Origin of the sequence: Streptomyces sulfonofaciens, from assembly GCF_014656295.1 — a bacterium.
GTDB classification, from domain to species: domain Bacteria; phylum Actinomycetota; class Actinomycetes; order Streptomycetales; family Streptomycetaceae; genus Streptomyces; species Streptomyces sulfonofaciens.
Genome location: NZ_BNCD01000004.1, coordinates 115,344 through 515,687, shown reverse-complemented (window position 1 = coordinate 515,687; position 400,344 = coordinate 115,344). Strand labels below are relative to the sequence as shown.

Below are 400,344 nucleotides of genomic sequence, written 5' to 3'. Positions count from 1 at the left end.
CTATCCCGGCAACACATCACGAGAGCGGAACCCCCCAAGGAATAATCAGGAGGCTCACAGCATCCTCGCTGTGTATTTTTCTTCAAAGGAACCACGACCATCCAGAAACCTGAATTCCTGAACAGACGGGGTATCAACATATCTGGCGTTGACTTTTGGCACGCTGTTGAGTTCTCAAGGAACGGACACTTCCATCGTACTCACCACGAAACCCACTCCGCGGCTTTCCTCCGGGCGTTTCCCTTCGGTGTTTCCAACACTACCAGGTCGTTTTCCCCGCTCCGACACCGGTCCCGCGGACATGCCGAACATCGTCCGAAGATAGGATCCGACTGGTAGATGTCACGGGACCTCGGCGACGAGTCACGCCGCCTGGCTCCCGAACAGGGGTACAACCTTACAGCCGCCTGGAGGACAGGCGCAAATCGTTTGTGTGGTGCTTCTACGCCGGCCAACCGGGATCTCTCACACGTAACCCGGACTTCCCATGACTTACCCTGCTCAACAGCGCGCCGTCCTGGTCGAGGCAGTGATGGCGCCGGCCCATCTGCGCCCCTTGGGAGGCTTGCATGACCAGCGTGACATCGCCGCTCGCCGGACGCGCCGTCGGACTGTCCGCGGTGCCCGATCCGGTCTTCTCCGGTGCCATGGTCGGGCCCGGTACGGCGATCGATCCGGTGAGGGAGCCCTGCGAGGCCGTCGCTCCGGTCGACGGGGTCGTCCTGTCCCTGCATCCGCACGCCTTCGTTGTGGTGGACGCGGAGGGTCATGGCGTGCTGACACACCTGGGGATCGACACGGTCCAGCTCAATGGCAAGGGTTTCGAGCTGCTGGTCGAGAGGGGTGAAGCGGTCGCGCGTGGCCAGGCCGTGATCAAGTGGGATCCGGCGGCGGTGGAGGCCCTGGGCAAGTCGCCGGTGTGTCCGGTCGTCGCGCTGGAGGCCACCGCGGAGGTCCTGACGGGCGTGCGGGAGGACGGTGCCGTCAAGGCCGGCGACGTCCTGTTCGGCTGGGAGTAGGGGCCGGCCCCGTCGCCTGCCGGGGCCCGCCGCCGGAGCATCGGCAAGCAGACAACGATCGCGGCGGCGGCGACCGCCGCTCTTCTCGGAGACGGGTGAGATGGAGACAACGCTGCGAGGCGTCGGAGTGAGCCACGGCGTGGCGATCGGCGAGGTGCGGCACATGGGGACCGCGGTCCTCGAACCGCCCGCCAGGCAGATCCCCAAGGAGGACGCCGAGCGCGAGCAGGCCCGGGCCCACCAGGCGGTGGAGGCGGTGGCGGCCGACCTGACCGCCCGGGGCAACCTGGCCGGTGGTGAGGCGCAGGCGGTGCTCGAGGCGCAGGCGCTGATGGCCCGGGACCCGGAGCTGATGGCGGACGTCGAGCGGCGCATCGCCGACGGCAGCAGCGCCGAACGCGCCGTGTACGACGCCTTCGCCGCCTACCGGGAGCTGCTTGCGGCCGCCGGCGAGTACCTGGCCGGCCGGGTCGCGGACCTCGACGACGTGCGCAACCGCATCGTCGCCAGGCTGCTGGGGGTGCCCATGCCGGGCGTCCCGGACAGCGACGAACCGTATGTGCTCGTGGCCCGGGACCTGGCTCCCGCGGACACGGCGCTGCTCGATCCGTCGCTGGTGCTCGGTTTCGTCACCGAGGAGGGTGGGCCCACCAGCCACACCGCGATCCTGGCGAGGGCGCTAGGTGTCCCCGCGGTGGTCGCGCTGCCGGGCGCCGTCGAGCTGACCGAGGGAGCCGAGGTCGCCGTCGACGGCGGCACCGGCCGGATCTTCGTCGGCCCCACCGCGCGGACGAAGGAGGAACTGCGGTCCGCGGCGGCGGAGCGCGCGGCCGCACTGGCGGCCTCGACGGGCCCCGGGGCCACCTCGGACGGGCACAAGGTGCCGCTCCTGGCGAACATCGGAGGACCCGCCGACGTCGCGGCCGCGGTGGAGGCGGGTGCGGAGGGCGTGGGCCTCTTCCGCACGGAGTTCCTCTTCCTGGACGACAGCACCAGGGCACCGTCCGAGGAGAAGCAGGTCGAGGCGTACCGGGCCGTGCTTGAGGCGTTCCCCGAGGCACGCGTCGTGGTGCGGGTGCTGGACGCGGGGGCGGACAAGCCGCTGGAGTTCCTGACGCCGGCCGCCGAGCCCAACCCCGCGCTGGGTGTCCGCGGTCTGCGCTCGCTGCTGGAGAACCCCGAGGTGCTGGCGACCCAACTGGCGGCCCTGTCGAAGGCCGCGGAAGGGCTGCCCGTCTACCTCGAGGTGATGGCGCCGATGGTCGCCGACCGCACCGACGCCAAGGCGTTCGCCGCCGCCTGCCGTGCCGCCGGGCTGCGGGCGAAGGTGGGGGCGATGGTGGAGGTTCCCTCCGCGGCCCTGCGGGCCCGCTCGGTCCTCCAGGAGGTGGAGTTCCTCTCCCTAGGCACCAATGACCTCGCGCAGTACACCTTCGCTGCCGACCGCCAGGTGGGAGCAGTGTCGCGGTTGCAGGATCCCTGGCAGCCCGCGCTGCTCGACCTCGTCGCGCTGTCCACGGAGGCGGCCGGGGCCGAGGGCAAGAGCTGCGGTGTGTGCGGCGAGGCCGCGTCGGACCCGCTGCTGGCGTGTGTGCTGACGGGACTCGGGGTCACCTCCTTGTCGATGGGCGCGGCCTCCATTCCCCATGTCCGCGCCACGCTGGGCAGGTACACGCTGGCCCAGTGCGAGCGTGCCGCCGCGGCCGCGCGTGCCGCGGACACGGCGGACGAGGCTCGGGCGGCCGCCTCGGCGGTGCTCGGCGCCCGGTAGCGGACGGCAGGGGCGGTCTCCCCCGGCCGGTGCGGGACGGCCCTCCTGCGGGCCCTGCCGTCAGTGGCTGTGGCCGGCCGGTGGGCCGTCCTCGCCGAGGTCGGGTGGCGGGCCGTAGTCGACGCCTGACTCCGGGGCGACGATCTCACCGGTCTCGGTGTCGGTGCAGTACGCGTCGAAGACCTCGGCGGCGGTCAGCGGTGCCAGGTTCCAGCCGGTCAGCCGCCAGCCGTAGACCCGGTCCGGGGTGTCCTCGGCGGTGGTGCGCACCACGAGGCCGCCCGTGGAGCCGGTGGCGACGGCGGTGGCCAGAACAGTGGCGAACTCGCGGATCTGGGACTCGTCGATGCGGGCGCGGCCCTCCTGGTCATAGGTGATGTCCAGGGCGGACAGGAGGGTGTCCGCCGGGGTGACGGCGCTGCACACGAGGTGGTGGGCGCCGGGGCCCGCCCGGTCGAGGACCCTGACGACGAGGTCGCAGGCGCGGGAGTAGGAGGACCAGCCGATGTCCTCCCCGCAGACGGCGCAGGCGCCGACGCTCGCCAGCAGCAGGGTGGCGTACTCCCAGGTGGCACGGCGCAGGGCGGCCGTGACGAGGGCCGGGACGAGGTCGGCGAGGTGCTGGCCCTCGTAGGGGACGGTGGGGCCCCTGGCGGCCAGCTCGGCGGTGAAGCGGGTGCGGCTGGTCGCGGTGTCGGGTTCCAGGCCGGTGCCGGTGCAGTACTCCTCGTACTCCTCGGGGTCGAAGAGGGCGATCGAGGTGTGCCGGCCCTCGGCGGCGAGGCTCCTGAGCAGGGCCTCGATCTGGCGGAGGTAGGTGTGGTGGTCGTCGAAGACGAAGGTGCCGTAGCGCCGCATCGCCGTGAAGTCCTCCTCGTCGGCGAGCAGCGCGATGGTGGCAGGCATCTCCCGGTGCAGGATGCGTCGCATGGTGCCGGGCTCGGTGTGCGCCATCTGTCCCCCTGTGCGCTGTCGGTCAATGCTCACTCACCGTAACGGGAGGCACTGACAACGCGGCCGGGGCCCAGGTCAGCGGCGTTCGTGCGCCAGTTCCTCGTAGAAGCGCAGCAGTTCGACGCTGTCCACGGAACCGGGGTTCACCGCCTTGTCCACGGGAGTGCCCTGGAGGAGGCGTTTGACGGGGACCTCGATGCGTTTGCCGGTGAGGGTGTGCGGGATGCCGGGAACCTCGATGATCTCGTCGGGGACATGGCGCGGGGAGAGGTTCCCGCGGATGGTCTGTCCGATGCGGTCGCGCAGGGCGTCGTCGAGGACGGCCCCGGGAGCCAGGTGGACGAACAGGGGCATCCAGTAGCCGCCGTCGGGCCGCTCGATGCCGATGACGAGGGATTCGCGGATCTCGGGGAGGCGCTCCACGGCCTCGTAGATGTCGGCGGAGCCCATGCGGACGCCCTGCCGGTTGAGGGTGGAGTCGGAACGGCCGTGGATGACGACGGAGCCGCGTGAGGTGATGGTGATCCAGTCGCCGTGCCGCCAGACGCCGGGGTAGGTGTCGAAGTAGCTGTCGTGGTAGCGGTGGCCGTCCGGGTCGTTCCAGAAGTGGATCGGCATGGAGGGCATGGGCCGGGTGACGACCAGCTCGCCGACCTCGTCGACGACCGGCCTGCCCTGCGGGTCCCAGGCCTGCAGGTCGGTGCCGAGGCAGGCGGCCTGGAGCTCTCCGACGTGGACCGGGAGGGTGGCCACGGCGCCCGCGAAGCAGGAGCACACGTCGGTGCCGCCGCTGACGGAGGCGATCCACAGGTCCTCGCGTACGCCGTGCAGCCATCTGAAGCCGTCGGGCGGGAGGGGGGATCCGGTGGTGGCCACGCAGCGGATCGCGGAGAGGTCGTGGTCGCGGGAGGGGTGGACGCCGGCCTTGCGGCAGGCCATGACGTAGGCGGCCGAGGTGCCGTAGAACGTGGCCCCGGTGCGCGCGGCGACCCGCCACTGCGCGCCGGTGTCCGGGTGGCCGGGACTGCCGTCGTAGAGGATGACCGTGGTGCCCGTCAGCAGGCCGGAGACGAGGAAGTTCCACATCATCCAGCCGGTGGACGTGTACCAGAAGAAGCGGTCGCCGGGGCCGAGGTCGCAGTGCAGGCCGAGTTGTTTGAGGTGCTCAAGGAGGATGCCGCCCTGGGACTGCACGATCGCTTTCGGCAGCCCTGTGGTGCCGGAGGAGTAGAGCACCCACAGAGGGTGCTCGAACGGGACCTGTTCGAAGCGGGGCGGCGTGTCGCCGGCCGTCACGGCGGACCAGTCGAGGGCGCCTTCCGGGGGCTGTGTGCCGAGCAGGGGGACATGGACGACGGCCCGCAGGCTGGGCAATGCGCGGCGGAGTTCGGCGACGGTCGCACGGCGGTCGTGTTCCTTGCCGCCGTAGCGGTAGCCGTCCACGGTGAACAGGACCACCGGTTCCACCTGCTGGAAGCGGTCCAGGACGCTGCGGGCGCCGAAGTCGGGCGAGCAGGAGGTCCAGACGGCGCCGACCGCGGCGCTGGCGAGCAGGGCCACGGCTGCCTGGGGGATGTTGGGGAGGTAGCCGCTGACGCGGTCTCCCGGGCGCACGCCCAGGGCTCGCAGCTCCGCGGCCAGTGAGCCGACCTGGCGGCGCAGCTCGGCCCAGCTCAGGGTGCGCGGCTCGTGGGTCTCGTCGACGTGGATGATGGCCGGGTCGCCGGCGCGTTCGCCGGCGGCGCGCAGCGCGTGCTCTGCGTAGTTGACGCGGGCGCCGGGGAACCAGTGGGCGCCGGGCATGCCCGGGTCGTCCAGTACGCGCGCGTAGGGGGCGCTGAAGCGGACGTCGAACCACTCGGCGACGGCCGCCCAGAAGGTCTCCAGCTCTTCGACTGACCATCGGTGCAGGGCCTCGTAGCCGCCGGTGGCGGGGGCACCGTGGTGCTCGGCGGCCCAGTTCTGGAAGCGGGTGATCTTCGCGTGCTCGGCGGTGTGCTGGTCGGGCTGCCAGAGCGGCGAGGGGTTCGCTGAGGACATGGACGGCTCCCGGAGGCTGCGGCGCGTCGTGTGCGTCGGTGCGCGCACGTGCGGGGTGTGCGCGTGACGCGGCTGACTGGGACGATGCCACGTGATCGACTTCCACGCCAGGGTGGCGGCCACACAGTGGTCCACGTGAAGATGTGCCCCCGCCACGGGTGAACGGCAGTTGAACGACACCTCCGGTGTCCCTGCCGAATGGCAGGGTGATCACTATGGACGGTCATGACCTGGTGCGTTCGATGAAGGCGGTCCGCGGGGCGGGTCCCGCGGGCGGGCTGCGGGCGATACGCGCCGCCTGGCGCAGGCATCGCACGGACCGTGCGGGACTGCCGTCGCGGGGTGCGGAGCGGGCCCGGGTGCCCGGGGCGATGACGAGGGCGGAGCCCGGTCCCGGCGGCGGTGTCGTGCGTTTCGAGCGCTCCGAGCTGCGGGTCACCGTGACGCTGGGCGGAGCGGTGTTCTGGGGGTGGGACGGCGCCAGCCCGCTGCCGTCCTGGGCACTTGCGGGCGCGGCCCCGGAGCCGGACCCCAGGGCGGCGCTCGAACCCGACACGGAGGGCGGCTGGCGCGTGGTGGCCGAGCGGGTCACGGTGGTCGTCTCCCGGCAGGGCGCCGTCGAGGTGCACACCCCCGGCGGGGTACGGCTGCGCCGCGACCACCCGCCGCGCTGGTGGGAGTCGGAGGGCGGTGGCGAGGCGCGCTGGGTGCAGCGCGCGGAGGTGGCGGCCGACGCACGCTTCTTCGGGCTGGGCGCCCGGGCCTCGGGGCCGCGGCTGCGCGAGGGGGCGTACCGGTTGTGGAACACCGACCCGGGGGGCGCGTACGGGCCCGGGGACGGCCCGCTGCACATCACGATGCCGGTGCAGCTCGTGGTGGCCGACGCGGGAACGCACCTGGTGTTCCACGACACCACGTGGGACGGCACGGTCACGCTGCGGGAGGGCGAGGAGGGCGCGGGCTCGGGGCACGACCGCACGGGCGCGTGCGAGCTGCGCATGGAGGGCGGCCCGCTGCGCACCTGGGTGGTGGTCGGTACTCCCGCGCGCGTGCTGCAGGCGTGGGCGTCGCTGACGGGCGCGCCGGCGCTGCCGCCCGGCTGGGCGCTGGGCCATCACCATGTGGTGCCGGAAGCGGCCGACGACCAGGTCGTGCGGAACCTTGCGCAGGGGCACCGCGCGCGTGGGCTGCCGCTCGACGCACTGCACCTGGGCCTCGGCCACGGTGCGGGCGGGCGCAGCTTCACGGTCGACGAGGAACGCTTCCCGAAGCTGCCGCAGCTCGCCGAGGAGCTTCGCGCGGACGGCGTCAGGCTGGTGTCGGCCGTCTCCCCCGCCGTGAAGGCGGAACCGGGCCGCGTCCTGTTCGACAACGGTGTCTGCGCCGGCGTCTTCGTACGGGACGCGGCAGGGCGGCTGGTCCTGGGCGAGGCGCGGGCCGGCGAGTCGGTGTATCCGGACGTCACGGGCCCGCGCGGCAGGGCCTGGTGGGGCGAGCGGTACCAGGAGCGCGTCGATCAGGGCTTCTCCGGGTTCTGGCACACGCTGGACGAGCCGGTGGCCCGTTCGGCGTTCGGCGACGCCACGCTGCCGCGGTCGGCACGGCACGACCTGGACGGCAGCGGGGGCGACCACCGCAGCGCGCACAACGTCTACGGCCTGGGGCTGACCCGCGCCGCCCATGAGGCGCTGTCGCGGCTGCGCCCCGACGAGCGGCCGTTCCTTTTCTCACGCTCGGGCTGGGTCGGGATGCAGCGGTACGGAGGGGCGTGGTGCGGTGAGGTGGTGGACGGCTGGGAGGGACTGCGTGCCGCGTTGTCCGTGGTGCTGGGGCTCGGGCTGTGCGGGGTGCCCTGCGCTGGTCCCGACCTGCCCGGGCGGGGCGCGGGCGCCGGTCTCGAGCTCCAGGTGCGCGCTCTGCAACTGGGGGCCTACCTGCCGCTGCTGCGCACCGGCGGGCGCGGGCTGCCGGAGGGCGGCGGGCCCAAGGGGTTCGCCGGCGAGTGGCCGGAGCACGCGCGCGTGGTGCTCGCCGAACGGCGGCGGCTGGGCCCGTACCTGATGACGCTGGCCCACCTGGCGCACCGTACCGGAGCGCCCTGGGTGCGGCCGCTGTGGTGGAGCACTCCGGAGGACCGTGCGCTGCGCGACTGCGAGGACGCGTTCCTCCTCGGGGACGCACTCCTGGTCGCTCCCGTCCTGGAGCGGGGCGCGCAGGAGAAGGCGGTGAGGCTGCCGGACGGCCTCTGGTACGACACCCTCACGGAGCGGGCGTACGAGGGCCCTGGGCAGGTCGTGGTGCCCGCGCCGCTCTCGCGGGTGCCCGTGCTGGCCAGGGCGGGTTCCGTGGTGCCGGTGCTCGGTGGGGCGGGCGGGATCGAGCTGGAGGTGTGGGCGCCGGCTTCCGGGCGCAGCGGGGGCGGCGTCGTCGTCCAGGACCCGGGGGACGGCTGGACCGTGCCGGAGGTCGAGCGGTACGGAACGCGCCGTGCGGGTGCCCGGGTGACGGTGGAGCGTGAGACCGACGACGGCCCGCGGGCGGCGGGCCGTCCTGTGCGAATACGGGGGTTGTGACGCCGGCTGCGCGTGGGCGAGGCCGGCGTCGGGGCCGTGCGGCCGCAGGGGGCCGCGTGGGCGGCCGGCTCCGGTTCACCGCCCCGGGGGAGGCGGCGGCTCCGCGTCGGCCGTCACAGGGCCTTGTGGGCCCTGTGGGCGGCGTGCCGGCGCGGGAGGCGGCGTCGCGTGATCGACCGTCAGACGTAGCGGCCGTCGAACCACGCCTGCACGACCGCCGTGTGCAGCGGGAAGGCGAGCTCGGTCGGCCTGCGCAGCAGGTCAAAGCCCGCGGTCTCGTCGGTGGGCTGCGACTGCGGGAGTTCGGGCGCGGGCCGCTCGGGCAGCAGGCCGAACAGCAGCAGGTGGCCGTCGAGTGAGCTCATGGCGTCGACGAGGCGGACGTCGCGGCTGGCGGCGTCGATGCCGGTCTCCTCCTTCAGCTCACGGACGACGGCGTGCCGCCAGTCCTCCCGGTCGTCGATGAAGCCGCCCGGCAGTGCCGTGCCCCCGCGCGCGGGGGCGATGGTGCGGGTCACGACGACGAGAGCGGTGCCCTTGGGGTCGTACACGGGCTGCAGGGCCACGGCGACCGGAAGGGGGTTACGGTAAGCAACACGGCCGCAGGAAGCACAGGTCCTGGGCCAGCCGGACACATCGCCCGCGTAGGGCGCCCCGCAACTTGAACAGTGCGAGTCCGGAACGGAGTTGGCGGTTGGGTGTTGGGAAGCGGACACGCCGCGGACTGTATCCGATCATCGGCTCAGCGTCTTCCGCGGTACCCGGGGCTGCTGGTACAGGAGGGGCATGACACGATTCGCGCTCTTCCCGGTTCCCGCCCGACGCCGCTCTGCCCCCGCATCGCGGCGCGCCGATGCGGTGCCGCGCCCGGGCCGCCCGAGGCCGCGCGCGGCCGTGCGCAGACTCGCGGTCGCGGTGACGGCGCTGTTCGCCGTGGCGGGTGCGACGACGCCCGCACAGGCCAGGCCGGAGCCCAAGGCCCCCATGGAGTTCGTGGCCCTCTCCGATGTCGATCCGACGATCATCCAGGAGATGCGCTACTTCACCCCGCACAACTTCACCGGTGTGCCCGTCGACGGCTACCGCCGGCCGATGTGCATCTTGACGCGGGCCGCGGCCACGGCCCTGCACAAGGCGCAGAGGGAGCTCCTTGCGGAGGGCTACTCCCTGAAGGTGTACGACTGCTACCGGCCGCAGCGCGCCGTGGACTGGTTCGTGCGCTGGGCCAAGGACCTGGACGACCAGCGCATGAAGGCGGAGTTCTACCCACGGGTCGACAAGACGAGGCTGTTCGCCGACGGTTACATCGCCGAGCAGTCGGGGCACAGCCGGGGCTCCACGGTCGATCTGACGGTCGTTCGGCTGCCCGCGCTGCCGACCCGCCCCTACCTGCCCGGGGAGCCCCTCAAGCCCTGCTACGGGCCCAGGCAGGCGCGCTTCCCGGACAACTCGATCGACATGGGAACGGGCTTCGACTGCTTCGACACGCTCGCCCACACGGACGACCCGCGGATCACCGGTGCACAGAGGGTCCACCGGGACTTCCTGCGGGACGTGCTCTCCCGGCAGGGGTTCGTGAACCTTCCGGAGGAGTGGTGGCACTACACGTTCCAGCCGGAGGTCTTCCCCGACACCTACTTCGACTTCCCCATAGCGCGCCGGTCGCTGGCGCACCGGCCCTGACCCGTCCGGGGGCGTCCGCAGGGACGTGGGAGCACAGGCCGCTCCCGATCGGCCGTTCGCGGCTTCCCCCACGGGTGCGGGGCTCGGCCGGGCCGCGGGGCCGCGTCCGCCCGGGATGACCGGGGGCGGCGCATGCGGCCCGGCGGCCCCCGGGCCACCGTCGGCGGCGTGGGCCGCGCCCGCCGGCGGGGGCGGCCGCCGACGGGTCCCGCCCCCGTCGGTCCGGGCCGGCCGGGGGCATGTGCGCGGCCGCGGAACGCACTACCGTTCCCCCATGGAGCGCACTTTCGACTCGTACGAAGAGTTCTGGCCGTACTACGTCGCCATGCACTCGAAGGCCGCGACCCGGTGGGTGCACCTCGCCGGCACGCTGACGGGGCTCGCGGTGAGCGCCTACGGGCTCGCACGCGGGCGCAGGCGTTATGCGGCCGCTCTTCCGCTGATCGGCTACGGCACCGCGTGGCCGGCGCACTTCCTCATGGAGAAGAACAACCCCGCGACCTTCGGCCACCCCGCGTGGTCGCTCCGCGGCGACGCCCGGATGATCCGGATGATGCTGGCGGGCCGCGACAGGGAGCTGGGCGAGATCGCGGCCAAGTGGCTCGCCGAGCACGACTGACCGTGTCCGCCCGTCCCGTGCGCGGACGGGGCGCCCGTACGCGGACCGCGCACGGCGGGACCGCAGCAGGCCAGGGCCGCAGGACCACAGGGCCGCTGCACGACCGGTTCCGGCCGTGCAGCGGAGGTCAGTGCCGGGTGGCCGCGTGCTCCCTGGCCGTCGCCGAGATCAGCATCGCGTGCTCGACCACGTCGATCAGGACCTCCTTGACGGAGTTCCGCTCACGCGCGTCGCAGAGCACCACCGGCACCTGCTCGTCGAGGTCGAGCGCCTGCCGGACGGCCTCGGCGGGGTAGAGCGCTGCGCCTTCGAAGCAGTTGACCCCGACGACGAAGGGTATGGACCGGCGCTCGAAGTAGTCGACGGCCGCGAAGCAGTCCTCCAGGCGCCGGGTGTCGGCCAGCACGACCGCACCCAGGGCGCCGGTGGCCAGTTCGTCCCACAGGAACCAGAACCGGTCCTGGCCCGGGGTGCCGAAGAGGTACAGGACCAGGTCCTCGCGGAGCGTGATCCGGCCGAAGTCCATCGCCACGGTGGTGGTGGTCTTCCGCTCGATGCCGCTGGTGTCGTCTATCGGGCGTCCCGCCTCGCTGAGCATCTCCTCGGTCCGCAGCGGTCTGATCTCGCTGACCGCCCCGACGAGCGTCGTCTTGCCGACCCCGAAGCCGCCGGCCACCAGGATCTTGAGCGTGACGGGCTCGACCGGCGTCTTTCCCCGCTCAGATCTGCCGAAGATCATGGGTCTCTTCTCCTGCCTCGCTGTGGTCGGACGGCGGTGGACCGTATCCGCCGCCGCCGGGGGTTTCGATGGCGAGCACGTCACCGGGACGCACCTCCGCCGAGTCGCTGCCCTTCAGGTGGACGATCGAGCCGTCTGCGCGCTCCACGCGGTTGGCCCCCAGCTCGCCGGGGCGGCCGCCGGCCATGCCGTACGGCCGCACCCTGCGGTGCTGGGACAGCGTGGAGACGGTCATGGGCTCCAGGAAGCGGAGGCGGCGCAGCGCGCCGTCGCCGCCCCGCCAGCGTCCCGCACCGCCGCTGCCGCGCCGTACCGTGAACTCCTCCAGCAGCACGGGCAGCCGCCACTCCAGGACCTCGGGATCCGTGAGCCGCGAGTTGGTCATGTGGGTCTGCACCACGGGCGCGCCGTGGAAGCCGTCACCCGCTCCCGAGCCCGAGGCCACCGTCTCGTAGTACTGGTGGCGGTCGTTGCCGAAGGTGACGTTGTTCATGGTGCCCGAGCCCTCCGCCTGGACCCGCAGTGCCTGGTAGAGGGCTCCGGTGACCGCCTGCGAGGTCTCCACGTTGCCCGCCACCACCGCGGCCGGCGGCTCGGGGGCGAGCAGGGATCCGGGGGGCACGATGATGTGCAGGGGCCGCAGACAGCCGTCGTTCAGGGGGATGTCGTCGGCGACGAGCGTCCTGAAGACGTACAGGACGGCGGCGTTGACGACGGAGAACGGCGCGTTGAAGTTGGTCGCCAACTGGGGCGATGTCCCCGTGAAGTCGATGGTGGCGGAGCGCTCGGCCCGGTGCACGGTGATCTTCACGCGGATGACGGCGCCGGAGTCGGTCTCGTAGGCGCTGGCGCCGTCCTCCAGGGCGTCGATGACGCGCCGTACGGCGTCCTCCGCGTTGTCCTGGACGTGTTTCATGTACGCCTGGACGACTTCCAGGCCGAAGTTGCCGATCATGCGGGCCACCTCGTCGACGCCCTTCTGGTTGGCGGCGATCTGGGCCCGCAGGTCGGCGAGGTTGGTGTCGGGATTCCGGGACGGGTGCGGGGCCTCGGCGAGCAGCCGGCGGGTCTCCTCCTCGCGGAAGCGGCCGTCCTCGACGAGCAGCCAGTTGTCGAAGAGGACGCCCTCCTCGTCGATGGTGCGGCTGTCGGCGGGCATGGAGCCGGGGGCGATCCCGCCGATCTCGGCGTGGTGGCCGCGCGAGGCGACGTAGAAGAGGATCCGCGGCGCGCCGCCCTCGGGCGACTGCTGTCCGGGTCCGGCCGTGTCGAAGACCGGGGTGATGACGGTGACGTCGGGCAGGTGGGTGCCGCCGTGGTAGGGGTCGTTGACGGCGTAGGTGTCGCCGGGCCGGATGTGCGCGCGGCGGCGGATGACCTCCTTGACGGCGGTGCCCATCGAGCCGAGGTGGACGGGGATGTGCGGCGCGTTGGCGACGAGGTTGCCGTCCGGGTCGAAGAGTGCGCAGGAGAAGTCGAGCCGCTCCTTGATGTTCACGGACTGGGCCGTGGACTCCAGCCGGGCGCCCATCTGCTCGGCGATCGACATGAAGAGGTTGTTGAAGACCTCGAGCAGAACGGGATCGGCTTCCGTGCCCGCCTCGGAACCCACGCGCTCGGCCACGCGTTCCATTACCAGATGGCCGTCCGGGTTGGTCGCGGCCTGCCAGCCGTCGTCCACGACCGTCGTGGACCCGGCCTCGGCGATGATCGCCGGGCCGGTGACCGTCTCGCCCGCGGGCAGGTGGGCGCGCTGGTGGAGCGGCACCTCCCGCCAGGCGCCATCGGTGTGGAGCGTGACGGTGCTCACGGACCGGGGAGTGGTGGAGTGCTGGGCGAGGGCGAAGAGGTCGGGAGGCTCGGAGAGTCCGGTCGCCTCGACGGAGAGCGCTTCGACGACGACGGGTCGTCGCAGTGTGAAGGAGTACGTGGCGCGGTGCCGGTCCTCGAAGGCGCGGATCATGGCGTCCGGCTCGTCGAGGGCCACGGTCAGCGTGGTGTCGGTGCCGTCATAGCGCAGTTGGGCACGGCGGGCGACGCGGATCCGGTCGTCGGGCACGTCCTCCGCACGCAGTTCGTCGCGGGCGGCGGTCTCCAGGTCGTCCGCGGTCCTCACAACGCCCGGCATCGCGGCCGCCTCCACCCTGGCCTCGACGGACTGCTCGCGCATGGCCGTGGTGTCGGCGAGGCCGATGCCGAGCGCCGAGAGCACCCCCGCCGCGGGGGGTACGAGGACGGTGCGGATGCCCAGCGCGTCGGCCACTTTGCAGGCGTGCTGGCCGCCGGCGCCGCCGAAGGTGGTCAGCGCGTAGCGGGTGACGTCATGGCCCTTCTGGACGGAGATGCGCTTGACGGCGTTGGCGATGTTCGCCACGGCGATGCGCAGATAGCCCTCGGCGACCTGCTCGGGCGTGCGGTCGTCGCCGGTCCGCTCGTGGATCTCGCGGGCGAGCTGCGCGAAGCGGTCGCGTACGAGGGCGTCGTCGAGCGGCTGGTCCCCGCCGGAGCCGAAGACGTGCGGGAAATGGGCCGCCTGGATGCGGCCGAGGGCCACATTGGCGTCGGTCACGGTCAGCGGCCCGCCGGCCCGGTAGCAGGCGGGGCCGGGATCGGCGCCTGCGGAGTCGGGGCCAACGCGGTAGCGGCTGCCGTCGAAGTGCAGGACGGAGCCGCCGCCGGCGGCAACTGTGTGGATGTCCAGCATGGGCGCGCGCAGCCGGACCCCGGCGATCCTGGTGGTGAACACCCGCTCGTACTCACCGGCGAAGTGCGAGACGTCGGTGGAGGTGCCCCCCATGTCGAAGCCGATGACGCGGTCGAATCCGGCCAACTGCGACATCCGCGCCATGCCCACGATGCCGCCCGCGGGCCCGGAGAGGACGGCGTCCTTGCCGCGGAAGTGCCCGGCCTCCGTCAGACCGCCGTTGGACTGCATGAACATCAGGCGCACGCCGTGCAGTTCGTCGGCGACCTGGCGCACGTATCGGCGCAGCACCGGCGAGAGATACGCGTCGACGACCGCGGTGTCCCCGCGGGGCACCAGCTTCATCAGCGGGCTGACCTCGCTGGAGAGCGAGATCTGCGGAAAGCCGATGCGTCCGGCCAGCGCGCCGATGGCGCGCTCGTGCGCCGGGTGGAGATGGCTGTGCATGCAGACCACCGCGACGGCCCGGATCCCGTCGTCGTACGCCTGTTGTAAGGGCCCGGCCAGGGCGTCCAGGTCGGGGGCGCGCAGCACTTCGCCGTCCGCGGCGATACGCTCGTCCGTCTCCACGACCCGTTCGTAGAGGAGTTCGGGCAGGGCGATCTCACGGGCGAAGATCGCGGGCCGGCTCTGGTCGGCGATGCGCAGTGCGTCGCGAAACCCACGGGTGATGACGAGCAGGGTGCGCTCGCCCTTGCGTTCGAGGAGGGCGTTGGTGGCCACGGTCGTGCCCATCCGAACGGCCTCGACGGCGGCACCGTCATCGGCGTTGGCCTCACCGAGCAGTGCCCGGATGCCCGCCACGGCGGCGTCCGCATAGCGTCCCGGATTGTCCGAGAGGAGTTTGTGGATGACCAGACGGCCGTCGGGACGGCGCGCGACGATATCGGTGAAGGTTCCGCCTCGGTCGACCCAGAACTGCCAGCCTGTCACATCCCACTCCCGCTTTTGCGCTGTTCAGAGCGCTCGGAGCCCGTTGATCACGTCGCGCAGAATACTCTCGTCGGGCAGCTCGGCAGGTGGCACCGGACGGGTCACGTGCACCATTTCCTGGTCGGCGAGGTCACCGATGAGGACACGGACCACGCCGATCGGCAGATCGAGGGCAGCCGAGAGTTCCGCGACCGACTGCGGCGTGTCGCGGCACAGCTCGGCGATGTGCACATGCTCCGGTGACAGCGTCTGCTCGGCCTCGAGGTCGCCCACCCGTGGCTCGGTGATCACCAGGGCGATGAGGTCGAGCCGGTGCTGGCCCGTACTGGTGGTGCGGCCACGTGTCATGGCGTACGGACGCACCACCGGCCCGGCTTCGTCGTCGAACCAGCGGGGAGTCTCGTGACCTTCTGCGCTCATGCCATTCCCACTACCCGCCTGCGGACAGGTCGGTGCGCGGCGCCGCCGCAAGATGCGCGCCGACCCGCTTGACCAGCAGCGTCATCTCGTAGGCCACCTGCCCGACGTCGGAGTCCGCGTCGGAGAGCACGGCCAGGCAACTGCCGTCGCCGGCGGCCGTGACGAACAGGAAGGCCTCGTCGAGCTCCACCACGGTCTGGCGGACGCCGCCCGCGTCGAAGTGCCGGCCGACCCCCTTCGCCAGGCTGTGGAACCCGGAGGCAACGGCCGCCAGGTGCTCGCTGTCCTCCCGGGTCAGGTGCTCGGAGACGCCGGTGGGGAGGCCGTCGCTGGAGAGCACAAGCGCCTTGCGGATGCTGGCGACCCGCTGTACCAGGTCGTCGAGCAGCCAGTTCAGCTCGCCTGCACCCTCCGGCGTCTTCGTGTGGCCGGCGGCCTTCGGTGCGGTCATCGACCGTCCCCCTCAAGTGTCGTTCCCTGTGCCGAGCCGCCGGGGCCGTCGTCCCCTGCGGCGTTCTCCTCTCGACCGCGACGCCAACCGCGTTGCAGCGAGGCCATCCTGCTGCGTACCTCGTCGGCGTCACGTTCGAAGGGCCCGTTGCCGTCCCGCTCGGAGTCGCGGTCGCTCCGCCGGTCCGGCCCGTTCTTGAGCTGCGGGGCGAGGCTGGCCTGCCTGACCCGGCGAGGCAGTGCCGACCCGCCGGGCTCCGTGTCCCGCAGGGGCGCCGCGGCCTGGGCGGGCCTGCGGCGGCGGGGCAGATCGCTCTGCACCGCGGGTTCCGGGGGCGCGCCTGTGCGTCGTTCCGTGGTGTCCGCCTCCCGTGCTCTGCTCGGGGCGACCGGGCGGCCGTGCGAGCTGACCAGTTTCGGCGTCTGGCGCCTGGGCAGCGGCCCCGGGTCTGCCGGGTCGTTGGGTCGTGCGGGCCCGTCGTGTTGCCGGTGGGTGTCGGACGCCTGCTGGTGCTGTCCGCCGGGCAGTTTGGAAAGGGGCCGGCGCGGGCGGAAGAGGCCGCCGCGCTCGCTGTCCTCGTCGTCCAGCGCACCGGGGAAGTCGTGGAACTCGGTGCCGGCACCGGCCGCGCGGACCGGTGGTTCCAGCTCCACGGGACCGTCCAGCAGGGCCGACGGCAGGTCGGACAGCTCCTGGGCCGCCACCTTGCTCAGCGGTGTGGCGCGCCCCGGACCCGTGCCCCGGCCGCTCGGCGGCTCCTCGTCGAAGGACGGTTCGAGCCGGAGTCCACCGGTGTCCGTCTCGGAGGCGTCGGTGAGCAGCGCGTCCGGAATGAAGACGACGGCGGTGGTGCCCCCGTAGGGCGAGGGCTGGAGCGAGACGCGGACGTTCTGGCGCTGGGCGAGGCGGCTGACCACGAAGAGGCCGAGCCGGTCGGTGTCGGAGAGCTCGAACTCGGGGGTCTCGGAGAGCCGGAGGTTCGCGTCGAGCAGGACCTCCGGCGCCATGCCGAGGCCCCGGTCGTGGATTTCCAGGGTGAAGCCGTTGGCGACCCGCTCCCCCAGCACCTGCACGGCCGTGTGCGGCGGTGAGAAGACGGTGGCGTTCTCAAGGAGCTCGGCGATCAGATGGGTGAGGTCGGCGACGGCCGGACCTGCGACGGCGATGCGCGGCAGGCGGCGCACCTCGATGCGCTCGTAGTCCTCGACCTCGGCGACGGAGGCACGGACCACGTCCATCAACTGGACGGGCTTGCGCCACTGCCGTGAGGGGGCGGCGCCCGAGAGGATGACCAGGCCCTCGGCGTGCCGGCGCATACGGGTGGTGAGGTGGTCGAGCCGGAAGAGGTCGGCGAGTTCGTCGGTGTCCTCGGTCCTGCGCTCCATGCTGTCCAGCAGGGTGAGCTGCTTGTGCAGCAGTACCTGGCTGCGGCGGGCCAGGTTGACGAAGACCTCGGAGACGCCGCGGCGCAGCTCCGCCTGGCGCACGGCTGCCTCGACCGCGGCCCGCTGGAGGGTGTTGAGCGCCTGGCCGACCTGGCCTATCTCGTTCCTGTCGTACTCCAGGCGCGGGGCCTCGGTCTCGACGTCGACCTGTTCGCCCCCGGCGAGCCTGCGCATCACGCTGGGCAGCCGCACGCCGGACGCCTCGTGCGCCTCCGTGCGCAGCCCGCGCAGGTCGCGGATGAGGCTGCGGCCGATGCGCACCGAGACGATCACCGAGAACAGCAGGGCGGCCAGGCCGAGCACACCGGCGACACCAGCGCGGACGAGCACGTTGACGGCGACCGGTTTGACCCGGTCCTGGTAGCGGTCGTCGGCCGCGTTGTCGCGGTCCGCCAGCTCCCCCAGGACCTTGCCCGCCATCTGGTTCCAGTCGCCGGTGCCGCTCACGGCCCGCGGCACACCGGGCGTGGCCTGGGCGAAGGCCTGCTCCGCGACGCGCAGCGACCTGGTGTCGTTGCCCTGCCAGTAGCGCTCGAAGCGGCCGCGGTCCTCGTCGGGCAGCAGTGGCAGGTTGTTGTCGTAGAGCAGGGTGCGCTGGGCGATGAGGTCGGAGATCTGGCGGATGTCGGTCGAGTTCAGCCGGTCGGCGACCAGGGCGGCGGCGATGACGGCGTCCTCCCTGGACAGCAGCTCGCGGGCGCGGGCCACGGAGACCAGGGCCTGGCCCTGCTTGGACAGCTCCAGGTCGTTCACGCCCTGGACCGTCATCAGGAACGCGTAGCAGGGGTCGATGAGCTCGTCGTAGAGGTCCAGGGCGGTGGTCCCGGTGATACCGCCCGCCTCGACGCTGCTGCGCAGCGAGTCCAGGCCCTCGAACCCTTCGAGCACGGCGGTCAGGCGTTCGTCGGCGTCGGCGGTGATGTTGTCGCGGACGGCCTCGGCCCTGGCGTTCCTGCGCACCTTGCCGACCATGGCGTCTGTCGCCCTGCGGCTGCTGCGCATGTTCTGCAGCGCGTTGGCGGCGCGCGGGTCGGCCAGGTAGATGAGGGTCTGGCGGCGCTCGTGCTCCAGGACGCGGGCGGTGTCCTCGACGGGATAGCTCATCTGGTCGACGACCTTGACGTTGCCCAGTAGCTGGGCGGCCTCCTCGCCGGTCAGGACCGTGGCGAAACCCCAGATCGCGGTCAGCGTCACCAGCGGCACGAGCAGCAGCGCCACGATCTTCCGGCGGATCGATTTCCCGCGAAAGCGCATGGCCTCCCCCAGCTCGCCCCCTGCGGCCCCGGGGGTCTGTGCGTCTACATGAACAGCGTGCGCGAAGTACGTCAAGAAACGGCGCGAGCCTACTACTGACGCTGCACCGACTCGAAGGGTGGCCGGGGCCGTTTCAGGCCCGCAGGCAGGAGGGACGTCCACAGTTGTCCCCCCATTACGGGAGATTGCATCCCGGTGCCGCACGACAGGAAGGGGTGCTCTTCAGTCAGACTTCAGCCATCAGTTGGCTTGAAATATGCGGCCGCCGGGGAATCTTCGGGCACCCCCGCTCGTCTCCTTCTATGGGAACCGGGTACGGACGGGGTCACAGGTGATCACGTCCCCCTGGATGGCGTAAAACAGTCGAAGCCGGGCAGGCACTGGTGGATCGGTCGGAGGCATCAGTCGCCTCATGCGCGCCGTGCGCCCCTTTTCACTTGGGCGCGCCGGGTGCGTCGCCGGATGTGGACCTGCTGGATGGTGGGGAGTGACGAACTGATGGGCACGGCAGGGCGTAGTAGGGCGTCCGGATGGGACGCGCTCGGCGGCGTACCCCGGCAGGCGCGCCGTTCCTCGGACGACCGGGCGGAGCACCACGAGGCGCTGTGGGTCGACGACCCCTCACCCCGTCGCCGGTTGCCCGACCCGGTGCGCACGGCCGCGGTCCGGGCCGTCCTGATCGTCTCGCTGACCCTGGTCCAGGCCATGACGGCCTTCCTGTGCACCCTGGCCGGCTCCTGGCTGGCGTTCCCCATGGTGCTCAGCAGTGTCGCCAGTACGGTCGTCGCCACCTGGGGCGTCCTCGACGTCTGGGTCACCCGCCAGGTGTGGAACCAGCGCCATGGCGTGGTCTCCGCGCCCAGCAGCTCGGCGCGGCAGTTGCGCCGTGAGCGGCGCAGGGCCCGGCGTGAGGCGAGGGCGGCGGAGCGGGGTCCCGGGCGGATACGCAGGGGGCGCGGGCAGCGGGAGCTGTCCCACTCATAGCAAGGCGCCGGCGCGCAGGCTCGGTGCCTGGCAAGGTGCGAGCGCACAGGGTCGCGCCGCGGCAAGGACCTGGCACGCCCTTGTGGTCGGCAGCGGCTTCTTCTGACGGTGCCCGATCCGGCCCGCGCAGCCGCCGTCAGCCGCGCCCACCGGCTACGCATGCGGCCGGGTCCGATGCGGTCGGCACCGATCCGAAGTCGCCGACGCCCGCGATCCGGCGTTCCCGGTGCGGACAGATGTGCCTTTTCTCTCTACACTGCGCGCCGTGATGGAGACTTGCATACATCGTCTGCCGGAAGTTGTGGGCCGTGGCGTCTGACGGGCATTCGGGGAGAAGGGGCCGAGGGCCCATCGGGCAGCGGGGCCGAAGGGCTTCGCGCCCTGCGCTCCTTGCGATGCTGACGGCCGCCGCCTTCTCGTCGCTGACGGGATGCCACGCCCTCCAGGACAGTGACTCCTCGCCCGGGTCCGCGGGCGCCGAGTCCGACAGCGGCCGGGCCGTGAGCCCGCTGGACAACCCCGACGGGACGAAACCGGGGCTCGCGGCCCTCACCTCCGCCGGCGACAGGGCAAGGGCACGGGCCCTGATCGAGAAGGTGGCCACGAAGGGCCGCGGCCAAAGGACCGGGTACGACCGTGAGGACTTCGGCTACGCCTGGATGGACACGGCCCCCGGTGCCGTCCCCTACGCCCACAACGGCTGCGACTCGCGCAACGACCTCCTCAAGCGCGATGGAGAGAACGTCCGCTTCCGCGATGGTTCCGACTGCGTCGTGGCGTCCATGACGCTGCACGACCCCTACACAGGAAAGTCGATCGACTGGACCAAGTCCCGCGCCACCGAAGTGCAGATCGACCACGTCATGCCGCTCTCGTACGACTGGCAGATGGGTGCCTCGCACTGGCCCAGGAGCAAGCGCGAGGACATCGCCAACGATCCGCTCAACCTGATCCCGGCGGACGGTCGGTCCAACAGCGCCAAAGGCGACTCCGGCCCAGCCGCCTGGCTGCCTCCGGACAAGCGGATCCGCTGCTCCTACTCGGTGCGCTTCGCGCAGGTGTCACTGAAGTACGACCTGCCCGTGACGGCGGCCGACAAGCACATGATGCTGAGGCAGTGCGGGGGCTGAGTCCCTGCCCCGGGCGGCCGCCGAAGCAGGCGGCCGCCCGGGACGGGGCGGCGGTCGGTGCCGGGGGGCCGCGGCGGCGGACCCGGCGGCGTCTGGCGCGGGCGGAGCAGCGGCTCAGCGCGGGCCGGTCGGGCGCCGGTACATACGGGTCGCGGTGATCTCGCCGTGCACCGTGCCCTCACCGGCCTCCTGTTCCGGCAGGCCAGGCCGCAGGTGTTCCTCCACGCTGATGTACTTCAGACCGGCCCGCAGGTCGGCGTCGTTGCGGAGCCGGATCACCAGGGGGAACTCCGCGAGGGCGGTCGTGTCGAAGAGACCCGTGGTGTAGAGCAGTTGCACCCCGAGGGCGTCGGCCACCGCGCGCTGGAGCTCCAGGAGGTAGGTCGCGTTGGCCCGGCCGATCGGGTTGTCCAGGAACAGGGTGCCCGCGTGCCGGTGCTTGTCGCGCCCCCGGTCGTTGGAGCGCAGGGCGGCCATCGTGCAGTAGAGCGCGATCGCGGCCGTCAGCAACTGGCCGCCGGAGAACACATCGCCCATCTGGCCGACCGGCACCCGCTCGGCGCGCAGCACCGCGTCCGGTTTGAGGATCTCCACGCTCACGCCACGCGGCTGCAGAGCGGCCTGGACGCCCCTGAGCAGCAGGGACATCCCGTCGCGGCGCAGGTCCGAGTTCTTCCTGACCGCCGCCCTGGTCGCCTCGTCGATGACCTCGCCGAGGCGTTCGGCGAGCGTGGCCGGGTCGGGATCGTCGAAGCGGATCCGCAGGAACTCCTGGCCGGACCACTCGCCGAGGCCCTCCGGCAGCCGCGACAGGCGCTGCGCCGAGCGGAGCGTGGCGAGCGCCTGGTCCACCATGCCGCGCAGCCGGTCGACGATGCTGTCCCTGTTGCGTTCCAACTGCTGGAGTTCGTCGGTGAGCACCCGCAGCCGCGGTGCGAAGGCCTCGGCCCACTTCTCGGCGTGCTCCGGGAGCATGGTGGCGGGCAGTTCCCTGATCTGCTGGCGGGCCGGGGTGCGCACCTGCTCGTAACGGGTGGCGTTGGCGTGGCGTACGAGGGTGTCGCAGGCCTCGCGGACGGCCGCCTCCGCGGCGGACAGGTCGGCCGCACAGCCGCGCAGCGAGCGGCGTGCCTCGCCGGCCGCGTGCCTGGCTTCCTCCGGACCGCCCGGATAGGGCTCGGGCTCCTCGGTGTCGTCGGGGTCCTGGTGGTCGCGGATCAGGTCGCGCAGGAGCGCGGCCGTCTCGTCGAAGCCGCCGGCCGCGTCCTCGGCCGCCCGGTGGGCGGCCACCAGCTCCGCGTGCGCCTCGCGCGCCCGGCTGACCGCCTCGGTGTGCGCGGTGAGGTCGGCGGTGGCCGTGCGCAGCAGTTGCTGGGCGTGCTCGATGTCCGAGGGCAGCAGGTCGGCCGGGAGTTCGGTGTGCGCCTCACCGTCCTGCGGGGCCAGCCGTTCGGCGTCGCCGCGCAGTCTGCCGAGCTGCTCGCTGGCACTTGAGGCCCGGCTCTCCAGGAGTTGCACCAGCTCGTCGGCGCGGGCCGCGGCGGCCTGCCGGGACGGGCCGTCGGCGCCGTCAGGGGACTCAAGGAGCTGGGCCGCCCGGGTACGCACCTTGTTGCTGAGGCGGCCCAGTTCGGCACCGGCGGCGCTCTCGTCGCTCTCCGCACGCGCCTGCTCGGCTCGCAGATCGGCGCCGACGCCGACCTTCTCGTAGACCTGGGACGCGGCGCGGTAGGCCTCGCGCAGGGCCGGCAGCGAGACGGGCGGGCCCTCCCGCGCCGGATCGGCGTCATCCGGCGGGTCGTCCGGTGCGCCCGCGATGTCGGCGCGCTCGGCGCGCAGTGCGCGGGCGGTGCGGTGCGCGTCGTCGGCGGCGCGCTGCGCGGCCCTGCGGTCCTCGTCGGCCGCACGGGCGCGGGCCAGGCAGGTCTGCGCGCGGGCCTGGAACTCCGCGGCGTCATCCGCGAGTTCCCGCATCCGGACCTGCCAGCCGGCCCGCTCGCGCAGCCGGAAGGCAAGTCCCGCGAGGGCGTCGGCCGCGCGCCGGGCGCGCTGCGCGGCGTCCTGGCGTTCGTCCCGCACCGCCGCGGCTTCGGAGGCCGCCTCCTCCGCTTCGGCACGGGCCGTGCGGGCCTCGGCGAGTTCGGCCTCGGTGTCCTGCGCGAAGGTCCGTGCTGCCGCCGCGGCGGCGGCCAGCTCGGTGAGGCGGCCCGCCGGGCAGGAAGCGCGCCAGGAGGTGAGGCGGGCGGCGAGTTCGCGGTCCTTGGCCAGCCGCGCGGCCAGCTCCCTGATCTCCTCGTCGCGCTCCGCGGCCCGGGCGCGCAGGGTCGTGCGCTCCTCGTCCGCGGCCTGTTCATCGTGCATGGCGGGGTTCGGCGGAACGAGGAAGACCGCCTGGGAACCGTCCGCGCCGTCCGCGCCGTCCGGACCCGCGGGATGGGGCACGGGGGCGAGCAGTGCGGCCGCGGTGCCGACGGCAACGGCGGAGCGGGGCAGCAGGGCGGCGTCGGTCAGCACCTCGCGCGCGCGTGCATGGCCGGCGGGGTCGGTGATGACGACGCCGTCGACGAGTTCGGGGCGCGCGGCGAGCACCCGGGCGTGGTCGGCGGGGTCGACCGCCTGGGCGAGGTACCGCCAGCCGGGCAGGGCCGGGATGCCGTGTTCGCCCAGGAACTCGACGGTGGCCAGCACGTCGGGCCCGGGCGGCAGCAGCCCGCCGTCACCGAGCGCTCCGAGGATCCGGAAGTCGTCCGCGGCGGCGGTGCGCAGTTCGAAGAGGTGCCGCTCGGCGGAGGTCACGTTGTCGTCGAGCAGCCGCGCGAGGTCATCCGCGCTCTGGTCGAGCTCGGCGGCGGTGAGGGGGCCTGCGGAACCGTCGTCCGCCGCCGGGTCCTCCCGACGGGGGCCGTCCGCGGCGGGATGCGGGGGCGCTCCCGCGTGGCCGGGTGCGGCGTTCGGGGCGGTGCCGCGGGCGGGCGCGGGCGCCCGCGACGCCAGGCCGCGCTCCTGGGCACCGCCCGCCACGCCGTGGGCGGCGCGCGGCTGGGGGATCGCAGGGCCCGTGCGCCGGGCGGCGGGCAGGCCCAGCAGCTCGCCGAGGCGTTCCTCGGCGGCGAGGGCTTCTGCGGTGCGCAGTTCGGCCTCGTACGCGCGCTCCGCGGCGGCCGAGGCGTCGGCGGCACGGGCCGCGGTCAGTTCGGCGCGGCTCTCGGCTGCCACCGCCTCACGGGCCTCGTCCGCGGTGCGGCGGGCGGCCTCGCGCGCCGTGTCCCAGGCGGCGACCGCGGTCTTCTCGGCATCACTCGCGGCGAGCGCGGCACGGGCCGGGTCGGCGTCCGGCGCGCTGTCGTCGAGCCAGCCCGCACGCACCGCTTCGGCGGTCTCCTGCTCGACCTCCGCGAGCCGCTGACGCAGGTGCTCGGCCTCGCTGCGGGCGCGCTGGGCCTCGGTCGCGGCGGCGGTGGCGTCCCGGTGGGCCGCCTCGCCGTCCTCCTGGAGGGCGGTCGAGCGTGCCTCGCCCTCGGCAGCCAGCCGCTCGGCGTCGTCGGCCGCCCCGCGCAGGGCGCGCACCAGGTCGGCCGCGGCCCGGGCACGGGCGGCCAGCGCGGGGGCGGCGTCCCGCTCGGCCTCGCGGATGGCGGCGGCGACCCGGGCCGACCGGTCGGTCGCCGCCCGGTGCCGCAGCACGGCCTCGGCGGCCTGCCAGGCGGCGTACAGGGTGCGTGCGTCGGCGAGTTCCCGCTTGTGGGCCGCGGCGGCCTTCTCCGCGCCCGAGAGGGCGAGCGAGGCGTGCCGGTAGGCGAGCTCGGCGGCGATGAGGGCGCTGCGCTCCCGGGTCCGCTCCGTCCCGGTGACGGTACCGGCGGCCGCGGTGACCTGCCGGGCGAGGTCGGCCGCGCGCTCGCGCTCGCGGCCGCCGCGTGCCGCGAGCCGGCGGGCGAGGGTCCTGGTGCGGCGCTCGGCCCCGGCGTGGATGTCACGTGCGCGCGCCCGGGCCGCCGCGGCGTCGACGATCCGGCCGAGCAGGTCGACGGAGCCGGCGGTGAAGTCGCGTTCCGCGATGAGTTCGGCGCGCCGCCCGAGCTTGTTTCCGAAGCCGCCGACCAGATCGGCGAGGCCGTCGGTGTCCCTGGTGTCGGTGACGGCGCGCAGCAGCAGGTCGGTGAAGTCGGAGTCCTTCTTGACCGCGAACAGCCCCGCGGCCTCGCCCTCGTCCGCGTTCATCTCGCGCTGGTAGCGGAAGAGCTCGGGGTCGAGTCCGAGGTCGCCGAGGTGTTCGGTCCAGCGTTCGTGGATCTCCTCCCAGTGCACGTCGAGGTGCGGGTACGCCTTGTCGGCGTCGGTGAGGGCGTCGCGGAAGCCCTTCATGGTGCGCCGCCGGCCCTGCGCGCCGGAGGCCCCCTCGGCGGCCGGGCGCGCGGCCGTCGACTCGGCGACGGGGAGGTTGTCCAGGCTCAGCCCGGGGCCCGGCCGGAAGGAGTACCACGCCTCGGCGAACTTCCGCGGATCGTTGGAGACCTGCCGGCCGCGCCACTCGCTCACCTTGCCGACGACGACGCAGGCGCCGGTGCGGGTGTGCTGCCACTCCAGGGCGACATGGCCGCAGTCGTCGGCGAGCAGGAACTTGCGCAGCACTCCGGAGCTGGCGCCGCCGAGGGTGTTGCGGTGCCCGGGCAGCATCACGGAGAAGATCAGCTTGAGCAGGACGGACTTGCCGCCGCCGTTCTCCAGGAAGAGCACGCCCGCCGGGGCGGGCCGGCGCGGCGGCCCCACGGGCTCGTCCGCGAAGAAGTCGCCCTGGGCGGGCGCCGGGTCGGGCACGGGCTCGCCGACGCTCCGCAGGTCCAGCACGGTGTCGGCGTAGCGCGCACCGGCGGGGCCGATGGAGTAGAGGCGGACGCGGGACAGCTCGTACATGGCGGCGGGCTCTCGTGGTGGGGGCGTGCGGGGGCGGGGGGACGGGAGGCGGTCCGGGCCTTGGGCGGCCAGGACCTCGAAGTCAGGAGTGGAAGGGCAGGCCGGCGTCGGCGACCAGTTCCAGGTCGTCGGGGCCGGCGGGTGGCAGCAGGGTGGCGGTGCCGTCGGTGACGGGCACGATGCCGAGCTCCAGCAGCTCCGCCAGGGCGGCGCTGCCCGCCATGTCGCGGACCTGGAGCTGGTAGCGGGCCGTGGTGCGGTAGGTGCCGCCGGCGTCGTCACCGGTGCGCTGCAGGAAGCCGGAGTCGGTGAGGAAGGCGACGGCCTTGGCGACGATGCCGGTGGTGGACCCGGCCAGGCGGCGGGCGTCCTTGGTGGCGCCCGCGGAGCTGCGCCGGGCCCAGATGCGCCAGGCGGCCTCCAGTCCGGGTGCGTCGCTGGCCGGGTCGGTGTTCTCGCCGTGCTCCGCCGCGCGCTCCTCCAGACGGCGGCAGGCCTGCCGGACGAACGCGTCGACGCCGTTGACCGTGAGGCGGCCGATGTAGCCGTCGTCGGCGAGGTCCTCCGGCCGGGGGAACGCGAGGGCGGCCACGGCGAGGTGGGCGAGGCCGTGCAGGAAGCGGTCGGTGCCGTCGGCGGAGGTGCGGCGTGCGTAGTCGCCCATGCGGACGGCGAACACGGAGTCCTCGGCAGCAGTCACGGCCATGCCCGCGCGCGGGGAGACCTCCAGGACGATCAGGCCGAGCCCGGCGGCCACGGCGTCCGCGAGGCGCGCGAACGGCGGGTCCTCGCGGTAGCGGCGCAGCAGCTCGGTGTACTCCTGGTCACGTGCGGGCTGCAGGCGGGGCTGCAGCCCGAAGGCGACGAGCCGCGCGGCGTCGGCGGCGTCCGCGGGGGTGAGCGGTGCGGCGGCGCCCGCCTCCTGCCTGCTGGACGGCTCGCCCCATGCGCCGCCGTCTGCGGGGTGGTCGCTCACGGCTGGTGCTCCTTGCCGGGTGTGCTGGGGGTACGGGGACGGCCGCCCGCCGGAGCGGGCCGCGGGGACAGGGGGCGCCGGGCGCGGAGGCGCGCGCCGGGGGTAGACGTGGGGATCATGCCGCCTCCGTCCGGTCCGCGGCCATGCCCGCGGCGTCCAGGCGGGCGGTGCCCACGATGAGGTCCGCGCCGCCGAACTCGGGGTCGTCGAGCTCGGTGCCGTCGTCGACGGCGAAGAGGAGCTGCTGCTCGCCCTGGCGGTACGCCGTGCCGACCGCGGGGCTGGCGGCGTGCACCGCGAGCAGGGCGACCAGGTAGGGAAGGTCCGGGTCGCGGCGGCGGGCCTCCGCGAGCAGGCCGGACAGGCGGCGGGGCGCGTCGGCCGGCAGGTCGAGCAGTTCCGTGGCGACGGCGAGCTGCTCCTCGCTGAACCGGCTGTCGTCCGGGGTGGCGATGAGGTCGGGCTCGGGCATCTCGGCGCCCAGGTGCTCCCGCTCCGCGGGGGGCGTCAGGAGGAGGTCGACCAGGTCCGCCATCCGTGCGCAGGCGGGGGTGCGCAGCCCCGTGCCGCGGCTGAAGTAGGCGTCCGTGACGCGGACGGCCTGCTCCATGGGGAGCGGCAGCAGCGGGGCGACGAGCTGCCCGTACAGGTCGAGTCCGGCGCGCGCCGAGGGGGTGGCGAAGGCCTGGCGGTCCTGCTCGGCGCGGAACAGCGGGCCGGCCTCGAGGAGGCGGGACTGGAGCTGGGTGTGGCGGCGGATGCAGTCCTTGACGATGTCGACGAGTTCGGCGGCGCGGCGCTTGTGCTCGGCGTCCTCGGACTCGTCGCGGGACTTGCGGATGTTGGTGAGGATCGCGTTCTCGTGGCGGTAGCGGTCGGCGACGTGGTCGAGGGCCTCGGTGATGAGGTCGGGGACGGACTGGAGCCAGTCCACCGCGCGGACGTTGCGCCGGGTGGCCTCCAGGGCTCTGCGGAGGGTCTCCGCGTACTGCACGGTGCGGTAGCGGGCCTGTTCGGCGGCGAGCTGGGCGTCGGCGAGGCGGCCGCGGCTGATGAGCACCTCCAGCTTCACCTCGGCGGCGATCTGGGCACTGGTGACGTCGGTGTCGAGGGCGCCGACGAGGACGTTGACTGCTTCGTCCGTGGTGCGCAGCCAGATGCCGCCGCCGTGGCCCGGGACCTCCTCCAGGAGTTTGAAGTCGTAGTCGCGGCGTACGTAGCTGCCGTCGGGTGCGAAGGTGCCGTAGACGGCGCGGAAGCCGCGGTCCACGCTGCCGACGTTGATCAGGTTCTCCAGGACCCAGCGGGCGACGCGCTCGTGCTCCGCGGTGGGGCGCTGGGGGGCCTGGGCGGCGATGCGCGGCAGGAGTCTGGCGACCACCTGGTCGTGGTCGGCGCCGGTGTCGAAGTCCATGTGCAGGGTGACCAGGTCGATGGCCGCGAGGGCGATCTCCGCCATGCCGTAGACCGAGTACTCGCCCGCGAGATTGGCCTTGCGGGCGTCCAGGTCGTGCAGGGGGGCGGTGCAGGCGAGGGCGCGCAGGCGGCGGGCCAGGCCCTCATCGGCGGCCGGGCCCGGCGCGGGCCGCGGCCCCGCGCTGAGCTGGGACGGAGCGGGGTCCGTCGGGGCGGGCGAAGTCACGGTGCACAGACTAGGTCCTGGGTGTGACATCGGCCCAAACGCCACAGAAGCGCCGGCCGCACCGGCTGCTTCGTGCCGGCGGCTTCGGGACGGCGAGGGCTCACCGGCGGGTGAGCACCCGCCGGTGCGGACCCGCCGGTACCGGAACGGCCGTCCGCGGGACGGCGGGTCGTGAGGCAGCGGGACGCGGACCACGGCTCGTCAGGCGGCGGAATGCGGATTAGGGGTCCTGGGACAGGTCCGGCGGGCGGCAGTTGCGGGGCGGCCGGCCGGGGCCGCGGCGGTCAGCCGGCCTCCTGGTCCGCCTCCGTCACCCTGCGGCCGTAGACGTGGACGAGCTGGCGCCGCGAGTCGTCCAGGTAGTCGGCGAGCAGCGCCTCCGCCTCGCGGTGCCGGCCCGCCTGCAGGGTTTCGAGGATGCGTTCGTTGCGGGTGAGGTACGGCTCGTGGAGGCGGCGGGGGTCGTCGACGAGGTGGAAGGCGAGGCGCAGTTCGGCGAAGACGCTGCGCATCAGCTCGTCGGTGCGCTCACTGCCGGCGAGGGCGACCAGTTCGCGGTGGAAGTGGATGTTGGCCGTCGAGACACCCTTCCACTCCCGGGCCCCTGCCGCCGTGCGGCCCGCCGCCACCGCGCCGGCGACCGCGCCGAGGTCGTGGGGCCGGCCGGCCAGGCCGCGTACGACGGCGCACTCGACCAGGTGGCGGGTGCGGTAGATGTCCTCGACGTCCTCGACGGTGAGGACCCGTACGAAGACACCGCGGTTGAGCTGGTGCGTCAGCAGCCGTTCATGGGTGAGCAGCCGGAAGGACTCGCGCAGGGTGTTGCGCGAGACGCCCAGCGCACCCCCGATGCCGTCCTCGGACAGCCGGGTGCCGGGTGGGAAGTAGCCCTCGGCGATACGACTCCTGAGGATGTCGGCAACCCGTTCCGCAGTACTGGTGCGCCCCAGCAGGGCGCGGTCGTCGGCAAGTTCCGGCAGTTCGGCCATGCCCGAATTCAACCGTAGACAGGAATACGAGACAACATGGGTATTGAGGGATCGTTGAACGATCCTCTACCTTGGTCCGACGGGTCGTCCAACGGTCCGGCTCCCGCACACGCCTTGTGTCCTGGCACGACGGAACAGTCCGGTTCACACGCACCCACCATCCTCAGCGAGGTGCCCCATGAGCACGACTCCGCCACCTGCCCCCGCGACACCCCCGGCCCCGGCGGCCGCGCACGAACCCCCCGACGAAGCCGGCGCGTTCGGCCGGCTGCGCGCCCTCGGACCGCGCGGACGCCATGCCTTCGCAAGCGCCCCCGCGACTCCGCATGTTCCGGGGTGCCCGGGCCGCGCACCCCCGGCGGGCGGCTCTCGGCGCGGGCGGCACGCGAGCGGTTCCGCGCCGGGGTGTCGGCGCCGACCGCCGGCTGGGTGCCGGGCCACACCCAGGTGAACCTGATCTCCGTGCCTGCCGACTGGGCCGACGAGATGCGGCTGTTCTGCGACCGCAACCCCAGGCCCTGCCCGGTGCTCGACATCACGGAGCGGGGCTCCTGGCGGACCCGCCTCGCGCCCGGCGCGGACCTGCGCACCGATCTGCCCCGGTACCGGGTGTGGGAGCACGGGGAACCGGCCGACGAACCAGGCGATGTGCTGCGGCACTGGCGCGCGGACCTCGTGACGTTCCTCATAGGGTGCAGCTTCGCCTTCGAGTGGGCGCTGACGGCGGCCGGCGTACCGCTGCGCCACGTCGAGCAGGGCCGCAACGTCCCGATGTACGTCACCGACCGCCCCTGCACGCCGGCCGGGCGGCTCTCCGGCCCCCTGGTGGTGTCGATGCGGCCCGTGCCCCCGCGGCACCTGGCCTCGGCGATCAGGGAGGGCTCCCTGACGCCTGCGGTGCACGGCGGCCCGGTGCACTGGGGCGATCCCCGCGGTCTCGGCATCGCGGACCTGGCGCGGCCGGACTACGGCGAGGCGGTGAGGGCGCAGCCGGACGACGTCCCGGTCTTCTGGCCTGCGGGGGAACGCCCCAGGCGGTGCTGACGGCGTCCCGGCCGCCGTTCGCCCTCACCCACGCGCCCGGCAGGATGCTCATCACCGATGTCCGCGACGAGCAGTACCGAACGGCCTGAGCGGCCGCACCGACCGACCCTGGAGAAGAGTTCCATGACCGCGCTCCCCATCGACCTCAACGCCGACCTCGGCGAGGGCTTCGGCCGCTGGCACCTCACCGACGACGCGGCGCTGCTGACGGTCGTGACCAGCGCCAACGTGGCGTGCGGCTTCCACGCCGGAGACGCGGCCACCATGCGCAGGGTGTGCGACCTCGCCGCCGCGCACGGCGTGCGGATCGGCGCCCAGGTGTCCTACCGCGACCTGGCCGGCTTCGGCCGACGCGCCATGGACGTGCCGCCCGAGGAACTGGCGGCGGAGGTCGCCTACCAGATAGGCGCCCTCCAGGTCTTCGCCCGCGCTGCCGGCTCGCGGGTGGCGTACGTGAAACCGCACGGCGCCCTCTACAACCGTGTCGTGCACGACGCCGGGCAGGCGGCGGCGGTGGTCGACGGGGTGCTGCTCGCGGGCGACGGCGCCGGGCTGCCGGTTCTCGGGCTGCCCGGGTCCCGGCTGCTGGAGGCCGCCGCCGGTGCCGGGCTGCCGGTCGTCGCCGAGGCCTTCGCGGACCGTGCGTACACGCGCGCGGGGACACTGGTGCCACGGAGTGAGGACGGCGCGCTGGTGACCGATCCGGGCGCCGTGGTCGAGCGTTCGGTGGGCCTCGCGCGCTCCGGCGTGGTCACCTCCCGCTGCGGCCACGACATCTCCGTACGGGCCCGCTCGCTGTGCCTGCACGGCGACACACCCGGCGCGGTGGACCTGGCCCGCCGGGTCAGGGCCGAACTCGACCGGGCGGGCGTCAGGGTGGAGGCGTTCGCGTGAGGCCGCGGCGGGGTCGGCAGGGTCCGCACATGAGCGTCCTGCCGGTGGGCGAGCACGCTCTGCTGGTGGAGCTCGACAGCGGCGACGAGGCCGAGGCGCTCCACGCGGAGCTGCTGAAGCGGCGTGCGGCGGGCTCACTGCGGGTGCGGGAGATCGTGCCCGCCGCCCGCACCGTCCTGCTCGACGGGGTGGACGATCCCGTCGGGCTGGCCGGCCGGCTGATGTCGTGGAGCATCCCGCCGCGGCCCGTGCGCGCGGGCGAGGTCATCGGTATCCCGGTGCGCTACGACGGACCCGACCTCGCGGACGTCGCGGAGGTCTGGGGCGTGCGTCCGCAGGAGGTGGCCGCGGTCCACGCGGGCACGGAGTTCCGCGTCGCCTTCTGCGGCTTCTCCCCCGGGTTCGGCTATCTGACCGGTCTGCCGGACCGCTACCGGGTGCCCAGGCGCGCCACTCCCAGGACCGGGGTGCCGGCCGGCTCCGTGGCGCTCGCCGGCCCCTACACCGGCGTGTACCCGCGCACGTCGCCGGGCGGCTGGCAGCTCATAGGGACCACGGACGCCGTGTTGTGGGACCCCGCGCGCGTGCCGGCCGCGCTGCTGGCCCCCGGGGCCCGGGTCCGCTTCCTGCCCGAGGAGCCACGATGACAGACCGGGCCGTCGCGGTGGTGCGGGCCGGGGCGCTGACGACCGTCCAGGACACCGGACGGCCTGGACACGCGCATCTGGGGGTGCCGCGTTCGGGCGCGCTCGACGCGGGCGCCGCGGCGCTGGCCAACCGTCTGGTCGGCAACGCACCGTCCGCAGCGGTCCTGGAGACCACCCTGACGGGCTGCGCCCTGCGGTCGCGGTGCACGGTGACGGCGGCCGTCGCGGGCGCGGCGTGCGCGGTGCGGGTGGACGGCCGACCGGTGGCGTGGGGGGCGCCGGTGACGGTGCCCGCGGGCGCGGTGCTGGACGTCGGTCCCGCGGAGCACGGCGTGCGCAGCTATGTGGCGCTCGCCGGCGGGGTGGCCGTGGAGCCGGTCCTCGGCAGCCGGTCCACCGATCTGCTCTCCGGCCTCGGGCCGCCGCCACTGGCCGAGGGCACCCTCCTGCCGCTGGGCCCCCCGGCGCACCCGCACGCGTGCGTGGACACCGCCCCGCAGGCCGGACCGCCCGGAGAGCTGGTGCTTCCGGTGACCTGGGGGCCGCGCCACGATTGGTTCACGGCCGCGGCGCTGGCCGTCTTCACCACACGCGCGTACCGGGTGTCCTCGGCGAGCAACCGCATAGGGCTGCGCACCGAGGGCCCGCCCCTGGAGCGCCGGGTGCCGGGCGAACTGCCCAGCGAGGGCCTGGTGCTGGGGGCCGTGCAGGTGCCGCCGGACGGCAGGCCTGTGGTGTTCCTCGCCGACCACCCGACGACGGGCGGCTATCCAGTGGTGGCGGTCGTCCGGGAGCCGGCGCTCGCCACCGCGGCCCAGGCCGTGCCGGGCACTCCGGTGCGGTTCGTCGCGGTGCGCGGGAAGGCGGCGGACGCGCGGGCACTGGGCGGGCGGGCAGTGGGCGGGAGAGCGGCGGACGGGCAGGCGGCGGACGGTACGCGCGCGGCCGCGGGAACGGACGCCTGACGCGGCGCGGCGGACGGCTCAGGGCGGCCGGGAACGGCCGCGGAGGGCGCGGCCCGGTCCGGAGCGGGTGCGGGAGGTGCCAGGCGGCCGGGAGCGGGCGGGCGCGGCTGCGGCCGGCCGGCTGCCGTGCCGGCCGCGGGGGCCTGGTCCGTCGGTGCGGACACCGGCACGGTGCGCCCGGAACCGCGCGAGCAGGATCTGCCCGCGGATGCCGGCGGCCGCCGCGGGGACCCCTCCGCGGCGGCCGGTGCGGATGCCTCCCGCGCGGTCACGGCCGCCAGGGCCGCGGCCGCCGCACGAAGGGCGTGCGCGTCGAGGCGCGCGCTGGTCCCGCGCGGCCCGGTGCCGCGCCTTTGGGCGGCCAGGGCGAGCAGTTGGGGCAGCAGGTCGGTGGACCTGCGCGGCAGCCAGGCGGTGGCCAGCCACCGCGTCCTCGTCGCCGACGGCGGCGGTGGCAGCTCGGGCTCCGCCGACGGCGGCGGTGGCAGCTCGGGCTCCGCCGACGGCGGCGGTCCGGCCGCGATGCCCCGCGTCCAGGAGCAGCCGGTGGGCGCTGCCCGCCAGCATGCGGTGTCCACGCTCGCCGGGGTGCGGCCGGTCCGCGCTCCACGTCGCACGGTCGGTGAGCCACTTCCCTTCCGCGAGGTGCAGGTGGCACGCGCCATGCCGCTCCGAGAGGGCGTACACGACGGTGTTGACCGACCGCTTGCGCCGGGCGAGCGGGCGTGCCGGCAGCCGGGGCAGCCCGAGCACGGCTCCGGGGTCGGGCAGGCAGGCGGTGGCCAGGGCCGTGCCCTACGCCGCGAACGCCGCGTAGGAGGCCGACCGGGACACGCCGGAAACGTGCCGTGGACCGCTGTGGTCAACCCCGACGGCGAGCGGCGGAGTCGCGCTCAGCGACGTGCCGGGCGACCGCGCCGGCCCCGGGCCGTGCGTAGCGTTCCGGGGGCGGTACGGAGGCGCGGCGGGAGCGGGCCAGCAGCATCGGTTTTGGACGTGCCGTTCCCCACGAGCCGCCGACGCCTCAACCGTCGGCGGCGAGGCGGCTCAGCCACTCCCTCAGCAGATGTTGCTCCGCGCTGCTGAGGGTGGTCTGTTCGGGCAGCGCTGCGCGCAAGGCGCGGGCGGCGCCCGCCGGGCCCGCGTCCTGCACGGACGGCCGTTGACTGGTTACGGCGGCGACCATGGACTCCCGCAGAGTGGCCAACAGGGCCGGGTTCCGCCGGTGCTCCGGCAGGGACAGCCAGGTGAGCACTGCGCCGCGCGCTGTGGCATGGATGATCTGGGCCGCGAGTTCCTCGTCGACCCGGAGCCAGCCGCCGGCGGCAAGGCGCCGGACACGGCCCATCAGGATCTCCATGCCGGCCTTGAAGGAGGCCGAGGCGGCCCTCGTGGGCTCGCTGTACATCAGTGTGTACAGCGCGGGGTTGGCCAGACCGAACTCGACCGCGATGTCCCAGCCGGCCCTCAGGTCCTCGACGGGGTCCCGCGGGTCGGGGTCGACGTGCTTGGTGGCGAGAAACGCGGTGAAGCCGTGCTCGGCCACCGCGTCGAGCAGCCCGTCCTTGTCGCCGAACAGCCGGTAGATGGCCGGCGGCTGCAGACCCGCCGTTTCAGCGACCGCGCGGGTGGTGACCGCGTCGCGACCTCCTCGCGTGAGCAGGTCGACGGCGGCCTCGATGACCCGCTGTCGGGCCTGTTCGCGACCAGTGGCCGCAGCGTCGGAAGCGCTGCTCCCGCTGGGTGGACGTGGCGACATGGACCAACGATACCGCGTGGACGGTTCCATCGTTAGTATCGATGATACGGTTCAAATGATTCCACTGGAACCAGCACAGAGGAGCATCACATGTCTGACCGACTTCGGATCATTGCGTTGGAAGAGCACGTCGTCCTGCCCGCGATCATGGAGGCGTGGACGCGGTCCGGGGTGCCGGAGCTGCCGAACCTGGGGTTCGGCGACAGCCCCCTCGCCCAGCAACTGCGCGACACCGCGGAGACGAGGCTTGCGCACATGGACGACCAGGGAGTCGACACGGCGGTGCTGTCGATCTCGTCACCGGGCGTGCAGAACCTGCCTGACTCGGATGCGGTCGCCGCGGCCCGCGACACCAACGACCAGCTCGCGGAGGTTGTGGCCGGCAACCCCGACCGGTTCCAGGCGTTCGCGGCGATCCCGACACAGTCACCGTCGGCCGCGGCCGCGGAGCTGGAGCGGGCGGTCACCGAGCTGGGCTTCCCAGGCGCCATGCTCTACGGGCGCACCGGATCCAAGCTCGCCGACGACCCCGAGTACGACGAGCTGTACGCCGCTGCGGAGCGGCTGCAGGTCCCCCTCCACTTCCACCCGCAGATGCCGGTGCAGGCGGTGATGGACGCCTACTACTCCCACATCGGCCCCATCGGGACCGCGCTGGCAGGGCCCGCGATCGGCTGGTACTACGACCTGGGCGTGCAGTACCTGCGAATGATCTTCTCCGGCGTCTTCGACCGGTACCCCGATCTCCAGGTCATTGCCGGCCACTGGGGGGAGGTCGTGCTCTTCTTTCTCGACCACACCGGGTTCTTCGCCGACGCCGGTGGCCTGGCCCGCCCGCTCGCCGACTACTTCAAGCAGAACTTCTGGGTCGCCGGCAGCGGCACCGTCAGCCCCCGCTACCTCCGCTGGACAGCCGAAGTCGTGGGGACCGAACGGATGCTGTACTCCACTGACTACCCCTTCACCTACGGGTTCCGCCCCGGCGGCTTCCCCTACGTGGACACCAGCGCCGGCGCCGCCCGGTCCTTCCTGGAGGACGCCCCCTTCACCGACGAGCAGAAGGCCGGCATCGCGCACCGCAACTGGGAACACCTCACGTCCCGCGCCACAAACCACACCCGGCGACCTCGGCAAGGCCTGTCACACGCCTGACCAGGCCTTGCCCTCACAAGGACCACCGCAACACCACGGAGATGTGTCTCCGCACCATCCTCGATCTGGAGGAGGAAGGCGCGGTCTCCGTGCGCGCTCGTCGCCGAGCGACTGAACCAGAGCCCCATCCTCGCCTTGACCAGCTTCTCCAGCGCCACGTTGATCAGGTCGGCCGGATCGTCCTTGGTCTGCACGGCCTCACGAATCGCCGCTGCGGCGACCTGGCAGGCCTTCTCCGTGTCCTGGACCAGCCGCGCCACCCATCGCCCACGGGATCGCCCACCTCTTCGGTGAGCGAGTCGCCGAGCGCCACGAACCGGACCGGCCTCATCCGGCGCCCTCCCGCGCGCCCGTCGCCGGCACCCGTACCGAGCCGGAGCGCGCAGCACCTGGCCGCCGCGCCTGACCGCCACCGGCGCGGGCCGGAGCCCGGTGGCCCGGCCCCGCCGTGCCCGGCCGGGCCCCGCCGCCGACGGGTGCGGCGGCCTGCGTGCGGGACGCCGGCCCCGCTTCCGGTGCGGCCGCCGGCCGCACCCGCACCTCCGCGTCGTGTGCGCCCAGGAACGCCGCCACGGCGGTGTCCCAGCCGAAGGACTCCGCACGCGTGCGTGCCGCCTCCCTGCGGTCGGCCTCCGGGCGCTCGAGCACGATGCAGACCGCGTCGGCGAAGGACTCGCCGTCGTCCGCCGCCGCGACACCGGCCGAGCCGACGATCCCGGGGAGCGCGGAGGAGGCGCTGACGACCACCGGTGTGCCGCAGGCCAGCGCCTCCAGGGCGGCGAGACCGAAGGTCTCCGCGGGACCGGGCGCAAGGCAGACGTCCGCGGATGCCTGGAGGGCGCCGAGGAGGCCGCGGTCGGCGACATGGCCGAGGAAGGCCACGGGCAGCCTGCGCTGCGCGGCGCGCGCTTCGAGGCGGGACCTGAGCGGCCCGTCACCGGCCACCACCAGACGGGCCCGGACTCCCCGCCGGCGCAGTGCGGCGAGCGCGTCCAGGGCGGTGCCCGGCCGCTTCTCGACGGACAGCCGGGAGCAGAGCACGAGGAGCAGTTCGTCCGCCCGGGCATGGGCCGCACGCAGGCCGGGGTCGGCGAGCCCCGGATGGCGGTCGTCCAGGTCGACGCCGAGCGGCGCCCTTGCGACGTTGCGCGCCCCGATGCGGACGAACTCGCGCTCGGCCCACTCGGTGGTGCACACCACCCGTGTGTACGCCCAGGCCGTACGGGAGTTGAGCGCGTCGGCGACCCTGCGGGCGACGCCGTCCGGCACGCCCCAGGTGCGCAGCACTCCGTCGGCGGTCTCGTGGGAGACCATCACCGCGGGGATGCGCGCCCGGCGCGCCCACTCGCCCGTCCAGCGCAGGGTGGTGCGGTCGGACACCTCCAGGCGGTCGGGGGCGAGGCGTTCGAGGACCCGGGCCAGGCGCCGCCGGTCGGTGAGGACGCGGTAGCCGCCGGTGCCCGGCAGCAGCGGGCCCGGCAGGGTGATGACGGTGCCCTGCTCCATCTCCTGGCACCGGGCGCGTTCGCCCGGGATGACCAGGACGGGATCGTGGCCGGCGGCGCGGTATCCGGCGCCCAGTTCGCGCAGTGCCGTCCGCAGCCCTCCGGAGGCGGGGGCCACGAAGTTCGCGAGCCGGACGATGCGCAGGCCCCGCGCGGGCGCCGGTGACGGGCTCATGCCGCCACCGCCGAGCGGGTGGCGAGCACCTCGTCGTAGTGGGCGAGGAGTTGGTCCCCGACCGCCTCCCAGGTGCGGCCCTCGACCGCGGCACGGCCCGCCGCCCCGTACGCGGCGCGCAGCCGGGCGCCGGCGGCCAGGGCGCGCACGGCTTCGCGGATCGCGCCCTCGTCGCCCGCGGGCACCAGCAGCCCGGTGCGCCCGTGGTCCACCAGGTCGAGCGGCCCGCCGGCGGCGGGTGCCACCACGGGCAGCCCGCTCGCCATGGCCTCCTGCACGGTCTGGCAGAAGGTCTCGTAGGGTCCGGTGTGCACGAACACGTCCAGCGAGGCGAATATCCGGGCCAGGTCCGTGCCGGTGCGGCGCCCCAGGAAGACGGCGCCGGGCAACTGCCTGCGCAGCGCGTCCTCGCTGGGCCCGTCACCCACCACGACGACCCGCACCCCCTCCAGACGACAGGTGTCGGCGAGGAGTTCGACCTGCTTCTCCGCCGCCAGCCGCCCCACGTACCCCACGATCACCTCGCCGCCGGGGGCGAGTTCCCCGCGCAGGACGGGATCGCGGTGCGCAGGCCGGAAACGCCCGGTGTCCACCCCGCGCGGCCACAGCCGCACCCGGGGCACGCCGTGGGCCTCCAGGTCCCGCAGGGCCGCTGTGGACGGTGCCAGGGTGCGGTCGGCGGCGGAGTGCACCCCGCGCAGCCGCCACCAGGCCGCGGACTGCCCGCCGCCCATGTAGGTGCGCGCATAGCCGGCGAGGTCGGTCTGGTAGACGGCGACGGCCGGGATACCGAGGCGCCCGGCGGCGGCCATACCGCGCACACCGAGGACGAAGGGACTCGCCAGATGGACGATGTCGGCGCGGTGCGCGGTCAGCGCGGCGGCCACCCTGCGGCTCGGCAGGGCCACCCTGACCTGGGCGTAACCGGGCAGGGGGAGGGAGGGCACACGCACCACGGGGCAGGGCGCGAAGACGTCGGCGTCCGGCCCTGCCGCGGTCGCCGGGGCGACGACCAGGGGGTCGTGGCCGCGCGCGGTGAGGTGGCGGACGGTCTGCAGGGCGCAGTGGGCCACGCCGTTGACGTCTGGGGGGAAGGATTCGCTGACGATGACGACACGCATACCCGTGTTGTCGTCGTGCCGGACGTGGCCACGTCAACGTGGATCTTTCCTGAGGAGGAACGTCCCATGAGCGTTGAGCCGTTTTCGGTCATACGGTGGGGGCGTCCGGTCCGATCCTGCTGCGCACCGCCGTCTGGACGTCCGCCTCTTCCGCGGGATCCGCGGCCAGCCTCCTGAGCTGCTCCACCACGCGGGCGTCGCCGGTCTCCGCGTACCGCGCGGCGACCTCGCGGGTCGTCTCCTCGCAGTCCCAGAGGCACTCGACGGCGAACCCCGCGGCGAACGAGGGGTCGGTGGCGGCGAGGGCGCGGGCGGCGCGGCCGCGCAGATGGGAGGAGGCGGTCTCGCGGTACACATGGCGCAGCACGGGCGCGGCGCAGACGATGCCGAGGCGTCCCGCACCGTCGACCAGCGGGCCGAGGGTCGGTGCGTCGGGGCCGTCGCCGCGCACCGCCTCGCGCAGCGCGCCGAGGACCAGGTCGCTGTCGCGTGTACCGCCGCGGCAGGCGAGCACCCTGCCGGCGGCCGCGCCCAGCGCGTCGGGCCGCTGGGCCCAGCGGCGGGCGCACTCGACCGCGGCGGTACTGCGCATGCGTTCGAACGCGGCCAGGGCGGCTTCGGCGACGGTGGCGGAAGGTGCCGCCGCTGCGGCCTCGATCAGGTCGAGGACCTGCGGGTCGTGTGTGTCGGCGAGATAGCGCAGGGCCGTGCAGCGTGCGCCGTCCGGTCCCGTGCGGGCGGCCTCGACGATCTGCGCGCGGTCCTCGGGCGCCGCGACGGCGGTCAGGCAGCGGGCGGCGGGCACGTGCAGCGCGGCGCCGCGCCGCAGGCCCTGCTCGGCCCACTCGAAGACGGCCGCGACGCTCCACTCCGGGCGGGGGCCCTGCGACCGCAACTGGCGCTGCCAGCGGTCGAAGGAGCCGTTCTCGCGCGCGGCGCGGACCCGGGCGGCCAGCGCCTGGCTGGGATCGTCGGCCCACAGCCTCCAGGGGCGCGGCTCGAAGGCGTCCCGCACGGCGGCGGCCAGTTCGGCCTCGCCCTGGGCGTCGGCCGGGAAGCGGGCCAGCACCGGTCGGGCGAGCGCCCTGAGGCCCGCGTCGTCGTCGCGCAGGGCCAGTTCGTCCAGGGCCCAGGCCCAGTTGCTGCCCGAGGCGGCGTAGCGGCGGAGCAGGACGAGCGCGTCGCGCCTGCCGTACGAGGCGAGGTGGCCCAGAACGGACAGGGCGAGGCCGGTGCGCGACTCGTCGGTGTCCAGCAGGTCCTCGGTGTCGAAGAGGTGGCGCTCGATGCCTTCGAGTCCGCCGTGCAGATCCAGGTAGAGGCGGGCGTAGTAGAGGGAGCGGTTCTCGAGCTGCCAGTCGCGACGGGGGTCACTGCACACGCACTGGTGCAGGGCCGCGAGAGCTTCGGCCCGCGGTGCGGTGAGGGCGTGCAGGGTGCCGTCGCCACGGCCGCGCTGCAGCAGGCCGAGCAGCGTACCGCTGGGCGCTATGACCGGTTCGAACATGGGAAACAGCCTCACATCAAGCGTCGACGCAACCGGGATCGTGCACTACCTGGCAGCGCGACAACACATCGAGGCACCCGTCGTCCGAAGCCTGCTGTAGACCATCTTCCTCTGCCTCTCGTCCGTGGGCCCGCGGGGCCGCTCAAGGGCCGCGCGGTGCGGCAACACCTGCCCAGCCGTCGCGTCCGTGAATCACGACGTCATGATGGCTCAGGGCTTTGGCCCACCGCGACCACATTTCTCCCGGACCGCCGCTGCCGGAGCGCCCGGCGGCCGCCGGCGGCCGCCCGAGCCGCCGCGGGGCGGCTCACTCGGCGCCGAACAGCCCGAGGAGATCCGTCTTGCCGAACATCCGGGCGGTGTCGCGCGCCGAGGGGGTGCCCGCGGAGGGGTCGGCGCCGGCCTCCAGCAGCACCTTGATGACGGCGTCCTCCCCCTTGAAGACGGCCCCGGCGAGCGGGGTCTGACCGCGGTCGTTGGCCTGGTCGGGGGTGGCACCGCGGTCCAGGAGGGCACGGACCGTGCCGGCGTGGCCGTGGTAGGCGGCGAGCATGACGAGCGAGTCGCCGCGGTCGTTGGTGAGGTTCGCGGGGACGCCCGCGTCGACGTAGGCGGCGAGCGGTTCGGTCTCGCCCTGGCGGGCAAGGTCGAAGATCTTGGTGGCGAGCTCCACGACCTCCGGGTCCGGGGCATCACTCATGTGCGGAACGCCTTTCCATGGGGCGGCTGCGCCGGTGCGGCGGGACACCTGTGCGACCGGGCGCCGTACGGGTGAATCGCCAGGGTACTGCCCGTGGCGGCCCGGAGCCGGGCGCCGCCCGAGCGAGGATCACCCCATGCCCTTGGCCGGCCCGCGCACGGCCCCGTCCGACGGAACAACACGACGACCCGCCCCGAGAGATGATCTCTTTTCACTCATTTGCAACTTTTGTCGTATAGATACGGTCTGTGAGGCTGACAGCGCTCACGGTGACCGCCCTCGACAGGAGAAAACCCATGATCCTCAGCATCTCCGGCGCGCTGCTGCTCGGCATCATCGTCTTCCTCTTCTTCCGCAAGGACGGACTGAAGCCCTCCCACGCGCTGGTCTGCTCGCTCTTCGGCTTCTACCTCTCCAGTACCGCCATCGCCCCGAGCATCCACGCCGGAGGCGCGAGCCTGGCGGGCCTGATCAGCGGCATCAAGTTCTGACGCACCGCCCGCACCTGCCGTCCCCGCGCACTGCCTGTACCCCGCACCGCCCGCCCCCTCACTCCCCCACACCCCCGCGACCCGACGCCCCCGCACACACGCACCCGCGAACCGACGCTGCCCCTCAGGAGACAGACGTGGCCCGGCGCCCCCTTCCCCGTGTCCTCGGCGGCCGGAGCACCCCGCTCGTACCGGGCCGGCAGCGGGCACGCGCCGCGGCCGCCGGTTCGGGCGGCCTCCCGCGCCCCCTGCTCACCGTCACCCGGGGACTGCGCCGTCTGGCCGCCGCGGGCCGCAGGGGCTGGGCGGCCACACCCGCGGAGCGGCGCGGACCGGTGCTCTTCCTGGCGGGCTCGGCCCTGCTGATCGTGCTGTTCCTGCCCTTCGGACCGCTGCTCGCCGTCGCCGCCGTGACGGGGGCGGCGCTCTGGCAGGGCCGCGGCGGGGCGCGTGCGGCAGGCGGCCCCGGGGACGACGTCCGCCGGCAGCGCCTGGCCGCGCTCTACGAAGCGCTCGTGCCCCACTTCTCGCTCCCCGGCGACCCGGACCCCCTGTACGCGCACGGCGGCACCTGGAAGAGGGCCTTCACGTGCCACGAGTTCGACGCGGACGGGCGCCTGTCACGCCTGGTGGTGCGCTATCCGGCGTACTTCGCGGACGGCGAGGCAGTCGCACGCGCACGCGTGGAGCATCTGGTGCACGCCAAGTCGGGCCGCGGCCGCGAGTACCGCTTCGAGTGGGACGAGGAGGTCAACGAGCTCACGGTCACCGTGCCGCCACCGCTGCCCACCGGCATCGCGGCCCAGCGGTTCGGCACGGCACCCGGCGAGACGGTACTCGGCTTCACCGACCCGACCGGCGTGCCGTGGACGCTGCCGGTGCTCGACGGCGGCGGCAGGCACGAGCGGCCGCCGGTGGTCTGGCGGACGGGCCCGCACGCCGCCGAGCCGCACCTGCTGGCCGTGGGCGGCCCGGGCAGCGGCACGACCACACTGCTGCGCTCCCTCGCCCTCCAGGCGCTCCGGCACGGGGACGTACTGATCGTCGACGGAGCCGGCAGGGGCGAGTACACCTGTCTGAGGGGCCGGCACGGTGTGCTGGCCGTGGAGTGCGGGCTGTCCGGGGCACTGGCGGGCCTCGAGTGGGCGGCGCACGAGACACGGCGGCGGCTGATCACGCTGAACCGCGCACGGCAGGCTGGCCACCCGCCGCCCGAGGACGCCCGCCGCCCGCTGTGGCTGCTGCTCGACCGGCCCGCACCGCTCGGCGACCTCGCGGCCGCCCACGGCCGCCCGGACCCCCAGTCACTGCTCCAGGTGCCCCTGCGGCACGGCCGCACCGCACGGGTGACGGTCGTCGTCGCCGAGCGGACGGACACGCTGGACGCCCTCGCGCCGGTCGTCCGGCAGCACGCACGCGCACGCGTGGTCCTCGGTCCGGCGCCGGACGGGCTGATCGAGGATGTGCTCGGCGCACCCCCGCACACCACTCCCACGCCCCACGTCCCGCCCGGCCGCGGCTATGCCCGACTCGGCACCGGCCCCGCGCTCCGGCTCCAGGTGCCGGCGACCCCGGACCCCTACGACGACGCGGCGAACGCGGTACAGCGGCAGGCCGTCCTGGACCTGCTCCCTGACCGGGCACCCCGTAGCGGCGCACCGGAGAGCACCACCCCGGGGGCGGCCCCGGGAAGGACCGCCAGGAAGCGGGCTCCCGAGACCGCTTCGCCGCGACGCCCGTCCTCTCCCGCGCCGGCCGCAGATCCGGCAGCAGCCGCTCCGGTGCCGGCGGTGCCGGCACCGGCCCCCGCCGGCCACTGAGCGCCGCAACGCCCCGCCCGGCGCTGGGACACCGCGCGTCCGCCCGGGCACGGCACACCGCCGACCGCGCCCCGGCCCGGCCCGCGCCGTCAGGCCACGAACGTCCTCGGCGACTCGGCGCCGCCGGTCGCGCCCTCGGCCACCAGACGGGCGGCGGACGCCAGCCGAACCGCCGCCTCCTCGGCGACCGCACCCCCCACGGTGAACGGCAGCCGTACGAACCCCTCGAAGGCGCCGTCCACCCCGAAGCGCGGCCCGGACGGCACGCGCACCCCCACCCGCTCCCCCACCTCGGCCAGCCGCGACCCCGACAGGCCGCCGGTGCGCACCCACAGGGTGAGGCCGCCGGAGGGCACCGCGAAGTTCCAGTCGGGCAGTGCACGCCGCAGGGCGGCGACCAGGGCGTCGCGGTTCTCCCTGGCCTGCACGCGCCGCACGTCCACGGCCGCCTCCCAGCCCCCGGTGCTGAGCAACCAGTTCACGGCCAACTGTTCGAGGACCGGGGTGCCCAGGTCCGCGTAGGCGCGGGCGGCCACCAGACTGCGGATGACATCGGGGGCGGCACGCACCCATCCGATGCGCAGCCCGGCCCAGAACGCCTTGCTCGCCGACCCGACCGTGATCACCGTGGCACCCGCCGGGTCGAAGCCGGGGACCGGGCGGGGCATGGTGACGTCCGGGTCGAGCCACAGCTCGCTCATGGTCTCGTCGACGACGAGCACCGTGCCCGCGGAGCGCGCCATGTCGACCAAGCGGCGGCGCTGGTCCTCGTCGGCCAGCGCGCCGGTGGGATTGTGGAAGTCCGCCACCACGTAGCCGAGCCGCGGCGCCGCGTCCCGCAGCACCTGCCGCCACCGCTCCAGGTCCCACCCGGCGAGCCCCTCCGCCATGGCGACCGGGACCAGCCGGGCGCCCGCCTCGCGCATCAGTTGGAGGATGTTGGCATAGCTCGGCGACTCCACGGCGATCCGCTCGCCGCGGCCCGCGAAGAGGTGGCAGATCGCGTCGATGGCCCCCATGGCGCCGGTGGTCACCATGATCTGCTCCGGCATGGTGGGCACACCGCGGGCGGTGTAGCGCTCGGCCAGCGACTCGCGCAGCGCGGGCAGGCCCGCCGGGTAGTCGCCGTGCGTGTGCGCGTACGGCGGCAACTCCTCCAACGCGCCCTGCACGGCCCGGGTGAGCCAGGGCTCGGGGGCCGGCAGCGAGGCGCAGCCGAGGTCGATCATGGAGCCGAGCGCCTCGGGCGGCAGCGGCTCCAGGCCCCGCGCGGGCAGTGGATTGCCCGCCGGCACCGCGGTCCAACTGCCCGCGCCCCTGCGGGACTCCAGGAACCCCTCGGTGCGCAGCTCCTCGTAGGCCGCGGCGACCGTGGTGCGGCTGACGGAGAGCGCCACGGCCAGCTCGCGCTCGGCCGGCAGCCGCGCCGCGACCGGAACCCGGCCTTCGAGGACGAGCAGCCGGATGCCGTCCGCGAGCGCCCGGTACGCGGGCGGGCGCCGGGCGCCGGGGCCTGCCGGGCGGTCCTGCTGGGAGCGGAGCAGCCGGGCAAGCTGCGTCGATCCCACGGCCGAAGTCCACTGCGCCATGGAGATCAGTCCACCTTCCTCGGATTGGCCATGGATGGCCCACCTTTACAAGCCACAGAGTGACATGCATCAGTCCATCATTGCCACAGGGGGGCCACCTTGTCCGAGCCGACCGCCCCGACCGACCCGACCGCCCCGACCGCCCCGCCGACATCGACCGCCGCCCCGAGCGTCCCGACCGTCCCGACCGAACCACCGGCAAGCGTCCCGACCGTCCCGACCGAACCGCCGGCACCGTGTGCACCGCCCGCACCGCCCGCACCGCGCCCCGAGGAGCCGGGCTCCGCCACCGCCTCGCCGCCGGCAGCGGCCTTAGGGGCCGCACGCCTCGCCCGCCGCCTCGTGCGGCTGTACGTGGGCCTCACCCTGTACGGCACCAGCTCGGCCCTGCTCGTGGCCGCGGGACTCGGCCTCGGACCATGGGGCGCGCTCCACCAGGGCCTCGCCGAACGCACGGGCCTGTCGATGGGCGAGGTGACCATCCTGGTGGGCGCCTTCGTCCTGCTGCTGTGGATACCGATCCGGCAGCGGCCCGGTCTCGGCACCGTCTCCAACGTCCTCGTGGTGGGCATCGCCACGGACGCCGCCCTGGCTGTACTGCCGCACCCCGGGGCACTGGCCGTCCGCATCCCGCTGATGGCCGCGGCCATCGTGCTGAACGGCCTGGCGACCGGCCTCTACATCGCCGCCGACTTCGGCCCCGGGCCCCGCGACGGCCTGATGACCGGCCTGCACCGCCGCACCGACCGCTCGATCCGGCTGGTGCGCACGCTCATCGAGGTCACCGTGCTGGCCACCGGCTTCGCGCTCGGCGGCACCGTGGGCGCTGGCACACTGCTGTACGCGGTGGCGATCGGCCCGCTCGCCCAGTTGTCCCTGCGGGTCTTCACCCCTCGCCCGGCATCCGCCCGCAGCACCACCGTGGCCGATCGGTCACCGGGGGCCGCCATACTGCGGCGGTGACCACGCAGATACGCCACCCCTATCTGGACCACCCCGGCCCCCTCGCCTTCGCCCACCGCGGCGGCGCCGCGGACGGCCTGGAGAACACCATGGCCGCTTTCCACCACGCGGTCGACACCGGCTACCGCTACATCGAGACGGATGTGCACGCCACCGCGGACGGCGTCCTGGTCGCCTTCCACGACGCCACGCTCGACCGGGTCACGGACGGCACGGGCCGGATCGCCGACCTGCCCTGGCGGGCGGTGCGGCAGGCCCGGGTGGCCGGCAGCGAACCCGTGCCGCTCTTCGCGGAGCTGCTGACGGCCTTTCCCGAGGTGCGCTGGAACGTCGACGTCAAGGCGGAGCCCGCGCTGGCACCGCTGCTCGACCTCGTCCGGCGCACCGGCGCCTGGGACCGGGTGTGCGTGGGCTCGTTCTCCGAGGCACGCGTCGCCCGCGCGCAGCGACTCGCCGGGCCGCGGCTCGCCACCTCGCTGGGCACCCGGGGCGTCCTCGGCCTGCGGTTGGACTCCTACGGGCTGCCCGCACGGCCGCGCCGGTCGGCGGTGTGCGCCCAGGTGCCGGTGGAGCAGTCCGGCGTGCGGGTGGTCGACCGGCGCTTCGTGCGCGCCGCCCACGCCCGCGGACTCCAGGTGCACGTGTGGACCGTGGACGACCCCGATCGGATGCACCGGCTCCTGGACCTGGGCGTGGATGGCATCATGACCGATCAGATCAAGACCTTGCGTGCGGTCCTCGAAGAGCGGGGGAGCTGGGTCTGAGCGGCGGTGCGCACGGCAGGGCACGCGCGTGCGTGCCGCGTCGGTCGCGCGTGAGGGCTCGCTGCGGACCCCTCCGGGGCACGGTCCGAGGCGAACGGGAGGCGAGGACGCGGGTGAGAGGCGACACCGTGGGAGCCGCGGCGGACGGCGCGGGAGAGGCCGGCGCGGACGGGTCCCGAGCGGGGGCCGCAGCCCGCACAGGCCCGGCGGCCGGGGACCGCCTCCCGCACCAGGAGGACCCCGCGCCCCGGCGGGAGGCCGCGCCCCGCTCTGACGGCGGGGCCCAGGCGCACGCGACTCCCCGGCCGGGGAGCACCGTCCAGCCGGGCGGTCCGGCCCGGGAGCACGACGCGGCCCCGCCCGTCGGCGCCCCGACCGCCCACGCGCCGTCCGCCGATGCCGCGGCACGGCGCAGCCAGCAGCGCGGCTGGTACTTCTACGACTGGGCTTGCTCCGTCTACTCCACCAGCGTGCTGACCGTGTTCCTCGGGCCCTACCTGACGGACGTGGCCAAGACCGCGGCCGACGCACACGGCTATGTGCATCCCCTGGGACTGACCGTGCGGGCCGGGTCCTTCTTCGCCTACTGCGTGTCCGCCTCCGTCATCCTGGCGATCCTCGTGATGCCGCTCGCCGGCGCCGCCGCCGACCGCACCGGACGCAAGAAGCCCCTGCTGGGAGCCGCCGCCTACCTGGGAGCGGCGGCGACCGCCGGCATGTTCTTCCTGGACGGCGACCGCTACCTCCTCGGCGGGCTGCTGCTGATCGTCGCCAACGCCTCGGTCGCCGTCTCCATGGCGCTCTACAACTCCTACCTCCCGCAGATAGCACTGCCCGAGGAACGTGACGCGGTCTCCTCGCGGGGGTGGGCCTTCGGCTACGCCTCCGGCTCCCTCGTGCTGCTGGTGGACCTGGGGCTCTTCACGGCCCACGACGGCTTCGGCGTCTCGCAGGGCACGGCGGTGCGGATCTGCCTGGCCACGGCCGGCCTCTGGTGGGGCGCCTTCACCCTGGTCCCGCTGAGCCGGCTGCGCGACGTGCCGCGTGGTCCGGCCCGGGCGGCCCGGGAGGCGGGCGGAGCCGTGCAGGGCTGGCGGCAACTGGCCGCGACCCTCGGGGACATGCGCCGCCGCCCGCTCACCTTCGCCTTCCTCCTGGCGTACCTCGTCTACAGCGACGGCATCCAGACCGTCATCTCGCAGGCGTCCCTGTACGGCGCCGAGGAACTCCGCCTGAGCCAGTCCACCCTGATCACCGCGGTCCTGCTGGTGCAGGTGCTGGCGGTCGGCGGGGCGCTCGGGACGGGCAGGCTGGCCCGCGCCTACGGGGCGCGGCGCACCATCCTGGGCTCGCTGGTGGCCTGGACGGCGACACTGGCCGCCGGGTACTTCCTGCCCGCCGGTGCCCCTGGCTGGTTCTACGTGCTCGCGGTCGCCATCGGCCTGGTGCTCGGCGGCACCCAGGCGCTCTCCCGTTCGCTCTTCTCCCATCTGGTCCCGCGCGGCAAGGAGGCCGAGTACTTCGCCGCCTACGAGATGAGCGACCGCGGGCTGGCCTGGGTGGGACCGCTGATCTTCGGGCTGACCTACCAGCTCAGCGGCAGCTACCGCGCCGCGATCCTGTCGCTGGTGGCCTTCTTCGTCATCGGGTTCGCCCTGCTCACGAGGGTTCCGGTACGGCGGGCGATCGAGGCCGCGGGCAATCCGGTGCCGGAGCGGATTTAGCGCCGGAGGGCAAAGGCCGGTAGTGTACGCGTTTGGCCTGCCGGGCGGACCGTTACTGCGCGTCAGAGAAGAGGAGACGCTGGGTGACATCTCCTGTCAGATGTGACAAACCGGGCGACGGCGGGTACGGAACTGGTTGGCAAGGCTGCGGCTACGACGGCGACGCATGACCCTGAACGGGAATCTTTACCGCCGACCGGACGTTGACCGGATGACGACGACAGCGACACCTGTCCTGTGGGCATCAAGCCCGGGAGGCACGATTCATGAGTGAGCGAGCTCTTCGCGGCACGCGCCTCGTGGTGACCAGCTACGAGACCGACCGCGGCATCGACCTGGCCCCGCGCCAGGCCGTGGAGTACGCATGCGAGAAGGGGCACCGCTTCGAGATGCCCTTCTCCGTCGAGGCGGAGATTCCGCCGGAGTGGGAGTGCAAGGTCTGCGGGGCCCAGGCACTCCTGGTGGACGGGGACGGACCCGAGGAGAAGAAGGCGAAGCCCGCGCGGACACACTGGGACATGCTGATGGAGAGGCGCACCCGCGAGGAACTCGAAGAGGTCCTTGAGGAGCGCTTGGCCGTCCTTCGTTCCGGTGCCATGAACATCGCCGTTCATCCGCGGGACAGCCGCAAGTCCGCCTGAGCCCCTCCGGGGGCGAAGCACGTGCGCAGCCGCGGGCCGCGACCTTCGGGTCGCGGCCCGCGGCTGTGTGTGCGTACCCGACGGTGAAACCCGTCAGGCCCGCGGCCATGAGCTGCGGACCGGGCGGCGCCATCGGACACGGACCGGGCGGCGAAGAAACACTGAAGCGAGGGCGAAAGGGTCGCGCCACCCCCTCGGACGCACCACCCGGACACCGCGCACAGGGCGACCAACCGGCGCACACAAGGCAACCACCCGGCCTGGGGCGACCCCCGGCACAAGGGCGCACCGGCCCGACAAGGGCGCACGGGCCTGTTAACAGGGCTTGAAACCGGACTGCCGGTGAGCGGTGGCTGGAACCGGGCCGCAGGTGGAGGGTGGCTGGAAACCGTCAGCCGGTGAGTGGTGGGCGGGGTCCCGAGTCGTTGCGGCGGGTGGGCGGCTCGTCGTCCTGGACCACCTCGCCCTGGACGACCTTGCCGTCCTTCTGGTGCATCCGTGCCTGCTGGAAGGCGTCTCCCCAGGTACCGGGGACGGCCGTGCGCAGCCTGCGCTCCATCATCCGCTCGGCGGCCCGGCTCACCGCCTGGCGGACGGGCGGAACGAGCAGCAGCAGCCCGAGGACGTCGGAGAGCGGGCCCGGGACGATCAGCAGCAACCCGGCCAGCATGAGCAGGCCGTTGCCCTCGGTGTGCTGCTCGTCGTGCTGCTCGGCCTGCGGATCGGCGGCCCCGCGCGTCTTGAGGGTCCGGTTCAGGTTGCGGAAGGCGCGACGCCCGGCCCGCTTGATCACCGCACCGCCGGCCACCACCGCGGCCGCCAGCAGCAGGAAGACGGTGAAACCGCCGGCCGCGCCCCCGATCAGGACCAGCAGCCAGATCTCCAGGACCACCCACACGGCGACGCCGAGCGGCAGCAAGGCGCGGACGCGCGAGCGCCGGGGCCTTGTGGAACGGGTCGGGGGCGGTGCACCTGTGGTCATGCCTCCAGTGTGCCTGGGCGTGTACCGGTCCTGCACCGGCCCCGGGTTACTTCCCGCGGGGGTTCAGCAGCTTGCCGACCCGCTCGGTCACACCCCACGAGGTGACGCGCCAGAGCGCCTCCACGACGATGTCCCGGCTCATCTTGGAGTCTCCGTGGGCCCGCTCCACGAAGGTGATCGGCACCTCGACGACCTGGTAGCCGGCCTTGACCGAGCGGCGGGCCAGGTCCACCTGGAAGCAGTACCCCTGGGAGGCGACCTGGTGCAGGCCGAGCCCTTCGAGGGTCTCGCGGCGAAAGGCGCGGTAGCCGCCGGTGATGTCCCTGAGCGGCATGTCGAGCATGAGCCGCGAGTAGGTGCTGCCGCCGCGGGAGAGCAGTTCGCGGGACTTTGGCCAGTTGACGACGCGTCCGCCCGGCACCCAGCGGGAGCCCAGGACGAGGTCGGCGTGGCCGAGCGCGGTCAGCAGGCGGGGCAGTTCCTCGGGCTGGTGGGAACCGTCGGCGTCCATCTCGATCAGCACGCCGTAGTCCCGCTCCAGGCCCCAGCGGAAACCGGCCAGATAGGCGGCGCCCAGGCCCTCCTTGCCGGTGCGGTGCAGCACGTGGACGTGATCGTCCACGGCGGCGAGTTCGTCGGCGAGCTTGCCGGTGCCGTCCGGGCTGTTGTCGTCGGCGACGAGGACGTGCACCGCGGGCACGCTCTCGCGCACCCGGCCCACGATCGCCTTGATGTTCTCGGCCTCGTTGTAGGTCGGAATGATCACCAAGGCCGTGCCGAGCGGGCCGAAGCGGCTCCCCCGGTCGGGCGCCGTGGACACCCCATCGCCGTCGTTCACTCACTGCCCCTTCTGTCGTAACCGGGACCACCATAATGGCCGCGGCCTGGGGCGCCGTGCCGGCAGGGCCATTGCGGCCGCGCGGGGCACGGCGCACGGCGGACCGGCCAGGACGCCCGCCGTCCCGGCCCGGGACCCGCCGGCTGCGGATCGGCCGAGGGCCGTCGCCACCGGGCGTTGGGGCCCGTGGGGCTCGCGCCCTCCTCCTTGTTCCCGAGCTGGCGGGGAGGGACACCCGTCCGGCCGGTACGCCCCCGCGGAGCTTGCGCGAGGGCGTCCGATGGTGGGCCCGGTGCCGGGCCCACCGGCGGCGGCCTTGCGCCGACAGCCGCACCAGCCGCGGCCTTCCGGGAAACCCCGGGTCAGCGCGGAGGCATCCCCGACGGGGGCGCACCGTGGACGGCCCCGGCCGGGGCAGTGCGGCACCGGGACATCACTCGGGCGGCCGCAGGTGGACCGTGCGCCCGGCCACCACCGTGCGCAGGCAGAGGGGCAGTTCGCGGCCGGGGCCGAGATCCGGCAGGCCCGGGACGCCCGAGCGCGGGTCGGTGGACCAGCGCGCCACGCGCTCGTCGGGCGCCCGCACCACCAGGTCGCCGGTCTGCCACACGGCGTAGTCCGCGGGCGCGCCCGGCACCAGGACCCCCGCGTCATCACGGCCCGCGGCCCGCCAACCGCCGCGGGTGTGCGCCGTGAACGCGGCCCGCACCGGCACCCGGTGCTCGGGCGTGCGGTGGTAGGCGGCCGCCCGCACCGCGGCCCAGGGCCCGAGCGGCGTCACGGGGCTGTCGGAGCCGAGCGCGAGGGGCACCCCGGCGCGCAGCAGCGCGGCGTACGGGTTGAGGGTGCGGGCCCGTGCGGCGCCCAGCCGCTGCGCGTACATGCCGTCCTCGCCGCCCCACAGCTCGTCGAAGACCGGCTGCACGGACGCGGTCAGACCCAGCTCGGCGAAGCCGGCGACGGTCTCGGGGGTGAGCATCTCGGCGTGCTCGACCCGGTGCCGCGCGGCACGCACCCGGGCGAGGCCGACCCGCTCCGCGGCACTGCGCACCCCCTCGACGACGGCGGTCACGGCCGCGTCGCCGATGGCGTGGAACCCGGCCTGGAGCCCGGCCTCGGTGCACGCGGCGACATGGTCGGCGACGTCGGCGGCGGTCAGATAGGCGGTGCCGGTGTGCTCCGCGTCGGCGTACGGCGCGTGCAGGCAGGCGGTGCCCGAGCCGAGGGCGCCGTCGACGAAGAGGTCTCCCGCCGCGCCGATGGCGCCGAGGTCGCGCACCCGGGCGGCGTCCTTCTCGTCACTCACGCGTGCCGCCCAGTAGCCGAGCACGCGCGGGCTGGGCTCCTCGGCCGCCAGGGCGAGCAGGCCGACGAGGTCGTCCTCGCTGGAGATCTCGGGCCCACCGCACTCGTGCAGTGCCCCGATGCCCAGCGAGGCGGCGTGCCGCAGGGCGGTGCGCTGGGCCTCGGTGCGCTGCCGCGCGGTGATGGCCCCATAGGCGGCGGCCCGTACCGCGTGGTGGGCGTCGCGGGTGAGCGGCCCGTCGGCGCGGTAGCCGGGGCGCTCGGCGATGCCGGGCACCAGGTCGAGCAGGGCGGTGCTGACCGCGGCGGAGTGCACGTCGATACGGGAGAGGTACAGCGGCCGCCCCCCGGTGGCCGCGTCGAGTTCCGTACGGGTCGGCGGCCGGCCGCCCGGCCAGCGTGCCGCGTCCCAGCCGTGGCCCAGCAGCACCCGGTCGCCCGGGCGCGCCGCGGCGTGCTCGCGGACCTGCCGGAGTGCGTCGTCGAGCGAGCCTGCCGCGCTCAGGTCGAGGCCGGTGAGCGCGAGGCCGGTGGAGGTGGCGTGCACATGGGCGTCCGTGAACGCGGGGGTGACCAGGGCGCCTTCGAGGTCGACGGTCTCGTCCACGCCGTCGGCGAAGCCGTCCGCCGCGCCTTCCGATCCGATCCAGGCCACCTGCCCGCCCTCGGTGACCATGGCGGTGGCGCCGGTTCCCGCGGGGGTGTGGATGATGCCGCGGCGCAGCAGCGTCGTGCGGTGAGTCATGCCACCAGTGTCCCCGCAGCGGCATCCGGCCGGCTCCGGGACACCCCGCTCGGCGGCCGGGACCTACAGGCGCGGCGGCCGGGCCTCGTACGGGGTGGAGAGGACGACCGTCGTACGCGTCGAGACACCGGCGAGTGAACGGACCCGGGCCAGGATGTGCTCCAGTTCGTAGGGGGTGGCGACCCGGACCTTGAGGATGTAGTTCTCGTCACCGGCGACGCTGTGGCACGCCTCGATCTCGGGCACCTCGGCCAACCGCTCCGCGATGTCGTCGGGCGCGCTGGGGTCGAAGGGCTTCACCGAGATGAAGGCCGTCATCGGCAACCCGACGGCCTCGGGGTCGACGACCGCGGTGTAGCCGCGGATGACGCCGCGCTGCTCCAGTCGGCGCACCCGCTGGTGCACGGCCGACGTGGACAGACCGGTGGCCTTGCCCAGGTCCGTATAACTCATCCGCCCGTCCTCGACGAGCAGCTGCACGATGCGCCGATCCAGCTCCTCCATGGCCCAAGAACCTACAGGGCCGTTCTTCTCCCGGGACACTCGAGCGACGGGTGAGGCCATGCCGCTCAAAGGCGGACGTCAGACACCTGAGTGCCCATGTGATGAAAACCACAATGTTCGGGGCACCTGGGTGGGCATGCCGCGATTACCCGGAGGGCGGGACGGGAAATGCTTGCTGTGGTCGAGGCCGCAGCGGCTGGTCGGCCCACCCGAGGGGGATACACATCCATGCAGAGCCTGAAGCGCCCCGGTCGTCCTGCCCGCACGAGGCAGCAGCCGGTTCCCGAGCCCGCGCCGGAGGGTGTCGAAGCACCCGACGCCGAGTTCGACCTCGACGACATGTTCGAGACCTACCGGGTGATCTGCCCGGACTGCGCCCAGTCCATCGCGCTCCTCGCGGACGAGGACGTCCTTCCCGAGCACGCGCTGTGTCCTTCGCCCTGGGACCCGTTCGGCCTCCAGGTCTGCGCCGGTACGGGCCGGGCGGCGGCGGACGCACTGTCTCCCGACACCTCGTCAGACGCCCAGGAGCAGGAGGCGGCGCTGCTGCTGACGCTCCCCCAGAGCCTCGACTGGCGCACCCAGCCGTTCTCGCACGTGGGCGGGCCCGGCTCCCGGCCGATGCAGGCCCCGCAACTGCGGAGCCCGGCGGCCTGAACCGGCCCGCGCCGGTACGCGGGCGACGGGCGCCGGCCGGCACCGGCCTGCCGCCGACACCGGTCGCGCCCGGCGTCCGCCCGCCTGTGCCCCGCGGCGCGTGAGCCGACGGAGGACGGGCACGGGCGCTGGCCGGTGTGCCGTGGCCGCGTCGGCCGGGTACGGCCGTTCCCACCCGACCGGCGGCCGGTCGCCGTCGCCGCCTCCTGACACCCGTCCCGGCCAGGACGGCGTCGCGGACCATCCGCGCACCGCGACCGGGCCGCCGGGCCACCGCGCCCTGCCGCGCGCCCGGGCGGAGCCGGGCAGCACCCTGCCGGGGCACCGCGCCCCGAGGGGATCGGGCTCGCGGCGCCCCGCTCGGCCGGACGGCCCGGCCAAGGAGTTCAGCCGGACTCGGGACCGACGAGGTGGCGGGCGATGACCACGCGCTGGATCTGGTTGGTGCCCTCGACGATCTGCAGCATCTTGGCCTCGCGCAGATAGCGCTCCACGGGGAAGTCGGCCGTGTAGCCGTATCCGCCGAGCACCTGGACGGCGTCGGTGGTGACCCGCATCGCGGTGTCCGTGCACAGCAGTTTGGCCATCGCGGCCTGCCGGGAGAAGGGCTTGCCCGCGTCGCGCAGCCGCGCCGCGGACAGGTAGAGCGCACGGCCCGCCTCGATGGCCGTCGCCATGTCCGCGAGCAGGAAGCGCAGCCCCTGGAAGTCGGCGATCGGCCGCCCGAACTGCCGCCGGTCCAGGGCGTACGCCATGGCCTCGTCCAGGGCGGCCTGGGCCAGGCCGACGGCGCAGGCCGCGATGCCGAGCCGCCCGGAGTCCAGCGCGGACAGCGCGATGGTGAAGCCCTGGCCCTCGTCGCCGATGCGGCGGGCGTCGGGCACCCGGACGCCGTCCAGGTGGACCTGTGCGGTGGGCGAGCCCTTCATCCCCATCTTCCGCTCCGGTGCCGCGGCGCTCAGCCCCGGCGCGTCGCCCGGCACCAGGAAGGCCGTGATGCCGTGCGCCCCCTCGCCGGAGGTGCGGGCCAGGACCGTGTAGAAGTCCGCGATGCCGCCGTGCGTGATCCATGCCTTGGTGCCGTTCAGCACCCAGTCGCCGCCGTCGCGCACCGCGCTGGTCCGCAGGGAGGCGGCATCCGAGCCCGCACCCGGCTCGGACAGGCAGTAGGCGCCGAGGAGACCGCCGCCGAGCATGTCGGGCAGGTGCTCGGCCCGCTGCTCCTTGCCCCCGAAGGCGGCCAGCGCATGGCAGGCCAGTGAGTGCACGCTGACGCCGAGCCCGACGGTCAGGCGCGCGGCGGCGAGCTCTTCGAGCACCTGGAGGTAGACCTCGTACGGCTGCTCGCCGCCGCCGTACTCGCTGTCGTAGGGAAGGCCGAGCAGTCCCGACGCCGAGAGCAGGGTGAAGACGTCGCGCGGGAAGTGCCCGGCGTCCTCCTCCTGCGCGGCGTTCGGTCGGATCTCGCGGCGTACGACGTCGCGTACGAGCGCGAGGAGGTCGCGGGCCTCCTGAGTGGGCAGGTGGCGGTCCACGGGCTGCTCCGCGCGGCCCGCCCGTCTCCCGCCGTCGCCTTCGACCGACGCGCTGCGCGCGTCCCCCGTTGCCTCTGTCATGGCGGCGTTCTCCTCCCTGTCGGGCGCTGCGGCGGACGCGCGCACGGGGTGTGGCGGCGCCGCCGGGGTCCGGGACGTGCCCGGGGACGTGCTGCACTGCGGCCGATGCTGCCCGCCCGGATCGCGGACGGAGCTGATCAACGGCTGTGGCGCGTTGAGTATGCCCGATCGGAGGCAGGCCGTCACCGGCGCACGGGGGGCGGGGCGGTGGGCCGCGCCCCCCGTGGAACTCCGTCCCTGACGCCCCGAATTGGATTGGTACACACCATTGACGCACTGGTCTAGTCCTTCTACTGTTCAGCCAGCGCCCCCAACCGCCTCCCGGGCGCTCACAGGTCAAGCACCGAAACGTTCCCACCACATACGTCCGCTCCCCTCCCCCACGAGGAGAACCGATGCTCAGACCGCTCAGATCACGTGCCCGGCTGCGGGCCCTGCTGTCCGCCGTCTGTTGCGCCGCGCTCGGCGCGGGACTGCTCGCCGGTGCGAGCAGCGCCGGCGCGCAGCCGGCCGCCGCCCGATCGGAGGTCGCCGCCGGCTCGCGGGTCGTCGGCTACTTCACGGAATGGGGTGTCTACGACCGCAACTACCACGTCAAGAACGTCGAGACCTCCGGTTCCGCGGCCAAGCTCACGCACATCAACTACGCCTTCGGCAACGTCCAGGGCGGCAGGTGCACCATGGGCGACTCGTACGCCGACACCGACAAGGCGTACACCGCCGACCAGTCCGTGGACGGGGTCGCCGACACCTGGGACCAGCCGCTGCGCGGCAACTTCAACCAGCTTCGCAAGCTCAAGAAGCTGCACCCGAACCTGAAGGTCCTGTGGTCCTTCGGAGGCTGGACCTGGTCGGGCGGCTTCGCCCAGGCCGCGCAGAACCCGGCCGCGTTCGCCCAGTCGTGCTACGACCTCGTGGAGGACCCCCGCTGGGCGGACGTCTTCGACGGCATCGACATCGACTGGGAGTACCCGAACTCCTGCGGCCTGAGCTGCGACACCAGCGGCCGGGACGCCTACCGGAACCTGATGGCCGCGCTGCGCGCCAGGTTCGGCGGTGGGCTGGTCACCTCGGCGATCGCCGCCGACGCCTCGGACGGCGGCAAGCTGGACGCCGCGGACTACGCGGGGGCGGCGCAGTACGTCGACTGGTACAACCCGATGACCTACGACTACTTCGGTGCCTGGGACGCGCAGGGCCCCACCGCCCCGCACTCGCCGCTGAAGTCCTACGCCGGCATCCCGATCGCCGCGTACAACGGCGACGCCACCATCCAGAAGCTCAAGGGCCTCGGCGTGCCGGCCGGCAAGCTGCTGCTCGGCATCGGCTTCTACGGGCGTGGCTGGACGGGCGTCACCCAGGACGCCCCTGGCGGCACCGCCACCGGGCCCGCCGCGGGCACCTACGAGCAGGGCATCGACGACTACAAGGTGCTCAAGACCAAGTGCCCGGCCACCGGCACCGTCGCCGGCACCGCGTACGCGCACTGCGGCAGCAACTGGTGGAGCTACGACACGCCGGCGACCATCGCGGGCAAGATGGACTACAAGAACCAGCAGGGCCTCGGGGGCACCTTCCTCTGGGAGCTGAGCGGCGACACACCGAACGGCGAGCTGATCAAGGCCGTCAACTGAGCGGTTGCGCCACACGGGGCGGGGGTCCCGGGCCCCCGCCCTCACGCCTGCCCGGGGCGGACCGGCACGCGCACGGCCGCCCGCACCGCGCGGCCGTCCTTCCCGCACGGCCCCCTCCCCGCACGGCCGTGCTTCCCGCACCACCGGCACGGCGCTCGCACCCGCCCCGCGGGCCGTACGACGCCGCACGGGGCGGGTGCGTCCGACCGGACGGCGTCCACTCCCCCGACCAGGTGACCCCAGCCGGTCATCCGCCGGCCGGAGGTAGACGATGAACATGCACCGCACGCCACGCCGTCGCAGATCCCTGCCCGTCCTCGCCGCCGCGGCCACCGTCGCGGCCGCCCTGACAGGACCGCCCGCACGCGCCACGGCACCGGTGGCCCCGGCCGCGCCCGCGGCGCCCTCGCCCGGCGCCCCGGGACTCGGCGATCCGCTCCTCCCGCTGGACGGGAACGGCGGTTACACCGTGCGCCACTACACCCTGGACTTCGACTGGCAGGCCCCGCGGACGCCGTTCGCGGCGACCGCCACGATCAGGGCCACCGCCACCCAGGCGCTGTCCCGCTTCGACCTCGACTTCGCGGGCAACGTCCTGCGCTCGGTCACCGTGGACGGCCGTGCCGCGACGTTCCGGCGCGACGGCGACGAGCTGGTGATCACACCCGCGGCCGCGCTGGCCGACGGGCGCACCTTCACCGTCCAGGCCGCCTACACCGCGGACCCCACCCAGGTCAGGCACCGCGACGACGCCATCTCGGACTACGGCTGGATCCCGACGCCGGACGGCACCGTGCTGTACCCGCAGCCGAACGGCGCGAAGATGGTCTTCCCGGCCGACGACCACCCCAGCCTGCGGGCGCCGTTCACGTTCCGCGTCACCACCCCGCCGGGCCTGGAGGCCGTGGCCAACGGCCGGCTCGCCGACCGCACCACGGCCGCGGGCGGCCGGGTCCGCTGGACATACGAGTCCGGGCAGCCCGTCACCCCGCAGTACGTCCAACTGGCGATCGGCCAGTTCACCTTCGTGGACCGCACGGGGCCGCACGGGCTGCCGATCCGCGATGCGGTCCCGGACGCGCTCGCCGCCCCCACCGAGCGGTACCTGAAGCTGACGCCCGACCACGTCGCCTGGCTGGAGCAGCGGCTCGGGCCCTACCCCTTCGACCGCTACGGCGTCCTGGTCGGCGACACCGACCTCGGTGTCGCCCTGGAGACCCAGGGCCTCGCGCTGATCCCGAGGGCCGACCTGCTGGGCACCCGGGTCAACGCCGAGGCCAACATGGTGCACGAGCTGACCCACCAGTGGCTCGGCGTCAGCGTCGCCCTGAAGAGCTGGTCCGACCTGTGGCTGAGCGAGGGGCACGCGCGCTACTACGAGCGCCTCCACTCCGAGGCGCACGGCGGCGACAGCCTCGCGACGGCCATGCGGCAGGCGTACCGCCGGCACGACCAGTGGCGCCACGACGCCGGCGCCCCGGCCGAGCCCACGGAGCCCGACCTCTTCAGGAAGATGCGCTACGACGGCTCGGCCCTGGTCCTGTACGCCCTGCGCGAGAAGGTCGGGGACACCGCGTTCGAGCGGATCGAGCGGGCGTGGTCCACCCGCTGCCGCGGCCGGGCGGCGGGCACGCAGGACTTCGTCGACCTGGTGTCGCAGGTGTCGGGGCAGGACCTGTCGGAGTTCCTGCACCCCTGGCTGCACGGCCCGACGACCCCGCCGATGCCGGGCCACCCGGACTGGGTGGTGGATCCGGTCGCCGAGTGACTCCCCGGCCGGCGGCCCCCTGCCGGGGCACCCAGGGGCCGGCCGCGCCGGCCGGCCCGCGGCCCGGCCGCGGTGCGCTGCTAGGCGCCCGCCCCCCGCGCCCCGTGGCCGAAGAGCGCCGCGAGCTGGGCCGTGCCGCTGCGCGGCGAGGTGAGCACGGGCACGCCCAGGGCGCCGGGCGGCAGGGTGCCCACGGCGGCGGCCATGGATGCCTGCGCGAGCACCAGGACGTCGATCTCCGCGGCCAGCCGCCGGGCCTCGGCGGCGATCAGCTCGTCGTGCCGCTCCGGCCGCCCGGCGCGCCGTGCCTCGTGGGCGCCCTCGCAGGTGGAGACCGTGAGGGTGACGTCGGCCCCGAGCCCGTCCGCCTGACGGCGGATCAGATCAGCGGTGGGCTCCAGGGTGGAGGCGAGCGTGGCGAGCACGCCGACGCGGGCGCCGGTGCGCACCGCCTCCGCCGCCATGGGCGCATCGACCCTGAGCACCGGGACGGCCACCAGGGGGCGTATCCGCTCGGCCGCGGGCCCGATGGAGGAGCAGGTGACGAGGACGGCGCGGGCACCGGCCGCCTCGGCCTCCCGGATGTGCGAGGCGAGCCGGGCGGTGGTGCGCGGCAGCGGCCCGTGGGCGATCGTGTCGGCGAGCAGGCTCTCGTCCACCATGTGGTAGGCGGACACCTGCGGCGCCTCCTCGCGGAGCAGGGGGTCGAAGACCGCGGGCAGTGCCACCACGGTGTGCAGCAGGCACACGCGCGGGGCGCCGCCGCCCGCCCCGAGGGGCCCGGTGCGGGTGCTGCCGCTCGCCCCGCTCACGCCGTGCCTCCGGCCCGCCCGGCGGCCGTCCCGTCCCACCAGGGCCTGCCGTACCGGTCGACGGTGTCGGCGAGGTGCCCGAGCCGGTCCGCGCAGGGGCCGCGCAGATCGGCGCGGACGTCGGGGGCGCCGAGGGCGCCGGTCCACAGCGCGCGGCCCGCGAGGAAGCCGGAGGCCCCGGCACGGCACGCCGCCTCGACCGCCTTGGGGAAGTCGGCGGGCTCGACCCCCTGCGAGAGCACCACCCACGGCACGTCCACCACCGCGTCGATCCGGGCGGCCCGGGCGGCGAGGTCGCCCACCGTGCCGACCCCGCGGGAGGGCACCTGGCACTTGTACAGCGAGGGGCGCAACGGGGCCAGTTCCCTCGCGGCCTCCACGATGGCGCCGTCCAGGTCGAAGCCGGCGCTCTCCTCCTCGGGGGCGGGCCGTGCCACCGGCTCCAGGACCGAGGCGAGCCCCGCCGACCGGCACATCTCCACGAACCGGGCGGCCAGCTCCGTCCGCTCCTCGCGGTGCCGGTCCCGCCGCCAGATCACCAGCAGCTTCAGTCCCCTGACGCCCTCGGCGGCGAGGGCCGCGGGGTCCACCGCCGTGTCGAGCGCGGTGTCGGTGACCGGGCCGCCGGGCTCCTGGGTGAGCACGTCGACGGCGAGGACGGGAGCGCAGGTGGCGGGCAGCAGGCGGCGGTCCATCAGCTCGCGGAAGCCGTAGTGCCCGTCGATCAGCAGCGCGGAGGCCGCCGGGCCCAGAGCGGCCGCGACGGCCAGCTTGAAGTCCGTCATCCGGGCGTCGGTGATGGCCGCGCGGGGCTCGCCCGCGTGCTCGGCCATCAGGGTGCGCAGGGAGTCGCGCTGGTCCATGGCGACCATGGCGAAGGTCCCGGTGGGCCGGGCCAGGGCCGCGACGGGTGCCACGGGAGCGGTGGGGGTGAGCGGCTGGACGGTGCTCAAGGTGTCCTCCGGTCGGGACGGGGGGTGGGTGCGGATGTGCCGGCCGGGGCGGGGACGGGCCGCTGCACGGCCGGCAGGAAGGTGTCGCGGTACACGGCCGCGTAGCCGGCCGCGTCCTCGTCGGGGCCCGGCCGCTGGGGGGCCGTGGGCAGCGGTGGCGGTGCGGGCAGGCCCGCGGCGCCGGCCGCGAGAAGGGCCGCGCCGACGGCGGGCGCACGGTGCTCGGCGAGCACACTGGGCGGCCAGGGGCTGACCGCGGCCCTGACCCGCGGCCAGCGCGGAAGGGCGACCGGGCCGCCGAGCAGCAGCACCCCGCGCGGCGGCGCACCGGTCAGCGCGGCCTGCGCCTCCGCCATCCAGCGCGCCTGGTACGCGGTGGCCTCCACGACGGCCAGGGCCAGCCGTGCGGGCCCGTCGCCGGGGCCGAGGCCGTGCAGGGCCAGTCTCCTGTGCGGATCGGGTGCCGGGGCGGTACGGCCGGTGAGGTAGGGCTCGACCACCAGGCCGCTCGGCCCCGGGCCCGCAGCCTCCAGCAGCGCGCCGAACCGCTGGTGCCGTTCGCCGCCCGGCGGCAGTCCGAGCAGGTCGGCGCACCAGTCGACGAGGGCGCCGCAGTTGCCCGTACCGGCCATCAGGTACCAGTGCCGGCCGTCCACGTGGCGCCCGTACCCCATGCCCTGGGCGAGCGCCCCGGCCGGGTCCGGCGGCGCCTCGGCCAGGGTGAACACGGCCTCCGCGGTGCCCATCGAGTCGGCGAGGTCGCCGGTGCTGCGCGCGCCCGCCGCCCAGGCTCCGACGAGGTGGTCGTGCCCGGCGACCACGACCGGGGTGCCGGGGCGCAACCCCGGCACCCGCGCGGCGGCCCCCGCAGTGACCCGGCCGACCGGCTCGCCCGGCCGGCGCACCGCGGGCAGTTGTTCCGCGGTCAGCCCCGCGAGGGCGAGGAGGTCGGGGTCCCAGCGGCGCCGATGGACGTCGAAGCCCATGGTCCGCTGGGCGAAGGTGGCGTCGGTGGCGGCGACGCCGGTGAGGGCGTGGGCGAGGAGGTCGGCGGCACCGGACCAGACGGCCGTCCGGCGCAGCACCTCCGGGTGGTCCTCCCTCAGCCAGCACCACTTGGCGAGCGGGGCCTTGGCCGACGGGCGTACGCCGGTGGCGGCGTGCAGAGGGGCCGCGCCGAGCGTGCGGACCAGCCGGGCCGCCTGGCCGGCGCCCCGCGGGTCGGACCAGGCGAGGAGGGGGCCGGTGGGGCGTCCTTCCCGGTCCAGCGGCACACCGGTCTCGGCCATGCCGGTCAGGCCGATCGCGACCGGGGGGCGGCCGGCGGTGCCGACCGCCTCGGCGAGCGCGTCCAGGGCCGTCGCCACCAGCGCGTCCGCGTCGTCCTCGCCGAGCGGCGTGGGGCGCACGGCGGCACCCAGCACACTGCCGTCCACCCCGCACACCACGGCCTTGACACGGGTCGAGCCCAGGTCCAGACCGGCCAGCGGCGGCCCGCCGGACGCCGTGGGCCCGGATGCCGTGGGCCCGAGCGCCGTGCGGCCGGACGCCGTGGGCCCGGGCGCCGGCGGAGTGAGGGGAAGGCCGCGCTCGGCGGCGCCTTCACCGGAGTTCGTCACAGCGGTCATCTCCTCAACTCCCCTTCGGCGGGGCGAAGCCGCTTGTCCGCCCGGCACGGGAGCAGCGGGTGCCGGGCGGCCGCGGGCACCGCGTACAGGATCGGGCATGCGGCGGGCCGCCGGGGTGCTCGTGCGCAGCGGCGGCGAGCCGGCCTGGACGGCCGCGGGGCGGCGGCCGGCGCAGCGGTGCGGCTGCCGCGGAGAACACTCGGCCGGGCGCACACGGCCGCTGCGCCCGCTCACGCCCACGCGGTCCCTGCCTCCGCTCACGCCCACGCGGCCCCTGCCTCCGCTCACGCCCACGCAGCCCCTGCCTCCGCTCACGCCCACGCGGCCCCTGCGCCCGGTGAGGCGCGCGCCCCGGTACGGGGTGAGGCGCGCGCGGTTCCGGTCCACGCCCGGCAGCAGACGTCCTCGACGCCTCCTCACGTGCCGGTCCCCCCGTCGCCGCTCGCCACCGGTGGCCGGGGCGCGGCCGCCGGGACGGCGCCGCTCGCCGCGGCGCGCGCGTACCAGTGCCCGCTGTCCTTCACGGTGCGGCGCTGGGTGGCGCGGTCGACGTGCACGAGGCCGAAGCGGGGGCGGTAGCCCATGGCCCACTCGAAGTTGTCCACGAGCGACCAGTGGAAGTAGCCCTCCACGGGTGCGCCGCCTTCGATGGCGCGGTGCACGGCGGCGAGGTGGGCGTGCAGGAACGCGGTGCGCCGTGCGTCGTGCACGGCACCGTCCGCGCCGGGGCCGTCGTCGAAGACCGCGCCGTTCTCGGTGACCAGCAGCGGCACACCGGGGTGGTCGCGGTGCAGGCGCAGCAGCAGGGCGGTGAGGTCGTCCGGCACGATCTCCCAGTCCAGGTCGGTGCGCGGCACGCCGGGCCGGCCGGGTTCGACCTTCCAGGGCCAGGGGCCGTCACCGGTTGCGGCGCCGACGATCCGGCGGGTGTAGTAGTTGACGCCGATGAAGTCGCTGCCGGTGGCGATGGCCTCCAGGTCGCCGGCCCGCACGAAGTCCAGGGGGCCCGCGGCGCGTTCCCAGTGGGCCCGCATGTCCTCGGGGTAGCCGCGGCCGTGCACCGGGTCGAGGAACCAGCGGTTCACATAGCCGTCCGAGGCGTGCGCGGCGGCCAGGTCGGCCGGGTCGTCGGAGGCCGGGGTGTGCGGGAAGAGGCTGTAGGCGATGCCCGCCCTGGCGTCCTCGCGCCCGGTGGCGCGCAGCGCCGCGGCGGCCAGGCCGTGTCCGAGCAGCAGGTGGTGCATGGCGCGGACGCTGCCCGCGAGGTCCTGCTCCCCGGGGGCGTGCAGGCCGAGCTGGTGGCCGAGGACGCCGGCGATCCACGGCTCGTTGACGGTGACCCAGTCGCGCACCCGGTCGCCGAACGCGTCGAAGCAGACGGCGGCGTAGTCGGCGAAGCGGGCGGCGGTGTCCCGTGCGCGCCAGCCGCCGCGGTCCTGGAGCGGTTGCGGCAGGTCCCAGTGGTAGAGGGTGACCAGCGGGGTGATGCCGCGCTCCAGCAGCGCGTCCAGCACACGGTCGTAGTGGTCGAGGCCGCGCCGTTCGACGGCTCCGGTGCCGTCCGGGACGATCCGGGGCCACGCCAGTGAGAAGCGGTGGGCGTTGAGGTGGAGCGAGGCCATCAGGGCGGCGTCCTCGGCGAAGCGCCGGTACTGGTCGCAGGCGACCTCGCCCGAGTCCCCCCTCTCGACGGCGCCCGGCACCGTGCAGAACCGGTCCCAGATCGACTCGCCCCGCCCGTCGGCGCCCACTGCTCCCTCCACCTGGTAGGCGGAGGTGGAGGTGCCCCAGCCGAATCCGGCCGGGAAGCGCAGCGGGGCCGGACCGGGGGTCGGCACGGCGCTCGGGGCGGCGCCTGGTGCGCTCCGGGCGGGCTCGGGTGCGCTCAGGTGCGTCACGGCGACTCCTTGAACTCGGGCAGGTCACGGGCGGTTTCGCAGGCGTACAGCAGCACCCCGGCCGACCAGGCGTGGGACAGGGTGAGCAGCATGCCCTTCGCCTGGAAGCAGTCGGTCTGGTAGAAGCGCTCGCTGACCATGCCCCGGTAGGCGTTGAAGTCGCCGTCCGCGCGGGCCACGAACTGCCGGAAGCAGTCCAGGTTCTCCCGGGCCGACGCCAGGTAGTACGGGTCGCCGAGGTGGCGGGCCAGGCGCACCGTCTCGGGCAGGCAGATCAGTCCGAAGGCGTGCAGGTGCTGGTTGGACGGCGACGCCTGGTCGCCGCCGCGGGTGCGGAAGCCGTAGCGGCCCAGCAGGGTGTGCGGCGCGAACGAGACGTCGTAGGTGTAGCGGAAGGTGAGGGTCCAGTCGGCCGCCCTGCGGGCCAGGTCCAGCCAGCGCGGTTCGTTCGGGTCGGCCTCGTGCAGCAGGGTGTAGGCGATGATCGCGTTGTAGCCGTCCTCGGACGTGGGCGCGAGCGAGACGTCCTCGGGCGCGCCGCACAGGAACTCGTCGTGCACGTCGCCGGCGTAGGCGGCGCCGGCGCGGCGGGCCGCCTCCAGCAGGTCCGGCTCGCCGAACTCGGCGGCGGCCTCGGCAAGCGGCGCGATCCAGGCGAGCCCGGCCGCGCCCCGGTGCCCGAGTGCGGCTCCGGTCGTGCTGTGGTGGGCGGCCGCCGGGCGGCCGTCGGCGCGCTGGCCTGCGCGGGCCACGGCGAGGTTGGCGCGTACGGCGCGCTCCCATTCCGGGTGGTCCCGGCCGCGGGCGCGTTCGGCGCGCAGCGCCCGCAGCAGGAACAGGGTGGCATCGCCGAGGGTTCTGGCGTGCAGCCGGTGCGGATCGGGCGTCCAGCCCGCGTTCCATCCGTTCGTGGCTCCCCACTGCCCCCAGAACGTGCCGCAGGGCGCGCGGTTGCCCGCGATGTGGTCGAGCACCCCGGCGGCGGCGTCCGCCAGCTCCGCGCTGCGGGTGCGGCGGGCGTGCAGCAGCATTGCGTGCGCGTACGGCGTGCCGCTGACCCAGGAGACGTGCATGGCCTGCCTGTCGCCGCGTTCGCCGAGCGCCTCGCGGTCGAACGCGGCGGTCTCCAGCAGCACCGGAGGGTTCGGCCGGTAGTGCCAGCGGTGCAGTCCGTACGCGGCGAGCTCGGCGGCCTCGTCGAGGCCGACCCAAGCGGCCGGGCGGTCGGCTGCCGGTGTGCGCTGGTGCAGGGCGCGCAGTACGGGCGCGTAGGCGTGCGGGTCGGCGTCCAGGAGGTGCACGGTGAAGCGCAGGGTGTGCTCCGCGCCCGGCTGCCAGACATGCAGGGGTGCCTCGGGCGGCCGGGGGGTGGCGGAGCCGTAGTAGCTGATGGGCTCCTCGCGGTAGGGGGCGTGCAGGCGCAGGGCGGGACGGCCGCCGGGCAGCAGCGCGAAGCCCACGCCCTGCCGGCCCAGCTCGCCCTCCTGCGCCAGCGAGAGCGCGGCCCCGCCGCGCGGGTCGCGGGCGAACACGGCCGGGGTGGCGCAGCGGTCGGCGCGGAAGGCCCAGGCGTCGGCGACCATGCCGTCCGGGTCATGGCTGCCCGCCTCGTAGCGGGGGTAGACCCGCTCGCACTCCGGCAGCCGGTTGGGGCCGTAGAAGACCCCGGGGACCAGCCAGCCGGGGTCCTGGGCGGCGCCGAGCCGCAGTTCGACGCGGAGCCCGGCGGCCGCGGCCGGCGCCGCGGTGCGCCGCACGGTGAGCACGGCCTCCCTGCGCGCCGCGCCCGAGGCCAGGTCCACCTCGGCGGGGCCGAGGGCCAGCCGGGCCGTGAACCCGCCGGCGGCACCGCGCAGTTCCAGGCCGCCGTCCGGCCGCCGCTCGTGCCCGGCCACCGGCACCTCCCAGGTGCCGTGCTCGCCGAGCACCGCGACGACGTACGGCAGCAGCGCCTCACCGGCGGCCGGATCGCGCAGCGGCGCACCGGTGTCGGGGGTCCTGGCGGACGGCAGGGCCGTCCGCGGGCGGTCAGCGCAGTTCCCGGGCACGGACGTTCCATCCTTCCAGGCGTACGGTGCGCTCCCCGCCGGGCGCGGCGCACCAGTCGACGGGGACGCGGACGGCCTCGCCGGGGAGCAGGTCGAGCATGTTGTCGCCGAAGACGGCCCAGCCGGGCGCCTCGTAGGGCCGGCCGTCCGTCAGGTACAGGCCGAGCGCGGCGGGGCCGCCGGTATGCCGCAGGAGCACCGCGCCGAGGCCGGGCTCCGTGACGGCCTCGACCCGGGCCGCGGCCAGGTCGAACAGCGGCGCCAGGTCGGCGGTGGTGCTGTGCACGTAGCGGTTGCCCGCGAGCGGTGTGCCGTCCGGGCCGCGCAGCACGAGGTCGAGCAGCATGAGGTGGTCGGACGGTGCCGGCAGGGGCACCCGCCATGCCCCGGCGCGGGCCGCGGGCACGCTGCCGTGCGGCCCCGGCGCGGCCGGCGGCCCCGCGGCCAGGGTGTGCTCGGCGAACGGCTCGCCGTCCGTGCCGAGCAGGCGCCCCGTGACGGTGGCTCCCGCGGGCGTGCCGTCCTGCCGCCAGGACCACAGCTCGGCGCTGAACGCCTCGTGGCCGGCCCATGCCTGGGTGGCGAAGCGCGCGCAGACGTGGCACGGCCGGTAGGCGCGCCGCACCCCGTGGTAAGCAGGCTTGGGGTCGCCGCGGTGGTCGACGGCGCTGGTGCACCATGCGTTGGGGAAGGGCTCGTCGAACTGCCAGGGGAGGGTGCCGCTGCTGCGCGGCGCGCGGCGCAGGTTCGCCTCCACTGCGTAGCGCAGCCCGTCGTACTGGAGTTGCTGGCTGGCGCGGCGCACTGCGTCCGGGTCCATGGGATCGGCCCGGCCGCCGAAGGCCGCGCTGACCAGCGCCGTGTTGTTCCACCAGGCGCCCAGGTGCTCCAGGACCTGGTTGTCGCGGCCGGTGGGGCGGCGGTCGGCGGGCGGCACGACGGCCTCCCAGGTCCGTGCGTTGGCCATCCCCTCGACGCCGAACTCGCTGTGCAGCAGGCAGGTCGCCGTGTCGTAGAGCCGCTGCTGGGCGCCGTGCCCCTGGTGCTCCCAGGGCCCGTGCACGTCGTGCTGGGCGTCGGGGGCGGCGGCGACGAGATCGGCGCGGTTGAGGAACGCGGGGCCCGACGGGGAGCCGGGCAGCCAGCAGCGGTCCGGGTCGAGTTCGGCCACCGCGGACGCCAGTGCCCTGATCACGGGCGCGTCGGACTCGGCCAGCGGGCGGGCCGCGGCCGTGTCGTGGAGTTCGTTTCCGGGACCCCACACCGCGAGCGAGGGATGGTGGCGCAGGGCGGGGACGATGGCGCGGGCCTCCCGTGACAGGAGGGCGACGTACTCGGGGTCGGCGGCCGGGACGCTGTCGATGCCGGAGCTGGAGAGCGCGAACTCCTGCCAGACCAGCAGGCCGAGCCGGTCGCAGGTGCGGTAGAAGTCCTCGCTCTCGATCAGACCGCCGCCCCACACCCGCAGCAGGTTGACGCCCGCGTCGGCGGCGAGCCGGAGCAGGTGCGCGAGGAGCGCCGGACGCGGCACGCCGTGCCGGGCGTCCATCGGCACCCAGTTCCAGCCCTTGGCGTAGAGCCTGCGGCCGCCCACGCTCAGGGTGTACGGCAGTGCGCCCTCGGGGCCGCCCGGGTTGCGGACCAGTGCCACGCGCCGGAAGCCGGTCTCGTACCGCCTGGCGCCCGCCCTCCGTCCGGCCGCGTCCGCCAGGGCGACCTCGACCGTGTAGAGCGGCTGGTCGCCGTGGCCGCGCGGCCACCAGAGCCGGGGCCGGTGCACGGTGAGGTCGAGCGCGGCGGCGGTGGCGCCGGCCGCGATGTCCGCCTCGCCCGTGGCGATAACGCGGCCGCCGCCGGGGGACCGCACCTCGGCGCGCAGGGTGCCGGGCGCCGCGGCGGTGACGGTGGCCTCGACCCGGACGCGTCCGGTGGCACCGTCCTCGTCAGGCAGTGCGCCGACGGTGGCGGCCACGAGCCGCAGCGGGCCTGCGAGCTCCAGCGTGACGGGCTTCCAGATGCCCTGGTGGACCATGCGCGGGCAGAAGTCCCAGCCGTAGGTCATCCGGCTCTTGTGCACCCGCACCCGGTCGGTGCGGCCGACCTGGGGCTCGCCGGGCGGAGCGGGGTGCACGGCCACGGCGAGCAGGTGGCTGCCGCCGTCCGCGAGCACATCGGTCACATCGACCTCGAAGGGCACGAACATGCCCGTGTGCCGGGCGACCTCGGCGCCGTCGACCAGCACGGTCGCCTCGTGGTCGACGCCCTCGAAGCGCAGCACCGCCCGCTGTCCCGGCGCCGGCGCCGGCGTCGTGAGCTGCCTGCGGTACAGCCAGGTGCGCTGCGGCACCCACTCGGCGGCCAGCGAGTTCGTGCCCCGGCAGGGATCGGGTACCTGCCCGGCGCGGTGCAGGTCGTCCAGGACGGTGCCGGGCACCCGGGCGGGCAGCCAGCCGGGTTCGCCGGCCGGCCTGCCGGGTCCGCACAGCCACCGCCAGGTGTCACCGAGGCAGCCGCGCACCTGCCATCCGCCGTCCAGCGGCAGCACGGCGGATTCCGGGGCGGGCTCCGGCCGCGTGGCGGCCGGCACCGGACCGTGGGGCGTCATACGGCCCCGTTCGCCCGCGCCCGGCCCGGGGCGCCGTCCGCATCTCCCGCGCCGTCCGCACCTCCCGCGCCGGCCGCGCCCGCCGCACCCGCACCGTCCTCGGCACCTGCGCGTTCCAGCAGGTCGGTCGCGGTGACCGGGCGCTGCGGGTCCCGCGGCACCCGGTAGGTCCTGATCTGGCAGGGCCCGAAGTCGTCCTCGATCACCCGGTCGCCGAGCAGCGGCAGGGCGATACGGGCGTGCGCGGGACGGCCCGCGGACTCGTAGGCGCGTACCACCACGTCGCCCGTGCCGTCCTCGTCGCCCTTGAGTACGGTGACCAGCACGCTGGAGCCGCCGTCGTCCGCGAAGGCGGCGCGCTGCGCGAGCGGGCCGGTGTGGAAGGTCTCCAGCAGTGCGAACGCGGGCTGGTTGAGCTCGGCGGCACGGCGGACCGGGTCGGCCGCGCGCCAGTCGCCGCCGTGCGGGATCAGCAGCAGGCGGAAGTCCTGGCGGCCCTGGTCGAGATGGTCGTGGACGCCGTCCGGGTCGAGCCGGTGCGGCTCGTGCCAGGCGTAGACGGGGCTGCGCAGCGCGGTGACCCCGATCTCACCGCCCGTCACGTCGTGTCCGTACTTGCCGTCGTTGGCGACGACCAGGCCGGCGGGCCGCCCGTCCGGCAGGGTGCCGGTGACGTCCACCCAGGCCTGTGCGGGCTCCTCGGTGCCGTCGGGCGTGCGCTCCAGGTGGCCGTAGGGGATCTCGTGGGTGGCGGTGACGTCCGCGAGCGCGGTGGGGAAGCGCAGTTTGAGGAGTTTCAGCCGCTCGTGCCAGTCGACGGTGGTGCGCACCTCGACCTGGCGGGAGCCGGCGGACAGCAGCAGCTCCTCGACCAGGGTGGAGCCCTCGTAGGTGCTCTCGATGCGCAGGGCCGCCCGGACCGGCCCCTGCTCGGTGATCCGCACCCGGCGGCAGCGGAAGGCACCGGCGGCCTTGTCGTAGGCGCGCACGCGGTGGCCCCAGGTGTCCGAGGGGTCGTCGATGACGACGGCGTGCGGGCCCGGCAGGTCGGGGAGCAGTTCGGTGCCCGCGTCCTTGTCGTGCAGCGAGCTGAGCCAGCCCGTCGCCGGATCGACGGTGAGCCTGAGGTGGGCGTTCTCCAGGGTGGTGCCGGTGGCCGTGACGGCTGCGGGGCCGGCGGGGGCGTCCCCGCCGGGCAGCAGGTGGTACACGCGGTGGCCGAGCGGCGGTACCGAGGCGCGGAAGGCGACCCGGCCGCGGCTGCCGTTCATCGCCGCCTCGGAGCGTATCCGCTGGAGCGGTACGCCGGTGCCCTCGTCGTCGGCGAGCCGGGCCCCGGCCGCGCGGGCGAACTCGGCCTCCACGTCGGCCTCCAGCCGCCACGGGTGCGGGTTGAAGACGACCAGCGGCACGGTGTCGTCGCGCAGCGGGATGTCGATGCGGCGGGCCACCGCCTGCACGGAGCGGTTGAGGACCTCGGCGGCGATCGAGCGGGCCCGGCCGTAGTCGTCGCGGGCGTCCTCGTACGCGGAGCGGATGGAGGTGCCGGCGAGGATGTCGTGGAACTGGTTGAACAGCACCAGCTTCCACGCCTCCGTCAGCGCCTGGAGCGGGTAGTCCTCGCCCGTCACGGCGCGGGCGACGACGGCCCACTTCTCGGCGCGCTGGAGTTCGTTCTCGGCGCGCCTGTTCCACCGTTTGACGCCGGAGTGCGCGGAGTAGCAGCCCGGGCCGTGGTGCTGGAGTTCGCCGGTGTGCACGGGGATGTCGTCGCGGTCCTGGACGCGGTCGAAGAAGGCCCGCGGGTGGCTGAAGGTGAGCCGGGGCAGGCCCCCGAGTGCGTCGAGCCGGCGGACACTGTCCAGGTTGGCCCTGGTCGGGCCGCCGCCGTGGTTGCCGACGCCGTAGAAGACCATCAGCTCGGGCTCGGTGTTCGGCAGGACGGCGAGCGCCTTGTCGAGATGGCCGCCGATGTCCTGGCCGGGGCTGCAGTACTCGTGGGGCAGCCGGTAGGCGAGGACGCGGGAGCCGTCCGGGGCCTGCCAGTGGAAGAACTGGCCGGGCAGCGCCTGCTCGTGGGGGCCCGGCCGCAGGAAGACGTACGCGTCGATGCCGGACTTGCGCAGTAGCTGCGGCAGCATCGCGTTGTGGCCGAACGGGTCGAGGTTGGAGCCGACGGTGGCGAGGGCGCCGAACCGCTGGAGCAGGTAGCGCTGTCCGTACAGGGCCTGGCGGACGAAGGACTCCCCGGAGGGGATGTTGCAGTCCGGCTCGATCCACCAGCCGCCCACGATCTGCCAGCGGCCCTCGGCCACCCGCTCGCGTATGGTGGCGAACAGGTCCGCATCGTGCCGTTCTATCCACTCCAGGTACATCACGGAGTCGCAGGTGAACACGGCGTCGGGGTACTCCTCCAGGCGGTCGGCGGCGGACCGGAAGGTGGCCCGCACCTCCTGCAGGCCCTCGGGCCAGCGCCACAGCCACACCGGGTCGATGTGGGCGTTGCCCACCAGGTGCAGGGTGCGTTCGCGGGAGCTGGGGTTGCGGTGGATCCGGCGCGGGCTCGCGGGTTCGGGCTGGGGCACGGTGCTCACCTGGTTCTCTGACTGCGTCATGGCCGGCTCGGGGCAAGGTCGTGGTCGGTGCCGGCCGCCCAGGCGTCCACCTGCTCGCTGAGCAGGTGGAGCAGCAGCAGGTGCATCTCCTGGATCCGGGCGGTGGCCGTCGCGGGCACCATCAGGACGTGGTCGGCGTACTCGGCGGCGGGCGGCTCCTTGCGGCCGGCCTCCCCGCCGTGCCGGCCGCCGCCGGTGAACAGCACGGTCACCGCGCCCGCCGCGCGGGCCGCGGCCAGGCCCCGCACCACGTTCGGCGAACGGCCCGAGGTGGTGAAGGCCGCGACCATGTCGCCGGGCCTGGCCAGCGCCTGCACTTGTCGGGCGAAGAGGTCCCCGAAGTCGTAGTCGTTGGCGATGCAGCTCACCACCGACGGGTCGGTGGTCAGCGAGACCGCGGCCAGCGGGCGGCGCTCGCGCAGGTAGCGGCCGACCAGTTCGGCGGCCAGGTGCTGGGCGTCCGCGGCGCTGCCGCCGTTGCCGAAGGTGTAGAGGCGGCCGTCGCCCGAGTAGACCCCGATCAGGTCCTTGGCGACCCGGTCCAGGGCGGGCAGCAGGCCCCGGGTGCCTTCCACCGCCCTCAGGTGGTCGGCGAGCTGGCGGGTGAGGACGTCGTGCATGGTGCGTGGGCTCCCAGTGGTGTGGTGGTGCGCAGGGGTCATGAGCGGGGCAGCCGTTCGAGGCCGACGGCGGCGGCGCCGAGCACCCCGGCCGTGTCGCCGCCTGCTGCCCTGACGATCCGGGCGGTGCGTGCCGCGGGGCCCATGGCCTGGGCGGCGACCAGCCGCCGTACCGGGCCGAGCAGCCGTTCACCGGAGCGGGTGACGCCGCCGCCGAGCACCACCATCTCCGGTTCGAAGAGGTTGACGAGCGAGGTCAGCCCGCTGCCGAGGGCTTCGACGGTCTCCGCCCACACCCGCGCCGCGAGCGGGTCGCCCTGCCGGGCGGCCGCGTCGACGTCGGCGGCGGTGAGCGGCTGGTGGGCGGCGAGCACACCGGCCGTGCCCGAGGCCCGTGCCTCGGCGAGGGCCTCCTCGGCGCGTTCGGCGATCGACGTGCCGGACGCGTACGCCTCCAGGCAGCCGCGCCGTCCGCAGCCCTTGCAGACGCGGCCGTCGGAGCGGACGGTGATGTGTCCCGGCTCGCCACCGTTGCCGGCGCCGCCTCGGAAGGTGCGTCCGTCCAGCACCAGGCCGCCGCCGATGCCGGTGGACACCGTCAGGTACAGCAGGTGGCGCACACCGCGTCCCGCGCCGAAACGCCACTCGCCGGCCGCGCCCGCGGTGCCGTCGTTGTCCAGCACCGCGGGCACGCCGTACCGCTCACGGGCCAGGTCGGTGATCGGGATCTGCGTCCAGCCGGGCAGGTGCGGCGGAGCGATCAGGACCCCCGCGTACGGGTCGAGCGGCCCGCCGCAGCCGATGCCGGTGCCCAGTAGCCGGCCGATCGGCACGTCGGCGTCCGCGAGGACCTTCTCGCCGAGTTCGAAGAGCCGCCCGAGTGCGGCCTCGGGGCCTTCGCGGGCACCGGTCGGGCAGCTTGCGAAGGACAGCAGGGTGCCGTCCTCGGCCACCGCTCCCGCGGCCAGTTTGGTGCCGCCGATGTCCAGGGCGAGCACGGCCTGCCTGGCCGCGTCCCCCTCGCCGCCGGCCCTGTGGTGGTGCGTCATTCAGCCCTTCCGTCCTGTGGTGGCGATGCCGGAGACGAAGTGCCGCTGGCCCAGGAAGAAGATGATGATCATGGGCAGGGTGACGACGACGCTCGCGGCGCACACGATCTCCCACTCCATCTCACCCCCGTCGCCGAACTGGTCGAGCACGGCCTTGAGACCGCGCGGCACGGTGTAGAGGGCGGGGTCGCGCAGGTAGATCAGCGGCCGCACCAGGTCGGTCCAGGCGGCCTGCACCTCGAAGACGAAGGTGACCACCAGGGCGGGGCGGCACAGCGGGACCGCTATCCGCCAGAACATCCCGAAGTAGCCGGCGCCGTCGATCCGGGCCGCCTCGAAGAGCTCACGCGGCAGTCCGAGGAAGAACTGCCTGAGCAGGAAGATGTAGAAGGCGCTGCCGAACAGGTTGGGCGCCCACAGCGGCACCTGGCTGCTGGCCAGGTGGAGCCAGTTCCAGACCAGGTACTGCGGGACCATGGTGACCACGGCGGGCAGCATCATGGTGGCGATGACGAGGCCGAAGAGGAGGTTCCGCCCCGGGAAGCGGAAGTACGCGAACCCGAAGGCCACGATCGCGCTGCTGGCGGTGACGGTCACCGCGGCGGCCAGGGTGACCGCGGCGCTGTTGCCCAGCCAGGTCAGCAGCGGCACCTCGTGCCAGATCCTGCTGTAGTTGCCCCACTGCCAGGACGACGGGAGGAGGGCGTTGTCGAAGACGTGGTCGGACGTCTTCAGGGAGGCGCTCACCAGCCACAGGAACGGGTAGAGGAAGACGACGGTGGCGGCGGTCAGCGCGAGCGGCCGCAGCACCCGCCCGACGGGGCCCTGCCGCCGCCCGCCGGGGCGCGTCCCGCGGTGCCCGGCGCGGCCGCGGGTGCTGCCGGATGCCGCCGGCACCGTGTGCTGCCGTCCGCGGCGGTCCGGGCGGACGGGGGCGAGGCCGGTCATCGGGTGTCTCCCTCGTAGTAGACGAACCGCCTGCTGACCCTGGCCTGGATCAGGGTGATCACCAGGATCACCGCGAAGAGCAGCCAGGACATCGCGGAGGCGTAGCCGAGGTGCATGAACTGGAAGGCCTGCTGGAAGAGGTAGACCACGTAGAACAGGGCGGCCTCGTGGCTGTAGGTCTGCGCGTTCGCGGTGCCGAAGAACGCGGTGTACGCCTCGTCGAAGGTCTGCAGGGAGTAGATGGTGTTCACGACGAGGGTGAAGAACAGCGCGCCGGACATCTGCGGCAGCGTCACGTGCCGGAAGGCCGTCCACCGCCCGGCGCCGTCCAGTTCCGCCGCCTCGTAGAGGTCCTCGGGGACGTTGCGCAGCGCGGCCAGGTAGATCACGACGGTGGCGCCGAGCGACCACAGGGTGGTCAGCACCAGGCCGGGCTTGACCCAGTTGCCGTCCGTGGTCCAGCTCGGGCCGGGGATGCCGAAGCCGCCGAGGACCTTGTTGACGAGCCCGACGTTGCCGTTGAAGAGCAGCAGGAAGAGGATGCCGACGGCGACCTTCGGGGTCATCACCGGCAGGTAGAAGACGGTGCGGAAGAACCCGGACGCCCTTCCCACGCGGTTCAGCAGCATGGCGAGCGCCAGCGACAGCGCCATCAGCAGGGGCACCCTCAGCACGGTGAACGCCAGGGTGTTCAGCAGCGAAGAGGCGACCTGCGGGTCCTCGAAGAGCTGGCGGTAGTTCTCCATGCCGACGCCCCTGGTGGCGCCGATGCCGTCGTAGTCCGTGAACGACAGCACGAGGCTCGCTAGCATCGGGCCCGCGGTGAGGAGGACGAAGCCGACGATCCAGGGTGAGATGAACCCGTAGGCGGCGCGGGTCTCCCGGCGCCGCCAGGATGCCCGCCAGCGGCGGACGCGCTCCTGCCGGCCGGTGCGGAGCGCCCGGGTCGGGCCGTGCCCTCCCCGGGGCCGGGTCGCGGTAGCGGTGCTGCTCACGACCTGCTCACTCCCTTTCCGTGTTGCCGCGGTCCAGGGCGCTCTGGGCTCGCTGCTGCGCCTCGTCCAGGGCCTCCTCGGGGCTCTGCTCGCCGGAGAGCACGTTGTTCACGGCGCTCTGCCACGCCTTGCGGAACTCGGTGCCCGCGGCGTTGGCGGGCACGCTGAACGCGTGGTCCTGGGCGGCGTACAACTGCCGGGCGGCCTCGTCGAAGGCGGCGTTGCCGGTGGGCTTCCAGACCTCGTCGTGGATGCGCCGGTCGGCCACCTTGTTGCCGGTGAAGTCGCCGGTGTACGGGGAGCCGTCCTTGCGGATGTCCCTGGCCTTGGCCCTGGCGGCGGTGACCCAGGTGTCCGGCGAGGTCATCGCGGTGATGAACCGGCATGCTTTCTGCGGGTGCGGGCTGCCCTTGGGGATGACCCAGCTATACCCGGACGTGTAGTCGATGGGCCGGCCCCTGCGGTCGGTGAACGGCCGGGTGTGCAGGTCGACCTTGGGCGAGACGTCGCCGAGCACGCTGACGTACCAGTCCTCCATCGGGTACGCGCCGATCTGGTCGCGGACGATCTGGTTGCCCGCGCCGAACTGGTCGAAGGTGTCGCGCAGCGCCTTGAAGCGGCCCCAGCCCCCCTGGGCGTCGATGAGGCTCACCGCGAAGGACAGCGCCTCGACGGTCCGCGGGTCGTCCAGGTGGGCCGTGCGTCCGTCCCTGCTGAGCAGCAAGCCGCCGTTGGCACGCACCCACAGGGGGAAGAACTCCGGGATCTTCGGGTCGAAGCCGATCCGGGTGAGCTTGCCGTCCTTGCTGCGCACAAGGTCCTTCGCCAGCCGGGACAGGCCCTGCCAGTCGGAGGTGTCGACGTCGGACACCCGGTCCCCGGCCTCCGCCAGCACCTTGCCGTCGATCAGCAGCAGACGGTTGTCGTAGGAGTCGGGCAGGCCGTAGACCGTGCCGTCCAGGGTGGCCTCGTCCATCGCGCTGGCGCGGTACTGGCCCACGTCCACCCTGCGGTCCTTGAGACAGGTGGTGAGCGGGACGATCGCGCCGCGCGCCGCGTAGCCGCCGATCAGCGAGCGGTCCATGACCACCACGTCGGGCGGGTCGCCCGCGGCCACCGCGGAGAGGAACTGCTGCTCGTCGAACGCGCCTTGGTTGACCTGGAGGCGTGTGGTGCCGAGCACCTTGCGCGCCACGTCGACCCGGGCCGTGGCGAGCGTGTCGCCCATGCTGTAGCCCATGGTCGTGAAGGTGCCGGCGCGATCGCCGGACACGACGCCGCCGCAGGCGGTGACCGGTAGCAGGGTGGCGACGGCGGCCACGGCGGCGGCCAGACGGCGTCGCCGCCGCCGTGGATGGAGTGGTGCCGCCATGGAGCTCTCCCTTGAGTGGTGACGGACACGGGGTGGGCGCAGTACTGCGCCGGAACATGCTCAGGCATGCGGAACATGCTGGTGAGCGGCCGGAAGCGGCGATGTCAGGGCCACCGCGACCGACCGCCGATCATGTGGCATCGTTCCCACATGAGAACGTAGCCACATGGTCTGGAGGGGTCAAGACACGGGAGCCGACGGGTTTTTTGGGACCGGGAGGAGGGGCCGCGCGGGCGCTCGGCGGATCTCTGCCGCGGCGCGACGGCCGCACCGCGATGCCCAACGGGCGGCCGGGGGCGGTGAACAAGCGCGCCGTCGATGCCGCACCGGCTGGTGCGGAGCGCGTGGCCGGGGCCCCCCGGGTGGGGTGCGGCGGGGCGGGGCGTGCGCGGGGGAGGCGGTCGAGGCCCCGGACGGCGGGCGGACGGCGCCGCCGCCGTGCGCGGTCGCTTCCGTGCACGGCGGCGGGGACGGGGAGTTCGGGTGGACCGGTTGCGACCGGCCCGCCGGGAACCGGACTGACGGGAACCGGCCCGCCGGGAACCGGACTGCACGCGGATCCGCAGATCGGACCTGGGCCCGGAACCGGGCCCCGGAACCGGGCCGCAGCCCCGGACCCGCCGCCGGACCCGGACCGCCGGATCCCCGGATCCGGCGGACTACCAGGGAAGGATGCCCTCGGCGTCGAAGTAGCCCCCGGTGGGCCCCTCGGGGCCGAGCTGCGCCATGCGGACGATGATCCCGGCGCCCTTCTCGACGGTCCCCGTACCGGTGTTCGCGTTCAGGTCCGTGCTGGTGAAGCCGGGCTCCACCGCGTTGATCCGCATGCCGGGCAGCGCCTTCGCGTACTGCACGGTGAGCATGTTGACCGCGACCTTCGACGCGGGATAGGCAACGCCCCGGTAGGCGTACGCCGGGGTGCCCGGGGTGGTGACCCGGGTCAGCGAGGCAAGGCCGCTGCTGACGTTGACCACGACCGGTGCGGCGGAGCGCAGCAGCAGCGGCAGGAAGGCGTGTGTGACGCGCACCATGCCGAAGACGTTCGTCTCGAACGTCCCGCGCATCACGTCGGCGGTCACCTCCTGCGCACCGACCACCACGCTGCCGTTGCTCATCTCCTGCTGGACGCCCGCGTTGTTGATGAGCACATCCAGTCCTCCGCGGGCCTCGACGGTCCTCACCGCGGCAGCCACGGACGCGTCGTCGGTGACATCGAGCCGTACCGGGTGCGCGCCCAGCCGTTCGGCGGCCCGGCGGCCGCGCTGCGCGTCCCGGCTCGCGAGGTACACGGTGTGGCCCGCGGCGATGAGCCGGCGGACGGTCTCGTAGCCGAGGCCCTTGTTGGCTCCGGTGATCAGTGTGACTGTCATACGGCCACGATGCGGTCCGGTTCGGACGGTCGACCAGGTCTGCGTTCTTCCTGGGACCACCAGTACCAGGAAGAGCGCGGCCGGACGGTGCACAGTGGTGTCATGGCGGGTACGGAGTTCGGGCAGGCGGTGCGGGCCTGGCGCGACCGGGTGTCCCCCGAGGCGGCGGGGCTGCCCTCGGGGGCCCGGCGGCGCGCCGCCGGGCTGCGCCGGGAGGAACTGGCCCTGCTCGCCGGGATCTCCGTCGACTACGTCACCCGCCTCGAACAGGGCAGGGCGGCCAATCCTTCCGACCAGGTCGTCGAGGCCCTGGCCCGGGCGCTTCGCCTGTCCTCGACCGAGCGGGAGCACCTGTTCCACGTCGCCGGGCTGGTGCCGCCGGGGTCGGGCACGGTGCCCGTCCACATCACGCCGGGCGTGCACCGGATGCTGGACAGGCTGGCCGGGACGCCCGTCGCCGTCTCCGACGCGGCGTGGACGCTGCTGCTGGCCAACCCGCTGTACACGGCGCTGATGGGCGAGCGGCACGGCAAGGAGCGCAACGCGGTGTGGCGCACCTTCCTCGGTTCCGGCAGCCGCGTCCGCCACACACCCGAGGCCCGGCGCGCACTGGAGGCCACGCAGGTCGCCGAGTTGCGTGCGGCGGCGAGCCGGTACCCGGCCGACAGGCGGCTGCGGAGCCTGATCGCGGAACTGCGCGCGCGCAGCGAGCGTTTCGCCGTGCTGTGGGATCGTGGTGCCATGGCGCGGCACGAGGTGTCGTGCAAGACCGTCGACCACCCGCGGGTGGGCACCGTCACCCTGGACTGCGACGTGCTGGGTGTCGCGGGCAGCGGTCTGCGCATCATCGTCCACACGGCCGAGCCGGGCACCGAGGACGCCGAACGCCTCGCGCTCCTCGCCGGCCTCGGCACCCGGGCACTGGTCGGATAGCGGCCCGCCCGGCGGCCGCCCGCCGACCGCTGGGCGGGCCCGGCGTCAGGCGCTCACGTCGCTCCCCACGCCCCGTGCGGCGCCGCCTCCCGGCGGGCTGGGGTGCGCGGTCCGTGCCGTGCCGCCCGGCGCGCAGGTGGAGCCGCGGCGGACGAACTCCGGTTGGAGGGTGAGGGTCTGGGCGCGGCCCCGCTCCCCGGCGATCCGCGCGAGGAGGAGGTCGGCGGCCTGCCGGCCCATGTCGTAGACGGGCTGGCGGACGGCCGTGAGGCCCGGTTCCACGATCCGCATCCAGCCGAGGTCGTCGAAGGAGATGACGGAGCAGTCCCTGGGCACGGCGCTGCCGCGGCGCTTGAGCTCCTGCCACACCGCCTCGGCGACGACGTTGTTGGCGGCGAAGACGGCGGTGACGCCGGGGTTGGCGTCGAGGAAGGCGGCCACGTCGGCGCCGGGGTCGGCGGGGCGCAGCCCGAGGTCGAGCACCAGGCGCCTGGAGAGCGGCACTCCCGCGTCGCGGTGGGCGGCCCGGTAGCCCTTGAGGCGGTTGCGGCCGGTGTCCCACATCGTCTCGTCCAGCACCATCGCGATCCTGCGGTGGCCGAGTTCGAGGAGGTGGGCCACCGCGTCACGGGCGCCGCGCTCGCTGTCGATGGTGACCGCGTCGCAGCCACGCGCTCCGGAGCGCCGGTCGACCTCGACCACGGGGGTGCCGTGCTCGACGAGGAGTTCGGTGGCCGCGCGGCCGACCGGCGCGAGCAGCACCCCGGCGGCACGCATGGCGAGGAACGCGCGTGCGCCCTCCAGCGCCTGCGCGTCGCTGCCGTGGTCGTCGACCAGCACCATCTGGTGGCCCGCCGCGGCCAGGGAGCCCTCGACACCCGCGGCGAGCGCGGCGTAGAACTGGTTGCGCAGGTCCGAGACGACGAGACCGACCAGGCCGCTGGAGCGCCCCTTGAGGCTGCGTGCGGAGACGTCGGGCACGTATCCGAGGCGGTCCGCGGCGGCCACCACCCGGGCCTTGATGGCCTCGGCGACATAGCCGTTCCCGGCCAGTGCGCGGGAGGCGGTCGACGCGGACGTGCCGGCTTCCTGCGCCACCTGGCGCAGCGTGACGCGGGTCCGCTTGCCCTTGCCCATCGGGCTCCCTCTTTCCGGCCTTCCTGGACTGTTCCCGGGCCCGCTCACCGCGCGCCGCGGTGCCGTGCCCACTGCGCGCGCAGCGCGGCGTAGTCGCGCTCCTGAAGCGGCTCGCCCGTGCGGTCCAGGTGGGTCGTCACGTACAGCGCGGGGACGCCGAGCTGTTCCTTGACGGCACCGTAGGCACGCCACTGGTCGCGGTCGGGGGCGCACCAGTCGTCGGTGTCGATCAGCAGGTGCGGACAGGACGCCGCAGCGACCGCCGCCCGGTAGCGCATCTGCGGTACGACCGGGGCCCAGGGGTCCGGGTCGTCGAGTCGCAGCATGTCGTTGAGCCGGATCATATCGGTCACGTCGGCGAACGCCGGGTGCGGCGTGTGCGTGACGACCAGAGCGTCCGGCTTCGCCCCCTTCGCCGCTCGGTGGATCGTGGCGAGCTGATCGTACAGGAGGGCAATGCCCCACCGGTGGCCCGCAGTTGACAGTGCATGGCCGGAGGGTGTGTCCGCGGTGAAGTCGATCTTCAGCCCATCGGCGTCCAGGCCGTCCCGGGCGAGCATGCGCGTGATGTTCGCCGCGAGCAGGTCGCGTGCCCGGGGGTGGCCGGGGTCCAGGGCGACGGGGTGTCCGTCGGGAGTGCGCACGCACAGCTCCTGCGGGACCCCCTCGCTCGCCCAGGCCCGCCACCACAGCAGCACCTTCTGTCCGGCCGCGTGCCGCTCGGCGATCCAGCCGCGCAGGTCGGGCCATCTGTCCGCATCCGGTTCCCAGGAACCGTAGACACGCTGCCACTTGTCGTCGATCACCACGGTGCCCGGCACTAGGCCGTGCCCGCCGAGCACCGCGAGATGGCGGTCGTACTCCTCGCGGGTGCTGAACCCTGGTGCGGGGCGGCCGGTGTCCCGGGCGCGCGCCATCTGCGCGCCCCAGCCGCAGAACATCGGCTCCGACCACCAGCCGGGCCTGCCGGCGGCCGGGGCGGCACCCGGGTCGGGGGCCCAGCCGTGCCCGCGCAGCCAGTGGCGGTGGGCGCGCAGCCCCGCGTACGGGTCACCGTGACCGGGCGAGACAAGCACCTCCGGGGTGCGGAAGACGCCGTCCACGCGGGTGTGGGCCTCGTAGTCCAGACGCAGGTGCCAGCCCTGGTCGGAGGGCACGTAGTGGAGCTGGGTGAAGTTCAGGGCGGACACCGGGGCCCCGACGCCCAGCGTGCACCATCCCCCGGGGGCGGCCGCGGCCGGATCGGCGTCGTCCGGCAGCCTGGCACCGGTCAGGGCCAGGCAGAGCGGCGGGGGCGTGAAGAACCAGTGGCCGCGGCCCGGTCTGGCGTCTCCGCAGACCCCGAGCACGGCGCTCTCGCCCGCGCCCCGCAGCAGGCGCCGCGGCGGGCCGGGGCGGGGGGTGAAGAGCGTGGCCCAGTCGTGTCCGCTGGGCCGCAGTCCCGTGCCGCGCCCGCCGAGTGCGGCACGGGTGGCGAAGAGCGCCACGGACTCCAGATCGCCGTGGCCGCGCACCAGCCAACTGGCCTCGGGACCTTCGGCGGTGCAGACGACCCGGGTCTCGGCCTCCCGCCACGCGGTGCTGCGCCTGCGTACGGTCACCACCGGACCGGGGCCCGAGAGGTCCAGGGCGGGCGCTGACAAGGACAGCGTCTCGTCCACCGCGCCGGTGCGGTCGAGGGCGCCCGGCAACTGGAGTTCGAGGTGGTCGACAGCCGCCGACCGCAGGCGGGCCGTGCTGCCGTCCGCCGCGAAGGTGAGCCGGTAGCGGGGTGCGCTGACGGTGACGCTGCCGTCCGCCTCCTGGTGTGCGGTGACCGGCCCTGGCCGCTCCCGCTCCGCGTGCGTCATCGGACGCTCACCAGCGCCTCCGCCTGCTGTCCGAACCGCGTCCCGGCCACGGTCAGCTCGGCGGCCAGCCGCAGCCGCTCCTTCGCCCGCTGCCCGTCGGGCACCTCGACCACGAACTCGGCCCGGCCCTCGGTGTGCCCGGCCAGGGGTAGCCGTACGAGCGGCGGGTGCGCCCGCCAGCCGGGCGGCAGGACGAGGCGCACCTCGGCCGGCTCCGCGCCGGGGAACGGGTTGCGCACGGCGACCTCCATGCGGAGCCTGCCGCCGGCAGCGGCCACGCCGCGGTACGGGAGGATCCGGGCGCCGAAGCCCTCGGCGCCGAAGTCCACCTCGCGGGGCAGCAGCTCCCGGTGCAGCCGGGCCAGTTGCTCGCCCTTGGCCAGCAGCATGTCCAGATAGGCGTCGGTCACCTCGTAGGGGTCCCAGTGGCCGCTGATCATCAGGTCGGGGCGCAGCGCGCGGTAGAGGCGGGCGCTGCGGGTGAAGTCGTCGAGGCGGAAGCGGTTGCGGTACTGGTAGTTGAGGATCTCGGGGCGCAGGCCCGGTTCCCACTCGGTGGTCTGCTGGTCACCGGTGGCGATCATCCGGCGGCCGTCCGCGGTGAAGGAGTAGGCGGCCGCGTAGAGGGTGTGGCCCGGCAGGTCGTGCACGCCGATCTCGTACTCGTGCCAGCGCACCGGGCGGTCCACGGGCAGCTCGCGGTCGACGGGTATCGGGTCGTACCACAGGCACGGCAGGTCCCAGCGCCGCGGGGCGCTGAGGACGGGGGCGATGTGCGCGGGCGACCAGACCTCGGTCCCGTACACCTCGCGCAGCAGGTTGAACCCCGCCACGTGGTCGTCGTGGTAGTGGGTCGGCAGCGCCACCTCCACCCGTGCCACGCCGTGGTCGCGGTGCAGCGCCTCGATGGAGGCGAGCAGCGGGCGGCGGGCGGAGCGGTCCTGGCCGCCGGCGAGGCCGGTGGACAGGTCGTAGCCGAAGTCCAGCAGCAGTGCGCTGCCGTTATCGGACAGCAGCGCGTAGGAGTTGGCCATGGAGGTGGTGTTGCGCAGCAGGTGCGGGGTGACCGCGCGCCAGGGCCGGCGCAGCATGGCCTCGGGGTCCCAGGGTGCGCGGCGGTTCATGTCCAGCAGTTCCGTCAGCCGGGCGCGCAGCCGGGCGACGGCCCGCGGCGGGTCGGTGACCGGGGCGCCGTGCGAGGGCAGCAGCAGCGCGGGCCGGTGGTCGAGGAGTTGCAGGCAGGACAGCACGGTGGCGGCCACGCCCTCGCGTCCGGCGTTCGGGTGGAAGCCGGTGTACGCCCACTGGGTGGCGGCCAGGGACCAGAGCCGGCCCTCGCCGTGCACCAGGTCCCCGACGAAGGCGATGCGCTGCCCGCCGTGCTCGATCAGATAGCTGACGGAGCCGACGGTGTGCCCGGGGGTGGGCAGTGTGTACACGTCCACCGGACCGTACCGGCGGGTGCGGTACTCGGTGGCGGTGCCGGTCACGGGCACCTGGTGGAGCAGCGAGAAGCGGTCCTGGCGTACGTCGTAGTCGTTGTCGATGCGCCGGGTGCGCCAGTGTTCGTCGACGCCGGCGATCAGGTCCTGCTCCACCGGGGGAACCCATATCCGTATCCCGGCGGCCGCGGCACGGGCCAGGCCCTGCACCTGGTCGCGGTGGTGGTGGGTGACCAGCACGTCCGTGACCTCGTCGACCCCGAAGCCGGCGAGGTGGTCGAGGACGTCCCCGCTGCCGAAGTCGACGAGCACGGCCCGGCGGCCGGATCTGACGACGTAGACGTTGCAGGTGTCCCGGAAGAGGAACACATCGCTCCCGACCTGCATGGGCCGCCCCCTGCCAGAGTATGAAATCGATCCCAGGTGGGAACGGTGCCAGGTCGGCGGCGGGATGGTCAAGGGCGGCGGTGGAGAGCGGAGGACGGCGGGCCGGCCGGGGGCGGAGGCGGGCGGTGCGGGGCCGTTGGGCCGGGGCGCATACGCGGGTCGGCCCAACGGGTCGGGGGCCCGGGCCCGCACGATCCGGCCGGAGCCCCGGGGCCGGCACGAGCCGGCCACCGAGCGGCGTGCCGCCCCTGGGGGAACAGGACGTCCTCGAAAATCCGACTCCTGTCCGACCCGTGGCCGACTCCTGTCCGACCCGTGGCCGGCCCGTGCGGCCCCTGTCCCGCCGGGGAGTGCGGCACCGGCGGGCAGGGCGACGTGCCGAGGCCGCCGGCCGGGCGCCGGGCCCGGTCAGGCTCCGCTGCGCGTCGCGCCGCCGTCGACGTGCAGGATCTGACCGGTGACGAAGTCGGCGTCGTCCGAGACCAGGAAGGCGAGCGCGTTGCCGAGGTCCGCGGGGACCGAGGGGCGCTTGATGGTCTGCATGGGCGTCGTGCGGACGAACACCTCCTCGGCGGTGCCCCGTTCGGCCGGGCTCGGCCCGAAAAGCCCTCGGTCGCCACCAGACCGGGCGCGATCGCGTTGACGGTGATGCCGCTCTCGCCCAGTTCGTTGGCGAGCGCCCGGGTCAGCGCATGCACGGTGCCCTTGCTCGTCAGGTACGCGAGGTCGCGGTTCTGCGTCATGGTGATGCCGGAGCCGGTGTTGACGACGCGTCCCCACCCGGCGGCCCGCATCCCCGGTGCGAACGCCCGGGCGAAGAGCAGGACCGCCTCCACGTTGACCGCCTGCACCCTGCGCCACAGCTCGATCGTCACGTGGTCGAGGTCGGTGCAGGGGAAGATGCCGGCGTTGTTGACGAGTATGTCGCAGCGTCCGTACCGGCCGAGGACCGTGTCGACCACGGAGTCGACCTGCGACGGCTCGCTGATGTCGCACACCAGCCCCAGCCTGTCGCCGCGGCCCGCCGGCTCGGTCACGCCGCCGGCCGGGGCGTCGATGTCGACGGCGACCACGTTCGCGCCGTCCGCGGCGAGCCGCCGGCAGTACGCGTGTCCGATGCCGCGCGCCGCCCCGGTCACCACCGCCGTCCTGCCGTCAAGCGCCACGGGTGAACTCGCATCCGATCTGGACGGCGATCCCGAAGTGGTCCTCCAGGTGCCAGGTCCGCACGATCCGGCCGTCGACCACCTGGTGGAAGTCCGACGCCCGGAACTCGACCTCGCGGCCCGTGCCCTCGACGCCGAGCAACTCCCCGACGTGTACGCCGCGGCCGACCGCGCGCACGGCCACCATGTCGCCGGACGCGACGACGTGCTCGATCGTGACGGTCAGGCCGGAGAACACGCTGCGAAGGTGATCGATGCTCTTCTTCCACCCGTCCGCGCCGGGCCCGGTCCGCAGGGCCGGGACGGCCTCCCAGTCGGCGGCGAGGGCCTCGTCGACCAGCGCCGTGTCTCCGGTGGCGAGGGCCTGGTAGAAGCGCCGAGCGGCGATCTCGTTGTCAGTAGGCATGGGCCCCACGCTAGGGACGCACACCCCGGGTGATCAAAGACCTGTTCCGCACCACGTCATACGCTTGCGGCATGAGGGATCTCGACCTGCGGCTGGTGCGCTGCTTCACCACCGTCGCGTCGCACCTGCACTACGGCCGGGCCGCGGCCGAACTGCGCATCGCGCAGCCCTCGCTGAGCCGGCAGATCAGCCGGCTGGAGGCCCAGGTGGGCACGCGGCTCCTCGACCGTTCGCGGCAGGGCACACGGCTCACCGAAGCGGGAGAGGAGTTCCTTCCCCACGCGCGCGAGCTGTTGCGCTCGTCCGAGCAGGCCGTGGCCGCCGCACGGGCGGCCGCACGGCCCACCCGGATCACCGTCGGCCACACCGCGGGCCTGATCGTCACCCCGGCGGTCCAGGACCTGCGGCGCAAGCATCCGGACGCCGACGTGCGCACGCTGCACCTGGAGTGGCACGAGCCGCGCGGGGCCCTGCTCGACCGGCGGGTCGACGCGGCGCTCACGCGGCTGCCGCTGCGCACCGGTGACCTGCGGGTGACGGTCCTGCACGACGAGCAGAAACTGCTGCTCGTAGCGCGCGGGCACCGGCTGGCCGGCAGGGGGTCGGTCACCCTCGACGACATCGAGGGCGAGCCGATCCCCCGCTTCCCGGATCCCGAGTGGGACGCCTACTGGCGCATCGACCCGCGCCCCGGAGGCCGCCCCGCGCCCGACGGGCCCCCGGTCGACACCATCGAGGACAAGCTCGAGCACATCGCCGCCGGGCAGGCCGTGGCCATCGTCCCGGCCGCCCTGCACGCGGTCGGGATACGCCCCGACCTCACCACGGTCCCGCTGCACGGCGTCGAGCCCGGCCACGTCGTCGTGGCGACTCGGGCCGCGGACCGCAGCCGGCTGGTGGCCGCGTTCCGCGCGTCGGCCCGTGACTGCCTGAGCCGTTGACGCACGGGGCCCCGCCTCCCTGTCTCGGGCGGAGACGGGCAGGAGGACGGGGACGAGCAGGGGGACGGGGACGAGCAGGGGGACGGGCAAGGGGCGGGATGAGCGTCCGGCGGACGGCGTCCCGGCGCCGCTCCCGCGTGACGCAGCCCACCGGGGTCCGGCCGATATTCATAGGCCTTTGCCAGTATTGCGACCTACGCTTCGGTCATGCCCTCGATGTCCGAGTCCCGACCGCGCTCTGCCGCCGAGCTGAACGAGCAGATCCGCGCCCTGATGGTGTGCTCGGGCGGCCGGCTGACCGGGCCGCAGCGTGCCGAGTACCAGTCGCTGCTCGAACAGTGGGCGGCGGCCGTGCGGCGGAGCGCGGTGCGGCCCGAGCCGCCGCGCGTGCCCGGGCCTCGAAGAGGAGTCGCGGACCGGACCGCGGTCGGCTGAGGCCGCACCCCGGCGCACCGGCCCCCGCTCCGGTCGCCGGCGACCGGAGCCGGTGGGACGGCGCCGCACGGGCGGCGACCGGGCGGGCGAGACCCGGCCCGCACGGGGGCGGCGAGGCCCCGGCCCGCACGGGGACGGGGCCTCGCCGCTGCCTCACCCGATGCCGACGGAGGCCAGAGCGGCCTTCTGGGCCGTGCTGGGGTTCGCGGGGAAGTACAGGTAGCAGACACCGCCGGTGCCGGAGACCACGTCCCCCTTGGCGTTGTACCGCTTGGTCCTGAGCCAGATGTTCTCCCACTCGCGCCGGTCGTAGACGTGGCGCACCGCGTCGTCGTCCGGCGAGGCGGGGTCGTTGGCGATCACGTCGCCGTCCGCGGTGAACCCGATGACCGTCATCAGGTGCCCGGACGTGCCGTAGCCCGCGCCGGTCAGCTCCTCCTCCAGGAACGACTGGGAGGTGATGGCCGGGATGCCCGCCGCGATCAGCTTCTCCAGGTCCCCGAGCGAGCCCAGCCGGGTGACCACGCCCTGCAGCCCCGGGTAGGTGGCGGCGTAGGCGGCGTTGAAGGGCCAGTTGCCGCAGCCCTCGTACTGGTAGTCGTAGGTGTACCGGGCGGCCTGGCAGACCTGCGGGTCGGCGTACGACGGGTCGACCCAGGACAGGTCCGCGGCCGACGGGCGGTGCCCCCAGTACTGGATGATCATCTGCGAGGAGGTGGGGCTGCACCATGCCTCGCCCCCGCCGTCGTACTGCGGGTACTGGCCGGCGTGCACGTCCTGCGAGAAGCGCGGGACCACCAGCTCCTTGGCCAGGCCCGGCGTGGAGGCGGGCACCGTGAACCGGTCCGGGATGTCGGATCCCATCGCACCGAGGCGCCACACCACCGGTGCGGCCTTGCTGCCGGGCGTGCGGTACAGCGTCAGCCGCAGCCGGTAGGAGACCAGCCGCAGGCCGGAGGCGGGGTCGTCGATCGCGAAGGTGTCCGTGTAGATGCTGCTGCGGTCGTCCGACTGGCCGTCGACGGAGGTGCGCTTGATGTCCGTGTCACCCGCGGCCCAGCGGCCCATCACGTACCACGGGGTGGCGGTACCGTCCCCGTAGGTGCCCCGCAGTTCGACCTGGAGCCAGGTGCCCGCGGGCGTGGCGGCGTTCCAGGACGCGATGGCCTCCGTGGCCGGCACGGAGAGCTGATGCACGGGCGAGGTCCAGCGGGCGTACTCCCAGGTCGCGGTGGTGCCGGTGTGCGGGTCCGCGTAGTCGGTGGTGCCCACGGGGACGGCGATGGTCAGGCCCGCCCGGCCGCTGGAGATCGCACGGGTGCCCTCCGCCGTGCCGCCCCGCCAGTCGTTGTAGGACGTCCAGGCGTGGTAGTCCACCAGCGGAACCGCACCTCCCCTCCGTTCGTGGCTCGCGCCGCCCGGCACCGGCCGTGCGCCCTCGGTGCGCGGTGCCGCTGCGGCGGGGACCGCGGTGGCGGCCGTGGCCGCGAGTGCTGCGGACGCGGCGGCGGCGAGCACGGCGCGCCGGGAGGCGGCGGACCCTCCCCCGGGCACCGTGGCCGTTGTGTTCTCGTTGGCGGATCTGCTGCTGTCGGCTGCTCTGGTCATATACGGGGAACCCCCAGTCGACCCTGGCCCACAGGGCGGAGCCGGAGCGCGCGGCGGTGGGCCAACTACGGACACTGTGGCCCCACTATGACCGCTGGACACCGGCTTCTGCCAGCGTTCAAGGGGCGGAGGTGGTCACCAATATTGGCCTCTACCAGTGAATGTTGCGGGCCCGGGCGCGGCGGCGGGAGGCGGCGGCATGAGCCGCGGGGACCGGCCGAGGGGGCGTGGGCGCGGGCCACGGGGACCGCCGGGGGAGCGTGGCCGCGGGGCGCGGGGCGTGGATGCGGGCCGCGCGTGCACGGCGCACGGGCGCGACGGGCGCCCCGACGGCGCGCGCCATCCCGCTACGCTGGGCACGGTGACCGCTTCCCCCGTGCTCCCCCGTCTCGCCGGTGCACTGCGCCGGCTGGCGCCCTCGCTGGGTCCGGTGCGCCTGGTCGCCGTCGACGGGCACGCGGGCTCGGGGAAGTCGACCTTCGCGGGGCGGCTGGCCGCGGCGCTGGGCGGGGCGCCCGTCCTCGCGCTCGACGACCTCGCCACCCACGAGGAGTTCTTCGCGTGGACCGGGCGGATGCGGGAGCAGGTGATCGAGCCGCTGGGCCGCGGCGAGCCCGCGCGCTACCGGCCCTACGACTGGCGGGCACGCCGCCTCGGTCCGGCCAGGGAACTGCCGCCCGCTCCCGTGATGATCGTCGAGGGCGTCGGCGCCGGCCGCGCCGCGCTGCGCCCCTGGCTGTCCTGCCTGCTGTGGATGGAAACGCCGCGCGAGGAGTCCTGGCGGCGCGGCCGGCGGCGGGACGGGCCCGCCCTGGACGCCTTCTGGGACGGCTGGACCGCCGCCGAGCGGCGCCACTTCGCCGCGGACCCCTCCCGGCCCTTCGCCCACCTCCTCGTACAGCAGTGCGACGAGGGGCGCCCCGCGGGGGCCGTGGCGGCGGTGGGGCACGACGTGCGCGGGGCGGCCGCGGGGAGCCCGGTACCGGCGCAATCCCGGGGGCCGACGCGCCCCTTGGCGCCCGTGCCACCGGTGGCATACGCGGTGCTGCCGGGGCCGGCGGGAGGACTTTCCGGTGCCGCGGACCGAGCAGGAACAGCTCACTCCCTCACTCAACGTGAGAACTACCAGCCAGTTAACCAAACAGGCGGAAAACGACTTCCATAAGTACCCCAACCCGGCTTGACCCCGGGACCGTACAGGTCTTACGTTCTCAATGTGCGGCCTTTCAAGGCCCCGCAGACGCGAAGCCCCCGGTTGTTCCCCCGTGATCGGGGGCTTCGTTCTGTCCCTTGCGCCCCTTTCTCCCGAGTACGGCCCGGACACCCCCCTCACACTCGGTCACCGCCCGTCCGGTCCCCCGCCCCCTGCCCCGGGCGGTCCGGCATGCGCCCCAAATGCTTCAAACGCGGCCCATCCCACAGTGCGGCACCCTTCGGCCCGCCATGGCCCCGCAGGTACGATGCTGTGCGGTGCAGTTACCGGACGGCTGCTCAGAGCACCGAGTCAATTCCCGTCCACGGCACAACGGTTCGGCGAAGGAGCCGGCGGGCACGAACCCGTCGGCACACCACGGGGGCACGGTTTGTGGGGGACGTGATGGACTTCGGCACGCAGGGCTCACCCGCCCCGGCCGACCTGGCCTGGCTCCGGGGAGTCGATGCCTACACGATGGGTGCCTATCCGCAGGCGGAGGAGGAGTTCCGGGCCGCGGTGCGGCTCGACCCCGGGATGGCCGACGGCTGGCTGGGACTGCACGCGCTGCGCATCGAGACCACCACCGCCCTGCTGCGGATGTTCCAGCACCGCGACCGCTTCGGCGAACAGCGCGCCCGCCACCGCAGGACCCTCAACTCCTGGTACTGGCTTGGCTGGTGGGTGCAGCCGGTGCTGGAGTCGCCGCGCGACCTGCTCCTCGCCCACGCCTCCCACTGGCTGGACGGCCGCCACGTCCCCGAGCTGGACCGTGCGCTGGCGGGCCTCCCACCGGTCGACGCCGACGGGCAGGTCCGCTTCCTGCACGCCTGCCGCGCCTACCTCGTCAAGGACTGGGAGCAGCTCGTCCGGCACACAGACCCTCTGCTCGACGACCCGATGCTCGGCATCGAGGCGGGTCTGTTCGGCGGCATGGCACGCGTGCGCCTCGACATGTACGGGCAGGCCGAGCCGCTGCTGTCCGCCGCACTGATGCGCTGCCGCAGCGAGCAGCCCCAGCGCAAGGAGCTGCGGTACTGGCTGGCCCGCGCGCACGAGGGCACCGGGCGCAGCGCCGCTGCCCTGCCGCTGTACCGCGCCGTGCACCGGGTGGACCCGGCCTTCATGGACACTTCCGCCCGGCTCGCCGCGATAGCCGAGGGCGACGGGTACGACGACGCGGCCGACGTCGCCGCCATCGCCCTCGCCGGCCTCGGCCAGGACGCCGTGGACGCCATGGACGGCGCCGATCCCCTGTTCGGCATGGAGGGCCGGGACCTCAGGCTCGGCGACCCGGAGCCGGCCCCCTCGGCCGGGGTGAGCGGCGAGGCGGACACCGTACGCGAGAAGGCCGTGGTACCGGTGCAGGCCGGCCCGCCGAAGCTGCCGGCCGGCCCCGCCGACCCCGCGCTGCTGGAGGAGGCGCTCACCGAGCTGGAGCGCATGGTCGGGCTCGAACCGGTCAAGCGCCAGGTCAAGGCGCTCTCGGCCCAGTTGAACATGGCGCGGCTGCGCGCCGGGCAGGGCCTGCCCGTCCAGCCCCCGAAGCGCCACTTCGTCTTCTCCGGGCCCTCCGGCACCGGCAAGACCACCGTGGCCCGCATCCTGGGCCGGGTGTTCTACGCCCTCGGCCTGCTCGGCGGGGACCACCTGGTGGAGGCGCAACGTGCCGACCTGGTCGGCGAGTACCTGGGCCAGACCGCGGTCAAGGCCAACGAGCTCATCGACTCCGCCATCGGCGGCGTCCTCTTCGTCGACGAGGCGTACGCCCTGTCCAACACGGGGTACGGCAAGGGCGACGCCTACGGCGACGAGGCACTGCAGGTGCTGCTGAAGCGTGCGGAGGACAACCGCGACCACCTGGTGGTGATCCTCGCGGGCTATCCGGAGGGCATGGACCGGCTGCTCGCCGCCAACCCCGGCCTGTCCTCGCGGTTCACCACCCGTGTCGACTTCCCCTCGTACCGCCCCCTGGAGCTGACCGCGATCGGCGAGGTGCTGGCCGCGGAGAACGGCGACCTGTGGGACGAGGAGGCCCTGGACGAGCTGCGCTCCATCAGCGGACACGTCGTCGACCAGGGCTGGATCGACGAGCTGGGCAACGGCCGCTTCCTGCGCACCCTCTACGAGAAGAGCTGCGCCTACCGCGACCTGCGGCTCTCCGGTTACCCCGGCGCCCTGGGCCGCACCGACCTCGCCACCCTCCGGCTGCCCGACCTGATGCAGGCGTACGGAGAGGTCCTGTCGGGGCGGGGCCCCGGCGACCCCACGGCACTCTGAAAGGTCCCGTGCGGACCGCACCTCCTGCTCGGGGCGTGTCCGGGCCGCGGCCCGGCGTTCCGCCGTCGGCCGTCGCGCCGCCGTACCCCGCGCGAGTGGGCCGTGAACCCTGGGCCGGACACCCGCCGCAGCGCAGCGGGTGACCGCGTACCCACCATCGCGGCGGCCCGCCCGTCGTGTTCGCGCAGCATGTGCATGATGGTGGCCCGCCACCGTCACAGCCGTCGGGCGCCCGCGCGTGCCAGGCTGGTCGAGTCACGCGAGGGGAGGGCAACGGCCGCCCGGCCCCTGGCCGGCCGACTCGGCCATCACCACCCGCAGGCGCTCGCCGCGCCGCCGCCCGCGCCACCCGGCAACGCCCCGGCTCGCCGCACGGCCGTCCGACAGACCGGCGGCGCGCTTCCCCCATCCGGTAAGGAACCACGCCATGACCACCCCGCACGCCTTCCCCCTCGAGCCCACCCCCCTCCATGTATCCGACGAGGTCCTCGACGACCTGCGCGCCCGTCTCACATCGACCCGTCCGCCGCTGGACGAGGGGAACGAGGACTGGTCCTACGGCGTCCCGGACAGCTATCTGCGTGAGCTGGTCGCCTACTGGCGGGACGGCTACGACTGGCGCCGGGCCGAGGCCGCCATCAACGCGCACGAGCACTACCAGGTGAGGGTCGCCGGTGTCCCGGTGCACTTCATGCGCGAGCCGGGCCGCGGCCCCCGCCCGATCCCGCTGATCCTCACCCACGGCTGGCCGTGGACGTTCTGGCACTGGTCGAAGGTGGTCGGCCCGCTGGCCGACCCGGCCGCGTTCGGCGGTGATCCCGCCGACGCGTTCGACGTCATCGTGCCGTCCCTGCCCGGCTTCGGCTTCCCCGGTCCGCTCACCGGCTTTCCGGACGTCAACTTCTGGAAGGTCTCCGACCTCTGGCACACCCTGATGACCGAGACCCTGGGATACGAGAGATACGCCGCAGGGGGCTGCGACATCGGCGGAATCGTCTCCAGCCAGCTCGGCCACAAGTACGCCGACGAGCTGTACGGCATCCACATCGGCTCCGGACTGCCGCTCGACTTCTTCACCGGCCCCCGCGCGTGGGACTTCGCCCGGAACCGGCCCCTCACCGACGACCAGCCCGCCGACGTCCGCGCCCGCGTCATCGAGCTGGACCACCGCTCGGCGTCCCACCTCGCCGTGCACATGCTCGACGGCGCCACCCTGGCCCACGGGCTGAGCGACTCACCCGCCGGACTGCTCGCCTGGCTGCTGGAGCGCTGGAACGCCTGGAGCGACAACGGCGGCGACGTCGAGTCCGTCTTCACCAAGGACGACCTGCTCACCCACGCCACGATCTACTGGGTGAACAACTCCGCCGCCACGTCGATGCGTTACTACGCCAACGCCAACCGCTACCCCTGGGCCCCCGCCCACGACCGCACCCCGGTCGTGCAGGCCCCGGTCGGCCTCACCTTCGTCACGTACGAGAACCCGCCCGGCATCCGCACCGCCGACGAGCGCGTCCGGGCCTTCAGGACCGGCCCGCAGTCCCACTGGTTCAACCACGTCAACGTCAACGCCCACGACCACGGCGGCCACTTCATCCCCTGGGAGAACCCCGACGCCTGGGTGAGCGACCTGCGCCGCACCTTCCACGGCCGCAGACCCTGACCGACCCTGCACCCCCGTCCGCCGACGGGCCGGGCCGCGCCGACGCCCCCGGCAGGGCGCGCGCGAGGAGCCGGACGGCCGGCCCGGGCGGGAGCGCGGGAGGCCACCTGGACGAACGGGCGGTTCCTGCGTGCCCTCGCACCCCGGCCGGGGACCGGTTCCCCACTCCCCCGCCGGGGCGCGCCCGCGAACGTCAGCTCGCCATCGCGCCCTCCGGGGCCTCCCTGCGCGGCTCACCGAGCCGCCTGGCCCCCGACCCCCGGTGGGCCGGGTCCCGGACCTCGCCGACCAGCAGTTCCAGCACGTCCTCCAGGGTGACCAGGCCCACCACACGCCCGGACGCGTCGGCGACCTGGGCCAGGTGCGTCGCCGCGCGCCGCATCACGGTCAGGGCGTCGTCCAGCGGGAGTTCGGCGCTCAGCGTGGTCATCGGCCGCCACACGTGCTGGGGCACGGCGCGGTCGCTGTCCTCCAGCTCCAGCACGTCCTTCACATGAAGGTAGCCCATGAACGCGCCGCCGTCCGCGCACACCGGGAAGCGCGAGTAGCCCGTGCGTGCGGTGAGCGCGACGACCTGGCCCGCGGTCACCGTCGGGTCCACGGTCACCAGCGACGCACGGTCCAGCAGCACGTCCGTCACCGGGCGCGAGCCCAGCTCCAGCGCGTCCCCGAGGCGCTCCTGCTCCTCCGGGCCGAGCAGTCCGGCCTGACCGGAGTCCGCCACCAGGCGGTTGAGCTGCTCGCTGGTGAAGACGGCTTCCACCTCGTCCTTGGGCTCGACGCGGAAGAGGACCAGCACACCGCGGGCGCACGCCCCGAGCGCCACGGTGACCGGCCTGCACAGCCGTGCGAACGCGACCAGGCCAGGGCTGAGCCTGAGCGCCGTCCGCTCGGGATCCGCCATGGCGAGGTTCTTCGGCACCATCTCGCCGATGACCAGGTGCAGGAAGACCACCAGCACCAGCGCGATCACATACCCCAGCGGGTGCACGAGGCCCTCGGGCAGCCGCACCGCACCGAACACCGGTTCGAGCAGCCGGGCGACGGTCGGCTCCGCCACGGCCCCGAGGGTGAGGGAGCAGACGGTGATGCCGAACTGCGCGGCCGCCATCATCTGCGGAAGGTGTTCGAGACCGTAGAGCACCTGGCGGGCGGGCGCGGTCTTCAGCGGCTCGATCTGGCTGCGGCGCACGGAGACGAGGGCGAACTCGGCACCCACGAAGAACGCGTTGGCCAGTACGAGCAGAACGGCGAACAGCAGTTGCAGCAGCGTCATCGGACCGCCCCCGCCGCCGCACCGGCACGGCCGCGCGGCGCGCCGCCCGCGCCCCCGGGGCCGTCCACGGCCTCCGCCGTCCTGACAAGCCGGACCCGCTCGGCGCGGTAGTGGCCCACCTGCCGCACCTGGAGCCGCCAGCCGGGCAGCTCCGCACGGTCGCCGGGGGCCGGGATGCGGCCCAGCAGATCGGCGACGAGGCCCGCCACCGTCTCGTAGGGGCCCTCGGGGGCGTACAGGCCGATGTCGTGCAGGGTGTCGACGCGGCAGCTTCCGTCGGCCTCCCAGGCGGGCCGCCCGTCCTCGGAGGGGGCGGCGGCCAGCTCCGGGGCGTCCTTGGCGTCGTGCTCGTCGCGCACCTCGCCGACCAGTTCCTCGACGATGTCCTCCAGGGTGACGACGCCCGCGGTGCCGCCGTACTCGTCCACGACGACGGCGATCGGCTGCTCGCTGCGCAGCCGGGCGAGCAGCGGCTGTACCGGCAGCGTCTCAGGCACCAGCAGCGGCGCCTGGGCGATCCGGCCCACGAGGGTGCGCAGCCGGTCGTGCGCCGGTATCGCCAGGGCGTCCTTCAGGTGCACCATGCCGACGATCTCGTCGATCCGCTCCCGGTAGACGGGGAACCGGGACAGGCCGGTGGCACGGGTCAGGTTGACGACGTCCTCGGCGGTCGCGGAGGACTGCAGGGCGCTCACCTTCACCCGCGGGGTCATCACGTGCTGTGCGGTCAGCTCGCCCAGCGAGAGGGTGCGCACGAACAGGTCCGCGGTGTCCTGCTCCAGCGCGCCGGCCTGTGCGGAGTGCCGGGCCAGCGAGACCAGCTCGCCCGGGGTGCGGGCGGAGGCCAGCTCGTGCGCGGGCTCCACGCCGAGCGCCCGGACCAGGCGGTTGGCGACGGTGTTCAGGCCGGAGATGACCGGCCTGAACAGCCGTGAGAAGCCGCCCTGCGGCCCGGCGACGAACCGGGCGACCTGCAGGGGGCGGGAGACCGCCCAGTTCTTGGGCACCAGTTCGCCGACCACCATCTGCACGGCGGAGGCGAGCAGCATCCCGATCACCGCGGCGACGCCGGGAACGGCGCCCGCCGGCAGGCCCGTCGCGGTGAGGGGCGCGTCGAGCAGGGCCGCGAGGGCCGGCTCGGCGAGCATGCCGACGACGAGCGAGGTGATGGTGATGCCGAGCTGGGTGCCGGAGAGCTGGAACGACAGCTCCTTCAGCGCGGCCACGACGGAGCCCGCCCGTCGGTCGCCGGCGGCCGCGGCCTGCTCGGCGTCCGGGCGCTCCACGGTCACGAGGCCGAATTCGGCCGCCACGAAGAAGCCGTTGGCGAGGATCAGGAGAAGGGCCGCTCCCAGGAGCAGCAAGGGGATGATCATGCCGCCGCCTCCGAGTCGCCGCGGACGCGGTCCGCGCTGTGTCGGCAGGGGGCGGCGCAGGTACTACAGGACGAACCGTCCATCGCCTAAGGAAGTCACTCCTTGGTCAGCAGGGACCCCCGGGCACCACGGGTGGTGCGTGAGGGGGCGGAGGCGCGTCGTGCGCCTCCGGAACCAGATTAATCAAGACAAGCGCCGATGTGGCAGTGCGGATGCCCCCGAGGGGACCCCGATATCTCCCGGCGGAACCCGGAGGTCTCCCGTGCGCCCCGAAGGCCGGCAGGCGGGCGGGCGCCGCTCACTCGTCCGTGGCGGCCACGTTCCGCTCGGCGGCCGCTCTGGCCTCGACGAGGGCGCGCAGGGCACGGGCGTCGTGGATGGCACGGCGCCTGGCGAGACCCGGCTGGATGCCCATCGCGGCCAGGCTGGTGCCGTCGCTGAGGTCCAGGAAGACCCAGGGGTCGCCGGGCCTCAGGTTGACCCGGAGGATCTCCGCCCACTCCAGCCGCCGCCCGCCGAGGATGTTGACGACCGTGACCCCGGACACGTCGGCCACCACCCTGGGCCTGCTCAGCAGCACCAGGGCGGCGCAGAGCAGGGCCGCGGTGACGATGAAGCTGAGCCGCTCCGCCGGACGGATGTCGGGCAGCAGCAGGGCCACCGCGGTGAGCACCGCGAAGAGCACACCGCCACCGCCCAGCAGGACGGCCCGGGTGGAAGCCGGCCGGAAGGTGACCGGCAGTGCGGGCGGCTCGGCGGCGGCCCGGTCGCCGGCGGCCGGCACCGCGCCCTGCTGGGCGCCGTGCCGTGGGGGCTGCGGTGGCGTGTCCGTCATCACGTGCTCCCGGGGGCTCGGTCAGGGGTGCTGGTCGGATCGCCGGCCGCCGCGGTCGCGGCGGCGGGCGGGGGGTGTCCGGTCAGAGGCGGCAGGCGTGGATGGCCGTGGTCAGGATGGCCCGCGCCCCGATGGCGTATAGATCGTCCATGATCTGCTGGGCCTCCTTGGCGGGCACCATGGCCCGCACCGCGACCCAGCCCTCGTTGTGCAGCGGCGAGACGGTCGGGGACTCCAGGCCGGGGGTGAGCGCGACGGCCTGCTCCAGGTCCTCGGCCCGGCAGTCGTAGTCCATCATCACGTACGTCCTGGCGACGAGGACGCCGTGCAGACGGCGCAGGAACTGCTGGGCCTTGGGCTGGTCCGTGTCCGTGTCGGCACCCGTACGGCGGATGACGACCGCCTCCGAGTGCATGATCGGGTCCCCGATGACCTCCAGGCCGGCGTTGCGCAGCGAGGTGCCGGTCTCCACGACGTCCGCGATGACCTGGGCCACGCCCAGTTCGATCGCGGTCTCCACGGCGCCGTCGAGGTGGACGACGGTGGCGTCGATGCCCTCCTGCGCGAGGTGCCCGGCGACGATGCCCTCGTAGGAGGTGGCGATCGTCATGCCGCCCAGGTCCTTGACGCCGCCCGCGGTGCCCGGCCGGGTGGCGTAGCGGAACGTGGAGCGTGCGAAGCCGAGCGGCAGGATCTCCTCGGCGTCGGCTCCGGAGTCCACCAGCAGGTCGCGTCCGGTGATGCCGATGTCCAGACGACCGGAGGAGACGTAGATGGCGATGTCGCGGGGGCGCAGGTAGAAGAACTCGACCTCGTTGCCGGGGTCGACGATCACGAGTTCCTTGGAGTCCCTGCGCTGGAGGTACCCGGCCTCATGGAGCATCTCCGACGCAGGTCCGGAGAGTGAACCCTTGTTGGGGACGGCGATGCGCAGCATGAGGCGGGATTCCTTTGCGGGACGGTGCGGAAGGGTGCGTGCTGGTCCTGGCGGCCGGCCGGGTGGGCCGGGGATCAGAGATGGGCGTAGACGTCGTCGAGGGAGATGCCGCGTGCGACCATCATCACCTGCACGTGGTACAGCAACTGGGAGATCTCCTCGGCAGTGGCCTCCCGGCCCTCGTGCTCGGCGGCCATCCACACCTCGGCGGCCTCCTCGACGACCTTCTTGCCGATCGCGTGAACGCCCTTGCCGACCAGTTCGGCGGTACGGGAAGTGGCGGGATCGCCGTGCTGCGCCTTGTGCCGGAGCTCGGTGAACAGCTCCTCGAACGTCTTCTTGGACATGATGCCGCCTACTCTACGCGGCCGTGCGCCACCGCCTGACGCGAGGGCTCGGGGATGCTGCGCAGGGTGACGGCGGTGGAGACGGCCGCGGTGACGGCCTCGTGCCCCTTGTCCTCCTGGGAGCCTTCGAGGCCCGCGCGGTCGAGCGCCTGTTCCTCGGTGTCGCAGGTCAGCACGCCGAAGCCGATCGGCACGCCGGTTTCGACGGACACCTGGGTGAGCCCCTGGGTGACGCCCTGGCACACGTAGTCGAAGTGCGGGGTGCCTCCGCGGACGACGACACCGAGCGCGACCACGGCGTCGTAGCCGTGCACCGCAAGCGCCCGGGCGACGACGGGCAGCTCGAAGCTGCCGGGCACCCGCAGCAGGGTGCGCTGTTCGATGCCGAGTTCGTCCAGGGCGCGCAGGGCGCCGTCGACGAGGCCGTTCATGATCTTCTCGTGCCACTGGGCGGCGACGACGGCGACCCGCAGGCCGCTGCCGTTCATGACGCTCAGTACGGGGGCACCCTTGCCGCTCACGTGCTCTTGCTCCTTGGTCCTGGGGGGTCGTGCGGGGTTCTGCCGGGATGGTGCTGGAGTGGGTCGTGCCGGGGGTGGGCCGTGGTGGGTGGTGGGTGGTGCCGGGGCCGTCCGCCGCGGTGCGGGGTCACTGGTTTCCGCAGGCCGCCATGGTGGGGGCGTCCAGCCAGGGCAGGTCGTGGCCCATCCGGTCCCGCTTCGTGCGCAGGTAGTGGAGGTTGTGCTCGCCGGCCTGCACGGGCATCGGTTCCCGGCCGGTGACGTGGATGCCGTGCCGGACGAGGGCGCTGGTCTTGTCCGGGTTGTTGGTCATCAGCCGGACGCCGCGCACGCCGAGGTCGGCGAGGATCTGCGCGCCGGCGCCGTAGTCGCGGGCGTCCGCGGGCAGGCCGAGCTCCAGGTTGGCGTCGAGCGTGTCCCGGCCGCGCTCCTGGAGTTCGTAGGCGCGCAGCTTGGACAGCAGTCCGATGCCGCGGCCCTCGTGGCCGCGGAGGTAGACGACGACGCCGCGGCCCTCCGCGGTGACGCGGTCCATGGCGGCGGCGAGCTGGGGGCCGCAGTCGCAGCGCAGCGAGCGGAAGACGTCGCCGGTGAGGCACTCGGAGTGCACCCGCACCAGCACGTCCTCGCCGTCGCCGAGGTCGCCGTGCACCAGCGCGACGTGTTCGACGCCGTCGAGCGTGGAGCGGTAGCCGTAGGCGGTGAAGTCGCCCGAGGCGGTCGGCAGGTGCACCGACGCCTCGCGGCGCACGGTGGGCTCGCGGGCCGACGCCTCGCGGCGCACGGTGGGCTCGGTGACCGCCGTTTCACGGCGCACGGTGGGCTCCGTGCCGCGCCGGTAGGTGATCAGGTCCTCGATGGAGATGATCGACAGGCCGTGCTTGCGGGCGAACGCGAGGAGTTCGGGCAGCCGCAGCATGGTGCCGTCCTCGGCGGCGATCTCGACGATGGCACCCGCGGGGCGCAGTCCCGCGAGCCGGGCCAGGTCGACGGCGGCCTCGGTGTGCCCGGCGCGCGCCAGCACACCGCCCGGCCTGGCGCGCAGCGGGAAGACGTGGCCCGGCCGGACGAAGTCGCCCGGTTGCGCCGAGCCGTCCGCGAGCAGCCGCAGTGTGCGGGCCCGGTCCGCGGCGGAGATGCCGGTGGTGACGCCGTGCGCGGGCGCCGCGTCCACGGAGACCGTGAAAGCCGTGCCCATCGACTCGGTGTTCTGCTCCACCATCTGCGGAAGCTGGAGCCGGTCCAGCTCGTCGCCCTCCATGGGCGCGCAGATGAGGCCGCGGCACTCGGACATCATGAAGGCGACGATCTCGGGGGTGATGGTCTCGGCGGCGACGACGAGGTCGCCCTCGTTCTCGCGGTCCTCGTCGTCGACGACGACGATCGGCCGGCCCGCCGCCATGTCGGCGACGGCCTGCTCGACCGGGTCGAGACCGGCCTGGGCCGCCCCGCGATCGAGGTCACCGGGAAACCGGACGGGTGCCGTGGTCATGCCGGGGCTCCTTCCAGAGGGGGCCGCGCCGTCTGCCGCGAGCGCAGCCACCAGGCGCGCATGCCCCACAGGACAAGGGCGCCGTAGACGAGGTAGATCAGGCCGGAGAAGGCGAGGCCGCTGGAGAAGTTGAGGGGGACGCCGACCACGTCGACCAGGAGCCAGGCGAACCAGAACTCGACGAGGCGGCGGGCCTGCGCCACCATCGCGACGAGCGTGCCGACGAACACGTAGGCGTCCGGCCAGGGGTTCCAGGACAGCGACGGGTAGGCGGTGAAGAGCCCGCCGACCACGAGGGTGCCCACGGCGGCGGCGGCCACCAGCACGCCCCGCTCGCGCCGGGAGGCGAACCGGATGGCGAGGTCGCCGTCCTCGGACCGCCGCCGCCCCCGGGTCCACTGCTGCCAGCCCCACAGGGCCGTGACGATGATCACGAGCTGCTTGCCCACGCTGCCCGACTGCTGCACGGAGACGTTGGCCGCGACGAGGATGACGGCCGAGAGCAACTGGGCGGGCCAGGTCCACACGGATCTCAGCCAGCCCAGGGCGAGCCCGACGAGACCGATGGTGTTCCCGGCCAGGTCGGACCAGATGATGTGCTGTCCGAAGGCCGTGAACGCCTGTGAGTTGAGCCAGTCGAAGCCGCTCACCGCGCCTCCTCCGCGGGCCGGTCGGCCGCCTCGGAGCGCTCGGCCGCGAGCAGCCGCTCGACGTACTTGGCGATGACGTCCACCTCCAGGTTCACCGGATCGCCCGGTTCCTTGATGCCGAGGGTGGTCAGCGCGAGCGTGGTGGGGATGAGGCTGATGGTGAAGTAGTCGGGTCCGGCGTCGACGACCGTGAGGCTGACGCCGTCGACCGTGATGGAGCCCTTCTCGACGACGTAGCGGGAGAGCCCGGCGGGCAGCCCGATCCTGACGATCTCCCAGTTGTCGGAGTGCTTGCGCTCCAGGAGGGTGCCCACGGCGTCGACGTGGCCCTGCACGATGTGCCCGCCGAGCCGGGCGCCGACCGCGGTGGGCCGCTCCAGGTTGACCCGGGAACCGACGACGAGCCCGCCGAGGCTGGACCGGTTCAGCGTCTCCGCCATGACGTCCGCCGTGAACTCGTCGCCCACCAGGTCCACGACCGTCAGGCAGACACCGTTGACGGCGATGGAGTCGCCGTGTCGCGCGCCCTCGGTGACGACGGGTCCGCGCAGCCGGAAGCGGGACGCGTCGCCGAGCTCCTCGACGCCGGTGATCTCGCCCAGCTCTTCCACGATTCCGGTGAACACTCAGGTCTCCTTCGCTGGCGGAGCGGCGGTGATCCGCAGATCGGGTCCGAGGCGGACGATCTCGCTCACGTCGAGCCGCAACGCTTCGGTGAGGGTGGTGATTCCTGCCTCCCCCAGCGCGGCGGGCCCGGCGCCGAGCAGGACGGGGGCGATGTAGCCGATGACGCGGTCGACGGCGCCGGCCGCCACGAAGGAGCCCGCGAGCGTCGGACCGCCTTCGAGGAGCACGGAGCGCACGCCCCGGCCGTGCAGGGCGCCCAGCAGGGCCGGTACGTCGAGTCCGGCCGCGGTGCGCGGCAGGCGGAGCACGTCGGCGAGACGGGTCAGATGGGCGGCGTCCGCATCCTCGGCGACGGCGATCAGGGTGGGCCCGGCGTCGTCCAAAACGCGGGCACCGGGCTTGACCGCGCGGGCGGCGGAGTCGAGGACCACGCGCAGCGGCTGCACCGCGGCCCCCGCGCCCCGGGCGGCGAGGTGCGGGTCGTCGGCGCGCGCCGTGCCGGCGCCGACCACGACGGCGTCGCTCTCGGCGCGCAGCCGGTGCACGTCGGCGCGCGCCTCGGCGGAGGTGATCCACCGGCTGGTGCCGTCCGCGGCGGCGATCCGCCCGTCGAGGGTGGCCGCGTACTTGAGGGTGACGTGCGGGCGGCCGCGGCGGACCGAGGTCAGCCAGGCGGTGTTGCCCGCCTCGGCCGAGGCCGCGAGCAGACCGGACTCGACGTCGACACCGGCGGCGCGCAGCGTCCTCGCACCGCCGGTGGCGGTGGGGGTGGGGTCGGCGACCGCGTAGACGACGCGGGCGACGCCCGCGTCGAGGAGTGCCTGCGCACAGGGCCCGGTGCGGCCGGTGTGGTTGCAGGGTTCGAGGGTGACGACGGCGGCGCCGCCGCGGGCCGCATCGCCGGCCGCGCGCAGCGCGTGCACCTCGGCGTGCGGGCCGCCCGCGCGCTGGTGGAAACCCTCGCCCACGGTGCGGCCGGCGGCGTCGAGCACGACACAGCCGACCACGGGGTTGGGGCTGGTGGAGCCGAGTCCGCGCGCGGCGAGCTCGATCGCGCGCCGCATGGCGGCTGTTTCGGCTGCGGTGGCCACCGGGTCCTCCTGCCTCTTCGGGCACGGACTCCGGGGCCTGTCGACGAACGACAGAAACTACGGGTGGGGCCTTCGGGAACGGCGCCGGACAGGGGTCCGCGTGGACACGGACCGCCGACGGCGCGCACGAACGCCCGCCCGCCGCGCACTGCCTCCCATCCGGACTTTCACCGTCGGTCCAGGAATTCCACCTGGTCAACCGGCCACTGGATGCGGCCGGGTCGCGGACTGTAACCGCCGGTTCGGACTTTCACCGACCCCGGAGTGCGCTGCTTCTGGTACGGAACACAGTGTGCCACGCCGGGCAGCGGAGGGTGGGTGGGGCCGCTGTGGCCTGACTCACAGCCGGAGGACCGTCCGGATCCTCCCCGGAGCGACTGCGGCAGCCGGGCGGGGCGGGTGCGGCGCCGGCACGGTCGGGCGCGGCCGTACGGGTGGACCTGCGCAAGCGCACCGGTCGGGACGGGCCTCCGGACGGCGTGCAGGCCGTCGTGCACGGCGCGGGAGCACCGCGCGTCGCCGAGCGGTCGGCGCGGCGGCTCGGCGAAGCGGCTCGGCGCGGCGATGCGCAGTCCGGAGTCCGCCATAGGGTGTACGCCTCGATCCCCGGGGCAGACGAGGTGCGGTCCGGGCGCTCCCGCGGCGAGCCGGTGGTGGAGCGCGAGGGCGGACGGTCGGGCAGCCGTGCGCCGGCGGGGGCCCGTGACGACGGCGGGGACGCCGACCGTGACGAGGGCGCGTCAAAGCGCCGGAACCCCGCCCGACAGATGACGAATGTCCGCCCGTCCGGGCGGACCTGCGAGGAGACCGCGAGCCGGGGTCCGGCCACCGGGGCGCCGGACACCGTTGGTAATTTTACCCGGGCCGTCGTTGGTGGCGGACCGACCGCCGCCGGGTACCGCCGGGCCACTCAACGGGCCGCGGGAAAGGGCGAGGACATGAGCAAAGATGGCAGAGCAGGCCGGAACCAGCAGGTGCAGCGCGCGCGGTACGCCACCGCGGTGGTGTTCTGCGCGCACGGTGCGGTGACCGGATCCTTCGCGACCCGGGTGCCATGGATACAGGAACACGCCTCCGTGAGTGCGGGGCAGTTAGGACTCGCGCTCGCCTTTCCCGCGATCGGTGCGTCGCTGGCCATGCCGCTGGCCAGCTCGGTGATCCACCGGTTCGGCACCCGTACCGCGCTGCGCGGGCTGCTGGCGCTGTGCACCATGGTGCTGGTGCTTCCCTCGCTCGCCCCGAACCTGGTCACGCTGTGCGCCGCGCTGTTCGTGAGCGGTGTGGCGGGGGGCATGTCGGACGTGGCAATGAACGCGCAGGGCGTCGAGGTGGAAAGGCGCCTCGGCCGGTCGATCATGTCGGGGCTGCACGGCATGTGGAGCGTGGGCACCCTGCTCGGCTCCGCGGGCGGCACGCTCGCGGCGCACCTGGGCGCCGACGCCCGGCTGCACCATGCGCTGGCCGGCGCCGTGCTCACCGTGACCGGTGTGATCGCCTGCCACTGGGTGCTCGACCTGCACCCGGCACAGGCCGAGGAGGCACCTCCGCGGTTCGCGCTGCCGCCCCGTTCCGCGCTGGTGATCGGCGCGGTCGGCTTCTGCGCGGTGTTCGCGGAGGGCGCGGGCCTGGACTGGTCCGCGATCTACCTGCGCGACGTGCTGGGCACCTCCGCGGGGCTGGCCGCGGCCTCGACCACCGGTTTCACGCTCACCATGGCGGTGGCGCGGATCGCGGGCGATGCGGCGGTGAACCGGTTCGGGGCGGTGCGCACCGTGCGGGGCGGCGGGGTGCTCGCCGCGTTCGGCGGCTTCCTGGTGGTCATCGCGCCGCACCCGGCGGTCGCCATGTCCGGGTTCGCCCTGATGGGGCTCGGGATCGCGGTCGTCGTCCCGCTGGCGTTCGCCGCCGCGGGCCGCAGCGGTGCCCGGCCGAGCCAGGCCATCGCGGGCGTCGCCACCATCATGTACACCTCGGGCCTGGTCGCCCCCTCCGCGGTCGGCAGCATCGCACAGGCGACCAGCCTGGTGGTCTCCTTCGGCCTGGTGACGGTGCTGGCCTGCGGCCTCGCCCTGGGCGCGAGCGTGCTGCGGCCTCGTGAGGCGCCCCCGGCCGAGGCCCCGGCCCGTGAGCCGGTGACCACCGGGCCCCGGTCCTGAACCGCTGCCGCCTCCCTTCGCCACTCCGAACACCGTCCACCGGCCTTTCCGATCCGTCGGCCGCTGCCACCGGACCTTCCCGGCGCCCCGTCCAGGTACCGCGCGGTTACCGGGGCGGGGCCGGCCGCGGCGCACGGCCACCGGTCCCGGCCCCGGTCCCGGGGTGAGCGCCCCGGCCCCGGGGCCGGTCGCCGGCGCGGCGGACCGCCGGAAGGGACTCAGCCCGCGATCGAGTCCAACTGCTCCGCCGCGGGGCGCAGCGCCCACAGGTCACCGCCGGGCGGAGCCTGCAGGTCGGGCACCGCGGCCCTGGCCGCCCTGTCGCCCGCGTCGGCTGCCGCGTGCACGATGTCGCTGGCCGCGTACCGGTGGAACTCCAGCTCCGGGTACTGCCACGGCGCGGCGCCGGTGGCCGCGGGCAGCAGGAAGTCGACCGCCTTGAACAGGCCCTGCCCGTCCGGGCCCGCGTACCCCCACAGATCCACCCCGACGTGCCGCCCGATCTCGGCGAGCCGGGTGTAGGCCACCAGGTCGAAGGTGGAGTAGTGCCAGCTACGGGTCCGCGCGAGCTCCTGCGGCTGGCTGCCGTCGGCCGCGATCTGCGCGTCGATCCGCTTCTCGCGCGCCTTGAGCACGGTGCTGCGGGCCAGGTCCTGATCACCGGTGGCGTACGCCAGCGCGGCCACCTGCATGTCGTAGAACGTGCCGTGGTTGTTCTCGGCCGCGCCCTCCTCCTTGCCGAAGTCGCTGTTCACCAGCCAGTCGAGGAAGTCCCTGTTCCAGTCCGCCATGGCGGTCCGCTCGCCCCTGCCCCATCCCGGCGCTCCGGTGCCGAGCAGTGCGGCGGCGTCCACCACGCTCGTGTACGACTGCGAGAAGTCGATGATGCCGATGGCCCGGCCGTCGTACTTGCACGGGATGAACTGCGCGTGGTCGAGGTCGGGGTTCATCCGGGTGTCCGGGTCGAGGAACCAGGTGCGCAGGATGTCCGCGGCGTGCTCCGCGTACTCCTTCTTGCCCGTGTAGTACCAGGCGAGGCTCAGGGTGTAAGAGGAGTCGAAGACCTTGCCGACGTCCGGACGGTCGGTGCCGGTGTCGACCTCGGGGTTGCGCTCGCCGTCGCGCTGGACGTACGGGCAGCCGCGCGGGTTGTCGTCCGTCCTGGGCTGGGAGGGCCACCAGTACGGGGCCTGGCTCAGGTAGTCGTGCGGATCGCCGCCCGGGGCGGGCTCCGGTTTGTCGACGACGGTCCACGGGCCCTGGTCGAGCCAGCCGTCGGCCCGCGCCGTGAGGTCCTTCAGGGCCTTCTGCAGACCTGGGTCGCCATGGTGCAGGCGGGCCCTGGCGGCCTGCAGGCGCTTGCCGTCCAGCACGGCCGTCCGCGGCACGGGCGCAGCGGCCCCGCGGTGCCCGGCCGGGTGGCCGTGGGCGGCGGCCGAGGCCGTCGGCACGAGCAGGGCGGCGAGGGCGGCCGTGGCCGCCACCACCGAACCCAGCCGCAGGCGGTGTCTTCTGCTCATCGTGCGCTCCTTCGGGACTGATGACGGTGCTGGTCACCGGGTACCGACAGCTTGAGTACCGTCCACCCATCAAGAGGGTCACGTACGTGAACATCATTCATGAGCGGGACCGTGCGAGCGTAGACGTGGCTGTTCCGCGTGACAATGCCCCGCGCACCGATTCATGCATGAGTCCGAGCACTCAACAGGTGGGCTGTTGGCGCGCACTGGGTCCCGACGGGGCCCACCCGCCGCCGCCGGGCGGCCCGTTCGCTCGTTCCGGGGAAGTCACGGCCCGGCCGGGCGCGGGACCCGCCGGCTGCTGGGACGCTGCGTGCATGGCGCACACGGAGAAGTCCACGGTCCCCGCGCACGGCATCGGCTCAGTGATCGCGCGGATGCGCGCACTGGCGAAGGCCCTGCCGGACGGCGACGGTGTCGCCGTCTTCAACCACGTGTACCTGGCGGTCACCGAGGCGGTGGACCGGAGTGTGGCGCTCGGGCGGCTCGGCGACCGGACCGAGGCGGTGGCCCTGGACGTGCGGTTCGCCGGACGCTACCTGTCGGCCGTGGACGCGGCGGCGGCCGACCGCCGGCCGCCCGCCTGCTGGCGCCCGCTGTTCCGCTCCCGCCACCATCCGGGCGTGCGTCCGCTGCAGTTCGCCCTCGCGGGCATCAACGCCCACATCGGGCACGACCTCCCGCTCGCGATCGTGGACGCCTGCCGGGCGCTCGGCTGCCAACCGCAGGACCTGGAGGACGAGTTCGACCGGGTGGGCGATCTGCTGGTGGCCCTGGAGGAGCGGATCCGCGAGGAGGTGATGCCGGGCCCCGACCTGCTCCAGGTCGCCGATCCGCTGACCCACCTGCTGGGCTGCTGGAGCCTGGAGCGGGCCAGGGACGGCGCCTGGTCGGCGGCCAGGGCCCTGTGGGAACTGCGCACACTGCCCGCGCTCGCCGAGGAGTTCGCCCAGCGCCTCGACACGGCCGTCGGCCTGGTGGGCCGGATGCTGCTGACCCCCCTCCCGCTCCCCCGCCCTGCTCCCGCCGTGCCGTGCGCCCCACCCGGCCGGTAGCCGGGCACCGCCCGGCCGCACGGGTCACTCGGGCCAGGCGGAGTTCTCGATGACGTCGACGAAGTCGATGTGCCGGTAGCCCGGCACGAAGTGTTCGAGGACGTCGGCGTTGACGGTGCCGAACGTGGTGTCGGGGCGGTGCCGGAACCCGTCGGCGAAGGCCCGCAGGATCTGCCGCTTGAAGTCCGGGCGCGGGTGTGCGGCGGTGACCGCGTCGATCTCGCTGCGTGCGATGTTGGCCAGGTTCAGTCCGAGTACGTCGGTCTCGACGCCCGCCGTGGTGGCGGCGATCTCGGGGGCCATCTTGTACGGGACCTCGGGCGTGGTGTGCAGGGCGATGGCCGTCCACACCGTGTCCGCGCCACCGGCCGGGAACCCGTGGTCGAGCAGGAACGCGCGGGCCTGGTCGGCACCGTCGAGTTCGAACCGCTGGTCGTCGCCGCGGTACGGCGGCACCAGCCCGGTGTCGTGGAAGAGCGCCGCCACGTACAGCAGTTCCGGGTCGGGCCGCAGACCGAGGGCGCGGGCCTGGAGGCTGCCGAAGAGGTAGACCCGGCGCGAGTGGTGGAAGATGAGCTCGGTGGTGGTCTCGCGGATGAGGTCGGTCGCCTCCCTGGCGAGAGCGCTGTCCGGGATCGGGACACCGGCGATGTTCTCGGTCATGGCTGGGGCCTTCCTGGGGTCGTCGTGCCTGCCGTTCTCGGTCCTAGGATGCGGCAGGTCAAAGGGCCCGAGCCGCTACCGGACGGCCAACAAACCCTCGAAAACGGCCATGGCCCGACGGCCGCCGGCAGACGCGCGTCAGGCGCCGGTGCGGGTGGTCGTGGTGAAGCGGTGCCGGTATTGGGTGGGGGAAAGGCCCAGGTGGCGTGCGAAGGCCCGGCGCAGGCTCTCGTAGCTCGGGAACCCGGACCCGGCGGCGGCCTCGGTGGCGTTGTGGCCCGAGTCGAGCAGCGCCTTCGCCATGTCGAAGCGGATCAGCTCCACGTACTTCGCCGGGGTGGTGCCGAGCTCGGCGCGGAACATCCGGGTGAGGTGGCGCGGGCTGACCCTGACCCGCTCGGCCAGGGCCTCCAGGCTGTGGTCGGCGGTGGGATCGGCCTGGACGGCGTCCAGGACCAGCCGCAGCACCGGCGTCTGCGGCGCCGGGCCCCGGAGCGAGGCCGAGAACTGCGACTGGCCTCCGGAGCGCTGCATGTACACCACCAGGGAGCGGGCGACGTCCCTGGTGAGGTCCGGGCCGTGGTCCTCCTCCAGCAGGGCGAGCGCCAGGTCGATGCCCGCCGTGACCCCCGCGGAGGTGTAGATGCCGCCGTCCCTGACGTAGATCGAGTCGGGTTCCACCCGGGTGGACGGGTGGCGGCGGGCGAGGGCCGCGGTGTGCCGCCAGTGGGTGGTGGCGCGCCTGCCGTCCAGCAGACCGGTGGCGCCCAGGATGAACGCCCCTGTGCAGATCGACGCGACGCGGCCCGCCCGCGCCGCCAGTGCCGCGGCCGCGGCGGCCAGCGACGGGTCGATGGCCGACTCCGGCAGTGCGTCGCCGCCCGAGACGAGCAGCGTGTCGAAGGCCGGTGCCGAGGCGGCGTCGGTGTCGGCCGGGACCACCATGCCGATCGAGGAGCGCACCGGCGCACCGTCCACCGAGACGATGCTCAGCCGGTAGTCGGCGCCGAGCCGGTCCGCCTCCGCGAAGACCTCGGCCGGTCCGGAGACATCGAGCATCTTCATGCCGTCAAAGACGAGAACACCGAGGTGGTGTGTTGCTGCCATGCGCTTGCTCCACTCGCCGAACCCTGCACGAACGTCTCACCGCGCCCGGCCGCCCGCAGGCACCGCCCGGCCGCCGCCCGGGAGCGCCCGCCGCGGTGGGAGCCCACGGCACGCCCCGCCCGCGACGGGCGAACCGGGCCGTGCGGGCGCCCCGCCTCAGCGGAAGGCGCCGCTGTAGGCGTTGAGGGCGGGCTGCCCGCCCAGGTGGGCGAAGAGGACGTGGGACTGCGGTGCGATGGTGCCCGTGCGCACCAGGTCGATCAGGCCCGCCATCGACTTCCCCTCGTAGACGGGGTCGAGGATCATGCCCTCAAGGCCGCCGGTCAACCGGATCGCCTCCAGGGTGGACGCCACGGGCACGCCGTAGCGGTCACCGGCCCAGCCTTCCAGCACGGTGATCTCCTCGTCGTGCAGGTCCCGGCCGAGACCGAGCAACCCGGCGGTGTTCCTGGCGATCTTCGACACCTGGGCGCGGGTCTCCACGATACGGGCCGAGGCGTCGATGCCCAGGACGCGCCGCGGCCGGTCCTGGCCCGCGAAACCGGCGATCATGCCGGCCTGCGTGCTGCCCGTGACGCTGCACACCACGACGGTGTCGAAGAAGACGCCGAGTTCGCGTTCCTGCCGCTGCACCTCGTGGGCCCAGCCGGCGAAGCCGAGACCGCCGAGCGGGTGGTCGGAGGCGCCGGCCGGAATGGCGTACGGGGTGCCTCCTGCCGCGCGCACGCTCTCAAGCGCCTCGGTCCAGCTCTCCTTGATGCCGATGCCGAAGCCCGCCGTCCCCATCCGCACGTCCGCGCCCATGATGCGGGACAGCAGGATGTTGCCGACCTTGTCGTTGACCGGGTCCGGCCAGTCCACCCAGTCCTCCTGGACCAGCACGGCCTTCAGCCCGAGCCGGGCGGCCACCGCGGCCACCTGGCGGGTGTGGTTGGACTGGACCCCGCCGATGCTCACGAGGGTGTCGGCGCCCTGGGCCAGCGCCTCGGGGATCAGGTACTCCAGTTTCCTGGTCTTGTTGCCGCCGAACGCGAGGGCGCTGTTGCAGTCCTCGCGCTTGGCCCAGATCCGGGCCCCGCCGAGGTGCTCGCTGAGGCGTTCCAGCGGGTGGACGGGGCTGGGCCCGAACAGCAGCGGATGGCGGGGGAAGTCTTGGAGGGGCATGTCAGTCCGCTTTCTCCTGGGCCTCGGAAAGGGTGTCGAGCAGCGGGACGAGGGTGCCCCAGTTGGCGCGGGTGGCCGCCGCCGCGCCCTCCACGTCACCGGCCGCGCAGAGGTCGACGATGCTGCTGTGCTGGCCGACCGAGCCGCGGCCGCTCAGCGACGAGAAGCGCAGCCGTTCGACGCGGCGCAGCAGGGGCGTGAACCGCTCGAGGACCGCGCGCAGCGCGCCGTTGGCGCTGGCGGCCACCGCGACACCGTGGAACTCGTCGTCCGCCGCGAGCGCTGCGTCCACGTCGTTTCCGGCCAGCGCCTCGGCGAAGCGGGCGTTGGCCGCCCGCATCGCTTCCAGTTCGGCGGTCGAGAGGTTCGGCAGCGCCTGGCGTACCGCCAGCTCGTGCATGGCCGCGGTGACGGACTGGGCGTCGCGCGCCTCGCGCGAGTCCAGGGGGCTGACGATCGTGTAGCGGCCCGGCTTGGTGCGCACCAGACCGGACTGCTCCAGCCTGGACAGGGCCTCGCGGATGGGAGTGCGGCTGATGCCGAGCCACTCCACCAGGTCTCCGTCGCTCAGCCGCTCGCCCGGGGCCAGGGTGCCGTCCACAATCGCGTCGCGCAGGACCTGGTAGGCGTTCTCGCGCAGCAGGGATCTGGAGACGAGCCCGCGGCTCCGGGGTATCGGCATGCAACATATTGCACACGGCATATGGGCCCGGGTCAATGACGGGGGCCGCGGGGGACCCGGGCACCGGCCTCGCGTGTTGGGCCCGGGCGACGGGCTCCGGTGGCGGCCGCCCCTGGCGGGGTGCGGCACGGTGAGGGCCGCCGCCGGGGCGGGTGCCGCGGGGCAGGCGGCGGCGCCGGCCCGTTCAGTCCTCCGGCAGCTCCACCGGCGCGATCTCGTCGAACACGTCGCCGGGCCCCGGATTGGACGGATCGCAGGCGCCGCCGAACCGGTGCATCACGCCCCACACGGCGTTGAGCGCGGTCTGCACCGCGCCCTCCGCCCAGCCCGCCGTCCAGGAGACGTCGTCGCCGGCGAGGAAGATGCCGCGCTTGTCCGCGGGCAGCCGGTCCTGCATGAAGTGTGTGAACAGCCTGCGCTGGTAGCGGTAGTGGCCCGGCAGGTTGGCCTTGAACGCGCCCATGAAGTAGGGCTCGTCCTCCCAGGAGACGGTGACCGGGCTGCCGATGATGTGGCTGCGGATGTCGACGTCCGGGTAGATCTCGCGGAGTGAGGCGAGCATGACCTCCATCCGCTCGTTCGCGGACAGCGGCAGCCATTTCAGGCTGTCGTCGCACCAGGTGTACGACAGGCAGATCACGGCGGGCCGGTCGGGGCCGTCGTCCAGCAGGTAGGTGCCGCGGGTCATCCGGTCCGTCAGGGTCATCGACATCCGGTCGCGTCCCGTGCGCTCGTCCTTGTCGAGCCAGAACGGCCGGTCCACCGGGACGAAGAGCTTGCTGGACTCCATGTAGTGGGTGCGCTCGATCGCCGTCCAGTGCTCGATCGGGAAGAGCGTCTCATCGCAGGCGATCTTGGACAGCAGCAGCCAGGACTGCGCCGTGCAGACCACCGCGGGATAGGAGCGGATGGCGCCCGACGCGTCGGTGACCGTGATGAGGCCGCCCGCCGCGCGGTGCAGCCGCGTCACCGCCGGACGGGGCGTGCCGTCGTGCAGCGACGCCAGCGAGGTGCCCCGCGGCCAGTGCACGAGCTTGTCCGGCGCCCGCTCCCAGAGCCCGAGCGGCAGTTGCCTGCTGCCGCCGACGATGCCGCGGTGGTGGTCGTCGGCCTCGGTGTACACCACCCGCAGGATCTCCAGGATGGAGTTGGGGAAGTCGGTGTCCCAGCCGCCGGTGCCGAACCCGACCTGGCCGAAGATCTCACGGTGCCGGAAGGACCTGAACGCCTCCGATGCGCACAGAAAGCCGTAGAAGGTCTGGTCGTCGAGCCGCTCGACGAGCCGGGACCAGATCGCGCGGATGGCCGGCACGTCGCGCTCGCGGATGGCGCGGTTCATCCGGGAGAACTCGGCGCCCTCCTCCAGGCAGTGGCGCCAGGCGTCCGCGACCTGCCGGTAGACCTCGGGCAGGTCGTCGAGCGTCCTCGCGTAGTGCGACTCGCCCTTGAGGTCGACGACCGTGGACGCGGCGGCCTCGGAGAGCGGGTTCGGGAACGGCCTGGTGCGCAGGCCCACGAGGTCGATGTAGTGCTGCAACGCGGTGGAGGACGGCGGGAAGCGCATGGCCCCCAACTCGGCGGTCAGCGCTCCCGCGTCGCCTGCGCCGTCGAAGCCGACGGTGCGCAGCCGCCCGCCGATCCGGTCGGCCTCGTACACCACGGGGCGCAGGCCCATCTTCATCAGCTCGTACGCGGTGACGATGCCGGAGAGCCCGCCGCCGACCACCGCCACCTCGGTGCCGTGCCGGGTCGCGGGGATCTGGCCGAGGCCCGCCGGGTGGGCCAGGAAGTCGTCGTACGCGTAGGGGAAGTCCGGCCCGAACATGGTGACGGGCCGCTGCGCCGTGGCGTGCGGGACTGCGGTGGGCACCGTGGACGTCATGGGGTGCGGGCTCCTTGCGGTGGGTCGTGCGGTGCGGACGGCCGGGGTCGATGCGGGGGCCGGCGTCGGACCAGGGGTGCGTGGCGGGCGGGGCGGCGGTCACGCGGGCAGGGGCCGGCCTCGCGTGCTGCGACCGGGAGCGCGGGGCCGGCGTGCCCGAGGACCGGTTCCTCGCCCCGTGCGGCCCGGGCCGCGGCCGCGTCGAGCGCGGCGGGGTTCGCGGCGGCCGGTCCCGGCCGTCCGGAACTCTGCGGCAGGGCGGGACGCAGCGTGGGCATGGCGACCTCACGGGTACGGGCGCGTGGGCGGGGAACGCCTCGACGCTACGGCCGGCCCGGCACCCAGGACAAGATCCGGCCATTGCGCATGACCAGCGCTTTCATTGCGCCGGAGCGGGCCCTGGCGGCGATTCGTTGCGGGGCGCTGCGGGTCATGCGGGCGATGCGGACCGCCCGTGGGTCCGGGCCGTGGTCGCGGCGGGTGCGCTCCCCCGGTCCCGCGTCACCCGGGCGCCCCCGAGGAGAACCGCCGCAGCAGCGGCGACAGGACCAGTACGGACTTGGTCCGTTCCACGAAGGGCTCCCCCGCGATCCGCTCCAGCACCTGTTCGAAGTGGCGCATGTCGCCGGCGAAGACCTGCACCACCGCGTCGGCCTCGCCCGTCACGGTGGAGGCCGACACCACCTCCGGATACCGCTCCAGACCGCGCTGTATCGCCTCGGGCGAGGTGTTGCTGCGGCAGTAGAGCTCGATGTACCCCTCGGTCTCCCAGCCGAGCGCGGCCGGATCCACCCGTACGGTGAAGCCGGTGATGGCGCCGGTGGCCCGCAACCGGTCCACCCGCCGCTTCACCGCGGGCGCCGAGAGCCCGACGAGCTGGCCGATGTCGGCGTAGGAGCGGCGGGCGTCCTCGGCGAGGGCGTGCACGATGCGTTCGTCGAGATCGTTCAGTCGCACGGGCGGTCGGTCACTTCTCCGGTCGGGTCTGCTCGGTGCTCGTCCGCGCCCCGGTCGCAAGGCGGGAGCGGCGAAAGCCGTAGACGAAGTAGAACACGGTCCCGGCGGCCATCCAGACCGCGAACACCGCCCAGGTGACCGCGGACAGGCTGCCCATCATCCAGAGGCAGAGCGCGAAGCCGAGTACGGGCGGCAGCGGTGACAGCGGCACCCGGAAGGCGCGGGGCATCGTGGGCCGGGTGCGCCGCAGCACCACGACGGAGACGTTGACGAGCGCGAAGGCGAACAGGGTGCCGATGCTGGTGGCGTCGGCGAGCCTGCCGAGCGGGACGGCGGCGGCCAGGACGCCGCAGAACAGCGAGACGATCACCGTGTTCGCCCGGGGTGCGCCGGTTGCGGGGTGGACGCGGGAGAAGACGCGCGGAACCAGGCCGTCCCGTGACATCGCGAAGAGGATCCGGGTCTGGCCGTAGAGCACGGTGAGCACGACGCTGGCGATCGCGACCACCGCGCCCGCGGCGAGCAGCGTCGCCCAGAAGCCCTGCCCGGTGACGTCCTTCATGATCGCCGCGAGAGCCGCCTCGGAGCCCGTGAAGCTCCGCCAGGGCCGTGCCCCGACGGCGACGGCGGCCACCAGGACGTAGAGGGCCGTCACGACGACCAGCGAGAGCATGATCGCGCGGGGCAGGTCGCGCTGGGCGTCCTTCGCCTCCTCACCCGCGGTGGAGGCGGCGTCGAACCCGATGTACGAGAAGAAGAGCGTGGCGCCCGCGCCGCTGACACCCGCCATGCCGAGCGGCATGAAGGGCGCGTAGTTGCCCGACCGGACGCCCAGGACGCCGATGCCGCAGAACAGCAGCAACGCGATGATCTTCACGGCGACCATGGCCGTGTTGACGCGCGCCGACTCCCGGGCACCGCCGAGCAGGAAGGCCATGGCGAGCAGGACGACGGCGAGCGCGGGCAGGTTGAACAGACCGCCGTCGCCGGGTGGCGCGGAGAGCGCTCCCGGCAGGGTGGCGCCCAGGGTTCCGTCGAGCAGTTCGTTGAGGTACTGGCCCCAGCCGACGGCGACGGCGGCCACGGACACGCCGTACTCCAGGATCAGGCACCATCCGCAGATCCAGGCGAGAAGCTCGCCGAGCGTTGCGTATGCATACGAGTAGGAGGAACCCGCCACCGGGATGGTGCCGGCCAACTCGGCGTACGACAGGGCGGAGAAGAGGGCGGTGAGGCCGGCGATCACGAAGGAGAGCGTGACCGCGGGCCCCGCCTTGGGCACCGCCTCGCCCAGCACCACGAAGATCCCGGTGCCCAGGGTGGCTCCGATGCTGATCATGGTGAGCTGGGTCAGGCCGAGCGAGCGCCGAAGGCTCCCCCGGCGCCCTGGCCGCCCTCCGCGACCAGGCGCTCCACCGGTTTGCGGCGCATCACGCGGGCGCCGCGCCGCGGGGGCCCGGCGCCTGTCCTGCCGGGGCTGGGCGGGGGTGCGCCGTGGTCGAGCACGCGCTGGCTCCTTCGTCGCCGCCGATCGGGCGCGGTGCGGCGCCGGGTCCGGGGTCCACCCCGCGGGCGCACCGCCGGCCGGCGCGCACCGCGCCGCCTACCGCGCATGGCCCTGTGAGCCGGGCCTTCCCGATCGTAATGCAGCGGTTCCGCGCGCCAGGGCATGGCCGCTGCGTGCCGGGCCGGCGCGCGGGCGTTCGTTGCGCACGCCTGCGAGGGGGCGGGCGGACCGAGCGGCGGTGCGGCCGCGGCCCGCGCCCCGTGCGGCCGCTGTCCTGCGCGGTGCGGCCGCAGGCCGTGTGCGGAGCGCGGCCGTGTGCGGAGCGCGGCCGTGTGCGGAGCGCGGCCGGCGGAAAGGGCCGCAGGGCGGCGCCTCAGTTCCAACTGGCGTGCAGCGGCTTGCCCTCCGCGTACCCGGCGGCGCTCTGCACACCCACCACGGCCTTGTCGGCGAACTCCTCCAGGGTTCCCGCGCCCGCATAGGTGCAGGCGGAGCGAACGCCCGCGATGATCGAGTCGATCAGGTCCTCCACGCCGGGGCGGGCGGGGTCGAGGTACATCCGGGATGTGGAGATGCCCTCCTCGAACAGTGCCTTGCGCGCCCGGTCGTACGCGGACTCCTCCGAGGTGCGGTTGCGCACCGCGCGGGCGGACGCCATGCCGAAGGACTCCTTGTAGAGCCGGCCGTCCGCGGCCTGCTGGAGGTCGCCCGGTGACTCGTAGGTGCCCGCGAACCAGGAGCCGATCATGACGTTGGAGGCACCGGCGGCGAGCGCCATGGCGACGTCGCGCGGGTGCCGCACGCCGCCGTCGGCCCAGACGTGCTTGCCGTGGAGGCGGGCCTCCGCGGCGCACTCCAGCACGGCGGAGAACTGGGGCCGGCCCACGCCTGTCATCATCCGGGTGGTGCACATGGCGCCGGGGCCCACCCCCACCTTGATGATGTCCGCGCCGGCCGCGAGAAGATCGCGGACGCCCTCGGCCGAGACGACGTTGCCCGCGACCAGTGGCACACCGGGGTCGAGGGCGCGCACGGCCCTGACGGCGTTGAGCATGGACTCCTGGTGGCCGTGCGCGGTGTCGACGACGAGGGTGTCCACACCGGCGTCCAGGAGCTGCTTGGCCTTGCCCGCGATGTCGCCGTTGATCCCGACGGCCGCCGCGACCCGCAGCCTGCCGCGGGCATCGGTGGCGGGGGCGTAGAGGGTGGCGCGCAGGGCGCCCGTGCGGGTGAGGATGCCGACCAGGCGGCCCTCCTCGTCGACTGCGGGAGCGTAGCGGCGGTTGGCCGCGTCCAGTTTGTTGAACGCCGCGCGCGGATCGATGTCGGCCGCCACCAGCAGCAGGTCCCGGGACATCACCTCGGACAACTGGGTGAAGCGGTCGACACCGCTCAGATCGGCGTCGGTCACCACGCCGAGCGGCCGGTGGTCCTCGTCGACGACGACGCCCGCGTTGTGGGCGCGCTTGGGCAGCAGCGCGAGGGCGTCGGCGACGGTCTGGGTGGGGGCGAGCACGATGGGCGTGTCGAGGACGTGGTGGCGCTGCTTGACCCAGGCGGTGACGTCGGCGACCACCTCGATCGGGATGTCCTGCGGGATGACGACGAGGCCACCGCGGCGGGCGACCGTCTCGGCCATGCGGCGGCCGGCGACGGCGGTCATATTGGCGACGACCAGCGGGATCGTGGTGCCGCTGCCGTCCGGTGAGGACAGGTCGACGTCCTGCCTGGAGCCGACCGCCGAGCGGTTCGGGACCATGAAGACGTCGTCGTACGTCAGGTCGTGGGAGACGGGGGACGACTCCACGCGGCGACCGGTGCCGGGTTCAAGGAAATGCATTTATCTCACATTTTCACGCGAAACGGCGCAGGTGATATCCGCGCAGACACAACAAAACGCCCCCGTGGTTGCCCAGTCCGGGGGCTTCGCTGTCGATGCCGGGGCAGAGGGCCTGCCTTACATCAAAACATTACCTGAGCGGGAGGGGACCGGCGAGCGGTCGGGCCGGAGAAAGGCGCGGCGGCCGCCCCGGGCTCGTCCGGCGCGGTCCGGGGCGGTCCGGGGCCGTGCCGGCCGCGGCACCGGCCGGCTGCGCGGCGCCCGGTCCGCCGGGCGCCGGGCAGCACGGCGGCGGAACGGCGGCGGGCCCGTGCGGGTGATCCCGGTAGGCCGGGCGGGCGCCGGTCAACGCGTCGCCCGACCCGTGCCCCGGCCTCGCGTTACGTTCCAGGAGAGCGCCTTCCACGAGCGACCGCCCTGTCCGTACCGCAAGAGGAGCTGACCCTCATGGCCGTCTGCGAGGTCTGCAACAACGACTACGAGATGTCGTTCGAAGTACACGCCGCAGGAGCGGTCCACACGTTCGACAGCATCGAGTGCGCCGCCCAGAAGATGGCACCGGTCTGCAACAACTGCCAGTGCCGCATCCTCGGCCACGGCCTCCAGTCCGACGGGCGGTTCTTCTGCTGCGCCAACTGCGCCCGTCAGAAGGGCGTGGCCCAGCTCATGGACCACGCATGAACGGGGCTGCCGGGGTCCTCGCGGCCCAGTGCCGTCCGGGGCGGGTGTCCCGAACGGCGCTGCGGTGGCCGCGACGGCCTCACAAACGGACCGTCAGCGGTTGGGCTCGGCCGCGCTGATGTCCGCGAGCGCCGAACGCTCGTCCTGTTCCATGGCGAGGTCGCCGATGCTGACGACGCCGACGAGCCGGTCCTCCTCGACCACCGGGAGACGCCGCAGCGCGTTGTCCCGCATGAGCCTGACGGCCGCACCGATGTCGTCGTCGGGCGCACAGGTCACCAGGTTGCTGCTGGAGACCTCCTGCGCGGCCGTCTGCTGCGGGTCCCGCGCGTCGGCCATGACCCGGGTCACCAGGTCGCGGTCGGTGACCACACCGCGCACCCTCTCCTCCTCGGCGATGATGACCTGTCCGATGTCCTCCTCGCGCATCAACTGCGCGATCTCGGCCACCGGGGTCCGGGGCGAGACGTACACCGGGTCGGCCGTCATGACCTCGCTGATCTGCTGGGCCATCGTGGTCTCTCCTTCCACCGGCGGCGGGTGGGCCCACCGGTCGTCTTCGGCTCAGTGACCCGGCACGAGTACCCGGCGCGACGGACATGACGCACACGTGTCGCCGCGCCCGGGGCGGGTACGCGTCGCGCCGGACGACCGCGGCTGCGGCCGTCCGCCTCCGCGGCCGCCCGAGGACGTGAGATGACGAGGAGGGCACATGAGGGAAGAAGAGTTCATCGGCCAGGTGCAGGCACGGGCGGGCTTCGGCAGCCGCGGTCCTGCCGAGTCGGCGACCCGGGCGACGCTCGAGACCCTGGCGGAGCGCGTGCAGAGCCCCCAGGCCGAGAATCTGGCCGCCCAGTTGCCGCGGGAGATCGGAGAACACCTCCGGCGGGTGGTCTACGCACCGGACGAACCCGTCACGGGCGCACGGATGAGTACGCAGGAGTTCTTCGACCGGGTGGCCGGCCGCGCCGGCCTCGACCCGCCCAAGGCCGCGCACGCCGCACGGTGCGTCGTGGAGGTCATGGGCGAGGCGACGCAGGGGAACATCGTCGAGAAGATCAAGGGATCGCTGGACGACGACCTGTCGGGGGTGCTGTTCGCCGGCAGCACCGGCAAGGCCGGTCCGTGAGGGGTAATGGCGCCGCCGTCACCCGTCGGTAACCGTTGCCGGCCGGTGGGCCCGCCGGTGACCGGTGCCCGCACGTGAGTGAGCGGCGGTGGGGCGTGGCACGCTCCGGCCCGCCGGCGGCGCGGAGCGCAACCGCATCGCAGGGACGGCCGGGACGGGAGGACGTGCGGACGGTCCGCGTGGGCGAACCGCCCCCACGACCGCGCGGCTGGGGGGCCGTGCGCCCTCGGGGCGCCCCGGATCCGTCCGGCCCATATGCCGGGGGCCCTGCCGTCCGGCCCGCGTGCAGGGGCCCTCACCCGCCTCCCCGGTGGGCTCCCGCCGGCACCGGACGGTGCGGCCCTCGCCGACCGCGCGCACCGCACCGTCCGGCCGGAGTCAGGCGCGCCCGGCCCCGGCCGCCGCCACGGCGAGCAGGACGGACAGGGTGCCGCGGCCCGCGGTGCGCCAGTGCGCCTCGGCCTCGGAGAACACCTTCAGGGCGATGGCCCATTCGCCGGGCCGCGCGGCCGCGTACTCCTGCCAGCCGGACACCAGCAGCAGGCGGCCGCGCGCCGCCGGAAGCCAGGACAGGTCCTTCAGGCTGTCGGCGAGCGCGTCCCAGTTGTGCCCGAACCAGTCGGGGAAGTGCAGGGCGCGGGCGCAGCGGTCCAGGAAGGCCGCCTTGTCCTCGACCCCGTCGAGGTCCAGGACGCTGCTGGTCCAGCCGGTGGCGCGCACCGCCTCCAGAACCGGGGCGAACGCTTCGTCGGTCATCTCCCCGCACCGCCTTCCGCCGGAGATCCAGCCCCGCCCCGGCCGGCCCCGCGCGAGCCGGTCACGCCGCGCCGCTGTCCGGGTCGGTGCGCTCCAGGGCCGGGTGCGGAGCGGGTACGGTCGCCATCAGGAAGTCCGCCGCCGCGGTGTCGGTGACCAGGCTGGTGACCAGTCCGGAGCGGAGCACCGCGTCGATGGCGGGTCCCTTGCGCTGTCCGCCGGCGATCGCGACCACCTCGGGGATGCGCCGCAGCCGGTCGGCCTCCACGGTGATGCACCGCTCGCCCAGGTCACGGCCCACCCTGCGGCCCTGCGCGTCGAAGAGGTGCGCGGACATCTCCGCCGCGACCCCCAGCGAGGCGTAGTGGGCGCGCTCGTCCTCGCTGAGCATGTCGTGGACGGTGGAGATGCCCGCCTCCCAGGAACCGATGGACACGCAGGCGACCGTCACCTTGTCGAAGTAGTCGAAGGCCCGGGCGATACCGGTCTGGTGGCGCAGCGCGTCCGCGGTGGCGGAGTCGGGCAGCAGCATCGGGGCGTAGATGGGGTGCGCCTCGCCGCCGGAGACCTGCGCGGCGCGCCGGACCGCCTCCACGGAGCCGCGCTCCGCCGTGCCCGCGTCGTACACGCCGGTGAGCTGCACGACCGTGCACGGGGGCAGCCGGTCGAGGGCGGCCGCCATGTGGATGGTGGACCGGCCCCAGGCAAGCCCCAGCACATCGCCCTCGGTGACCAGCTCGCCGAGCAGGTCGGCGGCGACCTCGCCCAGGTTCTCCGGGTCGGGTGACTCGTCGGCCTCCGCCGGGGACTCGACCACGACCGCGTGCCGCAGGCCGTAGCGGGCGCGCAGCGCGTCCGAGCGCTCGGCGTCCAGCTCTGCGGGCACTCTGATCTCGATCCTCACGAGATCACGTTCGAGGGCGGTCTCCAGGACCCTGGCCACCTTGAAGCGGCTCACGCCGAACTCCTCGGCGATCTGGATCTTGGATTTGCCCTCCAGGTAGAAGCGGCGGGCCATGGCCGCCGCCTGTACCAGCTCCGCGGGTCCCATCCGCAGAGCAGGCCGACCCGCCGACATGCCGGACACGGCGATCTCCTCACTGCTCTCAGGTTGTTCACACTCTGGATTCGCCGCTCATCCTTGCAGATCCACGGGGGTGCCTCCCAGGGCCTTCGGGCACTGGAAGACGTCGATCGGCCCTGATGGGCGGCGTTCACGTGCCCTTGTCCCGGTGGCCGCCCTGCGCTGGCCCGGTGGCCGCCCGACGCTCGGGGGTTCGGTCGGGTGTGCGGTGGCGCTCAGTGCGCCGGGGCCCACCCGGCGGTGGCGGTGGCCCGCTGGGCCCGCTCGCGCAGGGCCCGGACCGCGGCGGCCGGGTCGGACGCCCCGTAGACCGCCGATCCGGCCACGAAGACGTCGGCGCCGGCCTCCGCGCACCGCTCGATCGTCTCCTCCGAGACCCCGCCGTCGACCTGGAGCCACACGTCGAGGCCGTGCTTGCCGATGAGCTGCCGGGTGCGGCGGATCTTCGGCAGCATGATGTCGAGGAAGGCCTGTCCCCCGAAGCCCGGCTCGACGGTCATGACCAGCACCATGTCGAGCTCGGGGAGCAGGTCCTCGTACGGCTCGATGGGCGTGGCGGGCTTGAGGGCCATGCCCGCCCGCGCGCCCTTGGCCCGCACCTCGCGCGCGAGCCGCACCGGGGCCGCGGCCGCCTCCGCGTGGAAGGTCACGGACCCGGCTCCCGCCTCCACGTACTGCGGCGCCCAGCGGTCGGCGTCCTCGATCATCAGATGGCAGTCGAGCGGGGTGTCCGTGGCACGCGCCAGGGACTCCACGATCGGGACGCCGAGCGTCAGGTTGGGGACGAAGTGGTTGTCCATGACGTCGACGTGGAGCCAGTCGGCGCCCTGCACCGCTCTCGCCTCGTCGGCGAGGCGCGCGAAGTCTGCGGACAGAATGCTGGGGTTGATCCGGGGGGCCATGCCCCAAGCCTGCCATGCCGGTCCCGGACGTCCTCGCCCGGCGTCGGCTGTGGGGCAGGTGGGACGCGCGGGACGGCTGCGGCGGCCCGCACCGCCGTGGTGCCGCGGCACTGGGCCGCGGCACGGCCTGGCAGGACCTCGCAGCCCCGGCGGGCGCGCCCCGCCGGTTCAGTCCGTCCTGCGCAGCAGCGCCAGGTACATGGCGTCCGTGCCGTGCAGGTGCGGCCAGAGCTGGACGTCCGGGCCCTCGCCGAGCGACGGGACGCCCGGCAGCAGCGGCCGTGCGTCGACGAGCCGTGCGCCGCCGTGCCGCTTCAGGACGTCGTCGACCACCGCACGCGTCTCGGCCAGGTGCGGTGAGCAGGTCGCGTAGGCGACCACCCCGCCTGGCCGCACCGACACCAGCGCCGAGCGCAGCAGTTCACGCTGGAGCGGCGCGAAGCCGTCCAGGTCCTCGGGCCGGCGGCGCCAGCGGGCCTCCGGACGCCTGCGCAGCGCACCCAGGCCGGTGCACGGCACGTCCATCAGCACCCGGTCGAAACTGCCGGGCCGCCACGGCGGCCGGGTGCCGTCCGCGGTCAGCACCTGGTACGGCCCCGGATTGCCGGCCAGTGCCTTGGCCACCAGGCCCGCGCGGTGCGGCTGCTTCTCCGCTGCGACCAGCGCGGCACCCCGCCCGGCCGCGAGACCGCCCAACAGGGCCGCCTTGCCGCCGGGGCCCGCGCAGCCGTCCAGCCAGAGCCGGTCGGGTCCGTCGAGCGGCGCCGCGGCCAGCGCCAGCGCCACCAGTTGGCTGCCCTCGTCCTGCACCCCTGCGCGTCCTTCGCGCACCGCGTCCAGCGCCCCGGGCTCGCCGCCCTCGGTGAGCCGGGCCGCGTACGGGGACCAGCGGCCGGGCAGGGCGGCCCGGTCGCCGAGGGTCTCGACCAGTTCCTCGGCGGTCGCCCGGCCCGGGCGGGCCACCAGGGTGACCTCGGGGCGTTCGTTGTCGGCCGCCAGCAGCTCCTCGATGCCGGACCGGCCGCCGCCCAGCGCGTCCCACAGGGCGGAGACGATCCAGCGCGGGTGCGCGTGCACCACCGCGAGGTGGTCCTCGGGGTCGTCCTCGTACGACGGCGCCACCCGTGCCAGCCAGCCGTCCAGGTCGTCCTGGGCGATCCTGCGCAGCACCGCGTTGACGAACCTGGCCCGCCCGTCGCCCAGGACGACCCGGGCCAGCTCCACCGACGCGGACACGGCGGCGTGCGGCGGGATCCGGGTGCCGAGCAACTGGTGCGCGCCGAGGCTGAGCACGTCGAGCACCGGCGGGTCGACCTCGCGCAGCGGCCGGTCGATGCACTCCGCGATGACGGCGTCATAGGTGCCCTGGCGGCGCAGGGTGCCGTACACCAGCTCGGTGGCGAGGGCCGCGTCCCGCCCGTCGAGCTCGCCCTTCTCGCGGGCCCTGCGGAGCAGGGGCGGCAGGACGAGGTTGGCGTACGCGTCCCGCTCGCCGACGGCGCGCAGCGCGTCGAAGGCGAGGACGCGGACGGGGTCCTTCTTCGGGCGGCGGTACGGCTTCCCGGGCCTGCCCGGTTTCCCCGCCCCGCGCCCGGTGGGCGCCCGGCGCGCGGCAGGCTGCTCGTGCTGGTCGGTCAAAAGTGCTCCGCTGGTGGTATCCGGGCCGGGCAACTGCCCCGGCACCACTCAGCCTACGTCGCCGCCGCCCAGCCGTTCGCCCGGGGCGATGCGCACCCCGCGGGCCCAGTCGGCGGCGCGCATCGGCTTCTTGCCCTGCGCCTGCACCCACAGCAGCTCGACGGCGTACGAGCCGGTGCCCACATACACGTGGTTCTTGCCGGCGTCGAGTTCGCCGGGCGCCAGCCCGGCGCGGTCCGCGACCGGGGCGGCCTGCACCAGCTTCAGCCGCTCGCCGCGGAAGACGGTCCAGGCACCGGGTGCCGGCGTGCAGCCGCGCACCACCCGGTCGACGCGCAGCCCGGGGGCCGTCCAGTCCACCCGGGCGTCCTCGACGCGCACCTTCGGTGCGACGGTGATGCCCTCGGGGGGCTGCGGCACGGCCTTCAGCGTGCCGTCCTCGATGCCGTCCATCGTCGCCGCCAGCAGTCCGGCGCCCGCGAGTGCGAGCCGGGTGAGGAGGTCGCCGCTGGTGTCGGTGGGCCGGACCGCCTCGGTGACCGTGCCGTACACCGGGCCGGAGTCCAGGCCCTCCTCGATGAGGAAGGTGGAGGCGCCGGTGATCTCGTCGCCGGCCATGATCGCGTGCTGCACGGGTGCGGCGCCGCGCCAGGCGGGCAGCAGCGAGAAGTGCAGGTTGACCCAGCCGTGCACCGGGACGTCGAGGGCCACCCGGGGCAGCAGCGCGCCGTACGCCACGACCGGGCAGCAGTCCGGGGCGATGTCCCGCAGCCGCGCGAGGAACGCCTCGTCGCGGGGCTTCGCGGGCTTCAGCACCTCGATCCCGGCCTCCTCGGCGCGCTCCGCCACGGGACTGGCGACCAGCCTGCGGCCGCGTCCCGCGGGCGCGTCGGGACGGGTGACGACGGCGGCCACCTCGTGCCGCCCGGAGGCGATCAGGGCGTCCAGGGCGGGAACGGCGACCTCGGGGGTGCCTGCGAAGACGAGCTTCATCAGTGGCTGTCGGCCTCTCGGGCGGGAGCGTCAGGGCGGGCGCCCGTGGCGAGGACCGACGCGGGCGGCGCACCAGTCTAGGCGCGGCGCCCCACCCGGGTGCGCCTCGGCTCCGCCGCCCTGCTCCGGGCCGCCGGGAAGCGGGCGCCGAAGCGGGCGCCGCCCCCTGGCTCACCCGGGCAGAGCGCTCGGGGCCCACGCGCGGCGTACGCGGTCGCATCCGCCGCTGCGCCCTGTCACCGTGACCACACACGGGGTGGCGCGTTGGTCAAGAGAGAGTTGACCACAGGGGCCGCCGTCGCGGCCCGACCCGTTTCAACGCCGGTTCGAGAGGCTTGTTCATGGCCGACCACGCAACCCACGACGCCCAGGCTCGCGCCAGCCTGCATCTGCTGGTGCGGGACATCGAGCGGGTCCGCCGGCAGGTGGACGCACTGCGCACCCTCACCGCCCAGCTCGGCAACGTCTACCGCCCGCGACGCTCGGGCCCCGCCACGGGCTTCGTCGTCTACGGCCGGGCGCCGGCCCCGACCGTCCGGCTCGCCCAGGAGCTGCGCGACAGCGTGGAGACCCTGGTCACGGCCGCCGTGGACTTCGACCGCTCGCTGGGCTTCTCGTGGGACGCGGTGGGTTCGGCGCTCGGCGTCACCAAACAGGCCGTGCACCGCCGCTACGGCGCCCGCCGCGCCGCCGCGCAGGCCGCGGCGGAGGCCGAGCGCGGCCCCGACACCCAGCTCCCCGGGACGCACCCGCTGCCCCTGGGCGGCGGCCTGCCCGCGGTCCCCGCGGCCCGCTCGATGCCCGGGCAGCCCACCCCGGGCGGTGGCGCGCTGCGGGACGAGAGCAGGCCGGGCGCCTTCCCCGGACCGCGGCACGGCTGAGCGGGCCCCGCGGGAGTGGCCCCACCGCGCGACCGGGCCCCGCGGGGGCGGGCCCGCGCCGACGGCGCCGGGCCCCGGGCGGTCCCCGGCCGCCCGGGTCTGCCACTCCCGGCCGTCCAGGTCCACCACCCCCGGCCATCCTGATCCACCGCACGCGCGACGGCCCGCCCGCGGGGCACCGCCCCTCATCCGATGTCCGGTGGATCGACCCGGACCCACACCGTTTCCGCGCTCGCGCGTGCCGGCTTCGCCGTCCGCGCCGCCTGCGCCGTCTTCAGCGCGGCCGCCAGCGCGGCGCCGCTGCCGTGTGGGACCCGGACCAGCGCACGCTCCCACTGCTCCCCCGGCGGCGGCGCACCGGTGCGGCGGGGACTGCCCGGGGGACTGAGCGGCAGCAGCACAGGGCCGAGCACCTGGGCGTCGCCCGGCAGCTCGACCGCCGCGAGGAAGGCGTCGACCGCATCCGGCGGCCCGGTCACCGACGCCATCCGGGAGACCGGGGGGAAGCCGAGTTCCGCGCGCTCCGTACGCTCCCGGACGGCGAATCCGACCGGATCCCAGCGCACCAGGGCCTGCACCGGCTGCAAGGTTGGCTCGGCCACGACGACGACGGTGCCGCCCGCCTGCTGGTCCCGCACCAGGGCGGCGGCGGCGATCCAGCGGCGCAGGGCTTCCTCCCCCGCCCGCAGGTCGGGGCGGCCGAGCATGGTCCAGCCGTCCAGCAGCAGCGCCGCCGCGTAACCGCCCTCGGCGACGGGCTCCGCGCCCGGTGTGCTGACCACGAGCGCGGGAGTGCCGGGCACGGTGTCGAGGACCTGCTCGCGCCCCGAGGTGCGCACCGGCACCGCGGGAAACGCCCGGCCCAGCTCCTCCGCGGTGCGCCGGGCCCCGACGACCTGGGCGCGCAGCCGGAACGCGCCGCACTCGGTGCAGTGCCAGGCGGGCTCCTGCCGACCGCACCAGCCGCAGCGCAGGGACCCGTCGGCACCCGCCTGGACGGGCCCCGCACAGTGCCGGCAGCGCGCGGGCGTCCGGCAGCGCTCGCAGGCCAGCCGCGGCACATAGCCCCGCCTGGGCACCTGGACCAGCACCGGGCCCTTCGCCAGGCCCTCCCGCGCGGCCTGCCAGGCGAGACTGGGCAGCCGGGCCGCACGGGCCGCCTCGTCACGGGCGAGATCGGTGTCCTGCACGGTACGCACCAGCGGTGCGGCACGGCGCGCCTGCTCACGGTCCGCGACCAACGGCAGCGCCCAGCCGTTCTCGACGAGCTGGGCGGCCTCCACGGTGCAGCCCCAGGCACCGAGCAGGAAGGCGCAGCCGCTGTGCGCGGCCCGCAGGAGCAGCACCTCGCGGGCGTGCGGCTGCGGCGCGCGCGGCTCGCTGTGGCTGGAGTCGCCGTCGTCCCAGATGGCGACCAGGCCGAGGTTCCGTACCGGCGCGAACATCGCCGCGCGGGTGCCCACCACCGCCCGCACCGAGCCGCGGCGCACGGCGAGCCACTCCCGGTACCGCTTCTCCGGGCCCGCCTCCGCCGTCAGCACCGCGTGCCCGCCCGGGCCGAGCAGCGCCGTCAGGGCGGCGTCCACCCGGGCCAGGGTGCGGCCGTCGGGCACCACCACGAGCGCGCCGCGGCCCGAGGACAGCGTCGCGGCTACGGCGTGGGCCAGCGCATCGGCCCACTCGGGGCCCGGCAGGGCGTTCCACACCGCGCGGGGCGCGCCCGCGGTGGCGAGTGCGTCCAGGAAGGCCGGGCCGCGTGAATAGCGCTCCCAGGGGCCGGGCCCGGGTGCCGGGGGCGGTGGGGCGGGCTCGGGCGAGGGCCTGCTCTCCGCGCGTGCGCTGCGCGGGGGCACGGCGAGCTGGAGGACGTCGGCGAGAGAGCCTGCGTAGCGGTCCGCCACGGCGCGTGCGAGGCCCAGCAGCTCGGGGTCGAGGACCTGTTCGGGCGAGACGACCTGGGCGAGCGCCGCCAGCGGGCCCGCGTAGTCGGACTCGGCGACGCGCTCCACCAGGAAACCGTCGACGAGCCCGCCACCCTCCCTGCGCCCGCCGCGCACCCGGTGCCCCCCGGCCCCGAACCGCACCCGCACCCGCACCCCCGGTTGCGCCTGCTCGTCGAGATCCCGGGGCACCGCGTAGTCGAAGTACCTGTCGAGGTGGAGCACGCCCTTGTCGACCACCACCCGCGCCACCGGCAGCCGCTCGGCCAGCTCGGCCCCCCGCCAGGTCCGCGGCTTGGCACGCGGCGCCTTGGCCTTGCGCACGCTCTCCCGGATCAGCGCGAGCTGCTCCGGCGGCACGCCTCCCGCCGCGCCGTCCCCCTGGCCGTTCTCGCTGCTCACACCAGCATTCCTACCAGACCCCACCGACAGCCCACGCTGCCGCACGAGCCCGGGTCGCACCTCACTCGGCCACCTGGCCGCGAGGTGCGACCCACCCGCCTGCGACCGCCCCGCAGTGCGCTGCCCTTGTGTGCCGTCCGCGTCGCGCCGTGGGAGCCGCGAGCGCCGGCACCACCTCGGCCCCCGGCCCGCATCCGGCCACCGGCGAGCACCGCCATCGCCTCGGCCCGCGGCGCGCAACGGCACAGCACCGGCACGGGGCCGGCGCACACGCGGCCGGCCGGTGGTGCACCCCGCGGTTGCGGACCGGCTCGGCGCCGGGGCCCGGCCGCGATCGCGGTCCCGCCCGCACCGGCGGCCGCGTCCGCACACGAACGAGGTCCGGCAGCCTGGCGAGGCTGCCGGACCCGGTTGGTCCAGGTTCCGGGCTGCGCTGGGCGGCGCCCGGAACGAGGTGGTGCTACAGGAGGCCCGCCGCGGCGCGCAGGGCGTCCACGCGGTCCGTGCGCTCCCAGGTGAACTCGGGAAGCTCGCGGCCGAAGTGGCCGTACTTCGCCGTCTTGGCGTAGATCGGGCGGAGCAGGTCGAGGTCGCGGATGATCGCGGCCGGGCGGAGGTCGAAGACCTCGTTGATGGCGGCCTCGATCTTCTCGGTGTCCACCGCGTTCGTCCCGAAGGTCTCGACGAACAGGCCGACCGGCTCGGCCTTGCCGATGGCGTAGGCCACCTGGACCTCGCAGCGGGAGGCGAGGCCCGCGGCGACGACGTTCTTCGCGACCCACCGCATGGCGTACGCGGCGGAGCGGTCGACCTTGGAGGGGTCCTTGCCGGAGAAGGCACCGCCGCCGTGCCGGGCCATACCGCCGTAGGTGTCGATGATGATCTTGCGGCCGGTGAGTCCCGCGTCACCCATGGGGCCGCCGATCTCGAAGCGGCCGGTGGGGTTGACCAGCAGGCGGTAGCCCTCGGTGTCGAGCTTGATGCCGTCGTCGACGAGCAACTTCAGCTCGGGCTCGACCACGAACTCGCGTACGTCGGGCGCGAGCAGCGACTCCAGGTCGATGTCGCTCGCGTGCTGCGAGGAGACCACGACCGTGTCGAGGCGGGCTGCCTTGTCACCGTCGTACTCGATGGTGACCTGGGTCTTTCCGTCCGGACGGAGGTAGGGGATGGTGCCGTTCTTGCGGACCTCCGAGAGGCGCTCGGACAGGCGGTGCGCCAGGCGGATCGGCAGCGGCATCAGCTCGGGGGTCTCGTCGCAGGCGTAGCCGAACATGAGGCCCTGGTCGCCGGCGCCCTGCCGGTCCAGCTCGTCGAGCTCAGCGGTGACGGCACCCTCGACGCGGGTCTCGTACGCCGCCTCGACGCCCTGGGCGATGTCCGGGGACTGGGAGCCGATGGACACCGAGACGCCGCAGGAGGCGCCGTCGAAGCCCTTCTTCGACGAGTCGTAACCGATCTCCAGGATCTTCTCGCGCACCAGCTTGGCGATGGGCGCGTAGGCCTGGGTGGTGACCTCGCCGGCCACGTGGACCTGGCCGGTGGTGATCAGGGTCTCGACGGCGACCCGGGAGGTCGGGTCCTCCCGCAGGAGTGCGTCGAGGATGGTGTCGCTGACCTGGTCGGCGATCTTGTCGGGATGACCTTCGGTGACGGACTCCGAGGTGAAGAGACGGCGGGACACATCGCTCCCTGGGGTTGCAGCGGCTGCTGGCTGAGCATTGGTGGAGTGGCCGGGGGCTGCGCCCGGCGGCGTCCGCGAACAGTTTATCGGGCAAAATCGCCCATGGCCCAGGTGTCTCGCCACTTGGGCGAGGTCTGGTGATCCGCACCACGGTACGACGGCCGCCCCGCGGGTGGGCCGCACCACGCCCGCAGGCGTCCGGGTGCACCGGCTCCCCCCGATGCGCTGGACGAACGTTTCGCCAGGTCACCGTGGGCGGTGGGACACGGATGCGCCGGGGCGCGGCGGGCGGCGCCGGTCACCTGGACGTGCCCGCCGGGACCCGTCCCGGGCGGCGGGCCCGGCCCCCGGCACACCCCGCGCTTCTGGCGAAATCTGTTCGACTGAGTCCCTGCGGAGCGGTGTACCGGGCCCTCCGGGAGGCCGTGCGGACACCGCGCTCCGGCCCTGCCGGCGCTCCGCGCGCCCGCCCGCCACCGGGCCCGCCGCGGCCCCGCCGGGCCCCCGCGCGAAAGCCGCCCGGGCCCAACGGCCACGACAGTCACGACAGCCCGAATAACCCCCAATGACCCCAGCGGCCCCAGCGGCCCCAGCGGCACGCTCGCCGGGTCGCCTCAGCTCAGCCGGCCGGCCACCAGGTCCCACACCACATCGGCGAGGGCCTCCTTGGGCCCGTGCGGGACGAGCGTCTCGCTGCCGTCGGCACCGAGCACCACGGCCTCGTTCTCCTCGGCGCCGAAGGTCTTGCGCTCACCGACCTCGTTGACGACGAGGAGGTCGCAGCCCTTGCGGCGGAGCTTGGCGCGGCCGTTCTCCAGGACGTGGTCCGTCTCCGCGGCGAAGCCGACGACGATCTGGCCGGGCCGCGGGCGGTCGGCGGAGAGCTCGGCGAGGATGTCGGGGTTGCGCACCAGCGCCACGGCCTCGGGCTCCCGGCCGTCCTCCTTCTTGATCTTCCCGGTGGCGTAGGCCGCGGGCCGGAAGTCGGCCACGGCGGCCGCCATCACCACCGCGTCGGCCTGGGCTGCGGCCTTGAGGACCGCCTCACGCAGTTGTGCCGCGGTGCCCACCGGGACGACGTCCACGCCGGCCGGGTCGGGCAGGCCGGTGTTCGCGGCCACCAGCGTGACGCGCGCGCCGCGGGCCGCGGCGGTGCGGGCGAGGGCGTAGCCCTGCTTCCCGGAGGAGCGGTTGCCGAGGAAGCGCACCGGGTCGAGCGGCTCACGGGTGCCCCCCGCGCTCACGACGACGTGCAGCCCTCCCAGGTCCGGCGGGAGGATGCCGCGGGCCAGCACGCGGCGGCAGACCTCGAAGATCTCGGCGGGGTCGGGGAGGCGGCCCTTTCCGGTGTCCACGCCGGTGAGGCGGCCTACGGCCGGCTCGACGACGACGGCCCCGCGGCGGCGGAGCGTGGCGACGTTGTCCTGGGTGGCGGGGTGCTCCCACATCTCGGTGTGCATGGCCGGCGCGAAGACGACGGGGCAGCGGGCGGTCAGCAGCGTGTTCGTCAGGAGGTCGTCGGCGATGCCGTGCGCGGCCTTGGCCAGCATGTCGGCGGTGGCCGGCGCGACGACGACCAGGTCGGCGGACTGGCCGATGCGGACGTGCGGGACCTCGTGGACGTCGGACCAGACCTCCGTGGCGACGGGGTGGCCGGAGAGCGCGGACCACGTGGGGGCGCCCACGAACCGCAGGGCGGAAGCGGTCGGCACCACACGGACGTCATGGCCCGACTCGGTCAGGCGGCGGAGCAGCTCGCACGCCTTGTAGGCGGCGATCCCGCCGCTGACCCCCAGAACCACCTTCGGCCTGTCCACCGTGCCTCCCCGCCTTCGTCCCGGACTACGGACCCTGCTTGACACAACACACCTATGACACACCACGGGCCCGGCAGTCTGCTGCCGGGCCCGTGGTGTCGCGGTCGGACCGCCGGGGCTCGCCACCGGGCCGGTGGCCCGAGCGCCCGCGGGGCCTTGCTACTGCGCCGGGCCCTCGACGGCCTCGGACGTCAGCAGGCCGGCGTTGATCTCGCGCAGGGCGATCGAGAGGGGCTTCTCGTGGACGTGGGTGTCGACGAGCGGACCCACGTACTCCAGGAGGCCCTCACCGAGCTGCGAGTAGTACGCGTTGATCTGGCGCGCGCGCTTGGCCGCGTAGATCACGAGGCTGTACTTCGAGTCGGTGGCCTCGAGGAGCTCGTCGATCGGGGGGTTGATGATGCCCTCGGGCGCGGTGGTGGAGGAGGACACGCGCTACCTTCCGGAAGATGGGAAATGATCAGTGTGAGGCGCCGGACACAGCGGACATCGTTCACACAACGTCCACCAAGGCTAGCAGCTCACGCGCAACGTGCTCGACGGAGGTGTTGACCAAGGTCACATCGAACTCCGACTCCGCCGCGAGCTCGACCCTGGCTGCCTGCAGACGGCGCTCGATGACCTCGGCGGACTCGGTGCCCCGGCCGGTGAGCCGGCGCACCAGCTCGTCCCAGGAGGGCGGGGCGAGGAAGACCAGCCGGGCGTCCGGCATGGACTCCCGCACCAGTCGTGCGCCCTGGAGGTCGATCTCCAGCAGGACGGGATCGCCCGCCTCCAGCCTGCGCAGCACGGCCCCGCGGGGGGTGCCGTAGCGGTGGCCCGCGAATTCGGCCCACTCCAGGAGCTCGCCGTTGGCGACCAGCTTGTCGAATTCGTCGTCGGTGACGAAGAAGTACTGGACGCCGTCCCGCTCGCCCGGCCGGGGCCTGCGGGTGGTGGCGGACACCGAGAGCCAGACCTCGGGGTGCTCCTTGCGCAGATGCGCGACGACCGTGCTCTTGCCGACCCCCGAGGGGCCGGAGAGCACGGTCAGCCGCGGACGTGCGTCCGGGGGTACGGGGGGCGTCCCCCGGGATGTTGCAGCCATGCAGCGATTATCCAGGTTCGCGTCAGGGGCCGGGACGTCAGGCGGCGTTGCCGCCGAACTCCCGCTCCAGCGACGCGATCTGGTTCGAGCCGAGACCGCGCACTCGGCGGCTCTCGGAGATCCCGAGCCGCTCCATGATCTGCTTGGCGCGGACCTTGCCCACGCCGGGCAGGGACTCGAGCAGGGCGGAGACCTTCATCTTGCCGATGACGTCGTTCTCCTGGCCCTGCTTGATGACCTCGTGGAGCGAGGCGCCGGAGTGCTTGAGTCGATTCTTGACCTCGGCCCGCTCCCGGCGAGCCGCGGCGGCCTTTTCGAGCGCGGCTGCGCGCTGTTCAGGGGTAAGGGGCGGAAGAGCCACGCCTACGTCACCTCGGATGTCGAACTGTCGGATACGGACCGGTGAGGAACCTAGTCGCCCCACACCTGGGGAGCAACGAGCAACGCGTTTGCCCGTGCACTCTCGACGGAGACTAGCGGCCAAGTCCGCCGGAGTCAGCGAGAACAGACGAAAAGTCCTGGTCAGCCTTTGCCGAGCCGGACATTTCACACAAATAACCTCGGTTTTCTGTCCAATCCGCCCCCGAGGCGACCAGGCACGACGTCATCGGGAGGGCAGGGCGGCCCGTACCTCGTCCGCGAATCGGGTCGCGGCGGACCGCAGCGCGGACGGGTCGGGGCCTGCGCGGAGCACTCCGCGGCTGACGTTCGGGACCACGTTGCGCACCGCGGCACCGAACACCTCGGGGAGATCGCGCGGCGTGGCGCCCTGGGCGCCGATGCCGGGAGCGAGCAGCGGCCCGTTGATCCCGAGATCATACGCAGACAGGTCGCCCAGGGTCGCACCGACCACCGCTCCGAAGGAGCCGAGCGGGTCCGCCCCGGCGTTCTCCGCGGCCAGCCGGGCGAGCACGGTGGCCGCGACCGTGCTGCCGTCGGACCGCACGGCGTGCTGGATCTCGGCGCCCTCCGGGTTGGAGGTGAGGGCGAGCACGAAGAGGCCGCAGCCGCTCTGCCTGGCCAGGTCCACGGCCGGCCGCAGGGAGCCGTAGCCGAGGTAGGGCGAGACGGTCAGCGCGTCCGCGAACAGCGGCGCGTCCTTCCGCAGGAACGTCTCCGCGTAGGCGCTCATGGTGGAGCCGATGTCGCCCCGCTTGGCGTCCATCAGGACGAGCGCACCGGCGGCCCTGGCCTCCTCGACCGTCTTCTCCAGGACGGCGATGCCGCGCGATCCGAAGCGCTCGAAGAAGGCGCTCTGCGGCTTCAGCACGGCGACCCGGTCGGCCAGCGCGTCGACGACGGCGCGGCTGAAGCGCTCCAGGCCGCCGATGTCGTCACCGAGGCCCCAGTCGGCGAGGAGGGAGGCGTGCGGGTCGATGCCGACGCACAGCGGGCCGCGCTCGTCCATGGCGCGGCACAGCCGGGCTCCGAAGGGGTGCGGGTTCACGAGGCTCCTCTGGTGGGTCGCACGGGACCGGACAGGTGGCCGCCCGGGTCGCCGACCGCGTCGGCGAGGGTGGCGTAGGGCGAGGCGGCGAGGCGCGCGGCCAGGCCCCGGTGCACGGCGCGGGCCCAGAAGGGGCCGCGGTAGATGAGGGCCGTGTAGCCCTGCACCAGCGTGGCGCCGGCCAGGACGCGCTGCCAGGCGTCCTCCGCGCTCTCGACGCCGCCCACCGCCACGAGGGTGATGCGCTCGCCCACGCGCGCGTGCAGGCGGCGCAGGACCTCCAGGGAGCGCTCCTTGAGCGGGGCTCCGGAGAGTCCGCCGGTCTGCCCGGCGAGCGAGGGGTCGGCGGTGAGGCCGAGGCCGTCGCGTGCGATGGTGGTGTTGGTGGCGATGATGCCGTCCAGGCCCAGCTCGACGGCCAGGTCGGCGACGGCGTCCACGTCCGCGTCGGCGAGATCGGGCGCGATCTTGACCAGCAGTGGCACCCGGCGCCCGGGCACGCTGCGGTCGGCGGCCGCGCGGACGGCGCCGAGCAGCGGCCGCAGCCGGTCGGTGGCCTGCAGGGAGCGCAGTCCGGGCGTGTTCGGCGACGAGACGTTCACCACCAGGTAGTCCGCGTGGCGCGCCAGGCGCTCGGTGGACGTCACGTAGTCGCGCTCCGCCTCGTCCTCGGGGACTGTCTTGGTCTTGCCGATGTTGACGCCCACCGTGGTCGTGAAGACGGCCCGGCGGGCCGCGAGCCGGGCGGCGACGGCCGCCGAGCCCTCGTTGTTGAAGCCCATGCGGTTGATCAGCGCACCGTCGGCGGGCAGCCGGAAGAGGCGCGGGCGGGGGTTGCCGGGCTGCGGCTCCCCGGTGACCGTGCCGATCTCGACGTGCCCGAAGCCGAGCATCGCCATCCCGTCGATGCCGACGGCGTTCTTGTCGAAGCCCGCGGCGAGCCCGAGGGGGCCGTGCATCCGGCGGCCGAAGGCCGTCACGCGCAGTTCGGGACGGCGCGGCGCGAGGAAGGCGGCGATCAGGGCGCGCAGACCCGGGACGCGGGCCGCGCAGCGGATCCAGGCGAAGGCCGCCCGGTGGGCCCGCTCCGGGTCGAGGCGCCGGAAGGCCAGGCGGAAGAAGAGCGTGTACATGTGGGGTCCGTCGGTTCAGTGGTGAGGGGGTGCGCGGGGCGCGGGGGGAACGCCGCAGGGGGGCACCGCGCGGTGCCCCCCTGCGGCCGCTAGACGCGCGCCTCGGTCAGGTGCCGGGCGTGTTCCTGGAGGGAGCGCACTCCGACCTCGCCGTGCCCGAGGGCGTCGATGCCCTGCACGGCGGCGGCCAGCGCCTGGACCGTGGTGAGGCAGGGCACGCCGCGGGCCACGGCCGCGGTGCGGATGTCGTAGCCGTCCAGGCGGCCGCCGGTGCCGTACGGGGTGTTGACGATTAGGTCGACCTCGCCCTCGTGGATGAGCTGCACGATGGTCTTCTCGCCCCCCGGCCCGGTGCCCTCGGACTGCTTGCGCACCACCGTGGCGCTGATGCCGTTGCGGCGCAGCACCTCGGCCGTGCCGGAGGTCGCCAGCAGCTCGAAGCCGTGGCCCACCAGCTCGCGGGCCGGGAAGATCATCGAGCGCTTGTCGCGGTTGGCGACCGAGATGAAGGCGCGGCCCTTGGTCGGCAGCGGCCCGTAGGCGGCCGCCTGGGACTTGGCGTAGGCCGTGCCGAAGACCGAGTCGATGCCCATGACCTCGCCGGTGGAGCGCATCTCGGGGCCCAGCACGGTGTCCACGCCTCGGCCGTGGATGTCGCGGAAGCGGGACCAGGGCAGCACGGCCTCCTTGACGGAGATCGGCGCGTCCAGCGGCAGGTCGCCGCCGTCGCCGTGGGGCGGCAGCAGTCCCTCGGCGCGCAACCCGGCGACGGTGGCGCCCAGCGAGATCCGTGCGGCGGCCTTCGCGAGCGGCACCGCGGTGGCCTTGGAGGTGAAGGGCACGGTGCGCGAGGCGCGCGGGTTCGCCTCCAGGACGTAGAGGATGTCACCCGCCAGCGCGAACTGGATGTTGATGAGTCCGCGTACGCCCACGCCGCGCGCGATCGCCTCGGTGGAGGTCCGCAGCCGCTTGACGTCGAAGCCGCCCAGGGTGATCGGCGGCAGTGCGCAGGCGGAGTCGCCCGAGTGGATCCCGGCCTCCTCGATGTGCTCCATCACGCCGCCGAGGTAGAGCTCCTCGCCGTCGTAGAGGGCGTCCACGTCGATCTCGATCGCGTCGTCGAGGAAGTGGTCGACGAGGACCGGGCGGGACGGACCGATCTCGGTGGACTCGTCGATGTAGGAGGCCAGCCGGGTCTCGTCGTAGACGATCTCCATACCGCGCCCGCCGAGGACGTACGACGGGCGCACCAGCACGGGGTACCCGATCTCGTCGGCGATGGCCTTGGCCTCGGCGAAGGTGGTGGCCGTGCCGTGCTTGGGCGCGGGCAGGCCGGCCTCGGCGAGCACCCGGCCGAAGGCGCCGCGGTCCTCGGCGGCGTGGATGGCCTCCGGAGGGGTGCCGACGATCGGCACGCCGTTGTCCTTGAGGGCCTGCGCGAGGCCGAGCGGAGTCTGCCCGCCGAGCTGCACGACGACACCCGCGACGGGGCCCGCCTGCGTCTCCGCGTGCACGATCTCCAGGACGTCCTCCAGGGTCAGCGGCTCGAAGTAGAGCCGGTCGGAGGTGTCGTAGTCCGTGGAGACGGTCTCGGGGTTGCAGTTGACCATCACCGTCTCGTAGCCGGCCTCGCTCAGCGCGAAGGAGGCGTGCACGCAGGAGTAGTCGAACTCGATGCCCTGCCCGATGCGGTTCGGGCCCGAGCCGAGGATGATCACCGCGGGCTTGGTGCGCGGTGCGACCTCGGTCTCCTCGTCGTAGGACGAGTAGAAGTACGGCGTCCGCGCGGCGAACTCGGCGGCGCAGGTGTCGACGGTCTTGTAGACGGGACGGATGCCCAGGGCGTGCCGCACCTCGCGGACGACGTCCTCGCGCAGGGCGCGGATCTCACCGATCTGGACGTCCGAGAAGCCGTGCCGCTTGGCCTCGGCGAGCAGGTCGGCGGTGAGCTCCGGGGCGGCGGCCAGTTCGTCGGCGACCTCCTTGATCAGGAAGAGCTGGTCGACGAACCAGGGGTCGATCCGGGTCGCCTCGTGGACCTCCTCGGGGCCCGCACCCGCGCGGATCGCCTGCATCACCGTGTTGACGCGGCCGTCGGTCGGGCGGGCCGCCGCGCGCAGCAGCTCCTCGCGGTCGCCCGGCTCCCCCGTGAAGGAGAACTGGCTGCCCTTCTTCTCCAGCGAGCGCAGCGCCTTCTGCAGTGCCTCGGTGAAGTTACGGCCGATGGCCATGGCCTCACCCACCGACTTCATGGTGGTGGTGAGTCCGGAGTCGGCGGACGGGAACTTCTCGAATGCGAATCGCGGGGCCTTGACGACGACGTAGTCCAGCGTCGGCTCGAAGGACGCCGGAGTCTGCTCGGTGATGTCGTTGGGGATCTCGTCGAGGGTGTAGCCGACGGCGAGCTTCGCGGCGATCTTCGCGATGGGGAAGCCGGTGGCCTTGGAGGCGAGCGCCGAGGAACGCGACACGCGCGGGTTCATCTCGATGACGATGACCCGGCCGTCGGCGGGGTTCACGGCGAACTGGATGTTGCATCCGCCGGTGTCGACGCCGACCTCGCGGATCACCGCGATACCGATGTCCCGCAGGGTCTGGTACTCGCGGTCGGTGAGCGTCATCGCCGGGGCGACGGTGACGGAGTCGCCGGTGTGCACGCCCATCGGGTCGAAGTTCTCGATGGAGCAGACGACCACGACGTTGTCGTGCTTGTCGCGCATCAGCTCCAGCTCGTACTCCTTCCAGCCGAGGATGGACTCCTCAAGGAGCACCTCGGTCGTCGGCGACAGGGTCAGGCCCTGCCCGGCGATCCTGCGCAGTTCCTCCTCGTCGTGGGCGAAGCCGGAGCCGGCGCCGCCCATGGTGAAGGACGGCCGGACGACGACGGGGTACCCGCCGAGCTCCGCCACTCCCGCGAGGACGTCGTCCATGGAGTGGCAGATCACCGAGCGGGCCGACTCGCCGTGCCCGATCTTGCGGCGCACCGCCTCGACGACCTCCTTGAAGAGCTCCCGGTCCTCGCCCTTGTTGATGGCCGCCACGTTGGCGCCGATCAGCTCGACGCCGTACTGGTCGAGGACGCCCGAGTCGTGCAGGGCGATGGCGGTGTTCAGGGCCGTCTGGCCGCCCAGGGTGGGCAGCAGCGCGTCCGGGCGCTCCTTGGCGATGATCTTCTCGACGAAACCGGGGGTGATGGGCTCGACGTAGGTGGCGTCGGCGATCTCCGGGTCGGTCATGATCGTCGCGGGGTTGGAGTTGACCAGGACGACCCGCAGGCCCTCGGCCTTCAGGACGCGGCACGCCTGGGTGCCCGAGTAGTCGAACTCGGCGGCCTGTCCGATGACGATCGGTCCCGAGCCGATGACCAAGACGGACTGGATGTCGGTGCGCTTAGGCACGCTGGTCCTCCATCAGGGATGCGAAGCGGTCGAAGAGGTACGCGGCGTCGTGCGGGCCCGCGGCCGCCTCGGGGTGGTACTGGACGCTGAAGGCCGGCCGGTCAAGCAGCCTGAGCCCCTCCACGACCTGGTCGTTCAGGCAGACGTGGGAGACCTCGGCGCGGCCGTAGGGGGTCTCGGAGACCCGGTCGAGGGGGGCGTCGACGGCGAAGCCGTGGTTGTGCGCGGTGACCTCGACCTTTCCGGTCGCACGGTCCTGGACGGGCTGGTTGATGCCGCGGTGCCCGTACTTCAGCTTGAAGGTGCCGAAGCCGAGGGCGCGGCCGAGGATCTGGTTGCCGAAGCAGATGCCGAACAGCGGGATGCGCCGCTCCAGGACCTCACGCATCACGGCGACCGGGCCGTCGGCGGTGGCCGGGTCGCCCGGGCCGTTGGAGAAGAACACGCCGTCCGGCTCCACGGCGAGGACGTCGGCGGCGCTCGCCGTGGCGGGCAGGACGTGGACCTCGATGCCGCGCTCGGCCATCCGGTGCGGGGTCATGCCCTTGATGCCGAGGTCGACGGCGGCGACCCTGAAGCGTGCCGCGCCGGCCGGCAGCGGCCGCCCGTCGGGGCCGAGCGCGGGGACGGTGTAGGGCTCCTTGGTGGCCACCTCGGCGGCGAGGTCCGCGCCGGTCATCTCGGCGGCCCCGCGCACCTCGGCGAGCATGGCCGTCTCGTCCGGCAGCTCCTGGCCGGAGAAGACGCCGACCCGCATCGCACCGCGCTCGCGCAGATGGCGGGTGAGGGCGCGGGTGTCGATGCCGTGGATCCCCACCACGCCCTGTGCGGCCAGTTCCTCGTCCAGGGTGCGCCGGGAGCGCCAGTTGGAGGGGGTGCGTGCGGGGTCGCGCACCACGAAGCCGGCCACCCAGATGCGGGCCGACTCGGGGTCCTCGTCGTTCACGCCCGTGTTGCCGATGTGCGGGGCGGTCATCACGACGACCTGGCGGTGGTACGAGGGATCGGTGAGGGTCTCCTGGTAGCCGGTCATGCCGGTGGAGAAGACCGCCTCTCCGAAGGTCCGGCCCACCGCTCCGTAGGCGCGGCCGCGGAAGATCCGGCCGTCCTCCAGGACCAGCGCGGCGGGCAGTGCGCTCCTTCGGGCGGGGCCGCCCTGACCGGGCCGCGGGGCGGCGGCAGCGGGCATGGAGGCCGGCGTGGCGGGCGTTGCCGTCATCGGATCGCGCCTTCCTTCGGGGTGTGCTGGTTCGGGGTGGTGAGAGCGGCGGTCCAGGCCGGGTGCTCCGCGGCGTGGTCGGAGCGGAACCCGGAGTCGATCAACTGGTCGCCGTGCGCCCAGGTGACGACGAGGAGGCCGTCCCGGGTGAGGACCTTGCCTGCGATGGCGTTGTCGAGCCGGGCCGCGCGCAGGTCGTCGGCGGGCACGAAGAAGTCGGTGGACCCGGGCCTGCGCACGTGCAGGCCGCAGTCGTAGAGGGTCAGCTCGGCCCGGCTGCGGGCGCCCAGCCCGTGCGCCACGAGCCGCTCCAGCCACTGCCCGGCGGCGGTCGAGCCGTGGTAGAGGCCGGTCATGGTCAGCCGGGGCGTGCCGGGGTCGGCCGGCAGGGCGCGCAGCGCGGGCAGGCCGCTCTGGAGGGTGGCGCGCCACCGCCAGCCCTCCCGCATCAGCCAGCAGACCAGGGCGACCAGCAGCAGGATCCCGACGAGCCAGCTCGCGCGCGCCGGCCAGTCGGTCACGTTCGCGGACGTCTGCCCCGCGGCGGTCACCAGTCCCGCGACGGGGCCCCCGAGGCTGCGCAGGGGCGAGTGGGCGATCATGCGAGCTTCCCCTCGACGACCGTGGCCCGGCCCCGCAGCCAGGTGTGGGTGACGCGGCCCGGCAGCTCCCGCCCCTCGTAGGGGGTGTTGCGGCTGCGGGAGGCGAAGCCGGCGGGGTCCACGGGGGCGCGGTACCCGGTCTCGACCAGCGTCAGGTTGGCCGGCTCGCCCGCGGCGACGGGCCGTCCGTGGCCGCGCAGCCGGCCGATCGCTGCGGGCCGGTACGCCATCCGGTCGGCGACACCCGCCCAGTCCAGCAGGCCGGAGTCGACCATGGTCTCCTGGACGACGGAGAGCGCGGTCTCCAGGCCGACCATCCCCATGGCGGCCGCGGCCCACTCGCAGTCCTTGTCCTCGTGCGGATGCGGGGCGTGGTCGGTGGCGACGCAGTCGATGGTGCCGTCGGCCAGCGCCTCGCGCAGTGCCATCACGTCGGTCGCGGTGCGCAGCGGGGGGTTGACCTTGTAGACCGGGTTGTAGCTGCGCACGAGGTCGTCGGTGAGCAGCAGGTGGTGGGGGGTGACCTCGGCGGTGACGTTCCAGCCCTTGGACTTGGCCCAGCGCACGATCTCCACGGAGCCCGCCGTCGACAGGTGGCAGATGTGCACCCGGGAGCCGACGTGCGCGGCCAGCAGCACATCGCGGGCGATGATCGACTCCTCGGCGACGGCGGGCCAGCCGCCGAGGCCCAGCTCCGCGGAGACGACGCCCTCGTTCATCTGGGCGCCCTCGGTCAGCCGGGGTTCCTGGGCGTGCTGGGCGACCACGCCGTCGAAGGCCTTCACGTACTCCAGGGCCCTGCGCATGATCACGGCGTCGTCCACGCACTTGCCGTCGTCGGAGAAGACGGTGACGCCGGCCGCCGAGTCGTGCATCGCGCCCAGCTCCGCGAGCTTGGCGCCCTTGAGTCCGACGGTCACGGCGCCCACCGGCTGCACGTCGCAGTAGCCGTACTCCCTGCCGAGCCGCCAGACCTGCTCGACGACGCCCGCGGTGTCGGCGACGGGGAAGGTGTTGGCCATGGCGTGTACGGCGGTGTAGCCGCCGAGCGCGGCGGCCCTGGTGCCGGTGAGGACGGTCTCGGAGTCCTCGCGGCCCGGTTCGCGCAGGTGCGTGTGCAGGTCGACGAGGCCGGGCAGCAGGACCTTGCCGGCCGCCTCGACGGTCTCGGCGCCCTCGGCGGACAGCCCGGTGCCGACCGCTTCGATGGTCTCGCCGGCGATCAGCACGTCCCCGGGCTCGCCGCCGAGCACCTTCGCGCCACGGATCAGGGTCTTGCTCATGTGGGTCACTTCTCCTCGGCCGCGTCAGGGGTGTGTGCGGCGGTCTCTCCGGCGGGATGGGAGGCGGGTCGGGTGTGGGGGGCCGCGGGCTCGTTGCCGCCGAGCAGCAGGTAGAGCACCGCCATGCGGATGGAGACCCCGTTGCTCACCTGTTCGACGACGGTGCAGCGGTCGGAGTCCGCGACCTCCGCGGTGATCTCCATGCCGCGCACCATGGGGCCGGGGTGCATGACGACCGCGTGCTCCGGCATTTTCGCCATCCGGTCGCCGTTCAGGCCGTAGCGGCGCGCGTACTCGCGCTCCGTCGGGAAGAACGCGGCGTTCATGCGCTCCCGCTGCACCCGCAGCATCATCACGGCGTCCGACTTCGGCAGCACGCCGTCGAGGTCGTAGGCGACCTCGCACGGCCAGGACCCGACGCCGACGGGCAGCAGGGTGGGCGGCGCGACGAGCACGACGTCGGCGCCGAGGGTGTGCAGGAGGTCGACGTTGGAGCGGGCGACCCTGCTGTGCAGGACGTCGCCGACGATGGTGATGCGCCTGCCCGTGAGGTCCTGGCCGAGGCCCGCGTCACGGCCGACCAGGCGGCGGCGCATGGTGAACGCGTCGAGCAGGGCCTGCGTGGGGTGCTGGTGGGTGCCGTCGCCGGCGTTGATCACGGCGGCGTCGATCCAGCCGGAGTTGGCGAGCCGGTAGGGGGCGCCGGAGGCGTGGTGCCGGATGACGACGGCGTCGACGCCCATCGCCTCCAGTGTCTGCGCGGTGTCCTTCAGCGACTCGCCCTTGGAGACCGAGGAGCCCTTGGCGGTGAAGTTGATGACGTCCGCGGACAGCCGCTTCTCCGCGGCCTCGAAGGAGATCCGGGTGCGGGTCGAGTCCTCGAAGAAGAGGTTGACCACGGTGCGGCCGCGCAGGGTCGGCAGCTTCTTGATCGGACGGTCGGCCACCCGGGACATCTCCTCGGCGGTGTCGAGGACGAGGACGGCGTCGTCGCGGGTGAGGTCGGCGGCCGAGATGAGATGACGCTGCATCGTTCAGGCTCCGTAGGCTCCGTATGCGGCGGGCGAGCGCGGGGCGCTCTCGGTCGGGGGCGGTGTGCGGGCATGCCTGCCGCCCGGCGGCCGGCCGGCAGGTGCGTGCGCGCGGCGCGGGGCGCGCACGGGGGCGCCGGCCGGGATGGGTGCGGGGCTACTGGGGGCCCGCGGCGGGGGACGGTGCGGGGTCGGCGCCGAGCACTCCGAGCAGCACGGCGTCCCGGCCGTCCTCCTCGGCGAGCTGCACTCTGACCGTCTCCCGCAGCGACGTGGGGAGGTTCTTGCCGACGTAGTCCGCGCGGATGGGCAGCTCGCGGTGGCCTCGGTCGACGAGGACGGCGAGCTGGACGGCGCGCGGGCGGCCGATGTCGTTGAGGGAGTCGAGCGCGGCGCGGATGGTGCGCCCGGAGAAGAGCACGTCGTCGACCAGGACGACGAGGCGGCCGTCGATGCCGTCGGCGGGAATGTCGGTGCGGGCCAGCGCGCGCGGCGGGCGCATGCGCAGGTCGTCGCGGTACATCGTGATGTCGAGCGAGCCGACCGGCACCTTGCGGCCGGTGATCTCCTCCAGCTTGGCGGCCACCCGCTGGGCGAGGAAGACCCCGCGGGTCGGGATGCCGAGGAGTACCACGTCGTCGGCGCCCTTGGCGCGCTCAACGATCTCGTGGGCGATGCGGGTGAGCATCCGCGCGATGTCGGGGCCCTCGAGAACGGGCCGCGGTAGAGGGGATGCGTGTGCGTCCATACGAAACGGACCTCCTTCTCCGCCTCACGGGACGGACATTAAAGGACGTCGATCTTTCGCCACCACGCTATCAGCCGCCCTCACTCCCCCGGCCCCCCGTCCCACGTGAGGCCGCTCACAGCGGCCGGTGCGGCGGCGCGGAGGGGGTGCGGCTGCGCGCCGGGCGGCCCGTTCCCGGCAGTGGAGCCCCCTCCCGGGCAGCGGGAGCGGGAGCCGTGCGCGCCCGGGCCCACCGGCCCATGGCCGGAAAACGATGCTTCCTCGCCCGGCCCGCCGGGGGCGCGGCGGGGCTCGTCGTGGCTGGTCGCACGGTTCCTCGCGGCCCTGCGGTGCCCCTCGCGGGGGACGCGCGGCAGCCTCCTCGCCGAGGACAGCCGATCCCGGTTCGGCTTGACGGACCCCCGTAACGCTGCGTAACCTCACAGTGAGTCACCAGTCTTCGTCCGGGGAGCCATATGTCCAGCGAATACGCCAAACAGCTCGGAGCCAAGCTCCGGGCCATCCGCACCCAGCAGGGCCTTTCCCTCCACGGCGTGGAAGAGAAGTCCCAGGGACGCTGGAAGGCGGTCGTGGTGGGGTCGTACGAGCGCGGCGACCGCGCCGTGACCGTGCAGCGTCTGGCCGAGCTGGCGGACTTCTACGGCGTGCCGGTGCAGGAGCTGCTGCCGGGCACCACGCCCGGTGGAGCCGCCGAGCCGCCGCCGAAGCTCGTCCTGGACCTGGAGCGCCTCGCCCACGTCCCTGCCGAGAAGGCGGGCCCGTTGCAGCGCTATGCCGCGACCATCCAGTCCCAGCGGGGCGACTACAACGGCAAGGTGCTGTCGATCCGCCAGGACGACCTGCGCACTCTTGCGGTCATCTACGATCAGTCGCCGTCCGTACTCACGGAGCAACTGATCAACTGGGGTGTCCTCGACGCGGACGCGCGCCGCGCCGTGGCCCACGAGGAGAGCTGAACCACCCGAAAGCGGGGAGAAACGTCACGTCGAAGGGCGGGCCCATCCGAGATGGGCCCGCCCTCGGCGTGCTCTGTACGGCTGCGCCGTGCAGCCCGGCGGGCGCACACGGGTGCGCTTCCGCTCAGTCCTCGCGGCGCAGGCTCGGCTTGAGGTCCTTGAGTCGGCCGAGAAGGCCATTTACGAACGCCGGGGACTCCTCCGTGGAGAACTCCTTGGCGAGCTGGACGGCCTCGTCGAGCACGACCGCGTCGGGGGTCTCGTCGACCCAGATGAGTTCGTATGCGCCAAGGCGCAGGAGGTTGCGGTCGACGACCGGCATCCGATCCAGCGTCCAGCCCACCGCGTACTGGGTCAGCAGCTCGTCGATGCGCTTCGCCCGCTCGGCGTAGCCCTCCACGAGCTGCATGGTGTACTCGCTGACCGGCGGCTGCCGGTTGTCGGTCCGGGCGTGCCTGATCCAGTCCGCGAGGACCGTGAGGACGTCGACGCCGCGGTGGTCGCCCTCGAACAGGATCTGGAAGGCACGCTTGCGGGCCGTGTTACGGGCAGCCACGGTTAGCTGTTCACCCGGCCGAGGTAGTCGCTCGAACGGGTGTCGACCTTGATCTTCTCGCCGGTGGTGATGAAGAGCGGTACCTGGATCTGGTGGCCGGTCTCCAGCGTGGCGGGCTTGGTGCCGCCGGTGGAGCGGTCGCCCTGGACACCGGGCTCGGTCTCCTTGACGGTGAGCTCGACGGCGGCCGGCAGCTCGACGTAGAGCACCTCGCCCTCGTGCTGCGCCACGACCGCGTCGAAGCCCTCGATGAGGAAGTTGGCGGCGTCGCCGACGGCCTTGCGGTCGACGTGGAGCTGGTCGTAGGTCTCCATGTCCATGAAGACGAAGTAGTCGCCGTCCATGTAGGAGAACTGCATTCCGCGCTTGTCGACGGTGGCCGTTTCGACCTTGACGCCGGCGTTGAAGGTCTTGTCGACGACCTTGCCGGAGAGCACGTTCTTGAGCTTGGTGCGCACGAATGCGGGGCCCTTGCCGGGCTTGACGTGCTGGAACTCGACGACGGACCAGAGCTGGCCCCCGTCGAGCTTGAGCACCAGGCCGTTCTTGAGGTCGTTCGTGGAAGCCACGGTTGCGGAATCTCCTGGACTTAACGCTGGTGGACGACCAGAGGCGTGCGCTAGAGCGCGAGCAGCTCCTTGGTCGTGATGGTGAGTAGCTCGGGTCCGCCGTCCGCCTCGGGGCGGACGACGAGCGTGTCATCGATCCGGACCCCGCCCCGACCCGGGAGGTGGACCCCTGGTTCGACGGTGACCGGCACGCAAGCGTCCAGTTTACCCATGGCCGTGGGGGCAAGCTGCGGGTCCTCGTCGATTTCGAGTCCCACGCCGTGACCGGTGAGCTGTGTCAGGCCCGCCGCGTATCCGGCGGAGTCGAGCACCTGGCGGGCGGCGCGGTCCACGTCGCGGCACGGCATGCCGGGCACCAGCGCCTCCCGGCCGGCCCGCTGGGCCGCGAACACCAGGTCGTACAGCTCGACCTGCCAATCCGCGGGCGTGGTGCCGATGACGAAGGTGCGGCCGATCTCGCAGCGGTAGCCGCGGTAGGCGGCGCCCAGGCAGACGGAGAGGAAGTCGCCTTCCTCGACCCTGCGGTCGGTGGGGACGTGACCGGGGCTGCCGGCGTTCGGCCCGGTGGCCACGCTGGTGGGGAAGGCGGGTGATTCCGCGCCATGGTCGACCAGCCGGCGTTCGAGCTCCAGCGCGAGGTGGCGTTCGGTGCGGCCGACCAGGATGGACTCCAGCAGTTCGCCCAGCGCCTGGTCGGCGATCTCCGCGGCGATCCGCAGACAGGAGATCTCCTCCTCGTCCTTGACGTACCGCAGTTGCTCGACCGCCCCGCCGAGGTCCCCGAGGCGCAGCCGCGGCGCCACCGCCCGCAGGGCGCGGTGGCGGGCCACCGTGAGATCGTGCTCCTCCAGGGCGAGCGAGTCGGCGCCGTGCGCGACGGCGAGGTCGGCGGCGGCCACGGCGGGGTCGCCGCCCGGGGAGCCGAGGACCTGGGTGGCCAGCGCCTCGTCGGGGCGCCCCTCGTCCGGCTGCCCGGTGGGGGCGGCGGCGCACAGCAGGACGTCCTCGTCCCTGCCGAGCAGGAGTACGGCGCCGGGCGGTGCCGCACCGGTGAGGTAGCGGACGTTGGCGGGCCGGGAGACCAGTGCGGCGGCGCTTCCGCTCGCCGCGCAGTACTCCCGGAGCCGGTCCCGGCGGGCCGCGAACACCTCAGACATGAGCCGAGCGTACGGGGCGCCCCGGCACGGGGCCGGTCGGGCGCGTCTGACCGGGTTGAACAGCCTCACCGGCCGGCCGCCGGCACGGTACGCAAGACCGCGCGCCCGGCGGCCCCGCACGCGGGCGCCGCGGAGGGCCGTCTTCCGCGTCCGCCGCGTCCGGCCGGTCCCCGGGCCGGCCGCTGACGGCCGCACCGGGCGCGGTGCGGGCCTCGGTTCCGGGGCGCCGTGCCGGGGCGCCGGCGTCCTGCCGGGTGCCGGCGGTCCCGGTCCGCGCCGGGGGGCGGGCGGCCCGCGGGGCGGGCCGCCGGGTTCACCACTTCGGGGGGCTTGCGAGGGAGCCCGCGAGGACCTCGTCGAGGACGTGGGCCGTCTCCGCGACATCCATGTGGGAGTTGTCGATGATCGGCAGCCCCGAGCCGTACCAGCCGGCCATCCTGCCGTGGATCCGGGCCACCTCCTCGTCGGTGAGGCGGCGGTTCCCGCTGCGCTCGGCGTTGCGCTCCAGGACGATCTCCAGGCCCGGCAGGAGCACGACGGGCAGCAGGCCGGGGCCGACGTGCCGCTTCCAGCCGCCGAGGCCGACGACCGGGCGGTCCGGGAAGACCGCGTCGTCGAGGATGCAGGAGATGCCGTTCGCGAGGAAGTTCCGGGCGGCGAAGCCGCAGGTGCGGCGGGCGAGGCGGTACTGCGCCTCCGAGTGGTCGTTCCAGCCGGACTGCGGGTCGGCGAAGCCCGCGCGCACCCATTCGCGCACGTCGTCCAGGCTGATGTGCGCCGTGGGCACCCGGCGCTGCTCGGCCCAGTACCGGGCGACGCTGGTCTTGCCGGCGCCTGCCGGGCCGATCAGCAGCACCGCGAGCGTGGTTGCCGCCGGATCGGCGCTGCCGGTGGCGGGCGGCGGGCTCGGCACCGCCACCGGGCCGCCGGGCGGAAGCTGGACGTGGCCGGTGGTGTCGGGGCCGGGCGGCATCGACGCATGGTGCGGCACGTGGTGCGCGGGGGGCGGCGGGGGCGGCCGGTGGCCCGGTGCGGGTGCGTGCGGGGCCTGCGGTCCCGGTACCGGGACCGGCGGGTGCGGAACGCCGCCGGGTGCCGGCGGCTGGTGTCCGAGCGGCCCCTGGGGAGGAGGAGGCGGAACGGCCGCCTGCACGGCCCCACGAGCGCCCCCGGGCACCCCGGCGGGCATCGGGCCCGCGGGCCCGGCGGCAGGCGCCGCAGGAGGCGTCAGGCCGCCTGGAGAGGTGCTGCGGCCCGGCGCGGGGGGCATGTGCCGCCCCCCGGGCACCGGCGCGGGCGGGACACCGGGCACCGGTCCGGTGGCGGCCTGCGCACTCCGCGCAGCGGCACCGTGCCCCGGGACCGGCGGCATACCGCCGGGGCCGGTGCGCGGGGCACCGTCGGCGGTGGCACCCGGCATACCGGAAGGGTCGGCGCCCGGTCCCCCGGTGTGCTCGGGGACCCGGGGGGTCATGGCCAGGGTGTCCGGGTCGTTCACCGGACCCCGGCGGGGACGCGGGCGCGTCGGGGGCGGGGGTGGTGCGGCGGCGGGCCCGTGCCCCGGGCAAGGGGGTGGCGGAAGCTGAGATCCCCCTGCGTGCTGCATCCGGTGGCACTCCGTCTCGTACAGGCGATGGCGCGGGCGGGGGGCCTCGGCCCCGGTGCTACTGAACGGTACCGTCCCGGGCCGCCCTTTGTGAGGACGGCCGGGAGGGCGGCGAGGTGCCCGGTTGCCCCGGAATTCTTGGCCCCGGGGCCCCGGGACACCGCTATTCGGCCACTTCGCCGTACGCGGCCAGGAGCATCCGTGGGTCGGGGCCCTCCAGCACGGCCGGTTCCGCGAGGCCGTCGAGCACGATGAACCTCAGCAGGTCGCCGCGGGACTTCTTGTCGACCTTCATGGTGTCCAGCAGCCGGGGCCACGCGTCGCGGCGGTAGCCGAGCGGCAGCCCCACCGACCGCAGCACGGCGCTGTGCCGGTCGGCGGTGGCGTCGTCGAGCCGGCCCGCGAGACGGCCCAGCTCGGCGGCGAAGTGCATGCCGACGGAGACCGCCTCGCCGTGCCGCCAGGTGTAGTGCTCGTTCTTCTCGATCGCGTGGCCCAGCGTGTGCCCGTAGTTGAGGATCTCGCGGCGGCCGGCCTCCCTGAGGTCCGCGGACACCACCTCGGCCTTGACGCGGATGGAGCGCTCGACCAGTTCGGCGGTGTGCGGGCCGCCGGGCCCCTTGGCGGCCTCCGGATCGGCCTCGATGAGATCGAGGATCACCGGGTCGGCGATGAAGCCCGCCTTGACGATCTCGGCGAGCCCGGACACGTAGTCGTCGGTGGGCAGCGTGGCGAGCGCGTCCAGGTCGCACAGCACCCCGGCGGGCGGATGGAAGGACCCGACCAGGTTCTTGCCCTCTGCGGTGTTGATGCCCGTCTTGCCGCCGACGGCGGCGTCGACCATGCCGAGCACCGTGGTGGGCACCGCCACCCAGCGCACGCCGCGCAGCCAGGTCGCCGCCACGAAGCCCGCCAGGTCGGTGCTGGCGCCGCCGCCCACGCCCACGATCACATCGCTGCGGGTGAAACCGGCGCGGCCGAGCGTCTGCCAGCAGCCGGCGGCGACCTCGGCGGTCTTCGCCTGCTCGGCGTTCGGCACCTGGACGGCGACGGCCTCGTACCCCAGGCCGGCCAGCTCCGCGCGCACCTCCTCGCCGCGGCCGGCCAGCGCCTCGGGGTGGATGACCGCGACCCGCCGGGCCCGCTCGCCGACCAGTCGGCCGAGTTCTCCCGACAGCCCCCTGCCGACCAGCACCTCGTACGGGTCCTCACCCGCGCCGCCGACGGGGATACGGGTCACTGCCTGGCCGGACGGATCCGTCCGGTGGGCGATGTCGGTCATGCCTTGTTCAGCTCCAGTGCGTCGAGGACGGCTTGGGCGACCTCTTCGGGGGACCGTCCGTCGGTGGTGACGACGGCGCGCGCGGACTCGGTGTACAGACGGCGGCGCTGTTCCATCAGCTCCCGCCACTGGCGCCGCGGATTGACGGCGAGCAGCGGCCTTGCGACGTTCAGCCCCGTGCGCTTGACCGCCTCGTCCACGTCCATGGAGAGGTAGACGACCGGATGCGCGGCGAGCAGCGCCCGGGTCCCGGGGTCCAGGACGGCGCCGCCGCCGAGCGCGAGCACACCGTCGTGGCCGGCGAGGGCCGTGCGCACGGCGGCCTTCTCGATCTCGCGGAAGTACGGCTCGCCCTCGTCGACGAAGATGTCGGAGATCGGGCGGCCCTCTGCGGCCACGATGTCGTCGTCGGTGTCCCTGAAGCCCCGGCCGAGCCGTTCGGCGAGCAGCGCGCCGACGGTGGACTTGCCGACACCCATGGGGCCGATCAGCACGATGGCGGGGCCCCGGCCCGAACCCGGCTCACGGCCTGCTCCGGACGTCTGCACTGCGGGCACCCCGCTCACCGGATCCGCAGGTTCTCTAGGTACGACCTGACGTTCCTGGCGGTCTCCGGCACGCTGTCGCCGCCGAACTTCTCGGCCACCGCGTCGGCGAGGACGAGCGCCACCATGGCCTCGGCGACGATACCGGCGGCCGGCACGGCGCACACGTCGGAACGCTGGTGGTGGGCCTTGGTGGCGTCACCGGTCGTCACGTCGACGGTGGCCAGTGCCCGCGGGACGGTGGCGATCGGCTTCATCGCGGCCCGCACCCGCAGCAGCTCGCCGGTGGTCAGGCCGCCCTCGGTGCCGCCGGAGCGGCCGGTGGCCCGCCGGACGCCCCCCTCACCCGGCACGATCTCGTCATGGGCCCTGGATCCCGGTACCCGGGCCAGCTCGAACCCGTCGCCCAGCTCCACGCCCTTGATCGCCTGGATGCCCATCAGGGCCGCCGCGAGGCGCGCGTCCAGACGGCGGTCCCAGTGCACGTGCGAGCCGAGGCCGACCGGCACCCCGTACGCGAGTACCTCGACGACGCCGCCCAGGGTGTCGCCGTCCTGGTGGGCCTGGTCGATCTCGGCCACCATCGCCTTGGACGCGTCGGCGTCCAGACAGCGCACCGGGTCCTCGTCGAGCCGCGCCACGTCCGACGGCGTCGGGTACACGCCGTAGGGGGCCTTGGCACCGGCCAGCTCCACGACGTGCGAGACGACCTCGATGCCTGCGGTCTCCGCGAGGTACGACCGGGCCACGGCGCCGAGCGCGACCCGGGCCGCGGTCTCCCGGGCGGAGGCACGCTCCAGGATGGGCCGTGCCTCGTCGAAGCCGTACTTCTGCATGCCCGCGAGGTCGGCGTGGCCGGGCCGGGGACGGGTCAGCGGGGCGTTGCGCGCCAGGCCGTCCAGGGTCTCGCGGTCGACCGGGTCGGCCGCCATGACCTGCTCCCACTTGGGCCACTCCGTGTTGCCCACCATGATCGCGACCGGGGAGCCCAGGGTCAGGCCGTGCCGTACGCCGCCGAGGAAGGTGACCTCGTCGCGCTCGAACTTCATACGGGCCCCGCGGCCGTAGCCGAGCCGTCTGCGGGCCAGGTGGTCCGCCACCATGTCCGTGGTGATCGGCACGCCGGCGGGCAGACCCTCCAGCGTCGCGACCAAGGCCGGTCCGTGGGACTCCCCCGCGGTCAGCCAGCGCAACCTGCTCAACGTTGCTCCTCATACTCGCGCCCGGAACTGCAACGACGCGACCGGACACCCACGCGCCCCTGCCCCGCCTCCCCCCGATCCTGCCACGTCCCCGCGGGTGGAACGCCGCACGGTCCACAGGGCGGGACGCACGGGCGGGCGGCGGCGCGCTCACCGCTGCGTGAGCGCCCGCTCACCCGCCGTCCGCATCGCGTCCAGCGGCGCGGGCGCCCGCCCCGTCATCTGCTCCACCTGGAGCACGGCCTGGTGCACCAGCAGGTCGAGTCCCCCGACCACGGCTCCGCCGCGCGCGGCCCACCGTTCGGCGAGAACGGTGGGCCAGGGGTCGTAGAGCACGTCGAAGAGCGTCCCCACCCGCTCGGGCACCTGTGCGGCCAGTGCGTCCGCGGCGCCGGCCGGGGTGGTGGCGATCACCAGCGGGGCGGCCAGCGCCTCGCCTGCGTCGGACCAGTCGGCGGTGCGGACCGCGAGCCCCAGCCGCTCGCCCCAGCGCCGCATCTCGGCGGCCCTGGCCGCGCTGCGTACGTAGGCGACCACCTCGCCCGTGCAGATCCGGGCGAGTGCGGCCAGGGCGGACGACGCCGTGGCGCCGGCGCCGAGGACGGCGGCGGACTCGACCTTGTCGATGCCGCGCTCCCGCAGTGCGGCGGTCATGCCGGGAACGTCCGTGTTGTCGCCCAGCCTGCGTCCGTCCTCGGTGAAAACGACCGTGTTGACGGCCTCCACCGAGGCGGCGGTGTCCGTGATCTCGTCCAGCAGCGGGATGACGGCGCGCTTGAGCGGCATCGTCAGCGACAGGCCCGCCCACTGCGGCCCGAGTCCCGTCAGGAAGCCGGGCAGCGCGCTCTCGTCCACCTCGAAGCGGTCGTACGTCCAGTTCCCGAGGCCCAGTTCCGCGTAGGCCGCGCGGTGCAGCACCGGCGAGAGCGAATGGGAGATGGGAGAGCCGAGAACGGCCGCCCTGCGGGCGTCAGTTGCTGCCCGAGTGGTCATTGAACTTTTCCTTGAGCCTCTGGAAGTCGGCGTAGGTCCTGGCGAACTCGGTCTTGTTCATACCGTCGGTCGCCACGAAGTAGAACCAGCCGTCGTGCGTGGGATGGAGCGTGGCGGTGAGCGCCTCCGCGCCGGGGTTGCCGATCGGTCCCGGGGTGAGGCCCTTCTGCGTGTAGGTGTTGTACGGGTCGTGGTTGCTGTTGATCTCCGACTCGCTGATGTTGATGTTGCTCTGACCCATCAGGTAGTTGAAGGTCGAGTCGAACTGCAGCAACTGGTTGGTCTGCGTGTTGGTGGGCTTGAGGCGGTTGTAGACGACCTCGGCCATCTTGCGGAAGTCGTCATGGGTCTTGCCCTCGGCCTGGACCAGGCTGGCGACGGTTATCACCTGCCAGGGGCCGTCGAGGTGGAGCCGTTCGGCCTGTGCCTGGAGGTGCTCGGAGTCGTACTTCTGGGTCGCCGCGGAGACCATCCGCTTGAGGACGTCCTGCGGCTTCATGCCCTTGGCCACCGGATAGCTGGAGGGGTAGAGGAAGCCCTCCAGGGGGTCCTTGACGTTCTCGTGGTCCTTCGCCCAGGAGGGCAGGCCGAGGTGATCGACGTCCTCCTCGGCCACGGACTTGGTGGTGCCCGGCTTGAGGCCGAGGCGTTTGTCGAGCTGGTCGTAGACCCAGGCGTTCCGCCGGCCCTCGGCGATGATGAGGTTGTTGCGGCTCTTGGGATCGAGCATCAGCGAGACCGCGCTCTCCGCGGACATCTGCTCCCTGAGCGTGTACACGCCGTCCTGGATGGACTGGCCCTTGGGGTTCTGCTCCTGGGCGTGGACGAACGCGTCGACGCTCTTGACGACGCCCTTCTCCTTGAGGGCCTTGCCGATGGTGTAACCGCCCGCGCCCTTGGGGATCTCGACCGTCACGCTCCGGCCGGTGCCGGCGCCGCTGAAGTCCGGCGGCGGGCCGAAGTGGTTCTCGTAGAACTGGTAGCCGAAGTAGCCGACCCCGGACACCCCGCCGACCAGCACCACGGCCACCACCAGGCAGGCGTAGCCGCTGCGGCGCTTGCGGCCCTTGCCGCCGCGGCCGCGGCGCTCGCCGCGACCTCCCGATCCCCTCCGGCCGCTCCGGCCGCCCGGGTCGAGGTCGTCGTCCTCGTCGTCCTCGTCACCGCCGGCGAAGAAGGCGTGTTCGCCCTGGTCGGGGCCGGGGTCCCAGTCGATGGGCGGCTCGGGGTCCGGCTCGGGCGCCGGGCGCCGCTGCGGTCCCCGTCCCCCGGGGGGCCCCACGGCGGGCGGTACGGGCGGGGGCGGCTCGCCGTACGGATATCCGGCGGGGTCCCCGTACGGGCCGGGCTCCTCGTTCTGGTACCCGTGGGGTTGCTGTCCGTAGGGATCCTCGGGGCCGGCGCCGTACAGGGCCTGTCCCTGTGGCGCCGTGTCCCAGCCGGTCGGGTACTGCTGGCCGTAGCCGGGGTCCTGCTCCTGGCCCGGGTAGCCGCCGTGGTCGCCGTAGGCCTGGCCGGGTACCTGCGGGTGGAACGGCCCGCCCGGCATCTGCGGGTGCCCCTGCTGGTCCGGCACCGGTGCGGGGCCCTGCTGCTGGCCGGGCATCTGCTGGGGGGGCAGGTGCGGGTGGCCGTGCGGCTGCTGCTGGCCGGGGATCAGGTGCTGGCCGGTGCCCCACTGGTCGTAGGGCTGGGGCTGCTGCGGGTGCTGGGGCGCCTGCTGCTGCGGGTAGTACTGCTGCTGGCCTTCGTACGGATACTGCTCCGGGGTCTGATCGCCGTAGGGGGGGTGGCCCGCGGGGGCCTGCTGCTGTCCGTCGTATCCGAGCTCCCCGTACAGCGGGTCCTCCGGATGCCACGGTTCGGAGCCCGGACCCCGTCCATACTCAGTCATCGATCCCCTAGGGCCGCGAGACGTCCCGCTGCCGGGCGCTCGTGGCTCGGCACTGTCCGCCTCTTGTTCTGTGCGTCAGTTGTTCGACCACTGGCACACCGCGCGGAACGTTACCGTATCGCGATCAGACAGCCACTTCGACGCTTTCTCCAGGAGCTTCGCCCGATACCCGCTCGGTCTCCAGGGCGTTCTGGAGGATCACCACGGCCGCGGCCTGGTCGATGACGGACCGGCCCTTCCTGGCCGTGACGCCGGACGCCCGCAGGCCCTGGCCCGCGGTGACCGTGGTCATCCGCTCGTCCACCAACCGTACCGGTACGGGGGCGAGGACACGGGCGAGCTGCTGTGCGAAGGCGCGGACCTTGGCCGCCGCCGGGCCCTCCCCGCCGCTCAGGGAGCGGGGCAGCCCGACGAGGACCTCGATGGGCTCGTACTCCCCGACCAACTGCGCGAGCCTGCGGTGGGCGGCCGGGACATCGCGTCCCGGCACGGTCTCGACCGGAGTGGCGAGGATCCCGTCGGGGTCGCACGAGGCGACCCCGATCCGGGCGTCCCCGACGTCGATCGCGAGGCGCCTGCCACGGCGCATCCCGTCCGCGGTCACGGCGCCACCGCCCTCGGGCCGGGCGCCGCGGCCGCGGTGTCCTGGCGGTGTGCCGTGGATCCGTACCTCGTCATCGCAGGGCTCGCCGTCACGCCGTCTCGGCCACGAGGCGCTCCACCGCGGCGACGGCCTCGCCGATGGCGGACGGGTTCTGGCCGCCGCCCTGGGCGACGTCGGGCTTGCCCCCGCCGCCGCCACCGAGGGTCTTGGCCGCGACGCGGACCAGGTCGCCGGCCTTGAGGCCGCGGGTGCGCGCCGCCTCGTTCGTGGCGATCACGGTCAGCGGGCGGCCGTTCACGACCGAGAACAGCGCCACGACCGCCCCGCGGTCCGAGGAACCGGCCCCGCCCAGCCTGCCGCGCACGTCCAGGACGAGCCTGCGCAGGTCGTCGGCACCGGTGCCGTCGGGGACCCGGCCGGTGACCAGGGCGGTGCCGCGGACGTCCCGGGCGCCTTCGGCCAGTCCCGCGGCGGCCTGCAGGACCTTCTCCGCACGGAACTTCTCGATCTCCTTCTCGGCGTCCTTGAGCCGGGCGAGCATGCCGGAGATCCTCTCCGGCAGCTCCTCCGGACGGCCCTTCAGCAGTTCCTGGAGCTGGGCGACGACCGTGTGCTCCCTGGCGAGGAAGTGGTACGCGTCCACGCCCACCAGGGCCTCGATGCGCCGCACGCCCGAGCCGATGGACGATTCGCCGAGCAGCTTCACCAGACCGAGCTGAGCGGTGTTGTGCACGTGCGTGCCGCCGCACAGCTCCTTGGAGAAGTCACCGATGGTGACGACGCGCACCCGGTCGCCGTACTTCTCGCCGAACTCGGCGATGGCGCCCTGCTGCCTCGCCTCCTCCAGGCCCATGATCTCGGCGCTGACGTCCAGGTCGCGGGCGAGCACCTCGTTGATCTTCTGCTCGACGTCGGTCATCACGCTGCCCGGCACGGCGGACGGCGAGCCGAAGTCGAAGCGGAACCTGCCGGGCTGGTTCTCCGAGCCGGCCTGGGCCGCCGTCGGGCCGAGGGCGTCGCGCAGTGCCTGGTGGGTGAGGTGGGTGGCGGAGTGGGCCCGGGCGATGGCGCGCCGGCGGCCCGTGTCGATCGAGGCCCAGACCGGGGCGCCCACGGTGATCTCGCCGACCTGGACGACGCCCTTGTGGACGTGCACGCCGGGCACCGGCTTCTGAACGTCGTTCACCAGGACGACGGCGCCGCTGTCGAGCTGGAGGCGTCCCGTGTCGCCGATCTGGCCGCCGCCCTCGGCGTAGAACGGGGTGCGGTCGAGGACGACCTCCACCTCGTCGCCCTCGGTGGCGGCGGGCGAGGCCACGCCGTTGGCGAGCAGCCCGACGATGGTGGCCTCGTTCTCGAAGGAGGTGTAGCCGGTGAAGTCGGTGGTGCCGGCGGAGTCGGCGATCGCACGGTAGGCACCGAGATCGGCGTGGCCGGTCTTCTTGGCCCGGGCGTCGGCCTTGGCGCGCTCGCGCTGCTCGGTCATCAGGCGCCGGAAGCCGTCCTCGTCGACGGACAGGCCCTGCTCGGCCGCCATCTCCAGGGTGAGGTCGATGGGGAAGCCCCAGGTGTCGTGGAGCAGGAACGCCTTGTCGCCGGGCAGTTCCCGGGAGCCGGCGGCCTTGGCCTCGGTGACGGCGTTGTCCAGGATGGTGGTGCCGGCCTTGAGGGTGTTCAGGAAGGCGGCCTCCTCGGCCAGGGCCACCGTCTCGATCCGCTTGCGCTCGCTGATCAGCTCCGGGTACTGCTCGCCCATGGTCTTGATGACCGTGTCGACGAGCTCGCCGACGACCGGTCCCGTGGCGCCGAGCAGGCGCATGTTGCGGATGGCGCGGCGCATGATGCGGCGCAGTACGTAGCCGCGGCCCTCGTTGCCGGGTGTGACGCCGTCGCCGATGAGCATCACCGCGGCGCGCATGTGGTCGGAGACGATGCGCAGCGACACGTCGCTGTGCTCCGCCGTGCCGTAGGCGTGGCCCGTGAGCGCGGTGGCCTTGTCGATCACGGCACGGGAGGTGTCGATCTCGTACAGGTTCTCCACGCCCTGGAGGATCATGGCGAGGCGTTCGAGGCCGAGACCGGTGTCGATGTTCTTGCTGGGCAGGTCGCCCAGGATCTCGAAGTCCTCCTTGCCGATGCCCTCACCGCGCATGTACTGCATGAAGACCAGGTTCCAGATCTCCACGTAGCGCTCGTCGTTGACGGCGGGGCCGCCCTCGGCGCCGAACTCGGGGCCGCGGTCGTAGTTGATCTCGGAGCAGGGGCCGCAGGGGCCCGGTACGCCCATGGACCAGAAGTTGTCCTTCTTGCCGAGGCGCTGGATCCGCTCGGCCGGGACGCCGATGACCTCCCGCCAGATCCGCTCCGCCTCGTCGTCGTCCAGGTAGACCGTGATCCACAGCCGCTCGGGGTCCAGGCCGTAGCCCCCCTTGTCCTGGGGCAGGGTCAGGAGCTCCCAGGCGTGCTTGATGGCGCCTTCCTTGAAGTAGTCCCCGAACGAGAAGTTGCCGCACATCTGGAAGAACGTGCCGTGCCGGGTGGTCTTGCCGACCTCTTCGATGTCCGGGGTGCGCACGCACTTCTGCACGCTGGTGGCACGCGGGGCGGGCGGGGTGGCCTCGCCGAGGAAGTACGGCTTGAAGGGCACCATGCCCGCGGGGACCAGCAGCAGGGTCGGGTCGTCCGCGATCAGCGACGCCGACGGCACGACCTTGTGCCCGCGCTCTTCGAAGAAGCGCAGCCAGCGGCGGCGGATTTCAGCCGACTCCATCAGTGGTCCTCATTCCGGTCGTGCGAATACGCCGTGTGCTCGGTCCGGGCGGCGTATCCGGAGCTTGAATCGTGTGGTGGGTGGTCGAGGGGGCGGGCGGTGCCGCCGTCGGGCGCGCGCTCCTGGGCGGGCGCGGCCTGGGCGGGCGCGGCCTTGCCGGCGGGGCCGAGGGCGGGGCGGCGCCGGGCCGACGGCAGTGCCGGGGCTGCCGGGACGCGGGTGCTGCCGCGGTCGGGGCCCGGCAGGCCGAGGGCCTCGCCGAGCTCCGCCTCGCGCTGGGCCATGCCGGCGCGGACGTCCAGTGCGAAGTCCTTCAGGCGGTGGCCCGCGTCGAGGGCCCTGTGCGCGGCCTGGGCCGCGAGGCTGTCCGGGGTCAGCTTCCTGAGCTTGCGGTTGACCTTGGTGGTGGCCCAGACACCGGCAGCGGCACCGGCGGTGAACCAGAACGTACGGCGGAACATCGCAGCGTCAGTCCTTCTTCCGCTTTCCTCGTCGTCCCCATCTCGCTGACGGCACGGTCCGCCCCACGATCACGGTGCGCCGGGGGGACTCTGTCCCGGCGGCCGCCGCAGCGGGCTGCTCGGCGTTCTTGCGGCCGAGTGCCCGGCGCACTCCGTAGCCGAAGGCCGCGACCTTGACGAGGGGGCCGCCGAAGGTGGAGGCGACGGTCGTGGAGAGCGCCGAGGCGTTCGAGGTGACCTCCTGGACGTCGGTCGCGATGGCGTCGACCCGGTCGAGCTGGGTCTGTGCCGAGCGCACCGCCGCGGAGGCGTCGGCGAGCAGCGGTACGGCCTGCTCGGTCACCTCGGAGACGAGCCTGGTGGTCGCCCTGAGCGTCTGGGCCAGCCTCACCAGCGCCACGGCGAGGAACGACACCAGGATCGCCCAGAAGACCGCCACCAGGATCCCGGCCACCTCTCCACCGGACACGCAGCACCGCTCCCTGAACATCGCGCTGACATCGGGGACCCGCCCTCGCAGGTCGTCTCCCGAGCCTATCGCGCCGGGAAGGGCGTTCCGCACCGGTTAACGAGGCCCTCGGGGCGGGCGGTACGGCCGGATCCGGTCGCGGCGCCCGGGGGCAGCGGTGTCCTCGGGGCGCGAGCCGGGAGCACCCAGCCCCTTGCGGGCGAGTCGGCGGTTCCGGTCCCGCGGGAGGCGGCGGGAGGGCGGTGGCGTGCGCCCGGGGACGCGCGGGCCCGCCGCCCTCCCTGCCGGTCGAAGACGGCGGGAGGGCGGCGGGCCGGTGCGCCGGGGGCGCGGAGGTCCGTCCGCGTCAGCGGGCGTAGTACTCGACGACGAGCTGCTCGTCGCAGATGACCGGGATCTCCTTGCGGTTCGGGTCGCGGTCCAGGCGGAACGCCAGCGCCTTCAGGTTGACCTGGAGGTAGCGCGGGGTCTCGCCCTCGGGCGCGAAACCGCCCTCACGGGCGACCTGGAAGAGCGACTTCTCGCGGGAGCGCTCGCGCACCGTGACGACGTCGTCCGGGCGGACCCGGTAGGACGGCTTGTCGACCTTGCGGCCGTTGACCTCGATGTGGCCGTGCACGACCATCTGGCGGGACTGGTAGATGGTCCGGGCGATGCCGGAGCGCAGCACCAGGGCGTCCAGGCGCCGCTCGAGCTCGATGATCAGGGCCTCACCGGTCTTGCCCTGGACCTTGCTGGCGCGCTCGTAGGCGCGGACGAGCTGGCGCTCGGAGACGTCGTACTGCGCGCGCAGCCGCTGCTTCTCCAGCAGCCGGACCTTGTAGTCCGAGTTCTGCTTGCGGCCGCGGCCGTGCTCACCCGGCGGGTAGGGGCGTGCCTCGAAGTACTTCACGGCCTTCGGGGTCAGCGCGATGCCGAGAGCACGCGACTTCTTGACCTTGGGGCGGGACTGGTTCGCCACGAACCGAACCTCTCTCATCTTCAGCGATATCGGCTTCACCAGGGTTAGGGGAGGTCGCATCCGCAGCCCGGGAATCCCCGCGGGGCGGCGGTGGTCGCCGGTCCCGTGGGGCAGCCGCTTCCCTGGTCTGGGCACATACGTGCAGCACGCGAGTGGCCCACCGACCCCTCGCCTGACGGGTGGTGGGCTGCCCGCGACACCGTTCGCCGGTGCGCGACGCTCCTGGAGCACTCCGCCCGGGGGCGGGGCTCCGGCTGACTGTCCCGCTCTGGTGAGCCGACCTGGGGCCGGACACGGGACGCAGCGCTTCGGGGCAGTCTACCGGGTCCGCGAAGGTGCTCGGGACCGCGGCGGAAGTGCGGCGGGACCGCGGCGATGCCCAGAGTCGCGGCGAAGGTGCCCGGCGCCGCGGCGGTCGGGGCGGGGCCCGGAGCACGGCGGGGCCCCGGGCGGCCCGCCACGCGCCGCGCTCAGCGCTCCTTGTGGCTCTGCTGCTCTCCCGCCAGCCGCTCGCGGACCCGCTCGACCAGGTCCGCGTAGCGCGCCTCCGCGCCGTAGCGCGTGGGGTGGTAGTACCGCTTGTCCTTGATCGCGTCCGGGGCGTACTGCTGGGCCGCGACGGCGCCGGGTATGTCGTGCGGATAGACGTAGCCCTGGGCGTGGCCGAGCTTCGCGGCGCCCTTGTAGTGCCCGTCGCGCAGATGGAGCGGGACCGGGCCGGCCAGGCCCCCTCGGACGTCCTCCATGGCCGCGCCGATGGCCAGGGTCGCGGCGTTGGACTTGGGTGCGAGGGCCAGCGCGATGGTGGCGTGGCTGAGGGTCAGCGCGGCCTCCGGGAAGCCGATCATCGCGACGGCCTGGGCGGCGGCCACCGCGGTCGGCAGCGCCGTGGGGTCGGCGAGGCCGATGTCCTCGCTGGCCGAGATCATCAGCCGCCGGGCGATGAACCGCGGGTCCTCGCCCGCCTCGATCATCCGGGCCAGGTAGTGCAGCGCCGCGTCCACGTCCGAGCCGCGGATGGACTTGATGAGCGCGCTGGCGACGTCGTAGTGCTGGTCGCCGTCCCGGTCGTAGGTGACCGCGGCGCGGTTGACCGACTCCTCCAGGGTCTGGAGCGTGATCTCCTCCTCCCCCTTCGCCAGCGCGGCCCCGGCGCCGGCCTCCAGCGCGGTGAGGCCGCGGCGGGCGTCACCGCCGGCGATGCGCAGCAGGTGGGCGGCGCTGTCGTCGGGCAGGCCCACTGCTCCGCCGAGCCCGCGCTCCTCGGTCAGCGCGCGCTGCACCAGAGCGCTGATGTCGTCGTCGGTGAGGGGCTCCAGGGTGAGCAGGAGCGAGCGGGAGAGCAGCGGGGAGATCACCGAGAAGTACGGGTTCTCGGTGGTCGCGGCGATCAGGGTGACCCAGCGGTTCTCGACGGCGGGCAGCAGGGAGTCCTGCTGGGCCTTGCTGAAGCGGTGGATCTCGTCCAGGAAGAGGACGGTCTCCTTACCGAAGCCGCCGGTGGCGCGGCGGGCGCCGTCGATCACCGCACGTACTTCCTTGACGCCCGCCGTGATCGCCGAGAGCTCCACGAAACGCTTGTTGGTGGCACGGGAGACGACGTAGGCCAGGGTGGTCTTGCCGGTGCCGGGCGGCCCCCAGAGGATCACCGACGAAGGCCCCGCGGGCCCACCGCTGCCCTCGCCGACCAGGCGGCGCAGCGGGGACCCCGGCTTCAGCAGGTGCTGCTGCCCGACGACCTCGTCGAGGGTGCGCGGGCGCATCCTGACGGCCAGCGGGCTGCCTGCCGGGTCCTTCTCCTGACGGTCCTCTGCGGCGGCGGTGAACAGATCGGGCTCCACGCCCCGCAGCCTATGCCACCTCGGCCACCCACCCGGCCACCCGGGAGGAGGACCAGGTCAGCTCGTCCAGAAGTCCCACCAGCGGGTGAGCACCATCATGCCGATGACGCCGATGTGCAGCACCGGGACGACCCAGGTGAACTCGCCGAGGAAGCTCCGCAGCCAACGGGGCGCGGGAAGGAAGCCGCTGCGGACGTTGAAGGACGTCACGTACCAGAACAGGGTGATCGTGGCGACCCAGGCCAGGGAGCACCACAGGCACAGGGCGTTGATCCGGTAGAGCGACTGGAACTGCAGCCAGGTGCAGAACCCGACCCCGAAGAGCGTCCCCGCGTTGAAGGTGAGCCAGTACCAGCGGGGGAATCGGGCGCCGGCCAGCAGGCTCATGCCGACGCATATCACGATCGCGTAGGCCGCGAGGCCGAGCATCGGGTTGGGGAAGCCGAAGGCCGCGGCCTGCTTGCTCTCCATCACGCTGCCGCAGGACACCACGGGGTTGAGGCTGCAGGCGGGGGTGAACGTGTGACCGCTGACCTTGGCTTCAAGGATCTTGAACTTGTCGAGCGTGATGACCCAGCTCGCGAGCAGACCGGCCGCTCCGGTGATCACCAGTAGCAGGGCGAGGGCCCGGCTGCCGCCGAGGCTGCGCGAGGTCTCCGCGCGGTCCTGGCCCGGGGAGGCATCGCCCCTGACTGTCGTCGTCGTCTTGGTCATCACGCCGTTCCGTCGCTAGGAGTGGGGAACCTGGCCGCAGTCATTGTGCCGTACGAGGGCACCTCTCCACCGTGGCTTGTGGATAAGTACGTGTGCGCGACCGCGTCCGCTCAGGAGGGAAGGCGACCGCCCGGCGGGAAGCGCACCCCCGGGAGGGGGAGCGGTTCCACCCGGGCGTGCGGCGAGCCGGGGCACGCGGGCCGAACGGCAGCCGCGTGCCCGGTGCACGGCCGTCTTCGGGCCGCGGTTCCCGTGCTCAGCCGAGCAGGCGCCGCAGCTCGTCCACGACCGCCGCCAGGGCGACGGGCCGCTGCTCGCCGGACTCCATCTCCTTCAGTTGCACCACGCCCTCGGCGAGATCGCGCTCCCCCGCGACGAGCGCAAAGCGCGCACCCGACCGGTTGGCCGCCTTCATCGCGCCCTTGAGGCCCCGGCCTCCGAACGCGAAGTCGGCCGCGACACCGGCCTTGCGCAACTCGGTGACCTTGGCGAACAGCTCCCGCCTGGCCTCCTCGCCGAGCGGCACCGCGAAGACGCTGGTGGCCGCGGGGATGTCGAGTGCGACGCCCTCGGCCCTAAGGGCGAGCACCGTGCGGTCGACGCCCAGCGCCCAGCCGACGGACGGCAGCGCGGGCCCGCCGAGCATCTCGGAGAGGCCGTCGTAGCGCCCGCCGCCGCCGACCGCGGACTGCGAGCCGAGTCCGTCGTGCACGAACTCGAAGGTGGTGCGGGTGTAGTAGTCGAGGCCGCGGACGAGCCGGGGGTCGTCCTCGTAGCCGACGCCCGCCGCGCCGATCAGCTCGCGCACCTGCTCGTGGTAGGCCTTGCACCCGTCGCACAGGTAGTCGCGCAGCAGCGGCGCGGCCGCGAGCTGCTCCTGCACCTCCGGGCGCTTGTCGTCGAGGACGCGCAGCGGGTTGATGTCGATGCGGCGCCGTGTGTCCTCGTCCAGGTCGAGGCGGCGCAGGAAGTCCTGGAGGGCCGCGCGGTAGGCGGGCCGGCACTCCTTGTCGCCGAGGGAGTTCAGCAGGATGCGGAAGTCGCGCAGTCCCAGGCTCCGGTAGGCCTGGTCGGCCAGGATGATCAGCTCGGCGTCGAGCGCGGGGTCCTCGGCGCCGATGGCCTCGGCGCCGACCTGCGAGAAGTGGCGGTAGCGGCCCTTCTGGGGGCGCTCGTAGCGGTAGTACGAGCCCGAGTACCAGAGCTTGACCGGCAGGTTGCCCGCCTTGTGGAGGTTGGCCTCCAGGGCGGCGCGGAGCACGGAGGCGGTGCCCTCGGGGCGCAGGGCGAGCCGGTCGCCGCCCTTCGTCTCGAAGGCGTACATCTCCTTGGTGACGATGTCGGTGGACTCGCCGACACCGCGGGCGAACAGCTCGACGTGCTCGAACCCGGGCGTCTCGATGTAACCGTAGCCGGAGTTCCGCAGCGGCGCGGCGATGGCCTCGCGCACGGCGAGGTAGGCGGCGGAGTCCGGCGGAAGCAGGTCGTAGGTGCCCTTGGGGGCCTTGAAGGTGCTCACGGGTTCTGGGTCGTCACATTCCTCGTCGGGGAGCGGCGCTCGGTGCCGCTCCCGGGCCGGCGGCCACCTGCCGCAGATACGGGTTGGTGGCGCGCTCCCGGCCGATGGTCGTCTGGGGACCGTGCCCCGACAGCACCACGGTCGAGTCGTCGAGCGGAAGGCACACACGGGCCAGGGACTCGATGATCTCATCGTGGCTGCCGCCGGGCAGGTCGGTGCGTCCGATGGAGCCGGCGAACAGCAGGTCGCCCGAGAAGAGGACCGGCGGGACGTCCGCGGCCTCGGGCATCCGGAAGGTCACCGACCCCTTGGTATGGCCGGGCGCGTGGGCGACCGTGAAGTCCACTCCGGCCAGGGTCAGCCGGGTGCCGTCGGCCAGCTCCCGGACGTCGTCCGGCTCGCCCACCGTGAGCCCGCCCATCAGCGGCGCGCCCAGGGAGTGGCCGAGGGCCTTCTCCGGGTCGCTCATCATGTAGCGGTCCTCGGGGTGGATCCAGGCGGGCACGCCATGGGCGCCGCAGACCGGTACGACCGAGGCGACGTGGTCGATGTGGCCGTGGGTCAGGATGACGGCGACGGGCTTGAGCCGGTGCTTCTCCACGGCAGCCTCGACGCCCTCGGCGGCCTCCAGGCCGGGGTCGATGATCACGCACTCCTCGCCTGCGGCGGGGGCGACCAGGTAGCAGTTGGTGCCCCAGGCCCCGGCGGGGAACCCGGCAATGAGCACGATCGTCCTTCGCTTCTCGTCGTGTGGGACGCCGCGGCACGCCCCGTGGGCCGGGGCCGCGGCAGACTCAGAGCCTACCGGCGCTGCCGTTTACACAGCGAACCCATATACGGTACGGGCACACGAACGAACACGGTCGGCTATTCGAGACGTACGAGGAGAGACACCGGTGGTCAGCAGCGATCAGCGGCGGCGGCAGCTCGCCCGGGAGAAGTTCTTGCGGCAGCAGCAGCGGCGGGAGTCCGCCCGGCGCAAGGCACGCAGGCGCAACGCGGCGATCGCCGCGGGGGTCGTGGTGGTCGTGGCCATCGGCGCGGGCGCCTGGGCGACGGACGGCTTCGACAGCGGTTCGAAGGACACCGCGAACGCCGAGCCGAGCGCCCCCCCGACGCCGAGCAAGGCGCCCGACCCGTGCGACAAGCCCGCAAAGGGCAAGGTGGCGAACCTCAGCTACAAGAAGGAGCCGGCCCTCACCATCGACAAGTCGGCGACCTACACGCTGAATCTCCAGACCACCTGCGGTGACATGCCGATCACCATGGAGGCGTCGAAGGCCCCGCACACGGTCAATTCCTTCGACTTCCTCGCCAACAAGGGCTACTTCGACCACACGAAGTGTCACCGGCTCACCACGTCCGGTATCTACGTCCTGCAGTGCGGCGATCCGAAGGGCACCGGCGCGGGCGGCCCCGGCTACACGCTCCCCGACGAGAACCTCAAGGACAAGCGCCTGAAGGGGAACGTCTACCCGGCCGGCACCGTGGCGATGGCCAACCAGTACAACCCGCAGACGAAGCAGGGCAAGAACACCGGCGGAAGCCAGTTCTTCCTCGTCTACCAGGACAGCCAGTTGCCGCCCTACTACACACCGTTCGGCACCCTTTCCAAGGACGCCATGAAGGTCCTGACGAAAATCGCCAAGGCCGGCGAGAACACGGGCCAGGGCGACGGCGCGCCGAATGCCACGGTGGTCATCAACAAGGCGACGGTACGGAAATCCTGAGTGCCAACTGCGAAATTTCGGTCGCGCTGGATGCGGACAGCCGCCCCGCGGTTCGCCTAGATTGGCCGTGACGAAACTGTGGAAGATGCCGGGGGGCCGTCAGGGCCTTGGCGCGCATCATGTGGAGGAGGCGCTGTGAGCAGCGACCCGTGGGGCCGCGTCGACGAGACGGGGACCGTGTACGTGCGTACGGCCGACGGCGAGCAGGTCGTCGGTTCCTGGCAGGCGGGCTCCCCTCAGGAGGCGCTGGCCTATTTCGAGCGCAAGTATGAGGGCCTGGTTGTGGAGATCGGCCTCCTCGAACGCCGGGTGCGGACGACCGACCTGTCGGCCAAGGACGCCCAGGCGGCCATCGGCCATCTCCGCGAGCAGGTGGACGCCCACCACGCGGTGGGTGACCTGGAAGCCCTGCGGGCCCGTCTCGACAAGCTGACCGAGTCGGTCGAGGCGCGCCGTGAGGAGCGCAAGGCGCAGCGTGCCCGGCAGTCCGACGAGGCCCGGCAGGCCAAGGAGACGCTGGTCGCCGAGGCCGAGGAGCTGGCTCAGAGCGAGCAGTGGCGGGCCGCGGGTGAGCGGCTGCGTGCCCTGGTCGACACCTGGAAGGGCCTGCCGCGGCTCGACCGCAAGTCCGACGACGAACTGTGGCACCGGTTCTCGCACGCGCGGTCGGCCTTCTCCAAGCGGCGCAAGGCGCACTTCGCCTCCTTGGACGCGCAGCGGGAGGACGCCCGCAAGCTCAAGGAGCGGCTGGTCGCCGAGGCCGAGTCGCTGTCGGACTCGACGGACTGGGGTGCCACGGCAGCCCGTTACCGCGAGCTGATGGCGGACTGGAAGGCGGCGGGCCGCGCCCAGCGCGAGCACGAGGACGACCTGTGGAACCGGTTCCGCGGCGCCCAGGACGTCTTCTTCGCGGCACGCAGTGCCGTCTTCGCGGAGCGGGACGCCGAGCAGGCGGAGAACCTCAAGCTCAAGGAGGAGCTCGCCGAGGAGGCCGAGCGCCTGGTGCCGGTCGGCGACCTGAAGGCGGCACGGGCGGCCTTCCGCTCGATCAACGAGCGCTGGGAGGCCATCGGGCACGTGCCGCGGGACGCCCGGGCGAAGGTGGAGGGCCGGATGCACGCGGTGGAGCGGGCCCTGCAGGAGTCCGAGGACGCCGAGTGGCGGCGCACCAACCCGGAGGCACGCGCACGGGCCGAGGGGCTGACCGGTCAGCTCCAGGCCGCCGTCGACAAGCTGCGCGGCCAGATCGACACGGCACGGGCCGCCGGCAACACCGCGAGGGCCGACAAGCTCCAGCAGGAGCTCGACGGGCGGCAGGCGCTGCTCGACCAGGCGCTCAAGGGGTTGCAGGAGTTCGGGGGCTAATCCCTGGGCCGGTCGCACCGGGCGGTCCCGGCCCGGTGGCCCGCCGCGGCTGTCCCGGCTGCGGCGCCCCGTCGTACGGTGCGGGGCCCGTGCGTCGGCAAACCGTCGGCCGGTGGGCCGGATCCGGGCAGGGTCCGGCCGGGCGCCCACCGCCCTCGGGCATGGCTCCGTGCGGCCCCCGTGCGGGGCCGCCCGCCCGGTCCCCCGGCCCCCGTCCCCACGCCCACCGGCCATGGGCTGCGTCCCCCGGAGGCCGGCCGGCCTCCGGGAGCGCCTGGTTCTCAGGGCCTGCGCGCCGAGGTCACCCGGTACACGTCGTAGACACCCTCCACGCCCCGTACGGCCTTCAGAACGTGCCCCAGGTGCTTGGGGTCGCCCATCTCGAAGGTGAACCGGGAGGTGGCCACCCGGTCCCGGGAGGTCTGGACGGCCGCCGAGAGGATGTTCACGTGCTGGTCGGACAGCACTCGGGTGACGTCGGAGAGCAGCCGGGAGCGGTCCAGGGCCTCGACCTGGATGGCGACCAGGAACACCGACGACTGGGTGGGCGCCCATTCGACGTCGAGGATGCGCTCGGGCTGCTTGGAGAGCGATTCGACGTTCACGCAGTCGGCGCGGTGCACCGAGACGCCGTTGCCCCGGGTCACGAAGCCGATGATCGGGTCGCCGGGGACGGGCGTGCAGCAGCGGGCCAGCTTGACCCAGACGTCGTCGACGCCCTTGACCACGACCCCGGGGTCGTTCGAGCGGCGCTTGCGGCCTCGGCCGCGTGAGGGAGGCGCGCCCTCGGCGATGTCCTCGTTGGCCGCGTCCTCGCCGCCCACGGCCTGGACGAGCTTGTGGACGACGTTCTGCGCGGCCACATGGCCCTCGCCGATCGCCGCGTAGAGCGCGGAGATGTCCGGGTAGCGCATCTCGTGCGCCAGGGTGACCAGTGAGTCGCCGGTGAGGATGCGCTGGATCGGCAGGTTCTGCTTGCGCATCGCACGGGCGATGGCGTCCTTGCCCTGCTCTATGGCCTCCTCGCGGCGCTCCTTGGAGAACCAGGCACGGATCTTGTTTCTGGCCCGCGGTGACTTGACGAAGCTCAGCCAGTCGCGGGACGGTCCCGCGCCGGCGGCCTTGGAGGTGAAGACCTCCACCAGGTCGCCGTTGTCCAGGGTGGACTCCAGCGGGACGAGCCGGCCGTTGACGCGCGCTCCTATGGTGCGGTGGCCCACCTCGGTGTGCACCGCGTACGCGAAGTCGACGGGGGTGGCGCCCGCGGGGAGCGCTATGACGTCCCCCTTCGGGGTGAAGACGAAGACCTCGTTGCGGGAGAGGTCGAAGCGCAGGGACTCCAGGAACTCGCTCGGGTCCTCGGTCTCCTTCTGCCAGTCCAGCAACTGGCGCAGCCACGCCATGTCGTTGACGGCGTCGGCGTCGCGCCCCGCGCGGCCGGTCCTGCCGGCGCGCCCGGAGCTCTTCGGCGCGTCTGTGCGCACCTTGGACGCGCCGGCCACCGCCTCCTGCTTGTACTTCCAGTGCGCGGCGATGCCGTACTCGGCCCTGCGGTGCATGTCGAAGGTGCGGATCTGCAGTTCGACGGGCTTGCCGTTCGGCCCGATGACCGTGGTGTGCAGGGACTGGTACATGTTGAACTTGGGCATCGCGATGTAGTCCTTGAACCGGCCGGGGACCGGGTTCCATCGCGCGTGTACCGTGCCCAGCGCCGCGTAGCAGTCGCGGACCGTGTCGACCAGGACGCGGATGCCCACCAGGTCGTAGATCTCCGCGAAGTCCCGGCCGCGGACGATCATCTTCTGGTAGACGCTGTAGTAGTGCTTCGGGCGGCCGGTGACGGTGGCCTTGATGCGCGCGGCGCGCAGGTCGGTCTGCACCTCGTCGGTCACTATGGCCAGGTATTCGTCCCGCTTCGGGGCCCGCTCGGCGACCAGCCGGACGATTTCGTCGTACATCTTGGGATAGAGGATGGCGAAGGCCAGGTCCTCCAGCTCCCACTTGATGGTGTTCATGCCCAGCCGGTGGGCGAGCGGAGCGTAGATCTCCAGCGTCTCGCGGGCCTTCTTCTCCTGCTTCTCGCGCTTCAGGTAGCGCATCGTGCGCATGTTGTGCAGGCGGTCGGCAAGCTTGATCACCAGGACGCGCGGATCCTTGGCCATGGCGACGACCATCTTGCGCACCGTCTCGGCCTGGGCGGCCTCGCCGAACTTGACCTTGTCCAGCTTGGTGACGCCGTCCACGAGCAGCGCCACCTGCTCGCCGAAGTCGCGGCGAAGGGTGTCGAGGCCGTACTCGGTGTCCTCGACCGTGTCGTGCAGGAGGCCGGCCATCAGGGTCGCCGGGTCCATGCCGAGCTCGGCGAGGATCGTGGTCACGGCGAGCGGATGGGTGATGTACGGATCGCCGCTCTTGCGCTTCTGGCCGCGGTGCCAGCGCTCGGCGACCTGGTAGGCGCGCTCGACCTGGCGGAGCGTGGCCGTCTCGATCTTGGGATCGTTGCTGCGCACTATCCGCAGCAGCGGCTCCAGGACGGGGTTGTAGGGGTTCGAGCGCTGCACACCCAGGCGAGCGAGCCGGGCGCGCACCCGGTTCGACGAGCCGGAGCGCGGAGGCTGGCCCGTGGCGGGGCGTACGGCGGGCGTGGCGCTGGGCGGACGGCCCTGGGCGGTCGCGGGACGGGCGGAGCCCGCGCCGGCGCCCGCGCGGGCGGCTGGAGCGGCGCCCGGGGGCCCCGAGGCGGGCTGCTGCGGCCGCTCTGCGGGGGGCACGGGGCGCGACTGGTCCGCCATCCGGTCCCCGGGTGCCTGCTGTCCGTGTGACGTGTGCGACATATGGCGAGCGGGGGCGGATGCGGACGCGGCTGCCCGGTCGGCCTGCTGATCGGGCGCGGCGGCAAGTGGCTTGGCCTCGTCTGGCAAGGGCGCTCCTCGTGCGCGCGGTCCGGGTCCACCAGTCGGGTCCCGGGTAGCCCATGGTAGCCATCCCGGGCCGTTGGCTCGTCTTCGGCCATGGAACCGGCCCATGGCCGAAAACACCGACGGCGGGCTCCGGATTCCTCCGGAGCCCGCCAGGGGTGGTACACGGGGGCGGTTCGCGCCCGCGTGCAAGGGGCGCTACCGCGCCCGTCAGAGCGTGATGAGCGCCTCCAGCGGGGCACCCGCGAGCGTGGGCTCCAGACGGGCACGACCACCGAGGAAGCCCAGCTCCATCAGTATCGCGACGCCCGCGACCTCGGCCCCGGCACGCCGTATGAGCTGGAGAGACGCTTCGGCCGTGCCACCGGTCGCCAGCACATCGTCGATGATCATCACCCGGTCGCCCTCGGACAGGTCCTCGGCGTGCACCTCGATCTCGGCGGAGCCGTACTCGAGGTCATACGACTGGCCCAGGGTGGCACCGGGCAGCTTGCCCGCCTTGCGCACCGGGACGAACCCCAGGCCCGCCCGGACCGCGACGGGCGCCCCCAGGATGAACCCGCGGGCTTCCAGACCGACGACCTTGGTCGCACCGTGACGCACGGTGATCTCCGAGAGCGCGTCCGTGAGCGCCACGAAGGCCGCGGGGTCGGCCAGGAGCGGGGTGATGTCCTTGAACATCACGCCGGGCTCCGGGTAGTCCGGAACGTCCCTGATACGGCTGAGCAGCAGCTCTCGAACGTCGGTCATGGTGGCTTCCCCCGTCTCGGGTCGTATCTCCGTCTCGCTCATCGGCGCTTTCCAGAGGGGCGGCCGCGGCCCCGGTTGCGGGACGCGGGCTGGACGCGCTGCCCGACGACCGCGGGCGTGGCGTCCTCCGGCTCCATGTCCTCGGGCTCGTCGTCCTCGGGAACGGCCGCCGGGAGCGGCTCGCCCTTGGCGGCCGCGGCGGCTCGCCTGGCGAGCACCCGCTTCTTCAGCATCTTCATCTGCTGCTCGCGCTCCTTGAGATCGGTGACGAGCGGGGTGGCGATGAAGATCGACGAGTAGGCGCCGGCGGCGAGGCCGACGAACAGCGACAGGGAGATGTCGTTCAGCATGCCGGCGCCGAGCAGGCCACCGCCGATGAACAGCAGGCCGGCGACCGGGAGCAGGGCGACCACCGTGGTGTTGATGGAGCGCACCAGGGTGCTGTTGATCGACCGGTTGGCGATCTCGCTGTACGTCCAGCGGTTCTGCTTGACGATGTCCTTCGAGCCCTCCTTGAGGCTGTCGAAGACGACGACCGTGTCGTAGAGCGAGTAACCGAGGATGGTCAGCAGGCCGATGACCGTACCGGGCGAGACCTCGAAGCCGACGAGCGCGTAGACACCGACCGTGATGGTGATGTCGTGGATGAGCGCGACCAGGGCTGCCAGGGCCATCCGCCATTCGAAGGCGATCGCCAGGTAGATCACGACGAGCACCATGAAGACGCCGAGGCCGGTCCACGCCTTGTTGGCGATGGTCTCGCCCCAGCTCGGACCGACCAGGTCGGCGTTGATGGCGTCCGAGTCGACCTTGAGGTCGGTGGCCAGCTTCTCCTTGATCTGGTCGGACTTGCCGGTGTCGACGCCGCTGACCTGGATGCGCAGACCGCCGGTGCCGAGCTGCTGGACGACCGCGTCCTTGCCCGAGGCCTGCTCCGCCGCGTGCTCCGCGCTGGACACCGAGACGCTGGTCTTCGGGGTCGTGAAGACGGCGCCGCCCTGGAAGTCGATGCTCATGTTGAGCCCGCGCACCACCAGGCCGACGAAGGCGGTGATGGTGATCAGGATGGAGACGCTGTACCAGATCTTCCGCTTGGCGATGAAGTCGTAGCCGACCTCACCGCGGTGCAGCCGGGCGCCGAGGGTGCCGAGTCGGGACATGTCACGCCTCCTTCGGGTCGACGGGGGCGCTCGCGCGGCGGGAGCGGCGCAGGGGTGGTCTCACGCCGAGCCGCTTGGGATCGAGGCCCGACCAGGAGTGGCCGCTCGCGAAGAACTTCCTGCGGGCCAGGAGGGTCATCAGCGGCTTGGTGAAGAGGAACACGACGACCACGTCGAGGACGGTGGTCAGTCCGAGCGTGAACGCGAAGCCCTGCACCTTGCCGACGGTGACGATGAACAGCACGGCCGCGGCGAGGAACGACACGAAGTCGGAGACCAGGATGGTGCGCCGGGCGCGCGGCCAGGCCCGCTCCACGGCCGGTCGCAGGGTGCGGCCCTCGCGGATCCCGTCCCTGATGCGTTCGAAGAACACGATGAACGAGTCGGCCGTGATGCCGATGGCGACGATGGCACCGCAGACCGCGGGGAGGTTGAGCGCGAAGCCGATGGTCGGGCCGAGCAGCGCCATGATCGTGTAGGTCAGGGCCGCGGAGACCAGCAGCGAGGCGATGGCGATCGAGGACAGCCCGCGGTAGTAGAAGACCAGGTAGAGCACGACCAGGGCGAGTCCGATGGCGCCTGCGATCAGACCCGCGTGGAGCTGCTCGCCGCCGAGGGCCGGGGAGACCGTGGTGACGCTCTGCTCCTCGAAGGAGAGCGGCAGCGCGCCGTAGGAGAGCATGTTGGACAGGTCCTGGGCGGACTGCTGGTTGAAGTTGCCGGAGATCTCGGCGTTGCCGCCGGTCAGCGCCTCGCGGACGTAGGGGTCGGAGACCACCTCGCCGTCCAGGACGATGGCGAACTGGTTCTGCGGCGACTGCTTCTTGGCGAGGTCACCGGTGATGTCGGCGAACTTCTTGGTGCCCTTGCCGGTGAACTGCATCGTGACCTGCCAGCCCGACGCGCCCTGGGTGTCGTAGACCGCCTGGGCCTTGCTCACGTCGGTGCCGGCGACGGCGGCGGGCCCGAGGACGTACTTCTGCCAGTTGCCCTGGGAGTCCTTGCCACAGGCGACCGTGGGGTCGTCCGGCTTGGCGGCGGCCTCGCTGGTCTTGGCGCGCACGGCGGCGTCGGTGCAGTCCAGGCTCTCGAACTTGGACTGCAGCGCCGCGGTGGCCGCGTCGCCGGCCGCGCCGCTGGCGGACGGGCTGGGCGGCGCCGAGGAATCCTTGCCGCTGCCGGAGGATGCCTTGCCCGTCGAGGACGGCGTCGGGTCGGCCTTGAGGGCCTGGGAGAGGGCCCTGCCCTGCGGGGGCGCGGAGTCGCTCGGGGTGGAGCCTCCGGAGGAGGTCGCCTGCTGCCCGCTGTCGCCCTTGGCCTTGCCGGAGGACGCGCTGCTACCGGCGCTGGGGCTGTCGCTGGCGCCCGCCGAGGGGCTGGCGGACTGCTTGGGCGCGGGGGCGCCGCTGGCCAGGGTCAGCACCGGGCGGAAGAAGAGCTGAGCGGTGGTGCCCACCTGCTCACGGGCCTGCTTGGAGTTGGTGCCGCGGGGGATGTTGACGATGATGTTGTCACTGCCCTGCGTCTGCACCTCGGCCTCGCTGACGCCGAGGCCGTTGACACGGCGCTCGATGATGCTGACGGCCGTGTTCATGTTGGTCTTGTTGACCGCGTTCTTCTGGCCCGGTGTGTTCTTCGCCTTGAGCGTGATGCTCGTACCACCGGCGAGGTCGATACCCAGACGGGGCTTCGTGTCCCCGGACAGGAACATTCCCCCGGTGAGCGCGACGAGCGCGACCAGGATGAGGACCAGGGCACGGCCCGGTTTACCCGAGGCGCTCGTCCGCCGGCCTCTTGTGGGTGCTGCCACCTTCTCGTTCTCCCTCTCCGACCGCCCGGCGCAGGGAGCGCACGGGCAGCCATGACATGGTGTCGAGATACCGCGCGAAGTACGCACGGTCCTGGGACAGCGGCGCCCGAGCGAATGCTCCGCGGTCCCCGGCCGCGGCTACTTCGCTTCGGACTCGCCGTCGGTCTTCTTCGGCTCCGCGTCGTCCGCCCCGGCGTCGACCTTGGTGGCGTCCTTGGCCTCGGCGGCGTCGCCTGCCGCGGCCTTCTCGTCGGCGTCGCGGGCGTCGCCCTCACCGGACGCGGTGGTCTTGGCGGGCCCTGCCGGCTTCTCGCCGGCCGTGTCCCGCTTGCCGAGGTCGACGGGTGAGCCGTCCGAGGAGTCGGCGGTCTCGTCGGTTTCTTCGGTCTCGGTGAGGGAGGACGCGTCGTCCGGCACGATCGGGGTGTCCAGGTCGATGGCGTCCCCTGCGCCGTGCACGATGCGGTTGTACTCCTCGTCGTCCAGGACGGCTCCGATGGCGTTCTTCGCGAAGATCGCGTGGGTGCCGGCGTCGACTTCCAGGAGGACCGTCTCCTCGTGGACCTCCTTGACGGTGGCGTACATGCCGCCGATCGTGCGGACGCCGGAACCGGGCTGCATGTGGTCCCGCATCTGCGCCGCCTGCGACTGCTTGCGCTTGGCGGACCTGGTCATCAGGAACATGGCCCCGATGAGCACGATGAACGGGAGGAGGGTCACGAGACTCACGGGAGGGAACTTCCTTCATACGGCCGCACAGGACTGGACGGCCAGGGTCGGGGGTGGTCGTCGCCGCCCGCAAAGGCGGCATCGGCGGAGTCTAGGCGAGTCCGCACCGATGGAACAACGCTCAGCATGGCACCGCAGTTCCTGACGTGGCGACCACCCGCGCCGTCACGTTCCGAACAAGTGTTGTTGGCCACTTCCGCCCGGCCCGGCCCCGGCGGCGGGAGGCGGCGTCAGGCCGAGGTGGGCCCAGGCTGCGGGGGTGGCGATCCGGCCTCGTGGCGTGCGGGCGAGCAGACCCTCCCGGACCAGGAAGGGCTCGGCCACCTCCTCCACCGTCTCCCGCTCCTCCCCCACGGCCACGGAGAGTGTGGAAAGGCCCACGGGTCCGCCGCCGAACAGTTTGAGCAGTGCCTCCAGCACGGCGCGGTCGAGCCGGTCGAGACCGCGTGTGTCGACCTCGTACACGCCGAGGGCGGCTGCGGCCACCTCACGGGTGATCACTCCGTCCGCCTTGACCTGGGCGTAGTCGCGCACCCGGCGCAGCAGGCGGTTGGCGATCCGTGGCGTGCCCCGGGACCGGCCGGCGATCTCGGCGGCGCCCTCGGCCTCGATGTGCACGTCGAGCAGGTGTGCGGAGCGGCGGATGACCCGCTCCAGCTCGGTGGGCTCGTAGAACTCCATGTGCGCCGTGAAGCCGAAGCGGTCGCGCAACGGGGGCGGCAGCAGGCCGGCCCGGGTGGTGGCGCCCACCAGGGTGAACGGCGGCAGGTCGAGCGGGATCGCGGTGGCGCCGGGGCCCTTGCCGACGATGACGTCGACGCGGAAGTCCTCCATGGCCATGTAGAGCATCTCCTCGGCGGGCCGCGACATGCGGTGGATCTCGTCGAGGAAGAGCACCTCGCCCTCCTGCAGCGAGGAGAGGATCGCGGCCAGGTCGCCGGCGTGCTGGATGGCGGGACCGCTGGTGATGCGGATCGGGGCGGCCATCTCGGCAGCGATGATCATCGAGAGGGTGGTCTTGCCGAGGCCGGGGGCGCCGGAGAGCAGGACGTGGTCGGCGGTGGCGCCGCGCGCGCGTGCGGCGCGCAGCACCAGGTCGAGCTGTTCGCGGACCTTCTCCTGGCCGATGAACTCGTCGAGGTCCTTGGGGCGCAGTGCGGCCTCGACGGCCTGGTCCTCGCCGTCGGCGAGCGAGCCGACGAGGCGGTCCTCCGTGTCGGACGCTGCGGGGGTGCCGGGCGCGGAGGGCGCGCCGCGGGTGGTGTCGTCCCAGTTCATGCGGTGTGCCTCGCGGTGTCGTACGGGTCGGCGGGGGCGGCCGTCGGGGGTTCGGGCGCGGGTGCCGGGTGTCCGGGGGCGCGCCGACGCGTGGGCGCGGGCGCATGCGGTGGCGTGTTTCCGCCGGGGTGCCCTGGCATGCGTGAGCGGCGCGGCCGGGTCATCGGGTGCGGTTCAGGGTCTGCAGGGCGGCCTTCAGCAGCGGGCCCACCTGGGGTGTCGCTCCGGCGGCCTCCGCCTGGGGGGTCACCGCGGCGACGGCCTCGTCCGCTTCGCGGGTGGCGTAGCCGAGGCCGATGAGCGCGGCGTGCAACTGGTCGCGCCAGCCGGCGGCGGCCGGTGCGCCGGTGCGCGTGCCGGTGCCGGTGCCGAGGGGTTCGCCCAGGCGGTCCTTCAGTTCCAGCAGCAGCTTCTGGGCGCCCTTCTTGCCGATCCCGGGGACGGCGGTGAGGGCCTTCTCGTCCCCGGTGGCCACGGCCCTGCGCAGTGTGTCGGGGCGGTGCACGGCGAGCATGGCCTGCGCCAGGCGCGGTCCGACGCCGCTTGCGGTCTGCAACAGCTCGAAGACCTGACGCTCGTCGTCGTCGGCGAAGCCGTACAGGGTCAGGGAGTCCTCGCGGACGACGAGCGAGGTGGCGAGCCTGGCGTCGGCGCCGACACGCAGCGTGGAGAGGGTGTCCGGGGTGCACTGGACGGCGATGCCGATGCCGCCGACCTCCACCACGGCGGCGTCCGGGGCGAGCGCGGCGACGGGGCCGCTGACGAAGGCGATCATCAGGGGGCCTTTCGTGGGGAGCTGGCCGGCGCGGGCGGCTCCCCGGCCGGCCGGCGCACCGCGGGCGCGGCGGGGATGTGCGCGCCGGGCGCGGCAGGGCGGGCGGAGCGGGCCCGGGCGTGCGCCTGCTGGAGGCGGTGCACGGCGGGAGCACGCCAGATGTGGCAGATGGCGAGCGCGAGGGCGTCGGCCGCGTCGGCGGGCCTGGGGGGCGCGGCCAGCCGTAGCAGGCGTGTGACCATGGCGGTGACCTGGGCCTTGTCGGCGCGGCCGCTGCCGGTGACGGCGGCCTTGACCTCGCTGGGGGTGTGCAGCGCCACCGGCAGACCGCGGCGCGCGGCGCAGAGGACGGCGACGGCGCTGGCCTGGGCGGTGCCCATGACCGTGCGCACATTGTGCTGGCTGAAGACGCGCTCCACGGCGACGAACTCGGGCCGGTGCTCGTCGAGCCACTGCTCTATGCCCTGTTCGATGGCGAGCAGGCGGTGGCCCGTCTCCGCGTCCGCGGGGGTGCGCACGACACCGACGCCGACCATGGTGAGCCTGCGTCCCGCGACTCCGTCGACCACGCCGACGCCGCACCGCGTCAGACCCGGGTCCACGCCCAGCACGCGCATCGGCCCTCCCCTCGCCTCGCTCCACGCCCTGTCGGACCTGTCCCCGGCACGCTATCGGCTGCCACTGACAGCGCGGCCGACACGGCCGGCGAGCGCCCAGTACAACGGGCCGACGGGGGTGTCCCGCCGGCCCGTGGCGTACCGCGGCCCTCGTCGAGCGGGCCCCGGTCAGGCGTCTACCTTCTCCATGATCTCGTCCGAGACGTCGAAGTTGGCGAAGACGTTCTGCACGTCGTCGCTGTCCTCCAGGGCGTCGATCAGCTTGAAGATCTTCCTGGCGCCCTCCTCGTCCAGCTCGACCTGCATGGTCGGGACGAAGTTGGCGTCGGCCGAGTCGTAGTCGATGCCGGCCTCCTGGAGGGAGGTGCGCACGGCGATCAGGTCGGACGCCTCGCTGAGCACCTCGAAGGACTCGCCCAGGTCGTTGACCTCCTCGGCGCCCGCGTCGAGGACCGCGCCGAGCACGTCGTCCTCGGAGAGCTCGCCCTTGGGGACGATCACGACGCCCTTGCGGTTGAAGAGGTACGAGACGGAGCCGGGGTCGGCCATCGAGCCGCCGTTGCGCGTCATCGCCACGCGGACGTCGGACGCCGCGCGGTTGCGGTTGTCGGTGAGGCACTCGACCAGCACCGCGACGCCGTTCGGCCCGTATCCCTCGTACATGATCGTCTCGTAGTCGGCGCCGCCGGCTTCCAGACCCGCGCCGCGCTTGACCGCGGAGTCGATGTTCTTGTTCGGGACGGACTGCTTCTTGGCCTTCTGGATGGCGTCGTACAGCGTGGGGTTGCCGTCCGGGTCGGCACCCCCCATCCGCGCGGCGACCTCGATGTTCTTGATGAGCTTCGCGAAGAGCTTGCCGCGCTTGGCGTCGATCACGGCCTTCTTGTGCTTCGTCGTGGCCCATTTAGAGTGGCCGGACATCTGCCTGTCTCCTTCGCGTAACCCATCTCTGAACTCCCCCAGCACTTCAAGGCCTGGAGGGTACCCCCGCAGATCCTACAAGGACCCGGCGCCCTGCCGGTCGCGCACCATGTCCACGAAGAGCGCGTGCATCCGGTGGTCGCCGGTGAGTTCGGGGTGGAACGAGGTGGCGAGCGCGTTTCCCTGCCGTACGGCGACGACGTGCCCCTCGTGCCGGGCCAGCACCTCGGCGGCCGCGCCGACGGACTCGACCCAGGGCGCGCGGATGAACACGCCCTCCACCGGGCCGCCGGCCACGCCGTCGACGTCGACGGCCGCCTCGAAGGACTCGTTCTGGCGGCCGAAGGCGTTGCGGCGCACGATCATGTCGATGCCGCCGAAGGTCTCCTGCCCGGAGCGGGGGTCCAGGATCTTGTCGGCGAGCAGGATCATGCCCGCACAGGTGCCGTAGACGGGCAGTCCGGCACGCACGCGTGTGCGCAGCGGTTCCATCAGGCCGAACAGCACGGCCAGTTTGGAGATGGTGGTGGACTCGCCGCCGGGCACGACGAGTCCGTCGACGCCGGCGAGTTCGTCGGGGCGGCGTACCGCCCTGGCCACGGCGCCGGCCGTGGCCAGGGCGGTCACGTGCTCCCGTACGTCGCCCTGGAGGGCCAGGACGCCTATGACAGGTGCAGTGCTCATCGGTGGGGTGACCTGTGCCTCACTGGAGTGGATCGGGGGTCGTGGCCACGGCGGTTCACCAGCCGCGGTCGGCGTAGCGCTCCGCCTCGGGAAGGGTGTCGAGGTTGATGCCGACCATGGCCTCGCCCAGGTTGCGGGACGCGTCCGCGATGATCTTGGGGTCGTCGTAGAAGGTGGTGGCCTTGACGATGGCGGCCGCGCGCTTGGCGGGGTCACCGGACTTGAAGATGCCCGAGCCCACGAAGACGCCCTCCGCGCCGAGCTGGCGCATCAGCGCGGCGTCCGCGGGGGTCGCGACGCCGCCGGCCGAGAACAGCACCACGGGCAGCTTGCCCAGCGCGGCCACCTCCTTGACGAGCTCGTAGGGGGCGCGCAGCTCCTTGGCGGCGGCGTACACCTCGTGGTCGTCCAGGGCCCGCAGCCTGCCGATCTCGTTCTTGATCTGCCGCAGGTGGCGCACGGCCTCGACGACGTTGCCGGTACCGGCCTCACCCTTGGAGCGGATCATGGCCGCGCCCTCGGCGATCCTGCGCAGCGCCTCGCCGAGGTTAGTGGCCCCGCAGACGAAGGGCGTGGTGAAGGCCCACTTGTCGGAGTGGTTGACCTCGTCGGCCGGGGTGAGCACCTCGGACTCGTCGATGTAGTCGACGCCCAGTGACTGCAGCACCTGCGCCTCCACGAAGTGGCCGATCCTGGACTTGGCCATGACCGGGATGGAGACGGCGCCGATGATGCCCTCGATCATGTCCGGGTCGGACATCCTGGCCACGCCTCCGTGCTTGCGGATGTCGGCCGGGACCCGTTCGAGGGCCATCACGGCGACCGCGCCCGCGTCCTCGGCGATCTTCGCCTGGTCCGGCGTGACGACATCCATGATCACGCCGCCCTTGAGCTGCTCGGCCATGCCGCGCTTGACGCGCGCCGTGCCGGTCGTGGGGGCCCCGTCGGACTGGTTGGTGCTGGGAAGCGTGGTGGACACGTGTGACCTCACTTGGTGAAGGCGGTTTCTGCGACATGAGAGTGCGGCGCGCAAAGGGGCCACTACAAGGGCCAATGATGCGGCAGTGGATCGTTTTGTGCCGACACGCGCGCGTGCGGGCCGGTACGGGCACCTGTGCGGGGCTGTCCGGGCGCTGTGGCGGGCCGCCCGGGAACGCGGCGGGCCGCCAACCGGAGGTCCGGGTCCGTGCCGTTCGCAGCTCCGGCCCGGAACGGCTCTGAGGTGCGGGGTCCCGCCGGCCCGGCGGGGCCGCCCCGGGCACCTGACCGCCCGGGGCGGGCCGTCAGGACCCCTGGCGGAGCCCCGCCGGACGTGTTGCCCGCGGGTCGCCGGGCGTGTCTCCCGCGGGTCGTGGCACGGGTCCCGGAGAGCCGCGGGCGAGGAGCCACGGGCCGCGACAGTGCGATCGGGGGCTTGCCAGCCGTTGTCGGCGGCCCGGTGCCTGCCCGCCGTTACCCGGCGGCCCGGGCCACGAGGGCGGCGGGCGGTTCGTCGTCCATCTCGAAGGCCATCGGGAACGGCGCGTGGCCCGCGAGCCGGAACCACCGCACCTTGCGGTGCCTGCGCAGCGCACGGGCGGCGCCGACGGCGTCGTTGTGGAACCGGCGTGCCATGGGGACCCGCCGCACCGCCTGGGACAGCTCCTCGACGGCCGCCTCGCCGCCGGGCGCCTCGCGGACCGCCGCCACCTGCTGGGCCTCGGAGAAGACGGCCCGCAGCGCCTGGCTGAGCTCGCTCTCCGCCACCTCGCGCTCCTCCTCCTCCGCCTGCCGGGCGGCGTGCGCGGCCTCGTAGAGCACGATGGATGCGGCCGGGTCGAGCACCCCGGACGTCGCCAGCTCCTGCGCTACGGAGGCACGGCGCACCAGTTGGGCGTCGAGCGCGGCGCGGGTGGCGTCGATGCGGGCGTGCAGCCGGTCGAGCCGGCCCGCGGTCCAACTGAGGTAGAGGCCGATCGCGATCAGGACGACGACGATCCAGATCAGTGTGGTCACGGGCGGAAAGGCTACCGTTGCGTGACGTACGCTCCCGACGCGCCGTGGGGCACGCCAGGGCCCCGCGACGGCCCCGGGCGCCGGAAGGGCGTGCGGGTCCGCCGCGGCGGTCGGCGGAAAGCGGTGCGGCACGAAGCCGCGCAGCGCGGCCCGCAGCCGCACGGAACGCGTCGGGCCCCCGTACGGCTGGACGGCGGCGGACGGCGGGCCCCGCTTCGGCTGCGTGGCCCCGCCAGGCACCGGACAGCTCCACCCGGCGCTGAACGGCCCCGCCCGGTGGAGCAGGCCCTGGCCCCCGCTCGAAAGGGCGCCCCGGACGGGCGAGGCAGCCCCCGGGCGGCCACAGGACGGCCCTGCGCCCGCCTAGTCCAGCCCCAGCCGGGCCCGCAGCCCCGTGGTGCGCTCGTCGGCGGCCACGGAGGCCGCGCCGTCCGCGACGGTCTCGTAGACGGCCAGGATGTCGGCACCGACCGTCGACCAGTCGAAGCGCCGCACATGGGCGCTGCCGCGCCTGCGCAGCTCGGCGCGGCGCGCCTCGTCGCCGAGCAGGCGTACCGCCGCGGCGGCCAGCGCGTCGGCGTCCTCGTTGGCGAACAGCTCGCCCGCCTGGCCGTGGTCCAGGACCTGCGCGAAGGCGTCGAGGTCCGAGGCCAGTACCGGCGCTCCCGCGGACATGGCCTCCACGAGGATGATCCCGAAGCTTTCACCGCCGGTGTTGGGCGCCACGTAGAGGTCGACGCTGCGCAGCAGCCGGGCCTTGTCCTCGTCGCTGACCATGCCGAGGAACTCCACGCGCGCGTGCATCTGCCTCGGCAGGTTCTCGAGGGCCTCCTTGCGGTCGCCGCGCCCTGCGACCAGGAGGCGGGTGCCGGGGCGCTCCGCGAGGATCTTCGGCAGGGCCCTCATCAGCACCGGCAGGCCCTTGCGCGGCTCGTCGATGCGCCCTATGAAGCCGATCGTGCCGCCGGCGGCCGGCCCGTCGCCCGCGGTCGTGCCCCGGGTGAGCTCCGACTGCCACGCGGCCTGCGGCTCCGCCTTGGCGAAGAAATCGACGTCCACCCCGTTCGGGATGACGACGGCGTCACCTCCGAGGTGCTCGACGAGGGTGCGCCGGGCGTACTCGCTGACCGCGATGCGTGCGCTGATCTTCTCCAGGGCGTGCTGCAACAGCGCGTACGCGGCGATCATCGCCTTGGAGCGCGGGTTGGACGTGTGGAAGGTGGCGACCATGGGCCCCTGGGCGGCCCAGCAGGTGAGCAGCCCCAGCGACGGGGAGCTGGGCTCGTGGATGTGGATGACGTCGAACGAGCCGTCGTGCAGCCAGCGGCGCACCCGGGCCGCCGAGAGGATGCCGAAGTTGAGCCGGGCGACCGACCCGTTGTAGGGCACGGGCACGGCGCGGCCCGCGGAGACCACGTACGGCGGCAGGGGCGTGTCGTCGTCCGCGGGGGCGAGCACGGACACCTCGTGGCCGCGGCCGATCAGGTGCTCCGCCAGGTCGCGGATGTGGAACTGGACGCCCCCGGGCACGTCCCAGGAGTAGGGGCAGACGATGCCGATCTTCACGGTGTCTCCCGGGTGTCCTCGGCGGCCTGCTCCCGCTGCGGGTCCAGGTCGGCGAGCCAGAGCCGTTGCAGCATGTGCCAGTCCTCAGGGTGTTCGGCGATCCCCGCGGCGAAGACGTCGGCGAGGGCCTGAGTCATCGCGGACGCCTTTTCGAGACGGTTGCCTGTCGCGGGGACGTCGATGGCCGGATGCACCCGCCCCTGCATGACCGGTGACCGGTCGTACCAGAGGGTGACCGGCAGCAGCAGGGCCCCGGTCTGCTGCGCGAGTATCGCCGGGCCTGCCGGCATCCTCGTGCGCTCGCCGAAGAACGTCACCTCGGCGCCGGACGCGGACAGGTCGCGGTCGGCGACCAGGCACACCAGGCCGCCCGCGCGCAGCCGCCGGGCCAGGGTGCCGAAGGCGGAGCCGCCGGTGTGCGGGAGCACCTCCATGCCGAGGCCGGCCCGGTAGGCGACGAACCTGTCGTAGAGGGTCTCAGGCTTGAGCCGCTCCATGACGGTGGTGAAGGGCGTCCCCAGCGCCGTGGTGACCCAGGCGCCCGCCAGGTCCCAGTTGCCGAGGTGGGGCAGCGCGAGGATGACGCCCCGGCCCGAGGCGAGGCCGTCGGTCAGGTGGTGCACGTCCTTGGGATCGAAGCCTTCCCTGATCCGCTCCTCGCTCCAGGCGGGGAGCCGGAAGGACTCCATCCAGTAGCGCATGTAGGAACGCATGCCCGCCTTGGAGAGCGCGCTGAGCCGCTCCGGGCCGGCGTCGGGCACCACGCGCGCGAGGTTGCGCTCCAGGCGCAGCACGCCCTTGCCGCGCCGCTTCCAGGCGGTGTCCGCGATGGTCGTGCCGAGCCGTACGGCGACGGGCTCCGGGAGCCTTTTGACGGTGCCCCAGCCAAGGCCGTACAGCGCGTCGCTCAGGTGCTCGGCGGCTCTGGCCGCGAGGCCGGCGGGGGCGGGGCCTGCGGACACGGCGGTGGCACCGCGCGGGCCCGTGCCCCTTCCGGTACCGGAAGGGCGCCTGCCGCCGCTGCCTGAAGAGTCCTTGCCGCCGATGCCCGAAGGGCCCTGGGCGCCGGCGCCGGTCCCGGACGGATCCTGGGTGCCGCTCACGAGGCGGCCCCGCTGCCGCTCTGCGCCGGGGCGGCGTCCGCCTCGGCGGCCTCCTTGCGGACCGTGACGACCCGCTGGACGAGCGTGACCAGGCTGCCCACCGCGACGGCCCACAGGGCGATCGGCAGGAGCACCTGGATGCCCGGCACACCGAACTTGTGCAGTCCCGCGAGACCGGCCGCCACCAGCGTGACCACAAGACGCTCCGCGCGCTCCACCAGGCCGTTCACCGCGACCGGCAGCCCGATCGACTCGCCGCGCGCCTTGGTGTACGACACCACCTGGCCGCTGGCCAGGCAGAACAGGGTGACGGCGCAGAGGATGTCGTCGTTGCCGCGGCCCGCGTACCAGAGCGCGAGGCCGCCGAATACGGCGGCGTCGGCGACGCGGTCGAGCGTGGAGTCGAGGAACGCCCCCCACCGGCTGGAGCGGCCGAGCTGGCGGGCCATGTTGCCGTCCACCAGGTCCGAGAAGACGAACAGCGTGATGACGACCGTGCCCCAGAAGAACTCGCCACGCGGGAAGAAGACCAGTGCGCCCACCACCACCCCGGCCGTACCGAGCAGGGTGACCGTGTCGGGGCTGACCCCGCGGCGGATGAGGAAGGCGGCGAACGGGGTGAGGACACGCGTGAAGAACGCACGCGCGTACTTGTTCAGCATGGTTTTCCCGGGGTCCGTGGGACGGGCGGCCCCTGCTGGCCGCCGGATGGCCCATCGTAGCCACGCGCGCACGGGGGCGGCCCCCGGGCACCCGAGGCCGGCGGGATCCCGTACGACGTATGGACGCACCATGACGGGAGTGGAAAGCTCGAAGGACAACCGCGGGCGTCGCCGGAGCCGTCACCGCACGCGGCCCGCAGCGCTCCGCGCCAGGCAGGACCTCACCGAGCAAGCGACCGGGAGGCACAGCATGGGCGACAAGGCGAACACACACCCCGGGGCCGCCGGCAGGGCAGCGACGGCCGACCACCCCGCCTCGGTACGGAACGTGGTCCTGGTCGGCCACAGCGGATCGGGCAAGACGACGCTGGTGGAGGCACTCGCGCTGGCGGCCGGGGCGGTGAACCGCGCGGGCCGCGTCGAGGACGGCGGCACCCTTTCCGACTACGACGAGATCGAGCACCGCCAGCAGCGCTCGGTCCAGCTCTCCGTGGTCCCGCTCGAATGGGGCGGCTACAAGATCAACCTGCTGGACACCCCCGGATACGCCGACTTCGTCGGGGAACTCAGGGCCGGTCTGCGAGCCGCGGACGCGGCCCTTTTCGTGGTCTCGGCGGCGGAGGGCGCCGAGGGCGTCACGGGCGCGCCGCGCGCCGTGTGGGAGGAGTGCGCGGCCGTCGGGATGCCGCGCGCCATCGTGATCACCCACCTGGAGGCCGCGCGCGCCGACTTCGAGGAGATGACCCGGGTGTGCGCCGAGGCGTTCGGCGCCGACGACCCGGACGCGGTCCTGCCGCTGTACCTGCCGCAGCACGGCGCCACCGGGCCGGACGGCCACGCGCCGGTGACCGGGCTGATCGGCCTGCTGTCGCAGCGCCTGTACGACTACGGCTCCGGCACGCGCCGGGAGGGCGAGCCCGACGAGCGGCGGCTGCCGCTGATCACGGAGTCCCGCAACAGGCTCATCGAGGGCATCATCTCGGAGAGCGAGGACGAGACCCTCATGGACCGCTACCTGGAGGGCTCGGAGATCGGCGTCGAGACGCTGGTGGCGGACCTGGAGAAGGCGGTGGCGCGCGGGGTGTTCCACCCGGTGCTGGCCGCCGCCCCCGCCCCGGCCGGCGCCCGCGCGGGGCTCGGCACCGTGGAGTTGCTCGAACTGGTCACCGGCGGCTTCCCGTCGCCCCTGGAGCACGCGGTGCCCGCCGTGACCACTCCGCAGGGGGCGTCGCGGCCCGCGCCGGTCTGCGACCCCGAAGGGCCGTTGATCGCGGAGGTGGTGAAGACCGCGTCCGACCCGTACGTGGGGCGGGTCTCCCTCGTCAGGGTGTTCTCGGGCACGCTGCGCCCCGACGAGACGGTGCACGTCTCGGGACACGGCCTCGTGGACCGCGGCCAGCAGGAGCCCGCCCTGCACGAGGCGGACGAACGACTCGGTGCGCTGTCGTCGCCGTTCGGCAAGCAGCAGCGACCGCTGGCGCAGTGCGTGGCGGGAGACCTCGCCTGCGTCGCGAAGCTCGCCCACGCGGAGACCGGCGACACCCTCTCGGGACGTGAGGCGCCGTTGCTGATCGAGGCGTGGGACATGCCCGATCCGCTGCTGCCGCTGGCCATCGAGGCGCACGGCAAGGCCGACGAGGACAAGCTGTCCCAGGGCCTTGCGCGGCTGGTCGCCGAGGACCCGACCATGCGGCTCGAACAGAACCCGGACACCCACCAGCTCGTCCTGTGGTGCCTGGGCGAGGCCCACGCGGACGTCGCCATGGAACGGCTGCGCTCCCGCTACGGCGTACAGGTCGACCTCGTGCCGCACAAGGTGTCCCTGCGGGAGACCTTCGCGGGCAGGGCGGCCGGGCGCGGGCGGCACGTCAAGCAGTCCGGCGGCCACGGGCAGTTCGCGATCTGCGAGATCGAGGTGGAGCCGCTGCCGGAGGGCAGCGGGATCGAGTTCGTCGACAAGGTCGTCGGCGGGGCGGTGCCGCGGCAGTTCATCCCGTCCGTGGAGAAGGGCGTGCGCAGCCAGGCGGCGAAGGGCGTGGCGACCGGCCATCCGCTGGTCGACGTCCGGGTCACGCTGCTGGACGGCAAGTCCCACTCGGTCGACTCCTCCGACGCGGCCTTCCAGACGGCGGGCGCGCTCGCCCTGCGGGAGGCCGCGGCCGACGCCCGGATCCATCTGCTGGAGCCCGTTGCGCAAGTGCGGGTCCTCGTCGAGGACGCCTATGTGGGTGCGGTGATGAGTGATCTCTCGGGGCGGCGTGGGCGCGTGGTCGGCACCGAGCAGACAGCGGGCGGGCGCACCCTGATCCGGGCCGACGTACCCGAGATCGAGATCGGCCGCTATGCGGTGGACCTGCGGTCGCTCTCGCACGGCACGGCGCGGTTCGGGCGCTCCTACGTCCGGCACGAGCCGATGCCGCCGCAGGTCGCCGACCGGATCCGCGGACAGGCGGAGGCCGTCGCATGAATCGCCCCGCAACCGGGGAGACACTGCATGATCGGACGACACAACGTGGCCTGATGTGACACACGGTGCCCGCTCTGCCGCTCCGCGAGCGGCGGGCGCGGCTCCGGTGGGCGCATCGGGCTCGACACCAGCGGGACATCGCGCAGCGAAGTGGAGGAGCCGGTGCGAGCCGGTACGGCGAGCGGGCCCGTAGGGGCGACGGGCCACCGAGTCGGAGGGACGGAGAGACCGCGGCGGACAGGCGGGCAGGAGCGGTGGCGCAGTCCGGTGCGGCGGCGCGGCCGGGAGCGGCCGATCCGGCCGGTGCGCCGGGGCGGGCACGGCAGCACCCGCCCGAGTGGGGTACGCGTACGAGCCAGAGTGCCGGTCTCGGCGGAACGGGCCGGCGTCCGGGCACGGGCTGGTCGAAGCGCCGGCGCGGCGTGGGTGTGCGGAGGGCCCCGTCCGACCGGCTCTTGTGGTTCCGGGCGTCCTCACCGGCACGTGGAGGGCCGTCGGCGGCCGTGCGGACGGGGCGGCCGAGGAGGTTTTCCACAGGCTCCAGCGGATGTCTTCCGACCCCGATACGCTGATGACCCGATCAAGTCGATGACCTGACCAACAGGTGTGCTGGACGAGGAAGTCGGGAAGGGCCCGCAAGAGCACGGGCGTGGCGGCGAGTGGGGGCGGCAGTGGCGGACGACGTATTCGATTTCAGGCCGGGAGCGCAGGTCCCGCTCGCGGGTGCGCCCGGCCAGACCGCGGCCACGCATGCCCTGGCATCGGCCGCGTACCGCGACAGCGACATCGAGAAGATCCTCGATGCCAACAACGACTGGCACCAGTCGAAGGTGAAACCGGGCAAGCTCGCCCTGTTCAAGCCCAACCTCGGCGAGGCGTTCTCGCGTGCCGTGCAGGTGCGGATGCTGGGCGGCGGCCGGGCTCCGCTCATCCAGTCCTTCGGCATCGAGCCGCAGGTCGTCGTCGAGCACTGCCTCGCCGCAAGCCGCATCCGCCGCCACCGCGACAGTTGGCTGACGGCCGTGATGGCGCTGTGCGGGCTGATCTTCCTGCCCGGCCTGATCGTCTGGCTGCTGGTCTTCCAGCTCCGGCGCGTGATCAACAAGTCCACCGGCCGGCGTTCCTCCACGCTGGCCTCCGCGCTGCTGCTCGGCTTCGCCGTGCTGGCCGTGATCTTCCTGGTCAAGCTGCCCTTCACCGGCTTCTGGTCCTGGTACGGGCGGGCCGCCGTCGTGGCACCGGTCATCGGGTGGGTCTGGGCCCGCCGGATCTGCGAGCGCACGGCGCAGGACCTCCGCGACCGGTGGTCCGGCCTGCTCTCCGGCGGTGGCGTCGGCCCCAAGATCCCGGAGGCGGTGCCCACCCATCCCAACGAGACCGGTGCCGAGCAACTGCGGCAGGGCCTCGCCAAGCTGTCCGCGGAGCAGCAGTCCAACTCGGTCTTCTACGCCGGCCCGAAGGGCATCCTCGGCATGGGCACCCGCTGGGGAAGCTGGCAGTTGGCCGAGGAGCTGGTGCCGCGCGAGCCCGGCAAGGAGATCAATCCCTTCCGCAGTTGGGACGTCATACGCGCCATCCACGACCAGTTGCGGATGCTGGAGCGCGGCCCGCTGCACACCGGCGGTTTCCCGAAGCCGTCGATACGGCACTGGATCGTCACGCCCATCGGGGAGAACGCGGGCGGCGTCTCCCGGCCGAGCGGCACCAACGTGGAGGCCTTCCAGATCAAGCCCCACGAGGTCCAGCGCATCTGCAACGACCAGCAGTTCGGCAGCGGCGACCGTCACTACCTGGGCGTCCAGTTCACCCTGTGGGACGGCCAACTGGTGATCACCATGCTGATCACCGTGACGGTGCTGCACGAGACGCTGCGCATCGAGGTCACGGGACATGCGCTGGGGCCGGTGCACCCGCTCTTCACGTCGAAGCCCTCGCCCGAGAAGAAGACGGTGGCGAAGCCGATCAGGTTCTGGGAGACCAAGAGCATCACCCTGCCGGTGGTCAAGCCGGACGAGGTGGTACGGCTCGCGGTCCGGGCACCGTTCACCTGGTATCCGCCGCTGCTCGACTTCCTGGGCGGCAGCCTGGCGCTGCCCGAGCCGTTCGGTCTGCGGCACGCCTGGGCCGACAAGCCCTGGCGGCACCGCTTCATGGCCGATGACGCGCTGCGCACGGCCACCCCGGTGCTGCGTGTGGTCCATGCGGCGGCGATCAAGGTCCTGGAGGAGAACGGCGTCAACACGGACAAGTTCGGCAGCCGCTCCGGCGCCCTCAGCGGCCAGATCCAGGACGTCTCGCCGCGGAAGGCGGATGTGTACGACGCATAGCGGGACGGCGGGGGCGGTGCCCGAGGAGGCCGCGCGCCGGAGCCGGTACACCACTGGCGCCCCACCGCGACCGACGCCGACCTCGGAGCCGGCACTTCCGGCTCCGGCTCCGGCTCCGGCTCCGGCTCCGGCTCCGGCTCCGGCTCCGGCTCCGGGGTGAGCGTGATCGGTGGTGTTCGGATCGCGTCCGGACCGGGCGCTGCGCCAGGTGGTCCGGGGGCGCTGGTTCCCGGGCGGCGCGGTGTGCGTGCCCGGGCCCTGTCCGCTGCCTGCGCGCTCCGAGACCGGGGCCCGAGACCCGGCCCGAGGTCAGGTGCGGCCTCTGGGCCTCCTGGCCTCGGAGCGGACCCCAACCGCCTCCTGTGCCCACACACGAGGGGCGGCATGACGGACGGCATGACCAGGATGGACGGCATGACGGGGATGCCGTCCCGGGTTACACCGCCGGCCAGGCCGACGCCAGCATCGCGCGGGTGTCCGCAAGGAGCTGGGGCAGCACCTTCGTGTGCCCCACGACGGGCATGAAGTTGGTGTCGCCGCCCCAGCGGGGCACGACGTGCTGGTGGAGGTGGGCGGCGATGCCCGCGCCGGCTACGGCGCCCTGGTTCATGCCGATATTGAAGCCGTGCGCCCCCGAGGCGACCCGCAGGGCCGTCATCGCCTGCTTGGTGAGCTCGGCGAGTTCCGCGGTCTCCTCGGTGGTGAGGTCCGTGTAGTCGGCGACATGCCGGAAGGGGACGACCATCAGGTGGCCGCCGTTGTACGGGTAGAGGTTCAGCACCGCGTACACCTGCTCGCCCCGCTTGATGATCAGCCCGTCCTCGTCGGACTTGGACGGAATGGAGCAGAAGGGGCAACCGTCACCGGCTCCCGGGCCGGTCGGCTTGTTCTCGCCCTGGATGTAGGCCATCCGATGGGGCGTCCACAGGCGCTGGAAGGCGTCCGGCGTTCCGACCCCGATCTGCTGCTCCGGCTCACTCGTCATGAAGTGCAGCATATGGCTTCGCGGGGCGCCCGGGGCATAGGCCCCCGGGCACTTCCCGGAGGCCTTCCCACAGCTCGTGCGTCAGACCTGGGCGCGGTCCTCGACGACCTTCTCGATCTTCGCCAGGGCCTCGTCGACGGGGATCCCGTTCTCCTGGGAACCGTCGCGGTAGCGGAAGGAGACGGTGCCCGCGTTCATGTCGTCGTCGCCGACGATCACCATGAACGGGATCTTCTGCTTCTGGGCGTTCCTGATCTTCTTCTGCATGCGGTCCGTGGAGGTGTCGACCTCGACGCGCAGCCCCCGGTCCTTGGCCTTCTTGGCGAACTCCGCCAGGTAGGGCACATGGGTGTCGCCGACCGGGATACCGACGGCCTGCACCGGCGCGAGCCACGCCGGGAAGGCGCCCGCGTAGTGCTCGAGCAGTACGGCGAAGAACCGCTCGATGGAGCCGAAGAGGGCACGGTGGATCATGACCGGCTGCTGCTTGGAGCCGTCCGCAGCGGTGTACTCCAGGGCGAACCGCTTGGGCTGCTGGAAGTCGACCTGGATGGTCGACATCTGCCAGGACCGGCCGATGGCGTCACGGGCCTGCACGGAGATCTTCGGACCGTAGTAGGCGGCGCCGCCCGGGTCAGGGACCAGCGGCAGGCCCTGCTTCTCGGCGGCCTGCCGCAGGGTCTCGGTGGCCTCCTCCCACTCCGCGTCCTCGCCGATGAACTTGTCGGACTCGGGGTCGCGGGTGGAAAGCTCCAGCTCGAAGTCGTGCAGGCCGTAGTCGCGCAGCAGGTCGAGCACGAAGGTGAGGAGCGAGTCGAGCTCCTGCGGCATCTGCTCCTTGGTGCAGTAGATGTGCGAGTCGTCCTGGGTGAAGCCCCGCGAACGGGTCAGGCCGTGCACGACGCCGGACTTCTCGTAGCGGTAGACCGTGCCGAACTCGAAGAGCCGCAGCGGGAGTTCGCGGTAGGACCGGCCGCGGGCCTTGAAGACCAGGTTGTGCATCGGGCAGTTCATCGCCTTCAGGCGGTAGTTCTGCTCGTCGAACTGCAGCGGCGGGAACATCCCGTCGGAGTAGTTCGGCAGGTGGCCCGAGATCTCGAAGAGGCGTTCCTTGGAGATGTGCGGAGTGTTCACGAACTCGTAGTCCGCGTCCTCGTGCCGCTTGCGGGAGTAGGTCTCCATCTCCCGGCGCACGATGCCGCCCTTGGGATGGAAGACCGCGAGGCCGGGGCCGAGCTCCTCGGGGAAGGAGAAGAGGTCCAGCTCGGTGCCCAGCTTGCGGTGGTCGCGCCGCTCGGCCTCGGCGAGGAGGTCCAGGTGCGCCTTCAGCTCGTCCTTGGACGGCCATGCGGTGCCGTAGATGCGCTGGAGCTGGGGGTTCTTCTCGCTGCCGCGCCAGTAGGCGGCCGCCGAGCGCATCAGCTTGAACGCCGGGATGACACGGGTGCTGGGCAGGTGCGGGCCCCGGCACAGGTCCTTCCAGCACAGCTCGCCGGTCTTGGCGTCGAGGTTGTCGTAGATGGTCAGCTCGCCACCGCCGACCTCGGCGTCGGCGCCGTCGGCGGCCTGCGCCGCGTTCCCCTTGAGGCCGATCAGCTCCAGCTTGTACGGCTCGTCGGCCAGCTCCTCGCGCGCCGCCTCGTCGGTGGTGACGCGGCGCGAGAACCGCTGGCCCCGCTTCTGGATCTCCTGCATCTTCTTCTCGATGCGCTTGAGGTCCTCGGGGGTGAACGGCTCGGGCACGTCGAAGTCGTAGTAGAAGCCGTCCCGGATGGGCGGGCCGATGCCCAGCTTGGCCTCGGGGAAGATCTCCTGCACGGCCTGGGCCATGACGTGCGCGGTGGAGTGGCGCAGGATGTTCAGGCCGTCCTGCGAGGAGATCTCCACGGGCTCGACCCGCTCGCCGTCCTGGACCTGGTACGCGAGGTCCTTCAGCTCGCCGCCCACCCGGGCCGCGACCACGGTGCGCTCGCCGGCGAAGAGGTCGGCGGCCGTAGTGCCCGCAGTCACCACGCGCTCTTCCCGCTCGGAATCGCGTTGGATGATCACACGGACGTCTGACACCGGTCTCTCCTGCCTGAAGGTGGGGACGGCGCACCGGCTCGCGTGTGCCGTCGGTGGTCGATCGTACCGAGCCCGGGGCGCCGACCGCTAAACAGTTGTCCGCGGCTGCCCCCGCCTCCCCGGTCGCAGCGGCCGGCAACCGGCGCCCGGACCCCTGCGGCCACCGCCGCAGTACGGCCCGCCCCGCCCGGTACCGGCCTCCACCCCGCCCGGTACACCGCCGCCGTACCGGCCCCCTGACCACCGCCGGTGCCGGCCCCAGCCCGGGCGTCCGCCACCGCACGCGCCGGCTGAGCCACGGCACGTGCCGGCAGCCCCACGCGCCCGCCACCGCATGTGTCCCGCTCGACCGACGCTCGACCGACGCCCGAGCGGCGCCCACTCCCGGTGATCGCAGGGCGCGGCAGGCGCCCCCGGGTCCGCGGGCAGATCGCGCCACCGGCGGATCCCGTCGCCGGGCGGGGCGAGTGCGGTGAGCGCCTCGCGAGCGGCGGGCGTGCCGCTGCGGCCGACCACGGCCCGGGCCCGGCCGAGCAGGTCCCGCAGGCCGAGGAGCGGGGCCGGGAGGCCGGGAGGAGGAAAAGCCGAGCGGACGAGAGAGCGGGAGACCGGAGGACCGGGAGACCGGGGACCTGGCGGCCTGGGGCGTCCGCGGACGACGCGGGTCCTGTCCGTCCGGGTGCCGGGCAGCACAGCGGCACGGACTCCGGTGGGTGTCCGCGCGCAGGACGGACCATCCCCGGACCTGCCATGCGGGAGTCGGGTCCCAGTGGTCCCACCAAGTCCCCGGGTCCCAGGTCCCGGCCCCCGGGCCGACTCCAGGCCCAATTCCCGGGCCTCGTAACCGTGTTGATGCCGTTCGCCGTGGCGCGCGAACGGCGTAGTGCGCAAACAGCCCGGGTATGACCAAACCGGGGCAGGGGACGGCGCGTCAACTGCCGACGGCGCGGAGGGGAGTTGGGGTGACATGACGTGCTGGTACGAGGGACCGCTGGTCGCGTTCGACACCGAGACCACCGGCGTGGACGTGGAGACCGACAGGATCGTGTCGGCCGCCGTCGTCGTCCAGGACGCTCCGGGGACCAAGCCGCGCGTGCTGCGCTGGCTGGTGAACCCGGGGGTCCCGGTACCGCCGGAGGCCACGGCCGTGCATGGACTGACGCAGCGCCATCTGGAGCGGGAGGGGCGGTGGCCCGCGCCGGTGATGGAGGAGATAGGCAGGGAGCTGGCGGGGCACAGCGCGGCGGGCCGCCCGCTGGTCGTGATGAACGCACCGTTCGACCTGACCCTGCTGGACCGCGAGTTGCGCCGCCACCGCGCGTCGTCCCTGGACCTGTATCTGGGCGGCGCGCCGCTGTGTGTGCTCGATCCCCGGGTGCTGGACAAGCATCTGGACCGCTACCGCAAGGGCCGCCGCACCCTCGCGGATCTGTGCGCCCAGTACGAGGTGGAGCTGTCCGGAGCGCATGACGCGGCCGCCGACGCGACCGCCGCGCTGGATGTGGTGCGCGCCGTGGGCAGGCGTTTCGCGGCCCGTCTGGAGCGGCTGACGCCGACGGAGCTGCACGCCCTGCAGACGGACTGGTACGCGGCGCAGGCCCGCGGTCTCCAGGCGTGGTTCGCCCACAGCGGCTCGCCCGAGGCGGTGGACCCGTCCTGGCCGCTGCGCCCCGAAGTCCCGGCGGCGGCCTGACCCCGGCACCGCCGCCGGCGGTCCGACCCCGGCACCCACCGGCAGCGGTCCTAGCCCGCTACCGCGGAGGGCCGCCCGGCGGGATGGGGCACCGGCCGGGAGCACGAGGGACCACCGTCCCCGCACCGGGGCACCCACGCCCGCGGTGCCGGGGGGCGCGCTGAACAACGGGGCAAGGGGTGAAGGGGAGGCATGCGCCGTGCGAGGCACAGCCTGCTGAGGCAGAAAAAGGAGCGAGGGTGGTGTGTCCGCATTTTCTGCGGACACACCACCCTCGCTCGCGGTGGGCGATACTGGGTTCGAACCAGTGGCCTCTTCGGTGTGAACGAAGCGCTCTCCCACTGAGCTAATCGCCCGGGAACGACTGAACCATACAGGTCCGGGCGCCCGTGGTTCAAACCGTTTCCAGGCGGCCCGCCAGGCCGCGGCGTCCGTCGCGCATCATCAGGGCGTGGTTGAGGAGGAAGGCGGGCCGGCAGGGCAGCGCGAGCCGCCGCATGAGCGGTTTGCGCACGTCGACCTCCTGCTCGTACAGGGCGCGGGTACCGGCGCCGCCGGGTGCGGTGGCGAGGGTCCAGCGGGCCCAGCCGTCCAGGTCGCCGGTCATCGCGACCGCCAGTATCCCGGCGTCCGGTTCGCGCCGCAGCTCGCGGACCGCGACCACGAGGTCGTACGGCAGCAGGGAGCGGAAGCGTACGGTGCCGGAGTGCTCGTCGAGCGGGGTGACCTCGCGGACCTGGGGCCACCACACCGGGTACTCATGGGCGCGCTCCAGCACGCTGTAGACGTCCGCGGGTTTCCTGGGCAGTCTCCACATGCTGCGGAATCGGTAGTGACACCAGTCCATGGCCCCAGTCTGACCGACTGCGGCGACGCTGCTGCGTCCGGGACTTGGGCCGGGCGTCCGGGGACCCGAGCCGAGGGGCCGTCGGCACGGGCCGGTCCGAGTACGCCCCTGAGTACGCGTGCTCATGACGGAGCGGGGCACCGGCCGCACACTCCTCGGCCATGGCATCCTCCCGCCGAGGAGCTGCATCCTCGACCGCGAGTTGCGGCAACTGGATTCCCGCGGGGCCGTGCCGCTGGCGCGCAGGGCCTGGCTGGTCCACGTCCTGGACACGACGACGGCGCCGCACGCGCGGGACCCGCCCCACGCACAGGGCACACCACACCCGCAGGACCCGCCACACGCAGGACATACCGCACGGGCACGGCGCACCGCACGGGCAGAACGCGCCGCGGGCCCGGGGCCCGTGGCCCCAGGGGCCCCACCGCCTTCCGCGGACGCGACCCACCCGACGCCGCGCACGGCGGTACCGCGCCCCGCGACGCCGCGCCCCGCGACACTGGGCACTTCGACACCGGACACTTCGGCACCGGGCACCCTGCCGCGCGCTCCGCTGCCGCCGGGGACGGGCCGCGCCGCGGCGGCCCCGGACACCACACCGCCCAGGATGCAGAACGTACTGCTGACGCTCGGCGGCGTGCCGCTCGTCCTGCTGGTACCGGCCGCCGCGATCGCGCCCGCCGCCCGTCCGGGGCGGCCGCCGAGCATGCCGGTGGAGGCTGGCGCGGTGCTGGCCGGACTGGTCGCGGTGGCACTCGCGGTGGGTGACCCGGCGCTTTCGCCGGTGCTCGGGCTGTGTGCGGTGCTCGCCGCCGCGGCCGCCGTCCGCGAGGAGCACCGCCGGGGCGCCGGCGGTCTCGCGGTGGCACTGTCGTACCGGCCGCCTGGATACGGCTGGCGGAGACGTGACCGCGCCCGAGGCGTACACGCTCGTGGTGAGCGCGCCTGCGCTGCTGGTCGGCGTGGTACGACGGCGCCGCGACCGCACGGCGTCGTCCTGGACGGCCCACGGCCCCGGTCTCGCGGCGGCGCCGCTGCCGGCGCCGGCCGCCGCATGGGCGGACGCGCACTGGGCGCGGCCGCCGCTGCTCGGCCTGGCGGCCCGCTGGTCACTCTGGCGGGCGCCCGCCTTCGGCTTCAGGCGCCGCTGCTGCTGGGCGGTGCGGTACTCGTGGTGGACGCGCTGCACGAACTCGCCCCGTACGTCGCACAGGTGGCAGGTGCGCTCCCCCGCTGGGCGACGCCGGCACTGGTCGGGCTCGCGCTGCTCGGCCTGGGCGCCACCAATGAGCGGCGTCTGGGGGATGTGCACCGCGTGCGCGCGGTGTTGGGGAGGACGCGCCAGCACCACGGGCGTGAACGGCCCCGAGGAGACCGTGCCGCGCGGCGGCAATTCCCCGGCAATGCCGAGCCTTTCGCTTCCGCCGGCGTATGGGGAACGTGTCTGCGGCACCGTGCGCACAGGAATGCTGCGCGCGGGATCGGAAATCGCCGGGTTGCAGAAACGCGAACCGGTCCATCCCGCATCGTTCGAGCACGAACAGCGCCTCATGGGTGAAGTTCGGTTGGTTTCCATCCCCGGATGGCACACGGCAGGTATCCGCCGAAAAGCGTAACGACTCACCCGAAAGGGCGGCGGCAAGAACCGGGCCGCACCGGAACCCGACACGCCCACGCTCCACCGAAGGCCCCTCGGACGGCGGCACCGGGCCGGGCCGGGCGCGGCGCGTCGAACCGGGCCGCGCGAAACACGCCGGACGACGCGGCGGGCCGACCCGTCCGGGCCGAGCGCACAAGCAAACGAGGGTGGCGCGCCCGCGCTCTGCGCGGACACGCCACCCTCGGTCCGGTGGGCGATACTGGGTTCGAACCAGTGACCTCTTCGGTGTGAACGAAGCGCTCTCCCACTGAGCTAATCGCCCGGGTGCACGAAGAACATTACCGCATGTCAGCGGGTGCTCGTGACCAGCCGGCGGCGGCCCGCGCCCCGGAGGCGGATCACCGGTCGCCGCTCCAGGGCGGCCCCCAGCCGAACTGCCAGAGGTAGACCGCGACGAGTGCCGCGACGACGATAACGAGCGCGCCGGTCACCATGATGTTCCTGCGCCGCACGGCCGGGTCGAGCGCACGCCGTGTCGCCGCGGTGACCTTGCGTTTGGTCCAGCGGAGCACCAGTTGCGCCCAGACGAACTCGGTCGCCCAGACCCCGACCCCGGCGAAGATCACCAGCCAGCCGGGACCCGGCAGCGGCAGCAGCAGCACTCCGCCGACGACCACGGCGAGGCCCACGATGAAGACGCCCACCCGCCAGCTCAGGTGGAGGGTGCGACTCTCCTGGACAAACCTGGGCGCCCGCGACCCGAGACCACGATCCGACGGCTCTTCGGCCATGGTGGAACCGGACCGGATATCGTCACTCCCCGTATTCATACGACCAAACTTACCCGACGAAATCCAGTCACCGGAATGGACGCTACCGGTAAACAAAACTCCGCCGTACGAGCTACCTAAAGACACCCAAAACCCTCAAGGGGGTTTACAACGGCACCGTAGGTGGCATGTCGATTTCGCCGACGTGCGAATCCCCGAGCGCACACTGAGCGAAAGGCCCTGGCGCTTATGAACACCACGGTCAGCTGCGAGCTGCACCTGCGCCTCGTTGTGTCGAGCGAGTCCTCACTGCCTGTTCCTGCGGGACTGCGGTATGACACGGCCGACCCCTATGCCGTGCACGCCACCTTCCACACCGGTGCCGAGGAGACCGTCGAGTGGGTGTTCGCCCGCGACCTCCTCGCCGAGGGTCTGCACAGGCCCACCGGCACGGGCGACGTCCGCGTCTGGCCGTCCCGCAGCCACGGTCAGGGTGTCGTCTGCATCGCCCTGAGCTCGCCGGAGGGCGAGGCCCTGCTCGAGGCCCCGGCGCGGGCCCTGGAGTCCTTTCTGAAGCGGACGGACGCGGCCGTGCCACCAGGCACGGAGCACCGTCATTTCGATCTCGACACGGAGCTCTCCCACATCCTCGCCGAGAGCTAGGCCGGAGGCGGGAAGCAGCTCGGCGCCGTCCGACTCGGGGAGACGGCACGAGCCCACAGCGACACACGAGCCACACCGACACACGGCAATCCCACAGGGCACGTACGGGCGCCGTCATCGCGGGCAACCCCCTCGGTGACGGCGCCCGTGCGTGCCCCGGATCCCCGCGCCTGCCCGCCCTACCGGTCCCTGCCCGCCCTACCGGTCCCTGCCGGCCCTACCGGCCCCTGCCCCGTCGAGGGCCTGGGCGGGCCCTGACGGTTCTTGCCGGCCCCTGTCGTGTCGGCCCCTGCCGGTGCCACGGGCTGCGGCGCCCGGCCCGGGCCCACGGCGCCCGGCCCGCCTGTCACACCCCGGCCGACTCCGTGGAGAGGCCGCAGGAGCCCCAGGAGCCCTGCCGGCCCCACCGGGGACGCCCCGGCCGTCCATGTCGGGAAGCCGCTAGCATCGGCGAGCATCGGCGGGCTCCGGCCCGATCTCGACGGGCAGGGAGCGAATCGTGCTCATTACCCACGACACCCGGTGCGCCCTCGACGCCGTGGTGGACCTGGTGAACTCCGCGCCGGAGCCCGACGGCCTCGCGGACGTGGCGGCGCTGCGCGCCTTCGTGCAGCAGCACAGCATCAGCGACGTGGGCGAACTCACCGAAGACGACCTCTCGGCCGTGCGTGCGGCCCGCACCCGGTTCACGGACATCTTCGCGGCGCAGGACGCCCGCAGCGCCGCGAAGCTGATCAACGAGCTGGTGGCGGGCGCGGGGACGACCCCGCAACTGACGGACCACGACGGCTTCGACTGGCACGTGCACTACTTCGCGCCCGGCGCGTCCGTCGCGGACCACCTGGCGGCCGACGGCGGGATGGCGCTGGCGTTCTTCGTCGTCGCGGGCGAGCAGGAGCGGCTGCGGCGCTGTGCGGCACCCGACTGCGACCACGCCTTCGTGGACCTGTCCCGCAACCGTTCACGCCGGTACTGCGACAGCCGGACCTGCGGCAACCGCCTGCACGTCGCCGCCTACCGTGCGCGGCGCAAGGAGGCCACCGGCTGACCGCAGCGCCGGGTACGCGGGAGGGGCACGGAAGGTGCACGGCGGTCAGTCCCCGTCCGGAGTCCGCCGGACGCAGCTCCCGGCGCGAGCCCCGGCGGACGGGGACTGCGGCCCTGCGCCGCAGCGCGCCCGCGGGCCGGACGACCGGTGGGCCGGGGCAAGGGCGAGGGCGAGGACGGCAGCAGGATCCGGCTTGGCGGGCAGGGCCCCGGCCCCGCCGACCGGCCGGCGCGGCCTGCACGGGCCGCGCCGGCGGTCCGGCTCACAGCAGTAAAAGGTCATGCAGCGACGCCAGCAGCAGAAGGCAGCCGATCACCGCCAGGAAGATCATCAAGGGTGGCTGGGAAAGGGCGAAAAGACAGCCTCGCCGTTCATCGGTGACCGGGGCAGCGTCGCTTTGCGTTGTGTCGAGCATCTCGCGGTGATCATGTCGCAGGCGCTGTCCCCTTGGCGATCAACACGCCCGAAATGCACGGTAGTTCGCCGGATTCCGTGATGAATGACTACCAAGGTGACGGAGTGTGGCGGGTGATGACCGCGGGCGGAGCGATACTGACAACCGCCCGACAACCGCCCCGATTGCGGATTCGTCGGGGCATCGCGGGGCACCGCGGCAGGAAGCCGTGGGAAGGGATGCCGCGGGGACAGGGTGGTGATCCTGATCGGGGGCGGTGCGGCAGGGGACGGCAGGGCGTCGCGCCCGGGAACGGTAGGGCGCCGCGCCCAGGGACGGTAGGCCGCCGCACGCCCGAGAACGGTCGGGCGCCGCGCCCAGGGACGGTAGGCCGCCGCACGCCCGAGAACGGTCGGGCGCCGCACGCCCGGGGCAGTCGGGCGCCGTACGCCCGGGGCAGTCGTGTGCCGTGTCCGGGGGCGGTCAGATGCCGTGCTTCTTCAGGATGGCCTCGATGTCGCCGAAGTCGTCGTCAGCGGCGCCGCGGCCGCCGGACCGCCTGCTCCGGTCGGACTGGGCCCGGCCCTGCCCTTCCCGATCCTGTGTCGGGCCGAGCGCGGGCGCGGACGCCCCCGGGGCGACGGAGTCCCGCTGGGCCGCCTTCGTCGCCCTGCGCTCCTTGCGGGTACCGCCTCTGCGCCGCTCCACGGCGCGGGTGGTCGCGAACAGCAGCCACGAGAGGCCGAGGACGCCGAACCCGGCCCAGGCGGTGGGGCTGAACGCCGTGCCGGCCAGCCACTCGACGACTCCGGTCATGACCAGGGCGACGGGCACGAGTGCGTAGGCCGCGATACGGGCGGCCGCGAGGAAGCGCCTGCGGTAGGCGCTGACCACGGCGATGCCCAGGCCCGCCGCGGACACGGCGGAACAGACGGTCTCGGCGAGCATGCTGTCCTCCAGTGACACGGTGGCGGGTGGCTGCCTCCCTCCATCCTGCCTCTGCCCGCATCCCCGGGCCACCGTCCCCGGCGCACCATCAGGGAGATCTCCGGGACGGGATCCTCCTCAGGTGCCGCCGCCGGGGCCACCGGAGCGGGAAGGGCGCCCGCCCGGCCCACGGCCGGGCGGCGATACGGGACCGGAAGACGCCCGGGACCGGAAGACGCGCCGAACCGGCGGACCGGCCGAACCGAGGGACGGACGGGCCGACGCCGCGAGGCGGACCGGCGGGCGGGATGACGTTGCGACGCGACCCGGCAGGCGCGACGGACCGCCGGCCGACCGCACGGGGCACCGGCCCGGGCCGGCTGACCGCCCGAACTCAGGCCCGGCCCGGCGGACCGGCCCGAGCTGGAAGACTGGGCCCATGAACGACTCCTCGACCGCACAGCCCGCCGGACGGCCCGTCCTGGACGTCTGGTGCGAGCTCCAGTGCCCCGACTGCCGCACCGCGCTCGACGACCTGCGGGCGCTGCGCGACCGCTACGGCGACCGCCTGGAACTGCGGCTGCGGCACTTCCCCCTGGACAAGCACCGGCACGCCTTCGCCGCGGCCCAGGCCGCCGAGGAGGCCCTCGTCCAGGGCCGCGGCTGGCCGTACGCGGAGGCGGTGCTCGGCAGGGTCGCGGAACTCGGCCGCGAGGGGGAGCCGCTCCTCGTCGAGGTGGCGCGCGAACTCGGCCTGGACGCGGAGGAGTTCGACACCGCCCTGGTGGACGGCCGGCACATCCTCGCCGTCGACGCCGACCAGGCGGAGGGCAAGGCGATCGGGGTGACCGGCACGCCCACCTATGTGATCGCCGGACGGCGCCTGGACGGCGGCAGGAGCCAGGAGGGCCTGCGGGCCCGCATCGAGGAGATCGTGGACGGGCTGCTCGGGGACGCGTAGAACGCGGGCCCCGGCGCAGGCGGTGTGCTCCGCACGCCGCCCGGCAACCCATGGGCTGCGCGCCCGGCAACCCCTGGGCTGCGCCCGCGCCGGCGCCCCCGCCCGGACGTCGCCCGGCACGGCCCCGGTCCCAACCCGCCCCACCCCGGCCCGGCCCCTGGGCGCGGCACTACCCCCGCAGGGGCCGCCCGCCGGGTTGCTAGAGGAGCTGTTTGTACATGTCGTGCACCGTGGGCCGGTAGCCGAGCGACTCGTACAGGCGCACGGCCGTGGTGTTGTCCGCGGCCACGTGCAGTCCGATGCGGTCCAGGCCCGCGTCCAGCGCGGCGCCCTCGGCGGCGAGCATCAGGGTCCTGCCGTGCCCGCGGCCGCGGCGCTCCTCGTCCACCTCCACGCCCAGCACGAACGCGGGCGTGTCCGCCAGCTTCAGCCAGAGCGAGCCGACCGGCTCCCCCGTCTGCTCCAGGACCGCCAGCAGCGTGTCCTCGGTGTCCAGGCCGCGCGGCAGAAAGCGGGTGTGGTCCGCCTCCGACTTGGCCCACGCCTCGGCCTCCCCGACACCGCGCGCCATCCAGCTTCGCGCGCAGTCCAGCTTCCGCTGCTCGTACCAGGGCCCGTACTCGTCCCGGGTCATCGGTCTGGTCCCGCTGCCCTGCGGCAGCACCGGCCGCTCGCCGTCCAGCGGCTTGTCCATGCCGCGGCCCCGCTCGGTGTACCCGAGCGCGGTGGCGAGGCCCAGGGCCCGCCCGGCACCGGCCGGGACGACCGCCTGGATCCCGGTGCAGCCCCAGCCGCGCGCCACCTCCTCCGCGGCGAGCACGGCCACCGCGCCACGGCCGCGCCCACGGTCGGGCTCCGCTATGTGCAGCTCGCGTATGACGGCCGCCTTCGGGCCGAAGTCGGGGTGGGTGGCGAGGTGCAGCGTGCCCACGCCGCGGCTGTTCACGCACACCTGGTAGTGGCGGGAGCGTCCTCCGCCGGCGGAGTGCTGGAGCGGCTCGGTCGGCCGCAGGGTGGTGGTCATCCCGGATTTTCTACCCCGTGGCCGGCCCGCGCGTCACCCGGTTTGCGGCGGGCCCGCGGACGGCGCACCCGACCCGCCGGGCCCCCGCCCGGCACGGGCAGAGGCCGCCGGCACCGCCCGGGCCGAGGTCACCGGCCCCTCACGGATCGAGATCGCCCGCCGCGCGCTCGTCGAAGAGGCGCATCGCCTTCGCGGTGACGGGGCCCGGCGCACCGGTCAGTTCCCGGTCGTCGACGCGGTGCACGGCCTGGAGGTCGCGCATGGACGACGTCACGAAGACCTCGTCGGCCTCCCGCAGCACGTCGAACGGCAGGTCCGTCTCCCGTGCGCCCGCCCACTCGACGACCAGCGCCCTCGTGATGCCCGCCAGGCATCCGGAGGCGAGCGGCGGCGTGTGGATCTCGCCGTCGAGGACCACGAACACGTTGGTGCCGGTGCCCTCGCAGAGCCGCCCGACGGTGTTCGCGAACAGCGCCTCGGACGCTCCCTGCTCCTGGGCCCGGGCGAGGGCGACCACGTTCTCCGCGTAGGAGGTCGTCTTCAGGCCGGCCAGGGCACCGCGTTCGTTGCGCGTCCAGGGGACCGTGATCGTCGCGGTGGAGTCGGGACGGCGGGTGGCCTGCGAGACGGCGACGACCAGGGTGGGGCCCCGGTCCCCGCGGTCCGAGCTGAGCGGTGAGTACCCGCCGGTGTAGGTGATGCGGAGCCTGCCCAGGGGCACCGGGTTGGCCTCCAGCACGGCGGCGCAGGCACGCCGCACCTCGTCGCGGTCGGGTTCGGGCAGTCCGAGTCCGCGCGCGGAGCGGGCCAGCCGGTCCAGGTGCCGGCTCAGGGCGAACGGCCGTCCCTGCGCGGACTTCAGGGTCTCGAAGATGCCGTCACCGACGGTCAGCCCGTGATCGAACACGGAGACGCGGGCGGACGCGACGTCCCGGAGCGCGCCGTCGAGCCAGATCTTCACGTGCGGGTTCCCTTCACTCGTGGCCGTTCCCTGTGCCGGGTGTGGCGGATGCATCAGGGTGTGCCGGGTGTTGCTTGTGCTGCTTGTGCTGCTTCCCACTGTCCCGCTCCGTGCCGCCCTGACGCCACCGCAAGCAGCCGGGCCGCCTTCAGCTCGGTCTCCTGCCACTCCCGCTCGGCGTCGGACTCCCAGATGATCCCCGCGCCCGTACCGAAGCGGAGCCGCGCCGCGCCCCGGTCCGCCCAGAAGGTCCGGATGCCGACGGCCAGCTCACCGGTGCCGCGGTCGGCGTCCACCCAGCCGATCGCGCCGCAGTAGGGGCCGCGCGGCGCGGTCTCCAGGGCACCGATGATCCGCAGTGCGCTGGACTTGGGAGCGCCCGTGACGGAACCGGGCGGGAAGGCCGCCGCGAGCAGCTCCGGCCAGCCCGCGTCCGCCCGCAGCTCACCGCGTACGGTCGAGACGAGGTGTACGAGCCCCGGGTGCTTCTCGACCGCGCACAGGTCGGGGACGGTCACCGAGCCGGTCTCGCAGACCCTGCCCAGGTCGTTGCGGACCAGGTCCACGATCATCACGTTCTCGGCGTGCTCCTTGGCCGTCAGGTCGGCCTCGGTGCGGCCGGTGCCCTTGATCGGCCCCGACTCGACGGACCGGCCCCTCCTGCGCAGGAAGAGCTCGGGCGAGGCGGTGGCGATCTCCACGCCGTGCCCCGGCAGTCGGACGGTGCCCGCGTACGGGGCGGGGTTGCCCCGGGCCAGCAGGGCGGTGAGGGCGTCCACGTCCGCGCCGGGCGGCAGCGGTGCGGACAGCACCCGGCAGAGGTTGGCCTGGTAGACGTCGCCGGCGGCGATGTGCTCCCGGATGCGGCGCACTCCTGCGGTGTACGCCTCGCGGTCGAGCGAGGACGTCCAGTCGGCCGGGGCGGGACCGTGCCAGCCGCCGGGCCGGGGCGGGGGTACCGGCGCGCTGCGCACATCGGCGAAGCGGGCGCACACCACCGAGCCCTCGAAGTCCGCCGACACCACCCAGAAACCCCTGGAATCCAGGGCTGCCGGGTCGCGCGTCACCTCGCGCAGACCGCCGGCGACCAGGCCGCCGAAGCGCGCCATGGGGGCGGGGCCTTCCGCGGGAGCGTGCACGGACATGAGTCTAGAACGGGTGGCCCCCAGCCGCCCCGATCGCGGCCCGGGGCGGTCACAGCGCAGCACGCTGCGTAAACGCGTTTTTGTACTGGCCCGGGAATCCGCTAGAGTTCACCACGTCACCGGGACGCGGAAGCGGACCGCAGGGACAGGCGGACGTAGCTCAGTTGGTAGAGCGCAACCTTGCCAAGGTTGAGGTCGCGAGTTCGAACCTCGTCGTCCGCTCGAAGGGTGAAGAGATCCTTGTGATCGCGACACCCATGGTGGAGTGGCCGAGAGGCGAGGCAACGGCCTGCAAAGCCGTCTACACGGGTTCAAATCCCGTCTCCACCTCCATGGACGATTAGCTCAGCGGGAGAGCGCTTCCCTGACACGGAAGAGGTCACTGGTTCAATCCCAGTATCGTCCACTGACACCATCGCTCCTGGATGGTGTCCCGCGCGATTAGCTCAGCGGGAGAGCGCTTCCCTGACACGGAAGAGGTCACTGGTTCAATCCCAGTATCGCGCACACAGCGGGCTCGGCGCGGCCGTCAGGTCGCGCCGTGGTCGTTCCTGGACGATTAGCTCAGCGGGAGAGCGCTTCCCTGACACGGAAGAGGTCACTGGTTCAATCCCAGTATCGTCCACGCACACGAAGGCGACACAAGCCCACGCAGTGGCGGCCCGTGTCGCCTTCGGGCTTTTCCGTCCCTCCCGCCGTCTTCCCCTGCGCACCGGTCCCGCCGTTCCTCCCGTCCGCCGGCGTCCCGCCCGCTCCGCCCTGCCGGCCGGCGAGGCCCCCGGCCGGTGGCCGGGAGCCGTGGCCGGGGGTCTCGGGTCAGGACGAGAACAGCAGGTGGCCAAGACCCCGGTGGCGCTGGTGGCCGTAGTGGCCGTGGCCGCCGCCGTGGTGGCCCCAGGCCGGGGCGGGAGCCGCCGGGTACGCCTGCGGCGGCGGGGCCGGCTGGGCCCACTGGGCCTCCACGCGGGTCAGGGCCTCCAGCTCGCCGTAGTCGAGGAAGATCCCGCGGCATCCGCTGCACTGCTCGATCTGGACGCCGTTGCGGTTGTACGTGTTCATCGGGGCGTGGCACTTGGGACACTGCATCCCGGCTCAACTCCTCGCTGTGGGCTCTGTTTCGCCGGAACACCGCCCGGCTTTCGGTCGGTTGCACCCTACTTGGCGGCGCCCGTCTCCCCCTCCTTCGGGACCGCCCGTGTCATCGCGCCGGTCGGCCGGACCGGCTCCTGCGCCACGACCGGCACCTCCGCCATACGGGCGCAGGCATCGATCATGGCCTCCTCCACCTCGTCGAGACCGCGGCACGCGGCCGACGCCTTCGCGATGGCCAGGGCCGCGATCTGAACGCTCAGCGCGCGGGCCGGCACGTCCAGCGCGGGCCACGGGTCTCCCCCGGCCGGCACCGCCGGGCCGCCGGCCGCGCGGTAGGCGGCCAGGAACCTGGCCCACTCGGCCGGGCCCACCACCCCCGCGGCGAACCACGCCGCGGGTCTGGCCAGGTCCCAGGCCGCCGCGCCCAGGCCCAGGTCGTCGACGTCGATGAGCCGCCAGGGGCCGGTGCCCGCCGGGCTGCGCACCAACTGGCCGAGGTGCAGATCCCCGTGGCACAGCCGCCACGGGGACGGCATCGGGGCCTCGTCGCGCGCCCAGGCGGGAAGCACGGCCCAGGCGCGCAGCACCGGCGCGGCACCCGGGTGCGGGCCCGCGGCGCGCAGCCGGGCGAGGGCACGGGCGGCCTTCACCGGGCCGCGCATCAGCGGCAGCGGGAAGGGGAGTCGGGAGGTGTCCACCCGGTGCAGGCGGGCCAGCAGGGCCGCGGCATCCTCCCAGGGGGCACGCTCGGGGTCGGTGTCCGGTGCCAGCGGCGAGCCGTGCGGCCAGAGGGTGACCAGGCGGTCGTGCAGGGCGGCGGCGTCCGGGTGCAGGGGGGCGAGCAGTACGCCGTCCAGCGCCGGGTGGTCCGCCGCCGCCATCCGCAGGGCGAGCTGCGCGGCGTCGGTGCCGGGGGCGTGGGCCTTGGCCACCACGTCACCATGGCGGACGACGGTGCCGTCGGCGCGGTCGGCGAGGACGGCGCCGGGCTCCGCGCATACGCACGGCGCCGCGGCCGGATGTGCGGCACTGCGCACCCGTGCCGTCAGCGCGGGCAGCACGTCTGTGGCCACCGTTCCCCCTCGTGGTGCTCGTGGTCGGTCGTACGACGGTCCTGTGCGCGGTGAGCCTACGCATCACCGGTGCGGCGCTCCAGCCTCCGCGGCCGGAACGCCCCTCCCCCGCGCGCGGAGGCCCGGGCCCCTGCTCCGGGGCCGCGTTCCCCGGTCCCGGCTCCGACCCGGCGGCGGCCCCGCCCCCGGTGCGGTGCCCCGCACGCGCCGTCCGGCGGCCCCGCCTACGCCGTCCGGCCGGACACCAAGGCTCCGGCCCTCCCGGCACCTGGGCGGGTGCGGCTTCGGCCGATGTCCTCGGGGGCCGCACCCGCCCGGTGCACAAGGCTGCCCGCGCAGCTCCCCAGCTACGCGGGCAGTGTGCCGTCCGCCGCACCCCCGTCCCCACGGGGTTTCGGGCTGGATGTCCCCGCCCGGGCCGCTCTCCCGGGCCTGGGGCGCCGATCAGCGCCCCAGCATCACGCCCACGGACGACGCCTGTGTGACCACTGCGTCCCAGCCGCCGAAGGCGACCACGAGCAGGGCCGCCAGGGGCACGACCATGGCCGTCGCCACCAGGGGGTGGCGGGTGCCGGACGGGCGGGTGCCGAGCGCGGTTCCGCGCCCCTGCGTGCGGATGGCCGTCCGCGGTGCCGTGTCCGCCATGGTCCTTCTCCTGGTCGAGTCCTCGTACCGGCTCCCTTGTTGCGGGCGCCGGTTCCTTGCGACAGCGGCGGGTGTCTGACCTCGGGGGACGAGTGCTGCACCCGCCGCTCGACGACAAATCTAGGCGCGCGGTCCCTCCGGCACGTCATGCCGTCGTACCGATTGCCGGGCCTCCCGGAGGATGAGCCTCCGTGTGCGGACTACTCCCCTGGGTGGAGAAGAGGGCCTAGGTCTGGGGGTCTTCCCGGAGGGGGCGGGCACAGGGCCCGGTCGGGGGCGCGTGCGCCGCCGACCCCAGCGCCGCGGCGTGACTTCGATCACTTCTGACGTGCCGCACACAGCGGTTGCCGCTCGGCACGGCCCCACGGCGGCGCACCACGGGCGATGTGTGTAACCGCACCCGCTGGCCTGGGCATATGCACGCGGGCTCGCGGGTGCCTGTCAGTGCGCCCCCCAACCTCCGTGTCATGCCGCACGGTTGGGAGGCGGTGTCCGGGGAAGACGCGGAGCGGCGCGATGGGGGCGCGCGGCATCCGTGCCGCGCCCGATGGCGATATTCGGTCGGTCCGTGAGGGCGCGGCCTCTGCGCGCACCAGGCCACGGGTACGTAAGCTGTGGCTCGTCAAACGGACCGGGCAGCGGGGATGGACATGGCGATGATGCGGCTCCGGCGCGAGGACCCGCGAGTCGTCGGCTCGTTCAGGCTCCACCGGCGGCTGGGCGCAGGGGGGATGGGCGTCGTCTATCTGGGCTCCGACCGCCGTGGTCAGCGAGTCGCGCTGAAGGTGATCCGGCCGGATCTGGCGGAGGACCAGGAGTTCCGTTCGCGCTTCGCCCGCGAGGTCTCGGCGGCCCGGCGCATCCGGGGCGGGTGCACGGCCCGGCTGGTGGCCGCGGACCTGGACGCCGACCGCCCCTGGTTCGCGACCCAGTACGTCCCCGGTCCCTCGCTGCACGACAAGGTGGCCGAAGAAGGACCCCTGCCGGCCGCCGACGTGGCTGCGGTGGGTGCGGCGCTCTCCGAGGGCCTGGTCGCCGTGCACGAAGCCGGTGTGGTGCACCGCGACCTGAAGCCCTCCAACATCCTGCTGTCGCCCAAGGGGCCCCGGATCATCGACTTCGGCATCGCGTGGGCGACGGGCGCCAGCACACTCACCCATGTCGGCACGGCGGTCGGCTCGCCCGGCTTCCTCGCGCCCGAGCAGGTGCGCGGGGTGGCGGTCACACCGGCCACCGACGTCTTCGCGCTCGGGGCCACCCTGGCCTACGCCTCGACCGCGGACTCCCCCTTCGGGCACGGCAGTTCCGAGGTGATGCTGTACCGGGTGGTGCACGAGGAGCCCCAGTTGCACGGCGTACCCGACGCGCTGGCCCCGTTGGTCAGCGCCTGTCTCGCCAAGGACCCGGAGGAGCGGCCCAGCACGCTGCAACTCTCCCTGCGGCTCAAGGAGATCGCGGCCCGCGAGGCACAGGGCCTGACGGACGTCCGGCCGACCGGACCGCGCGGCGAACCCGGCCGTCCCACCGGGCGGCTCGCCGAGGAGTACGCGGAGCAGCGCACCCAGCGCCGCGCGCCCGTCCCGCCCCAGGGCACCCCCGCGCCCCGGAACAGCGGCGCGCGCGGCAGCGGTGCCCGGCCGGCGCCCGGCCGGTCCGGGCCGCGTTCGCAGCCCGGACGCGAGCAGCCCGGACGCGACACGACACGCCTGGGCGGAAAACAGGCGCCGCGCGGGACGGCGGGCCGCAGCGGGCCGCGCCCGACCGGAGGCGGTCTGCGACCGGCCAACCCGCGGCTGCTGCGGCAGCGGTTGTTCGTGTTCGTGGTGGTGACCCTGCTGGTGGCGCTCGGCATCGCGGCCGCGCAGGGCTGCCAGGGCCCGAGTCGCGGGCTGGGCGGGGCCGCGGCACCGGCGCGGGTGCCGGTGGGCGACGGGTCCGCGGCAGCGGCAGCCGGCCCCTGAGCGGCAGGCGGCAGCGCACGGCGCCGGCGGGGTGGTGCTCCCCGGTGCCCCGGTGCTCCCTCCCGGACGCCCCCACACGGTGTGTCCGGGGCAGAACCCCCACGGCGGCCCGCCGACGGGCCCCTTCCCGGGGCGGGGTCCCCGGTCGTCCCGCCCGCCCCGGCCTCGCACCCGTCACGCCGTCCTGGCGCGCCCCGGTCACGGACTCCTCGGAGCCCACGGCGTCCTGACGGGCCCGGCCTCAGACCCCCGGTCGTCCCGCCGCTCCTGGAGCGCACGGGGGCCGAGGCCGAGAACGGCATCGCCCTGCTTCGTGAGGCAGCACGAGAACCACACCCGAGCCCAGGGCCGTCCCGGCCTCGCGGGTGCCCTCGAAGATCAGCGGACCGCGTAGAAGGCCACCGCGGCCGCCGCGCCCACGTTCAGGGAGTCGACGCCGTGTGCCATCGGGATGCGCACCCGGAGGTCGGCGGCGGCCAGGGCGCGCCGGGACAGACCGGTGCCCTCGGCGCCGACCATCAGGGCCACCCTCGGCCCCAGGCGGGCCGCCGCCTCGCCGAGCGGCACGGCCGCCTCGTCCGGGGTGAGCGCCAGCAGGTCGAACCCTGCCCCGCCCAGTGCTTCCAGGCCCGCCGGCCAGGCCGTCACGCGCGCGTACGGGACCGAGAACACCGCTCCCATGGAGACCTTCACGGAACGCCGGTAGAGCGGGTCGGCGCAGTCCGGGGAGAGCAGGACGGCGTCCATGCCGAGCGCGGCGGCCGAGCGGAAGATGGCACCGACGTTGGTGTGGTCGTTGACGGACTCCATGACCGCGACCCGGCGCGCGGTGCGCAGCAGTTCCCGGGCGTCGGGCAGCGGCTTGCGCTCCATCGAGGCCAGCGCACCGCGGTGCACGTGGTAGCCGGTGACCCGTTCGGCCAGCTCGGGCGTGACCGCGTACACCGGCGCGCCGGCTCCCTCGATGATGTCGCGCATCGCGGCGAACCACTTCTCGGACAGCAGCATCGAGCGCATGGCGTACCCGGCGCCCAGAGCCCGCCGGATGACCTTCTCGCCCTCGGCGATGAAGAGTCCCTCGGCGGGCTCCCGGGTGCGGCGCAGTTCCACGTCCGTCAGGTCGGTGTAGTCCCGCAGCCGGGGGTCGTCGGGGTCGTCGACGGTGTGCGGAGCGGCCACCGGGACACCTTCTTCGCTGGTCGTTGCCGTGCTGCCGGCGTCCGCCGCCGGGCCGGCCGGGCCGGCCGCGGCGCGCGGCGGCGTGCTCATGGGAGGGTGTCGGGGCCGACCCGCACCACGGGGCCGATCACGATGACGGCCGGCGGCTTGACCTGCTCGGTCCGTACCACGTCCGCGACGGTGGCGAGGGTGGCGTCGACCCGGCGCTGGGTGGCGGTGGTGCCCTCCTGCACCAGGGCGACGGGTGTGTCGGCGGGCTTGCCGTGGTCGACCAGCGTGGCCGCGATGCGGTCGATCTTGTCGACGCCCATCAGCACGACCAGGGTTCCGCGCAGCGCGGCGAGGGCCTTCCAGTCGACCAGCGAGCGCTCGTCGTCGGGCGCGACATGCCCGCTGACCACGGTGAACTCATGGGCCACCCCGCGGTGGGTGACCGGGATGCCGGCGGCCGAGGGCACCGAGATGGTGCTGGAGATGCCGGGGACGACCGTGCAGGAGATGCCCGCGGCGGCGAGTGCCTGCGCCTCCTCCATGCCGCGGCCGAAGACGAACGGGTCGCCGCCCTTGAGCCGGACCACCGCCTTGCCCGCCTTGGCGTGCTCGATCAGGGCGTTGTTGATGGCCTCCTGGGCCATGAACCGGCCGTAGGGGATCTTGGCCGCGTCTATCACCTCGACGTGCGGGGGCAGTTCGTCGAGCAGGTCGCGGGGGCCGAGCCGGTCCGCGATGACGACGTCCGCCTCGGCGAGCAGCCGGCGGCCGCGCACCGTGATCAGCTCCGGGTCGCCCGGGCCGCCGCCGACCAGCGCGACACCGGGGGTCCGGCTGCGGTACTGGCGGGCGACCACGGATCCGTCCCGCAGGCCCTCCACGATCGCGTCGCGGACGGCCGCGGTGTGCCGCGGGTCGCGGTCGTGCAGCTCGGCGCTGAGCACGGCGACGGAGACGCCCGCGCCCCGGCCGGTGGCAGGGGTGAGGGCGCTTGCGGCCTCCGCGTCGTCCGCGCGTACGCACCACACGCGCTCGCGCTCGCCCTCTTCCGACGCGGCGGCGTTGGCCTCGGGGTCGCTGGTGGCGATCAGGGCGTACCAGGCGTCCACGAGGTCCCCGGCCGCGTACCTGCGGCGCTCCCAGCGGAGCTCCCCGCGCTCCGCCATGGCCTCCACGGAGGGAGTGGCGGAGGGCGAGATCAGCAGGACGTCGGCGCCCGCGGCGAGCAGTGCGGGGAGGCGGCGCTGGGCCACCTGGCCGGCTCCGAGGACCACGGTGCGGCGGCCTGTCAGGCGGAGGCCTACGGGGTAGGCGGGGTGTTCGGGCATGGCTGTGCGGGGCTCCTCCGAAGGTTGCGTCCACGATACGGCGCGGGAACTGCGGACTGGTCGCCGCAGCGGGCGCCGGTGGCCGCCGCGTGGACCCGAACGAGGTCCCGGCGGCCGCCACGCCGGAGCGGGCCGGGGCCCGTGCGGTGGCACGGGCCGCGGTCCCGGTGCGAGGCCGGCGGCCCCGGGTTACTTCTCGGTCACTCCCGCCGCGTCGAACGTGGCCACCTCGTGCATGGCACGGGCCGCGCTCTGGATGATCGGGAGGGCGAGGAGGGCGCCGGTGCCCTCCCCGAGGCGGAGATCGAGGTCCACCAGCGGACGCAGGCCCAGCTTGTTGAGCGCCACGACGTGACCGGGTTCCGCGCTGCGGTGGCCCGCGATGCAGGCGGCCAGCACCTCGGGGGCGATGGCGCGCGCGACCAGCGCGGCTGCCCCCGCGCTCACGCCGTCCAGCACGACGGGCGTCCGCAGCGAGGCACCGCCCAGGAGCAGACCGGCGATCGCCGCGTGTTCGAGACCGCCGACCGCCGCCAGCACCCCTATCGGGTCGGTGGGGTCCGGCTGGTGCAGTTCGAGCGCGCGGCGCACCACCTCGGTCTTGAGGGTGAGCGTCTCGTCGTTGATGCCGGTGCCCCGGCCGGTGACCTCCGCCGGCTCCGCGCCGGTGAAGACGGAGATGAGCGCGGCGGACGGAGTGGTGTTGGCGATGCCCATCTCCCCGGTGAGCAGCACCTTGTTCCCGGCCGCCACCAGGTCCCTGGCGGTCTCGATGCCCACCTCGATGGCGGCCTTGACCTCCTCGCGGGTGAGGGCGGGGCCGACCGTCATGTCACGGGTCCCGGGGCGCACCTTGCGGGGCAGCAGGCCGGGTGTGGCGGGCAGGTCGGCCGCCACGCCCACGTCGATGACGCACACCTCGGCACCGACCTGGTTGGCGAAGGCGTTGCACACCGCCCCGCCGCCCAGGAAGTTGGCCACCATCTGACCGGTGACCTCCTGCGGCCAGGGGGTGACGCCCTGGGCGTGCACCCCGTGGTCGCCCGCGAAGATGGCGACGGCGGCCGGCTCCGGGACGGGGGGCGGGCACATCCGGGAGAGGCCGGAGAGCTGGGCGGAGATGATCTCCAGCATGCCGAGCGCGCCGGAGGGCTTGGTCATCCTCTTCTGCCGCTCCCACGCCTCCCCCAGCGCCTTGGCGTCCAGCGGGCGGATTCCGGCGATGGTCTCGGCGAGCAGGTCGTGCGGCTCGGAGCCGGGCAGCGCCCGGCGCCCGTACGTCTCCTCGTGCACCACCCAGGACAGCGGACGGCGCTTGGCCCAACCGGCCTGCATCAGCTCGGGCTCCTTCGGGAACTCGTCGACGTAGCCGACGCACAGGTAGGCGACCACGTGCAGGTGCTCGGGCAGGCCGAGCGCGCGCACCATCTCGCGCTCGTCGAAGAAGCTGACCCAGCCGACCCCGAGGCCCTCGGCGCGCGCGGCCAGCCAGAGGTTCTCCACGGCCAGCGCGGACGAGTAGGGTGCCATCTGGGGCTGGGTGTAGCGGCCGAGGGTGTGCCGGCCGCCGCGGGTCGGGTCGGCGGTGACGACGATGTTCACGGGGGTGTCGAGGATCGCCTCGACCTTCAGCTCCCTGAAGGCCTTGGCGCGGGCCTTGGGCAGCGACTTGGCGTACACCTCGCGCTGGTGCATGGCCAGTTCGTGCATGGCGCGGCGGGTCTCCGCGCTGCGGATGACGACGAAGTCCCACGGCTGGGAGTGGCCGACGCTGGGCGCGGCGTGTGCGGCTTCCAGGACGCGCAGCAGAACCTCGGGCGGGATGGGGTCGTTGCGGAAGCCGTTGCGGATGTCGCGGCGCTCGCGCATCACCCGCAGCACGGCCTCGCGCTCGGCCTCGTCGTAGCCGGCCGCCGGGGGGCCCTGGGGCTCGGGTGCCACGGGAGGCTGGGGAGGCTGGCCGGGGGCCTGTGCCTCGGGGGCGGGGAGGTCCGGTCCGGGGGCGGCGGGCACCGGGGCCTCCTGGGGACCGGCCTGCTCCGGGGCGGCCGCGGCCGGTTCCGGCACAGGCTGCTCCGCGGCGGCCGGTGCCGGCGCCGGCTGCTCCGGCGCGTGCGGCATCTCGGGGGCCGGGGCGCCCGGCTGCGCCGCATCGGCGGGCGGCACCGGGTGGGGCTGCTCGCCGTCGCGCGGCGCGGGCACGGTCGGCCTGCCGTCCGCCTGTGCGCCCTGCGCGGGTGGGTCCTGGAGGGCAGGGGGCTCCTCCTGCGGTGGCAGCTCGGCTGCCGAAGCCTCTTGCGGGTCGATGACGGCCTCCTCGGCGGTGCTCGAACCGTTCTCGGGACCGGCGGCTGCCGCCGGGTGCGGCGCCTGGACTCCGGCGGTCCCCGGCCCGGCCTCCTCACCCGCGGCGGCCTCCGGGGTCGCCGGGATTTCCGGGGCCGCCGGGATTTCGGGCTCCCCGGGTCCGTCGACGGCCTCGACCGTCTCGGCTGCCCCGGCGCCGTCGTGAAGGTCGACGGCTTCGGAGTGCTCGACGGCCTCGGGAACCTCGCCGGCCTCCAGGTGCTCGACGGCCTGGGCGGCCTCCGCCTCGGGCAGGGCACCGGGTGCGGCGGAAGGTGCGGCGCCGGCCTCCTCCGGCAGGGCGCCGCCACCGGCCGGCCCGGGCCCGGCGGCGACGGGCCCTTCCAGGGGCTGCTCCGCCTGCTGCGGGGCCGCGCCGGGCATGCCGTCCTGCGCGGGCAGCGGCCCGGACCCGTCCGCGGCCGGGAACGCCGGCTGCTCGGCGGGGCCGTCCTGCGCACCGCCCGCCTCGGCCGCCCCGGCCTCCGGTGCGTATCCGCCGGCGGCGGTGTCGAACGCCTGCGCCCCGGTGGTCTCCGCGGGCGGCTGCGGGAACGTCAGGGCATGCGGGGGCGTCGGCGCGAGATGCGGTGTGGTCGGCACGGAACCGGCCACCGGTACGAACTGCCCGACCGGCTGGGCCTCGGACGCCGCTGCCGGGAACGTTCCGGAGCCGTCCGGGAGCGCCCCGGGGTGGGCGGCGGACAGGAACGGGCCCGCGCCCGCCAGCACGCCCGCCGCAACGGCCGGGTCCATGGCGTACGGCGCGTGGGCGGCGTCGGACGCGGCGTAGGCCGCCCCGGCGCCGTTGACGTGGGCCCCGGGGGCGTGCGCGTCCTGCCCGGGGGCCGCCTGGTGGCCCGCGCCCATAGCGGCGTGGGCGACGGCGTCCGCGAAGATGGCTCCGTCCACCGGGTACCCGGCGTCGTCGGCGGCGTACTCGGCGCCCGCGCCCTCGACCGCGTACTCCACACCGGCGCCCTGCTCCTCCCCGTCCTGGTACCCGGGGCTCTGGGCGTGCTGCGGGTGCGTCTCCTGCGCCGCGTAGGCGTACGCGTTGGTCTGCGGAGCGTCGCCGCCAACCGCCTGGACCTCGGTCAGGGGTGCCTGGCCGGTGCTCGCGTCCTCCGGCCCGGCCTGGGCGTGGGCGCCGTCCGGCTGCGGGTGCGGTGACCAGGGGGCGCCGCCGTGCGGCGGGAGCGCGCCGAGCTGCGGTCCTGCCAGGGTCGGGTCGTCGACGGGTGTGTCCGGGTACTCCGGGCCGGGCGCCGGGGCGGGCTGGGGCGCCGGGGCGCTGGCCGGGCCGCGGTCGGCGAGCGTGCGCACCAGGGTCGAGGTGGCGTCGGGGACGGGCGGTCCGAGGTGCAGCGGGCGGCGGGCGTGCTGCGGGGCCGGCGCGGGGCCGGCGGTGTCACGGCCCGCGGTGTCCTGGGGTCCCGGCTCGCTCCCGGCCTCGGCGGCCGGGGCGGCACCGGCGGCCGGGCTGGCGGCCGGGGCCTCGCCCTCGGGCGCGGCGGAGGGCACGGCACCTGCCTGCGCGGCCTCGGCCTGAGGCGTCTGGCCGCCGGCCCCCGGGGCACCGGCGGGCACCGGCTCGCCGTGCGCCGCGCCGGTGTGCGGCTGGCCCTCCGTCCAGGCACCCTGGGCGATGGGCATCAGCAGCATGTCGTCGTCGGCATGATGGGCCGCGGAGGGGTCGGCAAAGGGGTGGCCGTCCGGCGCAGGCGCGCCGTGCCGGGCTTCCGGGCCCGGGGCGGGTCCGGAAGCGACCCCGTTGCCTGCGTTCTCCGGCAGTCCCTCGGCCGGGATCTGGCCGGTCTCGGTCATGCGTACCCCTCGCCCATCGGTTAGTGCTTCCTCGACGGTCCCCGCGCCGCGGCCGGGGCGCGCCCGGAACGGGGCACGTGCGCCCGCCATGGAGAACGAGCGTGCCCGCCGCGCGGCACGAACACCCGGGAGCGACGCCCAAGCGGGCGTGCCCCGTTTCGTCCGCCGTGGCGGCCTGACTCCGCCACGGTCCGCTGTGGATCGCGCCGGGGCGCGTCCTTGGTCACACCGCAGGACATGCGCCCTTGCACGCCCTCGGATCCAGCCTCGGGCCGCGCCACGTCGCACGGCACCCTGACTCGCCGTACCACACGCGTCCCCAAAACGGTTCCGTTGTCCGGACATTGAGCGACGACATCGCAGAACACCCGAATGCAGTACAACGGTCGGCCAGCCTACCTCGCAAGAGGCCGTCAGGGGATCACGGGGCGGACTGGTTTTCGCCGTCCGGCGAGGCGGTGCCCGGCCGGGCACCGGACGCTGCGGGCAGAGCGTGCCTCATCGCCCCGGATCGCGGCGTTCCTGCTGGATTCCGCAGATCAGGAAGGCCACCCTGCGTTCGCTCTCGGCCCAGGCGCGGGTGTCGAGTTCGACGGACTGGAGCAGCGCGCACTCGACGTCGTAGCCGTGTTCCACGAGGTCCCTGCCGATGAGTTCGGCCTCGTCCCGGGTGGCGGCGTGGGTGACGATGCGTTCGGGGCGGCGGTCGGCGACCGCGGAGACCACCGCGGCTCCCCCGCCCGCCACCCGCACGATGTCGGGCTCCGGCAGGTTCTCCAGGACGTACGGCGCGGTGCCGTGCACCACTTGGAGGTGCACCCCGAAGCGGCGGGCGGCGGCCGTGGTGCGGGCGCAGGCGTCGGCGTCCTGGTCGACGGCGATGACCGCGGCGCCGAACCGCCCCGCCTCCGTGCTCAGCGCCCCGCTGCCGGAGCCGATGTCCCACAGCAGGTCACCCACCCGCGGGCCGAGACGGGCGAGTTGGGCGGCCCGCAGGGGCGCGCTGCCGCCGTCGCCCGGGTCGCCGCCGTAGACGGTGTCGGGCAGGGCCCAGCCGCGCGCGGGAGCGGGGGCGCGGCCCGCGATCCAGCCGGTCTCGCCGGTGGCGGCCGCCCCGATGACGATGACGACGTTGGGGTCGCGCCAGGTGTGGTCGGCGGCCTTGTCGGAGGTGACGACGGTGACCCGCTCGCGTGCCGTGCCGAGTTCCTCGCAGATCACGAAGGTGCGGTGCACGCCCTCAAGGAGCAGGCCGAGTTCCGCGGGTCCCGCGCCCGGCGAGGTGAGCACGGCCGTCTTGGCGTGCGCGCGGCAGACGTTCACGGCCCGGCGCAGGGTGCGCGGGTGGGCGACCACGACCTGGGCGTCGTCCCAGGGCATACCGGCCCGTGCGAAGGCCGCGGCCACCGACGAGACGGCGGGCACCACCTCCACCTCCAGCCCGAACTCGGGGGCGCGCAGGGTGCGTACCACGCCGAAGAAGCCGGGGTCGCCGTCGGCGAGGACGACTGCGGTGCCGCGGTGGGCGGCGATGCGGCGGGCGGCGAGTGCGACACTGCCGAGCCGGATGCGTTCCGCGCCCGCGGGGGTTTCGGGGAGCGCCAGGTGGTGGGCGGCACCGGCCACAAGGGTGGCGGCCGACAGTGCGGAGCGCGCCGCGTCCGTCAGCGGAGATCCGTCCCAGCCGATCACCGTGACCCGGTCGGCCATTCTCGTCAGTCTCCTGGGTGTTCTCGCAGGTCGTCAGGGCTGCTGCGCCGGGGACCCGGGCCTTCAGCCGCGGGGGCAGGCCCGGTGAGCGTACCTGGTGGCGCCACGCCCGCGCGCCACCGACCGGCCGTGGTCGGCGGCCGTGCCGCTCAGGCCGGGGCGGTCAGGCCGGGGCGGTCAGTTCCAGTCGGAGTACGTCGAGAAGCCGCCGTGGTCGGCGAGGTGTTCCGGGACGCCTTCCAGGTCCTCCGGGAGCAGGCTCCACACGATGAGGTCGGTGCGCACGTCCGTCCAGGTGCCGTCCTCGGTTCTGCTGCGGGCTATCCAGGCGCCTCTGAGGACGCCCTCGCTGATGCAGCCGATCTTCTGGGCGACCTGCTGGGCGGCGGTGTTGTCGGCGGCGGTGCGCAACTCCAGGCGCTCGAAGCGCTGGTCGTGGAAGAGCCACTGCGCCATCGCGAGCAGGGCCTCGGACGCGTAGCCCTCGCCGCGCGCCCAGGGCGCGATGACATACGACAGCTCGCCCGAACGCACCCGCCAGTCGGTGTGGTGGAGGTGGACGAGGCCGACCAGGCGCTGGGTGAGGAACTCCGTGACGGCGAGCACCACACCCCGGCCCGCGGTGCGCTGTGCGGGTGCCTCGCGGGTGATCAGGGCGCGGGCGTGCGTCTCGGTGTAGGGCGCGGGGACGGTGTTCCAGGTGGTGACCAGCTCGTCGTTCATCATCTCGGTGAAGGCCTGGAGGTCGGCTTCCTCGAACCCGCGCAGCACCAGCCGCTCCGTGCTGATGGAGATGTCGGGGAACCCCGAAAAGGCTGTTGTCATGCGCCGCTCCGTAACCCTCATCAGGAAACTTCAAGACCTGCCGAATGCCCCAGCATGCAGCATCGCGGCCGTCCGCCGCACCACGGGGGTGGGCTCTGTCCGCGGCTTCCCGGGGCGCCCGGGCCCCGTACGCCGTGCCGCTCGGGGCGTGCGGGGTCGGGCGGCGCACCCTAGGACGCGGGGACGACGGCGCCGTCGTAGGTCTCCTCGATGAACTTCCTGACCTGCGGCGACGTCAGGAGCTTGGCGAGCTTTCGCACCCGGGGGTCGTTCTCGCCGCCCTTCTTCACCGCGAGGAAGTTGGCGTAGGGGTTGTTCGTGGCGCTCTCCGCGGCGAGTGCGTCCTCGGCCGGGTTGAGGTGGGCCTCCAGGGCGTAGTTGCCGTTGATCACCGCGGCGTCGACGTCACCGAGCGAGCGGGGCACCTGGGCGGCTTCGAGCTCCTTGAACCGGATGTGCCGGGGGTTGTCCGCGATGTCCTTGGGGGTGGCCTCCTGCCCGGCGCCGGGCCTGAGCCTGATCAGGCCGTTGCCGTCCAGCAGTTCGAGCGCACGGGCCTCGTTGGTGGTGTCGTTGGGCAGGGAGACGGTGGCGCCGTCCTTCAGCGCGATGAGCGTGTGCACGGCCCTTGAGTAGACGCCGAGCGGTTCCAGGTGCACGGTGCCGCCGGGGACGGGCACGATGTCGGTGCCGTTCTTCTTGTTGAAGTCGTCGAGGTAGGGCTTGTGCTGGAAGTAGTTGGCGTCCACGGAGCCGTCCTGGGTGGCCGTGTTGGGCGTGACGTAGTCCGTGAACTCCTTGACCTCCAGTTCGAGGCCGGCCTTCTTCGCCAGGTGGTCCTTGACGTAGTTCAGTATCTCGGCGTGCGGGGTCGGGGAGGCGGCGACGACGAGCGGGGCGTCCGCCCCGTCCGCGCCGGACGTCGAGCCGCAGGCGGTGAGCGCGAGGGCGAGGGCCCCGGCGGCCAGGGCGACGGTGGTGGTCCTGGTGGTGTGGCGCACGGGAAGTGCCTTTCTCACGGTGCCGCGCCTCCGCGGGGGTGCGCGGGGACGCAGCGGGCGGATGGCGTCAGCGGGCGTCGGTGGGCCCCGCGCCGGGGGCCGCGGTGCGCAGCGGGCGCGGCCGGGGCGCGGGCCCCGGGTGCCCGCCGCGGCGGTGCAGCCGGCGGGCGGCTAGGTCCCCGGCGAACTGGATGAGGGAGATCACCACGGCCAGGATCGACACGGTGATCCACATCAGTCCGGTCTCGAAGCGCTGGTAGCCGTAGCGGACCGCGATGTCGCCGAGGCCGCCCGCGCCGACGGTGCCGGCCATCGCCGAGTAGCCGATGAGCGCGACGACGGTGGTGGTGGCCCCGGAGATCAGCGAGGGCAGCGACTCGGGCACCAGGACGCTGCGGACCACTTTCCAGGTGCTGCCGCCCATCGCCTGGACGGCCTCCACCAGTCCGCCGTCGACCTCGCGCACGGAGGTCTCGACGAGCCGCGCGTAGAACGGGATGGCGCCCGTCGCGAGCGGCACGATCGCGGCCTCGCGGCCGATGGTCGTGCCGGTGATCCAGCGGGTGAAGCCCATCAGCGCGACCATCAGGATGATGAACGGCAGCGAGCGCGCGATGTTCACGATCTGCCCGATGACCTTGTTCACCGCGGCGTTGTGCACCAGCCCGCCGCGGTCGGTGAGGACGAGCAGGATGCCGAGCGGGAGTCCGCCGAGCACGGCGATCAGGGTGGACCAGCCCACCATGTAGAGCGTGTCCCAACACGCCTGGGACAGCAGCGGCTGCATCTCGGACCAGGTCACTCGGCACCCTCCTCGGCGAGCCGGGCCGGCCGGCCCTGCACCTGCACGCCGAGGCCCTGCTCGCGCAGGAAGCCGATCGGCACGACGTTCTCCTCGTAGTGACCGGGCAGCTCCAAGCGCATCCGCCCGACCTGCCGTCCGCCGACGGTGTCCATCGCGGCGCCGAGGATCGAGATGTCGATGTTGTAGGTCCGCGACAGCCGGGAGATCACGGGCCGGGCGGCGGCCTCGCCGTGGAACGTGACGTCCACCACGGTGCCCTCGCCGCCGAGCGGGTCGCCGCTCACCGGGAAGAGCGCGCGGGCGAGCCGGGAGTCCGGGGTGCCGAGGAGCTGGGGGACCGTGCCCGACTCCACGATCCGGCCGTTCTCCATCAGCGCGGCGGAGTCGCAGACGGCCTTGACGACGTCCATCTCATGGGTGATGAGGAGCACGGTCAGGCCGAGTTCGCGGTTGAGCTCGCGCAGCAGCCGCAGGATGGAGCGGGTGGTCTTGGGGTCGAGTGCGCTGGTCGCCTCGTCGGACAGGAGCACCTTGGGGTCCCCGGCGAGGGCGCGTGCGATGCCGACGCGCTGCTTCTGGCCGCCGGAGAGCTGTGCGGGGTAGGCGGTGGCCCGCTCGCCGAGGCCGACCAGCTCCAGCAGCTCGCGGGCCTTGCGGGCGCGCTTTCCGCGGGAGTGGCCGAGGATCTCCAGGGGCAGCTCGACGTTGTCCTGGACGGTGCGGGACGACAGCAGGTGGAAGTGCTGGAAGACCATGCCGGTGCGGCTGCGGGCCGCGCGCAGCTCCCGGCTCGCCCGCCTGCCGCGTCCGGCGAGCGCGGTCAGGTCCTGGCCGGCCACGGTGACGGTGCCGGCGGTGGGGCGTTCGAGCAGGTTGACGCAGCGGATGAGCGAGGACTTGCCGGCGCCGCTGCGGCCGATGACGCCGTACACCTCGCCTTCGCGCACATGCAGGTCCACGCCGTCGAGAGCGGTGATCTCTCGGCCGCGTGCACGGTAGACCTTGGTGAGACCTGTGGTGGTGATCACGTGGAGTCCGTCATCGTCGGGTGCCGTGGCGCTCGGTCGGCGCCGGGCACGGGCATGCAGGGCGGATACGAGCAGGGCGCGCAGGCTGCGCCGGCATCGGGCCGACCGCCACGGTCGCGCAACGGGCACACCGGAAGGCGAACACCGCGGGGGCCGAAGGAGCCGGGGGCCGGGTGCGCGGGGGCCGTCCCGCTTCGGGCGCGAGCCCTAGAGCGGTGCGGGGGCCCTCAGCGGGCGCACGTGCAACACCGACAACGGGCACCGGGCGTCGTGATCACCTCGGTCGCGGGGTGGCGCCTGCTCGTCGCGGTCATGGCCACAGTAAAGCAGACGCTCAGGTGGCGCGGCCGGGCGACGGGGCACCCCGCGGGGGCGCGGGTGGCGGACGCCGCGGGGGCGGCGCGGGCCGGGTCGTGCGGCCGGGGGCGGGCACGGGAGCCGCCGGGGCCCCGTACTAAGGTCGCGGCATGCTTGATGCCCTGACGATCGCGCTCGCCGCGGCCGCGATCGTGCTCGCCCTCTGGTGCGGCATCGCCGCCTACCGGGACCAGTCCACCAAGGACCGGCACTTCCTCGGCATGGCCGTGGTCACGCTGCTCGCGACGGTGCAGCTCGTCGTCGGCATCGTGCAGCTCGCGCGGGGGGCGAAGCCGGAACAGGGCACGGTGATCTTCGTGGCGTACCTGCTGGGCGCGTTCGCGTGCACGCCCGCCGCCGGCTTCCTGTCGCTGGCGGAGCGCACCCGCTGGGGCTCCGCGACCGTGGCGGCCGGCGGCGTGGTGCTCGCCGTGCTGGAGCTGCGGCTCTACGACATCTGGGGAGGCTGAGGTGGCGGTGACCGATCGCAAGCGCACGGGCAGCGGGCGGACCAGACTGATCAGTGGCCCGGGGCTGCTGCTGGTGTGGCTGTACGGGGTGATGGTGGTGGGCGCGCTCTCCCGCTCCGCGGTGCAGATCAGCACCGACTTCGGCCACGCTCCGCTGGCCTACTCGCTGTCGGCGGTCGCGGGGGTGGTGTACGGGTTCATCACGTACACGCTCGTACGCGGCGGTGAGAGGGCGCGCAGGGCGGCGCTGGTGTGCTGCGCCGCCGAGCTCGCGGGCGTGCTGGTCGTGGGTACCTGGACGGTGGTGGAGCCGTCCGCCTTCCCGGACGCCACGGTCTGGTCGGACTACGGCATCGGCTATCTGTTCATCCCCGTGCTCCTGCCGGTCACCGCCATGCTCTGGCTGCGCAGGGCAGCCCGCCCGGTCGGCGCCGCGTAGCAGGGGCCGCGTGGCGTGGGCCGCGTCAGGCGCTGGCCACGTACGCGGGGGTCTGCGGGTCCTTCGTCAGGGTGATCAGGGTGAGCGCGTCGTCGACCCGCTCGGTGCCGGCGGGTGCGTAGCCGTGCCGGCGGTACAGCCTCAGGTTGTGCTCGCTGCGGTGGCCGGTGAGGAGCTGGAAGCGGCGTACCTCGCCGTCGGCGCGCAGCCGCTCCTCGATGGCGGACAGCAGCCGGCCGCCGAGGCCGTGCCGCTGCATCCTCGGGTGCACGATCAGCTTGCCGATGTGGGCCACGCCCTCCTCGTCGATGCTGCCGCGCACCGAGGCCACCACCTCGGGGCCGAGCCGCGCCGCGAGCACCCGCCCGTGGGCGAGCTCCTCCTTGAGCGCGGCGAGCGACTGGGTGAGCGGCTCGATGGTGTAGTCGCCGTACAGCTCGGCCTCTCCCTGGTAGCAGAGGTACTGCAGTTTGAGGATCTGTTCGGCGTCGCGCTCGTCCGCCGCAGAGATGGTCACGCTCATGCCCATGTGTGCATGCCTCTCGCTCACCTGTTCCGCCGGTTGTCCATCAGTGCTTTCCCCGTGGGACCGGAACTGCAACCTCCGCCGTGAGCATTCTGCGCAGGCATCCCAGGCACCGGGAACGCTCCGGCCCCAGACTGCCCTGTGAGATACCCAACTCCCCTGCGATTTCGCGGTAGGTGAGGTCCCCGGGTGACAGGAGTGCCGTCACGAGGGCGGCGCAACGGGCGGGCAGCCGGCCCACCGCGGCGCGCACGGCGCGGCGCCGCAGGGCGGTGAGTACCTGGGGCTCGGTGCCGCGCCAGGAGGCGTCGGCGGGCTCGGCCGGGTAGGGGCCGATGTGCCGGGCGAGGCGGCGGCAGCGGCGTGCCTCGGACCGCACCGCGCGGCGCAGCCAGTGCGCGGGGTCGTGCGGTGGGCCAGCCGAGTGCAGCCGCTCGAGCAGCCGCAGCCACACGGCCTGTTCCAGATCGCCGGGCTCGGCGCCGGCCGCCGGTGCCTCTGCCGCCGCCTCGGCGGCGAGCAGCGGCCGCAGGCCATCGATCAGTGCGGTGGCGGTGTCCGGTCCTGCCGGGTGGGAGGGCGTGGTGTCCATGCCGGACGTGACGCGACCGCCCCGGGCCCGGGTTGCCGGGGCGGCCGTCTCTCACTCGTTGTGGTCTGCGCAGGTCAGCCGTTGACGAAGTCCTCGCGGGCGAGGAGCGCGGTGTCCGCGTTGTCGGAGAAGATGCCGTCGATGCCGGTCTCGAAGTAGGTACGGAAGGCGCCGAACGCGTCGCCGTAGGCGTTGGGGTCCGTGCCCTTGCGGAAGTCGGCCGGCAGGAAGGTGTTCTCGTTGCGCATCGTGTACGGGTGCAGTATCAGGCCCGCGTCGTGCGCGTCGGACACCAGGGTGGTCGGCTCGGTGAGCCTGCCGTCCGCGTCCTTCGGGATGATCAGGTCGAGCGTGGGTCCGATGCCCTGCGTGAAGGACGCGAGCCACGCCAGGCCCTCCGGCTCGACCAGGTCGTCGACGGTGCGCGGGTCGCCCGCGGCCACGAAGTCCCAGGGGCGGGTGCCCGCGGCGTCCAGCAGCACGATGCTCGGCGAGTCGACGAGCTTGGACAGCCGCTGGACGCTGGTCGGCTCGAAGGACTGCAGGATGACGGGTGAGTCGGCGCGGTCCCGGTGGTACGTGCGCAGCAGCCGCGCCAGCATCCCCTCGATGTCGAAGCCGAGCTTGCGGAAGTAGGTGGGGTGCTTGGTCTCCACGTACAGCCACACCGGCCGGCCGCGCCGTGCGCCCTGCCGGTCGGCCCACTGCAGGACCTCCTCGTAGGTGGGCACCTGCCAGCGGCCGTCGTACAGGGTGTTGTCCGGGCGGTTGGCGGGGATCCGCTCGACGGCCCGCAGGGTCTTGAGCTCGGCGAGCGTGAAGTCCTCGGTGAACCAGCCGGTGAGGGAGGTGCCGTCCACCGTCTTGGTGGTCTTGCGGCCGGCGAACTCCGGATGCCGGGCGACGTCCGTGGTGGCGGTGATGTCGTTCTCGTGACGGCATACCAGATGGCCGTCCTTGGTGGGCACGACGTCCTGCTCGACGATGTGCGCCCCGAGGTCCAGCGCGTGCTGGTACGAACCGAGGGTGTGCTCGGGGCGGTAGCCCGCGGTGCCGCGGTGGCCGATGACGGTGGGCACCGGCAGGTCGAGGCGCGTCCCGTGGCCCCCGCCGTGTCCGCCGGAGCGCTCGGCGGCCCGTGCCGTTCCCGGCAGGCCGGCGACGGCCCCGCCCGCGCCGAGCACCGCCGCGCCCAGGACCGCGCGCCGTCCCGGTCCCGTCCCCGGCCGCTGCTCGTTCGACCCCTGCTTCGCCATGGGCGTTCCTCCTGGTCTGCCGTGCTGAGGCTGCGCTGTCCCTGCCGGACCGGATGATCGTAGGCGCGGACGTGGGACGGAGGGGAGACCCGGGACGCAATGTGCGGCTGATGTCAGGTGGCGCCTGGTGCCGCCGTGTTCGTGGTGTGCCGGAGAGCCGGGCGGTCTGTGACGGACACGTATCCGCCCCGTGGCCGATGTGCAATCCGCCCGGAGTGGCGAGTATCGTCCTCACCTGCACTGACTTCCGCACGACGCACCAGGCTCAGCAGCCGATTCCCTTGACCACGGAGGGTCCGTTGTCCCGTTTCGCGTTCATCAAGGCAGTCCTCGGACCGATCATGCGCCTGATGTTCCGGCCACGGGTGGAGGGCGCCGAGCACATTCCCACCTCGGGCCCGGTGATCATGGCGGGGAACCATCTCACCTTCATCGACTCGATCGTCCTGCCGGTCGTCTGCGACCGGCAGGTGTTCTTCATCGGCAAGGACGAGTACGTCACGGGCAAGGGCCTGAAGGGCCGTCTGATGGCGTGGTTCTTCACCGGCGTCGGCATGGTCCCGGTGGACCGGGACGGGGCGAACGGCGGCGTCGCCGCGCTGATGACGGGCCGGCGGATGCTGGAGGAGGGCCGGATGTTCGGCATCTACCCGGAGGGCACCCGCTCTCCCGACGGGCGGCTCTACCGCGGCCGCACCGGCATCGCCCGGCTGACCCTGATGACCGGTGCGCCGGTGGTGCCGTTCGCGATGATCGGCACGGACAAGCTCCAGCCGGGCGGCACCGGTATGCCCCGCCCGGGCCGGGTGACGGTCCGCTTCGGCGCCCCGATGGAGTTCTCCCGCTACGAGGGCATGGACCGCGACCGCTATGTGCTGCGCGCGGTGACCGACTCGGTGATGACGGAGGTCATGCGGCTGTCGGGGCAGGAGTACGTGGACATGTACGCCACCAAGGCCAAGGCGGCCGCCTGACGGGACCGCTGCTGCGCGGCCCCCGTGCGGGGCGGTCGGCCGGAGCCGCGGACGGTGCCGCCACCGAGGACGGGCGAGGTGCGCGCCACCGGGCCGGGGCGGAGGAGCGGCCCTGCCCGTCGCCATGGCGGACGGGCGAGGGCCCCGCGCGCTCCTACCCGTTGCGGGCGGTGGCCCACTCCCGCTGAACGGCCAGGTCGGCCTTGACCTCGGTGAGCTGGACGGCCACGGCGGAGGGCGCCGTCCCACCGCGCGCGTTGCGTGAGGCGAGGGCGCCGGGGACGTCGAGGACGGCCCTGACCGCGGGCGTCAGATGGGGCGAGATCTTCGCGAACTGCTCGTCCGTGAGCTGGTCGAGCTCGATGCCGAGCCGCTCGCACTCCCGGACGCACTCGCCCGCGACCTCGTGTGCGACACGGAACGGCACACCCTGCCTGACCAGCCACTCGGCGATGTCGGTGGCGAGCGAGAACCCGGCGGGAGCCAGTTCCTCCATGCGTGCGCGGTTGACCGTGAGCGTGGCCATCATGCCGGTGAACGCGGGCAGCAGCACCTCCAACTGGTCGCAGGAGTCGAAGACGGGCTCCTTGTCCTCCTGGAGGTCGCGGTTGTAGGCGAGCGGCAGCGCCTTGAGGGTGGCGAGCAGTCCGGTGAGGTTGCCGATCAGCCGGCCCGACTTGCCGCGCGCCAGCTCCGCGATGTCCGGGTTCTTCTTCTGCGGCATGATCGACGAGCCCGTCGAGAAGGAGTCGTGGAGGGTGACGAAGGAGAACTCCTTCGTGTTCCAGATGATGACCTCCTCCGCGATCCGGGACAGGTCCACCCCGATCATCGCGGTGATGAAGGCGAACTCGGCGACGAAGTCCCGCGAGGCGGTGCCGTCGATGGAGTTGGCCGCGCTGCCGCCCTCGAAGCCCAGGTCCTCGGCGACCGCCTCCGGGTCGAGGCCGAGGGAGGAGCCGGCCAGCGCGCCCGAGCCGTACGGCGACACGGCCGCCCGCTCGTCCCACTGCCGAAGCCGCTGCGCGTCCCGCCCCAGTGCCTGGGCGTGGGCCAGCACATGGTGGGCGAAGAGCACCGGCTGGGCGTGCTGGAGGTGGGTGCGGCCGGGCATCGCCACGTCCGGGTGGGCCTCGGCGAGGGCGACCAGTGCCTCCTGGAGGTCGGTGACCAGACCGCCGATGGTGCGGGCGTGGTCGCGCAGGTACATCCTGAAGAGCGTCGCCACCTGGTCGTTGCGCGACCGTCCGGCGCGCAGCTTGCCGCCGAGGTCCGCGCCGAGGCGCTCCAGCAGGCCGCGCTCCAGGGCGGTGTGCACGTCCTCGTCGGCGATGGTACCGGTGAACGAGCCGTCGGCGACGTCGGCGGCGAGCCGGTCCAGGCCCGCGATCATGCGCTCCAGCTCGTCCGCGGTGAGCAGCCCCGCCCGGTGCAGCACGCGCGCGTGGGCCCGCGATCCCGCGATGTCGTACGGAGCGAGCCGCCAGTCGAAGTGGACTGACGCCGAGAGCCGGGCCAGGGCCTCGGCGGGGCCGTCGGCGAACCGGCCGCCCCAGAGCCGGACGTCTCCGTTGTTGCTGCTCACTGCGGTTGCTCCTTGGATCACTGCGGTTCGGGTGCCACGACATACGGGCGAGGTGCCGATGTGCGACCGCCTCCCCGTCCGCGGACGGGGAGGCGGTGGACAGACTAGGGCGTCCGGGCGGTCCTGCGGGCCCGGGCGGGTGGCGGCTGGGGGCTTTCGTCCGGATCGGGCCGGCTCAGGAGGCGGGGTCCCGTGCGTGCGGTTGCAGGGCGGAGGAGGGAGCCGACGCGGAGCGTCGGGGACCGATGACGCCGCCGCAGACGCACGGGCCGGACCCCGCGAGCCCAGCCTGAGCCAGACGAGGCCCTAGGCCAGGTCGCGCCGGGCGGCGATCTTCTGGGAGAGGCCGAAGATCTCGATGAAGCCCTGCGCCTTGGACTGGTCGAAGGTGTCGCCCGAGTCGTAGGTGGCCAGGTTGAAGTCGTACAGGGAGGTACCGGACCTGCGGCCGGTGACGACGGCGCGGCCGCCGTGCAGGGTCATCCGGATGTCGCCGGTGACGTGCTGGTTCGCCTCGTTGATGAAGCCCTCCAGCGCGTGCTTGAGCGGCGAGAACCACAGGCCGTCGTAGACCAGCTCGCCCCAGCGCTGCTCGACCTGCCGCTTGTAGCGGGCCAGCTCGCGCTCGACGGTCACGTTCTCCAGCTCCTGGTGGGCGGTGATCAGCGCGATGGCGCCGGGGGCCTCGTAGACCTCGCGGGACTTGATGCCGACGAGGCGGTCCTCGACCATGTCGATCCGGCCGATGCCCTGGGCGCCCGCGCGCTCGTTGAGCTGCTGGACGGCCTGGAGCGGGGTGACGGGCGTGCCGTCCACGGCGACCGGCACGCCGGCCTCGAAGGAGATCACGACCTCGTCGGGCTCGCGCGGGACGGAGGGGTCCTTCGTGTACTCGTAGATGTCCTCGATCGGGGCGTTCCAGATGTCCTCCAGGAAGCCGGTCTCGATGGCGCGTCCGAAGGCGTTCTGGTCGATGGAGTACGGGGACTTCTTGGTGGTCGCGATCGGGAGGTTCTTCTCCTCGCAGAAGGCGATCGCCTTGTCGCGGGTCATCGCGTAGTCGCGGACGGGAGCGATGCACTTGAGGTCGGGGGCGAGGGCGACGATGCCGGCCTCGAAGCGGACCTGGTCGTTGCCCTTGCCGGTGCAGCCGTGCGCGACGGTGCTCGCGCCGTGCTTCTCCGCGGCGGCGACGAGGTGCTTGACGATGGCGGGCCGGGACAGCGCCGAGACCAGCGGGTAGCGGTCCATGTACAGGGCGTTGGCCTTGATGGCCGGCAGGCAGTACTCCGCGGCGAACTCGTCCTTGGCGTCCGCGACCTCGGCCTCGACCGCTCCGCAGGCGAGCGCCCGCTTGCGGATGACGTCCAGGTCCTCGCCGCCCTGGCCGACGTCGACGGCGACGGCGATGACCTCTGCGCCCGTCTCCTCGGCGATCCAGCCGATGGCGACGGAGGTGTCAAGGCCGCCCGAATAGGCGAGTACGACGCGCTCGGTCACGGGATTCTCCTCACAGTGCATTCGCGGATATGCATGAGTATGCATTGCGCCGTATGTTTCGTCAATTCGGCGCACGGTGCACGGGAGGAGCGCACGGCGTGCGGGCCGCGCGGCGGGCTCCTACCGCCCTGACGGGCGCGCCCGTCAGGGCCAGGCCGGCCCGGCGGGACGCGGCCCGGAGGGCGCGACACGGGGGCGCGGCCCTGGGGGCGAGGGGCCGCCGGGCCGGGGGCGGACGGGGCGGACGGTTCGGACGGGCTCACTCGCCGCCGGTCAGTGCCTCCATGAGGACCCGGGCATGGCTGTGGGCGAGGTCCTTCGTGGCCGTGAGGAGCGTCAGCGGTCCCTCGGCGGCGAGGCCGAGCAGCCGGTCGAGTGCGTCCCCGCGCTCCGGGTCCGCCAGCTCCGCACGGTAGCGCTCAGCGAACTCGCCGTATCTGTCGGGGTCGTGTCCGTACCACTTGCGCAGGTCCGTGGACGGGGCCACGTCCTTCAGCCAGGCGTCCAGCGGAACGTCGTCCTTGGCCAGGCCGCGCGGCCAGATGCGGTCGACGAGGACCCGCGCGCCGTCCGAGGACCCGGGGGGCTCGTAGACGCGGCGCATGTGGACCTGCGGGCCGCCGCGCCCCCGCGGGCCGCCGCCCGTCCGGCCTCCCCCGGCCCCGCCGTGCTCCGACTGCCGTCCTTGCCCCTGCCGTCCGCCGCTCACCATGGCTCCATCGTCCCGCTCCGGGCCCGTCCCGCCAGTCGAGACACCCGGCGGAACCCTCGGAGCACCGGCACGACCTGCGGAATAATCGCACCATGGGAAAGACCTATGAGCGCATCGACGGCAGGCTCCGCTCGTTCATCGAGGCACAACCCCTCTTCTTCACCGCGACCGCACCGCTCTCCGGCGACGGCACGGTGAACCTCTCTCCCAAGGGCCTCACCGGCTCGTTCGCCGTACTCGACGACCGCACGGTCGCGTACCTCGACTTCGCGGGCAGCAACGCCGAGACCATCGCGCACCTGCGCGAGAACGGCCGGATCACACTGATGTGGTGCGCCTTCCAGGGCCCGCCGAACATCGTGCGGGTGCACGGGCGCGGCGAGCCCGTCTTCCGGGACGACCCGCGCTTCAAGGAGCTGCTCGGGCACTTCCCGGGCATCGATCCCCACCTGCACGGGCTGCGCGCGGTCGTCGTCGTGACGGCCGAGCTCATCCGCGACACCTGCGGCTACGCGGTGCCGTACATGGCGTACGAGAGCGACCGGGACCTGCACGGCAAGCGCTTCGCGCGCGAGGACGACGCCTCGCTCGGTGCCTACTTCGAGAAGAAGGAACACGTGGCCACCAGCCTGGACGGCCTCCCCGGGCTGCCGCTGCCCCTGCCGCCCGGCGGCTTCTGAGCGCCGGGCGGCACCGCGCGCGGCCGGCTCGGGCGCGGCGGACGACGCCGGGCCGCGGCCGCCGGGCGCGGTGCGACGGCCGCCGGGACCGAGGGCGCGGGTCCCGCCCGGGCAGTCCTGCCGGGAGCCCACCGGGCTCGGTGGGCTTCCGCCCGGCTCCCGCCCGGGCCCGGCCGCCTCCCACATGACGAGACGCGGTTGCGTGCGACCGCCGCGGGCGCGTTGCATCGCGGCCGTGCAGACGGACCCTGAAGAGACCGAAGACCCGCAAGAGACCGAAGACGGGGATCGCGCGGCGGACGGGCACGGCACCGTGCCGACCACCGCAGAACGGCCCGGCGCGACCGGTCCGGCCGAAGCGGGCCGTGCGGCCGACGCGGGCGCGGCGGGCGCGGCGGACCGTGCGGGCGCCGGTACCGGCCCCGCGGCCGCGGACCCCGGCGCCGCCCCGCACGGCGGCGCCGGCCGTGCCGCGCGCCGTGCCGTCACCGTGTTCCCGGTCCTGGTGCTCGCGGCCGGCGCGCTCGGCATGGCGACGCCGGGCACGTTCACGCCGTGGGGCGAGGACGTGCCCTATCTGCTGGGCGTCGTGATGTTCTGCATGGGACTGACGATGACGCCGCGGGACTTCAGGGGCGTGGCACGGCGGCCGTGGGCGGTCGGGCTCGGCCTGGTCGCGCACTACGTGATCATGCCGGGGCTCGGCTGGCTGATCGCGCATGCGCTGGGTCTTTCGCCGCAGCTCGCGGCGGGGGTGATCCTGGTCGGCTGTGCGCCGAGCGGCACCGCGTCCAATGTGGTGACCTACCTGGCCCGCGGCGATGTGGCGCTGTCGGTGTCGGTCGCCACGGTCTCCACCGTGCTCGCGCCCCTCGTCACCCCGCCGCTGACCTTGCTGCTCGCGGGTGAGTTCCTGCCGGTGGACGCCTCCGCGATGGTCACCGACATCCTCAAGACGGTCCTGCTGCCGGTCCTGGGCGGCCTGGCCGTCAGGCTGGTCCTCGGCAGGTATCTGGGCCGGCTGCTCGGTGCGCTGCCGTGGGTGTCGGCGGTGGCCGTGTCGGTGATCGTGGCCGTGGTGGTGGCGGGCAGCTCGGCGGCGATCAGGTCGGCGGCGGCGCTGGTCCTGCTCGCGGTGGTGCTCCACAACGGCCTGGGCCTCGCCCTCGGTTACGGTGCGGGCCGGCTGGCCCGGCTCGGCACCCCCGCGTCACGGGCGATGGCCTTCGAGGTCGGGATGCAGAACTCCGGCCTCGCCGCCTCCCTCGCCACGGCCCACTTCAGCCCGCTCGCCGCGCTTCCCTCGGCCGTCTTCTCGGTCTGGCACAACGTCTCGGGCGCCCTGGTCGCGGCCTGGATGTCCCACCGCAGCCGGCGCGCACCGGACGCCTGAGCGGCCGCCGGGTCCGGACCGCCGCCGCACACGCCGCCCGCCGCCGCACACGCGCCGACGGACCCGCGGCCTTCGGGGGCCCTCGTGCCGCGCCGAGGCGCTGCCCCGGGCCCCCGGTGGGCGCCCCCCCCCGGTGAGCGCTCAGTTCTCCCGCTGCGCCAGCCTCAGCAGGTGGTCGGCCAGTGCCTGACCGCCCGTCGGCTTGCGGCTGATCAGGAGCAGCGTGTCGTCGCCCGCGATGGTGCCGAGCACCTCGTGCAGCTCGGCCTGGTCGATGGCCGAGGCGAGGAACTGCGCGGCACCGGGCGGGGTGCGCAGGACCACGAGGTTGGCGGATGCCTCCGCCGAGATCAGCAGTTCGGCGGAGAGCCGCCGCATCCGCTCCTCCTTCGCCGCCTCGCCCAGCGGCGCGCGGGGCGTGCGGAACCCTCCCTCGCTCGGCACCGCGTAGATGAGGTCGCCCTCGGCGTTGCGGATCTTCACGGCGTTGAGCTCGTCCAGGTCGCGCGAGAGCGTCGCCTGCGTGACGGAGAGCCCGTCGTCCGCGAGGAGCTTCGCCAACTGGCTCTGCGAGCGCACCGGGTCGCGGTTGAGGATGTCGACGATGCGGCGGTGGCGGGCGGTGCGGGTCTGCGGGACGGCAGGCCCCGCCTGCCCGTGTTCGTGGTCCTGCGGCTGGCTCATCGGTGTCTCAGTCTCCGGATCATTCTCGGGCCGGCCCTTCCCCGTGCTGGTGCACGCTGTCCAGGACGCCGGGCAGCGCCCGGAGGAAGGCGTCCACCTCCTCGTCGCGCAGGGTCAGCGGCGGCATCAGCCGTACGACGTCGGGAGCGGGCGCGTTGACCAGGAGGCCGGCGTCCTGAGCCGCCTGTTGCACCTGGGGTGCGACAGGCTCGGTGAGCACGATACCCAGCAGCAGCCCGGCGCCCCTGACGTGGCTGACGAGCGGGTGCCGACCGGTGCCGTCAGCGCCGGACGCGTTCTCGACGCCGTCCCGCAGCCGCTCCCCGGCCCGCTTGGCGTTCTCCAGCAGCCCGTCGGCCGCGATGGTGTCGAGCACGGCCAGTCCGGCCGCGCACGCGACGGGGTTCCCGCCGAAGGTGGTGCCGTGCTGGCCGGGCTTCAGGAGGTCGGCGGCGGCACCGAAGGCGACGGTCGCGCCGATGGGCAGGCCGCCGCCCAGGCCCTTGGCGAGGGTGACGACGTCGGGGTCGACGCCGTCGTGCGCCTGGTGCTCGAACCAGTGGCCGGTGCGGCCGATGCCGGTCTGCACCTCGTCGAGCACGAGGAGGGTGCCGGTGGCACGGGTGATCTCGCGGGCCGCACGCAGATAGCCGGCGGGCGGCACGACGACGCCGTTCTCGCCCTGGATCGGTTCGATGACGACGAGCGCGGTGTCCTCGGTGACGGCGGCGCGCAGCGCCTCCTCGTCGCCGTACGGGACATGGGTGACGTCGCCCGGCAGCGGTAGGAACGGCTGCTGCTTGCCCGGCTGCCCGGTGAGCGCGAGGGCGCCCATGGTGCGGCCGTGGAAGCCGCCGGTGGCGGCGACCATGTGGGGGCGGCCGGTCAGTCGCCCGATCTTGAAGGCGCCCTCGACGGCCTCGGCGCCCGAGTTGCAGAAGAACACCCGTCCGTCCCGGCCGAAGAGCTGGAGCAGCCGTTCGGCGAGCGCGACCGGCGGCTCGGCCACGAAGAGGTTGGAGACATGGCCGAGGGAGGCGATCTGGCGGCTGACGGCGTCGACGACGGCCGGGTGCGCGTGGCCCAGTGCGTTCACGGCGATGCCGCCGACGTAGTCGAGGTAGCGGGTGCCCTCGGCGTCCCAGAGCCGGGCGCCCTCGCCGCGCACCAGGGGCAGGCGGGGCGTGCCGTAGTTGTCCATGAGCGCGCCCCGCCAGCGGCGGACGAGCGCCGCGTTGCCCTCGCCGGGCCCGTCGCCGGTGGTGTGCGTGGTGCCGGTCGTGGTGGTGCCGGTCATGCGGTCCCCTTCTGCGCTGCGTTCTGCGCTGCGTTCTGCGCTGCGTTCTGCGGTGCGTTCTACGGTGCGTCCGTGGTGCCGGGGTCGTCCGGCACGACCATCGTGCCGATGCCCTCGTCCGTGAAGATCTCCAGCAGGATCGAGTGCGGGACCCGGCCGTCGATGACGCGGGCGGTGGTGACACCGCCGCGCACCGCGTGCAGGCAGCCCTGCATCTTCGGGACCATGCCGCTGGCCAGGTCGGGCAGCAGCTTCTCCAGCTCGCTCGCGGTGAGCCTGCTGATCACGTCGTCGCTGTTCGGCCAGTCCTCGTAGAGGCCCTCGACGTCGGTGAGGACCATCAGCGTCTCCGCCTTCAGTGCGGCGGCGAGCGCGGCTGCGGCGGTGTCGGCGTTGACGTTGTAGACGTGGCCGTCGTCGGCGGAGCGTGCGATGGACGACACGACGGGGATCCGGCCGTCCGCCAGCAGGGCCTCGACGGCGCCGGTGTCCATCTCGGTGATCTCGCCGACCCGGCCGATGTCGACCGGTTCGCCGTCTATCCGGGGCAGGTGCTTGGTGGCGGTGATGGTGTGCGCGTCCTCGCCGGTGAGGCCGACGGCGAACGGGCCGTGCCGGTTGAGCAGGCCGACCAGCTCGCGCTGCACCTGCCCGGCGAGGACCATCCTGACCACGTCCATGGCCTCGGGCGTGGTGACCCTGAGCCCGGCCCTGAACTCGGAGACCAGGCCGTGCCGGTCGAGCTGGGCGGTGATCTGCGGCCCGCCGCCGTGCACGACGACGGGCTTGAGCCCCGCGTGCCGCAGGAAGACGACGTCCTGCGCGAAGGCTGCCTTCAGCGCGTCGTCCACCATGGCGTTGCCGCCGAACTTGATCACGATCGTCTTGCCGTGGTGCCTGGTCAGCCAGGGCAGCGCCTCGATGAGGATCCGTGCCTTGGGCAGTGCGGTGTGCTGGCGAGTGCTCATGACGGGGCGGGACCTTCGGGGCCGGAGGGGACGGACGCGGGCACGCGGATGCGGCCGCGAGCTAGGACGAGTAGGCGCTGTTCTCGTGGACGTAGTCGGCGGTGAGGTCGTTGGTCCGGATGGTGGCGGCGGCGGGGCCCGCGGCGAGGTCGGCGGTGATGACGACCTCGCGGTAGCGCATGTCGACCAGCGCCCGGTCCTCACCGACCGAGCCTTGGCGGCAGACCCAGACGCCGTTGATGGCGACGTTCAGCCGGTCGGGCTCGAAGGCGGCGGACGTGGTGCCGATGGCGGCGAGCACCCGCCCCCAGTTCGGGTCCTCGCCGTGGATCGCGCACTTCAGGAGGTTGTTCCTGGCGATGGATCGGCCCACCTGCACGGCGTCCTCCTCGCTGGCGGCGCCCACGACGTCGATCCTGATGTCCTTGCTGGCGCCCTCCGCGTCGCGGATGAGCTGGCGGCCCAGCTCGTCGCAGACCGTGCGGACCGCCTCGGCGAACTCGCCGGCGTCCGGGGTGCGGCCGGAGGCTCCCGAGGCGAGCAGCAGCACGGTGTCGTTGGTCGACATGCAGCCGTCGGAGTCGATGCGGTCGAGGGTGGTGCGGGTGGCGGCGCGCAGCGCCTGGTCCAGGGCCGCCGGCTCCAGGTCGGCGTCGGTGGTGAGGACCACGAGCATCGTGGCGAGGCCCGGGGCGAGCATGCCGGCGCCCTTGGCCATGCCGCCGACCGTCCAGCCCCCGCTGCCCTGCACGACGGCCGTCTTGGGCACGGTGTCGGTGGTCATGATGGCGAGTGCGGCCCGGTCTCCGCCGTGTGCGGACAGTTCCGCGGCGGCCTGCGCCACACCGGGCAGCAGCTTGTCCATGGGCAGCCTGACGCCGATCAGACCCGTCGACGCGACGGCGATCTCGGCCGCGCTGTGCCCGCCGAGCACCTCGGCGGCACGCTCGGCGGTGGCGTGCGTGTCCTTGAAGCCCTGGGGTCCCGTGCAGGCGTTGGCACCGCCCGAGTTGAGCACCACGGCGGACACCTGCCCGCCGGTGAGCACCTGCTGCGACCAGAGCACGGGTGCCGCCTTGACCCGGTTGGACGTGAAGACCCCCGCGGCGGCGAGCCGGGGGCCGGTGTTGACGACCAGGGCGAGGTCGAGCCCGCCGCTCTCCTTGATGCCGGCGGCGATCCCCGCGGCCTCGAAGCCGCGGGCGGCCGTGACGCTCACGGGGCCACACCCGCCGTGGTCAGTCCGGTCTCCTCGGGGAGGCCGAGCGCGATGTTCATGCTCTGGATGGCGCCGCCCGCGGTGCCCTTGGCGAGGTTGTCGATGGCGCTGATCGCCACGATGCGGCCCGCGCTCTCGTCCAGCGCGACCTGGATCTGCGCCGCGTTCGAGCCGTACACGGAGCCGGTGGCGGGCCACTGGCCCGCCGGGAGCAGGCGTGCGAACGGCTCGTCGGCCAGCGCCTTCTCGTAGGCGGCCCGGACCGCCTCGGCGCTGACGCCGTCCCTGGCGCGCGCCGAGCAGGTGGCGAGGATGCCGCGGGGCATCGGGGCGAGCACCGGGGTGAAGGAGACCGTGACGGGCTCGCCGGCCACCGCGCCCAGGCTCTGGCTCATCTCGGGCGTGTGCCGGTGCACGCCGCCGACGCCGTACGGCGACAGGGAGCCCATCACCTCGCTGCCCAGCAGGTGCGGCTTGGGGGACTTGCCGGCGCCCGAGGTGCCGCTGGCGGCGACGATCACGGCCTCCGGCTCCACGAGGCCGGCGGCGTACGCCGGGAACAGGGCGAGGGAGACGGCCGTGGGGTAGCAGCCGGGCACCGCGATGCGCTTGGACCCCTCCAGCGCGGCGCGGCCGCCCGGCAGCTCCGGCAGGCCGTACGGCCAGGTCCCGGCGTGTTCCGAGCCGTAGAACCGCCGCCAGTCCGCCGGGTCCGCGAGCCGGAAGTCGGCGCCCATGTCCACCACGAGCACATCGGGGCCGAGCCGCTCGGCCACCGCGGCGGACTCGCCGTGCGGCAGCGCGAGGAAGACGACGTCGTGCCCGGCGAGTGCGTCGGCCGTGGTCGGCGCCAGCACCCGGTCCGCGAGCGGCAGCAGATGCGGCTGGACCGCGCCGAGGCGCTGCCCGGCGTTCGCGTGGCCGGTCAGCGTCCCGATCTCGATGCCGGGATGCCCGAGCAGCAGCCGCAGCAACTCACCGCCCGCATACCCGCTCGCTCCTGCCACTGCTGCCCGTACGGCCATGGATTCCTCCTCCTGGACAGCATGACTATACGCTCGACAGCACATCTATGCAATGGGTCCCCGGGCGTCCGGGGCCGGTCGGCCACCGGCCGCCGCGGTGCCTGTGGCCCCGGTTTGACTTCGAGCGCCCTCGAATACGTAGCGTGCCGGTCCATGGACACTCCTCAGCACAGGATCGGATCGGGATTCGGAGCCGGCAGCACCGCGGAGGAGGTGCTGCGCGGGATCGACCTCTCGGGGAAGCTCGCGGTCGTCACCGGCGGGTACTCGGGGCTCGGTCTCGAGACGACACGGGCACTGGCCGGTGCGGGTGCGCGCGTGGTGGTGCCCGCCCGCCGTCCCGGCAGCGCCCGGGACGCGCTCGCCGGCGTCGACGGGGTGGAGGTCGACGAGCTCGACCTCGCCGACCTCGCCGGTGTCCGGGCGTTCGCCAAGCGCTTCGCCGCCTCCGGCCGGAGCATCGACATCCTGATCAACAACGCGGCCGTCATGGCCTGCCCGGAGACCCGGGTGGGGCCCGGCTGGGAGGCGCAGTTCGCCACCAACCACCTCGGCCACTACGCACTCGTCAACCACCTCTGGCCGGTCCTCGCGCGGGGCGCCCGCGTCGTGTCGGTGTCGTCCGCCGGCCACCGGCGCTCGGCCATCCGCTGGGACGACGTGCACTTCAGGTCCGGGTACGACAAGTGGCAGGCCTACGGCCAGGCGAAGACGGCGAACGCGCTGTTCGCCGTGCACCTCGACGCACTCGCCGAGAACGCGGGCGTGCGGGCGTTCGCCGTGCACCCCGGCGGCATCCTCACCCCCTTGCAGCGCCATCTCCCGAAGGAGGAGATGGTCGGCCTCGGCTGGATCGACGAGGACGGCAACCTCGTCGACGAGTCGCTCAAGACGCCCCGGCAGGGCGCCGCGACCCAGGTCTGGGCTGCCACCTCACCGCGCCTGGCGGGCCGTGGCGGCGTGTACTGCGAGGACTGCGACATCGCGGAGCCGGCCGGCCCGGGCGAGTTCCGCGGCGGCGTGCGCGACTACGCCGTCGACCCCGAGCAGGCGGCCCGGCTGTGGGAGCTGTCGGCCGACCTCACGGGAGTGAACGCGTTCGCGGCCACCTCCTGACGCATCCCACGGACGGCACACCACCGGCCCGCGAACCGCCGCCGGGCCCCGCAGCACTCCGGGCGGCGGGCTGCGGTCGGCGGCGCCATGCCCCCGGTGCCCCGACCGCACGCCCCGGGATCCCGGCCGCGGGCCCCGTGGCTCCGCCCGCACGCCGCGTCCTACGGTGTGTACATGGACTCCTCGGACACCACGCCCCCGCAGCGGGCAGACACCGCCGGGCGGGCGGGGGCGGGCGGCGGGCAGCCACGGACGTACGGCGGGCACCGGTGACCGGGCGGGCCACCGCGCGGCCCTCCTGCGCCCTCGACACCGCGCTGTGGCTCGGCGGAGGTCCCGGCGCGGGCAAGACCACCGTCGCCCGGCTGCTGACGCGCCGGCACGGACTGCGCTGGTACAACGCCGACGCACGGACGTGGGCACACCGCGACCGCGCGGTGGCCGCCGGGCACCCGGCCGCTCTCCGCTTCGAACGGCTCGCCCCGGAGGCCCGCTGGGCGCTGCCCGAGGACGACCTCCTGGAGATGGCCCTCCACCACGACCGTGGGCCGATGATCGCCGACGATCTGCGGGCGCTGCCCCCTGATCCGCTCACCCTCGCCGAGGGGACCGCCGTCACCCCCGCGCTCGCGGGCACCGGCCACCGCTCCGTCTGGCTGCTGCCGGCACCGGAGGTGCAGCGGGCGCGCCTCGCGGAGCGGGACCTCGCCCCAGGGCCCGCGGCGCTGTACCGGCGGCTTGCCGAGGAGATCAGGGCGGAGGTGACGGCGTCGGGAGGGCGGATCGTGGAGGTCGACGGCCGCATGGGCGCCCTGGAGACCGCCGCCCGCGTCGAGGCGCTTTTCGGAGCGGCGCTCACCACGGGCCCGCGGGCCACCACGGCGGCCGGGCGCCGGACGCTCCTGCGCCAGGCCAACCGCGCCGTGGTCGACCAGTACACCGCCTACTTCGCCAGGAGCTGGAGCCGGGGCTCGGTCCGGGACGCCGTCCAGCCGTTCCTGTGCGAGTGCGGGCGGCAGGGCTGCGGTGCGGATGTGCCGCTGGCCGTGGCCGACTTCCCGCCGCCGCCCGACGATCCGGCGGGCGCCGCACCCGTGCTGGCGGACGGCCACCAGGTGGTGCACGGCGATGGCTGAGCCCGCGGGGCGGGGGCCCGGGGCGCGGCCCGCGCCCGGTGCCGTTGCAGTGCCCGATACGCTCGCGTACCTGACCGGCGCCTGGCACGTCGAGCGGACGGTACGGGACGCGGCGAGCGGCGCGGAGGGCCGGTTCACGGGGACCACGGTGTTCACACCGCTGCTCGCGGAGGGCACCGGGGGGCCGGGCGCACCCGGGTCAGGAGCGCCCGGCGGGCATGACGGGCACGGCGGCCCCGGGGAGCGCGGCGGCGGGCTGCTGAGCCGGGAGTCGGGCACCTTCGTCTGGCAGGGCACGGCGCGCCCCGCCACCCGGGTGCTGCGCTTCCTGCCGGGCGAGCGGCCCGGCACCGCACGCGTCGAGTTCTCCGACGGCCGCCCCTTCCACGACCTCGACCTCGGTGCGGGCCACCACGTCGCCCACCACCCCTGCGCGGCGGACGTCTACCGGGGCGAGTTCACGGTCACGGGTCCCGACCGGTGGCGCAGCGTGTGGTGGGTGGCGGGTCCGGCCAAGGACCAGCTCCTCGTCACCGACTACACCCGGCTGTCCGAGCCCCCCGGCACCCCCTGACGTCCGCCGCGCACAGCAGGACGCCCTCGCACGGCGCCGGTTCCCCCGCCGCGTCGCGATCCGTGCGGGTACGGCGCGGCCCGAGGCGCTGCTCCTTTCGGATGCCCCTCAGGGCGTCGGCGCCGGGACGGCGGCCCGCCGGCACGAAGATCTCGTGCGAAGACGTCGCACCGGCACGCCCCCCTCCCACGCCGCCCGCCGCGGCCGGGCGACCCGACGGAAGGACACCCCCCATGCGTCTGCGCAGCACCCTGACCGCCGCCGTGGGCTCGCTCGCACTCGTCCTCGCCCTGCCCGCCGCCGCGCACGCGGCGTCCGGGAGCTTCTCGTACGTGTACGGGAGCGGGGCGGGCGAGTACCTCAGCGCTCTGGTCGACCCGCCGAGCCGGCAGTGCCTCGCCATCCCGGTGCCGGGCCCGTCCGCCGCCCGCTCCCCGCGCAACACCACCGACGCCACCGCCACCGTCTACACCGGGGCGGGCTGCACCGGCGCGTCCTACGTCCTGCGGGCCTACGACGGCCAGGGTTCGCCGCTGGTGGGGGTGCGCTCGGTGATGTTCTCCTGACCCCCTCCGGGCACCCGGCGGGCCCCGCGCCGGGTGCCCGGCGCCCTTCCCCTCAGCCCGGCGCCCCGTCCCAGGCCCGGCGCAGCCGCCGCACCCCCTCCGTGATCTCGGCCAGGCCCGCCACTCCCGCGAAGCTCAGCCGCACGTACGAGGCGGGGGGCTCGGCGCAGAAGTAGAGCCGGCCCGGTGCCACCGCCACCCCGGCACGGAGTGCGGCCGCCGCCCACGCCGACTCGTCCGCGCCGTCCGGCAGCCGCAGCCACAGGTGGTAGCCGCCTGCGGGCACGTGCGGCAGGGCCAGTTCGGGCAGCCGCGTCCGCAGCTCGGCGGTCATGGCGTCCCGCCGCGTCCGCAACTGTGCCGCGAGGCCCCGCAGGTGCCGTGCCCAGGCGGGTGCGCCGACGAGTTCGAGCGCCGCCTCCTGGAGCGGGCGCGGCACGAAGAAGTTGTCCACCACCTGGATCGCGCGCAGCCTGTCGAGCACGGGCCCGCGGGCCGCCACCGCGCACACCCGGAAACTGGGCGAGGTGGCCTTGGTGAGCGAGCACACGTGCACCACCACACCGTCCGGGTCCTCACTGGCCAGCGGCCTGGGCAGCGGACCGGCGTCCGAGTGGACCAGCCGCCGCACGAAGTCGTCCTCGACGACGAAGGCACCCGCCTCACGGGCGATCCGCAGCACCTCGGCGCGCCGGCCGGCGGCGAGCACCGCACCCGTGGGGTTCTGGAAGAGCGGCTGGCAGACGAACAGCCGCGCGCCGGTCACCCGGAACGCCTCGGCGAGCAGCGGCGGCCGCACCCCGTCCGTGTCGATCGGGACCGGCACCGGCCGCAGTCCGGCGGCCCGGGCGATGGCGAGCATGCCGGGGTAGGTGGGCGACTCGACCAGCACGGGCGCGCCGGGGGGTGCGAGTGCCCGCAGCACGGTGGTCAGCGCGGACTGCCCGCCGGCGGTGACCAGGATGTCGGCGGCGGTGATCGCGCCGCCGATGTTTCGCGCGAACCACTCCCTGAGTCCGGTCAGACCCTCCACCGGGGGCCTGCCCCAGGCCCCCGGGCGGCGGCCGGCCCTGGCCAGCGCCTCGGCCATGGCCCGCTCGGGGCGCAGCGACTCGTGCAGGTAGCCGTTGGTGAACTCGATGACCGCGGAGGGCGGGGCGGCGAGGGTGGCGAGGACGGCAGAGGCGTCCACGGTGCGCGGTACCGCCTCGGCGGACGCGTCCGCGCTCAGTGCCACCTCCTGCCAGGAGGTGTCGCCCGCGGGCGGCGGCGCCGCCGGGGCCCCCGCGCGGAACGCTCCCGCACCGGGCCTGGTCACCACCAGACCTTCGGCGGCCAGGTGCGCCAGTGCCCGTGAGACGGTGACAGGGCTGACCCGGAAGCGCTCGACAAGGGACCGACTCGACGGGAGCTTTTCTCCCGGTGAGTAGCGGTTGAGCTCGGCGCGCAGGGTTTCGGCCAGTTCTCCCGCGCTGCTACGCTCTTCCATGAGAGCCAACGATAGCGCTACCGAAGAGGCCTCGATAGCGGTGGGCTCCGCAGCCCCACATCTTGGCCGCGGAGTACCCAAGGCGCCCGGTGCCCCTTGCGACGCACCCGGCCCCGCTTCCCCGCCCGCCGCCCTCGCCGCTCGGCACACCGGGGCGCGCGCCGGCACCGTGCTTGCCGTGCTCGGAGTGGTCTCCTTCTCTCTCACCTTCCCCGCAACCGCCTGGGGCCTGGCGGGGTTCGGGCCCTGGTCGCTGGTGGCGGTGCGCACCACGCTCGCCGGTCTGCTCGCGGGCGGTTGCCTGATCGTCCGGCGGGCGGCACCGCCGGGGCGCCGGCAGTGGGCCTCGCTCGCGGTGGTGGCGGGCGGTGTGGTGATCGGCTTCCCGACCCTGTCGACGCTGGCACTGCGCACCTCCAGCACGTCCCATGCGGCGGTGGTCGTCGGTCTCCTGCCGCTCACCACCGCACTGTGCTCCGCGCTGCGCACCGGAGTGCGGCCGTCGCGCACGTTCTGGGGCGCCGCACTGGCGGGAGCGGCCGTGGTGATCGCCTTCACCGTGCAGCAGAGCGGCGGCGCACTGAGCAGGGCGGACCTGTACCTCTTCGGCGCGCTGCTGGTCTGTGCGGCGGGCTACACCGAGGGCGGGCGGCTGGCCCGGGTGATGCCGGGCTGGCAGGTCATCGGCTGGGCACTGGTGCTCTGCCTGCCGTTCTCGGCGGCCGGCGCGTGTCTTGCGCTGGCCCATGAGCCGGTGGCCCTGACGGTGCACAGCGTCGCGGGCGTGCTCTGGGTGGCGGCCGGGTCGCAGTTCCTCGGTCTGGTGGTGTGGTACCGGGGCATGGCCGCGATCGGGATCCCCCGGGCAAGTCAGCTCCAGCTCGCGCAACCGCTGCTCACGCTCGTCTGGTCGGTGCTCCTGCTCGGCGAGCGGCTGACCGTGCTCGCCCCACTGGCCGCCGTCGCCGTGCTGGTGTGCATCGCGGTGACGCAGCGCTCCCGCGGGTGACGGGCATTCGGGCAGACGGGTGAACGGGCAGGCGGACCGGACGGGGCAGAGGGGGCAGAGGCGACGACGGGGACCGGAGCCGCGGGAGGCGACAGGGGCCACCGCCGCGGACAGGGACCGCGGGCGGCGGTGGGCCCGCCCCGCCGAGGGTCCGGTGGCCGCCGCGCTCGACGGCCCGGGGCCGTTTCGCGTGGCGCCCGGATCGCCGCCGACCACGAACCGGTCGTAAAATTGCAGACGCGGACAGACCACGGAACGCTGGCCCCGGACGGGACCCGCACCGGCCATCCCGGGGCGGCCCCCACCGGGCGTGACGAGGAGGTCACTCCGATGCAGGCAACCAAGGGCGACCGGCTGCTGGTGCACGGCAGGGTCGTCGGACAGGTGGACAAGGTCGCACAGATCGTCGAAGTCCTCGGCACCGACGGCAATCCCCCGTACCGCGTGCGCTTCGAGGACGGGCACGAGGCCGTGATGTCACCGGGCCCCGACTCGGTCGTCCGGCACGAGGAGAGCGCGCGGTAGCGCGCGCCCACCGCGCCCGGTCCCCACACCCCCGCCCCACCGCAGATTCACAGATCCGCCCCCTCCGTCCGACCGGGTCGGCACGTCCGACCCGGTCGGCGGACGGTGCGGCCGTGCGGAGTACCGTGCAGCCCGAGGCGGGCCCCGCGGACGTACCGGCGCGGCCGCCGGAGTCGAGGATCACGAAAGGGACGAAGTGACGGACACCCTGACCGACATCGCACGCGTCGGTGTGGTCGGCTGCGGCCAGATGGGAGCGGGCATCGCGGAGGTGTGTGCCCGTGCCGGCCTCCAGGTCATGGTCGCGGAGACCACCGGCGAGGCCCTGGAGATCGGCCGCACCCGGCTGCACAACTCACTCTCCCGGGCGGCCGAGCGCGGCAAGATCAGCGAGGCGGACCGGGAGGCCGCGCAGGAACGGCTGAGCTTCACCACCGACCTCGGCGAGTTCGCCGACCGCGATCTGGTCATCGAGGCCGTCGTGGAGAACGAGCAGGTCAAGACCGAGATCTTCCAGGTGCTCGATCAGGTGGTGACCCGGCGGGACGCCATCCTCGCGTCCAACACCTCCTCGATCCCGCTGGTCAGGCTGGCCGTCGCCACCACCCGCCCGGACCTCGTCATCGGCATCCACTTCTTCAACCCGGCCCCGGTGCAGCAACTGGTCGAGCTGATCCCGGCGCTGACCACCTCCGAGGGCACCATCAGCCGGGCGCTGGCCCTGGTGGAGAAGGCGCTGGGCAAGCATGCGATCCGGGCCCAGGACCGCTCGGGCTTCGTCGTCAACGCCCTGCTCATCCCGTACCTGCTCGCCGCCGTCAGGATGTTCGAGTCGGGCATCGCCAGCCGCGAGGACATCGACGACGGCATGGTGCTGGGCTGCGCCCACCCCATGGGACCGCTGCGGCTCGCGGACCTGATCGGCCTGGACACCGTCGTCTCGGTGGCCACGTCGATGTACGAGGAGTACAAGGAGCCGCTGTACGCCGCTCCCCCGCTGCTGCAACGGATGGTCGACGCCGGCCGGCTCGGGCGCAAGACCGGCTCGGGCTTCTACGTCTACGCCTGAGGTCACCGGCAGCAATCCCGGAACGCATCACTCCGTGTAGCCGTGTTCGTGCCCGGTACCCCTGGGAGTACCGGGCACACTACTTTCACACGCCGTGTGCGCCACTAACACACACCCGACAGCCGCACACTCTTTCGCCGCGCCCACCAGGCCGATTGACTTTCCGTATGTACACAAGGGGATGTGACACCTATGGAAAGGAGCGGACTCCGTGACCCCCGACCCCGAGCATCCCGTGGTCCTGGAGGACCTCGCAGAGTTACGCAGACGGCTGGATGTGGGCCTCACCCGTATGGAAGGCCATATGGCGTTGCTCACCCAGCGCGACGAACAGAGTGCCAAGGAACAGGACGACCTGAACGCGCGGGTGGCCGCTCTCGAGCACACCCGCTGGCCACTGCCCGCCGTCGCGGCGCTGACCGCGGTGGGGACGCTGGTCGTGGCGCTCTGGCAGTTGCTCGGCCCCTAGGCCGCCGCTGATCCGGGGATCAGGAGGGATGCGGTAAGGCGTCCTGCCCCAGCCTGAGATGGTGCAGCAGGAGCAGGGCCGCCGCCATGTTGGCGGCCGGGACCTCACCGCGGGCCACCATGTCGGGGACGAGTTTGAGGGGGACCCACTCGCGGCGGTCCGACTCGAAGTCGTCCACCGGGTGGCCGATGCAGACCGCGGTGTCGGACCAGTAGATGTGGTGCCTGGCGTCGGACAGGCCGTTGGACGGCTCCACGGTCATCAGGTGCCGCAGCGGTCCCGGCCGCCAGCCGGTCTCCTCCTCCAGCTCGCGCGCCGCGGCGCGGGCGACGTCCTCGCCGTCCTCGACCACTCCGGCGGGCAGCTCCCAGCCCCAACTGTCGGTGATGAAACGGTGCCGCCACAGCAGCAGGACCTCGTTGGCCTCGTTGACGACCGTGGCGACCGCGACCGGCCGCAGCCGGATGAGGAAGTGGTCCAGATGCTTCCCGTCGGGCAGCTCCACATCCGCAAGGTTGACGTCGAACCAGCGGTTCGCATAGACGGTTTGTTCGCTTTGTTTTCTCCACTGCACGGTTCTGCCACCTTCCGATCGGGTAGATGGCAATATCGCAGCAGTGGTGTGCTCAGAGGGGGACGCGCAGCGCGCCGTCGATGAGCTCCGCCGCCTCCGAGGTGCCCGCACCACCGCTGCGGACGAGATGCTCGCGTACCGCCCGCAGCCGGTCGCGCAGCCGCTGCGACTCCATGCCGCGCGCCTGTTCCGCCATCTGTACGGCCGTGGCCACCGCCTGGTCGGCGTTGCCCTGGCGCAGTTCGATCTGGCTGAGGATGGCGAGCCTGTGCACCCTGCCGCGGTCGTGCGCCGGACTGCCGACCGCGGCGGCGGCGTGCTCCTGCGCGGCCGCGAGGTCACCGAGGCTCAGCAGTGCCTCCGCCACCTGGACGTTGACCAGGCCCGGCTGGACGTAGCCGGTCTCGTCCGGCTCGTGGCCGCGCCGGATCCGGTCGGCCGCGACCTCCGCGCGGCGGATGCACGACAGCGCGCTGCTGCCGTCGCCGAGGTGCGCGTAGGCCTTGGCCTGCATCGCGTACAGGTCGGAGGCCAGGGCGGGGGTGATGTGCCGGCCCGCGGCGCGCAGCGCGGCCTCCGCGAAGGCGACGGCCTGCCGGTACTCCCGTATGAACAGCGACTGGTTGACCAGCAGCGCGATCACATAGGCACCGAGTCCGCGGTCGCCGCTGGCCTTGGCGAGCCGCAGCGCCTGGTGGAAGTAGCGCTGCGCGAGGCCGTGTGCGTCGGAGTCGTAGGCGCAGATGCCCGCGATGGCGACCAGGCCGCCGGTGGCACGGTGCAGTTGGCGCCCGGTGGGGTCGGTGTAGCTGCCGCGCAGCAGCGGCGCGGCCTCCGCGTTGAGGAAGCCGACGATGCGCAGGCGCGTCGCCACGCCGCCCGCCTTGCGGTACATCTGCTCGTAGTGGGAGCGGGCGGCGCGCAGTACGCCGATGTCGCTCATGCTCACCCGGTGCCGCCCGCCGCGGGACACGTCGACGTCCTCCGGCGGGTTCTCCCACTCCCAGACGGGCATCACCGCGGGCGTGCCGGTGACGGCGGGGGCGCCGAGGAGGTGCGGGCGCTGCTGCTCGTCGGAGCGCCACAGGGCCGTGGCCCGCTCGACGAAGCCGGAGAGCGAGGTGGCGCCGGGCGGCGCGGGCCTGCCGGGCACGCCGAGGCCTATGTCGTCCAGGGTGACGGGCCGGTGCAACCGGGCTGCGAGCACCTCGCAGATCAGATCGGGCACCTGTCCGCGCGGCCGCTGGCCCTTGAGCCAGCGTGCCACCGCGGTGTGTTCGTATCTGAGCGCCAGACCGCGGGCTTTGCCGGCCTGGTTGACGTGGGCCGCCAGGCCCGCGTGCGAGATGCCCGCTTCGTCGAGGATCGCGTCGAGCAGGGTGTTGGGCTGCATCGTACCCTCCGAAGGCGCGCTGCGGACAGGACGGCTGGGGCGAGCGGTCGGTCGGCGGCACACGACTGTCTGCTGCGGCGTCATCCGACGGGCCCGCGGTGCGCGGCGGCCGCTTGCGCAGCCGTACCCCCCGCAGGCTATCGCGCTGCCCGCGCAGGAGAGCTTTCCCTTCACACGGGGTGTGAACCGGATACCGCGCTCCGGCCGCCGCACACGGTACGCGGGCGGGCCCCGGAGCTGAACGGGTGAGGGGCGGATCCGCCGGAGCGGATCCGCCCCTCACAAGGGGTGCGCGCTCGGCTCACGCCCCGCGCAGCACCGCCCCGACGCGCTCGGCGGCCAACGCGACGGCCGCGTCCCGGGCGGCGCTCGCCTCCTCGACGGTCAGGGTGCGGTCCGCGGCGCGGAACCGCAGGGCGTACGCGAGGGACTTGCGGCCCGCGCCGATCTGCTCACCGGTGAACACGTCGAACAGTCGCAGGGACTCAAGCAGTTCACCCGCACCCTCGCGCAGCGCGGCCTCGACGTCCGCGGCCGGCACCGCGGAGTCGACGACGAGGGCGACATCCTGGGTGGCGACCGGGAAGGTGGAGATCGACGGTGCCTGCACCACACCCCGGCCGGCCTCCTGGAGCCGGTCGAGGTCCAGCTCCATCGCGCAGGTGCGGGCCGGCAGTCCGAGCGCCTTGACGACGCCGGGGTGCAGCTCGCCGGCGTGCCCGATGACCTGCACGCCGCCGTCGCCGCCGGCCGGCCGCACGGCGAGCTCGGCGCACCGGCCCGGGTGCCAGGGGCCGTAGCGGCCCGCCCGCACGATCAGCTCCGCGCCGATCTCCCGGGCGATGATCCGGGCCGCCTCTACGGCGTCGGCCCATTCCGCGGGCCGGTCCGTGCCCCACCAGCCGGCCCGTTCACGTGCGCCGGCGAGGACGACGGCGGCGTGCCGGGGCTGGACGGGCAGCGCCTCGGTCAGGGTGACGATCTCCTCGTCACTGGGCCGCCGGTCGACGGGGAGCCGCGCGGCGACCCGGAGGTGCTCACGGGGCTGGAAGACCAGACCGGTCTCGAAGAGCGCCAGGTCGTGGCTGCCGCGGCCGTCGTTGCGGCGCAGCGCGCCCAGCAGTCCGGGCAGCAGCGTCGTGCGCAGCGCCGGCTCCTCGTCGGAGAGCGGGTTGACGAGGGTGACGACACGGCGGGCCGGGTCGTCCTCTTCGAGGTTGAGCTGGTCGAAGACCGACTCGCTGACGAACGGGTAGTTCGGCGCCTCCACGTACCCTGCGCCGGCCAGCGCCCGGCCGACCCGGCGGTGCATCCGCTGCCGGTCGGTCAGTCCGCGGCCGGCGGGGGGCCTGGGCAGGGTGGAGGGGAGGTTCTCGTAGCCCTCCAGTCGGATGACCTCCTCGGCGAGGTCGTTCGGGTCGGTCAGGTCGGGGCGCCAGGACGGCACCGTGACGACCAGCTCGTCCTGCCCGATGACGTCGCAGCCGATCTCCTGGAGGCGGCGGACGACCGTCTCACGGCCGTAGGCGAGGCCCGCGACCCGGTCGGGGTGGTCGGCCGGGATGGTGATGGTGCCCGGTGCCCGGGGCGCGACGACCTCGGTGACGCCGGGGTCCGCGGTGCCGCCCGCGAGCAGCACCAGCAGGTCGACGGTGCGCTGGGCGGCGGCGGAGGCGGCCCCCGGGTCGACACCTCGCTCGAAGCGCCGGGACGCCTCGGAGGAGAGCTTGTGCCGGCGGGCGGTGCGGGCGATGGAGACCGGCGCGAAGTGCGCGGCCTCGATGACGACGTCCGTGCTGCCCGCGATCTCCCCGGTCTCGGGGTCGGCGGTGGCGTCCGCGATCTCGGTGTGCGCGCCGCCCATGACGCCGGCGAGCCCGATGGGGCCCCGGTCGTCGGTGATCACCAGGTCCTCGGGGTCGAGCACCCTCTCGACGTCGTCGAGCGTGGTGAGCTTCTCGCCGGGCCGCGCGCGCCGCACGCCGATGGGGCCCTCGACACGGTGCCTGTCGTAGGCGTGCAGGGGCTGGCCGAGTTCCAGCATGACGTAGTTGGTGACGTCCACGGCGAGGGAGATCGCGCGCATGCCGGCCTTCTGCAGGCGGCGCTGGAGCCAGATCGGGGAGCGCGCCTCCGGGTTCAGGCCGGTGACGGTGCGGGCGGTGAAGCGGTCGCAGCCGTCCAGGTCGGCGACCTGGACGGGGTAGCCGGCGGTGTTCGCCGCGGGGACGTCGAGCAGGGCCGGGTCGCGCAGCGCCACGCCGTAGGCGATGGCGGCCTCGCGGGCCACGCCGCGCAGCGAGAGGCAGTAGCCGCGGTCGGGCGTGACGGCGATGTCGAGGACCTCGTCGACCAGTTCGAGCAGTTCGATGGCATCGGTGCCCACCTCGTGCTCCGGCGGCAGGACGAGGATGCCGTGCGCGCCGTCGTCGCCGATGCCCAGCTCGTTGCTGGAGCAGATCATGCCGCGGGACATCCGGCCGTACGTCTTGCGCTCGGCGATCTCGAACCCGCCGGGCAGTACGGCCCCGGGCAGGGAGACGACGACCTTGTCGCCGACGGAGAAGTTGGTGGCACCGCAGACGATCTCCTGCGGCTCGCCCGTGCCTGCCCCGGAGCCGAATGCCTGGGCGGTGCCCCCGGCGGCGCCGACGTCGACGGTGCAGTACCGGATCGGCTTCTTGAAGCCCGTCAGCTCCTCGATGGTCAGTACCTTGCCGACCACCAGCGGGCCCTTGATGTCGGCGCCGAGGTGCTCGACGGTCTCCACCTCTAGACCGGCCGAGACCAGCTTGGCCTGCACGTCGCGGCCGGTCTCGGTGGCCGGCAGGTCGACGTACTCCCGCAGCCAGGAAAGCGGGACCCGCATCAGATCTCCATCCCGAACGGCCGGGTGAACCGGACGTCACCCTCGACCATGTCTCGCATGTCCTCGATGTTGTGGCGGAACATCAGCATCCGCTCGATGCCGAACCCGAAGGCGAATCCGCTGTACCTCCCGGGGTCGACACCGCAGGCGACCAGCACCCGCGGGTTGACCATGCCGCAGCCGCCGAGCTCGATCCAGCCCTCGCTGGCGCACGTCCGGCAGGGCCGGTCCGGGTTGCCGACGGACGCGCCCTTGCAGACGTAGCAGAGCATGTCCATCTCGGCGGACGGCTCGGTGAAGGGGAAGTAGTTGGGCCGCAGCCTGGTCTTCATGCCGGCGCCGAAGAGCGACTGCACCATGTGGTCCAGCGTGCCCTTCAGATCGGCCATGGTCAGGCCCTCGTCGACCGCGAGCAGCTCGATCTGGTGGAAGACCGGGGTGTGCGTGGCGTCCAGCTCGTCCGTGCGGTAGACGCGGCCCGGGCAGACGACGTAGACGGGCAGCTCACGGCCGAGCAGGGCGCGGGCCTGCACCGGGGAGGTGTGGGTGCGCAGCACCACACCGGACGCCGACTCGTCGTCGCCCGCGCCCTGCGGACCGCGGACGAAGAAGGTGTCCTGCATCTGCCGGGCCGGGTGGTCGGGGGTGAAGTTGAGCGCGTCGAAGTTGAACCACTCGGCCTCCGCCTCGGGGCCCTCGGCGATCTCGTACCCCATGGCGACGAAGACGTCGGCGACCCGCTCCATGAACGTGGTCAGCGGGTGGCGCGCCCCCGAGGGGGTGCGGTCGTAGGGCAGCGTGACGTCCACGGCCTCCTCGACCAGCACCCGGGCGTCCCGCTCGGCCTCCAGCTCGCCCTGCCGGGCGGCCAGGGCGCGGCCCACGGCGGCTCGGGCCTGGCCGACGCGCTTGCCGGCGTCGGCCTTGGCCTGCGGGGGCAGGGCGCCGATCTCGCGGTTGGCGAGCGCCAGCGGGGAGCTGCCGCCGGTGTGGGCGGTCTTGGCCTCCTGGAGCTGCTGGAGGTCGGCGGCGGCCGCGAAGGCGGCGAGCGCCTCGTCCCGCATGCGCTCGATCTCTTCCGGTTTCAGTGCCTCGACCTCGACAGGGTCGTACGACTTATTGGGTGCCGACATATCTTCCCGTGCTTCCGGTTGGCTGGCTGATGGTCCCCGGTGTCCCCGGCGCCGTCCCTGCGTCCCGCAGGGCGTCCCGTCGGTGCGGGGCCGTGCCGGCCCGGTGTGGGTGACGGGGGACGCAAAGGTGCCAGTGGCCGAGTCTAACGGGGTGGCCGTGGGCGGCGGCGCCCGCGGGCGCTCCGGGCTCAGAAGGCCGGGGCGCTCACGGGCAGGGTGAATCGGAACTGCGCGCCGCCGCCGGGGGCCCGGCCGACGGTGATAACCCCACCGTGCGCCTCGACGATGCCCTTGACGATGTAGAGGCCCAGGCCGGTGCCGCCGCGCTTGCTGCCCCGCCAGAAGCGGGTGAAGACGCGCTTCATGGACTCCTCCGGGATGCCGGGGCCTTCGTCGCTGACGGTGACCGTGGTGCCACCGCCCCGCTCGCGGGACGCGTCGGCGGGCTCGACGTCGATGGTGACGGTTCCCTCGCCGTGCCGCACGGCATTTTCCAGCAGGTTGCTCAGCACCTGGTCGATCTTGTCCGGATCGGCCCACAGGGCGGGCAGCGGGTGGCGGATCCGCACCAGGAAGCGGTCGGCGGGCCGGCCGGCGGCGACGTGCGCCTGGATGTGCCGGCCGACGGCGGCGCCGATGTCGACGGGCTGGCGGCGTACCTCAAGACGGCCGGAGTCGATGCGGGAGATGTCCAGCAGCTCGGCGATCAGCCGGGTGACGCGGTTGGCGTCGGCGTCCACGGTCTCCAGCATCAGCCGCTTCTGGTCGTCGGTGAACCTCTCCCACTTCGCGAGCAGTGTGGCGGTGAAGCCCTTCACCGAGGTCAGCGGGGAGCGCAGTTCGTGGGCGACGGTGGCGATCAGCTCGGCGTGGCTGCGTTCCGTACGGCGGCGGGCCTCCGTGTCGCGCAGCGAGACGATCACACGCTGTACGGGGCCCTTGGGCCTCGCCCGCACGTAGCGGGCGGCGACGAGCACCTCGCGGCCACCGGGCAGCAGGAGGTTGCGCTCGGGCTGGCCGACCCGGATGGCGAGGCCGCCGTAGGGGTCGGTCAACTGCCACCAGCGACGGCCTTCCAGGTCCTCCAGGGGCAGCGCGCGCTCCAGGGGGGCGCCGAGCGCGTCGGTGGCGCGGACCGCGGTGATCCTGGCGGCGGCGGCGTTGAAGCAGACCACCGAACCGCTCTCGTCGGCGATCACCAGCCCGTCGGGCAGCTCGTCCGGGTCGAGGACGAGCTGGTTGGTGCCTGCGTACCCGGGCAGCGGCGGTCGTGCCGCCCCGAGTGCCTGGCGTGGCCTGCTGGTGCCGACACCCATCCCCGTATCCCATCTCCCTAGTCGGCGCGGTGGGCCCCTGAGCCCGCCACCCTACTAGTCCCCGGTGACGCTGCGGCACCCTCCCGGCGCACGCTGTGCACGCGCGGAGGCGTAGAGGCAGACGGCGGCGGCCGTGGCGAGGTTGAGGCTCTCGGCCTTGCCGTGGATGGGAACGCGCACCACCGCGTCGGCCAGCGCCCTGGTCTCCTCGGGAAGTCCCCAGGCCTCGTTCCCGAACACCCAGGCGGTGGGTGAGCCCATGGTGCCGCGGTCGAGTTCGGTGTCGAGGTCGTGGCGTCCGCCGCCGTCCGCGGCGAGTACGCGTACGCCCGCCTCCCTGAGCCCGCGCACGGCCTGCTCGACGGGGACTCCGACGGCGAAGGGCAGGTGGAAGACGGAGCCGACGGACGCCCGTACCGCCTTGGGGTTGTAGACGTCGACCGAGGCGTCGGTGAGGACGACCGCGTCGGCGCCCGCGGCGTCGGCGCAGCGCAGGACGGTACCGGCGTTGCCCGGGTCGCGGACGTGGGCGAGGACGGCGACGAGCCGGGGGCGGGCTGCGAGGACGGTCTCCAGGGGGGAGTCGAGGAACCGGCAGACGCCGACGAGCCCCTGGGGGGTGACGGTGGTGGAGATGTCGGCGATCACCGCCTCGTCGGCGAGGTGCACCCGGGCGCCCCCGGCGCGGGCCTCGGCGACGACGTCGGCGTACCGTTCGGCCGCCTCGACGGTCGCGAAGAGCTCGACGAGCACGGGAGCGTCCTCGCCGGTCGGGTCCCGGTGGGTGGCGGCCTCGCGAACGGCCTGCGGCCCCTCTGCGAGGAACCGCCGCTCCTTGCTCCGGGCGCTGCGCTTCTCCAGCCGCCTTGCCGCGGCCACCCGCGCGGAACGAGGGGAGATCAGCCGGGACGCGGCGGGCATGGGCCACCTTCGGTGCGAGGACGAACACAGCGAACAACAGCGAACAACAGCGAACAGCAAGGCACGACAGCGAACGACGAACCACGAACGGTGATGGGCCGTGCCGAGGAGGACGGGCGGGGCTCGTGGGGCCGGTCCCATACAAGCGGACCCGTAGGCCAGAAGCCCACGGGTCCGGGATGCGTCGGCTAGCGCCGAGGCGGGGTGGTCACGCCGCCTTGGGGGCGTTCACATCGCTCGGCAGCGCCTTCTGCGCGGCCTCGACGAGTGCGGCGAACGCCGGGGCGTCGTTGACGGCGAGATCGGCGAGGATCTTGCGGTCCACCTCGATGTTCGCGGCCTTCAGCCCCTGGATGAAGCGGTTGTACGTCATGCCGTTGGCGCGGGCCGCGGCGTTGATCCGCTGGATCCAGAGCTGCCGGAAGTCGCCCTTGCGCTTCTTGCGGTCGTTGTAGTTGTAGACGAGGGAGTGGGTGACCTGCTCCTTCGCCTTGCGGTAGAGGCGAGAGCGCTGGCCGCGGTAGCCGCTGGCCTGCTCAAGGATCGCCCGGCGCTTCTTGTGGGCGTTGACTGCCCGCTTGACGCGTGCCACTTGTTAACTCCTTGTAGCGGGGCCGGTTGCTGTCCTTCACTCACCGGCCCGGAATCGGCTGGGTCCCGGTCCTGATGCCGCGCGGCCCCTCGGGGGCCGCGGCGTCACTTGCCGAGAAGCTTCTTGATCTTCTTGGCGTCGGCCGGGGCCATCTCGGCGTTGCCGGTCAGGCGCCGAGTCAGACGGGACGACTTGTGCTCAAGCAGGTGGCGCTTGCCGGCGCGCTCGCGGAGCACCTTGCCGGAGCCGGTGACCTTGAAGCGCTTGCTGGCACCGCTGTGCGTCTTGTTCTTCGGCATGGCGCCGTACTCTCCTCGTCGTGTGGCGCTCCGATGCCCGGTCCACCGGGCCGGGCATACGAGAGCGTCGGATCTGTCGGTTGTCGTCCCAGGAGTCGCCCCACCGCGTTCAAGGGCGTGGGAGACATACGGGGGGTCAGGCCTCGGCGGGGGCCTCGGCAGGGGCCTCGTCGGCGGAGTTCTGCGAGCGGCCCGGGTGGGCCTTCGCGTCTGCCTTACGGGCCGCCTGGGCCTCGCGGGCCTCGGCCATCGCCTCGGTCTTCTTCTTGTGCGGACCGAGAACCATGATCATGTTCCGGCCGTCCTGCTTCGGATTCGACTCGACGAAGCCGAGTTCCTGGACGTCCTCCGCGAGCCGCTGCAGCAGCCGGTAGCCGAGCTCCGGCCGGGACTGCTCGCGTCCACGGAACATGATCGTGATCTTGACCTTGTCGCCCTGCTTGAGGAACCGGACGACGTGACCCTTCTTGGTGTCGTAGTCGTGCGGGTCGATCTTCGGCCGGAGCTTCATCTCCTTGATGACCGTGTGCGCCTGGTTCTTGCGCGCCTCACGGGCCTTCATGGCCGACTCGTACTTGAACTTCCCGTAGTCCATGAGCTTGCAGACGGGCGGACGGGCGTTCGCCGCGACCTCGACCAGGTCGAGGTCGTACTCCTGCGCAAGCTCCAGGGCCTTGGCAAGCGGAACGATCCCGACCTGCTCGCCACTGGGACCGACAAGTCGCACCTCGGGAACGCGAATCCGGTCGTTGATGCGGGGCTCGGCGCTGATGGATCCTCCTCGGTAGCACCACGCGGCTTATCTGGCGGACAGCCGCGCAAACGTATGTGTGTCTTTATGACCTAACCGCGCCGAGCCATGAAAAATGCCCCGGACGATCGCATGCAGGGCTCCTGTCACTACCGGAGCACCGCCGCTGACCGCGGGGCGCGTCGGGCGGGCGTCGGGGACGCTGCCGCCTGACCGGTGACCCGCCGTCCAACGGACGGCCAGGTGGGAGATCGGAGCCTCCACTTGCGGGCCGGACACCTGGATCTACAGGCTCTGCAGGATGTGTCCAGCCGGTCGTCACACAAGGTTAGCACCTTCGGGCCCGTCCGGCTAACCGCGGGACCGGGGTTCCTTCACGGACCGGGCCACGCGGCGCCCGCCGGGGCACCCGGGGCCCCGCACCGCCACGGGGCCGGTCTCGGTGGTGACTGCGGGCAACCGGCGGGGCCTATGGTGTGGGGCCATGACTGACGCCACCCCTCCCCCGCAGGCCGCGGACGCACCCGACGGCGCCCCGGGAGCCCCCGACTTCGACACGATCACCCGCGACATCGCGGACGTACCCGCCGTGGAGGTGATCACCACGGTGGCGGTGCACCTGATGAGTGCCGCGGCGGTCGCCCTGGGACTCGCCGAGGGCGGCGAGCACCACAAGGACCTGGACGAGGCGCGCAAGCTGATCCACGCGCTGGCGGGCCTGGTCGACGCGGGCGGCCCCGAGATCAGCCCCTTCCACGCGGCTCCGCTGCGCGACGGCCTCAGGTCGCTCCAACTGGCGTTCCGCGAGGCGTCGGCCGCGCCGGACGAACCGGGGCAGGGCCCCGGGGAGAAGTACACGGGTCCGGTCTTCGGCTGAGCGGGGCCCTCGGGCCGCGCGCCGCCCGGCCGGGCCGGAGCCGAACCGGGGCGCGCGCCCGCCGGCCGCGGGCGGGACCGGGCCTGGCCGTGGCGGCGCGGGCCCGGCGCCTGCGCCGTTCCGGCCCGGGTGCGGCGGGCGCCGCTACCCCCGCACCCGCTCGTACAGCGGTTCTCCCGGCGGCCTGGCTCCGATCGGCAGGACCGCGAGGTCCAGGCCGTGCACCAGGCGGGCCCTGAGCGTCTCGTCGGCGGCCAGCCGCCGGGCGAGGGAGCCGAGTGCGCCCTGCGCGGCCGGTCCCTCGGCGGCTTCGAGCACGAGGACGAGGGTGCCGTCGGCACTGCCCGGGCCGAGGTGGGCCGTGGCGACCGCGGGCTCTGCGGCGACGGCGGTGCGCACGGCCGCGCGCACGGCGGGGTCGCGCAGCGGGTCCGCGGCGCTGCGGCCCTCCGCGAGGGCCCGCAGGGCGGGCCCGGCGAGCTGGTAGGTGACGGGTCCCGCCAGGTCGAGCAGGAGGGTGTCGGCCCGCTCGTGCACCGCGGCCTGCAGCGCCTGGCCGAGCCGTACGGCCACGGGGCGGGCGGCGGGATCCCAGCGGGCCAGCGCGGCGGTGGAGGTGAACGCGGGCAGTGCCGTACGGCCGCCGGCCTTCAGGGTGGGCACGGCCATGTCGCTGGTCTTCTCGCGGCGCAGTCCCGCGCCGCGTCCCGCCGGCTGATCCGCCCCGCTGCTGCCGGCGTCCCCCTCCTCGCCGGGCTGTTCGAGTTCGCCGAGCACGGCGACGACGGGGACGAGCAGCCGGGCGGTCCTGAGGGCGTCGAGCACCGGCTCCTCGGCGGTGCGGTCCTCGGCCCACGCGGCCAGCGCGGCGGCGAGGGCCGGGTCGGCCGAGCCGTCGTCGTCGGAGAAACCGGCGTCGGGGATGTTCTTCTTCGGCACGCCCCGACCCTATCCGGAGGCGCGGGCGGCACACGGGCCGGGGAGCGCCCCGCTGCGGCCCCGGGCGGTGCCGGGGAGCGGGTCAGGCGCGGTTGCGGCCGCGCCACAGCAGCACGGCCGCGACCAGCAGCAGCACACCGAGGCCCCCGGCGACCGGGGCCGCCCAGTCGAGTGCGCCGCCCTGGGCGGAGGGGTCGGGGCCCGGGCCGAAGTACTCCCCGCCGTAGGACGCCGCCCGCAGCCCGTCCGGCCCCAGCCTGCCGCCCTCGCGGATGGCCGCGGCCGGGTCGACGAGACCGTAGCCTCGCGAGTCGTCCCGGCCGCCGGCCGGCGACTGGCCGGCGGTGTCCTCCAGCAGCTTCTTGATCTGCGCCGGCGACAGGCCCGGGTGGGCGGCGCGCACCAGGGCGACGGCGCCGGAGACGAAGGCCGACGCGGCGCTGGTCCCCCAGCCCTTGTAGTAGTGGTGGTCGGGGTCGATGAGGACGACGTCGACGCCGGGGGCGCTGACCGTGGCGTACCAGCGGCGGGTGGAGAACCCGGCCCGGATGTCGTAGCGGTCCACGGCGGTGGCGGCGATCACCCCCGGGTAGGCGGCCGGGTAGGAGATGTGGTCGCCCTTCTCGCCGCCGTTGCCCGCGGAGGCGACGACGACGGCGCCCTTGTCCAGCGCGTACTGGACCGCGGCGTCCTCGGCGGCCTCCGGGTGGGCGGAGGCGGAGTCGTCGCCCAGCGAGAGGTTGATGACGTCGGCGCCGTGGTCCGCGGCCCAGCGGATGCCCTCGGCGAGGGCGCCGCCGCGGGTGTTGCGGGCCTTCTTGCGGGAGGGGTCGCCGTCCTCCAGGATCACCCGGACCGGGAGGATCTTCGCCTCGGGTGCGACGCCCACGACGCCGTCCGCGTCGTCGGGGCCGTGCCCGTGGCCCGCGATGATGCCGGCCATGGCGGTGCCGTGCCGGGCCCAGCTCCGGTCGCCGCGCCCGGCGCCGAATCCGATCATGTCCTTGCCCGCCAGCACGTTGCCGGCGAGGTCGGGGTGCTGGGCGTCGACACCGGTGTCCAGGACGGCGACCGTGACGCCCTTGCCCTTGGTGGTCGCCCATGCCTGGTCGACGTGCAGCACGTCGAGGCCCCACTCCTGGGCGCGGATGTCGTCGGCGTGCGTCGCGGTGGCGGGCAGCAGGACGAGCGAGGCGGCCAGCAGGACCGTCGCGGCGGCGCGCAGACGGCCGGTGCGCGGGTGCCGGGTGCGCAGGTGCCCGGTGCGGCGGTGTCCCGTGCGCGGGGCGGCGGGCCGGCGGGTCATGGGCGCTCCGTGTCGGTGCTGACGGATTTCCGCAGGCCGCGCTCGATCCGGTCGGCGAGGCCCTTCGCCTCGTGGCCGAGCCCCGCCTGCGCGGGGGCCGTGGTGGCGGAGGGCTGCATGGCGTCGGCGGCGGGCTGCGGGTCCTGCACGGGGCGGCCGTCGGCGAAGCCGGAGACGGCGTAGACGACCACGGGGGCCTCGGTGAGCACGGACACGGTCCACGAGGCACGCTGCGCATCGCCGAACCCGGCGGCGGCGGTGCCCTTCGCCGCGTACGGGCGCGGCATCAGGTCCGTGCGCCGGTCGAGGCCGTCGCTGGTGAAACGGTGCCGCAGGGCGCGCATCGCGGCGGCGTCGGCCTTGGTGAAGAGCAGTCCGACGGTGGTGACGTGGCTGCGGGTGGCGTCGGTGTACGTGGCGCGCAGCAGGCGCAGGCAGCCGACCGGGGCGAGCGCCTTGTACAGCAGCGGGTCGAAGGCGTGTGCGCAGCCGGAGTCGGGGGCGACGGCGGCCCTGGTCCAGGTGCGGTCGGCGCCGCCGGGCCCCGCGCCGTCGCCCTGCACGACCGGCGGGAAGAGCCGGTCCACCGGGGTGTCGTGCCACAGGTCGGCCGCGGCCGCGAAGGACTGTGCGGGGCCCGCGGCGGCGGAGCTGTCGCCGGTCAGCCAACTGCCGGTGACGGCGCCGCCGATCAGGCCGAGCCCGAGCACCACGCAGGCGGCCGCGGCCACCGCGCGCGGCGGCATCCGCAGCCCGTGGACGCGTATCGGCCGCAGGCGCGTGGTGCTGTCGTCGAAGGTCTCGGGCCGGGCGAAGAACACGAACGGCCGTCCCGCACCGGGCCCGGGTGTCAGGTCCACGGCCCCCACGGCCCGGCGCGCGGCCGCGGCACCGCGCGCCGCTTCGGCGGCCGCGTCCCGCGCCCTGCTCTCCGCCTCCCCCGCACCCGGCCCCTGCCGGGGCACCGCTCGGGCGCCGGTGGACCGGACGGTGGCGGTGGCGGGCGGGGCGGCGGGTTTCGGCGGGGCACCGGGCGGGACCGCGGTCGCGGCACCTCCCGTGCCGGCCGCCGGCCGGTCGCTTCCGCCGGCACGCGCGGGACCCGCGGGACCCGCGGGACCGGTGTGCACGGAGGCCGTGCGTACCGGGTCCGCGGGTGCCGGGTCCGCGGGTGCCGGGTCCGTACGCGGCGGGCCCGGACGCCGGACGTCGGGCGGCCCGGACTCCGGACGTCGGACGCCCGTGGTCCGTCCGCCGCCCGCGGTCGGTGCGGCGGAGGCGGGCCGGACCGGCCCTGCCGTGCGCGGCGGCGTCGCGGGCCGGGGCGGCAGGCCGGTGGCGGAGGGCGTCCCGGGCCGGGCGGGACCGGCCTGGCTGGGCAGGGCGCCGGGTCCGGCGGGCAGGTCGTGACGGGGCGGGGCGGCGGGTCCGGCGGGCGCGTTCGGAACGGAGGAGGCACCGGGCCGAGGGGGCGCGTCCCGCCGGGGCGGGGCGCCGGCCCGCGCGGGGCCCTCCGGGCCGGGCGAGGTCCCGGGCCGCGGGGGCTGCCCGGTCCGTGGCGGGGATTCGGGCCGCGGCGGCACCGCCGGGGGCCGGGGGCCGGGCGCGGCGCCCGCCGCCGTCGCCGACGTGTGCGGGGCGCCACCGGGCGGCTCGGACGTTCCGGCCGCACGCGTGACCGCAGGGGCGGGAACGGGGGCTGGGACCGCGGGAGGGGGAACGGGGGCCGCGGCCGGAGGGGCGTGAACGGCACCGGAGGGAGCCCTGGAGGGGGTCGCCCCTGCGACGGGCGCACCCGGTGCGGGGGCGGGCACGGTCGCCGGGCCGCCTTCGGAGGGCGCCGCGGGAGCGCCCGCGGCGGATGCCGCCGACGGCGCGGGCGGCGTGTCGGGGAGGCGGGCGGACGCCGGGGGCGGAGGTGGCTCGGCCGGTCCCGGGGGCGGCTGCGGCGGTCCCGGGGGCGGGTCCTGTGCGGGCGGGGCCGCGGGGCGCCGCGGATGGGCAGAGCGCTGCGCTTCCGTACTCATGCGCCCCCCGCTTCCTCGTACCGGCAGCAGCCCCGGTGTTCGCCGCCCTGGCGCGGAAACCCGGCGTACGCCGTTCGGAACACGGCCGTCCCTCCCCGCGTGCGCGTCACTTTACGGGCTGATGAGGGTGCGGCGAGAACCGGTCCGCAGGCCAGAGTTGATCTGTCCGTATCATCCCGTGCCCTCCCCGGATCCGGCCCAACCCCTCCGCAATCCCTCCCCGTCAACGGCCCGCCGGCAACCTCGTGCGCGCTGCGCCCCTATCCGCGGCCGACCCGCTCTGGCAGGCTGCGGTCATGACAGCCCCGTCTGCCGACCGCGCCCGGTACGACCGGGCCACCGCCCACCTCGACGCGCCGCTCGCCCTGGTGGACCTGGCCGCCTTCGACGCCAACGCGTCCGACCTCGTGCGGCGTGCGGGCGGCAAGCCGATCCGGGTGGCCAGCAAGTCCGTGCGCTGCCGTGCGCTGCTGGAGCGGGTGCTGGCGAGGGACGGGTTCCGCGGGATCATGGCCTTCACGCTGGCCGAGTCCCTCTGGCTGGCCAGGTCCGGCTTCGACGACGTCCTGCTCGCCTACCCCTCTGCGGACCGCCGCGGCTACGCCGAGCTGGCCGACGATCCGAAGCTCGCGGCGGCCGTCACCGTGATGATCGACGACCCCGCCCAGCTACGGCTGATCGACGGGGCGCGCGGGGGCGGCCGGGAGACCATCCGGGTCTGTCTGGAACTCGACACGTCGCTGCGCCTGTTCGGCGGCCGTGTCCGGGTGGGCGCCCGCCGCTCGCCGCTGCACTCGCCGGCGTCGCTCGCCGAGGTGGCCCGGTCGGTGGTGCGGCGGCCCGGGTTCCGGCTGGTGGGCGTGATGGGGTACGAGGGGCACGTGGCGGGCGTCGGCGACCGGGTGCAGGGGCGGCCCGTGCGGTCGCGTGCGGTGCGGATGATGCAGATGGCAGCGCGCAGGGAACTCGCGGCGCGCCGGGCGGCGGCCGTGCACGCCGTGCGCGCGGTGGCGCCCGACCTGGAGTTCGTGAACGGCGGCGGCACCGGCAGCGTCCAGCACACCGCCGCGGAGGACGCGGTCACGGAGATCGCCGCGGGGTCGGGGCTGTACGTTCCGCGGCTGTTCGACGACTACACCTCCTTCCGGGGCCGTCCGGCCGCCCTCTTCGCACTGCCGGTGGTCCGCAGGCCGGGCGTGGGGGTGGTGACGGTGCTGGGGGGCGGCTATCCGGCCTCCGGCGCGGCGGGACGCGACCGGCTGCCGGTGCCCCATCTGCCCCAGGGCCTCGCGTACGACCCGCAGGAGGGGCCCGGCGAGGTGCAGACGCCGCTGCTCGGCTCGGCGGCCGACGACCTGCTGATCGGCGACAAGGTGTGGTTCCGGCACGCCAAGGCGGGCGAGCTGTGCGAGCGGTTCGACGTGCTGCACCTGGTCGAGGGCGACCGGGTGACGGGCACGGTGCCCACCTACCGGGGCGAGGGACACGCCTTCCTCTGACACGATGCCCGGGCCGGCCGGCGCGTGCGGCCCGCGTTCCGCCGCGCGGGGCCGGCCCCGCCCCGGGGCCGGTACCCGTCCCCCGCCGGTCACCGCGGTCAGCGCGAGGGGCCCAGGCCGCTGCCGGCCCCGCCGCCCGCCGCAGCGTCGTCCACCGACCGGATGCCCTTGGTGATCCTGTCCATGTCGGAGAGCGGCGGCCCCCCGGGACCGGCGTCGAAGGCGAACCGCACGCAGACCAGCGACTCGGTCCCGACGCTGGACGGGAAGACCAGCGATTCGACGTATCCACCGGGCCCGCTCCCGGTCCGCACCCGCCAGCGCACCATGTATCCGGCGCGCCCGGCGACCGCGACCGCGCCCTCCTTGAGCTCCTGGTGGCCGGTGATGCCGTCGAACGGGCGGTTGTCCAGTGCGTCGCGGTCGTAGAAGTGGTCGGCGGCATCGGAGATGTCGGCCTTCGCCACCGCCTTCGGTGACGTCTCGTCGTTGCCGGTGACGGTGCTGGAGCCGACCTTGCCGTGGCGGCACAGACCGGGGTCCCCGGGGCAGTCGTAGGTGCCGGGGGTGGTGAGCATGAGGGTGTCCTCGACGCTGTCCTCGGACTTGGTCCAGCCGGCGAGCACCGGCAGCGTGATGCCGTTGAGGTCGTCGGCGACCACGGAGGGGTCGGTGCGGGAGGGCGAGGGGGACGCGGAGCCGGGCGCGGTCGGACCGGGGGCCCCGGTGGCGGGCGGCGCGGAGGACGCGCCCCCGGCAGCCGGCGCTGCGCCGTCCTTCCCGCCGCCGAGTACGGTCACGCCGGTGACCACCGCCGCGACCACGACCAGCGCAGAGACGGCGAGCGCGACGGCCTTGCCGCGTCCGGGGCGGCGGCCCGGGGCCGGCCGGGCGGGGCCGAACCCCACCGGGACCGTCGCCGGCGCGGGCGGCTGTGCCCTGCGGTGCTCGGTCCAGGCCGACCCGTCCCACCATCGCTGCGAGGCGGGGGCCGAAGGATCGGGGTACCAGCCGGGCAGCGGCGTCATGCTCATGCCCGGAACTGTAGAACACGGGCCGGGGCACCGGGCCGGACCGAGCGGCCCATGGGCACGGTCGTCCCGGTCGGGCGCCGGGCCTCGTGCCCCGGCCGGCTCCGGCTGGGCGCCCCGGCCCGGGCGCCGGCTACAGCGGCGTGACGTACGCGCCCGAGATGCCCCCGTCGACGACGAAGTCCGTGGCGTTCACGAACGAGGCGTCGTCGCTGGCGAGGAAGGCGACCGCGGCGGCGATCTCGGTGGCCTCGGCGAACCGTCCCAGCGGGATGTGCACCAGGCGCCGCGCGGCCCGCTCGGGGTCCTTGGCGAACAGTTCCTGGAGCAGGGGGGTGTTCACCGGCCCCGGGCAGAGCGCGTTCACCCGGATGCCCTCGCGGGCGAACTGCACGCCCAGCTCCCGTGACATGGCGAGGACGCCGCCCTTGGACGCGGTGTACGAGATCTGCGAGGTCGCGGCGCCCATGAGGGCCACGAACGAGGCGGTGTTGATGATGGAGCCGCGCCGCTGGCGGCGCATGTAGGGCAGCGCGGCCTTGCAGCACAGATAGACGGAGGTGAGGTTGACCTCCTGGACCCGCCGCCACGCGTCGAGTCCGGTCTCCAGGATCGAGTCGTCCTCGGGCGGCGAGATGCCCGCGTTGTTGAAGGCGATGTCGACGGAGCCGTAGGTGTCGTCGGCGGCCCGGAACAGCGCCTCGACCTGTTCGGCGTCGGTGACGTCCGCCCGCACGAAGACCCCGCCGGTCTCCTGGGCGGCGGCCTTGCCGGCCCGCTCGTCGATGTCGCCGCACACCACGTGCGCGCCTTCCGAGGCGAGCCGCCGTGCGGTGGCGAGCCCGATGCCGCTGCCGGCGCCGGTGACGACGGCGGTGCGGCCCACCAGGCGGCGGCAGAGGTTCTGTTCTGTCGTGTTGTCCGGCATGGGCGTCAGGCCTCCGTGGCGATGAAGACGTTCTTGGTCTCGGTGAAGGCGGCGAGCGCGTCGGGCCCGAGCTCGCGCCCGAGGCCCGACTGCCGGAAGCCGCCGAACGGGGTCCAGTAGCGCACGCTGGAGTGGGAGTTGACGGAGAGGTTCCCGGCGGCGACCGCGGACGACATGCGCAGCGCACGCCCCACGTCCCGGGTCCAGATGGAGCCCGACAGGCCGTAGGGCGTGGCGTTGGCGAGACGTACCGCGTCGGCCTCGTCGTCGAAGGGGACGACCACCGCGACGGGGCCGAAGACCTCCTCGCAGGCGACCGGAGCGTCGGGGTCGGCGTCGGTGAGGACGGTGGGCGGGAACCAGTAGCCGGGGCCGTCGGGGGCGCTGCCGCGGATGGCCGCCGCGCCGGCCGGCAGATAGCCGCGCACCCGCTCCCGCTGGGTGGCGGAGATCAGCGGGCCCATCTGGGTGTCCTCGTGCGCCGGATCGCCGACGGTGACGGCGGCGACGGCCGGTGCGAGCAGTTCCAGGAAGCGGTCGTGGACGGAGCGCTGGACGAGGATGCGGGTGCGGGCGCAGCAGTCCTGTCCCGCGTTGTCGAGGAACGCCATGGGGGCGGTGGCGGCGGCCTGCTCCACGTCGGCGTCCGCGAAGACGATGTTCGGGCTCTTGCCGCCGAGTTCCAGGGTGAGCCGCTTCACCTGGGCGGCGCAGCGGGCCATGATCTGCTTGCCGACCCGGGTGGAGCCGGTGAAGACGATCTTCGCGACGCCCGGGTGCTCCACCAGCGCGGTGCCCGCCACGTCCCCGGTGCCGGGCAGCACCTGGAAGAGGTGCTCGGGAAGGCCGGCGTCCAGGGCGAGTTCCGCGAGCCGCAGGGCCGTCAGCGGGGTGGTCTCGGCGGGTTTGAGCAGCACGGCGTTGCCGGCGGCGAGCGCCGGTGCGGTGCCCCACGCGGCGATGGGCATCGGGAAGTTCCACGGGGCGATGACACCGACCACGCCGAGGGGTTCGAGGAGCGTGATGTCGACACCGCCCGGCACCGGGATCTGGCGGCCGGTCAGGCGTTCCACTCCCCCGGCCGCGTAGTCGAGCAGGTCGCGGACGTTGCCGGCCTCCCAGCGGGCGTTGCCGACGACGTGGCCGGCCTCCCTGACCTCCAGGCGGGCCAGTTCCTCGCGGTGGTCGTCGACCACGGCGGCGAAGCGCCGCAGCAGTCGGGCGCGGTCACCGGGCGCGAGGGCCGCCCAGGTCCGCTGGGCGGCGGTGGCCCGGGCGACGGCGGCGCCCACGTCCTTGGCGGTGGCGGCGGGGACGGTGGCGATGACCTCCTCGGTGGCGGGATTGCGTACGAGGAGTTCCTGCGGCTTCGCGCCGGGCCCCGGTGCGGCGGCGGGGCCGGCTGGTGCGGTGGCGGCGGTCTCGGGCACGGGCGGCCTCACATGCGTTCGAAGGAGCGGCGCAGCTCCCAGTCGGTGACCGCGGCGTCGAAGGCGTCCAGCTCGACGCGGGCCATGGTGCTGTAGTGCGCGACCACCTCGTCACCGAAGGCGGCCCGGGCCAGGGCGCTGTCCGCCCAGAGCCCGGCGGCCTCGCGCAGGGTGGTGGGCACGTGCTGGAGGCCCTCGGCGGCGTAGGCGTTGCCGGGGCAGGCCGGGGGCAGTTCGAGGCGTTCCTGCACGCCGTGCAGGCCCGCGGCGATCATCGCGGCGACGGCCAGGTAGGGGTTGACGTCACCGCCGGGCAGCCGGTTCTCGAAGCGCAGCGAGCGGCCGTGGCCGACGACCCGCAGCGCGCAGGTGCGGTTGTCCGCTCCCCAGGCGACCGCGGTGGGCGCGAAGGAGCCGGGCTGGAAGCGCTTGTAGGAGTTGATGCCCGGGGCGTACAGCAGCGCGAACTCACGCAGGGCGGCGAGCTGGCCGGCCAGGAAGTGGCGCATCAGCGCGGACATGCCGCCCTCCCCGTCACCGGGCATGGCGCTCGTGCCGTCCTCGCCGGTGAGCGAGAGGTGGATATGGCAGGAGTTGCCCTCGCGTTCGTTGTACTTCGCCATGAAGGTGAGCGCCTTGCCCTCCTGGGCGGCGATCTCCTTGGCCCCGGTCTTGTAGACGGCGTGCTGGTCACAGGTCCGCAGCGCGTCCGCGTAGCGGAAGACGATCTCGTGCTGGCCGGGATTGCACTCGCCCTTGGCGGACTCCACGGCCAGGCCGGCGCCCTCCATCTCGTTGCGGATCCGGCGCAGCAGGGGTTCGATGCGGCCGGTGCCGAGGATGGAGTAGTCGACGTTGTACTGGTTGACCGGGGTGAGGCCGCGGTAGTGGGCGTCCCAGGCCTGCTCGTAGGTGTCCTTGAAGACGATGAACTCCAGCTCGGTGCCCACCTGGGCGGTCAGGCCGTGCGCGGCGAGGCGCTCGATCTGGCGGCGCAGTATCTGGCGCGGGGCGGCGGCCACCGGGGAGCCGTCCGCCCAGGCGAGGTCGGCGAGCAGCAGCGCGGTGCCCTCCTGCCAGGGCACCCGGCGCAGTGTGGCGGTGTCCGGGTGCAGCGCGAAGTCGCCGTAGCCGCGGTCCCAGGAGGACATCGCGTACCCGTCGACGGTGTTCATCTCGGTGTCGACGGCGAGCAGATAGGCGCAGCCCTCCGTGCCGTGCCGCAGCACCTCGTCCAGGAAGAAGCGCGCGGCGAACCGCTTGCCCTGGAGGCGGCCCTGCATGTCGGGGAAGGCCAGCACGACGGTGTCGATGTCGCCGCCCGCGACCAGGGCTGTCAGCTCCTCGACGGTGAGGGGTGGGGTGCGCTCTGCCACGGGGAGGCCTCCTTCGGTCAGCCGCCCCATAAGGTATTGCTGTAGACCTTTGCTTGGGAAGGGGGCGGAGGCGCATGTCGGGGAGCGGGGCGGGCGGTCCGCGCACGGGCCGGCACGATCCGGCGGGCGGTGGCGCGTTCCCGTGCGCCGGCGACCTGGCCGCCGTGTTGCGCCCCGTGCGCGCGGGCAACGGCTTCGAGGAGGCGCTGGAGCAGGTCCTGCAGCTCGTGCGGCTCGGGCTGGTGCCCGCGGGCGGGCGGCTGCCGTCGGAACGCGACCTGGCCGGCCGGCTCGGCATCAGCCGGGTCACGCTGCGCGAGGTGCTGAAGGTGCTCCAGGAGCAGGGCCTGGTCGAGTCGCGGCGCGGCCGCTACGGCGGGACGTTCGTGCTGCCCGGCACCCGGGCGACGGGCGAGGACGAGCTGCGGCGGCGGATCGGCGCCGTGGACGTGGAGGACGTGCTGCGCTTCCGCGCGGTGCTGGAGACCGGGGCGGCGGAGCTGTGCGCGGCGCACGGCCTGGCGGAGCCGGACGCCGGGCGGCTGCGCACCGCGCTCGCGCGCACCCATGACGCGCCGCTGGCCGAGTACCGCCGTCAGGACACGCTGCTCCACCTCACCCTGGCCGAGCTGTCCGGCTCACCGACGCTCGCGGGCCGGTACGCGGCCGTCCGCGCGACCCTCAACGACCTGCTGGACTGCATCCCGCTGCTGGTGCGCAACCTGGAGCACTCCCAGCGCCAGCACACCGCCGTGGTGCGGGCCGTGCTGGACGGCGACGCCGAGGGGGCGCGCGCGGCGATGCGGGAGCACTGCGCGGGCACGGCGGCGCTGCTGCGGGGGTTTCTGGCCTGAGCGGGCGAGGGACCGCGCCCGCTGCGGGGCTCGGTGTTCGGGGTTCGACGGGGGGCCAAAGGTATGGAACGATTCCATTGGGGACCGCCCTGGCCGGTTGCACGGCCGGCGGTCCGGCAGCCGGCGGGTGCCGCCCGATCGGCCCCGGCAGCGCGGAGGAGGACCGGATGGGCATGCCCCTGATCGGCGTCAGCACGTATCTGGAGTCCGAGACGCGCTGGGGGGCGTGGACGCTGCCCGCGGTGCTGCTGCCGGACGGCTACCGGAGGCTGGTCCAGGCGGCCGGCGGTATCGCCGCCCTCCTCCCACCGGACTCCCCGGACCGTGCCGCCGCGGCGGTCGAGCGGCTGGACGGGCTCGTCATCGCCGGCGGCCCGGACGTCGACCCCGAGCGGTACGGCGCCGAGCGCGACCCGCGCACCGGCCCGCCCGCCCACGAGCGGGACGCCTGGGAGCTCGCGCTGATCGACGCGGCCCTCGCCGCCGGCACACCGCTGCTCGCGATCTGCCGCGGCATGCAGTTGCTGAACGTCGCACTCGGCGGCACCCTCGTCCAGCACCTCGACGGACACGCGGGCCGGCCCGGCGTCTTCGGCACACACCCGGTGGTCCCGGTGCCCGGCACCCGGTACGCGGGCATCGTCCCCGAGGAGACCGGCGTCCCGGTCTTCCACCACCAGGCCCTCGACCGGCTCGGCAGGGGCCTGGTGGTCGGCGCCCGCGCCGCGGACGGCACCGTCGAGTCCGTGGAGCTGCCCGGCGGGCCCTGGGTGCTCGGCGTGCAGTGGCATCCGGAGATGGGCGACGACCTGCGCGTCATGCAAGGCCTGGTACGGGCCGCTGCGCCAGTCGCGTCCTGAGCCAGCCGAGCGCGGCCACGCCCTGCGCGTACTGGAAGGCGCGCACGGTGGGCAGCCCCGGCGGAGGCGGTCTGCGGGCGTGCTCGACGAAGTAGCCCGCGAGGGCGGCCAGCACCGCCGTCACCCCCGCCGGATCCGCGTCCCTGCCGAGCGGGTGGGAGGTGAAGACCTCCTCGGGCGCCGGTCCGCCCTGCGCGCGTACGCAGGGCAGCATCGTCAGCAGGTCGAACCACGGCGCGGCGAGCGACGCGTGCGGCCAGTCGACGAAGATCACGCCGCCGTCGGCAGTGAGGAGGATGTTGTCGGCCCTCAGATCGCCGTGCGTGAGGGTGTCGCCGGCGGCGTGCTCCGCCCAGGGCGCGCTCAGCTCGGCCAGCCGCGGCAGGTGGTGCGCCACCCAGGGGTCGAGGCCCCGGGTGGCCCCGCTCGCGAGCATCCGCTGCCACCCGGAGAACCCGTCCGCCAGGCGCACCGCCACGGGCGGCGCGTCGACGGGTGAGGGGGTCAGTGTGCCGGCCAGGTCGTGCACGGCGGAAAGGACGCGGCCCAGTTCGTCGGCGCGCCAGGGCACGTGCGGCTGGTGGCCGGGGACGTCCTCGAAGACGAGGACGACCCAGGTGCCGTCGTCGTAGGAGCCCAGCAGCCGGGGCGCGGCCACCCGGGCCGGCAGCGCGGCCGCGTGGCGGGCCTCGGCGCGGTGCATGCCGGGCGCGTCCGCGTTCGCCTCGGTGCTGACCGCCTTCACGAAGGCACGGCGGCCGTCCGCCGTGCCGACCCGCGCGGCCACACCGGGTGAGAAGCCGCCGCGCTGGGTGGTCGCGGTCGCCACCGCGCCGCCGAGCATCGCCGCGACGGCATCGTGGACACGCCCGGGGAGACGCTCCCAGGGGGTGCGTGCGCCGACGGCGGGCGGGGCATCGGTGGAAAAGGGGGGCATGACAGCATCGTCCGTGCTCCGGGGCCCCGGCGCCACTCGATTGAGCCGTGCCCGCACTCCTGCCGACCGCCCGCGGTTGCCCTCCTGACCTGCCCGTACGACGGACCGTGACCGAAATCGCCAGGTCCTGGAGCCGGCCCGGTGGGCGGGCGGGGCCCGGCGCGGACTGCTCGGGCGCCCTCGCCCGTACGCAGCAGCGGGTGCGGCCGTACGGCGCCGTCGGCACCGGAAGGGTGCGCCTCGCCGGGTGAGCGGGAGGTCACCCCGCGGGGCACCCGGGGGGCTCCCGCCCGGCGGGGCATCCGAAGCGGGGCGCGGCGCGGACGGGGCGCGCCGGGGTCGGGCGGGGCGGTGGGCGCGGACCTCAGCGCCTGTCCTCCACCGCGTCGATGTGGTCGGCGAGCGCCACCACCACGATCCGGGTGTCCGGTTCGGTCGCGCGCCACCGGTGCCGCACGCCACCGGTCATGTACAGGGTGTCGCCGCGGCCGAGCCGGTAGGCGCTGCCCTCCGCCTCGACCTCCGCGGCGCCGTCCGCCACGTAGAGCAGCTCGTCGTTGCGGTGCTGGAACTCGCGGCCCGCGTCGTGGTCGCCGGTGAACTCCATCGCCTGGAGGTGGTGGTGGCCGCGCACCAGTTGCCGCACCAGGGCGCCCTTCGGCAGGCCCTGGTGCAGGCCCTGGTCGTCGGCGCGCACCACGTCCACGCTGCGTGCCGGATCGGCCGCGGCGAGCAGTTCCACGGCGGTGGTGCACAGGGCGTCGGCGACCTTCTCCAGCGAGCGCGTGCTGGGCCTGGCCCGCTCGTTCTCGACCTGGCTGAGGAAGGGCACCGACAGACCGCTGCGCTCGGCGACGACGGCGAGGGTGAGCTCCAGGGCCCTGCGCCGCCTCCGGACGGCCGCGCCAACCCGCGGTGTCTCTTTGTCGTCCATCGCTCCGGCTCCCTCCCGTGCGTGGTGTCCGCCGTGCGTAGGTGCTCAAGTCTCCATGGTCCCGCGCCTTCGGTCGTGCGTTCCGGTGGAAAGGCCCGTTCGTCGCGGTACGGAACGGCACGGTCCCGCCCTGTGAAGTTCTCTGCACCTTACGCACGTTCGGTAAACGGTTTCATCCTGTTGTGCCGTACGGCTGCCCACCACCCTCTTGTGGGGTTCCCAGCGGGGCCGCGGGCATGGGACCGGACACGGCGAAGGGGTGGATCCCGCGTGCTGCGGGATCCACCCCTTCGCCGTGTCCGGTCCCCGGGGGCCCGGCCCGTCAGCCGACCGGCGCGAGCCTGTCCTCCATGCCCGGGTGGGCGTCCAGCCAGTGCCGGGCGGACTGCTTCTCGTTGCCCGCGCCGCCCTTCTGGATCTCCACCTCCAGCGAGGCGAGCTCGCCCTCGCTGAGCTTGAAGTGCTTCAGCCAGCCGTCGAACTCCGGGAACTTCCTGTCGAAGCCCTTGTGGGCGACGATGTGGATCCGCTCGCCCTTGCCCCAGGCGCCCTTCGGGTCCGCCAGCTTCTTCAGGTCGTACTTGCCGTACGCCCAGTGCGGCGTCCACAGCGTGACGACGACCGGTTCCTTCTTCTCGATCGAACGGTCCAGCTCCGCCAGCATCGACGACGTGCTCGACGACACCACCTTGTACTCGCCGTCCAGCCCGTACGCCTTGAGGACCTTGTCGTTCAGGGTGGCCATCTCACCGGCACTCGCCTCGATACCGATGATCTTCCCGCCGAACGTACCGCTCTTCCCCTTCAGGTCCGCCAGCGAGTCCACACCCTTCACGTACGACGGCACCGTCAGCTCCAGGGACGTCGGCCCGTACCAGGAACCCACGTCGTCGAGGTTGTCCTTGTATCTGTCCCAGTACTGCTTGTGCGTGGTCGGCAGCCATGAGTCCAGTTGGACGTCCATGTCACCGCGGGACAACGCGGTGTACAGGGGACCCGGGTCGAGCTGCTTCACGTTCGTCCTGTAGCCGCGGTCCTCGAGGACGTTCTCCCAGAGGTAGGTGGAGGCGATCGCCTCGTCCCACGGGAAGTAGCCCAGGTTGACGGTCTTGCCCGCGTCCCTGCCCTGCTGGGCGCCCCCGCCGCCGGGTACCGGGGCGAGCTTGTCGACCAGGCCCGGGTTCTTCTTGAGCCAGGCCTTCACACCGTCCTGCTCATGGCCCTCGCCTGCGCCCTGGATCTCGTTCTCCAGGCTGGTGAGCTGCTGCTCGGTGAGCTTGAAGTGCTTCAGCCAGTTCGCCACCGTCGGGTCCTTGCGGGCGAAGCCCTTGTGGGCGACGGTGTGGATCTGCTCGCCCTTGCCCCAGGCGCCCTTCGGGTCCGCCAGCTTCTTCAGGTCGTACTTGCCGTACGCCCAGTGCGGCGACCAGAGGGTGACGACGATCGGTTCCTTCTTCTTGATCGAACGGTCCAGCTCCGCCAGCATCGACGACGTGCTCGACGACACCACCTTGTACTCGCCGTCCAGCCCGTACGCCTTGAGGACCTTGTCGTTCAGGGTGGCCATCTCACCGGCACTCGCCTCGATACCGATGATCTTCCCGCCGAACGTACCGCTCTTCCCCTTCAGGTCCGCCAGCGAGTCCACACCCTTCACGTACGACGGCACCGTCAGCTCCAGGGACGTCGGCCCGTACCAGCCGCCCAGGTCGTCGAGCTGGCTGCGGTACTTGTCCCAGTACGCCTTGTGGGTGGTGGGCAGCCAGGCGTCCGTCTGGAAGTCGATGTCACCGCGCGCCACCCCCGAGTAGAGCGGGCCCGCGTCGAGCTGCTTGAGGTTGGTCGTGTAGCCGCGCTGCTCCAGCAGCTCCTTCCAGAGGAAGGTGGTGGCGATGCCCTCGTCCCACGGGATGTAGCCCATGTTGACGGTCTTGCCCGCCCCGACCTTCGCGCCGGCCCGGGCGCCGCCGCCCTGGGAGTCGGCCAGGTTGAGGCCGCCCGCGACCAGCGCGAGGACCACCACGCCGACCAGCGCGACCGCGGTGCCCGGCTTGTAGTGGGCGAACCTGAAGCGGCGCACCGCTGCGGCCGCCTTCGCCGCGGCCCTGCGGCCGAGGGGCGACACGCGCTGGTTCAGCGCGCCCGTCATCCGGTCCAGGTACATGGCGAGGATGACCACCGCGACGCCGCTCTCGGCGGCCAGGCCGACCTGGAGCTGGGTGATCGCCGCGTAGACCTTCTCGCCGAGGCCGCCCGCGCCCGCCATTCCGCCGATGACGACCATGGACAGCGCCAGCATGATGACCTGGTTGACACCGGCCATGATCGTCGGCAGGGCCAGCGGTAGCTGGACCCGGGTGAGGGTGTCACGGGGGCTGGTGCCGAAGGCGTCGGCCGCCTCCACCAGTTCCTCGTCGACCTGGCGGATGCCGAGCTCGGTCATCCGCACGCCGGGCGGCATCGCGAAGACGATGGTGGCGATGATGCCCGGCGTGGTGCCCACGCCGAAGAACATCACGCCCGGGATCAGGTACACGAACGCCGGCATGGTCTGCATCACGTCGAGCACCGGCCGTACCGCGGCGCTCACCCGGCTGTTGCGGGCCGCCCACACACCCACCGGCACGGCGATCACGACCGTGATCACGGCGGCGACGACGACCAGCGAGAGCGTGGACATCGCGTCGTCCCACAGGGCGAGCGAGTCGATCAGGGCGAACCCGACGAAGGCGAGCACACCGGGCAGCAGGCCGCGCAGCCAGAAGGCGATCACGGCCAGGATGCCGGCCATCAGCAGCGGCTCGCCGCCGCCGAGGACGGCGTCCACACCGTGGTACATGCCGTCCAGGACGGTCTTGATGAGGTCGAAGAGCCAGCTCAGGTGTGTCTGGAGCCAGTCGACGACGTCCTCGACCCAGTGGCCGAATTCGAGCCTAGGCACCCGCGGTCACCTTGCCCTGGGCGTCGTCGCCGCGTCCGCTCGGGGGCGCGGGCACCCCACCGGAGCCGTCGTGGGACTGGTCGTGGGCCATCGGCTCGCCGAGCACGGCCAGCAGCCTGGTGCGCGGCACCACGCCGGTGAGCTCGCCGTCCTCGCCGGTGACGGCGACGGCCGTGCCGCTGGTGGCGCACGGGGTGAACAGCTCGATGATGGGGGTGTCCTCGGTGACCGTGGCGGGCGCGGCGGCGAGCACGTCCTCGGGGGTGCGCAGCCGGGTGCCGTCCGCGGCGGTGCCGTAGGCGCTGTCGGGGTCGGCCATGATCGAGCCGGCGGTCAGCACCCGGGAGCGGTCGACGTCCTGGGTGAACGCGGCGACGTAGTCGTTGGCCGGGGTCACCAGGATGTCCTCGGCGGTGCCGATCTGGACGATCCGGCCGTCGCGCATGACGGCGATGCGGTCGCCGAGCCGCATGGCCTCGTTGAGGTCGTGGGTGATGAAGACGATGGTCTTCTTCAGCCGCTTCTGCAGCTCCAGGAGCTGATCCTGCATGTCGCGCCTGATCAGCGGGTCCAGCGCGCTGAAGGACTCGTCCATGAGCAGCAGGTCGGCGTCGGTCGCCAGCGCCCGGGCCAACCCGACGCGCTGCTGCATGCCGCCGGACAGCTCGTCCGGCCAGGACGCCTCCCACCCCGCGAGGCCCGCGAGGTCCAGCGCCTCCAGGGCGCGCCGCTCGCGCTCCGCGCGAGCGATGCCCTGCACCTCCAGGCCGTACGCGGCGTTCTCCAGGACGCTGCGGTGCGGGAAGAGGGCGAAGTGCTGGAAGACCATGCTGATCTGCCGTGAGCGGACCTCGCGCAGTTCCCTGGGGCCCAGCGCGGTGAGGTCCTGCCCGTCGAAGCGTACGTGTCCGGCCGTCGGCTCCAGCAGGCCGTTGAGCATGCGCAGCAGCGTGGACTTGCCGGATCCGGACAGGCCCATGACGACGAAGATCTCGCCCGGTTCGACCGTGAACGAGGCGTCGATCACCGCGGCGGTGGCGCCGTCGGCCCGCAGTTCATCCCGGCCTGCTCCGGCACGGAGTCTGCCCACCGCGCCCTCGGGTCGTCTGCCGAACACTTTGTACAGGTGCTCGGCTTGCAGCATGGACACATACACCTCTCGGTCGAACGAGGACGTCGGCCCGCCTCCCCCGCCTGCGGGCCATGGAGCGGCGCCGTCCGCGTGACCGGCCGGTTCCGTCGGGAAACGCGACCGGGTCCGCTCCGGATGCGCGCCTGCCCTCACTTAGGTGAAGCAAACACCCAAGTGGTGCAGTTCACAGTTCGTTCACTTCTGCCGGGTATGCCTCCGCTTCTGTGCAGGTGGCGGGCGGGGTGGCCGGCCGCGGCTGGCGCCCGTACGACGGACGGCAGGGCGGGCCGCGCCGGATGGGAGTGAGCGGCGGGCCGCGCCGGACCGGGGAGAGCGACGGGCCGCGCCCCGCGGGGTGAACGGCCGGCCGCGCCCCGCGCGGGGGCCGGGATGTCGGAGGGGTGCGGCATGATGCGGAGCGTGACTCAGCGAACGCGTCGGCTCATGCTGCTCGACACCGCCTCCCTGTACTTCCGGGCCTACTTCGGGGTCCCCGACTCGGTCCGCGCCCCGGACGGCACCCCGGTGAACGCGGTGCGCGGCCTGCTGGAGTTCATCGACCGCCTGGTGCGCGACCACCACCCGCACGCCCTGGTCGCCTGCATGGACGCGGACTGGCGCCCCGCCTGGCGGGTCGAGCTGATCCCCTCGTACAAGGCGCACCGGGTCGCCGCGGAGGTGCCGGGCGGGCCCGACGAGGAGGAGGTCCCCGACACCCTCTCGCCCCAGGTGCCGGTCATCGAGCAGGTGCTGGACGCACTCGGCATCGCGCGCGTCGGCGTCGAGGGCTACGAGGCGGACGACGTCATCGGCACCTTCACCGCCCGCGCCGGCGCACCTGTCGACATCGTCACGGGCGATCGCGACCTGTACCAGCTCGTCGACGACGCCCGCGGTGTGCGCGTCCTGTACCCGCTCAAGGGCGTCGGCTCGCTCCAGGTCACGGACGAGTCGCTGCTGCGCACGAAGTACGGGGTGGGCGGCGCCGGCTACGCGGACCTCGCACTGCTGCGCGGCGACCCCAGCGACGGGCTGCCCGGCGTGCCCGGCATCGGCGAGAAGACGGCCGCGAAGCTCCTCGCCGAGTTCGGCGACCTCGCCGGCATCCTCGCAGCGGTCCGCGATCCGGCGGCGAAGCTCACCCCGACCCAGCGCAGGCGGCTCACCGAGGCGGCCCCCTACCTCGCCGTGGCCCCGAAGGTGGTGCGCGTCGCCTCCGACGTGCCGCTGCCCGAGGTCGACACCGCCCTGCCGCACGAGCCCCGCGACCCTGCCCGGCTGGACGCCCTCGCGTCCCGCTGGGGCCTCGGCGGATCCCTGCGACGGCTACTGGCCACCCTCCAGGAGTGTTAACTTAGGCAAGCCTAAGCAACCATGGTCACTGGGAGGCCGAGATGGCTGAGCGTCCACCGCGCAAGGAACGTCCGGTCCGGCAGGCGCAGGTGCTGCGCGCCGAGCGGCTCACACCGCACATGCAGCGCGTGGTGCTGGGCGGTCCGCACCTCGCCGCCCTCCCCCTCGGGGAGTTCACCGACCACTACGTGAAGTTGTTGTTCGCCCCCGCGGGCGTGACCTATCCCGAGCCGTTCGACATGGCTCAGATCCGTGAGCGGCTGCCGCGTGAGCAGTGGCCGGTGACGCGCGCGTACACGGTCCGCTCCTGGGACCCGGCGGCGGGCGAGCTGACGATCGACTTCGTGGTGCACGGCGACGAGGGCGTCGCGGGCCCCTGGGCGCTGCACGCCCGGCCCGGCGACCTGGTGCGCTTCTTCGGTCCCGGTGGCGCGTACGCGCCGGACCCGGCGGCGGACTGGCACCTGCTGGCCGGGGACGAGAGCGCGCTGCCCGCGATCGCCGCCACGTTGGAGGCGCTGCCCGAGGGTGCCCGCGCCCTGGCCTTCGTGGAGGTCGCCGACGCCCGGGAGGAGCAGAAGATCGCGACCGGTGCCGAGGTCGTCTGGCTGCACCGCGGCGAGCGGCCCGTGGGCGAGGCGCTGCTCGCGGCCGTCCGCGGCCTCCACTTCCCCGCGGGCGTGCCGCACGCCTTCGTGCACGGCGAGGCAGGCTGGGTGAAGGAGCTGCGCCGCCATCTGCGCCTCGAACGGCAGGTGCCGCGCGAGCGGCTCTCCGTCTCCGGGTACTGGCGGCTCGGCCATGACGACGAGAGCTGGCGAGCCGCCAAGCGCGACTGGAACGCCCAGGTGGAGGCCGAACAGGAGAAGACGAGCGCCGCCTGAGCGCGACCGGTCCGGAGCACGGCCGGGCCCGGCCGGGGGCACCGGTTCCGGGTGCGGCCCCTCGGGCGGTGCGTCCGCGGGGCCGCGCTCCCTCGGGCCGTGCCCCCTCGGGCCGTGCCTCCGCGGGCCACGAGGCCGGGCCCGGCGGAGCGGCCGGGCCCGGGTGGACTCACTCCTGCGGCAGCAGTTGGAAGTCGTCGAAGGAGAAGCCGGGCGTGACCACACAGCTCACCAGTGCCTCCTGGGCGCCCGCGGGCCGGGCGCACTGCCAGTGCCCGGCCGGCACGAGGCCCTGGAGGCACTGACCGCTCGCGGTGTCGGGGCCCAGTACCAGCGTGGTCTCCTCGCCGGGCCGCTCCCCGTCACCCCCGAGCACCAGGTGCAGCGGCCCACCCCGGTGCCACAGCCACAGCTCCGCGGAGCGCAGCCGGTGCCAGCGGGACTCGTCGCCCGGCTCCAGCAGGAAGTGGATCGCGGTGGAGACGGCGCGTTCGCCCGGATATCCCTCGGGGCGCACCGTGATGTCACTGCGCCAGGTCTCCCGGTACCAGCCGCCTTCGGGGTGGCGCGCGAGGTCCAGCTCCTCGGCCGTCGCGGGTCGCCCGCCCGCCCCGTCTCCGGCCGGACCGCCCGTCGTGCCTGGTGTCGTCGGTGTCATCGGCGCCCCGTTCCTGGTCGCGTCGTGTGCCGCTCCGTACGGCACGTTCGGCCCCATCCTCTCCTTCCGGGCCCGGCCGCCCGGCTCCGGGCCCGGCCCCGCGCACGGACCCGTACGCTTGATCGCGATGAGACGGAAGCGGCACACTCCTGCCCCCCTCCCCCAGCGCGACGGCATCGACCCGGTACGGGTCAGGCTGCCGGCGGACGGGGCGTGGGCCACCGTGCGCGACCACCTGGTGGAGCGGCTGGCGCCGCAGGCCGAGGTGATCGACGCGATGCTGCGCGAGGGGGCGTTCGTCGACGCCGACGGCCGGCCCGTGGCGCCGGACACGCCGTACCGGCCGGGCGGCTCGGTGTGGTTCCACCGGGAGCGGCGGCCGGAGGCGGCGGTGCCCTTCCCGCTGCTGGTGGTGTACCGCGACGAGCACATCGTCGTGGTGGACAAGCCGCACTTCCTCGCCACCACCCCGCGCGGCAGCCATGTCGCCGAGACCGCGCTGGCGCGCCTGCGCCGGGAGCTGGGCACGGCCACGCTCAGCGCGGCCCACCGCCTCGACCGGCTCACCGCGGGCCTCGTGCTGTTCACCGTGCGACCGCGGGAACGCGGCGCCTACCAGACGCTGTTCCGCGACCGGCTGGTCCACAAGGAGTACGAGGCCGTGGCCGCGTACGACCCGGGCCTCGCCCTGCCCCGCACGGTGCGCAGCCGGATCGAGAAGGAGCGCGGTGTGCTCGCCGCGCGCGAGGTGCCCGGCGAGCCCAACGCCGTCAGCCGGGTCGAGTTGCTTGAGCACCGTGCGGGGCTGGGCCGCTACCGGCTCCTGCCCCGCACGGGGCGCACCCACCAGTTGCGGGTGCACATGGACTCCCTGGGCGTGCCGATCCTGGGCGACCCGCTCTACCCGATGGTGACGGGCCCCGTGCCGGACGACGACTTCCGCCGCCCGCTGCAACTGGTCGCGCGTGTGCTTGGGTTCACCGATCCGGTGACCGGCCGGGAGCACCGGTTCACCAGCGGGCGGGAGCTGGCGGCGTGGGCGGCACCCGCGGCGTGGGCCGCGCCGGGCACCCCCTCGGGGCACGGGGCCTCCTCGGGGCACGGGGCCCCGCGCTGACGCCCGGCGGCCGTGCGCCGCGCTGACGCACGACCGCACCGGGCAGGGCCCGTCAGTCCCCGCGCCACCAGAGCAGCAGGCGCCGCCAGAGGCCGACCCGGGCCGCGGTGCCCGCCCGCGCGGGAGCCTCGGCCACCGCGACAGCCGAGTGCGCCGTCGGCGCGGACGCCGCGGCGGTGGCGGGGGCCGGGGGCCCGGCCGGTGCGGCATCCGCCGTGCCCGGGCCCGTGCCGTCGGCCGGGCCGGGCGAGGTCACCTGCCAGTCGGTGTCCCGCCGGGCCGCCGTGGCGGCGCTGGGACGGCGCATGATGTCCTGCGGCGGCTTGGGCTCGAAACGGACCGGCAGCGCGACCAGGTGCCGCGAGAGGATGGACGAGGTCCAGTCCAGTTCCTCCTCGGGCACCGCGAGCCGCACGTCCGGCAGCCGGGTCAGCAGCGCATCGACGCCGGTGTCGGCGACGGCGCGGCCGATGTCCTGCCCGGGGCACTCGTGCGGGCCGCCGCTGAACGCCAGGTGGGAGCGGTTGCCCTGCATATGGGCGCCGGGCTCGGGGCGCACCACGGGGTCGGCGTTGCCGGGCGCGATGCCGAGCATCAGCCCGTCTCCCGCCCTGATCTGCTGGCCGCCCAACTCGGTGTCCTGCTTGGCGACGTACGTCAGGATGGCGCTGAAGGGCGGCTCGTCCCAGAGCGACTGCTCCACCGCCTCCGGCACGGTCATCTGGCCGCCGTTGAGCTGGGCGCGGAAGCGCGGGTCGGTCATGACGACCCGCAGGACGTTGGCGATCAGGTTCGCGGTGGCCTCGTAGGAGGCGATGAGGACCAGCCGCAGGTGCTGGGCCACCTCGTCGTCGGTGAGGCGCGACTCGTGGGTGATCAGCGCCCCGGTGAAGTCGTCGCCGGGCTCCGAGCGGCGGCGGGCGACCAGGCGGTGGAGCGCGGCCATCACGTACTCGTTGCTCTCGATGGCGGTCTCGGTGCCCTTGATCATGTCGCGGGCGGCCTGCACCAGGCGCTCGTCGTACTCCTCCGGCATGCCGAGGATCTGGCACATCACCATCATCGGCAGGTGCTCGGCGAACTGGCTGACCAGGTCGGCGGTGCCGGCCTCGCAGAAGTCGTTGACGAGCCGCTGGCTGTAGCGGTGGATGTAGCGGCGCACACCGCGGTGGTCGATGCTCGCCATGGCGCTGGTGACCGCGCCCCGCAGCCGCTGGTGCTCGGCGCCCTCGGCGAAGGAGCACATCGGCTGCCAGGTGAAGACGGGAGCGAGCGGGTGGTCGGGGCCCGCCGTGCCGTCCTGCACGGCGCGCCACTGCCGGGTGTCGCGGGTGAAGTGCGAGGCGGTGCGGACCATGTGCAGGTTCTCGGTGTGGCCGAGGACCGCCCACACCGGTACGTCGTTGTGCAGGAGTACGGGTGCGACGGATCCGTGCTCGGTGCGCAGCTTCTCGTAGAGGCCCGCGAGGTCGCCCTGGGCCTCAGGACCGTGCAGGCGGTACAGGCCGCCGGGGCCTGTACCGCCGGCGGAGGCGTGCGCGGGGCAGCCGGGTGGCGGCGCGGCTGCGGCCGGGCCCGGGCGGGAGGGTGAGTCGGTCACGGTGGGGTCTCCGGGTGGGGAGGTCGGGGTGGGACGGGCGGGACCCGCCCGGGGCTGCCGGGCGGGACCCGCCCGGGGCTGCCGGGCGGGACCCGCACGGCGGCCCCGCGGGCGGGTGTCTTCGGCGGCCGGACGCGGCGTCAGGACCGGGTGTCGGAGGCGGTGGTCGCCAGCGAGTGCAGGAACTGCATCAGCGTCATCAGCGTGTCCCTGCTGGACGCGCGCGTCCGGGCGTCGCACTGCACTATCGGCACGTCCTGCGGCAGGTCGAGCGCGGTGCGCAGTTCCTCGACGGGGTAGCGGGGTGCGTCGGGGAACTCGTTGACGGCCACCACGAAGGGGACGCCGCGCTCCTCCAGACGGCCGATGACGTCGAAGCTGACCTGCAGACGGCGGGTGTCGATCAGCACCACCGCCCCGAGCGCGCCCTCGAACAGGCCGTTCCACAAGAACCAGAAGCGCTCCTGTCCCGGCGTACCGAAGAGGTAGAGGACGAGCTGGTCGGTGATGGTGATCCGGCCGAAGTCCATGGCGACGGTGGTGGCGGTCTTGCTCGCGGAGCCGTAGTCGTCGTCGATGCCGATGCCGGCCTTGGTCATGGTCTCTTCCGTGGTCAGCGGACGGATCTCGCTGACCGAGCCGACCATGGTCGTCTTGCCGACGCCGAAGCCGCCCACGATCACGATTTTCACGGCTGCCGCGGCCGTGTCGGGCAGCACGTCCTCGCTTCTGGGGCCCGTGATCGTGTCAGAGCTTTTGAAGTCCATGCATCACCGCTTCGAGAAGGGAACGGTCCGGGAGCGCTGAGCGGACGATCGGTGCACGCGCCAGCACGAGTTCGGCCGCCAGCAGCTCGGTCAGCAGCACGGTGACCACGCTGAACGGCAGATTGAGGTAGGCCGAGACCTCGGCCACGGACAGGGGTTTGGCGCACAGCCGCAGCACGGCGGTGTGCTCGGGACCGGCGGTGGGCGGCGGCTCGGCATGCGCCACGATCAGGGTGACCAGATCCAAAGGCGCGCGCTCACCGCCGTCCGGGCCGCCGGTGAGCACGTACAGCCGCTCCGGGTTGCCCTCCAGGCCTGCTTCCGGCGGGCGTCGCCGGCGCCTCGGAGGAGTCATCCGGCCTGCCCGTCACGCCTCGGCGGGCTGGTGAGATGGGCCCCGATGCGGGCCACGAGGTCTCGCATCCGGTTGCTGATCAGCCCTGCGTCGACGGTCTCCTCGGCGAGCACCGCGAGATAGGCGCCGGAGCCCGCCGCCATCAGGTAGAAGAAGCCGCCGCTGATCTCGATGATGACCATCCGCATCCGGCCGTCGCTGTCGGGGAACTCGGTCCCCACGGCGCTGGCCAGGCTCTGGAGTCCCGCGCAGGCGGCGGCGATCCGGTCCGCGGCGTCGGGTTCACCGCCGAAGCGGGCTATCCGCAGACCGTCGGCCGACAGGACCACGACCTGGCGGGTGCCCGGGACGGAGTCGGCGAGCTCCTTGAGCATCCAGTCGAAGTTGGCGCGCTGCTGGATCACTTGGGGTCCCCTTCGTCCACCACGTCATCGGAGTGTGTGCGGGCCGGTGGCTGCTCCGCACCGGTCGGCCTGCCGTCGCCGGCGCCCGGTCCGGCCGTTCGGCTCTCGTCGGCCGCGGGCTCATTTCCCGAGCCGTTGCCGGTCCCGGTGCCCGTGGCGGCGCTGGTCCCGGTGCCGGGGGCGCTGCCGCCGGCGGGACCCTCGACGCCGTTGACGCCGTTCATGAAGGCCTCGACCCACAGGCCCGGTTCACGCTCCGGCTGCGTGGCCGCACGCGACTGCGGCGAGGCGAACGACGAGGCCGCGGAACCGCCCGCCTGCCGTGCGGCCTCCTCGGCGCGGGCCTCGGCGATGCGCTGGCTGAGCGGTGTCTTGACCCGGCTGCGGCGCTGCGGCAGCCCCATGGCGGTCCATTCGGTGACCACCGGGGCGTCGTCCTCCAGAGGGCCGGGGCCGGTGCGCTGGGTGGGCAGCACGGGCGAGGGCACGGGTCCGGTCGGGCGGCGCTTCTTGCTGGGCACGGCCGTGACCAGTGTGCCGTCGTCACCCAGACGTGGTACGGCGGAGGCGCCGATGCCGTGCGCGAGACCGGTCGCGGGACCGGTGGTGAGCATGTCGTGGGGCGCGATCAGTACGGCGCGCACGCCGCCGTACGCGGACTGGCGCAGCGACACCTTCATGTCGTACATCCGCGACAGCCGGCCCACGACGGCCATGCCGAGCCGCGGGGTCTCGCCGAGGTCGTTGAGGTCGATGCCCGCCTGGGCGTCGGAGAGGATCCGCTCGGCACGCATGCGTGCCTCCTCGCTGAGGCTGACGCCGCCGTCCTCGATCTCGATGGCGATGCCCGTCTGCACCTCGACCGCGGTGACGTGCACCGTGGTCTGCGGGGGCGAGTAGCGGGTGGCGTTGTCGAGCAGCTCCGCACAGGCGTGGATGAGGGGCTCGACAGCGGTGCCCTTGACGGCGACCTTGACGACCGAGTGGAGCTCGATGCGCTGGTACTCAAGGATCCGGGACATCGCACCGCGCAACACGCTGAACAGCGGTACGGGCCTGGGCCACTGGCGGCCCGGGCGTGCCCCGCCCAGCACGGCGATGCTGTCGGCGAGGCGGCCGATGAGCGCCGTGCCGTGGTCGATGCGCAGCAGGTCGTCGAAGACCTCGGGATTGCGGCCGTAGTCCTCCTCCATGCCGCGCAGTTCCGCGGCCTGCTGGTGGACGATGGCCTGCACGCGGCGGGCGATGTTGACGAAGGCGCGCTGGGTGACCTCGCGCAGCGCCTCCTCCTCGTCCACCGTCTCCAGCACGGAGCGCAGCAGCGCGCGCTGGGGTTTGGTCAGGTCGCGGTAGTCGGGATCCTCGTCGACGACGGCCCGGATGACCTCGTCGGGCGACGAGCCCTGCTTCAGCCGGAAGACGGCGTCGGGGATGATCCGGCTGCCAAGGCGGACGGTCTCCTCGTCGTGGCCGGCGAGACGCCGCTCCAGGAACGCGAGGCGCTCGGTGAACTGTGCTCGTAACGCACGTGCGGCACGTCCGCGGCGGACGGCCTCGGCGGCGGCGACGAGCACCAGGACGGTGCACAGCGCCCCGCACAGGCCCACGGCGAGCCTGGCCGGTGGGGTGACGGCGACGACGGCGCCCGCGGTCGCGGCTGCCATCAGCAGCGCGGGCAGCAGCAGCACCCGTGCGTAGGGGACGTCGCGGCTACCGGGAGGTGGTTGATCACTCACCATGTATGCCCTCTGAACGGTTGACTCGGGGATGGTGTCTCAGTGGTGTGACAGTGGACAGGGGAAGGGGACTTTCACCAAACATGCGGACCTTTGGGAGAAAGCGTGGGAAAGCGCAGGAATACCCTCAACTCGGTTGCGCTGAGAGGGAGTTTAGTCTGACAGGGAGATCGCCCGTGTCATATTCCACGAGCCTCTGACAGCCCCCCGCGGGCCGGCGTAGGCTCGTCTCCACTGACACGTCGGGTGATGCCCGCGTACATGGAGTGAGTGCCTCCGGTATATCAGAACCGGCCGTGCCACCCTGCCCCCGGGGCGCTTTCACGCAGGTCCACGGGGTGGTGGGCGCGGGATACGCACGGCGCATCGAAGCAGTCCCGGCGAACCGGAGCGGGGACATGCCGCACATTCCGGGCGGCTCGGCGGCTACACCCGGTCATGGCGTGGGCCGGCAGGCCGCGTCGCACCCGCGGACAGAGGAACCGACACGGTACGGTACGGACCCGCGCAGGAAGGCGGCGGCGGACAGGAGGCGGCCGGGACGGGACGACGGCCGAGCCCGTGGAGCCGGCGGTGCGGGTGGCGGCCGCGACCGCCACCCGTGCGCGTACCCGTGCCGGTGTGCGTACTCCTGCGCGTGCCCGTGCTCATCGCCCCGCACCCCGCACCCCGTGCCCCGTGCCCCGTGCCCCGGCCCCGGCCCCGCGGGGCCCTCGGACCCGGTGGCCGCCCGGCCGTCAGCCCACGGACGAGTACGCCACCACGCCCCGCAGCAGCGCGTCGACCGCCTTGCGGGCGGCCTTCGGGACCGTGGAGCCCTCGAAGGAGGCGGCGGCCGAGATCTGGCCGAGTACGTCGATCACCTGCTTGCACCAGCGCACGAAGTCGCCCGCGGGCATCTCCACCTCGCGCAGCACCTCGTCGAGCCCCTTGCCGGAGGCCCACATGTACGCGGCCCAGGCGAACCCTAGGTCGGGCTCGCGCTGGCCGACACCCTCCGCCTGGCTGATCCGGAAGTCCTCCTCCAGGGCGTCGAGGCGGCCCCAGATGCGAACCGTCTCGCCCAGCGCCGCCTTGACCGCGCCGGACGGCAGCTTGGGCGCCAGGGAGTCGTCGCCGACCCGTGCCTCGTAGACCAGTGCCGAGACGCAGGCGGCCAGTTCCGCCGGGCCGAGGCCCTCCCACACGCCTTCGCGCAGGCACTCGCTGGCCAGCAGGTCCAGCTCGCCGTAGAGCCGGGCGAGGCGCTTGCCGTGTTCGGTAACCTCGTTGCCGCGCAGGTAGTCCAGTTCGGTCAGCAGCGCGACGATGCGGTCGAAGGTGCGGGCGATGGTGTTCGTACGCCCCTCGATGCGGCGCTCGAGCTGGTCGGTGTCGCGCAGCAGGCGGTGGTAGCGCTCGGCCCAGCGGGCGTGGTTCTCACGGTCGCTGCACCCGTGGCAGGGGTGGGCCCGCAGCTCGGTGCGGAGCCGGGCGATCTCGCGGTCGTCGGCTGCGGCGGCGCGCTGCTTGCGGTGCCGCTCGGGGACGATGTGGCCGGCCTTGGTGCGCAGCGCGGACGCCAGGTCGCGGCGGGACTGCGGGCTGCGCGGGTTGAACGACTTGGGGATGCGCATCCGCTCCAGCGCCTCCACCGGCACCGGGAAGTCCATCGACGCCAGCCGCTTGACCTGCCGCTCCGCGGTGAGCACCAGGGGGCGGGGGCCGTCGTGCTGGTCGAAGCCGCGGTGGCCGTTGGAGCGGCCCGCGGGCACACCGGGGTCGAGCACCAGGGCGAGGCCGGCGAACTTGCCGGTGGGGACGTGGATGACGTCGCCGGGCCGCAGCTTCTCCAGGGCCGTGGCCGCCGCGGCCCGCCGCTGTGCCGCACCCTGCCTGGCCAGCTCCGTCTCACGGTCCTTCAGATCGCGGCGCAGCCGCGCGTATTCCTCGAAGTCGCCGAGATGGCAGGTCATGGAGGCCTTGTAGCCTTCCAGGCCCTCCTCGTTGCGCTGCACCTGGCGGGAGATGCCGACGACCGACTTGTCGGCCTGGAACTGGGCGAAGGACGTCTCCAGCAGCTCGCGCGAGCGGTGCCGGCCGAACTGCTCGACCAGGTTGACGGCCATGTTGTAGGACGGCTTGAAGCTGGAGCGCAGCGGGTAGGTGCGGGTGCCCGCCAGCCCCGCCAGGTGCTCGGGGCTCATGGCGCGCTGCCACAGCACCACGGCGTGGCCCTCGACGTCGATCCCGCGCCGGCCGGCCCTGCCGGTGAGCTGGGTGTACTCGCCGGGGGTGATGTCGGCGTGCTGCTCGCCGTTCCACTTGACGAGCTTCTCGAGGACCACGGAGCGGGCCGGCATGTTGATGCCGAGGGCGAGGGTCTCGGTGGCGAAGACGGCCTTGACCAGGCCCCGCACGAACAGCTCCTCGACGACCTCCTTGAAGGTCGGCAGCATGCCCGCGTGGTGGGCGGCGATGCCGCGCTCCAGGCCCTCCAGCCATTCGTAGTAGCCGAGCACGTGCAGGTCTTCGGGCGGGATGGAAGCGGTGCGCTGCTCGACGATCTCGCGGACCCGGCCGCGGGCTTCTTCGTCGTTGAGCCTCAGGCCGGCGAAGAGGCACTGCTGGACGGCGGACTCGCACCCGGCCCGGCTGAAGATGAAGGTGATCGCGGGCAGCAGCCCCTCCGCGTCCAGGCGCTCGATCACCTCGGGGCGGCTCGGGGTCCACACCCGGGAGCGCTGGCGGCGCTCGCGCTCACGGTCGGCCTCGCGGAGGTTCCTGCCGCGTCTGCGCCCGGGACCGAAGGCCGGACGGGTGGCGTCGGTCCTGGCCAGCCTGGTGAGGTCGGGGTTGACGGCCTTCTTCTGGCCCTCGCCCTCCTCGAAGAGGTCGTACATGCGCCGCCCGGCCAGCACGTGCTGGAACAGCGGCACCGGGCGGTGCTCGGAGACGATCACCTCGGTGTCCCCGCGGACGGTGTCCAGCCAGTCGCCGAACTCCTCGGCGTTGGACACGGTGGCGGACAGGGAGACCAGGGTGACCGACTCCGGAAGGTGGATGATCACTTCCTCCCAGACCGCGCCGCGGAAGCGGTCCGAGAGGTAGTGCACCTCGTCCATGACGACGTAGCCGAGGCCGCGGAGGGTCTGGGAGCCCGCGTAGAGCATGTTCCGCAGCACCTCGGTGGTCATGACGACCACCGGGGCGTCGGCGTTGACGCTGTTGTCGCCGGTGAGCAGGCCGACCTGGTCGGGGCCGTACCGCTTGGCGAGGTCGGAGTACTTCTGGTTGGAGAGCGCCTTGATGGGCGTGGTGTAGAAGCACTTCTTGCCCTGCCTGAGGGCCAGGTGCACCGCGAATTCCCCGACGATCGTCTTGCCGGAGCCGGTGGGGGCGGCCACCAGTACGCCTTTGCCGGCCTCCAGGGCCTGGCATGCCTCGGTCTGGAACGGGTCCAGGCCGAAGTCGTACATCCCGCGGAAGGTGCCGAGCGCCGTGGCTTGCTCGGCGGCACGCTTACGGGCTGCCGCGTACCGCTCGGCCGGTGAGAGATCCTCAGTCATCGTACTTTCGAGCCTACCCGCCGCCTGTGACAGTGCACGATCTTTATCGGGATCGGGGCATCGCACCTGGTCAGCCGGGCGTCCTGCGCGGTCGGCCGCGGCGGCCGCGCGGCGGCCGGCGGCCGAGCGGGCGCCGGAGCGGCACCGGACGGGCACCGGGGCACGACCGGGCGGGCGCCGCCGCGCCACCGGCGGCGGGCCGCGGCGGGCACCGGAGCGGTGCGCCCGGCGGGCCGGCACGTGCGCCCGCGGGCCCGCGCGTGGACTCAGCGGACCAGCACCCGCACCGCCCGGGGTACGCACTGCGCGATCAGCGGCAGCGGGCCGAGCGGCTCGCCGTCGGCGTACCCGGTGGTGCCCGGGGCGGCCAGTTCGACCTTCGCGGCGCGGTGCACGGTGACCTTGGGGTGGTCCAGGTGCGTTCCGGCGTAGACCCGCGGGAAGACCTTGAGCAGGGTGGCACGGCTGCAGTCGCCGACGACGGTGACGTCGAAGAGCCCGTCGCCGAGGTCGGCCCCGGCACAGATCCTCATGCCTCCCCCGTACGAGGGGCCGTTGCCGACGGCGACCAGCGTGGCCTCGGTGTGCAGCGGGCTGCCGTCGTCGAGGGTGATGCGGTACGGCACGGGCCGGAACGCGGCGAGTTCCGCGATCACGGCCAGGTCGTACTTGAGGCGGCCGGTGGGCCACCTCATCCGGTTGCCCCGGTCGTTGACCCGGGAGTCGAAGCCGGAGGCGAGGACGGTGCCGAAGAAGCGGCCGGCGGCCCGGCCGAGGTCGACCTCGCGCAGGCGCGCGCCCCTGAGCGCCGCGGCGACCAGCCGGCCGGCCGCCGCCGGGTCCCGTACGGGCAGGGCCAGGGCACGGGCGAAGTCGTTGCCGGTGCCGGCGGGGATCAGGCCGAGTGGCGTGCTGGTACCGGCGACGGCCTGCAGGGCGAGATTGACCATGCCGTCGCCGCCGACGGCCACCAGGGCGCCCGTGCCGCCCCTGACGGCGCCACGGGCCCTGCGGAGCGCGTCCTCGGCGTCCAGGCCGAGGACGGTGGAGACCGTGAAGCCGGCCGTGCGCAGCGCGGAGGCGGCCGACTGCGCCGCGTGAGCGCCTCGGCCGCGGCCTGCGGCCGGGTTGACGAACAGGCTGATCTCGCTGGTCACTGCGGGTCCCCCAGGGCGGAGTCTGAGGGAGGACCCTACAAGGTGACCGGACGCGCCGCGGGCCGGTCAGGTCACGTCGTCGTAACCGTTGACCCGGTTCTCCTCGCTGGTGGCCTGCTCGGGCAGCGCGCGCGTGGCGGCCACGGACTCCACACCTCCGATGTCACCCGGGGTGAGGTCCAGGTCGGACGCCTCGTCGTCGTCGGGCCCGGCCTCCTCGATGCGGCTCTTGCGGCGGTCGTTGAAGAGGGAGAACGCGGTGGCCGCGAAGTACAGCACCCAGATCGGACCGGCCAGGGCCAGCATCGTGAGCGGGTCGGTGCTGGGCGTGGCGACGGCCGCGAAGACCGTGATGCCCATGATCATCGCCCGCCACCAGCCGAGCATCCGCCGTCCGGAGAGCACACCGGTGAGATTGAGCATCACCAGCAGCAGGGGCAGTTCGAAGGAGAGACCGAAGATCACCACCATGCGGGTGATCAGATCGATCAGCTCGTCCAACGGCAGGAGGTTGTCCAGGTCGCCGGGCGAGAAGGTGAGCAGCACCGTCGCCATCGTCGGCAGGGTCTTGTAGGCGAAGAACGCCCCGCCCAGGAAGAGCGGGACACCCGTGCCGACGAAGGCGCGGGCGTACTTCTTCTCGTGCCGGTGCAGGCCGGGTGCGACGAACGCCCAGAGCTGGTAGAGCCAGATGGGCGAGGCCGCGATGACCCCGACCATCAGCGAGACCTTCAGCGCCAGCGTGAACGGCGTCAGCAGGCCGTTCAGGACGATGCGCGCGCAGGTGCCGCTGTTCCTCTGCGAGAGGTCGTCGAAGCTGGAGTGGCACCCCACGGCGTCCAGGATCGGGTTCGTGAAGAACTCGACGATGTCCTTGTAGAAGAAGGCGGCGACGATCGTGACCACAATGATCGCCAGGACGGCCTTGGCGAGCCTGTTACGCAGCTCACGCAGATGATCCGCGAGCGGCATCCGGCCGTCGGGATCCTTCTCCTTCTTGCGGGCAGACCTGAGCAACCCACGTCCTCATCTCATGCGGCGGTGCATCGCTGACCGCTTCGGCGTCGTCAGCGCTGCGTGGTGTCCGTGGGCTCGGAGACCGGACGCGAGCTGGTCACGTCGCCGGGGGCCGCCTGGATGGTGCGCTTGGAGGAGTCGGCGGCCGGCGGGTCGGCGGGGGCGGTCGGCGTCGCGCCGTCCGACTTCATCGCCTTCGCCTCGCTCTTGAGGATGCGTGCGGACTTGCCGAGGGAACGGGCCATGTCCGGAAGCTTCTTCGCACCGAACAGCAGGACGATGACGACGAGGATGAGAATGATCTCGGGGGCGCCGAGCCTTCCGAACATGGTCTCTACCTTCTCACCGAGGCGGCGTGGGACGGGATTACGGCTCGATCGGCCGAACGGATCCGGCCACCGTGCTCTCAGGGATCGTAACCCTCAGGGGTAAACACGGAGCAATCCCCGAGCGTACTCCCGGCGCGGCCCGCGCCTCGTCCTCGGGCCACGGTCAGCAGCGTACCCGCACGGCCTGGCCCTTCGACAGGCCATGCGGCCCAGTGGCTCGGCAGCGGCAGCGGGCCGGGCCGGGCACGGCGGGCTCAGCGAAGCTGCGCGCCCGTCCTGGCGGCCGCCGCCGTGGCCTCCTCCAGGTCCTTCGCGGCGTGGTTGATCCGCCGTGCGGACTCCGCCACCTGCCGGCCGAGCCGCTCGGCCGCCACGTAGACCCGTACGGCCAGGACACCGAGCACGGCCAGGCCGAGGAAGCCGGCGGCCACCGCGAGCATCGCCCAGGACATCGGCACCGCCTACGACCTGCGCGGGGTGTGCAGCCGCAGGGTGCGCACCCCGCCTTTGGTGAGCAGCTCGACGATGCGCTCGCCGGCGGGCTTGCGCACCGCGGCACCGCACTCCGGGCAGGTGAAGGAGTAGAAGGTGGTCTTGCGGGTGGCTCCGATGGCCAGCCGCAGCGCGTGGGCGTGCAGCTCCAGTCTGGCCCGGCAGTCGGGGCAGGCGGCCTTGTACAGCACCGGGCCCACACGGTCGAACCCGGGGCCGCCCTGCGGCGGCTGGGAAGCGTCGTGGGTCCGGGCGTCTTCCGTCCCTGACATGACCGACGTGCTCAAAGCTTCTGCTCCTGCCTGTGGTGGGGGGAGGTGTGGGGGGCCTGGGTGTGTCCGGCGGCGGGCCGGGAGGGGGCGGGCGCAGCGGCCCGCGCGGGCTTCGGCGGTGCCGACCCGCCCGGATCCAGGGGCTGTTCGCGGGGGCGGGACGGCTCGGGGGCACCGGACTGCGGGGGTGTCCCACGGCGCACGGGAGCCACCGGTCCGCCGGACGGCGCTGCCGGGGCGCCGCCCGGCACGGGACCGTTCGGAACGGGGCCGTTCAGCGCGGAGGCGGCGGCCGGCTCGGGGCCGTTCGGGGGGAGAGCGGCCTGTGGCACGGGGCCGTTCAGCACGGGGCCTGCGTCCGGGGCCGGGCCCCGGTGCGGCGCGGGGTCCTCGCAGGGCGGCGGGGTTCCGTACGGCGTGGACCGGTCGTGCGGCGCCGGGGCGTCGTAGGCCGCGAGTGCCGCTGCCGCGGCCTGCCGGGCGCTCGTGACGAGTTCGCGCGGCGCGACGATGCGGCCGTCGCGGCCGAGCCGAAGGGCGAGCCTGCGCAGCGAGGCGGGGTCGGGGGTGCGCAGCGTGATCCGCAGACCGCCGTCGGGCAGTTCCTCCGCGCTGTCGTGCGGGTAGTACTCGGCGACCCAGCGGCCGCCGGGGCCGACCTCGACCACCACTTCGGGGTCCTCGGCGGCCGGCTGCACCAGGCCCTCGGACAGGTCGCGCAGCTCGATCTCGGGCGGGGCGGACGGCTCGTCGAGGACCTTGATCTCCGCGACCCGGTCGAGGCGGAAGGTGCGGCGGGCCTCGGAGCGGCGGCACCAGGCCTCGACGTAGGTGTGCCCGACGCTCACCAGCCTTATCGGGTCGATCTCGCGCTCGGTGACCTCGTCGCGGGCCGGGGAGTAGTAGCGGATCCAGAGCCTGCGCCGCTCGGAGATGGCGCGGTCGACGTCGGCGAAGACGCCGCCCTCGGACTCGAAGGTGACCGAGAGCCGGGAGCTGGCGCCGGCGGCCTCGCCCGCGGCCGTCTCCAGCTTGGCGGTGGCGCGCAGCAGGGCCCTGCGGTCGCTCTCCCGCAGCCCCGGCAGGGTCGCCACGGCGCGGGCCGCGACCAGCAGGGCTGTGGCCTCGTCGGCGGCGATCCTGAGCGGCTCGGCGGCTTCCGCGGCCAGTGCGCCGGGATTGCGCCACCAGATGTGGTCGCCGTCGGTGTCGATGTCGAGGAGGTCACCGCCGCGGAAGCTGGTGCCGCACATCGGGAGCACGTCGAGGTCGGAGATGAGCTCGTCCTCGGTGATGCCGAAGGCCCGTGCGACGTCGCTGACGCGGGCGCCGGGGCGTTCGCGCAGATAGGTCACCAGGGAGAGCATCCGGCGGGTCTGGTCGATGGCGTTCGGCGGCCGGGCCGGCCGCTGGGGCCTGCCGGGACGCGGGGGTGTGGCTTCCATGGTCCTTGCTCTCCCCCTCAGCCCTCGGCCACGGCGCGTAGCCGGTCCACGACGTCGGCACGCAGCTCGGCCGGCTCGAGCACCACCACGTCGGGGCCGAACTCGACCAGCCAGGCGTCGAGCCCGTGCCCGTACGGAATCTCCAACTCGTCCCACCCGTCGCCGAGTTCCCGTACGGAGCCGGCCTTGGCACGCAGCGGGTAGCCGGCGCCGGAGCGGAGCCTGATACGGGCGCGCCGGTCGGCGGACTCGCCGGCCCAGCTCGCCACGGTCTCACGGACGGTGACCACGTCGGGCACCTCGGCGGTGAACCGGCCGCCGCGGCTCCTGACCCGGCCGGTGATCCTGGACAACCGGAACACCCGCTCGGCGCGGCGGTCGCGGTCCCAGCCGGCGAGGTACCAGTGGCCGCGCCAGCACTCCAGCGCCCAGGGCTCCACGGTGCGCAGCTCGGGACGGGCGGCGGTGGCCTTGCGGTAGTCGAAGGTGACCGCGCGGCGGTCCCGGCAGGCCAGCATCAGCGGCTCGAAGGCGGCTTCATGGGCGGGGATGCGCGGTTCGAGCGCGCCGTGCGTCTCGTAGGGGTCGACGTCCTCGGGCAGCCCGGCGGCGCGCAGCTTCTGCAGGGCGCCGCTGGCCGCTCCGGCGAGCCTGGCCTGCTGCCACACCTTGGCGGCCAGGCCGAGGGCGGCGGCCTCCTCGGCGTCCAGGGCGACGGGCGGCAGGCGGTTGCTGTCGCGGCGGGCCTGGTAACCGACCTCGCCGTCGATGTTCTCCACGGTGTCGATGACGAGGCCGAGCTCGCGCAGGTCGTCCTTGTCGCGTTCGAACATCCGGTTGAACGAGTCGTCGGAAGCGGACGCGCCGCCGGCCGCGGCAGCGGCCTCCACGTACGCCTCGATCGAGTCGCGAAGCTCGCGCTTGCTGAGCGGGCGGCGCGTACCGAGCAGGCACAGCGCCAGGTTCATCAGCCGCTCGGCCTTGGCAATGGCCATCGCCGCCCCCAACGTCCTCTCACTAGGCCTTCCGCCCGCTGACCGTACCGCTCCCGGGCGGCAGGGCAAAAGCGAGGACCCATGTCCGAGGACATGGGTCCCGTGGCCGGCCGGACACGGTCCGCATCCGGCCGGCCGTATCAGATCACATCAGGACGGACCTCTCAGACCGCCACCAGGTCGCAGACGAAGATCAGCGTCTCGCCGGGGGCGATCCGGCCGCCGCCCGCACCGCGGTCCCCGTAGGCCAGGTGGGCCGGGATGGTGAGCTGGCGGCGACCGCCGACCTTCATGCCCTGCACGCCCCGGTCCCAGCCGGTGATCACCTGGCCGACGCCCAACTGGAACTGGAGCGGCGTGCCGCGGTTCCAGCTCGCGTCGAACTCCTCACCGGTGGAGAAGGCCACGCCCACGTAGTGGACCGAGACGGTGTCGCCGGCCTTGGCGACCGGGCCGTCCCCCTCCCAGATGTCCTTGATCTCCAGATCCGCCGGGGGCTCTCCGCCCGGGAAGTCGATCTCGGGCTTGTCGATGCTCACGTCACGTGCTCCTGCTCAGTACGGTTGGGCAACCGGGACAGTCTCGCATCCGCGGCCTCACATCGCCGCAAGGATGTCCACCACGAACACCAGCGTCGAGTTCGCGGGCAGGTCCGGGCCCTTGTCCTGGTCCTTGTACGCAAGCTGCGGCGGGATCACCAGCAGCACCCGGCTGCCGACCTTCTTGCCCACCAGGCCCTTGTCCCAGCCCTCGATGACCTGCTTCTCGCCGATCACGGTGGAGAACGGCGTGCCCACGTTGTACGACGAGTCGAAGAGCTTGGCCTCGGCCTTGCCCTCGTTCGGCTTCCACGCCGCCCCGCTGTACTGCATGTACACCGTCTGGCCGTTCTTGACCTCGTCGCCCTTGCCCTCGATGAGCACCCGGTCGACGAGGTCCTTCGGCGGGTTCTTCTTCGGCACCGAGATCACGGCGGGCGCCGGCTTGTCGGCGTTGATCTTCGGCAGGTCCGACGGGATCGGGGCCTGCTTGCCCTGCGCCGTCTGCGGGATGATCCGGTCGATGTCCAGCACCAGCACGATGGTGTCGGTGCCCTTGACGCCCAACTGCTGGTTGCCCTGCTTGCCGAACGCGGCGTCGGGCGGCGCCACGACCAGCACCCGGCCGCCCACCTTCTGACCCATCACCGCCTGCGAGAACGCCGCGATGATGGTCTTCTTGCCCGCCGGGATGACCTGCGGCGCCCCGCCCTGCTGGTATGAGCTGCCCAGGTCCCTGCCGCCCTGCCACACCTTGCCGGTGTAGTGGGAGACGACCAGGTCCTCCTTCTTCACCACCGGGCCGTCGCCGTCCTTCAGCGAGTGCACGACGAACTTTCCGCTCGGGGTGCTCTTGGGAATGGTGATGTCGGCCTTCCGGCCGCGCTCTCCGGCGACCTTCGGCATCGGGGACGCGGTGTCCACCGGCTTGAGGTTCACCGCCTGCGCCGACTTGCTGGGCGTGGGAGACGCGTCCTTCTTGCCCGAGTCCCCACCTCCGCAGGCGGTCAGTGCCAGGGCCGGCACGATGAGCAAGGCAGCAAGTCGGCGTCGCACGTCGGTGTCCTCGGGGTAGTGGGGGTGTTCCGGCGGCTCACTCTACGGCCGCCGCCCTCACCTCCTGAAGCACGGCATGCACAAGGGCTCCGCAGCTTCCACATACGGAGCCCTTTATGCTGGTGTGACGGCTCTCACATTCCCGCGATGAGCTTCTCCACCCGGTCGTCCACGCTGCGGAACGGGTCCTTGCACAGGACCGTCCGCTGCGCCTGGTCGTTCAGCTTCAGGTGCACCCAGTCGACCGTGAAGTCCCGGCGCTGCTCCTGAGCACGCCGGATGAAGTCGCCGCGCAGCCGCGCACGCGTCGTCTGCGGCGGCACCGACTTGCCCTCGAAGATCTTCAGGTCATTGCAGATCCGCGCCGCCTGGCCCTTGCGCTCCAGCAGGTAGTACAGACCACGACGCCGGTGGATGTCGTGGTAGGCGAGGTCTATCTGCGCGACCCGCGGGTGCGACATGGTCATGTTGTTCTTGCTGCGGTACCGCTCGATGAGCTTGTACTTCATCACCCAGTCGATCTCGGTGCCGATGCGGTCGAGGTCCTCCTGCTCGATCGCCTCCAGCGCCCGGCCCCACAGCTCCAGCACCCGCTCGACCGTGCCCTTGCGGATGCCGCGCCGGTCGCAGAAGTCCAGCGCCTTCTCGAAGTACTCCCGCTGCACCTCCAGCGCCGAAGCCTCCCGGCCGCTCGCCAGACGCACCTTGCGCCGGCCGGTGGTGTCGTGGCTGACCTCGCGGATCGCCCGGATCGGGTTCTCCAGGGTCAGGTCGCGCATCACGGTCCCGGCCTCGATCATCCGCAGCACCAGGTCGGTCGCCCCGACCTTGAGCAGCATCGTCGTCTCCGACATGTTCGAGTCGCCGACGATCACGTGCAGCCTGCGGTAACGCTCCGCATCCGCATGCGGCTCGTCGCGGGTGTTGATGATCGGCCTCGAACGCGTCGTGGCCGAGCTGACACCCTCCCAGATGTGCTCGGCACGCTGACTGACGCAGTACACCGCACCACGCGGCGTCTGCAACACCTTCCCCGCGCCGCACAGCAACTGCCGCGTGACCAGGAACGGGATCAGGATGTCCGCCAGGCGCGAGAACTCGCCGTGGCGGGCCACCAGGTAGTTCTCGTGGCAGCCGTAGGAGTTCCCCGCGGAGTCGGTGTTGTTCTTGAAGAGGTACACATCACCCGCGATGCCCTCCTCGTGCAGCCGACGCTCGGCATCCACCAGCAGGCCTTCCAGGATGCGCTCGCCCGCCTTGTCGTGCGTGACCAGCTCCGTGACGCTGTCGCACTCCGGCGTGGCGTACTCCGGGTGCGAGCCCACGTCGAGGTAGAGACGGGCGCCGTTCCGCAGGAAGACGTTGCTGCTGCGGCCCCATGACACAACACGGCGGAAGAGGTACCGCGCCACCTCGTCGGGAGACAGGCGCCGCTGTCCCCGGAACGTACACGTGACGCCGTACTCGTTCTCCAGCCCGAAAATGCGGCGGTCCATGACTGAACATTACGCCCGACCGCGCTCACTGAAACCGGCTTCGGGCACACCATTCCGATCATTTTCCGCCGCCACCCCCTCCCCCACCACACGCCCGGTAGCTGCGAGGACCGGCCTCGTGGCCAGCAGAACGAGGAACGCGACCGCCCCCGCACACCCGGGCACCGCAAACCCCCAGACGGTCCCACCCCACTCCACCACCGGCCCCGTCACCGCGGTGCCCACCGAACTGCCCACCGTGAACGTCGTCACCAGCCACGCGAACGCCTCCGTCACCGTCCCCCGCGGCGCATGGCGGTCGACGACCACGAACGCGCACGCGATCGACGGCGCCAGGAACACCCCCGCAACCACCGACAGCAACGTCATCGCCACCGCCCCCGGCATCAGCAGCAACGGCACGTACCCCACCGTGAGCAGCGCCACGAGCACCGCCAACCGGCGCTCCGCCGCACCCGCCCACTGCCGCGCCCCGTAGCCCAGGCCACCGAACAGCGCCCCGAACCCCAGTGCCGCCATCAGCCAGCCGTAGACCACGTCGCCGCCGTGCCCGTCCGCATACGACACGCCGGCCACCGTGATCGCCCCCATCGCCAGGCCCACGAAGAGGAAGGCACCGAGCAGCGCCAGCAGCCCGGGGGCGCGCAGCGCACCCAGCCAGTGCGCCACCCGCGGCTCCGAACGCCACGCTCGCGACGGCGCCGACACCACCACCGACAGCGCTCCGAGCACACCGATGACGTTGACGACCACCACCGCGGCCCGCGCCGACCACAGCGCCACGATCAGACTCACCAGCAGCGGCCCGATCGTGAACATCACCTCCTGGGCCACGGCGTCCATCGCATAGGCCGCGGGCACCCGGTCCACCCTCAGCACCGTCGGCCACAAGGCCCGCAGGCCGCTCTCCAGCGGCGGCACGAACAGCCCGCCGACCCCCACCGCCGCATAGGCCAGCGCCGGCGTGTCCGTCCCCGCCACCGCGAAGACGGTCATGCCCAGCGCCGACACCACCGCGGCCGACAACTGCACCCGGGGCTGCCCCCGCAGGTCCACCAGTCGCCCGAGCACCGGCTGCCCCACCGCGTTCGCCACGCCGTACACCGCCGCCAGGGCGCCCGCCAGGCTGTACGAACCGCCTTCGGCACGCACCAGCAGCAGCACCGCGATCGGAGCCGTCGCGTTCGGCAGCCGGCCCACCAGCGTTCCCGCCAGCAGCCGGAACGCGTACCGCGTCCTCAGTATCTCCCCGTATCCGCCCGCCATACCTCAGCCCGCACCTCTCCGCGCACCCCGGCGACCCCGCGCGCCCCGGCCGTCACATCCCAGGACCCGCACGGCACCACCACGGCACGCACCCTCTAGTTTTACGTATAACGTCTCGCGCTCATACGTACCATGTCCGCGGACCGCGGTCCACCACCGCACTTCGGCCCAGCCCCGCAGCCAGGCACCCGGCGAGGGCCCGGCAACAGGAAGGCCACACCGGTGACCACCGGACAACCAGCCGACAGGCGCCCCCGCGGCGACCAGGCGCCCACCAGCCGCGATGTCGCACGCGCCGCCGGGGTCTCCCAGGCCGCCGTCTCCCTCGTGCTCAGCGGCAAGGCCCACGGCCGCGTCTCGCAGGCCACCGCGGAACGCGTCCGCACCGCCGCCCGCGACCTCGGCTACCGCCCCAACCTGGCGGCCCGCAGCCTGCGGCTCGGCAGCACCAGGACCGCCCTGCTCGTCGTCCCCGCCCTCACCAACGAGTTCTTCGCGCGCGTGCACACCGGTACCGCACAGGTCGCCGACCGCCACGGCTTCGGCATCGTCCTGCACACCAGCCCCCAGGCCACCGCGCCCGCCCGGCGCTCGCCCGCCGCGGCGCCCGTTCAGACCCCGCCGATCAGCGACCCCTTCGCCTCCGCGTCCGCGGCCCTGGACGGCGTCATCGCCTCGTCCATGGCCGCCCACGCCCTCACCGCCATCCGCGGCGACCGGCTCCCCCTCGTCATGCTCGACAGCGACCCCGCCGACAGCCCCGGCGCCGCCACCGTCAACCCCGACATCGCCGACGGCATGCGCCAGGTGACCCGCCATCTGCTCAGCCTCGGCCACCGCCGCTTCCTGCACCTGGCCGCCGCCGTCGACGCCTGGACCTTCCACAGCCGCGCCACCGCACTCGCCACCGCCCTGCACGGCACCGGCGCCACCGTCGACCGCATCCAGGCCCCCCTCACCACCGACGCCGCCCGCGCCGCCGTGCACGCCGCCCTCACCGCGCCGGGCCGCCCCCGCCCCACCGCCCTCGTCTGCGACGACGACACCATGGCCGCCGGCGCCTGCAAGGCCGCCCGCCGCCTGGGGCTCCGCATCCCCCAGGACATCTCCGTCACCGGTTTCGACGACGTCACCCTCGCCACCGCGATCGAACCCGAGCTCACGACCGTCCGCCTGCCCGCGGAGGCCGTCGGGGAGCACGGCATGACCGCCCTCCTCGCCCTCCTGGAGGGCCACCGCCCCGCCCCCGACACCCTCCCCGTCCATCTCGTCGTACGCGGCTCCACCGGCCCTCCCCCGGCTGGAGCGTGAGCGCCTGCGGGGAAGGGCACCGGCGGCCGGGTCGCGCACGCGGCGGGAGCCGGGGGAAGCGCCGCCGAAGGCCCGGGGCGCTGCCACCTGCCCCGCCCCGGACATGACGGTGCCCGGCCACCCCTGGTGGCCGGGCACCGATCACAAGCGGTGTCAGGGAGTGCTCAGCACCCCCGGGGCTCACGCCCCCGGGTCGTCCGGGCCCGAGGCGCCCTCGTCCTTCGACCCGCCGGACCCCGGGGCGTCCGGTCCGTCAGAGGACGCCTCGGAACCCGCGCCCTGCGGGCCCTCGCCGGCCGGCTCCTGCGAGGCGCCCTCCGCCTCCAGGAGGCGCGCGAGCTGCTGCCCGACGATCCGCTTGAACTTCCGCTGCTGCGGCCGTGTGCGATCCAGCACGGCCACTTCGAGACGCTCCGCGGGAATCTCCCGCTCGCTGCCGTTCGTATCCCGCGACAGCGCCTGCACGGCCAGCTTCAGCGCCTGCGCCAGCGTCATCCCGTCCCGGTGCCGCTGGTCCAGGTAGCCGCTGATCTGCTCGGCGTTGCCGCCGACCGCCACCGACCCGTGCTCGTCCACGATCGAGCCGTCGTGCGGCAACCGGTAGATCTGGTCGCCCTCCGGGGTCTCCCCCACCTCGGCGACCACCAGCTCCACCTCGTACGGCTTCTCCGCCGCGCTCGAGAAGATGGTGCCGAGCGTCTGCGCGTACACGTTCGCAAGACCGCGGGCCGTCACGTCGTCCCGGTCGTAGGTGTAGCCGCGCAGGTCCGCGTACCGGACACCGCCGATGCGCAGGTTCTCGTACTCGTTGTACTTGCCGGCCGCCGCGAAACCGATGCGGTCGTAGATCTCGCTGAACTTGTGCAGCGCACGGGACGGGTTCTCGCCGACGAACACGATGCCGTCGGCGTACTGCAGGACGACCAGGCTGCGGCCCCGGGCAATGCCCTTGCGCGCGTACTCCGCCCGGTCGGCCATGGCCTGCTGGGGTGAGACATAGAACGGCGTCGACACCGGCTGTCCGTCCCTTTCTGTCAGAGGTTAAGTCTACCGAGGCTCTCGCTGACCAGCGACAACCCGATCAGAGCAGCGCAGCCCGAGGACCGTCGGGCTGCTCAAGGCGCCGCTCCAGCACCGAGCGGGCGATCTCGGAGGACTCCGCCTCCGACAGCCTGCGGAAGCCGTCCTCACCGATCACGGCGATCAGCGGGAAGATCCGCCGCGCCATGTCCGGACCGCCCGTCGCCGAGTCGTCGTCCGCCGCGTCGTACAACGCCTGCACCACCAGCGTCGTCACCTGCTCCTCGGTCAGGTCGTCGCGGTAGAGCTTCTTCATCGCCCCCCGCGCATAGACCGAACCGGAACCCGTCGCGGCGAACCCGTGCTCCTCCGAGCGGCCGCCCGTCACGTCGTAGGTGAAGATGCGGCCCTTCCCGCGGTCCACGTCCCAACCCGCGAAGATCGGGACCACCGCCAGGCCCTGCATCGCCATCGACAGATTCGACCTGATCATCGTGGAGAGCCGGTTCGCCTTGCCCTCCAGCGACAGTGTGGTGCCCTCCACCTTCTCGAAGTGCTCCAGCTCGAGCTGGAACAGCTTCACCATCTCGATCCCGAGGCCGGCGACGCCGGCCATCGCCACGGCCGAGTACTCGTCCGCGGGGAAGACCTTCTCCACATCGCGCTGCGCGATGACGTTGCCCATCGTGGCCCGCCGGTCACCGGCGAGCACCACGCCGCCCGGATAGGTGACCCCCACGATCGTCGTGCCGTGCGGCACCTCCAGCGCACCCTGCACCACGGGCAGCGCGCGGTTCGCCGGGAGCATCTCCGGCTGGTGCGCGGACAGGAAGTCCATGAAGGACGAGGACCCAGGTGTCAGGAAGGCAGCTGGTAGACGCCCGGTACTACGACTGTTGGCTTCCACGACTTTCCTTCCGAGTAGACGGCAGCCCGACGAACAGTGTCGGGATCATCTCCCAACTTGCCGATGGCCGAATTGCAGTTGAAGCACAGTACGCCACGGACCCTACCCGTGTTGTGGCGGTGATCCACATGCGCCGCGGGAGCAAGGGCGAGATCACACGCAACCCCCGCGGGAGGCGGCCGGACCGGGGCGCCGCCGGGCCGCCGGAGGCGGTCGCGGTGCGGCACCCCTGCGGCACTCCTCGCTGTACGCCCCGGCCGCACACCCGGGCACCCGGGCACCCGGGCACGGCCACCGGGGGACACCGCACGCGGCAGAACGCGCGCCCCACGGACGCGGGCGTCTCGGGGCGCACGTTCCGTCCTCGGTCGGCCGGCGCTTCCTGTGGTGCCCCGCCGGGCGAACCCCGCGGTGCGCCCGGGGGCCGGCCTCAGCTCGCCCGCTGCGTGCGGACGGCTCTGCCTGCAGGTTCCTCCGGCCCCGGGAACACCACGATTCCCCGTTCACGGATGTGGTTACTGTCCGCCCTTCTGGACGAAAGACCTCACGAAGTCCTCGGCGTTGTCCTCCAGGACATCGTCGATCTCGTCCAGCACGGAGTCGACGTCATCGCTCAGCTTCTCCTGGCGTTCCTTGAGGTCGTCCGACGCCTGCGCGTCCTGCGTCTGCTCGTCCACCTCGTCGGTGTTGCGTGTGGCCTTCTGCTGTCCGCCGCCGGTGTCCTTCGTTGCCATGACCCTCACCCCGCTCGGTTCGAGACTTCGACATGTCGACCGTAACCAGTCGTACAAGATCAGACCCTACAAGCAGGGTCCGACATCGGCCCTGCAGTTACTGCAAGTCCGGGAACCACCTGCATGATTCCCTGGTGGTGGCTTCTTCAGCCCTGGCCCGGCGGGCCGGGGCGGTGGCTCCGTCAGCCGCCCGACAGGACCCTGACCAGGTCCTCCGCCGTACGGCAGCGGTCCAGCAGCTCCTTGACGTGGTTCCGCGTGCCGCGCAGGGGCTCCAGGGTGGGTACCCGCTGGAGTGAGTCCCGACCGGGCAGGTCGAAGATCACGGAGTCCCAGGAGGCGGCGGCGACGTCGTCCGCGTACTGGTCCAGGCAGCGGCCCCGGAAGTAGGCCCTGGTGTCCTCCGGCGGCTGGGTGCGGGCCCGGGTCACCTCGGTCTCGTCCAGCAGGCGCTTCATCTTGCCGCGGGCCTCCAGCCGGTTGTAGAGGCCCTTGTCGGGCCGTACGTCGGCGTACTGGAGGTCGACCAGGTGCAGCCGTGCGGAGTCCCAGTCGAGGCTGTCGCGGCGCCGGTAGCCCTCCATCAGCTCGCGCTTGGCCACCCAGTCGAGCTCTCCCGCGAGGCTCATGGGGTCGCGCTCCAGACGGCCGAGGACGTCCTCCCATCGGGTGAGGATGTCCCTGGTCTGGTCGTCGGCGTCGCCTCCGTAGCGTTCCTCGACGTATTTGCGTGCCAGCTCGTAGTACTCCATCTGGAGCTGTACCGCGGTGAGCGTACGGCCGCTGCGGAGGGTGACGAGGCGCTGCAGCGTGGGGTCGTGGGAGACGTCGTGGAGGGTGCGCACGGGCTGGTCGACGGCGAGGTCGACGGCGATGAAGCCGTCCTCGATCATGGAGAGGACCAGGGCGGTGGTGCCGAGCTTGAGGTAGGTGCTGATCTCGGAGAGGTTGGCGTCGCCGATGATGACGTGGAGGCGGCGGTACTTCTCCGCGTCGGCGTGGGGCTCGTCGCGGGTGTTGATGATGGGGCGCTTGAGGGTGGTTTCGAGACCTACCTCGACCTCGAAGTAGTCGGCGCGCTGGCTGAGCTGGAAACCGTGCTCGTGGCCGTCCTGGCCGACGCCGACGCGGCCGGCCCCCGTGACGACCTGGCGGGAGACGAAGAAGGGCGTGAGGTGGCGCACGATGTCGGAGAAGGGGGTTTCCCGCTTCATCAGGTAGTTCTCGTGCGTGCCGTAGGACGCGCCCTTGTTGTCGGTGTTGTTCTTGTACAGGTGGATGGGCTGGGCGCCGGGTAGCTGGGCGGCCCGTTCGGCGGCCTCGGCCATGATGCGCTCGCCCGCCTTGTCCCAGAGGACGGCGTCGCGCGGGTTGGTCACCTCGGGGGCGCTGTACTCGGGGTGTGCGTGGTCGACGTACAGGCGTGCCCCGTTGGTGAGGATGACGTTGGCCAGGCCGATGTCCTCGTCGGTGAGCTGGCTGGCGTCGGCGGCCTCGCGGGCGAGGTCGAAACCGCGTGCGTCCCGTAGGGGGTTCTCCTCCTCGAAGTCCCAGCGGGCACGGCGGGCCCGTTGCATCGCGGCCGCGTAGGCGTTGACGATCTGGGACGAGGTGAGCATGGCATTGGCATTGGGGTGGCCGGGGACGGAGATGCCGTACTCCGTCTCGATGCCCATTACTCGCCGTACGGTCATGCGGCCCTCCTTGCCAGGCGGCGGCGCCCCCGGGCGGGGACGGCGCTCGTGTACCGCGGGTTGCGCGGGTGTGCGGTGCGCTTCCCCGCACTGCGCGACTCGGCGGTACGAGAGAGCCTAGAACGCCTTTGCGCTGGTGGGGCGATCATTTCGGTCATTGGGTCGGGGTGGGTGACGGCTGGAAAAACAGTTGGCTGCGGGTACCCCGGTGAGGGCACCCGCAGCCACCCTGTGTTTACAGGTATTGTCCGGTGTTCGCCACCGTGTCGATGGAGCGGCCGGTGTCTGCGCCCTGCTTTCCGGTGACGAGGGTGCGGATGTAGACGATCCGCTCGCCCTTCTTTCCGGAGATCCTGGCCCAGTCGTCCGGGTTGGTGGTGTTGGGGAGGTCCTCGTTCTCCTTGAACTCGTCCACACATGCCTGGAGGAGGTGGGAGACGCGCAGGCCCTTCTGGTTCTGCTCGAGGAAGGCCTTGATGGCCATCTTCTTGGCGCGTCCGACGATGTTCTCGATCATGGCGCCGGAGTTGAAGTCCTTGAAGTAGAGGACTTCCTTGTCACCGTTGGCGTAGGTGACCTCCAGGAAGCGGTTCTCCTCGGACTCCGCGTACATCTGCTCGACCACGGACTGGATCATGCCCTGGACGGTGGCGCCCTTGTCGCTGCCGTGTTCTGCGAGGTCGTCGGCGTGCAGCGGGAGCCTGGCCGTGAGGTACTTGGCGAAGATGTCCTTGGCCGCCTCGGCGTCCGGCCGCTCGATCTTGATCTTCACATCGAGCCGGCCGGGGCGCAGGATGGCGGGATCGATCATGTCCTCGCGGTTGGAGGCACCGATGACGATCACGTTCTCCAGGCCCTCGACGCCGTCGATCTCGGCGAGAAGCTGCGGGACGATGGTGTTCTCCACGTCCGAGCTGACACCCGAGCCACGCGTACGGAAAAGGGATTCCATTTCATCGAAGAAGACGATGACGGGTGTGCCTTCGCTGGCCTTCTCACGGGCCCGCTGGAAGACGAGGCGAATGTGCCGCTCGGTCTCGCCGACGTATTTGTTGAGGAGTTCCGGCCCCTTGATGTTGAGGAAGTAGCTCTTTCCCGCGGGCTGGCCCGTGGCCTCCGCGACCTTCTTGGCGAGGGAGTTGGCGACGGCCTTGGCGATAAGGGTCTTGCCGCAGCCGGGCGGGCCGTACAGCAGGACGCCCTTGGGCGGCCGGAGCTCGTGCTCCTTGAAGAGGTCGGGGTAGAGGTAGGGGAGCTCGACGGCGTCGCGGATCATCTCGATCTGGCCGCCGAGACCGCCGATCTTGTCGTAGCTGATGTCGGGGACTTCCTCCAGGACGAGCTCTTCGACCTCGCTCTTCGGAATGACCTCGTACACATAGCCGGAGCGGGGTTCGAGCAGGAGCGCGTCACCGGGGCGGATGGTCACGTCGAGCAGGGGCTCGGCGAGTCGGACGACGCGTTCTTCGTCGGTGTGTCCGAGCACCAGGGCCCGCTCGCCGTCCTCGAGGATCTCCTTGAGGGTGACGATGTCTCCCGCGCGCTCGAACTCGAAGGCGTCGACCACGTTGAGTGCTTCGTTGAGCATCACTTCCTGGCCGCGCTTGAGTTCGTCGAGCTCGACACTCGGGCTGACGTTCACGCGGAGTTTGCGGCCGCCTGTGAAGATGTCGGCGGTGCCGTCCTCGTTGGCCGCGAGGAAGACGCCGAAGCCGGCCGGCGGCTGCGCGAGCCGGTCGACCTCCTCCTTGAGGGCCACGATCTGGTCGCGGGCCTCACGGAGCGTGTTGGCGAGTCGCTCGTTCTGCGCGGAGACGCCGGCCAGGTTGGTCTGCAGCTCGACGATCCGCTCTTCGAGAATCCTCGTGTGACGCGGAGAGTCGGCGAGCTTGCGGCGCAGGACGGCGATCTCCTGCTCAAGGTAGGCGATCTGTCCGGCCGGGTCCTCGGACCCTCGACCGGGCCGGATGCCGCGGTTCATGTCGTCGTCGTGGGCTGCCACGGTCCTCACCTCCTCCAAAGGGAGCTGGACGCTTCCTGACCCTACCTGGGTGGGTGTCGATTGAAACCCCTAGATCACAAAGACGGTCGGGGTGTGTCCGATCTTCACCCTTGCGCTCTCCCTCACGCCAGGGGAATACCCACCCAACTACGTTGGGACAACATCGGGAAGCTGACAGTTGTGTGGTTGGTGCGGTCAACACCCGTCCGCACTGGCCGGACTTGCTCGGCGAATGGCCGGCTTGTCGCGGCGTAGGACGGGGCGGAGAGACCGCTGGGCAGAAGACCGACGCCGGGTCGGGATATTCCGGTCCGGGGGTCCGGGCGGGTCAGGGCCTCGATGCGGGCGAGGGCGTCTGCGCCCAGTATGCGCCCGAGGTCCCGGGGCTGGGTATCGGTGGTCCGGCAGAGGCAGAGGGGAGGGGGGAACGGGGAGCGGCCCGCCGCTGCGGGAACCCCGGGCGACGGTGCCCGTGCCGGTTCCGTTTGCCGCGGGATGTCGGTGACTCCGCGAGGGAGCGTCCTGGAGAGTGTATCCATGCGCGGTGCATTTCGGACAAGGTGGAGATCCACGGCCCGAACGGTCGGGACGCGGAGTGACCGGTTCGCTGCGGGTGGCGATCTCCGCCGCCGGAGGCACCCGGCAGGACGGCCGCGTGCCCCGACCGCCGCCGCCGGCCCCTCGGTGGCGAGGTCCGGCTCAGACGGTGCGCGCCTGGGCCGGCGTGGAGCGCCGGAACGCCCCGTCGCGCCAGGTCCAGGCGGCCTTCTGCCGCTGGTCGGGGCAGCAGCTCGGCACATCGGGGGACGAGTAGCCGAGCAGGGTGGCGGTGACGGTGGCGTTGCGCACCGTGAGGCCGGTGACGGTGTCGCGGTCCCCGGGGTCGACGAGGGTGGCGACGACGCGGGCGGCGGCGCTCTGGTCGTCGGCGGGCGCGGTGAGTACGTAGAGGGCGTCCGGCGGGGTACCGGATCCCGCGTCGCAGTGCACGACGGCGAGGGTCTCGGGGCGGCCGTCGCCGTCGAGGTCGCCGGTGGCCGAGCTCTGCACGAGGGCCTTGGCCGGGCCGCACTCCAGGGGGTAGCTGACGGCGCCGGGGTCGGGAGCGGGGAGCGCGGTCGCGTGGGGGGCGGCTTTGGTGGTCGCGGATGCGCCCGATCGGGCGGCGGTGGCGGTGGCGGCGCCGGGCTGGAGGAAGCCGGAGAGGGCGACGACCGCGGCGACGGCCGTGGCGGTGGCGACCCAGTGGATGGGGCGGGTCGCGGTGTGTGCGAGTGCGAGTTCCGGGACAACGGATTGCTGCACTAGGAGGGTCTCCTGTGGAGGCTGTGCCGGCGGGGAGCAGGGGTCAGGCGGGGTGGGTGGCCAGCATGGTGCCATATCTCACAGGGCCGGGGAACGCCGGGGTGCCGGCGGGCTGCCGTTGCGTCAGGCAAACGGGAGGGCGGGTGCGGGAGCGGGCGTGCGGGGCCGGGGAGCGGGCGCGGGAGGGCGTCGGCGGCCGGGGCTCGCCCGCGCTTGCGAAGGGGCCGCCGTCCGGGCCCCGGGTGGGGAACTGGACGGCGGCCGGGTGGGGTTGCCGGTCGGCGGCGGTGATCCGGAGTGGTTCGGCGTGGGCCGGCGGTGATCGGCGGTGGCCGGTACCGGTGTGCGGGTGCACACCAGCCCCGGGCACGCACGCTTCCGCGGGTGCCGCACCGCTGCGCGCACTCGGAGCCGGAGGACCGCCGCCGCCCGCGGGCCCGGCGGTGCTAGCGGGGGGTGCCCCCGTCCGCGTTGGGGCCCGCGTAGTCCTCGCCGTAGGCACCCTTGGCGGGCCTGCGGCGGCGCATCGGGGGCTCCACCCCGTCGGCCAGGCGGCGGGCCGTGAGCAGGAAGCCGGTGTGTCCGATCATGCGGTGGTCGGGCCGGACGGCGAGGCCCTCGATGTGCCAGTTGCGGATCATCGTCTCCCAGGCCGTGGGCTCGTTGAAGCAGCCGATCTCGCGGATGGACTCGACGGTGCGCGCCAACTGGGTGGTGGTGGCGACGTAGGAGCAGAGGATGCCGCCGGGTACGAGGGCCTTGGAGACGGCGTCGAGGCACTCCCAGGGGGCGAGCATGTCGAGGATGACGCGGTCGACGTCCGTGTCCGAGAGGTGGTCCTGGAGATCGCCGATGGTGAGCTGCCAGGCGGGGTGGGGAGCGCCGAAGTAGCGTTCGACGTTCTGCCGGGCGATGTCCGCGAAGTCCGCGCGGCGCTCGTAGGAGTGCAGCATGCCCTGGTCGCCGATGGCCCGCAGCAGGAAGGCGCTGAGGGATCCGGAGCCGACGCCTGCCTCGACGACACGGGCGCCGGGGAAGATGTCGGCGAAGGACAGGATCTGTCCCGCGTCCTTCGGGTAGACCACGGCTGCACCGCGTGGCATGGACAGGACGTAGTCGGGGAGCAGGGGGCGCAGCGCCAGGTAGGCGACGCTCCCCGTGGTGCGGACAACACTGCCTTCGGGGGCGCCGATCAGCTCGTCGTGGGGGAAGGATCCCTTGTGGGTGTGGAAGTTCTTCCCGGCTTCGAGCGTGAACGTGTAGTGGCGTCCCTTGGGGTCGGTGAGCTGGACCTGGTCCCCGACCTTGAAGGGCCCGCGGCGGCGGGCGGCACCGGTCGGTTCGGACATGTGACCAGCCTACCGGTCGGCGGGACGGGCTCGGACCGCGCGGGCGGGGGTCAGCTCGGGCGGGCCATGGCCTTGACGAAGGCGCGCTCGACGTCGGCCGCGGACAGCACGCCGTAGATCTCGCCGGTCGCCTCCACGACGAGGTACTCGGTGGCGGGGGTGGTGCGCAGGACGTCGAGGAGCTCCTCCCCCGCCAGCTCGGCGGAGACGCGCATGCCGTCGGTGAGCTCCTGGGCCAGCCCGCTGACGGGGACCCAGGGACGGCGGTGCTCGGGGATGCCGACGATGGCGCTCTCACGCACGACGGCGAGGGGGCCGCCCTGGGGGTCGACGACGACGAGCGCGCGGGCACCCGCCTCGTTGGCGCGGCGCAGCGCTTCGGACAGGGGCGTGTCGCTCTGCACGGGGACGGCGCGCCGGGTGAGCGAGCGCGCGCGCAGTTCCGGCAGGTGCTCCCGGAGCCGGGCCATGCGCAGGCTGTTGCCGGCGCCGGTCCAGATGATGGCGGCGAGGATCGCGGCCAGCAGGGCGTTGGTGAGGGTGTCCATGCCGGTGGTGTCGGCGGCGCGCGAGCCGAGCGCGCCCGTCTGGGTGAGCAGCGGCAGGCCGACGAGGACGGCGACGGCGAGGGCACGGCCGACCCAGGCGGCGGCGACGGTGCCGGTCATGGGTTTGCCGCTGATCTTCCAGACGACGGCGCGGAGCATCCGGCCGCCGTCGAGGGGCAGGCCGGGCAGGAGGTTGAAGACGGCGACGATCAGGTTGGAGGCCATCAGCCCGGCGAGGAGCACACCGGGGACGGTGCCCGGTTCGACGATCTGCAGGACCGCGTAGAAGACGGCCGACAGGACGAGGGAGAGCAGGGGCCCCACGAAGGCGAGGGTGAACTCGCGGCCGGGTGTCTCGGACTCCTTCTCGATCTCCGAGACGCCGCCGAAGAACTGGAGCTGGATGCGGCGCACGGGCAGGTGGAAGCGGAGCGCGGCCACGGTGTGGGCGAGTTCGTGGATGAGGACGGAACCGTAGAAGGCGACCGCGAAGAAGAGGGAGACGAGGTAGCGGGCGGCGCCGAGCTCGGGCAGGACGCGTTCGAGCTGTCCGCCGAAGACCCAGGTGATGAGGGCGGCGACGAGGAACCAGCTCGGGGCGACGTAGACGGGCACGCCGAACGGGCGCCCCATGAGGATGCCGCCGCCCGGCCCCTGTTTGCGGGGCGGCCCGGGCTTGCCCGGCGGCGGGGTGGTGGTGCCGATGGGCTCTGGCGGCGGGCCACCGGTGCCGGCCCCGTCCGGGGGACCCGGGTACTCGCCGGATGCTGCTCGGGAGGTGTCCATGCCGGCGGGACCCGCGGCCGGCGCTCGATCTGCCGCCGCGCTGTCCGCTGCCTTCGGGGCGCCGGCGGTGTTCGCGGTGTCTGCGGTGTTCGCCGTGTCGGCGGTGCTCGCGGTTTCCTGGGTGTGCTCTGGGCGTGCCACGTTGCCCTCGGATTGCTGTGGGTGCTCTGTTCCTCCAGAACACCGAGGGGTCCCGGGGTGTTCCCGATCGGCGTCGCGGTCGTCCGTGCCGCCGTCGCCCGACAGCGGCTGCCCGCTCCCGCCGCTCTCGTCCACGATGTCCCCTCGTTCGAAGCGTTCCTCGCTCCTGATCATGCAGGGCGAGAGGGTCTGGCGTCGATGGTATGCGCCGGGGTGTCAGTGGCGGGTCGTAGGGTCTTGGCTCATGGAGAGCAGCGCGGCCGGCGTGGCCGGCACTGAGGGCGGGGGCGGTGCGGCCGGCGGGGAGCGCGGAGGCACCGCGCAGGACCGGATCGACCCGGCCGGGGTCGACGCAGTCGGCACGGGCGGCGCAGACGGGGCCGACGGCGCGGGCGGTGGCGAAGCCGCGGACGGTGCCGAAGGCGCGGGCGGGAGCGGCGCTGCGGGCGCAGGTCCGGCGGCGCGGCACGGGGCGGGCCGGGGCGGGGGCGCGGCGTGGCCGGCGTCGCTGTCGCCGTCGCGGGCCGGCGACTTCATGCAGTGTCCGCTGCTGTACCGCTTCCGGGTGATCGACCGGCTGCCGGAGAAGCCGAGCAGGGCGGCCACGCGGGGCACGCTGGTGCACGCCGTGCTGGAGCGGCTGTTCGACGCGCCCGCGGCGCAGCGCACCGCGCCCCGGGCGAAGTCACTGGTACCGGGGCAGTGGGAGCGGCTGCGGCAGGCCCGCCCCGAGCTTGCGGAGCTGTTCTCGGACGAGGGCGAGGAAGAGGCGGGCGCGAGCCTCTCGCGCTGGCTCGCCGAGGCCGAGGAGCTGGTGGAGCGCTGGTTCACGCTGGAGGACCCGACGCGTCTGGAACCGGCGGAGCGCGAGCTGTTCGTGGAGACCCGGTTGGACTCGGGCCTTCGGCTGCGCGGGATCATCGACCGGGTCGACGTCGCCCCGACCGGCGAGGTGCGCATCGTCGACTACAAGACGGGCAAGGCGCCGCGCCCCGAATACGCCCAGGGCGCGCTGTTCCAGATGAACTTCTACGCACTGGTGGTGTGGCGTCTGAAGGGGGTCGTCCCGCGCCGTCTCCAGCTCGTCTACCTCGGCAGTGGTGACGTGGTGACGCACGACCCGGTCCAGTCGGACCTGGAGGCGGTGGAGCGCAAGCTGCACGCGCTGTGGGAGGCGATCCGGCTGGCGACCGAGACGGGTGACTGGCGGCCGCGGCCCTCGAAGCTGTGTGGTTGGTGCGACCACCGTGCGGTGTGTCCGGAGTTCGGCGGCACTCCCCCGCCGTATCCGCTGCCCCTTGCCCTGCCGCTCGGGGCGGCTGGGTCGGGCGAGGGCCCGCAGGGCAGAATGGGGCCCCACTAGCGAAGGAGACACACGTGGCCATCCGCGTCCTGCTGGTCGACGACCAGCCGCTGCTGCGCACGGGCTTCCGGATGATCCTGGAGGCCGAGCAGGACATCGCGGTCGTCGGCGAGGCCGGGGACGGTCTGCAGGCCCTCGACCAGGTGCGGGCGCTGCAACCCGACGTGGTGCTGATGGACATCAGGATGCCGCGGATGGACGGTGTGGAGGCCACGCGCCAGATCGCGGGGCCGGGCCGGGACGGCCCGGCGAAGGTACTGGTCCTGACGACGTTCGACCTGGACGAGTACGTGGTGGAGGCGCTGCGGGCGGGGGCGAGCGGCTTCCTGCTGAAGGACGCTCCGGCGAACGAGCTGGTCCAGGCGATCCGGGTGGTCGCGGCGGGCGAGGCGCTGCTGGCGCCGAGCATCACCCGCCGGCTGCTCGACAAGTACGCGGGCCACCTTCCCTCGGGTGACGACCCGGTGCCCGACACTTTGCACACGCTCACGGAGCGCGAGGTGGAGGTGCTCAAACTGGTGGCACGCGGACTGTCGAACGCGGAGATCGCCGCGGACCTGTTCGTCAGCGAGACGACGGTGAAGACCCATGTCGGGCACGTGCTGACGAAGCTGGGTCTGCGGGACCGGGTGCAGGCCGCGGTCTACGCCTACGAGAGCGGTCTGGTCCGGCCGGGCGCGCAGTGACCGGTGCGGCCCGGGCGCCCTGGTGGCGCCGGGCCCGCCGGGTGCCGTGCCTCAGTCCTTGCTGATCTCCCAGAAGCGGAACACGGTCGAAGGGTCGAGGCAGTTCTCCACACCGTAGACGTTGCCGTGCACGACCGCGTACTGCTTGGCCTGCCAGACGGGCAGGATGGGCAGGTCGTCGGCGACGATGTCCTGGAGCCTGCCGTAGTCCCCGATGGTCGCGGTGCGGTCACTCCGCGCGTCGGTGCTCGGGATGATGTCCTTGGTGATCGTCCGGTTCTCGAAGTGGTTGTCGAGAACGTTGCCGGCACCGAAGAAGGGCTGGGTGAAGTTGTCGGGGTCCGGGTAGTCGGGCACCCATCCCTTGACGTAGACGCCGTACTTGCCGCTCTTGATGTCGCGCTGGTACTGGTCGAAGGCGACGGACTTCATGTCGGCGTCGAAGAGGCCGCTGGCGTTGAGCTGGTCGGCGATGGTCCTGAGCTCCTGGTCCGTCGCGGGACCGTAGCGGGACGGGGTGGACCACAGCGTGAGCTTGACCTTGCCGGTGATGCCGTCGGCGCGCAGCGCCTCCTCGGCCCTGGCCGGCTGCGGATGGGGGCCGTAGGTGTCGAAGAAGGCCGTGTTGTGGCCGACGATGCCCGCCGGGATGATCGAGTAGAGCGGGGTGGCGGTGTTGTCGTACACCTTGTTGATCAGGGCGTTCCTGTCGATCAGGTAGGCGATGGCCTTGCGTACGGCAAGCCTGCCGGCCACCGGGTCGGCCATGTTGAAGACGAGGTGCTGGACTTCGGCGCTGGTGCCCTCGACCACGTCGATGCCCTTGCTGTCGCTGGCGGCGTCCTGCTGGATGTCGGCGATGTCCTTGGCGGCCAGGCCGCGGTAGGCGAGGTCGACGTCGTTGTCGAGCAGCGCCTGCTTCAGGCGCTGCTGGTCGCCGTGGAAGAAGGCGAGGGTGACGCCGGAGTTGCGGACGTGGGCGGTGCCCTTGTACTGGGCGTTGATCCCGAAGACGGCCTGCTTCTTGCCGAACGAGTCCAGGGTGTAGGGGCCGGAGCCGATGGCCTTGCCGTCGGTGCGCAGCCGGTCGGCCGGGTAGGCGCGGTGGTCGACGATGGATCCGGCGCCGGAAGCGATCTTGCTGGGGAAGGTGGCGTCGGGGACCTTGAGGGTGAAGACGACGGTGTGCGCGTCGGGTGTCTCCACCTTGCCGAGCGTGGGGAACATGACGGCCGGACCCGCAGGATCGTTTATGCGCATCATCCGGTCGAAGGAGTACTTCACATCGGTTGCGGTGAGGCGGTCGCCGTTGCTGAACTTCAGTCCGTCCCGCAGGGTGCAGCGGTAGACCGTGCTGCGGGTGTTCGTGAACCCGCAGGAGCGGGCCGCTTCCGGTGCGGGCTCCGTGGCGCCCTTGGGGAAGCTGAGCAGCGACTGGAAGACGTTGTTGAACAGCAGCCAGGAGCCCGGGTCGTAGCCGGAGGCCGGGTCGGTCGCCAGCACGTCGTCGGACATGCCCACGACCACCGGCTCTCCCGTCCCGGCGGAGCCGCCCTGGTTGCTGCCGCAGCCCGTGAGGAGGGCCCCGGCCAGTCCGGCGGCGAGGACGAGGGCCGGCCACCGTTTGCGCAAGGTCATGTGCATGTGCTGTGTCTCGGTCGTTCTGCTCGGTGGGTCAGTCGCTGACGCCGCGGCTGAGCTCCCACAACTGGAGGTTCGATGAGGTGTCGAGGGCCCACTCGGCGCCCTGGATGTCATCGCGCGCGGCCACGTACTGCTTGCCCTGCCACAGGGGCAGCACCGGTACGTCGTCGGCGACGATGTCCTGGATCCGGGTGAGGCTGTTCGACGCGTTGAGCCGGTCCGCCTCACGACGGGACTGCGGTATCAGCTCGTCGCGGATGGTGCGGTTGGCGTAGGGCGAGGCGAGGAAGTTGTCCTTGTCGAGGAAGGGCGCGATGAAGTTGTCGGCGTCGGGGAAGTCGGGGAACCAGCCCAGGCCGTAGACGGCGTAGCGGCCCTTGAGCTGCTGGGCGCGGTACTGGTTCCAGGGCGTGCCCACGATGTCGGCACGGAAGAGTCCGCTGCTGTCGAGCTGCTGCCGCAGCGTCTCGAACTCCTTCTCGGTGGCGTGGCCGTAGTGGTCGGTGGTGTAGTGCAGCGTCAGCTTGACGGGGGTGCTGACACCGGCCTTCTTGAGGATGTCGCGGGCCTTGGCGGGGCTGGGGTTGCCGTAGGTGTTGAAGAAGGCGTTGGTGTGGCCGGTGATGGTGGCGGGAACCAGCGAGTACAGCGGCTCGGCGGTGCTCCCGTAGACGCGGGAGGCGAGGGCGCCGCGATCCACGATCTGCGCCATGGCCTGCCGGACGGCCTTGTTCTCGACGGGCGGCGCATCGGTGTCGAAGGCGAGGTAGCGGATCTCAAGGCCGGGTGACTCGACCAGGTTGACGCTGCCGCCGGGGTCTTCGGTGTACTTCTTTATCTGCTCGGGCGACAGGGTGCGCGCCATCAGGTCGATGTCACCCTTCTCCAGGGCCCGGCCCATGGCGTCCGGGTCCTCGGGGAAGCTGCGCAGCTCGACCCGGTCGCTCTTGGGGTGCAGGTCGCCCGTGTAGTGCGGGTTCTTGGTGAATACGGCCTTGACCAGGGTGCCCTTGACCGCCTGGGCCCGGAGCCGGTAGGGGCCGGAGCCGTCGACCTCGAAGCCGGTGCGGAGCCGGTTGGCGGGGTAGTGGGAGGGCTCGACGATCCCGGCGGCGGGGGTGGCCAGCTTGTAGGGGAAGGTGGCGTCCGGCGTCTTGAGGTGGAAGACGACCTTGCTGTCGCCCTGGGTCTCGACCACGTCGATGTTGGAGAGCAGGCCCGAGGGCCCGCCGTCGGCCTTGATGCGCAGCACCCGCTCGACGGAGTACTTCACGTCGGCGGCGGTGACGGGGTCGCCGTTGGCGAAGGCCAGCCCGGAGCGGAGGGTGCAGGCGTACCGCTCGTCCCCGGTGTCGGTGAAGCCGCACCGGCGGGCCGCCTCGGGCACCGGATCGCCGCCGCCCCTGGGCAGGGCCATCAGGGTCTGGAGGGTCTGGCGCAGCACGTTCCAGGCGCCCGCGTCATACGCGTAGGCGGGGTCGAGCGGGGCGGGCACCTCCTTGGAGACGGAGAACCGGTCGGTGGTGCCGACCACGATGGCCTTGTCGTCGCTACCGCCTCCGGATCCGCCGCAGGCGGCGAGTACCGGGGCGAGGAGGCCGACGACGGCCGGCAGCACCAAGGACCTGCGGTTCATCCTCGAATGTCTCCAGGGCTTTCGGTCCCGCGCCCCGGGCACGGAAAACGGTGCGCCGACGGGGCGGTGGGGGATGTGGCGGTCGCTGTCGCGACGAGATTAGTCCGCGCCCCCAAAGGCCCGACGGGGGCGGGCACCATCCCTCCGTTACCGTACGAGACCGGTCGTGGACACACCGAAAGCAGTACAGAGGAAGGTTTCGCACAGGACATCCGCAATCAGGACACAAGGACACCGACATGGACCGGTTCCCGCCGATGGCGGCATACGGAGGAGAACAGATCAATCCTCGACGACGTGGCAAAGATCACACGTCAAGCCATACAAAGCGGGCGTGCCGTCGCACACGGCAGCCCGCCGGGCCCGGGGCCCGGCGGGCGCAGGTGGCCGAAAAACGATCATGCACTCATGGGGAGTGCCATCAGGTCCCGCAGGAAGGCCAGGTCGACCTCTTCGAGGGACGCGACGATGGTGCGTCCGTCGGCCGGCGCGATGGGGGCGACGGACGGCACCGCGACGACCCGGCAGCCCGCCGCCTCCGCGGAGGCCACGCCGGTGGCGGTGTCCTCGATGACGGCGCACTCGGCCGGCTGCACACCAAGGCCGGCCGCGGCCAGCAGATACGGGTCCGGGTGCGGCTTGGTCCGTTCGACCTCGTCGCCGGCGATGGTCAGCCTGAAGTGCTCCGGGCCGAGCGAGACCAGGATGCGGTCCATGATGCGCCGGTGCGTGGCCGACACCAGGGCGGTCGGGATGTCGTGGGCGGCCAGTTCGGCCAGCAGCCGGCTCGCGCCCGGCATCAGTGGCAGCGCCCTGCCGATGCGCTCCTCGAAGCCCTGGTTCAGCAGCACGGTCAGCTCGGGGACGGTGAGATCGGCACCGGTGGACTCGATCAGGAAGGCAGCGCTGCGGGTCATGGGGCCGCCGACCACCACATGGCGCCATGCCTCGTCGAGGGCGTGGCCGAGGCCGCCGAAGACCTCGACCTCGACGTCCCACCAGAATCCCTCGGTGTCCACGAGCGTGCCGTCCATGTCGAGCAGCACGGCCCTTAAGGCGGATCCCTCGGCCATGTGGCTACCGACAGCGGGGACGGTACTTGTCATCCGGGTGCACCTCCGTGCGGGACGAGAACGCCGGTCGCCTCCCTGGCGGAGAGGCGACCGGCCGGCGCTGGACCGACCAGTGTACGGCTCCAGGACCGCGGTCGGGTGGTGTCGCCCGCCGCGTGCCGGAGCCGCACCGCACCGGGCCCGCCATGGTGGACCACGAAGAGCCCGGTGTGGCATACATCACATCTATCGGGCGTTGAAGTACTTCGCCTCGGGATGATGGATCACGATCGCGTCGGTGGACTGCTCGGGATGGAGCTGGAACTCCTCCGAGAGCCGCACGCCGATCCGCTGGGGTTCGAGCAGCTCGGCGATCTTCGCCCGGTCCTCCAGGTCGGGACAGGCCCCGTAGCCGAGCGAGAAGCGGGCACCGCGGTACTTCAGCGCGAACATGTCCTCGACGTCGGCGGGGTCCTCGCCGCCGAAGCCGAGCTCGGCGCGGACCCTGGCGTGCCAGTACTCGGCCAGGGCCTCGGCGAGCTGCACGGACAGGCCGTGCAGTTCGAGGTAGTCCCGGTAGGAGTCGGCCTCGAAGAGCCGGGCGGTGGCCTCGCCGATCCGGGAGCCGACGGTGACGACCTGCAGGCCCACGACGTCCTGCTCGCCGGAGTCCTCGGGCCGGAAGAAGTCGGCGAGGCAGAGGCGGCGGCCGCGGCGCTGGCGCGGGAAGGTGAAGCGGGTGCGCTCGTTGCCCTGCTCGTCGAGGATGATCAGGTCGTCGCCCTTGGAGACGCACGGGAAGTAGCCGTACACGGCGGCCGCTTCGAGGAGGTTCTCGGTGTGCAGCCGCTCCAGCCAGCCGCGCAGCCGGGGCCGGCCGTCCGACTCGACCAGTTCCTCGTACGAGGGCCCTTCGCCGGTGCGGGCCTGCTTGAGGCCCCACTGCCCCTTGAAGAGCGCACCCTCGTCCAGCCAGGAGGCGTAGTCGCCCAGCGGGATGCCCTTGACTACGCGGCTGCCGAGGAACGGCGGGGTGGGCACGGGGTTGTCGGTGGCGACGTCCGAGCGGACGGTGCCGACCTCGGGCCGCTCCTCGACCGCGGTCGCGGCGGCCCTGACGCGGCGCTGCCTGAGCTCGGGCAGCGCGGCGCCCGGCACCCCCCGCTTGACCGCGATGAGGGCGTCCATGAGGTGCAGGCCCTCGAACGCGTCGCGCGCGTAGCGCACCTCTCCCCCGTAGAGCTCGTGGAGGTCCTGCTCGACGTACGCGCGGGTGAGGGCGGCACCGCCGAGGATGACCGGGTAGTCGCTCGCGAGCCCGCGCTGGTTCAGCTCCTCCAGGTTCTCCTTCATGATCACGGTGGACTTGACGAGCAGTCCGGACATCCCGATGACGTCGGCCCGGTGCTCCTGCGCGGCGTCCAGGATCGCCGAGACGGGCTGCTTGATGCCGAGGTTGACGACGCGGTAGCCGTTGTTGGAGAGGATGATGTCGACGAGGTTCTTGCCGATGTCGTGCACGTCTCCGCGGACGGTCGCCAGCACGATGGTGCCCTTGCCCTCCGCGCCGCCCTCCTCGGACTTCTCCATGTGCGGTTCCAGGTGGGCCACCGCCGACTTCATCACCTCTGCGGACTGCAGGACGAACGGCAACTGCATCTGGCCGGAGCCGAAGAGCTCGCCGACCACCTTCATGCCGTCGAGCAGCGTGTCGTTGACGATGTCGAGCGCCGGACGGGTCTCCAGCGCACTGTCGAGATCCGCCTCCAGGCCGTTCTTCTCGCCGTCGATGATGCGCCGCTTGAGGCGCTCCTCCAGGGGGAGGGCGGCGAGTTCCTCGGCCTTGCCGGCCTTCATGGACCTGGTGTCCACGCCTTCGAACAGCTCCATCAGGCGCTGGAGCGGGTCGTAGGCGGGCTGGTCGCCCTGCTGGGGGCGGCGCCGGTCGTAGATGAGGTCCAGGGCGGTGCGGACCTGTTCCTCGTCGAGGCGGGCGATCGGGAGGATCTTGGAGGCGTGCACGATCGCCGAGTCGAGGCCCGCCTTGACGCACTCGTCCAGGAAGACGGAGTTGAGGACGATCCGGGCGGCGGGGTTGAGGCCGAAGGAGATGTTCGACAGGCCGAGCGTGGTCTGCACGTCGGGGTGGCGGCGCTTCAGCTCGCGGATCGCCTCGATGGTGGCGATGCCGTCGCGCCGCGACTCCTCCTGACCGGTGCAGATGGTGAACGTCAGGCAGTCGATGAGGATGTCGGACTCGAGCACGCCCCAGGTGCCGGTCAGATCGGCGATCAGGCGCTCCGCGACGGCGACCTTGTGCTCGACGGTGCGGGCCTGGCCCTCCTCGTCGATGGTGAGCGCGATCAGTGCCGCGCCGTGCTCGCGGGCCAGGGCGGTCACCTTGGCGAACCGGGACTCCGGGCCGTCGCCGTCCTCGTAGTTGACCGAGTTGAGTACGGCCCGGCCGCCCAGCTTCTCCAGGCCGGCGCGGAGCACGTCGACCTCGGTGGAGTCCAGCACGATCGGCAGCGTCGAGGCGGTGGCGAAGCGGCCGGCCAGCTCCGCCATGTCGGCGACGCCGTCCCGGCCGACGTAGTCCACGCAGAGGTCCAGCATGTGGGCGCCCTCGCGGATCTGCTCGCGGGCCATCTCCACGCAGTCGTCCCAGCGGCCTTCCAGCATGGCGGTGCGGAACTTCTTGGAGCCGTTGGCGTTGGTGCGCTCGCCGATGGCCAGGTACGCGGTGTCCTGGCGGAAGGGCACCGCCTGGTAGAGGGAGGCGGCAGCGGCCTCCGGGCGGGGGTCGCGGGGCGTGGGCGCGGTGCCGCGGACCCGCTCCACGACCTGGCGCAGGTGCTCGGGGGTGGTGCCGCAGCAGCCCCCGACGAGGGAGAGCCCGTACTCGCGGACGAAGGTCTCCTGCGCGTCGGCGAGGCCGTCCGGGCCGAGCGGGAAGTGCGCACCGTCCTTGCCGAGCACCGGAAGACCGGCGTTGGGCATGCACAGCAGCGGGATGCGGGAGTGACGGGTGAGGTAGCGCAGATGCTCGCTCATCTCGGCGGGCCCGGTGGAGCAGTTGAGGCCGATCATGTCGATGCCGAGCGGTTCGAGGACGGCCAGCGCGGCGCCGATCTCCGAGCCGAGCAGCATGGTGCCGGTGGTCTCGAAGGCGAGCGAGCACAGCACGGGGAGGTCGGTGCCGCTCGCCTCGATGGCGCGCCGGGCGCCCAGCACGGCTGCCTTGGTCTGCAGCAGGTCCTGGGTGGTCTCGACGATGAGCGCGTCGGCGCCGCCGGCGATCAGGCCCTCGGCGTTCTGCTGGAAGCCGTCGCGCAGCACCTGGTAGGGGGCGTGGCCGAGGGTGGGAAGCTTGGTGCCGGGGCCCATCGAGCCGAGCACCCAGCGCTGCTGTCCGGTCTCCTCGGTGACCGTGTCGGCGACGTCGCGGGCGATCCGCGCGCCCGCCTCGGAGAGTTCGTGGATGCGGTGGGCGATGTCGTACTCGCCCATGGCGGAGGCGTTGGCACCGAAGGTGTTGGTCTCCACGCAGTCGACGCCCACCGCGAAGTACTCCTGGTGGACGGAGCGGACGATGTCGGGGCGGGTCACGTTCAGGATCTCGTTGCAGCCCTCCAGGTCCTGGAAGTCCTCGAGGGTGGGATCCTGCGCCTGGAGCATGGTGCCCATGGCTCCGTCGGCCACCACGACGCGGGTGGCGAGGGCTTCGCGGAGGGCGGCGATGCGTGCCCGGCTTCCGGGGGCGGTCGGAGGGGTCGAGGGGGTCGGCGACGAGGCCATGAGAGTGCTCCCTGGATGCGACGGCTGTCGGCTTTGCGGCTTCCGGCGGGAAGACGCACCCGGCCAGCGTAGCGGGGAGTGGCTCCGTGGCGCCGGTCCGTCCAGGAGGCGGACGGGCGCACGGGGGGCGCTGGGTGCCCGTGGACGGGCCGGTGCGGGCGGGTGGAGCGGGCAGGATGCGCCGTACGGGTCGGGTGTGGGCCGACCGGGTGGGCGGGCGGGTACCGGACAGTGTTGGCCGACCGTTGGCGACAGGTCGGCAACGACCGATAGTGTTCAGCAATGCCGACCAGCCTCGTGCGGACGAGGCCGTGCGCAGGATGTGGCCCGGTGGAGGCCGTCCGAGGAACGGAGGCAGCAGGCGATGGCACGGAACATCCAGTCGCTCGAGCGCGCGGCCGCGATGCTGCGGCTGCTGGCGGGCGGCGAGCGGCGGCTCGGCCTGTCGGACATCGCCTCCTCCCTGGGCCTGGCCAAGGGCACCGCGCACGGCATCCTGCGCACCCTGCACGAGGAGGGCTTCGTCGAGCAGGACCCGGCCTCGGGCCGCTACCAGCTCGGCGCCGAGCTGCTCAGGCTGGGCAACAGCTACCTGGACGTGCACGAGTTGCGCTCGCGCGCGCTGGTGTGGACCGACGACCTGGCCCGCTCCAGCGGGGAGAGCGCATACCTCGGCGTGCTGCACCAGCACGGCGTGCTGATCGTGCACCACGTCTTCCGGCCCGACGACAGCCGGCAGGTGCTGGAGGTGGGCGCGATGCAGCCGCTGCACTCGACGGCCCTCGGCAAGGTGCTCTCGGCGTACGACCCGGTGGCGCACAGCGAGGCCCTGGAGGCGGAGCGCAAGCCCTACACGGCGCGGACCGTCAGCTCCGCGGAGGACTTCGAGGCGGTGCTGGACCTCACGCGCGCGCGTGGCTACGCCGCCGACATAGAGGAGACCTGGGAGGGCGTGGCGTCGGTGGCGGCGCCCATCCACGACCGGCGGCACATGCCGGTGGGCGCGGTGGGGGTCACCGGCGCCGTGGAGCGGGTGTGCCGTGCCGGGGAGCTGCGCCCGGAGCTGGTCGCGGCGGTGCGCGACTGCGCCCGTGCCGTCTCCCGGGACCTGGGCGCCGGACGTTTCTGAGCGGCGCCCACCGGGGATCGGTGAACGATCGGATTTTCGCCGCCCAGGGCCTTGACGGGCCAGTAACAGCGGAGCAAGACTCGCGTCCGACGGTCGGCATTGTCGAACACCTAACGGCAATACGCGCTAGAGTGTGGCAACGCCACGACCGCAACACCCTCATGTGATGAGGGGCGCGGACCACCGGGGCGGGAATCCTGGGGTTCGCCTTCCCCTGGACGAAGGACAAAGGAGTCGCGGGTGTCCAGCTCCGACATCTTCATCGGCGAGACCACAGGTACCGCCCTGCTCATCCTGCTGGGCGGTGGCGTCTGCGCCGCCGCCACGCTCAAGCGTTCCAAGGCGCAGAACGCCGGCTGGCTGGCGATCACCTTCGGGTGGGGCTTCGCGGTGCTGACCGGCGCCTATGTCGCGGGCGGCGTCTCCGGCGCCCACCTCAACCCGGCGGTCACCATAGGGCTCGCCATAGAGGGCGGCACCAAGTGGAGCGACGTCCCGCTCTACCTCGGCTCCGAGCTGCTCGGCGCGATCATCGGCGCGGTGCTGGTGTGGCTCGCCTACTACGGCCAGTTCCAGGCGCACCTCACCGATCCCGAGGTGCTGGCCGCCCAGCCCGGGCAGGAGGCCATGGTCGACCAGAAGGCGGCGCCCGCCGCGGGCCCGGTGCTCGGTGTCTTCTCCACGGGCCCCGAGGTCCGCAATGTCGTCCAGAACCTGATGACCGAGATCATCGCCACGTTCGTGCTGGTCATCGCGATCCTCACCCAGGGCCTCAATGACAGCGGCAACGGCCTCGGCACCCTCGGCGCCCTGATCACGTCGCTCGTGGTGGTCGGCATCGGCCTCTCCCTCGGCGGGCCCACCGGTTACGCCATCAACCCGGTGCGCGACCTCGGGCCCCGCATAGTGCACGCGCTGATCCCGCTGCCGAACAAGGGCGGTTCCGACTGGAGCTACGCCTGGATACCCGTCGTCGGCCCGCTGGTCGGCGGCGCACTCGCGGCCGGCCTGTACAACGTCGCGTTCGCCTGACGGACGCGGCGAGGCGCAGGAGCGTCACCCCGGGTCGTGCAACGGGGACCGCGGACGCCCCCTCGCCCGCGGGCCCGGGCACCACTCCCCCGAGCCGAGAAGCCACCCGAGAACTTCTGGAGCACACCGTGACCGACGCACCCACCACCGCTTCCCACTCCCACGGCGAAGGGCCGTTCATCGCCGCCCTCGACCAGGGCACCACGTCCAGCCGCTGCATCATCTTCGACCGGGACGGCCGGATCGTCTCCGTCGACCAGAAGGAGCACGAGCAGATCTTCCCGCGGCCCGGCTGGGTCGAGCACAACGCCACCGAGATCTGGCGCAATGTGCAGGAGGTCATCGCGGGTGCCATCACCAAGGCGGGCGTCACCCGTGCCGACATCCAGGCGATCGGCATCACCAACCAGCGCGAGACCACCCTGCTGTGGGACCGCAAGACCGGTCAGCCGGTGCACAACGCCATCGTGTGGCAGGACACCCGCACCGACGCGCTCTGCAAGGAGCTCGGCCGCAACGTCGGCCAGGACAGGTTCCGCCGGGAGACCGGCCTGCCGCTGGCCACCTACTTCGCCGGGCCGAAGGTCCGCTGGCTGCTCGACAACGTCGAGGGCCTGCGCGAGCGTGCCGAGGCGGGCGACATCCTCTTCGGCACCATGGACTCCTGGGTCATCTGGAACCTGACCGGTGGTGTCAACGGCGGGCGCCACGTCACCGACGTCACCAACGCCTCCCGCACCCTGCTGATGAACCTGCACAGCATGGAGTGGGACGAGCGCATCTGCAGCTCCATCGGCGTGCCCCCGCAGGTGCTGCCCGAGATCCGCTCCTCGGCGGAGGTGTACGGGGAGGTCAGGGGCGGGACACTGGGCGAGCTGCTGCGCGGGGTGCCGGTCGCGTCCGCGCTCGGCGACCAGCAGGCGGCGCTGTTCGGCCAGACCTGCTTCGACGAGGGCGAGGCCAAGTCCACGTACGGCACCGGCACGTTCATGCTGATCAACACCGCCCACAAGGCCATCAACTCCTACTCGGGCCTGATCACCACCGTCGGCTACCGCATCGGTGACCAGCAGGCGGTGTACGCCCTGGAGGGCTCCATCGCCGTGACCGGCGCCCTGGTGCAGTGGATGCGCGACCAGATGGGCCTGATCAGCACCGCCGCCGAGATCGAGACGCTGGCGTCCTCCGTGGAGGACAACGGCGGTGCCTACTTCGTGCCGGCCTTCTCCGGGCTCTTCGCGCCGTACTGGCGCTCCGACGCGCGCGGGGTGATCGCCGGGCTCAGCCGGTACGTCACCAAGGCACACATCGCGCGTGCCGTGCTGGAGGCAACCGCGTGGCAGACCAAGGAGATCGCCGACGCGATGAAGAAGGACTCGGGCGTGGAGGTGAGTGCCCTCAAGGTCGACGGCGGAATGACCGCAAACAACCTGCTGATGCAGACCCTCGCCGACGTCCTCGACGCGCCCGTGGTGCGTCCGATGGTCGCGGAGACGACGGCGCTCGGCGCCGCCTACGCCGCGGGGCTCGCCACCGGCTTCTGGCCGGACGTCCACGCGCTGCGGGCCAACTGGCGGCGGGCCGCGGAGTGGACGCCGGCCATGGACGCCGAGACCCGCGACCGCGAGTACAAGCTCTGGCTCAAGGCCGTCCAGCGGACCATGGGCTGGCTGGAGGACTGAGGCACCGGCGGCCACGGGACCGGGACCGGCAGCGCAGCCGTTGCGCCGGCCTCGTGGCCGCAACCAGGAGCACCGTGCGAGGGCGCCGAGCGCGTCCCGTGCCGTGCGCGACGCACCACGAGCATGGGGAGACACCACCATGACCACCCTGCAGAGCGTCCCCGCCGCGCAAGGGACCCGGCCGGCGGCCGGACCCCGGGCGGCGCGGGGCACGGACAGCCGTGCCGAGACCCGGGAGCGGCTGTCCCGCGCGACGTACGACCTCCTGGTGATCGGCGGCGGGATCCTCGGGATCTCGACCGCCTGGCACGCCGCCCAGTCCGGACTGCGGGTGGCCCTGGTGGACGCGGGCGACTTCGCCTCGGCCACCTCCTCTGCCTCCTCCAAGCTGCTGCACGGCGGCCTTCGGTACCTGCAGACCGGCGCGGTGCGGCTGGTGGCGGAGAACCACCTGGAGCGCCGTGCGGTGGCCCGCCAGATAGCCCCGCACCTGTCCAACCCGCTCCGCTTCTACCTGCCGGTCTACCAGGGCGGCCCGCACGGCGCGGCGAAGCTGGGCGCGGGTGTCCTCGCCTACTCGGCGCTGTCCGCGTTCGGTGACGGCGTGGGCCACCTGCTCAGCCCCGCCAGGGCCCGCCGGGACGTGCCCGAGCTGCGCACGGAGAACCTGAGGGCGGTGGCCGTGTACGGCGACGACCAGATGAACGACGCGCGCATGGCTTTGATGACGGTGCGTGCGGCGGTGGACGCCGGCGCCGTCGTGCTGAACCACGCCGAGGTGATGGGGCTGCGCCGGACGCTCGGCCGGGTCACGGGCGCGGACGTGAAGGACCGCAGGGACGGCACCGAGTTCGGGGTGAACGCCCGGCTGGTGCTCAACGCCACGGGACCCTGGGTCGACCACCTGCGGCGGATGGAGGATCCGGGCGCGGCGCCCTCCATCCGGCTGTCGAAGGGGGCGCACCTGGTCCTCAAACGCACCTCCCCGTGGCGCGCGGCCCTGGCCACGCCGATCGACAAGTACCGCATCACGTTCGCGCTGCCCTGGGAGGACATGCTCCTGCTGGGCACCACGGACGAGGCGTACGAAGGCGATCCCGCGGACGTGGCTGTCACCGACCGGGACGTCACGCAGATCCTGGACGAGGCCGCCCTCTCGCTCCGCGACCGGCAGGTGTCCCGCGATCTGATCACCTACTCCTTCGCCGGTCTGCGGGTGCTGCCCGGCGGGCCCGGCGACACCGCGAAGGCCAGGCGGGAGACGGTGGTCACCGAGGGCAGGGGCGGCATGCTGTCGGTCGCGGGCGGCAAGTGGACGACGTTCCGGCACATCGGCCGCACCGTGCTGGCCACCCTGCAGACGCTGCCCGGCAGCCCGCTGGGCGAGGACTTCGAGCCGGTGTCCCGGCTGCCCAAGCGGATGCCGCTGCCCGGGGTGGCCAGCCCGCGTGCGGTCACGCACCGGCTGCTGGTGGACCACCCGGTGCCCGGCCGGGAGCTGGCGCCCGACACCGCTAGGCATCTCGCCACCCACTACGGCTCGCTCGCCCTCGGCATCGCCCGCCTCGCCGACGAACATCCCGAGCTGGCCGAGCGCATCCACCCCGACGCCCCGGAGATCTGGGCGCAGGTCGTGCACGCCCGGGACAACGAGTGGGCCGAGACCGCCGACGACGTGCTGCGGCGGCGCACCACCCTCACCATCCGCGGCCTGGCCGACGACCGGATCCGCGCCGAGGTGCAGCGCCTGCTCGACCAGCGGTGACACGGTGCGCGGCCGGCGCCGCGGCACGGGCCGCGGCGCCGCGCCGACGCCGTCCGGCCACCGCGGGCGGTCCCGCCGTGGCCGCCCGCGGTGCGCCCGGCCGCGCCGCCACAGTGCGGACACACCCGTGCAACGTGCCGCGGCGATCGTGGAGGGATGCCCCGGTGCTCCGCTCGTGTCCCGCAGGCAGGGCCTTCCCGTACGGTCCGGTCGCCGGGCGGAGCGCCGGCCGTCCGCAGAGCTGGAGGAAGCCCGTGAAGTTCCAAGTGCTCTCCCTCATCGGCCGGGCCCCGCATCCGCTCACCGGTGCGCTGCCCTCCCCCGCCGACCGGTTCGAGGAGGTGGTCGAGGCGGGTGTGGTGGCGGAGCACCTCGGGTTCGACGCGTACGCGGTCGGTGAGCGCCACGCGGGCGCCTTCCTGTCGTCGGCGCCCACGGTGGTGCTCGGCGCGCTGGCCGCGCGTACCTCGCGGATCAGACTGCTCACGGGGGTGACCGTGGTGGCGGTCCTGGATCCGGTGCGGGTGGCGGAGGACTACGCGACGCTCGACCAGCTCTCCCGCGGCCGGCTGGAGCTGGTGATCGGCAAGGGCGCGGAGGCGGGCCACTTCGACCTCTTCGGGCTCCCGGAGGAGCGGCAGTGGGACCTCCAGAAGGAGAAGTACGAGCTGCTGCGCCGGCTGTGGCGCGAGGAGAACGTCGACTGGCAGGGCGAGTTCAGGCCGCCGCTGAAGAACGCGACGACCATTCCGCGGCCCTACGACGGCCCCCCGCGGGTCTGGCACGGCTCCGCGACCAGCCTCGACTCCCCCGAGTTGGCGGCCAGGCACGGCGATCCGCTGTTCACCGCCAACGCCGTCCAGCCGCGCCCTGCCTACGCCCGGCTGGTCGAGCACTACCGGGAGCGGTTCGAGGCGTACGGGCACGATCCCGCGGACGCCCATGTGGCGGCCGGCTCGGGCGGGCTGCTCATCGCGGACACCCCCGAGCAGGCGGTGTCGCGGTACAAGGAGCTGTACGAGGCGCGGGTGCGGCAGGCGTACAAGCCGCACCTGGCGGGCCGGGCGGGCTACAACACGCCGTTTCGCACCATCGAGGAGGCGATGGCGCACGGCCCGCAACTGATCGGTTCTCCCGAGCAGATCATCGAGAAGATCCTCGCCTTCCACGAGGTGTACCGGCACGACCTCCAGTCGATCTCGGTGGACGGCCAGGGCCTGTCGCGCGGTGAACAGGTGGAGATGCTCCAGCGGTTCGCGGAGGAGATCGCCCCCGTGCTGCGCGGCCAGGTGCCGAGCATGCTGTGGCAGTGAGCGCGCTCAGCCCTGCCGGCGGCCCTGGGAGAAGCGGACGAAGGCGGCCGCGATGTCCGGGGGCACGGCCCTGCGCAGGCCGGCCGGCAGGACCAGGTGCCGGCCGGCGCGGCCCCGGAACGCACGCGGCGGCCCGGGCGCGCCGGGCCTGAGCCGCACGTGCGGGCCGTAGGCGCGCCGGCCGAGGCCCCTGCCGCGGACCTGGCGGACGCGCACGGCCTCGACGTCGGGCCATGCGCAGGCCCTGCGATGGCGGCCCGTGACGGCCGCCACCCCCTGCGCGTCGGCCCGCAGGCCGCCGGGCGTCTTCGGCAGCGCGAGCGCCACGAGGGTGAGCAGCAGGGCGAGGGCGGGCCGGAAGAGCACACCGGCCCAGCACGACGGGGCGTCCCAGTTGCCGGTGCCGTCAGCCGAACCGGTCGGGGCCGCGGCGGAGTTGGCCACCGGGCGGCGGCCGGGCGGGGCGGCGGCATGCGGCGCCGAGCGTCCCGGGGCGGCGGCCGGCCGCGTCCGCCACCCGCAGTAATGTGACCCAGACATCGGAGGTCTTACCGGAGGGACGGGGCCATGGCTGTCACCGACGAGGCGATCGAGAAGATCAAGGGGATGATCGTCTCCGGCGCGCTGCGCCCCGGCGACCGGCTGCCCAAGGAGAGCGAGTTGGCGGCGGACCTCGGGCTGTCCCGCAACTCGCTGCGGGAGGCGGTGCGCGCGCTGTCGCTGATCCGCATCCTCGACGTGCGCCAGGGCGACGGCACCTATGTGACGAGCCTGGATCCGCAACTGCTGCTGGAGGCCCTGAGCTTCGTGGTGGACTTCCACCGCGACGACACGGTCCTCGAGTTCCTGGCGGTGCGCCGGATCCTGGAGCCGGCCGCGACGGCGATGGCCGCGTCCCGGATCGGCGGGGCGCAGCTCGATGCGCTGACGCTCCAGCTCGACGCGCTGGGCGGGGCGCCGTCGGTGGAGGAACTGGTCGCCTGCGACCTGGAGTTCCACCGCGGCATCGTGCAGACGTCAGGGAACTCGGTGCTGTGCTCGCTGCTGGACGGGCTGTCGGGGCCGACGACGCGCGCCCGCATCTGGCGGGGCCTGACCCAGGAGGACGCGGTCAGCCGGACCCTGCACGAGCACCGCGCGATCCTCGGGGCGCTGCGCGACCGGGACGCGGAGGCGGCCAGGTCGTGGGCGACGGTGCACATCGCCAGTGTGGAGCAGTGGCTGCGCTCCACTCTCTGAGGGCGACCGGACGGTCACGCGGTGTGTCCGGCTGCTGGTGCGCCATGCCGTCGCCGGGTGCCGGGCACGTGCAGTGTACGCGATCTTCGTCGGGGTGGTGATCGGTTCACTCACCCGCGCAAAGGGGCTGCGGAGGGGGCCCGCCGGGGCCGTAAGGTTGGGACGTACGCGAGGTACGTCGGAAGGAGGCACTGGGTGATCGAGCTCGACGGGGTTCCCGAGCTGGTCGACCCGGTCATGGTGGCGGCGTTCGAGGGTTGGAACGACGCGGGCGACGCCGCCTCCACCGCGGTCGCGCACCTGGAGCGGGAGTGGAAGGGCGAGGTGTTCGCGGCGCTGGACGCCGAGGACTACTACGACTTCCAGGTCAACCGTCCCACGGTGTGGCTGGACGGCGGGATCCGCAAGATCACCTGGCCGACGACCCGGCTCTCGGTGGTCAGGGTGGGCGGCGAGAAGCCGCGTGACCTGGTGCTGGTCCGGGGCATCGAGCCGTCCATGCGCTGGCGCTCGTTCTGCAACGAGCTGCTGGGTTTTGCGCACGAGCTGGGCGTGGAGCTGGTGGTGGTACTGGGGGCGCTGCTCGGCGACACCCCGCACACCAGGCCGGTCCCCGTCAGCGGTGTCACCTCGGATCCGGACCTGGCCCGCACGATGAACCTGGAGGAGACCAAGTACGAGGGCCCCACGGGCATCGTCGGCATCCTCCAGGAGGCGTGCACCCATGCGGGAGTGCCCGCCGTGAGCCTGTGGGCGGCCGTGCCGCACTACGTCTCGCAGCCACCGAATCCCAAGGCCACCCTGGCGCTCCTCAACCGCCTGGAGGACCTGATCGACCTGCGCATCCCGCTGGGCGAGCTGCCCGAGGACGCCCGGGCGTGGCAACTGGGCGTGGACCAGCTCGCGTCCGAGGACAGCGAGGTCGCGGAGTACGTGCAGACGCTGGAGGAGGCGCGGGACACCGCCGACCTGCCGGAGGCGTCCGGCGAGGCCATCGCGCGCGAGTTCGAGCGTTATCTCCGCAGGCGGGACGGCGGCGGGCCCGGGCCCGGGCCCGGCGGTACGGCGGGAGGCCACGCCACGGACGGCGGCGAGGGGTCGTCGTACCTCCGCGACAACCCGAGCGGCCGGACCCGGCCGCCCAAGCCGCCGCGCCGGGGCGACGACGACGGCGACGGCGACGGCGGGGACACCCAGGACGAGTGAGCCGCGCCCCGGCGGGGCGCGGGGGCGGAGCGGGCAGCACCCTGCCCGCCGTCCCCCGCTCTGAGGACACTGCGGCCGCGCCCGGTCATCCGCGGGACCGCCCCCCGTCGCGCTGATGCAACGCTCCCCCGTCACGGTCGGTCGAGCGGTGCCCCCGCGCCGCTGGGGCGCGGGGGTACGGGGAGCTACAGGGCCACGCCCAGCAGTGCGTCCACGGCGCGGGACACCACACCGGGGGCGCCCGTGTCGGTGCCGCCCTCCCGGCGCTGGAGTGCGGCCCAGCGGTCGACCGCGAGGAGCGCGGCCGGAGCGTCCAGGTCGTGCGCCAGGGCCTCGCGGACCTCCTCCACGAGGCCGAGGGCGGGCGGGCCGTCCGGGCGGGAGACGGCGGCGCGCCAGCTCTCCAGCCGGGCCACGGCCGTGGCGAGGACGTCGTCGGTCCACTCCCAGTCGAAGCGGTAGTGGTGGTCCAGCAGGGCGAGCCGGATCGCCGCCGGGTCGATGCCGTCCCTGCGCAGTTGCGACACGAAGACCAGGTTGCCCTTGGACTTGGACATCTTCTCGCCGTCCAGCGCCACCATTCCGGCGTGCACGTAGGCCTTGGCGAAGGGGAACTCCCCGGTCAGCGCCTGGGCGTGCGAGGCGCCCATCTCGTGGTGCGGGAAGGCGAGGTCCGAGCCGCCGCCCTGGACGTCGAAGCCCATGCCGAGGTGCTCCAGCGCGATGGCCACGCACTCGATGTGCCAGCCGGGCCTGCCGGCGCCGAGCGAACCGCCGTCCCAACTGGGCTCGTCGTCGCGTGCGGCCTTCCACAGCATCGGGTCGAGCGGGTTCTTCTTGCCGGGCCGCTCCGGGTCCCCGCCGCGCTCCGCGGACAGCAGCCGCATGGCGGCGGCGTCGAGGTGCGAGACGGTGCCGAAGTGCGGGTCGGCGGCGACGGAGAAGTAGATGTCGCCTTCGAGCTCGTACGCCGCTCCCGCGTCCCGCAGCCGCTCCACGAGCGGGACGATGCCGGGTATGGCCTCCACGGCGCCTATGTAGTGCTGCGGGGGCAGCATCCGCAGGGCCGTCATGTCCTCGCGGAACAGCGAGGTCTCGCGCTCGGCGAGGCTGGTCCAGTCGACGCCGTCGCGCAGGGCGCGCTCCAGCAGGGGGTCGTCCACGTCGGTGACGTTCTGGACGTACTGCACCTGCCGCTTCGTGTCGAGCCACACGCGTTGCACCAGGTCGAACGCGTTGTAGGTCGCCGCGTGCCCCAGATGGGTCGCGTCGTACGGGGTGATCCCGCAGACGTAGATGCGGGCGACGGGACCGGGGTGCACGGTGACGAGGCCGCCGGTCGCAGTGTCGTGGATCCGTAGGTCGCGGCCTCTGCCAGGCAGGGCGGGGACCTCAGAAGCGGGCCAGGCATGCATGTCATGAGCCTAACCGGATGGAGGCTCCACCTACGAACCGGACCGGGGCAGATGGTCGGTGAGGCCCTCTTGCATTCCCCGGCCCGGTATGCGTGTGCGGGTGCGTGCGGGCGGCTACACGGGGGGCCAGGGGATGGCCGGCCACTCACCGGAAGGGGCCGGGTGGCGGCCCGAGTCGAGCAGCGCGGCCACTCGGCTCCGGGTGGCGTCCAGCTCCTGCGGGGTGATCAGCTCGGCGAGGCGCAGCGCGAGCGGCCCGCCCTCGGCCAGCGCCCCGCGCAGGGCGGCGAGCGCGGTCAGCGCCTCCTCGGTCAGCGACTCCCCCGCCCACCCCCACAGCAGGGTGCGCAGCTTGTTCTCGGCGTTGAAGGTGACCCCGTGGTCGATCCCGTACAGCCGCTCACCGGCGGCGGGCAGCAGGTGGCCGCCCTTGCGGTCGGCGTTGTTGATCACCGCGTCGAGCACCGCGAGCCGCCGCAGCCGGGGGTCGTCGGCGTGCACCAGCAGCGCCGTGCGGCCCTCGCCGACCTCGGCGAGGCCTATGGCCTTCCAGCCGGGCTCGGGCTCCTCGGCGTCGACGAGGGCCAGCAGCTCCGGGGCGGCGTCCGGCGGCAGTGTCTCGATCCACAACTGGCACATGCCCTCGCCGTGCGGCCCGTCCCGCAGCACGGTCGGCGGCACCAGGCCCCAGCCGAGTGCCTCGGAGACCTCGTAGGCGGCCACCTCGCGGCGGGCCAGGGAGCCGTCGGGGAAGTCCCACAGCGGCCGCTCGCCCGCGACCGGTTTGTAGACGCACTCGGCCCGCTCGCCGTCGTGCTCGACGGTGCAGAACAGCACCGCGTTCGAAGCGTCCCGGATCCGGCCGCGCACCGTCAGCTCGCCCTGCGTGAGCAGGTCGGTGACGGTCACGCTCCGCGGCGGTATCCGTTCTGGCGCGGACATACGTGTCCCTCCGGGTCGAGCGGCAGGCTGCACAGCGGGCAGGGCGGGCGTCCGGCGTTGACGACCTCCAGGGCGCGCTTGGCGAAGGCCCTGGCCTGGGCGCCGCTGAGCCTGACGCGCAGCATCGGAGGACCGTTCTCCTCGTCCTGGAGCAACCGCTCCTCGGCCGCGGCGAGGTCGTCCTCCGAGTCGGCGTCCAGCTCGACCAGGGCCTGTGCCTCCACGATCATGCGCTGCTCGTCGCCGTCCCAGGCCAGGGCCATGGTGCCGACGCGGAACTCCTCCTCCACGGGGGTGTCGAGCGGCGCGGTGTCGGAGACCTCGGTGGGCGCGACGGCCGGTACCGAGGCGCTGCCGCCGCTGCGGCGCACGACCTCGTCGAGGAGTTCGTCCATCCGCTCGGCGAGCGCGGCCACCTGGGTCTTCTCCAGGGCGACGCTGGTCACCCTGGTTCCCGCGGAGGCCTGGAGGAAGAAGGTGCGGCGCCCGGGCAGCCCGACCGTACCGGCCACGAAACGTTCCGGTGGGTCGTAGAGGAACACCTGACGGGACACGTCCTGTCTCCATGTGGGATCGACTGCGGTTATCGGCTGCTGGTCCTGACGCCGGTCTGTCGCCGGTCCGTCGGGTGGTCGGTGCGGTCGTTCGGGTCGGCAACGGGGCGGTCGCACCGGGCATGCGCACGGCGCGATCGACTCACCCTACTGCTGCGAACGATCACGGTGCGCCCGCACCGCCCCCGACCGCTGCGTCGCCCTGCGCGGTCCCGTCCTCCGCCTTGCCGTCCGCGGGGGCCTCCCGGGGCGCCAGGGAGGCGAGGTCTCCGGTGTCTCCGAGGCGCAGCAGGAAGGGCCGCAGCCGGGTGTAGCGGATGACGGTGAGCGAGCAGGGGTCGACGGAGATCCGCTGGAAGAGGTCCAGGTGCAGACCGAGCGCCTCGGCCACCAGCGACTTGATGACGTCGCCGTGGGAGCACATCACGTACACGGCGTCGGGTCCGTGCTCGCGCGTCACGCGCGCGTTCCACTCGCGCACCGCCTCGGCGGCGCGGGTCGCCATGGCACGCAGCGACTCGCCGCCGGGGAAGGCGGCGGCGGAGGGATGCTGCTGGACGGTCTCCATCAGGGGCTCGTCCCCCAGTTCCGCCAGCTTGCGGCCCGACCAGTCGCCGTAGTCGCACTCGTTCAGGCGGTCCTCGATGTGCAGGTCGAGTCCCGGGCGGGCGTCCAGCAGCGGTGCCAGGGTCTCCCGGCACCGCTGCAGGGGGCTGCTGACGGCCACGGCGAGGGGCAGCTCGGCCAGCCGCCGCGGCAGGTCGGCCGCCTGGGAGAGGCCGCGCTCGTCGAGGCTGACCCCGGGAGTGCGGCCGGCGAGCACGCCGGTGGTGTTCGCGGTGGACCGGCCGTGCCGTAGGAGTATCAGCGTGGGCATGCCCGCCAGCCTAGAGCCTGTCCGACGCGTCCGGCGCCCTCTGATCATCCCGGCGCACCGCTTCCGTGGCCGTCCGGGTCAGCCGCTTCCCTCCGTGCCCTCGTTCGCGGCTTCCGTCCCGGCTTCCGTCACCAGCCGGTACCCGTGGCCTACCCGGCGCGCTCGATCAGGGCGTGCAGGGCGCGGGTGTGGTCGACGTGCCGGACCTCGCCGGTGAGGCGGGTGCGGGCGGTCAGCCGGATGTCGGTGCTCGATGCGCCGAGGCGCAGCTCGACGTCGCCGGGCTCCACGCGGCGCCGGCCGTCGCGTCCGGTGAAGGAGGTGACGTCGGCGGGGACGGCCACCCGCACGCGGGTGCGCTCGCCCGGCTCCAGGGCCACCTTGAGGTAGCCGACCAGGCGCTGCACCGGCTGCACGACGGAGGCCACCGGGTCGTGCACGTAGAGCTGCACCACCTCGGATCCGGCCCGCTCACCGGTGTTGGCGAGCGTGAAGGACAGCCTGAGGGTGCCGTCGGTGGGCGCGGCCCCGGTCTCGATGTCCGCCTCGGACCAGTCGAAAGTGGTGTAGGACAGACCGTGGCCGAACGGGAAGGCCGCCGTGGGGTCGATGTTGGAGACGTCGCTGGCGCGGGCCAGCGGGGCGGCGAGGTAGGTCGAGGGCTGGCTGCCGGGCGAGGCGGGCACGCTGACCGGCAGCCGCCCCGACGGGTTGACGCGGCCGGAGAGTACTCCGGCGACGGCGGCCGGCCCCTCCTGGCCGGGGAAGAACGCCTCCACCACCGCCGCGGCCTGCCCGGCGGCGCGGCCGAGCGCGTAGGGCCGGCCGGCGAGCAGGACGAGGACCACGGGGGTGCCGGTGTCGAGCAGGGCGTCCAGCAACTGCCCCTGGACGCCGGGCAGCGCGAGGGACTCCGCGTCGCAGCCCTCGCCGCTGGTGCCGCGGCCGAAGAGCCCGGCGCGGTCGCCGAGCGCGACGACGGCGACATCGCTGTCCCGGGCGGCCCGCAGCGCCTCCGCGAAGCCGTCGGTGCCCGGTCCGTCGACGGTGCAGCCCTCGGCGAGGGTGATCTCCGCGTCGGGGAACTCGGCGGCAAGCGTCGTGTGCAGGGTGGGCAGATCGATGCCGAGGGGGGTGCCGGGGTGCTGGGAGCCGACGTGCACGGGGAAGGAGTAGCAGCCGAGGACGGCGGTGGGGGTGGCGGCCTGCGGCCCGATGAGGGCGATCCTGGCGGGCCGCTCCAGGGGCAGGGTGCCGTCGTTGCGCACCAGGACGACGGATGCCTCGGCGAGGGCACGGGCCCGCTCGCGGTTGCGCTGGCTGTCCAGGTCGACGGTGCCGCGCAGCCGTTCGGGGGCGTCCGGCGCGTCCGGGTCGGTGCCCGCAAGGGCGTCGGGCACCGGCGAGAAGTCGGCGTCGAGGAGGCCGAGCTCGGCCTTCTGCAGCAGGACGCGGCGCAGCGCCCGGTCCACCAGTGCCTCGGGCACGTCACCGGCGGCCACGGCGGCGCGCAGGGGGGCCGCGTAGGCGTTGACGGTGGGCAGTTCGACGTCCACGCCGGCGGTGAGCGCGGCGCCGGCCGCGGCGCCGAGGTCGGCGGCGACGGCGTGCAGGTTCTTGAGGAAGGCGATGCCGAAGTAGTCGGCGACGACGGTGCCGGTGAAGCCCCAGGTGTCGCGGAGCAGGCCGGTCAGCAGCGCTTCGTCGGCGGCGGACGGCAGGCCGTCGGTGTCGGTGTAGGCGTGCATGACCGAGCGCACCCCGCTCTCCCGCACCGCCATCTCGAACGGCGGCAGGATGACGTCGGCGCGTTCCCGCGGGCCCATCGAGACCGGGGCCAGGTTGCGCCCCGCGCGGGAGGCCGAGTAGCCGGCGAAGTGCTTGAGGGTGGCGACGACCCCGGCGGACTCCAGGCCCTGGATGTAGGCCGTGGCCACGGTGCCGACGAGGTAGGGGTCCTCGCCGATGGTCTCCTCGACCCGGCCCCAGCGGGCGTCGCGCACCACGTCGAGGACCGGGGCGAGGCCCTGGTGGACGCCGACGGAGCGCATGTCGCTGCCGATGGCGTGCGCGACGGCGTGGACCAGCTCGGGGTCGAAGGAGGCGCCCCAGGAGAGCGGGACGGGGTAGGTGGTGGCTCCCCAGGCGGCGAATCCGGCGAGGCACTCGTCATGGGCGAGCGCCGGGATGCCGAACCGGTTCCCCGCGATGATCCGCCGCTGCGTGCGCAGCAGCGAGAGGGCACCGAGGGCGGGGTCGACGGGCGTGGTGCCGAACGGGCGGGTGAGCTGGCCGAGACCGTGCGGCAGCAGTTCGTCCAGGGACGGCGGCGCGTCCATGTCGTGCTGGTGCGGTGCGACTTCGGCGCCGTCGGCGGAGGCTCCGGCCCACAGCCCGTAGAGCTGCGCCGTCTTCTCCTCGATCGTCATGCCGGCGATCAGCTCGTCGACCCGGGCCAGGGCGGCGTCGGGGACGGGCGGGCGGCGGGGCGCGGCGGGGCGGGGGGCGGCCTGGGCGGGTGCGGGGGCGGCGGTGGCGTCTGCTCCGGCGGCCCGGGAGAGCCCGGTGTCGTTGGCGGTCACGTTGGCGGTCACTTTCCTCCCACGCCCATCAATCCCTGGATCAGGGCGCGGCGGGCGAAGAGATAGACGAGCAGGATGGGCACGGTGGACATCAGGACGGCAGCGAGCAGGCCGGGGACGTTCGTGCCGTACTGCGTGCGGAAGTTGTACAGGCCGAGCGTGATCACCTTGCTGGACTCGGACTGGGTGAGCACCAGCGGGAAGAGGAAGCCGTTCCACGCCTGGAGGGCGGAGAAGACCACGATGGTCGACAGGCCCCCGCGGGACAGCGGCACCACGAGCTGGAAGAAGACCCGGTGGGTTGAGGCGCCGTCCACGGTCATCGCCTCGAACAGCTCGGGGGCGATCTCGCGCATGGTGCCCGTGAGGATCAGGGCGCAGACCGGCAGGCAGAAGGCCGCGGTGGGCAGGATGACACCGATGAGGTTGTCGTAGAGCCCCACCTCGCTCATCACGTAGAACATCGGCACGATCACCGCCTGGGCGGGCACGGCGAGCCCGAGCAGGAAGAGCCTGAAGACGCTGCGCGTGGAGCGGCGGCCGATGCCTCGCACGATGGCGAAGGCGAGCGGCGGCACGAGCACCACGACGATCGCGACCACGCTGACGGTGACGACCAGGGTGTTCAGGAAGTACCGGCCGAAGCCGTTCTGGAAGTCGTAGACGAAGTTGTGGAAGGTGAAGTGGGCCGGCCAGCCGAGCGGTCCGGTGTCGCCGAAGTCGCTCTGGGACTGGAACGAGGCGCCCAGCATCACGTAGACGGGCAGGCCGATCAGGACCAGCCAGCACAGGGAGGCCAGTCCCGCGAGGTAGTTGGGACGCTGCCTCATGACACGCCCTCCTGGGTCCCGGCCATCCTGTCGAAGCCGGAGACGCGGACCACGACCAGGGAGATCACGGTCGCGACGACGACCAGCAGCAGGGCGACGGCGGCGCCTGCGCCGTAGTCGAAGCCCTTGAACGCCTTGTCGTACATGTAGTACGCGCTGATGGTGGTGTCCGTGCCGGGTCCGCCCTGGGTCAGGATGAGCACGGTGTCGAAGGTCGTGAGGCCGCCGACGATCATCAGGATCATCGAGGTGATGATCGCGTTGCGCAACTGCGGCAGGGTGACGTTGAAGAACTGCCGCACCCGGCCCGCCCCGTCGATGGCGGCGGCCTGGTACAGCACCTCGGGGATGGCGCGGGTGGCGCCCTGGTAGATGAGGGTGTGCAGGGGGGTGTACTGCCACGCGCTGACGAAGACCAGTACGCCGATGGCACCGGCCTGGCTGCCGAAGAGGTTGCCGTCGCCGAAGAGCCACTGCATCTGCGAGGGCACGCCGAAGTTCGGGTCGAGCAGGGAGCGCCAGAGGATCGAGACGGCGGTGGCGGACAGCAGCAGCGGTACGAAGAAGACCGCCGAGAGGACGGCCCGGTTGCGCTCCGACCCGGCCGCCCACACGCCGAGCAGGATGCTCAGCGGGGTCTGGACGACGACCCCGAGCGCGGTGAGCAGCACGCTCAGCCACAGGCTCTTGATCATGACCGGGTCGTCGAAGATCTTGTTCCAGTTGTCGAGGCCGTTGAACGTCGGGGCGCCGAGCCCGTTCCAGCTCGCGAACGAGAGCACGGCGACGAGTATCAGCGGGACGATGGCGAACAGGACGAAGAAGGCGGTGGCGGGCAGCGCCCAGGCGATGCCCGGACGCCCGGCCGAGGTGCCGACCGGGCGCCGTGTCCGCCGTCGCTGCCCATGCCGGGTGGATGCGGCGAGGGTGACCAAGGGAATGTGTCTCTCTCGGGTGGGTTCGGTGGCTCGGCGGTGCGTCAGTCGGTGTTCAGGCCCTGCATCGCCTTGATGAAGCCGTCCTGGTCGATGGTCCCGTTGAAGAACTGCTGGATCGCGGTCTGCAGCGGGGTGGAGTTGTCCTGGGTGTAGGCCTGGTCCCAGGAGAGCTGGAAGTCGGGCGCCTTGGCCACCAGGTCGTACTGGTACTGCAGGTACTTCGCGTTGCTGGAGCCGGACAGCGCGTCCTTGGTGTTGGTGGTGGTGGGGAGGTTGCCGATCTGCAACTGGGCGTTGATGAAGTGGTTCGAGTACATGAAGGCCAGGAACTTGGCGATGGCCTCCTTGTGCGGGGCCTTCTTCATCACCGAGTAGTAGTTGTTGGTGTTGCCGACCAGGTCGGCCGGGTCGCCCTTGCCGCCGGGCACGGTCGGGAAGGTGGTGTACTCCAGGCCGTCCGCGGCGAACTTCGGGGCGCTGTCCTGCTGCTGCGAGAAGTACCAGGAACCCATCAGCTCGAAGCCGGCCCTGCCCTTGTTGACCAGGGTCGGCGAGCCGCCGTCGGTGTACTTCACCGAGTCGAAGTTCTTGCCGAAGGCACCCGTGTCGACGAGCTGCTTGATGGTCGTCAGCGCCTTCTTGCTGTCGGCGCTCGCCCAGACGTCCTTGTCGCCCGCGAGGGCCTTCTTCAGCAGATCGGGGCCGGCGATGCGGTCGTAGAGGTACTCGAACCACATCAGGGTCGGCCACTTGTCACCGCCGCCGAGGGCGATGGGCGTGACACCCCGGGCCTTCAGCTTCGGGACGGCGGCCAGCAGGTCGTCCCAGGTCTTCGGCTGCTCGACGCCCGCCTCGGCGAGCACCTTCTTGTTGTCGAAGAGCAGGACGGGCTGGGTGCCGCGCATGGGGATGCCGTAGGCCTTGCCGTCCACCTCGCCGGCGTTGAAGACCGAGGGCAGGAACATGCTCTTCAGCTTGGGGTCCTGCTTGATCATGTCGTCGAGCGGTTGCAGCAGGCCCGCCTTGACGAAGGGCCTGATACTGCCGCCGCCCCAGTTGAAGAAGACGTCCGGGGCCTGCTTGGTGTTGATGATGGTCTGCAGTTTCGCCTGGTAGTCGGCGCCCGGAATGGTGTCCAGGACCGCCTTGACCTTCGAGGTCTTGTTGAACTCCGCGACGATGTCGTTCTCCACCTTGTTGCCGGCGTCCCCGTAGACCAGCACGTGGAAGGTGTTGGAGTCGCCCCCGGAGTCGCTGTTGCCGCAGGCCGCCAATGACAGCCCCATGACCATGGCTGTCGCGGCAGCGAGAGCACGTGGGAGCCGTGCGGGTGCCTTCATCGTCGTCGCCCTTCGAAAGTTTCGGCAGCATCGCCGAAAGTCCATTGCCGAGCGACGGTATGACTGCGACGCATAGTGGTCAACATGCGGAGAAGGGCGCTATCAAAACGTTATCGACGACCGCCACTTGTGCGGGTGGCCTATCCTTCTCACCATGCGTGACGACGATGAGCCCACCGGGCGCGTCACCCTGGCGCAGGTGGCGGCCAAGGCTGGCGTCTCTCTTTCGACAGTTTCGAAGGTCCTCAACGGCCGGCCGGACGTCTCCGCGCCGACCAGGGTGAGGATCGAAAGCCTCCTGGACGCCCACGGCTACCGGCGCACTTCCGCGGCCGCCTCCGAGGCGCCGCTCATCGAGCTCGTCTTCCACGAGTTGGAGAGCACCTGGGCGATGGAACTCATCCGGGGAGTGGAGAACGTCGCCAAGTCGGCGGGTGCCAGCGTGGTGCTGACCGAGTCGGGCACCCGGCACGCGCCGGGACCGGAGTGGATCGACGGCGTGCTGCGGCGCAGGCCGCTCGGCGTGGTGCTGGTCTTCTCGACCCTGCCGGACGAGCTGAAGCACAAGCTCCGCTCACGGGCCATCCCGTTCGCCATCGTCGATCCGGCCGGCGACCCCGAACCCGATGTGCCCTCCGTGGGCTCCGCCAACTGGGCGGGCGGCCTCGCCGCCACCCGCCACCTCATCGAGCTGGGGCACCGCAGGATCGCCATCATCTCCGGGCCCGAGGACATGCTCTGCTCGCTGGCCCGTGTGGACGGCTTCCGCTCGGCCATGAGCATGGCAGGGATCGAGGTGGACCCCGAGCTGGTCCGGTTCGGCGACTTCCACGTACAGGGCGGTTTCCAGCATGCCGAGACCCTGCTGGGCCACGCGGAGCCGCCCACCGCGATCTTCGCCGGCAGCGACCTCCAGGGCCTCGGCGTGCTGGAGGCGGCCAGGGTGCGGGGCCTGAGGGTGCCCACCGACCTGTCCGTGGTGGGGTACGACGACATCCCGCTGGCCCGCTGGTCGAGCCCCGCCCTCACCACCGTCCACCAGCCGCTGCGCAGGATGGCCGAGACCGCGGCGCAGATGGTGCTCCGGCTGCGCCGCGGGGAGGCCACGGAACCGCGTATCGAACTGGGCACCGAGCTGGTGGTCAGGCACAGCACGGCACGGGTGCCGGACGCCGACCCGGTACCCGGCACCTAGGGTCTTTCCCTCGCATCGGGCTGGATCGGGGAGCGGGGCCCGGTGCGCCCGGCCGCAAGGCGGAGGAGGGAGCCGACGCCGAGCGTCGGGGACCGACGACGACGCCGCAGACGCGCGTGCCAGGGCTCGCGAGCCCGGCCTGATCCGAACGACAGGCCCCAACGGCGGTGTCCTGGCACCCGGGGCACACGGCCGCACCGGCACGGGCGGCGGCACTCGCGGGGCCGGCGGCCGCGGGGCCGGCGGGTGGGCACGAAATGCGGCGCAACGCACAGCCACGAGGGGATGCGCCCCGGCCCGGCGCACGGAAGAATGCCCGCCGTGATCGTGGACTGCGCCATCTACCGGGACGGACACCGCACCGAGGGTCCTTCGGACTTCTCCGACGCCCTGGCGCAGGCGCGTGCGCAGGGGGACGCGTTCGTCTGGATCGGGGTGTACGAGCCCACGCAGGAGGAGTTCGAGCACATCTCCGACGAGTTCGGGCTGCACGTCCTCGCGGTGGAGGACGCCCTCAAGGCGCACCAGCGGCCGAAGCTGGAGGTCTACGACGACTCCCTGTTCGTGGTCCTCAAGCCGGTCGCGTACGACGCCCGCAACGACGAGGTCTCCTCGGGGGAGGTCATGCTCTTCCTCGGCGACTCGTTCGTGGTGACCGTACGGCACGGCGACATCTCACCACTGTCCGCGGTCCGCCGGCGCCTCGAGGCGGAGCCCGACATGCTCAAGCACGGCCCGACCTCGGTGCTGTACTCGGTCGCCGACACGACCGTCGACCACTACCTGGACGTGGCGACGGAGCTGCAGGCCGATCTGGAGGAGCTGGAGGCGGAGGTCTTCTCGCCGGAGAGCGGCGGCGCCCGCTCCACCGCGTCGCGCATCTACCGCTTCAAGCGGCAGATCCTGGAGTTCCGCAGGGCCACGGGGCCACTGGCCGTGCCGGTGACCCGGCTGTCGGGCTCGGGCCCCTTCTCGACGGCCGTGCCGTTCGTGGCGCCCACCGCCCAGCCGTTCTTCCGCGACGTCAGCGACCACCTCACGCGCGTCAACGAGTCCGTGGAGGGCCTCGACCGGCTGGTGTCGGACATCCTCTCGGCACACCTGGCGCAGATGAGCGTGCGGCAGAACGACGACATGCGCAAGATCTCGGCCTGGGCCGCCATGGCCGCCGTGCCCACCATGATCGCGGGCATCGAGGGCATGAACTTCGTCCACATGCCCGAACTGCACTGGATCTGGTCGTACCCGGCGGTCATCGCCCTCATGGCCGCTCTGGAGATCCTCCTGTACCGGCTCTTCAAGCACCGCGGGTGGCTCTAGCCGCCGCCACCGCGGGACGGCCCCTCTCGGCATCCCTCGTCCTTTCGGCGGGCGCCCGGTGCCCGGCCCGGCAGACGGGCGCCGTGCCGGAGCCGCGCGGAAACGTCCCGGCGCACCGCCCGCCCGCCGGGCCCTCAGGCGTACTCGGGCGCGGGCTCCGGCGTGGCGGGGCCGCCCAGCGCGTTGCGGCGCTCGGGCATGCTCAGGCTCACCATGCGGCGCCAGCCGCCCGCCCGCTCGTACCCGTAGGTGGCGTGGATGCCCGCGCCGACCAGCGCCGTCCTGGCCCGGGACCAGCCGAGGATGCGGCCCATGTGGCCCATGACGGCCAGGCTGACGTCGCGGTGCACCCGGATCTCGGCGTGCGCGCACTCCCGCAGCGCGCGCTGGATGCTGCGCCCGTGGCCGGCGCGCGCGAGGCGCAGCAGTTCCTCGTGGCAGTACGCGAGGTGGTTGTCCTCGTCCTCGGCGATCATCCGGACCGCGCGGCCGACCTCGGGGTGGTCGTCGAACAGGCGGCGCAGCAGCGCCATCTGCTCGGCGGCGCGCTGCTCCGTGACCCTGCTGTGCGCCAGGTACACGATGATGTCGGGCACCGTGAGCTGTTCGTCGCGCCTGAGCTTGTCGTGGGCGAGGCCGATGCCGTGCTGTTCGAGCAGGAGCGTGTAGTCGGTCTCGCGCGGTACGTCGACCGGGCGCAGCCCGCGCTTCTTCAGCAGGGCGCGGAAGATCCGCCCGTGCTTGTCCTCGTCCGCGCCGTGCCGGGCCACCTTCGGCGCGAGTGCCCGTTCCTCCTCTGGGATCAGCGCCGCGATACGGCTGTTCTCCCAGCCGCCCTGGGTTTCACCGCTGGCCGCGATGGAGCAGAAGAGCCGGAACGACTCGTCGTTGTCGAGGATCTCCATGAAGAGACTCTTGGCCGAAAGCATCCGATACCTCCGTGCAGGGGTCCGCAGAGATCGAGTCAAATGCGGACATGGACGGACGGCAACATCTGTATCGTGTGAATCGACCGAAAGAGGGAGGATGGGCTGCTTTTTCGTGCATCCGGCCCGATGCGGGCTCGGCCCCGGACGGGGACCGGGCGCGGCCCGGGGCGCGTTCCGGCCGGAGACCTCGGCTGTCCGGGATCTCATGCTGCCCGGGACCGCGGCCTCGGCCTGACCGGGGCCTCGGCCTGACCGGGACCGGCCCTCCCCGGTCCCGGGCCCGTCCGCCGCCGCTAGGCGAGACCGGCGCGCTCCAGGGCCTCGGTGCCGGCCCTGAGGGACGCGATGCGCTCGTCGAGCGTGAACCCCGCCGGGGACAGGGTCAGCGTGGTGACGCCGGCGTCCGCGTAGGCCTGCATCCGGTCGGCGATACGGGCCACGGAACCGAGCAGCGCGGTCTGGTCGATCAGCCGGTGCGGCACGGCGGCGGCCGCGCCCTCCTTGTCCCCGGCCAGGTACTTCTCCTGGATCTCCGCGGCCTCCTTCTCGTAGCCCATGCGCTGCGCGAGCTGGTTGTAGAAGTTCTGCCTGCGGCTGCCCATCCCGCCCACGTAGAGGGCCGTGTAGGGGCGGAAGAGGTCGGCGAGGGCGTGCACGTCCTCGTCACCGCCCGCCGTGCCGCCGGGGCCCACGGCGATCGGCAGCGTCGGGACGACGTCGAAGCCCTCCATGGTGGCGCCGGCCTTCTCGCGCCCGGCGCGCAGGTGGCGGAGCGCCGTCTCCTCCAGGTGCTCCGCTGCGGCGAAGACCAGCAGCGCGCCGTCGGCGATCTCGCCGGTCTGCTCCAGGTTCTTCGGGCCGATGGCCGCGATGTACAGCGGGATGTGCTCGCGCTGCGGGTGCACGATGAGCTTCAGCGGCTTGCCGGGCCCGCCGGGCAGCGGCAGCGTCCAGTGCTCGCCCTCGTAGCTGAGCCGCTCGCGGGACATCGCCCTGCGGACGATCTCGACGTACTCGCGGGTGCGGGCGAGCGGCTTGTCGAACTTGACGCCGTACCAGCCCTCGGAGACCTGCGGGCCCGACACGCCGATGCCCAGGCGGAAACGGCCGCCGGAGAGCGTGTCGAGGGTGGCCGCGGTCATGGCGGTCATGGTGGGCTGGCGGGCGGGGATCTGGAGGATCGCCGAGCCGACGTCGATGCGCTCGGTCCTCGCGGCCACCCAGGAGAGCACGGTGGGGACGTCCGAGCCGTAGGCCTCCGCCGCCCAGCACACGGCGTAGCCGAGCCGGTCCGCCTCCTGGGCCACCGCGAGGTTGTCCGCGTCCATTCCGGCGCCCCAGTAGCCGAGGTTGATCCCGAGCTGCATGACCCCATCCCCTTACCCGTCAGTAACGTCCTGGTGGTGCAGACCCTAGCGCGCCGGTGCCCGGGCGGTCAGCGACGGGTGCACGGGGTACGGCGCCGGGGCGGACCGGCCGGCCGGTTGTCCACAGGGCGCCACATCGACACGCGCGACCAGTAATCTCAGCGCCCATGGAACAAAGGCAGCTCGGCCGCACCGGCCTGCGTGTGTCCCGGCTCGGCCTCGGCACACTCACCTGGGGCCGGGACACCGACGAGAACGACGCGGCGGACCTCCTGAAGACCTTCTGGGAGGCGGGCGGCACCCTCGTCGACACCGCCGACGTGTACGGCGACGGGGAGGCCGAGTACGTCCTTGGCAGACTCATCGAGGGCCTGATCCCGCGGCGGGACCTGATCATCGCCACCAAGGCGGGCAGCGTCCCCGACCCCGAGCGGCGCTTCGACGGCTCACGCGGCCACCTGCTCAACGCGCTGGACGCCTCGCTGGCCCGCCTCGGCACGGACTACGTCGACCTGTGGCAGGTCCACGCGTTCGACCCCCGCACACCGTTGGACGAGACCCTGGGCGCGCTGGACATCGCCGTCAGCAGCGGCCGCGCCCGCTACGCGGGGGTGTCGAACTTCTGCGGCTGGCAGCTCGCGAAGGCCGCGACGTGGCAGCTCGCCGGCGCGGGCACCCGGACCCCGCTGGCCGGAACGCAGATGGAGTACTCCCTGCTCCAGCGCGGTGTCGAGCGCGAGGTGCTGCCCGCCGCGCTGGACCTCGGCATCGGCCTGCTGCCCTCCTCCCCCCTGGGCCGCGGCGTGCTCACGGGCAAGTACCGCCATGCCATACCGCCCGACTCGCGCGGCGCCTCCGACCTCGCCCCGTTCGTCGAGCCGTACCTGGACGACACCGCGGGCCACATCGTGGACGCCGTGACCACCGCGGCGGACGGCCTCGCCGCGACCCCCCTCCAGGTGGCGCTCGCCTGGGTGCGCGACCGTCCGGGCGTGACCGCCCCCATCGTCGGCGCACGCACGGCCCAGCAGCTCACGGCCGTGTTGTCAGTGGAGGCGCTTAGTCTTCCTCACGAGATCTGCCGGGCGCTCGACGATGTGTCGGCGCCCGTGCACCGCTATCCCGATCACGACTGGAGCACGCTGTGAGCACGGAGTCCGCCGAGGGTCGCACCGAGCCGAAGGACGCCGACGCGCACGGCACGGCTCCGCAGGACCCGGCCGGGAGCGACACGGCCGCCCCTTCGGCGTCCGGAGGCGATGCGACCGCCGAGGGCGCGACCGGTGACGCCCCGAAGGGTGCTGCCGCGACCGCGGACGGCGCCGCCGGGGGCGGTGCGGCCGCACACGACACGCCCGGGGGCGACGCGGATCCGGGCCGGGCGAGCGCGGGCGCGGGCGAAGGCGAAGGCGAAGGCGAAGGCGAAGGCGGGAGCAACGGCGGGGGCGGGGCTCCCGGCGACACACCCCCCGAGGGCGGGGCTCCGGGTGGCACGGCCCTCGGGAGCCCGGACACCGCCGCGGCCGGGGCGGACGGGTCCGGCGGCGCGGAGGTGTCCGAGGCCGAGGCAGAGCTGACGGCCCAGCGGGAGCTGCGGCAGCGGATCGAGCAGCGCAAGGCCGAGCGGCAGGAGCCCATCGCGAGCGGTGCCAAGCTCAGCGGCACGGCCGCCGACCTGCTAGCGGCGGTGCGGGCCGTGGAGAGCGGCGCCCAGCCGGTGGGCAGTGTGTTCGACGGTCCGGAGCCCGCTCCGCGCAGCGCCCCGCGCGCGGCCGCGCCCGCCGAGCGTTCGGCGCCCGTGGCCCCGGCCCCGGCCGCCGCCCCTTCGGCCCAGGCCGTCCGGGCGGCCGGCGAGGTGCTGGCGGCGGGCGGCGCACCGGCCCCGCTCGCCGCGCCGGCGGCCGCGGCGCTGGGCGAGGGCGCGGCCGACGTCCTGCGGGCCGACCCCTGGCAGTTGCTCAGGGTCCCCGGCGTACGCCCCGAGCAGGCCGACGGCTTCGCCAGGGCCCTGCTGGGCCCCGAGTGCGGGCCCGACGACGAGCGCCGCGGCCGCGCACTGACGGTCTGGCTCCTCGACCAGGCCGCGCTCGCCGGACACACGGCTCTGGAGGCCCCCGCGCTCGGCAGCGCCCTGGGCCGGTACGCCGTCGCCGACCCGGACACCGCCGTGCAGAGCGCCATCGCGGAGGGCGACGTACTGGTCTTCCAGGACGCGCTGGACACCACCGCGGGACCCGGCTCCGCCGCGGGCCCCGCCGAAGCGGACAGCACCGCAGCGGCCCAGGACGCGGAGGGCGAGGACGGGGCTCAGGGCCCGGTGCGCGTCCTGGTCGGCCTCGAACGCCACGCGCTCGCCGAGGAGAGCCTCGCCGACGGCCTCGCCCGTCTGGTGAACTCCCCGCCCCAGTCCTCCTCCGACCCGGCGGCCTGGCTGGCGGCGGCGCCGTCGGCCCCCGGTGCCGCGGCCGAGCTGCTGCGCGCGGTGGCCGGGCAGGGCCTGGTGCTGCACTCGGGCGGCGAGGCGTCCCGCGCCGAACCGGCCGCCCTGGTCGCCGCCGCGCACTCCCTCGGCCTGCGGGTCTGCGCCGCCACCCACACCGCCGACGGGCGCCGCCGGTTCGGCGCACTCGTCGCCGCCGCGGGTGGCGGCGGTGCCGGCGGGCCCGGCGCGAGCACGGCCGACGGGCGCCCCGGGCACTCCGCGCCGTCCGGCACCGTCTCCGCGCCCTCCGAGGCTGCTTCCGCGCCCTTCGGCAGCGTCGTGACCGTCCCCGGTCTGCTGGCCGGTGACGAGGGACCGGGGCGGGACGGGGAGGGAGCGCTGGCCGTGGACCTCCTGGTGGTCCTCGACGCGCCTCAGCTCGACGTGGAGACGGCCGCGATGCTCGTGGAGTCGCTGCCGGACGGCGCCCGCCTGGTGCTGAGCGGCGATCCCGCCGTGCTGTGGTCGGCCGGACCGGGCCGGGTGTTCGCCGACCTCCTCGCCGCCCGTGCCTGCCCGCACATCGCCTCGCGCCTGCCCGACCCCGGCCCGATCGGCGAGCTGGTCTCCGGCATCGGCGCCGGCGAGCTCCAGCAGGTCGACGCACCCGGCAAGGAGGTCGTGGTCGTACCGGTGCGGGACGCGGGCGAAGCGGTGCACCGGACGGTGCAACTGGTCGCCGACTCGGTGCCGAGGACCTTCGGGGTGCCCGCCGGGGAGACCCTGGTGATCACCCCGGGGCACGGCGGCGCGGCCGGCACCCGCGCGCTCAACGCCGCGCTCAAAGAACGGCTGAATCCGGGCCCCGGCCGCTTCGCCGGCTTCGACCCGGGTGACCGGATCGCCCACGCCCCGGCACCGGGGCGCACGACCCCCGGCCGGGTGGTGAAGGCCGACGCCGAGGGCCTGCACCTGGACTGCGACGGCACTGCCGTGGTGGTCCCGAAGGAGCGGGTGGAGCAGACCGTGCGGCACGGCTGGGCACTGACCGCGCACCAGGCGGTGGGGCTGCGCCGGCCCGCAGCGGTCGTGGTGCTGCCCGGCGACGCGGTCCAGGCCCTCACCAGGGCCTGGGTGTACACGGCCTTCGGGCGCGGCGAGCGGCATCTGTCCGTGATCCAGGGCGCCGACCAGGCGCTGCCCCGAGCCGTCGCGGAGCGCCCCGCGAAACCGCGCACCACCCGTTTGGCGACCCTGCTGAAAACCCAGCTCACCGGCGCCGCAGGGCCCGTCTGACCGCGCGCTCGGCGCTCCCCGCCCGGACGGGCCCGGCCGGGCGGGACATCGGCAGCCGCTCACCGGCGCACCGCGGGCGGGGCGCCGCTGCCGCGCCCCGCACCGCCCGTCATCCCATGTGCGCCGGGTGGCGGCCCCTCACCTCGACCGGTCCGCGTCGAGCGGCTCCAGGTCGTCCTCCTCGACGTCGTCCAGCTCGTCCAGGTCGTCCGGGCCGTCCTCCGCCTCCTCGATGTCCTCGTCAGCGAGTTCGTCGTCGAGCGCGTCGTCGTGGTCGTCGTCGAAGACGGCGCTGACGTCGAAGCGGCAGACCAGCCGCTGGGGGTCGGCGCCCTCGAAGGGGGCCTCCAGCCACTCGCCGGGCTCCGGGGGCTCGTCGGCGGCGGTCACCCAGAGTGTCGAGTCGCCCTCCTCCAGACCGAACTCCTTGTGGCGGGAGGCGATCTCGTCCGGCTCGAACTCGCCGAAGAGGATGCCGAGCGCCCCCTGCACGGTGTCGCCGGCCCCTTCGACGGTGGTGCCCTCCTCGTCGGCGGCCTCCACCCGCCCGGCCTGCGCCAGCAGCCGCTGCGGCTCCACCACCGCGTAGTCCCGGCGGATCAGCACGCTCAGGGCGTTCGGCTCCTCGGGACCCGCGTACGGCGGGGTCTCCTCCGCGCCGGGGATCTCGAAGGGGGTGACCTCGTCGTAGCGGTCGTAGAGGAGCTCGTCGTACTCCTCGGCCGCCGCGGCGAGCTCGTTGAACGCCTCGTAGACGGCCGGGTCGTCGTCACCCGACCTCCGCTCGACCGCGGCCAGGTGGCGGTCGAGCGCGGTCTTGACCGCCTCGGCGGCGGTGCGTACGTCGGCAGCGGTCGGCTGCGCAGCATCAGACATAGTGCAGACGCTATCCGTAACGGGCCGGTGGCCGCACAATAGATTCGATGCCGGAATACGAATTTGTCGATGTGTATGTCCCGCGCGGGGTGTCCCGCAAGGAGACCACACGTCTGCTCACGGACCACGCAGAGTACGGACACTGGGAGTTGCACCGCCTGAGACTGGATCCCGACGGCAGCCGCAGGGTGCGGTTGCGCCGCCGGATCATCCGCCAGGTACGCGCCACCTGGTGAGGGCCCCCTCCCCGGCCGCCCGGCCCGGGGAGGGCCCTCCCGGGCACGGCCGCCCGCTCCCGGGCCGCTCGGCGGGGCGCGCGGGGCGAGGTCCACTCGGTGGACGGACCGGCGGGGCGCCCGCGTGCCGGGCCGCGCGGTAGGGTGGGCACCGAGGGCGACCCAGAGCGACCATACGGTGACAGAGGGTGGCACGAACGGTGGAGCGGGCCCCGATCGGCGGGGCCCGCTCCACGATCATGCGGGACTACACAGAACCGTTACGCCCGAGCCCGAGCCTTCCGGTAGAGCACCGCGCCCGCGAGGAGCGCGCCTCCGCCCACCGTCAGGGTGGCGCTGAGCGGCAGGGCGCTGCCGGTCTCCGCGAGCTGCTCGGATCCCGCGGGCTGGCTGACGGAGCCCTGCGGCTCGTGGTCGGCGGGCTTGGCCGGCTGGTGCGGCTTCGAGGGCTGCTCGGGGGTGCCGGGCTGGTCCGGCTCGTCGGGCTGCGTGGGCGGCTCGACGGGCGGCTCGACCGGCGGCGGCAGCTCGATGCCGCCACCCTGGTCGCCGCCGCAGTTGTTCTCGTTCGCGCCGCCGAGGCCGATGACGTCGACGGAGTTGCCGCAGACGTTCGGGGACACGTCGACCGGCACCTGAACGTTGTTGCCGGAACCCACGCCGGGCGAGTCGCCGGTCTGGCCGGAGGCCGAGGACTCACCGCCCGACGAGGAACCCTGACCGCTGCTCCCGGACGAGCCACCGCACCTGTTGTCCGTGGCGGAGTTGAGCACGCCGAGCACGGTGACGGCGTTCCCGCACACGTTCGGCGCGATGTTCACCGGCACCTGCACGGTGTTGCCCGACACCACGCCCGGCGACCCGGCGGCCGCGCCGGAGGCGTGCGAGTCGGCGTGCGCGAACCCGCCGGTCGCGGCGAGCACGCCGGTGGCGGCCGCCACGGTGATCAGGCCCTTACGCATGACCTGTCGCATAGCTGTTCCTGTCTTTCAGCTTCTGGAAAATGCCTGGGAGATGGCACGTGCCCTGTGACGCGTGCGCTGGGCGCCCAACAGCCCCGAAGCGCACAGGAGATGCACTCCGGGGCCTGAGCTCAGACCCTCAGAGGGGCAAGCACAACGTCAGTTGCCGGTGCAGGCATTACCCGCAGAAACGCTCGGCAGCAGTCCGACCACGGCGGCGGAGTTGCCGCAGACGTTCGGCTCGGCCCCGACAGGCGCCTGGATGACATTGCCGGAGACCGCGCCCGGCGAACCCAGGGAGGCGCCCTGGGCACCGGCCTGGGCGGCGGCGACGCCGGCGCTCGCCAGCACCAGTCCACCGGTGACGGCCGCAGCAGCGACGACCTTCTTGATCATTGTTCCTCCTGTTTGACAGCGCGGCCCCCAGTTGCGGACCGCACCACCTGTAACGAAGAGGGAGTAATCGAGCTACGACCTGATCGTCTCATTCACCCGTCTCAGCCCAACGGCGTACATACGGCCGATTATTGGAGTGGTCGTTTGAACGACTCGACTGAGAATCAGGTCGGTCGACGGGCTCGGCAGGGGAACTACGAGGCGTCGAGGAAGCGGTCGAGGACCCGCACCCCGAACTTCAGGCCGTCCACCGGGACCCGCTCGTCCACGCCGTGGAACATGCCGGCGAAGTCCAGCTCGGGCGGCAGTTGGAGCGGTGCGAACCCGAAGCAGCGGATGCCCAGGTCGTGGAAGGACTTGGCGTCGGTGCCGCCGGAAAGCATGTACGGCACGGCGTGCGCGATGGGGTCCTCGGCGCGCAACGCGCCCTGCATGGCGTCGACGAGGGAGCCGTCGAAGCTGGTTTCGAGCGCCTTGTCGTGGTGGACGTCCTCGCGCCTGACCCGCGGACCGAGGATCCGGTCGAGGTCGGCGAGGAACTCCTCCTCGTAGCCGGGCAGGAAGCGCCCGTCGACGTGGGCGGTGGCCTCGCCGGGGATGACGTTGACCTTGTAGCCGGCGCCGAGCATGGTGGGGGCCGCGGAGTTGCGCAGCGTGGTGCCGATCATCTTGGCGATGCCGCCCAGCTTGGCGAGGGTGGTCTCCATGTCCTCCGGGTCGAGCGGTGTGCCCAGGGCGTCGGAGAGCTCGTCGAGGAAGGCCCGTACGGTCTTGGTGACCCGCACCGGCCAGGTGTGGCGCCCGAGCCGTCCGACGGCCTCGCACAGCTCCGTCACGGCGTTGTCGGTGTTGGTCATCGAGCCGTGCCCGGCCGTGCCCTCCACGGTGAGCCGCATCCAGTGCATGCCCTTCTCGGCGGTCTCGACGAGGTACAGGCGCAGCTTCTCGTTGACGGTGAACGAGAATCCGCCGACCTCGCCGATGGCCTCCGTCACGCCCTCGAAGAGGCCGGGGTGGCGGTCCACGAGGTGCCGCGCGCCGTAGATGCCGCCCGCCTCCTCGTCGGCGAGGAAGGCCAGCACGATGTCCCGGGGCGGCTTGCGGCCGCTGCGCAGCCGGTCGCGTACGACGGCGAGGGTCATCGCGTCCATGTCCTTCATGTCGACCGCGCCCCGCCCCCAGACGCAGCCGTCGGCGACCTCGCCGGCGAACGGGTCGTGGGTCCAGTCCGCGGCGTTGGCCGGGACGACGTCGGTGTGGCCGTGGATCAGCAGCGCGGGCCGCGAGGGGTCCTCGCCCTCGATCCGGGCGACGGTGGAGGCCCGGCCCGGGTGCGACTCGAAGATCTGCGGCTCCAGGCCGACCTCGGCGAGCTTCTCCGCGATGTACTCGGCCGCCGCGCGCTCACCGGGGCCCGAGTGGTCGCCGTAGTTGCTGGTGTCGATCCTGATCAGATCGCGGCACAGGTCGACGACTTCGTCCTCACCGGACACGGCCGCCCGGGCCTGGTCCGCACTCGACTCGCTCACGCTGCTACCTCCGCTTTCGCTGCTGCTGGTCACCCTTCATCCTCCCGCTTCCACCCCCGCCGCCCAAGGCCGGGTGGGTCCGCGTGATCCGCCGTTCACACCCCCGCCCGGTGCGGATCTCCGTGCGTCGGGGCACCGGGAATGTTTGCTATGGTTTTCCACGTCGCCACGGAGATCCGTGCGGCACCACCGGTCCGGGTGGCGGAATGGCAGACGCGCTAGCTTGAGGTGCTAGTGCCCTTTATCGGGCGTGGGGGTTCAAGTCCCCCCTCGGACACAGATCATATCCCCAACTTGTGCGGGTCGAGTTGATCCTTGGCCCGCACAAGCTGTTTTCCAGGCTCGTAGGTCAGTCGAAGGCCGAGGTTCTGGTAGACCTCGGCCTTGTCGTTGGGGTCGGCGGCGGCGAGAACGTCACAAATCGGGCCGAGCGACTTGATCACCGGCCCGGATCTCGTTCTTGGCCATCTTCCGCCGGCCGGTGATCTGGCGGGAGTGGCTGAGGACCTCGGCGCGGGCGTGCGGGCGGTGGCGGATCTCCAGCAGTTGCCCGGAGTTCTGACCGTTGGGGTGTCGGTGAGGAAGACCTGGTGGCGCATGCTCTCGTCCAGGTCGAACAGGGAAAGGTGAGCTCCGCTACGGGGGCTCGCGGCGGACGATGACGGGTGCCTTCGGGGTAGCCGCTCAGGTCGACCAGGCCGGTCAACTCGGCGGCTTCGGCGCCCTTCGCGCTGCGTGCCCTCGTCCCGAATGCGGGATACCAGACCTTCTTGGGTGGATGGCGGAGCGCCCAGCGGACCTGCTTGGTGATGGGCCATCCGCGGAGAGGGATGCGCGGATTCCGCCGCGAGCCCCACGAGGCCGCGGCCGGCAGGGCCGGGGGTCTCATTCAATCTTGCGCGGCACTCATCCGTGAACCTTGCCACGCCTGATGGTGGCGCACCGCAGCACGCTCTCCGGAAGCCCGCTGAGGACCCGGGGCCACCTCGCGTCTCGCCGGGGCACTTCAGGCTCGCGGACCTGGCCGGTTGCCGCCGCCTACGGGATTCATCGCCCCGTGACCACCCGCGCCCTGTAGCCGCGGCGGGCGCCTGTCGCACAGGAGGAAAACCGCGGAGGCACGCCATGCACAGCCGTGTTGGCAACGCGACGACTTCGTGCCCTCGTAGCCCGACATCGCACAGCCAACGGGACCACTTGAACGCAGACGGCCAACCACCCGCCACCCGTCCTACGCTGTGCGCCATGGCACAGCGCACCGACCCCGGCGAGGCCTCCGACGCACCGCGCGCGCTGGTGGTCGAGGACGACCCGGGCATCGCGTACTCCCTCGTCCAGGGCCTGCGACGGGCCGGATACGAGGCACAGGCCGTCGAGACGGGCCACGAGGCACTGGCGGCGGTGCCACCACCGGACGTCGTCCTGCTCGACCTCGGGCTGCCGGACGTGGACGGGGTAGAGGTCTGCCGCAGGCTGCGGAGGCAGTCAGGCGCTGCGATCATCGTGGTGACGGCGCGCGGGGAGGAACGGGACAGAGTCGGCGCCCTCGACGAAGGCGCCGACGACTACCTCGTGAAGCCCTTCGGACTCGCCGAACTCCTGGCGCGCATCCGTGCCGTCCTACGCAGGTCCCGCCCCTCGAAGCCGGAACTGCTCCGGTATGGGCCACTCACCGTGGACCCGCGCACCCGGCGCGCCACCGTGAACGGCCTCGAAGCCCCGCTGACACCGAAGGAGTTCGACATACTCCACTGCCTGATCACCGACCCCGGCAGGGTGGTGAGCCGGCAGGAAATCCTGGAGCGCGTCTGGGACCCTCACTGGTACGGACCGACAAAGATCCTCGACGTCCACATCGCCGCGTTACGTCGCAAGCTGGGGACGCCGGGACTCGTCGAGACCGTCTACGGGCGTGGCTTCCGCCTGGGCCGGATCGGCTGAGGCGACAGTGACCCGTCGTGTCTGTGCAGGTGTCATCCTGCTGGTCGGCGTGATCCTCATGCTGGCCGTCGTGCCACTGGGCTGGTCCATGGTGCACAGCGAACGCACTTCCTTCCGCAACGCCATCTCGGATGCTGCCGCATCCCTCTCCGCAGCCGCCGAGGAGGCCCTGTCCGACCACCACCCGGGAACGGAGATGACCCGGTTGGTGCGGCGCGCGGTGACACAGGGCGACTGTGCGGCCGTGTACGACATCACGGGCAGGACCGTCGATGCCGGTGGGTGCTCAGGCACCGGGCACGGTCCGGGACGTGCCCCGGTCGAACGCGCGAGGCGGGCCGCGCTGTCCGGGCGCGGGACGCACGAAACGCAGGACGGTCACTGGCTCACGGTCGCCGTGCCGGTCGGCGAGGGGGCGGACACGACCGGCGTGGCCGTCCTCAGCCGGTCGACCGAGGATCTGGACGATCGAATTCTGATCATGCTGAGCTGGCTCGTCCTGATCGCCATTGTGGGCATCGCCGGTGCGGCGATGATGTCACTCTGGCTGGCCAGGTGGATAGGCCGCCCGTTGCACACGCTTGACAATGCGGCCCAGTCTCTGGGTGACGGAGACCTGGGGGTGCGGGCGCCTGCCAACAGCGGGCCTCCCGAGTTGCGGCGCCTGGCCACCACCTTCAACACCATGGCGGCACGCACGGAATCCCTGGTACACGGTCACCGAGCCGTCGTCGCCGATGTCTCGCACCAACTGCGAACGCCGCTCGCGGCGCTGCGCCTGCGCCTGGACCTGCTCGCGGACGACGCCGAGGAGCAGATGGCCATCGAACTGGCCGGAGCGCAGGATGAGATCGTGCGCTTGTCCAGGCTGGTGGACGGCCTGCTGGCCGTGGCGCGATCGGAGAACAGTGTGCCCCGGCTCCTGCCCGTGCCCATTGACCGATTGATCGCGGAACGCGCTGCCGCATGGGAGCCGGTGGCGGACGAACGGCACATCACCTTGAGCACGCGGGGGCAGCGAGGACTTGTTGCGTTGTTCGCTCGGGGTGGCCTGGAACAGGTCCTCGACAACCTGATCGACAACGCGCTCGAAGCCGTGCAGCCAGGCGGCCACGTGAGACTCAGCACGCGTCCCGGGCGCGACTCCGTGGTGGTCCGCGTGGCCGACGACGGCCCCGGGATGACCCCCGCCGCACGCTCGGCCGCCTTCCGGCGATTCGGCAATCCGGAGGCGAGCGGAGCGGGTCTGGGGCTGGCCATCGTGCACCGGCTGGTCACCGCGAACGGCGGCACCGTCGCGTTGCAGGACTCGCCCGGCGGAGGCCTGACCGTCGTGCTGACCCTGCGCGCACACCGAGGTGTCGCCGACCACCACGAGGCGCGCGATCAGGCGGCGGGCGGCGGCGAGTGAGCAGGCCGGGACACTCGTTGCTCACCTGCCTGACGCCGCACGGCCCACTCACGGCTGGACGGACATCAGCGTGCACTTCCCCAGGTCGCCACGACATCTGAACGATTTCTTAACCAGCCATCCGGCACACTGCTGCACGACCGGACACCCATACGGCTCATCCGGCTCGTCTGCGCATGCCGTTTCCGGCAGACGCCGGCCGCCGGCGCACTGCACGTGCCTGCCCGGCGCGGCGGCATTGCGTCGTTGCCACGCATCATCGCCGATGCGTTTCCCCCCAGCACGACAGCTCAAGAACGTCACATCAGCCACCCCCCCTGGAGTGATCATGAGCACCCTGCTTCCCGATCGATGGAACCGACTGTTACTCGGTCTGTTCCGCCTGGTGACGGGCCTGCTGTTCACCTGTCACGGTGCCGCCACACTGTTCGGCGTACTCGGCGGCGCCGAAACGGGTCGCACCCCGCACTTCCCCCAGTGGCCGAGTTGGTGGGCCGCCGCCATCGAACTCGCCGGTGGCGTTCTCGTGACCACCGGACTCTTCACCAGGGCAGTCGCGCTGATCTGCTCCGGCTCGATGGCCTACGCCTACTTCTCGGTGCACCAGCAGCACGCCCTGTTGCCCATCCAGAACGGCGGCGAGCCGGCCGTCATGTTCTGCTGGGCCTTCCTCACCGTCGCCGTCGTCGGACCTGGAGCCATGGCACTCGACGGGCTCCTGCCCCGGCGGTCGGCCTGGCGGACCTCAGAACGTCGCGAGCTGGCCACCGCCGGGGACTGACTTGGACCGGCGACCAGATCCTTGGTTCCCGGCCGCCCGCCGGCCGGGAACCAAGGGACACCCCTCAACCGCCCACCCCGCACCCCGGTGGTCCGGCAGGCCCTCTGTCACGTGATCCAGGGGATTGTGAGAGGTTGCCGTGCCTGGGCGGGCGCGCTGCTCCGGCCGGCCACCGAGCCGCCGACCCCCATGCGCAGCGCACGGCACATCCTCTGGAGACACGTTCCCATGACCGTGTTCGCTGATGCGGTGGCGGGCGAGGCGGAGGAGGGCTTGTGTGTGGGTCTTGCCGCGGGCTCGGCAGCGGTCGTAGTAGGTGCGGGAGGCGGGGTCGTGCAGGGCTGCGAAGGCGGAGAGGAACATCGCGCGTTTGAGTTGCCGGTTGCCGCCTTTGGGTGCGTGTTCGCCGTGGATCGAGGTGCCCGACGACTTCGTGGTCGGTGCGAGGCCTGCGTAGGAGGCCAGGTGGGCGGCGGTGGGGAAGCTGGTGCCGTCGCCGACGGTGACCAGCAAGGCGGCGGCGGTCCTGGCCGCGACCCCTGGCATTGAGGTCAGGACCTTGGAAAGAGGGTGGGTCTCCAGCAGGGCCTCGATCTGGGCTTCCAAGGCCCGGCGTTGTTCGTGAACGGCGGCGAGGGAGCGGGCCAGGGACGGGATGACGACGTCGAGGGTGCCGGTGCCCGGGACCACGACGGTCTGCTCGTCGAGGGCGTCGAAGACGTCGTCGATCAGCCTGTGGGCCATGCGTGGGGCTTTGGGCCGGATCACCTCCACGAGCCTGCGGCGACCGGCTTTTCGCAGTGCGGCCGGGGATCCGTAGCGTTCCAGCAGCCAAGTGACGGCCTGGTGGTACAACCGGGGCCCGAGCACGCGCTCCAGGCTGGGGTGGAACTGGGTGAGCAGGCCGCGTATCCGGTTGGAGGCGCGGGTGGCCTCGGCCGTGAGGTCTTGGTCGAAGCCCACAAGCACAGTCAGCTCGGCGGTGACCTCGCCGGTCAGTTCCAGCGAGCGCAGGGTGTGCGGCATGGTGCGGGCGGCGTCCGCGATCACCGCGGCGTCCTTCGCGTCGGTCTTCGCCTCGCCCGGGTAGAGGTCGGCGATCCGGCGCATGGCCAGTCCGGGCAGGTAGGCGACCTGGCAGCCCGCATCCCGGGCGACCGTCAGGGGCAGGGCGCCGATCGAGGCGGGCTGGTCCACGATCACCACGACGGTGCCGAACTTCGCCGCAAGCTGACACAGTCATGCCGGACCCGGAGGCCAGCGGCCCTCTTGCAGGACCACGAAAAGATAACGGGGGAAGGCTGCCTGGCACCGCGGCTTCTCCAGGACCGCGCTGCACCACGGGGACAGCGACTGACCGCACGCCGGTCCCGGTGCGAAAGCGCCACGGCTCCCCGCCACGGTTCCCATGCGCCGGCTCCGTGCCACGGCTCCTATGAGCCGTCTGTCTGCCCGGCTCCGTGGCCCGGCTCCCATGCGCCGACTCCAGCGCGGTTCAGCCGGCCGGTGTCCCGTTCCGGGCGGGCAGGCTGATCCGGAATGCGGTGGCTCCCGGCCTGCTGTCTAGTGACACGCTGCCGCCGTGCCCCGCGACTACCGCCCGCACGATGGCGAGCCCGAGGCCGCTGCCCCCGCCCGCACGAGAGCGGCTGTGGTCGGCCCGGGCGAAGCGCTCGAACACCTCGTCCTGGATCTCCGCCGGCACCCCCGGCCCGTCGTCCGCCACCGTCACCCGCACCTCGCCGCCGGGCCCCGCGGCGAGGTGGACGACGACCTCGGTGCCCGGCGGGGTGTGGACGCGGGCGTTGGCGAGCAGGTTGCCGATCACCTGGTGCAGCCGGTGCACGTCCCCGGTGACGGTGACCGGCTCCTCGGGCAACTCCAGCGTCCAGCGGTGGCCGGGGGCCGCCGCACGCGCGTCGTCACCGGCATCCAGCACCAGCCGGGTCAGGTCCACGCTCCCGCGTTCCAGAGGCCGCCCCGCATCGAGCCGGGCCAGCAGCAACAGGTCGTCGACGAGCGTGCTCATCCGCTCGGACTCGGCCTGGATGCGCTCCAGCGCGCGCCCCACCTCCACCGGAACGGGGCCCGGGTGGCGCAGGGCGAGCTCCGCGTGCCCGCGCACGGTGGCAACCGGTGTGCGCAGTTCGTGGCTGGCGTCCGCGGCGAAGTGCCGCAGCCGCTCCTCGCCGGCCTGCCGGCGGGCCAGCGCGTCGCCGACATGGCCGAGCATCCGGTTGAGCGCGGTGCCGACCTGGCCCACCTCGGTGCGCGGGTCGATGTCCGGCACGGGGGCGGGCATGGCCACCTCGCCGCTGGCGAGCGGCAGCTCGGCCACGCTCGCGGCGGTCGCAGTGACCCGGTGCAGGGGGCGCAGCGACAACCGCACCCACAGGGCGCCGGCCACACCGGTGACGGCGAGGGCGGAGCCGAACACCACGGCCTCCACCATCTCCAGCCGGTGCACGGTCTCGGCCACCGGACGCAGTGGGAGGCCCGTGACCAGGACGTCGCCGTCATCGCCCGGCACCGCGACGACCCGGTAGTCGCCGAGCGCGGAGAGCGTGACGCTGCGGCCGCGCCCGGTCGCCGGCAAATCCGCCAGCAGCTTCCGATCGCCCCCGGTCAGCGGCACGGGCCGGTCGTCCTGGTCGTCGACCACCGCCGCTCGAGCGGGCCTTGCAGGCAGCAGCCGCGCGCCGAAGGTGTGGTCGGCCTGGCCCCGGGTGTCGGGTGGGTTGTCGGCGTCCGGTCGCTCGCCGCGTTCGAGGCTGGCGGGGAAGCGCCCTTCGGTGGCCAGCAACTGCTGATCCATGCGGTGCTCAAGGAAGCTCCGCAGGGCGAGGACCGTGGTCAGCCCCACGGCCAGGCTCGCCACCGCGAGCAGCACCACGAGCCCCGCGGTAAGCCTCGCACGCAGGGTGCGCGGCGCGCGGGGCGGCCGGGGCCGCGGTATCCGGGCCCTCACCGGGGCTCCGGCTTGAGCACGTACCCCACGCCGCGCACGGTGTGGATCATCGGAGTCCGGCCCGCGTCGATCTTCTTGCGCAGATAGCTGACGTACAGCTCGACGACATGGGCCCGGCCCCCGAAGTCGTAGGACCACACCGAGTCCAGGATCTGCGCCTTGGACAGCACCCGGCGGGGGTTGCGCATCAGAAACCTGAGGAGTTCGAACTCGGTCCTGGTCAGCTCGACCGCCTCGCCGCCCCGGGTGACTTCCCGGGCCTCCTCCTGCATCACCAGATCACCGACCACGATCCGCTCCCCGTCGTCGGGCTGCCGCGCCAACCCGGCCCTGCGCAGCAGACCGCGCAGCCGGGCCAGCACCTCCTGGAGGCTGAACGGCTTCGTCACGTAGTCGTCCGCGCCCGCGGTAATCCCGGCGATACGGTCCTCGACGGCGTCCCGTGCCGTGAGGAAGAGCACACAGACCGCCGCAAGCTCGGCACGCAGTCCCCGCAGTACCTCAAGGCCGTCGGCGTCCGGCAGCATCCAGTCGAGCACCACCGCGTCCGGGCGGAACTCCCGCGCGAGGGCCAGTGCCGTCGCGGCGTCACCCGCGGTGCGGGCCTCGAAACCCTCGTAGCGCAGGGCGCCGGACAGCACTTCCACCAGGTCGGGCTCGTCCTCCACCACGAGGACCCGAGCAGGACGGGCGGCACCGGCGAGGGCGTCCTCGGGCCGGTCCTGCGGGCGGCCCGTGCTGTGCATATCCATGATGCCTCCAGCATCCCCCGCGCCCGGCGGCGGCCCGCCGCCCACTTGCTATGAGTTTTCTCTGAGTCCCCCGCACCCTCCTCGCTCAGAAGCTTTTCAGAGGCAGGTTTGTCACGCTGTGCGGGACCTCCACAGAGAGGAAGGTCTTGTGACGATGACGACGGCGAGGCCCGCGACGCCTCGCGGGCAGCGGGCGGCCGGGCGCTTGCCGGACCTCGTCCCGGCGCTGGTCCGGCTGCTGATCGCAGTGGGCGCGGGGGCGGTCCTGGCGCTGTGGTGGCGGCACACCGCTTCCGTGACCGGTGCCGGCGACTGGCTCACCGGGGCCGGCCGGATCACCGGGCTGCTGGCCGGATACGCCTGTGCGGTGCTCCTGCTGCTCATGGCGCGCGTGCCGCTGCTCGATCACGTGATCGGCACCGACCGGCTGGCGCGCTGGCACGCCATGGGCGGGCGCTACACCGTGTGCCTGGCCTCGGCCCACGTGCTGCTCATCGTGGGCGGGTACGCGCTTTCGTCCGGTACCGGTGTGGTGAGCCAGGCCACCACGCTCGTCCTGGACTACCCCGACCTTCTGAAGGGCACGGTGGGCTTCCTGCTCCTGCTCGCCACCGGATGGCTGTCCGCCCGTGCGGTGCGCCGCCGGGTCTCCTACGAGACCTGGCACCACCTGCACCTGGCGACCTACCTGGCCGTCTTCCTCGCTTTCTGGCACCAGTTGTCGGACGGCGCCGATTTCGTGACCGACCCTCCTGCGCGGCTTGCCTGGTACGTGCTGTACGGGGCGGTGGCTACCGCGCTCGCCTGGTACCGCTTCGTCGTACCGGTGCGCCAGGCGCTGCGCCACCGCTTGCGCGTGGCCGAGGTGCGCCCCGAGGCGCCGGGCGTCGTGTCGGTCTACCTGACCGGCCGCCGGTTGGAGGCGCTACGGGCCCGACCTGGCCAGTTCTTCCGCTGGCGGTTCCTTGCGCCCGGGATGTGGTGGGCCGCCAACCCGTACTCGCTGTCCGCCCCCGCCCACCCCACCTACCTGCGGATCACGGTGAAAGCGGCTGGTGCGCACAGCGCGGCCGTGGCACGACTGGCACCCGGCACCAGGGTGCTGGCCGAGGGGCCCTACGGGGCCTTCACCGCACGCCGCCGGCACGACCGGAAGGTGCTGCTGGTGGCCGGCGGGGTGGGCATCACACCGCTGCGTGCGCTCTTCGAGACGCTGCCGGGCGAGGTCACACTCGTCTACCGTGCTCGTCGGCCCGAGGACCTGGCACTGCGGGGCGAGCTCGACGCGGTGGCGGCGGCACGGCGCGCGACGGTGCACTACGCCGTCGACGAGCCCGCCGGTCACGGGCTGCCGATGACGGCCCGGGCGCTGCGCCGGCTGGTCCCGGACATCGCCGGGCGCGAGGTGTACCTGTGCGGCCCGCCCGGCATGACGGACGCCGCCCGCCGGGCGTTGCGCGGCGCCGGAGTGCCGCGGCGGCGCATCCACCACGAGTCCTTCGCACTGTGACCGCCGCGTCCTCGGACCCGCCCCACGAAAGGTGACTCCAGTCCCCATGTCGCATACGCCGAGCAGGCCGACCGTGCGCAGAGCCGTACTGGCCACCGTGACGACCCTGGCAGGCGTGGTCGTGCTGCTGTCACTGAAACCGCACCAGTCCACGCCGGCGGTGGGAGCGCCCGCGCCCTCCTCACCGCGGGACGCGGGCCCCTCGTCGGGGTCGTCGCGGGCCTCCCACCATGCCGTGGCCGGTACCTCCACGGGCACCGTGAGCAGCACTCCCTACGGGCCCGTCCAGGTGGCCGTGACGATGGCGAAGGGCAGGATCACCGGAATCAAGGTGCTCCAGAGCCCCACCGGGGCCGCCCGGTCCCGGCAGATCGCGGCGATGGCCGTGCCCCGGCTGACCAGGGAGGCCCTGGCTGCCCAGGACGCCGGGATCGACGCTGTCTCCGGAGCCAGCTACACCAGCCAGGGATACATCCAGTCCCTCCAGAGCGCACTGGACCGGGCCGGTGACCGGTCACACTGAACCCGCACCCGGCCCCCGCCGCCCGGGTCTGCGCCACGTCGAACACGTCATGGGGACCGTCTTCTCCTTCGACGTCCGCGACCCGGTCACACCCGCCGTGCGCCGTGCCCTGGCGGAGTCGGTCGCCTGGCTGCACCACGTGGACGAGGTGTTCTCGACCTACCGTCCTGACAGCGTGATCAGCAGGCTCGGCCGCGGCGAGATGCCCCGGCGGCGCTGTGGGCCCGAGGTGGCCGAGGTGCTACGCCTGTGCGAGGAGGCGGAGCGCGCCAGCGGCGGATGGTTCAGCCCCACGGCCGGCGGCCGGCTCGATCCGTCCGGGCTGGTCAAGGGCTGGGCCGTCGACCGGGCCTCTGACCTGCTGTACGAGGCCGGTGCACACCGCACCTGTGTCAACGGCGGCGGGGACGTCCGGCTCCGCGGTGAGCCGGCACCCGGCGTGCCCTGGCGGATAGGCATAGCCGACCCGTCGCGACCCGGCTGGCTGATGGCCGTGGTCACCGGCCGGGACTGCGCGGTGGCCACGTCCGGCACCGCGGAGCGGGGTCACCACGTGCTCGACCCGCACACCGGCGAGGCTGCCACCGATCTGCTCTCGCTGACGCTCACCGGGCCCGGCCTCACACTGACGGACGCTTGTGCGACGGCGGCCTTCGCCATGGGGGACGCGGCACGTGCCTGGACCACGTCCCTCCCCGGACACGAGGCCCTGGCGATGACGGGCACGGGCCACGTCTGGCGCACCCCGGGCTTCCCCGGGGGTCAGGTCACCGGCCCCGGCCGTGAGAGTGGCCGCACGCCCGGGCCCGCCTCGCCGCCGCGGTCGTACACCTGAGCGCGCTCGGCACGGGGGCCGGTGGGTGGCGGCCCTCGGCCGCGGCTGGGACGGCGAAGTCCCCGGTCCCACGACGGGCCCCGCAGGTCAGGCCCCCTCACATCCGCTCGACGGTCAGGTCCAGGAAGTGGGCCGAGCAGGACGTGCACGGGTCGTGGTTCCGGATGGCCTTCTCTCACAGGGCGGTCAGCTCGGCGTCCGTGGCGGCACCGTGGTCGAGCCGCCGCTGGACCTGGCGGCGCAGGTCCTCGTCGATGGCACCCTGGTTCTGGGACGTGGGCGGGACGAGACTCGCCTCGCTGATCGTGCCGTCGCCGCTGATGCCGTAGCGGTGGTAGAGCAGGCCGCGCGGTGCCTCGGTGGCGCCGCGGCCGGTGCCCGCCCGCGGGGGCTACGGCGGCGTACGGCCGTGGTGGTGGCCGGTAGGCGTCGATGAGGCGCAGTGCCTCGTCCACCGCGTAGAGGACCTCGACCGCCCGGACTGCGATGCTGCGGTAGGGGTTGCGGCACACCGCGCCCTGGCTGGGATCCCCGAGTCCGGCGTTCGCGGCGGCCTCGCGGGCGATCGGGGAGAGCCAGCGGCCGCTGATCGCGTACCGGGCGAGTGGTCCGGTGAGGTGTCTGCGGCCGTCGAGCAGGGCGTGCAGGGCGGTGGAGTGCGGCTCCTGCCTCTCCACGACGTGGTCGTCGAACTCGCTCACGGGGAAGCAGCGGGTGGGTGGTGCGGGGGCGGGATCGGCGGGCAGGTCCTCACCACCCGGCGCGGTCAGCACGGTCGGGGTGCCCGCCCGCCCCGTTCCACCGCGGCCAGTATGTGTGCCTGCCGGGCGCCCGGCCCGCCGCGCCACCCGCGCCGTGGGCAAAGCGGCTGGACCGATGGCCCGGGTGGCGCAATCCGGCCGGGGTCGGAGCGCCGCAGGGGGAAGGCACCGGAGGTGGAAGCGTCCGCCTCCCGAACGGTGTCCGCCGGGCCGCGGCCCGGTTTCTTCGAGCGGCGGCACGTGCGGTTCCGTGGATGACAGGCCGCGAACGGCGAGCGATACGAAGTGAGGCACCGTGAGCAGGGATCCCTCGGCGACCGGTAGCTCCGGGCGGACGTGGCCGAGACGCACACAGCCATCGTCTTCTTCACCGCCGATCGCGCCTACAAGGTGACGACCTGGGCTTCGTCGACTGCAGGACACGAGCAGCGAGGTGGACCGCCTGCGAGCGCGAGGTGGAGCTCGACCGGCGCTTCGCACCCGAGAGACCGCCCGCACACCGGGGACACCTCCAGACCTCTCCCGGGCCGGGCGAGTCAGGTCGTCTGACGGCCTACAGGTTGTCGCTCTCCACGCGGTGACGCACCTCAGCGGTGAGGTTGCTCAGGTCCTCCGAAGGCACGGCGCACGGGGCGTGAGGACCACGGATCCGGCGGGCCGCGTCAGGAAGATCGGCGCGGTCTGCGGCGAGCCGCTGCCGCGCGTCAGCCAGCGAGAACGGGGCGTGTTCCCGCCGCCCGTGAACCATGGCGGTCTCCAGCAGTGCCGCCCGCGCGGCGGCGGGCTCTCTCTCCCCGCACCTCGATGACATGTCGCCGAACGGTCGGTGCAGAACCTCCGCGAAGGCTGCCACGTCCTCGTGACCGACACGGAACCGGGAGAGGTAATCCTCCGAGGATCCCAACCCCGCCGAAACCAGGAATCCCCGTTCCGGCGGCAGGTCCCGCACGAACAGGTCGAAGGTGGCGGGCGCCGTCCGGCCTTCTTCGAGGTACGCCAGGGCCATGGTGACCTCGTACAGGTCGGTCATCATGGCGGCGGACACGACAACCGCCTTCCTTCCGCCTCCAAAGGGTGACGCCGGGCCGCCCGACGGCCCTCACCGCCGTCTCCCGCGCGTTACGGCCTCGGCAGAGGCGCCCGTACGCGAAGTCCAGGACGACCGGCTCCCTGTCCTTCTCAGTACAACCGCATCCACCCGCCCTTGTGGCCCATCGTCGGCGCCCGGTCACGGATACACCGGCTGAGGCACATCCTGGTGTCCGCGTACCCGCGGGACCACAGGACATGGAGCTGCCCTCAAGACAGGCACCAGGACGGAGTGCGGGTGGTGGCTCCACCTCTGGGGACGTCCACGAGTGCAGCAGGAGAGGACCGGTTGCGCCCGGGATGCCAGGCGATCTCATACGACTGTCAGGACCTCGCTCACCGGCCGACGCGGAGTGTCCGGGCCCTCGGGGCCGTAACCGAACCGCAGCAGCATCTGGACATGGCCCATCGCAGTCAAGGGGTCACGCAGGGCCCACCGCAGTTCCGGCCATTCCAGCGCCTGCGAATCGAGGGAGACGGCCGGCCCGTCCAGCGTGGCCTGCAGCAGCACCCTCTCCAGCCCCTGGTCGGCGCGGAACCAGTCGAGGGGACGGTTCCTCTCGCGTACCGAGCAGCCCCAGACACGGCGCCCGTTCGAAGGCGGCAGCGGAACGGGCGGGCGACCGCAGCCCCATGAAGTCTCGCACCGCCGCCCGGCCGTCCCGGGACCGCGGCCCGAACGCCGAGGCCGGCACGCCCTCGCCCTGCCCCGCCCCCGACGTCCAGCGCGCGACTTCCGCCAGTGTCTCGTCAGATGCCGCCTCCAACGTTCCTGCGTCGCCCAGGAGCCCGAGCAGCGTCTGAACATGCCAGGCATCAGGAAAGACCAGCCGGACCCCCTCTGCCACAGCCGCCCCGCACAGGCCATCCAGAATCTCTCGCGGTACCTGCTCCCCCGTGAACGGGTGACGGCAGTTGTGACGCCGGTGAAGGGCCGGATGGAGCACGGCGAGGTCGCTACGGGACATGTCCCCCGCCACCAGTACGACCGCCGCCAGTAGCTCAGGATCCTCGGGATCGGGCAGCAGCGTCGTCCTCGGCTCCCAGCCGCGGTGCGCGGCGGCGACGCGCAGGTTCAGCAGTGCCGCACCGCAAATCAAGCGCATCTCACGGCCGGACGGTCCTCGACGGGCAGCGTCCGCGTAGGATCCGCGGAGAGCATCAGCCTGCCGCTGTCCCGAACATACCGGAACCGCCACGGCTGGGCATTGTGCAGGCCCGGCGCGGCCGCCGTGTCGCCCACCAGCGCCGTCACACTCTGTGCATCAGGCATCCGTGCAGGCACCACTACCTCCTTCTTCCGAAAGGGCCAGTGCCAGCCCCAGCGTGCGGCTGGGGCGGTCCCCACATCCGATCCGGACCGTGGCGACCCGCGGCACAGAGACGTACGCGCCGCCAAACCGACTCGTCGGCCTTGCCCAGACCCTGTGGGACGCTCACACCCAGACCTCGGGAGATCATCCCCATCCAGTTGCAGTGTCCGCGACGGCGAGGCAGCACTGATAGGGCCGCGGCCCGGCCTGCCCGTTCCACCGCTCCCTCACAAGCAGGTTCCGCAGGATCCCGCAGGCCGAGACGGTGTTCGCAACGTCCTGTATCAGAGGACCAACGGCCCTGGCGCCGGCCTCAGCCGGTTCGGTGGCGTGGAGGTGACGGCCCGCCCAGGAGTACGCCGTGAACGGACGGGACGACGAACGCATGCGCGGGCGGCGGGTGCCCTCGCCCGGCGATGGCCGGCACCGGCACTGCTCGTGGTCACCGTCGTCGCGCCGGCTGCGGGCGGCATTGCGTGGCTGGCACACGCACGGACCTTCGCGTATGCGTGCTGGGCGGCGGGCACGGTCGTGGCGGTGGTGCCCGTCCGTGGCCGGGGCGATCGGTGCGCTGCGGTGCGGCCGGGCCGCGGTCGATCTGATCGCCGTCCTCGCGTCGGCCGGCACCCTTGTTGTCCACGAGTCTCGGCACGCCCACACGCCTGGCCGGATGGCGTATCCGGCAGCCGCCCCCTCACTCTGCTCGTCCCAACGGCATGGACACGCCGCACGCCCTGACCGTATGCAAAGCATGCAATTAATAACATACAGCGACAAAAGGTAGCCGGCGGTCTCACAGGCGTGGGACGCCCCGTGCAGCAGAGGGCCGAGGAATGATCGCGCGAAGAGAACTGTTCGTGGCCGGAGCCGCCGGTGGGGCGGCGATGGCCCTTACGGGAAGGGCCAGAGCCGTGACGCTCCCGACCGGGGCCCCGCCGGGCAGCCGGTCCGGCTCCGCGGCGGTGGCCGTGCTGGACCCCACGGCCATCCCGAAGTACGTCACGGACCTGGTGATCCCGCCGGCGATGCCGAAGAACACGTCGCGCGGAAACCTCGACACCTATGTCATCGGCGTCCGCCAGTTCAGCCAGCAGGTCCTGCCGCCCACGCTGCCGTCCACCACCGTGTGGGGGTACGGCTCGCTCATGCACCCGGAGACGTTCCACTACCCGTCGTACACGATCGAGGCCCGGTACGGCCGACCCGTCCGTACCACTTGGGTGAACGACCTCGTGGACAGGGCCGCTTCCTGCCGCACCTGCTGACGGTCGACCCCACCCTGCACTGGGCCAACCCCCCGGGCGGCACGTCCGGGCGGGACTCCCGGCCGAGCTTCACCTCGACGCCGGGCCCCTACACCGGGCCCGTTCCGATCGTCACGCACCTGCACGGCGGTCACAACACCGAGGAGAGCGACGGGTACGCCGAGGCGTGGTACCTGCCCCGTGCGAAGAACGTGCCCCGTAAATTCGCCACCGGGGGGACGTACTACGCCGAGTTCCGGGAGAAGTTCGCCGAGGCGCAGGGACTGCAGTGGCAGCCCGGCACAGCGACCTTCCAGTACGCGAACCGCCAGCGGGCGTCGACGCTGTGGTTCCACGACCATGCCCTGGGCATCACCCGGCTCAACGTCTACGCGGGTCCGGTCGGTTTCTACCTGCTGCGCGGCGGCGACTCGGACCTGCCCTCGGGGACCCTGCCCGGCCCCGCGCCCGCCCCCGGCGATCTGGCCGGCACGCGCTACCACGAGATCCCGCTGGCCGTCCAGGACCGTTCGTTCACCACCGACGGCTCGCTGTTCTACCCCACGAGCCGGGCCTTCTTCGACGGGTACGCGGGGCCGTACATCCCCACCACGGACGTGTCCCCCATCTGGAACCCGGAGTTTTTCGCCAACACGATCGTGGTCAACGGCCGGACCTGGCCCAAACTCGACGTCGAGCCCCGTCGCTACCGGCTGCGCCTGCTCAACGGCTGCAACACCAGGCTCCTCATTCTGAAGATCGCCGCCAGCGCGACCGCCCGGCCCGCAGAAGCGGCCCTGCCCCTCTGGCAGATCGGCAACGACGGCGGATTCCTGCCCACACCCGTACGGCTGGAGAGGCTGCTGCTGGCCAACGCGGAACGGGCCGACGTCATCGTCGACTTCACAGGTGTCCCCGAGGGCACCGAGCTGTACCTGATCAACGAGGGAGCTGACGCGCCGTTCGGCCGCGGCGAACCGGGCGTGGACTTCCCCGTGGCGGATCCGGCTACCACCGGGCAGGTGATGAAGTTCGTGGTCGGCCCGCTCAGGAGCAAGGACACCAGCGTGCCACCGGACCGGCTCACCCTGCCCAGGATCACGCCGCTCGGCTCGCCGAGCGTCACCCGCAGGCTCTCGCTCAGCGACGTGAACACACGGTTCACCCCTCCGGTACCGGCGAACACGACGGTGGAGACGGCACTCGGCACGGTGGACGCCGCGGGCAACCCCGTGGTGCTCGGCTGGGCCGACCCGCTCACGGAGAACCCGAGACTGGGGGCGACCGAGACGTGGGAGCTGTACAACTTCAGTCCGGACGCCCACCCGATCCACATCCACGAGGTCCAGTTCCAGGTCGTCGACCGGCAGCCGTTCGGCGGACAACCGGTGCCCCCGGAGAGCCGGGAGCGCGGCTTCAAGGACACCGTGCTCGCCTACAGCGGCGAGATCACCAGGGTGAAGGCACTGTTCGACCTGCCCGGCCGTTACGTCTGGCACTGCCACATGCTCGAACACGAGGACAACGAGATGATGCGGCCGTTCCAGGTCGGAGGGGCCCGGAAGAAGAAGAGCGGCTGACAGCCGCACGGCTGGTCGAACGCTGGCCCGTTCCCCATGGCGCCGTACCTGGCCGGGCGCCACCGGCGACATCGTCATCGCAGTCGCGGCCCATCGAGCACCTCGCGGAGGCTGACACGCTGCCTCTGGTACATCAGGCCTTCGGCCCTTCATGGCGCCGGGGCCAGGCTGCCTCGATGGCACGTTCGTCTCCGCGTCTGCTGCGTAGTGCTGCTCCGGGCATCCTGGATCGGGCAGCGTTCTCCCGGTGGGCTCGCTCCAAGAGGTCGTCGTGTATGGTCCGCATCGGTACGGGTATGCCTTCCCCAGCGTCGTCGTCCAACGTTGACGAGGCCCTTGTCGTACGTTCGACGTTCCGTCCATGGGTGCCGCTCATGCCTTGAAGCAGATGGGGGCCGACTTCCGCCCAGCCGATCAGCAGCACGGGGCCTACCGCGTCGAACGCGGCTTCGCCGGTCCGACCGGAGAGCAGCGGATCTGTGATGTTGAGTGCCAGGGTCATCACGCTGGACAGGATCAACAACCGCCGTGCAGGACGCAGGTGCTCCGATGGTGCACCGCGCAAAGCGAGGTAGCGGATACCGAGGAGCAGTCCGAGGACCGACAGATCGACCGCGGGCGCCGCCAACGGCGCGACCAGGGTGGGCACGCCGAGGCGCAGGGCCAACGTCCATACGTTGCCGAAGCCGAAAAGGAAGGTCAGGCCGACAGCCGTGCTCATGATCGCGGTTACGGAGCGGAAGACCATTGAATGTTCGCGAGTGCGTCGTTCGTCCGTCGATGTATGCGCGCGCGGGTGAAACCGTCGCATCATGTCGCTCCACATCGCAGGCCGAGCCGATCGTCCGTGACGTATGGCTCAGGGCTCTCCCGCAGCGCGGGCGGGCAGGACCGTTCTGCCTCAGGGCTCTGTGACACGCCGAGGTGAAGGTCCAGGTCAGCCCGCAACACGACCGGTTGGGGTTTTGAGTCGAATCCCCCCTCGGACACAATGGCGAAACCCCGCAGTTGCCCCGCAACTGCGGGGTTTCGCCGTTGACGGGGCCCGTGAGACGGGGCCGATCCCGGCCCGTGCGGTCCCCCGGCCCGGCGAACCCGGGTCCCGGCGATCCGCTCGCCGACGAGGGCGGGGCGGGAGCGATCGGTGACCAGCCCGGGCCGCACACCGGGCAGCGACCGGGCGGTTCGCCGAACCGTGGGCCGGTCGGGTCGTCCCGTGATCGCCCGCCTCCTGGAAACCGGCCACCCTGCTGTTCGACTGCCCGGTCGGCCGACTCGGCCCCGGCGTCCCCAGGGGCCGTCGGCGTTCGGGGCGGGCCTGGCGGGACACGCGCTTGACGGGTTCCGTCGTAACCAATACGGTTACGACAGGAGGTGGGGAGATTGGGAGCGAACAGCAGGTTGACCATGGCCGCACACGCACTGGCCTGGATCGAGCTGAACGCACGGAGGGGCGGCGAGGTGGCGACCTCCGAGCAGATCGCGAACAGCGTCAACACCAACCCGGTCGTGATCCGCCGACTGCTCGGCGAACTGCGCGGGGCAGGGCTGGTGGAGTCCCGGCGCGGCGCCGGGGCCGGCTGGCGCCTGCTGCGCCCGGCCGAGTCGATCAGCCTCGCCGAGGTGTACCGAGCCGTCGAGGGCGACCCGCAGTTCGCCCTGCACCCCGCCACCCCGAACCAGAAGTGCCCGGTGGGCCAGGGCATCCGCTCCGCGCTCACCCCCGTCTACGATGCCGCCGAGCAGGCGCTGAGCGCCGAGCTGGCCCGCACCAGCGTGGCCGACGTACTGCGCGAGTCCATCGCGGCGCCCTGACGGCACATCCGCCGCGGCCCCTTCGGGGGCCGTCGCACGCACATTGTCGTAACCATATTAGTTACATTCAGTGGGCCTGCCGGGCCCGCACCGCATCGAACCGCATCGAACCGCATCAAGGAGCGGCAATGACCACTCTCCAGTACTCCGTCTACGTGACACCGTCGAAGCCCGCGGTGTCCGACGACCTGCCGCCGGGCGAAGCCCGCCGCATGTGGTCCCCGACCGCCTCCACCCTCATCCAGGGCGAGCACGACGCTGTGCTGGTCGACCCCCTGATGACGATCGACGAGTCCCGCGCCCTGGCCGACTGGGTGGCCGCCACCGGCAAGAACCTCACCACGATCTTCGTCACCCACGCGCACGGCGACCACTTCTTCGGCGCCCCCGCGTTGCTCGAACGCTTCCCCAATGCCAGGCTCGTGGCCGCCGCGGGCGTGGCGGGGTCCATGGCCGCCCAGTACGGCACGCGCTGGTTCGACGGCTTCTGGACCCCGCGCTTCCCCGGCCAGATCTCCCCCCGCCGCCCGGTGGCCGCACCACTGGGTGAGGACAACCTGATCGAGCTGGAAGGCGAGCGGCTGGAAGTGATCGAGCTGGGCCACACCGACACCGACGGCACCAGCGCCCTGCACGTCCCCTCGATCGGCCTGGTCGTCGCCGGTGACGCCGTCTACGGCGACGTGCACCTGTACCTCGCCGAATCCAACGGCGGCGGGCGCGCGCAGTGGCTCGACGCCCTCAGCGCCCTCGAACGGCTCTCGCCCTCCGCCGTCGTCTCGGGGCACAAGCGCGACGGCGACCCGGACAGCCCGCACGACATCGCACGCACCCGCCGCTACATCCAGCAGTTCGACGCCGCCGTCGGCGAGGCCGCCGGACACCTGGACCTGTACGAGGCGATGGTCGCGGCCTACCCGGAGCGCCTCAACCGCGGCGTGCTGTGGAACTCCGCGAAGTCCGTCATGGCGTGAGCCCGGCCGCCACGCCAACGGGCCCGGCGTTCCCCGGCCCCAGGCCGACACGGATCATCCGGACACCGGGTCGTGCCGGTCGAGATCGTTGCGACCGGCACGCTGCGCCGTCCCGGGCCCGCCTCGGTCAGAGCCTGTTCAGGTAGGTGAGGACGGCGAGGACGCGGCGGTTGCTGTCGTCGTCGTCCGTGATGCCGAGCTTGCCGAACATGGAGGTGGTGTACTTGCCGATGGCGCTCTCGCTGAGGAAGAGGCGGCGGCCGATGGCCTGGTTGGACAGCCCCTCGGCCATGAGGCCCAGCACGGAGTACTCGCGTTCGGTGAGCCGGTCGAGGCCCCGGTGCTGGGATCCGCCGGACAGCAGCTTGGAGATGACGGCCGGGTCCATGGCGGTCCCGCCGGCCGCGACGCGCTCCAGGGCGCCGATGAACTGGTCGGCGTCGAACACGCTCTCCTTGAGGAGGTAGCCGACACCGCCGGAGCCGTCGGCCAGGAGCTCCCGGGCGTACAACTGCTCGACGTGCTGGGAGAGGACGAGCACCGGCAGCCCGGGCATCTCGCCGCGGGCGGCGAGGGCCGCCCGCAGGCCCTCGTCCGACTGGGACGGCGGCATGCGGACGTCGATGACGGACACGTCCGGGCGCCAGGTCCGCAGCGCGTCGAGCGTCTCGGGTCCGGTGGCCGCCGTCGCCACCACCTGGTGTCCGTACGCCTCGATCAGGCGGACCATCCCGTCACGCAGGAGGTAGAGGTCCTCGGCTACGACGATGCGCATGGCACCGCCATCCTCACACGGGTCGGGCCGCCCGCCGGACTGGTGATCTCCACGGTGCCGTCGAAGACGGCGAGGCGGCGGCGCAGGCCCGCGAGCCCGCCGCCGGCCCGTACGCCGGCCCCGCCCCCGCCGTCGTCCTCGACCTCCACGGTGAGGCCGGCGGCTCCCTCGGCGAGGGTGACGCGCACCCGGGACGCCCGGGCGTGCCTGACCGCGTTGGTCAGCAGCTCGGCGATGCCGAAGTAGACGGCGGATTCGATCGGCGCGTCCAGACGCAGCGGGGCGTCGGCGCGGACGGCCACGTCGAGCGGGACGTCCAGGGCGAGGGCGCGGACGGCGTCGACGAGGCCCCGCTCGGTGAGCACCGGCGGGCTGATCCCCCGCACCAGCTCGCGGAGTTCGGCCAGCGAGGCGGTGGCACCGGCCCGCGCGTCCTTCAGCAGCGCCCCGGCCCGGTCGGGATCGGTCCGCATCAGCTTCTCCGCGGTCGCCAGGGAGAGTCCGAGCGCGACCAGGCGGGCCTGCGCCCCGTCGTGCAGGTCCCGTTCGATCCGGCGGATCTCGGCGGCCTGTGCGACCGTCGTGTCCGCGCGCTGGGCCGTCAGCTCCTCCACCCGGTCCGCCAGCACCATCGCGGGCGACGGGCGCAGGAAGCGGACGGCCACCGGTTCGACGAGTCGCCAGGCGTACGGCGCCCCGGCGACGGCCACGACCAGGCCGAGCGCCCCGACCAGGTGCGCGGCGGGCCCCGGCCGGCCGAGCCCGAGGACCGCGGCGGCCGCCCCGGCCGGCGGGAGGGAGGCGACCAGGCCCGCGGTGAACGGCACGATCCCCGTGAACCGCAGATCGCGCCAGTTGGCGGGGTCGCGCCACCGGAGCCGCCACTTCTGGTCCAGGAGGGCGTCGCGCCTGGTGCGCTCGTAGCCGAAGCCGTTCCACCAGAACCCGGTGGACAGCCGCGTCACCGGTCCGGCCTGCCGGTATCCGGCGGGGATGGCGGTGGTGGTCCACCGTGCGACGAGGAGGCGTACCACCCGGCAGACGGGGCGGGACAGGGCGAGCGTGCCCGCGCACACCAGCACGCACGGTGCCACCCATGACCACGGGTTGGCCGCTCCCCACCGGATCCCCAGCGCCACGGCGGCGGCCCACACGGCCGGGACGAGCATGCTGACGACCATCACGGCACAGGCCCGTACCCACCCCACGCCGACGCGCACCACCCACGAACCGAGCTGTCGCATGATTCTTCCTTCGCCTTCCGTTCGGTGCTCCCACTGTGCACCGAACGGAGCGCGCCGCCGCCCCGATCGGCCCGGGAGTGGGGCTGGCCCCACCCACCCGTGCGGCCAGGCCCCGCCTGCACCCTCGCCGTCGCCCCGCGCCCCGCGTCCGGTCGCCGTCGCCCCGCGTACCGCGTCCGGGGCGGCGGGCCCGGTTCCGGCCGCAGGCAAGAGCACCCACGAGCTGTTCTTATAGCTATACCTATAGCTTTTCAGTGAGCTGGATGGGTGCGGGAGCGTTCCCCCGACGGCGCAGGAGCGGGAGGAACGCCATGGACCACGAGGCGCACGGGACGCCGGGGGCCGCGGCGTCGCCCGCCGGCGGACGCGGCGGACACGGCGGAGGCGGCGGACACGACCGACACGACGGACACGGCGATCCTGGCGGACGCGACGCCCCCGCCGCCGACGTCGGCTTGGCCGGGCCACCCCCGGGCGCGCCCGACGGGGCCCGCCAGGACGGCGCAGAAGTCACCACCGCACCGCTGGGGAGTACGCCATGAGCCATCCCCCCAGGCGGCCCGCCGACGACATCGTCGAGCGGACGGGCGGACACCCCCCACGCCGTCGCCCGCGCGGGCCCGCACCCCTGGGCCGGGCCACCGTTCTGGTCTGCACCTATTGGCTGATTGGTCTAGTCCTCCTATGCTGACTGCCCTGGCAGCGGGGCATGCACCTGCCAACACCGCGCCGGGCCGAGGATTCTCACCCCCCACCCGAAGGAGAACCATGGCCGCTCACCCCGTCCCCCGTACACCGGCGTCGCACGGCAGGAGGGCGCTGTTCCGCGGCCCTCACCGCCGGCGGACGATCGCCGCCCTGGTCACCGCGCTGGCGTTGCCGTCGGCCGCGCTCGCCGTGCTGCCCCCCGGGGCCTCCGCCGCCGTCGCCCCGGCCTCGCACACCGCGGCCTCCCCCACGGGCGCGCGGGGGTCCGCGGCCGCCGACCTGCCCGCTCACGCGCTCGTCGGCTATCTGCACGCCAGCTTCGCCAACGGCTCCGGCTATGTGCCGTTGGCCGACGTGCCCGATAGCTGGGACGTCATCGACCTGGCCTTCGGCGAGCCGACCTCGGCCACCTCCGGGGAGATCCACTTCACGCGGTGCCCCACGACCGAGTGCCCGAACGCCGAGTCGGACGCCGACTTCAAGGCCGCGGTCAAGGCCAAGCAGGCCGAGGGCAAGAAGGTGCTCATCTCCATCGGCGGTGCCAACGGCCAGGTGCAGCTCACCACGACCGCCGCCCGTGACGCCTTCGTCTCCTCCGTCAGCGACATCATCGACACCTGGGGCCTGGACGGCCTGGACATCGACTTCGAGGGCCACTCCCTGTCCCTGGACGCCGGTGACACCGATTTCAAGAACCCGACCACCCCGGTCGTGGTGAACCTGATCTCGGCCCTGAAGACCCTGAAGGCCAAGTACGGCAGCGGCTTCGTGCTGACCATGGCGCCCGAGACGTTCTTCGTCCAGCTCGGCCACCAGTTCTACGGCGGCGGCAGCGGCGGCGCGGACCCGAGGGCAGGTGCGTACCTGCCGGTCATCCACGCGCTGCGCGACGACCTGACCCTGCTGCACGTCCAGGACTACAACTCGGGGCCGATCATGGGCCTCGACGGCCAGTACCACACCATGGGCGGCGCCGACTTCCACATCGCCATGACGGACATGCTGCTCACCGGTTTCCCCGTGGCGGGCGACAAGGACAACGTGTTCCCGGCGCTCTCCCCGTCCCAGGTGGCGATCGGCCTGCCCGCGAGCGGCAACGCCGGCGGCGGCTACACCACTCCGGCCGACGTCGACACGGCGCTCGACTGCCTCACCAGGAAGACCGGCTGCGGCAGTTACACCCCGCACGGCACCTGGCCGGACCTGCGCGGTCTGATGACGTGGTCGGTGAACTGGGACAAGTTCGGGGGCTGGGAGTTCCAGAAGAACTTCGATCAGTGGCGGTCGCAGAACGGCTGACCCCCGAAGCCCGCTGAGGCGGACCCCGTGCCGGTCCGCACGGGGTCCGCCGGCAAGGCCCGGCGCCATCTCGCCTCCGCTCACGCTCCGGGCCCGTTCGCGTCGTTGCCGCGGGTGTGCGACGGGGGCACCGATCCGGACCCGGCACGGCGCCCCGGCACGGCCCCGGTTCCGCCACCCGTCCCATGTCCCCGTGGCGGCCGGCGGCACCGTGCGGCGGGGGCCGCCGCCGCTGGAAGGCATGGAGCCGCTTCCGGCCGTTCCGTGTACGCGGGCGTGCGGCGTACGCCATATTTGCCGCATGGCGGATGTGGCAGCGCTCTACAGCCTGATCAGCGGGATCGGCGGGGCGCTCATCGGTGGCGTTGCGGCCGTGTACGGTCCGGGCCGGATCGACGGACGCCGCCGGGCGCATGAGTTGAGGATCGAGAGTGAACGTCGTCGATCCGAGGCGGAGGCACGGGAACGAGCCGCCGACGCGGAGGAACGACAGGTGCACGCAGAGAACAAGCAGAGAGTCCTCAAGGCCATCGCCGATGCGACCGTGGCCCTGCAGGACTGGCACCGCCTCGTCACCAGGACCCTCCAGGACCTCGAAGCGGGGAGAGTGGTTGACGTGGATCTGTTCGACGAAGCGGCAGAGCCCGTCATGCACTCCGTCGTCCAGGCCATCTCCCTGGCGGGCAACGAGTCGTTCCGCTCCGTGGGCTGGAGCCACACGAGTGGCGCGGCCGAGGACGGGGACCGGGGCCGACCGGTGACGCTGGCCATGCAACAGGTAACGCTCGGCCTTCGGCGCCACCTGCTCGCACCGCAGACCGGCTTCGACGCGCTCGACGGCATCTCCGCGCGCGTGGATGCGATCCGCGACGACCTGATGAATGCCTTCGAAAAGGAGCGGACGCTACGGGTCGGACCGCCTCCGGCTGTGGGCTACGGCATGGTCATGGCGAGACCTCATTGACGTAGGCCCTGACCGGGAGCGCCCGAGTCGCCCCGTCCGGAGTGCGCACGGCGCCCTCCGGACGGGGCATCGGGGCGGAGCGTCCCGGGTGGTGGGCGGGGCAGATGCCGTGCACGCTCCGGCGACACGGCCGTACGGCGGGTTCCGGAGAGGGCCCGGGGAGCCTTGCGGGAAGCGACGTGGGGCGGCCTGCGGCGGGTGGCCGTCAGGTGGGCGCTGCCCACACGTCCGGGCCGCCGCCCCGCCATTCGACCAGGCCGGTGCCCTGCCGCAGGTCGACCTCGTCCACCGTCTCCAGGCCCGCGCGGCGCAGGAACTCGATCACGTCTTCCAGGCCGTAGGCCAGGCCGAGGATCTCGCCGTCCACACGCACACGCCGACCGCCGCTCGGCGACGGCGGCGCCACGATCACCCGGGGTACGACAGCCATGCCTCCAGCGTCGCCCCATACGTGCCGCTCCGCACCCGCTCGACCGTCCGGGACGCCCATGCGGCCCCACAAGCGGCCCCAGAAGGGCGGTGCCGGGTGTCGTTCCGCACTCGGTGCTGCCTGCGTGGACCGGGTGCCGGACGGGCGGGCCGCTGCGTTCAGCCGGCGGCCGGGTCCGGCCGGGATGCGGCGCCCGCCCCGCCACGGGGTTCGGGTCCCGCCGCCCGCCCCGTCAACGGGGCTCGGGTCCGGCGACCCGCCCGTCACGGTGCCTGCTGCCGATGCCGGGTACCGTCCGGGCCGCCGGGCCGGTGTCCTGGGGTGCGGCGTGTGTGAGGCGCATCTTGGACTGGCCGTGCGGCAGTTCCTCCCAGTCCGGCATGAAGCGGGCCGCAAGTCCGTGCTCCGCCGCCAGGGCGACCAGCGTCTCGGTACGGTAGTAGAAGTCCTCCCGCAGGACGTGGTGTTCCGCGCCCTCCGTGCGGTCGAAGGTGAAGTCGAACCAGCCCCCGGGCGCCAGCACCCGGCCGACGTGCGCGAAGCACTCCTCGATGACGGGGAGCGGGGAGTGCGAGAAGACGCTGTGCGCGTGCACCACGTCGAAGTGCGCGTCCGGCAGGAACCGCAGCGTCAGGTCCCGGACGGGCGTGAGCACCGGGAGCCGCTGCTGGAGACCCATCTCCACGACGGTGTCCTGTGCGGCGGCGAGGATGTCGGGCGAGATGTCGATACCGTAGTAGTGGCCGGGCTCCAGGTGCCTGATGAGCCGCCAGCCCGCCCGTAGGTTCCCGCAGCCGATCTCCAGCAGGCGGTGCTCGGGGCGCAGGCCGTGGGCGAGGAGGTAGTCGAACTGCATCGCTCCGAGCGCGAGCCACCGCTCCCGGCTCCGGCTGCCGACGGCGGCGTCCGGGTCGGCACGGGTGTCCCAGCGCATCACGGCGCGGTAGTACGCGATGTGGTCCGGCCAGCGGTGCCGCAGCCAGGCGTCCCGGGCGGCCCGGGCCAGATGGCGCGGCACCCGCCGGGGATGGCTCAGGGCGTAGCCCGCGCGGTGTCCGAGGGCGGCGCGGTTGACGGTGAGGTGCTTGGCCGGCATGGGGGATCCCTCCTGCCGCGGTGACGGGGCACGGCGGCCGGGCCGCCGGGTGTGCCCACCGGCTTCGACCCCAGGATCACCGCACCGGCGCGGGACCGCATCGGAGGACCGGATCCCGTGCGCGGCCGGGACGGGGGACGCCGGTGTCGGCCGGCCGAACGGTTGCGGGGCCCGCGCAGGACGCGGCGGGGCCGCGCGGGTCCGGCCCTGCCGCGTTCCGGACGCCACGGCCGAACGGGTGACGGACGGCGGCCCCTCCGGGTCGGGAGGGCGGGTCGGGAGGGGAACGGGCGGCGCGCGGAGCCGGGGGGCGGGCGCCGGCTCGCCACCGCCCCGGAACCGGAACCGGAACCGACACCGACACCGGCACCGGCACCGGCACCGGCACCGGCACACGAGGGCCCCCGCTTCCGGCTGCCGGAAACAGGGGCTCTCCAGGGCGCGCGCTACGGCTTGCGGGCGAGCGCACCGTACATGGCGATGTCCTCGTCCCTGATCCGCTCGGTGCCGGTGCCGTCCGGGTGCCACTTGTGGACCTGTACGACGCCCGGGTCGACCAGGTCGAGGCCGTCGAAGAACTGCTCGGCCTCGGCGTGCGTGCGCAGCCGCATCGGCATGTTGCGCGCGGCGTACTCGCGGGCGACGCGGGCCACCTCGTCGGGAGCGAAGTCGGCGGTGCCGATGGACATCGCCAGATAGCTGCCGGACGGCAGCGGCTCCATCAGCCGGCTGACGATCCCCCGGGCGTCGTCCTTGTCCAGGACGAAGTGCACGATGGCGATCACCGTCAGCGCGACCGGCCGGTCCAGGTCGAGGGTGTCGCGCAGTTCGGGCGCGCCGAGTATCGCGGCGGGATCGCGCATGTCCGCCTCGACGTACGCCGTCCTGCCCTCGGCGGTGCTGCTGAGCAGGCCCTGGGAGAGGGTGAGGACGATGGGATCGTTGTCGACGTAGACGACACGGGAGTCCGGGGCGACGGCCTGCGCGATCTCGTGCAGGTTCGGTGAGGTGGGGATGCCGGTGCCGATGTCGAGGAACTGGCGGACCCCGGCCTCGCACGCCAGATAGCGCACGGCCCGGTGCATCCAGTCGCGGTTGGCCCGCATGTGGACGGGCAGCGCCGGCCACTCGTGGGCCATGGCGTCACCCGCCTCCTTGTCGGCCGGGTAGTAGTCCTTGCCACCGAGGATGTAGTCGTAGATGCGCGCCGAGTGCGCGCTCTCGGTGTCGATTCGGTCGGCCGGCCATCCGTTGTCTCGCAACGCCGCCCCTCCCATCAGGTTCGTCAGGCTGTGGTGTCCGATACCCCCCGTGCCGTGCGGCACGGGGGAGGGTGGGGCCCCGGGCCGCGGCACGGCCCGGGACCGGGTGCTAGCACAGGAAGTCGGCGTCGCCGTCCTTCACGCCCGCCACGAAGCTGGACATCTCCCTCGGCGTGAAGATCAGCGCCGGGCTGTCCGGGTCGGCCGACTGGCGCAGCGCGACGCGCCCGTCGCCCAGCTTCTTCGCCTCGACGCACGCCCCGCCCGCGTCGTCGCTCCACGGCTTGTGCCAGCCCTGCGCGCCGAGGTCCCGGGACGGCATGCCGTTGCGTATGTGGTGGTGCACTCAGAACTCCTTGCGAATTGCGCCGAGGAGGGCCTCGGTCTTGCTGGCGGGCACCGACTGGGCGCCCAGCCGGTCCAGGGCCTCGCGGTACACCACCACGTCGTCCTCCTTGTCCAGGTAGACGGCCCCGACGAGGCCGTTGAGGTAGACGATGTCCGGCAGCTCGGAGGCCTTGAACCGGAAGACATGGAACGCGCCGGCGCGCATCGCCGGGTGCGGGCCGTTCTCGAACGGCATGATCTGCAGGGTCACATGGGGCAGCCGGTTGACCTCGATCAGGTGGTCGACCTGCTCGCGCATCACCGCGGCGCCACCCACCGGCCACCTCAGCACGGTCTCGTCCATCACGACCCACAGCCGCGGAGGCACCTTTCGGGACAGCAGTTCCTGGCGGTGCATGCGCAGGGCGACCCTGCGTTCCGTGGCGGCCGCGGGGGCATGCGGATTGCCGGCGCCGAGCAGGGCGCGGGCGTAACTCTCCGTCTGCAGCAGGCCGTGCACGAACTGCGCCTCGTAGGCCCGGATCTGCAGGGCCGCCTGCTCCAGGCTGAGGTAGGCGGCGAACCAGTCCGGCATCACATCGCGGTAGGTGTGCCACCAGCCCTGCTTGTTGGCCTCGCGGACCGACTGGAGGAAGGTGTCGATCTCGTGATGGTCCGTGACCCCGTACGTCTGCAGGAGCTTTTCGACGTCGGCCAGCCTGAACCGGGCCACTTTCGCGGCCTCCAGCCTGCGGATCGTCGAATGGCTGACCCCGATGGCCGCCCCTGCCTGTTCGTACGTCAGACCGGCAGCGGTCCGCAGCTCCTCCAGTTGCCGGCCGAGGATCATGCGCAGGACGGGTGGAGCACCGCCCCATGCGGTTTCCGCCGTCACGTGCCACCTCCTTGCGCCCGGGTACCGCGGTCGCAGTCTGTCACGATCACCCGTTGCCCGATGCAGCATGCACCTATCGACTTGCAATTTGCAATCTATCTATTGCAGCTCGCTCATTGCAGGTGGCACAGTGGACTTACTGTCACCGCCTGGTGACAAGGACCGGCAGTACGAGCGAAGTGAGGGACCGTCACGGCGACCCGGCACCGTTCCGGGCCGCAGTCGCCCCGGCGGAGGCGGCCGCCCCGGCCGCCGACCGCGAGGCGGACCGGACGCGACGGCGCCGCGCTTGCGGGTCCGCAGGGAAGCCACCGGGCGGTGCGGACCCAGCACCGCACCCGGTGTGCCGGCGAAGGAAAGGCATCAGACGTGGCTCCCCCCGCCCACCCCGCACCGTCGGTCTCCGCGCCCCGGGGAAACTCCCTGCACCGGGCCCTCGCGCTCCGCCTGCCGGCAGTGCTCCCCTCGGTCGGAAGAGCCCGTGCCGGTGTGTGCCGGCTGCTGCGGGAGTGGCGGATCGGTGCCGAGGTGTGCGACGACGCCGCCCTGGTCATCTCCGAGTTGGTCACCAACGCCATCGCCCACACCCCCGGTGACCAGGTGGTGTGCCGGGTGCACGCCGGCAGCAGGTGCCTGCGCATCGAGGTCGAGGACCAGGGCAGCGGCGCGAGCGCCCCGCTGCCCCGCACGCCGGGCCCCGACGACCAGTGCGGCCGGGGTCTTCTCCTCGTCGGTGTGCTGAGCAGTGCCTGGGGCGTCAGGGAGGGCCCGGGCGCCGCCGGGCGGACCGTGTGGGCGGAGCTCGCGACACCGTCCGCTCCCCCCGCGTGCGGACCGGACCGGTCCGCCGCGCCCCTCCCCGGGCTCGTCCCCCACCCGCCCCGAAGGTCCCGTCCCGTGGAACGCAGCACCGTCCCCGATTGCGATCGCCCATGACTCAGCTCCTCCAGTGCGGCAACCGCACACGCCTGACCATCCCGGCACCGCTCTCGGCCAGCCTGGGCTACGACGCGGTCGGCATACCGGCGGAACACGGCCGGCGCATCGTCAGGTGCCTGCCCGCGGTGGGCTGCGTCTTCGCCTGGTCCGGCCACTGGTGGTGGATCGTGCCGGCCGGCTCGGACATCGATGTCAGTTGGCCGCGGTTCACGCGGTACGCGGTGGACGGCTGTCTGGACGCCCCGAACCCGGGCCCCGCGCCCGAGGCCCCGCGCCTGGTCCACCGCCCGCGCGGCGGCTCGCCGTACACACCGCCCATTCCGCTGTACTTCCTCACCTGCCATATCGCCGGCGTGGTGCCGTCCTGGTCGCTGGAGACGGGCGGGTAGCCGCGGCCGGGCCGGCCTGGCCCACCGCGGCGCCGTCCCCGCCGGGCGGTGGCCTCGGCCGCAGCTCGGGCGGGAATGCCGAGCGGGCTCGGGGACGGCCTCCGTGGCGGTCGCGGTGACGATTGCATGCGGGGCCCGCTCTGCTGGAATGATCCGGGCATGGACGACAACAGCCCGGGCGCCATCAGGCTCTCCACCGCCACGGGTCGCTGGGTGGTCACGACCACGGTGCTCGGCTCCAGCATGGCGCTGCTCGACTCGACGGTCGTCAACGTGGCGCTGCCGCGGATCGGCCGGGACCTGGGCGCCGACGTGGCCGTGCTCCAGTGGATCGTCAACGCCTACCTGCTGACGCTGGCCGGACTGATCCTGCTGGGCGGGGCACTGGGCGACCGCCTCGGGCGGCGGCGGGTCTTCATGGTGGGCGTGGTGTGGTTCGCCGCCGGCTCACTGCTGTGCGGGGTGACGCCCGACGACACCGTGCTGGTCATCGCCCGCGCGCTCCAGGGCATCGGCGGTGCCCTGCTCACACCCGGCTCGCTCGCCCTCATCCAGGCCAGTTTCCACCCCGACGACCGGTCCCGGGCGGTGGGCCTGTGGTCGGGACTCGGCGGAGTGGGGGCCGCGATCGGGCCGTTCGTCGGCGGATGGCTGGTCGACGGACCCGGCTGGCGGTGGGTGTTCCTGCTGAACGTGCCGCTGGCGCTGGTGTGCGTGCCCATCGCGCTGCGGCACGTGCCGGAGTCCCGCGACCCGGGAGCGCACGGCCGCTTCGACGTCCTGGGCGCCGCGCTCGGCGCGGCGGCCCTGGTGCTGGTGACGTACGGCCTGATCGCGCCACAGGTCTGGGCGGGTGTCGCCGGGGTCGTGGCGGGCGCGGCGTTCGTCCAGGTCGAGCGGCGCCGGTCCGACCCCATGCTGCCGCCCTCGCTGTTCCGCTCCCGGCTGTTCACCGCCGTCAATCTGGTGACGGTGTGCGTCTACGCCGCCTTCGGCGGGTTCTTCTTCTTCGTCGCGCTCCAGCTCCAGGTGGTGGCGGGCTACTCGCCGCTGGAGGCCGGGATCGCGCTGCTGCCGACCACCACGCTCATACTGCTGTTCTCGGCGAAGTCGGGCGAGCTCGGCGAGCGCATCGGCCCGCGCATCCCGCTCACCGCGGGCCCGCTGTTCTGCGCGGCGGGCATCCTGCTGATCCTGCGCGTCGGACCGCACACCTCGTACCCGACCGATGTGCTGCCCGCGCTGCTGGTGCTGGGGCTCGGCATGGTCACGCTGGTGGCGCCGCTGACGGCGACCGTGCTGGCGTCGGTGGACACCGCGCACGCCGGCATCGCCAGCGGCGTCAACAACGCGGTGGCGCGGGCGGCCGGTCTGCTCGCGGTGGCGGCGCTGCCGCTGCTGGCGGGCGCGGGCCCGCAGGCGTACCGCTCGGCGACGCAGTTCGACGCCGTCTTCCAGCGCGCGATGCCGATCTGTGCGGGGGTCCTGGTGGTGGGCGCGCTGATCGCGGTGTGGCGGGTGCGCCGGCCCGAGGACGCCGGCAAACCGCACCCGCAGTGCAAGGTGTGCTGCAGCGTCCACGCGCCGCCGCTGGAGGCCCAGGCGGGAGGGCCGGGCGGCGGGCGGCCCGCGGACCCGCTTCAGAGGCCGGCCCCGGAGGAGTGAGCGCCGCCCGCCCTCCGGCCGGCACCGGCCGGGCGGCCTGGCCGGCGGCACGACCGGCGCTTCAGCCCCGCGTCGGGGCGGACCCCGGGGCCGGGCCGCCGCCCCGGTCCGTCAGACCCGCGTACGCCTCGGCGAGGCCCCTCACGTTCTCCTCTGCCGTGGCGCCCCGGGTGATCCCGCGCTCGTGGCGGGCGGCGAAGTAGAACGCGTGGCACATCCACCGCAGCCTGACGAAGGCATCGAGGTGGCGCAGTTCACCGCGGATCTGGGGCACCAGTTCGCGGTAACCGGTCATGAACGGCGCCGCCGACCGCGGGGTGCCGCGCGTCACGACCGCTACGGCGGCGAGATCGTAGAGCAGGGGCGCTTCCATGGCCGCCGCCCAGTCGATGAGGCCATCGTGTTCCGGTGCCCCGTCATCCAGCCGGAAGGCGTCGAGGCCGGGGTCGCCGTGCACCACCCCCCGGCGCAGCGGCGTACGGGCCGTGATGTCGCGGGCCTCGCGCAGCGCGCGGGCCGCCGCACCGCGAAGTCCGGGCGCCATGGGCAACGTCCGCAGGCAGTCGTCGGCCCAGCGCCACGGCCAGGCGTGCTGAGCGCTCACCGCGGGCCCGCCGTCCAGCAGTGCCAGGTGGGCCCGGGCCAGTGTGCGCCCCGCACGCCGCATGTCGGACCGGGACGAGGCCGAGGGCGAGCGCCCGGGAACGTACCGCAGCAGGGCCAGCGTGCCCTCCGGCAGTTCCACGGCCCACCGGCCGTCCTGCGTGGCCACGGGCGCTCCGGTGCGCAGGGAGTGGGAAGCCGCGAGGCCGGCCACCCGCAGTCCGCCGCGGAAGGCGTCGGCGTCCTCGCCGTCGGCCAGCTTGGCCACGTACCACGCGGGCTCGTGCGCACCGGCCGTACGCACCAGCCAGGTGGTCGAGTTCCAGCCTCCTGCGAGGCCCTCGACGGACTCGACGGGCACGTCCCAGGGAGCGAGTGCGGACACCAGCCGGTCGGCCTCGATGACGGCACCTCCCTTGCACCCGGGCGCTGGACCACAGTACCCGGAGCCCGGGAGCGGCACCGCGGGAGCGGCCGCCCTCAGGGGCCCCGTCCGTCCGGCGCCCCCGTGGCCGCACGGGGCGGTCGGGGGCACCGGACGGCCTCCTGCGGGCCGGTCGCCCGGGGCCGGGTCAGCGCCCGGCGGCGTTCCTGCCGTTGCCGAGGGGGAAGCTGGGGTGCGGCGGCTGGTTGTAGGCGGTGTTCTGCCAGGCCAGGGCCTCGCGGTACTGGCGGTCCTGGAGCAGTGTCGTGATCTGGGTGTCGGTCGTGTAGGGCGTGGAGTAGATGCGCAGGGCACGGTTGTCGCTCGTCGGCCACACCACCTCCTCGCGCCAGTCGCCGAGGATGTCCCCGGACAGGGCAGGAGTGGCCTTGGTGCCGTTGTCGGCGTGCACGCCCTGGGCGGTCAGCAGCCGCTGGTCGCCTCCGGTGCCGTACTTGTCGATGTGGGTGCCGTCCAGCAGTTCACGGGTGGTGTCCCCGTCCCACCAGGCCAGGAAGTTGGTGCTGGACGGTTTGCGGCCCACCACGGCGCCCTTGGTGTCGCGCATCCCGTCCGCGGCCGCCGACCAGGACTCGGCGCCCGGGCTGCCCGCCCAGATGTCGCCGCTGACCCCGCGGCCGTTGTCGCCGTTCGCGGGCGTCGACCACAGGATCTGGCCGGTCCTGGCGTCCGCCATCCATGACGACGGCTTGGCGGAGTCCTCGTCCACCTTGAACTCCTCCAGACCGGCACGCGAGGGGTCGAGATCGCCGACGTGCATGGCGTCGCCGTGCCCGTTGCGCGTGGTCCACAGGCCGCTGCCGTTGTCGTCGACGGCCATGGCGCCGTACACGATCTCGTCCCGGCCGTCGCCGTCGACATCGGCGACGGACAGGTTGTGGTTGCCCTGGCCGTCGTAGCCCCTGCCGGAGTTGGTGGAGCTACTGGTGTCGAAGGTCCAGCGGCGGGTCAGCCTGCCGCCGGAGAAGTCCCAGGCGCTGATCACGGTGCGGGTGTAGTAGCCGCGTGCCTCGATCAGCGACGGATGCTGTCCGTCGACGTACGCGGTGGCCGCCAGGAAGCGGTCCACGCGGTTGCCGTAGTCGTCCCCCCAGGACGAGACGGTGCCGCGCGGCGGCACGTAGTCGACCGTGCTCAGCGCGGCGCCGGTTCGGCCGTCGAACATGGTCAGGTACTCGGGTCCCGAGAGCACGTAGCCGCTGGAGTTGCGGTAGTCCGCCAAGGCGCTGCCGAGGGTCTTCCCGGTGCCGTCGACGGTGCCGTCGGCGGTCTTCATCGCCACCTCGGCCCGGCCGTCGCCGTCGTAGTCGAAGACCTGGAACTGCGTGTAGTGCGCGCCCGAGCGGATGTTGCGCCCGAGGTCGACGCGCCACAGCCGGGTCCCCTCCAGGGTGCAGCCGTCCACGACGGTGTTGCCGGTGGTACCGGACTGCGAGTTGTCCTTGGCGTTGGTCGGCTGCCACTTCAGCACGAAGTCGAGGTCTCCGTCGCCGTCCAGGTCGCCCACCGAGGCGTCGTTGGCCTCGTACGTGTAGCCGCTGCCGCCGGCCGGCGGGGAGATCGGCACGTCCCGGTAGCCGTCCGCGAAGGGGATCGCGTGCTCCGCCGCGGACTGCTCCACCCCCCGCACCACCGGACGGACGGTGTAGTCGGCGGTGGCGGGCGCGCCCGGGTCGAAGAAGTTCGTGGCGCCCTGCACCGGGGCCGCGGTCAGCCTGGTGGTGCCCGCCCGGTAGACGTTGAAGGCCGTGTCGTCCGCGTCGGTCACGAGCCTGCGCCAGCTCACGAGGTTGCCGGCGCTGGTGTGCACGCTGACCGGGGCGTGGTCCAGATGCTCCGCGGTGACCGTGGCGCCGGTCGCCCGCGCGGCTGCGGACCCGGTCGGGGCCGTGGTGGCCGCGGGTGCCTGTGGCGCCAGCGCCGCCGTGCAGCCGGCCACCAGAGCGGCGACGGCAGTGAGCCGGCCCGCGCGTGCCGAACGCCTGCCGGCACCCGGGACGGCCCCCGCCCTCGTATGGAAACGCTTCATGTCAACCTCCTGCGGCCCTGCGCGCGCCGCGGTGTCTGTCGCGTGGATGCGTGAACCGGGACGTACGGTCGAACTCGGGAGTCCGCGGGGGGCGGTTTCCGGGCTCCGGGTGGTGCTGGGGAGGTCACCGGCACATATGTCCGGCAGACAGCGTGCACGACAGTCGCCCGGCTGGGGATTGATACGTTCAAATACCGCGGCGACGACTCCGTGGCGTCAGGGCGTTACGGTAGGGCGCCGTGGAGGCCCGGGGCAAGAGGTCGGAAGGAGGTGCGGCGGGGCGGCTGGAAACGCTTCCCTTGCAGAGCGACTGAAACGTATTACGGCTGCCGCCGTCGAAGTCCGGGGAGCCCGTCGGCGTCTTGGTGCGCACGGTCCCGCCCCTGGGGCACGACCGGACCCGTTCCGTGGGCGGGCACGACCCGCCCGGGTGCGCTCGCGCGGGCCGGGTTCGGCGAGGACACGACCGGCGTACGTCGTGACCGTCCCGCCGGTGAGGGTGAGGCGGGTGCCGGTTGCTCCCGCGGCGGGCGGGCCCGGCACACGCCCCGCGCTGTCCGGCCGTGCCCCGTGGGCACCCCCCTGGCGTCGACGGAGGCGGCGGGTGCCGCCGCCCGCGGCGAAGCGTGCCGGTCGCCGGGCGGTCGGATCCACCTGGCGGCCGGCGGGTCCCCGGGCGCGGAGCACGCCTTGGCGACGGGGACCACCGCGCCGGCCCCGTCCAGGACGAGGGAGCCCCGGTGGAGGTGCCTGCGGTGTCGACGGCGACTCGGTGGCCGCGCATCACCGCGTCCCCGGCACGGTGGTCTCATCCGGCTCCGCGTACAGGTCGGCGATGTCGGCCACCGTGATGTGCTCCATGGCCTCGCGCACGGTGGCGGCCACCGGTAGCGCACGGCCCGCGCCCTCGGCCATCCGCAGCGCGTTGGCGAGGTCCTTGCGGTGCCAGGTCAGGCGCATCAGCTCCATCTCGGCGAGGGTGCGGCTTGCGGCGGGCCCGTCGAGCAGTGCGGCGCGCAGCTTCGCCGGCGCCACCCCGAGGTCACGGCCGAGGCGCAGCGCCTCCACGATGGCCGAGAGCTGCCCCCAGTGGCAGAGGTTGTTGACGGTCTTGCCGACCTGTCCCGCGCCCAGGTCGCCCAGGTGGTGCACGGTCCGGGTCCAGGGGGCGAGAGCGGGGCGGATGCGGTCGAGTACATCCTTCCCGCCGCCGACGAGGAGCGTGACCGTGCCCGCCCGCGCGGCGCGCACCCCGCCGGTGAGGGCGGCGTCCAGCACGTCGACGCGGTGCGCGGCGGCCTCGGCCGCGACCTCGCGGCAGGTCTCGGGTGTGACGGAGGAGCAGATCAGGACGGCGGCACCGGGGCGGGCGGCGGCGAGGACTCCGCTGTCCGCGCAGCAGACGTCGAGGACGTCGTCGTCGGAGGGCACCATCACCACGACGACGTCGCTCACGGCGGCCAGTGCGGCGGTCGAGCCGGCGTCCCGCGCACCCGCGGCCACCGCCTGCCCGACGGCGCCGCGGTCCGGATCGTGGACGTGGGTGTCGAGACCGGACCGGGCCAGGAACCCGGCGGCGGGCAGGCCCATCGCTCCGAGGCCGATGAGGCCGACCGACGTGGGACCGGTGTACTGCGCGTGCGACATCGTGTTCCTTACTTTCGCCCGGTACGGGAGGAGGCGCGGCCGCGGGCGAGCGCGGGCCGCCGTCGGGAGCGCGATCGCTCCGTCGGGGTCGTGGGGGGGGCGAGGTGGAGGTTCCTGCGCCGGTGGACCGCAGGGCGAGCAGGAGCCCCTGGAGCACCGGGCCGGTGGGGGCGCCGGTCGCCGCCGGACGGCAGTCGCGCAGCACCGCGCCGGGGCAGCGGCACATGAGCGCGCGAGGCGGCGGGCGCTTTCGCATCCCGCGCCCGAGGCGGTGGTGCCCGCCGCGTTCCGAGCCGGCGGCGCTTGCCGCTGCCGCCGCGGAAGCCGGCGCGGCCGGGCCCCGGCCGCGCGTGGCCCGCGGATCGGGTCTTCGGGGCCGACCGGGGCCGACACGGTGCCGGGTCGACCCGTGGCGCGGGGCGGGGCCCGCACCGCCAGGGCCGGTGCGGACAGGGCGCGGGCGGCGGGCGTGCTCGTGGTGGTGCGACGGCGGCCTGGGCCGACCGCCGCGGCGCTCGGTGAGCGGTGCTCGTGGCATTGCTGCGATCCGTCCCGGTCCAAAGGGCCTCCTCACCGCCTCGGAGACATCCCTCCCCGGGGACGGACGGCGCCTGGCGTCACGCCTGCCCGGGCGCGGCTTCCTTCGGCGGATGCGGTCCGACTCAGCATGGACTATCGGTCATACCATTGTCAATCGATCGCCGCGGAAGCGCCCGCGGAGAACGCCCGCAACCGGTCGGCCGGGGAAGCCTGTTCGGGCCGGGGCGTCCACTGCTCGGGGCACCGGGGCCCGGGGTCGTCGTTGCCGACACGCGGGCAGCACCGGACGCCTCGGGGAGCGGCGCCCCGGGCCGTCGCCCCGGCTCAGGTGCCCCCGGCTCAGGTGCCCCGGCCCAGCCGGCCCGGCTCATGCGACCCGGCCCGTGCGGCCCGCCTCAGCCGGCCCTGTCCAGCCGCTTCCGCTGTTCGGGCGTGAGCTCCACGTCGAACCCCCCGAGCACCTCCTCCAGTTGCTCCACCGAGCTCACCCCGACGATGGGCAGCACCGGTGGGCTGCCGCCAGCCAGCCAGGCCAGGACGACCTGGTTCGGGGTGGCGCCGAGTTCGCCGGCCACCGCGTGCACGGCCGCGCGACGCCGCGGCGTCCCCGGATGGTCGTACGCCGCGGGCAGCGGCTTGTCGGTGCGCGTGTAACCGCCGCCGAGCAGGGTGGAGTACGCGAACAGCGTCAGCTCCGGCTCGCTGCGCACGTAGTCGAGCAGTTCGGCGGTGACGTGGACGTGCCCGCCCTCCGGGAGGGCGGTGTCGAAGCGCGGCTGGAGGTAGGAGTAGCGCTGCCGGACGCAGGTGTAGCCCGGCCAGCCGTTGCCGAGGGCTATGGTCCTGGCCCGGTCGGTGCGCCAGGTGGCGTGGTGCGAGGCGCCGAGGATGCCGACGGCACCCTCGGACACCAGGGTGCCGAGGGCTGCGAGGGTCTCCGCGAGGGGCACGGAGCGGTCCTCGACGTGTGTCCAGTACAGGTCGATGCGGTCGGTGCCCAGGCGCCGCATGCTCTCCCGTGCGGCCTTGGTGATCACCGGTGCGGACAGCCCCTCGGCCCTCCCGGCGCCGGGGGCGGTGGGCCGGGCGCCGACCTTGGCGGAGATCAGCACGTCGTCGCGGGCCCCGCGGCTGGCCAGCCATCTGCCGACGGTGGTCTCGCTCGTGTCGCCTGTGCTGCCGTCGGGCCGTCGCACGTGGTGGTCGGACGTGTCGATCAGATTGCCGCCCGCCTCGACGAAGCGGTCCAGGATGGCGAAGGACGTCGCCTCGTCCACCGTGCTGCCGAACGGCAGGGCCCCGAGACAGAGCGCACTGGCCTCGGGGCCGCCCGCGCCACCGATACGGCGTCTGACCATCGTGGGACTCCCTGTTCCCGGTCTCGTCCGCCGCTGGCTCCCACGGGACCGGGCACCCGCGCTCAGCATGGCGACCGGTCGGGCTGGACCACACTGCCGGCCGACTCCAACCTAGGGGCGCAGCCGCTCCTGGCACGGACCGATACTCGGCCAAATCCGAACAGGGCGCCGACGTTCCAGCCGCAGCAGCGGCAGCCCCACAGCCCGCCGATCTTCCTGGCGGTCAGGCTCTTGCCGGTGCCGGGGACGCCGATCAGCGCCATGCCCCTGGGCGCCGGCAGCCGGGGTCCGCGGGCGGTGTCGCTGAAGGCGCGCCGCGCAGCCGCAGCCACTCCTTGAGCACCTCCAGGCCCGCCCAGGTCGTCCGCGCTCTCCTCGGCGGTGTGGAACTGCGGCGCCTCGCTCTCCGCGATGACGGCCTTCTCTCCGCCATCACCGCCGCGATGTCCCGGTCGTCCAGCACCTCGTCGCGCACGACGGCCTCGGCGAAGGCGCGGCGGGCCTGGGCGGCCGTCAGGCCGAGGGCCCCCTGGGCCGGTCTGCTGCGGCCGGCGGGTGCGTGGCGGCGCCGGGTGCGTGGCGGCGCCCGGTGGGGCCGGGTGCGTGTGCGGTGTGCAGGACGCGGCCGTGCAGGCGGCTGCCCGCGCGGCGCCGTGCCGCGGGCCGGGTTCCGGTCAGTTCCTGCCACGGGCGGCCCGCTCCTCGTCTCGGCCTGCCGGTAGGACCCCTCCGAGAGCCGGGTGGTGCTCGACGGGACCGCCGAGCAGCCGGGCCGGCGGGTCGGCGTCCGCGGCACGGTGCGGCGTCCCGGCCCCACCGTGGACGCTCGTCTCCACCGTGCCGTCCGCCGCGATGGCTCTCTTCACGCTCTCCTCGGCCATCCGCGCGCCCCCCGTCGGGGGGAGGCACTTTCAGCCGCCGCTCAGTCCGGCGCACCCTGCCCGGGAGTGGCCCCCGGACCGCGCGACACGGAAGCCGACGTGGCCTGATCCCGACGTCCAACCGGTGGAGGAGACCGGGCTCCGCCGTTCGCGCGGCCGCCGGATGGCACACTGCGGGACCGTCACGGATCGTCACGGATCATCAAGGGAGCAGCACATGACCGGAGTCGAGTCCTCCGTCCCGCGCATCGACACCAGCAGACCGCATTCGGCGCGGGTCTACGACTGGCTCCTGGACGGCAAGGACAACTACCCGGTCGACGAGGAGCTCGGCAAGCAGATCCTCTCGCTGTCCCCGATGGCGAAGCAGGGTGCGAAGGACAACCGGGCGTTCATGCGGCGGGCCACGAGCTGGCTGGTCCGGCGGGCGGGCCTGCGCCAGTTCCTGGACGTCGGCACGGGCATACCGACGGAGCCCAACCTCCACCAGATCGCACAGGCCGGCGCCCCCGACGCCCGCGTGGTGTACGTGGACAACGACCCCATCGTGCTGGCCCACGCGGGAGCACTGCTGCACGGCACTGCGGAGGGGGTCACCGAGTACGTGGAGGCGGACGTCCGCGACCCGCGCTCGATCGTCGAGCAGGCCCGCCGGATACTCGACTTCGACGAGCCCATCGCCCTGTCGCTGATCGCGCTGCTGCACTTCGTCACCGACGAGGAGGGCGCCCTCGACCACGTCGGGGCCCTGCTCGACGCGCTGCCGGCCGGCAGCCACCTCGTCCTGTCGCAGCTCACGGCCGACCTGCACGGGGCGGACATGCAGCAGGCCGTGGACGTGTACGCGCAGGGCGGCATCGCCCTGGTGAACCGCTCGCGCGCCGAGGTCGAGCGCTTCTTCACGGGCCTCGACCTGGTGGACCCGGGTCTCGTCCTGATCGGGCAGTGGCATCCGGAACTCGCCGACGAGGAACCGCACGGCGGCCTGGCACCGATGTACGGCGGCGTGGCACGCAAGCCGTAGCCGCACGGCACGCCGACCGCGGCCGGGGCGGCCCGCAAGCCGTGACGGAGCCGTGACGGGCGCGAACCGCGCGCCGTCGCCGGTGCGCCACGCAGACCGTGACGGGCGTGACGCGCGGGCCGCGGTGGGGCGGGGCGGGCCCCGGCGAGGCAAGCGGTGCGGGCGGGGCGGGCCCGGCGGGCGCCGTGCGGCCGGTCCGCCGCGCGGAGCACGCGGTGCGGTCAGGACGGGTGCGCCGGCACCGCGCGCTCCGACCCGCCCGGGACGCCGTCCCGGGCCGCGCTCTGCGGTGTGCCGTGCACCACGTCCTGGGCGCCCAGGTCGTACAGCGCCGCGACGACGCTCTCCAGGTGGGCACGCATCTCGTGCTCCGCCTCCTCGGCCCTGCCTGCGACGACGGCGCGCACCACCGCGCCGTGTTCGCGCGCGCCCTGCTCCGGGCGGCCCGGCAGCCGGGCCACACCGAACTGGTAGCGCACGCTCCGGTAGCGCAGCCGGTCCAGCACGTCCACCGCGGTGGCCTGGGCCGCGATCTCCCTGATCGCCTGGTGCACGGCCTGGCTGAGGCTGCTGTACCCGGCGGTGTCACCGGCGGCGGCGGCGAGCCTCATGCGGCGGTCCAGGCGGCGCAGTTGCGCGCGTTCGTCCGGGGTGGCGCGCTGGGCGGCCCTCGCGGCGCACAGGCCCTCGACCACCGCGCGGAGTTCCGTGATCTCGACCGCCTCGGTCAGCGAGATCGGGCGCACCCGAGCCCCCCGGTGCGGCGAGCGGGTCACCAGGCCGTCGGAGTCGAGCACCACCAGGGCCGAGCGCACCGCGCCGCGCGAGACGTCGAACATCGCCGCGAGGTCGTTCTCCACCAGGCGCCGGCCGGGCAGCAGCTCACCGTGGGCGATGGCCTGGCGGATGCGGTCCACCAGGTCGACGGGTGGCTCGGCCTGGTCGAACCGGGTGCTCATCGTGGCCCCCGGGGGCCGTCCGGACGTCCGGACGTGCGCCGCGGCGTGCGCAGCTCGCCCTCGGTCCGCGGCTGCACGGCCGAAGCAGGCCCCGCGCCACCGGGCCGCTCGCGTTCCCCTGCCGGCGCGGCGGCGGCCGGGCGGCGGTCGTAGGGGTGCGCTAGCCGTGCCATGCCGGTGTCCCCGCCTCCTGCGGCCGGCCCGCGGGCCCGGCGGCGGCGTCCGCGAGGAGCAGCGCCGCGAGTTCCCCCGGCGCGGTGACCATCGCCTCGTGCCCGGTGGCGAGCCGGTGCACGTCCCAGCCCAGGGCGCGGGCCTTGTCGGCGAACGGCGCGAAGACGCCCAGCCAGTCGGTGCAGTCTATGTAGGTCCCCGGCACCCGGGCGGCAGCGGCGCCGAGCCGCACGGGCTCGCGGTACGTGGCCCAGGGGTGGGGGGTGAGCCGCTCGGTCAGCCAGGCCACGTCGGCCTGGTCGGTGACGCCGAGGACGGTCAGCGAGCGCGGTGGGATCAGCCAGCCGAACCCGAACTCGCGCACCGACTCGCGGTAGTGGTGGGCGACGTCGGGCGGCAGCAGGTCGATGGCGGCGGTGCCGTCGTCCGGCACGAAGGCGTCGAGGTGGATGCGCCGGGCAAGCCGCTCGGGGCGCTCCTCGGCCACCTGGGAGATGACCTGGCCGCCGTAGCTGTGCCCGACGAGGTGGACGTCCGTGAGGTCGTAGGCGTCCAGCAGCCGGACCACGTCCTCGACGTGGGTGGCGAGGCCGACCGAGGGGTGGAGGGTGTGGGCGCGGTCGCTGACGCCGGTGAGGGTGGGGGTGTGCACCTCGTGGCCGGCGGCGCGCAGGAGGGGGGCGACCCGGCTCCAGCACCATCCGCCGTGCCAGGCGCCGGGCACCAGCACGAATGTCACGGTCCGCATCCCTTCCCTCGGGGCGCCGATCGCCGCGCGGCTGCGGTGGGCGGTGGACCGGCCGCGATCGGGGAGCTTGCTCGGCGCCACATTGTTGCCAATCCGCGCGCGGCTTGTCCAGGGCGGTCATCCGCGCCTCCCGCACCGTCATATCACCTTGAATCCGGTCGATACGGCTTCTTGCGTCCCGCGTCCGCCACCCGTCGGGCGACGGTCTCCGGTGCCTTCGCGACGAGATTGTCGACGATCGGCGCGCCCCGGAGTTCAGACGGCTCAAGGCCGCACGCCGGGCGGCGTGCGCCGGTGCCCGACCGGTCCGGTGCGGGGTGCGCACCGAACGGCGTGCCGCCTACGACGCCCGCTCCACCAGCTCCGCGAGCGCCGTGCCCAGGGCCGCGAGGCCGAGACCCGCGGGGCCGCCCGGTTCCGACATGTAGAGGTCGCGGCGGATCTCGATCATCAGCGAGCTGACCTCGGTGGTGGTGCGGTGGTGCTTGAGCGGCACATAGGCGCCGGCGAAGGGGGTGTTGACGTCGACACCCCCGAAGTCGGCGAAGACCTCGTGGGCGAGGTCGAGCAGGGCGGGCGGGGTGTGATGGTCGTCGGCGCCCAGGCAGATCGGCGGGCGCGGGCCGTGGCCGTGCAGTTCGTAGGGCAGCGCGTGGGTGGGATAGGAATGGACGTCGATGATGACCGCCCGCCCGGTGGCGGCGAGGCGTTCGTCCACGGTTGCGGTCATCGCCTCCGTGTAGGGGTGGAAGTAGCGGTCGAGCAACGGCGCGGGATCGGTCTCGACAGGGCGCAGGGGTGCGCGGTGCGTGGTGTGGGTGTACACGGCGCCCATGCCGACGGCCCGCATCTCCTCGCGTTCGTCCGGGAAGCGCTCGGGGTCGACGACCAGGCGGGACAGGCCGTTGACGAACCGCCAGGGTCTGCGTGCGCCGGCCGCCGCGGTGGCCTCGGCGGCCAGTTCCGCGGTGTGCGCGTCCGTGATGTGGTCGAGCTCCCGTTCCAGCGCGGCGTCGTCCAGCACGATCGCCGCGCGCACGGGGCCCGGTAGGACCCGGCTGGAGTGCGGCACGTGCAGGATGACCGGGGATCCGGGTGCGCCGGGGAGAACGTGGAAGAAGGGGGGCTCTGAGGTCATGAAACAGGCGTCCTCTTGTCTGTTCGGAAGAGCTGTCCGGCAGGGGGCCGCCCGTCGGTCGCCCGAGGGTCGCGCGAGCCACCGCACCCGATGCTCACCGCCGCACACATCCTCCCCCGCCCGCCCCGTCCCGACCAACCGGCCTGCGGCCACGTTCTCGACCCGGCCGGGCACCGGGCGCCGCGCGCCGCACCGGCCCCGCGGGGCACAATGGCGGCCATGACCCGAGGCACCCCCCGCCGCAGGAAGCAGCCGCGCTCCGCGTCCGGCACCCCAGCACCGTCGACGTGCCCCTGCGGCTCGGGGCAGCCGTACGCCGCGTGCTGCGGCCGCTTCCACTCGGGTGTCGCCCTCGCGCCCACCGCGGAGGCCCTGATGCGCTCGCGGTACAGCGCGTTCGCGGTACGGGACGAGGGGTACCTGCTGCGCACCTGGCATCCGCGCACCCGGCCGGCGGGCGTCGCCTTCGCGGCCGGCCTCGGCTGGACGGGACTGGAGATCGAGGCCACCGAGGCGGGCTCCGCCTTCCACGCCAGGGGGGTCGTCCGCTTCAGGGCGCACTTCACGGACGGCGGCCGTGCCGGCGTGCTGCGCGAGCGCAGCCGCTTCGAGCGGGAGGCGGGGGCGTGGGTCTACGTGGACGGTGACATCGACCCGTGAGCACGGCGGCGCGGCAGCGGCGGCCGCCGCGGTCACGGCGCCAGGACGTCCAGTTCGTGCAGGGCGCCCACGGTGATCTCACGGGTGAGTTCCTCGGCCCGCGCCCCGTCTCCCTCCCGGATCGCGGCGGCGACCTGTACGTGCAGGGTCACGGCCGCCGGGTCGGGGTCGGCGAACATCACCTGGTGGTGGGTGCGGCCCGCGAGCACCTCGGCCACCACATCGCCGAGCCGTGCGAACATCTCGTTGCCCGACGCGTTCAGGACGATGCGGTGGAAGGCGATGTCGTGCACCAGGTACGCCTCCAGTTGGTGGCCGCGTGAGGTGGCGACCATACCGAGCGCGCACTCGGTGAGTTCGGCGCACTGCCCGGCGCTGGCACGGCGGGCGGCGAGCCCGGCGGCGACCGGCTCGACGGCCGAGCGCAGCACGGTGAGCGAGCGCAACTGGCGGGGGCGGTCGCGGCCGGCCAGCCGCCAGCGGATCACCTGCGGGTCGTAGACGTCCCACTCGGCCGCCGGGCGGACGGTCACGCCGACCCTGCGCCGCGATGCCACCAGGTGCATCGACTCCAGGACGCGCACCGCCTCGCGCATCACGCTGCGCGAGACCTCGAAACGCTGGGCGAGCTCGTCGGTCCGCAGCACGCAGCCCGGCGGGTACTCCCCTGCGGTGATCGCGGGCCCGAGGGCGTCCAGAACGCGAGCGTGCAGCCCGCGGGCCGTGGTCGTCATGAGGTCAGAGTACGAGGCAACGGCCGAGGAGCAGACCCAAAAAGTCAGACTTTTATCTCACAGCCTCTTGAATTCGTCGGACCTAATGGGTTTCAGTGACGTGGCAGGAAGAGGTCCATCCGGCGTCGGCGGCCGTGGCGCACGCCAGGCGGCCGCGTCGCCCCGCGGGCCCGCAGCCGCCTTCGCACCCGGGCCCGGGACCGGCCGCGCCCGCGAGGGCGACCATGCACAGGACAGCGAGGCAGAGATGCGCACCCCCCAGGTCGTGGTGGTCATGGGCGTGGCAGGGACCGGCAAGACGACGATCGGCCCCCGTCTCGCCGCCGCCCTCGGCGTGCCCTATGCCGAGGGCGACGACTTCCACCCGCCGGCGAACATCGCGAAGATGACCGCCGGCACCCCGCTGACCGACGACGACCGGTGGCCCTGGCTCGACGCGATCGGCTCCTGGGCCCGCGGCCGGGCGGGGCGCGGGGGTGTGGTGAGCAGCTCGGCGCTCAAGCGGAGCTACCGCGACCGGTTGCGGGCGGCGGCTCCCGGCCTCGTCTTCGTCCATCTCGCCGGCGACCGTCGGCTCATCGAGGACCGGATGGCGCACCGCGAGGGCCACTTCATGCCCACCGCACTGCTCGACTCGCAGTTCGCGGCCCTGCAACCGCTCGAAGCCGACGAGGCGGGAGTCACCGTGGACGTCTCCGGCGGCCCGGAGCAGATCACGGAGCGGGCGCTTCGGGCGCTTGACGACCTCACCGGGCCGGCGCCCGTATGACGGCCCCGCCTCCCCGGTGCCGTGCGCCCCGCCACGGCGGGCACGTCCCGAGCCCCCGCCCGCACCCGCCGCACGCACGGACCCCCCGCAGATGAACCGCCGGCACCCGCGCCCCGTGCAGCCCGTGGGCCCCCCGCGGTGCCAGGACCGCACAGCGCACCCGTACCAGCCGGGCGGCCCCACTCGCCCACCGTCACCACACACAAGGGAAACACCGTGACCGGACTCAGCGTCGAGATGCTGGCAGCGGACGCCCCCGAGCCGATCTCCTCGGCGGGCCACGCCCAGCTTGGGATAGCCGTCCTCGCGGGCATCGCGGTCATCGTCCTGCTCATCACCAGGTTCAAGGTCCACGCCTTCCTGTCGCTGACCATCGGTTCGCTGGTGCTCGGCGCGGTCGCCGGAGCACCGCTCGACAAGGTGATCACCAGCTTCAGCACCGGCCTCGGCTCGACCGTCGCCAGCGTGGGCGTGCTGATCGCGCTCGGTGCGATCCTCGGGCGGCTGCTCGCCGACTCCGGGGGCGCCGACGAGATCGTCGACACCATCCTCGCCAAGGCCGGCGGGCGCGCCATGCCCTGGGCCATGGTGCTGATCGCGTCCGTGGTCGGACTGCCGCTGTTCTTCGAGATCGGCATCGTGCTGCTGATCCCGGTGGTGCTGCTGGTCGCACGGCGCGGCAACTACTCGCTGATGCGCATCGGGGTGCCCGCGCTCGCCGGCCTGTCGGTGATGCACGGCCTGGTGCCACCGCACCCGGGGCCGCTGGTCGCGATCGACGCGGTCAAGGCCAACCTGGGCGTGACGCTGGCGCTCGGCATCCTCGTCGCCGTCCCGACGGTGATCATCGCCGGCCCGCTCTTCAGCCGGTACGCGGCCCGCTGGGTGGACGTACCGGCGCCCGAGCGGATGATCGCGGCCCGGCCCTCCGAGGATCTTGAGCACCGGCCCCGGTTCGGGGCCACCGTCGCGACGATCCTGCTGCCCGTGGTGCTGATGCTGCTCAAGGCACTGGTCGACATCGTGGTGGACGACCCCGAGGACACCGTGCAGCGGATCTTCGACGTGGTCGGCAACCCGCTGGTCGCCCTGCTGGCCGCGGTGCTCGTCGGTATGTTCACGCTGGGCCGGGCGGCCGGGTTCACCCGGGAGCGGCTCTCCTCGACGGTGGAGACCTCGCTGGCCCCGATCGCGGGCGTGACGCTGATCGTCGGCGCGGGCGGCGGCTTCAAGCAGACGCTGATCGACTGCGGTGTGGGCGACATGATCCTGGACGTCTCCAAGGCGTGGTCGATACCCGCGCTGGTGCTCGGCTGGCTGATCGCGGTGGTGATCCGGCTCGCGACCGGCTCAGCGACGGTGGCCACGGTCTCGGCGGCCGGTCTGGCGGCGCCGCTGGCGGCCGGCATGTCGAGCACGCACGCGGCGCTGCTCGTGCTGGCGATCGGCGCGGGTTCGCTCTTCTTCAGCCATGTCAACGACGCCGGATTCTGGCTGGTCAAGGAGTACTTCGGGCTCAGTGTCGGGCAGACCGTGAAGACCTGGTCCGTCATGGAGACCATCGTCTCGGTGGTCGCGGGCGCACTCGTCCTGCTGCTGTCCCTGGTCATCTAGGGTCCTTCGGTCGCCACGGCGGTCCCCGGCGGCCCCCTGTGCGGGGCCGGCGCCGGGGACGCCCCGACGGGTACGGAGACGTCATGACCGCCCACCCCCCTCGACATCGCGGGGCGCACCGCACTGGTCACCGGCTCCAGCCGGGGCATCGGACGCGCGCTGGCGCGGGGCCTGCTGGAGGCGGGCTGCACGGTGGTGCTCAACGGCCGCAGCCCGGCGGCCCTGGGCGAGGCCGCGCGGGAACTGGCAGACCGCACCTGCGCCGCGGACGCGGGGGCCGCCGACCGGGTGCACACCGCGGCGTTCGACGTGACGGACGCGGCCGCGGTGGCCGCCGGGATCGCGTCGGTCGAGGAGCGGGTCGGGCCGCTCGACGTCCTGGTCAACAACGCCGGCATGCAACTGCGCGCCCCGCTGCTGGAGTTCACCGACTCCGACTGGCACCGCATCCTCGACACCAACCTCACCAGCGCGTTCCTGGTGGGCCGGGAGGCCGCCCGGCGGATGACCGGACGCGGGCACGGCAAGATCATCGACATCTGCTCGCTGCAGAGCGAAGTGGTGCGCCCCGGCATCGCTCCCTACGTCGCCGCCAAGGGCGCCCTGAAGATGCTCACCAAGGGCATGTGCGCGGACTGGGGGCCCTACGGCGTGCAGGTCAACGGCCTCGGGCCGGGGGACGTCGACACCGAGCTGACCCGGCCCCTCGTCGACGACGAGGAGTTCAGCTCCTGGGTGCGCCGCAGGACGCCAGCGGGCCGCTGGGGCACCACGGACGACCTGGTGGGCGGCGTCCTCTTCCTCGCCTCGCCCGCGGCGGACTTCGTCAGCGGGCAGGTGCTCTACGTGGACGGCGGGATGACGAGCGTGCTGTGAGGCGCGGTGGGCGCGGAGTCGGAAGGGGACGCGCGGTGAGCGGAGTGGACTTCGCGGACTGAACCACGGCCGCCGTCCCCGCGCTACAGTCGGCTCCGTACAGGCCACTGCCCTGGAGCCGTCCATGACCACACCCCGAGACCTGCTCATCGTCGCCCTGGACGAGGCGCCCCCGTCCATGGGGCAGGGCGACCTCTCGCTCGCCCTCGCGGGAGCCGAGGCCATCGACCTCCTCGGCACCGGGAGCGCCCGGCTGGACGGGGAGCGCATCCTGCCGGGCGCCGGGCCCGGCACCCTCGACCGCCTCCTGGCCGAGGCCGCGGCGTCGCTGGAGGACCCGGCTGAGGGCGAGACCGTGGAGGACTGGCTGTGGCGCAGGGGCCGCGGCCTGTCCGCTGCCTACCTCACCGCCCTGGAGCAGGAGGGGCTGGTCACACGGCAGCACCGCCGCTGGGCGCCGTTCCGGGCCGGCAGGACCGTGCTGGCCGACACGGCCGAACGACGCGGCGCGGCGGAGCGCTGGGCCGCCGGCGAGCCGGTGCTCGCCGCCCTGGCCGCGGCCCTCGGGATGCGCACACCGGCCGGCGAGGTCGCGGCACCGGCCGGCGACACGGTGACCGCGGTGCTCGCCGCCGTCAACGACGCCGTGATGGAACTGGAAGCCGTTCGGCAGCGGCGGGCCATCGAGGAGGCCGCCTTCGACAACGTCTGGCGGGGCACCGGATAGCGGAGGCTCCCGGCCTCCCGGGGCTTGCCCGCCCGGATCCCGCGGGGCCCCGCGGGGCGCCGCGTGCAGGCCCAGCGGGGCCGGTGGCCGAGCCGGCGGGCCGTGTCGTGCACGGGGCCGGACGACAGGCGTCGTGGACAGGGGCTGGATCCCGTTGCAGACGAGGGGGATCGGCCCGTTGGGGGGTGCGTCCGGGTCAGAGGCCGAGGCGTTCATCGGTCGCCGGGAGTAGGCCCTTCGCCTCATGCGCGCTTCGGGCCCTCTGGCTAGGATCGGCACTCATGCGGACCACGGGGACTGCTCGCCGCCGGGCGGCGGAGCGCAGGCGCGACACTCTGCGACGGCTCGTTTCCGAGCGGGACGTGTGGGTGTCGACGGCACATCCTGATCACGGGCCGTACCAGGTACCACTGTGGTTCCTGTGGGATGGGCGAGCCGTGTGGATGTGCACCGGTGCCACTTCCGTGACCGCGCGGAACGTCCGCGCCGAGCCGCGCGTGCGCCTGGCGCTGCCCGACACCTTCGATGTGGTGCTTCTCCAGGGAGCGGCGGAGTGCTTCCTTGACCAGGAGGTGCCCGGAGAGGCGGCCGGGGCGTTCGCCGCCAAGTTCGGGTGGGACCCGCGTGCGGAGGAGGGTTCCTTCCTGTACGTGCGCGTGGCGCCGGAGAGTGTGCGCGCGTGGCGCGGCGAACCGGAACTGCGCGGCAGGGTCATCATGCGCGACGGGACGTGGCTTGCCTAGCGGCCGTCCGCGACCGACGGTCAGCGCCGGTCGCGTCGGCTGCTTCGATCACTTCGCCTGGGCGAGCATGACCGCGTCGGGACCGGCCGGGAACCGGAGCTGACCGGTCGTGTCGTGCACCGCCCGCCACACCGTCTCGGCCACGTCGCTCTCCTTGGTGAAGACGTCCTGGCCCGTGAAGTCGTCCATGGCCTTCTTCGCGAACGCTGCGTAAGGTGCCGGGACCAGTTCCTCCGGCGAAGAGCCGTGCGTCGCCGTGGCAGCGAAGTTCGTGGTCAGGCAGGCGCCCGGTTCGACCGTCCTCGCCCGCACGCCGAAGGGCGCGAGTTCGAGCGCGAGGGACGCGGTGAAACCCTCGACGGCCATCTTGCTCGCCTTGTAGACAGCGGAGAGCGGCATGTGGCCCAGCACCACGCTGGAGGTCACGTTGATCACCACGCCGGAGCCGCGCCTGCGGAACTGGGGCAGCACCGCCCGGGTCGTCGCCATCACACCGAAGGTGTTGGTCTCGAACACCTCCCGTACGCGGGTCATGGGGGTCCCCTCGAACACGCCGATCGACGGGATTCCGGCGTTGTTGACCAGGGCGTCGAGGGGGCCGGCCGCCTCGAACGCAGCAGTGACGCTCGCGGGCTCGGTCACGTCGAGTTCGAGCACGCGGAGCCGGTCCGACTCGGGAAGGACGTCCGGACGCGGCGTGCGCATCGCGGCAACGACGTTCCACCCCCGTGAGTGGAAGTACAGGGCGCTCTCGCGCCCGTATCCGGATGAGGCACCGGTGATCAGAATCGTCTTCACGGTGTGGTCCTTTCGATGTGGTGGATCCCGCGGGCGGACGGACATGTTCCTGTGCGCGGGAGAACTGGTGATCGCATTGCACCGCTCACCGGCGGGCTCGGTTCGGGGACAGGACCCGGGCCAGCCAGTCGGTGCGGGTCCTGCGGGCCGTGGTCGAGATGCTCGCGTGCGGGTACAGCGCGTCGAAGCCGTGGAAACCCCCCGCCCAGACGTGGAGTTCGGCCTGGCCTCCCGCCGCCCAGATACGGGTGGCGTAGTCGGTGTCCTCGTCGCGGAAGACCTCGGCGGAGCCGGTGTCGATGTAGGTGGTCGGCAGGCCCGAGAGGTCGTCGGCCGACGCGGGTGACACATAGCCGGGCACCTCGTCGCCGGGCAGGCCGTCGAGGACCGATCGCCATCCGAACTCGTTCATCTCGCGGGTCCAGACTCCGGGGTCACCGGAGTACTGGCGGCTGGACGCGGTGGTGTTGCGGTGGTCGAGCATGGGCCCGATCAGCACCTGGGCGGCGATCGCCGGGGTCCCCCGGTCGCGTGCCATCAGTGCCACGCCGGCGGTGAGACCGCCACCCGCGCTGGCGCCCGCGACGACGACGCGGGCGGGATCGACGCCCAGGTCCTCGGCGTGTTCCGCGACCCAGAGCAGCCCCTGGTAGCAGTCGTCGACCAGGGTCGTACCGGCGGCCTCCGGCGCCAGCCGGTAGTCCACCGAGACGACTACGGCGCCGAATCGGCCGAGCCACTCCAGCGGAATGTCGATCTGCGAGAAGCGGTCCCCCATGACCATCCCGCCGCCGTGCATCCAGTAGACGCACGGCGCTTTCGGTGAGCGCTCGGCCCCAGCGGGACTGAAGACCGACAGCGGGATCCGCCCGCCGTCCGGACTCGCGATGGCGACCTCGCGCCGGTCGATCGCCCGGCCTTCGAGGAGGGGTTCGACGGGCATCGAGGAGAAGGGACGGACCTGCGCGAGCACTTCCGGGCCGAGCCGGGACATCAGCGGCATGTCTGCCAGGAGTTCACGCAGTTCGGGGTCCAGGGCGGGTCGTGCCGTGGTCATGGTCGTCGCCTTTCGAGTGGTGCCGCACGGTCGGGTGGAAGGGGGCCGCCTCGGCAGGCGCCGAGCGGCAGGAGGCCGGCGGACCGGCCCCGGGCCTGAAGAAGGCGGCCTTGCCGCGGACCGGGATGTGGTCCGTGTACTCGGACTCCTTGGCCAGCAGTGGGTCGATCTGCGCGACGATGGCCCGGGCGGCCTCACCGGCGAAGATCCGGTGGTGGTCCTCCTCGCTGGTCCAGCCCTCGGTGACGTGGACGACGTCGGGTTCGGACGCGGAACGGGAGACGAGGTAGACGACGCAGTACTCGCTCGCGCCGGGGCTGCCCTCGTTCAGCCCGGTCAGCAGCAGGTCGACGAGCCGGTCGCCCATGCCGGGCCTGGCGGTCAGGACGGCGTTGAAGCCGTAGTTGACGATCACCGATTCCCTCTTCCGTGACGATGGAGTGGCGTAGTTCCATCAAAAGGGCCTGACCTGCACAAACGTTAGAACGATGCTCGCGTGTTCATGCACGATCCTCGCGAGGGTCCGAACCGTGACACAGAAAAGTGCTGCAATGGACGCGTGAGCCTCGAAGAACTCCGCACCCTGCTGGACCGGCACGCACGGCCCGACTGGACCACCGCCATCGACGGCGTCCTCATCTCGAGGATCGACCGGTCGGATCCGCCGGCGCCCTCGATGTCCGGCACGGTGCTCGCGGTCATCGCCCAGGGCGCCAAACGGCTCGCCCTCGGCGAGCGGGTGTACACGTACGGGCCCGGGCAGTACCTGGTCGCATCCGTCGATCTGCCCGTCACCGGGCAGTTCACCCGGGCCGCACCCGAGCAGCCCGCACTGGGGTTCGGTCTCACGCTGGAACCCTCCGCCGTCGCCGAACTCCTGCTGCAGACCGGGCCCGAGGACGCTCCCCCCGCCGTCGCGGGCGCACCGTCGGCAATCGCCGTCGCCGACGCTCCGGCCGCACTGCTCGACGCGGTGGTCCGGCTGCTGCGCCTGCTCGACGAGCCGCGCGACCGGGCCGTACTGGCCCCGATGATCAAGCGCGAGATCCTATGGCGCCTGATCACCGGGGAGCAGGGCGCGACGGTTCGCCAACTCGGACTGGCCGACAGCAGCCTCAGCCACATCTCCCGGGCCGTGCGTTGGATCCGCGAGCACTACGCGCAGCCCTTCCGGGTCGAGGACGTGGCGCGGCTCTCGGGCATGGGCGTCTCCGCCTTCTACCGCAACTTCCGGACGGTGACGGCGATGAGCCCCATCCAGTTCCAGAAGCAGATCAGGCTCCAGGAGGCCCGGCTGCTGCTCGCCACCCACCCCGGCGACGTCGTCGGGGTCGGCCACCGCGTCGGCTATGACAACCCTTCGCAGTTCAGCCGGGAGTACCGCCGCCAGTTCGGCGCGCCACCCAGCCTGGACGCCGCCCGTATGCGCCAGGCCGTGCCCGCCCCGGCGGCTGT

Annotated in this window: 331 protein-coding genes, 8 tRNA genes, 14 pseudogenes and 1 riboswitch (1 of these 354 cut by a window edge); of the genes and pseudogenes, 108 read left to right on the top strand and 245 right to left on the bottom strand. The window is 73.3% G+C overall.

Going from position 1 to position 400,344, the window contains the following annotated elements:
* Positions 1–569 precede the first annotated feature (569 nt).
* Positions 570–1,019: a PTS sugar transporter subunit IIA gene (locus IE313_RS10335; protein ID WP_189930672.1), complete on the top strand. Its 450-nt coding sequence runs from the start codon at positions 570–572 to the stop codon at positions 1,017–1,019.
* A gap of 100 nt (positions 1,020–1,119) precedes the next feature.
* Positions 1,120–2,790: a phosphoenolpyruvate--protein phosphotransferase gene (gene ptsP, locus IE313_RS10330; RefSeq protein WP_189930671.1), complete on the top strand. Its 1,671-nt coding sequence runs from the start codon at positions 1,120–1,122 to the stop codon at positions 2,788–2,790.
* 60 nt (positions 2,791–2,850) lie between these two features.
* Here the strand turns inward: ptsP and IE313_RS10325 are convergent, their stop codons facing one another.
* Positions 2,851–3,744, bottom strand: coding sequence for a DUF8829 domain-containing protein (locus IE313_RS10325; RefSeq protein WP_189930670.1), 894 nt, complete (start codon positions 3,742–3,744; stop codon positions 2,851–2,853).
* 75 nt (positions 3,745–3,819) lie between these two features.
* Entirely contained in the window at positions 3,820–5,784 is a 1,965-nt protein-coding gene (locus IE313_RS10320) for an acetoacetate--CoA ligase (protein WP_189930669.1), read from the bottom strand.
* A 215-nt stretch (positions 5,785–5,999) separates the two neighbouring features.
* On the opposite strand from IE313_RS10320, the gene IE313_RS10315 reads away from it, so the two are divergent.
* Entirely contained in the window at positions 6,000–8,357 is a 2,358-nt protein-coding gene (locus IE313_RS10315; RefSeq protein WP_189930668.1) for a glycoside hydrolase family 31 protein, read from the top strand.
* Between the two features lie 179 nt (positions 8,358–8,536).
* On the opposite strand, the gene IE313_RS10310 is transcribed toward IE313_RS10315, so the two are convergent.
* Positions 8,537–9,073 (bottom strand): NUDIX domain-containing protein, encoded by a 537-nt coding sequence (locus IE313_RS10310; protein ID WP_189930667.1) that lies wholly within the window; start codon positions 9,071–9,073, stop codon positions 8,537–8,539.
* 178 nt (positions 9,074–9,251) lie between these two features.
* Between IE313_RS10310 and IE313_RS10305 the strand changes: the two genes are divergently transcribed.
* Both IE313_RS10305 and IE313_RS10300 read left to right on the top strand, forming a co-directional pair.
* The gene (locus IE313_RS10305) at positions 9,252–10,040 is read left to right on the top strand and encodes a M15 family metallopeptidase (RefSeq protein ID WP_229924504.1); all 789 of its coding nucleotides are present in this window, start codon (positions 9,252–9,254) and stop codon (positions 10,038–10,040) included.
* A gap of 274 nt (positions 10,041–10,314) precedes the next feature.
* Complete coding sequence (locus IE313_RS10300) at positions 10,315–10,659, top strand: Mpo1-like protein (protein ID WP_189930665.1); 345 nt, start codon at positions 10,315–10,317, stop codon at positions 10,657–10,659.
* A gap of 127 nt (positions 10,660–10,786) precedes the next feature.
* On the opposite strand, the gene IE313_RS10295 is transcribed toward IE313_RS10300, so the two are convergent.
* Genes IE313_RS10295 through IE313_RS10275 form a run of 5 tightly spaced genes read right to left on the bottom strand, consistent with a single transcriptional unit; the run spans position 10,787 to position 18,605 of the window.
* A complete protein-coding gene (locus IE313_RS10295; protein WP_189930664.1) occupies positions 10,787–11,398 on the bottom strand; it encodes a GTP-binding protein in 612 nt (203 codons plus the stop codon).
* Positions 11,379–15,035 (bottom strand): hydantoinase B/oxoprolinase family protein, encoded by a 3,657-nt coding sequence (locus tag IE313_RS10290; RefSeq protein WP_189930663.1) that lies wholly within the window; start codon positions 15,033–15,035, stop codon positions 11,379–11,381. Before IE313_RS10290 ends, IE313_RS10295 begins: the two co-directional genes overlap by 20 nt.
* A gap of 24 nt (positions 15,036–15,059) precedes the next feature.
* A complete protein-coding gene (locus IE313_RS10285; RefSeq protein WP_189930662.1) occupies positions 15,060–15,455 on the bottom strand; it encodes a DUF742 domain-containing protein in 396 nt (131 codons plus the stop codon).
* A gap of 10 nt (positions 15,456–15,465) precedes the next feature.
* A complete protein-coding gene (locus IE313_RS10280; protein ID WP_189930661.1) occupies positions 15,466–15,906 on the bottom strand; it encodes a roadblock/LC7 domain-containing protein in 441 nt (146 codons plus the stop codon).
* Positions 15,903–18,605 carry a nitrate- and nitrite sensing domain-containing protein gene (locus IE313_RS10275; RefSeq protein ID WP_189930660.1) on the bottom strand — a complete coding sequence of 901 codons (2,703 nt, stop codon included), beginning with the start codon at positions 18,603–18,605 and terminating at the stop codon, positions 15,903–15,905. Before IE313_RS10275 ends, IE313_RS10280 begins: the two co-directional genes overlap by 4 nt.
* A 477-nt stretch (positions 18,606–19,082) precedes the next feature.
* Between IE313_RS10275 and IE313_RS10270 the strand changes: the two genes are divergently transcribed.
* Entirely contained in the window at positions 19,083–19,589 is a 507-nt protein-coding gene (locus tag IE313_RS10270) for a hypothetical protein (protein ID WP_229924503.1), read from the top strand.
* A gap of 395 nt (positions 19,590–19,984) precedes the next feature.
* Complete coding sequence (locus tag IE313_RS10265; protein WP_189930659.1) at positions 19,985–20,719, top strand: HNH endonuclease family protein; 735 nt, start codon at positions 19,985–19,987, stop codon at positions 20,717–20,719.
* A 114-nt stretch (positions 20,720–20,833) separates the two neighbouring features.
* Here IE313_RS10265 and IE313_RS10260 read toward each other — a convergent pair whose 3' ends face one another.
* The 4 genes from IE313_RS10260 to IE313_RS10245 form a co-directional block, all read right to left on the bottom strand.
* A complete protein-coding gene (locus tag IE313_RS10260) occupies positions 20,834–25,633 on the bottom strand; it encodes a hypothetical protein (RefSeq protein WP_189930658.1) in 4,800 nt (1,599 codons plus the stop codon).
* 82 nt (positions 25,634–25,715) lie between these two features.
* A complete protein-coding gene (locus IE313_RS10255) occupies positions 25,716–26,609 on the bottom strand; it encodes a hypothetical protein (RefSeq protein WP_189930657.1) in 894 nt (297 codons plus the stop codon).
* 115 nt (positions 26,610–26,724) lie between these two features.
* Positions 26,725–28,251, bottom strand: coding sequence for a hypothetical protein (locus IE313_RS10250; RefSeq protein WP_189930656.1), 1,527 nt, complete (start codon positions 28,249–28,251; stop codon positions 26,725–26,727).
* Between the two features lie 284 nt (positions 28,252–28,535).
* Complete coding sequence (locus IE313_RS10245) at positions 28,536–29,240, bottom strand: GntR family transcriptional regulator (protein WP_189930655.1); 705 nt, start codon at positions 29,238–29,240, stop codon at positions 28,536–28,538.
* A 336-nt stretch (positions 29,241–29,576) separates the two neighbouring features.
* On the opposite strand from IE313_RS10245, the pseudogene IE313_RS10240 reads away from it, so the two are divergent.
* The 4 genes and pseudogenes from IE313_RS10240 to IE313_RS10225 all read left to right on the top strand — a co-directional run bounded on the left by IE313_RS10240 (position 29,577) and on the right by IE313_RS10225 (position 32,790).
* Positions 29,577–30,373, top strand: a pseudogene (locus IE313_RS10240) (putative hydro-lyase).
* Between the two features lie 34 nt (positions 30,374–30,407).
* On the top strand, positions 30,408–31,178 hold the full coding sequence (locus IE313_RS10235; protein WP_189930654.1) for a LamB/YcsF family protein: 771 nt from the start codon (positions 30,408–30,410) through the stop codon (positions 31,176–31,178).
* Between the two features lie 29 nt (positions 31,179–31,207).
* Positions 31,208–31,825: a 5-oxoprolinase subunit B family protein gene (locus tag IE313_RS10230; protein ID WP_189930653.1), complete on the top strand. Its 618-nt coding sequence runs from the start codon at positions 31,208–31,210 to the stop codon at positions 31,823–31,825.
* Positions 31,822–32,790 (top strand): 5-oxoprolinase subunit C family protein, encoded by a 969-nt coding sequence (locus tag IE313_RS10225; RefSeq protein WP_189930652.1) that lies wholly within the window; start codon positions 31,822–31,824, stop codon positions 32,788–32,790. The genes IE313_RS10230 and IE313_RS10225 overlap by 4 nt, the downstream gene beginning before the upstream one ends.
* A gap of 239 nt (positions 32,791–33,029) precedes the next feature.
* Here the strand turns inward: IE313_RS10225 and IE313_RS36365 are convergent.
* Together IE313_RS36365 and IE313_RS10220 are read right to left on the bottom strand one after the other, a co-directional pair.
* Positions 33,030–33,585, bottom strand: a pseudogene (locus tag IE313_RS36365) (SGNH/GDSL hydrolase family protein); the annotation flags it as partial.
* A gap of 229 nt (positions 33,586–33,814) precedes the next feature.
* A complete protein-coding gene (locus IE313_RS10220) occupies positions 33,815–34,549 on the bottom strand; it encodes a TetR/AcrR family transcriptional regulator (protein ID WP_189930651.1) in 735 nt (244 codons plus the stop codon).
* A gap of 90 nt (positions 34,550–34,639) precedes the next feature.
* On the opposite strand from IE313_RS10220, the gene IE313_RS10215 reads away from it, so the two are divergent.
* On the top strand, positions 34,640–35,701 hold the full coding sequence (locus tag IE313_RS10215) for an amidohydrolase family protein (protein ID WP_189930650.1): 1,062 nt from the start codon (positions 34,640–34,642) through the stop codon (positions 35,699–35,701).
* Between the two features lie 244 nt (positions 35,702–35,945).
* Here IE313_RS10215 and IE313_RS36360 read toward each other — a convergent pair.
* The 5 genes and pseudogenes from IE313_RS36360 to IE313_RS10195 form a co-directional block, all read right to left on the bottom strand.
* Positions 35,946–36,032: pseudogene (locus IE313_RS36360) on the bottom strand (SGNH/GDSL hydrolase family protein); the annotation flags it as partial.
* Positions 36,029–37,381: a glycosyltransferase gene (locus IE313_RS10210; protein WP_189930649.1), complete on the bottom strand. Its 1,353-nt coding sequence runs from the start codon at positions 37,379–37,381 to the stop codon at positions 36,029–36,031. The gene IE313_RS10210 and the pseudogene IE313_RS36360, both read right to left, overlap by 4 nt.
* Positions 37,378–38,502, bottom strand: a complete 1,125-nt coding sequence (locus IE313_RS10205) for a glycosyltransferase family 4 protein (protein WP_189930648.1) — start codon at positions 38,500–38,502, stop codon at positions 37,378–37,380. Before IE313_RS10205 ends, IE313_RS10210 begins: the two co-directional genes overlap by 4 nt.
* An 88-nt stretch (positions 38,503–38,590) precedes the next feature.
* Positions 38,591–40,009, bottom strand: a complete 1,419-nt coding sequence (locus IE313_RS10200) for a HEAT repeat domain-containing protein (protein WP_189930647.1) — start codon at positions 40,007–40,009, stop codon at positions 38,591–38,593.
* Positions 40,010–40,316: 307 nt separating this feature from the next.
* Entirely contained in the window at positions 40,317–40,709 is a 393-nt protein-coding gene (locus IE313_RS10195) for an ankyrin repeat domain-containing protein (RefSeq protein ID WP_189930646.1), read from the bottom strand.
* Positions 40,710–41,005: 296 nt separating this feature from the next.
* On the opposite strand from IE313_RS10195, the gene IE313_RS10190 reads away from it, so the two are divergent.
* Positions 41,006–41,200, top strand: a complete 195-nt coding sequence (locus IE313_RS10190; protein ID WP_189930645.1) for a hypothetical protein — start codon at positions 41,006–41,008, stop codon at positions 41,198–41,200.
* Between the two features lie 137 nt (positions 41,201–41,337).
* Entirely contained in the window at positions 41,338–43,020 is a 1,683-nt protein-coding gene (locus tag IE313_RS10185) for an ATP-binding protein (RefSeq protein ID WP_189930644.1), read from the top strand.
* 89 nt (positions 43,021–43,109) lie between these two features.
* On the opposite strand, the gene IE313_RS10180 is transcribed toward IE313_RS10185, so the two are convergent.
* Positions 43,110–44,609, bottom strand: coding sequence for an SCO1417 family PLP biosynthesis transcription factor (locus IE313_RS10180; RefSeq protein ID WP_189930643.1), 1,500 nt, complete (start codon positions 44,607–44,609; stop codon positions 43,110–43,112).
* A 342-nt stretch (positions 44,610–44,951) separates the two neighbouring features.
* On the opposite strand from IE313_RS10180, the gene yczE reads away from it, so the two are divergent.
* From yczE to IE313_RS10160, 4 genes are all read left to right on the top strand, one after another.
* Entirely contained in the window at positions 44,952–45,572 is a 621-nt protein-coding gene (yczE, locus tag IE313_RS10175; protein ID WP_189930642.1) for a membrane protein YczE, read from the top strand.
* Entirely contained in the window at positions 45,569–46,336 is a 768-nt protein-coding gene (locus IE313_RS10170; RefSeq protein ID WP_189930641.1) for a glycerophosphodiester phosphodiesterase family protein, read from the top strand. Before yczE ends, IE313_RS10170 begins: the two co-directional genes overlap by 4 nt.
* 113 nt (positions 46,337–46,449) lie before the next feature.
* A complete protein-coding gene (locus tag IE313_RS10165) occupies positions 46,450–48,060 on the top strand; it encodes an MFS transporter (RefSeq protein ID WP_229924502.1) in 1,611 nt (536 codons plus the stop codon).
* 266 nt (positions 48,061–48,326) lie between these two features.
* Positions 48,327–48,701, top strand: a complete 375-nt coding sequence (locus IE313_RS10160) for an RNA polymerase-binding protein RbpA (RefSeq protein WP_003977404.1) — start codon at positions 48,327–48,329, stop codon at positions 48,699–48,701.
* Between the two features lie 391 nt (positions 48,702–49,092).
* Here the strand turns inward: IE313_RS10160 and fxsA are convergent, their stop codons facing one another.
* The 4 genes from fxsA to IE313_RS10140 all read right to left on the bottom strand — a co-directional run bounded on the left by fxsA (position 49,093) and on the right by IE313_RS10140 (position 53,075).
* On the bottom strand, positions 49,093–49,683 hold the full coding sequence (fxsA, locus tag IE313_RS10155) for an FxsA family membrane protein (protein WP_189930640.1): 591 nt from the start codon (positions 49,681–49,683) through the stop codon (positions 49,093–49,095).
* A gap of 46 nt (positions 49,684–49,729) precedes the next feature.
* Positions 49,730–50,521, bottom strand: coding sequence for a polyprenol monophosphomannose synthase (locus IE313_RS10150; RefSeq protein WP_189930639.1), 792 nt, complete (start codon positions 50,519–50,521; stop codon positions 49,730–49,732).
* A gap of 433 nt (positions 50,522–50,954) precedes the next feature.
* The gene (locus IE313_RS10145; protein WP_189930638.1) at positions 50,955–52,571 is read right to left on the bottom strand and encodes an amidohydrolase; all 1,617 of its coding nucleotides are present in this window, start codon (positions 52,569–52,571) and stop codon (positions 50,955–50,957) included.
* Between the two features lie 63 nt (positions 52,572–52,634).
* A complete protein-coding gene (locus IE313_RS10140; protein WP_189930637.1) occupies positions 52,635–53,075 on the bottom strand; it encodes an Lrp/AsnC family transcriptional regulator in 441 nt (146 codons plus the stop codon).
* A 228-nt stretch (positions 53,076–53,303) separates the two neighbouring features.
* Here IE313_RS10140 and IE313_RS10135 point away from each other — a divergent pair, with 228 nt between their 5' ends.
* Positions 53,304–53,732, top strand: coding sequence for a hypothetical protein (locus tag IE313_RS10135; protein ID WP_189930636.1), 429 nt, complete (start codon positions 53,304–53,306; stop codon positions 53,730–53,732).
* 386 nt (positions 53,733–54,118) lie between these two features.
* Here the strand turns inward: IE313_RS10135 and IE313_RS10130 are convergent, their stop codons facing one another.
* The gene (locus IE313_RS10130) at positions 54,119–55,348 is read right to left on the bottom strand and encodes an acyl-CoA dehydrogenase family protein (RefSeq protein WP_189930635.1); all 1,230 of its coding nucleotides are present in this window, start codon (positions 55,346–55,348) and stop codon (positions 54,119–54,121) included.
* 395 nt (positions 55,349–55,743) lie between these two features.
* Here IE313_RS10130 and IE313_RS10125 point away from each other — a divergent pair, with 395 nt between their 5' ends.
* Both IE313_RS10125 and IE313_RS10120 read left to right on the top strand, forming a co-directional pair.
* A complete protein-coding gene (locus tag IE313_RS10125) occupies positions 55,744–56,982 on the top strand; it encodes a glycoside hydrolase family 18 protein (RefSeq protein WP_189930634.1) in 1,239 nt (412 codons plus the stop codon).
* A 277-nt stretch (positions 56,983–57,259) separates the two neighbouring features.
* Complete coding sequence (locus tag IE313_RS10120) at positions 57,260–58,750, top strand: M1 family metallopeptidase (protein WP_229924501.1); 1,491 nt, start codon at positions 57,260–57,262, stop codon at positions 58,748–58,750.
* An 80-nt stretch (positions 58,751–58,830) separates the two neighbouring features.
* On the opposite strand, the gene IE313_RS10115 is transcribed toward IE313_RS10120, so the two are convergent.
* The 13 genes from IE313_RS10115 to IE313_RS10055 form a co-directional block, all read right to left on the bottom strand.
* Positions 58,831–59,562 (bottom strand): aspartate/glutamate racemase family protein, encoded by a 732-nt coding sequence (locus IE313_RS10115; RefSeq protein ID WP_189930632.1) that lies wholly within the window; start codon positions 59,560–59,562, stop codon positions 58,831–58,833.
* Positions 59,559–60,515, bottom strand: a complete 957-nt coding sequence (locus IE313_RS10110) for a hypothetical protein (RefSeq protein ID WP_229924500.1) — start codon at positions 60,513–60,515, stop codon at positions 59,559–59,561. The genes IE313_RS10115 and IE313_RS10110 overlap by 4 nt, the downstream gene beginning before the upstream one ends.
* Positions 60,512–62,143 (bottom strand): FGGY-family carbohydrate kinase, encoded by a 1,632-nt coding sequence (locus IE313_RS10105; protein ID WP_189930631.1) that lies wholly within the window; start codon positions 62,141–62,143, stop codon positions 60,512–60,514. Before IE313_RS10105 ends, IE313_RS10110 begins: the two co-directional genes overlap by 4 nt.
* Before the next feature lie 416 nt (positions 62,144–62,559).
* Positions 62,560–64,041, bottom strand: coding sequence for a GH1 family beta-glucosidase (locus tag IE313_RS10100; protein WP_229924499.1), 1,482 nt, complete (start codon positions 64,039–64,041; stop codon positions 62,560–62,562).
* Entirely contained in the window at positions 64,038–66,089 is a 2,052-nt protein-coding gene (locus IE313_RS10095; protein WP_189930630.1) for a hypothetical protein, read from the bottom strand. Before IE313_RS10095 ends, IE313_RS10100 begins: the two co-directional genes overlap by 4 nt.
* Positions 66,070–68,694, bottom strand: coding sequence for a glycoside hydrolase family 2 protein (locus IE313_RS10090; RefSeq protein ID WP_189930629.1), 2,625 nt, complete (start codon positions 68,692–68,694; stop codon positions 66,070–66,072). The genes IE313_RS10095 and IE313_RS10090 overlap by 20 nt, the downstream gene beginning before the upstream one ends.
* The gene (locus IE313_RS10085; RefSeq protein WP_189930628.1) at positions 68,691–71,309 is read right to left on the bottom strand and encodes an alpha-mannosidase; all 2,619 of its coding nucleotides are present in this window, start codon (positions 71,307–71,309) and stop codon (positions 68,691–68,693) included. The genes IE313_RS10090 and IE313_RS10085 overlap by 4 nt, the downstream gene beginning before the upstream one ends.
* Positions 71,306–71,929 (bottom strand): D-sedoheptulose-7-phosphate isomerase, encoded by a 624-nt coding sequence (locus IE313_RS10080; protein WP_189930627.1) that lies wholly within the window; start codon positions 71,927–71,929, stop codon positions 71,306–71,308. The genes IE313_RS10085 and IE313_RS10080 overlap by 4 nt, the downstream gene beginning before the upstream one ends.
* Before the next feature lie 38 nt (positions 71,930–71,967).
* Complete coding sequence (locus tag IE313_RS10075) at positions 71,968–72,978, bottom strand: ROK family protein (RefSeq protein WP_189930626.1); 1,011 nt, start codon at positions 72,976–72,978, stop codon at positions 71,968–71,970.
* Positions 72,979–73,926, bottom strand: a complete 948-nt coding sequence (locus IE313_RS10070; protein WP_189930625.1) for a carbohydrate ABC transporter permease — start codon at positions 73,924–73,926, stop codon at positions 72,979–72,981.
* Positions 73,923–74,921, bottom strand: a complete 999-nt coding sequence (locus tag IE313_RS10065; protein WP_229924498.1) for a carbohydrate ABC transporter permease — start codon at positions 74,919–74,921, stop codon at positions 73,923–73,925. The genes IE313_RS10070 and IE313_RS10065 overlap by 4 nt, the downstream gene beginning before the upstream one ends.
* Before the next feature lie 7 nt (positions 74,922–74,928).
* Positions 74,929–76,293: an extracellular solute-binding protein gene (locus IE313_RS10060; RefSeq protein ID WP_229924497.1), complete on the bottom strand. Its 1,365-nt coding sequence runs from the start codon at positions 76,291–76,293 to the stop codon at positions 74,929–74,931.
* A gap of 659 nt (positions 76,294–76,952) precedes the next feature.
* Positions 76,953–77,663 carry an SDR family NAD(P)-dependent oxidoreductase gene (locus IE313_RS10055; RefSeq protein WP_189930624.1) on the bottom strand — a complete coding sequence of 237 codons (711 nt, stop codon included), beginning with the start codon at positions 77,661–77,663 and terminating at the stop codon, positions 76,953–76,955.
* 102 nt (positions 77,664–77,765) lie between these two features.
* On the opposite strand from IE313_RS10055, the gene IE313_RS10050 reads away from it, so the two are divergent.
* A complete protein-coding gene (locus tag IE313_RS10050) occupies positions 77,766–78,596 on the top strand; it encodes a helix-turn-helix transcriptional regulator (protein ID WP_189930623.1) in 831 nt (276 codons plus the stop codon).
* Between the two features lie 45 nt (positions 78,597–78,641).
* Here IE313_RS10050 and IE313_RS10045 read toward each other — a convergent pair whose 3' ends face one another.
* The 6 genes and pseudogenes from IE313_RS10045 to IE313_RS10020 all read right to left on the bottom strand — a co-directional run bounded on the left by IE313_RS10045 (position 78,642) and on the right by IE313_RS10020 (position 84,984).
* Positions 78,642–79,733, bottom strand: a complete 1,092-nt coding sequence (locus IE313_RS10045) for a LacI family DNA-binding transcriptional regulator (protein WP_189930622.1) — start codon at positions 79,731–79,733, stop codon at positions 78,642–78,644.
* Between the two features lie 44 nt (positions 79,734–79,777).
* Positions 79,778–81,583, bottom strand: a complete 1,806-nt coding sequence (locus IE313_RS10040) for an alpha-amylase family protein (RefSeq protein WP_189930621.1) — start codon at positions 81,581–81,583, stop codon at positions 79,778–79,780.
* On the bottom strand, positions 81,580–83,412 hold the full coding sequence (locus IE313_RS10035; RefSeq protein WP_189930620.1) for an MBL fold metallo-hydrolase: 1,833 nt from the start codon (positions 83,410–83,412) through the stop codon (positions 81,580–81,582). The genes IE313_RS10040 and IE313_RS10035 overlap by 4 nt, the downstream gene beginning before the upstream one ends.
* A gap of 408 nt (positions 83,413–83,820) precedes the next feature.
* Complete coding sequence (locus IE313_RS35955; RefSeq protein WP_189930619.1) at positions 83,821–83,976, bottom strand: SDR family oxidoreductase; 156 nt, start codon at positions 83,974–83,976, stop codon at positions 83,821–83,823.
* Positions 83,977–84,017: 41 nt separating this feature from the next.
* Positions 84,018–84,551: pseudogene (locus IE313_RS36355) on the bottom strand (SDR family NAD(P)-dependent oxidoreductase); the annotation flags it as partial.
* Positions 84,552–84,567: 16 nt separating this feature from the next.
* Complete coding sequence (locus IE313_RS10020; RefSeq protein ID WP_189930618.1) at positions 84,568–84,984, bottom strand: ester cyclase; 417 nt, start codon at positions 84,982–84,984, stop codon at positions 84,568–84,570.
* Between the two features lie 71 nt (positions 84,985–85,055).
* On the opposite strand from IE313_RS10020, the gene IE313_RS10015 reads away from it, so the two are divergent.
* Both IE313_RS10015 and IE313_RS10010 read left to right on the top strand, forming a co-directional pair.
* Positions 85,056–85,925 (top strand): LysR family transcriptional regulator, encoded by an 870-nt coding sequence (locus tag IE313_RS10015; protein ID WP_189930617.1) that lies wholly within the window; start codon positions 85,056–85,058, stop codon positions 85,923–85,925.
* A gap of 207 nt (positions 85,926–86,132) precedes the next feature.
* Positions 86,133–86,360 (top strand): hypothetical protein, encoded by a 228-nt coding sequence (locus IE313_RS10010; RefSeq protein WP_189930710.1) that lies wholly within the window; start codon positions 86,133–86,135, stop codon positions 86,358–86,360.
* A gap of 153 nt (positions 86,361–86,513) precedes the next feature.
* Here IE313_RS10010 and IE313_RS10005 read toward each other — a convergent pair whose 3' ends face one another.
* Complete coding sequence (locus IE313_RS10005; RefSeq protein WP_189930616.1) at positions 86,514–87,968, bottom strand: C39 family peptidase; 1,455 nt, start codon at positions 87,966–87,968, stop codon at positions 86,514–86,516.
* 376 nt (positions 87,969–88,344) lie between these two features.
* On the opposite strand from IE313_RS10005, the pseudogene IE313_RS10000 reads away from it, so the two are divergent.
* The 3 genes and pseudogenes from IE313_RS10000 to IE313_RS09990 form a co-directional block, all read left to right on the top strand.
* Positions 88,345–88,884 (top strand): annotated as a pseudogene (locus IE313_RS10000) (uridine kinase family protein); the annotation flags it as partial.
* Between the two features lie 681 nt (positions 88,885–89,565).
* Complete coding sequence (locus tag IE313_RS09995; protein ID WP_189930615.1) at positions 89,566–91,440, top strand: AAA family ATPase; 1,875 nt, start codon at positions 89,566–89,568, stop codon at positions 91,438–91,440.
* 427 nt (positions 91,441–91,867) lie between these two features.
* On the top strand, positions 91,868–93,103 hold the full coding sequence (locus IE313_RS09990) for an epoxide hydrolase family protein (RefSeq protein ID WP_189930614.1): 1,236 nt from the start codon (positions 91,868–91,870) through the stop codon (positions 93,101–93,103).
* Positions 93,104–93,296: 193 nt separating this feature from the next.
* Here IE313_RS09990 and IE313_RS09985 read toward each other — a convergent pair whose 3' ends face one another.
* The 10 genes from IE313_RS09985 to ribD form a co-directional block, all read right to left on the bottom strand.
* The gene (locus IE313_RS09985) at positions 93,297–94,379 is read right to left on the bottom strand and encodes a hemolysin family protein (protein ID WP_189930613.1); all 1,083 of its coding nucleotides are present in this window, start codon (positions 94,377–94,379) and stop codon (positions 93,297–93,299) included.
* Positions 94,376–95,755: a hemolysin family protein gene (locus IE313_RS09980; protein ID WP_189930612.1), complete on the bottom strand. Its 1,380-nt coding sequence runs from the start codon at positions 95,753–95,755 to the stop codon at positions 94,376–94,378. The genes IE313_RS09985 and IE313_RS09980 overlap by 4 nt, the downstream gene beginning before the upstream one ends.
* Positions 95,756–96,053: 298 nt before the next feature.
* The gene (locus IE313_RS09975) at positions 96,054–96,590 is read right to left on the bottom strand and encodes a PH domain-containing protein (protein ID WP_189930611.1); all 537 of its coding nucleotides are present in this window, start codon (positions 96,588–96,590) and stop codon (positions 96,054–96,056) included.
* 82 nt (positions 96,591–96,672) lie between these two features.
* Complete coding sequence (hisG, locus tag IE313_RS09970; protein ID WP_189930610.1) at positions 96,673–97,527, bottom strand: ATP phosphoribosyltransferase; 855 nt, start codon at positions 97,525–97,527, stop codon at positions 96,673–96,675.
* A 74-nt stretch (positions 97,528–97,601) separates the two neighbouring features.
* Entirely contained in the window at positions 97,602–97,874 is a 273-nt protein-coding gene (locus tag IE313_RS09965; protein WP_189930609.1) for a phosphoribosyl-ATP diphosphatase, read from the bottom strand.
* An 8-nt stretch (positions 97,875–97,882) separates the two neighbouring features.
* Positions 97,883–98,395 carry a 6,7-dimethyl-8-ribityllumazine synthase gene (ribH, locus tag IE313_RS09960; RefSeq protein WP_189930608.1) on the bottom strand — a complete coding sequence of 171 codons (513 nt, stop codon included), beginning with the start codon at positions 98,393–98,395 and terminating at the stop codon, positions 97,883–97,885.
* Between the two features lie 127 nt (positions 98,396–98,522).
* Complete coding sequence (gene ribB / locus IE313_RS09955) at positions 98,523–99,887, bottom strand: 3,4-dihydroxy-2-butanone-4-phosphate synthase (RefSeq protein WP_189930607.1); 1,365 nt, start codon at positions 99,885–99,887, stop codon at positions 98,523–98,525.
* Positions 99,884–100,537, bottom strand: a complete 654-nt coding sequence (locus IE313_RS09950) for a nicotinamide mononucleotide transporter family protein (RefSeq protein ID WP_189930606.1) — start codon at positions 100,535–100,537, stop codon at positions 99,884–99,886. The genes ribB and IE313_RS09950 overlap by 4 nt, the downstream gene beginning before the upstream one ends.
* Positions 100,534–101,163 (bottom strand): riboflavin synthase, encoded by a 630-nt coding sequence (locus IE313_RS09945; RefSeq protein ID WP_189930605.1) that lies wholly within the window; start codon positions 101,161–101,163, stop codon positions 100,534–100,536. Before IE313_RS09945 ends, IE313_RS09950 begins: the two co-directional genes overlap by 4 nt.
* Entirely contained in the window at positions 101,164–102,255 is a 1,092-nt protein-coding gene (gene ribD, locus IE313_RS09940) for a bifunctional diaminohydroxyphosphoribosylaminopyrimidine deaminase/5-amino-6-(5-phosphoribosylamino)uracil reductase RibD (protein ID WP_189930604.1), read from the bottom strand.
* A 141-nt stretch (positions 102,256–102,396) separates the two neighbouring features.
* Positions 102,397–102,527: riboswitch (FMN riboswitch) on the bottom strand.
* A gap of 666 nt (positions 102,528–103,193) precedes the next feature.
* On the opposite strand from ribD, the gene IE313_RS09935 reads away from it, so the two are divergent.
* Positions 103,194–104,411 (top strand): MFS transporter, encoded by a 1,218-nt coding sequence (locus IE313_RS09935; protein ID WP_189930603.1) that lies wholly within the window; start codon positions 103,194–103,196, stop codon positions 104,409–104,411.
* Positions 104,412–104,629: 218 nt separating this feature from the next.
* Here IE313_RS09935 and IE313_RS09930 read toward each other — a convergent pair whose 3' ends face one another.
* Entirely contained in the window at positions 104,630–105,931 is a 1,302-nt protein-coding gene (locus tag IE313_RS09930) for an alginate lyase family protein (RefSeq protein ID WP_189930602.1), read from the bottom strand.
* A 317-nt stretch (positions 105,932–106,248) separates the two neighbouring features.
* On the opposite strand from IE313_RS09930, the gene IE313_RS09925 reads away from it, so the two are divergent.
* The gene (locus tag IE313_RS09925; protein WP_189930601.1) at positions 106,249–106,986 is read left to right on the top strand and encodes a DUF5995 family protein; all 738 of its coding nucleotides are present in this window, start codon (positions 106,249–106,251) and stop codon (positions 106,984–106,986) included.
* A gap of 24 nt (positions 106,987–107,010) precedes the next feature.
* Here IE313_RS09925 and IE313_RS09920 read toward each other — a convergent pair whose 3' ends face one another.
* From IE313_RS09920 to IE313_RS09885, 8 genes and pseudogenes are all read right to left on the bottom strand, one after another.
* Complete coding sequence (locus IE313_RS09920) at positions 107,011–107,649, bottom strand: HD domain-containing protein (RefSeq protein WP_189930600.1); 639 nt, start codon at positions 107,647–107,649, stop codon at positions 107,011–107,013.
* A 138-nt stretch (positions 107,650–107,787) separates the two neighbouring features.
* Positions 107,788–108,756 (bottom strand): GlxA family transcriptional regulator, encoded by a 969-nt coding sequence (locus IE313_RS09915; protein ID WP_189930599.1) that lies wholly within the window; start codon positions 108,754–108,756, stop codon positions 107,788–107,790.
* A 156-nt stretch (positions 108,757–108,912) separates the two neighbouring features.
* Positions 108,913–109,920 (bottom strand): 1-aminocyclopropane-1-carboxylate deaminase, encoded by a 1,008-nt coding sequence (locus IE313_RS09910; RefSeq protein WP_189930598.1) that lies wholly within the window; start codon positions 109,918–109,920, stop codon positions 108,913–108,915.
* A 1-nt stretch (position 109,921) separates the two neighbouring features.
* Positions 109,922–110,602: a GntR family transcriptional regulator gene (locus IE313_RS09905; RefSeq protein ID WP_189930597.1), complete on the bottom strand. Its 681-nt coding sequence runs from the start codon at positions 110,600–110,602 to the stop codon at positions 109,922–109,924.
* 184 nt (positions 110,603–110,786) lie between these two features.
* Entirely contained in the window at positions 110,787–112,484 is a 1,698-nt protein-coding gene (locus IE313_RS09900) for a flavin monoamine oxidase family protein (protein ID WP_189930596.1), read from the bottom strand.
* A 501-nt stretch (positions 112,485–112,985) separates the two neighbouring features.
* Entirely contained in the window at positions 112,986–113,441 is a 456-nt protein-coding gene (locus IE313_RS09895) for an Lrp/AsnC family transcriptional regulator (RefSeq protein WP_189930595.1), read from the bottom strand.
* Positions 113,442–113,451: 10 nt separating this feature from the next.
* A pseudogene (locus tag IE313_RS09890) lies at positions 113,452–114,947 on the bottom strand (amino acid permease).
* A gap of 374 nt (positions 114,948–115,321) precedes the next feature.
* Positions 115,322–116,788, bottom strand: a complete 1,467-nt coding sequence (locus tag IE313_RS09885; protein ID WP_189930594.1) for a GuaB1 family IMP dehydrogenase-related protein — start codon at positions 116,786–116,788, stop codon at positions 115,322–115,324.
* 447 nt (positions 116,789–117,235) lie between these two features.
* Between IE313_RS09885 and IE313_RS09880 the strand changes: the two genes are divergently transcribed.
* Positions 117,236–117,469 (top strand): metallothionein, encoded by a 234-nt coding sequence (locus tag IE313_RS09880; RefSeq protein WP_189930593.1) that lies wholly within the window; start codon positions 117,236–117,238, stop codon positions 117,467–117,469.
* Positions 117,470–117,562: 93 nt separating this feature from the next.
* Here IE313_RS09880 and IE313_RS09875 read toward each other — a convergent pair whose 3' ends face one another.
* A complete protein-coding gene (locus IE313_RS09875; RefSeq protein ID WP_189930592.1) occupies positions 117,563–117,982 on the bottom strand; it encodes a CBS domain-containing protein in 420 nt (139 codons plus the stop codon).
* A gap of 199 nt (positions 117,983–118,181) precedes the next feature.
* Here IE313_RS09875 and IE313_RS09870 point away from each other — a divergent pair, with 199 nt between their 5' ends.
* Entirely contained in the window at positions 118,182–118,598 is a 417-nt protein-coding gene (locus tag IE313_RS09870; RefSeq protein WP_189930591.1) for a DUF2267 domain-containing protein, read from the top strand.
* 378 nt (positions 118,599–118,976) lie between these two features.
* Here the strand turns inward: IE313_RS09870 and IE313_RS09865 are convergent, their stop codons facing one another.
* The 5 genes from IE313_RS09865 to fmt form a co-directional block, all read right to left on the bottom strand.
* Positions 118,977–119,354 carry a barstar family protein gene (locus IE313_RS09865; RefSeq protein WP_189930590.1) on the bottom strand — a complete coding sequence of 126 codons (378 nt, stop codon included), beginning with the start codon at positions 119,352–119,354 and terminating at the stop codon, positions 118,977–118,979.
* A gap of 61 nt (positions 119,355–119,415) precedes the next feature.
* Positions 119,416–120,432, bottom strand: a complete 1,017-nt coding sequence (locus IE313_RS09860; protein WP_189930703.1) for a sugar-binding transcriptional regulator — start codon at positions 120,430–120,432, stop codon at positions 119,416–119,418.
* A gap of 221 nt (positions 120,433–120,653) precedes the next feature.
* Positions 120,654–121,340 (bottom strand): ribulose-phosphate 3-epimerase, encoded by a 687-nt coding sequence (rpe, locus tag IE313_RS09855; protein ID WP_189930589.1) that lies wholly within the window; start codon positions 121,338–121,340, stop codon positions 120,654–120,656.
* A gap of 168 nt (positions 121,341–121,508) precedes the next feature.
* A complete protein-coding gene (locus IE313_RS09850; protein ID WP_189930588.1) occupies positions 121,509–122,978 on the bottom strand; it encodes an RsmB/NOP family class I SAM-dependent RNA methyltransferase in 1,470 nt (489 codons plus the stop codon).
* Between the two features lie 48 nt (positions 122,979–123,026).
* A complete protein-coding gene (fmt, locus tag IE313_RS09845) occupies positions 123,027–123,971 on the bottom strand; it encodes a methionyl-tRNA formyltransferase (protein WP_189930587.1) in 945 nt (314 codons plus the stop codon).
* A 341-nt stretch (positions 123,972–124,312) separates the two neighbouring features.
* On the opposite strand from fmt, the gene IE313_RS09840 reads away from it, so the two are divergent.
* A complete protein-coding gene (locus IE313_RS09840) occupies positions 124,313–124,852 on the top strand; it encodes a hypothetical protein (RefSeq protein WP_189930586.1) in 540 nt (179 codons plus the stop codon).
* 185 nt (positions 124,853–125,037) lie between these two features.
* Here the strand turns inward: IE313_RS09840 and IE313_RS09835 are convergent, their stop codons facing one another.
* The 14 genes from IE313_RS09835 to pyrR form a co-directional block, all read right to left on the bottom strand.
* Complete coding sequence (locus IE313_RS09835) at positions 125,038–127,194, bottom strand: primosomal protein N' (RefSeq protein WP_189930585.1); 2,157 nt, start codon at positions 127,192–127,194, stop codon at positions 125,038–125,040.
* Between the two features lie 460 nt (positions 127,195–127,654).
* A complete protein-coding gene (gene metK, locus IE313_RS09830) occupies positions 127,655–128,878 on the bottom strand; it encodes a methionine adenosyltransferase (RefSeq protein ID WP_189930584.1) in 1,224 nt (407 codons plus the stop codon).
* A 614-nt stretch (positions 128,879–129,492) separates the two neighbouring features.
* On the bottom strand, positions 129,493–130,695 hold the full coding sequence (gene coaBC / locus IE313_RS09825; protein WP_189930583.1) for a bifunctional phosphopantothenoylcysteine decarboxylase/phosphopantothenate--cysteine ligase CoaBC: 1,203 nt from the start codon (positions 130,693–130,695) through the stop codon (positions 129,493–129,495).
* Positions 130,696–130,854: 159 nt separating this feature from the next.
* Complete coding sequence (gene rpoZ / locus IE313_RS09820; RefSeq protein ID WP_189930582.1) at positions 130,855–131,127, bottom strand: DNA-directed RNA polymerase subunit omega; 273 nt, start codon at positions 131,125–131,127, stop codon at positions 130,855–130,857.
* 61 nt (positions 131,128–131,188) lie between these two features.
* Positions 131,189–131,782: a guanylate kinase gene (gene gmk, locus IE313_RS09815; RefSeq protein ID WP_189930581.1), complete on the bottom strand. Its 594-nt coding sequence runs from the start codon at positions 131,780–131,782 to the stop codon at positions 131,189–131,191.
* 37 nt (positions 131,783–131,819) lie between these two features.
* Positions 131,820–132,143, bottom strand: coding sequence for an integration host factor (locus tag IE313_RS09810; protein ID WP_069814075.1), 324 nt, complete (start codon positions 132,141–132,143; stop codon positions 131,820–131,822).
* A gap of 243 nt (positions 132,144–132,386) precedes the next feature.
* Positions 132,387–133,190 carry an orotidine-5'-phosphate decarboxylase gene (gene pyrF / locus IE313_RS09805; protein WP_373316958.1) on the bottom strand — a complete coding sequence of 268 codons (804 nt, stop codon included), beginning with the start codon at positions 133,188–133,190 and terminating at the stop codon, positions 132,387–132,389.
* 35 nt (positions 133,191–133,225) lie between these two features.
* Positions 133,226–134,362, bottom strand: coding sequence for a quinone-dependent dihydroorotate dehydrogenase (locus IE313_RS09800; protein WP_189930579.1), 1,137 nt, complete (start codon positions 134,360–134,362; stop codon positions 133,226–133,228).
* Between the two features lie 89 nt (positions 134,363–134,451).
* Positions 134,452–137,760, bottom strand: coding sequence for a carbamoyl-phosphate synthase large subunit (gene carB / locus IE313_RS09795; protein WP_189930578.1), 3,309 nt, complete (start codon positions 137,758–137,760; stop codon positions 134,452–134,454).
* Complete coding sequence (gene carA / locus IE313_RS09790; RefSeq protein ID WP_189930702.1) at positions 137,753–138,949, bottom strand: glutamine-hydrolyzing carbamoyl-phosphate synthase small subunit; 1,197 nt, start codon at positions 138,947–138,949, stop codon at positions 137,753–137,755. Before carA ends, carB begins: the two co-directional genes overlap by 8 nt.
* 26 nt (positions 138,950–138,975) lie before the next feature.
* Positions 138,976–139,581, bottom strand: a complete 606-nt coding sequence (locus IE313_RS09785; RefSeq protein ID WP_189930577.1) for a PH-like domain-containing protein — start codon at positions 139,579–139,581, stop codon at positions 138,976–138,978.
* A complete protein-coding gene (locus tag IE313_RS09780) occupies positions 139,578–140,864 on the bottom strand; it encodes a dihydroorotase (RefSeq protein WP_189930576.1) in 1,287 nt (428 codons plus the stop codon). Before IE313_RS09780 ends, IE313_RS09785 begins: the two co-directional genes overlap by 4 nt.
* A 5-nt stretch (positions 140,865–140,869) precedes the next feature.
* Positions 140,870–141,895 carry an aspartate carbamoyltransferase catalytic subunit gene (locus IE313_RS09775; RefSeq protein ID WP_189930575.1) on the bottom strand — a complete coding sequence of 342 codons (1,026 nt, stop codon included), beginning with the start codon at positions 141,893–141,895 and terminating at the stop codon, positions 140,870–140,872.
* 157 nt (positions 141,896–142,052) lie between these two features.
* On the bottom strand, positions 142,053–142,643 hold the full coding sequence (gene pyrR, locus IE313_RS09770) for a bifunctional pyr operon transcriptional regulator/uracil phosphoribosyltransferase PyrR (RefSeq protein ID WP_189930574.1): 591 nt from the start codon (positions 142,641–142,643) through the stop codon (positions 142,053–142,055).
* A gap of 455 nt (positions 142,644–143,098) precedes the next feature.
* Here pyrR and bldD point away from each other — a divergent pair, with 455 nt between their 5' ends.
* Positions 143,099–143,599: a transcriptional regulator BldD gene (gene bldD / locus IE313_RS09765; RefSeq protein ID WP_189930573.1), complete on the top strand. Its 501-nt coding sequence runs from the start codon at positions 143,099–143,101 to the stop codon at positions 143,597–143,599.
* 124 nt (positions 143,600–143,723) lie between these two features.
* Here bldD and nusB read toward each other — a convergent pair whose 3' ends face one another.
* The 18 genes from nusB to IE313_RS09675 form a co-directional block, all read right to left on the bottom strand.
* Positions 143,724–144,155, bottom strand: coding sequence for a transcription antitermination factor NusB (gene nusB, locus IE313_RS09760; RefSeq protein WP_189930572.1), 432 nt, complete (start codon positions 144,153–144,155; stop codon positions 143,724–143,726).
* Between the two features lie 2 nt (positions 144,156–144,157).
* A complete protein-coding gene (gene efp, locus IE313_RS09755; protein WP_189930571.1) occupies positions 144,158–144,724 on the bottom strand; it encodes an elongation factor P in 567 nt (188 codons plus the stop codon).
* Positions 144,725–144,774: 50 nt separating this feature from the next.
* A complete protein-coding gene (locus IE313_RS09750) occupies positions 144,775–145,881 on the bottom strand; it encodes an aminopeptidase P family protein (protein WP_189930570.1) in 1,107 nt (368 codons plus the stop codon).
* 313 nt (positions 145,882–146,194) lie between these two features.
* On the bottom strand, positions 146,195–147,070 hold the full coding sequence (locus IE313_RS09745) for an AAA family ATPase (protein ID WP_189930701.1): 876 nt from the start codon (positions 147,068–147,070) through the stop codon (positions 146,195–146,197).
* 580 nt (positions 147,071–147,650) lie between these two features.
* Positions 147,651–148,769, bottom strand: a complete 1,119-nt coding sequence (aroB, locus tag IE313_RS09740) for a 3-dehydroquinate synthase (RefSeq protein ID WP_189930569.1) — start codon at positions 148,767–148,769, stop codon at positions 147,651–147,653.
* The gene (locus tag IE313_RS09735) at positions 148,766–149,248 is read right to left on the bottom strand and encodes a shikimate kinase (protein ID WP_189930700.1); all 483 of its coding nucleotides are present in this window, start codon (positions 149,246–149,248) and stop codon (positions 148,766–148,768) included. The genes aroB and IE313_RS09735 overlap by 4 nt, the downstream gene beginning before the upstream one ends.
* 83 nt (positions 149,249–149,331) lie before the next feature.
* Positions 149,332–150,516, bottom strand: coding sequence for a chorismate synthase (aroC, locus tag IE313_RS09730; RefSeq protein ID WP_189930568.1), 1,185 nt, complete (start codon positions 150,514–150,516; stop codon positions 149,332–149,334).
* A gap of 150 nt (positions 150,517–150,666) precedes the next feature.
* The gene (locus IE313_RS09725; protein WP_189930567.1) at positions 150,667–151,509 is read right to left on the bottom strand and encodes a shikimate dehydrogenase; all 843 of its coding nucleotides are present in this window, start codon (positions 151,507–151,509) and stop codon (positions 150,667–150,669) included.
* On the bottom strand, positions 151,487–153,403 hold the full coding sequence (gene mltG / locus IE313_RS09720; protein ID WP_189930566.1) for an endolytic transglycosylase MltG: 1,917 nt from the start codon (positions 153,401–153,403) through the stop codon (positions 151,487–151,489). Before mltG ends, IE313_RS09725 begins: the two co-directional genes overlap by 23 nt.
* A 124-nt stretch (positions 153,404–153,527) precedes the next feature.
* The gene (ruvX, locus tag IE313_RS09715; RefSeq protein WP_189930699.1) at positions 153,528–153,992 is read right to left on the bottom strand and encodes a Holliday junction resolvase RuvX; all 465 of its coding nucleotides are present in this window, start codon (positions 153,990–153,992) and stop codon (positions 153,528–153,530) included.
* Between the two features lie 103 nt (positions 153,993–154,095).
* The gene (alaS, locus tag IE313_RS09710; protein ID WP_189930565.1) at positions 154,096–156,777 is read right to left on the bottom strand and encodes an alanine--tRNA ligase; all 2,682 of its coding nucleotides are present in this window, start codon (positions 156,775–156,777) and stop codon (positions 154,096–154,098) included.
* The gene (locus IE313_RS35060) at positions 156,777–157,238 is read right to left on the bottom strand and encodes a DUF6167 family protein (RefSeq protein WP_229924496.1); all 462 of its coding nucleotides are present in this window, start codon (positions 157,236–157,238) and stop codon (positions 156,777–156,779) included. The genes alaS and IE313_RS35060 overlap by 1 nt, the downstream gene beginning before the upstream one ends.
* Positions 157,239–157,245: 7 nt before the next feature.
* Positions 157,246–157,707, bottom strand: coding sequence for a DUF948 domain-containing protein (locus IE313_RS09700; protein ID WP_189930564.1), 462 nt, complete (start codon positions 157,705–157,707; stop codon positions 157,246–157,248).
* 346 nt (positions 157,708–158,053) lie between these two features.
* The gene (gene rpsD, locus IE313_RS09695) at positions 158,054–158,668 is read right to left on the bottom strand and encodes a 30S ribosomal protein S4 (protein WP_189930563.1); all 615 of its coding nucleotides are present in this window, start codon (positions 158,666–158,668) and stop codon (positions 158,054–158,056) included.
* Positions 158,669–159,138: 470 nt separating this feature from the next.
* Positions 159,139–160,509 (bottom strand): replication-associated recombination protein A, encoded by a 1,371-nt coding sequence (locus IE313_RS09690; RefSeq protein ID WP_189930562.1) that lies wholly within the window; start codon positions 160,507–160,509, stop codon positions 159,139–159,141.
* Between the two features lie 57 nt (positions 160,510–160,566).
* A complete protein-coding gene (locus tag IE313_RS09685) occupies positions 160,567–161,223 on the bottom strand; it encodes a vitamin K epoxide reductase family protein (RefSeq protein ID WP_189930561.1) in 657 nt (218 codons plus the stop codon).
* Between the two features lie 256 nt (positions 161,224–161,479).
* The gene (gene hisS / locus IE313_RS09680) at positions 161,480–162,742 is read right to left on the bottom strand and encodes a histidine--tRNA ligase (RefSeq protein ID WP_189930560.1); all 1,263 of its coding nucleotides are present in this window, start codon (positions 162,740–162,742) and stop codon (positions 161,480–161,482) included.
* Between the two features lie 13 nt (positions 162,743–162,755).
* Entirely contained in the window at positions 162,756–163,469 is a 714-nt protein-coding gene (locus IE313_RS09675; RefSeq protein WP_189930559.1) for an MBL fold metallo-hydrolase, read from the bottom strand.
* Between the two features lie 169 nt (positions 163,470–163,638).
* Between IE313_RS09675 and IE313_RS09670 the strand changes: the two genes are divergently transcribed.
* Positions 163,639–164,472 (top strand): peptidylprolyl isomerase, encoded by an 834-nt coding sequence (locus IE313_RS09670; RefSeq protein WP_189930558.1) that lies wholly within the window; start codon positions 163,639–163,641, stop codon positions 164,470–164,472.
* A 135-nt stretch (positions 164,473–164,607) separates the two neighbouring features.
* On the top strand, positions 164,608–165,837 hold the full coding sequence (locus tag IE313_RS09665; protein WP_189930557.1) for a DUF349 domain-containing protein: 1,230 nt from the start codon (positions 164,608–164,610) through the stop codon (positions 165,835–165,837).
* A 281-nt stretch (positions 165,838–166,118) separates the two neighbouring features.
* Here the strand turns inward: IE313_RS09665 and IE313_RS09660 are convergent, their stop codons facing one another.
* From IE313_RS09660 to pgsA, 15 genes are all read right to left on the bottom strand, one after another.
* Entirely contained in the window at positions 166,119–168,758 is a 2,640-nt protein-coding gene (locus IE313_RS09660) for a RelA/SpoT family protein (RefSeq protein ID WP_189930556.1), read from the bottom strand.
* A gap of 207 nt (positions 168,759–168,965) precedes the next feature.
* Entirely contained in the window at positions 168,966–169,505 is a 540-nt protein-coding gene (locus IE313_RS09655; RefSeq protein ID WP_189930555.1) for an adenine phosphoribosyltransferase, read from the bottom strand.
* 38 nt (positions 169,506–169,543) lie between these two features.
* Positions 169,544–170,665, bottom strand: a complete 1,122-nt coding sequence (secF, locus tag IE313_RS09650; RefSeq protein ID WP_189930554.1) for a protein translocase subunit SecF — start codon at positions 170,663–170,665, stop codon at positions 169,544–169,546.
* Between the two features lies 1 nt (position 170,666).
* The gene (gene secD, locus IE313_RS09645) at positions 170,667–172,475 is read right to left on the bottom strand and encodes a protein translocase subunit SecD (RefSeq protein WP_189930553.1); all 1,809 of its coding nucleotides are present in this window, start codon (positions 172,473–172,475) and stop codon (positions 170,667–170,669) included.
* Positions 172,476–172,613: 138 nt separating this feature from the next.
* Positions 172,614–173,204, bottom strand: a complete 591-nt coding sequence (yajC, locus tag IE313_RS09640; protein WP_189930552.1) for a preprotein translocase subunit YajC — start codon at positions 173,202–173,204, stop codon at positions 172,614–172,616.
* Positions 173,205–173,369: 165 nt separating this feature from the next.
* Positions 173,370–174,482, bottom strand: coding sequence for a Holliday junction branch migration DNA helicase RuvB (gene ruvB, locus IE313_RS09635; RefSeq protein ID WP_189930551.1), 1,113 nt, complete (start codon positions 174,480–174,482; stop codon positions 173,370–173,372).
* A 160-nt stretch (positions 174,483–174,642) separates the two neighbouring features.
* Positions 174,643–175,257: a Holliday junction branch migration protein RuvA gene (gene ruvA, locus IE313_RS09630; protein WP_189930550.1), complete on the bottom strand. Its 615-nt coding sequence runs from the start codon at positions 175,255–175,257 to the stop codon at positions 174,643–174,645.
* Entirely contained in the window at positions 175,257–175,874 is a 618-nt protein-coding gene (gene ruvC / locus IE313_RS09625; RefSeq protein WP_229924495.1) for a crossover junction endodeoxyribonuclease RuvC, read from the bottom strand. Before ruvC ends, ruvA begins: the two co-directional genes overlap by 1 nt.
* Before the next feature lie 168 nt (positions 175,875–176,042).
* Complete coding sequence (locus IE313_RS09620; RefSeq protein WP_189930549.1) at positions 176,043–176,795, bottom strand: YebC/PmpR family DNA-binding transcriptional regulator; 753 nt, start codon at positions 176,793–176,795, stop codon at positions 176,043–176,045.
* Between the two features lie 75 nt (positions 176,796–176,870).
* Entirely contained in the window at positions 176,871–177,479 is a 609-nt protein-coding gene (pdxT, locus tag IE313_RS09615; protein WP_189930548.1) for a pyridoxal 5'-phosphate synthase glutaminase subunit PdxT, read from the bottom strand.
* A gap of 55 nt (positions 177,480–177,534) precedes the next feature.
* Positions 177,535–178,458, bottom strand: a complete 924-nt coding sequence (pdxS, locus tag IE313_RS09610; protein WP_189930547.1) for a pyridoxal 5'-phosphate synthase lyase subunit PdxS — start codon at positions 178,456–178,458, stop codon at positions 177,535–177,537.
* 473 nt (positions 178,459–178,931) lie between these two features.
* Positions 178,932–179,474, bottom strand: coding sequence for a hypothetical protein (locus IE313_RS09605; protein ID WP_189930546.1), 543 nt, complete (start codon positions 179,472–179,474; stop codon positions 178,932–178,934).
* Positions 179,475–179,837: 363 nt separating this feature from the next.
* Positions 179,838–181,040: a glycosyltransferase family 4 protein gene (locus tag IE313_RS09600; protein ID WP_189930545.1), complete on the bottom strand. Its 1,203-nt coding sequence runs from the start codon at positions 181,038–181,040 to the stop codon at positions 179,838–179,840.
* Positions 181,037–182,002, bottom strand: a complete 966-nt coding sequence (locus tag IE313_RS09595) for a phosphatidylinositol mannoside acyltransferase (RefSeq protein ID WP_189930544.1) — start codon at positions 182,000–182,002, stop codon at positions 181,037–181,039. The genes IE313_RS09600 and IE313_RS09595 overlap by 4 nt, the downstream gene beginning before the upstream one ends.
* Positions 182,003–182,139: 137 nt before the next feature.
* Positions 182,140–182,805, bottom strand: a complete 666-nt coding sequence (pgsA, locus tag IE313_RS09590; protein WP_189930543.1) for a phosphatidylinositol phosphate synthase — start codon at positions 182,803–182,805, stop codon at positions 182,140–182,142.
* Between the two features lie 250 nt (positions 182,806–183,055).
* On the opposite strand from pgsA, the gene IE313_RS09585 reads away from it, so the two are divergent.
* Positions 183,056–185,272 carry an elongation factor G-like protein EF-G2 gene (locus tag IE313_RS09585; RefSeq protein WP_189930542.1) on the top strand — a complete coding sequence of 739 codons (2,217 nt, stop codon included), beginning with the start codon at positions 183,056–183,058 and terminating at the stop codon, positions 185,270–185,272.
* Positions 185,273–185,931: 659 nt separating this feature from the next.
* Positions 185,932–187,599 carry an AbeC-like domain-containing protein gene (locus IE313_RS09580; protein ID WP_189930541.1) on the top strand — a complete coding sequence of 556 codons (1,668 nt, stop codon included), beginning with the start codon at positions 185,932–185,934 and terminating at the stop codon, positions 187,597–187,599.
* A gap of 436 nt (positions 187,600–188,035) precedes the next feature.
* Here the strand turns inward: IE313_RS09580 and IE313_RS09575 are convergent, their stop codons facing one another.
* Together IE313_RS09575 and thrS are read right to left on the bottom strand one after the other, a co-directional pair.
* On the bottom strand, positions 188,036–188,596 hold the full coding sequence (locus IE313_RS09575) for an HIT family protein (protein ID WP_189930540.1): 561 nt from the start codon (positions 188,594–188,596) through the stop codon (positions 188,036–188,038).
* Positions 188,597–188,665: 69 nt separating this feature from the next.
* A complete protein-coding gene (thrS, locus tag IE313_RS09570) occupies positions 188,666–190,648 on the bottom strand; it encodes a threonine--tRNA ligase (protein WP_189930539.1) in 1,983 nt (660 codons plus the stop codon).
* Between the two features lie 967 nt (positions 190,649–191,615).
* Here thrS and IE313_RS09565 point away from each other — a divergent pair.
* Positions 191,616–192,341 (top strand): 3'-5' exonuclease, encoded by a 726-nt coding sequence (locus IE313_RS09565; protein WP_189930538.1) that lies wholly within the window; start codon positions 191,616–191,618, stop codon positions 192,339–192,341.
* A gap of 284 nt (positions 192,342–192,625) precedes the next feature.
* On the opposite strand, the gene IE313_RS09560 is transcribed toward IE313_RS09565, so the two are convergent.
* Positions 192,626–192,697, bottom strand: a tRNA-Val gene (locus IE313_RS09560).
* A 38-nt stretch (positions 192,698–192,735) separates the two neighbouring features.
* Complete coding sequence (locus IE313_RS09555) at positions 192,736–193,188, bottom strand: SRPBCC family protein (RefSeq protein WP_189930537.1); 453 nt, start codon at positions 193,186–193,188, stop codon at positions 192,736–192,738.
* A gap of 764 nt (positions 193,189–193,952) precedes the next feature.
* Here IE313_RS09555 and IE313_RS36350 point away from each other — a divergent pair.
* Together IE313_RS36350 and IE313_RS36345 are read left to right on the top strand one after the other, a co-directional pair.
* Positions 193,953–194,231 (top strand): annotated as a pseudogene (locus tag IE313_RS36350) (SCO7613 C-terminal domain-containing membrane protein); the annotation flags it as partial.
* Positions 194,232–194,242: 11 nt separating this feature from the next.
* Entirely contained in the window at positions 194,243–194,746 is a 504-nt protein-coding gene (locus IE313_RS36345; RefSeq protein ID WP_373316957.1) for an SCO7613 C-terminal domain-containing membrane protein, read from the top strand.
* A gap of 292 nt (positions 194,747–195,038) precedes the next feature.
* Here IE313_RS36345 and IE313_RS09545 read toward each other — a convergent pair.
* Positions 195,039–195,110, bottom strand: a tRNA-Val gene (locus IE313_RS09545).
* Positions 195,111–195,186: 76 nt separating this feature from the next.
* Positions 195,187–195,618, bottom strand: a complete 432-nt coding sequence (locus IE313_RS09540) for a TIGR02611 family protein (protein WP_189930535.1) — start codon at positions 195,616–195,618, stop codon at positions 195,187–195,189.
* Positions 195,619–195,807: 189 nt separating this feature from the next.
* Between IE313_RS09540 and IE313_RS09535 the strand changes: the two genes are divergently transcribed.
* Both IE313_RS09535 and IE313_RS09530 read left to right on the top strand, forming a co-directional pair.
* The gene (locus IE313_RS09535) at positions 195,808–196,221 is read left to right on the top strand and encodes an SsgA family sporulation/cell division regulator (RefSeq protein WP_003959770.1); all 414 of its coding nucleotides are present in this window, start codon (positions 195,808–195,810) and stop codon (positions 196,219–196,221) included.
* A 499-nt stretch (positions 196,222–196,720) separates the two neighbouring features.
* On the top strand, positions 196,721–197,269 hold the full coding sequence (locus IE313_RS09530; protein ID WP_189930534.1) for a CGNR zinc finger domain-containing protein: 549 nt from the start codon (positions 196,721–196,723) through the stop codon (positions 197,267–197,269).
* Positions 197,270–197,531: 262 nt separating this feature from the next.
* Here IE313_RS09530 and IE313_RS09525 read toward each other — a convergent pair whose 3' ends face one another.
* Together IE313_RS09525 and IE313_RS09520 are read right to left on the bottom strand one after the other, a co-directional pair.
* On the bottom strand, positions 197,532–197,684 hold the full coding sequence (locus IE313_RS09525) for a hypothetical protein (RefSeq protein ID WP_189930533.1): 153 nt from the start codon (positions 197,682–197,684) through the stop codon (positions 197,532–197,534).
* Between the two features lie 462 nt (positions 197,685–198,146).
* Positions 198,147–198,611: a hypothetical protein gene (locus tag IE313_RS09520; protein ID WP_189930532.1), complete on the bottom strand. Its 465-nt coding sequence runs from the start codon at positions 198,609–198,611 to the stop codon at positions 198,147–198,149.
* Positions 198,612–199,029: 418 nt separating this feature from the next.
* Here IE313_RS09520 and IE313_RS09515 point away from each other — a divergent pair, with 418 nt between their 5' ends.
* A complete protein-coding gene (locus tag IE313_RS09515; protein ID WP_189930531.1) occupies positions 199,030–199,551 on the top strand; it encodes a DsbA family protein in 522 nt (173 codons plus the stop codon).
* A gap of 199 nt (positions 199,552–199,750) precedes the next feature.
* On the opposite strand, the gene IE313_RS09510 is transcribed toward IE313_RS09515, so the two are convergent.
* From IE313_RS09510 to IE313_RS09500, 3 genes are all read right to left on the bottom strand, one after another.
* Positions 199,751–200,575, bottom strand: a complete 825-nt coding sequence (locus IE313_RS09510) for a GNAT family N-acetyltransferase (protein WP_189930530.1) — start codon at positions 200,573–200,575, stop codon at positions 199,751–199,753.
* Positions 200,576–200,714: 139 nt separating this feature from the next.
* Positions 200,715–201,536 carry an aminotransferase class IV gene (locus tag IE313_RS09505; RefSeq protein ID WP_189930529.1) on the bottom strand — a complete coding sequence of 274 codons (822 nt, stop codon included), beginning with the start codon at positions 201,534–201,536 and terminating at the stop codon, positions 200,715–200,717.
* Positions 201,537–201,589: 53 nt separating this feature from the next.
* The gene (locus IE313_RS09500) at positions 201,590–202,681 is read right to left on the bottom strand and encodes a chorismate-binding protein (protein ID WP_189930528.1); all 1,092 of its coding nucleotides are present in this window, start codon (positions 202,679–202,681) and stop codon (positions 201,590–201,592) included.
* Positions 202,682–202,830: 149 nt separating this feature from the next.
* On the opposite strand from IE313_RS09500, the gene IE313_RS09495 reads away from it, so the two are divergent.
* From IE313_RS09495 to IE313_RS09475, 5 genes are all read left to right on the top strand, one after another.
* Positions 202,831–202,903, top strand: a tRNA-Gly gene (locus tag IE313_RS09495).
* Positions 202,904–202,940: 37 nt separating this feature from the next.
* Positions 202,941–203,014 (top strand) — tRNA-Cys (locus IE313_RS09490).
* Position 203,015: 1 nt separating this feature from the next.
* Positions 203,016–203,087 (top strand) — tRNA-Val (locus IE313_RS09485).
* 29 nt (positions 203,088–203,116) lie between these two features.
* Positions 203,117–203,188: transfer RNA gene (locus tag IE313_RS09480), tRNA-Val, on the top strand.
* Between the two features lie 46 nt (positions 203,189–203,234).
* A tRNA-Val gene (locus IE313_RS09475) sits at positions 203,235–203,306 on the top strand.
* 191 nt (positions 203,307–203,497) lie between these two features.
* On the opposite strand, the gene IE313_RS09470 is transcribed toward IE313_RS09475, so the two are convergent.
* The 3 genes from IE313_RS09470 to IE313_RS09460 all read right to left on the bottom strand — a co-directional run bounded on the left by IE313_RS09470 (position 203,498) and on the right by IE313_RS09460 (position 205,491).
* Positions 203,498–203,767, bottom strand: coding sequence for a TFIIB-type zinc ribbon-containing protein (locus tag IE313_RS09470; protein WP_189930527.1), 270 nt, complete (start codon positions 203,765–203,767; stop codon positions 203,498–203,500).
* A 68-nt stretch (positions 203,768–203,835) separates the two neighbouring features.
* The gene (locus IE313_RS09465; protein ID WP_189930526.1) at positions 203,836–204,846 is read right to left on the bottom strand and encodes an aminoglycoside phosphotransferase family protein; all 1,011 of its coding nucleotides are present in this window, start codon (positions 204,844–204,846) and stop codon (positions 203,836–203,838) included.
* A gap of 444 nt (positions 204,847–205,290) precedes the next feature.
* Positions 205,291–205,491 carry a hypothetical protein gene (locus tag IE313_RS09460; protein ID WP_189930525.1) on the bottom strand — a complete coding sequence of 67 codons (201 nt, stop codon included), beginning with the start codon at positions 205,489–205,491 and terminating at the stop codon, positions 205,291–205,293.
* A gap of 644 nt (positions 205,492–206,135) precedes the next feature.
* On the opposite strand from IE313_RS09460, the gene IE313_RS09455 reads away from it, so the two are divergent.
* Positions 206,136–207,452, top strand: a complete 1,317-nt coding sequence (locus IE313_RS09455; RefSeq protein WP_189930524.1) for a serine/threonine-protein kinase — start codon at positions 206,136–206,138, stop codon at positions 207,450–207,452.
* A 378-nt stretch (positions 207,453–207,830) separates the two neighbouring features.
* On the opposite strand, the gene IE313_RS09450 is transcribed toward IE313_RS09455, so the two are convergent.
* The 8 genes from IE313_RS09450 to IE313_RS09415 form a co-directional block, all read right to left on the bottom strand.
* On the bottom strand, positions 207,831–208,631 hold the full coding sequence (locus IE313_RS09450; RefSeq protein WP_189930523.1) for a TrmH family RNA methyltransferase: 801 nt from the start codon (positions 208,629–208,631) through the stop codon (positions 207,831–207,833).
* Positions 208,632–208,717: 86 nt separating this feature from the next.
* Positions 208,718–209,950 (bottom strand): uroporphyrinogen-III C-methyltransferase, encoded by a 1,233-nt coding sequence (cobA, locus tag IE313_RS09445; protein ID WP_189930522.1) that lies wholly within the window; start codon positions 209,948–209,950, stop codon positions 208,718–208,720.
* A 189-nt stretch (positions 209,951–210,139) separates the two neighbouring features.
* On the bottom strand, positions 210,140–214,123 hold the full coding sequence (cobT, locus tag IE313_RS09440) for a nicotinate-nucleotide--dimethylbenzimidazole phosphoribosyltransferase (protein ID WP_189930521.1): 3,984 nt from the start codon (positions 214,121–214,123) through the stop codon (positions 210,140–210,142).
* 498 nt (positions 214,124–214,621) lie between these two features.
* Positions 214,622–215,833, bottom strand: coding sequence for a precorrin-6y C5,15-methyltransferase (decarboxylating) subunit CbiE (gene cbiE, locus IE313_RS09435; RefSeq protein ID WP_189930520.1), 1,212 nt, complete (start codon positions 215,831–215,833; stop codon positions 214,622–214,624).
* 177 nt (positions 215,834–216,010) lie between these two features.
* Positions 216,011–216,658, bottom strand: a complete 648-nt coding sequence (locus IE313_RS09430) for a GNAT family N-acetyltransferase (protein ID WP_189930519.1) — start codon at positions 216,656–216,658, stop codon at positions 216,011–216,013.
* A 170-nt stretch (positions 216,659–216,828) separates the two neighbouring features.
* On the bottom strand, positions 216,829–217,659 hold the full coding sequence (locus IE313_RS09425; protein WP_189930698.1) for a MetQ/NlpA family ABC transporter substrate-binding protein: 831 nt from the start codon (positions 217,657–217,659) through the stop codon (positions 216,829–216,831).
* A gap of 67 nt (positions 217,660–217,726) precedes the next feature.
* Positions 217,727–218,461, bottom strand: a complete 735-nt coding sequence (locus IE313_RS09420; protein WP_189930518.1) for a methionine ABC transporter permease — start codon at positions 218,459–218,461, stop codon at positions 217,727–217,729.
* Positions 218,458–219,492: a methionine ABC transporter ATP-binding protein gene (locus IE313_RS09415; RefSeq protein ID WP_189930517.1), complete on the bottom strand. Its 1,035-nt coding sequence runs from the start codon at positions 219,490–219,492 to the stop codon at positions 218,458–218,460. The genes IE313_RS09420 and IE313_RS09415 overlap by 4 nt, the downstream gene beginning before the upstream one ends.
* Before the next feature lie 467 nt (positions 219,493–219,959).
* Between IE313_RS09415 and IE313_RS09410 the strand changes: the two genes are divergently transcribed.
* On the top strand, positions 219,960–220,319 hold the full coding sequence (locus IE313_RS09410) for a hypothetical protein (protein ID WP_189930516.1): 360 nt from the start codon (positions 219,960–219,962) through the stop codon (positions 220,317–220,319).
* A gap of 1 nt (position 220,320) precedes the next feature.
* Entirely contained in the window at positions 220,321–220,758 is a 438-nt protein-coding gene (locus IE313_RS09405; RefSeq protein ID WP_189930515.1) for a hypothetical protein, read from the top strand.
* A gap of 25 nt (positions 220,759–220,783) precedes the next feature.
* Here the strand turns inward: IE313_RS09405 and IE313_RS09400 are convergent, their stop codons facing one another.
* The 3 genes from IE313_RS09400 to IE313_RS09390 all read right to left on the bottom strand — a co-directional run bounded on the left by IE313_RS09400 (position 220,784) and on the right by IE313_RS09390 (position 223,132).
* Positions 220,784–221,287, bottom strand: coding sequence for a GNAT family N-acetyltransferase (locus tag IE313_RS09400; protein WP_189930697.1), 504 nt, complete (start codon positions 221,285–221,287; stop codon positions 220,784–220,786).
* A gap of 40 nt (positions 221,288–221,327) precedes the next feature.
* Positions 221,328–221,876 (bottom strand): RNA polymerase sigma factor, encoded by a 549-nt coding sequence (locus IE313_RS09395; RefSeq protein WP_189930514.1) that lies wholly within the window; start codon positions 221,874–221,876, stop codon positions 221,328–221,330.
* A 74-nt stretch (positions 221,877–221,950) separates the two neighbouring features.
* Positions 221,951–223,132 (bottom strand): glycerophosphodiester phosphodiesterase, encoded by a 1,182-nt coding sequence (locus IE313_RS09390; protein ID WP_189930513.1) that lies wholly within the window; start codon positions 223,130–223,132, stop codon positions 221,951–221,953.
* Positions 223,133–223,329: 197 nt separating this feature from the next.
* Here IE313_RS09390 and IE313_RS09385 point away from each other — a divergent pair, with 197 nt between their 5' ends.
* Positions 223,330–224,106, top strand: a complete 777-nt coding sequence (locus IE313_RS09385; RefSeq protein WP_189930512.1) for a lysophospholipid acyltransferase family protein — start codon at positions 223,330–223,332, stop codon at positions 224,104–224,106.
* A 154-nt stretch (positions 224,107–224,260) separates the two neighbouring features.
* Here IE313_RS09385 and argH read toward each other — a convergent pair whose 3' ends face one another.
* The 3 genes from argH to IE313_RS09370 all read right to left on the bottom strand — a co-directional run bounded on the left by argH (position 224,261) and on the right by IE313_RS09370 (position 227,795).
* Positions 224,261–225,691 (bottom strand): argininosuccinate lyase, encoded by a 1,431-nt coding sequence (argH, locus tag IE313_RS09380; protein WP_189930511.1) that lies wholly within the window; start codon positions 225,689–225,691, stop codon positions 224,261–224,263.
* 306 nt (positions 225,692–225,997) lie between these two features.
* Positions 225,998–227,191: an argininosuccinate synthase gene (locus tag IE313_RS09375; protein ID WP_189930510.1), complete on the bottom strand. Its 1,194-nt coding sequence runs from the start codon at positions 227,189–227,191 to the stop codon at positions 225,998–226,000.
* 259 nt (positions 227,192–227,450) lie between these two features.
* Positions 227,451–227,795 (bottom strand): DUF488 domain-containing protein, encoded by a 345-nt coding sequence (locus IE313_RS09370; RefSeq protein WP_229924514.1) that lies wholly within the window; start codon positions 227,793–227,795, stop codon positions 227,451–227,453.
* 200 nt (positions 227,796–227,995) lie between these two features.
* On the opposite strand from IE313_RS09370, the gene IE313_RS09365 reads away from it, so the two are divergent.
* The gene (locus IE313_RS09365; RefSeq protein WP_189930508.1) at positions 227,996–228,583 is read left to right on the top strand and encodes a pyridoxamine 5'-phosphate oxidase family protein; all 588 of its coding nucleotides are present in this window, start codon (positions 227,996–227,998) and stop codon (positions 228,581–228,583) included.
* Between the two features lie 313 nt (positions 228,584–228,896).
* Positions 228,897–229,976 (top strand): bile acid:sodium symporter family protein, encoded by a 1,080-nt coding sequence (locus IE313_RS09360; protein WP_189930507.1) that lies wholly within the window; start codon positions 228,897–228,899, stop codon positions 229,974–229,976.
* 141 nt (positions 229,977–230,117) lie between these two features.
* Here the strand turns inward: IE313_RS09360 and IE313_RS09355 are convergent, their stop codons facing one another.
* The 5 genes from IE313_RS09355 to argC all read right to left on the bottom strand — a co-directional run bounded on the left by IE313_RS09355 (position 230,118) and on the right by argC (position 235,169).
* Positions 230,118–230,660, bottom strand: a complete 543-nt coding sequence (locus tag IE313_RS09355) for an arginine repressor (protein ID WP_189930506.1) — start codon at positions 230,658–230,660, stop codon at positions 230,118–230,120.
* 19 nt (positions 230,661–230,679) lie between these two features.
* Positions 230,680–231,957, bottom strand: a complete 1,278-nt coding sequence (locus tag IE313_RS09350) for an acetylornithine transaminase (RefSeq protein WP_189930505.1) — start codon at positions 231,955–231,957, stop codon at positions 230,680–230,682.
* Positions 231,958–232,016: 59 nt separating this feature from the next.
* Complete coding sequence (gene argB / locus IE313_RS09345) at positions 232,017–232,925, bottom strand: acetylglutamate kinase (RefSeq protein ID WP_189930504.1); 909 nt, start codon at positions 232,923–232,925, stop codon at positions 232,017–232,019.
* Positions 232,926–232,986: 61 nt separating this feature from the next.
* On the bottom strand, positions 232,987–234,144 hold the full coding sequence (gene argJ / locus IE313_RS09340) for a bifunctional glutamate N-acetyltransferase/amino-acid acetyltransferase ArgJ (RefSeq protein ID WP_189930503.1): 1,158 nt from the start codon (positions 234,142–234,144) through the stop codon (positions 232,987–232,989).
* Positions 234,141–235,169, bottom strand: coding sequence for an N-acetyl-gamma-glutamyl-phosphate reductase (argC, locus tag IE313_RS09335; RefSeq protein ID WP_189930502.1), 1,029 nt, complete (start codon positions 235,167–235,169; stop codon positions 234,141–234,143). The genes argJ and argC overlap by 4 nt, the downstream gene beginning before the upstream one ends.
* 153 nt (positions 235,170–235,322) lie before the next feature.
* Between argC and IE313_RS09330 the strand changes: the two genes are divergently transcribed.
* The 4 genes from IE313_RS09330 to IE313_RS09315 all read left to right on the top strand — a co-directional run bounded on the left by IE313_RS09330 (position 235,323) and on the right by IE313_RS09315 (position 238,561).
* Positions 235,323–236,285 carry an SDR family NAD(P)-dependent oxidoreductase gene (locus IE313_RS09330; protein ID WP_189930501.1) on the top strand — a complete coding sequence of 321 codons (963 nt, stop codon included), beginning with the start codon at positions 235,323–235,325 and terminating at the stop codon, positions 236,283–236,285.
* A gap of 269 nt (positions 236,286–236,554) precedes the next feature.
* Positions 236,555–237,421: a cytidylate kinase family protein gene (locus tag IE313_RS09325; RefSeq protein WP_189930500.1), complete on the top strand. Its 867-nt coding sequence runs from the start codon at positions 236,555–236,557 to the stop codon at positions 237,419–237,421.
* A gap of 49 nt (positions 237,422–237,470) precedes the next feature.
* The gene (locus IE313_RS09320; RefSeq protein ID WP_373316953.1) at positions 237,471–237,995 is read left to right on the top strand and encodes a DUF6314 family protein; all 525 of its coding nucleotides are present in this window, start codon (positions 237,471–237,473) and stop codon (positions 237,993–237,995) included.
* Positions 237,996–238,228: 233 nt separating this feature from the next.
* Positions 238,229–238,561: a hypothetical protein gene (locus tag IE313_RS09315; RefSeq protein WP_189930498.1), complete on the top strand. Its 333-nt coding sequence runs from the start codon at positions 238,229–238,231 to the stop codon at positions 238,559–238,561.
* 52 nt (positions 238,562–238,613) lie between these two features.
* Here IE313_RS09315 and IE313_RS09310 read toward each other — a convergent pair whose 3' ends face one another.
* The gene (locus IE313_RS09310) at positions 238,614–240,050 is read right to left on the bottom strand and encodes an aminotransferase-like domain-containing protein (protein ID WP_189930497.1); all 1,437 of its coding nucleotides are present in this window, start codon (positions 240,048–240,050) and stop codon (positions 238,614–238,616) included.
* On the opposite strand from IE313_RS09310, the gene IE313_RS09305 reads away from it, so the two are divergent.
* The 4 genes from IE313_RS09305 to IE313_RS09290 all read left to right on the top strand — a co-directional run bounded on the left by IE313_RS09305 (position 240,049) and on the right by IE313_RS09290 (position 243,122).
* Entirely contained in the window at positions 240,049–241,059 is a 1,011-nt protein-coding gene (locus tag IE313_RS09305; protein WP_189930496.1) for a DMT family transporter, read from the top strand. The genes IE313_RS09310 and IE313_RS09305 overlap by 2 nt on opposite strands.
* A gap of 330 nt (positions 241,060–241,389) precedes the next feature.
* Positions 241,390–241,584: a DUF1918 domain-containing protein gene (locus tag IE313_RS09300; RefSeq protein WP_189930495.1), complete on the top strand. Its 195-nt coding sequence runs from the start codon at positions 241,390–241,392 to the stop codon at positions 241,582–241,584.
* A 196-nt stretch (positions 241,585–241,780) separates the two neighbouring features.
* Entirely contained in the window at positions 241,781–242,653 is an 873-nt protein-coding gene (locus IE313_RS09295; protein ID WP_308439156.1) for a 3-hydroxybutyryl-CoA dehydrogenase, read from the top strand.
* 211 nt (positions 242,654–242,864) lie between these two features.
* Positions 242,865–243,122, top strand: a complete 258-nt coding sequence (locus tag IE313_RS09290; RefSeq protein ID WP_189930494.1) for a hypothetical protein — start codon at positions 242,865–242,867, stop codon at positions 243,120–243,122.
* Between the two features lie 19 nt (positions 243,123–243,141).
* Here IE313_RS09290 and IE313_RS09285 read toward each other — a convergent pair whose 3' ends face one another.
* The 9 genes from IE313_RS09285 to infC form a co-directional block, all read right to left on the bottom strand.
* Positions 243,142–243,696, bottom strand: a complete 555-nt coding sequence (locus tag IE313_RS09285) for an NUDIX hydrolase (RefSeq protein ID WP_189930493.1) — start codon at positions 243,694–243,696, stop codon at positions 243,142–243,144.
* 52 nt (positions 243,697–243,748) lie between these two features.
* On the bottom strand, positions 243,749–245,089 hold the full coding sequence (locus tag IE313_RS09280) for an NsdA family TPR-like regulatory protein (RefSeq protein WP_189930492.1): 1,341 nt from the start codon (positions 245,087–245,089) through the stop codon (positions 243,749–243,751).
* A gap of 301 nt (positions 245,090–245,390) precedes the next feature.
* Positions 245,391–247,958: a phenylalanine--tRNA ligase subunit beta gene (pheT, locus tag IE313_RS09275; protein ID WP_189930491.1), complete on the bottom strand. Its 2,568-nt coding sequence runs from the start codon at positions 247,956–247,958 to the stop codon at positions 245,391–245,393.
* A complete protein-coding gene (gene pheS, locus IE313_RS09270) occupies positions 247,958–249,091 on the bottom strand; it encodes a phenylalanine--tRNA ligase subunit alpha (protein ID WP_189930490.1) in 1,134 nt (377 codons plus the stop codon). Before pheS ends, pheT begins: the two co-directional genes overlap by 1 nt.
* Positions 249,092–249,279: 188 nt before the next feature.
* Positions 249,280–250,407 carry a sensor histidine kinase gene (locus tag IE313_RS09265; protein ID WP_189930489.1) on the bottom strand — a complete coding sequence of 376 codons (1,128 nt, stop codon included), beginning with the start codon at positions 250,405–250,407 and terminating at the stop codon, positions 249,280–249,282.
* Between the two features lie 54 nt (positions 250,408–250,461).
* Complete coding sequence (locus IE313_RS09260) at positions 250,462–251,328, bottom strand: TrmH family RNA methyltransferase (protein ID WP_189930488.1); 867 nt, start codon at positions 251,326–251,328, stop codon at positions 250,462–250,464.
* Between the two features lie 208 nt (positions 251,329–251,536).
* Positions 251,537–251,920, bottom strand: a complete 384-nt coding sequence (gene rplT / locus IE313_RS09255) for a 50S ribosomal protein L20 (RefSeq protein WP_189930487.1) — start codon at positions 251,918–251,920, stop codon at positions 251,537–251,539.
* A 104-nt stretch (positions 251,921–252,024) separates the two neighbouring features.
* Positions 252,025–252,219, bottom strand: coding sequence for a 50S ribosomal protein L35 (gene rpmI, locus IE313_RS09250; RefSeq protein WP_125499424.1), 195 nt, complete (start codon positions 252,217–252,219; stop codon positions 252,025–252,027).
* A gap of 136 nt (positions 252,220–252,355) precedes the next feature.
* On the bottom strand, positions 252,356–252,991 hold the full coding sequence (infC, locus tag IE313_RS09245; protein WP_189930695.1) for a translation initiation factor IF-3: 636 nt from the start codon (positions 252,989–252,991) through the stop codon (positions 252,356–252,358).
* A gap of 463 nt (positions 252,992–253,454) precedes the next feature.
* Here infC and IE313_RS09240 point away from each other — a divergent pair, with 463 nt between their 5' ends.
* A complete protein-coding gene (locus IE313_RS09240; protein ID WP_189930486.1) occupies positions 253,455–253,847 on the top strand; it encodes a DUF1844 domain-containing protein in 393 nt (130 codons plus the stop codon).
* A gap of 144 nt (positions 253,848–253,991) precedes the next feature.
* Here the strand turns inward: IE313_RS09240 and IE313_RS09235 are convergent, their stop codons facing one another.
* The 3 genes from IE313_RS09235 to IE313_RS09225 form a co-directional block, all read right to left on the bottom strand.
* Positions 253,992–254,786 (bottom strand): SseB family protein, encoded by a 795-nt coding sequence (locus IE313_RS09235; protein ID WP_189930485.1) that lies wholly within the window; start codon positions 254,784–254,786, stop codon positions 253,992–253,994.
* 82 nt (positions 254,787–254,868) lie between these two features.
* The gene (gene mycP / locus IE313_RS09230) at positions 254,869–256,092 is read right to left on the bottom strand and encodes a type VII secretion-associated serine protease mycosin (RefSeq protein WP_189930484.1); all 1,224 of its coding nucleotides are present in this window, start codon (positions 256,090–256,092) and stop codon (positions 254,869–254,871) included.
* Positions 256,089–256,952 (bottom strand): hypothetical protein, encoded by an 864-nt coding sequence (locus tag IE313_RS09225; protein ID WP_229924493.1) that lies wholly within the window; start codon positions 256,950–256,952, stop codon positions 256,089–256,091. Before IE313_RS09225 ends, mycP begins: the two co-directional genes overlap by 4 nt.
* A 1,463-nt stretch (positions 256,953–258,415) precedes the next feature.
* Here IE313_RS09225 and IE313_RS09220 point away from each other — a divergent pair.
* Entirely contained in the window at positions 258,416–259,618 is a 1,203-nt protein-coding gene (locus IE313_RS09220; RefSeq protein WP_189930483.1) for an amino acid deaminase/aldolase, read from the top strand.
* A 98-nt stretch (positions 259,619–259,716) separates the two neighbouring features.
* On the opposite strand, the gene IE313_RS09215 is transcribed toward IE313_RS09220, so the two are convergent.
* The 4 genes from IE313_RS09215 to IE313_RS09200 all read right to left on the bottom strand — a co-directional run bounded on the left by IE313_RS09215 (position 259,717) and on the right by IE313_RS09200 (position 264,383).
* On the bottom strand, positions 259,717–260,652 hold the full coding sequence (locus IE313_RS09215; protein ID WP_189930482.1) for a DUF2510 domain-containing protein: 936 nt from the start codon (positions 260,650–260,652) through the stop codon (positions 259,717–259,719).
* A gap of 130 nt (positions 260,653–260,782) precedes the next feature.
* Positions 260,783–261,577, bottom strand: coding sequence for a 3-oxoacyl-ACP reductase (locus IE313_RS09210; RefSeq protein ID WP_189930481.1), 795 nt, complete (start codon positions 261,575–261,577; stop codon positions 260,783–260,785).
* A 5-nt stretch (positions 261,578–261,582) separates the two neighbouring features.
* Positions 261,583–263,007, bottom strand: coding sequence for an aldehyde dehydrogenase family protein (locus IE313_RS09205; protein ID WP_268256691.1), 1,425 nt, complete (start codon positions 263,005–263,007; stop codon positions 261,583–261,585).
* Positions 263,008–263,015: 8 nt separating this feature from the next.
* The gene (locus IE313_RS09200) at positions 263,016–264,383 is read right to left on the bottom strand and encodes a glutamine synthetase family protein (protein WP_189930480.1); all 1,368 of its coding nucleotides are present in this window, start codon (positions 264,381–264,383) and stop codon (positions 263,016–263,018) included.
* A 74-nt stretch (positions 264,384–264,457) separates the two neighbouring features.
* Between IE313_RS09200 and IE313_RS09195 the strand changes: the two genes are divergently transcribed.
* Positions 264,458–265,237, top strand: a complete 780-nt coding sequence (locus IE313_RS09195) for a FadR/GntR family transcriptional regulator (RefSeq protein WP_189930479.1) — start codon at positions 264,458–264,460, stop codon at positions 265,235–265,237.
* Positions 265,238–265,404: 167 nt separating this feature from the next.
* Positions 265,405–266,097 carry a gamma-glutamyl-gamma-aminobutyrate hydrolase family protein gene (locus tag IE313_RS09190; protein ID WP_189930478.1) on the top strand — a complete coding sequence of 231 codons (693 nt, stop codon included), beginning with the start codon at positions 265,405–265,407 and terminating at the stop codon, positions 266,095–266,097.
* Here the strand turns inward: IE313_RS09190 and IE313_RS09185 are convergent.
* The 4 genes from IE313_RS09185 to IE313_RS09170 form a co-directional block, all read right to left on the bottom strand.
* Entirely contained in the window at positions 266,054–267,034 is a 981-nt protein-coding gene (locus IE313_RS09185) for an aminoglycoside phosphotransferase family protein (protein WP_189930477.1), read from the bottom strand. The two genes, IE313_RS09190 and IE313_RS09185, sit on opposite strands and share 44 nt — an antisense overlap.
* A gap of 364 nt (positions 267,035–267,398) precedes the next feature.
* Positions 267,399–267,968 (bottom strand): helix-turn-helix domain-containing protein, encoded by a 570-nt coding sequence (locus tag IE313_RS09180; protein WP_189930476.1) that lies wholly within the window; start codon positions 267,966–267,968, stop codon positions 267,399–267,401.
* Between the two features lie 322 nt (positions 267,969–268,290).
* Positions 268,291–270,909, bottom strand: a complete 2,619-nt coding sequence (locus IE313_RS09175) for an ABC transporter permease/substrate binding protein (RefSeq protein WP_189930475.1) — start codon at positions 270,907–270,909, stop codon at positions 268,291–268,293.
* Complete coding sequence (locus tag IE313_RS09170; protein ID WP_189930474.1) at positions 270,902–272,059, bottom strand: quaternary amine ABC transporter ATP-binding protein; 1,158 nt, start codon at positions 272,057–272,059, stop codon at positions 270,902–270,904. The genes IE313_RS09175 and IE313_RS09170 overlap by 8 nt, the downstream gene beginning before the upstream one ends.
* Positions 272,060–272,431: 372 nt before the next feature.
* Here IE313_RS09170 and IE313_RS09165 point away from each other — a divergent pair, with 372 nt between their 5' ends.
* Together IE313_RS09165 and IE313_RS09160 are read left to right on the top strand one after the other, a co-directional pair.
* Entirely contained in the window at positions 272,432–273,394 is a 963-nt protein-coding gene (locus IE313_RS09165) for a 5'-3' exonuclease (RefSeq protein WP_189930473.1), read from the top strand.
* 41 nt (positions 273,395–273,435) lie between these two features.
* A complete protein-coding gene (locus tag IE313_RS09160) occupies positions 273,436–274,278 on the top strand; it encodes a siderophore-interacting protein (protein ID WP_189930472.1) in 843 nt (280 codons plus the stop codon).
* Between the two features lie 169 nt (positions 274,279–274,447).
* On the opposite strand, the gene IE313_RS09155 is transcribed toward IE313_RS09160, so the two are convergent.
* Positions 274,448–274,936 (bottom strand): cupin domain-containing protein, encoded by a 489-nt coding sequence (locus IE313_RS09155; RefSeq protein WP_229924491.1) that lies wholly within the window; start codon positions 274,934–274,936, stop codon positions 274,448–274,450.
* Between the two features lie 127 nt (positions 274,937–275,063).
* On the opposite strand from IE313_RS09155, the gene IE313_RS09150 reads away from it, so the two are divergent.
* Positions 275,064–276,053, top strand: coding sequence for an RluA family pseudouridine synthase (locus IE313_RS09150; protein WP_189930470.1), 990 nt, complete (start codon positions 275,064–275,066; stop codon positions 276,051–276,053).
* Positions 276,054–276,105: 52 nt separating this feature from the next.
* Here the strand turns inward: IE313_RS09150 and IE313_RS09145 are convergent, their stop codons facing one another.
* The 17 genes and pseudogenes from IE313_RS09145 to IE313_RS09065 form a co-directional block, all read right to left on the bottom strand.
* Positions 276,106–277,653, bottom strand: coding sequence for a cytochrome P450 (locus IE313_RS09145; protein WP_189930469.1), 1,548 nt, complete (start codon positions 277,651–277,653; stop codon positions 276,106–276,108).
* A gap of 140 nt (positions 277,654–277,793) precedes the next feature.
* Positions 277,794–278,420, bottom strand: coding sequence for a GTP-binding protein (locus IE313_RS09140; protein WP_189930468.1), 627 nt, complete (start codon positions 278,418–278,420; stop codon positions 277,794–277,796).
* Entirely contained in the window at positions 278,401–278,775 is a 375-nt protein-coding gene (locus tag IE313_RS09135; protein ID WP_189930467.1) for a DUF742 domain-containing protein, read from the bottom strand. The genes IE313_RS09140 and IE313_RS09135 overlap by 20 nt, the downstream gene beginning before the upstream one ends.
* Positions 278,772–279,179 (bottom strand): roadblock/LC7 domain-containing protein, encoded by a 408-nt coding sequence (locus IE313_RS09130; protein ID WP_189930466.1) that lies wholly within the window; start codon positions 279,177–279,179, stop codon positions 278,772–278,774. Before IE313_RS09130 ends, IE313_RS09135 begins: the two co-directional genes overlap by 4 nt.
* A complete protein-coding gene (locus IE313_RS09125; RefSeq protein WP_189930465.1) occupies positions 279,176–280,918 on the bottom strand; it encodes an ATP-binding protein in 1,743 nt (580 codons plus the stop codon). The genes IE313_RS09130 and IE313_RS09125 overlap by 4 nt, the downstream gene beginning before the upstream one ends.
* A 734-nt stretch (positions 280,919–281,652) precedes the next feature.
* The gene (locus tag IE313_RS09120) at positions 281,653–284,463 is read right to left on the bottom strand and encodes a DEAD/DEAH box helicase (RefSeq protein ID WP_189930464.1); all 2,811 of its coding nucleotides are present in this window, start codon (positions 284,461–284,463) and stop codon (positions 281,653–281,655) included.
* A 266-nt stretch (positions 284,464–284,729) separates the two neighbouring features.
* Positions 284,730–285,620 carry a diacylglycerol kinase gene (locus IE313_RS09115; RefSeq protein WP_189930463.1) on the bottom strand — a complete coding sequence of 297 codons (891 nt, stop codon included), beginning with the start codon at positions 285,618–285,620 and terminating at the stop codon, positions 284,730–284,732.
* Positions 285,621–285,686: 66 nt separating this feature from the next.
* Positions 285,687–286,637 carry a twin-arginine translocase subunit TatC gene (gene tatC / locus IE313_RS09110; protein WP_189930462.1) on the bottom strand — a complete coding sequence of 317 codons (951 nt, stop codon included), beginning with the start codon at positions 286,635–286,637 and terminating at the stop codon, positions 285,687–285,689.
* Between the two features lie 50 nt (positions 286,638–286,687).
* Positions 286,688–286,966, bottom strand: a complete 279-nt coding sequence (gene tatA, locus IE313_RS09105) for a Sec-independent protein translocase subunit TatA (protein ID WP_189930461.1) — start codon at positions 286,964–286,966, stop codon at positions 286,688–286,690.
* A 254-nt stretch (positions 286,967–287,220) separates the two neighbouring features.
* Positions 287,221–287,418, bottom strand: coding sequence for a hypothetical protein (locus tag IE313_RS09100; protein WP_189930460.1), 198 nt, complete (start codon positions 287,416–287,418; stop codon positions 287,221–287,223).
* 9 nt (positions 287,419–287,427) lie between these two features.
* Complete coding sequence (locus tag IE313_RS09095) at positions 287,428–287,730, bottom strand: CpXC domain-containing protein (protein ID WP_229924490.1); 303 nt, start codon at positions 287,728–287,730, stop codon at positions 287,428–287,430.
* 443 nt (positions 287,731–288,173) lie between these two features.
* Positions 288,174–289,175: pseudogene (locus tag IE313_RS09090) on the bottom strand (helix-turn-helix transcriptional regulator); the annotation flags it as partial.
* 17 nt (positions 289,176–289,192) lie between these two features.
* On the bottom strand, positions 289,193–290,170 hold the full coding sequence (locus IE313_RS09085) for a helix-turn-helix transcriptional regulator (protein ID WP_189930459.1): 978 nt from the start codon (positions 290,168–290,170) through the stop codon (positions 289,193–289,195).
* Positions 290,171–290,334: 164 nt separating this feature from the next.
* Positions 290,335–290,709 carry an FKBP-type peptidyl-prolyl cis-trans isomerase gene (locus IE313_RS09080; RefSeq protein ID WP_189930458.1) on the bottom strand — a complete coding sequence of 125 codons (375 nt, stop codon included), beginning with the start codon at positions 290,707–290,709 and terminating at the stop codon, positions 290,335–290,337.
* 57 nt (positions 290,710–290,766) lie between these two features.
* Complete coding sequence (locus IE313_RS09075; RefSeq protein ID WP_189930457.1) at positions 290,767–291,765, bottom strand: FKBP-type peptidyl-prolyl cis-trans isomerase; 999 nt, start codon at positions 291,763–291,765, stop codon at positions 290,767–290,769.
* Between the two features lie 134 nt (positions 291,766–291,899).
* Entirely contained in the window at positions 291,900–293,261 is a 1,362-nt protein-coding gene (gene pafA, locus IE313_RS09070) for a Pup--protein ligase (protein WP_189930456.1), read from the bottom strand.
* A gap of 9 nt (positions 293,262–293,270) precedes the next feature.
* Positions 293,271–294,527, bottom strand: coding sequence for an MFS transporter (locus tag IE313_RS09065; protein ID WP_189930455.1), 1,257 nt, complete (start codon positions 294,525–294,527; stop codon positions 293,271–293,273).
* Between the two features lie 222 nt (positions 294,528–294,749).
* Between IE313_RS09065 and IE313_RS09060 the strand changes: the two genes are divergently transcribed.
* On the top strand, positions 294,750–295,838 hold the full coding sequence (locus tag IE313_RS09060; RefSeq protein ID WP_229924489.1) for a LacI family DNA-binding transcriptional regulator: 1,089 nt from the start codon (positions 294,750–294,752) through the stop codon (positions 295,836–295,838).
* A gap of 180 nt (positions 295,839–296,018) precedes the next feature.
* Here IE313_RS09060 and prcA read toward each other — a convergent pair whose 3' ends face one another.
* The 9 genes from prcA to IE313_RS09015 form a co-directional block, all read right to left on the bottom strand.
* A complete protein-coding gene (gene prcA, locus IE313_RS09055) occupies positions 296,019–296,852 on the bottom strand; it encodes a proteasome subunit alpha (protein WP_189930453.1) in 834 nt (277 codons plus the stop codon).
* Between the two features lie 67 nt (positions 296,853–296,919).
* A complete protein-coding gene (gene prcB, locus IE313_RS09050) occupies positions 296,920–297,765 on the bottom strand; it encodes a proteasome subunit beta (RefSeq protein WP_189930452.1) in 846 nt (281 codons plus the stop codon).
* Positions 297,717–297,893: an endonuclease domain-containing protein gene (locus IE313_RS35055; protein WP_373316952.1), complete on the bottom strand. Its 177-nt coding sequence runs from the start codon at positions 297,891–297,893 to the stop codon at positions 297,717–297,719. The genes prcB and IE313_RS35055 overlap by 49 nt, the downstream gene beginning before the upstream one ends.
* A gap of 387 nt (positions 297,894–298,280) precedes the next feature.
* Entirely contained in the window at positions 298,281–298,499 is a 219-nt protein-coding gene (locus IE313_RS09040) for a ubiquitin-like protein Pup (RefSeq protein ID WP_189930451.1), read from the bottom strand.
* Between the two features lie 182 nt (positions 298,500–298,681).
* Positions 298,682–300,193 (bottom strand): depupylase/deamidase Dop, encoded by a 1,512-nt coding sequence (gene dop / locus IE313_RS09035; protein WP_189930450.1) that lies wholly within the window; start codon positions 300,191–300,193, stop codon positions 298,682–298,684.
* A gap of 235 nt (positions 300,194–300,428) precedes the next feature.
* Entirely contained in the window at positions 300,429–302,195 is a 1,767-nt protein-coding gene (gene arc, locus IE313_RS09030; protein WP_189930449.1) for a proteasome ATPase, read from the bottom strand.
* 699 nt (positions 302,196–302,894) lie between these two features.
* Positions 302,895–303,500, bottom strand: coding sequence for a hypothetical protein (locus IE313_RS09025; RefSeq protein WP_189930448.1), 606 nt, complete (start codon positions 303,498–303,500; stop codon positions 302,895–302,897).
* 446 nt (positions 303,501–303,946) lie between these two features.
* Positions 303,947–304,849: a tRNA (adenine-N1)-methyltransferase gene (locus IE313_RS09020; RefSeq protein WP_189930447.1), complete on the bottom strand. Its 903-nt coding sequence runs from the start codon at positions 304,847–304,849 to the stop codon at positions 303,947–303,949.
* 50 nt (positions 304,850–304,899) lie between these two features.
* Positions 304,900–306,459, bottom strand: a complete 1,560-nt coding sequence (locus IE313_RS09015; protein WP_189930690.1) for a site-2 protease family protein — start codon at positions 306,457–306,459, stop codon at positions 304,900–304,902.
* Between the two features lie 109 nt (positions 306,460–306,568).
* On the opposite strand from IE313_RS09015, the gene IE313_RS09010 reads away from it, so the two are divergent.
* A complete protein-coding gene (locus IE313_RS09010; protein WP_229924488.1) occupies positions 306,569–307,687 on the top strand; it encodes a RecB family exonuclease in 1,119 nt (372 codons plus the stop codon).
* A gap of 14 nt (positions 307,688–307,701) precedes the next feature.
* A complete protein-coding gene (locus tag IE313_RS09005; protein ID WP_189930446.1) occupies positions 307,702–308,373 on the top strand; it encodes a response regulator in 672 nt (223 codons plus the stop codon).
* A gap of 51 nt (positions 308,374–308,424) precedes the next feature.
* On the opposite strand, the gene IE313_RS09000 is transcribed toward IE313_RS09005, so the two are convergent.
* The 4 genes from IE313_RS09000 to metH form a co-directional block, all read right to left on the bottom strand.
* Complete coding sequence (locus IE313_RS09000) at positions 308,425–310,011, bottom strand: ABC transporter substrate-binding protein (protein ID WP_189930445.1); 1,587 nt, start codon at positions 310,009–310,011, stop codon at positions 308,425–308,427.
* Positions 310,012–310,048: 37 nt separating this feature from the next.
* On the bottom strand, positions 310,049–311,653 hold the full coding sequence (locus IE313_RS08995; RefSeq protein WP_189930444.1) for an ABC transporter substrate-binding protein: 1,605 nt from the start codon (positions 311,651–311,653) through the stop codon (positions 310,049–310,051).
* Positions 311,654–312,051: 398 nt separating this feature from the next.
* Entirely contained in the window at positions 312,052–312,759 is a 708-nt protein-coding gene (locus tag IE313_RS08990) for an HAD family hydrolase (protein WP_189930443.1), read from the bottom strand.
* A 192-nt stretch (positions 312,760–312,951) separates the two neighbouring features.
* A complete protein-coding gene (gene metH / locus IE313_RS08985) occupies positions 312,952–316,503 on the bottom strand; it encodes a methionine synthase (protein WP_189930442.1) in 3,552 nt (1,183 codons plus the stop codon).
* Positions 316,504–316,867: 364 nt separating this feature from the next.
* On the opposite strand from metH, the gene IE313_RS08980 reads away from it, so the two are divergent.
* The 5 genes from IE313_RS08980 to IE313_RS08960 all read left to right on the top strand — a co-directional run bounded on the left by IE313_RS08980 (position 316,868) and on the right by IE313_RS08960 (position 323,424).
* A complete protein-coding gene (locus IE313_RS08980; protein WP_189930441.1) occupies positions 316,868–317,632 on the top strand; it encodes an IclR family transcriptional regulator in 765 nt (254 codons plus the stop codon).
* A gap of 240 nt (positions 317,633–317,872) precedes the next feature.
* On the top strand, positions 317,873–318,664 hold the full coding sequence (locus tag IE313_RS08975) for an MIP/aquaporin family protein (protein ID WP_189930440.1): 792 nt from the start codon (positions 317,873–317,875) through the stop codon (positions 318,662–318,664).
* A 128-nt stretch (positions 318,665–318,792) separates the two neighbouring features.
* A complete protein-coding gene (glpK, locus tag IE313_RS08970; RefSeq protein ID WP_189930439.1) occupies positions 318,793–320,346 on the top strand; it encodes a glycerol kinase GlpK in 1,554 nt (517 codons plus the stop codon).
* Between the two features lie 139 nt (positions 320,347–320,485).
* A complete protein-coding gene (locus tag IE313_RS08965; RefSeq protein WP_189930438.1) occupies positions 320,486–322,111 on the top strand; it encodes a glycerol-3-phosphate dehydrogenase/oxidase in 1,626 nt (541 codons plus the stop codon).
* A gap of 254 nt (positions 322,112–322,365) precedes the next feature.
* The gene (locus IE313_RS08960) at positions 322,366–323,424 is read left to right on the top strand and encodes an LLM class flavin-dependent oxidoreductase (RefSeq protein WP_189930437.1); all 1,059 of its coding nucleotides are present in this window, start codon (positions 322,366–322,368) and stop codon (positions 323,422–323,424) included.
* Positions 323,425–323,430: 6 nt separating this feature from the next.
* Here IE313_RS08960 and IE313_RS08955 read toward each other — a convergent pair whose 3' ends face one another.
* A complete protein-coding gene (locus IE313_RS08955) occupies positions 323,431–323,868 on the bottom strand; it encodes a hypothetical protein (protein WP_189930436.1) in 438 nt (145 codons plus the stop codon).
* Between the two features lie 123 nt (positions 323,869–323,991).
* Between IE313_RS08955 and IE313_RS08950 the strand changes: the two genes are divergently transcribed.
* Together IE313_RS08950 and IE313_RS08945 are read left to right on the top strand one after the other, a co-directional pair.
* The gene (locus tag IE313_RS08950) at positions 323,992–324,663 is read left to right on the top strand and encodes a FadR/GntR family transcriptional regulator (RefSeq protein WP_189930435.1); all 672 of its coding nucleotides are present in this window, start codon (positions 323,992–323,994) and stop codon (positions 324,661–324,663) included.
* 195 nt (positions 324,664–324,858) lie between these two features.
* Positions 324,859–325,869, top strand: a complete 1,011-nt coding sequence (locus IE313_RS08945) for a PAC2 family protein (protein WP_189930434.1) — start codon at positions 324,859–324,861, stop codon at positions 325,867–325,869.
* A 185-nt stretch (positions 325,870–326,054) separates the two neighbouring features.
* On the opposite strand, the gene mshC is transcribed toward IE313_RS08945, so the two are convergent.
* The 8 genes from mshC to IE313_RS08905 form a co-directional block, all read right to left on the bottom strand.
* Positions 326,055–327,284 carry a cysteine--1-D-myo-inosityl 2-amino-2-deoxy-alpha-D-glucopyranoside ligase gene (mshC, locus tag IE313_RS08940; protein WP_189930433.1) on the bottom strand — a complete coding sequence of 410 codons (1,230 nt, stop codon included), beginning with the start codon at positions 327,282–327,284 and terminating at the stop codon, positions 326,055–326,057.
* A gap of 114 nt (positions 327,285–327,398) precedes the next feature.
* Positions 327,399–328,226 (bottom strand): SCO1664 family protein, encoded by an 828-nt coding sequence (locus IE313_RS08935; protein WP_189930432.1) that lies wholly within the window; start codon positions 328,224–328,226, stop codon positions 327,399–327,401.
* On the bottom strand, positions 328,190–328,780 hold the full coding sequence (locus IE313_RS08930; RefSeq protein ID WP_189930431.1) for a DUF3090 domain-containing protein: 591 nt from the start codon (positions 328,778–328,780) through the stop codon (positions 328,190–328,192). The genes IE313_RS08935 and IE313_RS08930 overlap by 37 nt, the downstream gene beginning before the upstream one ends.
* 163 nt (positions 328,781–328,943) lie before the next feature.
* Entirely contained in the window at positions 328,944–329,657 is a 714-nt protein-coding gene (locus IE313_RS08925; protein ID WP_189930430.1) for a histidine phosphatase family protein, read from the bottom strand.
* Between the two features lie 149 nt (positions 329,658–329,806).
* Positions 329,807–332,086, bottom strand: a complete 2,280-nt coding sequence (locus IE313_RS08920) for a beta-xylosidase/alpha-l-arabinosidase (protein WP_189930688.1) — start codon at positions 332,084–332,086, stop codon at positions 329,807–329,809.
* 161 nt (positions 332,087–332,247) lie between these two features.
* On the bottom strand, positions 332,248–333,069 hold the full coding sequence (locus IE313_RS08915; RefSeq protein WP_189930429.1) for a carbohydrate ABC transporter permease: 822 nt from the start codon (positions 333,067–333,069) through the stop codon (positions 332,248–332,250).
* Complete coding sequence (locus IE313_RS08910) at positions 333,066–334,004, bottom strand: carbohydrate ABC transporter permease (RefSeq protein ID WP_189930428.1); 939 nt, start codon at positions 334,002–334,004, stop codon at positions 333,066–333,068. The genes IE313_RS08915 and IE313_RS08910 overlap by 4 nt, the downstream gene beginning before the upstream one ends.
* A gap of 44 nt (positions 334,005–334,048) precedes the next feature.
* Positions 334,049–335,347, bottom strand: a complete 1,299-nt coding sequence (locus IE313_RS08905) for an ABC transporter substrate-binding protein (protein WP_189930427.1) — start codon at positions 335,345–335,347, stop codon at positions 334,049–334,051.
* Between the two features lie 142 nt (positions 335,348–335,489).
* On the opposite strand from IE313_RS08905, the gene IE313_RS08900 reads away from it, so the two are divergent.
* Both IE313_RS08900 and corA read left to right on the top strand, forming a co-directional pair.
* On the top strand, positions 335,490–336,542 hold the full coding sequence (locus tag IE313_RS08900; RefSeq protein WP_229924510.1) for a LacI family DNA-binding transcriptional regulator: 1,053 nt from the start codon (positions 335,490–335,492) through the stop codon (positions 336,540–336,542).
* 321 nt (positions 336,543–336,863) lie between these two features.
* Positions 336,864–337,862, top strand: coding sequence for a magnesium/cobalt transporter CorA (corA, locus tag IE313_RS08895; RefSeq protein WP_308439157.1), 999 nt, complete (start codon positions 336,864–336,866; stop codon positions 337,860–337,862).
* Between the two features lie 134 nt (positions 337,863–337,996).
* Here corA and IE313_RS08890 read toward each other — a convergent pair whose 3' ends face one another.
* Both IE313_RS08890 and IE313_RS08885 read right to left on the bottom strand, forming a co-directional pair.
* The gene (locus tag IE313_RS08890) at positions 337,997–338,791 is read right to left on the bottom strand and encodes a ferritin-like domain-containing protein (RefSeq protein ID WP_189930424.1); all 795 of its coding nucleotides are present in this window, start codon (positions 338,789–338,791) and stop codon (positions 337,997–337,999) included.
* A 293-nt stretch (positions 338,792–339,084) separates the two neighbouring features.
* Positions 339,085–340,158 (bottom strand): LLM class F420-dependent oxidoreductase, encoded by a 1,074-nt coding sequence (locus IE313_RS08885; RefSeq protein ID WP_189930423.1) that lies wholly within the window; start codon positions 340,156–340,158, stop codon positions 339,085–339,087.
* Positions 340,159–340,325: 167 nt separating this feature from the next.
* Between IE313_RS08885 and IE313_RS08880 the strand changes: the two genes are divergently transcribed.
* Together IE313_RS08880 and IE313_RS08875 are read left to right on the top strand one after the other, a co-directional pair.
* Positions 340,326–341,306, top strand: a complete 981-nt coding sequence (locus IE313_RS08880; protein ID WP_189930422.1) for an aldo/keto reductase — start codon at positions 340,326–340,328, stop codon at positions 341,304–341,306.
* A complete protein-coding gene (locus tag IE313_RS08875) occupies positions 341,303–343,876 on the top strand; it encodes a helix-hairpin-helix domain-containing protein (RefSeq protein ID WP_189930421.1) in 2,574 nt (857 codons plus the stop codon). The genes IE313_RS08880 and IE313_RS08875 overlap by 4 nt, the downstream gene beginning before the upstream one ends.
* Before the next feature lie 138 nt (positions 343,877–344,014).
* On the opposite strand, the gene IE313_RS08870 is transcribed toward IE313_RS08875, so the two are convergent.
* Positions 344,015–344,752 (bottom strand): hypothetical protein, encoded by a 738-nt coding sequence (locus tag IE313_RS08870; RefSeq protein WP_189930420.1) that lies wholly within the window; start codon positions 344,750–344,752, stop codon positions 344,015–344,017.
* A gap of 47 nt (positions 344,753–344,799) precedes the next feature.
* Between IE313_RS08870 and IE313_RS08865 the strand changes: the two genes are divergently transcribed.
* On the top strand, positions 344,800–344,988 hold the full coding sequence (locus IE313_RS08865) for a DUF5703 family protein (protein WP_189930419.1): 189 nt from the start codon (positions 344,800–344,802) through the stop codon (positions 344,986–344,988).
* A 260-nt stretch (positions 344,989–345,248) separates the two neighbouring features.
* On the opposite strand, the gene IE313_RS08860 is transcribed toward IE313_RS08865, so the two are convergent.
* From IE313_RS08860 to IE313_RS08850, 3 genes are all read right to left on the bottom strand, one after another.
* The gene (locus IE313_RS08860; RefSeq protein ID WP_189930418.1) at positions 345,249–345,962 is read right to left on the bottom strand and encodes a chaplin; all 714 of its coding nucleotides are present in this window, start codon (positions 345,960–345,962) and stop codon (positions 345,249–345,251) included.
* Between the two features lie 147 nt (positions 345,963–346,109).
* The gene (locus IE313_RS08855) at positions 346,110–346,346 is read right to left on the bottom strand and encodes a chaplin (protein WP_189930417.1); all 237 of its coding nucleotides are present in this window, start codon (positions 346,344–346,346) and stop codon (positions 346,110–346,112) included.
* Positions 346,347–346,540: 194 nt separating this feature from the next.
* On the bottom strand, positions 346,541–347,875 hold the full coding sequence (locus tag IE313_RS08850) for a M20/M25/M40 family metallo-hydrolase (RefSeq protein WP_189930416.1): 1,335 nt from the start codon (positions 347,873–347,875) through the stop codon (positions 346,541–346,543).
* A gap of 192 nt (positions 347,876–348,067) precedes the next feature.
* Between IE313_RS08850 and IE313_RS08845 the strand changes: the two genes are divergently transcribed.
* A tRNA-Leu gene (locus IE313_RS08845) sits at positions 348,068–348,152 on the top strand.
* A gap of 4 nt (positions 348,153–348,156) precedes the next feature.
* Here the strand turns inward: IE313_RS08845 and IE313_RS08840 are convergent.
* Positions 348,157–348,318 (bottom strand): hypothetical protein, encoded by a 162-nt coding sequence (locus IE313_RS08840; protein WP_189930415.1) that lies wholly within the window; start codon positions 348,316–348,318, stop codon positions 348,157–348,159.
* Between the two features lie 802 nt (positions 348,319–349,120).
* Between IE313_RS08840 and IE313_RS08835 the strand changes: the two genes are divergently transcribed.
* The 3 genes from IE313_RS08835 (at position 349,121) to IE313_RS08825 (ending at position 352,008) form a co-directional block, all read left to right on the top strand.
* Positions 349,121–349,816: a response regulator transcription factor gene (locus IE313_RS08835; RefSeq protein ID WP_189930414.1), complete on the top strand. Its 696-nt coding sequence runs from the start codon at positions 349,121–349,123 to the stop codon at positions 349,814–349,816.
* Positions 349,788–351,227: a sensor histidine kinase gene (locus tag IE313_RS08830; protein WP_189930413.1), complete on the top strand. Its 1,440-nt coding sequence runs from the start codon at positions 349,788–349,790 to the stop codon at positions 351,225–351,227. Before IE313_RS08835 ends, IE313_RS08830 begins: the two co-directional genes overlap by 29 nt.
* A gap of 328 nt (positions 351,228–351,555) precedes the next feature.
* Positions 351,556–352,008, top strand: coding sequence for a DoxX family protein (locus IE313_RS08825; RefSeq protein WP_189930412.1), 453 nt, complete (start codon positions 351,556–351,558; stop codon positions 352,006–352,008).
* A 240-nt stretch (positions 352,009–352,248) separates the two neighbouring features.
* On the opposite strand, the pseudogene IE313_RS08820 reads toward IE313_RS08825, so the two are convergent.
* From IE313_RS08820 to IE313_RS08810, 3 genes and pseudogenes are all read right to left on the bottom strand, one after another.
* Positions 352,249–353,241 (bottom strand): annotated as a pseudogene (locus IE313_RS08820) (IS110 family RNA-guided transposase); the annotation flags it as partial.
* 262 nt (positions 353,242–353,503) lie between these two features.
* Positions 353,504–354,976, bottom strand: a complete 1,473-nt coding sequence (locus IE313_RS08815; protein WP_373316951.1) for a sensor histidine kinase — start codon at positions 354,974–354,976, stop codon at positions 353,504–353,506.
* Positions 354,973–355,722 carry a response regulator transcription factor gene (locus IE313_RS08810; RefSeq protein WP_229924508.1) on the bottom strand — a complete coding sequence of 250 codons (750 nt, stop codon included), beginning with the start codon at positions 355,720–355,722 and terminating at the stop codon, positions 354,973–354,975. Before IE313_RS08810 ends, IE313_RS08815 begins: the two co-directional genes overlap by 4 nt.
* A 160-nt stretch (positions 355,723–355,882) precedes the next feature.
* On the opposite strand from IE313_RS08810, the gene IE313_RS08805 reads away from it, so the two are divergent.
* Genes IE313_RS08805 through IE313_RS08795 form a run of 3 tightly spaced genes read left to right on the top strand, consistent with a single transcriptional unit; the run spans position 355,883 to position 358,596 of the window.
* Positions 355,883–357,238, top strand: a complete 1,356-nt coding sequence (locus IE313_RS08805; protein WP_189930410.1) for a ferredoxin reductase family protein — start codon at positions 355,883–355,885, stop codon at positions 357,236–357,238.
* Between the two features lie 46 nt (positions 357,239–357,284).
* Positions 357,285–357,761 (top strand): FMN-binding protein, encoded by a 477-nt coding sequence (locus IE313_RS08800; protein WP_229924487.1) that lies wholly within the window; start codon positions 357,285–357,287, stop codon positions 357,759–357,761.
* 49 nt (positions 357,762–357,810) lie between these two features.
* On the top strand, positions 357,811–358,596 hold the full coding sequence (locus IE313_RS08795; protein ID WP_189930685.1) for an FAD:protein FMN transferase: 786 nt from the start codon (positions 357,811–357,813) through the stop codon (positions 358,594–358,596).
* Positions 358,597–358,693: 97 nt separating this feature from the next.
* On the opposite strand, the pseudogene IE313_RS35040 reads toward IE313_RS08795, so the two are convergent.
* The 3 genes and pseudogenes from IE313_RS35040 to IE313_RS08780 all read right to left on the bottom strand — a co-directional run.
* A pseudogene (locus IE313_RS35040) lies at positions 358,694–359,384 on the bottom strand (nickel-dependent hydrogenase large subunit); the annotation flags it as partial.
* Positions 359,385–359,910: 526 nt separating this feature from the next.
* Positions 359,911–360,402 (bottom strand): hypothetical protein, encoded by a 492-nt coding sequence (locus IE313_RS36180; protein ID WP_308439155.1) that lies wholly within the window; start codon positions 360,400–360,402, stop codon positions 359,911–359,913.
* 357 nt (positions 360,403–360,759) lie between these two features.
* Positions 360,760–361,719: pseudogene (locus IE313_RS08780) on the bottom strand (Acg family FMN-binding oxidoreductase).
* Between the two features lie 951 nt (positions 361,720–362,670).
* On the opposite strand from IE313_RS08780, the gene IE313_RS35025 reads away from it, so the two are divergent.
* Together IE313_RS35025 and IE313_RS08775 are read left to right on the top strand one after the other, a co-directional pair.
* A complete protein-coding gene (locus IE313_RS35025; RefSeq protein ID WP_229924486.1) occupies positions 362,671–363,024 on the top strand; it encodes a cupredoxin domain-containing protein in 354 nt (117 codons plus the stop codon).
* Complete coding sequence (locus IE313_RS08775) at positions 362,976–364,583, top strand: multicopper oxidase family protein (protein ID WP_229924485.1); 1,608 nt, start codon at positions 362,976–362,978, stop codon at positions 364,581–364,583. The genes IE313_RS35025 and IE313_RS08775 overlap by 49 nt, the downstream gene beginning before the upstream one ends.
* A 133-nt stretch (positions 364,584–364,716) precedes the next feature.
* Here the strand turns inward: IE313_RS08775 and IE313_RS08770 are convergent, their stop codons facing one another.
* A complete protein-coding gene (locus IE313_RS08770) occupies positions 364,717–365,304 on the bottom strand; it encodes a hypothetical protein (protein ID WP_229924484.1) in 588 nt (195 codons plus the stop codon).
* A gap of 662 nt (positions 365,305–365,966) precedes the next feature.
* Between IE313_RS08770 and IE313_RS08765 the strand changes: the two genes are divergently transcribed.
* Both IE313_RS08765 and IE313_RS08760 read left to right on the top strand, forming a co-directional pair.
* Positions 365,967–366,398 (top strand): Rrf2 family transcriptional regulator, encoded by a 432-nt coding sequence (locus tag IE313_RS08765; RefSeq protein ID WP_189930407.1) that lies wholly within the window; start codon positions 365,967–365,969, stop codon positions 366,396–366,398.
* A gap of 128 nt (positions 366,399–366,526) precedes the next feature.
* A complete protein-coding gene (locus IE313_RS08760) occupies positions 366,527–367,372 on the top strand; it encodes an MBL fold metallo-hydrolase (RefSeq protein ID WP_189930406.1) in 846 nt (281 codons plus the stop codon).
* Positions 367,373–367,499: 127 nt separating this feature from the next.
* On the opposite strand, the gene IE313_RS08755 is transcribed toward IE313_RS08760, so the two are convergent.
* Entirely contained in the window at positions 367,500–368,147 is a 648-nt protein-coding gene (locus IE313_RS08755; RefSeq protein ID WP_189930405.1) for a response regulator transcription factor, read from the bottom strand.
* A complete protein-coding gene (locus IE313_RS08750; RefSeq protein WP_189930404.1) occupies positions 368,132–369,391 on the bottom strand; it encodes a sensor histidine kinase in 1,260 nt (419 codons plus the stop codon). Before IE313_RS08750 ends, IE313_RS08755 begins: the two co-directional genes overlap by 16 nt.
* An 894-nt stretch (positions 369,392–370,285) precedes the next feature.
* Here IE313_RS08750 and IE313_RS08745 point away from each other — a divergent pair.
* A pseudogene (locus tag IE313_RS08745) lies at positions 370,286–371,398 on the top strand (chitinase); the annotation flags it as partial.
* Positions 371,399–371,699: 301 nt separating this feature from the next.
* The gene (locus IE313_RS08740) at positions 371,700–372,362 is read left to right on the top strand and encodes a hypothetical protein (RefSeq protein ID WP_189930403.1); all 663 of its coding nucleotides are present in this window, start codon (positions 371,700–371,702) and stop codon (positions 372,360–372,362) included.
* Between the two features lie 205 nt (positions 372,363–372,567).
* On the opposite strand, the gene IE313_RS08735 is transcribed toward IE313_RS08740, so the two are convergent.
* The 5 genes from IE313_RS08735 to IE313_RS08715 all read right to left on the bottom strand — a co-directional run bounded on the left by IE313_RS08735 (position 372,568) and on the right by IE313_RS08715 (position 376,372).
* Positions 372,568–372,792, bottom strand: coding sequence for a hypothetical protein (locus IE313_RS08735; RefSeq protein WP_189930402.1), 225 nt, complete (start codon positions 372,790–372,792; stop codon positions 372,568–372,570).
* Between the two features lie 232 nt (positions 372,793–373,024).
* Positions 373,025–373,888: a class I SAM-dependent methyltransferase gene (locus tag IE313_RS08730; protein WP_189930401.1), complete on the bottom strand. Its 864-nt coding sequence runs from the start codon at positions 373,886–373,888 to the stop codon at positions 373,025–373,027.
* Positions 373,889–374,334: 446 nt separating this feature from the next.
* Positions 374,335–375,150: an SAM-dependent methyltransferase gene (locus IE313_RS08725; protein WP_229924483.1), complete on the bottom strand. Its 816-nt coding sequence runs from the start codon at positions 375,148–375,150 to the stop codon at positions 374,335–374,337.
* A 109-nt stretch (positions 375,151–375,259) separates the two neighbouring features.
* Complete coding sequence (locus IE313_RS08720) at positions 375,260–375,472, bottom strand: DUF397 domain-containing protein (protein WP_189930683.1); 213 nt, start codon at positions 375,470–375,472, stop codon at positions 375,260–375,262.
* Positions 375,473–375,496: 24 nt separating this feature from the next.
* Positions 375,497–376,372 (bottom strand): Sco1979 family transcriptional regulator, encoded by an 876-nt coding sequence (locus IE313_RS08715; RefSeq protein WP_189930399.1) that lies wholly within the window; start codon positions 376,370–376,372, stop codon positions 375,497–375,499.
* Positions 376,373–376,741: 369 nt separating this feature from the next.
* Here IE313_RS08715 and IE313_RS08710 point away from each other — a divergent pair, with 369 nt between their 5' ends.
* The 3 genes from IE313_RS08710 (at position 376,742) to IE313_RS08700 (ending at position 379,365) form a co-directional block, all read left to right on the top strand.
* Positions 376,742–377,308 carry an ATP-binding protein gene (locus IE313_RS08710; protein ID WP_189930398.1) on the top strand — a complete coding sequence of 189 codons (567 nt, stop codon included), beginning with the start codon at positions 376,742–376,744 and terminating at the stop codon, positions 377,306–377,308.
* Positions 377,305–377,700 carry a hypothetical protein gene (locus IE313_RS08705; protein ID WP_189930397.1) on the top strand — a complete coding sequence of 132 codons (396 nt, stop codon included), beginning with the start codon at positions 377,305–377,307 and terminating at the stop codon, positions 377,698–377,700. The genes IE313_RS08710 and IE313_RS08705 overlap by 4 nt, the downstream gene beginning before the upstream one ends.
* 159 nt (positions 377,701–377,859) lie before the next feature.
* Complete coding sequence (locus tag IE313_RS08700; RefSeq protein ID WP_189930396.1) at positions 377,860–379,365, top strand: MFS transporter; 1,506 nt, start codon at positions 377,860–377,862, stop codon at positions 379,363–379,365.
* Between the two features lie 61 nt (positions 379,366–379,426).
* On the opposite strand, the gene IE313_RS08695 is transcribed toward IE313_RS08700, so the two are convergent.
* The 6 genes from IE313_RS08695 to IE313_RS08675 form a co-directional block, all read right to left on the bottom strand.
* The gene (locus IE313_RS08695) at positions 379,427–380,353 is read right to left on the bottom strand and encodes a phosphotransferase enzyme family protein (RefSeq protein ID WP_189930395.1); all 927 of its coding nucleotides are present in this window, start codon (positions 380,351–380,353) and stop codon (positions 379,427–379,429) included.
* Positions 380,354–380,540: 187 nt separating this feature from the next.
* Positions 380,541–382,442, bottom strand: coding sequence for a rhamnogalacturonan lyase (locus IE313_RS08690; protein WP_229924482.1), 1,902 nt, complete (start codon positions 382,440–382,442; stop codon positions 380,541–380,543).
* A gap of 783 nt (positions 382,443–383,225) precedes the next feature.
* Entirely contained in the window at positions 383,226–384,089 is an 864-nt protein-coding gene (locus IE313_RS08685; RefSeq protein ID WP_189930394.1) for an NAD(P)-dependent oxidoreductase, read from the bottom strand.
* 935 nt (positions 384,090–385,024) lie between these two features.
* Positions 385,025–385,987, bottom strand: coding sequence for an aldo/keto reductase (locus IE313_RS08680; protein ID WP_189930393.1), 963 nt, complete (start codon positions 385,985–385,987; stop codon positions 385,025–385,027).
* A 253-nt stretch (positions 385,988–386,240) separates the two neighbouring features.
* A complete protein-coding gene (locus tag IE313_RS36675; protein ID WP_506005227.1) occupies positions 386,241–386,675 on the bottom strand; it encodes a hypothetical protein in 435 nt (144 codons plus the stop codon).
* A complete protein-coding gene (locus IE313_RS08675; protein WP_189930392.1) occupies positions 386,662–386,853 on the bottom strand; it encodes a hypothetical protein in 192 nt (63 codons plus the stop codon). Before IE313_RS08675 ends, IE313_RS36675 begins: the two co-directional genes overlap by 14 nt.
* A gap of 232 nt (positions 386,854–387,085) precedes the next feature.
* On the opposite strand from IE313_RS08675, the gene IE313_RS08670 reads away from it, so the two are divergent.
* Positions 387,086–387,892 carry an SAM-dependent methyltransferase gene (locus tag IE313_RS08670; protein WP_189930391.1) on the top strand — a complete coding sequence of 269 codons (807 nt, stop codon included), beginning with the start codon at positions 387,086–387,088 and terminating at the stop codon, positions 387,890–387,892.
* A gap of 221 nt (positions 387,893–388,113) precedes the next feature.
* Here the strand turns inward: IE313_RS08670 and IE313_RS08665 are convergent, their stop codons facing one another.
* The 3 genes from IE313_RS08665 to IE313_RS08655 all read right to left on the bottom strand — a co-directional run bounded on the left by IE313_RS08665 (position 388,114) and on the right by IE313_RS08655 (position 390,911).
* Positions 388,114–388,851: a GntR family transcriptional regulator gene (locus IE313_RS08665; protein WP_189930390.1), complete on the bottom strand. Its 738-nt coding sequence runs from the start codon at positions 388,849–388,851 to the stop codon at positions 388,114–388,116.
* Positions 388,852–389,011: 160 nt separating this feature from the next.
* Entirely contained in the window at positions 389,012–389,773 is a 762-nt protein-coding gene (locus IE313_RS08660; RefSeq protein WP_189930389.1) for an alpha/beta fold hydrolase, read from the bottom strand.
* A 340-nt stretch (positions 389,774–390,113) separates the two neighbouring features.
* On the bottom strand, positions 390,114–390,911 hold the full coding sequence (locus IE313_RS08655) for an N-formylglutamate amidohydrolase (protein WP_189930388.1): 798 nt from the start codon (positions 390,909–390,911) through the stop codon (positions 390,114–390,116).
* 219 nt (positions 390,912–391,130) lie between these two features.
* On the opposite strand from IE313_RS08655, the gene IE313_RS08650 reads away from it, so the two are divergent.
* Positions 391,131–391,571, top strand: a complete 441-nt coding sequence (locus tag IE313_RS08650; RefSeq protein WP_229924481.1) for a YchJ family protein — start codon at positions 391,131–391,133, stop codon at positions 391,569–391,571.
* A gap of 32 nt (positions 391,572–391,603) precedes the next feature.
* Here the strand turns inward: IE313_RS08650 and IE313_RS08645 are convergent, their stop codons facing one another.
* Positions 391,604–392,305, bottom strand: coding sequence for a FadR/GntR family transcriptional regulator (locus tag IE313_RS08645; RefSeq protein ID WP_189930386.1), 702 nt, complete (start codon positions 392,303–392,305; stop codon positions 391,604–391,606).
* A gap of 247 nt (positions 392,306–392,552) precedes the next feature.
* Between IE313_RS08645 and IE313_RS08640 the strand changes: the two genes are divergently transcribed.
* The 5 genes and pseudogenes from IE313_RS08640 to IE313_RS08620 all read left to right on the top strand — a co-directional run bounded on the left by IE313_RS08640 (position 392,553) and on the right by IE313_RS08620 (position 397,034).
* Entirely contained in the window at positions 392,553–393,074 is a 522-nt protein-coding gene (locus tag IE313_RS08640; RefSeq protein ID WP_189930385.1) for a gluconokinase, read from the top strand.
* Between the two features lie 216 nt (positions 393,075–393,290).
* Complete coding sequence (locus IE313_RS08635; RefSeq protein ID WP_189930384.1) at positions 393,291–394,688, top strand: GntT/GntP/DsdX family permease; 1,398 nt, start codon at positions 393,291–393,293, stop codon at positions 394,686–394,688.
* An 83-nt stretch (positions 394,689–394,771) separates the two neighbouring features.
* Positions 394,772–395,564: pseudogene (locus tag IE313_RS08630) on the top strand (SDR family oxidoreductase).
* 124 nt (positions 395,565–395,688) lie between these two features.
* Positions 395,689–396,291 (top strand): GOLPH3/VPS74 family protein, encoded by a 603-nt coding sequence (locus IE313_RS08625; RefSeq protein WP_189930383.1) that lies wholly within the window; start codon positions 395,689–395,691, stop codon positions 396,289–396,291.
* A gap of 281 nt (positions 396,292–396,572) precedes the next feature.
* Positions 396,573–397,034: a pyridoxamine 5'-phosphate oxidase family protein gene (locus IE313_RS08620; protein ID WP_189930382.1), complete on the top strand. Its 462-nt coding sequence runs from the start codon at positions 396,573–396,575 to the stop codon at positions 397,032–397,034.
* Positions 397,035–397,082: 48 nt separating this feature from the next.
* On the opposite strand, the gene IE313_RS08615 is transcribed toward IE313_RS08620, so the two are convergent.
* From IE313_RS08615 to IE313_RS08605, 3 genes and pseudogenes are all read right to left on the bottom strand, one after another.
* Entirely contained in the window at positions 397,083–397,832 is a 750-nt protein-coding gene (locus IE313_RS08615; protein WP_189930381.1) for an SDR family oxidoreductase, read from the bottom strand.
* Positions 397,833–397,917: 85 nt separating this feature from the next.
* Positions 397,918–398,889, bottom strand: a complete 972-nt coding sequence (locus tag IE313_RS08610) for an alpha/beta hydrolase (protein WP_189930380.1) — start codon at positions 398,887–398,889, stop codon at positions 397,918–397,920.
* Positions 398,890–398,989: 100 nt separating this feature from the next.
* Positions 398,990–399,304 (bottom strand): annotated as a pseudogene (locus tag IE313_RS08605) (putative quinol monooxygenase); the annotation flags it as partial.
* Between the two features lie 144 nt (positions 399,305–399,448).
* Here IE313_RS08605 and IE313_RS08600 point away from each other — a divergent pair.
* On the top strand, positions 399,449–400,344 hold the 5' portion of the coding sequence (locus IE313_RS08600; RefSeq protein ID WP_189930379.1) for an AraC family transcriptional regulator. 10 nt of this gene lie beyond the right edge of the window; only the first 896 of its 906 coding nucleotides appear in the window; the start codon lies at positions 399,449–399,451; the stop codon falls past the right edge of the window.

Excerpts from the sequence above, each read along its gene's own strand:
- IE313_RS10005 (WP_189930616.1), bottom strand. The coding sequence starts at position 87,968 with ATGACCAGAGCAGCCGACAGCAGCAGATCCGCCAACGAGAACACAACG.
- IE313_RS09300 (WP_189930495.1), top strand. The coding sequence starts at position 241,390 with ATGCAGGCAACCAAGGGCGACCGGCTGCTGGTGCACGGCAGGGTCGTC.
- IE313_RS08750 (WP_189930404.1), bottom strand. The coding sequence starts at position 369,391 with ATGCGACAGCTCGGTTCGTGGGTGGTGCGCGTCGGCGTGGGGTGGGTA.
- IE313_RS09865 (WP_189930590.1), bottom strand. The coding sequence starts at position 119,354 with ATGACCGACGAAGCGTTCGCCCCGGTTCTGGAGGCGGTGCGCGCCACC.
- IE313_RS08705 (WP_189930397.1), top strand. The coding sequence starts at position 377,305 with ATGACTCAGCTCCTCCAGTGCGGCAACCGCACACGCCTGACCATCCCG.
- pheT (WP_189930491.1), bottom strand. The coding sequence starts at position 247,958 with ATGCGGGTCCCGCTTTCCTGGCTGCGGGAGTACGTCGACCTGCCGGCC.
- IE313_RS09430 (WP_189930519.1), bottom strand. The coding sequence starts at position 216,658 with ATGACAACAGCCTTTTCGGGGTTCCCCGACATCTCCATCAGCACGGAG.
- IE313_RS10085 (WP_189930628.1), bottom strand. The coding sequence starts at position 71,309 with ATGACGCAGTCAGAGAACCAGGTGAGCACCGTGCCCCAGCCCGAACCC.
- IE313_RS08990 (WP_189930443.1), bottom strand. The coding sequence starts at position 312,759 with ATGACAAGTACCGTCCCCGCTGTCGGTAGCCACATGGCCGAGGGATCC.
- IE313_RS10295 (WP_189930664.1), bottom strand. The coding sequence starts at position 11,398 with ATGATCTTCGGCAGATCTGAGCGGGGAAAGACGCCGGTCGAGCCCGTC.
- IE313_RS08890 (WP_189930424.1), bottom strand. The coding sequence starts at position 338,791 with ATGCTTTCGGCCAAGAGTCTCTTCATGGAGATCCTCGACAACGACGAG.
- cbiE (WP_189930520.1), bottom strand. The coding sequence starts at position 215,833 with ATGGCCGACCGGGTCACGGTGATCGGCTGGGACGGATCTCCGCTGACG.
- IE313_RS09780 (WP_189930576.1), bottom strand. The coding sequence starts at position 140,864 with ATGAGCAAGACCCTGATCCGTGGCGCGAAGGTGCTCGGCGGCGAGCCC.
- IE313_RS10265 (WP_189930659.1), top strand. The coding sequence starts at position 19,985 with ATGCTGACGGCCGCCGCCTTCTCGTCGCTGACGGGATGCCACGCCCTC.
- IE313_RS08965 (WP_189930438.1), top strand. The coding sequence starts at position 320,486 with ATGACCACCCTGCAGAGCGTCCCCGCCGCGCAAGGGACCCGGCCGGCG.
- IE313_RS09160 (WP_189930472.1), top strand. The coding sequence starts at position 273,436 with ATGGCTGAGCGTCCACCGCGCAAGGAACGTCCGGTCCGGCAGGCGCAG.
- ptsP (WP_189930671.1), top strand. The coding sequence starts at position 1,120 with ATGGAGACAACGCTGCGAGGCGTCGGAGTGAGCCACGGCGTGGCGATC.
- IE313_RS10285 (WP_189930662.1), bottom strand. The coding sequence starts at position 15,455 with ATGAGCGCAGAAGGTCACGAGACTCCCCGCTGGTTCGACGACGAAGCC.
- IE313_RS08980 (WP_189930441.1), top strand. The coding sequence starts at position 316,868 with ATGGCACGGAACATCCAGTCGCTCGAGCGCGCGGCCGCGATGCTGCGG.
- IE313_RS08805 (WP_189930410.1), top strand. The coding sequence starts at position 355,883 with ATGACGACGGCGAGGCCCGCGACGCCTCGCGGGCAGCGGGCGGCCGGG.
- IE313_RS09930 (WP_189930602.1), bottom strand. The coding sequence starts at position 105,931 with ATGAGCAGAAGACACCGCCTGCGGCTGGGTTCGGTGGTGGCGGCCACG.
- IE313_RS10320 (WP_189930669.1), bottom strand. The coding sequence starts at position 5,784 with ATGTCCTCAGCGAACCCCTCGCCGCTCTGGCAGCCCGACCAGCACACC.
- IE313_RS09150 (WP_189930470.1), top strand. The coding sequence starts at position 275,064 with ATGAGACGGAAGCGGCACACTCCTGCCCCCCTCCCCCAGCGCGACGGC.
- IE313_RS09365 (WP_189930508.1), top strand. The coding sequence starts at position 227,996 with ATGGGAAAGACCTATGAGCGCATCGACGGCAGGCTCCGCTCGTTCATC.
- IE313_RS10245 (WP_189930655.1), bottom strand. The coding sequence starts at position 29,240 with ATGGCCGAACTGCCGGAACTTGCCGACGACCGCGCCCTGCTGGGGCGC.
- IE313_RS08665 (WP_189930390.1), bottom strand. The coding sequence starts at position 388,851 with ATGAGCACCCGGTTCGACCAGGCCGAGCCACCCGTCGACCTGGTGGAC.
- fxsA (WP_189930640.1), bottom strand. The coding sequence starts at position 49,683 with ATGACCACAGGTGCACCGCCCCCGACCCGTTCCACAAGGCCCCGGCGC.
- IE313_RS09520 (WP_189930532.1), bottom strand. The coding sequence starts at position 198,611 with ATGCTCGCCGAGACCGTCTGTTCCGCCGTGTCCGCGGCGGGCCTGGGC.
- IE313_RS09500 (WP_189930528.1), bottom strand. The coding sequence starts at position 202,681 with ATGTCCGTGCACGCTCCCGCGGAAGGCCCCGCCCCCATGGCGCGCTTC.
- IE313_RS10335 (WP_189930672.1), top strand. The coding sequence starts at position 570 with ATGACCAGCGTGACATCGCCGCTCGCCGGACGCGCCGTCGGACTGTCC.
- IE313_RS09040 (WP_189930451.1), bottom strand. The coding sequence starts at position 298,499 with ATGGCAACGAAGGACACCGGCGGCGGACAGCAGAAGGCCACACGCAAC.
- IE313_RS10035 (WP_189930620.1), bottom strand. The coding sequence starts at position 83,412 with ATGCAGGTCGGGAGCGATGTGTTCCTCTTCCGGGACACCTGCAACGTC.
- IE313_RS09510 (WP_189930530.1), bottom strand. The coding sequence starts at position 200,575 with ATGACCACCACCCTGCGGCCGACCGAGCCGCTCCAGCACTCCGCCGGC.
- IE313_RS08660 (WP_189930389.1), bottom strand. The coding sequence starts at position 389,773 with ATGCGGACCGTGACATTCGTGCTGGTGCCCGGCGCCTGGCACGGCGGA.
- IE313_RS09875 (WP_189930592.1), bottom strand. The coding sequence starts at position 117,982 with ATGGCCCAGCAGATCAGCGAGGTCATGACGGCCGACCCGGTGTACGTC.
- IE313_RS09935 (WP_189930603.1), top strand. The coding sequence starts at position 103,194 with ATGAGCAAAGATGGCAGAGCAGGCCGGAACCAGCAGGTGCAGCGCGCG.
- IE313_RS09100 (WP_189930460.1), bottom strand. The coding sequence starts at position 287,418 with ATGTCCTGGGCGATGCTCGCGGTGGCCGCCGGCTTCCTCGGCCTGGCC.
- mycP (WP_189930484.1), bottom strand. The coding sequence starts at position 256,092 with ATGACCCGCCGGCCCGCCGCCCCGCGCACGGGACACCGCCGCACCGGG.
- IE313_RS10145 (WP_189930638.1), bottom strand. The coding sequence starts at position 52,571 with ATGACTCACCGCACGACGCTGCTGCGCCGCGGCATCATCCACACCCCC.
- IE313_RS09785 (WP_189930577.1), bottom strand. The coding sequence starts at position 139,581 with ATGATCGCCCACTCGCCCCTGCGCAGCCTCGGGGGCCCCGTCGCGGGA.
- IE313_RS08645 (WP_189930386.1), bottom strand. The coding sequence starts at position 392,305 with ATGACGACCACGGCCCGCGGGCTGCACGCTCGCGTTCTGGACGCCCTC.
- ruvC (WP_229924495.1), bottom strand. The coding sequence starts at position 175,874 with ATGCGCGTGCTGGGCGTGGACCCGGGTCTGACGCGGTGCGGCGTCGGC.
- IE313_RS09410 (WP_189930516.1), top strand. The coding sequence starts at position 219,960 with ATGCTTGATGCCCTGACGATCGCGCTCGCCGCGGCCGCGATCGTGCTC.
- IE313_RS08620 (WP_189930382.1), top strand. The coding sequence starts at position 396,573 with ATGCGGACCACGGGGACTGCTCGCCGCCGGGCGGCGGAGCGCAGGCGC.
- pgsA (WP_189930543.1), bottom strand. The coding sequence starts at position 182,805 with ATGCTGAACAAGTACGCGCGTGCGTTCTTCACGCGTGTCCTCACCCCG.
- hisG (WP_189930610.1), bottom strand. The coding sequence starts at position 97,527 with ATGCTGCGCATCGCCGTCCCCAACAAGGGTTCACTCTCCGGACCTGCG.
- aroB (WP_189930569.1), bottom strand. The coding sequence starts at position 148,769 with ATGACCGACATCGCCCACCGGACGGATCCGTCCGGCCAGGCAGTGACC.
- IE313_RS08995 (WP_189930444.1), bottom strand. The coding sequence starts at position 311,653 with ATGAACCGCAGGTCCTTGGTGCTGCCGGCCGTCGTCGGCCTCCTCGCC.
- IE313_RS09310 (WP_189930497.1), bottom strand. The coding sequence starts at position 240,050 with ATGGAAGAGCGTAGCAGCGCGGGAGAACTGGCCGAAACCCTGCGCGCC.
- IE313_RS10205 (WP_189930648.1), bottom strand. The coding sequence starts at position 38,502 with ATGCGTGTCGTCATCGTCAGCGAATCCTTCCCCCCAGACGTCAACGGC.
- ruvA (WP_189930550.1), bottom strand. The coding sequence starts at position 175,257 with ATGATCGCCTTCGTCAGCGGCCCCGTCGCCGCGCTCGCCCCGGACGCC.
- IE313_RS08770 (WP_229924484.1), bottom strand. The coding sequence starts at position 365,304 with ATGAGCACGGCTGTCGGCCTGACCTTCCTTTTCGGCTTCGGCAACGTA.
- IE313_RS08810 (WP_229924508.1), bottom strand. The coding sequence starts at position 355,722 with ATGCACAGCACGGGCCGCCCGCAGGACCGGCCCGAGGACGCCCTCGCC.
- IE313_RS09355 (WP_189930506.1), bottom strand. The coding sequence starts at position 230,660 with ATGAGCCAGCCGCAGGACCACGAACACGGGCAGGCGGGGCCTGCCGTC.
- pyrF (WP_373316958.1), bottom strand. The coding sequence starts at position 133,190 with ATGGACGAGCGCGGCCCGCTGTGCGTCGGCATCGACCCGCACGCCTCC.
- IE313_RS09385 (WP_189930512.1), top strand. The coding sequence starts at position 223,330 with ATGTGCAATCCGCCCGGAGTGGCGAGTATCGTCCTCACCTGCACTGAC.
- IE313_RS35060 (WP_229924496.1), bottom strand. The coding sequence starts at position 157,238 with ATGTTCCGCCGTACGTTCTGGTTCACCGCCGGTGCCGCTGCCGGTGTC.
- IE313_RS09065 (WP_189930455.1), bottom strand. The coding sequence starts at position 294,527 with ATGGCGGGCGGATACGGGGAGATACTGAGGACGCGGTACGCGTTCCGG.
- IE313_RS08825 (WP_189930412.1), top strand. The coding sequence starts at position 351,556 with ATGAGCACCCTGCTTCCCGATCGATGGAACCGACTGTTACTCGGTCTG.
- IE313_RS09240 (WP_189930486.1), top strand. The coding sequence starts at position 253,455 with ATGACTGACGCCACCCCTCCCCCGCAGGCCGCGGACGCACCCGACGGC.
- IE313_RS08700 (WP_189930396.1), top strand. The coding sequence starts at position 377,860 with ATGGACGACAACAGCCCGGGCGCCATCAGGCTCTCCACCGCCACGGGT.
- IE313_RS09190 (WP_189930478.1), top strand. The coding sequence starts at position 265,405 with ATGGGCATGCCCCTGATCGGCGTCAGCACGTATCTGGAGTCCGAGACG.
- IE313_RS09155 (WP_229924491.1), bottom strand. The coding sequence starts at position 274,936 with ATGACACCGACGACACCAGGCACGACGGGCGGTCCGGCCGGAGACGGG.
- IE313_RS10315 (WP_189930668.1), top strand. The coding sequence starts at position 6,000 with ATGGACGGTCATGACCTGGTGCGTTCGATGAAGGCGGTCCGCGGGGCG.
- IE313_RS09540 (WP_189930535.1), bottom strand. The coding sequence starts at position 195,618 with ATGAATACGGGGAGTGACGATATCCGGTCCGGTTCCACCATGGCCGAA.
- IE313_RS09985 (WP_189930613.1), bottom strand. The coding sequence starts at position 94,379 with ATGACGCTGCTGCAACTGCTGTTCGCCGTTCTGCTCGTACTGGCCAAC.
- IE313_RS09140 (WP_189930468.1), bottom strand. The coding sequence starts at position 278,420 with ATGGACTTCAAAAGCTCTGACACGATCACGGGCCCCAGAAGCGAGGAC.
- cobT (WP_189930521.1), bottom strand. The coding sequence starts at position 214,123 with ATGACCGAGACCGGCCAGATCCCGGCCGAGGGACTGCCGGAGAACGCA.
- IE313_RS10200 (WP_189930647.1), bottom strand. The coding sequence starts at position 40,009 with ATGTTCGAACCGGTCATAGCGCCCAGCGGTACGCTGCTCGGCCTGCTG.
- IE313_RS10280 (WP_189930661.1), bottom strand. The coding sequence starts at position 15,906 with ATGACCGCACCGAAGGCCGCCGGCCACACGAAGACGCCGGAGGGTGCA.
- IE313_RS08855 (WP_189930417.1), bottom strand. The coding sequence starts at position 346,346 with ATGATCAAGAAGGTCGTCGCTGCTGCGGCCGTCACCGGTGGACTGGTG.
- IE313_RS09965 (WP_189930609.1), bottom strand. The coding sequence starts at position 97,874 with ATGTCCAAGAAGACGTTCGAGGAGCTGTTCACCGAGCTCCGGCACAAG.
- IE313_RS08935 (WP_189930432.1), bottom strand. The coding sequence starts at position 328,226 with ATGTCCGCGCCAGAACGGATACCGCCGCGGAGCGTGACCGTCACCGAC.
- IE313_RS09900 (WP_189930596.1), bottom strand. The coding sequence starts at position 112,484 with ATGACGTCCACGGTGCCCACCGCAGTCCCGCACGCCACGGCGCAGCGG.
- IE313_RS10070 (WP_189930625.1), bottom strand. The coding sequence starts at position 73,926 with ATGACCGGCCTCGCCCCCGTCCGCCCGGACCGCCGCGGACGGCAGCAC.
- IE313_RS09180 (WP_189930476.1), bottom strand. The coding sequence starts at position 267,968 with ATGGACGACAAAGAGACACCGCGGGTTGGCGCGGCCGTCCGGAGGCGG.
- IE313_RS08950 (WP_189930435.1), top strand. The coding sequence starts at position 323,992 with ATGGCTGTCACCGACGAGGCGATCGAGAAGATCAAGGGGATGATCGTC.
- IE313_RS10045 (WP_189930622.1), bottom strand. The coding sequence starts at position 79,733 with ATGGGCAAGGGCAAGCGGACCCGCGTCACGCTGCGCCAGGTGGCGCAG.
- IE313_RS09020 (WP_189930447.1), bottom strand. The coding sequence starts at position 304,849 with ATGTCCGAACCGACCGGTGCCGCCCGCCGCCGCGGGCCCTTCAAGGTC.
- IE313_RS09870 (WP_189930591.1), top strand. The coding sequence starts at position 118,182 with ATGAGGGAAGAAGAGTTCATCGGCCAGGTGCAGGCACGGGCGGGCTTC.
- fmt (WP_189930587.1), bottom strand. The coding sequence starts at position 123,971 with ATGAAGCTCGTCTTCGCAGGCACCCCCGAGGTCGCCGTTCCCGCCCTG.
- IE313_RS09685 (WP_189930561.1), bottom strand. The coding sequence starts at position 161,223 with ATGACCAAGACGACGACGACAGTCAGGGGCGATGCCTCCCCGGGCCAG.
- IE313_RS08670 (WP_189930391.1), top strand. The coding sequence starts at position 387,086 with ATGACCGGAGTCGAGTCCTCCGTCCCGCGCATCGACACCAGCAGACCG.
- IE313_RS10010 (WP_189930710.1), top strand. The coding sequence starts at position 86,133 with ATGCCCTCGATGTCCGAGTCCCGACCGCGCTCTGCCGCCGAGCTGAAC.
- alaS (WP_189930565.1), bottom strand. The coding sequence starts at position 156,777 with ATGGAGTCGGCTGAAATCCGCCGCCGCTGGCTGCGCTTCTTCGAAGAG.
- pheS (WP_189930490.1), bottom strand. The coding sequence starts at position 249,091 with ATGTCGGCACCCAATAAGTCGTACGACCCTGTCGAGGTCGAGGCACTG.
- IE313_RS08870 (WP_189930420.1), bottom strand. The coding sequence starts at position 344,752 with ATGTCTGATGCTGCGCAGCCGACCGCTGCCGACGTACGCACCGCCGCC.
- IE313_RS08655 (WP_189930388.1), bottom strand. The coding sequence starts at position 390,911 with ATGACCTCAGAGCCCCCCTTCTTCCACGTTCTCCCCGGCGCACCCGGA.
- ruvB (WP_189930551.1), bottom strand. The coding sequence starts at position 174,482 with ATGAACTGGGACGACACCACCCGCGGCGCGCCCTCCGCGCCCGGCACC.
- IE313_RS09210 (WP_189930481.1), bottom strand. The coding sequence starts at position 261,577 with ATGCCGGACAACACGACAGAACAGAACCTCTGCCGCCGCCTGGTGGGC.
- carA (WP_189930702.1), bottom strand. The coding sequence starts at position 138,949 with ATGCCCGCTGCCGCCGCCCCGCGGCCCGGTCAGGGCGGCCCCGCCCGA.
- IE313_RS08865 (WP_189930419.1), top strand. The coding sequence starts at position 344,800 with ATGCCGGAATACGAATTTGTCGATGTGTATGTCCCGCGCGGGGTGTCC.
- IE313_RS09565 (WP_189930538.1), top strand. The coding sequence starts at position 191,616 with ATGACGTGCTGGTACGAGGGACCGCTGGTCGCGTTCGACACCGAGACC.
- IE313_RS10235 (WP_189930654.1), top strand. The coding sequence starts at position 30,408 with ATGACCGCGCTCCCCATCGACCTCAACGCCGACCTCGGCGAGGGCTTC.
- IE313_RS08915 (WP_189930429.1), bottom strand. The coding sequence starts at position 333,069 with ATGAGGCAGCGTCCCAACTACCTCGCGGGACTGGCCTCCCTGTGCTGG.
- IE313_RS08690 (WP_229924482.1), bottom strand. The coding sequence starts at position 382,442 with ATGAAGCGTTTCCATACGAGGGCGGGGGCCGTCCCGGGTGCCGGCAGG.
- IE313_RS08740 (WP_189930403.1), top strand. The coding sequence starts at position 371,700 with ATGGCGGATGTGGCAGCGCTCTACAGCCTGATCAGCGGGATCGGCGGG.
- IE313_RS10040 (WP_189930621.1), bottom strand. The coding sequence starts at position 81,583 with ATGACGCACGCGGAGCGGGAGCGGCCAGGGCCGGTCACCGCACACCAG.
- IE313_RS09745 (WP_189930701.1), bottom strand. The coding sequence starts at position 147,070 with ATGCCCGCCGGGGTGCCCGGGGGCGCTCGTGGGGCCGTGCAGGCGGCC.
- tatA (WP_189930461.1), bottom strand. The coding sequence starts at position 286,966 with ATGTTCGGAAGGCTCGGCGCCCCCGAGATCATTCTCATCCTCGTCGTC.
- IE313_RS10075 (WP_189930626.1), bottom strand. The coding sequence starts at position 72,978 with ATGACGCACCACCACAGGGCCGGCGGCGAGGGGGACGCGGCCAGGCAG.
- gmk (WP_189930581.1), bottom strand. The coding sequence starts at position 131,782 with ATGGCTGCAACATCCCGGGGGACGCCCCCCGTACCCCCGGACGCACGT.
- IE313_RS10120 (WP_229924501.1), top strand. The coding sequence starts at position 57,260 with ATGCACCGCACGCCACGCCGTCGCAGATCCCTGCCCGTCCTCGCCGCC.
- IE313_RS10135 (WP_189930636.1), top strand. The coding sequence starts at position 53,304 with ATGCAGAGCCTGAAGCGCCCCGGTCGTCCTGCCCGCACGAGGCAGCAG.
- pdxT (WP_189930548.1), bottom strand. The coding sequence starts at position 177,479 with ATGAGCACTGCACCTGTCATAGGCGTCCTGGCCCTCCAGGGCGACGTA.
- IE313_RS09535 (WP_003959770.1), top strand. The coding sequence starts at position 195,808 with ATGAACACCACGGTCAGCTGCGAGCTGCACCTGCGCCTCGTTGTGTCG.
- IE313_RS09995 (WP_189930615.1), top strand. The coding sequence starts at position 89,566 with ATGGACTTCGGCACGCAGGGCTCACCCGCCCCGGCCGACCTGGCCTGG.
- IE313_RS09125 (WP_189930465.1), bottom strand. The coding sequence starts at position 280,918 with ATGGTGAGTGATCAACCACCTCCCGGTAGCCGCGACGTCCCCTACGCA.
- IE313_RS09215 (WP_189930482.1), bottom strand. The coding sequence starts at position 260,652 with ATGAGCATGACGCCGCTGCCCGGCTGGTACCCCGATCCTTCGGCCCCC.
- IE313_RS09400 (WP_189930697.1), bottom strand. The coding sequence starts at position 221,287 with ATGGGCATGAGCGTGACCATCTCTGCGGCGGACGAGCGCGACGCCGAA.
- IE313_RS09010 (WP_229924488.1), top strand. The coding sequence starts at position 306,569 with ATGGAGAGCAGCGCGGCCGGCGTGGCCGGCACTGAGGGCGGGGGCGGT.
- IE313_RS10080 (WP_189930627.1), bottom strand. The coding sequence starts at position 71,929 with ATGCACGACGTCCTCACCCGCCAGCTCGCCGACCACCTGAGGGCGGTG.
- IE313_RS09655 (WP_189930555.1), bottom strand. The coding sequence starts at position 169,505 with ATGACCGACGTTCGAGAGCTGCTGCTCAGCCGTATCAGGGACGTTCCG.
- argB (WP_189930504.1), bottom strand. The coding sequence starts at position 232,925 with ATGAGCACTCGCCAGCACACCGCACTGCCCAAGGCACGGATCCTCATC.
- mshC (WP_189930433.1), bottom strand. The coding sequence starts at position 327,284 with ATGCATGCCTGGCCCGCTTCTGAGGTCCCCGCCCTGCCTGGCAGAGGC.
- IE313_RS10275 (WP_189930660.1), bottom strand. The coding sequence starts at position 18,605 with ATGCGCTTTCGCGGGAAATCGATCCGCCGGAAGATCGTGGCGCTGCTG.
- IE313_RS08920 (WP_189930688.1), bottom strand. The coding sequence starts at position 332,086 with ATGACGATCGAGGAGAAGACGGCGCAGCTCTACGGGCTGTGGGCCGGA.
- IE313_RS08835 (WP_189930414.1), top strand. The coding sequence starts at position 349,121 with ATGGCACAGCGCACCGACCCCGGCGAGGCCTCCGACGCACCGCGCGCG.
- IE313_RS09330 (WP_189930501.1), top strand. The coding sequence starts at position 235,323 with ATGGACACTCCTCAGCACAGGATCGGATCGGGATTCGGAGCCGGCAGC.
- IE313_RS09920 (WP_189930600.1), bottom strand. The coding sequence starts at position 107,649 with ATGACCGAGAACATCGCCGGTGTCCCGATCCCGGACAGCGCTCTCGCC.
- IE313_RS10105 (WP_189930631.1), bottom strand. The coding sequence starts at position 62,143 with ATGACCGCTGTGACGAACTCCGGTGAAGGCGCCGCCGAGCGCGGCCTT.
- IE313_RS09135 (WP_189930467.1), bottom strand. The coding sequence starts at position 278,775 with ATGACTCCTCCGAGGCGCCGGCGACGCCCGCCGGAAGCAGGCCTGGAG.
- argC (WP_189930502.1), bottom strand. The coding sequence starts at position 235,169 with ATGGCCGTACGGGCAGCAGTGGCAGGAGCGAGCGGGTATGCGGGCGGT.
- IE313_RS10195 (WP_189930646.1), bottom strand. The coding sequence starts at position 40,709 with ATGAGTGATGCCCCGGACCCGGAGGTCGTGGAGCTCGCCACCAAGATC.
- IE313_RS08640 (WP_189930385.1), top strand. The coding sequence starts at position 392,553 with ATGCGCACCCCCCAGGTCGTGGTGGTCATGGGCGTGGCAGGGACCGGC.
- IE313_RS09725 (WP_189930567.1), bottom strand. The coding sequence starts at position 151,509 with ATGACCACTCGGGCAGCAACTGACGCCCGCAGGGCGGCCGTTCTCGGC.
- IE313_RS09185 (WP_189930477.1), bottom strand. The coding sequence starts at position 267,034 with ATGCCCCCCTTTTCCACCGATGCCCCGCCCGCCGTCGGCGCACGCACC.
- IE313_RS09165 (WP_189930473.1), top strand. The coding sequence starts at position 272,432 with ATGTCGGAGGGGTGCGGCATGATGCGGAGCGTGACTCAGCGAACGCGT.
- IE313_RS08905 (WP_189930427.1), bottom strand. The coding sequence starts at position 335,347 with ATGAAGGCACCCGCACGGCTCCCACGTGCTCTCGCTGCCGCGACAGCC.
- IE313_RS10215 (WP_189930650.1), top strand. The coding sequence starts at position 34,640 with ATGTCTGACCGACTTCGGATCATTGCGTTGGAAGAGCACGTCGTCCTG.
- IE313_RS10020 (WP_189930618.1), bottom strand. The coding sequence starts at position 84,984 with ATGCCTACTGACAACGAGATCGCCGCTCGGCGCTTCTACCAGGCCCTC.
- dop (WP_189930450.1), bottom strand. The coding sequence starts at position 300,193 with ATGACCGTACGGCGAGTAATGGGCATCGAGACGGAGTACGGCATCTCC.
- IE313_RS08860 (WP_189930418.1), bottom strand. The coding sequence starts at position 345,962 with ATGCGACAGGTCATGCGTAAGGGCCTGATCACCGTGGCGGCCGCCACC.
- IE313_RS09800 (WP_189930579.1), bottom strand. The coding sequence starts at position 134,362 with ATGTACACGCTCTTCTTCCGCCTGGCCTTCCGGCGCCTCGACCCGGAG.
- IE313_RS36345 (WP_373316957.1), top strand. The coding sequence starts at position 194,243 with ATGGGCGGACGCGCACTGGGCGCGGCCGCCGCTGCTCGGCCTGGCGGC.
- IE313_RS10015 (WP_189930617.1), top strand. The coding sequence starts at position 85,056 with ATGAGGGATCTCGACCTGCGGCTGGTGCGCTGCTTCACCACCGTCGCG.
- IE313_RS08650 (WP_229924481.1), top strand. The coding sequence starts at position 391,131 with ATGACCCGAGGCACCCCCCGCCGCAGGAAGCAGCCGCGCTCCGCGTCC.
- IE313_RS10180 (WP_189930643.1), bottom strand. The coding sequence starts at position 44,609 with ATGGCGCAGTGGACTTCGGCCGTGGGATCGACGCAGCTTGCCCGGCTG.
- IE313_RS10140 (WP_189930637.1), bottom strand. The coding sequence starts at position 53,075 with ATGGAGGAGCTGGATCGGCGCATCGTGCAGCTGCTCGTCGAGGACGGG.
- IE313_RS09925 (WP_189930601.1), top strand. The coding sequence starts at position 106,249 with ATGGCGCACACGGAGAAGTCCACGGTCCCCGCGCACGGCATCGGCTCA.
- IE313_RS09455 (WP_189930524.1), top strand. The coding sequence starts at position 206,136 with ATGGACATGGCGATGATGCGGCTCCGGCGCGAGGACCCGCGAGTCGTC.
- pyrR (WP_189930574.1), bottom strand. The coding sequence starts at position 142,643 with ATGGACGCACACGCATCCCCTCTACCGCGGCCCGTTCTCGAGGGCCCC.
- rpe (WP_189930589.1), bottom strand. The coding sequence starts at position 121,340 with ATGGCCCCCCGGATCAACCCCAGCATTCTGTCCGCAGACTTCGCGCGC.
- IE313_RS08730 (WP_189930401.1), bottom strand. The coding sequence starts at position 373,888 with ATGCCGGCCAAGCACCTCACCGTCAACCGCGCCGCCCTCGGACACCGC.
- IE313_RS10210 (WP_189930649.1), bottom strand. The coding sequence starts at position 37,381 with ATGAGCCCGTCACCGGCGCCCGCGCGGGGCCTGCGCATCGTCCGGCTC.
- IE313_RS08800 (WP_229924487.1), top strand. The coding sequence starts at position 357,285 with ATGTCGCATACGCCGAGCAGGCCGACCGTGCGCAGAGCCGTACTGGCC.
- IE313_RS08925 (WP_189930430.1), bottom strand. The coding sequence starts at position 329,657 with ATGCCCACGCTGATACTCCTACGGCACGGCCGGTCCACCGCGAACACC.
- IE313_RS09460 (WP_189930525.1), bottom strand. The coding sequence starts at position 205,491 with ATGGCGGACACGGCACCGCGGACGGCCATCCGCACGCAGGGGCGCGGA.
- ribB (WP_189930607.1), bottom strand. The coding sequence starts at position 99,887 with ATGACCACGGCACCCGTCCGGTTTCCCGGTGACCTCGATCGCGGGGCG.
- IE313_RS09860 (WP_189930703.1), bottom strand. The coding sequence starts at position 120,432 with ATGTCGGCGGGTCGGCCTGCTCTGCGGATGGGACCCGCGGAGCTGGTA.
- IE313_RS10060 (WP_229924497.1), bottom strand. The coding sequence starts at position 76,293 with ATGGCGGCACCACTCCATCCACGGCGGCGGCGACGCCGTCTGGCCGCC.
- IE313_RS10325 (WP_189930670.1), bottom strand. The coding sequence starts at position 3,744 with ATGGCGCACACCGAGCCCGGCACCATGCGACGCATCCTGCACCGGGAG.
- IE313_RS09000 (WP_189930445.1), bottom strand. The coding sequence starts at position 310,011 with ATGACCTTGCGCAAACGGTGGCCGGCCCTCGTCCTCGCCGCCGGACTG.
- IE313_RS10225 (WP_189930652.1), top strand. The coding sequence starts at position 31,822 with ATGACAGACCGGGCCGTCGCGGTGGTGCGGGCCGGGGCGCTGACGACC.
- IE313_RS08625 (WP_189930383.1), top strand. The coding sequence starts at position 395,689 with ATGACCACACCCCGAGACCTGCTCATCGTCGCCCTGGACGAGGCGCCC.
- bldD (WP_189930573.1), top strand. The coding sequence starts at position 143,099 with ATGTCCAGCGAATACGCCAAACAGCTCGGAGCCAAGCTCCGGGCCATC.
- IE313_RS09975 (WP_189930611.1), bottom strand. The coding sequence starts at position 96,590 with ATGACGGACACGCCACCGCAGCCCCCACGGCACGGCGCCCAGCAGGGC.
- IE313_RS09575 (WP_189930540.1), bottom strand. The coding sequence starts at position 188,596 with ATGCTGCACTTCATGACGAGTGAGCCGGAGCAGCAGATCGGGGTCGGA.
- IE313_RS10125 (WP_189930634.1), top strand. The coding sequence starts at position 55,744 with ATGCTCAGACCGCTCAGATCACGTGCCCGGCTGCGGGCCCTGCTGTCC.
- cobA (WP_189930522.1), bottom strand. The coding sequence starts at position 209,950 with ATGCCCGAACACCCCGCCTACCCCGTAGGCCTCCGCCTGACAGGCCGC.
- mltG (WP_189930566.1), bottom strand. The coding sequence starts at position 153,403 with ATGACTGAGTATGGACGGGGTCCGGGCTCCGAACCGTGGCATCCGGAG.
- IE313_RS10160 (WP_003977404.1), top strand. The coding sequence starts at position 48,327 with ATGAGTGAGCGAGCTCTTCGCGGCACGCGCCTCGTGGTGACCAGCTAC.
- IE313_RS08760 (WP_189930406.1), top strand. The coding sequence starts at position 366,527 with ATGACCACTCTCCAGTACTCCGTCTACGTGACACCGTCGAAGCCCGCG.
- IE313_RS10260 (WP_189930658.1), bottom strand. The coding sequence starts at position 25,633 with ATGTACGAGCTGTCCCGCGTCCGCCTCTACTCCATCGGCCCCGCCGGT.
- IE313_RS09370 (WP_229924514.1), bottom strand. The coding sequence starts at position 227,795 with ATGCGCCGCGTCTACGAGCCCCCCGGGTCCTCGGACGGCGCGCGGGTC.
- IE313_RS10190 (WP_189930645.1), top strand. The coding sequence starts at position 41,006 with ATGATCCTCAGCATCTCCGGCGCGCTGCTGCTCGGCATCATCGTCTTC.
- IE313_RS09555 (WP_189930537.1), bottom strand. The coding sequence starts at position 193,188 with ATGGACTGGTGTCACTACCGATTCCGCAGCATGTGGAGACTGCCCAGG.
- IE313_RS09350 (WP_189930505.1), bottom strand. The coding sequence starts at position 231,957 with ATGACCGGCACCACCACGACCGGCACCACGCACACCACCGGCGACGGG.
- IE313_RS08880 (WP_189930422.1), top strand. The coding sequence starts at position 340,326 with ATGGAACAAAGGCAGCTCGGCCGCACCGGCCTGCGTGTGTCCCGGCTC.
- IE313_RS08685 (WP_189930394.1), bottom strand. The coding sequence starts at position 384,089 with ATGTCGCACGCGCAGTACACCGGTCCCACGTCGGTCGGCCTCATCGGC.
- IE313_RS09470 (WP_189930527.1), bottom strand. The coding sequence starts at position 203,767 with ATGCAGTGTCCCAAGTGCCACGCCCCGATGAACACGTACAACCGCAAC.
- IE313_RS09915 (WP_189930599.1), bottom strand. The coding sequence starts at position 108,756 with ATGGCAGCAACACACCACCTCGGTGTTCTCGTCTTTGACGGCATGAAG.
- secF (WP_189930554.1), bottom strand. The coding sequence starts at position 170,665 with ATGTCCCGACTCGGCACCCTCGGCGCCCGGCTGCACCGCGGTGAGGTC.
- IE313_RS08735 (WP_189930402.1), bottom strand. The coding sequence starts at position 372,792 with ATGGCTGTCGTACCCCGGGTGATCGTGGCGCCGCCGTCGCCGAGCGGC.
- IE313_RS08610 (WP_189930380.1), bottom strand. The coding sequence starts at position 398,889 with ATGACCACGGCACGACCCGCCCTGGACCCCGAACTGCGTGAACTCCTG.
- rpmI (WP_125499424.1), bottom strand. The coding sequence starts at position 252,219 with ATGCCGAAGAACAAGACGCACAGCGGTGCCAGCAAGCGCTTCAAGGTC.
- IE313_RS10220 (WP_189930651.1), bottom strand. The coding sequence starts at position 34,549 with ATGTCGCCACGTCCACCCAGCGGGAGCAGCGCTTCCGACGCTGCGGCC.
- IE313_RS09905 (WP_189930597.1), bottom strand. The coding sequence starts at position 110,602 with ATGCCGATACCCCGGAGCCGCGGGCTCGTCTCCAGATCCCTGCTGCGC.
- IE313_RS09515 (WP_189930531.1), top strand. The coding sequence starts at position 199,030 with ATGAACGACTCCTCGACCGCACAGCCCGCCGGACGGCCCGTCCTGGAC.
- pafA (WP_189930456.1), bottom strand. The coding sequence starts at position 293,261 with ATGGACCGCCGCATTTTCGGGCTGGAGAACGAGTACGGCGTCACGTGT.
- IE313_RS09085 (WP_189930459.1), bottom strand. The coding sequence starts at position 290,170 with ATGGCCATTGCCAAGGCCGAGCGGCTGATGAACCTGGCGCTGTGCCTG.
- IE313_RS08885 (WP_189930423.1), bottom strand. The coding sequence starts at position 340,158 with ATGCAGCTCGGGATCAACCTCGGCTACTGGGGCGCCGGAATGGACGCG.
- IE313_RS09120 (WP_189930464.1), bottom strand. The coding sequence starts at position 284,463 with ATGACTGAGGATCTCTCACCGGCCGAGCGGTACGCGGCAGCCCGTAAG.
- IE313_RS09735 (WP_189930700.1), bottom strand. The coding sequence starts at position 149,248 with ATGGGTGTCGGCAAGTCCACCGTCGGCGCGCTGCTCGCCGAACGGCTC.
- IE313_RS09095 (WP_229924490.1), bottom strand. The coding sequence starts at position 287,730 with ATGTCAGGGACGGAAGACGCCCGGACCCACGACGCTTCCCAGCCGCCG.
- IE313_RS09980 (WP_189930612.1), bottom strand. The coding sequence starts at position 95,755 with ATGATCATCCCCTTGCTGCTCCTGGGAGCGGCCCTTCTCCTGATCCTC.
- IE313_RS08680 (WP_189930393.1), bottom strand. The coding sequence starts at position 385,987 with ATGGTCAGACGCCGTATCGGTGGCGCGGGCGGCCCCGAGGCCAGTGCG.
- IE313_RS08795 (WP_189930685.1), top strand. The coding sequence starts at position 357,811 with ATGGGGACCGTCTTCTCCTTCGACGTCCGCGACCCGGTCACACCCGCC.
- IE313_RS09840 (WP_189930586.1), top strand. The coding sequence starts at position 124,313 with ATGGCCGACCACGCAACCCACGACGCCCAGGCTCGCGCCAGCCTGCAT.
- IE313_RS09910 (WP_189930598.1), bottom strand. The coding sequence starts at position 109,920 with ATGCCCCTCCAAGACTTCCCCCGCCATCCGCTGCTGTTCGGGCCCAGC.
- IE313_RS09390 (WP_189930513.1), bottom strand. The coding sequence starts at position 223,132 with ATGGCGAAGCAGGGGTCGAACGAGCAGCGGCCGGGGACGGGACCGGGA.
- IE313_RS09525 (WP_189930533.1), bottom strand. The coding sequence starts at position 197,684 with ATGCTCGACACAACGCAAAGCGACGCTGCCCCGGTCACCGATGAACGG.
- IE313_RS09305 (WP_189930496.1), top strand. The coding sequence starts at position 240,049 with ATGAGAGCCAACGATAGCGCTACCGAAGAGGCCTCGATAGCGGTGGGC.
- IE313_RS09265 (WP_189930489.1), bottom strand. The coding sequence starts at position 250,407 with ATGGGTGTCGGCACCAGCAGGCCACGCCAGGCACTCGGGGCGGCACGA.
- IE313_RS09620 (WP_189930549.1), bottom strand. The coding sequence starts at position 176,795 with ATGTCCGGCCACTCTAAATGGGCCACGACGAAGCACAAGAAGGCCGTG.
- IE313_RS09220 (WP_189930483.1), top strand. The coding sequence starts at position 258,416 with ATGACAGCCCCGTCTGCCGACCGCGCCCGGTACGACCGGGCCACCGCC.
- IE313_RS09990 (WP_189930614.1), top strand. The coding sequence starts at position 91,868 with ATGACCACCCCGCACGCCTTCCCCCTCGAGCCCACCCCCCTCCATGTA.
- IE313_RS10300 (WP_189930665.1), top strand. The coding sequence starts at position 10,315 with ATGGAGCGCACTTTCGACTCGTACGAAGAGTTCTGGCCGTACTACGTC.
- IE313_RS08720 (WP_189930683.1), bottom strand. The coding sequence starts at position 375,472 with ATGCCGTCCCGGGACCTCGGCGCGCAGGGCTGGCACAAGCCGTGGAGC.
- IE313_RS10270 (WP_229924503.1), top strand. The coding sequence starts at position 19,083 with ATGGTGGGGAGTGACGAACTGATGGGCACGGCAGGGCGTAGTAGGGCG.
- IE313_RS10055 (WP_189930624.1), bottom strand. The coding sequence starts at position 77,663 with ATGACAGTCACACTGATCACCGGAGCCAACAAGGGCCTCGGCTACGAG.
- IE313_RS10230 (WP_189930653.1), top strand. The coding sequence starts at position 31,208 with ATGAGCGTCCTGCCGGTGGGCGAGCACGCTCTGCTGGTGGAGCTCGAC.
- IE313_RS09880 (WP_189930593.1), top strand. The coding sequence starts at position 117,236 with ATGGCCGTCTGCGAGGTCTGCAACAACGACTACGAGATGTCGTTCGAA.
- IE313_RS09585 (WP_189930542.1), top strand. The coding sequence starts at position 183,056 with ATGGGCGACAAGGCGAACACACACCCCGGGGCCGCCGGCAGGGCAGCG.
- metH (WP_189930442.1), bottom strand. The coding sequence starts at position 316,503 with ATGGCCTCGTCGCCGACCCCCTCGACCCCTCCGACCGCCCCCGGAAGC.
- IE313_RS09395 (WP_189930514.1), bottom strand. The coding sequence starts at position 221,876 with ATGGACACCACGCCCTCCCACCCGGCAGGACCGGACACCGCCACCGCA.
- IE313_RS09885 (WP_189930594.1), bottom strand. The coding sequence starts at position 116,788 with ATGCATTTCCTTGAACCCGGCACCGGTCGCCGCGTGGAGTCGTCCCCC.
- IE313_RS09750 (WP_189930570.1), bottom strand. The coding sequence starts at position 145,881 with ATGTCTGAGGTGTTCGCGGCCCGCCGGGACCGGCTCCGGGAGTACTGC.
- IE313_RS09775 (WP_189930575.1), bottom strand. The coding sequence starts at position 141,895 with ATGCAGCGTCATCTCATCTCGGCCGCCGACCTCACCCGCGACGACGCC.
- IE313_RS09280 (WP_189930492.1), bottom strand. The coding sequence starts at position 245,089 with ATGCAGCCCAACACCCTGCTCGACGCGATCCTCGACGAAGCGGGCATC.
- IE313_RS10090 (WP_189930629.1), bottom strand. The coding sequence starts at position 68,694 with ATGACGCCCCACGGTCCGGTGCCGGCCGCCACGCGGCCGGAGCCCGCC.
- ruvX (WP_189930699.1), bottom strand. The coding sequence starts at position 153,992 with ATGCGCCGTGGCAGGCGCCTCGCGATCGACGTCGGGGACGCCCGGATC.
- IE313_RS09195 (WP_189930479.1), top strand. The coding sequence starts at position 264,458 with ATGTCGGGGAGCGGGGCGGGCGGTCCGCGCACGGGCCGGCACGATCCG.
- IE313_RS10130 (WP_189930635.1), bottom strand. The coding sequence starts at position 55,348 with ATGACAGAGGCAACGGGGGACGCGCGCAGCGCGTCGGTCGAAGGCGAC.
- IE313_RS08755 (WP_189930405.1), bottom strand. The coding sequence starts at position 368,147 with ATGCGCATCGTCGTAGCCGAGGACCTCTACCTCCTGCGTGACGGGATG.
- IE313_RS09260 (WP_189930488.1), bottom strand. The coding sequence starts at position 251,328 with ATGCCCGCCGCGTCCCGGCTGATCTCCCCTCGTTCCGCGCGGGTGGCC.
- IE313_RS09315 (WP_189930498.1), top strand. The coding sequence starts at position 238,229 with ATGCGTCTGCGCAGCACCCTGACCGCCGCCGTGGGCTCGCTCGCACTC.
- IE313_RS10050 (WP_189930623.1), top strand. The coding sequence starts at position 77,766 with ATGGCGGGTACGGAGTTCGGGCAGGCGGTGCGGGCCTGGCGCGACCGG.